The organism is Aerococcus mictus (assembly GCF_003286595.3).
In the GTDB taxonomy this organism is placed as follows: domain Bacteria; phylum Bacillota; class Bacilli; order Lactobacillales; family Aerococcaceae; genus Aerococcus; species Aerococcus mictus.
The window spans coordinates 1,209,365-1,670,737 of the sequence record NZ_CP132985.1 but is presented as its reverse complement, the minus strand read 5'-3'; the positions used below and the strand labels follow the sequence as shown (position 1 = coordinate 1,670,737).

Genomic DNA, 461,373 nt, shown 5'->3' with positions numbered 1-461,373 from the left:
AATATCGGTCTAGTTTTTCAAAATCCTGACAACCAATTCGTTGGGGCCACGGTAGAAGACGATGTGGCTTTTGGCTTAGAGAATGCTGCGGTGCCACACGATGAAATGGTCGAGCGGGTCAATTGGGCCCTAGAAGAGGTCGGCATGTCGGCTTATCGCCAATATGAACCCAGTAACTTATCAGGGGGGCAAAAACAACGGGTAGCCATTGCTGGCATTATTGCTCTCCAGCCGCGGGTGATTATCTTGGATGAAGCCACCTCCATGTTGGATCCAGAAGGGCGCGAAGAAGTGATGGAGGTTATCCGCCGTTTAAAGGAAAAGAGCCAGCTCACCGTCCTATCCATTACCCATGATTTAAGTGAAGCGGCCAGTGCCGATCGGATCTTGGTTTTTCGTCAGGGAGAAATCGTTAATGAAGGCAAACCGGCAGAAATATTTTCTTATGGGGATAGGTTGATCGATATGGGACTGGGCGTGCCCTTTAGTGTGCAATTAAAAAATGCCCTAGCCCAACGTGGTTTTTCATTTGAAAAGGATTATTATACTGAAGAAGGGTTGGTGGACTGCTTATGCAAATTGAATTCCAAGGCGTAAGTTATGCTTATGGGGCAGGCACTCCCTTTGAAACCTTGTCTTTGCATGATGTGAATTTAACCATTCCCGACCAAAGTTTTACCGCCTTTATTGGCCATACCGGTAGTGGGAAGTCAACCGCCATCAAGCACCTTAACGGCCTCTTAAAGCCTACCCAAGGAACCGTTCAAATTGGGCCAGACCAGGTGACCAAGAATTCTAAAGGGGAAGTCTTACGGCGCATCCGCAGCCAAGTAGGGATTGTCTTTCAGTTTCCTGAGTCGCAACTTTTTGAAGAAACTGTCCTTAAAGATGTCATGTTTGGCCCCTTAAACTACGGAGCCAGTGAGGAAGAAGCCCGTCAAAAAGCCATTGACGCCCTTGACCTGGTTGGTTTGCCAAGTGAATTATATGACCAATCGCCCTTCGACTTATCAGGTGGGCAAATGCGCCGGGTAGCCATTGCTGGAATCCTTGCCATGGAACCCCAGGTCTTAGTCTTGGACGAACCTACGGCTGGTTTGGACCCTAAAGGCCACCGGGACATGATGGCCATGTTCTACCGACTCTATAAGGAACGCCAGTTAACGGTGGTTTTAGTGACCCATCAAATGAATGATGCTGCCCAATATGCCAATCATATTGTCGTGATGAATAAAGGGACGGTGGTTCGTCAAGGGCCCACAGAAGAAATCTTTTCTGATGCTGATTGGCTCAGAGACCATAGCCTGTCACTACCTGATAGTTTAGAATTTAAGGCGGTTTTAGCTGACCAAGCCGGGATTCAACTCCAAGACAATCCGCTAACCGTTGATCAACTCGCGGATAGTATTCTTAACTATTTTGAACTAGGGGAGGTTCAAGATGAAGAATAAATTTATTATGGGACGTTATTTGAACGGCGATTCCCTGGTCCACCGAATGGATCCACGGGCCAAATTGATCATTATGTTCATCTTACTGATCTTTATCTTCTTCGCCAATAATGGCCTGACTTATGGGATCTTAGGCCTCTTAGTGGTGGCCTTTGTCTGGCTAACAGGGATTTCTTTGAAAATTTTTCTCAAAGGTTTAAAACCCATGATCCTATTGATCTTAATTACGGTGGCCTTGCAGTTATTCTTTACCCGGACAGGGGAAGTTTACTGGCAATGGGGCTTTTTAGCCATCACTGATGAAGGCTTATGGAACGCCTTATTTATCTTTTTACGTTTCGTTTACATTATTTTCATTTCTACCATTCTTACCTTAACCACCAAACCCTTGGATATTACCGATGGCTTGGAAAGTTTGATGAAGCCTTTAAAGAATATTCTTCCAGTCCACGAAATTGCCCTAATGTTGTCCATTGCATTACGCTTTGTACCAACCTTATTAGAAGAGACGGACAAGATTATGGATGCTCAATGGGCTCGTGGGGTTGACTTTAGCGAGGGGTCTTTAATGAGCCGGATCAAGGCCATTATCCCCATCCTAGTGCCACTCTTTGTCTCGGCCTTTGACCGCGCCTATGACTTATCCATTGCTATGGAAGCGCGTGGTTACCAAGGGGGCGAAGGGCGGACCAAGTATCGTTTACTCCACTGGCACCAACGCGATACCATGGCTATCGGGCTAGTGGCTTGCGTTTGCCTAGCAATATTAATCTTTAGGTCCTAATGGCCAAAGCAAGTAAAGAATGAAAAGAGCGAAAAGCTGGCAGTGATGGCCGGCTTTTCCTATTTATTTGTGATTATATAAGGAGAGAGGCGTTTGATAATTATGCCACAACGCTATAAAGCGACGATTGCTTATGATGGTACTCCCTATGTGGGATTTCAAGTCCAACCCAATGGACCCAGCATCCAAGCTGCCCTAGAAAAGGCCTTGAAATTAATGACTAAGGGACAAGAGATTACTGTCTATGGGTCTGGCCGTACCGATTCTGGCGTCCATGCCCTAGGGCAAGTGGTTCATTTTGACTACCCTTCAGAGATCGAAACAGAAGGCTTATTACGGGCCCTAAATAGCATCTTAGATGACGCTATCTGTGTGAAAGCAGTTGAGCCGGTGGAAAAACACTTCCACGCCCGCTACCATGCCCAAAGAAAGGCTTATTTATATAAAGTGTCTCTAGCCCCCTTTGTTTCACCTTTTGACCGCCACTACGTCCTCCACCATCCCTATCGTACTGAAGTTTCTCGGATCCAAGCCGCTTTGCCGGCCTTAATAGGGGCGCATAACTTTAAGAGCTTCTGTTCCACCAAGACGGATAAAACCGTCTTTGATCGGGAGATCTACCGGGCGGAATGTCAGGCCTCTGAGGACGGTCAGGCCTTGACTTTTTATTTTGAGGGCAATGGCTTTCTTTACAACATGGTACGGATTATTGTGGGGACCTGCTTGCAGATTGGCGATGGCCTCCGTCCGGTGGAGAATCTCAGTGACTTGCTAAGGATTCAAGACCGGAACGCCGCGGGACCCACTGCTAAGGCCCATGGTCTCTATCTGCACCATGTGGACTATCCCAGTCGAGCGGAACGGATTGCTAAGTCAGAGGCGAACGGCTTCTATTAGAGAAAAAACTAGGCCTTTATCGGCATTTTTGCTATGATAATAGTACTTATTATTTGTAAAAATATTGTAAAATAACCTTTGTTATAGGAAGAGGATTGTATGCCGAGATACCGCAAGTTATATGATGAAGACGGTAACGAAATTATTGTTGAAGAAAAGTTAAAAGGGGAAGAACTGGAAGAGTTTGGCGACGCCTTACAGGGCTGTGGGGCCAGTCTGCAAGGTTGTGGCTGTTTATTAACTTTATTCATCACCATACCGATTTTACTCATGCTGGCGGGGATATTTTAGTTAGCCTTGGTAGAGCTGATGTTCAATTGAAAGATACTGTATACTATGATCGGTAAATAATACAAGGAATTGTGGAGGAAAAGATGGTAAAGATAACTTTCTTGCTAATAGGCTTGATCATCCTAGGTGGCTTTGCTTATTTACTGGTGCGGGCCATTCGCTTAGATAAGTTAAAGGCCACCAAACAAGTATTGGCAGTCATTACAATGCTTTTATTTGTACTTAACTTGGGCTTGGCGGTCTTAATTATCCGCCAGCAGGCTGCGGGAGAAAAGCAACAAATCGATCACATGGCTGACCAATATCTAGCCTGGCTGGATAAGGAAAGCGGGGCTAGTCAATCTAAGGCTTTAGAAAGTGCCTTGCAAAACTTAGTCAGCGACTTAACAGAAGGGCAGGTTGGCATAGCGGTTTTTAACCAAGAGGGGAAAAAGATCGTCGCTATCAATGACCAAGCCGACTTTATTACCGCTTCTACCTATAAACCCCTTCTAGCCGCTGCTGCCCTTTACCTCGTTGAAGAAGGGGAAATTACTGCTAGTCAGGAAGAGCGGATTAAACAGCTTATTATCCCTACTATCCAGTGGTCGGACAATGATCGGGCCATTACCCTGGGACGCGATATTGTTAATTATGACCGCTTTAACCAAATTATGCATGACTGGGGCTTTCAAACTTTTCGTGTTGAAACCTCTGGGGACTATTCCTTGCATATTACTCCTGAAGACTTGGCCCGTTTTTACCAGGAACTGGAGCAGGGCAAGCTATTGAATAGCGAACATACGGCCTTCTTGCTCGAGCAATTGCAGCAGTCTCAGGAGCCAATCCCCTTTGACGAGGCCCTGGCTGGTGAGGATAATTATTGGAACAAGTACGGCTTACTCACCGGTATCTACAATGAGAGTGGAATTTATAAAGACGCCAAGGGGAAAAGTTATTACCTGGCCGTGATGACGTCCGATTGGTTAGCCAGTGACAGTGAGAAAACGGACTGGTTTAAGCAATTGGCTGAGGTCTTTAGTCAGTACTTGTATGGGGAGTAAAGGCTTGAAGAGTGTCGCAAGAATTAGACAGATGAGAAGTAGAGGATAAGGAGCGGACCAATGCTGATCTTTTTAGGTTTTCTAGTGGCCCTCGGTTTAATTGGGTCGTCTTACTATTTTTACAAGCGGGAAGGGCGAGGTTTCTACCTTCTTTTCGTTTTGATTGGCTTCCTCCTATTGGCGGCCATGGTGGTCTTGTCGGCTTATTATTTTTTGGGTTAAGTGGCGGCTAAAAAATAAAAAAGACTTGACTTTAGGTGAAATTATAGCTATGATATTAGACGGTATTGTTTGCCCCACGATCGGCCCCGGAAACCAATTGTGATACGCAACAATCGTAAAGTAAACGGAGGAAATAAACATGCGTCAAACTTATATGGCAAAAGCTAGCGAAGTTGAACGTAACTGGGTTGTTCTTGACGCGACTGATATTGCATTAGGTCGTTTAGCAGCTGTAGCAACAAATATGTTACGTGGTAAAAATAAACCAACTTTTACCCCTAATGTTGATACTGGTGATCACGTGATTATCATCAACGCTGACAAGGTAAAATTAACTGGTAATAAAGCCCAAGATAAGAAATACTATCACCACACTGGTTACCCAGGTGGGATTAAAGAAACCACTGCTGGTAAATTACGTGCAGAAAAACCTGAACGTTTAATTGAAACCGCAGTTCGTGGTATGTTACCTAAGAATCGTTTAGGCCGTAAACAATTTACCCACTTACATGTATATAGTGGTAGCGACCATAAACATCAAGCGCAACAACCAGAAACCATCGATATTACAGAATTAATTTAAGGAGGGAACAGCAGTGGCACAAGCAAGTTATCAAGCAACAGGACGCCGTAAGGATTCTACTGCCCGCGTACGCTTAGTACCTGGTACTGGTAATATCTTCTTTAACGGTAAAGCGATGGAAGAATACTTACCATACGCATCCTTATTCGTAATCGTTAAACAACCATTAGCCGTAACACAAACTGAAGGTCAATATGACATCCATATTAACGTTCAAGGTGGCGGTTTTGCTGGCCAATCTGGTGCAGCTCGTCACGGTATTGCCCGTGCATTATTGGAAGTAGATCCTGACTTCCGTAAACCATTAAAAGAAGCTGGTTTATTATCACGTGACCCACGTATGAAGGAACGTCGTAAACCAGGTCTTAAGAAAGCGCGTAAGGCACCTCAATTCTCCAAACGTTAGAATTGGCGTCATTACAGCATTTACAACACCTCTTGGTTCACACCATGGGGTGTTTTTTCTTGTCTTTTTTTCAAAATTCACACCACTTTTCACACCAAATTCACACCATTAGTTTTTCATACTTCGATATGCGATTTCTCCAACAGCCATAGGAACGACATTAGATGTGTTGACGTAGGTCTTAGTTGTAAGTGTATCGCTATGAGTAAGGGCTTCAGAAATAGCTTCAAGTGATACGCCTGCTTGTTTAGCAAGAGTTGCTCCGGTGTGACGGAGTTTATGTGGCGTAGCATGTACTAGTTCTGGGTGGCGCTTTTCCACTGATTTCATCTTATTATTTAGATAATCAGTGTATAAAGGGCTATTTACATTTCCTTTGCTATCAATGTATGTAAAGACATATTGTTCCTCGGTTTGAATTATCTGAAACTTTGCCAAATCTCTTTTTTGTTGCTTTTTCCATGCTGTCAAAAGGTCTGCCAATTCTCTTGGAATTCCAAAAGTAGTTTTCTTATTTCCTTTTGTTGCTTTTTTATGTTTATATTTATCAAGAGCTTGAACGACTTGGATTTTTTGTTGTTCAATGTCTATGTGTTTCCATTGAAGGGCGTAACTTTCAGACTTTCTATCGCCTAGAAAGAATGTAGTATAGAACAATACGTAATCCTTAAATAAAATCTTCTCAGCTTTTAAATCTTCTTCAAAGGCTGAAAACCATGCTTGGAGCTCAGGTTGAGATAAATATAAGTCTTTATCTTTTTTAGCTTCCTGCAACTTAATTTTTTTAGTTGCTTTGATTCGCTTGATGGTTTTAGATAGACGATTACTCTCAATGTATTCTAATTCTTCTGCCCAATCAAATAGGGAATTAACATAACTTCGAATTACTTTGAAATTAGCATATTCTTCAGCTTTTTGAGTAAGAAGATTTAGCACAACTTGTTTGTTTTGATTTAAAAAATCGAGTGAGTAATTTCCTAATAAAGGCAATATATGCTTTCTAAAAATAATTTCAGCATTTTTAACAGTCACTTTAGAAGGTGGTTTATTTGTTGAGGTTGTCTGTCCTGCTTTATAGGACTCCCACCAAATATTTTTGTAAAAATCAGAGAAAAGAATAGAACCGTTCTTGTCTAATGAAGAAACATGTTCTCCATTCATAATTTTTTCAATTTTGTTTAATAAGTCAAGTTCGTACTTTTTTGCTTCTCGCCGTGTCTTAAATCGTTTTTCTTTATTTTTTTTATCAACTCCTAGTGATGCTTGCGCTTCTTTTGGAATATAGACTCGTAAACGATAAGAACTGTTTTTGGTTTTAACAATTGACATAGTATTCTCCTTCTGAATTGAGCTAGAAAATACCGTGATTTCATTATAACAAACCACGGTAAAATGATTATTGGTTTTTAAGCCAGCGATTTATCTCAGACTTATCAAAACGAACAGTTTTACCGATGCGAATAACGGGTAAACCCTTTTGAATCCATCGATCTAGCGTATTGTTTGAAATTCCAAGATAGTTACAGGCTTCTTGTTTATTCAGAAAAGGACTACTAATATTACTGTTGTTTAAGCGGCTCTCAATTTCGTTTTTAATTAGATCAGATATCATAAGTTGAATTTGATGAATTTGCTCATCTGGAAGAATGACTTGCATGCTAATCACCTCTCTTGTTAATTAAATTAAATTTTGAGATAATAGCAGCAACAGGAATGGTCACGTGCTATTTTTGTTGTTTTTTTAAGTTACCGTTGTTAGTTTGGTCGCTTGCTTCGGTAACTTTTTTTGTTTTGTTCCATTGCATGTTCTGAATTACTTTTTTAATAATTTTGTCAGTAGCTTCGTTCATCAATAACTGCTTACCCTTTGAAAACTTGAAGAAATAATGTGAGCCCTTGCTAGAAGAGCTAGTCTGAAACTTAGGAAAACATTTAACTGGAGTAGACAAATAAAATTTTTCTTCAATTTTAATTAGATAGTCAAGTCGTCTCACAAATTGCGCAATATCTTCATTAAAGTTGTCTTTTGATTCTTTGAAAAATACATGGGGTGCTTTAGTATTAGTAATAATAATGACTTTAGCAGACCCCCACTTGTTGTGGTAGCGGGCTGATATCGGGCTAATCATATAGGGATCTAACAACTTTAACCAGTCCGAGACTGTTAAACTTCCTCCTTTTATATCATCAAGAAATAATATTTCTTGACCACTATACTCATCGAAGGCGTTAGTAGATGCTGTTACACAAGCTTCCCATTTATGACCAAATTTAAGAGCAATTTTTTGTAATAGTGCAATCAACTTTTTAGCGTATAAAGTTTTTCCAGCGCCTGTTTTTGCTTGAATATAAAGAATCGTCTTTTTAAACTCTCCCGCTTCAAGCTCAGCAATGGCTCGAAAACTTTTCCGTTCGCCTGCAGTTTCAAGAGCATCATTAATTTTCCGTTTATGTTGACCGTAAATCGTATAGTATTTATCGGTAAGCAATATGTTACTCTTAGTAATTTCGCCAGCCAATATTTGTTCAATTAGCCAGTCTACACTCAGATTAGTCTCCCTAGCTTTCTTTATGGCACGGCCTTTTACCCATGTTTCCATGCTACGATGATAGATACTTTTATATTCTTCACCTAAAACGGTTACAACTTCTTCTGGCTGGTATTGGTGCTTGGTTTCGTCTTTAGCATGAACCAGGTACGCTAAGCAATTATCGTAACCGTATCGTCCAGATTTTAACTTTTCAAGATACTGAGGTTCTACCTTGGTAGCTAGTGCAATTCTAGTTAATGATGCGCCTTTTTCAAATTTTAATAAGGCGTGTATATGCTCAGCTTTTGTTTGAATAATATTTTTCATCTGTTCAGGATCCCAAACAGAAACGGTATCTTTATCATGTTTAATGATGTATGCCTCTTTTACCATGATGTCATCAGCTTCTAAATTTTTGATGACCATTTCGAGTAGGGGACGGCAATTTCCTTCTTTTGCTTGGTGAAGTGGTTCTTTATAATTTGGAGATAACCAATACTCTTCTTCTAGCTGTTGAACCAACATAATCGCTGTAAGAGTAGATTCTTTTCTCGCCATAATTAAACTTTCTCCTTTATATTATTCCATTAACTATTCTCTTGATAAATCAAGGATTTGAACTTCTTGTTCTGCTTCAAAAGCTTGATTTATCAAGCTTAGTTGATCTGCGCGGCAGTTGACAAGCCCACTGCCGCGCAGGCGTTAGAATAGTTAAAAGTAAGAATTGTGTAAGTTACTTTACATTTCGTCAAACCAAGGTGTTTCATAAAAATGTGGGACTTCCCATTTTTTACCAGATCCTAGGATACGGGCAACACCTTGTCCTTTACCATAACTACGCTTAGGCATATCAGCGAAACCGCTCATCAAGTACTTTCGCTCATCAGCAGAATCAGCAGCTCCACCAAGCATAATAGCAGCATCGGAGCAATTGACACGAGCTAAGGAAGGGAGGAATCCCTCTTTAGTCCCAAATTGTGATATAGCAATGATATGAATTCCAGCAGAACCACCAGTAGCTGTTAATCGATTAATAGCTTTAGTCCAACGTGAACTTGCTTTCAAATTCTTGTCAGTTTTATCAAGTGACTCTAAGGAAGCGCTTAAATTACCTAATTCATCAAAGAACAGTGCTATATCGGGCATGTTATTCATTTCAAGATACTTTTCCTTACCTGCTTCATTAATTTCATTAAGTCTTTTATCCATAATCGAACACCAATATTCAGCTCGATCAACAATTTTTAGCGGATCTGATTGACCGTTGAATTCTTTTACATAACGATCTAATTTTGCTGAATTGTACTCTACTATCCAACCTTGTAATAGCATCATCCTGGCCATGTAATTGCCTGCTAGTACACTTTTACCAGACCTAGTTCTTGCAATAATGCTCATCATAGGCGTTTTATCAGAATACCAAACTAAGTCTTTTGATAGCCGTATAGCATGTTTATTCTTGCTTATTAAGCTCTTTAATGACTCTTGATTTTTTATAGTTAAGCGCTGAGAAGTCATTGTATCTTCAAAATAAAAAATTATAAAACTATCACCTGCAGTTAATTCAGACCTAGTAACAGCAAATCGTTGATACTTTCCTGCTAATATTCCTGATACGCGTTGCTCGAACTTTTGGCGGTCTGCTCTTTCCCAATTTGCTATGTTTTCAATGGCGATAAATCCTTCCGATAGATCGTTATTTACCCAGGAATATATTTCAGGCATTTCGTGGCCATACCGCGTCAAATTTGAAAGTTTGAGCACATCTGTGATTTGCTTATCACTGAATAATCCCTTGAGTTTTTTAGCTAATTTTTCTGATTGCCTAGACATAATCGGAATGGAAAGGGTAGATGTCTGTTCGCGTCTAGACCATAGATATATTAGTAGTAGAGTTAGGCTAATATTAAAAATATAAGATATAAATAACGGCTTACTTATATATTGAGCTATTTCAGGCACTTTATAGCTTATTAATAATAACAATAGGGTAAATACTACTGAAATTACTAAGGCTATCAGTGTGATTTGATAGCCTTGTAATTTACTGTTTGCTGTAGAAGTGATCCTTCTGTATTTCATTCTACTTATTTCGTGGGGCTATAATTACTGAATCGGCAGAAAACCAGCCAACCCCACTATTAGTGGTGCCTCCACGTACATTCTTAAATTGAAGAATGGTGCCTAGTTTAACTTCAATTTTTTCTGGAGCCTTTATTGAATATTCTAAATTGTTTGTTACATCTACAACAGAATATTTATACTGGCCTTTTACTTCTTCCCAAGTACCAGTAGATAATACTCTTAATATTGGTACAACATCTGTTACATATGTGTTACCGGTTCTAGGACTGGTCATCTCTTTTGGTTCTGTATCATGCATCAGAACTTCAGCAAGTGTTCTTATCCATTGTGTTTTCATTATTGTTCCAACTTTCTTTTAGTTTATTGTTTTTGAAAAAGCGATTTTTAAACGAATAATAAGACAAAGTTCATTAAATATTTGACGTATTAATTCACTAATTAACATTTTGTCAATATCTGAGTTATGTGAAATAGTTAAGGTTTTAAAGCTCAGTTTGTCATCGTTGTTCCATAAGTTTTTCAAATTAGTAGGCACTTTTTCCAATTCGCATTTATCGGTAAGTAAAATATAGGAAGTATTGGAAAAATTGGACATACGATATTTACGCAAATGCCTTAATTTTTTTTTAATATGTTTTTCATTTGATACATCTCCTCTCTGTTTTATTGTAAGTATTTACTCTTCCTTACAGTTCTATTAAACAACATTATTCCAGATTATACAAATCTATAATTGTTGACACAAAAACAAAACGAGTTACAATAATAGTGGTTACCAGTTGCAATTCTTTGAAAATCAGTAGAGAGGTTATGAGGATGATGATTGTAAGGGAATATATAGAGTTATATCAGTCTATCTATAATTTAGATGAGAATACGTATGATAAAATCAAGGCTAAGGTATATAGAGAATTAAGAAAGCTAAACTCATGGTATGAACTAGATGAAAAACAATCTATTGGAAAAACTACAGCCTATGTCTTAGATGAAGAAACAGAAAATAAATTGAATAAGGTAATGCGACCTTACTTTCAAAAATTAGCTAATATTCAATCAACTGCATTTGAAAAGCAAAAAAAAGCAAATAAAGTTTTTGCAGAAAATTTGAATGATTTATTTGTTTCAGACAATAGAAGTGATGAAGAAAGGTATACATATGAAATACCAAAAGAGGATAAGCTATATGTTATGATAGAAGCTCTTTTTAACGAACAATTTAGTCTGAATGAAGAATTATGGAAAGAAGATTATACAAACTGTCAGCTATTTTTTGATGATGAGGAAGCTATGGAATCAGATAGTTTGATAATCTCAACTTTTAGATTGAAAAATCCCTTTAAATATTATGTGAAAAAGAAAGAATCGAATAATGATTAATTTAAAAGTCAAAACACAGGAAAATAAATTCCTGTGTTTTTTTATATATACATGATTAACTAAAGTATCAATCCTATAAAGCTTATATTTGAATGCATATCTTGTTTGTAGAGTATATATCAGTCTCTAAGTAGTACCGACTTGATAACAACACATGCACCAAAAAACTATATACATATTTTAATTTAACATAAAAATCTTTAGATAAATTATATATAGACTTTTTTTTTTTTTTTATACAATAGCTGTAGTGCTGAAGAAAATTAAGCGCTTTACTAAGATTAAGATAGTTCTTAATCTTTTTATATAGATTTATTTATTAAACTATCGATAATTGCCAAAGGAGATATACATATGACAAATTTTAAGAAGTTATTATTAGCTACAACAGCGACTACTACATCTGCAGGAGTAGTATTTTTTTCTGAAGAAACAGTAGCTAAAGCGGCGGAAGTCTCCTCTATTAATACATATTCAACGTCTGAAATACAAAGGAAAGAAAGTCCTCAAGAAATTAAAGTGACTGAAGCTGACGTTAACGAAGCTAAAGAGCAAGTTAACAAGGCAGAAAAGGGCGTTCACGCTAAAGAAGATGCCGTAAAAGCGGCTGAAGACGCGGACACCAAGGCTAGGGACCAAGTTAAGGACTTAACTGACGCGGTTCAAGTGGCTGATCAAGCAGACGTCATTGTTAAGGAACACAGCCAAGTCATCGAAGAAAAGACGGCTGAAAAAGCCATGGTTGAACCAAAACTTCAAGATGCCCAAAGTGAACAGAATCAAGCCCAAGCTACTGCTCAAGCGGCAGAGAAAGTATTAGCTGATGCTCAAGCGGATCAAGCAGCTAAAGAGAACTCTGTTAAGGAAAAAGAAGGCGCCTTAAACGCTTTAACCACCGGGGGTGACCAAGCCCAAAAAGAGCGTTTGGAAAAAGACGTTCAAGCGGCTGATCAAAGTCTTCAAGACGCCAAAGCTAAAGAAGCGAACTTGACGGATCAAGTGAATCATCAAGCGGAAGCACTCAAAAACTATGAACCGACTGTGAAGAAAACCATTGTTAAAGGCGATCCTAATAAGCAAGCCCCTGAAAAGGCCGCCGATTATGACTACAATAAACGCTTTAACCCCATCAACAATGGGCGAGACTATCGGATGGAAGACGTGGACTTTGACGGGATTCGGAACATTGAAATCGATAACAGCGTTCATGAAGTTGACTTCCATAACTTTAACAACAAGAAGTTATCCGAAGAATTTGTGAAGCTCTTAAATGAATTACGCCACAAGAACGGCATTAAAGATGACGCCTATGTCGACGATAAATTCGTTGAATATGCCACCTTACGGGCCCAAGAAATGGCTGAAAACAAGACATTGTCTCATGCCACCAAATACAGTAAAGACGGGTCCCCATGGAAAGAATATGCCCACGGCGGGGAAAACGCGGGATATGACTGGGTCTTCAACTGGGGCGGTGAAAATGAACAAGTCTCCGGTATGATAGGCGAACAGCGCGATTACCGCACTTATGAGCAAGTGGCTTATCGTTTACTTTTACGCTGGTACAGTGACTTCAATAACCTTCATCGTGGGAACTACAGTCACCGTCGCGCGCTCTTTGAGTTCTACGGCCCAGCCGGTGTTGGGGCTCAGCTTACACCTGAGGGTGCAATTTTCTTCAACTTTAACTACCACACCAACCCTGGTGGGTTCACCATCATGAAAGATCACTATGGCCTTGACGTTGGACATGCTAACAATATGGACGCTCTTGACAAATGGTCCAGAGAATATAACAACAAGATGAGTGAAGAAAATCCGCTTCAACCGACTTGGAAGGGTCAACCGATGAAGTTCTTGCCTGAATTTAACTACATCTATGTGGATAAAGAAGTCGAAGATCACTCTGATCAATTGGCTAAGACACTTGATGTCTTGAAAGCCCAATTAAAAGACGCCAGTCGCGCTGTGCAAAATGCTCAAAGCAAGAAGGAACAATCTGAAAACGCCCTAAATGGTTTCATTCTAGCCTTAAACAACAAGGACGAGGCTCGTCGTCAAGCGAAAGCAGCCCTTGACCAAGCGGAAGACGCTTTGAAGGCTTCTACCGATGCCAAAAACCGTGCGGCTAATGATTTAGATCAGGCCAGTCAAGCTCTAGATCGAGCCAAGACTAAAACAAGTGCTTTAGAAAACCAAGTGGCTGATTTAGAACAAGCGATTGACCATGCCAAGGCGAAGAAAGATCAAGCCTTAAATGCAGCTGGTCAAAAAGACACTTTACAAACTCAACTGACTGAGGCAAAAGAGCAAGCTGTTAAAGCCAGCGAAACCTTGACTCACGTCAAACGACAATTAAAAGAAGCTAAAGACGACTTAGCTCAAGCTCAAAAGACCTACGCTGAAAAGCTATCACTTTATAACCTAGGAAAAGACTTAATCATCACCCAAGATGGTAATCACATCATTGCCATTCCAAAGGACGCACCGGTTCAAGAAGAGCTCCCAGAAGCCAAGGTGCCTACTCTTTCAACCCTAGCAGGAGAAGAGAAACCAAACAAAACGCCTAAGGGTGAAGAACCAACCGTTACTGATAAAAAGCCTCATGATGAGATTAAACCTTCAGTGACTGAGGATGAGAATAAGCCAGTTGAGGGAGATGATCATCGAGAAGGTGACAAACCATCATCTAATACTGCTGATGACAATCTTCAAGAGGATGACCAATCATCTTCCGCTGAAGGAGAAATAAAATCTGGAGTGGCCAAAAGCATTAATGATAACCAAATCAAAACTGATGATAAGAAATCATCATTGAAGAATGATAAAATTAAACATTTGATTCAATCATTAGTTGAAGAAGATCGTGATAACCTACAAGCAGATAAAAATAAGACAAAAGTACCATCTAAAGGGGCAACCATAAATAAAACTTATAGTAAAGAATGCTCTGACAAAGTTTCAAATGAAATCATTAATAAAAACGGCGAACATACTTCGATTTCAGTAAATGTAGTTAATGATCTTAAAAGGGAAAATACTACTGTTTTACCTGAGACAGGAGCATCGATAGGCGTTATGAGTCTTATCGTTGGCGTATCCAGTGTATTTGCTGGTTGTGCTATCTTAAACCGTAAACGTCACTAATCTTCTTATAAAGACTAAAATACTTTACTAATTGTAGGAAGAGAGCGTGAAAAAGTCAAAAAGTCCTGAATCACTTGAATAAACTATGGAAGATAGGCAAAAGTCTATCTTCCATAGTTCGTGAAATGGACATCAGGGATGATTTTGAAGCACATATTGATTAGATAGCCTGCATTTTTGGAAAAGATTTAGACTTTTATATCAGACCTAGTACAAAGTTATTTTTAAATTTTTATTATTAAGAAAGGATATGGTTATATGGAAACAAATGATTTTATGGAAGGTGTGAAAAGATTACCCCTTGTGAGAATTATACGAAAAAGTAATATCGGAATTATTATTTGGCTTATTTTTAATATTATTATACTTGAGTTACTTTTTGGAAATGATCCCACTACCCATCCATTTATAGCGTTTATGAGGCCAATTATTTTATATGGTATTTCTCTTGTGATAGCTTTATCACCTATTGGAGAAGCCATTTTAAGATTACAGGTTGGTGCAAAAAAGATAAGACGAAAAGAGCATGTTGAGCGATTGAAGCCCTTGTGGGAAGAAGTCTATAGTCAAGCTAAGCAAAAGGATCCCTCTTTGTCAGACAATATAAAGCTATTTATGTCGAATAATCAAGCAATGAATGCTTTTGCAACTGGACAACAGACGATCGTTGTTCACAAAGGACTTTTAAAATTAAGTGATGAACATATAAAGGCGACATTAGCTCATGAATTTGGACATATATCTAATAAAGATACAGATATTATTCTTGTTGTTGGGGTTGGTAATTTAATCATCTCAGCAATATTTATTATCTATCAGATCTTTGCTGCAATAGTAGCTATAGTATTCGGTTTAATGGGTGAATATCGGGAACTCATTTCAACGATTTTGATTAATATAATTCTTGCTGGAGCTATGTGGCTGTGGACAAAAATTGGGCTTTTATGTGTTAATAATTCTATGCGTGCCAATGAATTTCTAGCTGATCAATTTGCTTTTAAACTAGGTTACGGTAATGAACTCATTGAAACCTTGGATATTATCGATAGTAATTCTGAAGAAATGGAAGAAAAAGGACTTTTTGCTGCTCTTATGTCAACTCATCCAGATACTGATGACCGTATTGCAAATCTTCAAGAGTTATCAGGGATGATCGTAGAGAAATTTGATTATTAATAATTTAGGTCTTCTAAATCCATAAAGATTTAGAAGATCTATAGTCTTCATATATCTATACTGAGCTATAAGCTACTATATACCAAATGATATCTTATACACGGATGGGAGAAGTAAAGAGATGTTTACGTTTCAATTTCTAAAAAAATCAAAAGCTATAAAAATTGTTTTTGTTACTGTATTGGCATTTAATTTCCTAAGTGGATGTGGGAATTTAAACTCGAAAAATGAAACTGAAGAATTGCCAAAACAGGAGCAAACAGCCCAAGATAAAGTAAAACAAGAGCAAACAATAGAAGGACAGACAACAGAAGAAGGAACAACAGAAGAGCAAACAACTGAAATAAAAAAAGATGCTGTTGATGATAAAGATCCTAATAATCTCGTCGAATTTTCTCCTATTAAATTAGTCTCTAGTGATCAAAAGCCGGAAGGATATTCTGTTAATACTATTCAGTTCTCTGTAAGCAATACGAGTGATCATACTTTAAGTTTTAGTTTTACTCTGGGGGTTCCCAAGAAAGATGACTATGGAGAAGTTATGGAAAATGGAGAACAAAACTTTCTTAGGTTTGGCCAAACTGAAGAAGATGCAAAAAATGGAGACGTACTGGTGGATAATAAGATTGCTTATTTAAAGCCCAAAGAGACGCGTCACTATCAAATGAGTACTACGATAACTCGTGCGCCAAAGGAATTTAAAGCAGAAGATTGTAAATTAGCGATAGATCAAACCAACATTTATTATTCACAAGAATCCGCAGAGAAGAATTATGTTCCTCATGTTGCCTATGCGAAAGATTTTAAACTTGACATAAATCATGAAAAAAAGGTAGCAACGCTTACTAATACTACTGACAAATATTTATCCCAGCTTATTTTCGATTTAGACAGTATAACTCCTGAAGGACAAATTAATGAAAATCCTGTAAATGTACAATATCTAAAACCTGGTGAAAGTAGAGAAATTGATATAGAGTTTGCTTATGGAGCAAGAGGTAATACTGTAAAAGGTCCTGATAAAATTAAATATATGGTTGATCCTGAAAAAAATGATATAAAGTAATGTTTATATAATATAAGTATTGCTCTGACTCCCAAAAGTTGGAGCAGATTTCTGTAAATAATCGCATTTTTTTATTATAAAAAATTACATAGATCTACTAGTAAAATATAAGTTTTGTAGAAAGGAATATATTCTATCACTAATAATTAAATATATTATTATACGACAGGAAGTGTTTTCATGAAAAAAAGAATAAAATTTAGTTTGTTTGCATTGGTTTGCTGTATTTTTTTATTTGCTTGTGGCTTAAATAGACTTAGTGGTGATTATTCTGGGGTAGTTAATTTCGGCTTTGGAGCAAAATCAGAAATTGTTTTTAATTTTCGCGGAGACAAAGTAACCCAGCGAGCTGCGAATGACGCCTCTGAAAAAGAAGCTGAGAATTCATCTTCTGAGAAAGAGACTGAGAGTTCATCGAAAGAAAGTGATGAAGAAGGAACATACGAAATTTCAGACAATCAATTGATCATGACATTCGGAGATATGAAAATTACTGCTGATTTATCAAAAGATAAAAAATCCTTCACAATAAATTCAATTAGTTCTGTTTCTGGTGAAGAAAACTTAGGTCTTTCACTTGCTAACAGTTTCTATAAAAATGTTGAATTCACTAAAGTAAAATAATTATAAAAATATAAAAGGCCTCCTTAGTGGAGGCTTTTTATACTTTATAGTTGTAAGGGTATAGAAAAAAATGATAATAAAATTATAATAAATGGTGTGAAATTTTGATATTTACTAGCTCAATTCGTATAATTTTAGATTAAAATTCACACCATTGAAAAGTAATTAGTTCAAATTACATGAAACTTCTGTTGCTAAAAAGTCGAAAAAACCTTGATATTATGGGCTTTTGAAATTTATTGAAAGTGAAGCCCTTCAAACCAGGTCTTAAGAAAGCGCGTAAGGCACCTCAATTCTCCAAACGTTAGAATTGGCGTCATTACAGCATTTACAACACTTCATGGTTCACGCCATGGGGTGTTTTTTCTTGCCCTTTTTTCAAAATTCACACCACTTTTCACACCAAATTCACGCCATTAGTTTTGAAGGTAAAGAATTACGTCATAACAAAAGCAGCCTCTCAACGATTTTAACTGGTTGAGAAGCTTTTTCAGTTTTTATTTGGTCATGGTACTTAATCGGTTCCAATAATAGAAGCCTAAAAGAAACAAGATTGAGATCAGAAAGCTCACTGAGACAATTAAACTGGTTGGAAATCGATTGAGTAGTAGACTCATGACTAATAATCAGAGCATGGAAAATAGACGTGATACGGTTGACTTTAAGGAAACTAGAGAAGAAATATTATCTTCTGAAACGGCATCATTAAAAATAAATATCATTCTACTAGAGTTTATTTATAAGTTATAGATAGCTAGCGATCGCTTATAAATAATATAATTTCTAATTTGTAGAAAATTCTCAAATCTTTTCATAACATCCGCTTTCTCTCAGCTAGTAAATAGTAGCTGTGGGAGAGCGGATTTTATTGATTTTATCGGAAGAATGACTACTTACTAAAAAATCCCTTATAAATTTGTAAAATAATATTTAAAGAAAAACAATTTTGTATATTTACATATATTTTATTATAATTATTAAAAAGAAAAATTATTATAGAATATATGCTAAAAATCCTTTATAATAATAGCGCTAACATGTTAGAAAATATTATTTATTAAAAAGAGGAATGTTTATGTTAAGTAAAAATAATCAACATGAGCAGATACGTAAGCGTAGTCAACGGAACTATCACTATGCTATCAAGAATCTTAAAATAGGTGTATTTTCAGTAGCTGTATCGGTAGGATTGAGTTTTCTAGGCCAAGGGGCTATTGTCCAAGCCGCAGAACTCCAAGCTGCTGACACGCTACCAAGTTCTGCTACTGTTGTCGATGAGAATGCAAAAGAAAATAAGAATAGTCCAGTACAACCTGAAGCTGTCCACGCTGAAACGCCTGCTTCCAATACACAAGCAAGCAACAAGCCAGCTGAAGTTCAGCCAGAAGCGGTAAAACCAGCCCAAACTGGTCAAGCAGACACGGCTCAAGCAGAAGCGACAAAACCTGCTAAAGCTGAGCCCACAGCTGAAGTTCAACCAGTATCTGACGAAAAAGAGAATAAAGTAAGTAATGCAGAGAAGGCAGCTTCTCCACAGGCTGAAAAACCTGCAAAAGATGTTGCTCAACCCGAAAAGGGAGAAGAAAAATCTGCCCCCAAACAGGATGCAGCTTCCGAAAATTCTGAAGTTCGGGCCGTGAATTATGAGGGGGATTCAGCCGTTACCTATACCTCGTTAGATAAGGTACAATTACCAGAATATGCGGGGATCTTCTCACATGATTACTTCAATGAAGATAAAAATGCGACAACTCCAGCAGCAATCGCTGACTTTGTCAAGGAAGCTCTTAAAGATAAGGGATTAGGTGATGACGTTACTTATACCGTCGACAAGGCTTCCTTTAACCAAGCTCTTGCTAAGACAGGAGGTCCAGCTCGGGTTGAAAATAGTGGTGACGTTATAGTTACTTTGAAACAAGGAAATGTAAGCAAGACGATCAAGGTAAGAGCCCTTTATTTCAGACCATCCTATACGTCATGGGAAAAAGACTTAACTAAAATTGAAACGCCACATTCTAAGCCTGATAAGAAAGACTATTATAAAAAAGATGATCATGTGCGTTCCAGCCACTCTTCCCATAATGCAGGAAAATTGAATGTCGCTGATCCAAACAACTACACTCTAACTGAAGAAGAGAAGAATAAAATTATTAATGACTTTAAGGCAGTTAATACTAACCTAGGCTTAAAGGATCCCAAATATTCTGTAGATGACAAGGGAAATCTAACAATTACTGAAGGTGACTTTTCTACGGTAATTCCCCGGGATTATTTTATTTCTAACTTTGGTTTTGTGAAGGATATCTTAGTCTTCCAAAAAGAGGGTGAGAAGGAAGCTTATCCACTGACCAATCCTATTAAGGTTCCAGTAAGAAATGACAAGGAATATAAAGACCTTTGGGGTGCTAATGGGACTGGGATTAAAAAGAAGGGATATCCTTCTAAATTTAAATATGCCATTCAAAAAGACAAAGATGGCAATAAGTTCCTAGTACTTTCGGGGACTTACAATAATACGAACAACGAACCTCGCAAAAATGGGAAATATGAGATTTGGGGGAAATATGGTATTGGTAGTCACGCCGACAAACCCCAAGATTACTTCCAATCCTTCACCAATGTTTATAGGGTTCGCGTCTTACGGACTAAAAATGGCACAATCATTAAGAATTTAGACACAGAAAAGATTACTCCTGAAGAACTTGAAAACGCAGCAGGAGTTGACTACAAAAAGTTATATGCACTCAACTCTCCAGACGATCCAAAAGGGACCACTGATGCACAAGTACGGGCAGCTGTTAAGGCTAGAATCACCGAAGAATTCGATGCTTCAGGATTAAAACATCAAATTGGGATCCAAAACTTTACCGGTAGAGCCATTGCTGATAAGCATAAGGATAGTGACCGCTTCAATGAAGAGAATATTTCTAATGAATTCGTAGCAACTGCTATCTATTACTCTGAAAAGATCAAGGAAACCCTGGTCAAAGATCCTGCTAACTTAAACCCAAATGAAATCGCGTCCATCAAAGCCAAGATAGAGGAACGCAACAAGGCACTTGGCCTATCTGATGATGACATTACGGTTGACCAATCAGGTAATATTTCCATCCGTATTAAAGATCCAAACTCTAAAGAAAAAGACGGCAAGACGACAGTCAAATTCACGAAATCAGCGCCTTTGGTAACTGCAAGTTATCCAGTAAAAACCGTTCAAGCAGGGGACACAGAGACCTTAGAGATCACACCAAGTAAGAAGGATGACCCTAACTACAAATTCCCTGAAGGTACAAAATTTGAATTGCCAAGTGGAGATGGCGTAAGCAATCCAAATGGTTTAACCGTGGATCCAAAGACCGGTAAAATCACCTACAAGGCGCCAGCAGATGCTGAAGAGAAGGATGTCGAGGGAACGATCAATGTGACCTTACCAGGTGAAGACAAGCCAACACCTATTCCTTATCTCATCCATGTTCAACGTCCAAGTTACGCCAACGTGAGATATGTCACAAGTGATGGCAAGGATATTGATCCTAAGTTTAGAGCAGAAGCTGAAGACAAGTATCCAAGTGAGATTAAAGGTAAACGCGATACTCGAGTCATCGAATACGCAGGGCAAAAAGACTTCTCAGCACCTAAATTTGTTGGTTATGTCTTCGAAAAACCACAAGTAAATGGCCAAAACCAAAACTTCAATCCACAAAAGAATGCAACCCTAGAACTTGTCTATAGAAAAATTGATGAAATCATTCCAGCTGACTCCGGACAAGGCAAGCCTGACGGTTATGTTAAGGTGACCTTTAAGGATGTTGAAGGCGGCAAATTAGACCAAGCGGATGCTGATAAGGTTTACTTCGTCAATCCAAAAGCGGGCGTCAAAATTTCAGAGAATGGCGCGAACTTAGTGGGCAAGGACAAGAATGGTAAAGAGCAAAAAGTTGCCCTGCCAAAAGTTTCTGCCGATGATAAATATAAGGTTAACTATCACAAACCTTCTGCTAATGAAACCACAACTTGGGCTTACGATAAATATGACCAAGTCGGTAAAGAAATTACCGAAGATAAGGAATTTACCGCTCAAGTCCTTAAACAACTCGAACCTAAGTACAAAGACGAGACCGGTATTCCAGGTGAGAAAGTTACCGTAAAGAAACCAAACTTCACCGACAAAGATAACAATCCAACTACGGAACCAGCAGGTACGACGTACGAACGCGGCGAAAACGCTCCAGAAGGCGTGACTGTCAACAAAGACGGTAGCTTAACTGTTAAGGTACCAGAAGGCGCCAAAGACGGCGATGTGATCACTGTCCCAGTGAAGGTCACTTACCCAGACGGGACCACAGACACTGTGGAAGCCAAAGTCACTGTAAAAGACCAAAGCCAAAAGGTAGAACCAGCTTACACACCTGAAACAGCGAAACCAGGCGAAACGAAGAAAGTTGCGAAACCAAGCTTCACAGATAAAGATGGTCAAAAAGTAGATGAACCAAAAGACGCTAAGTACACAGCTCCAGACAAAGATGCAAAAGACTTGCCAAAAGGTGTGACAGTCAAAGAAGACGGCACCCTCACTGTCAAAGTTCCAAATGGTGCCAAAGATGGTTCAGATATTGAGGTTCCAGTTACTGTGAACCCAGATGGTAGTCTAGATGTGAAGATTCCAGAAAATGCCAAAGATGGCGTTGAAGTGAAAGTCCCAGTGAAAGTAACCTATTCAGACGGCACAACGGATCCCGTTAACGCCAAAGTCACTGTTGTCGACCAAAGCCAAAAGGTAGAACCAGCTTACACACCTGAAACAGCGAAACCAGGCGAAACGAAGAAAGTTGCGAAACCAAGCTTCACAGGTAAAGATGGTCAAAAAGTAGATGAACCCAAAGACGCTAAGTACACAGCTCCAGACAAAGATGCAAAAGACTTGCCAAAAGGTGTGACTGTCAAAGAAGACGGCACCCTTACTGTCAAAGTTCCAAATGGTGCCAAAGATGGTTCTGACATTGAGGTGCCAGTTACTGTGAACCCAGACGGTAGTCTAGATGTGAAGATTCCAGAAAATGCCAAAGATGGCATTGAAGTGAAGGTTCCTGTTAAGGTAACTTACCCAGATGACACAAGCGATACGGTTGATGCCAAAGTTACCGTCGTCGACCAAAGCCAAAAGGTAGAACCAGCTTACACACCTGAAACAGCGAAACCAGGCGAAACGAAGAAAGTTTCCAAACCAAGCTTTACAGATAAAGACGGCAATCCAACTAATGAACCTGAAAAAACAAACTATACAACGCCAGACAAGGACAAATTACCAGAAGGTGTGACAGTCAAAGAAGACGGCACCCTCACTGTCAAAGTTCCAAATGGTGCCAAAGATGGTTCAGATATTGAGGTTCCAGTTACTGTGAACCCAGACGGTAGTCTAGATGTGAAGATTCCAGAAAATGCCAAAGATGGCGTTGAAGTGAAAGTCCCAGTGAAAGTCACTTACCCAGACGGCACAACGGATACCGTTAACGCCAAAGTCACTGTTGTCGACCAAAGCCAAAAGGTAGAACCAGCTTACACACCTGAAACAGCGAAACCAGGCGAAACGAAGAAAGTTTCCAAACCAAGCTTTACAGATAAAGACGGCAATCCAACTAATGAACCTGAAAAAACAAGCTATACAGCTCTAGACAAGGACAAATTACCAGAAGGTGTGACAGTCAAAGAAGACGGCACCCTTACTGTCAAAGTTCCAAATGGTGCCAAAGATGGTTCAGATATTGAGGTTCCAGTTACTGTGAACCCAGATGGTAGTCTAGATGTGAAGATTCCAGAAAATGCCAAAGATGGCGTTGAAGTGAAAGTCCCAGTGAAAGTCACTTACCCAGATGGCACAAGCGATACGGTTGATGCCAAAGTTGCCGTCGTTGACCAAAGTCAAAAAGTTCAACCTAAGTACGACGACAAGACAGGCACCCCAGGTCAAGAAGTTCCAGTAGAAAAACCAAACTTCACTGACAAGGACAATAAGCCAACCAAGGTTCCTGAAGGTACGAAGTACGAATTAGGAAAAGACGCTCCACAAGGAGTAACCGTCAACCCAGACGGAAGCTTAAGTGTTAAGGTTCCAGAAGGCGCTAAAGACGGCGACGTGATCACTGTTCCGGTTAAGGTAACCTACCCAGATGGGACTACAGATACTGTCAACGCCAAAGTGACGGTTAAGGATCAAAGTCAAAAGGTAGAGCCTAAGTACGAGGACAAGACCGGCACCCCAGGTCAAGAAGTTCCAGTAGAAAAACCAAACTTTACTGACAAGGACAATAAGCCAACCAAGGTTCCTGAAGGTACGAAGTACGAATTAGGAAAAGACGCACCACAAGGTGTGACTGTCAACCCAGACGGTAGCTTAAATGTTAAGGTTCCAGAAGGGGCCAAAGATGGCGACGTGATTACTGTTCCAGTGAAAGTAACTTACCCAGACGGGACTACAGATACTGTGGAAGCTAAAGTCACTGTTGTTGACCAAAGTCAAAAAGTGGAACCTAAGTATGGTGAAAAGACAGGAACTCCAGGTCAAGAAGTTCCAGTTGAAAAACCAGTCTTCACTGACAAAGATGGCAACCCAACCAAGACTCCAGAAGGGGCTAAGTACGAACTTGGCAAGGATGCCCCACAAGGCGTGACTGTCAACCCAGACGGTAGCTTAAGTGTTAAAGTTCCAGAAGGCGCCAAAGACGGCGACGTGATTGCTGTTCCGGTTAAAGTAACCTACCCAGATGGCACTACAGATACTGTGGAAGCTAAAGTGACCGTCGTTGACCAAAGTCAAAAGGTCCAACCTAAATATGACGACAAGACCGGCACCCCGGGTAAAGAAGCTAAGGTAGATAAGCCAAACTTCACCGACAAAGACGGCAATCCAACTAAGACTCCAGAAGGTACTAAGTACGAACTTGGCAAGGATGCCCCACAAGGCGTGACTGTCAACCCAGACGGTAGCTTAAGTGTTAAAGTTCCAGAAGGCGCCAAAGACGGCGACGTGATTGCTGTTCCGGTTAAAGTAACCTACCCAGATGGCACTACAGATACTGTGGAAGCTAAAGTGACCGTCGTTGACCAAAGTCAAAAGGTCCAACCTAAATATGACGACAAGACCGGCACCCCGGGTAAAGAAGCTAAGGTAGATAAGCCAAACTTCACCGACAAAGACGGCAATCCAACTAAGACTCCAGAAGGTACTAAGTACGAACTTGGCAAGGATGCCCCACAAGGCGTGACTGTCAACCCAGACGGTAGCTTAAGTGTTAAAGTTCCAGAAGGCGCCAAAGACGGCGACGTGATTGCTGTTCCGGTTAAAGTAACCTACCCAGATGGCACTACAGATACTGTGGAAGCTAAAGTGACCGTCGTTGATCAAAGTCAAAAGGTTCAACCTAAATATGACGACAAGACCGGCACCCCGGGTAAAGAGGCTAAGGTAGAAAAACCAAACTTCACCGACAAAGGCGGCAACCCAACTAAGACTCCAGAAGGGGCTAAGTATGAACTTGGCAAGGACGCTCCACAAGGTGTGACAGTGAATCCAGATGGTAGCTTAACCGTGAAGGTTCCAGAAGGCGCTAAAGATGGTGACGTGATTACTGTTCCGGTTAAAGTAACCTACCCAGATGGCACTACTGATACTGTGGAAGCTAAAGTGACTGTCGTTGACCAAAGTCAAAAAGTTGAACCTAAGTACGGCGATAAGACCGGTACCCCAGGCCAAGAAGTGCCAGTGGAAAAACCAAACTTTACCGATAAAGATGGCAAGACCACTCCAGCCCCAGAAGGTACCAAGTACGAACTTGGTAAAGACGCCCCAGAAGGCGTGACTGTCCACCCAGACGGTAGCTTAACTGTGAAGGTTCCAGAAGGCGCCAAAGACGGCGATGTGATCACTGTACCAGTGAAAGTAACTTACCCAGACGGGACCACAGACACTGTGGAAGCTAAAGTCACTGTCAGCGATCAAAGTCAAAAATACACACCTAAACCAGTGATTACCTTGGTGGATGACTTGAATAAGATCACTAAGGAAGAACAAGACCAAGCAGTCAAATCGTTGAAAGACTTTAATAAAGATCTACCTAAGGACACGGTCATCACTATCGATAAGGACGGCAATGCGATCTTCACCTACCCAGATGGCACTAAAGACCTCATCGAAAAAGATAAAGTCTTTGCTGAACGTGAAACCACCTTGCCACCAGTCTTCGATAAAGTGAAGGAAGGCGACAAGCAAATCAGTGGTAAGACAGAAGCCTTCGCTAAGGTTATTGTGACGATTCCAGGTCTAGATAAGCCAGTTGAAGTCACTGCTGATAAAGACGGCAATTTCCTTGTTCCAGTTCCTGATGGAGTTACACTGAAAGCTAAGGACAAGATTACCGCTATTGCTCAAGGCAAGGATAAGAAGGTTTCAAAAGTAGGAGAAGTGATTGTGGATGAAATCCCAACTTCACCACTACCAAGTCCTTCAAGTCCAAAACCAGCTAGCCCAAGTCTTGAACCTAGCCATCCTGCTGCTCCTAAGACAGAGGACAACGATCACCCAAGTCAAGAAACTGATCACAGTCAACAACCAAGTCAAACTACAGTAACTGATCACAGTCAACAAGCAAAGACTGATCATTCTACTGAAACCATTGCTAAGGAAGACAGTCAAAGCGCTGCTACAGCAAGTCCAAAGCTCAGCCGAGTGGAAGAGAAAGAAAGTCAAACTAAAAAAGCCGCTCAAACTGAAAATGCCAACACCAGCCTACCTAAGACCGGTGTGGTTGCAGCACCAGTAGCCTTGGAACTCTTGTTAGTTGCCGCAGGAGCAATCCTAGCCCTTCCAAGCAAACGGAAAAACAAATAAAAGCTTTTAACCATCACTAGATAATTCTTACCAACCAATCACTTGATGTGAAAAAAGCTTAAAAGAAAACCGATTTCTCCTAGCTAGATTTCTGATTAGCTAGGGGAGATCGGTTTTTAATTTTGGTAATAAAAAGGTGTTGAGCGAGCAGAAGGCTTCACCCAACACCATAAGGAATAGTTATCTATAGGCATGAATCGCTAGCATTAGGTAAAATATTTATGGTTAAAGAAAACCAAAAAGAAGACAGCTAAGGCAAATCCAATGGAAATCCAAAGCGTTCCGCTGAGCCCGAGCGAAGCGATGGTTATACTGCCCAGTAAACTAGACAGCATGATGGCTAAGTCATAGGAAGTCGCGCTGACAGAATTGGCTAAGGCCTTGCCATGGTCAACTTGTTTAGTGGTTGCGGTTTGCAGGAGGGTCGTCATCGGCGCAAAGCCTAATCCCCAGAGGGCGAAGGCCAGGTAATTAATCAAGGGACTAGGGACGTTAACCACTAAGATAAAAATGGCGATGGCGGTTAGAGCCGAAATGGCTAGGGTTAACTTGAAGAGATAGCGGTCAATAAAGCGGGCGACAATGCCGATCGATAGAAGGGCGCCAACCCCAAAGGCCGCTTGGGCAGAGGCCACGGCAATGCCTGCTGTTTGGGCAATGAGTTGGATAAAAATGTAAGAAATATATTGGGCCATCACGATTAGAATCGTTGCCAAACTGGCAATCAAAATTCCCTTATTTTTTAAGAGCTTGCCGTAGTTGTTATCAGCATTGTATTCTTCACCATCTACTGGAGGAAAGAGTTTCAAACCAAGGAGAGCGGAGGCAATAAATAAAAGCGTAATTAAAACAAATCCCATCCGCCAACCAAAGGCCTTAGCAAAAAGCGTTGCTAGAGGTAGGCCGACACTCAATCCAAAAGTCACTCCCGCTAGGACAATGGCAGTCCCACGTCCTGCTAAGTGCAAGGGTAAAAAGCCAATAGGGTAAGATCCTAACATAGCCCAGAGTGCTCCCGCAGCTGCTCCGGCGATAATCCGTGCCAAAAAGGCGATGAGAAAGTTGGGAGCAAAAGCAATGCATAAATTGCTGACAGCGAAGAAGCCACAGACCCATAGCAAGTAGGTTTTCCGGTTGACCTGTGAAAAGGCCCGGGTAATGGGAATACCGACTGCGGCCGACATAATGGCATAGGTCCCAATAAAGAGACTCATTCGTCCTAAAGGCACGTTAAAAGCACTGGCCATTTCTTGCAAGAATCCTGAAGGCAGTAATTCTGAAATCATGGCAATACAAGCGATAAAAGCTAGTATCAATAAATTTTTCCAAGGAAGTTGCTTAGTACTCATAAAACAGTCCTTTCTTTTATTAATAAAATTTTATATAACCATTGCTATCATATCACGAAAGTAGGGGGATAAAAGAAAATTTAAGCCAAAAGAATTGAGAATTCCTCCCAATAAAAGGGACTAGGAATAGCGAATTTTTTGCCTAGTTAATCAATGTTCACGATTGAACAGAAGTAAAATTCATCATTTTCTGGAAATTTTAGCGAATTTTGCTAAAATAATGTCCAAAGGAAAAAAACAAAACAGGCCGTTTCTTTTTGGTTCAATAAGAATTATTAAAAAATGGCTTGCTAGCGAAAGGATACTTACTATGACTAAAAAATTAACTGATACCGTTACTTTGCGGCACGGGGCTCAATTAAAGGGCCGGATTGTCCAACCGCCAATGTTAACTAATAGTGGATTGAGCGAAGGTTTTGTCAGTCAAGACACTCTAGACTATTACGCAGCGCGTTCAGAATCAGCTGGATTGGTGATTGTCGAATATTGCTATGTGATTAAGGATGGTGGTCCTTCCCATACCTGGGCAGCCAACAAGGAGCAGTTAGGGATCCAAAGTGATGACCACATCGAAGGCTTAAGTAAAATCGCCAAAAGCCTCAAAGCAAAAGGTAACAAGGCTGTTATTCAATTGAACCACTCCGGCCGGGAATCCAATTTCCCTGCCCGCCACGGGGGTCGCGCCTTAGCGCCGAGTGCCATTGACTTTTCTTTCTTAGACTATCCAGTCCAAGAAATCACTGAAGAAGAAATTGATGCGACCATTAAGGCCTTTGGAGAAGCTACCCGCCGCGCCATTAAAGCCGGTTTTGATGGGGTAGAAATCCATGGGGCTAACCACTACCTCCACCAACAATTCTTCTCCAAATGGTCCAACCAACGGACCGATAAGTGGGGCGGTTCCTATGAAAACCGGACACGCTTTATTCGCGAAGTCAATGATGCGGTCTTTGAAGTGGTTAGAAAAGAAGCCCCTGCTGACTTCATTATTGGTTACCGGATCAGTCCAGAAGAAATTCACGGGGACAATGTGGGTTACACCTATGAAGATTCTACCCGCCTAGTGGAAGATTTAGGTAAGGATTATGATTTTGACTATATCCATGTTTCTAACTTAAACTATAAGGGCAAACCCGCTGGTCAAGATAAGACTTACTCCCAATTTTACCGTCAAGTCTTGCCTGACGAGGTGAAGTTGATTGTCGTTGGGGGGATTACAGATGAAGAAAAGGCCCAAGATGCCCTGAACTATGCTGATCTAGCAGCAGTCGGCCGGGGAACTTTGATTGATCCTCAATTTGGAAAGAAAATTTTAGAAGGTCGCGGCGATGAAATTGTTACTGCCATTTCACCAGAACAAGTGAAAATTTCCAAACTCCCACCCGCTTTGATAACCCTCTTCTCAGACCCACAAATGCCACTGAAAATGCCAGGTCGTGAATCGATTTACTATCTGCATGATCTCTATAAGGGAGACGACTATTACCGCGAGGGCTATTAGTCGTCAGCTTTTATAAGCTGGTCAAAGACCAAGAGAGAAGGACGGCAAGGAGCAAGCCAAGGACTCATTAGACAAAAAGGGGACATGACTGTGATTGAAATTATTTGCCATGAAGAGGCTGGATTAGGCCGGGGAAGGGAAGTACTGGACCAGGTTCAAGCTTATCTTGATGACCACCAGCAGGGCTATCGCGTGCATACTACCGCTTATCCGGGCCATATCTTTGACTTAGTACCAGAGCTCCTGGATAATTTTCAAAAGGAGAGCCGCCTCTTGGTGATTGGTGGCGATGGGACCCTCCATGAACTAGTCGCCGTCCTCCAAGCTAAGCAAGTCGACATTCCCCTGACCTATTTACCAGCGGGTTCAGGCAATGATTTCTCACGCTATTTCCAGCAGGATAAAAGCAGCTTGTCTGACTATCTAGCCCCTTTAGTGGAAGGATCATCCCCTCAAACTCTGCCCATCTACCACTATCAATTGGGCCAAGAGGGACGCAGACGGTCTTTGGTCAATAGTTTAGGGCTGGGTTTTGATGGTGTCGTCATTGAGCAAGCCATCAAGCTCAAAGAAAGTCAGGGAATCTTTCGTAAGCCCTGGGGCAATAAATTACGTTATATCGTGGGGCTCTTTCAAAGCTTACCCCGGTTGTCACTTTTTAATTGCCACTTGAAGATCGATGGCCGGCCCTATCATTTTGACCGCTGTGCCTTGGTGGTCTTTATGAATAACCCTTACTTTGGCGGGGGCATTCATCTCTACCCCTTGGAAAAAATCAAGGACCGCCAAGTATCGGCCATTGTTATTCATGATATTAACCCCCTGGCGATTGTAGACCTCCTCTACCGTATTTTTATCAGTCACCAGCAAGAGTCCTCTCCTTATATGACTCATTTAAGCGGGAAATTGGTTGAAGTGGAGATTGATAGTCCAATGATTAGCCAAGTCGACGGGGAAAGTTTAATGATTGATCAATATCCTGTCCGGGTCTGGCAAGGTCAGCAAGATTTTTATCTTTAAGAGCAGTTTATTGGCCTCGAATGAGACTAGGAAACATAAAAAGTAACTATCAAATTAAAAAAGTACTGACTTCCTTAGTGGGGGTACAAGAAAGCGAGCGGACCATTTGCTGGACCTGCTCGCTTTTTAATTGATTATTATTTTTCGCCTGCTTTAGGAAGTAGATCTTCCTCACTGGGGTCAGGGAGGTGAAATAATTGCTCATAGGCGTAGCATTGCGGTTTTCTAGCGGTACAGATATAGCGGCCAAAGCGCACTAAAGCTTGGTGGGCTTGGCGCCATTGGGATTCATCGAGTAAGTCAGTGACCCGCTTTTCGACCTCTTTCACACTGGCATCTTGGTCAACGATGCGGTGGTGCTTGCAGACTCTTTGAACATGGGTATCCACCGCAAAGGCAGGCACATCATAGGCGATACTCAGGACTACATTAGCCGTTTTACGCCCGACGCCAGAAATGCTTTCAATGGCTTTACGGTCTTTAGGAACCTGGCCGTTGAAATCTTCAATAATTTGTTGGGCAGCCTTTTGGATGTATTTGGCCTTATTTTTATAGAGGCCAATGGGCTGGATATAGGGTTCCAAGTCTTTAGGACTGGCTTGGGCCATCTTCTCGGCAGTGGGGTAGTCCCTAAATAATTTGGCAGTGACTTTATTGACTCCTTGGTCAGTCGATTGGGCGCTGAGAATCACAGCAATCAGCAATTGGAAATTGGTCTCATAGTTTAATTCAGTAGTCACATGGGGATAAAATTTAATCATCTCTTGGAGAAGATAATAGGCATTTTGGTCAGATAACATAAGGGTCACCTTTCTTAGTGGAATTCAGCAAGAAATTCTTCCCCTTTGAAAGAAAATTTTGCTAGCGATAACTATACTTTACCATGACTAGCGGGAATTCGCTGGGTTAACCATTGCAATCGAAAAAGGCTGAGCACTTTTGTACTCAGCCTTAGTATTTGATACAAGTATTCTTAACAAAACGTGTTCCAAGCGCAGAGCAAGCGTCCGCTTCAGAAAAAGGCGCTAAATTCTCTTTGAGAATTTTAATACCTTTTTTTCCCAGCGGTCTTGCTCTTTGACGCACTTGTCACACTCAGCCTTTTTAGTCGTTATGTTTTTAGAGGTTTTTTAGCTAGGCTTCTTGACTGGCGTTCTTACCGGCGATTCGGCCATAGGTAAAGATATCAGCTAAGGCGTTACCACCTAAACGGTTACCGGCATGGACACCACCAGCTACTTCACCAGCAGCGTATAAGCCCTTGATGATTTCGCCATCTTGGTTGATGACATGGGCATCGGTATCGATCTTCAAGCCACCCATGGTGTGGTGGACAGCTGGTTTACGTGGGGTCGCATAGAATGGTGCGACTTCTACCTTTAGATCGAAGGCATTCTTGTGGAAATCAGGGTCTTCCCCTTTTTCAACATAAGAATTATAGGTAGCTACGGTTTCTTCTAGCACACTTGGGTCAACCCCAATTTGTTCCGCTAATTCACCAATGGTATCAGCTCGGTAGAGAGTACCTTCTTCCACTTGTTGGTCGATTTTTTCTTGGCTGGTATTATAGGCCGTCTCCTTAATTTCATCGTCTGCGATTAAGTAGAAGAGACTGCCGTTAGCGATGGCTGCCTTGGAAATTTCATCCCGGGTACCAAATTCATTAACGAAACGTTTACCTTCTTGGTTGACCATGAGGAAGTTTGCTGGCGGAACTTGGAGACCGGTGAAGAGTGCTCCGGTTTCAGGGTCACAGGTTGGGAGCATTTGGATCATACCCATGTCGACTAAGTCAGCGTGGACTTGTTCCCCTAATTGAATCCCGTCACCAGTGATGGCAGGGGAGTTAGAGGTTTTAATGTCATCGTCAATCCGTTCCCAGTAGGTGTTGTATTCTTGGAGCATCTTGGTGTTGGCCCCAAAACCACCAGAACCTAGAACAACGGCTTTGGCATTAACGGTTAAGCTAGCGCCTTGGTGGTCTGCTTTCACCCCAACGACACGGTCGTCTTCGACGAGTAATTCGTTAACGCGGGCATCAGTGATGATTTGGCCGCCATTGTCTAAGATGAATTTTTCGAGATTCTTGACATAGGCATAGCCGTTGTCACTAGTTGGTTGGTGACCACGGCGCCACATTGCCCCAACTGGCATTTCCACACTCTTGTAGTTGAAGTCCACCCCAATGTCTGATAACCAGTGGACTGAGTCCAGCACGTTATCAGTTAAGGTCTTGACGAGGTCGTAGTTCCCATAGACTTGGTTGCCCTTGAGGTCAGTCCGTTTACCACCGAGGTAGGTTTGAATCCGGTGTAAGAGGGTGGAGTCGAAGAGGTATTCGTCCTTACCATCGACTTCCTCTAAGTAAGCCTTAATTTGTTTTCTTAATTCGCGGAAGTCTTCTAAGTATTCTTGGTCGATTTCACTTTCATCAAGATTGTAAATTTCTTCTAAGGTGTGGTCTTCACCGGGGAGAGCCTTGAATTCTTTTTGCCATTCAGGGTCAGCAGCGTTCATTGGGCCACCGGTACGGACGGTATTCCCACCGATCACAGGGAATTTTTCTAACAGGATGACCTTTTTACCGCTTTGTAAACTAGCAGCAGCTGCGGATAAACCAGCTCCACCACCACCAACGACTACGACATCCGTTTCCAAGCTTTCGTCTTGGGCGGTTGCTTTTTCAGGCTTAGGCCGTTGGCGTAAGACTTCTGGATCAGCGCCGGCTTCTTTAACCGCGTCGGCCACCCCATCGATAATACCGTGGCTAGACACGGTAGCACCCGAAACGGTATCTACATTTAGAGTTTGCCCAGCAATAATGTCTTGGGGCACTTCAGTAAAGACTGGGCTAGCAATTCCCTTGGTTTCCCCACTAGAATCGACTTCGATTTTTTCGATCCGGTGTTCAGATAACTCAACTGTCATGGGGAGGGAGCCGTTATGTCCATTAGCACGCACATGATAGGTGCCTGGTTTAAAAGTTAATTCTTTAAATTCACTCATGTTTGCATTCCTTCTTTCTCTTCGGTATTTTCTTGACACCTTAAGAATAGCACAAGCAACCTATTTTTGTCAGCGCTTACACTCGGCTTAATTGCCTTTAGCTATGCCTTTTTAAGAAGTCTTTGATGACTGAACGGTTATATAACCAGGCTTGGAAGCCATGCTTTAAAATTGCTATTTACTGCCCTTTAATTTAAGCTAATGAGAGCTTAATTGTCGCTTAGACCTGAGCGATTTCAGTCAATAACCAAAAGCAAACATAGTAAGAGGATGGACAAATGATTGCAGAATTAGGAAGTATTTTTCAAGAACGAGGCAGTGACTTACTCGCGGCCAGCTGGGAGCACCTGAGCTTGTCCCTAACCGCCTTATTAATCGCTCTTATCATTGGGATACCTTTAGCTATTGGTCTTCGCACCCAGCCCCGAATCGCTGAGGGGGCTCTGCAGGTCACCAGTGTTTTACAAACCATTCCTTCATTAGCGCTGTTAGGGCTTTTAATTCCCTTAGTTGGGATTGGGACGGTGCCAGCCTTAATCGCCTTAGTTGTTTATGCTCTCCTGCCGATTTTTCAAAATACCTATGTGGGCCTCACAGTGATTGATGCTTCTATCGAAGAGGCGGCGGTGGCCTTTGGTATGTCACCCCTGCGACGCTTATTAAAGGTGGAGATACCGATTGCCTTACCCGTCATTGTATCTGGCATCCGCCAAGCCCTGGTTTTAATTATTGGAACGGCTACCCTAGCGGCCCTGATCGGTGGCGGGGGCTTGGGAACTTTTATCCTCTTGGGAATTGACCGTAACCAACCCCTCTTAACCTTAGTGGGGGCTATCGCTTCAGCCCTCTTAGCTTTGACCTTTTCCGCCTTGATTAAGTTCTTGCAGAATAAGAGTCCTCTGGTGGTGGTAACTAGTCTCTTGGGACTGTTTCTTGTGATTGGAGGGGTCAATCTTTACCAAAATGTTCAATCCCCTGATCAAAAAGTGGTGATCGCAGGAAAATTAGGCAGTGAGCCGGATATCTTGATCAACATGTACCAAGAGCTCATTCAAGCTGAAGATGATCAGTTTCAAGTAGAATTGAAGCCCAATTTTGGCAAGACCAGTTTTCTCTTTGAGGCCCTTGACCACCAAGAAGTGGATGTCTATCCTGAATTTTCTGGTACCATCCTTGGCAGCCTCTTGGAAAATCCGCCGGCTAATCATTCAGGGCAGCTTTCTAAGGAAGAAACCTATGACTTGGCTAAACAGGGCTTGGAAGAAGAATACCAACTCACCTTATTAGAGCCTATGGCCTATGAAAATACCTATGCGATTCTGATGCGCCGCGACCAAGCCCAAGCCATGGGGATTAAGAAAATTTCCGATTTAAAGCCCTATGCGGATAAGTTAAGGGCGGGCTTCACCTTAGAATTTATCGACCGTGAAGACGGTTACCAAGGCATCCAAGCCCTCTACCAATTGCACTTTGGCCAAGTCTCCAGTATGGAACCAGCCTTACGTTACCAGGCTATTGCCCAGGGGGAGGTCGACCTGGTGGATGGTTACTCAACTGATAGTGAAATCAAAGCCTACGACCTGGTGGCTTTAGAGGATGACTTGGGTCTCTTTCCCCACTACCAAGGGGCACCCATGCTAAGAGTCGACTATGCCAAGGACCATCCCCAAGTGGTAGCAGCCCTGAACCGCTTAGCCGGTATAATTACGGAGGAAGAAATGATTCAAATGAACTACCAGGTCAGTCAAGAAGGGCAGTCAGCCCAAGAGGTCGCCCATCAGTTCTTGCTTGACAAAGGCTTGATTGGAGGTGGCAAATAATGGAAGATTTTATCCGTTTTGACTCCGTGAGCAAGGTCTACCAAGATAAGTTAGTGGTTGACCACTTAGACCTAGCCATTTCTAGCGGGGAATTCTTTGTCCTAGTAGGTCCATCAGGGAGTGGGAAAACCACCAGCTTAAAGATGATTAACGGTTTAGTCCCCCCAGAATCAGGCAGGGTTTACTTTAAGGGGCGAGATATCCGTTCCTATAACTTAAATAAAATGCGCTGGCAAATGGGTTATGTCCTGCAAGATATTGCTCTCTTTCCCACCATGACTGTTGAAGAGAATATCGAAACTATCCCAGAAATGATCGGTATAACTAAAAAGAAACGGCAGGCCAGGACTAGTGAGCTCCTCGACCAGGTCGGCTTAGATCCCGATAAATATAGCCAACGTTATCCCCACGAACTCTCTGGGGGTGAACAACAGCGGGTGGGGATCTGCCGGGCCATAGCTGCTAAACCGCCTTTAATTCTTATGGATGAGCCTTTTTCCGCCTTAGACCCACTTTCTAGGGAGTCCCTCCAGGAACTTTTACTGGACCTCCACCACAAAATCCAAACCACCATTGTTTTTGTTACTCATGACATGGATGAGGCTTTGCGCTTGGGAGACCGGATCGCCATCATGCAAGCCGGGCGCTTAGTCCAGGTTGATAGCCCTAGAAATATCAAAGCCAAGCCAGCCAATGAATTTGTCCGCCACTTTTTTAAACAGGGGAGTTTAGTGACAGAAGAACCGACTTCAGTCGCCTCACTCTTACAGGCTTTGCCAGCGAAAAAAGGAGAAGCGGTTGGAGTAATGGCTAAAGACCTGCCCCAGGTCGATAGCCAAGCCTCGCTGACTGACCTCTACCAGATTCTGGCTCAAGAGGAAGCGGTGCTTATTAGTCATAAGGGGAAAAGTCTTGGTCGCTTAAGTCGCTCGGAGGTCTTTACTTATCTGGCTGAAGAGAAAAAATAATCGATAAAATTTAAGCCAAAAATTGTCCTAACCCTTAGCCACTGAAATTGGCCAAGGGCTTTTTTATAACTTTTTTCTGAATTATTGTTACTATATAAGTGGATATTGTTATAGAAAGGAAGTTGTTATATGACAGAAACACGATTATTGGACCAAGAAACCATTAAGAACATGTTGACCATGGACAAGGTGAATGAAATTGTCGAAAAAACCTTTCAAGAGGTAGGGGAACGTCGGGTGAAGAACCCAACCAAGGTCACCTTAGACCTAGGGAACAATAGTGATTGGCCTGAATATGAAGGGTATATGAATGCGATGCCCGCTTATATCGGTGGCTTAGATGTTGCCGGTTTAAAATGGGTCGGTGGTTTCGATGGCAAACGGAAAGAAGCCGGCTATCCTTACATTAATGGGCTCATTCTCTTAATCGATCCTCAATTAGGGACCTTTAAAGCAGTGATGGATGGGACCTTAATTACTAACCTCAGAACTGGTGCTCAAACGGCTGTTGCCATTAAGTACCTAGGTTTTGAGAAAGGGTCTGACCTTAACTTAGCCCTCTTCGGTACCGGGATGCAAGCTTCTATGCAACTCCATGCCATTGCTGACTGGTTTAATATTAAACACGTTAACCTCTGGCACTACCATGACAAAGGGGTTAAGGAATTTATCGCTGAACATGAAGACTTAGTGAATGGCGATATTGACTATGTGACTGATGTCAAGGAAGCCTGTGACGCTGACATCGTGATCACAGCAACCAAATCACAAGAAGCCTTACTCGACTACCAAGACGTTTCTGGTGACACGATCATTATTCCAATTGGATCCGGTCATGAAATCGGTAACCACCTGATTAACTATTCTGACCACATTGTTGTCGACCACATTGGCCAAGCCCTACACCGTGGCGCTTTAGCGGATGCAGCAACTAAGTCAATTATTGATGAAGACGATATTGATGCAACCATTGGTCAATTAGCTTCTGGACGTTTAAGCTTACCAGGCCTACGTAAGGGAATTACAATCTGTGTACCAATTGGTATCGGTGCGCTAGATATTGCCATTGCTGGTCAATTAGCCAAAGAAGCAGAAGCTGAAAATATCGGCTCCACCTTCTCCTTCAACCCTTATTAATAATAAGTCAACAAAAAGGCTGCGACAGTTCCCTTTCAGGTCAAAAAATGACTAAAGGGAGGGCTGCGCAGCCTTTCTTTTTTATTAATCTTTAAGGTTGAGAGTCATGTTGCGGAAGTTTTTATTATCGGTTTCCTTTTCCATGAAGAGTTGGGCGTTAGACTCCTGGTAGTGGCGGGCGAAGTCATAGTCATTGAGCCAAGACCGGATATCTTTGGCTTGGACAAAATAGGGCATGCGGTGGTGGACTTCCTGAGCCAGCGGATTAGCTGCTTGGGTCATGAGCACGGCCCGGGGGTGGCTTTGATCTGATCTTGGACTTTGATAACAGCCACCCACATAGAGAATATCATTACTGGAAAAACGGTAGCGTTCTTTGTACTTGGTCCACTCATAGTAACTAGACATGGGGAAGAGGCAGCGACGATAGTGAAAATCAGCTTGAAAAGTTGCCTTATCCGTGATACTTTCCGAACGGGCGTTGATCAATAATTGTCCCTTATTAAAACCTGCATAACCCCACTCCATGCCACGGGCATGAACTGACTGGTCCGGGTTGGCGCTCAGGGTGAGAACAACCTGGCCAGGGTAGAGGGTACCAGTTTGGATGTCGGGATCATTGGCCCGTTGGTAGAAGTGATTGAGTAAGGCTTCTTCCTGATTAAATTCATAACGACCGCACATGTTGATTTCTCCTTAATGATTATTTTAAATCAAGTAGCTCGAATTTATTGCGATTTTCAGATAACTGTAGGTTTTTACTAAGGAATGAATAAACTTCTTCAGTAGACAAGGCCTAAGTCGATTGCAAAACTTTACCATATAGTATATAAGGAGGTTTTTGGATGAACAAGCAAAACTCATTGATTGAACAACAATTGAACCACCGCACCATTCGTGAATTTACAGAAGACCAGATTAGTGACCAAGTGATTTCGCAATTAGAAGAGGTAGCGATCCATACCGCAACTTCAACTGGGATGCAGTATGCTAGCGTTATCCGGGTCAAAGATCCTGAAAAGAAAGCGCAAATTGCTGAAGTATGTAATCAAGACTATGTTGCCCGGGCGCCTGAGCTATGGATTTTTATCGTTGACTTGTATCGCAATACTCAAATTGCCAAGGAACATGACGCAGATACGGTGTCTTCTAAGCAATTAGAACGTTTCTTACAAGGTTATAGTGATGCTGTTTTGATGGCGCAAAACGTAAATAATGCTGTGGAATCCTTAGATATGGGAGCAGTCTTTTTGGGGAGCATTCAAAATAACATGGGGGCCATGATTGATATTCTACAGCTTCCCGAATTAACGGCACCTGTTTTAGGACTGGCCTTTGGTCATCCTAACCAAGAACCACAATTGAAGCCTCGGATCCCTAAGGAAATGCGAATCTTTGAAGATACCTACCATTATCCAGACAATGCTAAGGAAATCATGGATGCCTATGACCAAGAGATGACCACTTACTATGACTTACGTGACTCTAATCGTCGGGTTGACTCCTTCTATGAACAAGTCGTGAAAAAATCCAACCTCCGGCAAAGTCGACGGGAAGAATTAATCGAAGACCTACGCAAACAAGGCTTCAACGTCCAACCCATTGAGTAAAGAGTGCGACAGTCATAATAGAGGATGAAACCATTGGAGAAAACTGTCATAAGCTCAGCTAGTCTGAGCGTTGGCAGTTTTTGAAATGGACGTTCGTCCTGTGACTGGAGCACGTTTAAAGAGAGTGCGACAGTCACAAGAAGAAGAGAGCACCCCATCGCTGGGGTGCTCTTTTTTACGTCATGAAATATCAATCCTCATCAGTAGTGAACTGGTCTTTGAATACATTCCAGGGCTCTTTACTGAGGGGTGGGGTACTGGTAAAAGTCATTGTTTCTTTTTTGGTGGGATGGATGAGGCTTAAGTGCTGGGCCCAGAGCGCGATTTGTTGGCCCTTGTGACTATATTTTTGACCGTATTTTTGGTCGCCCCAGAGTGGGTGCTCGCGGCTTTGAAATTGCACGCGAATTTGGTGGGACCGTCCGGTGTGGAGGCGGACTCTGACCAGAGCGACTTGCTTCCTTTGCTCCAGTAATTGGTAGTCAAGGACAGCCTTTTTACCGCGCTTGTCGGCCTTATTAACCACGCTGACTTTGTTCTTTTGGCGGTTCTTATAAAGATAATCAGTCCAGGTTTCTTGATTTTTTAGAGTCAAATTTTGGTCTTGAACCACAGCTAGGTAGTCGCGCTTGACCTTATGCCTTCTAAAATCATCCGATAAGCGGCTAGCGGCCTTGGAGGTCTTTCCAAAGGCCATCACCCCACCCACTGGACGGTCCAGGCGGTGGAGCAGGGCCAAGTAGACATTACCTGGTTTATGGTCCCTTTCCTTAATAAATGCTTTGAGCGCTGACAGTAGGTCTAGGTCACCACTAGCATCTTCTTGGACCGGCATATTGATTGGTTTCTCCACAATAAGCAGGTGGTTGTCTTCGTAAATAATGGGAATCGGCATGATCTCTTCCTTTCCTTGCTAGTCAATTACCAGTATATACTAGATTGGCTTTTAATTCATAGAATAGAAAAGGCCAAAAAGAAAGAATTTTCTGAAAATTTACCGCTTCAAAGTCAAAAAGTGTGGTATAGTATGTAACAATAAATGAAAGGAGTGATTGGATGTCACGTCATGTAGCAGTTTTTGGAATGGGAAATGTTGGGTCTACTGTTGCCCATCAATTAATCCTTAATGGCCATGTTGATGAATTGACTCTATTTGATACCAATGAAGCAAAGGTGAAGGCAGATGCCTTAGACTTTGAAGATGCTATGAGTAACTTAAACCACAGCGTCAAAATCAATGTCAATGATCAAGCAGCCCTCAAATCAGCAGAAGTTATTGTTTCTGCTTTAGGGAACATTGGCTTAATTGGTGGCGACAACCCTGACCGCTTCGGTGAGTTAAAACATAACCGTGAACAAGTGAAAAAAGTTGGCCAAACGATTAAAGAATCAGGCTTTTCTGGGGTCTTAGTGGTCATTACTAACCCTAATGACGCGATTTGTAACTTGTACCAAGAAGTTACCGGTCTAGCCAAGGAAAAGGTTATCGGAACCGGGACCTTGTTAGATTCTGCACGTTTACAACGGGCTGTGGGTAAATTATTTGATGTTCATCCTAAATCAGTCCAAGGTTACAGTTTAGGGGAACACGGGGACTCCCAATTTGTGGCTTGGTCAACCGTTAAAGTCATGGGCCAAAGCATTTATAAGCTATTAGAAAAAGTCGACTTCAGCTTAGAAGACGTCGACCAAGAAACCCGTGATGGCGGTTATGTGGTCTTCTCAGGTAAGAAATATACCAACTATGGGATTACAGCAGCTGCTGACCGCTTAGTTGATGCGGTTCTTTCTGATAGTCATGAAGAATTACCTGTTTCTAACTACCGTGAAGAATATGGCACCTATCTTTCATACCCAGCCATCGTTGGTAAAGCAGGGATTGTTAAACAAAGTCAATTAGACTTAACTGAAGAAGAGCTTGCCAAATTACAAAATTCCGCTGACACCATCAAAGAAAAATCTAAAGTCGAAGATTAATAATAGAGTGTGACAAGCGCGTTAGAGAGCAAGACCGCTGGAAGAAAATGACGAAAAAATTCTCACAGAGAATTTGTCGTCATTTTCTGAAGCGGACGCTTGCTCTGCGCTTGGAGCAGGTTTTAATAGAGTGTGACAAGCGCATTCATTCTTACAAAGAGGCTAGGACATGTGTTCCTGCCTCTCTTTTTTACCCTCTAAAGAAAGCGCTTCCCTTGATTTTTAACCCCCTTCTTGACATACTGCAAGTAGAAAATTGTAGTGGTTGATAAGAATATGGAGGGATTAAGATGAAGGAGACTTTTAAAGCTGTTGTTGTGCGTAGCGATGGCGATGAAACCTCTTATGCTTTAGAAGATTACCAATTGGGAGACCAGCCGGTGGATGAGGGCGATACGATTGTCAAACTGGCTTATTCATCGATGAATTATAAGGATATGCTAGCTACCCAGCACCAGGGCGGCGTGATTCGTTCCTATCCCCTCATTCCCGGCATCGATGCTAGTGGGAAAATCATTGAGACCAGTCACCCTGAGGCCAAGATAGGAGAAAAAGTGATTAATACGTGTTCAGCAGCGGGAGTGACCCATAACGGTGGTTATAGCCAATACCTCAAAGTGCCCTATGAGTGGTTGGTAAGTCTGCCAGAGGGACTAAGTGAAAAAGAAGCCATGATCTATGGGACAGCTGGACTAACCGCTGCTTATTCGGTCGATAGTCTGCTCAAACACGGTATGGACCTTGACCAGCAGCCTGAAATTCTGGTCACTGGCGCTAGTGGTGGGGTAGGAAGTATCGCCCTAGCCATTCTGAATAAGTTAGGTTTCAAAAACATTAGTGCCTTGATAAGGAAGGATTACCAAGAGGCATTAGTTAAACGATTAGGAGCTGATCAGGTGATCTGGCCAGAAGATTTAGAGGGGGATAAGCCCCTGAATAAGCGCCGCTTTGACTTTGTTTTAGATACTGTCGGTGGTCAGGTTGCTGCTCAGGCCATGACTTTTATTAGCGAGTGGGGATCGATGACCCTGTGTGGGAATGCAGGAGGCAGTAAGTTGGAGACGACCGTCCTTCCTTTAATCCTTAGGGGGGTGAACTTGCTAGGGATTAACAGCACAGAACTTGATATCAATTACCGGCAGGAATTATGGAATAAACTCGCCACTGACTGGAAGGTGGTTGACCGTTTATCTTATGACAGTGTGGGCTTAGACCAAATTGAAGAAACAGTTGAAGCCTTAAAGGCCGGTAAGCATATGGGGCGAACCATTATCGACCTACAAAACTTTTAGGAAATGGCTGAGCCAGCCTTGACCAGCTTTTGATAATAAACTTTCAAAAAACGTGAAAATAGAGTAGGATGGAAGTGTAACGATTAAATTAATGGAGGTTATGCTATGAAGAAAAAATTTACTAATGCAGTAATTTATAAGCAAGCAGATGCCAATGAATTCTTGGTTGAAGATGGTAAATTTACTGCTTTTGGTAAGGATTTAGGTGAAGCAGATGAAGTCATTGACTTAGGGGGTAAATTAGTTATCCCACCTTATGTTGATTCTCACCTGCACTTAGACTACTATTTCACCGGCAAAGCCGATAACTCTGAAAATGCGACCGGGACCTTATACGAAGGGATTGCTCGCTGGTCTCACATTAAATTAGGTCAAAGCAAAAAAGAAGCTAAGGAACGTATGTACCAAGCAGTCCGCGACGTCATGGCATATGGTACCCAATATATTCGGGCGCAAACGGACTGTACCGATCCTGAATTAAAAAATATCGAAGCCATGTTGGAAGTCCGTGATGAATTAAAAGATAAGGTCACGATCCAAGTGGTTGCCTTCCCTCAAGAAGGGGTCTTTGCCTATAAGGACGGCAATGGTCAAGGCCTAGAATTGATGGAAGAAGCCTTAAAAATGGGGGCCGATGTTTTAGGTGGGATTCCTCACTTTGAATGGTCGCGAGAATTAGGTGAAAAATCCATCCACAAAATTGTGGAATTAGCCATGAAATATGACAAGTTGATTGACGTTCACTGTGACGAAACCGATGACCCTGAGTCCCGCTTCGTTCAGTTACTCAATGCCTTAGTCTTAACAGAAGGTTATGGTCCAAGAACCACGGCTAGTCATACCTGTTCACTAGGTTCAGCAGATGACGCTTACTTCTTCCGCCTCATGCAACTCTTCCAACAATCGAAGATGAACTTCACCTCCCAACCAACGGAAAATATGTACCTACAAGGTCGGTCAGACTCCTATCCAAAACGTCGTGGCTTGACCCGGGTAGCGGAATTCTTCCACAATGACATTAATGTTTCCTTTGGTCAAGATTCTATTGTCGACCCTTGGTACCCAGCAGGTAATGGGAATATGATGAATATCTTAGATAATGGGATCCATGCTGCGCAAATCATGTCTGACGAAGACTTTGAACGGGTCTTGGATTTAATTACCTATAATGGGGCTAAAACCCTTCACATCGAAGACCAATATGGCCTAGCAGCTGATAAACCAGCCAACTTCATCGTTCTAGATGCGCCAAGTCCATTCGAAGCGGTCCGTAACCGGGTAGAATGCCTGGCTTCAGTTCGCAACGGCGAATATCTCTTCAAGAAGAAACCGCGTGAATATGAAATTGGCTTAGACATTTAATGATCATCAGACTAAAAAAGCAGGCGCTCTTAAAACTGGGCGTCTGCTTTTTCTTTGGCTTTTATTGATAATCCTTAAAGTAAGAAGTGGTATCTTGTTGGTTTAATTGACGGAGGTCCTGGCGGGTTGCTTGAGGTAAAGAGCCGCCATAGTCCATAAATTCAACTAAGTCCTTAAAGGCTCCTTGGGGGATGGCGAGGTCAGCTAAGTCTTCAGGGTGGAGACTGATATCGATAGCATCTTCCTGCCCTTGGGCCAATTTAGTCACGAAGTCAGGTTCAGTGACAAATACAGAAGATAGCCCCACCATATCCGCATGTTCTAGGGCAGCTAAGGCCTTATCAGGCGAATTAATTCCTCCAGTAGCAATGACAGGTACCCGGCCATTGACATGATCTTTAACCACTTGGTTGACATACTCGCCTTTATGCTTGTCGCTACGAACTTTTTCTAGGTAGATGTCGTGGCCCCAGCTAGCAATGGCATAGTATTGGATGTCGGCAACATCTAGGAGACGGTCAAAATAGTCATTAAATTCATCAACGCTATAGCCAACTTTATTGCCTCGGGTTTCTTCTGGGGTGCCACGAAAGCCCAAGATAAAGTTCTTTGCCCCGGATTCATCAATCGCCTCTTGGATGGCTTGGGTGGCCTCAACCCCAAAGCGGGACCGGTTTTCTAGACTTTGGGGGCCATAATGGTCCTCTCTTTGGTTAGAGAAGGGAGAGAAGAATTGTTGGGGCAATAACCGTTGGGCGTTAGAAATTTCTACCCCATCAAAACCGGCTTCAATGGCCCGTCTGGTGGCTTCTTTATATTGTTGGATGACATGGTCAATTTTACGCTGACTCATGGATAAGACGTCATGTTCGACTGGACTCTTGAGATGCATGTAGCTAGGTCCGTAAACCACATGGTAGTCTTTTAGGGTAGCCTTAGCGAAACGTCCAGCATGGGTTAATTGGAGGATGGCCTTAGCCCCGTCCCTTTTCATGGCCTTGGCCAGTTGACTGAGTCCCTCAATAAAACGGTCATCGCGGACACTGGGGCCAAATTCAAACAATTGGGCATAGTCTTCAATATAGGCTGCCGTGGTGACCTGTAAGGGAGCAGACTGGCTACGTCTTTTGGCGTAATTGATGTCTTCATCGGTTACAAAGCCTTCTCGAGTCGACGAGTTAGTCGTCAAGGGGTTCAAAGAAAAGCGGTTAGCCAATTCAATCCCATTGGGCAAGGTCAGTGGCTGGAATAAGGCTTGGTATTTAGGGTTCATTGCTTGCTTCATAATAACCTCCTAATGATTTTATTAATTATATTCTATGGCTTTTAGCTTAAAATGCCAAGTCAAGCTAAGTGTGAATCTTCTCTAGGGTCCAGTGAATGTTCTTAGCCATGCCGTGTTATACTATAAGTGAATGAAATAAAGGAGGTCTATCGGGTGAAAGTAAGTGTTTTAGATTATGCAGTGATTGATGAAGGCGAAAAAGCCAGCCAGGCCTTAGCCCATACGATTCAGTTAGCTCAAAAGGCGGAAGCCTTGGGTTACCAGCGCTTTTGGATGGCTGAACACCATAATGTTCCTGCCTTTGCCAGTTCTAGTCCTGAAGTCATTATGATGCAGTTGCTTAACCATACCCAACATATTCGGATTGGGTCGGGAGGCATTATGTTGCCCCATTACAGCCCCTACAAGGTGGTGGAAAACTTTAAGGTGATGGAAGCTTATTTCCCAGGGCGGATTGACTTAGGAGTGGGCAATAACATGGGGACACCAATCGTCAGGAAGGCACTGGAACGGGCTAGTGACAAGATACCTTCTTACGAAGCAGACTTAAGACAAGTCTATAACTATCTCACCCAAAGCGAGGATGAGCAAACGAAGATTCTAGCCAATCCTCAAGTGGAAGACTTACCGGCAATGTGGCTCTTATCCACTAGTGTTCGCCGGGCCAAGTGGGCCGCTGAAGCAGGCTGTGCCTATGTCTATGGCATCTTCCCCTATGCCAGAGAAGATGCTCTTGAAGTGGGACGCCAAGCCATTGCCACTTACCGCAAGCACTTTAAAGCCTCACAATTATTACAGGAACCTAAGGCCATGTTTTCAGCCTTTGTAGCGACTGCTGACCAAGAAGAAGAGGCGGAAGACTTGACCCGGTCGCTAGATTTATGGCTTTTAGGTCAAGATCAGTTTTCTTACTACCAACGGATGCCGTCCATCAAAACGGCCAAAGCAACTGAAATCACCAGTCAGATGGCAGAAAAAATTAAGAGCAACCGCACTCGGATGCTCCATGGTAAGGCCAGTCAAGTAGCCAGTCAGCTGAAGGACTGGATCAATTACTTAGATGCTGACGAAGCTCTGATTATGCCCCTGGTTCCAGGAATTGACAAGCGAATGCAAACACTTGAACTTCTGGCTCACTATTTGGAGAACAAGTAGGACTAGGAACAAAAATACTTTCTTATAATCGTAAAACATCTTTATTAAGTACAAAATATTTGTCGCTTTGTCTAAAGTTTAAAGGGAAAGTTCATATTATTTTAAAATATTATTAAAGGTTGATATAATTAAGGTAATAAAAATAGTAATATTTTGTATTAGGAGGAGATTATAATGGATTTCTTACATACTTTATTAGATCCAATTATCGCAGCAGTTCCTAATATCCTAGGGACTATTCTCTTAATCCTTATTGCCTGGATTATTGCGGTAATTGTACGTAAATTGATTGTCAAAGGCCTGCGTACCATTCACGCTGACCGCACTTTCCAAAAATGGGGAGTGGCCAAGAATGAATCAGATGCCAAGGGTGTTATTAAAACAGTAGCCAGTGTCGGTTATTACTTGGTTTTTGTATTCTTCTTACCGGCGATCTTAAATGGGTTAAATATCGGTGGCGTTCTCGAACCAATCACCAATATGTTCGATAAGTTCTTTGCTTTCATTCCAAATATTATTGGTTCTGGCCTTATCTTGGTGTTGGCTTTCTACCTCTGCGGATTTGTTCGCGACTTGGTACAAGGCCTGCTCGAAAAGGTTGACATCGATGGCTGGATGAATAAGCTGGTTAACAAATCGGAAGGTGCTGTTGGTGAAACGGTTAAAGACCAAGTGGATGCTGCACCAAGTGGTAATAAATTAGCCAAAGTTGGCGCAACCATTGTTTATGTTTTACTCTTCATCCCACTATTAACCGCTGCTTTAGAAGTTTTAGGTATTGAATCGATTAGCCGTCCAATTATTAATGTCTTAAATATGATGTTAGCGGCTATTCCAAATATCTTGGTAGCAGCGATCTTAATTGCTGTGGGTGGCCTAGTTTCTAAGTTAGTTGGCGACTTGATCGAAAACTTACTGGAAGCAGCTAATATCAATAAATATACCAAGTATCTCAATGCTAGTGGCGATGTCAATGTGAAATTATCAGCGATTGTTGCCAACATCGTTAAAGCAGTTATTGTAATCTTCTTCTTTGTTGAAGCTCTAAATGTCCTTCAATTAGAAGTCTTAAATACTATTGGTGCTGCAATTATTGCTTACCTACCATTAGTATTATCCGCTGTGATCATTCTGATCTTAGGAGTTGTTGGTGGAAATCTCTTATCCCAATTCCTCAAAGAATCAACCGGATCCAATATATTAGCTAATATTGTTCAATATGGTTTAATTGCTCTGGCTATCTTCATGGCTCTTGACCAATTACAATTTGCTCAAACCATTGTTAATACTGGTTTCATGTTCATTGTTGGTGGAGCAGCAGTTGCCTTTGCCTTAGCCTTTGGTTTAGGTGGACGTGACTTTGCTAAGAAGCAATTAGAACACCTTGATCGTAAATTACATGAGGGTGAAGAAGACAAGAAGGACCAAGATGGTGACCACTCTCAATTCTAAAAATAAGCGATAAATAAAGTGAGACTGTGGCTTTTGTCACAGTCTTTTTTTCTGTCCTTGAAAGGGGAGTTTAACTTTTTCACTTAATAAAAACGATGTTCTCTACAAAGAAAATTAGTATTTATCTAATCACTTAAAAGAGATTTAAATTTTTGGGTCTCCCTCACTTCTGTGCTAGAATAGTTAAGGATAAGTTGGGCAAGTGATTTGCTCTAACGATAAATTTAAATAAAAAGGAGAATGAAGAATGACAAAACGTGGAAATTACTTATTTGTAGAACAAAATGGCGATCTTTATACGGTATCCATGACTCCTGAACTACAAGATGATATCGGTACGGTGGGTTATGCGGAATTTGCCCAAGAAGACCAAGTCGAAAAAGATGCCGCCTTGTTAAATATTGAAGCATCAAAAACCGTGATGGAAATTCAATCCCCTCTCAAGGGAACCGTGGTTGAACGCCATACTGAAGTGGTTGACCAACCTTCCTTATTGAATTCTGCTAAAAGCGAAGAAAACTGGATTGTTCGCTTAAAAGATGTCGACCCAGCTGAATTTGACGCTTTAGAAGAAGCTTAGGGTGATATTGAATGATTCTGTGCTAGAAGCTCGTCCTTTTAGCATAGGATTTTTTTATTGGGGGGAGTATCTTGACAGCAAAAGAATTGCTAAGGCAAATGATTGATTACCTAGAAGCCGAGCGAAGTAATAAATATTATCTCAGAAGGAAGGTTGAAGATAGACCTGACTATGGGGATTATTCCATGCATGACAAGTGGCGGGCTCTGATTAATACCCGCCCCGCCTGGCCCATTCAAGAGGATTATCTGGACTTAGAAGATGAGTATTTAAAGCGTTGGCGTGACCAGGAAGGGACCGTTAGTCTGGACCAATTAGTACCAGCCTTAGACCGGATTTATCTCTGGCAAGGGGATATCTGCCGCTTAGCAGTTGATGGGATTGTCAATGCAGCGAATTCCTTTCTATTAGGGTGTTTTATCCCTAACCATAAGTGCATTGATAATACCATCCAAACCCGCGCCGGTGTCCGTTTGCGGCTAGCATTGAACGATATCATGGAAGACCAGGGCCACAATGAGCCGGTTGGCAAGGTCAAGACAACATCGGCTTACCACTTGCCGGCTAAGTATATCCTCCATACCGTGGGCCCCAGAATTGAATCTGACCGGGTCAGTCCCATCCGTCAAAACCTCCTCAAGCAGTCCTATCTTTCTTGTTTAAAAAAGGCTGATCGACTGGGATTGACGAGCTTAGCCTTCCCATGTATTTCTACGGGTGAGTTCCACTTTCCTAATGATCTCGCTGCTCAAATTGCTTTCAATACAGTGAGAGACTATTTAAAAGAAAGCGGGTCGTCCTTACAAGTTATATTCAATGTTTATTTGGACCAAGACCTTCATTTATATCAGGACTTAATTGACAGACTAGAAGGGGAAGAGTAGATGAGTGATAAAGAAACCATTTGGCAAGCATTAAGCCAAAATTATAGTAATGAATCAGACCTTCTGCGGGGGTTAATGGAAGAAGCCCAGGCCATCCTGGTGGGGATCGGTGCTGGTATGTCAGCTGCTGACGGCTTTACCTATGTGGGTGAGCGTTTTGAACAGGCCTTTCCTGACTTTATTGAAAAGTTTAATTTGTTTGATATGCTGCAAGCATCACTTTACGATTACCCCAGTTTGGAAGAATATTGGGCTTTTGCCAGTCGCTTTGCCATTATGAATGGGATTGAACAAAAACCTGGTAAGGCCTACCAACATTTTAATCAATACCTTCAAGGCAAAAATTACTTTATTATTACCACCAATGCTGATAACGCCTTTCCTAAGGCTGGCTATGATATGGATAAGGTGCACTACTACCAAGGGAAGTATGTTCTCATGCAGTGTAAAAAGCATTGCCAGCCAGTGACCTACCGCGATGACGCCTTGCTCTACCGCATGGCTAAGGAACAAGAAAATATGCGGATTCCTAGTGAACTTGTTCCTTATTGCCCAAATTGTGGCGCCCCTTTGGAGTTAAATAAACGGACAGCAGAAAATGGCATGGTAGAGGATAAGGACTGGCAGCTTCACCAAGCAGCTTATGAAGACTTTGTTAAGAAAAATCAATACGACAAGATACTTTATTTAGAAATTGGTGTGGGAAATACCACTCCACAATTTATTCGCCAACCCTTCCAAGCTTGGACCAAGGAAAATCCCAAAGCCCTTTATGTGATGATGAACCAAAAGCCTTACCATATTCCACCATCCATTAAAGACCAAAGCTTGCGCTTGACTGACGATATTCAACAAACATTATGTGGACTTTAAAAGGATAAGTGATAGAAAATGTATTTAATTGATTTAAAACGTGATGGTCAACGGATTTATGATGGGGCCTTGGCCTTGGCGGCTCAAGTCTATGCCCAAAGTCATATTTTCTTGGATGAGGACATTCTCTTTCCTTATATGTGTGACCCTAAAGTAGAAATTGGTAAGTACCAAAATGCCCGGGCAGAGGTCAACCAAGACTATATCGACCAAGAAAATATTCAAGTGGTCCGCCGCGATACTGGTGGTGGAGCAGTTTACTGTGACCGTGGCGCCATCAATGTCTGCTTCTTAGCTGACCATAAATCCAATGATTTATTTGGTAATTTTGAAAAAATGTACCAACCAGGTATCAAGGCCCTAGAGGACATGGGGGTCGAAGGTTTACACACCAAGGGTCGTAATGACATGTACCTAGGTGATAAGAAGGTGTCTGGCGCTGCCATGACCTTAGTTGGTGACCGGGTCTATGGTGGTTTCTCCCTTCTCTTTGATATTGATGCTGAAGCCATGGTGAAGGCCTTAAACCCTAACCAAAAGAAAATTATTTCTAAGGGGATTAAGTCGGTCAAGAGTCGGGTAGCACCAATTCGCCCAGCCCTGGCCCCAGAATTCCGCGATATGTCTATGGATGAGCTCTTTGAAGCCTTAGTTTGCCGACTCTTTGGTGTAGAAGACTTCGGACAAATTAAGCAATATGAATTAACCGAGGAAGATTGGCAAGGGATTGACCAATTAGTCAAGGAAAAATATAAGAATTGGGATTGGAACTATGGCAAGGCTCCGCAATACACCTACAACCTTGATGACCACTTCGACCAAGTAGGAACGGTAGAAATTTCTATTGAGGTTGAGGACGGCAAGATTAGCCAATGCAAGATCTGGGGCGACTTCTTTGGCCAAGTCGATATTGCTGAATTAGAAAAGCAATTAATTGGTGTGAAGATGCGTCGAGACGACCTATTAAAGGCACTGGAAGAGGTCCAACTCGAGGACTATATCAGTCACATGACGCCTGAACTACTCGTCGACCTTATTCTCTCTTAATAAATTAAAAGCGATTTTCTCAAAGCTTTATCAAATGATTGATAAGCAAAAGTGAGAAAATCGCTTTTTTTAGTGGTTGAGAATGGTCTCGATTTCAGCTAGGGAAGAAACAAAGTGGATTTGGTCTAATTCTTCTTGGGGCATGAAGGCTTCGGAGACCATGGTCTTGAGGAGAGAGTGGAGGACGTCATAGAAGTGGTCCACATTGTAAATGATGATGGGGGTCTGCTTCTTAGCCAGGCGTTTCCAGACCAAACTGTCGAAGAGTTCTTCCATGGTTCCTAAGCCCCCGGGAAAGACAATCATGGCGTCGGCTAATTCCATCAGTTTTTCTTTGCGTTGATTCATGGTATCAACGACCTCTAAGTGATGGATATCGTAATTGGCGACTTCGGCCTCTACTAGGACTAGGGGAATAATTCCAATGACTTGGCTTCCGCTCTGGCTGGCAGCAGTGGCAATGGTCCCCATTAAACCAGTCCGACCACCGCCATAGACCAACTGGTGATTGTTCTGGCCAATCCATTCGCCTAATTGCCAGATCAGGTGTTCATAGCGTTCATTGATTCCTAAATTGGACCCACAGTAAACCGTAATTTTCATGATTAATCTCCTTTTTTATCGATGAGAATAAGTGCTTTAACCAGTATAACTAAAGCCAGGCCTAATGTAAAAAAGTGTGAATTGTCTAATTAATTCACAATTGTATATTTTATTTAAATCATTTAAAAAGAACCGCTAAAAATCGCTTGACAAAGGCTTTTGCCTCTTTTAAAATTATCCATGTGAATAAGTAATCTATGAGAAATAGATTAATAATGTGAAGGTTCACACTTATGAAAGGATGAAAGTGATGACTAAGATTTATATGTATGGTGTCAGCGAACAAGAAGAAGATCTCGCTAAAAAATGGGGCGAAGACAACAATGTTGAATTAACCCTTGACGCAGATATTCTTTCTGAAGCAACTGTTGACCGTTGTGAAGGCTACGATGGGGTATCTACCTACCAATATACTCCTCTAGAAGACAGCGTTTACCCAGTTTTAAAGAGCTTTGGTATTAAGAACATTGCTCAACGTATGGCTGGTTTCGACCCTTACAACCTTGAATTAGCTGCTGAAAATGACGTGATCATTTCTAATGTGCCAGCTTATTCACCAGAATCCATTGCTGAATACACTCTAGCACAAGCCTTAAACGCTATCCGTAAATTATATACCGTTAGAGATCATTCTAACCACCATGATTTCAGAGAATCTCTCTATATCCGTGGCCAACGTTTAGGGACTAAGACCGTTGCTATCTTAGGTACTGGCCGTATTGGTCAAGCAACTGCTCGTCTTTTCAAAGGCTTCGGCTGCAAGATCCTTGGTTACGACCTCTATCCAAATGATAAATTAGGGGACTTATTGGAATACCGTGACACACCAGAAGAATGTGTGAAAGAAGCCGACATTATTTCTCTTCACTTACCTTCAACTGATGATACCTATCATTTATTTAACGCTGACTTACTCAAACAATGTAAGGAAGGCGCTGTGATTATCAATGCTGGTCGTGGGGCTTTAATTGACACTGATGCTTTACTTGACGCTCTTGATGCAGGTCATTTACAAGCTGCTATGTTAGACACCTACGAAAACGAATTCGACTATGTCAAACATGACTGGTCACATAAGGGGATTGTTGACCAAACCTTCTTACGTTTATTACACCACCCAGCAGTATCCTACACCCCACATATTGCCTACTATACTGATGAATCCGTTCAAAACATGGTCTTCCATGCCTTGAATGCTACAAAATCAGTGATTGAAACTGGCGATACTGAATTACGTGTTAACTAATCATTAATAGATAAAATATAGAGAAAATAAAAAGGCTAGCCCTAGCTGTTAAAGCTATGTGGCTAGTCTTTTTTTGCTTTATCAAATAGTGGAGAGGGAAAGCCTTCTGTCTTATTTGACTTTAATCCTTTGACCAGGCATAAGCACAGGCCGAGTCATGCCGTTTAAGGCCGTGAGCTCGTCTACGGTCATGCCGTGGTCCTGGGCGATGCGGTAGAGGCTATCGCCGGCTTGGACTTGATAACTTTGGCCAGCTTGAACCTGGCTCTCTTCTGACTTAGAAGACTGGGAGGGATACTCACTGCCAGGATTTGAGCTATCAGTATCAATGGACTCTTGTGGCAGCTTGGAATCCGTCATTTTTTCTTCCTCTGAGCGCTTGATTCTTGTTGCCCTTCTTGGGTAACGAGCTCGTTTAGACTCATACTGGGCGATTTTTTCGTCGAGAATAGCTGGGTCCTGGTCTTTAGTGGTCAAGGCCTGGTCGGCTGGCTCCTTTTCCTCTGGCCCGTGATAAACAGAGACATCGTCTTGGTCAATCTCCCAGTTATCGGCTTGGTAGTGGTCTTGGCCAGCTAGTTGTGAGGATTGTGCCTTGAGACCTAAAAGGTTATCACTAGCTGCCCCCTGATAACTGGGGCTTGCTAGGAAGAAGACCAGCCCTAAGAGTCCAAGGACCACTCCCCATTGGAGGGGGAGGGCTAGTTTATGCCAAAAGCTTTTAAGTGGATTTAAGCTAGGCTGGAGTTGGCTATTGACCTTTTCTTGGACTTGGCGCTTGAACGGACTGCCTTGATCCTTGTTTTGGCTATTTCCTTGGGGCAGGACTCGGTCAATTCTTCGAAAGAGCGGTAGCAGGATGCGGGTCAAGTGATCAATGAGATAATAAACGAGGCGGGCCAGCATCTTAATGAGGGATTTGAGGGTGGCTAGGATTTCCTGGACCAACTTGTGCCAGGAAAAACTGGGCCCTTGTGAATCTGACATAGGCTTTCCTTTCTTCATTTAAGCAGGTTTTCTCTAGTTTAAACATTTTATGGTGAACATGCAAGCTAGCTAAGAAGCTTTCGGTAAAACTAGCGGGTCTTTCTTATTAAAATTAGCCAACAAAAAAAGAGTCTGTCTAAAGTGACAAACTCTCTCTTCTTGATTCTTAATCTTCGTAACCGTTAGGGCAGGTTTCTTGCCAGTGCCAGGAGTCCCGACACATATCAGCTAAATCTTCTTCTGCTTCCCAACCTAGTAATTCTTTAGCGTAGGAGGGGTCAGCATAACATTCAGCCACATCACCAGCCCGGCGTTCGTCAATAACATAAGGAAGCTCAACTTGGTTGACTTCTTGGAAGGTATTGACTAAGTCCAGAACGGAATAGCCTTGACCGGTGCCTAAGTTGACAATTTCAAGGCCTTGATGTTTATTGGCATAGTCGATAGCTGCAACGTGGCCCTTAGCCAAGTCAACCACGTGGAGGTAATCGCGGACTCCAGTACCATCATGGGTATCGTAATCATTACCAAAAACATGTAATTTTTCTAACTTACCAATGGCTACTTGGGTGATATAAGGCATGATGTTATTAGGGACGCCTTGGGGGTCTTCACCAATCAGGCCGCTTTCGTGGGCTCCGATAGGGTTGAAGTAGCGTAAGATCATAATAGACCAGTCAGGATAAGCCTTGTAGGTATCTTTTAAAATTTGTTCGCCCATGACCTTACTATAGCCGTATGGATTGGTAGCACTGGTTGGTAAGTCTTCGGTTAGGGGGGAGACATTATTCATCCCATAGACCGTGGCACTTGAAGAATAGACAAATTCCTTCACATCAAATTCCTTCATCACTTTTAATACTTGAAGGAGTCCACCCATATTATTGTGATAGTAGTCAATTGGTTTTTCAACGGATTCACCGACCGCTTTAAAGGCTGCATAGTGAATGACAGCATCGATGGATTCTTTTTCAAAGATTTGGCGTAAGGCATCTCCATCTAAGATATTTGCTTCGTAGAAAGTCGGACGCTTACCAGCAATTTTTTCGATCCGGTCAAGAACGGTTGGCTTACTATTAGAGAAGTCATCGACAATAACAACTTCATAGCCAGAGTTGATTAATTCAATAACGGTATGCGAACCAATATAGCCCGCTCCGCCTGTAACTAAAATGGACATAAGTCTCTCCTTTATTCATTTAATTACTTGGTAAAATTCACTGATTAGCCTTATTATACCATTGAAATGGAGGGCTTCTTTCAAAGATTTTTTTAAATATTACTAGAAAAATTAAGAATAAAAAATAGCTGAGAAGAGCCATCCCAGCTATTTAATCGTTCTATTTTGTTTTTAAAGTTTTAATCTCAGGTAGGAGTAGGTTAAGAATAATCCCTACCATAGCAGCCAGGGCGGTTCCAGAAAGGGTAAAGGCACCTAATTTAAGCACTGCGCCTCCTAGACCGAGAACTAACATGGCACTGGCGATAACCAGGTTACGGACTTGGTTGAAGTTTACCCGGGCTTCAATGAGGACTTTGAGGCCGTTACTTGCAATGACCCCATAAAGGAGGATAGACATGCCACCGAGGACAGCTGCTGGAATGGTTGAAATGAGGGCGGTGAATTTACCCAAGCAACTGAGCATGATCGCCAAGAGAGCGGCATTACGGATAACGGAAACCGAAGCCACTCGGGTGAGGCCAATAACCCCAGTATTTTCCCCGTAAGTGGTATTGGCAGGTCCACCTAGGAAGGCAGAAACCGAGGTCGCAATCCCGTCACCCATCAAGGTCCGGTGGAGACCAGGATTCTTGAGAAATTGACGGCCGCAAATTTCACTTAAAACGGTATGGTCACCAATATGTTCAGAAATGGTAACTACCGCCACTGGTAAAATGGCAATGGCTTCTGGACCAAAGTTAAGTTGGTAGCTATTAAAGAATGGCGTCTTAAAAGGTAAATAGAAATCAGGAATTTCAAACCAAGCGGCGTCAGCTACTGGACTAATATCGACTAGTCCTAGGCAGGCAGCAACAATATAACCCCCAACTAAACCAATCAAGAAAGGAATCACTCGAATAAATCCCCGTCCATAAACATTAACAAAGGCACAGATCAGGAAGGTGATTAGGGCGGTCAACATTTGTTGCCAGGTCCCGTCCGGAGTGAATCCTGCGTTGGTGACAGCAGATGAGGATAGACTCAAACCGATGACAATGATCATTGGACCGATAACAATTGGAGGCAGGAGGCGGTCAATCCAGCTACTCCCTAACATTTTAACCAAAAGAGCCACTAAGACATAGATTCCGCCGGCTAGCATGACCCCAGTTTGAGCCGCAGAAATATCGCCACCTAACTGCTCGATAGCGTGGGCCATAGCGCCAATGAAGGCAAAGGATGAGCCCAGATAAACAGGCACCTTATTTTGGGTGGCAAAGTGGTAGATTAAGGTACCAATCCCACTACAGAAGAGAGCAACCGATACCGGTAGACCTAAGATTAAGGGAACCAGAATGGTTGCACCGAACATAGCGAAGACGTGTTGGAAACTTAGGAGCAATCCCTCACCACGTGGGGGCCGATCCTCAATGTCGTAATTCATTTTCATTAAATTTTCTGCTGATGTCATAGTATCTCCTTCCAAAAATCCTCAAGGGAAATTCCCTAAGCTAAAATAAAGCGGCTAATTTAGCCCAAATCTTCGAAATTATACACCAATTCTTCAGCCTTGACAAGGGCTTAGCTAAGAAAATCAAGCGTTAATGAATAAGAATAAGCATTTGTCCTCCTACCAATAATCTTGTATACTAATAAAGAATGAGAATTATTGTCTATTATTGAGGAGTGGCAAGATGAAAATTGGTCAAATAATTAAAGAACAACGTGAGTTAAATAATATTTCCCAAGGACAATTGGCGAGTTATCTAAAAACCACCCAACAAACAGTGTCTAATTGGGAGAATAATAAAAGCTATCCCAACGTGGAAAACTTAATATTACTATCATCGATTTTTGATCAACCGATGGAAGAATTGTTAAATGAGGATATCCAGGATATTTCTGAAGCAACCGGCCGGGTGATTCCAACGCGTTTGGATGATGAAGAAGTGAAGCGCTTTAACTGGAGCCATCTCTTACTCGGTTTTGGAGCAGGCTGCTTAGTGACCTATTTGCTCAGTCACTTAGGCCAAGAAGACTAGTGCTTTTGTAACCCTACAAGTGCTTTGATTAATTAACTTTTTAGTCCATGTCAAGCGCTTATATCTATTGGTTGGCTTTTCGATTTTCCCATGTTTTCTTGATGGGTTCACTTTGCTGAGAATTTATAAATATTTGAGATAGCTCGTCCAAAGTTTATATCTATGCATTATCTTATGATTTATGTATAATATAAATATAGGATATATGTTTATTAAAAATATTATGATGAGTTGTGTGAAATATTTAGGAGGGGATGAATATGGATACGCATAGAGAAGACCTATCCCTTGATGAAAAAAATATTGCAAGACAACAAGCAAGTATTAAGGCTTCTGATGTGTTGCTAAAAATCCGTCAAGAAAAGGGGCTATCCCAGGCTCAATTAGCGGATATTTCTGGGCGTAAGCAAAGTTATATCTCACGGGTTGAATCACGTCAACAAAATATTAGTTTAGGTACCCTACAAGAAATTGTTAATGCTGTAGGTGGCCATCTCGTTGTCGATGTGCACTTCTAAAACTGATATCAAAGACGGAATAGCTAGGTGCGTAAGACCTTGAAACAACAAATAACTAGAATTTAATCTAGGGATTTGTTGTTTTTTAATACTTCAAAATGATATGCTTGCTTGTTAGATATTCAACGACCATTATGTAAAGGCAGAAGGAATGCTCAAAGAGAACTAGACAAACAGGGGCCCCTTTGTAAAAGTAGGGTAAATTTTAGGTAAAAAGGCGGATGTAAGCGTTTAAAAATAAGTTTTGTAAATTCCTGGTAAAAAATGGATTAGCTTTAAGTAAAGATAGTCTTTACTGGAAGAATATATGCTATCTTAAAAATGGTTTCTCAATAACTGAGAACTAATACAATGAAGGAGTACCAGAAATGTTGGAAAACATGTCGCTAACGTCTTGCCATATGTCCCCGTCTCAAGTGGGAGAAGATCCCGCTGCTGTAAATACCAGTGAGGCCCAATCTATAGAGTCACTAGCAAAGTCGACCCTAGCTAATGAGGCCCCAGAAGCCACTCGGTCATCTGACAATTCTTCCCTTATTTCAAATAAGGATAGTGACTATTGCCAGCACTATGCCTTGAATTTACCGCATAAGTACCTTTCTTTAGTGGAGGCTGACGACCTGATTAGAGCCTATCGGATAGCTCAGGAAGTTCCGCGGAGTATCGGGCATTTTCGTGAGGATACCCTCATGGTTTTAGAAGTCAAAGGCCGTTTGCTGAAAAATCACACAGATAAAGCCTATTTAAAGGGGTCTTTGATCTTAACCAGTGAGGGCTTCTTGTACCGGAGTCAGTGTACTTTGGACCAATTATTAAAATCAACCCTAAAAACGCAAATGACTGATCGGTTGGTTCAAGAACCAGTAGACCTGGGAAATACTTGGCTTAGGCCTTTCTTTCTGGGGAAGCACTTATTGATGCCTCTGCGCTATCGCAACCAAAATTTTCACGGCTACTTAAACCTCAACTTGGTGAAATACTTTCACTTCTTCCCGGTAGGGGGTCGACCGGTGACCATTGAAACGGTTGCATCGACTTCCTTAGTTTTACCGGTTAAAAATGTACAAATCAAAGCCCAACTTGAATTTGCCTACCACTTGTGGCAGAGTTATTATCTAGACCTCCTATCGAATCCTTTAATCGAAGATCCGATAGAGAAAATGCAGTCTTATTTATTTTTCAAAGAATATTATCAAGAACAGCAAAGTGAAAAAAGTCTGATCTAGAGCAATTATTGAAATCTAGCTCAGACTAAGCGTATGGAATGGTGAAAACATGCTAGAAGATAATCAACCAGTAAAATTAAGTGAGATCAGTCCAGAGAAAAAGTCCCGCTCAAAAAAAGTCAGAGCCTTAGCCGATGAAAGTGATCAGCTGACCAGGCCAAAAAGAAAGGCTAAAAAAACCGGTTTTCGTTCTAGAAAAGCAGTCACCTCCTCTGACCCAGAAGGCTTAGACCAAGACCAGGAGAGCGTTTTAGCAGGCAAGATTACCATGATCGAAGCCCAAAAACGTCATAAGAAACGTTATAATGTCTATCTTGACGGCGACTTTGTTTTTGGAATTAGTGAAGACACCCTAGTCCGTTATGCTCTGTCTAAGGGGCAGTACTTAAGCCAAGAGGAAAGCAAAAATATCCTGGCCAGTGAACGCGATAACCGGGCTTATCAGATTGCCCTAAACTATTTAAGCCACAGTTTACGGTCTAAAAAGCAAGTTAGCCAACGTTTAGCTAAGGAAGACTATTCCCAAGCGACTATTGATAAGGTCATGGGAAAATTGGAAGATTTATCCCTAGTTAACGACCTCTATTACGGCCAGTCCTATACCCGAACGGCTAAGACTATCAACCGAAAAGGCCCCAAGGTGATTGCTATGGAACTGAAGGAAAAGGGGCTTAGTGAAGACATCATTGACCAAGCCTTGTTGGAGTATAGTGAGGCTGATCAAATGGAAAATGCTCAACACTTGGCTAAAAAGAAGTTACCTAGCTTACTTAGAAAGAATTCCAACCTAAAGGCACGGGAGAAATTACAGCAATTTCTCTATAAGAAGGGCTACAATAATGACTTAATTAGCCAAGTTTTATCCCAACTAAAAGAGTCTGACCAGCTCGACCGTGATGAGGGTGCGGCGTTAAATAAGTATTTTAAGCGCTATTGGAAGAAGTACCGGAATTTGGATGAGAAAGAACGACGTTTCAAAGTAAAAACCATGCTTTTTGGCCGTGGCTTTAAGAGTGAAGCCATCGATGCGGCTATAAGGCAGGCAGAGGAAGAAGGAGAACTGTGAGCGGAAGTAATCAAGATTTTTCCCCTAAGGATTGGATCGGTCAATCAGCCATTGTTGATTTAGGACCGACCATCGAGGGAGTTGAAGTCTGGGGAGAACAAACCAACCAAGCTTTTCGAAAAACCTTGTTTGATTGGTATGATAGGGAGGGCCGCCACTTGCCTTGGCGGGAAAGTAAGGACCCTTACCGGATTTGGATATCAGAGATTATGTTGCAGCAAACCCAGGTCAATACTGTTATTCCTTACTACCAACGCTTTTTACAAGCCTTTCCCACTGTCGTGGACCTGGCAGCGGCAGAAGAAGATGACTTACTGAAACTTTGGGCCGGACTAGGTTATTACTCTAGAGCTAAAAACCTCCACAAAGCGGCCCAGGAGATTGTGAATGACTATGGCGGTCGATTTCCCCAAACCGCTAAGGAATTGAAGAAACTTTCCGGGATTGGACCTTATACGGCTGGCGCCATTGCTTCTATTGCATTTGGTCAGGCCGTACCCGCCATCGATGGAAATGCCATGCGAGTTTTCAGCCGCCTCTTTACCATTAATGCTGACATCAGCCGGCAAAAGAACCACGCTATCTTCCGTGAAGTAGTGGCTTATGTGATGGGCGATGAACGGCCCGGCGACTTCAACCAAGCTCTGATGGACTTGGGCAGTAGTTACGAAACCGCTAAGAAGCCCTTGAGTGATATTAGTCCTATCAAAGACTTTAACCTAGCTACCTTAACCGGGACCGAGTTGGATTATCCGGTGAAATTATCCAAAACCAAATCCAAAACCATTCACTACCAAGCACTCTTGCTGGAGAATAGTCAAGGCCAGTATCTGATTGAAAAGCGTCCCAGCCAGGGTCTCTTGGCTAATTTGTGGACGGTTCCGCTTTTTGAAGTGGCTAACCAAGAAGAAGCTGACCAGCAAGGGGGAGAAGAGCGCCAGCCTTACCAAAACCTGGTTGCTGAAGCAGAGGCAGTTTACGATCTTAGACCAGTCGTAATGAAAAAATCCATCGGCCATGTCCGCCATGTCTTTTCTCACCGACTCTGGGAGATTGATCTCTACTATGCTAAATTATCTCCCGCAGCCGAAAAAGGCTGGCAAGACCAAGAAGATAATGATTGGGTTTTCTTGCATGACCTTAACCACCATGCCTATCCTACCGTCCAAATGAAGATTTGGCAGGCCTTAAAAGATTATCTTGATCTATGAGAGTGTGACGGGTGCGCTAAAGATCGATAGCACTGGAGCTAAAGAGCAAAAATTCTTGAAAAGAATTTCTTGCACTTTAGTGAAGTGGAGATCGATCTGCACCCGGAACAGGTTTGAGAAGGATGTGAGGACGTTGCTAAAGTCTTGAATTGCTGGAGGAAAATACCATAAGCACAGAATAACTGTGCGTTGGAATTTTCTGAAGCAACTTCAAGACTGGCGTCCGAACTCAACTAGAAAGTGCGACAAGCGCGCCAAAAGGCAAGCATTCGCTAAAAAAACTAGTAATGTTCAGCTTAGTTAAGTTGCATAATAAAAAAAACGTCGACCACTCTATGGTGTCGACGTTTTTTTATCAAGACTTTAATCACTTGAAAAGATATAGCGTATGACGCTATCTGCTTAATCATCACAGTCTGATGATCTTATTACGACTGAATCCGCTTTTTCTTCTTATACTTGTAGCTTTTCTTCCGTCGCTTACGACGTTGGGTCAGCTGACAGTAGCGTTCGTACCAGAGATCGACATAAGGTTTAGAAAAGGGACCTCTTTCTTCCTCGATCCAGCGTACTAACTCTTTGAGATGGCTTTTAATGATTATATCTAATTCTTTAGAATAATGCATTTCATGACCATGCTCTAAATACTCGTCAATATCTAACAGGCGTTTTTCCCCATCAGGGAAAATTTTAATATCTAAATCATAGTCGATATACTTCAAGGCTTCTTCATCAATGACATAAGGAGAAGCTAGGTTACTATAATATGAGACACCGTTCTGCCTTAACATGGTGACAATATTGAACCAATATTTTTTATGAAAATAGAGTAAAGCGGGTTCACGTGTCACCCAACGGCGACCATCAGATTCGGTAACGAGGGTGTGGTCGTTACAAGCAATAATACTTTGTTCGCTTGTTTTTAGGACCAAACAATCGCGCCATGTTCGATGGAGTGAGCCGTCATGTTTATAACTTTTGACTGTGATGAATTCTCCTTCTTTTGGATGATACATCACATGACCTACTTTCTTCACTTGGAAAAACCAAAGTCAAAAATAGTATAACATAGCTTAAGGAATAGTGTATAGGTAAAATATTTTTTTCTCGTTTTTGGAGCAGTCTCATGTTACAATCTTTTAAGAAGAAGGAGAGGAGCAAGTTAGATGAACACATCTAGAGATCAACAGCGTAAGATAGCTATTATTGCGACAATAATTACTGTCCTCTTAGTGGCTGCTTTTTACCTGATTGGTAAGCAAAGACAAACAGGGCAAAATAATGTCGCCTATGAGTCAAAAAGCCAAGCAAGTAGCCAGGTGGAAAGTCAAGCGCCTAAAGCCAGTGACCATAGCCAGGCGGCCAAGCGCTTTGAAGACAAGCGCCAAGAAGCGACTCTTAGTGATTATTTAGCCTATATTAACCAAGCAGGAACCCAAGCCAAAGTGGCTACGGTTAAGGTTCAAGGAGAAAGTGACCAATGGCTAAGCGAGCACATTAAGGCCAAAGGCCAAGCAGCAGACTTAGATTTAAATGTTCAAGCTTATGACTATGCAGGCCACAGCAGCCAGTCCTTATTAACGAGTGACCTGGTTGACCAGGTGGCTAAGGAAAAACCACATTTATTAATCCTTCCTTTGACCAGTGAAGTGGACTTTGCCCAAGGGAGAAGCCTTGAAGATACCCTGGTTAATTTGAAACAAGTCTATGGCCATCTACGGATTGCTTCCCCAGAAACTAATATTGTTTTCCTGGCTTTACCATCTTATAGTGAAGCGGCTAATGGCCAGGGCACATACGGAAGTTTCTTAGTCCGCTTAATTCAAGCCTTAGAAGAGTCACATATAAATATCATGGACCTCAATAAGGCTTTCGAGGCGAAGAACTTTGACCCTGAGAAGATCTATAACCAAGAGACAGGTCTATTCAATGACCAAGGCTTTAAAGCATTAGCAGATCTCTTTGGTCAAGCCTTGCAGGAAGAACACTTTGACCTAAGTCACGGCTTCCAAGGCAAAAATGATGACAAGGCTGCCTTAGAAGAATCCATGGCTAAGGAAAGTCAAAGTATTAGAGATAAGAAGAAGGCGGAGGCTCAAGAAGCCCAAGCGGCCCAAGCTGAGGCTGAAGCAGCGGCTGCTCGTCAAAGTCAAGCCGCTGAGTCACAAAGGCAAGAAGAGGCCAAGCAAAGAGAAGCAGCTCAAGCGGAAGCGGACCGTCAAGCTCAAGCAGCCCAAAGACAACAACAGCAACAGCAGTCCCAAGTGGCCCCTAACCAACAACCAGCCAATGGCCAAGGACAGGCCCCAGCTCCTCAAGTGCCAGCTGCTGGGAATAATAATCCAGCCCCGGCCAACCCCTATGGTGGACAGGGACAATAGTTTAATTCTTGTGTCAGTCATTTTGAGCGCGGTTTTAACAGTAGCAGTCAGCTCTAGCTAGCAATTAGTTGAGAGCTGACTGCTTTTTTTATGGCCTGTTTCAATAGCCAAGATAGCTAAATACGCCCATCCTGGTTATAATGAAGGAGAAGATGAGTGAGTAAGAAGCATACGAAGAGGTTATTAAGTGAAAAATCAATTAGAAGAACGTTTAGATAAAATCCTCCAGGGGATCCCTCCCCAAGGCTCTAGCTTAGACCAAGCCATGGATGACCTGGTCAGAGATCCAGAATTCGATGACTGTTTTGCTAGTCAAGCCCGGTTAGGGGCTAACTACCGGCCAGAAGCGACTAGTTTTCGACTTTGGGCGCCCCTGGCCAGTGAAGTCAGCCTGCTCATTTACCAGGACTTATATAGTAATCGACAAGCCCAATATCCTATGCAACGTCAAGCACGAGGTGTTTTTGGTCTAGATCTTCCTGGTGATTGGCACAATACCGCCTATCTTTATAAGGTATCCTTTCCCAATGGGAAGACTAATTTTACGAGAGACCCTTATGCCCTTGGAGCAACTCAGAATAGTCAGCGCAGTGTGGTGGTTGATTTGTCTCGGACTAATCCCACTAATTGGGACCAAGACCGAGCGCCCGCTCTGAAGAGTCTTTCTCAAGCGGTAATTTATGAAGCCAGTGTGAGAGATTTGACTAGTGCGGATAATTCAGGAGTCAAGCCTAAGTGGCGGGGTAAATTTCTGGGTCTCAGTCAAAAAGGGACTAAAACGCCTAAAGGACAGAGTACTGGCCTCGACTACCTAAAGGACTTAGGAATCAGCCACGTCCAGCTCCTGCCCATGGCTGACTTTAAGACGGTAATTGAAGGGATCGAGGATAGCGATAATTATAATTGGGGTTACGATCCTAGCGATTACAATGTTCCTGAAGGTTCTTATGCCACGGATGCTGCTGATCCCATCTGCCGGATTAAAGAAATGAAAACCATGGTCCAATCCCTCCACCAAGCGGGCCTTCGTGTAATTATGGATGTGGTCTACAATCATGTCTATGATTACATAAACCACCCCCTGGAACTGACTGTCCCTAACTATTATTTCCGTCGTGACCCCGATGGCACCATTAGTAATGGGACGGGTGTGGGAAATGATACCGCCTCAGAAAGAAAGATGATGCGAGAGTATATTGTCCGCTCGGTATGCTACTGGGCCACGGAGTACCACGTTGATGGTTTTCGCTTTGACTTAATGGGAATCCATGACGTCAAGACCATGAATCAAGTCCGCCAAGCTTTAGATGCCATTGATCCAAGTATCCTTATCTTAGGAGAAGGTTGGAACTTAGGAACCTACCTGCCCGATGAAGACAAGGCTTGCCTAGTCAATGCTTATAAGACTCCTCGGATTGCCTATTTTGACGACCATTTTCGTGACAGTGTCAAGGGGTCTGACCAAGGGGAGGGTATGGATACCGGTTATGCCAGTGGTAAGTTTTCTGTGGAGCGGACGCTCTTAGCCAGTTTTTTGGGTGGGGAGCGGTTGAATAAGTTGGCTATTAACGTCAAGTCGCCCCTGCAATTGGTTAAATATGTGGCTGCCCATGATAACTGGACTCTATGGGATAAACTAGCCATTACTCATAGCTTTGAAAGTCATGCCAAGCGGCAAAAGCGGCAACTGCTCGCCAATAGCCTTGTCCTCTTAAGTCAAGGGATCCCCTTCTTGCATGCCGGCCAGGAATTCTTCCGGACTAAGCAAGGTGTCCGTAATTCTTACCGCCATGGGGATCGTATCAACAAGATTGACTGGTCCTTGCGCGATAAATACCGGAATGCCGTGGACTATTTGAGTGATCTGATTGCTTTTCGCCAGGCTCACCCAGTCTTTCACTTGTCTGCTTTCAAAAGCATTGACCAGGCAGTGGAGGTTTTGAAGGCAGATTTTCAAATTATTGCTCTTCTTTACCATGAAGAAGGCGCTGATTACCTGCTGGTATTTAATGGACAGACCAATACCATTCGTTTTACCTTACCAGAGGGTGATTGGCAGCTTTTGGCAAAAGACTATCATTTTCTCGCTGCCGATGAAGAGAAGCCTTTGTTAAGTAATGAACATCCCCTTGTCGTTGAGGAACTGTCACTAAGTATTTTGAAACAGCAAGGATCAGAAAAATCTTAGCTAATTTATTGATTAAAAGAAAAACTCGAGCCTATCATTGTCAGGTCATTTACCGACTGATCAGCTCGAGTCTTTTTAACTATCTAATTTATCTTTTAAGGCGTAATGGTCATGGTCTTCTTCGTGATGGGTATGGTAGGAGCGAACCAGGGTATTGAGATGGATGAGAGAACTCTCGACCTTGATCATGGCTCCGGTGATTAAGATTAAGGAGTTGCTCTTTTCAATCCGGTAGTTCAAGGATTCTGTTTCTGAACCTCGGTTGAGGTCGGTTTCTTTGATGATATGATTCATCAACTCCTGGCGGCGCATCTTAGTAGGCTGGAAGAAGTTCACCTCAGCCGGTGAGATGCGGCCGTCAAATTTAAGGAAGATCTGCTCATGGGCGGCACAGAGGGTTTCAATCCGCTCACGTATTTGAATCCGCAGGTCATCATCAATCACAAAGAGAATATTGGTATGGGTGTGGATAGTATGGAGTAAATTAGTCATATCTAATAAAGATTGGATGAAGCTCCGATAAACCACTAACTGCCGTTTTCTTGATACCCTGCGACTGGCAAACCAAATGGGTTCTTCTTTAGAAAGTTGGAAGAGATCGCGAATATAGTTGATCCGCTTATAGGCCCAGTCCAAGTCTGAAGTCAGGGAAGAATACTCACCATTTTTTCTCAAGATGGCTCGTAGTCGAATCAATACTTCTGAAGAGGTGTCCGAAATTTCCTTGTAGAGGACGTTGTCATACTTAGGTGGCATGATAAAGACATTCACCAAGAAGGAGATCACCACACCGAGGATGTTTTCAATCACCCGGGAAGTCGCAATGCCGATTAAGTCATTGACGTTATCGACAGGCTGTAGCATGATGATAACGACGGTAATTGTGGCCAGGGAGATCACGTCTTGGAGTTGAATGGCATTCATAATAGCGATAAAAATAATGACGGTCAGACCAACCACAATGGGACTATTTCCAAAGAAGTAAGACATGACCACGGCGGTTAAGCCACCTAAGAAAGCAGCAGCTCCCCGCCTAAATAGGGTATACCAGGTTTTTTTAACGGATTGTTGCAGTCCTAGAACCGCAACAAATGTTGGTTGCATAATCTCAATATGGGGTAGGAGGCTAGAGATAACCATGGCTAGCATGACGCCAATGCCGGTTTTTATCGTGCGAGCACCTAATTTCATTGGTTTTTAATCGTCCTTTTCTATTTTAATCGATACCATTAAGACCTTGAATTACTATATAGCATAGCATGATTTTCTTCAATAAGCATAAGTGAGAATTTTAACAACTTAAGGGAAAAATATGATATTTTACAGGCTTTCAATTATAATTAGCTAAAGGGCTGATGGAAAGGAAGACAACACATGGATTATGAGCAATTATATGTCGATGCGGTCGCTTATTTGCGTGAACGCCGTATTCGCCTAACCTCCCCACGGAAAAAAATACTAAAACATCTGATTGTGGCTGACCATCATCCTACTGCCGAACAAGTCTATCAAGAGCTCTCCCAAGAAGATCAATCGGTGAGTTTAGCAACGGTATATAATACCTTGAATATCTTTACCGATATTAACCTGGTTAAGGAAGTACGTGCCAATGATGGGGCCACCCATTTCGACTTCTTCTTGAAAAAGCACTATCACATCATTTGTCAAAACTGCGGAAAAATCGTCGATGTCTATTATCCCGATGCGGCTAAAGTCGAGCAAGCCCTGACTGAAGTGGAAGACTATGCGGTAGAGGCTACTCAATTTGAAATTACCGGCCACCACCTAGAGTTTTACGGAATCTGTCCTGACTGCCAAGGCATCAACTAGATGTGCTTTAGAAAGTCTCGATTTATGATGGAAAAATAAAAAAGGCTATCCTGGGATAGCCCTTCTTGCTGCAAGTAGCTAATTTTCTGTTGGAAATTGAGTTCTATGTGCGCGGCTAACTGGCTTACTTGCCCTTGGCTTTTTGGCAAGCAGCAATGACAGCTTCCATGGCAGCGGTTCGTAAGCCTTTTTCCTCTGCCTTACGAACGCATTCAATGGAGGTGCCAGCAGGTGAGCAGACGGCATCCTTTAGTTGACCGGGGTGTTGGCCAGTTTCTACGACCATAGCGGCAGCTCCCAAGACGGTTTGGGCGGCTAAGTTTTGAGCTTGAGACCGGGGAAGACCTTGTTGACATCCGGCGTCTGCCATGGCTTCGATCAGCATGTAGACAATGGTTGGGCTAGAGCCAGACAGTCCCGTGATGGTTGCAAATTGGTCTTCACTGACTTCAGCAACTAAGCCTAGCCCTTGGAATAAGTCTTTAACTGCTTGATAGTCCTTAGCGGAGACCTGGTCATTAGCGGTCATCGCAATCACCCCTTGGCCGATTTTTACGGCAGTGTTTGGCATGATGCGGACAAGCGCTTGTTCTTTACCAAGGATTGCCGCTGCTTGTTCTAGACTATAACCAGCTGCTACGGTGACGATAATGGCATCCGCTTTGAGACTGTTCTTGATTTCGTCCAACACCTGGTCCATTAGATAAGGTTTCACTGCCACAATGACGAGGTCAGCAGCCTGGGCACAGGTCTGGTTATCAGTTGAGCAGGCAATGTCAAAATGCTTTGCAACTTTATCTGCGCTGGCTTGGCTAGCAGTAGCGGCCTTAATTTCTAACTGAGCTTGGTGGCCACTGGATTGTAAGCCGGCAATGAGGGCTTGGCCCATATTTCCAGCTCCAATAACGGCAATCGTTTTCATAGATACGCACTCCTATCACTTACAAGTATTTTCTGAAAATATCATAGCAGAAAGGAACCCCTTCATGTGCTCTTCTTTAAAAAATATTTTAACTTCTGCCTATGTCTATCGACAAAGACGCTCACTCAACACATTTGGAATGGTCATAGTTATTCTTGCCCTAAGTCTAGTTTTAACCTTACCCTTTGCTTGGCGCTTTGAGGGGGTAAATAATGAAGTCTTTGACCAAAGTTACCAAGAATTACTAGCCGACTTCCCCAGTCAAAGTGTTGACCAGAAGCTAAAAGACTATGAACTCCAAGAAGGGCAATTAGTTCCCCGAGATGGGGCTAAAGAGAAGAAGGAAAAAATAGATGCGCCAGCAATAAGTATCGGGATTTTACCTGAACTGGAAGAATTAGACACTCTTTTCCTGAATAACCCCTCGGCCTATATCTTTCTAGAAGATATGATGGTCTATCAACCTCGAGAAGGCGATGACTTTTCCGCAGCTTATAATAGAAGCACTCAGGATAAGCTAAGTAGTCAGGACTTACTGGAGCAGTTCTATCAAAACTATCAGAAAAACTATCGTAAGAGCCAGAAATACTTATTCGTCGGCATGCGTCATCTTCTTTTTTTACTTTTTCTTATCCTATATAGCCTATTAGCTACTGTGGTCCTCAACCGCTTGCGGCTAGCTCAGCGCTTGGATTTTTATAATCTGAAGGAATGCTACGGCGCCATTTTACTTTCCTTAATTCTACCTAGCCTCCTGACAAGTCTATGGGGCTACTTTCACTTAAATAATCGTCTAATGGCACTTCTAGTGATCCTATTAAGTATCGGACAGCTCATTATGGCTTATCATTTTACCGGTTTTAAGGAAGAAAACTCGCCCAAATAGAGATAAGACTAGTCATTATTAGGATATGCACAGCTAAGAATAATTAATTATGAAAAAAGTTAGAAAAAAGTTATTGACAATCAATAGGGAACTTGGTATTCTATAAAAGTTGTTTCTCACGAGAAATGATTTGTTCCTTAAAACACTTAAGAAAATAAATCAAAAAACTTGTTGACAAACAACTTAGCGATAAGCTATAATAATTCTTGCTGATCAGATAAAATTGATTGGTAAAACTTAATTGATTAACCAACTTCAACTGCTTCAAAAAAACTTTTAAAAAAGTTGTTGACAAGCGTTTGAAAGCTATGGTATACTAATTAAGTCGCTGTCACAGAAGACAGCGAGATTAGACCTTTGAAAACTGAACAAAGAAGACGAACCAAATGTGTAGGGCATCAACATTTTGTTGATGAACCAACAATTCAAACAATAAGTCTAGACCAGACTATAACTAGTCAGCAAACAATGAGCTATCAACGCTCATGATTCTTTCATGAGAGTTTGATCCTGGCTCAGGACGAACGCTGGCGGCGTGCCTAATACATGCAAGTCGAGCGAACCGACGAAGTGCTTGCACTTCTGACGTTAGCGGCGGACGGGTGAGTAACACGTAAGGAACCTACCGATAAGCGGGGGACAACATCCGGAAACGGATGCTAATACCGCATAGGAAATGTCACCACATGGTGACATTTGGAAAGACGGCTTTGCTGTCACTTATCGATGGCCTTGCGGTGCATTAGCTCGTTGGTGGGGTAACGGCCTACCAAGGCAATGATGCATAGCCGACCTGAGAGGGTAATCGGCCACATTGGGACTGAGACACGGCCCAAACTCCTACGGGAGGCAGCAGTAGGGAATCTTCCGCAATGGGCGCAAGCCTGACGGAGCAACGCCGCGTGAGTGAAGAAGGTTTTCGGATCGTAAAGCTCTGTTGTAAGAGAAGAACAAATTGGAGAGTAACTGCTCCAGTCTTGACGGTATCTTACCAGAAAGCCACGGCTAACTACGTGCCAGCAGCCGCGGTAATACGTAGGTGGCAAGCGTTGTCCGGATTTATTGGGCGTAAAGGGGGCGCAGGCGGTTTCTTAAGTCTGATGTGAAAGCCCACGGCTTAACCGTGGAAGTGCATTGGAAACTGGGGAACTTGAGTACAGAAGAGGAAAGTGGAACTCCATGTGTAGCGGTGGAATGCGTAGATATATGGAAGAACACCAGTGGCGAAGGCGACTTTCTGGTCTGTCACTGACGCTGAGGCCCGAAAGCGTGGGTAGCAAACAGGATTAGATACCCTGGTAGTCCACGCCGTAAACGATGAGTGCTAGGTGTTGGAGGGTTTCCACCCTTCAGTGCCGGAGTTAACGCATTAAGCACTCCGCCTGGGGAGTACGGCCGCAAGGCTGAAACTCAAAGGAATTGACGGGGACCCGCACAAGCGGTGGAGCATGTGGTTTAATTCGAAGCAACGCGAAGAACCTTACCAAGTCTTGACATCCTTTGACCACTCTAGAGATAGAGCTTTCCCTTCGGGGACAAAGTGACAGGTGGTGCATGGTTGTCGTCAGCTCGTGTCGTGAGATGTTGGGTTAAGTCCCGCAACGAGCGCAACCCTTATTGTTAGTTGCCAGCATTCAGTTGGGCACTCTAGCGAGACTGCCGGTGACAAACCGGAGGAAGGCGGGGATGACGTCAAATCATCATGCCCCTTATGACTTGGGCTACACACGTGCTACAATGGATGGTACAACGAGCAGCGACCTTGTGAAAGCAAGCGAATCTCTTAAAGCCATTCTCAGTTCGGATTGTAGTCTGCAACTCGACTACATGAAGCCGGAATCGCTAGTAATCGCGGATCAGCACGCCGCGGTGAATACGTTCCCGGGTCTTGTACACACCGCCCGTCACACCACGAGAGTTTGTAACACCTGAAGTCGGTGAGGTAACCTTTGGAGCCAGCCGCCGAAGGTGGGACAGATGATTGGGGTGAAGTCGTAACAAGGTAGCCGTAGGTGAACCTGCGGCTGGATCACCTCCTTTCTAAGGATATATTCGGAATACATATTTGAGTCTTCTTTGTTTAGTTTTGAGAGGTCTAACTCTCTATTGTTCTTTGAAAACTGAATACTATCATAACATTCCGCATTTCTATTTTTTGCGAGATAGAAATGTCAATAAACCAATTTTACCAAGCGTAAAAACCGAAAAAGAAAGAGTTTTAAAACTTTTCGCATCATACAACTTAACCGGTGGTTAAGTGAATAAGGGCGTACGGTGAATGCCTTGGCACTAGGAGCCGATGAAGGACGGGACGAACACCGATATGCTTCGGGGAGCTGTAAGTAAGCTTTGATCCGGAGATTTCCGAATGGGGGAACCTCATTGTTTTTATCGACAATGGTCCATTCAGTGAACACATAGCTGAGTGGAAGGTAGACGTGGTGAACTGAAACATCTCAGTAGCCACAGGAAGAGAAAGAAAAATCGATTTCCCGAGTAGCGGCGAGCGAAACGGAAAGAGGCCAAACCAGCGTGCTTGCATGCTGGGGTTGTAGGACTGATGGACGGGAGTGAATGAGCTAGTCGAACGCCATGGAAAGGGCGATCAGAGAGGGTGACAATCCCGTAGGCGAAAGCTCAGCCACCTCATTCAGTATCCTGAGTACGGCGGTACACGTGAAATTCCGTCGGAATCCGCCAGGACCATCTGGCAAGCCTAAATACTCCCTAGTGACCGATAGTGAACCAGTACCGTGAGGGAAAGGTGAAAAGCACCCCGGAAGGGGAGTGAAAGAGTACCTGAAACCGTATGCCTACAAGCAGTCAGAGCCCGTTAAGGGGTGATGGCGTACTTTTTGTAGAACGGACCGGCGAGTGACGATAGCAAGCAAGGTTAAGCTGAAGAAGCGGAGCCACAGCGAAAGCGAGTCTGAAGAGGGCGTTGAGTTTGTTGTCGTCGACCCGAAACCAAGTGATCTACTCATGTCCAGGCTGAAGGTGTGGTAAAACACACTGGAGGGCCGAACCCACGTCTGTTGAAAAAGGCGGGGATGAGGTGTGGGTAGCGGTGAAATTCCAATCGAACTTGGAGATAGCTGGTTCTCTCCGAAATAGCTTTAGGGCTAGCCTCGGATGATGACTATTGGAGGTAGAGCACTGTTTGATCGAGGGGTCCATCCTGGATTACCGACATCTGATAAACTCCGAATGCCAAATAGTTTAGTCCGGGAGTCAGACTGCGAGTGATAAGATCCGTAGTCGAAAGGGAAAGAGCCCAGACCACCAGCTAAGGTCCCAAAGTTTCAGTTAAGTGGAAAAGGATGTGGGGTTGCTTAGACAACTAGGATGTTGGCTTAGAAGCAGCCATCATTGAAAGAGTGCGTAATAGCTCACTAGTCGAGTGACCCTGCGCCGAAAATGTACCGGGGCTAAACTGAACACCGAAGCTGTGGATCCATAGGATGGTAGGAGAGCGTTCTATAGGCAGAGAAGCATGATCGTGAGGACATGTGGAGCGTATAGAAGTGAGAATGCCGGTATGAGTAGCGAAAGACGGGTGAGAATCCCGTCCACCGAATGACTAAGGTTTCCTGGGGAAGGCTCGTCCTCCCAGGGTTAGTCGGGACCTAAGCCGAGACCGAAAGGGATAGGCGATGGACAACAGGTTGAGATTCCTGTACTTGTTTGATTTGTTTGAGCGATGGAAGGACACAGAAGGCTAAGCGGAGCGCGGAGATGGAAAAACGCGTCCAAGCAATAAGTGAGAAGGTGAGTGAAAGGCTTGCCTCAGACTTCATGAGTTGTGACGGGGAGGGAAATTTAGTACCGAAGCCGCCGACGTCACGCTGTCAAGAAAAGTTTCTAGTGAGAATCAAACAACCCGTACCGCAAACCGACACAGGTAGTCGAGTGGAGAACACTAAGGTGAGCGAGCGAACTCTCGTTAAGGAACTCGGCAAAATGACCCCGTAACTTCGGGAGAAGGGGTGCTGACCGCAAGGTCAGCCGCAGTGAATAGGCCCAAGCGACTGTTTATCAAAAACATAGGTCTCTGCCAAATCGAAAGATGATGTATAGAGGCTGACGCCTGCCCGGTGCTGGAAGGTTAAGAGGAAGGGTTAGCGTAAGCGAAGCTCTGAATTGAAGCCCCAGTAAACGGCGGCCGTAACTATAACGGTCCTAAGGTAGCGAAATTCCTTGTCAGGTAAGTTCTGACCCGCACGAAAGGCGTAACGATTTGGGCACTGTCTCAACGAGAGGCTCGGTGAAATTGTAGTACCAGTGAAGATGCTGGTTACCCGCGACAGGACGGAAAGACCCCATGGAGCTTTACTGTAGGTTGATATTGAATGTTTGTGCCACATGTACAGGATAGGTAGGAGCCATCGAAGTCGGGACGCTAGTCTCGATGGAGGCACTGGTGGGATACTACCCTTGTGGGATGACCATTCTAACCCGCGACCATTAGCTGGTCGGGAGACAGTGTCAGTCAGGCAGTTTGACTGGGGCGGTCGCCTCCTAAAGTGTAACGGAGGCGCCCAAAGGTTCCCTCAGAATGGTTGGAAATCATTCGCAGAGTGTAAAGGCAGAAGGGAGCTTGACTGCGAGACCTACAAGTCGAGCAGGGACGAAAGTCGGGCTTAGTGATCCGGTGGTTCCGCATGGAAGGGCCATCGCTCAACGGATAAAAGCTACCCTGGGGATAACAGGCTTATCTCCCCCAAGAGTTCACATCGACGGGGAGGTTTGGCACCTCGATGTCGGCTCATCGCATCCTGGGGCTGAAGTCGGTCCCAAGGGTTGGGCTGTTCGCCCATTAAAGCGGTACGCGAGCTGGGTTCAGAACGTCGTGAGACAGTTCGGTCCCTATCCGTCGCGGGCGTTGGAAATTTGAGAGGAGCTGTCCTTAGTACGAGAGGACCGGGATGGACACACCGCTGGTGTACCAGTTGTTCCACCAGGAGCATGGCTGGGTAGCTATGTGTGGACGGGATAAGCGCTGAAAGCATCTAAGCGTGAAGCCCCCCTCAAGATGAGATTTCCCATACTTTTAAAGTAGTAAGACCCCTGAAAGACGATCAGGTTGATAGGTTTGGAGTGGAAGCTTAGCAATAAGTGGAGCGGACAAATACTAATCGGTCGAGGACTTATCCAAAGGATAAGGTTGTATGAGGTTTAAGGGATGATGATAGATTCAGTTTTGAGCGAACAAGCTCAAAAAATAAATTGTACGGTGACGATGGCAAGAAGGACCCACCTGTATCCATACCGAACACAGCAGTTAAGCTTCTTAGCGCCGAATGTAGTTGGGGGTTGCCCCCTGTGAGACTAGGACGTTGCCGTGCAATCTTATTTTATTCCGCAATAGCTCAGTTGGTAGTAGCGCTTGACTGTTAATCAAGATGTCGTAGGTTCGAGTCCTACTTGCGGAGTTATGGCGAGTGAGTCCTCAGGCTTTAAGCTATTGGAGAGTTGTCCGAGAGGCCGAAGGAGCACGATTGGAAATCGTGTAAACGGGAGACCGTTTCAAGGGTTCGAATCCCTTACTCTCCGTTTTATATTTATTTTGTTGGCCCGTTGGTCAAGCGGTTAAGACACCGCCCTTTCACGGCGGTAACACGGGTTCGATTCCCGTACGGGTCATTACTTCTTTAAGAGTAATCAGGAGAATTAGCTCAGCTGGGAGAGCGTCTGCCTTACAAGCAGAATGTCGGGGGTTCGAGCCCCTCATTCTCCATTATTCATATATTGGTCCGGTGGTGTAGGGGTTAACATGCCTCCCTGTCACGGAGGAGATCGCGGGTTCAAATCCCGTCCGGACCGTTCTTATAATGGGGTCCGATAGCTCAGTTGGTAGAGCACTTGATTGAAGCTCAAGGTGTCGGCAGTTCGATTCTGTCTCGGACCATCCATTAGGAGGGATAGCGAAGCGGCCAAACGCAGCGGACTGTAAATCCGTTCCTTCGGGTTCAGAGGTTCGAATCCTCTTCCCTCCATAAAATGATAACTATTCTCATTTGAGAATAGGGACATAGTTTAACGGTAAAACTACGGTCTCCAAAACCGTCGATCTGGGTTCGATTCCTAGTGTCCCTGTTAAACCTGTTATATATCATATATATGGCGAACGTGGCGAAGTGGTTAACGCATCGGATTGTGGCTCCGACACTCGGGGGTTCGATTCCCCTCGTTCGCCCTTACATTGGGGTATCGCCAAGCGGTAAGGCAACAGACTTTGACTCTGTCATGCGTTGGTTCGAATCCAGCTACCCCAGTTTGATGATTATCATGCTAGTGGTAATTGTTTAGACCTCTTCTTAAAAGAAGAGGTTAGTTTTTAATTAAATATGGCGGTATAGCCAAGGGGTAAGGCACGGGTCTGCAAAACCTTTATCGCCGGTTCAAATCCGGCTACCGCCTTTTATATATAAGCCGGCGTGGCGGAATTGGCAGACGCGCGGGACTCAAAATCCCGTGTCCTCACGGACGTGTGGGTTCGACCCCCACCGCCGGCATTATGACGTAATCAAAGAACGTCAAAGAACTTTTTATGAATCCCTGGAAACGTTGATGTGACGGCGTTTCTAGGGGTTTTTTCATTTTCGAGAATGTCATAGAAAATCAAAGAAGTGAGAATTAGTTTGAACTATTTTTGAACTCTAACTCTTCCATGATATTGTCGATCTTTTCATTTTCCCTTTGTTCAAACTCGTCAATGAGATGAGAGTATTTTTCAAGGGTGATAGTTACATTTTTATGCCCTAACCGCTTACTGATGTAATGGATAGACATCCCTTTAAAAATCAACAGGCTGCAATGGGTGTGCCTTAAATCGTGGATACGGAGTACCGGCAAATTATTTTTCCGACATAGATCTTTAAAATATTCTCGTATGGCCGTGTCAGTAATAAAGGGATCATAATGTTCTTTGCCTACTTTTTCTACAAATAAATATTTGCTATTATGTGGTGTTTTTAACTTAAACTACTTAACAATTAACTGACACTCACGGCTGATTTTGATAGTCCTTTGCGCTGAAAAGGTTTTCCCTTCTGTAAATTTCCGATCGATAAAGCTATATGACCTTTTTACTGATAAGATGCCTTTATCGATATTTTCCCAGGCTAGGCCATAAATTCTCCGAGTCTCAATCCTGTGGACAGGGCGATGTATAAAAAGACGTTTTTGATATTAATCTCTTTTTTAAATAACTTAAACAGCGTTTTAGCTTCTGCTTCAGTATAATATTTTACCCGATGCGACCCTACGTTAGTGTAGTTAATCTTGGCGTCAAAAGCGGGATTACTGACGATTAGACCGTCATATTGAGCCCTTTTAAAGCATGCGTTGAGTCGCCCGTGCGTTTTACGTACGCTGTCTTGAGACCGGCCGTTTCCGCGTTTATTTAAAAATTCTTGGTACTCTTGTAATGTGATCTTAGTTAATTCTTCATCTCCAAAAAATTCTCTTACACGCTTTATCTCCGCGATATATTTGTTGTAAGTGCTTAGGGAGATATTTCCGGACATGCGATAGGTTTCACACCACTTTTCAAAGTAGTTAGCAAATATCTGCTCTTTAGGTTTCTTACCATACCAAGCTTCGTCAATGCTTTGACCTTTAAATAGTCGATCTTCCACTTTGGAGGCGAATAACTCTGCTTCTTTTTTAGTCCTAAATCCTTTCTTTGCTTTTGTTTTATTCTTGCCGTCTACTTGATAAGATACTCGACAATACCACTTTTTTGTCTTTTTATCTTTTTTAATACTAGCCATATATAATATCCTTCCTATTATTTCGATTGCTAATCTGGTATAATAGGATATGCAAAAGGCGCACATCCAATGTGTGTGTTTAGTTTGTTGCTCTACTCCCACAGCTTTGGTCGGTTTGGGGAGTAGGGCTTTTTATTTGTCTTAATCAGGTAAATTATCTACTGCATATTGTGCTTCTTCTGGAGTAAATTGTTCACCGTACTCTGATACAAGTTGATCATAGACTCTATCTTTAGACATAGCCATTTCGGTATAGTAGTTTTCAGCTTGTTTCAATGCATTCTTTTTCCAATCTGCTTCCACATTATCTATAGCATATTGAGCAGCTTCTGGGGAAAAGTTTTCACCGTATTCGGAAACAAGTTGATCATAAAGACGCGCTTTTGACAGGTACATCTTATTAGCATAATTATCTGCTTGTCTAAGGGCGTTCTTGTGTTCTTGAGGGACATTATCATCTTTAGCGGGTTCTTTTTCTTCTTTATCTGTGGATTTCTCAGTCGAATCTTTTGAAGATGTTGCTGTTTGACTTGAGGCGTCGCTTGATGATTGACTAGATTTATCATTACCACCCATAATGCCGCCGATTACAAGGAGTACTACAAGTACTAAAACGGCAATTCCAACCCACTTAAGGCATCCACCACGCTGCTTCACTTCGTTCCCATTCTCATCATACAATCTCTTTGCCATATTCTTCTCCTCCTATGGTATAATATTTTTGTCCGATCTTGCGCTCCTCTATGGGGCGCTTTTTTGTTTTATTAATAAAATAGCGGATAACCGTGGTTACTCGCTTACAGCCCTGAAGGCTCTACAATATATAAGTTAGTCCTTGAGACTCTCCTTATAGTATAGCAAGTAATAATTAAATTTTATTTATGAGACTCTATAATATATTCTCCAAAATTATTTAAAGAATTTGGTGGAAATCCAAATAACTCAATTATACTTTTTTCGTATATGTAAAACTTTTTATCTGAATACACTATAAATAAATCACGCAAGTCAATAAAAAATTGATTTAATGCATTTCTATCATTAAGAAGTATCAGTATTGAGAAAATAATTGAATATAAACCATTTTTAGGATAACCGTCAAAATATTTATCTAATTTTGCAGCTTTTAAATGAGAATATAATAAACTGTATTTTTCATTTAAGTGAATAGAAAACGAACGTTGTCCATGAGCTGAATTATTTCTGTATTGATAAACTTGTTGTAGTAATCTAAAGAAATAATCTTTTAAAACTTCAGGCTTTAAGTTAGGGGGAGAAACTAACATATTTCTTACTAGCATATCTTTATGAGGTTCTCTTAAAATCTGATACCAATTGACGATATTTCCAAAGCTAATAGATTTTGCAGCAATCCACGGGGGAAGATTGCCTTCTTCTTTAAAATAATGAATTGCGGAAATATCTGTATGCTTTTTTTCGTTTATATCTTTAACAATTTGACTTAACTTTCCTTTATGATATGAAGCTTGGCCGTAATTAATTTCCCTAAGGTATCTATTCTCATCAACGCCAAAGTTCTTAGCAATCATATATGAAAGTTGAGATTTTAATCGTTTTTCAACTAGCAGAGTATATTTGAAAATAATATTACTCATAGTAGTATCTATCCAATGGGCATTATATAGATCCGATAGTTTCGTACCGTCTTTAAATTCTTCATTTTCTGAATTGCTATCCTTTAAAAATAATTCCTTGTATCCGTTAATAATCGTATAGTAGGAATAATCTTTTAAAACAAGATCCAATAGATGTTCATCATCTATTATTAAATTTTTACTTTCCAGAATAGCACGCTGTTCTTTATAAGTTTTAAAAGTGTGCTTAAACTTTTGTCCCAAAACGCAAAGAAACCTCCAAACTACTTTCGCAGAATGAAGGTTTCTCTCGCAATTTCTATTTAAAGAAATCATTTCAGTTAACTTCATTCTACACTATAAAATAATATTGTCAACCAATGGGTTCAAAAAAGGACCCCTTATATAAGTAAAACTATTTTGCTAACAATAGTTTTGTTGGATTATATTTACAAAGTATAAAAATCTTTCTTCTTATAATTTACCCTTACATCGGTAAAACTCTATCACGCTTTTTACCACGTCATTGGGTACTCTAAATTCTTCAGCAATATCATAAATCGCCACGGTCTCTTTCCCTTTTAGAAATTCTTTTCAGTCAGAGTAGAGGATAAGTAACTGATAACTCCATTTGCGAGCCTGGCTCTCTTCTTTTAACTCCGAGTTACTCCCATAGTTAGTGATGTTATGACGCGTTCCTGTGTGGTAATGTCCAAATTCTTCAGCGAGTGTTGAATAGCTTTCCCAATCATTTAATTTACTTTTGTGGCTAGCTCAATAGTGTCTTTTTACTGTATATTGACTAATAATTTCCTTTATACCACCATTATAACCGCTTGATATAGGACATTAACGACGCCTGCCATGACAATAACTAAAATGGGATTGACTTTATATCTGATGAGTATGCCTAATGCAAGGCCGAAGATAACTACGGCGGTCCAGTTGATATTGGTTAAGCCAAGTGGAGCTTCTCCCCAAAAGGCAGAGATCAGTATTAATAAGCCGGCTGCAGCAATCATAGCTACCACCGCAGGACGTAGGGCGACTAGAACGTTCTGTAAGAGGTTAAGGTTACGGTATTTGAAGTAGAGACGGGCGATGATACTCACGATAATAATGGAAGGTAAGATTGAACCCAGAGTGGCAACCATAGCGCCCAGGGGTCCAGCTAACTTAGTTCCTACAAAGGTTGCGGAATTGATAGCGATCGGACCAGGGGTCATTTGCGAAATGGTGATCAGGTCGGTAAATTCCTGCATGGATAGCCAAGCATGATTTTCAACGATTTCTTCTTGGATGAGGGGGAGGGCAGCATAACCACCGCCGAAGCTAAAGGCTCCGACTTTTAGAAAGGAGATAAGTAATTGTAAATAAATCATGATTAGCGTCCTTTCCTACTTTGTAACCAGCTGTATATTACTCCTAGTCCAATGCAGCTTAAAATAATATAGATGATATTAACGGCAAAGAAGTAATTGGCAATAAAGGCAGCTAGCATAATAATGACCAAGATGGGTTGCTTGCGCCGCCAAACATCAGCGACCATGTCTAAGACAACGCCGGCGATAACGGCTGCCACGCCAGCCTGCATGCCTTCTAAGAGGGTCTTAACCCAGAAATTTTGGATAAATTGTTGGTAAAAGAGGGCAATCACTGAAATAATCAGCATGGGAGGCAAGATGGTCCCTAAAACAGAAACTAGGATACCGATAAAGCCAGCTAATTTGTAACCGATCACGATCGCGCCATTCACTGCGATTGCTCCGGGAGAAGATTGAGCAATCGCTACCAGGTCTAGCATTTCGTCTTCTTCAATCCAGCCATAATCATCCACAAAGGTCTTTTTCATGAGGGTAATGATGACATAGCCTCCACCAAAGGTAAAGGCAGAGAGGTAGAAAGTTGACCAAAAGAGTTTGACCAGCATCTGGCGCTTACTTTTTGAGTCTTTAAGCATTTTTTCGTACATTAAACAGACTCCTTCTTTAATAGTTATCTCTAGTTTACTTTTATATGGTTGATTAAGCAAAGAAATAAGCAAAGGGTTCTAGATATCATTGGTCTTTAGCTATCGATTATTATACAATGTAATATATACAACAAAGATTTAGAAAGGCTGGGAAAAATGGCAAAATTTAAACCAGGCACCTACCATGAAGAAGCTCAGGGCTTTCTGAATATGGTAGAAGTTGATGTAAAAGTTAGTGAAGATAAGATCGAAGATATTCAAGTTTCTGAAGCCGATTCAGAAAACGTTGGTAGCCTAGCCATCAAGCATTTGGTGAATCAGATTTTAGACCAACAAAGTGCTGATGTGGATGTTCTATCAGGCGCCACGCATTCCTCTGAAGGACTCATTCAGGCGGTCAAAGAAGCCTTAAGAATCGCGGCCGGTGAACCTGAACCTAATGAATTCACTCCAGGAACCTATTATGGTGAAGGAGACGGTTACAAGGGGAAAGTGTCCTTAGCAGTGACTGTTGACGAGAATGAAATTACCGATATTAAGTATCGGGGCATTGAAACGCCAGAACTTGGTGGCCAAGCCTCAGAAAAATTAATCCAACAAATCAAGGAAGATGGCAGCAAGCGTGAATTTGATGTGGTCTCTGGGGCAACCTATACCACGATGGGGATGCAATACGCCCTAGACCGGGCCTTAGCCTATGCTAGAGGGGATGAAGATCCTGACGCTGAACCTTACTCCTTCCAAACCGATACCCGGGTAGATTTTGGAACAGGTTGGTTAACCTTGGATGAAGTCCAAGCTATCCTTGACAACTTAGAAGTGGAAATTTCTTTTGTCGATAAGCAAAACCGCTTCCTCTACTATAACAAACGCCGCCACCAAGAAGACGCGGGGACGCCACGCTCTCCCGTGACTTTAGGGGGCAATGTTTCTGACTGCCACCCACCACAAATCCGTACCAAGGTGGAAGGGATTATGGAAGACCTCCATCATGGTCGTCGTCGCAGTGAGAGTATGTGGTACACCAAGGGTAATGGGAATAAGGTCTACTTACACTACCGTCCGATCTATGACCAAAAAGGCCGTTATCTTGGGGTCTTAGAAACCGTTCAAAATGGGAAACCCTTTATTGATACCGCGGAATCCTCTTGGGACCGGACCTTGCATGATCCACATGTACCAAATCCATTCTTGGGCGAAACCGCTGAAGACGTTAACCAATGGTATCAAGAACGCTACGAAGCGGGTCTTGATGATGAACTCCAACATGCCATTGAGAAACCTTATATTGAAGCTAGCGAGGGCGGCCCAAGACCAGATACGGTATCCAAGGCAACTTCAAAAGCTAAGGATAAGGAAGAGAGCCAAAGCAGTGATGTGGTTTCTGGTGCCTCACAACATGAGCATAAGATGCCTAATCCAATGCCTAAAGAAGAAATTGAAAGAGGCCGAGATAGCGTTTCTGGGCCAACCGCGCCTCATTAAAGAGCGGCCAATTTAAAATAATTCACTAAAAAACCTCAAGCCAGGCTAGCATTTGCCTAAGCTTGAGGTCTTTTGTTTAAAGAATATTTTCATAGAAGAAGTCTTGCAGGTCTAACTTAACTAAACGGTAAGTCCAGCGGGGAACAAAGAATTGAAATTGCCGGATAAGTTCTCCTTGGGGGTTATATTCCCCGAGGATATTAGTCATTCCGCTAGTGGTAATATAGTTGCCTTTATAGACTTGGGCTGAGGAAACGATGGAGGAATAGGGCACTGGAAAGGCCTGGACCAGGTCATAGCTTCCGCTCGCTTCATCCACCTGTAAATTATAAAAGTAAGAGTAAGCGTCAAGCACTTCTGGATCAAATTCTTCGCTCATTTCCTGAGGTAGGTCGATAACCAGGTCATCTCGGGTACCCAGACGCCAGTAGTTATTATCGAAGAGGGTTAAATTGTAAAAGCCATCATTAATCGCATTGGATTGGAAACGAACACTATGTTGGCCGCCAGTCGGCTTAAAGTCGCTGTCAGGGGTGAGCAGGTAATACTCATAACCTGTTCCTGCCCAAACTGCTTCCGGCCCGATAATATAGTCGACCGTCACTTGGTCAAAGACATTGGATAATTTGATCAGTGACGAAGTTTCCCTGGAAGAGAGAATCAGTTCATCGCCATTAATCACATCAATGGCATTAATATGAATCCAATCTAAATTGGTCAGATTACCTTCATCATCAAGAACATTAAATCCGTCAGCGCTGTAGTCAATATCACTAAAATCTTGGTCGGGATGTTCAGCTAAATAATTAGCAATTTCATTTTGAGCCCGGTTTTGATGGGTGGCCATCACGGGTTGGAAATAATTAGGAAAAATCGCCTTTAAGTCGATCAGTTCCTGACTTTCACCAGTCCGTAAATCGAGATAGGTGATGGTGTCTTCAATGGTATCCGTCTGATCGTTAGTGGTTAGTAGGAAGGCCGCATCTTTTTTCTCATTGACGATAAAGTCATGGTGGACAGAATGATTAGGTAGTTCATAGATGCGAACTGGTTGACCTAAGCCATTTAGGACGGCTAATTTGCCGTTGCTTACCCGAACCAGCAGGTGTTGTTTATCCAGAAATTGATAGTTTTCTAAGCGGGCGCCGTCAGAGACCAATTCAGAGCGAACGAGTCCGTTATTATCATATAAATAGGAAAACTTGGCATTATCCTGGTCGCTGCCCATGCTGGCATAGAAACCATCTGTTAGTTCTTCCCTGCCAGAGTCGTAGAGGACGTCCATTTTGGTCTCGTAGTCAGTGGCCTGGATATCGGGAGCACTAATCTGAAATTGATAGTCTGTTAACTTGTTATCATCAGCATCGTAGAGATTAACCGTCAGTTGGTTAGCTTCATTAGGCACCAGACCGATCATGGTAAATTCGTAAGCACTAGGATCCTGACTGTAGTTGACCGGTTCGAAGGTGAGGACATCACTAGATTCAGACTCGATACTATAGGTCACTTTGCCAATGTCTTGATCAGGATCAGGCAAGTAAGTATAGATGGATTGGGTAAATGTCCCAAAGGGGTTCATAATGAAAAGCCCATCATCATAGGACTTGTGCTTGGATTGCAAGTTTTTGATCTGGTCAGAAATGCTTGCTTGGACTTCTTCATCATAATAGGACAGGTCGAGAGCCTGAACTTGGTCAGTCAAGCTTAAAAGCTTCTCGCCTGATTCGATCCTGTCGCTGACCGGTTGATAGATTTCCTTATAATCACTGAGAGACTGGCTAGTGTGATTAGGCAGCTGACAGCCAGCTAATAGGCACAAGGCCAGTATAATAAGATATTTAATGATAAAACTCCCCTTTAAATACAAATTTTAAACATGAAGGTACATTTTATCATAAAAGCTTTATTTATTATAGGGATAAAACCATTATTTAGGTGAGAAAGTTGTTATAATAAGGTAAGCCATTTTGCAAGAATAATAGCTTTAAAGAGCAAAGCTTACTCGTGAAAGGAGGTCAAATAATGAAAAGAAGATGGTTACCTGTTCTCACATTAGGAGCGCTTCTTGGCCTAGGATTGAGGTCCCTCTACAAGCACTTGGACCAAGGCCACGCGCCGCAAAGCAGTGACTTAATTATCGTGGCCGAGGGACCGGCAGTCGAACGGGCTGAAAAGGCGGTGCAGTTATTGCAAGCAGGCTATAGTCGGGCTGATAAAATGATTGTTTCTCCCCGCTATACTGATGTGGGGGAAGATTTATTTGCAGGTTACCAGCAATTGGGAGCCAAGCGGGAGAACTTAATCGAAGAAAAGCAGGCCACTTCTACCTGGACCAACGCGACAACTTCACTAGCTCTCATGGATGATCTGGGTTATCATTCTGCCATTGTCGTGACCAGTGACTATCATATGAGACGGACGCGGCTGGCTTTTGAGCGAGCTAACCGCGACTACGGCTTCCAACTCAATTTTGTGAGCGCCTATTTTCAAGGGGAAAGCTATCCAAATCACCCCTATACCCAGAACATGGCCTTGCAAGAGTTGTATAAGTATATTGGTTATTGCTTGCATTTATATCATTGGATTGATTTGTAAAGATAAGCGAGGTCAAGAATAGGTAAATTGGCCTCAAGTCGCTAAGTGATTACAGGACAGAATAGCAAAAATCCATTAAATAAAAGAGGTTAGGTGAATGATCCTAACCTCTTTTTTACATTATATAGCTTATTTAGCGTGAGCTAATACTTGGGCTTTTTCTTTGGCTTGACGTTTGCTTTCTTCGCGTTGGACTTGTTCTAAGCTCTTATAAGGGCGGCGTTGTTCGAAAAATCTTAACATAATGGTTTTCATCCTTTCTCGTTGTTGATTTTTACCTTTTAGCTTGGCCAATCATTGGCCTTATGTAAATTTTACGTAAACTATTCTAGCGTATTGTAAATTTAATGTAAAGCTAATTCCGGGTCTTTTTACATTTAATTAACATTTCCTAGAGATTTCTTAATCATCCCTTATAAATTTACTTATTAGTTAATATTTGTAAAAAGACCTATTTTTATTTACCGAAAAAATACCTATTATTTACAAACTTTACTCAAAAGCGGCGCTAGAATTTACATTGCTTGGCTAAAATGGACAATGTACTTTAATGGAAAGGAGAAATCACATGAAGTTTTTGCATCTTTCGGATACCCATTACTTGGATAATTACCAAGGCGAGTTTGAAGTGTTTGGGATCGACTATGAACCCCATGAAAAACTTTTTCACGCTTTAGAGACTTTTGATTTTAATAGCGTGGATTTTGTGGTGAATACAGGGGATTTAATTCATGATGGTGGCGTAGAGGATTATCAGGCTCTTGACCGGATATTGCGGTCTTACATGCCTAAAGATATGCCACTTTATTATGTATTGGGCAACCACGACAATAAGGCAGCTTTTTATCAAGCCTTGTACGGCAAGGAAGCTGATGAAGGATTGAACTATGTGGTTGATTTTCAAGGCTATCGCTTAATTATCTTAGATACTGCCGAACAAAGTCGTCACCACGGTATCATTTCAAAAGAATTAGAAGCTTGGTTAGCTGATCAATTAGCCAAGCCTAGTGAAAAGGGAACCTTACTTTTCCACCACCATCCGCTTGTCATCGGCTGGGAACCAGGAATTATCGAAACAGAGATTAGTGACAGCTATTTGGACCTATTAGAAGCGTCCGATGTACGGGGAATTTTCACCGGACATCTCCATGAAAATCGCCATGCCATGGTTAGAAATATTCCACAACACACGGCGGCTTCATTGGCTTTTGGTTTAGAACAAGTTGGAGATGTGGCTTTCTTTACTGATCAATTGGGTTATTCCGTGGTTGAAGTGAATGATGAAACCATTGATGTCTTTACCAAGACAACGAATCCCGTCACGGAACGCTACAAGCAACAAAGATTATAAGTTATTGGTCGCTAGTTATCGCTTAAAGGAGTAGGCAAATGAAACTAAAGAAATGGTTGTTGGGTGGTTTAACCTTACTTACAGGTTTATCACTGGCCGCTTGCGGCAATAGCTCAGGTGGCAATGAAAGTGCTGCTTCAGACGGGCCAATTGAAATTGAATATTGGCATCCTAATGGTGATACCAAAGGAGGGCCAACCGTCACTGAATTAATTAATGAGTTTAACGAGTCTCAAGACGAAGTCCATGTGACAGGTGTCTTTCAATCAGGAACCTTCCAAGGCTTAATGTAAAACTTGCAAACCAATGCTGCAGCGGGGAAGACGCCAGCTCTGGTTCAAGTCGGTTGGTCTTACCGTGAATACTTTGCTAATAACTTTGAATACAGTCAACCTCAAGACATTATTGACAACTTATCAAAAGAGGATAGTAGTTTTATCTCTGATAAGTTTGAAGAAAACATCTATAACTTAGCCACTGCTAATGATGGTTCCCAAGTTGGCCTCCCTTATTCCTTATCGGTAGCTGTTATTTATTTAAATATGGATATTTTGAACGAAGCCGGGGTTAATAAAGACGAGCTGAAGACATGGGAAGATATCCGCCAAGCTGCGCAAACGATAAGCCAAAATACTGATCACATCGGCCTCTATATCCAAGAAGCCCAAGATAATTGGAATATCCAGGCTATGGTAGAGTCGAATGGATCCCAGGTGCTAAAAGATGGCAAAGCTGCTTTTGCTGATGAAAAGGGTAAGGAAACTTACCAGTTTTATCAAGATATGGTTGAAGAAGGAAGCGCCCTCCATGCTACTGGTGAGGAGGGGCAACAAGCCTTTATCTCAGGAAACATCGGTATGTGGCACCAATCGGTTGCTCATCGGACCAATGTGATGAAGAATGCCAATTTTGAAGCGGTAGCGATTCCTTCGCCTGCCTTTGAAGGTGAAGAGAATAACAAACCGGCAGGCGGATCCATGCTAGTGGTTACTGGCCAAGATGAAGAACAACAATTAGCTGCTTGGAAATTTATGAAGTTCTTATATGAACCAGATAACATTGCTGCGTGGACTGCTGGAACAGGTTATGTTCCACCAACAAAAGATGCCTCTGAAAATGACGATTTACAAGCCTTAATTAAGGACGATAAAATCTTCCCAGCTGCTTATGCCAACTTAGAAAACATGGTTCCCTGGGCACCATTCCCTGGAGACTCCGGGATGCAAGCAGAAAAAATGCTTATTGACCTCAAAGACCGTGTCTTAAGTGGCGCTGACGTAGAGACTGAAGTCACGAAGACCCAGAATGAAATTAACCAATTGATTAAATAAGAATGCTTGATATTTGGAAGTTAAGTATGTCTATTCATTTAAGATTCTCAGTTTAATTTAAGTAAAGGAGTAGAGAAATGAAGCTTAAAAAATGGTTATTAAGTGGTTTAACCTTATTAACAGGTTTATCACTAGCCGCATGTGGCAATAGCTCAGGAGAGGGCGATAGCGCTGCTTCTGACGGCCCCGTAGAAATTGAATATTGGTACCCTAACGCCGACACCCAAGGGGGACAAACGGTTACTGAACTGATTAATGAGTTTAACGAGTCCCAAGATGAAGTCCATGTGACCGGTGTTTTCCAATCGGGGATGTACCAAGGCCTAATGCAAAACCTCCAAACCAATGCTGCAGCTGGTCAAGTACCGGCCTTAGTACAAATTGGCTGGTCTTACCGCGAATACTTTGCCAATAACTTTGAATATAGCCAACCCCAAGAAATTATTGACAACTTATCCACCGAAGACAGTAGTTTTATCACCGATAAGTTCGAAGAAAATATCTATAGCCTAGCGACAGCCAATGATGATTCCCAAGTTGGTTTACCTTATTCCTTATCAGTACCGGTAATTTACTTGAATATGGATATCTTAAATGAAGCTGGGGTCAATAAAGATGACCTCAAGACCTGGGAAGATATCCGGGAAGCGGCTCAAACCATCAGTGAAAATACTGACCACACCGGCCTATATATTCAAGAAGCGGAAGATAACTGGAACATCCAATCCATGGTGGAATCTAACGGTTCTCAAATGCTCAAAGACGGTAAAGCCGCTTTTGCTGACGATAAAGGGAAAGAAACCTACCAATTCTACCAAGACATGGTTGAAGAAGGCAGTGCTATTCACGCTTCAGGAGAAGATGGTCAACAAGCCTTCATCTCAGGAAACATCGGTATGTGGCACCAAACCATCGCCCAACGGACCAATGTCATGAATAATGCCAATTTTGAAGCTGTAGCGATTCCTTCTCCTGCCTTTGAAGGCGAAGAAATTAACAAACCAGCTGGGGGTTCTATGCTTGTGGTGACTGCCAAAGATGATGACCAACAATTAGCTGCTTGGAAATTTATGAAGTTCTTATATGAACCAGATAACATTGCTGCCTGGACCAAGGGGACTGGCTATGTGCCACCGACGAAAGATGCTTCTGATAACGAAGAATTACAAACCTTAATTAAAGACGATAAAATCTTCCCTGCAGCCTATGCCAACTTAGAAAATCTGGTTCCTTGGGCACCATTCCCTGGTAACTCTGGTATGCAAGCAGAACAAATGCTCATTGACCTCAAAGACCGTGTCTTAGGTGGGGCTGACGTGGATACCGAAGTACAAAAGACCCAGGATGAAATTAACCAATTGATTAAATAACAGTGCTTGATATTTAGAAGGTGAGGAAATATGAAAGAGCGTTATAAACCGCTATGGTATCTACTACCAGCCATTCTCATTTTTGGTATATTTGTAGCTTGGCCTACACTCTATACTTTATATTTGAGTTTCTTTGAATGGAATATGGTCAGTCCTAAGAAGACATTTGTAGGCTTTGACAATTACATCACTTTGTTTACTGACCCCCTAACTTATAAGATCTTATGGAATACCGTGGTCTATATTCTTATCTTGTTAGTGGTTAACTTTGCTGTCCCTTATGTGATTGCCTTTGTGCTTCATTTCTTAATTCCAAAATTCAAAGACTTCTTTAAATCCGCATTTTTCCTACCTTCATTTATTTCAATGGTGGTTGGATCAATCGTTTACAACTGGATTCTGAACCCAACCTCAGGACCAGTGGCTAAATTATTAGGCTTTGTCGGGATTAACCTCCCTAATTGGTCAACCTCCCAAAGCCTGGTGATTGTGGTTATTTGTTACATTACGGCTTGGAAGGTTTTTGGTTATAACTTTATTACTCTCTATGCAGCTATTTCAGGGATTGATAATGAAGTCATTGAAAGCGCGCGTTTGGATAAAATTCCTTCCTGGCGCGTCTTCAAGGATATTGTTGTTCCCATGTCCTCCTCAACCGGTCTATACGTATTCATTATGACCATTGTTACCGGTCTCCAATACGTTTATACCCCGATTTCGGTCATTACCTCTGGAGGACCTGACAACGCCTCATCCAACTTGATTTATGAGTCCTATAAGAATGCCTTTGTTCTTTTCCAAACCGGCTATTCGGCAGCCATGTCCATAGTGACCTTATTACTCTTTTCTATCTTACTGTTCTTGAACTTCAAGTTCAGCGAAAGGGGTGTCTACTATGCAAACTAGGGGAAAGTGGAGCGCAAGTAATGTTATTTGGACCATTGTCTTCATTCTTATCGTGATCGTTTGGTTAATGCCAATCTTATTTGCATTGGGAACCTCACTGAGACGACTACCGGATGTTTATGACAATGTCCTAGCCTTTATCCCTTTGCAACCGGTCTTTGATAACTACATCAAGTTGATGGACCGCTTGCCCTTACTTCGAATCGTGATGAATACCTTTACCATCGCCACAACTGTAACGGTGGCTAAGTTAGTGATTTCCTTCTTAGCTGCCTATGCCTTTGTCTACTTTGACTTTAGAGCGAAGAAATCATCCTATTTTCTCTTTATTTCTTCCATCTTTATTCCCTTTACGGTAACCATGATTCCTAACTACCTCATGATTAACCGAATGGGACTGGGAGACAATATTTTTGGGGTAGTCTTCCCCTTAGTTGCTGATGCGACCGGGATCTTATTGATGAACCAAGCCATGCGAAATATCCCGTATTCACTGATTGAAGTGGCCAAGTTGGATAATATCTCTGACTGGCGGATTATGAAGGATATCATTGTGCCTTTGATTCGTCCGCAATTGACTTCGACGGGGATTTGGTTCTTTATCAATTCCTGGAACGAATTTGTATGGCCATCCCTCTTCTTAAAAACCGAAGAAAACTTTACCTTACCACTGGCCTTACAACTCTTTATGTCGGCAGAAGGTGGTACTGACTTTACCGTTGCCATGGCAATATCCGTGATTACCATGAGTATCCCGCTATTACTCTACCTGGTATTCCAAAAATACATTATCGGTACCTTCACCTCAGCCGGTATTAAATAGATTAGCGACAAAGTAAGGAGTGTAAAAAAAGTAATGACTAGAATCTTATTAGATAACATCAAAAAAGCTTACGGCGATACCGTCATCATGGAAGACATGAGCTTCTCAGTTGAAGAGGGTGAGCGTTTAGTTTTACTCGGCCCATCTGGTTGTGGGAAGTCCACCATCTTGCGGATGATTGCCGGCTTTGAAGAAATTACGGATGGTAATTTGATGTTTGACGAACAAAAGGTGAATGAAGTGGCTCCTGGAGACCGTAATGTAGCCATGGTTTTCCAAAACTATGCCCTTTATCCCCATATGAATGTTTATGACAACATCACTTATGGCCTTAAGGTTAACAAGGTTCCTAAAGACCGGATCGATAACCGGGTCAATGAAGTAGTGGATGCCTTAGACTTAGAAAAATATTTACAACGTAAACCCGCCGAATTATCTGGTGGGCAACGGCAACGGGTAGCTCTAGCCCGCGCCACAGTGAAAGATAGTGATGTCTTCCTTTTAGACGAACCCCTATCTAACTTAGATGCTAAGTTACGGGTTTCTGCCCGTGAGTCCTTAGTGGATATTCATAGACGTTATCAACAAACCATGATTTACGTGACTCACGACCAAATCGAGGCCATGACCTTCGCAGACCGGATTGCTCTGTTGAACTTTGGGGAATTACAGCAAATCGATTCACCGGAAAATATTTACCATACCCCGGCTAATATCTTTACCGCCCGCTTTATTGGGAACCCACCGATGAATATCTTTGATAACAGTTCCTACAAGGATGGCCGGCTCTTTATCCATGAGCAATCGGCCCCTCTAGCCCCTGAATGGGTAGAATATATTGAAGCAGGTAACTATCGCAACCTCAAGGTGGGTATTCGTCCAGAAGCGATCAAGGTGACTGTAAATCCTACAGAGACCACCTTCACTGGGGTAGTCAGCCATGTTGAAAACCAAGGAGCTAACTACGCTAATTATGTAGATATCGCTGGCGAAACCATGGTGGTCTTAACCCAAATCCGCCTGGCTGATCCAGGGGACCCGATTTATATGGAATTTGAAAAGTATGACTTACATTTCTTTGATGTCGATACCACGAATTCCATTGGCTATCCAGAAAATATTCTAAATGCCAAGCGCTTATCTGCTGGTCAAAAACCACTACCGATCGGAGCAGAAGAGCCCAAAGTTCCAACAGCTAATAAAAAATAATAATATAGAAAGAGGGTTAAAGAAGGATGTCATTAAAAAATAGAATCTTCAAGGGAGCCATGGCTCTCTTGGCTGGACTCTCCCTTGCAGCCTGTGGCAATGGGGGTTCAGAATCCGCAAGTAACAATGGTGGGGGCGACGGCCCGATTGAAATTGAATATTGGCATGGTAATGCTGATACCCAAGGGGGCCAACAAGTTAAAGAATTAGTGGATAAATTCAATGAGTCCCAAGATGAAGTTCACGTGACCCCTGTGTATAATGAAGGTTTATACGTTGGTTTGATGAAGAACCTCCAAACCCAAGCAGCGGCGAAGAAATACCCAGCTGTGGTCCAAATTGGTTGGGCTTACCGGGAATACTTCGATGAGAACTTTGAATCCATGAAACCCGCTGAGTTGATTGACAAGTATGCGGCTGAAGAAGATAAAGACTATATGGATACCAAGTTCCATGATGAATTCACCAACCTCGCTAAGAACTTAGAAGGGGAAGTTCTCGGATTTCCTTACTCTGCTTCCACTGCGGTTATCTTCGTCAATGAAGACCTCCTTGCAGAAGCTGGCGTGAACCCTGATGAAATCAAGACCTATGAAGACTTATTTGAAGCCGCAAAAACGGTTAAAGATAAAACCGGGAAATATGGTTTAAACATTGACCAATCCAACGACAACTGGACTTCCCAACAATTAATTGAATCCAACGGGGGTAAAGTGGTTACTGATGATGGCAAGACAGCCATCGGTTCTGATGAATCCATTGAAGCTATGGGCTTATGGGCAAAAGGCATTGAAGAAGGTTATGTCTTTAATGGACAAACTGCTGACGGCCAACAATCATTCATTACTGGTGACGTGGCTATGACTAACTCTACTATTGCCCAACGTGGTAACATTACCCGTAACGCCAGCTTCAATGCTAAAGCTATTCCACTACCAAGCTTTGGGGACAAGGAACGTGCTATTCCGGCTGGGGGTTCATTCTTAGCCGTAACTGCTCAAGATAAAGCTGAACAAGAAGCGTCTTGGAAATTTATTAAGTTCCTCTTTGAACCAGACAACATCGCTATTTGGGACGAAGGGACTGGTTACCTCCCACCAACGACCGATGCAACTGAAAATGATACCTTGAAGAAATTGATTGAAGAAGATCAAATGTATCAAACCTCTTATGGTCAAATGGAAGACTTAGTACCATTCTCATCCTTCCCAGGGACCAATGGTTTACAAGCTTCGGAGAAATTCAGAGATGCCCGTGACCGGATCTTTACTGGTGTGTCTGCTTCTGAAGAACTGCCTAAAGCAGAAGATGAAATTAATGAATTATTAAACTAGTCTGATTAAGTGAAAGCTGGGGCAAGGGGATGCTCCAGCTTTTTTCGCCAATTTATGCAAGGGGGATAATATGGTTAAAGTCATTAAGAAATTTATCCAGGGCAAGCACCCCGACCAAGGGCTCTGTGAAGATACTTATTTTATCAACGAAGACTATGTGGCTGTGATCGATGGGGTGAGTTCCAAATCGAACTTTCACTACCAGGGAAAAACCACAGGTCAATTAGCCAGCCAACTTATTAAAGAGGCTCTGAAAGAATTGCCAAAAGAAGCCCAATTGGAAGACATTTTAGCGGCTATCAACGCCGCCATTAACAAGTTCTACCAAGATGTTACTTTCAATTTAGACCGGGGAGAATATGGTCTTCAGGCTGTTATGGCCCTATACAGCCGTTATTTGGGTAAAATTTTCCTGGTGGGGGACTGTCAAGCCCGGGTAAATGGTAAGAATTATTACCAGGCCAAGTTATCTGATGAGGTCTTAAGTCAGATGCGCTCATTGGTACTAGCCATTGAAGCAGACCAGGGAGCTGACCAGACCCAGGATCCGGGCCGGGAAGTGATCCTGCCTTGGATTATCCAAGCCACTTGCTTTGCTAATCAAGATGATACGCCATATGGCTATGCAGTGATCAATGGGGAAGCGATCCCTGCTTCCTTAATTCAGGTCATTCCCGTTCATGCGGGGGATCAGGTCACCTTAACGAGTGATGGTTACCCAGAGATTAAGGAAGATTTTACTGCTACTGAGTCCTACCTAGAAGCGATACTGACTAAAGATCCACAAATGTGTCGCGACTTTCTCTCTACTAAGGGGCTCAATCTCCGCTATAACAGTTTTGACGACCGTTGTTATGTCGAATTCATTGTGACTTAGGAAGGAAATACTTATGGAAATTAACAACCCGCAAGATAAATTTACTAAGACTGGTCAAGTCATCTCTAATCCGGGCTATACGGTGATTTCCTTTGCTAATGAGGCGATGGATGACATCGTCGCTTATGGAAAGCAGGTACAAGCAACTTTTTCTACTTTGCCACAGGAAGACCGAGACAAACTGGCCCTCTTACCTCCGTCTAGTTTTCATATTACTGTCCTTGGTCTCTTTAAGGAGCGTGACCAGGGAACAGACAAATGGCCCGCTTTCTTACCGAAAACTTACTCCCGGCAAAAGATCAAACAGGCTCTCTTGCAACGGTTTAACCAGGTAGCTAAACCGCAAAATATAAAAATGCAGGTAACGAGATTGATTCCCCAAGCTATTCTCCTAGAGCCTAGTGATGTGGATAGTTACCACCGCTTAGACAATTACCGCCGGCAACTGGCGGATGCCTTTCAACTGCCCTTGGAAGAGGATTATCAGTTTCATATGAGCTTATCCTATCTTTTAGGAGAGGAGAGTTCGGCTATCACTGATATCTGCCAGCAACTAGAAGGCGAACTCTTAAAACTAGAACCCTTTCTCTTACCCCAGCCAGACCTGGCCTTCTATGAAGATATGTTAGCCTTTCACCCTTTGCTCAATAGTGGTACTTACCCAGGAGGCAAGTATGCGACAAGTGATTATTGATACCGATCCCGGTACGGATGACAGCCTAGCTATCTTACTCGCCCTTACTCAGCCTGATATCGAAGTCCTTGGCCTCACAACGGTTCAGGGAAACCAGCCCTTAGACCAGATTAACGCCAATGCCACTAGCTTGGTAAACTATCTAGGTTTAAACACCCCGGTGTACTCTGGTTCAGTCTATACCAGCAAGAATCCGGTCATTAAAGCGAGCCAGCGCCAGGCCTATCACGGAGGTGGAGGAATGGGAACTTTGGACCTTCCAGCCAATAAAGCCTTACTCGCTGAGGAAAGTGCGGTTGATTTTATTATCCGAGCGGTTAAGGCTAATCCTAAAAAGGTAGATATTTTGACCCTAGGGCCGTTAACGAATTTAGGACGCTGTCTGGAAAAAGAGTCCGACTTAGTTAATAACTTGGGTCAGGTCTATTCTATGGGCGGTGGCATCCACAAAGGTAAGCTGACGCCGGTGACGGAATTTAACTATGGCTATGACGCTCATTCGGCCCAGAAGGTCTATCAACAATTTGGTCCTCAAAATCCAATTACCATGTGTGGTTTGGATGCCAGTTACCAGGCGGTCTTTAGCCCTGAAATTATTGGAAAAATTGAGCAAAACTTTCCTAAATTAGCCCGTCTCTTTCACGCCTTATTTGACGGTCAGATCAAAACCTACCAAGAGCGGGAGAGCTTACCCGGCTGTGTTATCCATGATGTCATGGCTTTTATGGTCTATTATGACCCTGACTTTGTGGAGGAAGCACCCTTGACTTCCATGACCATTGTGACAGACAGTGACTTGGTTCAGGGACTCTGTGTGGCTGACTTGGAGGGACGTTTCGATCAAGTGACTAATGCGCGAGTAGTGATGAAAATTAATCGCGACCGTTATTTTAATCAGCTTATGGAGGCATTTAGCAATTTGGAAGCAAAACTCCCTACATAAATACTATATAAGTAATCCATCGAGCCCTCTAGACTCTCTTTTTTATAAGACAGTCCAGAGGGCTTTTTCTATTCTACATTTTATAAATATTATTTTTGTACCTGTTGATTGTATTTTGATAAGTACAAATATGTATAATAGCGTCTCAATATGTAGGCAATTTATCAGTTTTTTATAATATATGGAACAAATTATTACATTTTTTGTGTATTAAAGGACATCCAATCTAGTTAAAAAATACAAGAAATTGTACATTCGATCTTTACGATTATTAAATAAAAATTAGTTAATTATCGATAAACGCTGTTATTTGGCGATTTATCGATTTTTTTATAAAATAATAATTTGAGTACAAAAATGTTTTTTTATTAAAAATACCTAATTGACCTAGTAAACCTTAAATTTTTTTGCTTAACTGGCAAGGTAAAACTTTTACTGTCACCCGACCCAATAGAAAATGTGACGTTAATTAGCTAGCTATAGAGAAAGTAGTTGAAAAAATGGTAGGAAAAAATAATTTTAAGCTGTTACGGGAGAAAAATAGCAATCGCTATTACCGCTACAGCATCAAACGTTTAAATATAGGAGTGGCCTCAGTCGCTGTTGCTGTGGGTTTACTCTTTATGGGAGACGCTTCGGTAGTTCGCGCTGCCGCTGATGAAGCTCACACAGAAGAAAGCTCACTTCCAGCAGATTCTGCCCACACGCTTACGGCTGACACCAGTGCCATACTGGAAAATGCCGCTAAGAGTGAAAATGTAGAAAAAGTTGAAGCAAATGCTCCAGCAGATTCTGTTAGCGATAAGGCTGAAACAGAACCAGCCCCAGCGGCTGAAGTCGCTCCAGCAACAGAAGTAGCACCTGTTGAGGAAGCTCCAGCTAAGGCAGAGGAAGCAACAGAAGCGCCAGCAGCTGAAGACAAGGCTCAAAGCCCAGCTGAAGCTGATCAGGCTAAAGAAAATAAAGAAGAAAAAGCAGCTGACACTGTGTCTCCAGAAGTGGGTGAATTGTCAGACAAAAAAGAAACTCCTCAAAGCCAAGCAGGTAACTATGCGGCAGCTGAAGGAGCTGAAATTCCAGGCGCTTCTGCAGAAGCTGCCCGTGATGCAGGCCTCGACCGTTTAGCTAAGAGCATCTTAGGGGCAGCTAACCCTCAAGAAGCGCTTAGAACAGAACTCAAGGACATCTATACCGACGAAGAGATCGAAGGGATCGTTAAGAACGTTGATTTATCTAAAGTCAGCAACGGCCGTCAGTTGATGGAAGAAGTCTCCAAGGCCGGCGTTCAATACGCAGGCGACAAACGCCGTACAGGCTTTGCCTTCTATGCCGCACATGAAACACCGACTGAAGTTCGGGTTGGGGGAGCCCCTGTTGCCTTAGGGAATGCGAATACACCGATTACCCATCAAGGGGATGGGATTGTCCATGGATCGGATGGAACAAATAATGCTCATTACACCTTAAAAGCAGTTCCTAATCGAGCAGCCAATAAGGTTGATTTTGAATTGACTTATCGCTTGGATCCAAAAGCGGTAGCCCAATTAGGGGGATCGGTTAACCACCAACCTCGTTTCGGGATTGAACTAGGTAGCGGCTTCAACTATAATCCAGCAGTCGGTATTCCAGCTCAAGCTAGCGTTCCAGGAAATAGATCCCGCCAACCTAGAACTGTTCAAATGAAAAGTGGGGCAGCCACTGGGTATGCTGGTTTATCGATGGGTACGGACTATTCTTTAAGTAACTATGACGTTAAGAACGGTTACCCATTGGTTTATAAATTCTCCGTTCCTGTAAAGGATTGGAATGGTAAGTTAGACTATAAGACTACCATTGGGATGTTTAACTCAGCTATGGGTGCTGCAGGTACAGCAAATGTGGACCCAGCGTCTCGTCACAATTATTTCTACAACACTCGTACTCAACAAGGTGACTTTAACCCAGATATTAACTTCGGTACTCGTGAAAAAGTAGAACGAACACCAATTAATTTCCAAACTAAGTACAAAACTTCAACAGAATTGCCTATTGGTGAAACTAGAGAAGTCAAGGCTGGGGAAAAAGGGATTACCAAGCATATCAAGACCATCCGTACCTATAAGGGCGTTGATCTTGGTGAGATTGGAACACGTACCGAAATTGAAAAACCACCAGTAGACGCTGAGTTCCTACTCGGGGTAGGCCTACCTGAAGGTCAAAAATTACCAATCGAACCTCCAGTAGTTGAACCTCGTCTATCAGGAGATAATACAGTTAGTGGTTTAGCTGAACCGAATAAGGATATTGTCGTTACTATTGGCAATAATACGTATCCTACACGTACAGACAATCGAGGGAACTTTACAATCACCGTTCCAAAACTACATGAAGGGGACATTATTTCAGCTGTAGTTCAAGACGGTAACCGGACTAGTCGCCCAGGTAAGACCATCGTTCCTCGTGACGGTCGGACCCCTCAAATTTCAACCCAACGTGGTGAAAAAGATGGTCGCCCAGGGACTAAGGTAATCGTAACTGATCCTGCAACTGGAAGAACCTTAAATGAAACTTTCGTCTATGATGGCCAACAAGGTCCAAAAGGTGAACAAGGTGTTGCCGGTCCTCAAGGTCCAAAAGGTGAGAAAGGTGAGAAAGGTGATCCAGGCGTAGCCGGACCACAAGGCGCTAAGGGTGAAAAGGGCGAAGACGGTAAGACTTACGTTCCAGTCGTTGACCGCGATGAAACTAAGAAAGAAACTACCATTAAGTTCTATCCAGCAAATCCAGACGGTTCTGCTGACACCACTAAAAACCCTGTCGCAACTGGCATCGTTAAAGACGGTCAAGACGGCGCTAAGGGTGACAAGGGTGAGACTGGCGCTACCGGCGCAACAGGTGCTCAAGGTGCCAAGGGCGAAGATGGTAAATCTTTCGTTCCAGTTGTAAGCCGCGACGAAGCTAAGAAAGAAACTACCATCAAGTTCTACCCAGCAAATCCAGATGGTTCTGCTGATACAAGTAAAGAGCCAGTCGCTAAAGGTACTGTTAAAGACGGTGAAAAAGGCGAACGCGGTGAAGTTGGACCTCAAGGCCCACAAGGTATCGCTGGTCCTAAAGGTGACAAAGGTGAAACCGGAGCAACCGGCGCCCAAGGTCCAAAAGGTGATACCGGCGCACAAGGGCCTAAGGGTGAACAAGGCGAAAAAGGCGACCCAGGTGCTCAAGGTACTCCAGGTAAGGACGGCCGTGACGGCTTAAGCCCACTGGTTGATGTTCGTCGTAATGACGCTAACGATGGGGTTATCATCACCGTAACGCCACGTCACTACAATGCCCAAGGTCAACCTGAAAACGGGACGCCAACCACTAGCGAAGTTAAAGATGGTGCTCCTGGTACTGACGGCAAGACCTATGTTCCCGTTGTTGAAAAAGGGACTGATGGTATTACCCATATCAAGTTCTACCCAGCCAAAAAAGATGGCACGCCTGATAAAGACCAACAACCGATCGCAACCGGTCAAGTTAAAGACGGGGCTAAAGGTGAAAAAGGCGACCCAGGCATCCAAGGCCCTCAAGGTGAAAAGGGTGAAACTGGTGCGACCGGTGCCCAAGGTGAGAAGGGTAAAGATGGTGTCGACGGCAAGTCCTACGTTCCAGTTGTTGAACGCGATGAGGCCGGCAAACAAACGACCATCAAATTCTACCCAGCTAATACCGATGGCACAGCCGACAAGACCCAAAAACCTGTCGCTGAAGGTATCGTAAAAGACGGCGAAAAGGGTGAAACCGGTGCAACCGGCGCCCAAGGTGAGAAGGGTAAAGATGGTGCAGACGGCAAGTCTTACGTTCCAGTTGTCGAGCGCGATGAGCCTAACAAACAAGCCACCATTAAATTCTACCCAGCCAAGGCAGACGGCACAGCAGATAAGGCTCAAAAGCCAATCGCTGAAGGTGTCGTAAAAGATGGCGAAAAGGGTGAAAAAGGTGATACTGGCGCGACCGGCGCAACAGGTGCTCAAGGTGCCCAAGGCGAAAAAGGCCAAGACGGTGCAGACGGCAAGACTTTTGTTCCAGTTGTAGAGAAGGGCGAAAATGGTGTCACAACCATCAAGTTCTACCCAGCTACCCCAACAGGAGAAGCCGATAAGAGCCAAAAACCTGTCGCAACTGGTCAAGTTAACGACGGTAAGGATGGCAAAACCCCACTGATCGAAACAACTCGTGTGGACGACGCTGATCCTAAAGAAAATGGTAACCAACCAGGCACCAAAGTCACCATTAAAGATCCAGTCACCAAAGAAGTCCTAAGCGAAAGCTTTGTTAAAGATGGCGTGAAGGGTGACAAGGGTGAGAAAGGTGACCCAGGTCAAAATGGCCGCGATGGTTTAACCCCATTAGTGGATGTTAAACGTAACCCAACTAACGATGGCGTGATCATTACCCTGACCCCACGTTCTTACAATGAACAGGGTGAAGTGGTTAATGGTGACCCTGTGACCAGCGAAGTTAAAGACGGAGCCAAGGGTGATCCTGGTAAAGACGGCAAGAGCCCAATCGTTGAAACCGCTCGTGTAGCCGACGCTGATCCAAACACAGACGGCGACCAACCAGGGACCAAAGTAACGGTTAAAGATCCTGAAGGTAAGACTGTCTTGAGCGAAAGCTTCGTTAAAGATGGCGAAAAAGGTGAAAAAGGCGACAAGGGTAAGGATGGACTGACTTACGCGCCAGTCGTTGAAAAAGGCAAAGACGGCGTCACCACCATCAAATTCTACCCAGTGGATCCTCAAACGGGCCAACCTGACAAGTCTAAGCAACCATTCGCTGAAGGCCAAGTCAAAGACGGCGCTAAAGGTGACAAGGGTGACCCAGGTCAAGATGGTAAGACCTATGCTCCAGTTATCACTAAGGGAGAAGACGGCACAACTTCAATCAAGTTCTATCCTGTTAACCCAGAAACTAAGAAACCAGACACGACCCAAGAACCTGTCGCAACTGGCGAAGTTAAGGATGGGAAAAACGGTAAGGACGGCTTAACGCCTAAGGTTGAAACCCGCCGCAACGATACCAACGATGGTGTCATCATCAAGGTCACCCCACAAGTTCGCGATGACCAGGGTAATGTCGTCGACGGTACGCCAACTGAAACGGAAGTTAAAGACGGCAAGAATGGCGAAAACGGCAAGACTTACGTTCCAGTTGTTGAGCGCGATGAGCCTAACAAACAAACAACCATTAAGTTCTACCCAGCTAATGCAGAGGGTAAAGCTGATACGACCAAGGACCCAGTAGCCACCGGCCAAGTCAAAGACGGGGCTAAAGGCGACAAGGGTGAAAAAGGTGACCAAGGTGAGAAAGGCCTAGACGGCAAGAACGGTACAGACGGTAAGACCTTTGTTCCAGTTGTTGAGAAGGGCAAAGACGGTGTCACCACCATCAAGTTCTACCCAGCTAATGCAGAGGGTCAAGCCGACAAGACCAAAGATCCAGTCGCTACTGGTGAAGTCAAAGATGGGAAGACTCCAATCGTTGAAACCAGCCGTGTAGAAGATGCCGATCCAAGTATTGAAGGCAAGCAACCAGGTACTAAGATTGTGGTCAAAGATCCAGAAACCAAGGCTGTTATTAGCGAAAGTTTCGTCACAGATGGTATCGATGGCAAGACCTTTGCGCCAGTGGTTGAAAAGGGTAAAGATGGCGTAACGACCATTAAATTCTACCCAGTAGATCCTAAGACTGGTGAGGCTGATAAGACCCAGAACCCTGTTGCGATAGGTGAAGTTAAGGACGGTAAAGACGGCCTAACGCCTAAGGTTGAAACCCGTCGCAACGATACTAACGATGGTGTGATCATCAAGGTGACCCCACAAGTTCGTGATGCCCAAGGTAATGTCGTAGACGGTACCCCAACTGAAACGGAAGTTAAGGACGGCAAGAACGGCGAAAACGGTAAGACCTACGTTCCAGTCGTTGAAAAGGGTGACAATGGCGTAACAACCATTAAGTTCTACCCAGCTAATGCAGAGGGTAAAGCTGATACGACCAAGGACCCAGTAGCCACCGGCCAAGTCAAAGACGGCGCTAAAGGCGACAAGGGTGAAAAAGGTGATCCAGGTGAGAAAGGTCAAGACGGTAAGAACGGCGAAAACGGTAAGACCTTTGCTCCTGTTGTCACTAAAGGTGCAGATGGCACAACCTCCATCAAGTTCTACCCAGTGAATCCAGAAACGGGCAAGGCGGATGAAAGTCAACCAGCTGTTGCTGAAGGTACTGTGAAGGATGGCCAAGACGGCAAGAGCCCAGTTGTTGAAACGACCCGCGTAGAAGACGCCGATCCAACGACTGAAGGCAATCAACCAGGCACCAAGGTCACTGTCAAAGACCCAGAAACCGGCAATGTTATTAGCGAAAGCTTCGTTAAAGACGGCGAAAAAGGTGAAAAAGGTGACAAGGGGACCGATGGTAAGACCCCAGTTGTTGAAACGACCCGCGTAGAAGACGCCGATCCAACAACTGAAGGCAATCAACCAGGCACCAAGGTGACGGTTAAAGACCCAGAAACTAACAAGGTCATCAGCGAAAGCTTTGTCAAAGATGGTAACGACGGTCAGAGCTACGCCCCAGTCGTTAAGAAGGGCGAAGATGGCACAACCACCATCAAGTTCTACCCAGTAGATCCTAAGACCGGTAAGGCTGATGAAAGCAAACCAGCTGTTGCAGAAGGAACCGTCAAAGATGGTGTCAACGGTAAGTCCGCTTACACCACGGTTGTTGAAGGTCCAAACGCAGCCGGTGAACCAGGCCAATGGATCATCAACTACTTCGACAAGAACGGCGACGGCAAGTTCACCGACGACGAAATTGTTTCCACCCAATTTGTCCGCAACGGTAAAGATGGGAAAGACGGTAAGGACGGTAAGACCTATGCTCCTGTTCTTGAAAAAGGCGCAGACGGTACAACCTCGATTAAGTTCTATCCAGTCAACCCTGAAACTGGTAAAGCAGATCAAACGCAACCAGCCGTAGCAGAAGGAACCGTCAAGGATGGCCAAGATGGTAAGACCTTCGCTCCAGTCCTCGAAAAAGGTAAAGACGGCGAAACCACCATCAAGTTCTACCCAGTTAACCCAGAAACTAAACAGCCAGACACGACTCAAGCCCCTGTTGCAGAAGGCAAGGTGAAGGATGGCAAGGACGGTCTCAGTCCTAAGATTGAAACACGTCGTAACGATGCTAACGATGGTGTGATCATCAAGGTGACCCCACAAGTTCGTGATGCTCAAGGTAATGTTGTTGACGGGACGCCAAGTGAAACAGAAGTCAAGGACGGCCAAAACGGCAAGACTTACGCTCCTGTTGTAACGAAGGGCCAAGACGGCACAACTTCTATCAAGTTCTACCCAGTGAATCCTAAGACTGGCAAGGCCGATACTGAACAACCAGCTGTTGCAGAAGGAACAGTTAAAGACGGTGCTGACGGCAAGACCTTCGCCCCAGTTGTTGAGAAGGGTGCAGACGGTACAACCTCGATTAAGTTCTACCCAGTAGATCCTAAGACCGGTCAGCCAGACACCAGCCAACCAGCTGTCGCAGAAGGTGCAGTCAAAGACGGTAAGTCTGCCTACACTACCGTTGTTGAAGGACCAAATGCAGCCAATGAACTAGGCCGCTGGATTATCAACTACTTCGATAAGAACGGCGACGGTAAGTTCACCGACGATGAAGTCGTATCTGCCCAATTCGTTCGCGATGGTAAGGACGGCAAAGATGGTGTTGACGGCAAGACCTTTGCCCCAGTTGTAGAAAAAGGTCAAGATGGCACAACGACCATCAAGTTCTACCCAGTTGATCCTAAGACAGGTAAAGCGGACACGACCCAACCAGCTGTTGCAGAAGGTGCAGTCAAAGACGGGGCAAACGGCAAGTCTGCCTACACTACTGTCGTTGAAGGACCAAATGCAGCCGGCGAGCCTGGCCGCTGGATCATCAACTACTTCGACAAGAACAACGACGGCAAGTTCACCGACGATGAAGTCGTATCTGCCCAATTCGTTCGCGATGGTAAGGATGGTCAAGATGGCAAGTCTCCAATAGTCGAAGTGAAGGACAACGGTGACGGTACCCATACCATCACCACCAAGAACCCAGACGGCAGCGTGAACTCTACCACTACCGTTAAGAACGGTAAGGACGGTAAGTCGCCAGTCGTTGAAAGCACTCGGGTTGAAGATGCCGATCCAAATACCCCAGATAATCAACCAGGTACCAAGATTACGGTCAAAGATCCAGAAACCGGTAAGGTCATCAGCGAAACTTTCGTCAAAGATGGTGTCAACGGTAAGGATGGTAATGACGGTAAGAACGGTATCGATGGCAAGAGCTTTGCGCCAGTCGTTGAGAAGGGCCAAGATGGCACGACCACGATTAAGTTCTACCCAGTAGATCCTAAGACTGGCAAGCCAGACACCACTCAACCAGCCGTTGCAGAAGGTTCTGTGAAGGACGGTAAGGATGGCAAGTCGCCAGTCGTTGAAGCAAGCCGCGTTGACGACCTCGATCCTAACACCCCTGGCAACCAAGCCGGCACTAAGATTATTGTCAAAGATCCAGAAACCGGCACTGTTGTTCATGAAAGCTATGTGAAAGACGGTCAAGACGGCAAGTCTCCAGAAATCACCAGCTAGGACAACGGTGACGGCACCCACACCATCACCATCAAGGATCCAAGTGGTACAGTAACCACAACTACTGTCAAAGACGGTAAGAATGGTAAAGATGGCCGCGACGGTATCGATGGCAAGAGCTTTGCCCCAGTGGTTGAGAAGGGTCAAGATGGCACCACCACGATTAAGTTCTACCCAGTAGATCCTAAGACTGGTAAGCCAGACACCACTCAAGCACCTGTTGCAGAAGGCTCTGTCAAAGATGGTAAGGACGGCAAGTCTCCGGAAGTCACCACTAAGGATAACGGCGACGGGACCCACACTATCACCATCAAGAACCCAGACGGTACGACCACCACGACCACGGTTAAAGACGGTAAGGATGGCAAGACACCAGAAGTTGGCGTGAAAGACAACGGCGACGGTAGCCATACCATCACCATCAAGAATCCAGATGGCACGACCACAACCACGACTGTCAGAGACGGTAAGAATGGTCAAAACGGTAAAGACGGCCGCGACGGTAAAGATGGTATCGACGGTAAGACTTTTGCCCCAGTTGTTGAGAAGGGTCAAGACGGCACCACCATTAAGTTCTACCCAGTAGATCCTAAGACCGGCCAGCCAGACACCAGTCAACCAGCAGTCGCAGAAGGCTCCGTCAAAGATGGTAAAGATGGCAAGTCCCCAGAAGTTTCCTTGAAGGACAATGGCGATGGGACCCATACCATCACCGTTAAGAACCCAGATAGCACCACTTCAACCACTACCGTGAAGAATGGTAAGGACGGCAAGTCCCCAGAAGTGACCACTACGGATAACGGCGACGGGACCCACACCATCACCATTAAAAACCCAGATGGCACGACCACAACAACAACTGTCAAAGACGGTAAGGATGGTCGCGATGGTATCGACGGTAAGACTTTTGCCCCAGTGGTTGAGAAAGGTCAAGACGGTATTACAACGATTAAGTTCTACCCAGTAGATCCTAAGACTGGCAAGCCAGATACCAGTCAACCTGCTGTAGCAGAAGGTTCTGTTAAGGATGGCCGCGATGGTAAAGATGGTAAGGACGGCAAGTCACCTCAAGTTTCTATCCGAAACAATAACGACGGCAGCCACACCATTACCATCAAGAACCCAGACGGCACCACCACCAACACCACTGTCAAAGACGGCAAGGACGGTAAGTCCCCAGAAGTGAGTGTCAAAGACAACGGTGACGGCAGCCACACCATTACCATCAAGAATCCAGATGGCACGACCACAACCACGACGGTCAAAGACGGTAAAGATGGTCGCGATGGTAAGGACGGTAAAGATGGCCGTTCCGAACGCATCCGTACTGAAAAAGGTAAGGATAGCCAAGGTAACGAAGGCGTTTGGGTCATCATTACCGACGACAAGGGCAATGAATTAAGCCGTGAATTTATCCGCGACGGTAAGACCCCATCTGTTAAGGTGGAAGAAGGCAAGAACAGCCGCGGTGAATCTGGCCAATGGATTATTGTCTTCGACGGCGACGGCAATGAAGTTTCCCGTGAATTCGTCCGTGACGGTAAAGATGGCGCTTCATCAAGCCTCGAAACCGTTCCAGGTAAGAATGAAAAAGGTGAATCCGGCCTTTGGGTAATCGTTAAAGACGGTGAAGGCAATGAATCCAGTCGTCACTTCGTCCGCGATGGTAAAGACGGCAAGGATGGTAAGGATGGCCGCAGCGTACAGAAGATCTACAACCGTGAAGGTAAACTGATCATCATCTTCTCAGACCACACCACGGAAGAGATTGAAATCCCATGCTGCAAACCATGCCCAGAGTCTCCAAGAACACCAAACCCAGGGGACCCAACACCAAACGTTCCGAATAAACCAGGCAATCCAAATCCAGGCGAGCCTAAGGAACCTGGCAATCCAAATCCAGAAGTACCAAGTGTCCCAGGTGACCCTGAAAAACCAGACCAACCGGAAGTACCAGTTCCAGGTGAACCTGAAGAACCAGGTCAACCAGATCAACCGGAAGTACCAGTTCCAGGTCAACCTGAAGAACCAGGTCAACCAGATCAACCTAGTGATCCAGCCCCACAAGTTCCAGGGCAAGCTGATCCAGACAATTCATTCAAGACCAAGGATGATGAATCGGTTACAAATAAAGAACAAGATGATCAAAACAAACAAGCGAGCTTACCAGCCACAGGTGCAGAAGTGACATCAGCGATGACAGTGATTATTGCTTCATTACTACTAAGTAGTGGTGCCTTATTAGTCAAAAACAATAACAAAGATTAATCACTAACTAAGCTATCACTCACCTGCCTTAAAGCTCATTAGACAAAAAAGAAGCAGAACAAGACTGAAAATAATCAGTTCTTGTTCTGCTTTTTTGCATACTTATAGATAAAAATTAGAATGAGCTTGGATCAAAATTCTTATGCTTTTTTCATTGCTTCTGACCTTTGACGCGCTTGTCACATTTTTTAATCCAATAAATCGTCAAAGACAACTCGGTAACGGTAGACCTTACTATTTTTTACCTTCCATTGCCCGTCGATTTTTTCGAAATAATCATCATAGTAGCCATAACCGATAAAGGCTGATACTCCTAGGTTAACTACCCGGTCTTCAAAAGGGAAGTAGGCGTGGGCCGTATTGTCTGAAGTGATTTCAATTTCAGGAATATGTCCCATGTGGGCGCTTTGGACATGCTCACCCATCAAGCGTTTAGCGTTTTTAATAATTTCTTCACACGAGCTTGAAGGGATGGTTTTTTGGGGGATGAGTGGATGTTGTCCCTTGATGGGGTCATGGGCTACCAGTGACGTATCAAAAGTGACATCGTCAGCAAATACTGTCCGAAGTAGGTCGAAATCCTTACTATCAATTGCCCGCCAATACCGGGCCTTACATTGTTTAATTTCTTCGATAGCAGCTAATTGGTCGATTGTTTCCATAGTGAACCTCCGTATCCATGATTCTTTAGTTATTTAGAAATAAGTCTACACCTGCTTTTTATCTTTAACAATAGCTTAATTTTATTTCGATAAAAGTATAGTAAGTAAGAGAAGGATTGGCTTTCTAGAGTAATTTCTCCACCACGACTTAAGCTTTTCTTAGGCAATCCCTCAAAAATATGCGATAATGACAATGGATATTATAAAGGAGGCGGTTGCCATTATGGGAAAGCCATTGATTTTTCATAAGGAAATTGCGGCGCAAAAGCCGGAAAACTATCGCAATGAGGGGGCTTATTGTCCCTTCTGTGATCGCGAGGCGCTAACCAATATCTTCCGTGAAGAAGATGATAAGATTTGGCTTATGAATAAATACCGCACTCTGGATGATACGGTGCAAACCCTGGTGATTGAGTCCCAGGAGCATTGGGCCGATACCCCTACCTATAGTAAGGAAGAAAACCGCCAAATTTTTCGTTTCACCTTTGATTGTTGGCTAGACATGTTGAGAGATGACCAATTTGAGAGTGTCCTCTTATTTAAAAATTATGGGCCCCTTTCCGGCGGGTCTTTGCGCCACCCTCACTCACAGATTGTGGGACTGAAGGATAAGGATGGCTATGAAGAAATTAGCCTGGATGCCTTTAAGGGTTTAGAAGTTGGCAAGAAGGGGAATGTCACCGTTACTCTGTCCACCCAACCGATTATGGGGATGACAGAATTTAATGTTTCGATCGCTGATCTCAACCAGCTGGATGACTTTGCGGATGCGGTCCAAAGCATTGTGACCTATATTTTGACGGATGACTTTAGTTCACGGAGTGGGTCTTACAATCTCTTTTTCTATCCCTTAGGCGGACGCTATTATTGTAAGGTTTTCCCGCGCTTCATTGCTAGTCCTTATTTTATCGGCTTTAAGATTGGTCAGGTTTCCTACCAGGGGCACTTAGAAAAGGTAGTTGCCGAACTCCAAGACTACCTTCCTTTTTAGATAAACTAAAAATGAGCTTTCCCGAGACCGAGTTAAAGCTCATTTTTTATTTGCTAGCACGTTTTACCTTGTAGATAGGAAACTGGGAGTTGGTAATTGCGGTTAAGGTCGCTATCCGGTTGCTTAATTTTCTTAATTAATAGATCAGCGATCAGATTGGCGTAATCTTGGATGGGCTGAACAATGGTAGAAAGTTCGGGATGGTAGTTTTGGATAAAACGGCTACCATCATAGCCAATAATTTTTAAATCTTGGGGAACCGCTAGACCTAGGTCTTTGGCTGCATTCAAAGTGACTAGGGCAGTCAGGTCATCGGTACAGAAAATACCGTCCAGCTGGTCCTTTTTCAGGATACTCTGAATGTGTTGGGCGGTTATTTTAGGTGACCGCTGCTCTTGGAGCTGGTAAACATAGGCATTCAGCTTTTGGGCTTCGATGACGGAGAGATAACCTTCCAAACGCTGGTTAGTCGGTGAGGCAGATTTTTGACTACCGGTAAAGATTCCGATCCTTTTGGCTCCGCGGAGGGACAGCATTTCTGTCGCCATTTGTCCCCCTTGGAAGTTATCGCTACCAACAATGGGAATTTCTTCGGAAAGGTAGCGGTCAAAGGAAACGACTTGCTTTTGATAGTGATGATATTCTTCTATTCCCATATTATGAGCCCCAGCGACAATACCGTCCACCTGGTTAGCAGCCAACATGCGCAAATAATGGCGCTCTTTTTCTTTATTATTAGCTGAATTACAGAGGATGGTGTAATACCCCTCTTCAAAAAAACAGCTTTCCAAGGCTTCCACTAATTCTCCATAGAAGGGGTGGGCCACACTAGGAAAGATCAGACCAATTAATTGCGTCCCTTTACCTTGTAATGACCGCGCTAAGGCATTGGGTTGATAATTTAATTCCTCCATGGCTTGGCGGACTTTTTTAATGGTCTTCTCACTGAGATAGCCATAATTATTAATCACCCGGGAAACAGTCGTTGCTGACACCCCGGCTTTTTTAGCCACGTCGGCTAGGGTAATCGCCATGACCAGCACTCCTTTACTTGTTAATATTTTCTAGGGGATAGATCTCGCCCCCTAAACGACCACTTCCCTTTATTATAAGCTGACTTTGTCCTTTTTGGGGGAAAATTCTGCCGCTAAGGACTTTATAGCCGTCTTGGACAAAAATTTCGAAGGAAGAGGCATCGATAAAGATTTGTAGCTGGAGGTCTTCTCCACCTGTAAAGTGACTTTCCCGGACTTGGCCGTATTCGGGGTTAACGCGTTCTCCCTGGTCGGTCCGTGTTACCTTAACTTTGCCGAGAGGGACGTCTACTTCAATGTCAAGGGCGGCAGCTTCTTCATCATCACTCATGACCAGGAAGTTAAGCTTGGAGTCGGCGTCTAGTGAGCAGTTGATTTCGTAGGCATTGTCTTCAAAATCATAGGCCCACTTTTGACCTGCTTCCAGTGAGCCCGTGATTGCTATAGGACTTTGGCGCAGGCTCTCCATTTCTTCGACCGGTCGTTGGTAGAGATGCCCCTGGTCAAAATGGAGTTCCTTGACCAGACTCAAGACCGAGGTCCAGCCCCAGTCCGCGTCGGGGTAAGTCAGGTCTGGTAAACCTAGCCAAGACACGGCTAAAGCCCGACCGTCAGGCGCGTTAAAGGGCTGGGTGGCATAAACATCGAAGCCATCGTCCAGGTTCTTTAAAGGATTAGGGTCATTCAGTGTTAAGTTCTCCCAATCAATGGAGTCAAAGCTTAAATAAGTATTGGGATAAATGTTTTGATACTTGAGTTCATCCTGGCTCAAACCTTGCGGGCAAAAGATCAGCAGGTCTTTCCCATCCACTTTCACATAATTGGGGCATTCCATCATATAGGCACTTTCCCCGCTAGTTAATTTTAAGGGACCGAGAAAGTCCCAGTCCTTAAGATTGTCGCTTTGGTAGACTAGGACCTGGCCTTTAAGCGCTTCGGTTTGGGCGCCTAAAATCATGAGATAGCCGTCTTGGTAGGGGAAGATCTGCGGGTCACGAAAATGATCGGTATAGCCCGCTTCAACTGCTCTAATGAGGGGGGGATCGATTTTAGTGAATTGATAGTTCTTATCCATCCAGGCGCCGACCTGGTAGGGATGACGTTGCCAGTCCCTATCGCGAGCATTCCCGGTGTAGAAGAGAAAGAGCTGGTCATCCACAGGAAGGGCAGATCCTGAGTAGACTCCGTGACTATCATAGGGAGAATCGGGTGCTAGGGCAATGCCATGGGATTCCCAGTGGACCAGGTCTTTGGAGGAGAGGTGGTACCAGGACTTGAGCCCGTGAACCGGTCCCATAGGATAATATTGGTAGAAAAGCTGCCAGCGACCATTGTAATAGGAAAAACCATTGGGATCATTGAGTAAACCACTTTCTGGCTGAATGTGGTAGTGTTGACGCCAAGGGCTGTGGGTAACTTTTTCTTTTAGCTGACCCAGATAGTCATTTGGCCAGTCTTCATAGGCTTGGTAGCGCAATTGCCGGGTCCATTTGGGATCTTGTGTCATGGATAGGCTTCCTTTCTTTAACATTGGTCAAAAATTAAATGCTTAATTTACAGTAAGTATAAGAAAAAGTGATAGGTATGTCAAACGCTTTCATAATGATAAGCACAGTGATTACTATAAATAAAATATTTTTAAAATTAATTCTGTTAAACGATTGACATAAACAAAAATACTGCTAAGATATTAAGTGTAAAAGCGTTTTCAACTGAAAGGAGACCAATCATGAATCACAAACAAGTTGCTCAAGATATTGCTGACGCACTTGGTAAGGATAACCTCCTTGCTGCTGCTCACTGTGCAACCCGCTTACGCTTAGTTTTAAAAGATAGTCAAGCTGTTGACCAAGAAGCGATTGATAATAACGAAGGGGTCAAAGGGACCTTTGAAGTGAACGGTCAGTACCAAATCATCATTGGAACTGGCGATGTAGATAAGGTTTATAAGGAACTCACTGCCATCACTGGCGTCCAAGAAGCCTCAACCGAAGACATTAAAGCTGTGGCTCAATCCCAAGAAAAAAGTAATCCCTTCATGCAGTTGACCAAACTCTTATCGGATATCTTTGTGCCAATCTTGCCGGCCTTAGTCGCAGGGGGCTTGCTTCTCGCCTTAAATAACCTTTTAACTTCACCTTTTGGAGGTGTGGCATTGGTCGAACGATCAGCTGTTATTGCTGATCTTTCTGGTATGCTAGGGGTCATTGCTGGTGCGCCCTTTACTTTCTTACCGGTTCTTCTGGGTTTCTCAGCGACCAAGCGTTTTGGCGGCAATCCTTATCTAGGAGCAGCCATTGGAATGGCCATGGTGATGCCGTCCTTAGTGAGTGGTTATGAGGTTGCCACAGTAACCGCGGCTGGAGAAATGCCTTATTGGGACATTTTTGGCTTTAAAATTGCTCAGGCCGGTTACCAAGGGCAAGTCCTACCTGTCTTAGCAGTCGCTTGGATATTGGCACGATTAGAAAACTTCTTCCATGATCATATCCATCCTGCTTTTGACTTTACCTTTACTCCAATGCTAGCCATCATTATCACCGGTTTTCTAACCTTTGCCATTGTAGGACCAGTGATGCGGAATGTTTCCGATGCCTTAACCTATGGCTTGACCTGGTTGTATGAAGCGACTGGGGCCTTAGGGATGGGAATATTAGGGCTCTTCTATTCACCAATCGTGATTACAGGTCTCCATCAAAGTTTCCCCGCCGTGGAAACCACTTTAATTGCTAACCAAGCCACAACAGGAGGGTCCTTTATCTTCCCTGTGGCATCCATGGCGAATATCGCTCAAGGGGCGGCCTGTTTAGCGGTGATGGTGATTACCCGTAATGAAAAACAAAAAGGGGTCGCTTCTTCAGCTTCAGTGTCTGCCTTACTCGGAATTACTGAACCAGCGATCTTTGGGATTAACCTCAAATTACGTTATCCTTTCTACTGTGCCATGATTGCTTCTGGGATTGCCTCAGCTTGTTTAGGTTTCTTCCATGTACTGGCAGTCTCCTTAGGCTCAGCCGGTTTCCTTGGCATTATTTCTATTGATTCCAATTCTTGGATTCCTTTCTTAGTGGGAGTTGCTATTAGTTTTATCTCTGCGTTCTTATTAACCTTCTTCTATGGAAAACACTCCAATAAAGAAGCCGAAAAATCAGAAGCAGCAGCTCTCCAAGCCGAAGAAGCCGCAGAAAGTAAGCCTAGCCAGGCGAATCGCTCAGGTCTTGAAGCTGACATAGTCTTACCTGCAGTCGCTAGTGGCCAAGTCAAAGCCTTAAAAGAGGTGGATGACCCTGTCTTTTCTCAAGAAATGATGGGCAAGGGGACTGCCATTCTTCCAAGTGATGGCAAGGTCTATTCACCCCTCGATGGAACCCTAACTGTGGCCTATGACACCAAGCATGCTTACGGTTTAACTGGGGATAATGGCGTGGAAGTCCTGATTCATATTGGTATTGATACCGTCAACTTACAGGGCCAATATTTCACTTCCCAAGTCAGTCAAGGTCAAGCAGTCAAACGCGGCGACCTCCTAGGAACTTTTGATATTGAAGGCATTAAGTCAGCTGGCTATGACCCTACAGTGATGGAAATTATTACCAATACTGGAGGTTATCAATCCGTCACCGCTGTGAGAGAAAGTGGAACGACTTTAGCTAATGAAGACCTTCTAGCAATCACTAACCCCTCTTAATTATATTTTGTCTCCCCATGAGGTGGCTTTCAATAGCCACCTCTTTTTTGAAGTGGATGTTCGTCCTGTGACCGGAACACGTTTAAAGAGAGTGTGACGGGTGCATCCGAAGCAGGTCTGAAGTTAGAATCATCTGACAACAGAATGAACAAGGAAATTATTTTGACGAAAGCTTGAGTAATCGTTAAAATATGGCTGTAAAAGAAAAAGATGAAATGAGAGGTAGCCATGAAAGAACAAGGCAAAAAGAAAGTTATCAAAAAAGTCAGTTCCGCTTTAAGAAAAGATATTATTATGGTGCCAGAAGTGATTGAAGAGGCGCCCGGTATTCAGATCTTTGGTCGTACCATTAAATCTCTACTATTTTCTACCGATGTCGCGACTATTACTTACTCTAATGCTGACGCCATCCTAGCGGTCTATCCTTTTACGCCTCATCCCAGCATTATTTCCGCGATCTTACAAGTCGCTTCCCAACCCGTTTTTGCTGGCGTAGGCGGGGGCAAGACTCAGGGCATGCGGAGCGTCGAAATCGCCTTGCTTTCAGAAGCTGAAGGGGCTTTAGGCGTGGTATGTAATGCCCCTATGCCAATCGAAACTATCCAAGCGATAGAGGATCGGATCGATTCCCCAATTATTTCTACCGTGATTTCAGAATATGACTTGCTTTCTAAGTTGAATAGCGGGGTAGATATTCTCAATGTTGCCAATGGCCGACACACCGTGGAATTAGTCAAGCGGGTTCGTGATCAATTCCCTGATATTCCTATTATTGCTACCGGCGGAAAATCCGAAGAAAATATAAAAAGGGTCATTGAAGCCGGGGCCGATGCGATTTCTTGGACCCCACCAACAAATGCTGAACTCTTCCAAGAAGTGATGGATAATTACCGGGATAAATCGGAAGAACGCTTTATGTCCAACCATGACGGCCTCACCCTAGACGCTTATGAGGATAAGTATAATTTATAAGAAAGTATTTGCTGAACGAAGAGAGGAGTCTTTTGATGAAAATCGTTAGTGTCCAACCTTTAAATGTAGCAAAAGAATTAATTGATGAATTGGCCCAGCCCTTAATTGAGGCCGGGCATGACTTTGTATATTATGAGTACAAGACCACTGATCCTAAAGAAATGGCTAAGCGGACAGAAGGGGCGGAAATCCTGATTATTGATTCTACCCCTTTCCCAGAGGAAGTGGCCTCCAAATTAGAGGATACTCAATTAGTGGATGTGGCCTTTACCGGAGTAGACCATGTAGCCATGGACGTTCTTAAAGACAGGGGGATTATGGTTAACAATGCTTCTGGTTACGCTAACCAAGCCGTGGCTGAATTATCGCTTGGGCTAACCTTAGCACTCTATCGCCATCTCCAAGCCAATGACCAAGAAACCCGTAAAGGCAGCCAATTAAGCCAAGTATATCAAGGTAGGGAAATTGCTGGTAAGACGGTTGGGATTATCGGAACTGGATCGATTGGCTTAGCCACTGCTGCTCTCTTTAAGGCCTTTGGGGCGAATTTGATTGCCTACAGTCGCAGCGAAAAAGAAGAAGCCAAGGCTTTGGGCATTGAATACAAAAGTCTAGAAGAAGTGATGGCTGAAAGTGATATTGTTTCCATCCACCTACCGAATAACGCCCAAACCAAAGGCATGATTTCTAAAGCAATGATTGGGAAAATGAAGTCATCAGCAGTTTTAATTAACGTGGCCCGGGGACCGATTGTGGATAATGAAGCTCTAGCCCAAGCCCTTAACGATGAGAAGATTGCTGGGGCAGGGATTGATGTCTTTGATAGTGAACCACCATTGGCAGATGATTACCCACTTCTCTATGCTAAGAATATTCAACTCACTCCGCATGTGGGCTATTTAACAGATGAAGCCATGGTAAAATTAGCTAAAATCGCTTTTAATAATATTTATCATTACCTCAAGGATGATCCGCAAAATATCGTGACTGAATAGCAAGCACGATTACTAGATTTGAAAAAATGAATACAAAAAAAGAGAGACAGGAATTTTTTCTCCTGTCTCTTTTCTTTAATATAAATTCTTTAATAAAAAGTTGTGTTAAGCACATTTTGATGTGATTATCACACTCTCTAGTTGAGTTCGGAAGGGTGAGGGGATGTCCTTTCAGAAAAGTTGAACGATCAAGCAAGTTGAGTTCGAACGCCAGACTTGAAGTTGCTTCAGAAAATACCAACGCACAGGCCTGCTGTGCTTATGATATTTTCCTCCAGCAATTCAAGTCTCTGATGGCGCTCTCACATCCTTATAGCTGCTCTTATCATCTTTTCTTCCAAGGAATCTCCCTCCCTGATCCTTCCTTACATCCTTTCCTTAGTGCCCTTCGGCGAATTCGACTTTACCGTCGGCTAGAGCGGCGATCCGCACTTCTGAATAGAGGTCAACGCCGGCATCGAGGATGCGTTGGCGGCCATCTTGGAAGGATTTTTCAATACAGATACCCACACCTACCACTTCAGCTTGGGCTTGGCTAACAATATCAATGAGTCCCATAGCTGCTTCACCATTAGCTAAGAAATCATCGATAATCAGAACCTTATCGTCTGAGTTTAAGTATTGTTTACTGATAATCACAAAACTATCGGTATCCTTGGTGTAACTATGCACCTTACTCCCGTAAACAGCTTGGTCCTTAAGGGTAGATGGTTGTTGCTTCTTAGCGAAAACCATAGGAACCCCTAATTTTTCGGCGATGATAATCGATGGTGCGATTCCGGAAGCTTCGACGGTAACGATTTTAGTAATTTCGCGACCTTGGTAGTGAGCAATGATTTTATCAGCAATATCACTGATGACACTAGGGTCAATTTGGTGGTTGAGGAATGAATCAACCTTCAAAACGTTGTTTGGAAATACTTTACCATCTTCAAGAATCCGTTGCTTTAAGTTTGCCACTCTTTTTCCTCCTTTGGTATTTTGAGCAATAATTAGAATAAGTTATCCCTATTCTACCCTTTATCGGGATAAAATGCGAACATTTTTTGAACATTAAGCGATTTTTTCCTGTTTCTAAGTCTTAGTTTCGTAATCATCCAGCTAGGGGTATAATAGATAGGATGAGAAAATTTTGAAGAGGAGATTTTAATGACAAACCATATTGTATTATTTGAACCAGAAATTCCAGCCAATACCGGAAACATTGCCCGTACCTGTGCGGCGACTGATACCCATCTGCACTTAATCGAACCCCTGGGCTTTCAAACCGATGATAAGCATTTAAAGCGAGCTGGCCTCGATTATTGGGATGCCCTAGACATTACCTACCATGACGATTTGAAGGCGTTTATGGACTATCTGGATGGACGACCTCTATATTTGATTAGTAAATTTGCTACCAAGAATTATACTGATATTGATTACATGGCCCATAAAAAGCGGGGCGAAGATATCTTCCTCATGTTTGGTAAGGAAACCACAGGTCTACCGGAAGCCTTTATGCATGAACATGAAGACCAATGTCTGCGTCTACCTATGGATGATACCCACGTCCGCTGCCTTAATTTGTCCAATTGTGCAGCGATTTGTATTTATGAAGTCCTCCGTCAACAGGCCTTCAATGACTTAGAACTCACCCATAGCTATGATCATGATAAGTTAGCAAATTTAAAAAAAGATTAAATGATAAATAAGAAAATTTAAATATCGCTTCAAGGATAAATATTAATGAAGAAACTGTAGTAAGATGAATTGAATACTTGAAAGGGGGCAGCGATATGAATGAGGGAGAACAGCAAGAAAGTTCCTGGTTTGACAAGGTCAAAGCCTTTCTGGGGCACTACTGGAAGAAATTTCGTCTGACGAAGTGGCTAATCTTTCTTGTCCTCTTGATCATCTTTATTTTCGAATCTTATTTAGTGGTTGGGGCAAAGATGACTAATGTCGATGACTTACAAGCCCGGCTCCAAATGACTACTGAGATTTATGACCAATCTGACCAAGCCGTTGGGGAAATGGCTGACGGACGCGGAACCTATGTGTCCTTAAATCAGATTTCACCTAATATTCAAAATGCTGTCATATCGACTGAAGATAAGCGCTTTTACCAACATCCTGGCTTTGATATTATCGGGATTGGCCGGGCCATGGTGGGTTATGTGGTTCACCGCGGAAATGTGGTTGGAGGGGGATCCACTCTGACCCAACAATTAGTGAAAAATTCCTTCTTAACTAATGAACAGAGCCTGCTGAGAAAGTTTAAAGAACTCTTTATTGCCCTAGAAGTGGAGAAGAAATACTCTAAGGATCAAATCCTAGAAATGTATCTCAATCATACTTATTTTGGTAATGGGGTTTATGGGGTAGAAGATGCTTCCTTAAAATACTTTGGCACCCATGCTGCTGACCTTAATTTACCTAATGCGGCAGTCCTAGCTGGAGCCTTGAAGGGACCCAGCCTCTATAATCCGATTGATAATTATGAAGAAGCTCAAGGGCGCCGTAATTTGGTGCTTTCTCTGATGAGTAATAATGACTTTATCAGTGAAACTGAGGCCCAAAATGCCCAGGGCACAGTGATGCCCCAGATGAATAATCCGGTGGCTAGTGACCAATCCAAGTACCCTTATTATTTCGACAGCGTCTTAGAAGAAGCGATTAATAAGTTTGGTTTAACCGAAGAAGAGGTTATGAACGGGGGTTATAAGATTTATACCAATCTTAACCCCACCTACCAAAGTCAGTTAGAGGCTGCCTATGAGAATAAGCAACTCTTCCCAACTAACAATAGTGGTCAGGCTTCGCAAAGTGCGACCGTGGCCCTAGACCCCTATAATGGTGGTGTCTTAGCCAGCGTTGGTGGGGTGGGCGACTATCACTTCCGTGGTTTTAACCGGTCTACTCAAATGAAACGACAACCAGGTTCAACACTCAAACCTTTAAATGTTTATGTTCCAGCTCTAGAACATGGTTTCTCTAAGAATGACCAAGTGCCGGATGAAGTCCGCTCTTACGGGAGTGACAACTACCGGCCTGAAAACTGGAACCACCAATCGAATGGCGACTTACCGCTCTGGGAAGCCTTGGCCCTAAGTAAAAACACCTCAGCGGTTTGGTTGATGGACCAAGTGGGGGTCAATACAGCCATGAAGAAACTTGATGCCTTCGGTATTCCCTATACGGATAAGGACCTCTCCTTAGCCAGTGCCTTGGGTGGCTTGACGGAAGGGGTTTCACCTATCCAGCTAGCCAGTGCTTATACAGCCTTTCCTAATAATGGGAAACGTTCTGAGGCCTACTTTATCCGGAAAATTGTCGGTCCTAATGGTGAAGAAGTAGTTAAGGAACAAAGTCCTAAGCAAAACACGGTTATGTCCCAAGGCGTCGCTAAGGAAATGACCAGCATGATGCTAGCGGTTTATGACGGAAACTATACCGGTTCTCAAGCTGAACCAGCGGGTTACCAAGTAGCTGGTAAGACGGGAACCGTTGAATTGACTCTGGATGATCCTCATGCAGCGGGCTATAATGACGAATGGTTTGTCGCCTATACCCCTGATGTAGTAGTGACTTCCTGGTTTGGTTTTGACCAAACCTCTTCGGAAAACTATATTTCCACCTACTCTGGAGTTAATTCCCACTCTAGTTTCAATACCATCCTCCAAGGAATTCTTGCTAATAGTCCTGGAACTGCCTTTTCCGTGGAATCAGCGGCTAAGCAATACGGTAATCGTTTTGAATATAATAACGGAGAAGAGGCTAGTCAATCACCTCACTCCAATTCAGACAATGAAGACGTAATCAACCGAATTATTGATGGTGGGCGAAACCTCTTTGATTATTTCAGAGGTTTACTTTAGGCTTACCATCCAGTCACTGAATTGGCTGGGATAGTAAAATACTTTAAAAACAATTCTATCCATGGTATATTGAAAAAAACATATAAGGGAGAGATCAATTTGGCAAATATTTACGATACCATTAACCAATTAGAACGTGACATTCGCGAATTAGACGCTTATGACGCTTTAAGTGAGGCGATGGATAAGCTTCTTAATGATGACGAAGCACGTGAACTCTACATTAATTTTAGAAACTACCAAACCAGCGTCCAAACTAAGATGCAATTAGGCCAAGAGTTAAGTGAAGAGGATGTTAAAAAAGCTGAAGACATGCAAAAAACCTTGGCTAATAATGCGGTATTAAGTGAGTTAATGCAAAAAGAACAACAACTCAACCAATACGTTGAAGATGTTAACCAAGCGGTTGGTCGTCCGATTCGTGAGATCTATGACCGTGCTAACCAAGCAACTAAACTCAGTTCAGAAGATAAGGATGGCGAATAATTAAGCCTCTAGTCACCTCAAATCCTTGAGGTGGCTATTTTTTTATTTTGAAGATATTTTCTAGTGAGCAACTGTTGAAGTCTTATCGCTTTGAATTCACCGGTAAATCTTGCGACAAAGGCCGTTAAAATATGATAAACTAGGGAAGTATCAATAAGGAAAGGGTGCGATGACTTGTTACGCTTTGTTCATGCGGCTGACCTGCATCTCGGTCAAACAATGAAAAAAATAAAAAAACAAAACCATAAAGTGTACCAAGCCTTAAGGCAAGCGACCATTGACTCCTACAATCGTTTAATCGACATTGCCATCAATGAGGAGGTTGACTGTGTCTTACTAGCAGGAGACCTCTATGACAGTCCTGAGGGGACCTTGGCAGAACAGTTTGCCCTCGTTAAGGGCTTAGAGCGCTTGGACCAGGCAGGCATCGCCTCTTTTATTTTGTTTGGTAACCATGACTATAAGAGCCAAAAAGAAAAACACCTGGCTTTGCCAGCCTCTACCCGGGTCTTTCCTCGGCAGGTAACTACTCTAGACTTTACTACCGCTAGGGGCGACCAGGTGGCTATTAGCGGCTTTTCCTACCCCAAGCGCTGGTTAACGGAAGATTATAGCCAATATTTCCCTAAGCGTTATAATCATGTTGACTACCACATTGGCATGTTTCATGGCCAGGAAAGACAAGGAAACAGCCAACAAGACCACTATGCGCCTTTTCAAAAGAGTCACTTACAACAATTAGCCTATGACTACTGGGCCTTGGGGCATATTCATGCAGCTCAACAATTATCTGGGCAAACACCTATCGTCTATCCCGGCAATATCCAAGGGACCCATTTCAAAGAAACTGGCCCCAAAGGTGGTGTCCTCGTCTCGCTTGAACAAGGAAAGGACCCAATCATTGAAAGCATCGAAACGACTGATTGGCAATTTAAAGTCCACCAAGCGATTGCGCCTCCAATTCACGGGGTCAGTGATTTGCAAGCACTTTTCCAAAAAGCATATCAAGCTGAAGTGGACCAGGCAAGAGCAGAGGGCTTACATTATGTCTTGCGCCTCCACTATCGCCTGGACGACTCAGATAGCGATAGTTTGGCTTTCTGGGAGGACTATGCTAAGGACTTATTCGATCAATTACAGTGGCAGTTCCAAGACCAGGATGACGTTTTTTTGGCTGATTTGCGCTTTGAAGTCAAAGGAAGCAAAAGTTTGGACCAGGCCAGTTTATACGAGCAGGCCTTGATGGAGACCCTCGACCACTATCAGGATCCAGGAGCCTTTGACCAGGCATTAAATGAACTATTAGACCACCCACTTTGGCAGCGCCACTTGCAGCCGGCCATCTCACTAAGCCAGTTCCAAGAAGACGTTCTAGCCGCAACTAGAAATAAAATTTTACTCTCTCTCTATCAAAAATAAGCAAGCACGGAGGAATCATAACAAATGAAATTACAAGCAATCGACATCTTTGGCTACGGGAAATTTGTCCACCGCCAATTTCAATTGACGGATGACTTTAATGTTTTCCTAGGTCCAAACGGGTCGGGAAAATCGACTTTGATGAGCTTCGTTCTAAGTATCATGTTCGGTTTCCCCAACCAACGCCGTAAGGGGAGCCGTGATTTCGATACCAATGACCAAGTTCGCTTCGGGGGGCGTCTATATTTTAAGGATACCCAATGGGGCGATTGTGCCATTGAACGCACTCGGGCCAATGGTAAGCAAGTCTTAAAAATATCTATTGCCGGTCAAGAAGCCAAGGAAGTTGATCATTTTAAACAACTTTTTGGGGATTTGACCCGGGATACCTATTTAGCCTATTTTGGCTTTACTGAACCTGATTTAATGCAATTTATCTGGGAATCGGAAGAAGACTTCGCCCGTAGTTTAGTCAACTTAGGTGTGACCGGTAAGCTCTCTCTTAGCCAGGAAGTAGATCAATTGCAAGCGGATGCCGATAGTCTTTACCGGCCCCAAGGACAAAATCCTAAGCTAAACCAAGAAATGGTTGAATTAGAAAGGCAAAACCAAGACTTGGCGGCTGCCCGTCAAGAGGAAGACGCCTATTTTGACTTGGACCAAGAATTGTCAGATAAAAAGGCGGCCTTGGCAGAAGTTCAAAGTGCTGAACAAAGTGCCCGACAAAGTTTAATGGACTTAGAAAAGGCTGACCAACAGAGCGCCTCTGATGAAGAGCGGGTGGCACTGGGCTTTGAACTCGCCCAATATGATGGACCACGTTTTTCAGACCAGGATGTTGACCAATGGCAAAACATTGTGAACACCAAAGACCGCTTGGTTGAGGAATATCAGGAGCTCAACCCTGAGGGCTTTGTGATTATGGATTCTGTAGAAGCGGAAGCGGATCCAGAAGAAGAATTGAATGCCGGAGGACAATGGATCAGCGATCATCTCGGCATTTCTGAGCAAATGTTGGCTGAAGCCCGAGCTTACCGGGAACAAATCCGGCAAAATGAGAATCTCCATGATCAAATCGTCGAGAAACGTTACCAAGAAAGCCGCTTACTTTCAGCCTTAGGAGCTGAAACCATTGATGAATTGCCGCGTGATTTCACCAACGAAGAGCGCGAAGAATGGCAAAAACGCCAAAAAGCGATCGATAGCCGCCGGGTCTTCTACAAAAATACCAAAGCCGGCCTAGAAAACTTGATGGAAGACCGGGAAAGTCTTGGTCAAGAACGTCAAGAGATTTCCAGCAACTATGATGACTTCAAAGCCACTGTTTATAAATATACCCAGTCCTGGATTCGTCCGATTGGGATGACTTTATTAGCTGTTGGTTTAATATGTTATGCGATTTCACTCTTCCACACTAGTCCTTTCTGGCGGGGAGCAGGGATGCCCGCTTTAATACTCGGTTTAATCTTTGTCTTAATTGCCTGGTTCCAAGAACGCAAAGGGAAACACTATGTTAATGAAGAAGAGAAGGCCTACCAATTAGACTTACGCGATATCGATAGTGAAACGGCTGAAATCCAACGCCAAATCGATAATCAAAACCAACAAATTGCAGAACTAGAGGAAGAATCCAAGCAATTTACCAAGGATTTAGAGGCCTTCTTACAAGCTAAGGGGGGTTCCTCTTACATCATGCCCCTGGTTTGGCTTCAAACCGACTATGTGAAACAAATTGAAGACTTGGAAGGGGAAATTAACCAACTGATCCATCAAAGTGGGGCAGGCGCTTTTGGGCAAGCCCATCAAGCGGAATGGTCAGATTACCGCCAAGCAAGTCATAATCAGGCCTTGTCACTGGATTCCTTATTCCAACAGTTTGAAGATGACTACCACAATTACCGACTTTATGCGGCTAATCTTGATTATGAAGACCAAGAACAAAAAGCCAAGCAAGCCCGTCTCAGCCAGTTAGCTGACCATATTGACCAACTTGAAAAAACAGAGGAGAACTTCTTAAAACAATACAACTTAACTGACCGTGCGGACTTAGAAAAAGCCTTAACTGCCTATGGTCAATTTAAGGACAAAGAAGCTCGCTACCAACTCTTAAATCAATATCTGGATAAAAAGGCTTCGGCTTTAAATGAAGATGAAGCGGAAGTTAGCGAACAAATTAAGGCCACTAAAGACAAAATCAATAGCTACGAAGGCCAAAGACAAGTCTTACTTGCTGATATCGCGCGGATTGAAAATCAATTGAAGCAAATGAAAAACAGCCAAGCCTTACAAGCCATGGAACAAGACAAGCAAGAACAAGTTGATCAATCCTATGACACCGCAGTCGCTTGGGCTAGCGATACCTTGGCAGCTAAGACGATGGAGGAAGCGACTCTGGGACAAGGCCAAGATACTGTCCAACGAGTTCTTGCCCAAGCCAATCGCTATCTATTCGATTTAACCAATACTAAATTTGAAAAGATGCGCTACACTGATGACAGTGTCGAAGTCTATCAACCGATGCGAGACCAATGGACCAGTGTTAACCAGCTATCCCGCGGGGAGAAGGCTCTCTTGTTTGTGGCTATGCGCTTCGCCTTCTTAGACGCCCAACTCGGCCACCAAGACTTGCCAATTCTGATTGACGAAGGTTTTGCTCATTTAGACCAAGAATACCGGCAAAATATTTATCGCTTCTTGAAAGAAAAGAGTCTATCCCGTCAAATTATTGTCTTTACCTTTGACCAAGAAATTACTCAAGGCTTACATTCCGACCAAGTTCATCACTTAGAAGCATAGAAAGGAAGCCAACTTAATTTATGGATAAGCGCTTAATTTATGAAATTCCTCAAAATGAAAAATTCGATCTCTATATTTTGATAAAAAATGCTAATGTGCGTACTGACCGTAACGGGCGCGACTTCATTGCCTTTACCTTCCAAGATAAGTCAGGGACTATTGATGGCATGTATTGGAGTGCTATGGAAGATGAAGTGGAGGCCTTTCAAAGTGGTCGGGTGGTTCGCTTAAAGGGACACCGGGAATTATATAATGGCCAACCCCAAGTGAAGATTTCGGGCTTGCGTCTAGCCCATGATGGTGAACCCAATGACCCGAGCTTGTTTATTGCTGACGGCCCCATGAAGGTAGAAGATATGAAGGCTGAAATTGAAGCGGGGATCAAAAGTATTATGCATCCGGCGCTCAAGAAAATTGTGGGCAGCATCATGACCGAATACGATGATATTTTCTACCAATATCCAGCTGCCAAACGCCACCACCATGCCTTTGTTGGAGGATTAGCCTTCCATACCGTTTCCATGTTACGCCTGGCTCAAGCGATTGCTAAACTTTACCCTAATGTGGATAAAAGCTTGCTTTATGCTGGGGTTATCCTCCATGATGCCGCTAAGGTGATTGAATTTGTGGATCCTTTAAGTGGGGACTACTCGATTGAGGGAAACCTTATTGGTCATATCTCTTTGATGGGACAAAAAATTTCCCTCACCGCAGAACAGTTAGGCTACCGCCAAGATGAAGAAGCAGTAGTTTTACTCAAACATATGATTCTTGCCCACCACGGGAAGAATGAATTCGGTAGTCCGGTAACCCCACGCCTATTGGAAGCTGAAATCCTTCACCGGGTGGATGACCTGGATGCTAAGATTAACATGATGACCAGTCACTTAAAGGATGTTGAGCCTGGCGAATTTACTCCAAAAATTATGGGCTTAGAAGGTCGTTCTTTCTACCATCCAAGTAATGACTATTATCAAAATATTTAATGAGAATTGAAAAAGGAGATCGGGACAATTGTTCTGACCTCCTTTTTAATATATGGACTGTCTAATCAAAAGCTGCTCCAGTCACAGGACGAACGTCCGCTTCAGAAAATACCAAGGCACAGACTTGCTGTGTTTATGGTTTTTCCTCCAGCAATTCAAGTCTCTCATGCCGTACTCACGTCCTTTTAACTGAACTTATGATATTTTCCTCCAGCGATTTCGTCCTTTGTCGTGACTGTCACACTCTTTTGTTGAGAATTTATTAAGCTTTGACTTATTAAGCTTTAATTCATCTGGGCATGGTAAAGTAAGTTTAAGCTATTTTTCAGTCAAGGAGCTATGGAATGAACTTATTATTTGCCGTTGATGACCACTATGTGGAGCCCATGCTAACCACGCTTTACTCCATCTATAAAAACACAGGCAAGCGTGACTACCAAGTCTACATCTTGCAAAATCAGCCCCTGGCAGCCCACGACAAAATTGATCGCTTTTTACAAGCCATGGGGATGACTTACCACCCGGTGCTTATTGATCAAGATATTTTTAAAGAGGCACCGGTTTCTAAACGCTATCCAGAGACTATCTACTACCGCTTGCTAGCCCACTATTTCTTGCCCGATCAGCTAGAGAAGATCCTCTACTTGGATGCTGATATCCTTTGTATCAATGACCTCGTGCCCCTATATGAAACTGACTTAGGGGATGATTTATACGGAGCGGCCAGTCACGCTAAGCTGACTAAGATTACTGACCAGATCAATAAACTACGCCTAGGCAATAGCCAGGCTGACCACTATTATAATTCTGGAGTTTTATTGATGAATCTTAAGGCGATCCGACAAAAGGTGAAAGCCGATGATATTTTTGACTTTATCCAGGAAAACCGACATCAATTAATTCTGCCTGACCAGGATGTTCTCAATGCCTTGTACAGCCAGTATATCTATGATTTGCCTGACCAAGTTTACAACTATGATGTCCGCTATAGTAAACTTTATGAATTGATTAGTGAAGGGAAGTGGACCCCCGAGTGGGTAGTTGAACACGGCGCTCTCTTGCATTTTTGTGGGAAGAAAAAGCCTTGGCAAAGGAAGCACTTGGATAACTTTGGCCTGCTTTATGCCCACTATGACCATAAGCGGAAATTATTTACCAATATCAAATAAAATGAAAAGAGCATGCCTGAGGAAATCCCTTGAAGCATGCTCTTTTAATGATAGACTATTTTTTATCAGATTCTGCCTGACTTTGGCTGTTTTCTTGTCCTTTTTGGTCGTCTTTATTGTCTGCTTTTTTGTCTTGGTCTTTTGAGTTTTCTTTAGAATCTTTATCTGCTTTCTTATTCTCTTCTTTTGGTTTGAATTGGTCGAGAGCAGATTTTAGGTCGGAATCCTTAATGTCAATGTTGTATTTCTTCAAGAGATCACTGGTGACTTGGAGGAGGGTAGAAGGATCTTGCATTTTCTTATTCTTTACTTGTTCAGCCAGCTTATCTTTTTCATCTTCAAAGCTACCTTTTTGACCCTTTTTATCTAATTTAATGATGTGGTAACCGTACTGGGATTTGACCGGTTCCTTGGTGTATTCCCCTTCGTTTAGTTTGAAGGCAGCGTCTTCAAACTCTTTGACCATTTGGCCTTTTTCAACTTGACCCAAAGATCCCCCTTTTTCTTTGCTGCCTGGATCTTTACTGTGTTCTTTAGCTAATGCACTAAAGTCGCCACCTTGATCTAATTTTTTAATAATATCCTTGGCTTCATTTTCATCTTCTACTAAGATATGCGAAATTTCTGCAGCAGGTTCATAGTCTTCGTAGGCTTTCTTTAATTCTTCGTCTGAAACAGGAATATTTTTCTTGAGGGCCTCTTGGGTGAGGGTGTATTGGGTTAGTGATTCTTTATAGGCTTCTTCAGAAGGTACGCCGGAACTTTTGAGGACATTTTGGAATTTATCATTATCACCAACTTGGGCCTTGGTTGCCGCAATTTGTTGGTCAGTTTCTTGTTCAATTTCCTTATAACGGTCCTTACCCACTTCTTGTTTAGAGATTTCAGAAAGGATGAGTTGGCGAAGGGTCTGATCGCCGGCAACCTTCTTCATTTGATCATTCAGTTGACCTTGGGTAATTTTAATATCATCACCGGTCGCCACAGCGCTGTCATTGCTTTGGCTTTGGCAAGCCGCCAGAGTGAAGGCACATAGACTGGAAACTAGGCCCAGGGTGAATTTTTTCTTAAATTTCATAAATCAAACTCCTAATCATTTCATTCAATATACTCTAAAAATATAGCACAGCTCTTATTCTAACTCAATCCTAATGAAAAGAAGTCTAAGAACCTTCATAGATTCTTAAACTTCTTTTCTCTTACTATCCTAGTACTATTCGTCTTCCTTATCGGTCGTTTCATCGCTATCTGCTGAACCATTTAAAAGGGCAGAATTATCCACATCGGCCTGTAATTGGGCGACTTGTTCTTGGATACGATTCATTTGGGGGACAGCTGTGCGTTGGAAGTCACGGATTGCCAGTTGAATGTCGTCCCGGGCTGAGCCAAGGGTTTGCATGCCTTGATTAGCTAAATCGCTAATGGCTACTTGGGTTTCAGCTAAGGACCCCGTAAGATCGGTAGCTGCGCCTGATAAACGTTTACTATAATCTTTTAGAATGCGGCGGTTGGTTTCGCCAGAATGGGGCGTTTTCAAGAGAGCATAAGAACCCGCAAGAAGGGCGCCCAAGCCCAAACCTTTTAAAAATGCTTTTAACATCGACTACACCTCAATATTTTCGTTAATGGTTTTAGCAATTTCGGCTAAGTCTTCATCACTATAATTGTCACCGTTATTGGTAAATTTGACAGCAAACCCTTCCTCTTTTTGGTAGCGAGGAATGATGTGAATATGAGAATGGAAGACCGATTGATAGGCAATTTCACCGTTGTTATTTAAGATGTTAATTCCTTGTACGTCTGGGAAGGCCTTCTTAATGGCTTCGACAATAATAGGAATCCGTCTAAAAATCGCTCCAGCATCCTTGACATCGTAGTCAAAGATATCTTTTAGATGTTTTTTAGGAACGAGTAAGGTGTGCCCCTTGGTAACTTGAGAATTATCTAAGAAAGCAGTGACTACTTCGTCTTCATAGACTAGATTAGTGGGGATTTCCCGGTTTGCAATTTTACAGAAAATGCAATCTTCCATGATATATCGTCCTCTCTAATTGACTTATTCATTTAGCTTAAGTTTATCACAAGCCTAGGTAAGTCACAATTTTTCTACGGGGATTTTTTCGGCCGCCGCTGATCGAAAAAATTCTGGATATTTGCTAAACTAGGTGTAAAATGAGGTCTTAAGATTAGATTATCAATAGCAAAGGAATTGAAAGATGACACTATCTGTAGAACATTTAAGTGGGGGTTATAGTAATTATACAGTCCTCCACGATTTAAATTTTTCTGTTCAAGCTGGTGAAATTGTCGGCTTGATTGGCTTAAATGGGGCTGGCAAATCAACCACTATTAAGCATATTTTAGGTCTGCTTAAGCCGAGTGCGGGAGAGATATTGGTAAATGGCCATTCACTGGCTGAGGATAACCAGGCCTACCGCCAAGCCCTTAGCTATATTCCCGAACAACCGATCCTCTATCCAGAGCTCACCTTGCGCGAGCATATCCAACTGATTGCCTTGGCCTACCATATTGACCCCGACCAAGCCATGGCTAATGCCGAGCCGCTCTTAGAACGCTTCCGTTTGACCGAACGCTTGGACTGGTTACCCATCCATTTTTCTAAGGGCATGAAGCAAAAGGTCATGATTGTTTGTGCCATGCTGGTGGATACCATGCTCTACATTATTGATGAACCCTTTGTCGGCTTAGACCCACTGGGGATCGATGACTTTACCCAATTGTTACTAAAGAAACGCCAAGCCGGGGCAGCAATCTTAATGTCAACCCATATCCTGTCTAGCGCTGAGCACTACTGTGACCGCTTTATCTTTCTCCATGAGGGACAAATTAAAGCTCAGGGGACCTTGCAGGAGATTCGTCAACACTTCAATAAGGCAGATGCCAGCTTGGATGAACTCTATGTTGACTTAGTAAGAGGGCAGAGCCATGACCTTTAAAGAGCTCTATCCCAAACGCCGTCAAAGTCAGCAAAAACGCATTTTTCGCTATTTTAAATACATTTTTAATGACCACTTTATCCTAGCTTTGGCTTTTATTTTAGCGGCCTTGGCCTTTCAATATAGCCAGTGGCTAAAGACTTTAACGACTTTTAACCCGCTTTACCAATGGACCTGGCTAGTCATTGCCACTGCTTTAGTGATGGGAATAGGCAAGATAGCTAGCTTCATTGAAAAGGCGGACACGGTCTTTTTACTGGCTCGGGAAAGGGACTTTAAGGCTTACTTTAGCCAGGCCTTAGCCTATAGCTTACTCCTGCCAACGGGGATCTATGCCTTATTTATGGGGGTATCTTATCCCTTCTTACTAATTCACCAAGGTTTGTCAGGGGGCCAGGTCCTTGCCATCTTTGTGGTAATGGTCGGCTTGAAGGCTCTCCAGTTACGGTCAGTTTTAGAAAATTTTCATTTTTACAGTCCCAGCAAAAGTAGGCTCTTGATGGTTTTGACTGCAGCTTATAGCTTTTGTCAGTTGTATTTTGCTGTGCGGGGAAAGATCTTTTTGGCCCTGGCTTTTGTCTTTGTGATGATCGTCATCTATTATCTGACCAGTGAAAACTGGCAGGGTGAAAAGCAATGGGATTGGTTAAAAATCGTAGGTGAGGAAAGCCAACGTCAAGAAAGGGTTAACCAGGTTTTGAGCTTGTTTGTTGATGTTCCTACGGGTCAAAAGGCGGTTAAGCGGCGGAAATATTTAGATCCACTGCTTATGACCAGCAAGAACAATCCCTATTATTTCCTCTACCAAAGGGCCTTTTGTCGGAGCCAAGATTATTTTAATTTATGGCTCAGGCTCACTGCCTTAGCGACTCTCTTGGTTTATTTCTTACCTAGTCACCCGCTGACCTATTGTTTAGGCCTTTTACTGCTTTATGCCAGTCATTTTCAAATTTTACCGCTCTATCGTCGCTATTATAAGCACCCCTTAATGAAAATCTATCCCCTAGATCAGGGACAAGCTTTGCCTGCTTTTCGCCGCTTTTTATACCTGCCGCTAGGCTTGCAGACGGCTTTTCAGACGATGAGTTTCCTAATGAGTAAATCCTGGCAGGACAGTGTGATTTTCTTGATTTTAGCGGGATTAATGACTATCCTTTTCACCCGGGTCTATTTACCCCGTCGCTTACGAGGAAAAAATCGTCTCTTGGAAAAATTACATAGATAATTATTGACGATCCTCTAATTTCTGACTAAAATAAGAGATACTGTTTAAATATAATCGGGAGAAAGGGAGGAGAAGTTATGGAGTTCCAATTCGATAAAGAATGGACCTTGCACCCAATAGGTGGCGATACTGGCCAAGCTTTTATGGGAACACATAATCAAGAGCGGATATTTCTGAAGCGAAATTCTTCTCCTTTTTTAGCTGCCTTGTCCATGGAGGGGATTACCCCTCGCTTGATCTGGACCAAAAGAACTGCTAGCGGGGACGTCTACTCCGCCCAAGAATGGCTTTATGGACACACCCTGTCAGCCCAAGAAATCCAGCAAGGCATCGTGACTAAGTTAATGTCACGTTACCACCACTCTGACAATCTCTATAATATGTTGGTGAAAATTGGTGGAAAAACCTATAAACCAGAAGATTTCTTACATGAATTTGAAAACAATCTTAGTGAGGACCTGGACTCCCTAACCTATATTAATAGTGTTAAGGATTACCTCTATGACACCTTGTCTTTTGTGCAAAACGCTCGGCGCACTGTTTGCCATAGCGACCTCAACCGTCGTAATTTTATTTTGTCAGAAGACCATCGCTTATACTTGGTAGACTGGGAGAAGGTCTGCATTGCTGATCCCATTTTTGACATTACCCAGCTCTTAGTCCAATACATTCCCTTGGAAGATTGGGACCACTGGTTTGATCTGTATAACTTACATGTTAGTGAAGAAACCTATTTACGAATTGAATGGTATTCATTAATGAATTTGCTCTTTTTAATTAAGGCAGACTATCAGAAAAAACGCATCTATCACATTAATGAAAGTATTTTATTGCTCAGACACATCTATGAAAACCGCTATTTTAAAAGCAGTAACCAAGAAAACCCCATCACTTCCTGGTCTATTGACTAGGAAAGCTATCGGGTAAGGGAAGCCCGCTTTAAATGCAATTATTTATTAAAAAAAGGTTGTGGCAAGGGTCACAGCCTTTTTCTAAGTTAGGAAACACCACTAAGGAGGAAGACTATGCGTGTACGTCACAAACCCTGGGCAAAAGACCTGATCGCCCAACACCCTGAATGGGTGATTACTGACCCTTACGACAAAAAAGGCCACTGGCATGAAATATTTGCCAATGACCATCCTATCCATGTGGAAGTGGGCACCGGAAAGGGTCAATTTCTGATTGAAATGGCTAAGACCTATCCTGAGATTAATTTTATCGGCATTGAAATGATTTCTGATGTCTTAGTTATGGCTCTACAGAAAGCCATGGAAACTGAATTAAGCAACCTGCGTTTCATCCGCGGAGATGGTAACCATGTTAGCGACATGTTCGCTGAAGAAGAGGTAGGGGAAATTTACTTAAACTTTTCCGATCCTTGGCCAAAAAAACGCCATGCCAAACGCCGCTTGACCCATGAGAACTTTCTCAAGCAATACCAGGACATCTTAAAGCCAGACGGCCGCTTGATTTTCAAGACGGATAACCAAGGACTTTTTGAGTATTCCTTAACCTCGCTCTCCCATTACGGAATGGTCTTAGATGATGTGTCTTTGGACCTTCACAATAGTGGGGTAACAGATAATATCATGACCGAGTATGAGGCCAAGTTCTCTCAAAAAGGGCAGCGTATTTACCGCTTAATTGCTCATTTTAAGAGTTGAGGGACAGAGGAACAAATCCTATTGATAAAAAAACCAAGCGGGCAGTCTCTTCACTTTGAGCACTTCCGGCTTGGTTTTTCTTAAGCATGATGAATTAGTCAATGGCAAAAATATCAACAATATTCCCTGTGATTGCGTCGGCATAAAATTCATATTGAACGACCTTATTATTTTCTAGACGGGAGATACCGCCGTAATAGAGCTTTTGTTCTTGGCCAAACCGGTTAACATGGACCGGTTGGAGTTCAATCCAAGAGCCTTCGATGTCGCCGTCTTTTTTAAAGTGGTCCTTAACGGCTTCTAAAACTTCCATGCCGTCTTTAGCCTTATGGGCTTGGACTTGGTCATAAATTAAAGCCGCAGCAACGCCACCAATGACTAAACCGCAGGCAAAGAGGCTACCGGCCAGGGCATAGTTTTGCTTTTGATCGTTGGGAAAAACGCTATCTTTCAACTGATTAATTAGGGCTTTTTTTACCATAGTGAATGTCAATCTCCTTTGTTTATTGGATAAAGCGCAATATTTCTTTTAATTATAACACGCTTAAGCTTTTCTTGCAGGAGGCTAGGGAGAGGGATATATTTTGGAATTAGGCTTGAATTGCCTTTTTAACGGTTTCAGTTTATAATTTACACGATACTTTGTAAAGATTTAATGACTTGCTCGCTGATATAAAACGGGTAAGCAATATAAAGGAGAAGTTAATTATGTGGCTTAGTTTCTACAATCCTCGAGGAGTAGGCGATGTGTTGATGCTGACGTCAGCGGATCTTCCTCGTGAACTAATAGAAACTGAAACGTTGTCCGATGTGACACGTATTTATAACAAGGAAAATAAAGAAACCATTGGTTATAATATCAATAATATTTCGACTTATATGGAAATAAAGGGGACAGGACACGTTCTCTTAGAAGACGCTCAAATTGAGCAAATTAACCAATTATTCTATGAACAAGGTTTTGAAACCATCAAAATCTCAAACGAACCCCGGATTGTGGTAGGAAAGGTAGTGGAGTGTGTCGACCATGAAAATTCTGACCACCTGCATGTTACCCAAACCCAAGTGGGCCCAGCAGACGTCCAACAAATTGTTTGTGGGGCAAGTAATATTGACCAAGGTCAGACCGTAGTCGTAGCCCTGAGTGGGGCAGTCATGCCCAATGGACAAATTATCTGGCCGGGGGAATTGCGCGGGGTGAAAAGTAATGGAATGATTTGTTCCGCCTATGAATTAGGTTTAGACCCTGACCATGAACGTCAAGGCATCTTAGTGCTTGACGATGAATTGACCCCAGGAACTCCTTTTGAGTCAATCAAAGATCAATTGGATTAAAGGAGTCATTGACAGGTTCACTGAAATATTGTATCAAGAAAGGAATGAGAGGATATGGCCTTTGTCCCTTTTTATCGTAAAAAGAATACGCAGCGGATTAAGCCTAAGCACTCTGTCCTTGATTTCCCTAACTATCTAAGCCGTGACTATAGCAATTACCAGGAAAATAATGACCAGCGCTTTGGCAAAGAAGCCCCGGTCAGCTTCCATATTGACGATGATCAGATGGTAATTAATAGCTCACCTTATCAAGCTAACCGAGCCTCTGTTCGCCCTGATCGTTCAGAGGCTATGCGGCGTCGCAAAGGAATTAATGACCAGCGACAAAATAGTCCCTACCACTACAAGCAAAACTCCATTCGTGAAGATAAAAGAGAAAAGCAGGCCCGCTTACGGCGTGAAATTAAAGAATTTCAAATGTACCAGAGTAAAAAGCCCTTTAAACCGACTGAGCTGCCCTCAACCTGGTTGAATAGCCAGTCCAGCAATCCTGCTCAAGACAAAGGGACAAAAGCAGAACGGCCTTCTCAAAGCTCAAGTAAGAAAACGGCATCGCCAAGGACTAGCCAAAAACGCGATTCGGCTTCTACAAATCAGCCTAACTCGAACAAAAGCAAAGCAAGACCCAAGAAGCATTTAAACCGGGGCTTACAGTCAATTATGGCTGAGGAAAGGCCCCTCAAAGGGAATTCTTTTCTAGGACAAGATGATGGCCTAGCTAAGGACCAACCCCCTTTCAAAAACCATCAAGATGGAAACGGAGACAAATAAGACATGGATAAAGAATTGACCTATCATTTTACCGGAATCAAAGGCACAGGCATGAGTGCTCTCGCACGCGTTCTTAAAGGAGCTGGCTACCAGGTCCAGGGTTCTGATGTCACTGATCATTTCTTTACTGAGGAAGGTTTGAAAGAGGCGGGCATTACCGTTTTACCTTTTGATCCTGACAATATCCATGAAGGGATGACAGTGATTTGTGGGAACGCCTTTAAGGATGACCACCCTGAAGTTGTCCGGGCCAAGGAATTAGGCCTGACCGTTACTCGCTACCATTACTTCTTAGGTGAACTCATTAAGAAGTATACTAGTGTTGCCATTACCGGTTCACATGGGAAAACCTCAACTACTGGTCTGATGGCCCATGTCCTGGGCAGTTTAAAGACCACCTCCTATCTGATTGGAGATGGGACCGGTAAGGGAGTAGAAGACGGGGAATACTTTGTTTTAGAAGCTGACGAATATCGGGAACATTTCTTAGCCTATGAACCTGATTATGCCATCTTTACGAATATCGACTTTGACCATCCCGATTTTTACCATAATATTGAAGAAGTCTTTGCTGCTAACCGAAAATTTGCCCACCAAGTTAAGAATAAAGTAATTGCCTATGGAGACGATCCTTACTTACAAAAATTGAAGGATGAGGTTGACGTTTGGTATTACGGCATTGACAATAATGATTTTGATATTGTTGCCAAGGATATCGTTCGTAACACCAAGGGCTCACACTTTGATGTCTGGGTCCAAGGCAAACATTATGGCAACTTTTCTATCCATACCTTTGGTCAACATAGCATCTTGAATAGCTTGGCAGTGATCGGCTTCTGTTATTTAGAAGGTTTTGCTCCAGAGGATGTTCAAGAAGCCTTGACCAGCTTTAAGGGCGTGAAACGTCGTTTTAATGAACGTTTTATTGAAGATATGGTGATTGTTGATGACTATGCCCACCATCCTTCAGAAATCAAAGCGACCATTGATGCCGCCCGCCAACAGTATCCAGATAAGCAAGTGATTAGTGTCTTCCAACCCCATACCTATTCGCGGACCCTGGCTCTACTGGACCAATTTGCCGAGGCTCTAGACAAGTCCGATGCGGCTTATGTCTGTGATATCTTTGCTTCAGCACGGGAGACCGACCACCACCAAGTATCCAGCCAAGATGTTCTGGATCGTTTAACGGTTCCCCATGCGGCGCTTGATCTGGACGATATGACCTCATTACTTGCCTATAAGGATGCGGTTATTCTCTTTATGGGAGCTGGTGATGTTCCTAAATATGCCAAGGCCTATGAAGCCGCCTTGTTAGAGAATGGGCACACAGATAAGGAGTTGTCAGATGATGACCATTAAGAAGGCAGTAATCCCGGCAGCAGGTTTGGGGACGCGTTTCCTCCCTATTACCAAAGCCACTGCCAAAGAAATGCTTCCTTTGATGGATAAGCCAGTCATTCAATTTATTGTTGAAGAAGTGCTGGCCAGTGGAATTGAAGAAATTCTCATTGTTACTGGGCGCAACAAGCGCTCTATCGAAGACCATTTTGACTCTAATTACGAGTTAGAGCAAAACCTTACTGAAAAGGGTAAGGAAGACTTATTGGAAATGGTCCAATCCAGCACCTTACATAACATCCAGTTCAAACGCCAACACTATCCTAAGGGCCTGGGTGATGCCATCTTACAAGCTAAGTCCTTTGTAGGAAACGAACCTTTTCTCTTAACCCTGGGGGACAATATTATGGTTTCTGATAAGCCCGCCTCTAAGCAGGTCATGGAAATTGCTGACCGCTACCAAGCAACAGCAATCTTAACCCAAGCAGTCTCCAACCAGGAAGCTAAGCATTATGGGATTGTTGATGAAGCTAGTTCGCGGTCGGGGGATGTCTATGATATAAGCGGGCTAGTGGAGAAACCTACAGATCCAAATTATGACCCTGCTATGGCCATCTGTGGCCGTTATGTCTTAACCCCTGATATTTTTTCAGCGATTGAAGCGGTAGGCGTTAATCCTCAATCTGGAGAAATTGAACTCACTGACGCTTTAAATTTACTGGCTAAGGACCAAGCAGTCTTATCCACCCACTTCCATGGCCAATGGTATGAAGTGGGAGAACCCTTGGGACTTATCGAGGCTAGCATCCAATATGCCTTACACCACGAAGAAACCAGCCAAGGCCTCAATGATTATTTAAAGCAAGAAATCATCCCCCGCTTAAAAGCGGAAAAATAAAGTCATCTAGTCTCCTTCAACTAGCTGAGGGAGACTTTTTCATTGGAGGAGAGCAGATTTTTGATTATTAAAGAAGCAATCTTACATATCTATGATCAAAACATTAACCAGGGGGTCATGTCTGAACTTCCCTTAGCCGTTGATAGTAATCATTTATTTAAATACATGAATGCCTTAATTGATAAGGTCTGGGTTACCGATAAGAAGAAGCGGGGGATCTTTCCAGCTGATAATGAAAAATACCAGCAATTTCAAGCAGCTGCAGCAGACTTTATTCCCAATAGCCAAGCCTTGGCTAGTCAATGGTTTCAATTTATCCAATTAAATGCAGATATTCCTGCGGCTGACTTACTCTGGCTGCGTTTTTCTGATGACCAAGGTGAGGATTACCTGGCGGCCTTTAAGCTCAACCACAATGAGTCCTATACCCATAACTTGGTCTATAATGATGACAATGTTCAAAATGATCTCATTATCCACAAAAACATCCTGCCATCTGCCAAACAGGCCATTGATGAAGGCATCGTAGTTAATTTAGCCAGTGGCCAATATGACTTGGTGGAAAAGAAACATGAGATTGAAAGTCTAGGGGAAAAGGTCAATTATTTTAGTGAATTGTACCTCAAGGTGCCGACCAAGCCCAGTGCCAAGGAAAGTATCCAAGCCATCAAGAAGGCCGTTGAAAAGACGGCTCACACTTATGATGAACCGGTCTACCAATCCCTCGCCAAGGCTAAAGATATCCTCTACCATGAAATGAGTGGGGAGGAAGGCTTTTCCAATGAGCGGATTGCTGACTATCTCTACGAAGATAACCTGGCTAAGAAACAATCCTATTTGGAAGAAACCCAGACTTTCCCTTTTGACAATGACATGATGCAAGAAGTTGAAAGCATTCCTACAAAACTCCAAAGGCAAAAATTGAAACTGGATAATGGCATTGAAATCACCATCCCCCTCGACTTGTTCTACGATCCCGACGTCATTGAATTAAGCAATAACCCCGACGGAACAATCAGTGTCACCATCAAAAACATCGAATCCATAAAAAATATGTTTTAAGGAATAGAGTGTGACGGGTGCATCAAAAGGCAAGATCACTGGAGCTAAAGGGCAAGCGAATTCTTAAAGAGAATTTGATGTCCTTTAGTGAAGTGGATGCTTGCCTTGCACCCGGAACACGTTTGAAAAGAGTGCGAGCTGACGACAAAAAAGTGAAACGCTGGAAGAAATATGCGGTAATCCTTGAAAAGGATTGCCAAATATTTCTGAAGCGGAGTTCACTTTTGTCAGCGAGCAGGTTTGAGAAGGATGTGAGGAAGGATCAGGGAGGGAGATTCCTTGGAAGAAAAGATGAAAAGATCAGCAAAGCTGATCGCTCAACTTTTCTGAAAGGACATCCCCTACCCCTTCCGAACTCAACTATAGAGTGCGATGGGTGCGCCAAAGATCGATAGAGCTACGCATACTATATCTGTACGTCGCTTTGCTTCCTACAGCTATAGCAACTGGAGCTAAAGAGCAAAAATTCTTGAAAAGAATTTCTTGCACTTTAGTGAAGTGGAGATCGATCTGCACCCAGAGCAGGTTTGAAAAGAGTGCGAGCTGACAAAATAAAGCTAAGGCTATCCCAGCGCGAAAAAACTTAGTATACTATAAGAGAAAGCAGACTTTTGACTGCTCCTATAACTTAGATAGAGCGGGCAGTTTAATCATTGACCTGGATATGTGAAAGGATGACCCAAATTAGATGGATTATGAAGAATTTGAAAAAGATTTACCGGTCTTAGAGCGGGGCAAGTGGACCCTGGGTCTAGACCATATTCGCGACCTCATGGCGGTCTTTGATAATCCCCAAGACAAATTGCCTACTGTCCATATCGCCGGCACCAATGGCAAGGGCTCAACCGCCTCAATGATTGCTAGGACCCTCCAATTAGCTGGCTATAAGGTAGGTTTGTATACCTCACCATCCTTAGTGAGTTTTAATGAGCGTATTCGGATTAACGGGGAGAATATCGCTGATGAAAAGCTGCAAGCCATGAAAGACTACATGAAGGAAAAACTTGCCGGCACTAAGATTCAATGCAGCGAGTTTGAGTTATTTACCGCCATGGCTTGGTTGATCTTTTACCATGAAGGCTGCGATATTATTGTTCTAGAAGTAGGCTTAGGTGGTCGCTTGGATGCCACCAACCTGGTAAAGAGTCCCTTAGTCAGTGTGATTACTAAGATTGCCTTAGACCATGAAAATATTCTGGGCCATACCATTTCAGAAATTGCTAAGGAAAAAGCGGGTATTATTAAGTACTATACCCCGGTCGTGGTTTACCCCTATCCAAAAGAGGCGATTGAAGTTTTAAGTGCGACTGCTGAACGTCAAGGGGCTCCTTTGAAGACGATTGATACAGAAAGTATTGAGGATATTCACCCGGAAAACCGTCAGCAAGTTTTTACTTATAAGGGAGAAAATTATCACCTTAACTTATTGGGTAAACACCAAGTGTTGAATGCCTGCTTGGCGATTGAGGCTTTAGCTGAAATTAAACGAGCTGGTTTTAATGTAGAGCTCAAGCAGATAAAAGAAGGCTTACAGACAGTTTCTTGGCCAGGACGCTTTGAATGGGTTCACCAAGATCCAGAAATTATTATTGATGGCAGCCATAATTTAGATGGGGTCCGGGCCATGCGTCATGCGGTTGAGGATTATTTCCCTAATATTCCCCGCCTAGCCATTACCGGTATGCTAAGAGACAAAGATGTTTACCGGATGTTAGGAGAAGTTGTTCACTTATTTGATGAGATTGTCACCATTACCCCTGATTCAGACCGGGCCATGACAGCTAATGAACTCACTAAGGCGGCCCATATGGTCACGGGTCTCCAAAAGGTAAACACCTACACTGCTAAGAATAATGAAGACGCTATGTCCTATGCCAGACGATGGGCTGACCAGCAGGAAGGGGACTGCCTTATCTGTGTCTTTGGCAGCCTTTACCTTGTTGGTGAATTAAGAGAGCTAGTCTTTGAATCCTTTGAAGCCGACCAATAAAGAAACCGAATGAATCAGTGATCTTTTACACTGATTCATCCGGTTTTTATTTTTATACAAGATCTTTTACTTCTTTAACTCATATTCCACTCGATGAGTTCATAGAAACCATCATGGTAGGAAACATGGGCATAGTGACCATAGTCTAGCACATCGGCTAAGTCAAAATCAGCCAAGACCTCGTGCAGGAAGGCAGAGATCGGGGTATGGTGGGAGATGATGGCGACATTGATTTCGGGTTTCATATGGTCTAGGCGGTATTCTAAAGCTTCATCATGAACCTGCATCATCCCACTTTCTAGGCGATTCCAAAAGGTCATAAAATCTTCAGCTAAGCCTTCAGGATCACGGTGGCTAATGCCATCAATAACATTAGGCACAAATTGTGATTGAGGGATGCCTTCTTCTCGCATGTGGTGGACCATTTCCTGCAAGCTTTCGGGCCAGGCTACTTCGATGGGCTGGCCTTCCATACCGCCGTAATAAATCTCACGAAATTCTTTTAAGGGAGTTGCTATCAGGCTTTGAGGCTGACTCGATAAGAGGATTTGCGCACTTGTTTGACTCCTTGGCATGTCACTGGAGTAGGCTAAATCCAAAGGAATATTTTTAAAGTGGTCAGCTAAATCGGCCATTTGTGCTCGACCTACCCGGGTTAGGGGGGTATCGGTCCAGCCTTGTACTTTTTCTTGACCAGCCAGCTTGTTTTGGTTGGCTTCGGTCTCTCCATGGCGGATAAAGTAATAATGTATGGCTTGCATCAGATCACCTCCTCTTTTTTATCTTTTATTTATTTTAGCATATATTTTTACTAAAGGTGAGCCATTGCCTGAAAGAAATTCCCAAAGATAAATAAAGTTGCCCATCAACATAAAGCGTGATACAATGGCATAAGTATGAAGACGACTCAGAAGTAGTAACTCGGGCGGAATACTTAGCGAGGATGTGCTTGGTGAAAACATCTTATTCCTAACAGTGAACTCGTCTGATGATTCACACGCAACTTGTTTGCCGTCTCACCTGCGTTAAGGGTAAGAAGAGAGCCAACGTAGGTGGTACCACGATCATTCGTCCTATTTATGCAAGATAACTTGTATAAGGGGGCTTTTTTTTTAGGTAAATATTTCATGTTGAAATGGAAGGGGATTACATAATGGCTTATAACCACAAGACAATAGAGAAAAAATGGCAAAAATATTGGAAAGACAATATGAGCTTTAAAACCTTAGAGGACAAGTCCTTGCCTAAGTTTTATGCATTGGATATGTTCCCTTATCCTTCCGGTCAAGGGCTCCATGTGGGGCACCCAGAAGGTTATACAGCAACCGATATTGTTTCGAGAATGAAGCGAGCCCAAGGTTATAATGTTCTCCATCCAATGGGGTGGGACGCTTTTGGTTTACCAGCGGAACAATATGCCCTCGATACCGGTAATGACCCCGCTGAATTTACCCAAGCCAATATCGGTGTCTTCAAGAAACAAATTGAATCCCTCGGTTTTTCCTATGACTGGGACCGTGAAATTGACACTACTGACCCAGAATATTATAAGTGGACCCAATGGATCTTCACCAAACTCTTTGAAAAGGGTCTAGCTTATGAAGACGAAATCATGGTTAATTGGTGTGAAGCCTTGGGGACGGTTCTGGCAAATGAAGAAGTGATTGACGGCTTGTCTGAACGGGGCAACCATCCTGTGGTTCGACGTCCGATGAAGCAATGGGTATTGAAGATTACTGCTTATGCTGACCGTCTCTTGGATGGTTTAGACGACTTGGATTGGCCAGAAAGCATTAAGGAAATGCAACGAAACTGGATTGGTCGTTCTGAAGGGGCCGATGTGACCTTTAAGGTGGCGGATACTGACAAAGAGTTTGAAGTCTTTACCACCCGTCCTGATACCCTTTACGGGGCAACTTACTGTGCTTTAGCCCCAGAACATCCATTAATCAAGCAAATTGTCAGCGAAGGCCAAAAACAAGCGGTGGCTGACTATGTTGAAGCAGCCAGCCATAAGTCTGACTTAGAACGTACCGATCTCGCTAAGGAGAAGACTGGGGTATTTACTGGGGACTACGCGGTTAACCCACTCAACGGGGACAAGCTCCCTATCTGGGTGGCCGACTATGTCTTGGTTTCTTATGGGAGCGGTGCCGTCATGGCTGTTCCTGCCCATGACCAAAGGGACTACGAATTTGCTCAGCAATTTGACCTTCCAATTAAAGCCGTCATCGAAGGTGGCGACATTGAAAAAGAAGCCTACACTGGCGATGGGGTCCACATTCATTCAGAAGAATTGGATGGTTTAGGCAAGGATGAAGCCATTCAAAAAGCCATTGAAATCTTAGAAGACAAGGGCGCTGGCCAAGCTAAGACCTCTTACCGTCTCCGTGACTGGGTCTTCTCACGTCAACGCTACTGGGGGGAACCAATTCCTGTTATCCATTGGGAAGATGGGACCACCACTGCAGTTCCTGAAGCAGACTTACCGGTCTTGTTACCAGAAGGCAAGGATATAAAACCATCAGGTACTGGCGAATCCCCACTCGCAAACTTTGAAGACTGGCTTAACGTTTATGATGAAGAAACTGGCCTCCACGGGAAGCGCGAAACCAACACCATGCCACAATGGGCGGGGTCAAGCTGGTACTTTATTCGCTTCTGTGATCCTAAGAATAAGGAAGCTCTCATTAGTCAAGAAGCAGCCGACTATTGGATGAATGTTGACCTTTATATCGGTGGGGCAGAACATGCTGTTCTTCACCTTCTCTATGCGCGTTTCTGGAACATGTTCCTCTATGACTTAGGAGTAGTGCCTACCGAAGAACCCTTCCAAAAACTCTTTAACCAAGGGATGATCCTCGGGGAAGGTCATGAAAAAATGTCTAAATCAAAAGGCAATGTGGTCAACCCTGATGATATTGTTGAACGTTATGGGGCCGATACCTTACGCTTGTATGAGATGTTTATGGGACCTTTGGATGCCTCAATTGCCTGGAGCGAAGATGGCTTAGCGGGGGCTAGACGCTTCCTGGAAAGAGTCTGGCGTCTATTTATCGATAGTGATGACCAATTACGGGATCGAATTACTACCATTGATACGGGTGAATTAGACAAGGTTTACAATCAAACCGTCAAGAAAGTCACTGAAGACCTGGAAAAATTACACTTCAATACGGCCATTTCGCAAATGATGGTCTTTGTCAATGAAGCTAATAAGGCAGAAAGTATTCCGTACGACTATGCCAAGGGCTTTGTCCAATTACTGGCTCCAATTGCGCCTCACTTGGGAGAAGAATTGTGGCAACGTCTAACCGGTGAAGCTGGAATTTCTTATGTGCCATGGCCAAGTTACGACGAAAGTCAATTAGTCGAAGAAAGTATCGAAATTGTGGTCCAAGTGAACGGTAAAATTAAGGAACGTCTCCAAGTGGCTAGCGGCCTTAGCCAAGAGGAATTAAGTCAAGCAGCCAAAGACTCCGACAAGGTCCAAGCAGCAATTGCTGGTAAGGACGTAGTGAAGGTGATTGCTGTTCCTGATAAATTGGTTAATATTGTGGTCAAATAGGAAGGAAATTGCATGAAGAATATTTTAATCGTCCATGATATTTCCTGCTACGGTAAGTGTTCTTCAACAGTAGCCTTACCTATCTTAGCCATGATGGAATTAGCGGGGACCTTACTTCCCACCTCACTCTTGTCAACCCACACGGGGCCAGGCTTTGAAGGCTATACCTATCTGGATCTCAGTGATGAAATGGCTAAAATTGTTGATCACTGGCAATCTTTTGGATTAACATTTGACGCCGTTTATGTCGGTTATTTAGGCAGTATTGAACAAATTGACTTCTTAATTGAGAAATTACCTCAATTAATTAAGTCCGGTGGAAAAATTTACCTGGATCCAGTCATGGCTGACCAGGGCAAGTTTTATCCCGGCTTTGATGAGGCCTATGCCAAGGCCATGCGCAAGCTATGTGATATTGCTGATGTGATCATGCCCAATCAAACCGAGGCAGCCTTTATCTATGACTTTCCCTATCAAGAAGGCCTGGCCGGTTATCAAAGCGCTAAAGACTTAGCTGCTTTAATCAACCAGGACAGTGACCAGCCAACTTCACTGGTTCTCACTGGGGTAGGTTATGATGGTGATCAACAGACCGGGGCCTATTACTATGACGCTGACAATGAGACTGAGGGTCTGATTCAGGCTGATTTTGTCGGCGGACTTTTCCATGGAACTGGTGATATCTTTGCTTCTATATTCGTTGGCGCCCGTGAAAATGGGGCCTCGCTCAAAGCAAGTACCGCCTTAGCCGTGGAAACCCTGCCCAAAATTCTCCAAGCCTCAATCGACAATCCCAATATTCACCAAGATGGCCTGGACTTTGAAAAAGCTTGCCCCGACCTTAACCGCTTTGTCCATGAATTAAAAAATTGATTTTTAAGTCTTGGCAACTAATTATTAAATAAAATTTTTATTTACTTAATAATCATGAGCAGTAGTGATGCTTTGAAATGGGGCGTTAGCCATGAACAAGCAAGTGAAGCGAATTATGGATCGTAGGCGATAGCCGTACGAGGCATTTGAGTCTCGCTAGGTGAGGGACCTAGGCCCGAACCGGTGCCATGGCTTTTTAACGACCCAATTTCAAATGCAGAACGAATGCTCATTATAATTATTTGCTAAATAAGCCGAATAAATAGTAAAACAATTAAGCGATTAATATCTAGCCATTAGAGGCAAGATTTAATCGCTTTTTTTCAATGCAGATAAAAAAACTTTCAGCTCACTGAGCAATATGCTTTTTATGAGAGAAAAATATGTTAAAATTATTACTAACAAAAAATAAGTAAATGGAGGGAAGACTTTGCTGCGCCTAGAGAACATTCACAAAACTTTCGCTGATAAGGAAGTTTTAAAGGGAATTGACTTAACCGTCAATGACGGGGAAGTGGTTGCTATCATTGGCCCCAGTGGTACCGGAAAAACCACCTTATTAAGAACCATTAATTTCCTTGATCCCGCTGACCGTGGAAATATCCAGCTCAATGACTTGACTGTGGCAGCTGATCAAGCGACCAAGCAAGAAATTACTGAAATCCGCCGGCGGACGGCTATGGTTTTTCAAAATTATAGCCTCTTTAAAAATAAAACCGTTTTAGAGAACGTGACAGAAGGTCTAATTACAGTCCAGGGCAAGAGTGCTGAAAGTGCTGAAAAAATTGCCAAGGTAGAATTAGACCAGGTGGGCATGTTGGATCATTTAGACAAGTATCCCAGCCAGTTATCTGGAGGTCAGGCCCAGCGCGTAGGAATTGCCCGGGCAGTGGCTCTAAAACCTGAAATTTTACTTTTAGATGAACCAACCTCGTCACTGGACCCAGAACGCTCGGCAGAATTGTTGAAGATTCTCCAAGAGATTGCCCGGACCGGGGTTACTATGTTGATTACTACCCATGAAATGGATTTTGCTAAATACGTTTCTTCCCAGGTTGTCTTCATGGAAAATGGTGAAATTGTTGAATCGGGAAGTCCCCAACAGATTTTTTCAGCAGCTAAGGAAGTCCGTACGCGAGACTTTGTCAATAAGATCCAACATCCCTTTTTAGCCGAAAGTGAGGAGAATAACTAATGAAAACATTAAAGACTTTTATCATTGTACTAGCAGGCCTCTTTTTAGCAGCCTGCGGAAATAACCAAGGGGGATCCGAATCCGGAGCCAAAACCGTGACTGTTGCGGTGGAAAATGCGTCAAAGCCCTTATCTTTTACCGATGAAAAGGGGAATTTAACCGGCTATGAAGTTGAGCTGATCCAAGCCTTAGATGAAGCGATGCCGGAATATAATATTAATATTGAAAGTGTTGACTCTGAAGCTGCCCAAGTCGGTTTGGAAACAGGACAATATGATTTTATCGGTGGAGGACTCTACAAGAACCCTGAACGTGAATCCATGTACCTCTTCCCAGAAAAACATACTGGAGCCAGCGTGATCGAAATTTACAAACGCGCTGATGATGATTCCATTCAAAGTTTAGACGATTTAACCGATAAGAAGGTCCACCCGGTAACGCCGAATGGGGGAATCTTTAACTTATTAACCGCTTATAATGAAGCCCACCCTGACAATCAAATTGATATTCAATTGGGTGAATCTGGCTCTTTTGCGGAACGCTTCCAAGCAGTTGACAAGGGTGAATCCGATGCTGTTGTCATGCCATCCAACCTGGGTGCCGATCAAATTATCGAAGAATTAGGCTTAAATGTGAATACAGCTGACCAACCTGTTCAAGTTAAAGCTACTTACTTTATGATTGCCCCTGACCGGGAAGATTTAAAAGAAGCTCTGGACAAGGCGATCCAACAACTAGCGGATGAAGGAAAATTACAAGAACTTTCAGAAAAATGGTATGGAAAGAACATTTTCGACTATGAAATCAGTGAAGAAAATTAATAGTTGTCAGGCGACTAATCAGTTAATAACCATTAGTCGCTTTTCTTTGTAATAAAGGAGTTGCTTTATGGATTTTGGATTTATTATTAACATACTCCCCACCCTCCTAAAGACCTTGCCGCTAACTTTGTTTGTCTTTGTTCTTGCCTTAGTTGGGTCCTTATTGCTGGCTGTTATTGTGGCCAGTTTACAGTTGAAAGAGATTCCCATAGTCGACCCGCTTTTAAGGATATACTCCTCCTTTATGCGGTCAACCCCTGGGATTATCCACCTTTTCGTGGCCTATTATGGGATTCCTTTTATTTTACGTCCCTTTCATATCTCATTGGGGACCAATAGCCAGGTAACGGCAGCCATTATAGCCTTGGTGGCTTATAACGGGGCCTTTATGGCTGAAATTATTCGTCCCGCCTATCTGGCTGTTGGCCAAGACCAAAAGGAAGCGGCCCTGAGTTTGGGGATGACTGCCTGGCAAAGAAATTGGCGGATTATTTTCCCACAAATTATCCCCATTGCCTTGCCTTCTTTAACGACAGCTGTCATCGACTTGTTAAAGGATACCTCCTTACTTTTCCTTATTGGTTTAGTCGACCTGATGGGGCAGGCAGAAATTATTATTGCCAATAACTACGGTCTTTACCAGGTAGAAGTCTACTTTGCTATTGCCCTCATTTATTGGGCCATGTCATCATTATTGATCTTAATCAGTAAGTTGCTGGAAAATCGTTACGCTATGATTTGGAGAAGGGAGGACTAGGCCATGCGCTTTGATCTTAATATTTTATGGGACACCATTTTAGTGGTCTTACAGGCGGTTCCCCGGGTCCTCTTATTAGCCCTGGTTGTCTTAATACTAGGTATCGGCTTAGGGGCTTTAATTGCCTTAGTTCGACGTCGGCGGATTCCGATTCTTGACCAATTATTAGAAATTTTTATTTCCTATATGCGGGGCGTTCCCCTCATTGTGCATCTATTTATTATCCGCTATAGTTTACCAAATGTAGCGGCTAGTTTTATGAACCTGCTTGGTTTTGGTATGGAGCCTAATGACTTTCCTAATATCTTGCTCATTATCGTTGCCTTTACCTTATTAGAAGCGGCCATTGAGTCGGAAAATATTCGTGGGGCCCTCAATGCGGTCAGTAAGGACCAAGTGGAGGCGGCCTTATCTATCGGAATGACTAAAAAGCAAAGCTTACAACGGATTATCTTTCCCCAAGCCCTAACAGTTGCCATTCCACTCTTTTTAAACGCTTATCTGAAGGCCATTAAGATCCAGTCCCTAGCTTTCACTGTGGGTGTGGTTGACATTCTTACTCAAGCCCGCTTTGCCGCCGCCTTGTCCTACCATTATCTAGAGTCTTACCTGGCAGCGGCCCTCGTTTATTGGTTAATTTGTGGCCTCTTGCAGGTCGCCTTTGACCACTTGAGTCAGAAGATTTCATTTGAGAAAGGAGTCTAGTATGACAGACAAGAAAAAACTTTTAAAAGCCTTCATGGCTGAGCAGTTGAAGGGGTATACGCCATTCTCTGCTTGGACCCATTATCCTGAAATAGACCGAGAGCCGCAGGCAATCAGCCAAGCCACTTATGATTTTGCCCGCCAATTTGACTTAGATTTTATCAAAACCATGAGTAATGGTATGTATACGGTGGAAGATTATGGCGTCGACCTCGATTTTTCGGCCATAGCCAAGGGTGGGGTGGCCCAAGTTAAAGCAAGTCCTATCCATTCCTACCAGGATTGGCGAGAGGTTCCTGAGCTAAGTGTCGATCAAGCCCCAGCCTTTCAAAGGGAGTTAGAACATGTGGAGCGCTTAGTGGAATTGACCAAGGGAGAGCTTCCCCTTGTGGTCACTGTCCATAGCCCCTTAACGACGGCTAATAAGTTATGCCAGGGTCAGATTGGCCAATACATAGAAGCAGATGGGGAAGGCTACCTCTTAGAAGCCCTAGAACGCTTGACGCGGCCGACTATTGAATTTGTTCAATTAGCGCTCTCTAAGGGGGCAGACGGAATCTATCTGGCTAGTCAAATGGCTTCCTATGATAAATTGAGCCCTCAGGCCTACCAAAAATATGGGATTCCCTTTGATTTGAAAATTATTGAAGCAGCGGAGTCGGGCTGGTTAAATACTCTTCATATTCACGGAGCGAATATTATGTTTGACCTCCTTAAGGATTACCCGCTTCCGGTTATTAATTGGCATATTGGTGAGTCTAAACCCGAATTAGAAGAAGGCATCCAGGAAACCGATCAATTTATTATGGGGGGCTTACGTCGGGAGGCCATTACCCAAGCGGATTGGTCAACGTTGGAAGGCCAGCTTGCCCAAGCCAAGACTATTAATCAAACTGATAATCGTATCCTCTTAACGCCAGGCTGTGTGATCAGACAGCCCTTTTCCAAAGAGACTTTAGCGCAGCTTAGAGATTTAATCAGAAGCTAGGAAATGAGAGTTTCTCAACTTTTCAAAGTCCTTAAGTTTACTTAATGAATCCAGGCCTCAATTGAATTGGGTAAAATTATTGATTAGAATGGATTAATATGAACAAAAATTTTACGTTAGATTTGGGGTAAAACGATGAATGATAATGAGAGGAGCCGCTCTATTCTTCAGGGCCAGCAATCCAAGGAGAAGCTCAATGAAGGTTCGGCTTGGATGTCCATTGCTAGTGTGGTTTCTAGAATTCTTGGTGTCTTATATATTATTCCCTGGATGCATTGGATTGGAGATCCACAAGTTGGTACCGAAGCCAATGCCCTCTACGGGATTGGCTATAATTATTACTCGATATTCTTAGCCATAGCCATCGCTGGGGTGCCAGCCGCGATCTCTAAGCAAATGACCAATTATATGGCTAAAGGCCAGTACCAAACCAGCCAGCGCCTCTTTAAAAGCGGCACCGTCATGATGCTAGCAACAGGAATTGTAAGTGCCCTGGCGCTTTATTTCCTGGCTCCCTTTCTAGCCCAGGGGAAGCCGGCGCGAAACGTGGAAGATGTCATCCTAGTCATTCGCTCCTTAGTGCCTGCCTTGGCTTTGATTCCCTTGCTATCGATCTTGCGGGGCTATTTCCAGGCCTATTTAGAAATGAAACCCAGTGCGATTTCCCAGGTTACTGAGCAGTTTGCCCGCGTCATTTATATGTTGGCGACGGTTTATCTTATTCGTGTGGTTATGGATGGCAGTGTTGCTAAGGCGGTCAGTCACTCCACCTTTGCTGCCTTTATTGGGGCAGTACTGGCGATTATGACTTTAGCTTTCTATTACTTCAAAAACCGCGACAAATATGCGCTACCTGCTGGTCATGTAGACAGTGACTATGTAGCCACCCGGACGCTCTTATTTGAAATCGTCCGCATAGCGATTCCCTTTGTGATTACCGGTTCGATCATTGAAATGGTCAACCTCATTGATATGAATACCTTTATGCCAATTATGCAAAGGGTGAGTGACCTAGGAGAAGGGCAGTTAATTTATGAATATGGGGTATTTAACGCCAATGCCCGCCGTGTGATTCAAATTATTATTTCTTTTGCTACGGCGATTTCCTCAACTACCGTTCCTGTGGTGACTGATGCCTATACCCGCGAATTGGCCAAGTTCCAGGCCCGCTCGGTTTACGATGACCACTTAAAACCGGTTTTTGACCATACCTGTGACGTGGTCTTGCATAGTATCCACCTCTTCACTTTGGTGATGGTGCCAGCCGCCATTGGCCTAGCTGTTCTCGCTGCCCCAGTCTACCAGTTGCTTTACGGGATAAATGACCCCTTAGGTGGATTTTACTTGCAAATTTCTTGTTTAATGGCTATTCCTATGGGGCTTTTCTATGTCTTAGTGATGACCTTGCAATCCATGGACCAACAGAAAAAAGCCATCTTTGGGATTGTTTTAGGCCTAGGGATTAAATTATTGGTCCAGTTTCCGCTCCTGGCTGTTTGTGGCAGCGAAGGAGCCATGTATGCTTCAATACTGGCCTTTATTTTTATGTGCGCCTTCTACCTGGCATGTATTTATAAGCGGATCCAGTTTAGCTTTTCCGACTTAGCTGGACGGATCTGGCCAGCCTTAAAAGTGATCTTGATTATGGGCTTAATGAGTGAGATAACTTATCAAATTCTCCACTGGATCATTCCGGAACCTAATAAGTTAGGCGCTTTTGTGATGGTTATCCTTGTCGCTTTAGTCGGAATTTGGGTCTATTTAATTGGTCTCATCAAGTCTCGACAGCTAGAAATTATCCTAGGTCAAGACAAATCTCAAAAATTACGTCAGTTTTTACATTTATAAAAATAGACAGCAAAAAGGCTCTGACATTGGTCAGGGCCTTTTAGAATTATATGAAACTTTTACTTGCTGGTAAGCGGTGGTAGAGTTTGGTCAGGCTATAGAGGTCCTTGACTAAGTTGTAAGTTAAGGCGGTAGCTGACATCCGCCATTGCCAATTACCTCCCAGGGTAGAGGGGGTATTCATGCGAGCATGGTCATCAAGATTTAAGAGGTCTTGCATGGTATAGATGACCGTTTGACTGCAAGAGGCGGCTAGGGTTCGGTTTAACATTTCCGCGACACTCTCCGCTTTCTGTCGCCCACAATAGGCATCAATATAGTAGCGGCTGGCAGCATCTTGGCCTAAATACCAGCCCAGGGCAGTTTGGTTGTCATGGGTTCCTACATAGGCAACGGAATTTTTATTGAAATTGTGGGGAAGGTCAGACGAATCTTCACCAGAAAAGCCAAATTGCATGACATGCATGCCGGGAAAACCGGTGACTTCTAGTAAGTCAGCAACTTCTTGGGTCAGAAAGCCCAAGTTTTCTGCGATAATGTTGACAGGGCCAAGGGCTTCTTTGATGGCTTGGAACAAGTCAAGACCTGGCCCCTTGACCCATTTGCCACTGGCTGCTGTCGGGGCGCTAGCTGGTATCTCCCAATAGGCTTCAAAGCCCCGAAAATGGTCAATTCTTACCATGTCATAGAGCTTGAGACTGGCTTGGATCCGTTTGATCCACCATTGGTAATTGTCCTTAGCTATGGTCTCCCAATCATAGATCGGATTTCCCCATAATTGCCCATCAGAAGAAAAGGCGTCTGGAGGACAACCCGCAACCACTCGGGGCTGCCCGCTTTGATTAAGTTTGAAATAGTGGGGTGTTTGCCAGACTTCGACACTATCACTAGCCACATAAATGGGAATATCACCAATTAGGTAAATACCTTTTTGATTGGCGTAGTTCTTGAGGGCAAACCATTGCTTAAAGAAGAAATATTGACTGACATAGTGGTAATTGAGGCTGTTTTTTTCTTGGGCTAGTATAGCTTGCAAGGCTTCTCCATCCCTTAAACGGATAGCTTTGGGCCAGTCGCTAATCGGGCTTAGGTCATAATATTCTTTTACCGCCATAAATTCAGCGAAAGGCTGCAGCCAGTCCTGATTATCCTGGATAAAGGTCTGATAATCAGGATCGTTGTCGGCTTGCTTAAGAAAGCTAGCGACGGCCTTTTCTAGGATGGGGCGTTTATGATAAAAGATTTTGGCATAGTCAACCTTTTCGGGATTATTGCCCCAGTCGACGCCTTGATAGTCGTCGGCTTCAATTAAGCCCCAATCGACTAGGGTTTTTAAGTCAATGAAATTGGTGTTACCAGCAAAGGCAGAAAAGGATTGGTAGGGGGAATTGCCGTAACTGGTTGGCCCTAGCGGCAGGATTTGCCAATAGCTTTGCCCGGCTGCTGCTAAGAAGTCCACAAATTGATAGGCGGACTTCCCTAAGCTGCCAATGCCTTCCGCATTAGCCAAGGAAGATATAGGTAAGAGCACACCACTTGCACGTGTCATAGGCTTTTTCTCCTTTAATTAAGATTAAACTTATTATAGCAAAAGGTGGAAAAGAATGACTGTTTCCTATTCTTTAAGGGCTGATTGCCATCTTGAGGTGACCAGGAAACGCTAGATTAAGAAAAGGTGATCAAGCTTGTTCTTGAATATAATTTAGTTAAAGAGAAAGAAATATTTACTCCCTTAGCCAAGACAAAGGCTCTTGTGCTATAATGTAGCCAATTGGAGGGATGAAGAAGATGACGATTAATTGGCAAGAAGAAGTTGCTAAAGTAAAAGACGACTATCTTAATGATTTATATACTTTACTGAGAATTCCTAGCTACCGTGAAGACGATAAGGCTACGGAAGAAGCACCGCTAGGCCCTGGTCCTAAAGCAGCCCTAGACGCTTTCTTAGCCATGGTAGACCGTGACGGTTTTACCAGTAAGAATGTTGCCAATATGGCGGGGCGCTTTGAATTTGGTCAAGGCGATGAAATTTTGGGGATTATTGGCCACTTAGATGTGGTTCCTGTCGACGATTCTTGGGAAACTGATCCTTTTGAACCAACCCTCATTGATGGTAAACTCTATGCCCGCGGGGTAAGCGATGACAAGGGCCCCATGTTAGCAGCCTACTACGCTTTAAAAATTATCCGTGACTTAGATTTACCCGTATCGAAAAAAGTGCACTTTATTGTCGGAACCGATGAAGAAAGTGAATGGAAGGGCTTGACCCGTTACCTGGAAACCGAACCCCTACCTGATTTTGGTTTCTCACCAGATGCTGAGTTTCCAATTATCAATGGAGAAAAAGGGATGTATTCCACCACCTTGAAATTTCCTGCCTTAGAAGGGGCGATTGAGTCCTTTGAATCTGGCATTCGGGAAAATATGGTACCAGGGGATGCTGATGCGGTTATCAAGGGCTTTGACCTTGAAGAAGTTCAAGCCGCTGCTGAAGAATTCCAAGCTAAACAACCCGTTAGCTTGACGGTTGAGGCCAGTTCAGACAATAAGATCCACCTCCACCTACATGGTCGGGTATCACATGGGGCCTTCCCTGAAGCCGGAGAGAATGCGGCGACTTATTTGGCCCTATTCTTGAAGAACCTATCCAGTGATTTAGAAGGCAATTCCTATATTAGCTTCATTGCTAACCTCTTGCACCAAGACTTCAAGGGGCAAAAGACCGGGATTGACCACCATGATGAAGTGATGGGAGACTTATCCTTAAATCCAGGTGTCTTTGGTGCCAAGGATGGCCAACAATTTGTGACCTTGAATATTCGCTTCCCTCAAGGGCAAAGTTTTGAACAATTGGATAAATCCTTTAGTCAATTAGGTGACCAATTTGGCTTTGCCCAAGAAACCGGGACTTCTAACAAAGTGCCTCACTATGTGCCTGGGGATGACCCGCTGGTGCAAACCCTCTTAGAGGTTTATGAAGAACATACAGGTATGGAAGGCCACGAAGTTGTTATTGGTGGGGGGACTTACGGCCGCTTGATGGAACGAGGCGTTGCTTTTGGGGCTGAATTCCCAGATGAAGTCTCTACCATGCATGAACCTAATGAAGTTCAACGTGTTGACCGCCTCCTCTTAACCATGGCCATTTATGCGGATGCGATTTACCGCTTGATTAAATAATATGCTGACTTCTAAAAATAATCCCAAAATTAAGGCTGCCAAAAAATTATTAAGCCGACGGGGGCGGGAAAAGGCAGGCCAGTACCTTATTGAAGGCCCACATCTCTTAGAGGCTGCCTTAGAGGCGGGGGCTGACTTGGCTGAAGTTTTTCTTACTCCCGAACATGAAGCCGACTTTAGGCTGGATAAGCAAACCCTGATTAGTCCTGAAATAGCTTCAGAACTATCTGACACCCAAAGGGACCAGGGAGTCTTTGCTGTGGTCAACCAAGACAAAAAAGCTTCCTTCAAACCGGCTTCTCCTGCAGTTCTATTACTGGATGGAGTCCAAGATCCGGGAAATCTGGGCACCTTGATCCGGTCGGCAGATGCCTTTCATTACCAAGATATTTACTTGGGTAAGGGCACTGTTGATCCCTACAGTCCCAAGGTGGTCCGTTCCATGCAGGGCAGCCAATTCCATGTCCGCCTCCACCAAGTGGTTTTAGAGGAGGCCATGGCCAATTTGAGAGCAGCAGGCTATTGTTTGGCGGCAACCGAATTAAATGACCAGGCGCAAGCTTTAGAAACTTATAACTTGAAAAAACACCAAAAATGGGGCATTATTTTAGGTAACGAAGGAAATGGTGTCCGACCAGAAATCATTGCAGCGAGTGATATTAGTCTCTATATTACCATGCTGGGTCAGGCGGAATCGTTGAATGTTGCCATTGCTGGCTCAATCGCTATGCACCACTTCCTTCCCAATTGATCAGTAGGGTCAACAAAAGAAAGGACATGAACTTATTGACAGAAACTAATTACCCTTGGGAAAATGACCGTGACTATTTGGCCTTAATCGATGATATTAAAGACCACGAATTTATTACCGATTTAGGTCTGTTTCGCCAACATATTTATGGGAATCGTTTAGTTCATTCTTATTCTGTCAGTTATTATAGTTATAAAATTGCTAAGCGTTTAAACTTAGACTACCGTTCAGTCGCTCGTGCGGGTTTAATGCATGACCTTTTCTACTATGATACGAAAGAAATGACATTCTCAAAAGGCAATCATTTCACCAATCACCCTTATATTGCACTAAAAAATGCAGAAGTCTTAACTGATTTAAACGAAGTTGAACATGATATTATCATTAAGCACATGTGGTTAGCTACTTGGCAACTTCCTGCTTATCCAGAGTCATTTGTGGTGACTTTTGTGGATAAATACTTAGCATCGACAGAATATTTGAAACCTGCCTCTAAGATTTGGCGGGACAATTGCCATACTTTCTGTAGCCAACGCATTCTTAATCCTCTAAACCAAGCCTTTAATGAGCGCTTGCTAATGCCATTTAATCGCTTGAGAAGAAAATATTTTCCGAAATTAGCAGAAAATAATAAGAAAAATTAATTTTATATAAGAAAGGAAGTGACCGCTTGAGTGAACAGCACATTCCTTCTCTGTGTCGCAAGTTTGAGCAAGGTTTCCAATTACTAGGAAAGAAATGGAATGGTTTAATCATTCAAAGCTTACTCAAAGGCCCACTTCGTTTTTCTGAATTACGTGACCATATTGATGGGATTTCCGACCGGGTATTGACCGAACGGTTAAGAGAACTGACCTGCTTAGGAATCCTTGAACGGGTGACCCAATGTAGTGATTGCCACAAATATACTTACTATGCCCTAACTCAAAAAGGCCAAGACCTTGAAACCGTCTTAACCTCACTGCATTCCTGGTCTGACCAATGGATCGAGTTAGATAAGTAAGAGTGTGACGGGTGCGCAAAAAGGCAAGACCACTGGAACTAAAGGACAAATGAATTCTTAAAGAGAATTCTTTGCCCTTTAGTGAAGTGGACGCTTGCCTTGCACCCGGAACACGTTTAAGAGAGTGTGACAAGCGCAAAAAGAGGGGAGAGAGCTACGCATACTATATCTGTAACTCGCTCTGCTTCGAACAGCTATAGCAATTGGAAGAAGTTCGCAGTAAATCCTCAAAGAGGATTTGCAAGGACTTCTGAAATGGAGTGCACTTTTTAATAAGGAGACTGGACATCAAGTCCAGTCTTTTTTGATCCTTGCCAGATTATTTGTTGACGAAAGCCAATTTAACGGCTACAATTATCCTTAATGAATACGTTGATAGAAGACGGTTCCTTATCATAGCCTGTAACAGGAAGAGAAATCACCGATTGAGAGTTTCTTACAGGTAAGCGGGGAATTTTTCACTTCTGGAGTAGGTACCGGGCGACAGCAGTCAAAAGGTACCACGACTGGGCTCGTTATCGCCTGAAATGAAGGGTTTATTCGGTTTTGTTAAGCAAACTGAGTAAAAACTAGGGTGGTACCGCGGTCTCTCGTCCCTATTGGGAATGAGAGACTTTTTTTGTGGAAAAATTCTCACATAATCGTTATAAAAAGGAGTTTAAGCATGGATATAATTAGCAATTTACAAGCAATTGAAGGGCAAATCGCTGAAGAAATTCAAAGCATTTCTAGCCTTGATGATGTGCAAGCTATTCGCGTGAAGTACCTAGGGAAAAAGGGGCCGATCACCGAAGCGCTGCGGCATATGAAGGATATTGACCCTAGTGAACGCCCTAAAGTAGGGGCCTATGCCAATGAATTGAAAAATAAAGTGGCTAAAGAACTCGACCAAAAACAAGCTGTTTTAGAAGAAGAAGCCCTTAACCAAAAATTAATGGCGGAAACTATTGATGTGACCCTGCCTGGCAAGCAACAAAAATTAGGCAGCCAACATGTGATTAGCCAAGTCATGGAAGAAATTGAAGACCTCTTCCTAGACCTTGGTTATATCATTGTCGAAGGACCAGAGATTGAATCTGATTATTACAACTTTAAGCGGATGAACTTACCAGAAGATCACCCAGCCCGTGATATGCAAGATACCTTCTATATTGAAAAAAATCAGGTGCTCCTACGGACCCATACCTCACCAGTCCAAGCCCATGCTATGGACCAACATGATTTTTCTAAGGGGCCTTTGCAAATGATTAGTCCAGGTAAGGTTTATCGTCGGGACTCTGATGACGCTACCCACTCCCACCAATTCCACCAAATTGAGGGGCTAGTGGTTGATAAAAATATCGGTCTCTCAGACTTAAAGGGAACCTTGGAATTGTTTGCTCGCCATCTCTTTGGGGCTGACCGCCAAGTGCGTTTACGTCCCTCTTACTTCCCATTTACCGAACCTTCTGTGGAAATAGACATCTCTTGCTTTAAATGTGGTGGTCAAGGCTGCAATATCTGTAAGAAAACCGGTTGGATTGAAATTCTCGGTGGGGGCATGGTCCATCCTAATGTCCTAGAAATGTCAGGGATTGATAGCGAAGAGTATAGTGGCTTTGCCTTTGGACTGGGACCAGACCGGGTAGCTATGTTGAAATACGGGATTGAAGATATCCGTCATTTCTACCAAAACGATCTCCGCTTTATTCATCAATTTCAAGAAAGAGGGTAATGACTGACATGTTAGCATCACGTAATTGGTTAAATGAATTTGTAGATATTAAAGATATTCAAGATGAAGCTTTAGCAGAAGACTTATCACGGACCGGTCTGGAAGTCGATGGCTTGAACCAAGATTTTTCCGGCTTGAAAAAAATTGTCGTCGGCAAGACTTTGACAGTGGAAAAACACCCCAATGCCGATAGCTTGCACGTTTGCCAAGTGGATGTTGGCCAAGAAGAGCCCTTACAAATTGTTTGTGGCGCGCCTAATGTGGCAGCTGGCCAAAAGGTTATCGTTGCTTTACATGGGGCCCGCGTTGCTGGTAATCAAAAGATTAAGAAGGGAAAATTGCGCGGTCAAGAGTCCAATGGAATGCTCTGTTCTTTACAAGAGCTCGGCTTTAGCGAAAATGTGATTCCCAAAGAATTTGCTAATGGGATTATGATTTTACCGGAAGACGCTCCCCTAGGCCAAGATATTAAAGAATACTTACACTTAGAAGATACAGTCTTAGACCTCGATATCACCCCTAACCGGGCCGATGCCCTATCCATGCGGGGCGTCGCTTATGAATTAAGTGCCATCTATGACCGTCCCATCGATGTCAATACTTACGATGACCAAGCCTTTGAAGCGGGCAGCGATTTAAGTGACGAGGTCACTGTTGAAATTTCTGATAGTGATCTCTTCCCTCACTACACTGCTCATTTGGTTAAGGATGTTAAAATTCAAGCCAGCCCGATTGAGGTACAAATCCGCCTCATGAAAGAAGGTATCCGTCCGATTAATAATGTGGTTGACGCCACCAACTATGTCTTATTAGAATACGGCCAACCCCTTCATGCCTTTGACTATGATAAGTTGCAATCTAAAACCATTGCCCCACGTCTAGCTAAAAATGGGGAAAAACTAGTGACCTTAGACGGTGTGGAAAGAGACTTAACGGATGACGACTTAGTCATTACTGATGGCCAAGAGCCCATTGCCCTAGCTGGAGTGATGGGTGGCTTGTCTACTGAGATTGATGACAATACCACCACTGTCTTGATTGAATCAGCCATGTTTAACTCTTCCCATATCCGTCGCACAGCCAGACGCTTAGCCCTTAGAAGTGAGTCAAGTTTAAGAAATGAACGTGGCTTAAATATTGCCACTATCGATGAAGCTGGCGCCTATGCAGCCCAATTGATGGAAGACTGGGCTGGTGGACAAGCGGTTAAGGGACGCGCTCGGGTATCTCACCTTGACGTTAAAGATAAAGAAGTGACGACCAATTTAGCTTATATTACCAGTCTCCTAGGTATGGAAATCAGTTTTGAAGAGGTCAAAGAATCCTTTAGACGGTTAGGTTTCCCGGTTGAAGGTGACGCTGATGAATTTACCGTGTCCGTTCCTACTAGACGTTGGGATATTTCCATTCCAGCTGACTTAGTGGAAGAAGTCGCCCGTATCTATGGTTACGATAAGATTCCTTCCCGGATTTCACCAGTTCAACCGGTGAATATTGGCTTAAACGACTGGCAAAAATTTGAACGTCAAAGCCATCGGACCATGGAAGCACTAGGCTTTGACCAAGTGATTTCTTATAGTTTAACCAGTGAGAAGAAACTTGATGTCTTACAAGCCCAAGCCCATGAAGCCGTAGCCTTGGATTTCCCAATGAGTGACGAACGCCGTTATATGCGGACTAACTTACTGACCAGTTTATTAGATATTGCTCAATACAACTTGGCTCGTAAGGTGAAGGACGTGCAAATCTATGAAATTGGTCGGGTCTTCTATGATGACGAGATAGAAGATGACCTGCCTCGTGAAGAAAGCCATCTAGCAGCCTTGTGGACGGGTGATGTTGAAGGCGATAGCTGGCAAGGCAAGGCCCAAGCGGTTGACTTTTATGATATGAAGGGGGCAGTGGAATCGCTACTGGCTTCTTACAACCTAGCTGGGCAAATCCGTTACCTACAAAGTACCGATTTACCGGATACCCATCCGGGTCGGACAGCCCTTGTACAAGTGGAGGACCAAGGAGAATGGCTAACCATTGGTTACTTAGCCCAACTCCACCCTCAAATTACTAAGGACTATGACCTCAATAACCAAAGTTTCGTGGCTGAATTTAACTTACAAGCCATCTATGACTTACCAGAGCACCAAGTCATCCAAGAACCCCTGGCAAAATATCCAAGCATTAGCCGCGATATCGCCATGGTTGTGGCTGAAGAAGTGAGCCATGCTGAAATTGTAGCAACCATTCAAAAAGCAGCCAATAGCTACCTGGTTAATGTTAAACTCTTTGATATTTACCGTGGTGAACATATCCAAGACGGGCAAAAATCGGTAGCTTACCAACTCACTTATCTGAACCCAGAAGCGACTTTGGTGGATGAAGAAGTCAATGAAGACTTTGCTAAGGTCAAAGCAGCTCTTGCTAATGAATTACAAGCGAAAATTCGTGATTAGTATTCAATCAGCTAGCTGCTAAGCAAGTGCCAAGGGTGTGGCAGTAAAGCTGACATTGATAATAAAAGCTATCTTTAAAGAACCTTGATAAGTCAAGGTTCTTTTTTTAGCGGGAGATTTAAATTTAAAACGATGTCAAAATTCATTACAAAAAACCATTGCTATTTATCGGCCTTTTCGCTAATCTAGTAAGGTAAAAAACTTTTAATTGATAAAAAGGAGCTGACTTCAGTGACTGAACGACTGATTAATTTTCTGACACCAATCAGCAATGTCCTTTATTACCCGATTTTAATTGTCTTGCTTTTGGGAATTGGTCTTTATTTTACCTTCCGAACTAAGGGGGTCCAAATTAGAGATTTTAAGGAAGCAATTGGGGTAATTATGGAAAAACCCGAAAAAGAAGATTCGGTATCTTCATTCCAGGCTTTAATGGTTTCAACGGCTTCACGGGTAGGAACCGGGAATATTGTCGGTGTCTCAACAGCCATTTGTTTAGGTGGCTATGGGGCGGTCTTTTGGATGTGGCTAGTGGCTATTATTGGCGGTTCTTCGGCCTTTATTGAATCTACCCTAGCTCAAATTTACAAGAAGAAAACGCCAACTGGGGATTCTTATGGGGGCCCCTCCCATTACATTGAAACGGCCCTCCATAACCGGGGATTAGGCATTATCTTTTCCGTGTTTTTAATTTTGACTTATGCAGTTGGCTTCAATATGCTGGCTGCCTATAATTTACAAGACTCCTTTCAAGTCTATGACTTCTATCATGCTCAATGGACGCCTTTAATTGTTGGCGGGGTCTTGGCTTTGGTGACCGGCTATTGTATCCTGGGTGGAGGCAAACGGATTATTTCCTTCACTAGCTTTTTAGTTCCTTTTATGGGGACCATTTATGTTGGGGTCGCTTTGATTATGATCCTCTTTAACTTGAATTACCTGCCCACCATCTTTACTTTAATTTTTAAGGATGCCTTTAACTTCAAGGCCATCTTTTCAGGAATTGCTGGATCTAGTATGATGTATGGAATCAAGCGCGGTCTCTTTTCTAATGAGGCAGGGATCGGTTCAGCTCCTAATGCAGCAGCATCAGCCCATGTGTCCCATCCGGTTAAGCAAGGGCTGGTACAAATGATTTCGGTCTTTATCGATACTTTGTTAATTTGTTCAGCAACCGCCTTCATGTGTTTAAGTTCAGGAATAACCCCTGCAGAAGAATTATCTGGAGCGGCCTACGTCCAAGCTTCCCTGGCAACCGTCTTTGGAAACTTTGGGAATATCTTTATTACGGTATCACTCATGCTCTTCGGTTTTACCACTTTAATTGGGAACTTATATTATGTGGATAATAATATTGCCTATATCTTTAAAGGTACGCCAAGACCAGGAATTATGCGTCTCTTTAGAATCTTTTTCATCTTGGTGGTCTTCTTAGGGGCCTTACAAGAATCGACCTTGGCATGGATGACTGCAGATATTCTAATGGCCTTGATGGCTTTAATTAACTTACCGGCCATTTTACTGTTAAGTAAGCAGGCCATTGCCGCTTTAAATGATTACCATAAGCAAAGAAAAGCTGGTAAAAATCCTGTCTTTAGAGCCAAGGATATTGGCCTAGATCCACAAAAATTGGATTTCTGGCAATAATCTAGGATAAATCATTACATTGATGAAATTGTGAGCGCTCCTCCATATGCCGATTCTATTCGTAATAGGCAAGTTGGAGGGGCGCTCTTTTTCTTTGTACTTTTTGCATATGATTATTAGAAGCGCTAATTTTATGGTAAACTAAAATTAGAATCTAAATAATTTATGGAGGTAGAGAAATGGCTTTATTTGATGAATTAAAAGCAAAAATTAAAGGAAAGCAAACGCGTATCGTTTTTCCAGAAGCTACTGATGAACGGATTCAAGGGGCTGCAGCTCGCTTAAAAGCTGACGACCTATTAGTTCCTATTTTAGTGGGTAACCCTGATGAAATTCATTCTCAAGCTAAAGACCGCGGCATTGACCTATCTGGGATTGAAATCGTAGACCCTGATAACTATGATGCTTATGAAGAAATGGTCCAAGCCTTTGTTGAACGCCGTAAAGGCAAGGCTACTGAAGAACAAGCACGTGAAATGCTTAAAGACGTCAACTACTTTGGTACCATGCTCGTTTACATGGGTAAAAGTGACGGTTTAGTTTCAGGAGCTGCCCATGCGACTGGTGATACCGTACGTCCTGCTTTACAAATCATCAAGACTAAGGCCGGGGTAAAAAACGTTTCTGGCGCTTTCTTATTGACCCGTCCTAAAGAAGACGGCAGTGAAGAAAAATACATGATGGGTGACTGTGCGATCACCATTAGTCCAGACGCTGAAACCTTAGCGGAAATTGGTTTAGTGACAGGGGAAACCGCTAAATTATTTGACGTGGAACCGGATATTGCCTTCTTGTCATTCTCAACCAAGGGCTCAGCTTCATCTCCAGAACAAGAAAAAGCTGCTCAAGCAACTAAGATCGCTCAAGAAAATGCGCCTGAAGACTTCAACGTTGATGGCGAATTACAATTTGACGCGGCTCTGGTACCAGCTGTTGGTGAAAAGAAAGCCCCTGGTTCAAAAGTAGCTGGCCATGCCAAAGTGCTTATTTTCCCAGAAATTCAATCAGGGAATATTGGTTACAAGATTGCTCAACGCCTCGGTGGCTTTGAAGCTATTGGGCCTATCTTACAAGGAATGGCTAAGCCCGTAAATGACCTATCACGTGGCTGTAACGAAGAAGATGCCTACAAGTTAGCTATCGTTACTGCCCTACAAGCAGGCTTAAACGAAAATTAAGACTGAGAAGAGACTACGATAAATATGAGCCCTTGCCCCAAGGTAAGGGCTTTTTATCGCTATAAGTGTAAGCAAGCTTTAAAAAGTGCGATTGGCTGACTTTTTGCTATAATGATTATCAGAAAAGAGGGAATATATGCGACGATTTAAGAAATTTTTAGGGGTCCTAGTGACCATCTTAGGATTACTAGCGGTTGCCTTTATTGGCGGTCATTATCTCGGTAAGCAGGATAGCCAAACCGAAATTACTTCGGAATTAGTGGGTAACCGCCTAGAACAAGCCAAGGAGTTAACCACGACCAAATACTTCTATACCAATACGGCTTCCTTTGAAAACCAAAGAAAATTCTATAACTGGAATTTGCCCTTCACCACAAAGAAATTTATTGTTTCCTATGACGGGGTGATCCATGTCGGAATCGATCTCAGCGCTATTGATGTTAAGGTTCAAGACCAAACTATTGATGTCACATTGCCTGAGGTGAAGATTCTCTCCCATGATATCGATAGCGATTCGGTCAAGGTCTTTGATGAAGAGGCATCGATTTTCAATAAGATGACGGTGGATGACTATGCTAACTTCACCAATGAACAAAAGAAAGCTTCAGAAGAAGAAGCCAAAGATAAGGGCTTATTGGAAGCTGCCAAGCAAAATACTGAAAGGACTATCAAAGAAATATTAAATATGGACCCCACCATTCAGAAAAACTATACGATCAATGTCCACTAAAGACTGATGAAAAATCCAAGCGCTGTTTTTACCAGGCTTGGATTTTTTACTTTATAGGGGCCTTTTGTTTAGATTATTCAATTCAGATAAGGAGATTTGCAGACTCGGTCAGGCTTGTCTATACTAAAGCAAGAGGACACAAATTTAGAAAAGGGGAAAAATAATTTATGGAAATTAGACAGTTAAAAATATCGGATACCCAGGCGAGTTATCAGGTGATTAAGGTCATCTTAGAACACTTAGATGAGCCTTTAATTAATGAATATGGGTGGGAGACTAGTGGCAAAATTATCGCTCAAGCTATGAAGAAACCCTATTACCGTTACGGATACGCTCACGGCTATGGGGTCTTTGAAGCCGACCAATTAGTCGCTGTGGCCTATGCTTATCCAGGCGTCTTGGATCCTATTATTGAGAGCCCTCTGGAGACTACCATGCTGGAAATGGGCTATTCCCTTGACCAAATCCCGAGAAGCTTTGCAGAGACAGAAGCCTTAGTGGATGAATTCTACCTGGATTCCTTAGCAACCAAGCAGGGAGAGGAAGGCAAGGGCTATGCCCGTCAACTGATCGCCCATCTCAGCCAAGTCGGCCGTGAAAAAAATTATCACAAGCTTTCCTTAAATGTGGACTTCCATAACCGACGCGCCCTGACGCTTTACCAACGCTTAGGCTTTGAAACCATTTCGGAATTGATTATTGGGGGACATCCGCATTATCATATGATTAAGGCCATTTAAGTTTTCTAAGTAGCTCAAATTGTACTTTAAGAAGGTAAATAATTGAGCCGGGGGCTGACATTCGTTATAATAAAATTGAATTTCAAGGAGAGTCCTTGGCATTTTTATAATAGGAAGGACTATGTCATGTTTCAAGAGCGAAAAGCGATTATTGATATTGGGTCAAACACCATCCGTCTGGTTATCTACGGGATTGATGACTGGTATAATTTTGAAGAACTTCAAAACGTCAAAGTGCCGTCACAATTGAGCCAATACCTCATTGAAAAAGATGATAAAAAATACATGAGCGATACGGGTATCCAGCGCTTAATCACTGCCTTAGATGACTTTGCAACCATTATCAAAAACTTTAAAGTGAATGAAATTAAAGCCCTGGCTACGGCAGCCGTCCGGCAATCGGCTAACCAAGAAGAAATTATCAACCGTGTCAAAGAAAAAACCGGCATCACTATTGGGGTTATTTCTGAGGAAGAAGAAGCTCGCTTTGGCCAGTATGCCGTCATGCATGCTATTACTATTCCCAATGCGCTCACCATTGATATCGGTGGAGGATCTTGTGAGGTCACCAAGTATCAAGACAAGGCCATGGATACCTTCCATAGTTTTCCATTTGGTGTGGTCTACATTCGTGAACGCTTTTTTAAGAATAAGGACCATAATGATGAAGACGCCATTGAAGCGGCTAGGGATTATATCCGCAGTCAATTTAAGCAAGAATCCTGGCTCAAGAAGGCTAAGTTGCCTTTAATTGGGATTGGGGGCTCAGTCCGTAATGTGGCCGAAATGCATCAGCGCATGCATAATTACCCGATTGCGGGGCTTCACGGTTATCAGATGACTTTAGATGATTTAGAAGAAACCTTGGATATGGTTTTAGATACCAAGCCTAAGGATTTGGATGATATTGAAGGCTTGAGTACTGAACGGACGGATTTGATCGTACCAGCTTTGATTGCCTTTATTGAACTCTTCAAATTGTCGAAGGCAAAAAATTTCACAGTTTCTACCCAAGGTTTGCGGGAAGGGATTATCTTAGAGGATATTAATAAGAATTATAATACCCCGATTGATACCCAGCTCATCCGCCTGCGTTCCACCAGAAAAATTGCTCATGACCTGCCCTTTAACGCAGCAGGAACCCAGCAACACGTTGATCTTTGTTTGAGTCTCTACCAACAAATGTGTGATTTGGATCAATTTACTTTTGACGATGAAGAAAGAGAAATGATCGAATTTGCGGCCTACCTCTATCGCTTTGCTAGTTTTGTCAGTCGGGAGGCCGATTCCCAACACACCTTCTACCTGCTCTCTAACACCAATCTCCTAGGCTTTTCTCATTTGGACCGGGTGCGTTTAGCGCTCTTGAGTTCCTATAAGAACCGGTCGCTCTTCCAACTTTATATGACTAATTTCAAGGATTGGTTTAGTGAGGAAGAAGAAGACCACTTAATGAAAGTGGGCGGAATGATTCGCTTTGCCCAAGCCTTAAATTACTCCAAAACTGATCCAGTCAAAAAATTACGCTTAGAACGTGATGAAGATGACAATTACTTGTTGAAAATCTACCACACAGAGCCTATAATTACCGAAAAATACCGGGCCAACCGCCATAAGAAACATCTCAGCCGGGCCTTGGATGGGAGCTTAAGTTTAGAGTTTATCCCTCTGGATAGTCTTGATGAGTAAGTGTTAAAAGTTAATTTTAATTGAATAGTTTAATCCTGGCTGGTTAACTTTCTTACTGGCGTCCAATCATCGATGTGACACATAATTTCTATCTGTTTTTATCGACATTGTCGTATTACTTGTGCATTAAAATGGAGGAGAGTGCAGTATGTCAACCACTAGCAATAATCAAAAAAATACCCAATCCTTGCAGGCTGAAAACTCAGCTGCTCATTATTATTATAATCGGGAGCTGAGTTGGTTAGATTTTAACTTTCGTTGCGTTGAAGAAGCCAGTGATCCCAACAATCCCTTGTTAGAACAATTAAATTTTTTAGGGATTGTCAGCTCTAACTTAGATGAGTTTATTATGGTTCGCTTTGCAGGGGTTTATAATCAATACCTTGATGGCGTTCAAGTGGCTGAAAACAAAACCCAAATGTCACCTAAGCAGTTAATGCAAGGTATCCATGAGCGTAATACGCGAAATGTGAAAGCCCAATATGCCCGCTACCACGACTTGGTAGAATTGTTGGATAAAAAGGGTTACCACCTTAAATCAGTAGCTGATCTCAATGAAGCACAAAAAGCACAAGTAAAAGAGCAATTTGAAGAACTGATTTTGCCCACCTTAACGGCTATCGGTATTGATGCCTACCGACCATTCCCACACTTGAAAAATCATGCCTTGAATATTTTAGTGGAACTAGAGAAGGATCAGAATTCCTATATTGCTGTTGTTCCTATTCCAACCCTACTCAAGCGTTACCTCACTTTAGATGACGGTGAGGGAAAGGCCTATGTTTTAGTAGAAGATGTCGTCATCCATGGCTTAAATGCACTCTTCAAGGGTTATACCATTAAACGTCGGATTCCATTTCGGATTGCCCGGAACGCTGACTTTGAATTAAATGAAGATGATGTCATGGACCTCTTGGACGTGATGGAAGACCATGTCAAAAACCGCCTACACGGGAAAACCGTCCGGATTGAATGGGATACCCGCTGGGAGAGTTCGAATGACCACAATAATGAGGATTTCTTGGAGACCGTCCAACCTTATTTGAAGGTGCCAGAGGAAGGCCTGTATCCCATTAATGGACCGCTTGATTTGACCTTCTTATTTGACCTGGTGGATGATATCAGTGAAGATCACCCTGAATGGATGTATCCCGATTTTGAACCGGTAGAATATCCCAACTACCATGGCGAAAATCTCTACCAATTAATCAGAAAGGGCGATCTATTCTTCCACCATCCTTACGACTCTTTCAAACCAATCTTGTCCTTTGTCGACCATGCTGCTTCAGATCCAAAAACAGTAGCCATCAAGATGACCCTCTACCGGGTATCCAAGCATTCGCCGATTGTCAAATCCTTGAAAAAGGCCGCGGAAAATGGTAAGGAAGTTACAGTCTTGGTGGAACTGAAGGCCCGCTTTGACGAAGAGAATAATGTCCACTGGGCGAGAGAACTCGAAGACGCTGGTTGTCATGTCCTTTATGGCTTAAGTGAACTCAAAACCCACAGTAAAATTACCCTGGTGGTGAGACGGGAAGCTGGAAAAATCCAACGCTACATCCACCTAGGAACCGGGAACTACAATGACAAAACGGCTAAACAATACACGGATATGGGGATTCTGTCGACTAATGAAGCCCTAACTAGTGATGGGTCCAAGTTCTTTAACTTCCTAAGCGGCTATAGTGAAGTACCTGATTATGAGGCCCTCCATGTTTCACCATTTGCTATTCGGGATTCCCTGACGGATTACATTGATGAAGAAATTGAAAATCAGAAAAAATACGGCAACGGGCGCATTATTGCTAAGATGAACTCCTTGACCGATAAACCCCTCATCAAAAAACTCTATGAAGCAAGTCAGGCCGGGGTACAAATTGATCTGATTATCCGGGGAATTTGTTGTTTACGTCCCCAAGTTGAAGGCCTATCGGAAAATATTCGGGTCCGTTCGATCGTAGGTCGCTTCTTGGAACACAGTCGGATCTACTACTTCTACCGCAATGGTCAAAAACATGTCTTCCTCTCTTCTGCGGATATGATGACTAGAAATATGATTCGCCGGGTAGAAATTGAGTTTCCAATTATTGACCAAGATATTGAAGCTCAAATTATCCATTTCTTAGAAGTAGAACTAGCCGATAATCAAAAAGCCAGAGAATTAGGCAGTGATGGCGTTTATCGTCATGTCAAATCCGGCGATAAGGCTATTAATTCCCAAGAACAAATGATGCAAGAAGCCGAAAGTCGCCGTAATGAGAGTGTTATGCGCATTACCCCGTCTTCACCAAATTTTTTCAAGCGGATGACTCGCTTTTTAACTAACCGGCATAAAGACGATTAAAAGAGATAATTAAAAAACACTTGCCAATACCACATGATGTTTCAGTCAGTCTGGTGCTAGATGTGGAAATCGGGCAAGTGTTTTTATTATGGAAATAATTATTTTAATTGGTCATTGTAGTGGGCGCGTTCGCCTCCAATAAACTTCGGACGGGTGCGGGCAGCGTTGACCCAGGCGGAACCGATCCGGTGGTTTTCTAAGCGCAGAGGAACAGCCACTGGTTTGAGGTGCATACCAATCAAGGTGTTCCCAATATCAATCCCGGCATCGGCTTGAATCTCTTCAATAACGATAGGATCTTGGAAGGCTTGGTAGGCCGCTGTGGAAAATGACCCGCCTGCCTTAGGTTGGGGGACCACATTCACTGTGGGAGCAAAAGGACGGGCTTCTCGTTCAGTGACAATGGCCCGGTTAAGGTGCTCACAGCATTGGGTGGCTAAGTATATTCCGGCTTGGTCTAAGCTTTGGTGGATGGCGTCAAAGACCGCTTTTCCAATTTCGGGTTGGGAGTCCGTCCCAATTCTTTCTCCCATAATTTCACTAGTGGAGCAGCCAACCACTACGGTCATTCCGGACTTTAGCTGAGCCTTATTGATTAGTTCTTCTATCAATTTCCGCGCTTGTGCTTGCACTTCTTCTTTCATGATAATCCCTTCTTTGTACTTAGTTTACGCCTATTATAGCAAAAACTATACGGAATAAGCTTAGAATATGCTGGGGAGCTTACTGCCGTGAATAAGATTGTCCCATAAGTGATGAAAAACTAGGCAGCTTTTGTTTACCATGCTAAAATGGAAGGGAGTCTATGAAAAAAGACAAGAGAGTATTGAGGTGAAAGCATGTCAGAGATCAAATGGCATAATGAAAAGGATACCGAAAAAACCGCCCAAAAATTAGCCGACTTGGTTCAAGCAGGGGATGTCATCTGCTTAGAAGGAGACCTAGGGGCGGGAAAAACTACCTTTACGGGCTATTTTGCCCATGCTTTAGGGATTAATAAGGCGATTAAGAGTCCGACATTTACCATTATGCGCGAATATCAAATGGGCCGGCTGCCCCTCTACCACATGGATGCCTACCGTTTAGAGGAAACTGGGGCAGAAGGATTGGGGATTGAAGAATACCTAGAGGGCGACGGGGTCACTGTGGTTGAATGGCCCCAGTTCATTAAGGAAGACTTAGAAACGCCTTACCTGTGGCTGACTATCCATAAGGAATCGGAAACCGAGCGCCGGATTAGCCTAGCATATAATGGTGGACGCGGTAAGGAATTAGCAGCAGAATTATTAGAAAGTTTGGCAGAATAAGCATGAAACGTGAAGAAATACAAATTACTTTAGTAGACGCAGAACAAAAACATGCCAAGGCCCTATTAGACTTTTATAAGAAGGTGGGCGGCGAATCTGATTTTCTCAGTTTTACTTCCCAAGGCCTCGGTATCAACCAGGAACAAGAACAAAGGTATTTAAAAAGTATCCAAGAAAGCTTGAATAACCGGGTCCTAATTGCCTTATTAGATGATGAAATTATCGGAGTCGCTTCAATCGGGGCCCCAGAAGGTTCCAAGGAAGAGCATGTGGGCGAATTAGGTATTTCTATCCTCAGGCGCTTTTGGAGTTTAGGCTTGAGCCATGTCTTAATGGAAGATATGCTGGGCTGGGCCAAGGAAAGCCCGATTTTGCGCTATATCCGCCTGGAAGTGAATGTCAATAACGTCCGGGCCATTAAGCTGTATGAGAAATTTCATTTTGAAGAGCTGGGACGTATTCCTGGAGGACAATATGCCCAAGGAGAGTTCCAAGACACCCTAATCATGGGTTTAAGTGTCTTAAATGACCAGCAAGAGGCAGACGATGACTTACCTGCAAGTGAAGAAGACTAATGATTAAATAAGAAAAAGAGTTGCCCGGTAAGTGTAGCGCTCCAAAAGTTGAAGTCCTAGTTCAACTTTTGGAGGTCACTATATAAGGGCAGCTCTTTTTAAGTACAAACTATCTAATCAAAAACATGCTCCAAGCGCAGAGCAAGCGTCCGCTTCAGAAAAAGGCGACAAATTCTCTTTGAGAATTTTTACGTCTTTTTCTTCCAGCGGTCTTGCTCTTTGGTGCGCTTGTCGCACTCTCAATTTTTACGACATCCAAAAGACATAGACCATAATGGCTAGCAGGAAGAGGTTAATAGCAACCAGGGTCCACTTGAGGCCGGCCTTCTTCTCGTTAAGGGCAAAGACAGTGGCGACAATCGGGAGTAAGTGGCCTAAGAAGAGGTGGTAGCCAGTCAGATGATCAGCGGGCTTTTGCAGTTGGTAGGTAGCATAGATTAAACTCAAGGCAGTCATAAGTAGGGCTTGACGACGTGATTTGTTCATGGAATTTTCCTTTCTGGTAAATCGTTAATGATGGCTAGGATAAGAAAAGCTTAAAAGTCCTTTTGGGACTAAATTAAAAGACTATTTTATGCTATCATAACATTTGTGATAAGAGTAAGGGTTTAACCTAAAAAATGACTTACTCTGATTAAGAAGAAGCGAGGGATACAGATGGATTTTCAAGCCTTTATCGATGCTTTTAGCCCAGAACATATCAAAATCAATGAGCCGCTGAAGCACTATGCCTATACGAAAACCGGCGGCCCGGCTGATCTCTTGGTCTTTCCCCAAAGTAGCCAGGAACTTCAAGCCATGATCAAAAAGGCCAATGAACTCCAGTTGCCCTTTATGGTGATGGGAAATTCCAGTAATGTTATCGTCCGTGATGGCGGTATTGAAGGAATCGTCTTTATGCTGACCCAAATGGCAGCCATTAAAGTGAAAGATCACCAGGTCTTCGCTGAGGCGGGGGCGCGCATTATTGACGTGACCCGGGCTGCTCGTGATGCGGCTTTAACAGGACTGGAATTTGCTTGCGGGATCCCTGGTAGCGTTGGGGGAGCGATCTATATGAATGCTGGAGCCTATGATGGCGAGATTAAGGACCTGCCCCTAAGCGTTCAAGTGGTCGATAAGTTTGGTGACTTAAAGACTTATACTAATGAAGACTTAGACTTTTCCTACCGCCACAGTATTATCCAAGATAATGGGGACTGTGTCGTCAGTGTGGTCTTTGACCTCAAACCGGGCGACTATGACCAAATTAAGGGCAGGATGGACCACTTAACCCAACTGCGAGAATCCAAGCAACCCCTCGACCTGCCTTCTTGTGGTAGCGTCTTTAAGCGACCTAAGGGGCACTTTACCGGCCAACTCGTTCAAGCCGCTGACCTCCAAGGTTATACGGTTGGTGGGGCTCAAGTATCAAAAAAACATGCTGGTTTTATTGTAAATATTGATCATGCCACTGCGGCTGATTATCTGGCGGTGATCCACCACGTCCAAGAAGTGATCAAAAAAGAATTTGATGTGACTCTGGAAACCGAAGTCCGGATTATTGGTCGCGATCCCAAGTAAGCCTATCTGGCGACCAGAGATGGGATAAATGGAATAATATATTAAGATTAAGCTCTAGTGGATATGCCCTAGGGCTTTTTTCATATAATCGTGAAAAGCGGGGAAATGTTTGTAAGCGGTTGTAATCCTTTTATTGGTGCTTTTTACCTGGCATAGTTAAAATAGTATTATACAAAATAAATTTTAGGGATTTTTCATAAAATATTAGGCTAAGTCCAGCTTTTGTGCTATATTTATTAGAATGATACTAGTTTATAAGAGGAGGAGTCAGCGTGTCTAGCCCGTGGATTCAGATGCGTCACTTTAGCTACCGATATCCTCGTCAATATCGGATGGCATTAAGAGATATCAACATAACCCTAAACCATGGTGAGAAAATTTTAATCTTAGGAGCCAATGAATCAGGTAAGTCAACTTTTCTTAAAGCCTTGAAGGGTGAGCTACCAGAGGATGGCGAGTTTTCTGGTGAAATTATTCACAGTGGTGAGTCTGCCAAGCCAGTTGACGGGACGGCAATTCGTGATGTGATTGATGAGAAGATCGATGATAATCCTAATGAATCGGTCAACCACCACAAAAAGGCTATCGAAAAGCGTTGGTATGAACTGGTCGATTGCGAATTGCAACCGGAAGAATACCAGGCACTTTCTCGTGGGGAAAAAGAAATCCACCGCATGTCCCACATCTTAAAAGAAGATAATGAAATCTATATTTTTGACGAACCCTTAAAGACCCTGGCTCCTAAACAACAAAAGGTCTTTATCGATATTATTGACGACTACCATGTTCATACTGACGCCACTATTATTATTTCCGAACACCAATTGGAAGCGATGATGTCTCGTCCCATTGACCGCGTCTTAGTCTTTTCAGAAGGGCGGATTGTGTTCGATGGCCAGCTTAAGGCCCTCTTGGAAAGTGGTATTTTAAATCCCTTGGGCATTCGTGAACCTTTCTATATTACCGCTATGCGCTACGCGGCTTATCCTCTAAAAGACGTTTATAATATCCAGGATGTCCACCATATCTTTGGGCCACAGCTAAGGCAAAAGATTGAAAACTGGATTATGACCCTGCCACGTTTTCGTTATCAAGAAAACAAAGAAGTTCTCCTCGAACTCGATAATGTATCAGCCCTTGTCAATGAGAGCAATCAGCGGGGACTCCACAATATTAACCTTAAAATTAACCAAGAAGAAATGCTGAGTGTCGTCGGCCCTAATGGCAGCGGCAAGACCCTCCTAGCTCAATTGTGTAGTGGCTCCTTAAGGCCTCAGACGGGAACGATTAAGTGGTTGGGCCAAGAACTTCCCCTGGATCAATTTGACCATCTCCGCCGCAATGTCGGTTTGATTACTAATGATGATGTGACCAATATTAGTCAATCACAAGCAGAAACCGTTGCAGATTACCTGGCCCAAAGTCCTGTTCTAGTAGAAGGCGATTATCAGGATGAAGAGCTCAAAGACAAGTTTAATCAGGTCCTAGCCATGGTTAACTTGGATAATCTCTTAGATTTTCCCTTAGACCATCTTTCGGAGATTTCCAAACTTCGCCTAGCTATGGCCCGCTCACTATTAAAAGAGCCTAAATTATTGGTGGTTGAAGAGATCACTGAAGGCCGCGATTTTGTGCATTTCCGCGCCATTATGAATACCTTGCAAGACTTGAATAATCAATACCAGATTGCCATTATGATGACCACCCATGACATTGAAGTCATGCTGGAGTATAGCCGCCGGACCTTGATTATGTCAGAGGGGCATTTGATTATTGATGCCTTACCGGTGGATGTGGCGACTATGCCAGCCTATCTCAACAAGGCCGGCTTAAGGGAAACCAGTTTAACCACCTTCGCAAGGCAATTGGACTTGGTAGATCCCTATACCTTTATCCGTAAATTTGTCGATTACGACCGTGAAATGCAGCAGAATTTAGATTAAAAGCAATTATTCATCAAGCGATTAGCTTCTAAATAAGAATTGGAAATATTTTACTGGATAGTAAAAGGACTGTGAAAATGATACACAGTCCTTTTTTAGTTAAGCGGATTGATACTATTTTTTAAGAACAGACTTTTTTCTAGCTCTTCAAAATGGAAAATTTGACAATTCGAAAAGGCTGGGAGGGGTTGGTTGAGATAGTCCAACATGAAGCGGTACATAATTGACCCATGGCTAACTAGGAGGATATTTTTTTGAGGATAAGTTTTTAGGGCGGCATCAAGGGCTGTTTGAAAGCGCCCTTTAACTGCAGTGACTGACTCGCCCCCAAATTGGCAAAAATACTTATCACTAGGCGGGTCATTGAGTTTGACGCCCTCAAGGCCGCTGATCGCTTTTCCTTCAAGGCTACCATAGCGCCACTCCGCTAGCCGCTGATCAGTCACTAGGGGGCAGGACCTATCTCCTTGGAGAATTTTTGCTGTGGCATAAGCTCGCTTCAATGGAGATGAGAGGATGAGGTCAATACTGATGCCTTTTTGATCAAAATAGTTTTTCGCTTGCTTGGCTTCTTGGATGCCTCTTGAACTGAGGGGGCTATCGATTTGACCTTGAATTTTCCCCTCTAAGTTATAAAGAGACTGGCCATGCCGAATAATAAAAATTTCTCTTACCATCTTGACTCCTTTGTTTGTATTTCTTCTAAGGGTATTGATCTTTGACGCACTTGTCGCACCCTCCTAAACGTGTTCCAGTTACAGGGCGAACGTCCGCTTCAGAAAATGCCAACGCACTGTAAACTGTGCTTATGGTATTTTCCTCCAGTGATTTCGTCCTTTAGCGTGACTATCACACTCTCTTCTCCATTATATATAAGATTAGAGAGACAATAAATGGCCCATTCAGGGTTTTTAAACTTTTGTCTCACTCTCCTTATGTCCTATCAAAATTTTGATAAAGATAGTCAATTCTTGTACCATCTGCTAAAATTATTACTAATCTGTGGGAGGTGTTAGACCGGATGAAGAATAAAAAAGGACTCACTTGGTTAAAAAAGTTGGGCATTTCATTAGCCCTGCTGACAGTGATTTCCCTGGCTGCCACTTATTTTGTAGGGAATTATTTTGTTGATTATGCCTTGGTGCCTAACCAGGGTGGGCAAGACCGCCAAGTTGATCAGGAGACAAAGCCGGGTCAGACTAAGTCAGCTGTTCATGAAATTAATGCCAATAAGGCCCAGGCCAAAGCGGACGCTAAGGCTTGGTTAGACCAGGTAGGGGATAAAAAGGAAGCGGTAAGCATTCGCTCTCAAGACGGGCTCGCTTTGAGCGGAAATTTGTTCCATAATGACTCTGACCAACATAAATATGCCTTGATTGTCCATGGTTACCAAGGTCAAGAGGCGGATTCCTATGATATTGCGCCCGCTTTTTATCAAAAGGGTTACCAGGTCCTAACCATCTCCTTAAGAGCCCATGCGCCTAGTCAGGGCCAATATATTGGCATGGGCTACCTAGACAGTCAGGACTTACTGCAATGGGTTCAGTGGCTGATTGACCGCGATAGTCAGGCCCAGATTGTCCTCCACGGTACTTCCATGGGGAGTGCTACCGTTCTAATGGCCTCAGACAAGCTGCCTGCAGCCGTCAAAGCAGTTGTTGCTGACTGTGGTTATTCAAGTATTTGGGATATTTTTGCTTCTGAGTTAGATAAACGTTTTAATCTCCCCACTTTTCCAGTCCTCTATATGGCTAATACCATGGCAAGACTGCGGGCGGGCTATGATTTACGCGAAGGAAATACCTTAGAATACGTTGCCCAGTCGTCCCTACCGATTTTATTTATTCACGGCGCAGCGGATGACTTCGTTCCGGTATCCATGGCCCGAGAACTCTATGATGCTAAAGCCAAGGGGCCTAAGGAACTTTACATCGTTCCTGAAGCTGGCCATGCCGAAGCCAAGTACAAAGAGCCCACCACTTATTACCAGAAGATCTTCCAATTTATCCAAGACTATGGGGATGGAAATAAAGAATAAAAAGAGAATTTTAAGGAAAATGAAAATAGGGCTTGTCCTTAGCTCAAATATCTGTTATATTACATATAACATATCAGAGAGGAGTCGCTACAATGTCACTTAAACAAATTACTACATTTTCATGGCAAATCCGCATGGTGTAGTTGTGTTTATACTGTGATCAGCATAGATACAACTTCAGCGTTTTTTTGAAGCTGTATCTGTGCGGTAGCTCGACTTAATAAGAATTCCCGCATGGACCACATGAATAGTCTGTGCGGGATTTTTTTATCCTGCAGCTTCTAGAGTTGGAGGATTTTTTTATTGTAAAGGAGTGCCCTATGAAAAAGATTACAAGTTTTGGAGTTATATTAATTACCGCTTTAGCCGTTTTGTTCTTGGCCATGCCAACTTTAATTCAACACCGGACAGCCAGTGAAAACCAGGCAAAAACCAATGTCAGTCAAGAAGATATCAAAGACACTGACCATAAGATTCGCATCGGACTTTTACAACTAACAGAACACCCAGCCTTAGATGATATTCGTCAAGGGGTCTATGACCAACTGGCTGAGCGGGGTTATGTTAATGGTGAAAACGTTGAAATTGACTTTGCCAATGGTCAAGGTGACCAAAACAATCTGAAAATGTTATCCGATAAAATGGTTTCTGATGGCGCTGAATACTTAGTCGGTATTGCCACACCAGCGGCCCAAGCCCTAAAGAATGTGGCCAATGACCAGGTTCCTGTAGTAATGGCAGCTGTTTCCGACCCAGTTGGGGCTGGCTTGGTTAAAGATTTAGACCAACCAGGCTTCCAAGTGACTGGGGTTCGTGATGTCCCACCGGTCAAGGAACAATTTGATCTGATTAAACGAGTGATGCCAGATATTAAAACGGTGGGGATTATTTACAATTCTTCTGAAACCAATGCCCAAAATAATGTCCGCATGGCTAAAGAACATGCCAAAGAGTTAGGCTTGAATGTCGTTGAAAAAACCATCACTTCGACTAACGACTTGGCCCAAGTGGCTGAACAATTGGCCCAAGAAGTGGAAGCCATCTGGGTACCTAATGACAACTCGATTGCTTCTTCTATGAACACCTTAATTTCGGTCACTGACCATTATAAAATTCCAGTATTCCCAGTGGTTGACACCATGGTTGTTGACGGCGGGATGGCTACAGTTGGACTCAACCAATACCAATTAGGGGTTGATTCAGCCAATGTCCTTGCTGACTTGATTGAGGGGGCTGACCCAAGAAATTATTCCGTTGTTATTCCAGAGAAGAAGGCCTTAACCATTAATTCTAAGAAGGCTAATGAACTAGGCATCGAAATTCCAAGTGATGTCGTCAATGAAGCTACTGACGTGGCAAAGGAGGGTAAATAAAAATGATTGATTTAATTACTAGTGCCTTATCCGAGGGCAGTATCTGGGCTGTCATGGGACTGGGGATTTATATTTCTTTTCGGATTTTAAATGCTCCTGATATGACGACTGAAGGTTCCTTTACCCTAGGGGCGGCTTTAGGCGTCCAAGCCATTCATTTCGGTATCCATCCTCTCATCGCTATCCTAATCTCCTTTTTAGGGGGGATGGCCGGAGGTGCCATTACCGGTTTATTGACTACCAAGCTAAGTATTAATCCCTTACTCGCTGGGATTATTACCATGACCGGACTTTACTCTGTCAATCTGAAGATTATGGGCTCGGCCAATATTTCTCTAACGGGTCAAAAAACCTTAAAAACCTTACTAGAACCTCTTAACCTTGGTAGAAATATCGATACCATCGTCATTGGTCTGGTGGTATCTGCTATTGTGATTTGTTTGATGAGTCTCTTCTTTAAAACAGAAATGGGTCAAGCTCTGATTGCTACTGGGGATAACCTGGTGATGGCCAAGTCCTTAGGGATTGATACCCACGAAATGACCATGCTAGGCTACATGCTAGCCAATGGATTGATTGCTGTTGCCGGTGTCTTAGTAGCCAACAGCAATGGTTATGCAGATATCTCCATGGGGATTGGGACTGTGGTGATTGGCTTAGCTGCCATCATTATTGGTGAAGTTCTCTTCCCTAATGTTAGCCTGTCCATGCGTTTAGCTACCATCGTAGCTGGTTCTATTGTCTACCGTTTACTCCTTGGTCTTGTTCTCATGCTTAATTTTGAAGCCAATGACTTTAAGCTCTTCTCAGCCATCATCGTGGGTCTTTGCTTGGCTATTCCAACGATTAGAAGCAAAATGGGAAGCGGCCGGACCAAGAATATTCGCAGTAAGGAGGCTTAATCATGAGTCAAGTATTAAAGCTTAATAACATCAATAAAACCTTTAATCCCGGAACCCTGGATGCTTTTCATGCTTTGAAAGGCATTGACCTTTCAGTGAATCAAGGCGACTTCATTACCATTGTTGGGGGGAATGGTGCGGGGAAATCCACCTTACTCAATGCCATTGCTGGGACCTTTGCCTTAGATAGTGGCGAAATCTTCTTGGAGGAAAAGGATATTACCACTAAGAGTGAAGAAGAGCGGGCAGGGTCGATTTCCCGGGTCTTCCAAGATCCTAAAATGGGAACCGCTCCGCGGATGACCGTCGCTGAAAACCTGGCTCTGGCTGCTAAACGAGGGCAAAAGCGGGGCTTGAGTATGGCTATTACTAATGACAAAGAGGCCTATTTCAGCCAAACTCTATCGCAAATTGGCCTGGGTCTTGAAAACCGTTTGAATGCTGAAATGGGTAAATTATCCGGTGGACAACGCCAATCCATTGCCTTATTAATGGCTACTATCGTTAAGCCCAAACTCCTATTGTTGGATGAACACACGGCAGCTTTGGACCCTAAGACCTCACGTAGGATTTTAGAGCTCACCAACCAACAAGTGCAAGAAGAAAAACTCACCGCCCTAATGATCACCCACAACTTACAAGATGCCCTAACCTATGGCAATCGGATGATCTTACTCCATCACGGAGAAATAATCCGCGACTTCACCCAAGAAGAAAAAGAAAACCTATCCAGCCAAGAACTCTACACAATCATGGAAGACTTGGTATAAGGATTAGAGTGTGACAAAAGTCAAAAAGAGCCCTGAACCACTGGATCTAAAGGACGAAAGAATTCTTAAGAAGAATTCGTCGTCCTTTAGTGAAGTGGACGTCAGGGCTGACTTTTGGAACACGTTTGGATAGAGTGTGACAAGCGCAAAAAGAGGGGAGACCATTGGAAGAAGTGCGCAGTAAATCCTCAAAGAGGATTTACAAGGGCTTCTGAAATGGAGCTCGCCTCGCGCTTGGAGCACGTTTGGAAAGGATGTGAGGACGCCGTCAGAGACTTGAATTGCTGGAGGAAAATACCATAAGCACAGGAAACTGTGTGTTGGAATTTTCTGAAGCAACTTCAAGGCTGGCGTCCGAACTCAACTAGACAGTCCGACAAGCGCACGTTTAAAGTCAGATAATTAAGCTAAAGAAAAAAGCAGTTATGCTCACAAAACGCATGACTGCTTTTTCTAATAATTAGTCCTCTTTTTGATGAACTTGTTCATAGAGGTCTAAGATTTCATTGACTTTTTGGTTGACTTGACTGTTATTTTTGATTCGATAGGGTTCTAGGGCATGGACTTGTTCTTCTAAGCTGGCTCCAATGGCAAAGTCAAATTGAGCCTTGGGGATAGCAGCTTGATTAGGAAAGAGCCCTTCTTCACTAGCTTGACTGATCGGAATTCGGTATTGGGTATTGTAAGGCCCCGTAAAGCTGCCGGGGAGTGTTCCGGTTTCTTTGACAACTTTTTGGCGGATTAGTTGCTGGGAAGGGGTGAAAGTCTCACTAGAGCCCATCATTTGCGGATCATAGTTATTCAACTGATTGAGCAAGCTCAGCCAGTGTTTAGCGTGGCGTTCTACCGGATTGGCAAAACTGGCATTGCCGTCATCATTTAAGGTATGGCGCTGGTAAGTATTATCGTATCCAATCCATGACATGAGCGTAATCCTTGGGCTTGAGCCTCCAATCCAATGGTCATTGAAATCCTCTGAGGTCCCTGTTTTCATATAGATATCCGAAAAAGCATTCAAACCGCCACTATATGGTTGGAAAGTCCCGGTCCGATGGGTATCTTTCAAGACATCAATCATGATATCACTGCTTTCTTTATCAAAGACAGGTTCTTGGTAGTTTTGATGTTGATAAATAAAGTTCCCATTACTATCAGAAATGCTTTCAATGAGGTAAGGGCTGATGCTTTGGCCGCCGTTAGCAAAAGTCGCAAAAGCGGCCGCTAATTCAACGACAGTCGGGCCTGTTTGGGTTCCTCCAATGGATAGGGCGACATTATCCTTGACTTCATTTTCCGTAACGGCTTGGTCTAGGCCTAAACGATCGACATAAGCTTGGATATCGACACCATGTTTTAAAAGGTGTTGGTAGAGATAAATGGTCGGGTTATTCAAGGAATTGGCTAGGGCATGGCGGAAGGTCACCAACTGATTGGAGATATTATTTCCATAGTTGGACGGTTCATAGTAAGACCCATCGGCTTGCTGGATACGAATAGGGGTATCAGCGATTAGGGTACTTGGAAAGGCTAAACCCTCTTGGATAGCTGGTCCATAAGTCAGCAAGGGCTTGAACATGGAACCTGGTGACCGTCGCATGTCAAAGGCATGGTCCACTTGGTTTTGGTCGAAGTCAATCCCTCCAACAAAGCCTAAGATTCTTCCGCTAGCATTTTCGATAAGGACATTGCCGGTTTGGACAGGGAGGGGGATGGCTTCGCTTTCACCGGTTTCTGGATTATTTTGAGAGGTCATATAAGTTTGTCCCAGGGAACCAGCTTGATTGGCGACCGTTTGGTTGAGAAGCTGATAGATATTAGGATCAACTGTGGTCTTAACGGTTAGGCCGCCATTACGGTAATAAGAATCGGCCCGTTGTTGGTATTCACTACGTAGGTTGTCATCGGCTTGAATATCTTCTTCACTGACTCCATCCATGGCCATAAAACGCTGCATGAGGAGTTTAAGGCTTTGCTTTTCCACTTGTTGGTAGAGATAAGTATTCTTTTGCCCAGTGCTTGAATCAGCCTCATCAACTTGGCTGTCGGCCTGGATAAAGTCACTTTTTATATCGTAGTTTTTAGCTTTTTCGTAGTCTTCCTGACTAATATAATTTTCTAAGCGCATCCGGTCGAGGACTTCCTGCATCCGTTCTACCCCGTAATTAAGGGCTTCTGGGGATTTTAATTGGCCCTCGCTATCATAGGGAGTATAGTTATAGGGATTTTGGGGCATCCCTACTAAAAAGGCGGCCTGAGGTAAGTTAACTTGGTCGGCGCTTTTGCCAAAGATACCTTCAGCAGCTGCCTCAATACCAGCAATATTTTCGCCCTTATTGTTACGACCAAAAGGAGAGGTATTAAGATAGGATTCCAGGATTTGTTCCTTAGAAAAATAATTTTCTAAACGGTTGGCTAAGAGCATTTCTTTAGCCTTCCGTTCAAAGGAGACTTCGTTAGATAAGAAGCGTTGCTTGACCAATTGCTGGGTAATGGTTGACCCGCCTGAAGAAGACCCGCCCAGGACTTGGGAGACGATTGCACGCAGGATCGCACTGGGGACTACACCATGGTGTTTAAAAAAGTGTTCATCTTCAGTAGCCACTAGGCCGTGAACAATCTGTGGCGAAATCTCTTCTAATTGAACATTCTTTCTCACTAGGTCACTGCGGACTTCATCGATCAGGGAACCGTCATTGTAGGTGAGGGTCGAGACTTCTTCCAAGTTTTGAATTTGGCTAGCCATTTCCTCAGGGGAGGGGTTGGGAAGGTCTTCGGTTAATCCTAAGAAAAATCCGCTAGCTACCCCCATAGCTAAGGCTAAACTGAGTAGACCCAGAACCAGGACATAGCCTAGCAGGCGTTTGATCACTGAAAAGAAGACATTGCTGGAAAAGAAGAATCGATCTTTCCAAGCAGGCTTTTCCTCCTGATTATTATTGTGGATAGGTGAATGTTGATTAATAATAATCCCTCCTTATGAACTCCTAATTATTATAGCAAAAGTCTGGGTGACTGACTATGTGGATGACTGGACCAGTCCGTAAAAGCGGAAGCTTGAACTTGCGCCATTTAGCTGTTTTTGGTAGAATTAAGAATTGTAGATTATAGACTAAAAACGAAAGAAGGTATGTTTCGTGTCGGGACATAATAAGTGGAGCAAAATTAAAAATACTAAGGGCGCTGAAGACGCAAAACGCGCTAAGATCTTCCAAAAATTATCGCGTGAAATTTATATGGCGGTAAAACAAGGTGGACCAGATGCGGATGCTAACCCATCACTTCGTATGGTTATGGACAAAGCCAAAGCAGCAAACATGCCTAAGACCAACATTGAAAGGGCCATTGATAAAGGTAGTAATACCGCTGGTGGCGAAGATTACGATGAAGTCACTTATGAAGGTTACGGTCCTAATGGGATTGCTGTTTTTGTGGAAACCTTAACCGACAATACCAACCGTACCTTAACCAATGTACGGACCATCTTTAACCGTAACGGCGGTAGCCTAGGTGAAAGTGGCTCAGTGGCTTATATGTTTGATCGCAAAGGCTACCTCGCTATTGAACGGGAAGACTTAGACGTTGATGAAGAAACCATGTTTATGGATGCCATTGACGCAGGTGCCGAAGACTTACAAACTTCTGACGAAGTCTTTGAAATTTATACCGAAGCCAATGACTTTGGAGCCGTTCGTGACGCCTTAGAAGAAAAAGGCTATAAACTCGCCACTTCTGAATTAACCATGGTACCAAAAACCATGATTGACCTCCCAGAGGACAAGAAAGCCACCTTTGAAACCCTCATTGAAAAATTAGAAGACGACGATGACGTCCAAAACGTCTATTACAACACTGAACTAGACGCGTAATAGTATAGTGCGACAGTCACACCAAAGGACGAAATCGCTGGAGAAAACTGGGATAAGCTCGGTTATAAGGATGAGAGGAAGGATCAGGGAGGGAGATTCCTTGGAGGAAAAGATGATAAGATCAGCTTGCTGATCGTTCAACTTTTCTGAAAGGACATCCCCTCACCCTTCCGAACTCAACTAAGCTGAGCGTTACCAGTTTTTGAAGCGGACGTTCGTCCTGTGACTGGAGCAGGTTTAGATAGAGTGCGAGCTGACGACAAAAAGTGAAACGCTAGAAGAAATATGCGGAAATCCTTGAAAAGGATTGCCAAATATTTCTGAAGCGGAGTTCACTTTTGTCAGCGAGCAGGTTTGGATAGAGTGCGACGGGTGCGTCAAAGATCGATAGAGCTACGCATACTATATCTGTAACTCGCTAACGCTTCGAACAGCTATAGCAACTGGAGCTAAAGTGGAAAGTTTTTGAAAAGAATTTCTTGCACTTTAGTGAAGTGGAGATCGATCTGCACCCGGAGCAGGTTTAGAAAGAGTGCGACAAGCGCGGTAAAGAGCAAGGCCACTTGCTTTGCACTAGGAATACATTTTGATAAGAGCGTTCGTACTTAAAAAATGGGCTGAGACTTTTGTCACAGCCTCTTTATTTTATATAGGTATTTATCCCAAAAAAGGGACTAAGCAGAAACAATAAATTATGTTATAGTGTAAGGGATAAATTTTTCAATCTAACTGATATAGAAAGAAGCGATGATTGCATGATTAATCAAGAATTAATTCAACAATTCCATGAAAAATATCATTCTGACCCTAAAAATAGTGCCAGCGAACACGCCATCCGTGAAGTCGGTATTAACAAGGCCAGCGTCAATTATCAAGTTCGCCAAGAACATGACTTTAAATTTTCCGAAGAAACCAAACGTGGTAAGATCACTAACCAAAAACAAAGTGGTCGTTGCTGGATGTTCGCAGCCCTAAATACTGCCCGGGTTTCCACTATGGAAAAATTAAACCTAGAAACTTTTGAATTCTCCCAATCTTATACTTTATTCTGGGATAAGTTAGAGAAGGCTAATTTCTTCTTAACCAGTATTATTGATACCGTTGATGAAGCTCAAGACTCTCGTTTAGTTTGGCATTTACTCCAAACGCCATGTGAAGATGGGGGCCAATGGGAAATGTTTGCGGATATCTTGAAGAAATATGGCTCTGTGCCAAAAGAAGTTATGCCTGAAACTTTCCATTCTTCTAACACCCATCTCTTGGATGAAGTCTTAGAAACCAAGCTACGTGAATTTGCGGCTCGTTTACGTCAAATGCATGAAGCTGGCAAATCAAAGGCAGACTTAGAAGCAAAACGTGATGAACAACTTTACTTTATTTATAATGTTTTAGTTAAGGCCTTAGGGGAAGTGCCAAGTCAATTTACCTACCAATACCGTGACAAGGATGACCAATTCCACCGGATTGAAGACATTACCCCACAAGAATTCTTCCAAAAATATACCAATCTCGAAGTGAACGACATGGTTAGTCTCTTAAATGCACCAACTGCTGATAAACCATATCATAAGACATACACCGTGGATTATTTAGGATCAATCGTTGAAGGTGAACCTATTAAGTATCTCAACGTCCCAATTGAAGCCCTTAAAGACGCAGCCATCAAAGCCATTAAAGACGGCTATCCAGTATGGTTTGGTTCAGATGTTGGTAAGATGAGTGAACGTGAACTTGGTTTAATGGATACTAAGATGTACCGCTACCAAGATACTTTGGGTGAAAACTATACCTTAAACAAGGCAGAACGCCTTGACTATAGTGTCAGTCTCCTAACCCATGCCATGGTTCTAGTAGGGGTTAACTTGGACAAAGAAGGCAAGCCTACCCATTGGAAAGTTGAAAATTCCTGGGGTAAAAAGGTCGGAGATGAAGGAATCTTCTCCATGTCCGATGAATGGTTCGATGAATACACCTTCCAAATCACCGTACCTAGCCGTTATGTTGATGAAAAATTATTAGAAGAATATCAACAAGAACCTGTTCACCTAAAACCTTGGGATCCAATGGGCTCTTTGGCTAAAGTTTATTAAAGTTAAAATCATAAGTAAAAACTTTATATAATAACTAACAACCGCATGCTGTATTACTGCTTATGCTGGGACAGACTCTAGTCCCAGCAAGCAGCTTAACTGCATAGCGGTTGTTTTTTATTGGATAGAAAATAAAGCGGGCTTTTTTTCTCTTTTAAATATTTCCTTTTTAGCTTTTATAAAAAATAAAGTGAACACAGTTCATTTTGCTTGCTCTTGAAAAATGAGGGGCGTATAATCGTCCCTGTTCAATGAAGGAGGAAGAAAAAATGTTTTTAGCCTATAAAGAAATTATGCATAGTAAGGCTCGTTACTTATTAATTACGGGACTTTTGTTTTTAATTGCTTACTTGGTTTTCTTTTTAACGGGATTGTCATATGGGCTGGCCCAGGATAATCGTCTAGCCGTAGATGCTTGGTCAGCTGATCAAATTGTACTAGCCAGTGATAGTAACCATATTTTAGGCAAATCGAATTTTGAAGCAGATTTAGCCAATGAAATTACTGCCGACCAAAAGGCACTCTTTTCGGAAATGCCGGGAGTGGTTAAATTGAATGAGGAGGGTGAGAAGATTAATGTTGCCTTATTTGGGATCCAAGGGGATGAGTTTCTCAAACCAGATATTGTTGCTGGAAAGATGTTTGATGCTCCCGGCCAAGGGGTAGTTGATATCAGCATGAAGAACCAATATGGTTTGGAAATAGGTGATAGTCTGCAAGTGGCCAATATGGACCACCCTATTATAGTGGTTGGCTTTACTAAAAATCAACGCTTTTCCGTGGCGCCAGTTGTTTTTACCAGCTTAGAAGACCTTAAAGAAATTCGCTACAGTGGTCTAGGACAACTACCGGAGAAAGATTTTATTAATGCCGTCGTGGTCCGTGGCCAAGCCAACCATGTTCCTGAGGAATTGGAGACCATAAGTATTGAAGACTTTATCCAAGATATTCCTGGTTACCGGGCTCAGGTAGTGACCTTTAACTTTATGATTGGTTTTCTGATTGTGATTGCAGCTGTGGTGGTTGGCATATTTATCTATGTTCTAACCATGCAAAAGGCGCCGATCTTTGGCGTTATGAAGGCCCAAGGCATAGCCACCAGCTATATTGCTAAGTCGGTTCTTGGCCAAAGTTTCCTCTTAGCCAGTCTTGGGGTAGTTTTTGCCTTGCTGGCAACTTTGGCTTCTGCTTATTTACTGCCAGCAGCGGTGCCCTTTGCTTTAACTTGGGAGTATTTCCTCCTAGTAGGCATTTTAATCATCATTGCAGCGGTTATGGCGGCTTTATTCTCGGTCAGAGCCATTGCCAAGGTTGACCCCCTCGAAGCCATGGCCTAAAAGAGAAATTGAGTAAAGGAGTGTTCATATGAAAGCAATCGAATTAATAAATGTCTCTAAATCCTTTCAAGACGGCGATCAAATAATAGAGGCTTTAAAGCCGACTAATTTTTCCGTGAGTGACGGAGAATTTGTCGCCATTGTTGGTCCCTCAGGTTCAGGAAAGTCGACCTTCCTCACCCTGAGTGGCGGTTTACAAAGTCCAAGTCAGGGTGAGGTTAGGGTCAATGGCCAGGCCTTTTCCAGTTTAAAGGAAAAAGACAGGGCGAAGCGCCGTTTCCAAGAAATTGGCTTTATCTTACAAGCTTCTAACTTAATTCCCTATTTAACGGTTAAAGATCAATTACGCTTAGTCGATAAAATCCAAGGCCACAGTCAAGCAGCCTATGCCCAAGCCCTCTTCCAAGAATTGGGAGTAGACCACTTATTAAACAAGTACCCAGCAGACTTGTCAGGCGGGGAGCGACAAAGGGTAGCTATCGCGCGGGCCCTCTATCCCGACCCTACTATCATCCTGGCTGATGAACCGACTGCTTCTTTAGATAGTCAAAGGGCTTTTGAAGTGGTTAATATATTGGCTAGAGAGAGTAAGGAGAAGAATAAGGCCATCATTATGGTTACCCATGATACTCGCTTAATCAAACAGTGTGACCGGGTTTTTGAAATGCGTGATGGTGTCCTGGAGGAAAGTCATTAATAAAAAAACAGTTGGCTACTTTAAATTAGCCAACTGTTTTTGTTTAAGCTTTAGTTTTTAGATTGATCTAAATCAACCTTGCCGTGGAGAATATCGTCCCGGTGACGGATGAACTGAACTAGGAGGAGCAAGAAAACGAAGACACCCAAATAACCAATAAAAGGATAAACATAGGAGACCAAGCGGGTAAATCCGAAAGCAGAAAGTCCTAGTCCCACTAGAACCATCGGAATCATTAGCTTGGGGACTCGTTGAGGTTGGTTATAGGAGAAGCGTTTGGCTAAAGGATAAAACATACCGATAGCGGTGTTGAAGATCATCCCAAAGACTACCACACCCATAACAGCGCCCAGCAGGGGATGGATATCATCGAGGACCATAAGCATAGGCATCTCATTAGTATCCAAGCGTTGAATATTACCTACAATGGTAATATAAGCGGCTGCCTGTAAAATGGTTGTCACCAAGCCACCAAGTATGCCACCAAGTCCCGCTTCAAAGGAAGATTCTTGGTTGCCCCCAATCACAATGGCCATGGAAACGCAGGTCATGATTCCTAGGGAAGTATAATTAATGGCAGATACCCACCAATTAGGGAGAGAGGTTTCTGCTTTTTGGGCCAGGTCCAAGGCTTCAGAGAAGGGGATAGGTGAAGCCATCAGGGTATAGATTGAAGCCCCTATAATTAAGATTAAAACAAAGGGTGTAATGGCACCAATTAATTGGGTCACCTTGGTCGTATCTAAAAAGGCGGTTAGAATCAGTAATACCGTCAATAAGATGCTACCTACCCAGGTGGGCAAGGAGAAAATCAGCTTTAAGTTAGTTCCTGCTCCGGCAATCATCACAAAACCAATTAAAAATAAGGATAAATTGATAGCAAGGTCAATCAATTTAGCAATGATAGGGCTAGAGATTTTGTCAAAAACAATGCGGTGGTCCTCAGCTGAATAACGAAAACCATAGACTAAAAGTAAATAGCCGCCCATGGCAAAGAAAAAGCAGGATAAGATTAAAGCAAAAATACCTTCACGACCAAAGGCGACATAATATTGAAAGGCCTCTTGACCACTAGCAAATCCGGCTCCGACAATCACCCCGACATAAGCTAAGGCAATGGTAATTAAACGCATGAAACGTCCTGACTTCATATAAAATCCTCCTTACAAATAAATTAGTATCCTATGGCCAGTATAGCAGAGTGGTTTTTATTTTAAAATAAAGCGCTTTCATTAATTGAAAATAAATTTTCCTTACCTATATTCTTTACTTCTTTATAAATTATCATCAGAAAGAGGTAAAGGTTAAGCTTAAGTTAAATATTTCACTAGAAGCCCCAATACATTTTTGTTTTTTGCTTAGATTAAAGTGGAAAGTGAAAAGTTCCTTGACAGAAAAATGATAATTATTTATGCTTAGATCAAGGAAATGAATGTCTTCCCAGGATTTACTCCTAAACCGCGCATAAGAATGCTTATGAGCTGATGACTTCTGCAAATAAAAGCAGAAGGGCATCAGCTTTTTTGCTTGAAAAGAAAAGGAGTAGAAAGATGTTATTGTTAAGTTTTGCCTATATTTTTATTTTAGGTTTGTTAGTCGAACGACTGTGTCAGTCTTTACGTATTCCTAGCCTAGTGGGTTATCTCTTTTTAGGAATTTTACTAGGGCCCCATGCCTTAAATTTATTAGATCCCACTATCTTAGACTTGTCTGCGGATTTAAGGCAAGTGGCTTTGATTATTATCCTGACTCGAGCAGGCTTGTCCTTAGATATCCGTGGCCTGATTAAGGTGGGCAGGCCAGCACTCTTGATGTGTTTTTTACCGGCAACTTTTGAAATGATCGCTACCAGTCTCTTAGCACCTAGCATTTTAGGGATCAGCCAGGCCGATGCCCTAGTCCTGGGGGCGGTACTCGGAGCGGTTTCCCCAGCGGTTGTGGTACCTAAAATGTTAAAACTGATTGATGAAGGCTATGGGACAGAAAAGCAAATTCCGCAAATTATCCTAGCCGGGTCGTCAGCTGATGATATTTATGTCTTGGTTCTCTTTTCTTCCTTCCTAGCTGTTGCTCAAGGAGGAAGTTTCCAAGTGACTCAACTCCTGACTATCCCGATTTCCATTATTCTAGGCCTCTTAGTCGGTGGGCTTTTAGGTGCTGGCTTAAATCGCCTCTTTGATCGTTTTGCCTTTAGCACTGCCAAGCAGTTAATTTTACTCTTATCCCTATCCTTTGTCTTGGTATCGGTGGAGAAAATATTGCCAGCACTCCCATTCTCAGGAATATTAGCAGTGATGGCAATGGGACTGATGATCAATCGCCTGGACTCAGAAAAGGCGGTCGATCTCGGCCAATACTATAATAAATTATGGATCCCTGGTGAAATTCTGCTCTTTGTCTTAGTGGGCGCCTCTGTCAATATTACCTATGCCTTTCAAGCAGGCTGGCAACCGGTTCTTTTAATTGGTATGGTATTAATATTCCGGTCATTGGGTGTCTTATTATCCCTAGCCAAGACCCACCTAAGTCTTAAAGAACGCTTATTTTCAGTGATTGCCTACCTGCCTAAAGCAACTGTTCAGGCAGCCATTGGCGGGGTCCCCTTGGCGATGGGACTAGGATCTGGAGAAATTATTTTAACCGTTTCGGTCCTCGCTATCTTAATTACTGCCCCCTTAGGAGCCTTTGGAATTGACCTCACTTACCAAAAAATTTTGCAAAAGGAAGTCAAATAAGTAAAAACAAGGTTCAGCGTTACTATAGCCTGAGCCTTGTTCTTTTATATTGTAAATAAAGGGCTTTACTTTCAAGTGAAGAAGTCTATAATATTCACTGAGAGTAGGATTAATGCGTTAAGTGTCAGTGGACGGAATGTTGCTGCTGGACGAAGAGATTACTCGCGATGTTAATCCGCATTCGCTCAAATGCCATCGAGTGTAATGTCCCTTTTTGGGCCTCTCCAATGTATATTAGGAGGGTTTTTTTGTTATGTTTAGAAAATGGTTACCTTTAGATGTCGCCTCATCACGGGTGATTACGGGTATGGGTTTATTGATGGCTTTAAACCTCTTACTCAACCAATTCCGTTTAGTTCTAGGACCAACCCTAGAAATCAGTTTTGCCTTTATACCATTAGCTATTATGGGGGCTTTTTACGGACCTATCTATGCTGGAATTGGCGCCGGTTTATGTGATGTGATTGGTTTTGTTCTGAGTCCAAGTGGCTTCTTCTTTCCTGGCTTTACCTTTAATGCGGTCTTAGCCGGTTTGATTTATGGCTTTGTTCTTTTCCGTCAAGGCTATAACTTGAAACGAATTCTCATTGCTAAAGTATTAACTACGGTGTTGATTTCATTATTCTTAACGCCTTTATGGCTCAATATGATGTACCAGTCCGGTTTATTTGCCTGGGCAAGAATCATTCGTACAGCTGTCCTATTTCCAGTAGACCTATTTCTTCTAATTATTATTTTCAAGATGATCGAAAGAAGTCGGGCCGTCAAGAATATGCGCAGCCAAAGTGCTCATTAATTACTATGTAAAAATTTTTTTTTTCAAGACGGGTCAATAGACTCGTCTTTTTTCATAGTATTAAGCAATTTGATTTATTAAGGTAACATAGTCTGTATAATATAAATGAAAAAGATAATGATTTACGAGAGGCGATTTTTATGGCAACAATGAATGATGTAGCGAAGTTAGCAGGAGTTTCGCGGGGAACTGTTTCAAATTATATAAATGGCGTAAAAGTTAAAGAAGCTTCGCAAATTAAAATACAAGAAGCAATTGAACAATTAAATTATGTCCCTAATAATAATGCCAGAGCGTTAAAATTAAACCGAACGAATATAATAGCTTTTATATTGCCAAATACTTTATCACCTTTTTTTTCAGAATTAACTTATTATGTTCAACAAGAAATAGAGTCTTATGGATATAAAATGCTCTTATGTAATTCAAATAATGAAATTACTAAAGAAATTGACTATATAAAAATGGTTAAAGAGCAAAAGGCAGCTGGAATTATTACTATTTCTTATAGTAAACTTCCTTTAGCACTGATTGAACATATTCCAATGGTATCGATAGAAAAGCAAATTAGCTCAGAAATCCCTTGTGTCACTTCAGATAATTATCAAGGAGGTTATTTAGCTATCGAAGAACTTGTTAGACGTGGAGCAGAAAAAATATTGATAGTCACTCGAACTACCGAGAACTCACGTATTAACTATGGACAGAGAGCCAAAGGAGCGGTTCAAGCATGCATTGATAAGGAAATTGATTACGAGCTATTTAGCTCAAATAAGCATGAAAAAGACTTCCTTAAAGACCTCCTAATTTATACTAAAAATACCTTCAGAAAAAAATATGATTATGACGGTATATTCACCGTATCTGATAATTATGCTGATTATATGAACAATATATTGCAAGAACAATCGATTAAGGTCCCTGATGATATTCAAATTGTCGGCTTTGATGGGTCAAAAATGTATCAGAATCAGAAAAGAATTATTTCATCAATTAGACAACCAGTGATTGATATTGCTAGAGAATCGGTTGATATCATGATGAATGTAGTAGAACAGTCTCAATATGATAAAGATCGTCGACATTTAGTAACACTTCCAGTAAAATTTGTAGAAGGAAAAACAACTCGGAGTCTTGACAAGTAATTGCTAAAGCGCTATCATTTGTAATTGAAATGGAACGTTCCAAAAAAACTAATAGTATTTTTGAGAACGTTCTATAATATCAAATCAAAATTTGGAACGTTCCAAAAAGGAGGAGCACAAATGAGAAAAATAGTCATTGCCTCACATGGTAAATTGGCTGATGGAATGAAAAGCACTTTGGATTTATTTATCCCTAAGGAAACTAATATTACCTATATGTCAGCATATATTGATAATTTTCCCTCTATTGAGGAACAAATAGAGAGTTTTATCGAGAATATTCAAGAGGGTGATGAGGTAATCATTTTTACTGACTTGTATGGTGGGAGTGTTAATCAAAAATTTTTAGAAGTTTCTAAGAATTTTAATAATTTTTATGTGGTAGCAGGATTTAATGTTGCAATTATTATTGAGCTAATTTATTCGCAAGGTCCTATGAGTTATCAAAAAATTAATAATATTATTGAAAAATCGCGCTTGGCGATTCGTTTAGCTAACGCTAAAGATTTTTCCTCCAAGGAAATCATCAAACCAGAAGAGAGCAATGATCACAATGCAGACGTTAATAATTCCAATAAATCTATCGTATTACGGGTTGATGAACGTTTAGTTCATGGTCAAATCGCCATGGTTTGGTCACGCGAGTTGGCGCTCCATGGAATTATTGTTGCTAATGATGAAGCAGCTAACAATGAAACGCAGAAAATGGCATTAAAAATGGCAGTTCCTGATGGAATTAGAGTTCTCATCCGATCTGTTGAAGACGTTATTGATGTATTGAAAGATAAGCGAGCAAACACAAAAAACTTATTAGTGATCGTTCGAACAGTTCAAGACGCTTTAAGACTTGCGCAAGGAGCCAATAATATCGATTACATTAATATAGGTAATGTTGGTAAATCAGTAGAAGGGAAAAAGACAACTTTAAGTCAATTTGTCATGTTAACTGATGACGAGATGAACGCCTTAAAAGGATTAGTTAAAGTGCATCCAAATACCTGTCTGCAAAATTTACCTTCTGATGAAAAAATTAAAGCAGAAACATTTTTTAAATAGGAGAGTGAAATTATGTTATTACAAGCTTTTATAGTTGCTTTTGTGGTATTTATTACTGTTGGTGGACAAGAGTTACTAGGTTTTACCATGCTCGGACGGCCAATTGTTATTGGGCCATTGCTTGGGCTTTTATTAGGCGACTTGCAAACAGGACTATTGATTGGAGCATCTCTAGAAACTATCTTTATGGGAGTGGTTAATATCGGTGGAGCTAGCTCCGCTGAACCAGGATTAGCAACGGCTTTAGCGACTGCTTTTGCCATCAATATGGAGGCGGGTGTAGATATTGTATTACCTATAGCGATTCCTTTAGGAATTATTGGTTTACAAATAAAGACCTTAATTTACGTGGGTATTGTAGGGCCATTTGCAACCAAATTTGATGAATTGGCTGAACAAGGAGAAGCAAAAAAATAGCCTACCTGCATTATGGCCTTTGGCTTTTGCAATGGTTTATATATTCTCTAATTCCTTTCTTTGCTATTCTTTACGGTGCTGAACTCACTCAAAATGCTCTTGAACAAATTCCAGATGTGATTGTGCATGGCTTGAGTATTGCAGGGAATCTTCTACCTGCTGTTGGGATGGCTATGCTATTAAAAATTCTATGGGATAAGCATTTATTTATCTATTTCTTACTAGGCTTTGTATTGATTTCATATTTCAAGATTCCACTAATTGCTGTTGCAGTAATTGCTGCAATTATCGCTGTTATCGTTTCACATAACGATTTGAAATTTAAACGAATGAATGATAAAAATCAAGCGGTTTCTTCAGTGAATACTCATTCAACAGACCAAGAGCTAGATCAATTCTTTAATTAGATAGGAGGAATAGAAATGGAAAACTCTAAACAAGTAACTTCAGTAGATAATAAATTATTAAGGCAATTATACTGGCGTTCTTTCTCATTATATGCGGCAGTTACACCGGCTAAGCAAGGAGCCTCAGGCTTTTCTTATGCAATGCAACCATTCTTAGAAAACTTTTACCAAGATGATGAGGAAAGAAGAAAAGCAATGGTGCGTCACATGGCTTACTTCAATACGAATTTGGCTATGTATCCTTTTATTTTAGGTGTTACGGCGTCGATGGAGAAAGAAAATGCTGAAAAAGCAGATTTTAATGATGAATCGATAAATGCTATAAAAACAAGTTTGATGGGGCCCTTAGCTGGTATAGGTGATTCCTTATTCTGGGGCGTATTAAGAACCATTGCGGCAGGTATTGCAGTCAGTTTAGCAATGGCTGGCAATATTTTTGCTCCTATTGTATTCTTGTTAATTTTTAATATACCTGTCCAATTAGTGAGATGGTATGGCGGAAAACTAGGGTATACATTGGGGTCTTCACTGATCTCAAAACTTTACGAAAATGGGCTAATTAGTATTTTAACCAAAGCTGCAACGACCATGGGTTTAATGATGGTCGGTGCTATGACAAGTCAAATGGTAAAATTAGAAATTACCTGGGATATGACCATGAATGGCGAAACGATTCTAAAAACCCAAGAAATGCTAGATCAAATCTTCGTTGGAATACTTCCTTTATCGATTACTCTGATTTGTTTCTATTTACTAAAAGTTAAAAATAAATCTGTTAATCTAATTATTTTTGGAATCATCCTATTGGGAATTGTACTGTCAGTCTTAGGTATTGCATAGAAAGTGAGGGAAACAAGTGAGCGAAAAAAATAATGAATGGTGGAAAAACGCTGTTTTATATGAAATATATCCCAAAAGCTTTAACGATAGCAATAATGATGGTATTGGTGATTTGAAGGGAATACAAGAAAAAATACCCTACTTATCTGATCTTGGGATTGATGCTATTTGGTTAGGACCAGTGTATTTGTCTCCCCATATCGATAATGGGTATGATGTAAGTGATTATTATCAAATTGATCCCAAATACGGGTCTAATGAGGACATGTATGATTTAATTGAAGCTGCTCATCAGTTCAATATAAAAATTATTATGGATTTTGTAGCTAATCATACTTCAGACCAAGCATACTGGTTTAAGGAAAGCTGTAAATCAGCTGATAACAAGTATAGTGACTTTTATATTTGGCAAGATGCTGGACCTAATCAAAGTTTACCCAATAATTGGGGGTCAAATTTCGGTGGCTCAGCGTGGACTTGGAATGAGAGTCGACAACAATATTATCTTCACTATTATGCTAAAGAAATGCCCGATTTAAATTGGGAAAATGAAGAAGTTAGACAGGCTATATACCAAGCGATGCAGTTCTGGATTGATAAGGGGATTGATGGTTGGCGTTTGGATGTCATTACATCAATATCTAAGGATTGGAATTTTCCTAATAATGCAGTTAATTATTCAACTTCAAATCAACAAAATGGTCCACGTATGCACGAATTCTTACGTGAACTAAATAGAATGATTTTAGCGCCTAATAAGATGATGAGTGTCGGTGAGGCCCCTGCAGCTAAGGCTAGTGATGCTACCCAATTAGTTGATCCAAAACGTCAAGAATTAGACATGGTATTTACTTTTCAACATATGCATATCGATAGAATAAAGGGAAATGTTAACGGACGGTGGGCAATAAAGCAGCCTGACTATGTTGAATTAAAAGAAATAATTTGTGATTGGCAAGATGCTCTCAGAAATAAGGGCTGGAACGCTTTGTATTTCAATAACCATGATCGAGCCAGAATTGTTTCTCGTTGGGGGAATGATAGCAAATATCGCTATGAATCAGCAACGGCCTTTGCCACTATATTACATGGCTTACAAGGTACGCCGTTTATATATCAAGGTGAAGAGATAGGCATGACAAATGCTGATTTTGGCTTAGAAGATTATGTGGATGTAGAGCTAAAAGGAAATTATGATTATTTTGTTAAAGAATTGCAGAGTATTTCAGAGTCAGACTTTTTAAAAGCTGCTCATAAGGTAAGTCGTGATCATGCTAGAACGCCTATGCAATGGAATAATGATACAAATGCTGGCTTTTCTATAGCTGATCCATGGTTTAAAGTCAATCCTGACTACAAACATATAAATGTAGCCGCTGACCGAAAATCTAAGAAGTCAATATTTAAATATTATAAAAAATTAATTCAATTAAGACACGAAGAAAATATATTACGTGACGGCGATTTTAATATGTTTATGATGGATGAACCTTATGTAATTCTTTATGAAAGAAAATTAGGTGACCAACATTGGATAGTGGCTGCTAATTTATCTGAAAATAAAAGAAGCATAGATAGGCAACTATTTGATTTAGATAGCTATGACTATGTCATTCATAATTATGAGAATCGTAAATTAGATTATGAATTATTTCCTTATGAAAGTTTCATTATTTCTTATAACATAGCAGAGGATGAATAAGTATTATATTGACTTCAAGCTTTTTAGACTTTTACTGTTAAATAAAATATTTTTGTTAAATACCTATGAGCAGTAGTGGCGCTTTGAAGTTGATCGTTAGCCATGACCAAGCAAGCGATGTGAAATATGGCTAGTAGGCGTTAGCCGTACTAGCCGTTTGAAGCTCGCTAGGCGAGAGATTTTAGCTCGAGCTGTTGCCATGGCTTTTTAACGACCAAATTCAAAAGCAGAACGTATGCTCAAATTTATTAAAAAAATTCCTTTAAGTGACGAGTCTTCGGACTCGTTTTTTATTGACAAAAATTTGCCCAGCTTCTTGCATTGGAGTACCATAGTGAGAAGAAAAAGAAAACAGGAGTCTATTTATGCGAGTTAAAGATGTGATATTAGAAAATAAGGGAAAAGAGATACTAGCTTTTTCCGCCAAGCTAATTGAAGCGGTCTTGGAGTTAATGGTTCCCTATGTTATGGCTGATTTGATCAATAAGGGGATTAATCCAGGAAATACGACCTATATTTGGCAAAGGGGCTTGCTTTTAGTGCTTTTGCCATTCTTAGGTTATTGTTTTGCCTTGGTCTGTCAGTGGTACGCTTCAGTCACTATGCAAACAGTAGGAACTCGGTTAAGGTCGGCACTCTTTGACCAAGTTAACCAGTTGACCTTAAGTCAGCTCAACCAAGTGGGGGCGGATTCATTAGTTACCCGGGTAACTAATGACACCAATAATATTCAAGAAGCAGTGGCCAGGGCCCTACGCCTAGCCTCGCGATCACCGGTAATTGTCATCGGGGCCATAATTATGGCTTATCTGATTAGCCCCCAACTGTCTCCTATTTTTATTATTGCTGGCCTTATTTTAGGCCTAGCTTTTACAGGGATTACCCTCAATTCAAACCGCCGTTATCAAGGCATCCAGCATGGCTTAGACCGCTTGAGCCAGGTGGTTCGTGAAAATCTTAATGGGATCCGGGTTATCCGGGCTTTTGTTAACCAGAAAAAGGAAATTCAACGCTTCCAGAAAGAAAATGACCATTTAGTTGACCAACAAATTCGAGTGGGCCAGGTCCAAGCTCTGGCGACACCAATTTCTTTATCGGTAGTTAATATCGCTATCGGACTGATCCTTTATTTTGGGGGACGTTTGGTGAACAATGCCTACCTCATGCAGGGGGAGATTATTGCTTTAACTTCCTATATGACCAGTATCTTCTTAGCCTTGAGTGTTTTAGTGCGCTTATTAGTGGTCTTAAGCCGAGGCTTTGCTTCTGCCCGCCGGATTGATGACTTTTTAGCCTTGCCGGTAGCCAGCGAAGAACAGTCTGACCTAGAGCCAAACAGCAAAAACGACCTGGTACAATCCACAGGGCCTTTAGAAATCACTTTTGATCAGGTGAATTTTTCTTACAGTGACCGGCCCCTCTTAAGTGACCTTAGCTTTCAAATTCATGCAGGCGAATTTATCGGTATTATCGGAGGTACTGCAGCGGGCAAAACTAGCTTGGTTAATTTGATCTTAGCCTTCAACCAAAAGCAGAGTGGGGACATCAAGATTAACGGTCAAGCCATTGAAGGTCTCTCCCTCAAAGGCTTACGCCAAGCCGTTGCCCTAGTTCCGCAAAAGGCAGTTCTCTTCAAGGGGAGCTTGCGAGATAACTTGAAGATGGACCAATCAACTATTTCTGATGCTGACTTGTGGCAGGCTTTAGAAGATGCTCAAGCGGCTGACTTCATCAAGCAGGCCCAGGGTCTAGATACTCCAGTTGACCAAGGCGGGATGAATTTTTCTGGGGGGCAGCGGCAAAGGCTAACCATTGCCCGAGCCCTGGCCCAATCCAGCCGGGCGATTATCTTAGATGATGCGGTATCGGCCTTAGACTTTGCGACTGAAGGGCGCTTACGGCAAGTGCTTCTGGAAAAAGAACAGACCCTCATTATGGTTTCCCAACGGATTTCCTCGATCTTACATGCCGATAAAATATTAGTTTTAGACCATGGGGGAATTAGTCGGCTTTGCTAGCCATGAAGAGCTCTTGGCGACTTGCCCAACTTACCAAAAAATATATGCCAGCCAATACCCAGATAGCCAAGGAAAGGGGGAAGCCTAGATGCCAGTTGAAACCAGTAAACGCTTAGTCCAATATATTAAAGCCTTCCCGGGTTATTTTGTGGGGATCTTAGTGGCTTCGACCCTGGCCGTACTTTTCCAAATTCTGATTCCGATTCAAATTGGTCGGGCAGTGAATTTATTAGTTGCGGCCGGGGCGGTTGATTTCTCCGCTTTGGGACGAGCGATCGGGCTGCTCATTCTCTTAGCTCTTTCAGCAGCCTTGGCCTCTTACCTACAGAATGACCTAGCCAGCCGCCTATCCTATCGTATCTCCCACCAATTACGGCAAGAGGTCTTCCTTAAAATTCAATCGCTGCCTTTGTCCTATCTGGACCAACATGCTTATGGGGATATTGTTAGCCGAGCTATTAACGATGTAGATTACCTCAGTAATGGTCTCTTACAAAGCTTCACTTCCCTCTTTTCCGGTCTGGCGACTATTGTAGGAATTATCATTATGATGCTGTCGCTTAATGCCAAGATTGGACTTATTGTTATTGTCCTAACACCAATATCAGTGCTTGTCTCCTCTTTAATTGCCAACCGGACCTACCGTTATTTTCAAGAACAAGTGGCCTTGCGTGGTGAATTAGGGGCCTACATGGATGAAATGGCCAATAACCAATACTTGGTAAAGAGTTTCACTTATGAAGAGCGGAGCCAAGAGCGTTTCGATGCCATCAACCTGCGTTTGCATAAGAGTGGGGTAATTTCTCAATTTTACGGGGCCTTGATTAATCCTACTGCTCGGCTTTTAAATGCCATGGTTTATGCGGCAGTAGGGCTTTACGGCGCCTTTGCGGTGGTCAATGGTCAGCTAAGTGTGGGGCTTTATTCCTCATTTCTTACCTATGCCAACCAATATACCCAACCCTTTAATGAAATTTCAGCCGTCATTAACGAAATGCAAACGGCTCTGGCGGCTGCTCAACGAATTTTTGACTTCCTAAACCAAGCTGATGCTGAGTCTGAAGGAGACCAAGTGACTCTCGACCATTGCCAGGGTCAAGTGACCATTCAAGACCTTTACTTTTCCTATGATCCTAAACGACCTTTGATTGAAGACTTTACTTGTCATGTCAAAGCAGGGGATACCGTAGCCATTGTGGGACCTACCGGAGCCGGGAAAACCACCTTAATTAACTTGTTGATGCGCTTCTATGAACCCGATGCTGGCCAGATCCTAATCGATGGCATTGATACCCAGGACATGTCTAGGGACCAGGTCCGCCAATTGTTTGGTATGGTTCTCCAAGATGCCTGGATATTCCAAGGGACGGTAGCTGAAAATATTGCTTATGGCAAGGCAGAGGCCAGTCAAGAAGAAATTATTCAAGCCGCTCAGGCGGCGAGTTTACACCGCTTAATTGAACAGATGCCTGAGGGCTATGACACTATTCTAGAAGAAGGCGGCGCCAATATTTCCACCGGGCAAAAGCAGCTGATTTGTATTGCCCGAATCCTCCTGACTGATCCTGATATGTTGATTCTCGATGAAGCGACCAGTTCGATCGATACCGTTACGGAACAAGCTGTCCAAGCGGCCTTCGATAAACTGATGCAAGGGCGGACCAGTTTTGTGGTTGCCCACCGGCTTTCAACCATTCAAGAAGCTGATACTATCTTAGTTCTTGACCAAGGCCAGGTGGTGGAACAAGGTCGCCATCAAGAATTACTGGAAAAACACGGCTTTTATTACAACTTATACAATAGCCAATTTGACCGTCAGGCTTAAGCTGGTCTGACTTTGGCTTATGGGCTCGCCGTGTTAAACTGGACCTAGATAGAGGGCTTAAGTGAAGGAGGAAAGACTGTGCAACTTTTTGTGGATGAATCGGGAATGATTACTACCGACCGTAAGAAAAATTCACGTTATTTTGTCATGGCCTTTGCGGAAACTGCAGACCAGAAGCAGGTTCGTAGCGTTTTTCGCCAGGCTAAGAAGGAATACCTAGACCAGCATCCAGAAAGCAATTTAGATATCCACCAAGAAATTAAGGGATCGATGATGCCTAATGGTATGAAGGCGGCGGTATTTGATGCCTTGACTAAAGAAACTGATCTGACCTTTCATTATTTAGTCATTGATAATTTTCAACTGTATGATAATTTGCTGCGGATCCCAGCTTTAACTTTTAACTATTTTATTGGTTTAGCGGTAGGGGCCATTGTTCATTCCCACCAAGACCGCCAAGAAAAACTTTACTTGATGATTGATAACCGCAACCAAGCTATCCAATCCTTGAACTCCTTAGAAGAATACTTGCAGATTAAATTTACCATTGAAAAGAGACGCCTAGCGGATGTTCAGGTGGAATACCAGGATTCCAAAGAGCGGGATATGATCCAAGTGGCGGATATATTTGCCAATACGGTCTTCCGCATTGCTCGTAATGAAGCCAATGGGGAAGTTGACCAAGTGAGTTTAGAGCTCTTGGACCATTGTCGAATTGGGGGACGGCGCTTCTTTCCCCTGGGTAAAAATAACCTCGACTTTATGAGTGAAGATTAAGCTGTTAAGGTTCGAATGCGAAAGGAAGGAAAGTATGAAAACCTTAGATGATTATGCCCAAATGATTGACCACACCAATTTGCACGCTGATGCCTCTAGCCAGGCAATCCAGGAACTCTGCCAGGAGGCCATCGACTATCACTTTCGTATGGTAGCTATTAATCCCCTCCAGGTGGAGACCTGCCGTAAGTATTTAAAAGATAGGGACGTTCATATCGGCGCAGCTATTGCTTTTCCTCTAGGCCAATTAACGAGTGAAGCTAAACGCTTAGAAGCTCAAATGGCCATTGAAGCCGGGGCTGATGAGATTGACTATGTGGTAAATTTGACGGCAGTCAAGGACCAAGACTGGGAACTGGTTAAGTCAGAAATGCATACTATGTCTGATCTCTGCCGTGACCATGAAGTGATTTCCAAGGTTATTTTTGAAAATTGCTATTTAAGTGATGATGAGATTAGGCAGTTGGCTCAAATCGCTAGGGAAGTAAAGATTGATTTTATTAAGACCTCAACCGGATTTGGCCCCTCAGGAGCCAAGCTGGCTGACGTCCGCCTCATGAAGGATCTAGTTGGTGACCAAGTCAAGGTCAAAGCAGCCGGCGGAATCCGCACGGCTGAAGACTTCTTAGCCATGGTTGAGGCAGGAGCTGAGCGTATTGGGACCAGTGCTGGAGTCGAAATTATTCAAGCCTTAAAAGAAAAGATGAATTAGCAAACTAAATAAGCCCTTACTACTAGGAAAATCTTCCTAATAGTAAGGGCTTTGTTTTGCTTTATAGCTAATATCAGTTAGACCGGATTAATCGTCATCCCAATCATCGTCGTCCCAGTAATCATCCCAGTCGTCATCGTCCCAATCATCGTCATCATCACTTGGATAATAGCGAACTGGTGGACTTTGGGGTTGACTTGGCTGGGGTGCAGGGCGGCTGGGCGCTTGATTTGGGGTGGCATTTTCAGGAACGGTTTGAAGTCGGTTCCTTGGTGTTGGTGCACTGTTTTCTTGACTATATTCAGCTGCTGCTTGCATACCTGCATTACCAGCTCCTACAACCAACACGTCACAATCTAACTCTTTAGCGATTTTCAAGTTAGCATCCATGTTAAATCCTCCCAATCTATTCGTATTCTTCATTATATTGTCTACAAAACTTATGATAATATAAAGTAAAATAAGAAAAAGATTCATAATTCTGAAAGTGTCTAATATTGAGACAAAAGCTGAATAATGTCTCATAGGGGCTGTGCACTACTTCAGCCGGCTTTTTGTGCTATTCTAAAGGCAGAGAAATGACCTAGTCGAGAGGAAAGGATGGGTATTTTGCGTTATCCCTTCAATGAAATTTGTAATTTTCGTGATATTGGTGGCTGTTATAAGGAGTCGGGCCAATGGCTTCCCCGAGGTAAGTTTTTCCGGTCTTCCATGCTCTTTGGCATTGATGAAGTTGACCTTAATCGGCTAAAAGACTTAAATGTTCAAGCCATTATTGATCTGCGGGCCCCTAAGGAAGCTGAAAAACAGCCTAATCCCTATCGAAATCTTCTCAAGGATTATCTAAATATTAACTTGAGTGGGAGCCAGGATGTCGGACGGTCAGCTCAATTAGCCAAAGAAAGTGATGATCCCTATTTTATGGCCATTCGCTATTTGGAATATTGTGATAATTACTCAGCCATTAAAGGGGTTTTTGACCAGTTATTGAGCAATAAGGCCAAGAATTGGGGGACGGTCATCCATTGCAGTGCTGGTAAGGACCGCACTGGAGTGATTACTTATTTGATTTATAAGGCGGCTGGACTCCCCTTAGTGGATATCGTTGCCGATTACCAAGTCTCCTATGCCTATATCAAGCATGACCCTAGAATTATTAAGGAAGGTCACGTTCAAAATGTGAACCGCTCCTATCCAGAAATTATGGAAAACTTTGACCGTAATTTTATGGCTAAATATACGTCCATTGAGAATTATTTCCGTCACTTAGGCTACCAAGGCCAGGAAATCGAAGCCATAAAGAATTTGCTGTATTGATTAAGAAAATTTAAGTCAGTCTAACCCTTATTTAGTCCTTGCTATTTGGCAAGGGCTTTTTTGTGACTAATTTTACTTTCAAGTGGTCTGGAAGATTATGTAAACAGTTGAAAGAAGAACCACTTTTTAAATTAAATATTGAAAATGCATTCATAAAAGTCTATGATTATAGGTGAAAGCGATTACAGCTGGAAAGGAGGGCAAAATGAAAAAGTTTACTGATAGCATTATTCCTTTAATTGAAGCATCTTATGAATCCTTATCTCCTGGTGAGAAAATCATTGGCGATTATTTTATCCAGGCTGATCCAGGCGAGGGGGATTTAGCGGTAGACCAACTGGGCAAGAAACTCCATGTTTCGGATTCCACCTTTACTCGCTTTGCAAAGAAATTAGGTTTCAAGGGCTATCGGGAATTTTTGTTTGAGTACCAGCAAATGCCTAGGCATCGGAGGATCGAGACTTCTAACAAACACACCATGCGGGTGCTTTCGGACTACAATGCCATCATCAATAAAAGCTATAACTTACTTGATGAAAATGATATTCATGACCTAGTGAATGCCTTAATTAATCAAGATCAGATCTATATCTATGGTATCGGCAGTTCTGGACTGGCCGCCCGTGAGTTTAGTCAGCGACTGATGCGACTAGGTTTTCCCTGCCAGGCTATTACTGACTACGATTTAATCCGCGTCCATAATGTGGTGGTTAATGCTAAATCTTGTGTGCTTGCTTTCTCAGTTTCAGGTCATACAGAGGTCATTAACCAAGCCCTCCATGCGGCCAAGCAAAATCAGGCCTATACTGTTCTATTTACGGCCCATAGCAATGCCAATAAGAATCAGGATTTAGATAATCTGATTAAAATTGCCAGTGTAAAAAACCTTAATTTTGGTAATCGTATTTCTCCCCAATTGCCCCTGATTGTCATGTGTGACGTAATTTATGACTATTTAATGGAGAAAGACCGCTTCAAACGCCAAGAAAAATTCCAACAAAGTTTAAAATCCTTAAATGTAAATCCTGATCGTAATAATTTATATATTAAATAAAAAAGGAGATTGATAGCAAATGAATAAAGCAGAATTTATCGACCAAGTCTCTGGCGGCTTAATTGTTTCTTGCCAAGCCCTACCAGGTGAACCACTCTATACGGAAGAAGGAGGGATTATGCCCCTAATGGCCAAGGCCGCTCAAGAGGCTGGGGCGGTTGGCTTACGGGCTAATTCAGTCAGAGATATTAAGCAAATCCAGGAAGTTGTTGACCTTCCTATCATTGGAATTATCAAGAAAGATTACCCACCTGAAGAACCCTTCATCACCGCTACCATGGATGAAATTGATCAGCTAGTTGAAACGGGCTGTGAAGTGATCGCCCTGGACCTGACTGACCGCAAACGCCATGATGGGCTCACGGTCAATGAATTTATCCACCAAATTAAGGAGAAATACCCAGACCAATTATTTATGGCCGATATTTCAACCTTTGAAGAGGGTCTCAATGCTCACCAAGAGGGGATTGACTTTGTTGGAACGACTTTAGCGGGTTATACCGACTATAGTGAAAATATTGATGGACCCAATTATGACTTGATTAGCCAACTGGTTGAAGCCGGTTGTGATGTGATTGCTGAAGGTAAGATTCACTATCCCAGTCAAGCTAAGAAGATCCAAGACCTGGGCGCTAAAGGCATTGTTGTTGGTGGAGCGATTACCCGGCCTAAGGAAATTGCCCAACGTTTTATCCAGGCTTTGGATGAATAATAAGGAGGTACAGTCATGTTTGAAAAATTCTCTAAATTAGGTCAGGCCTTTATGCTGCCGATTGCAATCCTGCCGGTAGCGGGGCTCTTACTGGGCCTGGGTAGTGCCTTATCTAATGATGCCGCTCTGGCTCAATTTCCCTTTTTAGCTAATGATTTTATTCAAGCGGTCTTTACCGTGATGACCATGGCGGGGAATGCCGTCTTTGCTAACTTACCGTTGATTTTCTCCATTGGAATCGCGGTGGGGCTGTCGGAAGCTGACCACGGGACAGCTGGCTTATCCGCTGGGGTGGCCTTCCTTGTCTATACAGCCACCATCAGTGCCTGGCTACAACTCTTCTCAGAACCTGATGCAACGATTGATACCGGGGTGCTGGGCGCCTTGTTAATTGGTTTAACCGTGACCTACTTACATAACCGTTATCGTAAGATTGAACTTCCCCAATTCTTAGGTTTCTTTGGGGGCAACCGTTTTATCCCTATTGTTTCGGCGATAGCAGCCATTTTCCTAGGATCGATCATTTATGTGATCTGGCCACCGATTCAAGAAGCCATGGTGGGCTTAGGTGAACAGATCGCAGCCATGGGAAGTATTGGTTCCTTCTTCTATGGTTTCTTCCTCCGTCTAACCGGTGCGGTGGGTCTCCACCATACCATTTACCCACTTTTCTGGTATACCTCACTGGGTGGGGTAGAGACGGTAGCTGGTCAAACTATTGAGGGCGCCCAAAATATTTACTTTGCCCAATTAGCCGACCCTAACTTTACTGGTCTCTATACTTATGGAACGCGCTTTTTTGCGGGACGTTTCGCGACCATGATGTTCGGTTTACCAGCAGCAACCCTCGCTATGTATCATTCTATCCCTAAGGAAAATCGACCAGCCAATGCAGGTTTTTATTTCTCGAGTGGGCTAACTTCTTTCTTAACCGGGATTACTGAACCGATTGAGTTTTCTTTTCTCTTTGCGGCTCCCTGGTTATATGTGATCCACGCCTTCCTTGATGGGGTGTCCTTCTATATTGCTGATATCCTCCAAATTCGGATTGGTAATACTTTCTCAGGAGGACTGATTGACTTTCTGCTCTTTGGTCCCTTCCAAGGCAATAGTCAAACCAACTGGATTCGGGTGATTCCAGTAGGGATTATCTGGGCGATTCTCTACTATATCGTCTTTAGATTCTGTATTAAGAAGTTCCATGTGACGATTCCTGGGATGGAAATGACGGATGACCAAGCGAAGAGTAAACAAACTTCTTCCAGCCATTCATCAGGCTCTCTTCATGACAAGGCCCTGACCATTATTGAGGGCTTAGGTGGGCCGGAAAATATTGACCATGTGACCGCATGTGCTACCCGCTTACGGGTGTCGGTCAAAGAAAATGCCAAAGTCAATAAAGACACCCTCAAAAGCTTAGGAGCTACTGGTGTCCTCGATGTCAAGAACGGTATCCAAGCCATTTACGGGGGTAAGTCGAATATTTATAGTGCTGAAATCAATGAAATTTTAGCTGATTCCAATTTTTCTCAAGCAACTGAAGCCATGAGTCTCTTTACACCAGTGGCAGGCACCCTTTATAATTTAAGTGAAGTGAATGACCCAGTCTTTAGCCAAGGAACGATGGGGCAAGGATTAGCCATTCGCCCTGAAAGCGACCAAGTAATTTCTCCCGTCAATGGGGTTGTAACCAGCCTATTTGAAACGGGCCATGCTATTGGTTTAACCAGTGAGGAGGGCATGGAAGTGCTCATTCATATTGGTTTAGATACCGTGGAATTGAAGGGTCAAGGCTTTACTCCAAAAGTCAAACAAGGCGATAAAGTAAGTATTGGTGACCATCTGATCACTTTTGACCGCCAAGCCATTGAATCTGCTGGCTATGATGCCTCGGTAATTCTTGTGGTAACCAATACGAGTGACTATGACCAAATTGAAACGGTGGCTAGTGGGAAAGTGGGTCCTGGAGACGAGATTATCCGCTTGCATAAGTAGCTCACTTCTTGGGGATTGGTGTGAAGAATTAGGTTTCCATTTCAAAGGAAAAGAATATTGAAAGGGTGTTAGTGATGAAATATATCAAGGCAAAGGCCATCTTATTAGCTGACCACAAGGAAGAGGAGGCCTATTTAATAGTTAATGATGATGGGACTTTTGGTCAGGTGGTTAAGGCGGTTCCCAATCAGGCAGAAGTGATTGATTATAGTGATAATATCCTAGCTCCTGGTTTAGTGGATACCCATATCCATGGCTTCCACGGTTACGATGTTATGGACAAAGACCCAGAAGGCATTGAGGCGATTTCTAAGGGGCTCTTGTCCTGTGGGGTGACCTCTTGGCTACCAACCACCTTAACTGATACCAGTGAGAACTTAACCACAGCCTGCCAAGTCGTCGCTCAAAGTAAAGACCAAGTCTCCGGGGCTAAAATTCGCGGGATATTCTTTGAAGGCCCCTTCTTCACCGAAGAACATAAGGGCGCCCAAAATGAGAACTATATGTCCGACCCTGATATCGAAAAAGTTAAAACCTGGTTAGAGGCTTCTGAGGGACTCCTTAATAAATTAGCCTTGGCGCCAGAAAGGGAAGGCGTTGTAGACTTCATCCCCCAAGCTGAGGCCTTAGGAGTTCATATTTCTCTCGGACACTCCAATGCGACTTACGATCAAGCCCAAGCAGCTGTTGAAGCCGGTGCCCACTTAATTAACCATACCTATAATGGCATGAGTGGGCTCCACCATCGTGAACCCGGTTTAGTAGGAGCAGCACTGACTCTAGATAACTTATATACCGAATTAATCTGTGACGGTTTCCACGTCAAACCTGGGGCTATTAATGTCGTTTTAAAGGCTCGGAAAAAGGGTGAAGTGGTTCTAATTACAGACTGTATGCGGGCAGGCGGTATGCCAGAAGGCCCCTCTATGTTAGGTGAACTTCCGGTTATTGTTAAAGACGGGGCCGCTCGCTTAGTTAACGGTGGTAACTTAGCAGGTTCTATCCTTACCCTAGCTAAGGCCGTGGAAAATTTGGTGGCCTGGAACTTGGTTTCCTTAGAAGAAGCCGTCCAAATGGCTTCCTATAATCCTGCCAAGTCAGTCGGGATTGAAGACCAATGTGGTCAAATCAAAGCAGGGCTAGACGCGGACTTCATCGTTCTCAATGACCAAGGGCAATTACAAGCCACTTATCTCAATGGGAAAAAAGTTTATTAATCATAGTGAATTAAAGAGGCTAGGGCGAAAGCTTTTAGTCTCTTTTTAATCGAATAAAAGTTAGTGACGTGGATGATCCTTACACTCTTTTTTTAGCTAGGCTTATCGTTTTTATAGGTCTAGCTTTTTTTGCAACTAATGTTTAAAAGATAAAGAAGCAATTGCTTGGCCTTTGATCGCTTTTAACTAAGGGCCTATACAAAAATTGTATTGGAAATCGAATTTTTCATGAAAATAATTTACCCCCTTGACAAAATGATCTCACCTGAAAAAGCTTATCAAAATAGGCCTGGCTTCCAGTAAAATTCTCTTCATGTGCCTTTGCATTTTTACATACACAATATAATGTGGATAGCGACTTGTTAACCACTATATCTTGTGCTAATTTATTCTATGCCAGATCGCATGCATGTCGTCCTGGGAAAATTTTAACTGAAAAGTGGGATAGAAATCATGACAAAAAATTATTATGACCGGTCCGTGTCGCCGGTAGAATATGCCTATTTTGACCAAAGCCAAAATATGAGAGCTATCAATTGGAACAAAATAGTCGATGAAAAAGATTTAGAAGTTTGGAACCGGGTCACCCAAAACTTTTGGTTGCCTGAAAATATACCCGTTTCTAATGACCTTCCGTCATGGAATGAGCTCGATGATGATTGGCAACAATTAATTACCCGCACCTTTACAGGCCTAACCCTATTAGATACTGTCCAAGCCTCGATCGGGGATGTAGCTCAGATTAAGAATTCCCTCACTGAACAAGAACAAGTGATTTATGCCAATTTTGCCTTCATGGTGGGTGTTCACGCCCGTTCTTATGGGACCATTTTCTCTACCTTATGTACCAGTGAGCAAATTGAAGAAGCCCACGAATGGGTGGTGGATAATGAAGCGCTCCAAGCCCGTCCCAAGGCTCTGATTCCTTTCTATACCGCTGATGATCCCCTTAAATCTAAAATCGCTGCTGCCTTAATGCCAGGTTTCTTACTTTATGGGGGCTTCTATTTGCCATTCTATCTAGCAGCCCGGGGCAAATTGCCGAACACCTCAGATATCATTCGCCTGATTTTACGGGATAAGGTGATTCATAATTTCTATAGTGGTTATAAGTATCAATTAAAGGTTGCTAAATTGAGCCCAGAAAAACAAGCCGAAATGAAACAATTTGTTTTCGACCTATTAGATAAGATGATTGGCTTAGAAAAAACTTATCTACGTCAACTCTATGACGGCTTTGGTTTAGCTGATGAAGCCATTCGCTTCTCCTTATACAATGCTGGTAAATTCTTACAAAACTTAGGCTATGAGTCACCATTTACCAAGGAAGAAACGCGGATTGCCCCAGAAGTCTTTGCGCAATTATCCGCCCGTGCCGACGAAAATCATGACTTCTTCTCAGGAAGTGGGTCATCTTATATTATTGGAACAAGTGAAGAAACACTAGATGAGGACTGGGATTTCTAATGAAAGAATTAATTGTATATTTCTCAACGCAATCAAATAACACCCACCGTTTCGTCCAAAAATTAGACGCAGAATCCATCCGTATTCCTATGGATGAGGAAGAACGAATTAAGGTAGACCAAGATTATGTTTTAATCGTACCTACTTATTCAGGCGGGAAAGTCACAGATGCCGGTCAGGTTGATGCTCATGGCGCTGTGCCTAAGCAGGTTATTCATTTCTTGAACGATCCAGATAATCGCAAACACTGCCTCGGGGTGATTTCCTCTGGCAATACCAACTTTGGTGATTCCTTTGCCATTGCCGGGCCGGTGATTTCTTATAAATTGAAGGTCCCGCTCCTATATCAATTTGAATTGATTGGGACTAAAGAAGATGTCGAAGAAGTTAACCGCATCATTACTGAAACTTTTAACGCTGACCAATAAGCAAGTGCAAGCCAAGCCCTAGAGGCGAATATTGAAAGGAGTATGTCTTAATGACATTCAAGCAAGAGGAAAACTACCTGTCACTCAATGCTTTAACCCGTTTTAAAGACCAAGCAGGTCACTATAATTTTCAAGCCGATAAAGAAGCCGTAGCTGTCTATATGAGAGACTATATCCAAGCCAAGACCAAGACTTTTGCTAACCTGGATAGTAAGTTGGACTATCTTTTTGAAAATAATTACTATGAAAAGGAAGTCTTTGACCAATATTCTAAAGACTTTATCCATGAACTCTACCAATGGGCAGAAGATCAAGATTTTGCCTTTCCCAATTTAATTGGGGCCATGAAGTTCTATGCCGCTTACGCGCTAAGAACTGATGATAAGGCTTATTATCTAGAAACTTATGAAGACCGGGTGATTGCTAATGCGCTCTTCTTGGCTAATGGTGACCAAGACTTAGCCAAAGATTTGGCAGCTGATATCTTGTCTAATCGCTTTCAACCGGCGACACCAACCTTCCTCAATGCGGCTAAGAAAAGACGGGGCGAATATATTTCTTGCTATCTCTTAAGGGTAGAGGACAATATGGAATCTATCGCCAGAAGTATCGCAACCAGTCTACAATTGTCCAAAAGAGGCGGGGGCGTGGCGCTCTGCTTGACTAACTTAAGAGAGACCACTGCTCCGATTAAAGGCATGGCCAACCAGGCTTCTGGGGTGGTGCCCGTGATGAAGCTCTTAGAAGATTCATTTTCCTATGCTAATCAACTCGGTCAACGGCAAGGAGCAGGGGCGGTCTACCTCCATGCCCACCATCCTGATATCCTCAAATTCTTAGACACTAAACGTGAAAATGCCGATGAAAAAATTCGGATTAAATCCCTGTCCTTAGGTGTCGTGATCCCGGATATTACCTTCCAATTAGCTAAGGAAAATAAGGACATGGCCCTCTTTTCACCTTACGACATTAAAAAAGTCTACGGCAAGGCCATGTCAGATATTTCTATTACTGAAAAATATGACGAGTTATTGGCTAATCCAGCCATTCATAAGGACTTCATTTCGGCGAGAAAACTTTTCCAAGTCATAGCGGAACTGCACTTTGAATCAGGTTATCCTTATTTGATGTTTGAAGATACGGTAAATCGCCGCAATCCCCATAAGAAAAAAGGACGTATCGTGATGTCCAACTTATGTTCGGAAATTACCCAAGTATCTACTCCTTCCAGCTATAATGAAGACCTTTCTTTCCGCACTATCGGGGAAGACATTTGTTGTAACCTGGGTTCGCTCAATATCGCCAAGGCCATGGATCAAGCCCCAGACTTCGGCAACTTAGTCAACCATGCCATTCAAGCCCTAGACCGGATTTCGAGAAAGTCTGACCTAGAGTCTGCGCCATCCATTAAGAAGGGTAACCAAGCCAACCATGCTGTTGGTTTAGGGGCTATGAACTTACATGGTTTCTTAGCCACCAACCATATTTACTATGATTCAGAAGAAGCAGTCGACTTTACCGACATGTTCTTCTACGCACTAGCCTACCATGCTTTCAAAGCCTCACACGACTTAGTGAAACAACATGGACCTTTTGCAGGCTTTGCCGAATCGGAATATGCAGATGGGTCTTACTTTAAGAAATATACCCAAGCAAAGGTTCAACCTAAGACTGAAAGAGTCCGTCAATTACTTCAAGATTACGGCCTGCACTTGCCAAGTCAAGAAGACTGGCAAGCCCTCGCTAAGGCTATTCAAGAAGACGGTATCGCTAATGCGCACCTGCTAGCAGTCGCTCCAACGGGGTCGATTTCCTACCTGTCTTCCTGCACACCGAGCTTGCAACCAGTAGTTTCACCAGTTGAAACCCGCAAAGAAGGCAAATTAGGTCGGGTTTATGTTCCTGCTTATCAAATTGATAATGACAACTATGCTTATTATCAACGAGGAGCCTATGAAGTCGGTCCCCAAGCCATCATCGATATTGTGGCCGCCGCCCAAAAGCATGTGGACCAAGCCATCTCCTTAACCCTCTTCATGTCTTCGGAAGCGACCACGCGTGATTTGAACCGGGCCTATATCTATGCCTATAGCAAGGGCTGTTCCACCATTTACTATGTACGCGTCCGTCAAGATGTTTTAGCCGGCAGTGAACATTTAGAAAGTGATGAACTGCTCTCTGCAGGTCCAACGTCTCCAGACCGTCCATCATGCAATAACGACTCCGAATGTGAATCCTGTATGATCTAGTTCCAAATTTCTATTGAATCAATCTTTGAAAACATGAAAAAAGCAGCTCCTATCCCGATAAAGGTAGGAGCTGCTTTGATTTATTTAAAAATGTGCTCCAAAGGGCAGCCCTGACGTCCACTTCACAAATCATTCACAGCAGCCTTCAGCTGCTGTGAATGATTTGCTCCAGTGGTTCAGGACTTTTTATGCCCTTTGTCACACTCTATTTATGTAAAACTGTTTTGTTAACGACATTGAGGTTTTCGTCGATGTCATAAACGATTGGTTCGCCAGTTGCGATTTCAACGCCCATGATGTCATCGTCAGAAATGTTTTCAATGTGTTTGGTTAGGGAACGTAAACTGTTACCGTGAGCCACAACTAAAACATTTTTGCCGTCTTTTAATTCTGGAGCAATGTGGTCTTCCCAGTAAGGAAGGGTACGGTCAAGAGTATCCTTTAGACATTCACCAGCAAGCATGTGGCGGGTGTCTAAGTGGTCATAACGATGGTCAAAGGCTTGTTCACCGCTAGCTTGTGGAGGACGTACATCGTAGGAACGACGCCAGATATGAACTTGTTCATCACCATATTTTTCAGCGGTTTCAGCTTTATTTAAACCTTGTAAACCACCATAGTGACGTTCATTTAAACGCCAATTTTTTTCTACTGGTAAGTAGAGGCGGTCCATTTCTTCTAAAACAATGTTACAGGTTTGGATAGCACGGGTTAGTACGGAAGTATGTACAGAATCAAATTCAATACCCGTTTCTTTTAAATCTTGACCCGCTTTAGCCGCTTCTTTACGACCATTTTCACTTAATTTTGGATCTAACCAACCGGTAAAGACATTGGCTAAGTTTAATTCACTTTCACCGTGACGAATGAATACTAATTTCATTTTTTTCCTCCTAAATAATTCTTGCAAAACACTGTGGCCTAGACCATAATATCTCACTTTATTCTTATTTTACTTGAGAAAAGCGCAGAGGGCAATAGCTTTTAAAAGAAAGTGATTATATTCACCAAGTGAAGCTTAGATGGTGATTAAGATAAGATCTCCTTACTTTGGAGATGGAGGTCCTGGTCGAAATGGTAGACAATGGGGAGGGCATTGGCAATTTCAATCTGGCTGGCTTGTTGGGGTGCCAGGTCTTCGATCACCATTGTTAAGGCCCTAAGGAGGTTACCGTGGGAGACGATGAGAACATTCTTTCCTTGCTTAAGTTGGGGGATGACCTGGTCTTCTAAGTAGGGCAGTAAGCGGACTTGGGTATCCTTTAAACTTTCACTTTGCGGTAGGCTAGAGCTATCTAGGAAGGGATAGCGGTCGCTCAGTTGACTATCTTTGGTGCGGGGAGGGCGGACGTCATAGGAGCGACGCCAGGCGTGGACTTGGTCTTTACCAAACTTTTCCCGGGCCAAATCTTTATTCATCCCCTCTAAAGCCCCATAATGGCGGCCATTTAACCGCCAAGATTTATGTAAGGGCAGGTAAAGTTGATCCATAGCCTCCAGGACGACATTACTGGTTTGAATGGCCCGGCTTAAAAGCGAGGTGTGGATAGCATCGATAGTGTATCCGGCAGCTTTCAGACGGAGCCCCGCTGCATAGGCCTGGTCCTTTCCTTTTTGGGTCAGTTTGGCATCATACCAACCAGTAAATAAGTTATTTAAATTGGAGCTACTTTGTCCATGACGCAGTAATATAAGCATGAGCTTACTCCTTCCATAGATTTTTTCTTCTCTATTTTAAATAAAAGTCGGTCTAAAGTAAATTCTTGCTTGAATCCTTATAGGTGAGAAATTTTGCCGTTGAATCAAATAAAAATCCCAAGAAGGAGTACCAAAAATTGTATTGATTTTTTGATTGAATTGAGGCCTTTAGCAAGAGAATTCCCGTCATTAACCCTTTACTATGAGACTGCAAAAATTGGCTAAAAAGCTTATAAAAAAGATAGGCATCTTGCTTGCTTTTATAATTTAATGTTAATAAAGTTAATATAGTTTAATTTTAATAAATATTATTTTAAAGGAGAAAGGAAATTATTATGGCAAAAAAAGTTGTAGTTTTAGTGGGAAGTTTACGTGAGGGATCCTATGCACGCAAGATTGCTCAAAATGCGATCGACATGTTTAGTGACGACTATGAGGCTGAAATTGTCGAAATTCGTGACTTACCCCTATATGATGCTGACTACGATGACGCTGAAATGACTAATAAACCCTTACCAGAAAGCTATGTGAGCTTCCGTCAAGCCATTAATGATGCCGCCGGGGTCTTATTTGTTACCCCTGAAAATAACCGGACCATTCCTGCCTGCTTAAAGAATGCAGTTGACGTGGCTTCAAAACCTAAGGGAGCAGTGGCTTGGACCAATACACCGGCTGCAATTATCTCGCATTCGGTCGGTGCCATGGGGGGATACAGTGCAAACAAGAACTTACGTCTAGCTTTGTCTTACTTCGTGATGCCAACTATCCAACAACCTGAAGTCTTCTTGGGTCATTCAGCTGACCTCTTAGACGAAGATGGCAAGTTCAAACAAGAATCAACCATTAACTTTGTTCAATCCTATATTGATCAATTCGAAGACTTGATGGCTAAAAATCCTAAAAAATAACACTTATAAATAAAGGGACTGTGAAAAAATCCACAGTCCCTTTTTATTAGGGGTAATTAATCTGTTTTAAGCGGCTAAAGCGGGGTAACGGTCAACGACTTTTTTCATTGGATAATAGAGCAGGGTAACTAGGACAGCTGTTACTGCTGCTGTGAATAAGCTGGCTGGCATACCGGTTGCGGCGATGGCCATGGCTGCTGCTAGGGAATTGCCTAGTAAGACTTGACGGAAGGTGTACTTGATGAAAATGACAATGACCTTGGTCACCCCAGCGACGATTCCAATAGTGGCTAAGCGTCCGATGGTCAATTCTGAATGGAAGACCTTGCGGAAGAGTAGGCTAACGACGGCAATCACCACCAGGTTTTCTAGAACTGTGAAAATCGCCACCGAAGCATAGCCATTGAGGACATCATAGAGGAATAGACCCGCTACAGCGGCTAAGGTGCCTCGCTTTTCTCCCATTAAGAGGACTCCGAGAACCACTAGGGCGTTGCCTGGGTGAACAAAGCTCTTGGAAATAGCGGAAGGCATAGGAATGTGAATAAAAGTAATGGCTAAAATAATGAGAGCTGCATACATCCCCATGGCCACCCATTCAAAGAGAGAATTATTTTTATGCATAAGTTATCGCTCCTTTTAATTAAATTTGTTTTAAATTATAACCCATATTTTAACTGGTAAAAGAAAAAATTGAGCATATTATTCATATTTTTGCCTTGCTTTTGATAAAGTGATGGTGAAAAGATAATTTGTTTAATTGAAAAGAAAGGAAAGGGACAATAGAATGGCGACTATCGATGCATGGGTGGCAGGACTGCGTGTATTGGAAGATTGGGGAATTAAGAACGTTTACGGCCTGCCAGCCGGTTCGCTCAACTCTTTAATGGATGCTTTTGAAAAGGAGCAAGGAAAGATTAACTTCATCCAGGTCCGTCACGAAGAAACGGGAGCTTTGGCAGCTTCCATGAGCGCTAAATTCACTGGTAAGATTGCGGCTTGTATCGGGTCAGCAGGACCAGGGGCAACCCACCTCTACAATGGTCTCTATGATGCCAAAGAGGATAATGTGCCGGTCTTAGCCATTATCGGCCAACGCCCAGAAGTGCAAGCTAACTATGACATGTTCCAAGAGTTCAACCAAAACCCTTATTTTGCTGATGTGGCTGTTTATAACCGTCGGGTAGCTTATGCTGAGCAACTGCCTAAGGTCTTAGACGAAGCCATCCGTACCGCCATTGCTAGAAAAGGCGTGGCGGCAGTTGAAGTGCCAGTCAGCTTTGGTTGGGAACCTTTGGAAGAAGATTCCTGGTATTCCTCAGCTAAGAGTTACCGCGACTATCCACTCATGACACCCGGTGCTGAGGATATTGATGAAGCGGTTAAAGTCTTAGCAGCTAGTGAACGGCCAATTATCTATGCTGGTATTGGAACCCAAGGTAGTGGCCAAGACGTGGTGGAATTGTCTAAGAAAATCAAAGCCCCAGTAGTTGTGACCGGGATTAACTTTGATAATTTCGATTATGACTTTGATGCCCTCCTAGGCTCTGCCTACCGGGTGGCATGGAAGCCGGCTAATGAAGCCTTAGAAGAAGCAGACACCATTCTTTTTGCTGGGTCTAACTTTCCTTTTGCTGAAGTCGAAGGGACTTTTGACCATGTCAAACACTTTATCCAAATCGATATCGACCAACAAAAACTCGGTAAGCGCCATGACGCTGATGTTAGCATCTTAGGGGATGCGGGAGAAGCTATCCGCCAAATCACAGAAAAAATTGAAGAAAAAACCGATAATGGCTGGTACAAGGCCAATATCGACAATGCGAAAAACTGGAAAGACTATCTCCAAAGTCTCGAGCAAAGAGAGAGCGGAGAATTGCAACTCTTCCAAGTCTACCACGCTATTAACCAAGTGGCTGATGAAGATGCTGTCTATTCGATTGATGTGGGGAATACCACTCAAACCTCTATCCGTCACCTACATATGACGCCGAAGAATACTTGGCGGACCTCAAATATCTTCGCTACCATGGGAAATGGTCTTCCAGGAGCTATTGCCGCAAAACTGGAAATGCCAGACCGTCAAGTATGGAACTTAGCCGGCGATGGGGGCTTCTCCATGGCCATGCAAGATATTGTTACCGCAGTCAAATACAAGCTCCCTATGATTAACGTGGTCTTCACCAATGAACGTTTTGGCTTTATTCGTGACGAACAAGAAGATACCAACGATAACTTCTATGGGATTGATATCGCAGATGTTGACTTCGCGATGATTGGTAAGGCTCAAGGCGCTGTTGCTTATACCGTGACTGAGATTAGCCAATTGAAGGAGGTCTTCAGCCAAGCGGTTGCTGATGAAAAAGACGGTAAAGTGGTTGTCATTGACTGTAAGATCAGTCTTGACCGTCCAATTCCAGTGGAACACTTGGAGCTGGATTCTAAACTCCACTCAAAAGAAGATATCGCTAAGTTTAAGGAACGTTATTACGCTGAAGAGCTCAAACCTTTAACGGATTTTCTGGAGGCTGAGGGTGTCGAAATCCGCCAATACCAATGGAAGGAAACCCTGTAAGCTGTCTATGATGTTTTTACATCTGCAGAATAACCATGTTAGAAAAATAATAAACATAAAACTCCTATAATATTTGTGTGCCGTATACTTAATCAAGCAGCCAGTGATTGAAAGCTCTTGTCTCTGTGACTAGAATTGCTTCAGTCTCTGGCTGCTTTTTTAGTTTTGCTCTATGCCTTCAATAGAAAGTTGTGGCCAGGTTTTTTGCCAATTTTTCTTTGTGACCCTTTCCTGATAAATTCTTAGCCGGTCGCTATCTGCTAGGAAGTGAGGGGTAGGAGACACTTTAAAGTGGATAATATCCTCGTAACCATAAGGGGCATAGCACTCGACCTGACCGTTTTCATCTAAGCGCGCCGCAATGGCCGTACACTTTTCCGGAAATTTGCTGACAGCGTCTTTCGATGAAGTATATCTTTTACTATGGGGACTGTGTTTATGCATATCATATTGATTTCTGACCTCCCAATTGTAGTAGGGATATCTTTCTTTGATGGTCTTTTCAATATTAAAGGTTTCTTGGTAGGAAATATTTTTATCATAGAAGATCACATCGATATCTGAGAAGTAGATACTTTTGTTGAGGTCAGCATGGCTGAAATAGTCCCAAAGATAATTGCGCAAGCATCCCGCACAGAGCCAAGCATCTGGAAGTTTAAATGAACGGATAATTTTAAGTAGCTCCATGAGTTCGGGGCTTGATTCAATGATATTTTTGATATCAATCAATTTAGAGCTTTCCTTTCTTCGTTACTGATCAGAATAATCATTATTCTTTACTTATAGATAATAATGTAATCAGTCCGGCAGTGCTAGTAAATAATAGCCAGGTCATAGACATGTTCCAAGCAGAAATAAGACTGTAAATTCCTGTTCCAAGGGGAATGGATAGGGTAAAAAGTAGGGAAAGAAAGTTACTGGTTCGGGCTAAAACGTGGCTGGGAACTCGGGATAGGAGTAAAGCATTAATTTTGGGGTTTATCTTTCCCGAGAGATAGGCGGCGAAAGTGAGAAAAAATAATCCCACGATAACTGGCAAATGTAAAAAGTTCGCCAGCCCCATCAAAATAAAGATAGTGGCAGTTACTTTTAATAGTTGGCCAATAGACAGTTGAGAAAAATAATCGTAGGGTCTGAGACTTGCTAAGAGAATGCCACTGACTGTTACAGCTTCAACGACTAAGAGGGCTTGGCTATATGACAAGTTAAATAAATTTTCTTTCAGAAGAAAAATATTATAGATTGCTGTGGTAGAACCCCCTAGAGCGTTTAGCAAGAGGACAGCGATTAATAAGTGAATAAAATGTGAATGAGTAGACTGGTCAAATAATCCTTTGATTTGGGTGAAGATAGGTATAATTTCTTTTATTAAGCTTTTCGGTCGATGACTGTCCCTGCTTACTTTGTTATAGTCTAATTTTTTGACTATGGGAAATAACAGTCCAACAGATATTAAAAAGGATAGGGCATTGATGAGTGCGACTTTGCTGAAATCATTATTTGAAAGAGTAAGTAGCCAGATCCCAATTGCTTGTCCAGAGAGACTACAAATAAAAGTAATCAACTGAGTAAAGGAATAAGCCTCTATTAAGTCCTTTTGAGCAATATGCCTTTGAATCATTGGCATTTTTAGTCCATTGCTGTAATCACTTAATATATCACTGATTATATTAATGAGGCTGACGCTAGAAAAAATAAATAAGGTCGCTTGGTTAATAATAAGTGCTACCAGGGTAAATAATATTGCCTGAATAAATCCGCATAAAATTAAATATTTATTTTTATTAATGGTATTATCAGCCTTAATACCGACAAAGACTGTGAAAAGACTTGGGATCACCAAGATAATATTGGCTATTCCAACGATTAAATTCGAATGAAAACAATTAGCCGCATAGACAATAAAAACAATATTATAAAGGGCTGATCCCATGGTGTTAAAGAAACGCGATAGGCTTAAATAGCGGTAAATTCTATTCTTAAACAGTAAATTCATTATTCATACATCCTCTCTATTCAAGTATTGTATGATTTACTTCATTTAAGAAAATGAATTTTGAATATATTCCAATAGCTATCTGCTTAAAAAGGCACCTTTAAAGAGTAGTGGTAAGCTTTTAAAGTGAAATAAGTGTCAAAAATAAATTGACTTGATTGAATATATTCAACCTAGTCGATTCGTTTCTTCTTTAATCATGGCTTTTTGATAGTAATTAGCAACATTATCACAATGAAGTGTCTTCAATATATTAACAGCTGTTTTCATTTGATCGATACCCTCTGAGGCCCCATTTAATTTATAAGCATATAGCCCCTTGGCCCAGAGGTAGATAATCCGGTAGTAAGTTTCGTTTTCTTTAAAGAAATGGTCCTGTATATTTTTGTCAAAGTAATCCGCATTGACATAATCTTCCTTATCAATACAAAGAAGGAAGCCATTCATTAAAAGCGTTTGGATTAAGTGTCTATTACTCTTTAATGAACCAAGAAAATCAGATTTATGTAACATTTCGCGAGTATAGTGAGTAAATAATCGGGAAGAAATAAGGGTTGAGCTGATGGCTAATAGGGTTAATTCATAGTTTCCCCAAATTTCTGTGCTGAAGAGATAGTCATGTAAGAAGGTATTCTCTTCTTCAGTTAATTGGGTACTTTCGTCCAATCCCTTCATATGGGCTTTAATAATGATTGAATTAATTTTATGGTTTGGTTTAGAAGGGTCCTTTCTCCATTTTTCTATTTCTGAGTGGTATAAGTCTTTAAGCGCTTGATAGTCGGTGCTCAATTCAGATTCAAGGATTTTTTCTTGCAGTCTGACTAGTGGGCTTTCAGAGAACCCCCTGGCGAGATAAAGGAATTCATTGACTTCAATATGAGTATTTTCCAAAGCTGTAAATAGCTTCAGTGCTGAGATTTCATTCTTCCCATTTTCGAACTTAGAGAGCATAGAGGGGGAAAAGTTATTACTGCTAGCATCGGCTAAGGAAATATGCCTAGCTTCACGAAGTCTTTTAAAAATTGGTCCGAGTTGTTTCATAGCTATAAACCTCTCAATAGTTTAATTATAGTGACAATATTTTGTTAATGAGTAGTATATCCTATTTTTATATAATAAAGTTTATTATTTCTATCAGTTTGGACCTTTCTAAGGGTTCAAGCTTGATAACATATTAGTAAGGAAAACTTAATAACAAAAAGTAAGCTAAACACTTTTTCCCATTATCTAATCGTGGTAAAGTTAAGGAAATAGTCTAAGTACCTCACGTACTATTAGGGAGAAAACAAGTTATGAATCAATTACAAGCCTATATCAAAAATGAAAACACCGCTGCCTTATTTGAAAATACCTCCATTGGTATTGAAAAAGAAGGTCACCGGGTAACACCAGAAGGGCATATTGCCCAAACGCCTCATCCTCAAAGGGTGGATGGGTCCAGTGAAAACCAGTATATCCAGCGTGATTTTGCTGAATCACAAACAGAATTAGTCTCACCCCCTGTGATTGGCCGTGAAGAGGGCGTGCTTGAGTGGATGCACGCGATTTATGATGTCACCCTCAGACATCTAGACAACGAAGAAGCGATCTGGCCTTACAGTATGCCACCGCAATTACCTAGTGATGACCAGATTAAGGTGGCCCAACTGGATGACCCTGCAGCTGTGGATTACCGGGAATACTTAGTCGGAGCCTATGGGAAGAAATTGCAAATGATTTCTGGTCTCCACTATAACTTTGGTCTCGATCCCGACTTTATTAAGGGGTTTTACCAAGCTGGATATAGCGACTATGAGAACCTATTTGATACCCAAAACGCCCTCTACTTAAAATTGGCCCGCAATTTTCTACGCTACCAATGGGTGATTGTCTACTTCTTGGGTGCTAGTCCCTATGCCCACGATTCTTTCTTTGAACCGGGGGTAGAGCCTGTTGACCATCCGGTGCGGAGTTTGCGGAATTCTGAGCACGGCTATATTAACCATGAGGATGTTCATGTTTCCTACCACGATTTGGAAACTTATATTACAACCCTAGAAAATAATGTCAAAACCGGCCATCTCTACGCTGAGAAGGAATTCTATTCTAATGTGCGTTTGCGGGGCGGAGCTAAGGTCAGAGACCTACTCCATACCGGGATTAAGTACTTGGAAGTTCGTAATACCGATATCCAAGGCGATGCCCCTTATGGCATTCAATTAAAAGAGCTGGTCTTTATTAAATACTTCTTACTCTACTTGCTCTGGATCGATGAAATGGCGGATGACCCTGAAATCGAATTGGGCGTTAAGATCAAAACCCAAGTGGCCAATGAAGATCCTTTCAGCCGAACCGCCTATTATGAAGAAGGTAAGCGGATCGTCGAGGGGATGCGGCAAATGTTGGCTGACTTAGGGATTAGCCAAGAGAAATTGGCATTGATTGAAGAAATTCTTCATCGCCTGGAAGCTCCAGAAGAAACTCCAGCAGCCCAAATTGTCAAAGCCTATCCAACTGTGGAAGACTGGTTAGCGGCTGGCTTAGCGATTGCTGAAAAGAACCGCAAGCAAGCGCTGAAAGCCCCTTATCAACTAGGTGGCTTTACCGATATGGAGCTCTCTACCCAGATCTTTATAGCTGATGCGATTCGTTCAGGGATCCAAGTGGAAATTTTAGACCGGTCGGACAATTTACTACGTCTTTCTCTAGGCGACCATATTGAATATGTTAAAAATGGCAATATTACTAGCAAGGATAGCTATATTTCTCACTATCTTTTAGCCAATAAAGAAGTCACCAAGCAGATTATCCAAGAAGCTGGCTTCCAAGTGCCCAAATCACGGACCTATCACAGTTTAAGCGAAATCGAGGCGGCAGCTGGTCTCTATCTTGACCGCCCCTTAGTGGTTAAACCCAAATCGACTAATATGGGAATTGGCATTTCCATCTTTAAGCAAGGACCCAGTCGTGAAGAGCTCCTAGAAGCCTGTCGGATTGCCTTTGAAGCTGACGATAGTGTGCTCTTGGAAGACTATGTGTCAGGGGTAGAGTACCGCTTCTTTGTTCTCGATGGCAAGACCATTGCTGTCTTGCTCCGGGTGCCCGCTAATGTGGTCGGCGATGGGAAAGCGACAATCGCACAATTAGTCGCTGAGAAAAATAAAGACCCTAAGCGAGGCTTGGACCACCGCACCCCACTGGAAAAAATTCAATTGGGAGATATCGAAGCCCTGAATCTTAAACAACAAGGCTTGACCTTCGACAGTGTCTTAGAAGAAGGGCAAAAGGCTTACTTAAGAGAGAACTCTAATATTTCCACCGGAGGCGACTCCATCGATGTCACAGACCAAGTCCATCCTTCCTATCTTGAGCTTGCCAGTCAAATGGCTCAGGCCTTAGGCGTTAACATTACCGGGATTGATTTAATGATTCAAGACATAAAAAAACCTGCCCAAGTCAGTGAAACTGGGGCCAATTATGGCTTTATTGAGGCCAACTTTAACCCCATGATGATGATGCACGTCTATCCAGCCCAAGGCCAAGGGGTTAGGGTTACTGAAGCCTTACTCCACTACCTCTTCCCCGAAAAAGGCTTTTTGAAATAGAGTGCGACAAGCCCGTCAAAGAGCAAGATCGCTGGAAGAAAAAACGATAAATTCTGAAATAGAATTTGTCGTTTTTTCTGAAGCGGATGCTTGCTCTGGGCTTGGAGCAGGTTTGAATAGAGTGCGACAGTCACAACAAAGGACGAAATCGCTGGAGAAAACTGGGATAAGCTCAGTGAGACTGAGCGTTACCAGTTTTTGAAGCGGACGTTCGTCTTGTGACTGGAGCACGTTTGGGAAGGATGTGAGGACGCCGTCAGAGACTTGAATTGCTGGAGAAAAATACCATAAGCACAGGAAACTGTGCGTTGGCATTTTTTGAAGCAACTTCAAGGCTGGCGTACGAACTCAACTATAGAGTGCGACAAAATTTAAGTAACGAAAAAAGGCTCAGTTTATAAACTGGGCCTTTTTACGTGATCAATTGTATCTACAAGCTAGTCACAAAACAGGAACTTTGTGCTTTGTAGCCATGCTTTCATAAGTAATGGATTATGAAAGCAATGAAAAAATTATTAGGAGTCTAGTTTACTGATTTTTGGTCTGCTTGTCAACGATTTTATCGATCACTGACCCATGTAGATTGCGATATGCCCCCAGTTAATTGCCTGCTAATAAGGACTAAATGAGATTAAGGCAGTCCTTTAGTTAGGGAGTGTATTTAATGAAAATTTAAAAAATATATGTTAGAGTAGTATTGACGTACGTTTGTTCGATTGTAATTGAGAGATTAATCAGTAGCTTGGGCATTGCTAATGCCTTACTGGTTAGTCCCTGTTTCTTTCAGATAGGGGGATATTAATGTCAACAATTGAATTGAAAAATGTGAGTAAACGTTATCCGGGCAATAAAAATTACTCCGTCAAAAACTTTAATTTAGATGTTGGTGACGGTGAATTTATTGTCTTTGTCGGCCCATCTGGCTGTGGTAAGTCAACCACCTTGCGGATGATTGCCGGCTTGGAAGAAATTAGCCAAGGTGACTTATTAATTGATGGTGAAGTGGTGAATAATAAAGATGCCAAAGACCGTAATATTGCCATGGTCTTTCAAAATTATGCACTCTTCCCACACTTATCGGTTGCCGATAATATTGGCTTTGGCTTAAAGATTAGAAAGGTCGACAAGAGTACACGTGAAAAAGCGGTCAAAGAGGCTGCTGAATTGGTGGGCTTAAGCGACTATTTAGATAAAAAACCAGCGGCCTTATCAGGCGGTCAGATGCAACGGGTTGCCCTTGCCAGAGCCATCGTTAAGTCAGCTGGTATTTTATTGATGGATGAACCTTTGAGTAACTTGGACGCTAAACTTCGGGTGCAAATGCGGAGTGAGATTGTTAATTTACAAAAACACCTTCATGCTACCACAGTTTACGTGACCCACGACCAAGCCGAAGCCATGACCATGGCTGACCGGATTGTTGTAATGAGCCAAGGAGAAATCCAACAAATCGGAGTTCCCTGGGAGGTTTATAACAACCCTAAGAATCTTTTTGTGGCAACCTTCCTGGGAACACCACCAATGAATACCATCCAAGCCCATGTCAAAGAGGGCAAGATTTTATCCAAAACCGACCGGGTCTTAGTCGACCACTTACCAGGTGATTTCGCTGAAGGCCAAGATATTGTGGTCGGTTTTAGGCCAGAAAAAGCCAAAGTGACGGATAATGTTGACCAAGCTCACTTTACTGGGACTATCCAGATGGTTGAACTCTTAGGTGCTGACTATGATCTCCATGTGAAATTAGAAGTCTCCCAAGTGATCATTAAAGAGGCGACTGACAAGCGCTTTGAAGCCGGTCAGGAAATTGCCTTTAATCTAGATAGTAAGGATCTCTACTACTTCGACAAGGAAAGTGGGGAAAGACTGGTGACTGAAAATGATTAAAGACATGAATAAAAAGCAGTGGCTCATTTATATCTTAGTCCCACTCCTGCCTTTATTAATTTTCTGGTTCCTGCCAATGTTCATTTCCCTTTTTATTTCTTTTACCAATTGGGACTACATTTCACCAACTTATGACGTTGTCGGGTTAGAAAACTACACCGACCTGATTACTTCTGAAGAATTTGCTTCGTCCTTGTGGAATACGGTGGTATTTTCATTAGGGACAGTGATACCGACCTTAGTTATCGGCTTTTTATTAGCTCTCTTATTAATTCGGCAAAAATTCATGCATAATTTCATCCAGGCCTGCCTCTTTGCACCTTGGGTAACCCCCATGGTTGCGGTCTCCATTGTTTGGTCCTGGATGTACCAACCGGAAGGACTCATCAATAATCTCTTAGCCCATATTGGGGTTGCGGGGCCGGACTGGTTGTCTTCTTCCACCTTTGCCATGGTGGCAGTCATCGTCGTGACCGTTTGGAAGAATGCGGGCTGGGCCATGTTATTTTATTCCACCGCCATGTCCAGTATTTCACCATCCTATGATGAAGTCTGTGATATTGCCGGGGCTAGTTACTGGCAACGGATCCGGACGATTTACTTCCCCATGACCCTACCCACGACTCTCTTTCTATCGGTGATTACCTTAATTTCTTCTATCCAAGCTTATGACCAAATTAACGTCCTAACCCAAGGTGGGCCTGCTGGGGCGACACGAACCTTACTCTATATGTTCTATCAACTCGCCTTTGAAGAGTTTAACATGGGTAAGGCAACGGCCTTGTCAGTGATTATGTTAGTTATTACTGGTCTCTTAGCCTTTGCGATCTTTAGCTTACAAGGGCATTATCGTAAGGAGGGTGTAGCATGAGAAATAAAAAATGGGACAGTAAGGGAATTATTCGTTCAATCTTACTCTTATTCCTCAGCTTTTTAATGGTTTATCCTTTATTATGGATGGCGTCAAATGCCTTTAAAGATGCGGCAACTATCCTATCTAATCCCGCGTCCTTAGCCCCTGATTTTCTTTCCTTTAAGAACTTTGCGGGCGTCTTTGAATTAGGGCCCTTTGATCTTTATATCTTTAACAGTATTTTTACCGCCTTAGTCATTGTTATTGTACAGTTAATTCTCAGTGCTTTAATGGCTTATGGTTTGGTATTCTTCCACTTTAAAGGGAAGAAATTCCTCTATACCTCGATCTTATTAACCTATATGTTACCGGTGGCTACTACCTATGTGCCATCCTTTGTGATTCTAGCGCAGATGGGTCTCTTAGATACCTTAACCGGTCTGATTGTATCCAATATTGCTAGTGTCTTCTCAATTTTTTATTTGGTACAGACCTTCCGTTCCGTGCCGATTGAATTAGTTGAAGCTGGCCAAGTAGAGGGGGCTAATTCTTGGCAAATCTTATGGCGGATTATCGTTCCTTATTCACGCTCGGCGATTTTAACCACCGCCTTGATCAACTTTGTGACCCACTACAATAACTACATGTGGCCATCCCTAATCATTTCTAGTGAGGCCAAGATGCTGGTATCCAATGGTTTGAACCAGCTCTTTACCACTCAGGGGAACTTTATTGATAACCTCCCACGGTTGATGGCAGCCAATACCTTGGTTGTGGTTCCCTTACTGATCCTCTTTGTTCTCCTACAAAAATGGTTTGTACAAGGGATTTCTGGCTCAGGGACGAAAGGATGATCAAGATGAAGAAATTTGTAAAGATTTTACTGACCCTGTTTACCGCCTTGCTGTTTCTGGGAGGGTGTTCTCAGCAAGCTCAGGAAGCCTTAGCTGAATATGACCGCAAGCATAGTGACCAAGCAAGCGGTGACCGGGTGGAAATAGAATTTTGGTATGGTTTGGGTTCCATTGCCGGACAAACCATGGAGGAAATTATTGAGGACTTCAATAATAGTCAAGACCAAGTCCGTGTGATCGGTGTCGCTCAGGCTAATTATGATGAAACCTATCAGAAACTCCAAGCGGCCATTGCAGCTGACATCGCTCCGGCTGTGGTCTTATCGGATGACATTGTCGAACAATCGGACTCGCAAATTCTTAAACCCCTCAACGATTTCATGGATTCTAGCATGGACCCCGATGACTTCCTGCCTGTCTTTATGGACTTAGCCATTTCTGATGGTCAAGTCTACGGTTTTCCCGCCTTTGGGACTACCCAGGTCATGTATTATCGTAAGGATATCTTAGATGAAGCGGGCGTTGATCCAGATGACATGTATGCTTCCTGGGAAAAGGTGATGGCTTATTCTAAGCAACTCCAAGAAGACGGCTATGTTGAAAATGGTCACCAGTTAATGTGGGGGACCGATAATTTGATTGATATCGCCTATAGTTCTGGGGGGCAAATTATTTCTGATGATGGTACTCAGGTTCTTATTGACCAAGCGCCCTGGGTTGATTCCTGGAACTTCATCCGGGAAAATATCCATGACGGTACCAGTCCCATTGAATCTGGGGGACAAGGTTGGGAATATTGGTACCGGACCATTGACAATGTCATGACCGGTAAATCGATAGGCTATACCGGGTCCTCTGGGGATAAGGCGGACCTTGATTTTGATATTATTGGGTCAGCTGAACAACCGGGCTGCAATGGTCATGAGCCCCGTCCCATGTCAGAAGGCTTGTACCTAGCAATTCCTGACCAAGCTTCCGACCAAGAAGCCAGGGCAGCTTTTGAATGGATCAAGTACTTTACTAGCCCCCAAGTTCAGGCTGACTGGACCAAGGCGGTAGGCTATGTACCAGTTCGTATTGATGACACCATGAATAAGGTACCGGGCTTTAGTGAATTCCTAGCCGAAAATCCGGCTTATAAGACACCGATGGACCAATCCACCCATGCTTCTTACAGCTTTACGGATCCTACCGGTGGTAAAATTTATCAAGCCCTTTCTGATGCTCGGGATAAGGTCGAATTGCAAAATATCCCAGCGGAAGAAGCCTTAGCCGAAGCCCAAGAAACTGCTCAAAAAGCCCTCGACCAAGTCAATGCCCGAGAGGATTAATAGAGTGTGACAGTCACTTCAAAGGACGAAATCGCTGGAGAAAACTGGGATAAGCTCAGTGAAGCTGAGCGTTATCAGTTTTTGAAGCGGACGTTCGTCCTGTGACGGAGCACATTTTGATTAGATAGTTCGTATTTTGAAAAGAGACTGGGACTTTTGTTCCAGTCTCTTTTTTAATGACTAAATTTAACAGGGCGCATTAAATTGGCTCTTTCTGAGTCCGCTAGTCTGCTAAGCTGTGAGTGATTTGTTAGAATAGAAAGCGAAACAGGAAAAAGGAGATGGGTAGAGTGACAGTAAGTATTTTTTGTGGGCATCCTGACTTGGAAAATTCTAGTAGCCATCAATTTCTAAGGGCAGCTTGCCCCAAAGAAACTAATTTTATCCCTGTTCCGACAAGCTATGATGAGGATTTTATTCAAGAATCCCAAGAAGTCTTGTTGAAGAATGAGCGGATTTATTTACAGTTTCCCCTTTATTGGTACCAAGCACCTGGACACTTAGTGCAGTGGTTACAGGACCTGTTAAGTGATGACTTTCTGGACCAGAACGATAGGCAACTTGCTGGTAAATCACTGGGCTTGATAGTGACGGTGGGGAGTCCCTTGTCTTATTACCAGGCTGGTGGGAAGAATAATGTCAGCTTATCGACTCTCTTTAGCCCTTATCAAACCCTGTGTCAGACCCTAAAGTGGGAATTTCTTCCTGCCTTTATACTCAGCCAATACCACTATCTCAGTGAAGCTGACCAAAGGGAATACTATGTCGCCTTTCAATACTATCTCTTGAATCCTAAGCGGGGCGGCTTTAGTCAAAGGAGCCGTTGGTTAATCGATCATTTAAGAGATCAGCAGGGAGACTTTTCTTCTGAACTTAGCAGCAAAGTTGACTTATTGATCGATGCTTGGGAGGGGCGACTGGATGAATTAGACATGCTGGAAGCCACCTTGCCAAAAACGACACGACACTAGGAGGTTATTATGATTGAAAATGATCCGTTAGGCCCCTGGGCCAAAGAAGTTCTCGAGAAGGCCGAAAAGGAAAGTCAGGACTACGGTCAACGTGCCTATCTCGCAGCCTGCCAAGCGGCTATTGAGGCCTTGGACTTGCGTTACCAGCAAGCAAGTGGGCAATTAGACGGCCTATCTTGGGATAAGGAAAATTGGTAAAAACTTGTGAGCTTAAAAAATAAGATAAAGAACAAGCTAAAAAGCAGCGATTGGTTCGCTGCTTTTTGTCTTACCGATAGTAATCTTCTCTCAAGAGACCGTAGTAGGCGGCATCACAGAGGCCTTGGTTGTTACGGTCAGCTTGGCGGAGAGTGCCTTCATAAACTAAGCCGCAATGCTCCATGACCTTGCCAGAAGCTGGGTTCTTAGGGTCGTGCATGGATTCAATCCGGTTGACTCCGACTTCATCAAAGAAGAAAGGAATAATACGCTCAAAGGCTTCGGTGGTTATCCCCAAGCCCCACCATTTTCGGCCAATAGCATAGCCAATGTGGACGGCAGAAATTTTTTCTTTGACGTCAACGGCGGAAATACTACCGATGACTTCATTGCTTGCCTTTAAAACAATGGCCCATTGGTAGAAGCCCGGCTGATTATAGTTAGCCACCCATTGGGAAATCACTTCCTTGGTGACAGCAGGAGACTGGTGCCTAGGCCAGGTTAAGTACTTGGTGACTTCTGGGTCACTGGTCCAGTGCTGGTAGGCCTGGTCGACATCAGTCATTACAAAGGGGCGTAAAATGAGACGCTGACTTTCCAGTTCTTGGCTACCTAAATGATTCATAATAATTTACCTCCCCAAAAAGTTAATTAATTATATATCATTCCCCTTTAGAAAACTAGCCATCTTGGCATTGGCTGTTCAGACAGAAGCTAGGGAAATAACTCAGCCTTGACGATGGCTAGTGCCTCCTGGAGTTTACTGAGGTCAACGGCGGCATCATTCAAGAGAAAGAGCTGGCGACTTTCCGCTACTGGCTCCATATCATAGTCGGAGACACTCTTAATTCCGATACCCTGCTTAAGCAAACGGGCTTTTACTTCTGCATCGGACAAAGAAGTCTGTAATTTTAAGACCAGGTGGAGACCAGTTTCGCCCTCGATGATTTGACATTGGTCAGTGGAAAACTGGTCTTTAATCAACTGGGTGACTTTTTCTCTTTTCTTACTATAGTGGCGGCGCATGCGGTTAATGTGCTTTTCGAAATAGCCTTCATGAATAAATTGGGCTAAACTGTACTGCTCAAAGGTTGACACGGTGCAGGAATAAAAGGAGAGGTCTCGATAGAATTGGTTGGCCAGTTGGGCAGGGAGCACCATATAGGAAATGCGAATGGTGGGAGCTAGGGACTTGGAGAAGGTGTTAAGATAGATCACTTTGGCACTGGCATCAATGCTTTGTAGGGTAGGAAGGGGCTTACCGTGGAAGCGAAATTCACTATCATAATCATCCTCAATAAGGTAACGGTCACTGCCTTCATTAGCCCAGGCCAGCAATTGGTAGCGGCGACTAACCGACATAGTGGTCCCAGTAGGAAAGTGGTGGGTCGGATTAAGGTGGGCAATTTGCGCTTTTTGTTTCTCGAGTGCTTCAACCCGCAATCCCTGGTCATCGATCCCAGCTAAACGACAGTCAACGCCTTGCTTGGTGTAAATTTGCCGTAATTTGGGGTAGCCCGGATTTTCAATGCAATAGATCTTATCCCGTCCTAGGAGCTGGATCAGCAAACCGTAAAGGTATTCCGTTCCCGCTCCCACAATAATCTGCTTGGGGTCAACAGCCATCCCGCGAAAAGAAGCTAAATGACTAGCAATCGCCTCTCTTAAGGCAGCCACACCACCACCCAGGGGCGGTTTGAGCAGGTCAGCTTGGTAGTTAGCGATGGTGTCATGCATCATCCGGTTCATAATCGAAAAGGGAAAACTATCTAACTGACTTTGCTTTTCGGAAAAGTTGAAAGTAAAGTGTTCTTCTTCAGGTAGGCGGATATGGTGGTCAACTTTTTCGCGCTCTTTGAGACTGGGAAGGCCTTGCCAATCATTGACATAATAACCGCGCTTTTCCTGGCTATAGACCAGGCCTTCGATAATCAACTGGTCATAAGCATTTTCAACCGTAATGGTACTAACGCCTAAATTTCTGGCTAGACTGCGTTTAGAAGGTAATTTTTCTTCATTAACTAGTTTACCGGCAATGATATCGCTTTTAATGGCTTGGTATAGTTGCTGATAGAGGGGACTTGGGCCTTTTTTTAGATGGTAGGTTAACATCTTCATTTACTCCTTACTGGCTTCTTTTTTATTGTGATTTTGACTATTTGTCTAAGACCACTTTTGAATTATGATATAGCTTAACAAGCGACAAGCAACAAATCAAGGAGGTCATTAGATGACAAAGACACAATATGAACTAAACCAAGCCCTGGCCCAGATGCTAAAGGGTGGGGTAATTATGGATGTTACCACACCAGAACAAGCACGCATTGCCGAAGCTGCCGGAGCTGCAGCAGTCATGGCCTTAGAACGGATCCCCGCTGACATCCGGGCGGCCGGTGGCGTTTCGCGGATGAGTGATCCTAAGATGATCAAGGGTATCCAAGAGGCGGTATCGATTCCGGTTATGGCCAAGGTACGGATTGGTCACTTTGTTGAAGCCCAAATTCTAGAAGCCATTGAGATTGACTATATTGATGAATCGGAAGTTCTCTCGCCGGCTGATGATGTTTACCATATTGATAAGACCGCCTTCAAGGTGCCTTTTGTTTGTGGGGCCCGTGACCTAGGAGAAGCCCTACGTCGGATTGAAGAAGGAGCCTCCATGATTCGAACCAAGGGGGAACCAGGAACAGGCGACGTGGTCCAAGCGGTCCGTCACCTAAGAAAGATCAATGCCCAAATCCGCCAAGTAGCTTCCTTATCGCCAGACGAGCTTTATGAAGCCGCCAAACAACTGAAAGTCCCCTATCACTTAGTTCAATATGTTCACGAACATGGCAAACTGCCTGTAGTTAACTTCTCTGCCGGTGGGGTGGCAACACCAGCCGATGCTGCCTTAATGATGCAATTAGGGGCGGAAGGAGTCTTTGTTGGTTCAGGGATCTTCAAGTCAGGCGACCCAGCTAAGCGGGCTTCTGCTATCGTTCAAGCCGTGACCAACTACCAAGATGCCCAATTAATTGCCCACTTATCTGAAGACTTGGGAGAAGCCATGGTGGGGATCAATCCAAGTGAAATTCAAATCATTATGGAAGAGCGAGGCCAGTAAGATGACCATCGCTGTACTCGCCCTCCAAGGGGCCTTCATTGAGCATGAGAATATCCTCCGCCAGCTGGGAGCCCAAGTAAAAGAAATTCGTCAACTCAAAGACCTGGATGACATTGATGGCCTGGTCTTACCTGGAGGAGAAAGTACGGTCCAGGGGCAATTGCTGGAAAAATTAGGTCTATTAGAACCCGTGCGTCAGTTGATCCAAGATGGCCTACCAACCCTCGCCACCTGTGCTGGCTTAATTCTCTTGGCCGACCACATAGCTAATGATCCCAACCGTTACCTAGGGACCTTATCCGTGACGGTGAAGCGGAATGCCTACGGTCGTCAACTGGGTAGTTTTGCTACTCAAACTCAAGTGGGTCCCCTTAGTGATTACCCAGCAGTCTTTATCCGAGCACCCTATGTTGCTGGCTATGGTCCAGAAGTTGAAGTCCTCTCACAAGTGGATGGTAAGGTAGTGGGTGTTGAATATGAAAATCAAATTGGCCTAGCCTTCCACCCCGAACTGACCCAGGATTACCGGATTCATCAGTACTTTCTTCAAAAAGTGGAAGCCTTTAAGCAGGCAGGCATAAAATAAGTAAAAAAAATCAGTGCTCAAAGTGGCACTGATTTTTTTGTTGATTAGCGATTTAATCGAAGAACTAAGACTTAGCCATTTTCATTTTTTCGGCCTTTTCTTTGGCCGCTTTTTTCTTTAAACGTCGGCGAGCCCGTTCTTGGCGTTGGCGACGGATTTGTTGTTCAGCTAGGTTAACAAACATAAAACCAAAAACGATGGCTCCGGATACCTTGAAAACGTCCATCAGGTAGGAGACACTTAACTGATAATTGCCTTGCACCGCATAACGGATAAAGAGATAGGCCGCATTACCAGGGACCAAGGGCAGGATGGCGGGGGTATTCAAAATAATCACCGGTAAACGCAGCTTGCGTGACAGATAGATGTAGATAATCCCGATAACAAGTGCTGCCATGAAGTTAGCGATAATTAAGTCGCCAAACCAAGACATAAAGAAGTAGTAGGTCATCCACCCACTGGCTCCCGTTAAGCCACAATAAATCAAAGCCCGCTTAGGCACGTTAATAATGGTGGAAAAGGCGACCGTCCCAAAAAAGGATAGGGCAAACTGTTCAATAATGGTAAACATGGCTGAACTCCTTTCTAACCTAACCATTGCAGGGTGAGAGCAATACCGACACCGAGCACGATGGCAATTAAGATGGCGTTAACCGCTTGGACCATACCTGAAATTAACTGCCGGGCAAAAAGATCACGTAGGGCACCGGTAATGGCTAGCCCAGGAAGGAGGGGCATGATACAGCCTGTGATCAAGGAGTCCAAGTTATTGACCAGACCTAGGCGGTTTAGGGATAGGGCTAAAAAGCCGATGACGGTAGTCGCAAAAAAGTCACTGAGGAAAGTAATTTCAAATTCTACCTTGCAGTATTCAGAAATAGCAAAACCAATGATGGCAATAGCAAAGGCAAAACCAATATCCCAGTAGTTGGTCGAATCAATCATTAGCATAAAAGCGGCACTGGCGGCGCCTGCAGCTAATAATTGCACACTAAAGAGGAAGGTTTTTTCTTGCTTATCAACGGCCTGGAGCGCCTGATAGAGTTCTTCCAGGTTGAGTTTTCCTTCGGCGTAAGAGCGGGAAAGTTGGTTGGTGTCATCAATTTTAGCTAAGTCGGTGGAGGTCTTTTTGACTAAGACCATTTGCATGTCTGAGTGCTTATTTAAGCTCATAAAGACGGCCGTGTTGGTGACATAGGAGGCGGTGTCAAAACGGTGGCTGTTTTGGGCGATCCGCTGCATAGTGTCTTCAACTCGGTAGGATTCGGAACCTGATTCCATCATGATCTTACCGGCCAGTAAACAAGTGGATAAAAGTAAGTGGTTTTGTTCTTCGCTGATGGCTGCCATAGTAATCTCCTTCCTGGATAATTTGTGCCAGTCATTTACTCTCATTCTAGCATAGAAAGACTTTTGCCGGTCCTATTTAAACAATCGCACCCATAAAAAAAGTGACCCACTGATTAGTGAGTCACTCTTAATCATTTATTTTAACGCTTTTAATCTTAGTTAAATTGGCCTTCGATAATACCGCGTTCTTGTTCGAGCCGGGCTTGGTAGAAGACTGCAGCGGCTACTTTTGAACGCAGACCATAGTAAACTGAAACGAACACGATGAAGAGGGAGACAGCAAAGAAGAGAACTAACCCTAAGAAATTGAGTCCTGAACCATAGCTTGTGTCGACAGAGACAATAATCCCAAAACTCACAACGAGGGAGATGAAAATGAGCAGGTAGGCAATCCACTTATAGCTAAGCACCAAGCAGAAATATCTCCAGCGGTTGCCTCGCATTAAGCCCCAACTGGTCTTGATGACTTGGAAAGCACCCATCTCAGGCTCTTCTTTCAACAGGATAGGGGTCATGGCTAAGCTAATATTGACCCAATAAGCAATTAAGCCAATCAAAAGTCCCCCACCCACTAGGACAACAATGAGCCAGGCATCGTCAGAGCCAAAGACTAGAGAGGCAAAAACGAGGAGGGCAAAGGCTGTTAGAAGAGACATTAGCCAAATCACAATAATATTGACGATTTGCGCTAAGAGGCTAGTCCAAGCATTATGCCAGAAATTTTTCTTAAAGGGACGGAACACACTCAAAGCTTGGTAGGGCCTACGATTTTTAGCGGCGTCGACCAAGCCCCAGGTCATGCCATAGCTCAGCAGGGCGAAGACCAGGGTAGAAATCAAGGTGTTGATCAAATCAATGGAATTCTCGGAGAATTGAAAACGGGCAAAGGTAAAGTCAGTAATTGATGCAATGGCAGAACTAAGAATCACAATAATAGCAAAGTCAGCCAGTAAAAACTTGAGACTTTTTGGGGTAATTTCTTTTTCTGATTGACGGATCGCCCGATTAGGAAGCGCTAATTTATCCATAATAAACTCCTTTCTTGAGTTTAAGTGACTAATAATTTTCTTAAGTCTAGGATAACACAGCAGACTTTATTTAAAAATGGAAAAAATGAAGTTCCTCAAGTCATTAAATGGAGAATCGCTTGACTATTTTATACAAAGTGAACCATTAAAAAGGGCCGTGACTTCATGAGAGTCACGGCCCGATGTCAGTATTTTATCTTGTTAAAATCTTAGGCTTAAACGAATTTTGCGGCGAATTCAGCGAAGGCTTTACCAGCATTAGCTAAGAATTCTTGGGTATCTTCGGCAGTAATTTCACCGTTTTCCCCGATGAAGTTTGCGGAATTACCAATGTAGAGTTCAGGTTGTTGCATCACTGGCATATCTAAGAAGACTAAGGATTGGCGGAGGGTGTGGTTAGCAATGGCCCCACCAATGCCTGCTGGTGATTGAGAAGCAACAAGTGCTGGTTTACCTTCCCAAACGCTGGAACCGTATGGACGAGAACCTAAGTCAATGGCGTTCTTCAAGCTCGCTGGAACGCTACGGTTGTGTTCTGGGGTGACGAAGATGATAGCATCTTGAGCTTTTACTTCTTCACGGAAACGCGTATATTCTTTAGGTTGTTCTGGCGCTTCGTCATAGTCTTGGCTATAGAGAGGAAGGTCAGCAGTTTCGATGAAGGTGACTTCTGCATCTTCAGGTAAACCTTTTACGATCCCTTTAGCAATCGCTTCTGAAAATGAGTTCTTACGGATTGAACCTAAAACAACACCATATTTAGTCATTATAATATCTCCTACTTTCATTTTTTATTTTTAATTTATAACTACACTACCTAGTTTAACCACTAAGAGAGCCCATGACAAATTTTATGCTCACAAAAAGTAAGTACTTTTAATAAGTGATTAAAAGACAGCTTCAGTAATCCACTTGACAAACAGAACATACGTTCGTAAAATGAAGAAAAGTTGTTCAAGCAATCACTGAATCAGTTAGAGGATAATAGTCATGAAACGTTACAATTATGATTTTGATTATAGTAGAGAACCCAAACACGATGTCCTATGCATCGACATGAAGTCTTTTTTCGCTAGTGTGGAATGCGTGGCTCGGCAACTAGACCCCTTGACAGCAGAATTAGTCGTCATGTCACGGGGAGAAGCCAATGGAGGACTGGTCCTGGCTGCTACGCCAAGAGTCAAAGCCAAGTATGGTTTGAAAACCGGGTCGCGGCTCTTTGAATTTCCCCGCCACCACAATATTCAAATTGTCCCTCCCAATATGAGCCAATATATTGAGATTAATCTCGATATTAATGAGATTTTTTTGAACTATGTTGCCCCAGAAGACCTCCATATCTATAGTATTGACGAGAGTTTCTTGGATGTTTCCTATAGTCACAAGCTATTTGGCAGTAATGAAGCTATCGCCCAAAAAATCCAAGCCGATGTCTATCAGGCCTTTGGAATTACCGCCACGGTAGGGATTGGTGATAACCCGCTCTTGGCTAAACTGTGTCTGGACAACTCGGCCAAGAAGACTCCGCCCTATATTGATTACTGGTCCTATGAATCGATCCCTGAAACGGTTTGGAAGATTGACCCGCTAAGGGATTTCTGGGGGATTGCCAAGGGCTTAGAGCGACGGCTCAACCAATTAGGGATCTATACTGTGGAAGATTTGGCCCATGCGGATGTCTACCTCCTGCAAAAGCGGCTAGGAATTATTGGTGTCGAACTCTTTGAACATGCTAACGGAATTGATCACAGTATTATCCGTGACAAATATGTGCCTTCCTCGCGGTCTTTTGGTAAGAGTCAAATTCTCCAGCGCGATTATACTGACCCAGGTCAAGTATCGATCATCATTCGCGAGATGGGCAATGATATCGCGGCCCGCTTACGCCAACACCATTTACTCGCCGGTCAAGTCTCTCTGTCAGTGGGGTATTCCCATGAGGTAGTGGACCGCGGCTTCCGCCATCAAGTCCCCATTGATCCCACCGACCGTCCTGAAGACCTCAATGCCGCTTGGGTGGAACTCTTCCGTTTATACTATGAGGATAAGCAGCCTATCCGCCAAATCGCCCTCAGTGCTAGTAAGTTTCAAGAAAAGGTGGGCATTCAACTTAGTCTCTTTGAAGACCCGGACCGCACCTTGCAGAAAGAACGTCTCTATGACACCATGCAAAAAATCCATGACCACTATGGTCCTAGCTCGCTCTTCTATGCCAATAGTTTGGTGGAAGGGGCGACTGGCTTAGAGCGCAATAAGTTGATTGGCGGCCACCAGGCTTAAGTTGCGATCGAAAAGTCAGCAGGATAGCTATGAATTTGGTGTAAGTCGCATTTTTGCTATAATGGGGTTAGAAAATGAGAGAGGAAGATTCTGATGAAAGATACAAAGACCCTGTCAAAAATAAGTAACAATTTGTCGACTTACTTCTTAAGTCTTTTCAGTGCCTTAGTAGTATTCTTACTAGGTGATGGGACTAGTGTATTAGCGGGAACCTATTACAGTCAAAGTCTGCCACAAACGGGGGCCCAAGTGACTCGAACAGCCCTAATTGTCGGAGTCGTCTTACTAATTGTGGGCGGATTTTTCTTCTTCCGTAACCGTAAAAACAAGAAGTAGAACCTATTCTAGTTTATCTATCTAAAAAAGCGAACGCTAGTGATGATAAACCGGTATCAGGCGAACACTTGCTAAGGAGCGATTCCTGGTGATAGACTAAGTGCATAGTTAATTATCCATAAAATCATCCGTCGATAAGGAGAGTAAGTGTTAGCCACTTTGAAGAGAGGTTCCGTTTGGTGAGAGGAACTAGGTGAAAGGCGCTGAAGATGGCCTTTGAGGATATCTTGTCAATAAGTAGACAAGGTCGGCTGGGCTCGGTCGATAGCAGGAGCGCTAGTCTAGACAGTTAGGGTCTCGGCTAGGTCGAGGGAGTTGCTACAATGATAGTCATTAACAGTAGGGCTCTGAACAAAAGGTGGTAACACGATACGTCGTCCTTTGCTATTCAAGCGAATAGTAGGGGACTTTTTTTATGGAAAATATTAGGAGGTCTTTATAATGAAGAAATGGCAAAAAGTATTGGTAACCAGTGCATTAAGTATTCTTGCTTTGGCAGGTTGTGGGTCTAATAGTGGTAGTGGCAGTGAAGGCAAGCAGGAAACTACAGTCAAACTGGGTGTAGTTGGAGATGATACTCGCGACTGGGATACCGTCCAAGAACGTCTCAAAGCTGAGGGGATTAACTTGGAATACGTCAAATTCTCTGACTATAACCAACCTAATAAGGCCTTGGAAGAGGGGGAAGTTGACCTCAATGCCTTCCAACATCAAGTCTTCTTAGATAAATTCAATGAACAATTCGGCACGGACTTAGTCTCCATTGGAAATACCGTAGTGGCACCACTAGGGATCTACTCCCATAAGATTAAGAACCTGTCAGAATTACAAGACGGGGCCACCGTGTCGATTCCTAACGACGTGACCAATGGTGGTCGGGCCATTATCCTCTTAGAGTCTGCTGGCCTCATTGAAGTGGATGACGCCGCTGGGATTACCCCAACAGTGGATGACATTACTTCAAATCCTAAAAAGCTAAAGATTGAAGAAATGGATGCTGCCCAAACCCCACGGACCTTAAATGATGTGGATATTGCTCTCATTAACAGTGGTTATGCTGTGGATGCCGGCTTAGCCCCCCAAGACGCTATTTTCAAAGAACCGGTCGATGAACGGTCTAAACCTTATGTGAATATTGTGGTCGCTCGTCAAGAAGATAAGGATAACCCAACCTATAAGAAGATTGTCGATACCTACCAAACCGACGAAACCGAGCAAGTCATTAAGGATAAATCCAACGGGGCCAATGTTGCTGCTTGGAAACTATTTGGCCGCAATTAGACTTTAACTACACCCTAGCAACAAACGAAACCATCACATGGAGAGGAAGTATGTCAAATGACCACTACCGATAAAAAAGCCCTACAAGAAACCATTAAGAACTATGTCAAAGATAATTTAGCCACTTACCAAGACAACGCCCTAAAAATCCACGCCAATCCGGAAACCAGTAACCATGAATACTTTGCCCAAGAGATCTTGACCAATCAACTGGAAAAAGAAGGCTTTACGGTGAAAAGGGATGTCGCTGGCCATCCCACTGGCTTCGATGCCCGTTATAAGAGTGAAAAGGAAGGGCCAACTCTGGTTTACTTGGCTGAATTCGACGCCTTACCCGACATTGGACATGGCTGTGGCCACAACCTCTTTGGTAATTATTCCAGCTTGGCCGCAGCGGCCTTGAAGCAGGTCGTTGACCAAGTCGGCGGTGAAATTCGGGTCTACGGGACGCCTGGTGAAGAAGGTGGGGAAAACGGTTCAGCCAAGGAAAGCTTTGTCCGCGAAGGCTTCTTGGATGATGTCGATGCGGCTCTCTGTGTGCATCCTGGTGGTGACACCAGTCCTAGTGGCCACTTATACGCTAATGATCCTGTCGATATTGAATTCTTTGGTAAGTCAGCGCATGCTACCGCTAACCCAGAAGATGGGATCTCAGCCTTGGAACCATTGATCCTTACCTTTAACGGGATCGATGCCTTACGCCTCCACCTCCACGATGACGTCAGCATCCACGGGGTGATCCTTGACGGCGGAAAGGCGGCTAATGTGATTCCGGATTATTGCCGAGGGCGTTTCTATATTCGTGCTTATAACCGCCATACCCTGGACAAGGTCAGAGAGAGAGTCCAAAAAATTGCTGAAGGGGCTGCCCATGCGACCGGGGCCCAACTGAAATTTGGGCTTTTCCAAAACAAGGTTGATGACATGATCATCACGCCTTCCTTTGATGAGATTTTTTTCAGTCATGCGGACGAAGTGGGCTTAGATTTGGATACGGTTAAGGAGCCAGATAGCCAAGCCCATGGCTCATCCGATGTAGGAAATATTTCTTATGTGGTACCTACTATCCAACCCTTCCTAGCCATTTCTGAAGAACCCGTACCCGGCCACTCAACAGAACTAGTGGCCGCGGCGAAGTCAGCCAAGGGGCTCGATTCCATTCGTATTGCTGCCACTTTACTGGCCTTAACCGGATTGGATTTAATCCTTGATCCCGATAAATTAGCCCAAATTAAAGCCGACCACCAAGCAGCCCTAGCCAAGGGTAACTAGGCAGGTCAGACTTTATAAATAGATTCAGTTAACACTAAATACAACAACCTCCTAAGCTCTTATCTTAGTTAATCGCTAAGTTAAGGGCTTTTTTTCTTGGAAAAAGGTAAAAATTTTTTCTTTAAAGTCGTAGTTAAACTCAGTTCTAAGAACCATTAATGACCATTTCAACCTGACCATAATTGGATAAATATAGAAATAAATACAATATTCTAAAATAATGTTCTTTTTGCTGAAAAACAATATACTAAAGCGTATAAAATCTTAAATTTGCTTTATTTTTAGGAAAAATATGAGATAATCCTAACTAAATAATGTACCTTGAGCCCTTATTGTCTCGGGTATTTTCTTATATTTTTAGTCTGATCTATGTCTTTTAATCGTTATTAAGAAGGAGTTGCATATGAAGAAATTTAGACATGGGGATTATCTAGAAACTGAACGTAAAACACGAGTGAAGATGTATAAAGCCGGGAAGTCCTGGGTGAAATCATGTCTTTCACAATTTGGTTTACTGCGTTTCTTTGGAAAATCACCCGTAATTGAGCATATTGAATCCTCCCAAGTTGAAGAAAATTCTTCAACTGATAAAAAGGAGTACCTATTTAAAGGATTGACTGCCTTAGGTGCCTTAGCCGGTGGTGCAGCCTTAACCACACCACAAGTGAGTGCGGATGAACTACCTAAGGAAAAAGTCCTAGAAAAAGAAACCTTAGTTAATACCGATTCCGCCGCATTGAAAGCAGCCGAATCAACCACTGAAACGGTTCAAGCAAGTGAAGTTGCGGATGAAGCTTCAGCTAATATTGAAGCAAGTGAGTCAGCATCCATCAGCGCTAGTGAATCGGAATCACTTTCAATTAGTGAGTCTGAATCCCTCAGCGAATCCGAGTCTTTGTCAGCTTCAGAATCCGCCTCTGTCTCAAGTTATGAATCCGCTGCTATCAGTGCATCCGAATCAGCTGCCACCAGTGAAAGCGAATCGGAGTCTGAGACTAGCCAAGAATCTGAAAGCCTAGCGGATCGTAAAAGCAATGTCGCCGAAGAGGAATCTGCTTCACCTAGCCAAGAAGCTCCACTAGCAGCTAATGAAGCTGAACCAGCTCTTGAAAATGGTCAAGCGGTTCAAAATGATACTGGTGTGAGAAGTGCTGCTGGTCTTGAAAACAGTTATGAAGTGAATGGGGTAGAAATCCCTGAAGTCCCAGTTAACAATTTTGTGGTTAGAACCGCTAGTGATGCTGCTGAATTAGCTGGTGCAGGTAGCTTAAATCATGGGAAGAGTAAAGCGGAAGCAGACCGTCAAGCGAGTGACTTGCAAGCAGGTTTAGACCGCGCTACTTCTAAGGAAGACAATAAAGATCAAAATAATAGCTTAAGTAATGATGAAAAGTCTATATTATCTAAAGCTGGTTATAGTGAATCTGAAATTGCTGAAATCGCCCATACGGTAGCTAATACAGCCTATACTGAAAATTATCCACGATCACTGCACCTCCAATTCCTATCTGACTTGAAACAAAACCAAGAAGCATTGCGAGCAGTTCGTTCAGGATACGTTATCCAGCCTTATGCAGCCTATACAGGGAAGACGAACTTGGTTGATACAGGACAAGGCTTCTACAAGGACCAAACAGATGGTAAGTTCTACTATAAAGAGCCTAACTGGGAAGAACGCGATATGTCTAACCAGGGACTACAAAAGTGGGAGTTACGACCAGAAAACAGATTGGTTTCAACGAACAATATTTCAGAACCACAGACTATCGCTCAGTTGAACTACCAAGGTCACCATACCGATCATGAGGGAAATCTAATCTTGGACCTGACTTATTCATGGTACCAACGGGGAGACTCTGCTGTATGGAACAATGTGGTCCTTCACGTTACTCCAGAATTTAAAGAATCAATCGATTGGACTAGGTCATATTATCGTAACAGTAGTCAAAAACAACAATTTATTAACGGCAAAAATCTCAATGAAGTGATTATGGAGTTTTCTAAGATGACGCAGTCTGGTCTGGCAGGTAACATGCACCATACGCCAATCAAGCTTTTCTTAGGAAAACAAAACCTTCAAGATTTAGATAATATTGATACGACTATCCAGACCCGAATTATGGATAGCAGTTTAGAAAGAGTCTACGCTAAAAACTTCCAACAAACAGAAAATTCAAACCTAGTGATGGATGGTTATGGTGCCTATACATCAGCAACAACCATTCCTAAGTCTGATGCTGCTAATATGAAAGCAGGTTTAGTGCCAATGTTGGCTGATGATAATGGAGCTTTGGCACCAGTCGTTTATGGTTCACAAACAACAGTCACTTTCAACCATTTAGAAAACAAACTCTATATCGCATCCGGTTGGGATAAGGGAGATACTAATGGCGACTACCATGTAGGTGTTGACTCTATGGGTTACCGTCTAGCCTTTGATAAGGCCCTACTAGATGTCCTCAAACCAGATGCTAATGGTTATATTGGTTATGTGGAACCTTCTCGTACCATGAACGCTCTTGAAGCACGTAACCCAGTTGGCGGCAGTCCACGTACTGGCTTTACCCGGGAACAAGTTAATATTGATGAAGCTAATAATATGGCTTATGTTATCTTTGCTCCACAGTCCTTCCGCGTTAATGAACTGAATGACCAAGTCATCTGGACCAAGCAAGATACGCGTGGTTTCCTTGCAGATGAGTCTACAAAGCTCACTAACCAATCATTTACGGTTACAACTTTAAATATAGACTCAGAAGCGATGAAGTCGCTCTATCCAGCAGTTGAAGGCGGCACGCCACAGATGATGCCATTAGACGTCTACACCACCATGGTGATTGGTAATAGCCAAGGCGTAGAAGTCATTGAGAAGACATTAGAACAAGATGTGGTTATTCCGCCGAATGCCGAGATTAAAGTGCAATTCGATCGTGAGCCAGGTAGTGAGATACCAGGTATCCAAATCAAAAATAAAAAGATTGCTAATCGTTTAGCAATGAAAATTGGGACCTTGCCACTTCTGGGCGATAACGTAAAATATCTCAGCTATGGCTCACCTTATGAAGATACAATGTTTGATCGCCAGAATGCCACTTATACCTTGGATATGAGCAAGGCCATGCCTGGTGAAGGATTTACCCTCAAAAAAGGTGAGAAAATCACTCTTTATGGTGGTCGTGGTGGTAAGCTTGGAGCTGGGCAAATTACAGTGAACGGTCAAACCATTATGACATTCACTGCCCAAGAAGGAGAAATCTCTAAAGCACCACGTGTATGGACAGGGACTGAAACTTACGCTTCAACCCTAATTGAACGTACGCAATACATGCCGGCTTTGGAAGATGTTTTTGATACGGATACCATTATTAAGGGTTACACTAAAGTCCCAGGACAATCCGTTCGGGTAGAAGTGCATAATGAAAATAATGGCAAAAACGCAGCAATTACTGTGGCATCAGCAACTGCGGTTAATCCAGAATCATCTTATACTAATGACATTACTGGTAAAGTGTATAAGGATGTTTATGAATTTGCTGCGCCAGTACCGGGTGACGTAAAATTAGTTAAGGATGCGCCAATTTATGCTCAATCCTTCAATGCTAATAAGAGTGAAATTGAAAAACAAGCAACGGATACTATTGACGCTGCTCTAGGTTCTGAAAAAGTGATTGGTCGAGTGAAAGCTCGCGTAACTTTCGACTTTAACGATGTACCACAAGGTGCTGCTAGATCCTATGCAGCAGATGCCCCAACAACAGGCAATCCAACTTCAGTCGTTGCGCCTGATAATGATAAGTTTGCTACGGATCCAAATTACCAACCTAATGGATTAGGCGAAGAAAATATGCCGGCAGATCCAACGCGTGAAGGTTATGTCTTTGTGGGTTGGTCAACTGTTCCAAATGGATTAAACGAAAATAATGAGTTAATCAAGGAAACAGAATTTACTAGCACAACGCCAATCACAAGCTCTACTCGAGTTTATGCCCAATGGCGTAAAGAGAATATCAATGAAAAAGTTGATTTCCGCTATGATTTCCCTCGTGCTATTAAACCCGGTGAATCAACTACAAATACGCCAACATTCACAGAAGCTAAGACCACCGCTAATCCAAATCCAGCAACGACTTCAATGCCTGATGGTACTAAGTTTAGCTTCGTTGATGGAGGAACAACCTGGTCTGATCCTAGCACAGGGGATACCGCAACAATTGATGAGAATACAGGAGTAGTAACCTTTAATGCTAAAGGTGAAGTTCCTTTACCAGAAAACTTTGATCCATTTGAAGTAGATTTAAATAATTCTATTCAGCGTCATGTCGAAATTCCTGTTAAGGCAACTTATACAGATGGTACAGAAGATACTGCTAATGCAACTTTCGATGTGAGAAAACCTTTCTCAGAAATCTTCGTTCCTAAACCTGAACCAATTTATAAGAAATATGGCGAAGAAACACAAGAACAGGAAGTTTTAGATAAGCTTGACGACGCATATTGGGAGGCTGGTACCCCACTGTTCGATAAAAAGAACACAGTCGCTACAAAGGTTGAAATCGTAGATCCTAGTCAAATTCCTAACGGGAAGGCGCCGGGCGTTCATAATGTTACCGTAAGAGTCACCTTTAACGATGGTTCAAGTCGTGAAGATGATGTTAAGGTCATTGTTGGTAATCCAAATAAGGAAACTTATGAACCAACTTATCCAACTGGTCAGACTGAATCTGGTGAAAATCCAACACCGGTAACTGTGAAGCCAACTTTCTCAGGTGAAATTCCAAATGATCCAAACAATCCAACTGGTCCGAAGACCCATCAAGATAATGTGGCACCACCTACTGGCACTAACTTTACTTTTGATGATGGGACGACGACTTGGGAAGATCCAAATACTGGCGATATAGCAACAATTGATCCTAATACCGGTGAAGTTACCTTTACACCCGGTTCAGGACGTCCTGAAGATGGTACTGTAACTATTCCTGTTGTGGTCAATTATCCAGATGGTACTAAGGATAATACTAACGTAACTGTGAATGTGGCTAAGGATAATAACAGTATTTCGGCGAGTGAATCTGCATCAGAGTCAGCAGTTAAGTCTGAATCTGTAAGTGCTTCTCAAAGTGAATCAGCTATGGTTGAATCGCAATCTGAGAGTGCTTCGCAATCAGAGTCCAGTTCAGTGTCCGCTAGCCAATCTGAATCAGTTGTCCAATCCGAGTCCGCAAGTTTCAGTGCGTCAGCGTCCGAATCGTCAAGCTCAAGCGCGTCCGCTTCTGAATCCGCAAGCTCGAGCGCTTCGGCGTCCGAATCCGCAAGCTCAAGTGTGTCAGCATCCGAGTCTGCAAGTTCCAGCGCTTCAGCGTCTGAATCGGCAAGTTCGAGTGCCTCAGCGTCCGAATCATCAAGTTCAAGCGCGTCCGCTTCTGAATCGGCAAGCTCTAGCGCTTCTGCGTCAGAGTCTGCAAGCTCCAGCGCTTCGGCCTCCGAGTCAGCAAGTTCAAGTGCTTCGGCCTCCGAGTCAGCAAGTTCGAGTGCCTCAGCGTCCGAATCCGCAAGCTCAAGTGTGTCAGCCTCTGAGTCTGCAAGTTCAAGTGCCTCAGCGTCCGAATCCGCAAGTGCAGCAGGTCCAGTAGATACCAGTGAATCTGATTCTGCAAGTTCAGAATCTACTAGCGAAAGTGACCTAACTTCAGAATCAGAAGTCGATTTAGCGCCAGATTCTAATTCAGAGCACGGATCTGCAAGCATAAGCTCTTCAGAATCTTTTGATACTACTAAATCGTCAGCAGTATCAGGTTTGGAAAGCGTTGAAAATGTTGATCAAGATTCTCAAGTTGAAATTAAGCAATCAGGTTTCTTGCCTCAAACCGGAGCGAAAAATCAATCTGTTCTTGGAGCAGGATTAGCTGCAATTCTTGCAGGCCTAAGTGCTTTAGGTTTCAAGAGAAAGAAAGATAATGATGCATAAAATTGCTGATTTATCTTAAACAAAGCAAAAGAGGGTAAGAATTATAATCTTACCCTCTAGCTTTGTTTTTAGAATGTTAGGGAAACTTTCCTTAGCATTCTAAAGATAAAGCTTTGATATAATACAAACTAAGGAAGTGGTTACTCTGACTATCTATAATATTAATAAAGGCATCGGCTGGGCATCGAGTGGTGTGGAGTACGCACAAATTTATCGCTATCGTATTTTTAAAGAATTGTCCTTAGGTTGTAAATTTATTTTTACTGATCTTATTTTGAATGAAAACATGGCCCATTTTACTGAAAACATTGGCTTTTCTAATGAAGATGTTATTTGGATGTATTTATATTTTACTGATATTCCTCTCTGTCAAACCACTGTTAGCCTAAGTCAAATTAAAGAAAAATTATCCGATGATGTCGAGGAAGAAAAGCTTGACAACCGTCGTGTGAAATTGATATATGACCAAGGCAAGCAGTTTGCTATGTGTTATCTTTCAAGAGAAGAAGAAGACTTTGTAGATCGGGTAGAATATACAGCCAATAACAAATTAATCAGAAAAGATTTCTTTAATCGTTATAAATTTTTAACGGAGTATTATGCTCCTAATAATAATAAGGCACAACTTTACATGCGTCGTTATTTTAATCAAGATGGGACAACGGCATATGAAGAATTTATCAACCAAGGTAGTTCAATGTATCGCTTTAAAGATCGGGTTATTTATTCTACGGAAGAATTAGTCGCTTACTTTATTGAGAAATTAGTTTTAACTGATACTGATATTGTTCTCTTAGATCGTGCAGATGGTATTGCTCAAGGACTTCTTGATCATCTAAACGGGGCGAAGTTGGGGTCAGTGGTTCATGCTGAACATTATAACCAATCTTTAAGTAATGATCAGAACATCCTATGGAATAATCACTACGAGTATCCTTTTACTCATTATGAAGATTTTGATTTTTATATCACTTCGACGCCATCCCAGACTCAGAGACTTATGGATCAATTTGACTACTATTATGGGGTTCATCCTAAAATTTATACGATTCCAGTCGGCAGTGTTGACCAGCTCATGGAGCCAGATAACAATATGAATTCCTACGCTATGATGACTGCTTCTCGTTTGGCAGGAGAGAAGAATATCGATTGGTTAATTGAAGCTGTAGTAAAAGTTCACGAACAGATTCCGCAGGTGACATTTGATATTTATGGTGAAGGCGGTAAAAGAAATGCTCTACAAGACCAGATAGGGCGATTTAACGCAGAAGACTATATTCAACTCAAAGGGCATCAAGCGTTAGAAAATATTTATCCTCAATATTCTCTCTATTTAACAGCATCAACCAGTGAAGGCTTTGGGTTAACCTTAGTTGAAGCTTTGAGTGCAGGGCAAGCCATGATTGGCTTAGATGTCCCATATGGCAATCCTACTTTTATAGATGATGGAAAAAATGGCTATCTTCTTCCTTTTAAACGTGGAATGGAACGAAATGTGATTGTCAATTCTTTTGCTGAAGCCATTCTAAGCTATTTCCAATCAGCAGATCGACGAGCAATGCGCGAGCATTCCTATTCAATTGCTAAGCAATATTTACATGACCAAGTAGAAGGAGCTTGGAGACAATTAGTTGAGGAGGTTAAAGCATGATTCAGTTATTTGATACATATAATGAAGCTACTCGCGATTTTCACCAATCTATGTTTCGTGCTGGCTTTAACTTTCCAACCGTCATTTTAAATGAAAATGGTTTCTTACCTAGAGGAACGACTTCTCCCTATCGCTTTTTTATGGGGGAAGAAGAAGGACAACCTTTATATTTTAATGAGGTTTCTGTTCCTTTAAACTGGGAAATCAAAGGGACAAATACATCAGCCAGCGTCTGGGATTATCATCATAAACGCGCTGATATTCATTACTTTACTAGCGGTGGGCAACGGCTAATAAAAGCTGTAGATTGGTTAAATGAGGCAGAGCAAGTCATGTGGACAGACTGTTACAACCAATATGGCCGTCGTTATGCTCAAATTATTCGTCATGGACAAGATGCTCATATGAAGATTTATTTTGACACTGCTGGCCGCGATGTCATTGTAGATAATTATGTTACTGGGAATGTTATCCTCGATTGGCAGGGAAAGAAGCGAGTTTTTCATAATCGAAGAGATTTCTATCTCTTTTATCTATGGAATTCCGAGCTTCCTTTAGAACAAATGATTATAAATTCACTGGCAACTCCTTTTTTAATTTCTCACTCCTTACCTAGAGATGGGAAGGATATCTTAGTTTGGCACGAACCACTTGATCTAGAAATTCCAGGTAATATGCAGCTCATTCTTACAGGACAGACTCCTCGTTGTCAAAAAGTGATTATTCCTGATCAAACTACTTATCAACGAGCATTAGATTTATGCCAAGCCAGTCATTTACCTAGTGAATCTATTGAGCCATTAGGATATATTTATCCCATTCTTCAAGAAAAAGAATTTACTAAAGAAATTTTAATATTAACCAACTCTGATCAGATTGAACAATTAGATCTTTTACTAGACCATTTATCTGATTTTCAGTTTAGAATTGGAGCTATAACAGAAATGTCGGATAAGTTAATGAATTTTAACCATTATTCGAATGTTCAGCTTTATCCTAATATTTCTATGGGTTTGATACAGAAATTATTGAAGCAGGCCTGTTTTTATTTGGATATCAATCATGGTAATGAGATTGTGGATGCAGTCCGCGCTGCCTTTGAGTTTCAATGCTTAAACATAGCTTTTAAAGAAACCTTACATAAGGAAGCCTATATTGCAAATGAGTTTATCTTCTCTAGTGATCAAGCGATATCTATGATAAATACAATTAAAGCTTTGGGACATAGTCAGAAACTTTGGCAACAGGCGATTTCTTCTCAAATTAATCAATCTAACAACGTTGATGAGGAAAAATATCAATTCTTATTTTCAGAATGAGGAAGTTTCAAGAAAGGTAGGTTAATCTATGAGAAAGCATATTACAAATTTGCATGGTCATTCTGCTGTCAGCACAGCATTAATTTCTCAACAGATGACAACATCGATTGCTCAAAAATTGGATTTTAATGAATTAGCTATCTATGCATATGAAACTTCTTATGATTCTGATCAAGAATTAAGTAAGCGATTAGATGGTATTTTAGCCGGAGTAGGGCAAGGCGACTTGGTGGTTGTTCAGTTACCAACATGGAATGATTCTCGCTTTGAAAGAGCATTGATCCATAAAATTAAATATACTTTTAAAGCACATTTAATAGTGTTTATTCATGATATACCACCAATCATGTTCCCTCAAAATTATTATTTGATGAGTTCTCTCATTGAAATTTACAATGAAGCTGAATTGTTAATTGTTCCTTCTCAAGAAATGTATCAACGTCTTTATTTAGAAGGTTTAAGGGTCGATAAGGTTTTAATCCAAGCTATGTGGGATCACCCAACTGAATTCCAACCTGGAAAAGTTTCCTTTCAAAAGAAGATTCATTTTGCAGGAGATATTAATAAGTTTGATTTTATAAAGCATTGGCCAATTTCATGTGCTGTTGATGTTTATTCAAACCATGGTCAGAATTTAGATTTGCCTAAGGAAGTGACAATAAAAGGTTGGTTACCTGATTATGAACTTTTAACCAAATTATCTAAGGGCGGTTTTGGGCTGGTCTGGACTGATCTAGATTATATTCAAGACTATTTCCAAATGTGTATTACCCATAAATTGAGTACATATTTAGCAGCAGGGATTCCTGTATTTGTTCCTGAATCTTTATCTAATAAGAAAATTATTAAGGATAATGGTCTAGGTTTTATCGTGAAATCTTTAGAGCAAGCAAATGCTATCCTAGAAAACTTGTCTGAAACGGACTATCAAGACTTGGTCAATAATGTTGCTAAATTTCGTCATCTCATTACTCAGGGATATTTTACCCAGCGTCTCTTAACTGCAACTATTTTTAAAATCTTTAGTCAGGGCCTATCAAATTTTGAGGGGGATCTTGGTCATCGTCCTCTAATGCGGGAAGATTGTAATATTTTTATTTTGACTGCTCAGGATTATTTATTACATATTGATGAAATTATTCAAGGTTTACCTAATTTTCACTTCCATATTGCGGCTCAAACGCAAATGTCAGATCATTTATTGAACTTAGAAAAATATCCTAATGTGTATCTCTATCCAGCAGCAGGAAAAGATCAGATTAACACCCTTTTATTAAAGTCTAATATTTATCTAGATATCAATTATGGGGTAGAAGTGGAAGATATAGTTACTAAAGCAAACAATCTTGGTTTAGCGGTATACTCATTTGAAGGTTATTGTCATCAAGTTGACATATTGGATCCTAATAATATCTTTGTACAATAAAACTATCAAGATCTAATTAATCAGATAAAGTGCCAAGAGGATAGAGTTAAAAAATAGAATAAATACAAGTTATTCTTACGTCATAATAGAGGCTAAGGCAATTAATTCCTTGCCTCTAATTTACTATTTTAAATGTATGAAAGGTTGTTTAATCAGTGGCAAACCAAAATAAGGCGAACAGATTTCGTCTTCCACTTCTTTATAAAAAGTTATTGTTCACTGCCATGATTCTGATTATTTATATTATTGGACGTTCCATTCCTTTACCCTTAGTTGATTGGCAGACTATCCAACAGAGTTCATCAGGCAATGACTTTCTCTCATTGGCCCTTAGTGCAACTGGTGGTAGCTTTGAACAAGCTACTTTATTAAGTTTAGGGCTAGGACCGTATATGTCGACAATGATTATTTGGCGTTTTATCTCCATGTCTAAATGGTACAAAGCACTGAAAGTTCCTCCAAGACAGGATAATTATTATCGTAACCTGTTAACTTTAATCCTTGCCTTAGTTCAAGCAATTACTTTAGCAGTCAGTTATCCGCTGATTTCCATACAAGAAACCATATTGTCTAATAATTTTATGGTTTATGGAACGATTGTTTTAGCATTAGTTGCTGGCACATTTTTTACTATTTGGCTAGGAGGGCGTAATCAAGAAGCTGGAATCGGTGGACATACGATTATTATTTTAGCGAATATGTTATTAAGATTGCCTAATAATTTTAAAGCACTACGGATATTTTTAGTTTATCGAGCGTCACTTATTGAGCAAGTACTATTAATTAGTGTGTCTGTTTTTGCATTAATGACAGCATTTGCTACGATCGTAATGGACCGTGCTGAGTTACGGATTCCAATTAATAGTGTTATGATAAATAATAATTTTACTGAAAAATCCTATCTGCCGATTAAATTGAATCCTAGTGGGGGCATGGCCATCATGTATGCCATGACATTGGCGCTCTTACCACAATACATTATTGACCTGATACTCATTTTCTTTCCCAATCTTCAATTCTTAAAGACTTTGCAATATCAGTTGAATATGACCCAACCCTTAGGTGCCTTCTTGTATGTTTTATTAATTATTGTTCTAAGTCTTGGCTTTGCCTTTGTTAATGTGGATCCAGAAGATCTTAGTGAAAAATTGCAAAAAACTGGTGACTATATTGATGGAATCAATCCTGGCAAGCCGACTGAAAAATTTTTGAGAGAAAAAATATTAAATATGGCGATTATAGGAGCTGTATATATGACGGCTGTCGTTGGTTTTCCTATGTCTTTAGGGGTATTATTTCCTGAATACTCTCAATGGCTCAATTTGCCAGGGAGTATAGTTATTCTGGTTGCTCTATTTTTAAATACTATTGATGAGATACGGGCTCTAAGAATAAGAAATAAATATAAGCCATTATTTGATTAGCTATTAGAAAGGAAAATTATGTATTATTTTATTCCCTCTTGGTATGCGAATAATCAATGGGATTTTGTTGAGCTTTCCTATATGGACTTGTATTTTGATGATACTGTTAATCAATTGCGTTTATTTCAGCGTTCTGGGGAAAGCAATCAATTATTAATGCTCGATTATGCTCCGATGTTACGGTTGAACTTACATGATCAAAATATCGAAGAAAATAATTATTGGTCGGTTTTTGACTATATTCAAGGCGTTAATTTATATAAAGTAAGACCTATTACTTTAGAGGACTTATCTTTTCCTAAGCAAGCCGAATTTGTTCCTACTCCTTTTCTAATGATGGTATTTGTCCACAATGAACATTATGCTGATATCCAATTTAAGTCTAATGGTTATATCGCCTTTATTGACTACTATCAAGATAAGCAATTAACAAAACAGTACATTTTTGATGATCGGGCCTTTATTTCTAGTATCATCTTTTATAGTAATGGTCAGGCTACCCACCAAGACTATTTAAATTTAGCTGGTCAATGGGTGGTTCGAGAGTTTTGTGCTAATGAAAATGTAGAAATTAACCAAAATCTGTTAGAAAAAGAGCGTTTTGATCATACTACGTATCAATCAAAATCAGAACTTATTGCAGAGATGGCCAGTAAGTATCTAAGTAAACATATGGGACAAAGTGACAAGGTCGTTGTTGCCTATAGTGATAGATATAATCGTTTATTTAATCAGCTAAGTCAGAAAAATAAGATTGATTTAATCTATTCTCTTTATAGTCAGCGCTCCTTTGAGAGCAATACAGAAGATTTTAAAACCTTTCTGAAAAGGGCGAAATTACTGATTACTGATACTGATCAATTGAAGGACCAGCTAATTGACTATACGAAGAAGAATTCACTTGATACACCTATTTATCGACTATCGCCGTTCGATACCAGACTCCAGTTAGGTATGAGTCAACGGATTAAGGAATTAATTATTTATCTTGAAGTGAGTCGATTAGGATTGAAAGAAATAGAATATGTTATGGATGTTATCAAGAATAAAATGAAAAAGGATGAACGTATTCGCTTGGTCTTAGGAACCTTTCAAATTGATCAAGCTAAAATCGACCAGCTAGAAAGTTTATCCGATCGCTTAAATAAGTATTTTGATCCTAACTACGGAGAAGTTGTTGATTTTGCGGATAAGATGCCTGAAAAAGAAAAGGAACCAGTTTGTCAGGTGCAAATTAATACTAGTGAGCGCGACTTTATCCAAAGCTTGAAGTATGTGCGTTTGATGATTGATTGGACTTCGCATCCCTGGGTTTATGGTCAGATTGCGGGAATTAGTGCAGGAATTCCGCAGATCAACCGAGTTGAGTCTGCCTATGTTGAGCATTTGAAAAATGGGTTAATTGCAAAGAACTTGGATCAATTGGCACAAGGGATTGATTATTACTTCAAAGGACTTAAGCATTGGAATGAAGCTTTAGTTTACTCTGTAGAAAAGATTAATAAGTACCATAGTGGAGAATTAGTGAGTCAATGGAAAGCATTGTTAGGAGAGAACAGCAATGACTAGAGTTTTACAAATCGGCTATAGGGATTGGTCACAGGGCGTAAAATTTAAGAATGAAGTTGATTGGACCTTTGTACTAAATACTGAGCTTGCTGATTATTACCAAGGAGCTTTGAAAGAAAATAACCTGCCACAAAGACCTTTTTCTCTAGTTTTACTTACCGCTCCTATTGATGAATTACTAATAGATAAGCTGCTTCCCTTAATGGAAGCTTATGCTGTATTAATTGATCAACAATTCGAATCTTATTATTCCGCTCCTGAGTTCAAACTTCTATTTTTGATGAAAAAAGCTCAATTTATTGAAGTGGAAAATATTGAAGAGACGATTGTTGAGTTAGCTAAAGTTTTCTTCGACGGCAATTATGGAGAGAGACGTGGCATTCAGGATATTTCTGTTCAAGCTAATTTTTCTGGTAACTATCAATATCTAGGAAACAATTATATTTTTTTTCAAATTGAAGATACAGATCAATTGACTCCTTTGTTATATTGGCGACATCTTATTATCTCTAATATAGATCGCTATCTCGATATATGGTTAGAGTTTATAAAAGATGAGACCATTGATCTAAAACTGACTATGACCTTTATTCGCATGGGAAGTTTTAATCAGGTGGTTAAGCGTATCTCTTATGATAATGAAGCAATAAAAAAGAGAATATTATTAGATCCGCCTGAGAATTGTTATGCGAGCTTTTCCCTTTGTGTAAGAGGTTCTGGACAACTAAGGATAGGTCCTTTACATGTTAGACATTCCCGAAGAAAGTGGGGAGACTATTTAGCAGGTGGACAAATTATAGCTGATAATGGTCGTGAAGAGTTTGCTTTTTACTATAATCCCGGCAACTTAAAACCCCCTTTAAATGTTTATTTTTCTGGTTATAGGACAGCAGAAGGTTTTGAAGGCTTTCCTATGATGAAGAACCTAAAGCACCCCTTTATATTGATTAATGATTTACGTTTAGAAGGCGGTGCCTTCTATCGAGGAAGTGCCCAATTCGAGGCAACTATTGTTGCTAAGATAGTGGAAGTATTAGATGAGTTAAATTTTACTAAGGATCAGTTAATCCTTTCAGGTATGTCTATGGGAACCTTTGGTGCTTTGTACTATGGAAGTTTTTTAGATCCTTACGCCATAATTATGGCGCGACCACTTGTTTATTTAGGAAATATTACTAGAAACCAGCGCTTAAGACGCCCTAATGATTCCTTTAAAACATCAATGGATTTAACCTTGAAATTTGGTGACAATGATGATTTAACAACTGATATGGATATTTTAGACAGTATGTTGATGCCTAAATTAAAACAGACTCACTATAGTCAATCTACCTTTGCAATGACTTACATGCTTAATGAAGATTACGATAATGAGGCGTATTATGGATTATTGAAAAATCTGAGTGATAAGCCAATTAAAATTATTAGTAAGTCTGTGATGGGACGACATAATGATAATACCCCTACTGTCGCAAGTTGGTTTATAAACCAGTATAAGAGAATACTATGGGAAGATTTTGAAAGTAAGGAGGGAGTCGAGTGAAAGATTATTACATTGTTCGATGGGGATTAATGAACGACGATATATTCAGTCATGGCTCTCAGATAGAGTGGCTGTCCCCAGATAGGGTATCCTTTAAAAACTCTATGGTTCATTCAGGAATAGTTATTAATAAATGGAGTTCTGAAAAAACCTATGGACTTTATTTTTCTTCACCTAAACTCCCGCTATTAACAAGTGATAAGACCTACTTCCTTAAATTTATTGGTCAGGTCGAACCAAATAATTCCATAATGTTTACGGTGGAATTCTTTGATTATTACGGTGAATCTCTGCAGAAAGATTTTATCCGCAGTTGTGATGACTCATTTACTGTACCTGATAATTACGGAAACTACACCATATCTTTAGTTCACGCAGGCTGCCGCTCTATCAATTTTAAGCGCTTGATAATATCTGAAGTACTTTTAGATAAGGTTATGAGTAAAGATACACTACTAATTGAAAATAATTATGATTTCAATCACTTGCTTTTTGTTGAACCAGGAATAGGAAGTATCCAAGAAGAAGTGAATAAGTTGCAGCAAATAGATTTAATTAAGTCTCATACTAATTTGCTGGCTAGTGAATTATTAAACGCCCAGCTTTATTTATCAGAAGAAGCATTGTCTGGCGTGGAGACCTTTATTGGTTCTAGTTCAGCTAAACATTATTATTTTATTGGTTATGGACCGATTTCTAATTTAGCTGCTAAATATTATGCTCAACTCTATCCTAATTCCCAAGCCTTGATTACTAACGATCATTTAGAACATTTTCAATATCAAAAAATTGCCCAGCAATCGGGTTTAGATGAAGGTATTGTTCAATGGTTGCAAACAATTGCTCGTGTCAGTCGACCTAATATAAAATGCTATTATAAAAATAAGCAGTCTGATGGTCTTTTGGTCGGAAGTAGGTTATTGGATTATCATAAGAATCTTTTGAAGTTAGACTGGCAAGAAATTAGTTGAGGGGGCTCACCATGTTTAAAGTTGATTTAGATAAAGGTCGGTTAAAGAGGCTGAACCGTATACTTCATCAAGTTAATGCATATGCTGGAGACATGGCTCAATTATCAGATGGTGACCTCAAACAGAAAACTAATGAATTTAAAGAACGCTATCAAGCAGGTGAAAGCTTAAATGATCTTCTTCCTGAAGCCTATGCAGTAGTTAGAGAGGCTGCTAAACGGGTGTTAGGGATGTACCCCTATGATGTCCAAGTAATTGGTGCCATTGTATTACATGAGGGAAACATTGCTGAAATGAAAACTGGTGAAGGTAAAACTCTAACAGCCACTATGCCTTTGTATCTCAATGCATTGACAGGAAAAGGGGTAATTCTAGTTACAGTTAACGATTATTTATCTCGCCGTGATGCTGAGGAAATGGGATACCTATATCGTTTTATGGGCTTAACCATTGCAATAGGAGTCTCTGAGGATTCAGAGAATTTGACAGCTGAAGACAAAAGAAAAATTTATGAATCTGACATTGTATACACTACTCATTCAGCACTAGGCTTCGATTACCTGGGAGAGAATTTAGCTGCTGACAAAGACGATCAATTTTTACGTAACTTTTATTATGTCATTATTGATGAAGTGGATGCGGTCTTGCTTGATGGAGCGACTAGTCCGCTAGTTATTTCAGGTTCTCCAAGAGTCCAGTCTAATTTCTACCAACTAGCTAATGATTTCGTTGAAAGCCTTGAAGTAGGACTGGATTATGAAGTTACCGTGGAAAAAGATGCAGTTTGGCTTACCCAAGAAGGAATAGAATATGCAGAAACTTACTTTCGCTTAGATAAATTTTATGCGAGTTCAAATCGAGAGCTCGTTCGTCATGTTAGTTTAGCTCTTAAAGCCCATGAATTATTCACTAATGAAAAAGATTATGTGGTTCGTGATGGGAAGGTAGAATTATTAGATAGTCGTGATGGTCGGGTGTTAAAAGGCACTCGTTTACAGGCAGGACAACATCAAGCTATTGAAGCCAAGGAACATGTGGAATTAACAGATGAAAACCGGTCAATGGCTTCTATAACTTACCAAAATTTATTCTTACTTTTTGATCGTATGGCTGGTATGACTGGTACAGGAAAACCAGCAGAGGACGAATTCATTGAGACTTATAATATGGAAGTTGTTTCAATTCCAACGAATAGGCCCGTCATTCGTAAAGACTATGCTGATGAAATTTACCGTAGCTTTCCTGAAAAACTGGCTGCTTCTATCCAATACATCGAAGAAAAGCATGCGACTGGACAACCCTTATTAATTGCGACAGGATCAGTTCAGCTATCCAGGTTATATTCAACGATTTTGCTGAATGATGGTATTCCTCATAATGTGCTCAATGCCTACAATGAAGCTAAAGAGGCAGAAATGATTAAAGAAGCAGGACAATATGGTGCAGTCACGGTTGCCACCGCGATGGCTGGTCGGGGGACAGACATTAAGTTAGGGCAAGGAGTTGCTGACTTAGGCGGCCTAGCAGTCATTGGAACTGAAAGAATGGTTAGTGAACGTATTGATTTACAGCTTCGTGGTCGAGCAGGAAGGCAAGGAGACCCAGGAATGAGTAAATTCTTTGTCTCCTTAGAAGACGAACTCATCCAAAAGTGGGCACCAGAGCATATCCGCTATCAGTCGGATCCAGATGAAGAGATTAATGATATTAAGCAACTATCTAATTTTCGTTACGAGAAATACTTTAACCAAGCCCAAGAGGCGAGTGATGCTAGTGGAGAAAATGCTAGAAAGCAAATCATTCAAATGGATGAGGATATGAGTATTCAAAGAAAGATTATTTATCAAACCCGTGATGAACTTCTAGAAGGCCAAGGGTTAGAAGAAATCGATCTAGACCAAGTTGCACAGCGCGTGATGGGATTGGCTGTAGATAACCTTGATCCTAATAGAAGTCGCAAAGTACAAATTGATCGTTGGATATTTGATAATCTAACTTATAATTATGAACCTAAAAATATTGAACATTTATCCGATTCGGACTTAGTCGATTATTTACTGGGTATCTTTTTTACTATATTAGAATCTAAAAAAGAGCGTCTAGGATACGGAAACTATTTTGAAGATTTTGAGCGTAAATGTATTTTAAAAGCCATTGATGAAGTTTGGGTAGAACAAGTTGATTACCTCACTCAATTTAAACAGGTTGTAGTGACTAGAGGATCAGCCCAACGAAATCCTATCTATGAATATCAAAAGGAAGCACTTTGGTCTTATAATGAAATGAAAGATCAAATTTATCAAAGAGTTATTTACTATTTATCATTAAGTCAAATATTACCAGATAAAAATGGTCAGCCAATAATTCAGTTTGCATAGAGATTATAGCTATGATGGGGTGAATTTATGAAGAATAATAAGGAAAATTATGTTGATCAAGAAATTAAGAAGATGATTAAAGATCAACGGGAAGAAAAGGAATCAAAAAAAGAGGAAGACGAAAAGACTAGCACAAATAAATTACCTTATGTAATAGCTTTTCTGATGGTTATTTCTATTTTTTTAGCTTTGATTATAAGACTACTTAATATATTTTAATTGAAAGGTAATGAAAGGAGGTAGCAATGAATCCAAAAATTTCAATTATCATTCCAATCTACAAAGTTGAAAAATACTTGATTGAATGCTTAGAATCAGTGAGAAATCAGACCTTTACAGACTTTGAAGTCATCATGGTTAACGACGGCTCCTCGGATGCTTCACCAGTTATTGCAGATAACTACTGTAAGAGAGATGAGCGCTTTAAGTTGTTTCATCAAGAAAATCAAGGCCTGTCTGCAGCCCGCAATTTTGGGACGAGCCAGTCTAAAGGAGAATATATTTTCTTTTTGGATTCAGACGATAAGATTGTTGAAAATACATTAGAAATCTTACACCGTATTGCTCAGGATAAGCAGGCAGATATCGTCATCGGGGCCTGCAAATATTTTAACGATGCTGGCGATTATTGGTTGATGACGCCAGGGCTGCCTACGATAGCGTCCTATGATAGTCATGATGCAATAAGAAAAGATGAAGACGGGACAATTCCCCTGTCATTCACTACGGCATGGTGTAAGTTGGTCAAAGCAGATATTGTGCGCCAGAATTTATTTCCAATAGGGGTCTGGTATGAAGATTCAGCAACAACCTATCGCTGGTATATGGCTGCTTCGGAGATTTATTCCATTGATTTGAACCTGTATGCTTATCGGCAACACGATAGTTCAATTATGTCGACAAGTGGTCGAAACCTAGTTAAACACTTCAATGATAATATCAAAAATTTAAGTCAGAAAGTCTTTAATTTACAGAATTTTGGCTATGATCCTCATGTGACTTTAAACTCTTATATTGACAAGTTATATCGGGGTCAAAGCTATTATGAAGATTTCGATGATGAAGCAAAAATTGCCTGGGATACTGACTATGACAGGTACTTTAGTCGTAAAGACTTTCCACACCAGGCTCTCATCCTAACTCATTCAGCCGAAATCGAACAAGTCGAAGCTTTAGCTCGAGCTCTCCCTGATCTCTGCATTCATATTGTAGCCTATACTGTGGTGGCGCCAAGCCTCATTGACTTAGCAGAAAACCTGGAGAATATCTTTATTCATCCTTTCGCTCACAGTGATTTAATTGAGACTTTACTAAACCAGTCCGATATCTACCTGGACATCAATTACTACGCCGAAGTAGATGATATCGTCAACCATGCGATTCAAAAAGGCCTTCCAGTGGTCGCCTTTGAAGCCACAGCCCATCGCCCAGACTTACTTGACCAAGATATGGTTTTCCCTACAGATGAACTAGATGCCATGGTCGATAGGGTTAAATTCTTACTAAAAGAGGATAGCTTTCAGTCAGAATAGTCTAACTCTTTATAAGCGAATAATCCTTTAACTGCCAGTCTTTCTCTACTTTGAGTAACTGGCTTTTTTAGTCAAGCTTGATCGAAAATAGAAAACTGTTTTTGGAAAAATTGCTAAGTTCTCATTGAATTTACTTATTAGATATTTTATATTCTTAAGGGAGTAAAAATTAATATTAGTTAGTTATATTAAAAATAGTTTTTATTACTATTAAATAACTTAACTAATAAAGATGAGAGGTTATTTATGCATATTAAAAGCGGGATTAGAAAACGAGCCATTATTACCACGATTTTAGCCTGTAGTTCCTGGGGTCTAGGGGGCGTTTTGAGTCAGCACCTGATGCAGACCTATAATATGATGCCTTTGCAGCTGACCATGTACCGGATGTTGATAGCAGGAATCTCGATTTTCCTTTTCCTGGCACATAAGAGGAAATTACCCGTTGCAAAGTTAAAACAAGATAAACGGTCACTCTTACAAATGGCAATATTTGGGATTTGTGGGATAGTTTTTAACCAGTTTTCCTATTTGATGACGATTCATTATAGTAATTCCGGGATGGCGACTATCCTTCAATTTATTGGCCCGATATTTTTGTTGGTTTATTATTGCTTGGTTGGTCGTCGTTGGCCGATTAGAAGGGAAGTTGTGGCCCTTTTATTCACTATTATTGGGGTCTTTCTCTTAGTCACTCATGGTCAGTTAGGCCACTTTATTTTATCCAAAGAGGCCTTTTTCTGGGGATTGATGTCGGCATTTGGCCTAGCGCTCCTCAATGTCCTTCCTTTAAAGGTCATTGACCACTATGGATCTTTACCAGTGACGGGAATTGGCATGCTATTTGGTGGAATTTTCTTGATATTTTTCAACTTTGAGCACCTAGTCCCACCAGAACTTTCTCTTCACTTTTTAGCTTGGTTTACCTTAACCATTATTGTAGGAACCATTGTCCCTTATATTTTCTATCTTTCCAGTGTCACCTTTATTGGCCCCTTAGCTGCTTCCTTGATTGGGTCAGTAGAGCCCTTAACCGCAACGATTTTATCGGTGATACTACTAGGCGAAAGTTTTGCCTTGATCGATTACTTAGGCATGGCCTTTATCTTGCTGACGGTCTTTCTAACCGCCCATGAATAAGTTAATCAATTTAAAAAATGACAAATAAAAAAGCATGGTCAAGCTTGATCTCAGGGTGACTGAGATGCACAGCTAACCATGCTTTTTTTCAATTAATAAGTCAGGTAATCTTTTAATGCGGCTACTTGTTTTTTGGCGACGTCAACCCCGTGGTCGTAGGTGGCTTGTAAACGGTCAGGATCACGTTCCAGACGTTTGACTTCGAGGGGGTGGGAAGGTTGCAGGACAAAGGCTTGCTCATTTTGGGCTAATTTCTCCACCTCAGCGACTTGTTGATTGTACATGGAGGGTCTGCCTTCAATGGTTTTGACTAAATGAGGGTATTCTTTGCCATAGATTTTTTTAGCAAGGAAATTATTTTTGTCTTTCTTACGGTAGCCGTAGGGTTGGGTTAGAACGATGATCAGCCGGTCGACTCCTAAGGACTGCATGAAGCGGTAGGGGATGGAATCGGCTAGGCCACCATCTAAATATTTCTCGCCGTTGATTGGAACCATTTTAGAAACGAAGGGCATAGAGCCACTAGCCCGCAAGACATCAATTTGCTCTTCAGCATTTTCAATTAGTAAATATTCTGCCTGACCGCTTTCAACATTGGTAGCCACCGCATAAAAATCGCTGAGACTGGCTTCATAGGTCTCCTCGTCAAAGGGATCGAGTTCAAAGGGGACTTGGTGGTAGGCAAAATCGGTCGATACCATATTTCCAGTTTTTACCCAGTTACTTAGGCTGATATAGCGCTTATCTTTGATATATTTCTTGTTATAACGTAGGGCCCGACCACTTTGCTGGGAGGGGTAATTGACTCCATAGAGAGCTCCTGCCGATACTCCAACAATCTGGTCAACCTGGATTCCTTCCGATAGAAAAACATCCAATACCCCAGCGGAAAATAAGGCCCGCATACCGCCACCTTCAAGAACAAGTCCAACAGTCAAAATGCCCACATTCCTTTCTACAAATTTTGATAATGATCCCTATTTTAACATAAGTTTTTTCTAAGAGGATATAAGCGCTTCCCCTTAAGCATGCATAAATAAAACAGCTTATCAGCCATGAAACGATGTCTTAGTTAGGGGAGTGATTCATGACAAGATAAGCTGTTTGAATGCTTTAATTAGATGACATAGTCACCAATACGGTTCCAGTTTTTATCATGGAGGATAATCCGAGCCGGCATACCGACTGCCGTCGCATAGGGCGGCACGTCTTCTAGGACAACCGCATTAGCCCCAATTTTACTATGGTGGCCAATGGTAATATTACCTAATAGTTTGGCACCTGCCCCAATTTCAACATGGTCTTGGATAGTAGGGTGGCGTTTGCAGCCTTTTTCCCTACCGACACCGCCTAGGGTGACGCCGTGGAAGAGCTTGACGTTATCACTAATCACAGCGGTTTCACCAATGACCACACCCATGCCATGGTCAATAAAGACCGTATCACTAAGTTGAGCTCCTGGATGAATTTCAATCCCGGTTTCCCGCCGCGATTCTTCAGCCAGTTGCCGGGCCAAGTAGTAGTCCCCATTATTGTAATAATAGTGGGCTTGTTCATGGGCACGGAGCGCCTTAATACTGGGGTAGAGGTCATAGACTTCCTGCCAGGAGTGGGCCGCTGGGTCATTATCATAGATGATCTTGGCTAAGCGGATCCACTTGTCTTCATTATCTTCCATCGATTCTAGGGTATCTCTTGTGAGTGAGGAGAGAGACATGCCAGGAACAGTTCGTGATTGAATTTTGATGGTTTTTTTTCCCATGTCAGAGGGAAGCTGATCTTGACCGCTTGCCTTATTCTCCGTCATTTGAGAATGCTCCGGTAGAGAGGTAACGTTCTCCTGTATCTGGAAGGACAGTCACGACATGTTTGCCAGGGCCAAGTTCTTTAGCGAGACGTTTTGCGGAAACATAGTTACCACCTGAAGAGAAGCCAGCTAGGATACCGTATTCATGAGCTAAATGAACAGCACCTTGGATAGCGTCTTCGTTGGAGATGATGTCCACTTTGTCGAGGACATTTTGGTCTAAGATCTTAGGAATGAAGTTAGCCCCAATCCCTTGAATCTTGTGTGATCCAGCTTTACCTTCGTTTAATAGTGGGGAGCCTTCTGGTTCAACACCCCAAACTACAGTGTTTTTGTCATGGGCCTTTAAGGTTTTACCGACACCTGTTACGGTACCACCAGTACCAATACCAGCCACGAAGCCATCCACTTGGTCTAAGTCGGCTAAGATTTCTTTAGCAGTGGTTTCTTCATGGGCTTGAACGTTTTCGTGGCGGACAAATTGGCCAAAGATTGGAGCGTTCTTTTCTCTAGCAATTTCTGCTGCCTTTTCGCCGGCACCTTTCATGCCTTCAGAGCCTGGGGTTAAGACCAGTTCAGCTCCGTAAGCTTGGATCAAGTTACGACGTTCAACCGACATGGTTTCTGGCATCACGATAATCACATGGAGACCAAAAGCGGCACCTAACATAGAAAGAGCAACCCCGGTATTGCCTGAAGTGGATTCAACAATTGTTCCGCCTTTTTCTAATTCGCCACTGTCGAGTAAGCTCTTAAGAATGTATTTAACGGGGCGGTCTTTGACTGAGCCCCCTGGGTTACGGGATTCTAACTTGACATAAATATCAGCAGAATCTTTGTCCTCATGTGCTAATTTAATAATTGGTGTATTACCAATTGCTTCAGAAATATTATTATAAACCATTTTAAAATTCCTCCTTAAGCTGTGGATAGAAAGCTAATTGTCACTTACTTTTTGTTAGCAAGTAGCTAATACTATTATAACGCATAATGCCTCTTCTGCAAAGCTAACCCCTTCAAAAGCTGGAAATAAATTACCAATCATTACTGATCGCTAGACTGGGCTATTAAACGTCAATAGAACAAAAAAGCCCTAACCATGAGGCTAGGGAGCGATTAGGTAAGAAGTCTATTAGCGGGAACGGTGGCTAAAGTCTTGGTAGGGGATCTGACGGGCTAGGCACCAGTCTCTTACTGGTCCGGAAATAATTAAGTCGGTCTTTTCTAAGTCGCTAAGAGTTTGGCTATTGTTTAAGACCATGAGCATACGAACTTGGTTCTTGAATTCTTCTACCCAATCAATGGTTTCTTGAACGCCGTGATTGAGGACCAGGTGGAGAAATTGCCCACTCATCCCAACGGCCTTAGCCCCTAAGGCTAAGGACAGGGCCACATGGAGTGGCGTTTTAACTCCACCAGAAGCGATGACATCGACTTGTTCTTTTAAACTTTGGGCTTCAAGTAAGGAGATTGCGGTACTTTGCCCCCATTGTGTCAGATAGTCCATATCTTTAAGACTGCGGCGCTCGTTCTCGATAGCGATGAAGTTGGTCCCTCCTTGGCCACTGACATCCACCGTCTTGACACCAAGTGAGAGGAGTTCTTCAATCGTTTCACGACTCATGCCAAAGCCAACCTCCTTGACCATGACAGGGCGGTCAACCCCCTCTACAATGGCTTGGATATTATCCTTAACGGCTTTAAAATGACGGTCGCCTTCTGGCATGGCCAGCTCCTGGGGCGTATTTAAATGAATTGCAAGGGCGTCGGCATCCGTGATTTCTAGAGCTTGTTTGGCTCCAGCTAGGCCATGATTCATGCCAATGTTAGCGATAATGAAGCCCTTGGGATTGCTTTGGCGGACAATTTGGAAACTATCGGCTGTGTCGGGGTCTTTTATGGCTTGGGAGACTGACCCCGTTGCCATCATCAGGCCAGTTTCCCGGGCCACGGTGGCGAATTTTTCATTAATGGCCTTGGTCCATTCACTGCCTCCAGTCATGGCGTTTATAAAGAAAGGAAAGGGGAATTCTTGACCGAAGAGCTGGGTATTGAGTTGGACTTGGTCAGCGTCAATATGGGGCAGGGAATGGTGGACAAAGCGGATGGCATCGAAATCGGTAGCGCTTTGAGCATACTGCCAATCGGCAAGCTTAATGTGGTCATCTTTACGATTCTTCATGGAATTCTCCTTTTAACTTAAGATTAAATAGGTAATGGCACTTGCTTGTGAAAAGTGGTTGATTTATTGGAGGAAGCTAGGGCACAGTCCCAAGTCGAGTGGGTGGATACCGGCTTCATGCCAAGCTTGATCAATCTGTTCTCCAATGGCTGTTTCATCGCTAAAGGCAATGGCACAATCCCCGCCACCTGCTCCGGAAACCTTACTCGTTCCTCCGGCAGCTCGGGCCAAATCAATAGCTGCCCTTAAATCGGTGGTTAAGTAAGGTTTTTGCCGGTGTTTGGTATAGTTATACAATAAATGACTGTTATAAGTTAAGGCCTTAGTAAAAACAAAGTAATCTTGGTCGATAATGGCTTGGCGGATTAGAATCACGCATTGTTGACTGGCGTAGCGGAAATGGCGTTCGCTAAGTGAAAACTCATGCTTGTCTGTTTTTCTTGTTGACTTACCCGATAGCATGGCTTCGGTAGAACTCGGTTTTTCGGTCCAGGCCACATGGAGCTTCCAATCGGGAGATAGAGTCAGGGGTTCGATCATGAGACCATCCCAGTGCATCTGGATGAGGTCTAGGACTTTCATTCCTTCATGCTTGACTCTTTCCTTCAACCAAGTATGGTCAAAATTTTGATAGTAGATGCAGCCCCCAAAAGCTGAAGCAGCCAAGTCGCCAAAAGAGCCCTTGAGGTCGATTTTGATTTGGGCGATAGCCCCTAGTTGGTAGAGGAGATAGGCAAAGGCCTTCTTGGAGTGGTCTTGGTCAACCTGGTAGAATTTAAGAATCGCTTCCAGGATAGCCATGCTGACTGCAGCACTGGAGCCTAGGCCATATTTTTTCCCGTCAGGACTATCTAGGTCACTGGAAATTTTTAGGTCAATACTTTTAAAAGAATCCTCCACGCGACCACTTTCCTGTAAATATTGGTAGGCGGTTTGGATCAAGGTCTTGACTAATAAGAATTGCTTAGGGATCCCACTGATCTCACCGTCATTACTAACTGTCCAGATAAAAGTTTCTTGGGCCTGGTTAGTCGATAAGCGCGACTGAGTTTGGTCGAGGGGGCGCAACTCGACGGTGACATAGGTGTCAACCGCTACTAATAAAGCCCCTTGGAAGGAATGGACAATGGCGTATTCACCAGCCAAATATAACTTTCCTGGGCGTTTACTAATAATGGTTTCCATTTACAATTCCTCCTGTGAATCATTGGGATCATGGGGGAGCGGATTCGATGGTCTAAAAAAATTGTGAGGGGCAGAGTGGTTAAAAATTTCTTCTAACTCTTCTTGCAGGGTGAGCTTTTGCTTGGCTAAACGTTTCATAAATTCTTCTTGGCTGTCCAAGCTGTCTTCACCCAACTCCTCATTGAGCAGTTCTAGCTTGTCGTCTTCAGGGTTTTCTTCTTGGTTCACGCTTTGTGAAGTTTTGTTGCGAGTTTTCTGTTCAGAAAATGCTTCTAAATATTGGATACCTGGGCCTGGGCGGCTGGCAATTAGTCGGTCAGCCCCAAATTCAGGCGCCAAGGCATCGATAATGGCTTGGGACTGAGAATAAGGACAGAGAATCTTTACATTAGGACCGGCGTCCATGGTGAAGTAGGCCTTATAGCCCTGTTGGCGGAGACCTTTGACCGCTTCAATGGCCTTGAGCGATTCTGCTTCTAAATAGGTAAAGGCGGGGTCGGCCGATAGGGTAGTGGCGTGCATTAACATGGCGTGGTTTTCAGCAATTTCTCCCATCCAATCCAGGTCTCGAGCCTTAATAGCGGCTTTCATTTCTAGGAGCTTTTTCTCGCTAACCTGGGGCCATAATTGGTAGAAGGGGGAGGTTGCAACCGTGTGCTTCATTCCTCGTCGGGAACTGATGGCCTTCTTTTTGGTATTTAAGGCCAGGACCACCATGCCCACATCCCAATTGGCATCATCGAAGGGGACAGCTTGGGAATCATGGTCGCCAGTGCCCTTTTGCCATTCGACAAAGCCACCGAAAATACTCCGAGTGGCTGAGCCTGATCCGCGTCGGGCTAAGCGGGAAAGGGCAAGAGGGTCCAGGTCTAAGCGGAGGGCCTGATTGCAAGCACCGGCTAAGGCCGCAAAGGCAGAAGCTGATGAGGCCAAGCCTGCCGCAGTGGGCACATGGTTGTAGGAAATGACTTCACAAGCCAAGTCTACCTGGGCCAATTGACGGAAGAGATCAACAAAACGGCTAATCTTCTCAACTTCACTATTGTCTTGCCACTCCCCATCAAGTTGGAAGCAGTCTTCCACGATATCCTTAGAGAAGCTGATTTGGGTTTCTGAATAAAAACGGTCCAAGGTTAAAGAAAGATTACTATTCATGGGTAGGATGAGTTCATCATCACGTTTTCCCCAATATTTAATTAGGGCAATATTGGTATGGGCTCGACAAATACCACGATATTTTTCCATAGTTTACTCCTTTTCACTTGTATTTGATTCACTTGAAAAAGGCATTAACCAGCTTTGACAGGCACTAGGACTATCCGCTAAGGCCTGGATGAGTTTTTCACCGCTTTGACGGTCAGGAACCAGAGCATAGTAGCAGCCACCGCCTCCGCCACCGGTCAATTTGGCTGCCACGGCTCCATGTTGGCGCATGTAATCAATTCCCCAGCTCAATTCTGGGCTGGAGACTTGGAGGGCAGCCAGGTCATGTTGGGCCGCATTAATTAAAGCAGCCAGTTTCTCTAAGGAAGGTTGTGGTGCTTTTAAGGCCTGGGTCAGGTCGGTAGTTAAAAGTCCCAGATGTTTAATGGTTTTTTGAGTAGCGATTTGCCGGCTAGCAAAGGGGCTTTCATAGGCATCCCGGACATTTTTCACGGTTTGCTTAGTATTTCCTGAAATTCCAGTGTCAGCAATCACTAGCCAATAGGGGGTATGGAAATGGAAGGGTTGGGCTGTTTCCCCTTTTTTGAAGTAGAGGGGTTGGTTATAGGCCGTAACCCGGGCATCAAGGCCACTAGGGGTCCCGTGACTAATGGTTTCGGCAAAGTCCGCATAATCGAGTAAGACTTCATTGGACAAATCCTTACCTAAGTAATTAAAAAAGGCACGGATAAAGGCTACCGATAGGGCAGCTGAGCTCCCTAAGCCACGTTCAACCGGAATATTACTATTCACCTTAATCAGAAAGTGGTCATGACTGCTTAAGAAATCATGGCGGAGGCGGTTAAAGAGCCCCACCAAGGCGTCAAGTTTCTTGGGGGCTTCTTCAACGGGTCCCTCATAGATATCACTGAATAAGTAAGAATAATTACCAGCCGGTTCCAGCTTGACTTGAATGGTTACTGCTCGAAAGGGCAGGGCAATTGATGGCTGTCCATAGACCACACTGTGCTCCCCCATTAAAATTAATTTTCCATGTGATTTGCCGCAAATTTCGCGCATGATTTTCCCTCGTTTCCGCCATTTCTAATAGCCTTATCATACAATAAAAGCCCTAATTATAACAACTTTGAATTATCTCCCACAGTATTTTAATAAATACTTTATAAAAATACAAACCCGATAAAGGACCTCTTTTTGCATCGGTTAAATCGATAGAAAAAGGAATAAATCCGAATTAAAGGAAAGGAATACTAGAATTATGTGCGCGTTTTTGATAAAATGAGAAAGAAATTATAAGGGAAGTGAGTGATAACTTAGGATGAAAGCCTTAAAGGACCTAGAAAAGATCATCGTTCTTGACTACGGCAGCCAGTACAACCAACTGATTACCCGCCGTATTCGTGAACTGGGAGTCTATTCTGAATTACAATCTCACCGGCAAACTGCTCAAGAAATTAAAGACCAGGGCCAGGTGAAGGGAATCATTCTTTCGGGAGGACCTAACTCAGTCTATGAAGAAGGCTCCTTTGATATTGACGAGGAAATTTTTAACTTAGGAATACCAGTTTTAGGAATTTGTTATGGGATGCAATTAATCACTAAGAAATTCGGTGGTGTGGTTGAAGCCTCTGACAAACGCGAATATGGTCAACAAGAAATGACCATTCAAAAGACCGATTCTAAAATCTTTAAAGATTTAGCTGAAAAAGAAACCGTCTTAATGAGTCACGGCGACCGTATTGCTAAGATTCCTGAAGGTTTTGAAATCACAGGTGTGGCTCCTCATAGCCCAGCTGCTGCTTTTGAAAACGAAGACGCCCAAGTTTATGGTTTCCAATACCATCCTGAAGTACGCTCATCCATCCATGGCCAACAAATGTTGAAAAACTTTGTCTATGAAATTTGTGGTTGCCAGGGAGACTGGACCATGGCTGACTTCATTGACATGCAAATTAAGAGTATTCGTGACCGCGTTGGCGATAAGAAAGTTCTCCTCGGTCTTTCCGGTGGGGTAGACTCTTCCGTGGTTGGTGTCCTCTTACAAAAAGCTATCGGTGACCAATTGACCTGTATCTTTGTTGACCACGGTTTACTCCGTAAAGGTGAAGCTGACCAAGTCATGGAAACCCTAGGTGGCAAGTTTGGCTTAAACATTATCAAAGCCGATGCCCAAGAACGCTTCTTAGGTAAATTAGCTGGCGTTTCTGATCCTGAAACTAAACGGAAGATTATTGGCCATGAATTTGTGGCCGTATTCGATGACGAAGCGACCAAGTTAGATGGGATGGATTTCTTAGCCCAAGGGACCTTATATACAGACGTGATTGAATCAGGGACCGAAACCGCTGAAACCATCAAGTCTCACCACAATGTTGGGGGACTGCCTGAAGACATGCAATTTGAACTCATCGAACCCCTCAACACCTTATTTAAGGATGAAGTGCGCGCCGTGGGGACAGAATTAGGCATGCCAGATAATATTGTTTGGCGTCAACCTTTCCCTGGCCCTGGTTTAGCCATTCGTGTGATTGGCGAAGTTACCAAGGAAAAACTTCACATTGTTCGTGAATCAGACGCTATTCTCCGTGAAGAAATCGCCAATGCTGGCCTCGACCGCGACATTTGGCAATACTTCACCGTTCTCCCTGGCTTTAAGTCAGTTGGGGTTATGGGCGACAAACGGACCTATGAATACACCATTGCTATCCGTGCCATTACCTCAGTGGATGGGATGACCGCGGATTGGGCGCGGATTCCATATGATGTCCTCGACCACATCAGCCGTCGTATTGTTAATGAAGTGGATGGCATTAACCGCGTGGTCTTAGATGTTACCTCTAAGCCGCCAGCAACAGTGGAATGGGAATAGTAGAAAAGATAATACTCAAAAACCGCTACTAGAAATGCTAGTAGCGGTTTTGTTGTTATAGAGCGGTTTATAAGAGGGTTGTATATAAATCTAGGATTAGATGATAGAAATTTTGGGCTTAAATTGGGCTTATTAGAAATTTTCAATAGTTAATTCTCAATATTTTAGTATATCTATTTGCTGTTCTAGTGTTTTAAATTCTTTATTAATAAAAAGCACCTTCATTCAATATGAACCGAGGTGCTAGTCGTACTGGATACCAGCGCTTTCTCTATCTATATGGTATCAGATTCAAAGGAATACTAAAGTATAATCTATTTGATTAAGTATTATAGGAATAGATTTCTTCTTAAATTATCTCTTCAAAAACCAAAGTAGCTTGGATTCGATCTCCACCGAGTAATCCAGTACTATTGGCACTACTGGTGGCGATAGTGTGCAAACGATAACCTTTTTTGGCTTGCTGGTTGATCACAGCTTCTAATTTATCTAGATTTTTAGAACCTGTACCGATAAGCTTTTCTTTTAAGGAAACCTGTAAGACAACGTATTTAGGAATCTTCATTTGCTTTACCTCTGTAATTAATTTTTACTGATAGTCAATTTTATTATTCCCCAACCATACCGTCGCCATCGCGATCGATCATGTAAGGGTATAACCAGTGGTCGCTTCGAATAGGCATGGAGAAGCCAGCAGCTCTAGCTTCTTTGATAGTGACAATACCATTGCCATCCGTATCGATACCGGCTAGCGAATTTTGTGGGGCGGAAGGCTGGACAGGAGCCGGTTCCGGTGCTGGAGCAGGAGCAGGCGGTTGCACTGGCTCTGGGGCCGGAGCTGGACTAGGCGCTGACTCTTGAGCAGATGCTTGATCAGCGGGTTGTGCTTCTGCTTCTGGCTGAGCGGTATCCTCAGCAGCAGGAGTCGGCTCTTTAGACTCAGCCTTGTTTTCAGTTTTAGCCTTGTTTTTTGACTGTGGTAGTTTTTCTAATTGGGTATCCTTTGAATATTCTTGTGGGCCAGCTGGGCCTTTACTACTTCCATCGGCATAGTTAATTTCAACATCTTTTTGCCGGTTAGGAATGTAAATATTAAAACAAAGTCCCTTTCCTTCATCTTCGATGGAATAGCCTTCCATATAGATACCGCTGGCTAACAAATTCTTTCCTTCAAAAACCGGAGTCACCCGGTATCTCACATGATTGTTGGTTTTTTCAATGTAATTCGCGACAAAGTTTTCAAAGGGGAGCATGCCCTCATTATTAAACCAATGGGTACCGGTCATTAAATTCTTAGGGTTGGCGTTCTCGCCAGTTAATTGATAGCCGATCAGGTGGCAACGATTATATAGCCAACCACCAGGAATATTCACATAACGGGCTTGCTTCCAGCCACTAGGTTTAACTTCAGAGATACTTTCTCTGACCTTATCAGGCATTAGTTCTGTTCCTAATACGGCATTGGCGGCGGTAACCCGGCCGAGTTTATCTAAGTCACCGTATTTTTCATAGGCTTCATTACTCTTTAAATCATCATCAGTAAAGAAGGGTTTATTACCATTGACCTCAACATAGGCCTTATCCTGAGGGACCTCTCTAGTTTTAGATAATTCCTTTTCAGCATCAGATTGGGACTTTTTACTTTCCGATTCGCTCTTAGCTTTTTCTTTTTTGGATTCTGAAGTCTTTGAAGCACTTTGACTGACAGCAGCCTGGTTAGTAGTGTTTTCTTTGTGGTTAAATAGGCTAGGGGTTACAAATAATGTCCCCAAAAGGCCGACAATTGCACAAAGAATGGCGATATTCCTATTTCTCTGATTGACTTTTCTCTTGGTAAAATAGAAGATAGAAAAGAGCGATAGGGCAAGTATAAATGGTGCCAGATAAGCAAAAAGCATAAAAATAAAGCCTATGAATAAGATGGAAAGTATTATTCCTAGGCAGCCAGGATGTCCCTGTATGGATTTCTTCATAAAATCTCCCCTTTAAGTGATTTAATTAATGGAAAAGGAAGTTAATTGAAAGGGGGCACTAGTAAGATCCAGCCTTAAAATGGATAGAAACATTTCATTTTCAGACTGAGCATTCTTTAAAGCAGCCAGGCCAAGTCTTTTAAGTCTAACCTTTATCGAATGACGAGTGAACCTTTCAAGTCTTTCTCTAATAAACCATATTTACATTTTGGGTTATTATACAAGAAAAGTAATATGTTTAAATATAAAATAAAGTTTCAATTATTAAATAAACTTTACAAGTGAACAGATTTTTACAATAAAAAAAGACCCTGGGGCAAAAGTCTCAGGCTCTTTGTAAAATGTGAACTATTTAATCAAAATGTGTTCCAGTCACAGGACGAGCGTCCGCTTCAAAAACTGATAACGTTCAGTTTCACTGAGCTTATCTCAATTTTCTCCAGCGATTTCGTCCTTTGTGTGACTGTCACACTCTCTAATTTTGTAAAGAAAGGCGGGCTTAAGTTTCCTATAAATAGGATGCCAACTAAGGGGAGTTATCATGTCTACTGGTAATTTTACGATTTTTACAAACTACTTATCGATTATAGATTTTTTTCTAAAACGCGCACATCTCTTCCCATGTCATCAACTCCTTGGCAAAAGAAATGATAGTTCATCTTTTCATAGAGGCCGACATGTTGGGTAATCGTATATATCTTTGTATACCCAATATGTTTCGCAAATAACTCGATTTTATTTACCAATTGGTAAGAAAAACCCTGCTTGCGGTAGGAAGAGTTGACGTAAACCGTGCTTAAAAATGGACCAAAATCGGCTTTGGAAATAATATCTTCTAAAAGTAGAGCGGCAAAGCCAATCAATTGACCAGTGTGGTTCCTACAAAAATAAATCATTTCAGTATTTTTCAAGCGCTTATTTTTTAATTTAGTGGCTAGGTAGTCAGCGGCTTTCCAATCGACATCAGCTAATAAATGGAGCCCTTGCTGAATTTCAAAGGGACTTGATTCATTAGTGATCCTTAGACAGGTATTCATTATAATTTCTTCCTCCCAATTTGCTTATTCATCCTCAAGCAGATAAGACTGAGTCGTTTAGATAAGATTGACTAAAGGTTATTGGTCAATTTTTATTTTCGCGCTTATTCCTTTTTTCAATTCCCCATATAGTAAATGGTAGACAAAAAAAGAAATCCGCCATTAAAAGCTTCTAATGGCGGATCGTTTTGTAATGAAAGGCAGGTTTATAGGAAACTATTTCTTCGCATCGTCATCGATGACCTTACCCGTGTCATCTTGAACATCAAGTTCTTCACGACGGGTGGTTTCAGAAACAGTTTCGGTATCTTGGTGAGTTTGTTTTTCAATTTCAACTTCACCAGTTACCACGGTATTCTTATTCACAGAAACTTCTTCTTCAGAGATTGGAACCACAAATTCTTCTTCTTCAAAGGCATTGTCATCCACTTCGCCTCACTAGGGGTTACTTTCTTAATATGAATTTCTTCCCGTTGAACGGGCACTTCTACCGTCTTGGTGTCTTCAACGACATTCTTAGACACTTGAACTTCACCAAGGTCTTTTTTGTGTTTTTGAACGTCAACTTGTTCTTCGTGGAGACGGATTCTTTCGGTATCGTTATCAGCTGTTTTAGCAGCGCTTGGAGGAGTTTCTTGACGGGAGCTTGCCTCACTGACTGGTCTTTGGGTATCAGTATGAACAGCTTCTTTTTCGTATTCAGGTTCAACCGCACCAGCACTTGCGCCTGCCACACCAGCGGCAGCATAGCCAGTAGCTTCTTCACTTGCTTCAGGGCCAGTGGTGTAAGGGGAACGTTCGAGGTTGCTTACTGCGCCTTCATATTCTTGGTCGATGAGGACTAAGATATCGCCACGGTTCAAGGAAGCTTCATAGCCCTTGTAGTCGATATCGTCATTTCTTGCGTCTTCTTCGTCGTCAGAGAAGAAACCTAAGACATTGTCCCACCAACTTCTTTCTTCACCTTCAATTAATTCATCAGAAGTGACCACGTCAACCTCTGAACCATATTCTTGGTCAATTGGGGCATTGGATACTAAAACGACAGCAGAACGAGGAACACCCTTACTGATCAAGTCACTAATCGCAGCACGGGCTTGATCATTTGTAGAAAATACATCATAGACAAAACGCTTAGTCATTATGATACACCCTTTCTTAAGACATCCAATTACAGTGATATAATTCGCACAATTCATACTTTACTTATGCTTAATTATATTTTAAATAAAAATAAAAGCGTTTTCCAACTTAAAGACTTCTAAATGGCTAATTATTTCATTTTTAAAATATAAATAATGCAACAATAAATATAATTTGTACATACAATTCAACGGTAAGGCAGCCCTAACAGAGGTCTTTTTGATAAGATAAAGGGCATATTCTAAAATCACTACAAAAGGGCCTATGCTATTCAAAACATAGACCCTTTTCAAGAAAATTCGTTATTTGTTTTTAATAGGTCTTCAGGTCAAATTGTTGGATATCTTCGAGCGTTAGGCGGCGGAGGAAAGTTTTAACCAGGTGGATCGTATTTAAGAAATCATCATAGGAACAGAAGCAGGCATTGGTATGGGCGTAGCGACTGGGAATACCGATTGTGGCACAAGGTGTTCCTAGATTCCCCAGGTGAATAGGACCAGCATTGGTACCGCCACCTTCGCGGACAGCATGTTGACTAGGGATATTCTCAGCTTTTGCAGCTTGCTTAAAGAGGTCAATTAATTGGGTATTGGCTACATAGGAATTGTCACGATGACGGATTTGTGGTCCCTGGCCGAGTTGCCCTTGTAAGAGCTCTTTTGCATTGGTAAAGTCATCGGCAGGTGTCCCTTCCAGAATAATCGCGATATGAGGTTGCACCCGTTTAACCGTTAGCGAGGCGCCTCGAGTGCCCACTTCTTCTTGGGCAGCAGGGGCAGCGACGAGGTTAAAGGGAAAATCGCCCACTTCATCCGCTAAGTCACGCATAATGGCAACAGCACAGGCGGTTCCAATCCGGTTATCGAAGGCCTTGGCCAGGATGGTTCGGGTGACTTCATTATAAGAGAACTTAGTAGCTGGGACGATCGGTTGACCGATTTCAATTTCCAAGTCATTGACGACTTGTTCTCTAGAAGTAGCGCCCATGTCGATCTTAATATCGCTAATGGCGATTTTTTTCTCCCGTTCTTCAGGGGTCATAAAGTGAATGGGCTTGGTGGCTGAAATCCCCTTGTAATATTTTCCTTCACGATTACGGATATAGAAGACTTGGGCGGTTAAATTAGAAGGAACCCAACCGCCAATGGTTTGAATGAGGATGAGACCATCCTTGTCAATGGCTTTCACCATGAGACCCACTTCATCCAGGTGGGAGTCTAGCATGACGGTAGGCTTAGTGGGATCGACCTGGTCCAGGTTAAGGTAGCAGTTTTTTAAATTATCCACTTGCAAGGTATAATTTCCCTTGTGTTTATTAATGACCTCAATGACCTCATCTTCGAAGCCGGACATCCCCTTAGCATTGGTTAAATCTTCAATTAATTGTAAATAATCCATCATCAAACGTCCTTTCTAAAGCAGAACTTTATCTATAATTAATCATAGCTTAGCACGTTTTTAGAGAGAAGACATAGGCTTTAGTGATAAAAGACCGCATACATGACAAAAAGTGCATCAGACGATGCTTCAAAGGCTGTCTGATGCACTTTTGCTATTATTTAATCGTGAGCTGATCGTCTAGCTATTAATCGTGACTAACCTTGGCATGGATACGAGCAATGGGCTCTTGGGCATTAAGGGTGTGAAGGTCCATGGTAATTTGGTCAAAAGCCTGACTAGGGTCATACTTGACAAAGAATTGTGAGCGAGCAATTTGGCCTTGGTCTACGGATTTGTCTCCATCTACTCGGTCGATGGCTTCTAATTGATTACCATTTTGGTCCGTGATCGTGAAGTTTTCTGGTCCAATGGCCATGGCATCCTGGGAAGCGATATTCTTATATTCAATTTCAATTGTGGCTAGGGTCTTGTGATCGTAGTTAGGATCTTCAACCATGTCTTGAGGCAGGGCGTTGACAGTATTTGACACTTGCGTTATTTTCAATTCGGCAATTAATTTTTCTGGATCGTCAGGGCAGAAGATTGGAATCGTTTGATTGACTTGGTAGTTGGCATCTTTGTCAATATTTTCTTGCTTGGTACTATCCGCGGGATTTTCCAGATTGTGCTGACTAGCTTCTTTATCGGCATCTTCTTTAATCGTATGGGCTTGAGACTGACTTTCGTTTTGAGCTTGAGCACTGGCTGCCTCATTGGCTTGGTTTTGACAAGAGCTGAGGAGGAGACCAGTAGTTAATAGAGATAGGCTTATCAGTGAGAACTTTTGTAATTTCATCAGAGGACTCCTTTCATAGCGCTTTTACGAATTGCATTAAGTATAGCAAATCTCAAAGACAAATAAAAAACTTTGGCTAATATTTAATCAAATAATAAGTTATCTGTAACCTTGCTGAAAAATAAATTTTTCCCTTAGAACGCGGGGCATTTATCCAATCAAAATCCTAGCTGACGGGCAGGTTGGCCAATAAATCGTGTTATAATTGAGCAAATAACAGAAGAGGAAAGGAGCGACCATGAAACAGAATTTTAAAGGTTTCCTCAAGGCCAGTATTGGGCTCTTGGGATTGAGTAGTTTAGCTATCCTGCTGCAGAGGAAGAAGCATGCCCGTCAAAGTCGAATAAGATCTCCCCGAGGAGTCCAAGAAAATGTCATCATTCAAGCGGGTGGCATCCAACAGGCCTTGCAATTAAGAGGTAATCAAAGGACTAATCCAGTAGTTTTATGGGTCCACGGAGGCCCAGGAGTGGCTAATCCTTTCTTGACCTATGTCTATCAACCTGCCCTTGAAGCTGATTATACCTTTGCTTATTGGAGTCAGCGGGGAGCGGGACGGACTTATTACTTAAACCAAGGGCAAGTCTCAGGGATGACCCTGGCCCAAGTCATCGATGATATGGATGAGGTCGTGGATTATTTAAGGGCGCGTTTTAAGCAAGAGAAAATCTTTATTATCGGCCACTCTTGGGGGAGTCAATTGAGCAGCCTCTATATTAAGACTTATCCCCATAAGGTCAAGGCCTATCTGGGAGTGAGCCAGATTGTTGATATCATTGCTTCACAGAGAAGTCTGCTCGACCAGGCGGAAACCGCTGCTCGATCGGCAGGTGATATGGACGGTTTACTGGAAATTCGCTCTTTAAAACAGGCTAGTGACGACCAACTCAACCACCGTCTGATTCCTGCTCAAGACTATTTAACCATAGAACAAGTAGCGGGAAAATATTTACCGGGTAACCCTTTGACAGACGCCTTAAAAGGGACCTGGCTTGCCTTGACTGCGCCTGATTTTTCTTGGATGGATTTAAAATGGTATGGTCTTTTTCTCTTTCATTTGTCGCATTATATTGCTATCCAAGCCCCCTTGATGATTGTTTCCAATCAATTTAAATTGGCCCAAGGGGATAGTTACCAGGTGCCGGTTTACTTTATTTCTGGGGGAAGAGACTGGACCGCGCCTTTTAGTCAGGTCTTTAACTATTATCAGTCCATAGCCGCTCCGGATAAGGACTTTTACCTGCTGAAAGATTGCGGTCATAGCCCTTATCTTGATGAACCTGACCGCTTTGCTGATCGAGTCAGGGCCTGTTTTGATAAGTATTAAGAGAATTGCTAATAAATAATAGGATAAGAAGGAGGCAGGTCATCCGATGGAAATTCATCCTATAGCCCATATCCATACTCCCTTTAAGGAAAAGTTTGGCATTCCACGCCAAGGAGTTAAGGCCGAACATTCCTATGGGGAAATTATCTTTGAAAAGGAATACCGTCAGTTGGAGGCCTTTAAAGGGATTGAAGACTTTACCTATCTCTGGTTAATTTGGGGATTTTCTCAAGTCAAGGAGAGTGCTAATTTTAAAGCGACTGTCCGCCCGCCACGTTTAGGAGGCAACCAGCGAGTGGGCGTCTTTGCCTCGCGGTCGCCATTTCGTCCTAATCGTTTAGCCTTGTCAGCCGTAAAATTGGAAGCTTTAGAAAGTGATAGTCCCGAGGGCCCCAAGTTAATTGTGTCGGGAATCGACATGGTAGACGGGACCCCAATTTATGATATTAAACCCTATTCTAGTGAATCAGATGCGCTAAATGACGGGCAATCCGGTTTTATTGACCAGGTGGCCTTTAATACCCTACAAGTTCACTGGCCCGAAGACTTGGCGGACCAAGTTTCTCAATCGGAAAGAGCGGGGATTACTGAGGTCTTAGCCGCTGATCCCAGGCCTGCTTACCAAAGGCAAGAAGATCGTGAATATGGGATGCTTTACGGGGGCTATAATATCCGCTTTCAAGTCAGAAACCAGATTTGCTATCTTTTGTCCCTTGATCCCATTAGGAACTAGGATCTAGCTAGGATTCCTGGACCACTTAGGGTAAAATAAGGGCAGAATTAATTACTTTTTAGGCATATAGCCGTTAATAAGGGAGGAAATCTAATGATTATCACACTTGTATTTGTTGTTATTCTTGTTCTAATCGTCCTAATCGTCGTTTGGGGGATCGGGGCTTATAACCGCATGATCCAATCCAAGGAAATGATAGATAATTCCATGGGGCAAATTGCTGCTCAAGTGGAATCACGTTGGGACGCTTTGACGAATTTGATCCAAGCTACCAAGAACTACCAAAGCCATGAGGCGGATACCTTGATTAATGTGGTGAAAAACCGGCAAAAAATCAATCCTGATGCCACGGTTGAAGAAGTGGAACATGACCAAGACCTCTTCCAAAAGGCGATGCGGTCAATTGACGTCGTGGTCGAACAATATCCTGAATTGAAGGCTGCCTCTGTCTACCAAATCACTATGGACAGTGTGAATAACTATGAAAACAATGTCCGTCAAGCTCGGATGATTTTTAATGACACGGTAACCAAATATAACCGCACCATTAAAACCTTCCCTAATTCCTTAGTTGCAGGGATGACCGGCTTCTATCCTGAAGAATACTTCCGTGGTAGTGAGGAAAAACAGGAGATGCCTCAATGGTAGTCAGGCGCCTATTCTCTCCACTGCTAAAACTTGCCCTCTTGCTGACCCTTATCTTTTCCTTTGATCTGATTCGATCAGATCAGGAGCCTGTCTTAGCGGTTGACCAGGATATTCATTCCATCACGGTGGATACTGTCCTCCAGGAAGACGGGTCGGCCAAAATTACTGAGCACTGGGACATTACCACCCATGAAGGAACTGAAATTTATAAGCCCTTGGTCTTGACGGATGCCCAAGAATTAACTGACTACCAGGTCAGCATGGATGGTCAGCCCTTTAGCCCACAAAAGTCTTGGGATGTGGATGCTTCTTTTGCTGCCAAGGCCTATCAATTTGGGCGCAATGAAAATAGTGAGCTCAACTGGGGGATTTCTGACTATGGTCGTCACACTTACCAGGTGTCCTACCGGATCTCTAACTTTGTGATGCAAACAGATACTAATCAAATGATCTATTGGCGCTTTATTTCCGATAATTTGGCCGACAGCCCAGAAGCTATCCGGATGACCATTGCTTCTGAAAAGGAAGATTTTAACCTGGAAAATAACAGGGTGTGGGGTTTTGGTTTTCGTGGCCAAGTCCATATTGAAGATGGAAAAGTCGTGGCTGAATCCAAAGATACCCTACCTAGCTCTGGGAGCGGTATTCTCTTAGTTCGTATTCCTCAAGGGACCTATCCGACCCAGTGGACTTCGGATAAGGCCTTTGATGATTATGTCAAGGAAGCCTTTGAAGGGTCCGACTATAATTGGGAAGACTATGATAGTAATGCTTCAGTTGAAGACATTACCTCCATGCCGGGTGAGCGGATGCCAAAGGCGGTCAAGTGGGGCTTGGTAGGGCTTGGCGGCCTTGGTGTAGTCGGTATCCTAGCCGGAGTGCGTCAGGCCATCAAGAGGAACCGAGCCCTGAAGAAATGGTATCCTTCTCTTGAACGGAGAAGTCAGGAATTAGACGGTCAGTATTACCGGGACCTGCCCGCTGATAATATTTATTCGGATTACTTCATTTTGGACCAACTGGCCATTGATGACCTCGATAGCAACTATTTAACTGGTACCATCCTTTACTTAGTTAAAGAAGGTGGTCTCAAGTTAGGGGGCGAAGCGGGTCTGTTGAAGGATAAGCATTACTTTATGGTAAATTCTGCTTATCAAGCTCCAGATCTAGAGCCGATTAAGGACTGGTGGCGGATCTTTAATGAAGTTGCGGATGACAAGGGTCAATTTTCAGAAAAAGACTTCAAAAAATATTGTCAAAGCCGTACGGATCGACTAAAAGGCGTCTCCATATCTTACCGCTCTTATAGTAAAAACTACTTGCTGGCAGGGGACTTTATTCAAAATAAGACCTATGCCAAGGCTAAGGAAGACCAAGACCAGCGCTACTTAGCGGATAGCCAGGTGACTTATCCCTTTACCGATAAAGGCCACCAATTAAGAGATAATTGGGTCAAATTCTACAACTATCTTAAGGATTTCTCCTTATTAAATGAACGTGGTGCCCAAGAAGTGGCACTTTGGGATCGCTTATTAATTTATGCAGCGGTTTTAGGAATTGCTGAAGAAGTTGCCAAAGAATTTACCAGTCTCTATCCTGATTTTGAAAAACAATCGGTGTATAGCGGGGCTAATGATATTAATTTCTGGCAGTATTACTATATTGCTAATGCCATGAACCGTTCTTATAGCCAATCCCTAGCTCCAGAAATGACTTCAGCCATGTCCAGTGGTGGCGGTGGCTTTTCGAGTTTCGGTGGCGGGGGCGGAGCCTTCGGCGGAGGCGGAGGCGGCGGTGCCCGCTAATATACACATTATTTTAGACTCTAGAAGAGGTGGGACCAAGGTCTTGCCTCTTTTTTGTGGACTGGTTTAGCGATAAGAATATGGGGAACTAATATTGTTTATATTTAACTTAAAAATATTTTAATTTATTTATTAACTAGTGAAGGTTTTGATATAATAAAAGCATTACTATAATTTAAAAAGATTGAGGACTTGTTGATGGATGCATATATCAAAAACTTTGTAGGAAAATTTTCGCGTCAGGAAACCTTGACCCCGCGCCAGCATGCTATCCTCCAAGCAAGTATTGATTTATTTGCCGATTACGGCTACAGCAATACTTCGACGAAAGAAATCGCTGGTCGGGCCGGCGTAGGGGAAGGAACGCTCTTCAAACACTTTGGGAGCAAACAAAACTTACTCTTCGCTTGTATCTTACCCATCATTGCTGAAATGTCTAAGGAAAAATATGCCCAAGAATTTGACTTAGAACGGATTAAAGATGACAAGTGGATTTTCCAAGACTTTGTCCACCATATTCTAGCCAATTGTTTCCAAGAGGATTCTGACCACTATAAGGTGATGAAGATATTTGCCCAAGAGATGCTTTACCGGGAAAATTTCTTAAAGCGTTTGGCTGAATTGATTCCGCTACATTTGAAGATGGGCTTTTTTAACATTCTAGAGTATTTTAAGGACAAGGGAGAACTGAATAACTGGCCCAATGCCCTGATTGTTCGGCTCATGATTTCACCGATTTTATCCTTCCAGTGGGTTCAATTCGAGAGTGGGAGTCAGGAAGATTTTGCTCAAGCCTTGTCTTATATTGAAGCTTTTATTGTCAGGGGCCTGTGTTGCTAAAGCCTATTATTGCCAGCAAGGTCTGATTATTGTCATATTGTTTGCGCTCTGGAGGACTTAGTGTTACTGTACTTGAGTTAAAAGTGAGTCCTCACTCAATGAAGTAACTGACTAAGAGACTGTCTTAGTCAATGCTTTCCTAATAAAAAGCAAGTAAAAGTAAGGAGTAAGCATATGGCAATATTAAGCTTAAATGCCGTGAATAAATACTATTCCCTGGCTAATGGCGACCGATTCCAGGCCTTAAAGGATATTAACTTGGATTTTGAAGCTGGAGAATTAGTCGCCATTGTTGGTGAATCAGGAAGCGGTAAATCTACCCTCATGAACTTAATTGGTGGTTTAGATACTGATTTTACTGGAGAAATTCGAGTTGAAGGGGAGAACATCGCTGACTTCAAGGAGCGCGACTTAGTTAATTATCATAAGGATAAGATTGGCTTTGTTTTTCAAAACTTTAACTTAATTTCCCATCTTTCGGTCTTAGAAAATGTGGCCCTAGCGATGAATTTATCCAATATTTCTAAAGGCAAACGGGAAAAACAAGCCCGGGCTGTCCTTGAGCAACTAGGTCTCGGTCAACAAGTCCATAAGCGGCCCAACCAGTTATCGGGTGGGCAAAAGCAAAGGGTGGCTATTGCCCGAGCCCTAGTCAATAATCCAGAAATTATTATCGCTGATGAGCCGACCGGAGCCTTGGATTCACAGACAGCTGACGCCGTCTTAGATATTTTTAAGGAAATCGCTGCTTCAGGAAAATTAGTCCTTATTGTCACCCATTCCCAAGCAGTGGCTGGGATCGCTAGCCGTTTAGTCAGGATTGGCGACGGCGAAATCGTTGCCGATGAAAGGGTTAATGAAAATCAAAGAGCACTGGCCAACTATCAAGGCATGCGCCAGCTTCCCCAAGTGGAGAAAGCCTCTTCCAATGCCTTTTCTTTCTGGTCAGCTATCCAACTGGCCTTAAAAAATATGCGGGCTAAGTGGTCGCGTAATCTCTTGATTGCCTTTGGCTTTTCAGTAGGAATTATGAGTATTATTTTGATGTTAGCTTTAGGGTCGGGGGTCAATAATTATTTGACGGATACCATGGAAAGCCAGGTCAATCCCCAGGTGACTGAAGTCCGCATGCCTATGAATAATCCAGAAATGCAAGCCACGGAAGAGCGCAACCGGTCAAAAGAGGGACAAAATCTTCCCCAAACCACTATCAGCCCCGATTTTCAAGATCCGGCCTTCGAGCAGGAAAATATTGAAGAACTTGGGGCGATATCGGGGGTAGAAGCCCTTGAAGTTGGCTATACCAATTTCTCTTTAGGGACCGATTACCTCAAAAAAGAGGATCCGACCTACCCCTTCATGAACTTACAGACGATTTCGTCATTAATCACTCCCGCTAACCTGCCTGAAGGCCATTTACCCGAACAGGGAGAAATCTTAGTTAGTCGTGGGATTGCCGATAAGTTGGCTGAAGATACTGGTCAGTCAGCAATCGGTCAAAAGCTGAGCCTCAAGTTGACTTTGAAACAAAAGATCTCAAAGCAGATTTTACTATTTCTGGCATTTACCAGGCTGACGAGACTATGGGATCAGCGGCTATCTTTGACACCGTTTATTTAAACTATGATGACTTAGAAACGTTAGCAGCTGACCAAGACATTGACCTCAAGCCCAATGTGGTGTATTTATTGGCAGAAGATGAGAGTCTGACCCCACAAATCAAGGAGAGCATCGCGGATATGGGCTATCGGGGCTCGGCCACCGAAAGTTTGGTCAAAACCTTTACGGAAATGATTGATATCTTCACCTTTGTCCTTATCGGTGTGGCCGGTATTTCCTTACTGGTTTCTGCGATCATGATTTTAACCGTTCTTTATATTAGTGTCGTGGAACGAACCCAAGAAATTGGGGTCATTAAGGCTATTGGAGGACGGCGTAAGGATATTCGCCGTATCTTTATTTCTGAATCCTTCTTGATCGGTCTTTTCTCCGGACTTTTAGGGGGAGGACTGGCCATTGCCTTTGCTGCTTTAGCTAACCAGGTCTTAAATCAGCTCTTCCAAGTCTCCATGTTAGATATTACTTGGCAATTCCTACTTATCGGCTTGGCTATTGCTGTGGTGATTGCTACTATTTCTGGTCTCCTACCCGCCAACCGGGCTTCCAAACTTGACTCGGTCGAAGCCTTACGGGCAGAGTAAATCTTAGTTGGGCGAATCGGGCCACTCTTTAAAGAAAGTTTAATTTTACCGAAAAACGGCCTATACGGCTGAATTTCGGTTATAATGGTGAAATTAATGATTAATTTGGAGGCATTTTAATGACTGATTCACATAATAATGACATTGAAAATGAAGACAAAGTCTTTTCAAAGGACTGGTGGTTACGCTTGGTCAAGGGAGCTTTTGTCGGTATTGGGGGAATCTTACCAGGCTTATCTGGTGGGGTTCTAGCAGTAATTTTTGGTATTTATGACAAATTACTGAATTTCTTAGGCAATATTACCCATAAATTTTGGCAAAATGTCCGTTACTTTATCCCAGTAGGTATCGGTTTTGTCATTGGGATTATTCTCTTTTCCTTCTTCGTTATGAAGGCCTTTGGTTCTTATGAGGCCCTCTTTACCTGCCTCTTTATCGGTTTTGTGGTAGGAACTTTTCCATCTCTCTTTAAACAAGCCGGGCAAGAAGGGCGAAGCACAGCCGATTACCTGGTCATGGGTCTGACTGCCTTGGCCTTATTTGCCTTAATGGTCTTTGGTGGCCAACATTTTTCTCACTTAACACCTAGTTTTGGGGTTTGGTTATTTTCTGGGGCCTTGATCGGTTTAGGCGTGATTGTCCCAGGCATGAGCCCAAGTAATTTCTTGATTTACTTTGGCTTATACGAAAAGATGTCAGCGGGAATATCTCATTTAAACATGGGCGTCATTATTCCTCTAGGCCTTGGTGCTATTCTCTGTGTCTTGGCCCTAGCCAAAGTAGCTAACTGGCTTTTTGACCACTACTATGCCAAAATGTACCACTTTATTTTAGGAACTGTGATCGGTTCTTCTTTAGCTATCTTTCCGACCGTGGTCTTTCCAGCTTTTACTCCAGAAGGGTTAATGGAAACAGGCTTGAGTTTTATGACAACTTTAATTTTGGCCATAGTAATGTTTGTGGCGGGGGTTATCTTCTCTTATTGGTTTAGTGGCATCGAAGAGAAATATTCACCCGATAATCGTTAAAATTTTTGAAAGGATGGATGAAACTTCCATTCTTTTTTGTTTACACTCTAATCCAAATCTCTTTCAGTGACAGGACGAAGCTCCTTTTTGTGACTGTCACACGCTTTTTATTATTAACTAAAAAGATATTGAGATGCTTACTTTTTTCAATTATTATAAATGCTGCAGGTAATTCAGATTTTTCTTAGATAGGTGGGAAGTCGATTTATGAAACGTTTGATAAGTGCTTTTCCCAGTGAAGTTAAAAACTTTACTAAGGATGAGCTCAAAAAAAGTATTCAAGCCAGTGAAGGCCGGATTATTATGGCTGAAACGGTGGTAACCGCTGCTCCTTTAATTGAGGGGGTAACCAACGCCGAAGTGATGACGGCTTTTGGGGCAGACCTCATCTGTTTGAATGAATTGGATGTCTTTCACCCCAAAATTAAGGGGTTTGAAAGCAAGCAGCCTGTGATTGAAGCCATTAAAGAACTTACCGGGCGTCCCATTGGCATCAACCTGGAACCCGTATCTGCTGACAGTCAGGTCCTCGATGAAAAGGTTGAAATTAGTCCAGGAAGACGGGCGAGCTCCAAAGCTTTCGCCACGGCAGAAGACTTAGGCGTGGATTTTGTCATGGTAACCGCTAATCCCTCGACGGGTGTGACTAATGCCGATATCTTAGCTGCCCTAGCAGCGGGCCGGCAAGCTTATTCTGGTTTAATCTTAGCGGGGAAAATGCATGGTGCCGGTAAACGAGAAACTTTGATTGATGCTAGCTTATTTAGGCAATTTATTGAAGCAGGTGCGGACGGGGTCTTGATGCCTAGTGTCGGCACAGTGCCTGGAGTATTACTAGAAGAAGCTCATCAAGCTTGCCAAGCAGTCCAAGCCCAAGATGGCTTAGTGATGGCAACTATTGGCACCAGCCAAGAAAGTGCTAGTCCAGATACCATTCGCTCCTTTGCCTTAAATAATAAGCAGGTTGGGGCGGATATTCATCATATTGGTGATGGGAGCTATGGACGAATGCCAGACCCCGAAAATATTATGGCCTTAAGCATTGCTATCCGTGGTAAGCGCCACACCTATTTCAAAATGGCTCAGTCCTTGAGACGTTAATTATTGAATACTAGAGAGAAAAGAGATTTCATATGTTAGATTACTTACAAAAAATCGGCCGGTCCCTGATGCTGCCTGTTTCCGTATTGGTAGTGGCCTCTTTATTTATGGGAACTGGCTATGCCATCGATGCTAATGCCTTACAAGGAAGTTCGAACGTTTTAGCGACTTTCCTAGTTCAAGCAGGTTTAGTCGTGATTAATAACTTGCCTCTACTGTTTGCTTTGGGAATTTCCATGGGGATTGCTGAAGATAATAACGGGGCAGCTGCCTTGAGTGGGGCGGTTTCTTTCTTAATGATCACCACCTTATTAAGTCCGGAAATTTTAAGTGGAATCACCGGCCAAGCCATCGACCAAGTTAACCCAGCCTTTAAGGCCATTAATAATGTCTTCATAGGAATTATTTCCGGGGTTCTTGCTGGAGAAATGTATAACCGTTTCCACAATGTTAAGTTACCCCAATGGCTAGGTTTCTTCAGTGGTAAGCGAGCCGTTCCTATTGTAACGGCTGCTTTGTCAGCAGTATTAGCGGTTATCTTACTCTTCCTTTGGCCCACTGTCTATGGTGGTTTAGTAGCCTTTGGGACCGGCATCGCTAACTTAGGAGATATCGGAGCGGGTATCTACGGCATTACTAACAAACTGATGATTCCCTTTGGACTCCACCATGCTGTTAATAATGTCTTTTGGTTTGATACCATTGGGATTAATGACATTGGTAATTTCTGGTCCAGTCAAGGAGAACCTGGGGTGACAGGACGCTACCTAGCCGGTTTCTTCCCGATTATGATGTTTGGTTTACCTGGGGCCGCCTTAGCCATGTATAAGAATGCTCGTCCAGAAAACCGGGCATCGGTTGCTTCCTTACTGATTGCTGGTTCTGTTGCAGCCTTTGTGACTGGGATTACCGAACCACTGGAATTTTCCTTTATGTTTGCCGCTCCAGCCCTCTATGCTGTCCACGCTTGTTTAACCGGCTTGTCCCTTTTTATTTGCTCAGCCTTACATGCAACCCTAGGCTTTTCCTTCTCAGCAGGTTTGATTGATATGGTCTTGTCTTGGCGGATGCCTATGGCTAATAACCAATGGATGATCCTTGTTCTAGGTCTAGCTATGTTTGTCATTTATTTCTTCCTTTTCGACTTCTTAATCCGTCGCTTTGATTTTAAAACGCCAGGACGGGAAGCGGTCAGTGAAGCAGACCAAACAGCAAGCCATGCAGCTAAGGACGCTAAGCAAAGTGGAGATAAATACCAAGTCATGGCCCAAAATATTTACCAAGGTCTTGGAGGAAAAGATAATCTTCAATTAGTAGCCAATTGCGCTACCCGCCTACGTCTTCAATTGAAGGATACAGATGCTATTGATGAAGGCAAAATCAAGGCTACCGGTGTTCCTGGCTTAAGAAAAGTGAATGAACATAATTTACAAATCGTGGTCGGTACCGATGTTCAGTTTGTTGCCGATGAATTAAAAGATATTTTAGAAACAGATAAAAGCCAAGATAAAGACTAATTTTATAAAATTGAATAAGGGGCTGGGATAACTTTCTCAGCTCTTTTTATTATTAAGGCAATGACTAGTCAAGCCCTCGTGTCAATGGTAGAATAAGGAGTAAATGTTCAGGAAAGGAGACTGTTCATGACTGAGTCGCAACAAGAATATACCGCTCATTTTGGAAAACAAACAGTAAAAATTGTTGGCAGTAAATCTGAAGAACATATTGAAGAAGTGGTTCGCCGGGTAAATATCGCCTTAAATGAAATTAAAAGCAAACCTTCAATTCTTTCAAATCAGAAAATGGCCCTCTTAGTCGCTGTTAATGCGACCTCCCACTGGCTAGAGAGTGAAGCTGAAATAGCCAGCCAAAGAGAGCAAATTGAACGCCTAAGCCGGCAAAAAGCCCGCTTAGAGTCTGAACTACAAGCCTTAAAGCAAACTATTCAACAACCTCATTTGACCGCTTTCTCTGAAGGAGGCAAGCTGATCCAAGCTAAAAGTCAACCTTCCTATAGCCAAGCTAGTCAAAACTTACTCCGTGAAAGTCAAAGCCAGGCTAAGGCGAGTGAAAATAAAGGGCAAAGTGGTAAAAAAACTTCAAAGCAGGCTAAAGCTAACCAAGGCAAGAAAAAAGCCGACCCTTCTGTGGTTTACTATGATCCCTTTGCAGCTAAGAAAGCCCAAGGCCTCTCTAAGACGCCCCGCGATTAGAAAGGAGGGCTTGGCTTGTCTAATACCACCATTACCTTAATCTTAGTCCTGATATTTTTTGCCTTAACCATTATGGATTATAGTCGCCGGACTTTTGGTGTGCAGCTCCTGCAGGTCCTATCCTTAGGAGTCAGCTTCTTTGTGGCTAAGGAGTACTTTTTACCTTTAGCGGAGAAGTTAGAATTGATTATCCCTTTTCCTGGCTATTCCATGACCAGTGACTTCTCATACTATCCTGATGCCGTCTTGACTAATATGGATGTGATTTACTACCGAGCCATGGCCTTTGCCCTTATTTTAGTGGGGGTCCAAGTTATTAAGAGTTTTATTCTTTACCTCTTCTCACCGTCTAAGTATCGAAAAGGCCAAGGAAAGGTTTTGAGCCTGGGCGGCTTTATTACTGGTTTTATCACTGCCTGGTTCACCTTGTTTTTTGTCTTTGCCATTTTGTCTTTACTGGGATTGGAAGGTGTCCAAGGCTTCTTAAGTCATAATAGTGTGGCCGAGTTCTTTATCCGCCGTACCCCCTTCCTTACCCATGAAGTCTTTAACTTATGGTTTGCCGGCATAGCACTTGCTATTTAACTAGGGGCTCTGACTTTGGTCATAGCCTCTTTTTTTATTAGATGGTCAGTTTATCGTGAAAAAGGAGCATCTCTGTGAATAAAAAAATAGAAAAAATCTTAGAATTCGATAAAATTACCGGGGCCCTAGCCAAAGAAACTGTGACGGCCCTGGGTAAAAACATAGCCTTACAGCTTAAACCCATGACCGAACCCGAAAAGATTGAGTCCGCTTTGACTGATGTCGATGAAATGCAAAGCATTGATGAAGCCCAACGCAGTCTGCCCCTGGGCCAATTAGTTGATGTGGGGCCTTTGATGAAGCGCTTAGATATCGGCGGCATCTTGAATGGCCAAGAACTGGCCCATGTGGGTCGGGTCTTGAAAAGCGTCAGTGAAGTCAGTCAATTCTTTAAAGAGATTGAGGATTTAGACCTTGACGTAGAGCAAATGCAAGGCTATGTGAGTGACTTTGCTAACCATAAGGACCTGGCTAAAAAGATTAACCAGGCCATTGCTAGTGATGGCTCTGTCTATGATGAAGCCAGCAGTCACTTACATAGTATTCGCCAAAGTATCAAGGCAGAAGAAGCCCATATTCGGATGAGTTTGGATAATATCATTAAATCCAGCCAAGCCGACTATCTGAGTGATCAAATTGTGACCATCCGTAATGACCGCTATGTCTTACCGGTTAAACAAGAATATCGGCGGAAGTTTGGTGGCGTGGTCCACGACCAAAGTGCCTCAGGTCAGACCCTCTATATTGAACCCCAAGTCGTGATGGAATCCAACAATAAGGTCCATAGCTTGCGGATCGAAGAGCAGGCAGAAATTGAGCGGATTTTTGCGGAGTTATCAGCCGACCTGGCTCCCCATAGTCATGAAATTGATCAAAATAACCAAATCTTAGGGCAACTTGATTTCATCCAAGCCAAGTGGCGCTATGCCAAAAAGCAGGGCGCCCACCGGCCTCTCATTGCTACGGATCACCAGTCTTTAAATTTAGAGGAAGCCGTTCACCCCTTATTAAATCCAAAAACTGCTGTAGCAAATACTATAAGCTTTAATGGCGATTATTGCATGTTAATCATTACCGGGCCCAATACCGGTGGGAAGACCATTACCTTAAAGACTACGGGTTTACTGCAGCTAATGGGTCAATCGGGGCTTTATATTACTGCCAAGGCTGATAGCCGCATTGGAGTCTTTGACCATATCTTTGCTGATATTGGGGATGAGCAATCGATTGAAGCCAACCTATCAACTTTTTCTGGTCATATGACTAATATTATCTCGATCTTAGAGGCAATTGATGACCAATCCTTAGTCCTAATCGATGAATTGGGTTCGGGAACTGACCCTAAAGAAGGGGCTGCCCTAGCGATGGCAATTTTAAACCGGCTTGCTCAAGTGGGCTGTACGGTTCTAGCAACCACCCACTATCCTGAGCTAAAGGCCTATGCCTTTGAAGAACCCAATGCCATTAATGCCAGTGTTGAATTCGATGAGAAAACTTTAACGCCGACTTACCGACTATTGATCGGTCAACCGGGCCGTTCTAATGCCTTTGATATCTCCCAACGCTTAGGCTTGGATCAAAGCATCGTGGACGAGGCCCGCTATTATGTCGGAGAAGAAAGTCAGTCCTTAAACGAAATGATCGATGACTTGGATAAGAAGCGCCAAGCCTATGAAAGGGATAACCAAGCCCTAAGCCAAGATTTACAAGAGGCTGACAGGTTACTGGCTGATTTGAAGAAGGCCTACCACGCCCTGGAAAATGATAAGATCACCTATTTGAACCGGGCTAAAAGAGAAGCGAATGACCTGGTAGCTAAGACCCAGGAAAAGGCTGATAAGCTATTGGGTGATATTAGAGAATGGCAGAAGAATAATCCACAGGGCCAAACCGTCAAAGAACATGAAATGATTGACAAACAAAAACAAATCGCTAACTTGACCCAAGAAGAGCAACAGTTGAGAAAGAACAAGGTGCTCAAACGTCAAAAACGCAAGAAAAATAAGGACTTGGAAGTTGGCGACGAAGTCAAGGTTATCCCATATAGTCAGATGGGAACCTTGGTGGAAAAACGCGAAGATAAACACTGGTTGGTTCAAATGGGCATGTTGAAGATGGAAATCCCCGAAAAGGACCTAGAGCTCCAAGAAAAAAGTCAGCCTAAGTCTAAGGGGAAGAAGGGCTCGAGTAGCGTACGGGCTAGTCAAAGTAAGAATATTAAGTCTGAACTCGACCTCCGGGGTATGCGCTATGAGGAGGCCATGACCGCTCTTGACCGCTATATCGACCAGGCTCTCCTGGCCAATTACCCCCAAGTCACCATTATTCATGGCTTCGGTACTGGAGTGATCCGGGACGGGGTACAGAAATACTTAAGAAATAATAAACGGGTTAAATCCTTCTCCTACGCTCCCCATAACCTGGGTGTCCAAGGGGCAACTATTGTTAAATTTGGCGACTAATGGCCTTTACTAAATAAAAGTAAGCAAAATATTTTGCTAAATGGGAGAACATGCTATAATTAAGCCTGAAAGTGAGGGGGAGGTCAGTAGCGACTCCCTGCCACTTTAAAGCATTGCTCATAGAGTGACTAATTGAAATAATTTGAGGAGGAAGTTAAATGGTACAAACATTAACTGATCAAAATTTTGTAGAAGAAACCAGTGAAGGTGTCGTTTTAATCGACTTCTGGGCAACTTGGTGTGGTCCTTGCCGGATGCAATCTCCAATTGTTGACCAACTCGATGAAGAAATGGGCGACCAAGTGAAATTTGCTAAGATGGATGTGGATGAAAATCCTGATACCCCACGTGAATTTGGTATTATGTCCATCCCAACCTTAATCGTTAAAAAAGACGGCCAAGTCGTTGAACAACTGGTTGGTTACACACCAAAAGAAAAATTGGAAAGTATCCTTGAAAATCATTTAGACTAAGTAAGAGTTAAAGGAGTGCTGCATTAAAGTGCGGCACTTTTTATTTTTCTGAGGATTTATTATTTAATTTTTGGGGGTAATCGCTCTAGAGACTAGCGGATTTGTTCTCAAATTTAAACTTTTATCTTATCACTCACTTTGAGACTTATGATTTTACATGAATGGATTTTTATTTATACTAAAAATAGATGGGAAAGAAAACTTTGTAAAGCTCAAAAAAGCATACCAATAAGGAGATGATCCAAATGGTTAAGTTACTTCGTTTCTTAAATGCAATTCCCCTTATCTATATCCTGGTCGTTTTTGCCTTGTCAGGTCTGGCCTGGGTAATGTCTAGTCCGGACATTTTAGAAGCCCTAGGAGGATTATTGATGTCCTTGGTAGTGATTTCCTACCCAGCTATCGGTCTATTTTCAATTCTCCTGCTGACTTTAGGTCTTCTCGTTTACTTTAAGGAGGGGAGTTCTCAAGCCAAACAGGCCTTGAAGAAACACGCTCTCTTTCTTATCCTAATGAATGCGATTTATTACGCAGCCTTTCCCATTGACGACTTTTTGATGGCAAGAACCCAGTTAAATACTGATTTTGTCGTCTATGCTTTATACCTTTCAGTGTTTGTCTTGTCAGTCCTACTATGGTGGAATAACCATAACTGGCGGCAGGTTGATCACTAAAAAAAATAAGTAAAAAGAAAAAGTCAACTCGGATTCTCTCATAATTGAGAAGTCTGAGTTGACCTTATTATTTTGCTTAATCTTCTTTAAGCGGGCGGTTGACGCTACCATGGTTGAGGTTTTCGCGGATATCGCGGTTAACCTGACCATCGGCATAGTCCTCTCGCCAATTGATTAACCCAGCGCCCAAGCCGCGGACTAGGACTTCTGCACTGCCAATATTGGTCGCTAAGGGAACATTGTAGACATCACAGAGACGAATCAGAGCATTCACATCCGGTTCATGGGGCATGGCTGTTAGGGGGTCTCTTAAGAAAATGACGCAATCGATCTGATTTTGTGAGACTTCAGCACCGATTTGCTGGTCACCACCTAAGGGGCCAGATTGGTAGCAATGGACTTTGAGGCCAGTCGCTTGACTAACGCGTTTGCCAGTGGTCCCGGTCGCCACTAAGTCATGCTGACTGAGAATATCCTGGTAGGCCGTGGTCAATTGGATCATTAGTTCTTTCTTACTGTCGTGGGCAATGAGTGCTATCCGCATGGAGGTCTTCCTTTCCTGTGTAATAGAACATTGTTCATTTCTATCATAAACAAATTCCTAGGGAAAAGAAAGTTAAGTGATGACTATCCGCTGGCCTAAGCAATCAGATGGATGAAGCCGTAGATAGCAAAGATATTGATAAAATCAATAAAAAGGGCTCCCACGATAGAAACGGCTAGAAAGGCTAACGGGCTAGCACCATATTCATGGGTGATTTGCCGCATGCAGGCCATGGCGTTGGAGGAGGACCCCATCCCAAAGCCAATAAATCCTGCAGTCATCACGGCCGAGTCGTAATTTTTCCCCATAGTATAAAAGACAATATAACGGGCAAAAGCTAGAGTAACGACTGTTTCTGCCACAATAATTAAAAGCATGGGTAGAGCCATATCAATAATAGTCCATAACTCTAAACCCACCATGGTTAAGGCCAGGAAGAGATTGAGTGAGATATCCGAAGTCACATCCAGAGCGGCATCATCAAGGATAGGTCGTTCCTTGGCATCAGAGATATTCCGAGCGGTGGCTGCCACAATCATCGGCCCAATATAAACGGGGAAGGTGATTCCTCCCACTAATTTACCCACTACAGTGTTAATGATTTCGGTGACAAAAGTCCCCACAAAAATCACTAGTAAGGTGCCATACAACATATAACCAATCCGTTCAGCGGTTAAGCGTTGGTGTTGGGGATGGCGGTGGTAGCGGTTGCTGGTATTCGCCGATGCATTCTCATCTTTAGCGGATAGGGAATATTTTTTTGCAATACCTGAGGCAATTGGACCACCAGAAAGTGAGCCCAACACAATCCCTAGAGTAGCTGCAATAATCCCTACCGAGGTAGCATTGTCGTAACCTAAGTTGACAATGGTAGGAGAGACAGCTGCCGCTGTCCCTGGGCCGCCGACTAAGGCAGGGGAACCGAGCAAGAGGGCCAAGGGGCCAGGAATATCTAAGAATTTCCCCAAAACCAGGGCCAGAATATTTTGGATAAAGATGGCTAAAATGGCAATAAAGAGGAACTTCATCACCACACCCTTAGCCCGTGACAAGGCTTGGATACTAGCGGAAAAACCAATGGTGGTAAAGTATACCACCATAAATAGGGTTGACAAGGAAGTGTCCAAGTTAAATGTGACCAGGTTAGTCAAACGTAAAAACATGTTGACTAGGGCAAAGGCTAAGCCACCTACAATGGCAGGGGGCAGGGAATATTCTTCGAGCACCGGAAAGACATTGGTCATCCACTTACCAAAAAATAAGGCAAGCACTGCAAGGCCGAGTGTCTGAACGATATCAAAATTAATTGTAATCATATAATCGCTCCTCAATATGATTGAACATTGTATGTAAATAAGTACTTATAATTATAATACCATGTAATATAAATTAATGTCATTAATTATGTCATTTAATATATCATATTGATCTGCTTACTAATAAAATTATTGCTAATTAAATGCAGAGGAAAGCCTGTCAAATTGGGGCTTATTGGTAGATGCCCACTTTTAAGGCTTCAATAAATTGTAATAAAAATTAACATTACAAACACCTCCTTTTTGTTAAGCCAATTAGCTCTAACATTTTTAGCTAAGGGATTACTATAATTAGAAAAGTACTTTTGCTATAATAGAAGTATTGATTTGAGTTTTTATTGTTAGGAGTGTCGCCATGAAGCGTCCCATTGGTTTTCTCGATTCAGGAGTGGGTGGCTTAACTGTTGTCAAAGAAGCCATGCGGCAGTTGCCCAATGAGTCGATAATTTATATTGGGGATAATGCCCGCTGTCCTTATGGGCCCCGGCCAGAGGCAGAGATAAACGAATTCACCCAAGAATTAGTTGATTTTCTCTTGGAGCAAAATATTAAAATGCTTGTGATTGCTTGCAATACCGCGACAGCAGTGTCATTGGAGCGGATCCGCCAACGGGTGAATATTCCGGTCATTGGTGTTATCCACCCCGGTGCTCGTGCAGCCAACCGTTATAGTGAAAACGGCCATATCGGGATTTTGGCTACTGAAGCCACTATCAACAGCCATTTCTATCAGAATGTCTTATTGAACCATAACAAGCATTTAACCTTGTATCCTTTGGTCTGTTCCAAATTCGTGCCCTTAGTGGAAAGTGGCCAATATTCCTCGCCAATAGCTAAGAAGATCGTGGCTGAAAGTCTTTATGATTTAAAACAGACAGCTATCGACACCCTCATTCTGGGTTGCACTCACTATCCCTTATTAGCTCCACTGATCCAAAAATTCATGGGACCAGGGGTACGCTTGGTCAATTCCGGAGCTGAAACCGTGAGTGATGTTTCGGCAATTCTCGACCTCTATAATCTAGCGGAATCTTCATGGAACCCAGAAGTCGCCACTTATCAGTTTTATACTACCGGAGGGGTGGCCTTGTTCAAGGATATTGCCAAGGCTTGGCTACAAAAAGATATTCCGGTCAGCCGGATCCCCCTCAGTCAATTAGAAGCAAAAAAGGAGTAGACCATGGCTAATAATGATCTCTTAATCGCCACCAAAAATCCTGGCAAGGCCAGGGAATTCCAACAATTATTTGCCCCCTTAGGTTTCAAAATCAAGACCCTTTTAGATTATCCTGAAATCAATAATATTCCAGAAACCGGATCCAGCTTTTTAGAAAACGCTAGTCAAAAGGCCAGTACAGCAGCTAAACTCTTACAGGTTCCCACTATCGCTGATGACTCTGGCTTGGAAATTGAAGCTCTAAATGGAGAGCCAGGGATCTATTCGGCTCGCTATGCTGGCTTAGACAAGAATGATCAAGCCAACCGCCATAAAGTCTTACTAGCTATGGAAGATATTCCCGATGGCAAGCGTCAAGCCCAATTTACTTGTGCCATGGTCTTAAGTCATTCGGATGGCCAAGTCTATAAACATTATATTGGTCACTTGTCCGGAGAAATCCTAAGGGAAGAGCGGGGCAGTAACGGCTTTGGTTATGATTCAATCTTTTACCTTCCAGACTACCAAAAAACTACAGCAGAAATTGAGCCTGACTTAAAAAATAAGATCAGTCACCGTGGTCAAGTCATGGCCCAACTCAAAGCCGATATTGAAGCAGGAAAGGTGGAATTGCAATGAAAATATTACTAATCTCAGATAGTCATGGAGATAGCCAGATTCTCTCAGACCTCGTCGCACGCTACCAAGACCAAGTTGACCTCATGCTCCATTGCGGTGATTCTGAATTAGATGCTGGCGACAGTATTTGGAATGTGATCGAACCGGTGAAGGGAAATTGCGATTTTGGCCCCTACCAGCCTGAACGCATTATCGATACACCAGAAGGCCGGCTGATCTATACCCATGGCCACCTTTATGGGGTCAAGGCGGGAGTAGAGAAATACGCTGAATATGCCAAGAAACAAGGCTGTCAAATTGCTGTCTATGGTCACACACACATCATGGATGACCAGTTCCTTGATGGAGTGCACTTAATTAACCCTGGGTCCGTGACCTTCCCTCGTGGCAACTATCTCACTCCCACCTATGCCATCCTAGACTGGCAAGCTGGCCAGGAAGAAGTCACCTTCTACCAAAGAAACGGCGAAAAAGTCCCCGAAAAATTCCTGCCTTAAGGAGAGTGTGACAAGTGCACCAAAAGACAAAATTACAGAAATACCATTCAATAAAAACGTAATGCATGAAAAAGGCTGGGAAGATCATCCCAGCCTTTAAGATCTTGTCTAAAAAAATATCTTACTGTAGAAATCCATTAATCTTTATCATGGCTTTTTATTTGTCTTGGTTTTTAGTTTCTGTATGTTTATAATCGACACTAATGTGAGAGACAGCTCTTTGGGAGTCAGGTTGTTCTATGCCTGCTTCTCTTAAGGCATTGGTGAGTTCTTCATAGTACTTGCTTTGAATATCTTCCTGGCTGCCGTTTACACAGAAGAAGCGAATGCGATAAACGAGTTGGTGGTCAACATTTCGAGTCACCCCTAGTAATACCGGTGGCTTAGATAGGTTTTCGTCGGGAGCCAAATCGCCAAGACGTTTCTTAATGACAGCGACGAATTCATTAATATCGGTATCAGCAAAGTAAGATAAATCAACTTCACTACGGATAGGGTTTCGTGAATTATTGACCACCACTTCAATTTGGCGGTTAGGGATAAAATTCATAGTTCCGTCGAAACCACGGATAACAGTGGTTTTAATCCCGATCTTTTCTACGATCCCGCTGACTTGGTCGATTACTACGGAATCACCAACGTCTAGCTGGTGTTCTAGCAGGATGAACATGCCATTGACCATGTCAGTAACCAAGCCCTGGGCGCCAATACCTACTGCAATACTGGCTATCCCAGCACCAGCTAAGAGCGTGGCAACTGGTACGCCAAGAATGGCTAGGGTAGAGTAACCAAGCAGGAAGTAATACACGTACTGGGTAATATTGGTCAACAGGGCTTTCATGGTTTTTGACCGGTAGTTATTGTTGGAAAAACGGGCAGTTTTATCAAAGTAGGTATTAATCAAACGCACTGTAATTCGGCGAATGATGTATAGCAAGACCACCGTAAGAACTAATTGTAAGAGGGTAGTGAGTAAGTGGGATAAAATACTTTCAATATCGATATTGCCAAGATAATTGGTGAACCATTGACTGATGAATTGCATTGAGACTTTCCTTTCTTATTCATAGATATAGTTTATACGTTATTCCCATAAAGGTAAAGCCAAGCCACTGGAAGCGATTATATTTTGTATTATAGGTAAAAAATGGTATCATATAGGTATATTAAAAATAAGAAAGTCACTTAAAGATGTGAGGAGTGATGTATAGCATGACATGGAGTGAGATAGCGGCAATTATTGCTGCAGTATCCTTCGCTGTTTTAGTGGTTTTTCTTGTTTTATTTATCCGTCAATTGACACAAACGGTTAAAGAAGTTGTGAATACAGTTGATGAGGCCAATAAAACAATTGCCGTTCTCCGACGCGATGTCGACGGTATCTCAGTAGAAGCTCAAGGCCTACTTAATAAGACCAACCAACTACTGGAAGACGTTAACGGTAAGGTAGCTAAGGTTGATCCTTTATTCCAAGCAGTGGGAGATGTTGGAGTTTCCATTTCCGATGTGAATGATTCTACCCGCGATTTGGTATTGAATATCACCAATAAAGCGGATGAAAAAGTTGATCAAGCCAAAGCCGGTTACAAGAAAGTACGTCAAGCCAGTGAAAATAGCCAGGTTGATCCCAAGGTTTCTGGCTTTGAAAAGATTGGAAAATCAGCTAAATTACTTAAGAAAAAACGCGACATGCGTAAGGCTCAAGAACAATCAGAAACCAAGGCATTTTAGCCGAATAGTGTGAATGTGTGAAAAAGGAAAGGAAGTATATCTTATGTCAAATAAAACAGGTGCATTTTTACTCGGAGCAATTATTGGTGGATCAGCCGCTGCTGTAACAGCTTTATTATTCGCCCCAAAATCTGGTAAAGAATTACGTCAAGACATCAATGACCAAGCGAACAACTTAAAAGACACAGCGATGGACTATGCTGATCTTGCTATCGAAAAAGGAAACACTATCTACGAAGCTACTTCAGATGCTGCTAACGACATCCGCGTTAACTTACAAGAAAGTGCCGACACCCTTAAAGACTCCTTACAAGAAACTGGCCGTGTAGCTAACGAACAATACCACAAGGCTAAAGACGACGTTAAGGAAGCTTACGACTACACCAAGGAATATGTCGATGAAGCTGCTCAAGACGCCAAAGACGAAGCCAAAAAAGCTGGTAAAGAAGTCGAAGAAAAATCAAAAGATGTCGTAGACACCGCTAAAAAAGAAGCCAAAGACGGTAAAGAAGAAGCTAAAAACCAAGCTAAAAAATAAGGCTTAGGATAAATGAAAAGGAAGCTGGAATCAATCAGCTTCCTTTTTTATACTCGTTTTTAAATAAGACATTACTGAATAAGCTATTATGTATAAAAAAGAAGCCTAGGCAAATCCTAGACTTCTTTTTGGCTATTGTCGCACTCTATGCTTCAGAGCGCATGCGTTCTTTTTGGGCTTCATCCTTGGCAGTAAGGATGCGTTTAACCACTTTAAGGCGGGTGAATTCTTCTCTTTCCTTTTCTTCAAGGGCTGAGGAGATGTCTCTTTGAGCGTCTTGCAATTGCGGAATGGTAATATTCTTCAAGGCATTGACCCGTTTTTGGGTTTTTTGGATATTTGAGGCTAGCCGGTAAGCCGCGTTCTCTACTTGGGCCAGTTGCATCTCTAAGTCCTTAACTGTTTCAAAGGCAATCCGGGCTTCATCCATTTTTGTGGTGGTTTGAGAGAAGGAATAGGCCGGTTGCATGGCCTCAGCTTGGTAGTCGACCTCAGGCACCTCACTGCCCATCACGCTACGAACTTTGAGGCTAAGACTATCGGATTGGGGCACATCTTGGGCCCAGTCCGCAATGGTATGTAAACCAATCTCTCTCTGGGCTTCAAAGAGGCACTCATAGGCCTTTTGATAGGCTTCCTTTAATTGCTCTTGGACTTTCTTAGCCTTTTGCACCAGGGACATAATTTCATTCATTAAAATCATCCGTTTACGGTCCATTAATTCGTGGCCGTTCTTGGATAAGCGCAAGGTTTTTTCAACCTGCATGAGATTCCCCTTGGTGGGGGTGTGGTTGACTTCCATTAGTCCTCACCGTCCTGCTTACTATCCTTATCTAGGGCATCTTTTTTGTAAGAATAAGTGGTATCTTCATAATATTTGTCGAGTAATTGACTATCCATCCGGTTTAACTCGGTCCGTGGGAAGCTACGGAGTAGGTCCCATCCTAAGTTCAAGGTATCGGTAATTGTCCGGTTCTCATCTTGCTTTTGCCCAATAAATTCTTGTTCAAAGGCTTCCCCGAAGGCTAAGTATTTCTTATCTAAGTCAGAAAGTTCTTCTTCCCCGATAACCGATGCTAGCGAACGGGCATCAATGGCTTGGGAGTAAGCGGCGAAGAGTTGATTAGATACCGCGTCATGGTCCTCACGGGTGTAGCCGTCCCCAATCCCGTCCTTCATTAAACGTGACAGGGAAGGGAGAGGATTAATTGGTGGGTAGATATTCTTCCCTTCAATACTCCGGTCCAATACCACCTGGCCTTCAGTAATATAACCAGTAAGGTCAGGAATCGGGTGGGTGATGTCATCGTTAGGCATGGTTAGAATTGGAATTTGAGTTACAGAACCTTGCCGTCCTTTAACAATTCCTGCCCGTTCATAGATGGTAGCTAGCTCGGAATAGAGGTAGCCAGGATAACCTTTACGGGAAGGAATTTCTTGTTTAGCGTTAGAAACTTCACGTAAAGCTTCACAGAAGGAAGTCATATCGGTCAAAATAACCAAGACATGCTTACCTAAATCATAGGCTAAGTATTCGGCGGTAGTGAGGGCCATCCGTGGGGTAATCAAACGTTCCATCACGGGGTCGTCAGCAGTATTGACGAACATGGTCACGTGTTCCATGGCGCCACTTTCTTCAAAGGATCGCTTAAAGAAGTCGGCCACATCGTGTTTAACCCCCATGGCTGCAAAGACGACCGCAAATTCGCCGTCTACGCCGTCACCGAGTTTGGCTTGTTTAGCAATTTGAGCAGCCAGTTGGTTATGGGGCATCCCATCACCGGAGAAGATTGGTAGCTTTTGCCCGCGAATCAGGGTAGTTAAGCCGTCAATAGCGGAAAAACCGGTTTCGATATAGTCACGCGGGTAGATCCGTGAGACCGGGTTGAGGGGCGCTCCATTGACATCACGGCTCACTTCAGCGTGGATAGCGCCTAAGCCATCGATCGGTTGACCGATCCCGTTAAAGGTCCGTCCTAAGATATCAGGACCTAGGCCTAATTCCATCCCCTTACCGGTAAAGTGGGTATGGGTATTATCCAAGGACATTCCAGTAGTCGAGTCAAAAACCTGTATCAGGGCATGTTCGCCTTCAATTGTGATAATTTGACCCACTTTTTGGTCAGAACGGTTAGTTCGGAAGCGGACAATGTCACCATAGGCCGCCCCCCTAACTCCGTCGACCACGACAAGAGGGCCTTCAATCGAACTTAATCCTAAATATTCAATTGCCATTTATTTTCCCCCTTATCCATTTTCTTGCATTGCTTTTTCATAGAAGCGATCGATATCTTCATAATAATGATCAAAAGCTTCTAAGTCATCATTTGGCACATCAAACTTCATAGTAATTAATTGGTTAAAGATATCAGCCTTAGCGATATAAGACATTGGCATCCCCCATTGGACCAATTGTTGGCAGCGGGAATGTAGATAGAGAATCACATCTAACATCTTGGCTTGCTTAGCAATCGGTACCGCTTGGTCAATTTCGTGGAAGGTGTTTTGTTGTAAGAAACCTAAACGAATAATTCGTGCGGTTTGAAGGGTCAATTTTTGCGAATCAGGTAAGATATCTGAACCAATTAATTTTACGATTTCATTTAATTCATCTTCTTCGTGGAGTAGGGCCATCATTTGTGAGCGGTTCTCCACGAATTCTTCGGAAACTTGTTTATTATACCAAGCCGTTAAGTCATCCACGTATTGAGAATAGGAATTCATCCAGTTAATGGCTGGGTAGTGACGGGCATGGGCCAGGTTGGCATCCAGTCCCCAGAAACAACGGACAAAACGCTTGGTGTTTTGGGTCACGGGTTCAGAGAAGTCCCCACCTTGAGGGGAAACCGCCCCGATAATTGACACTGAACCATTGTCGTGGTTGAGGGTTTCCATGTCGCCGGCTCTTTCATAGAAGGTTGCAATCCGACTAGCCAGGTAGGCTGGATAACCTTCTTCAGCTGGCATTTCTTCCAAACGGCCCGATAATTCACGTAAAGCTTCCGCCCAACGGGAAGTGGAGTCGGCCATAATGGCTACATCATAACCCATATCCCGATAATATTCAGCAATGGTTAAGCCGGTATATATGGAAGCTTCCCGTGCTGCCACTGGCATATTGGAAGTGTTAGCGATTAAGACGGTCCGTTCCATTAATGGGGCGTTAGAACGCGGGTCAATCAGTTTGGAGAAATCTTCCAAGACTTCCGTCATTTCATTGCCACGTTCCCCGCAACCAATGTAGACAATGACATCGGCATCGGCAAACTTAGCGATTTGGTGTTGCATGGTGGTTTTCCCAGTGCCGAAACCACCTGGAATGGCCGCTGTCCCGCCCTTAGCAATCGGGAAGACGGTATCAATAATCCGTTGCCCAGTGAGCAGTGGGGTAGTACTTTCTAGCCGCTTCGCCACAGGACGTGGGGTACGGATAGGCCATTTTTGATAGGCCTTGACTTGGTATTCCTCACCATTAAATTGGCGGATAGTAGCTAGGGTCTCTTCAATGGTATAGGATCCAGGAGCCACTACATCAACCACTTCACCGACCACAGAATTAGGCACCATAATTTTATGTTTAATGGCTTGGGTTTCTTGCACTTCAGCAATAACGTCACCGGCTGATACTTGGTCACCGACTTGAACGGTTGGGGTGATTTGCCATGCTTTTTGGCGGTCGAGCGAGTCGACATTGACCCCTCTTTTAATATAGAAACCACTGGATTCAGCGATATCTTCTAGGGGCCGTTCAATCCCATCGTAGATATTATTCAAGAGGCCAGGACCCAGCTCAACCGTCATGGCTGAGCCACTCCCGTAAATGGGTTCACCTGGTTTTAAGCCGGCGGTCTCTTCGTAGACTTGGATGGTGGTTTTGGCTTGGTCGATACGAATCACTTCGCCAACTAAGCGACTCTTACCGACATGGACCAATTCTTGCATGGAAAAATCAGTATTGCCCTTGACGGTAACAATGGGGCCATTAATGGCATAAATTGTATTTTCTCCCATCGATTAATCAGCCTCCTTAATGACAAAGTTTTCTTTGAGGCGGTCAAGAAAGGTTAAGAAAGAGTAGTCTACTAAGATTTGACGCTCTCTTAATACCGCCCGGATGCCGCCCATGAAGGGACGGTCAGAGATAATGATAGGGTGGGAAGCATAACTTTCTAATTGACTTCTTAAATGACTATCATTTTCATCGATGTAGAGGTCGTATTTTTCACGACCTGCGTAGGCTTGAATATTCTTCAGCATTTTTTTCAATTGTTCAATATAAGCTTCACTCTCTTGATAGCTTTCGATTTGCTTGGTGAAGGTTTTGAAGAGAGTTAGTTTCATGTTCTCTTCGGTTAAGAACAATTCTCGTTGTTGGTTGATTTGAATTTGAGAAATGGCCTTATTATTTTCCTTGCGTAAGGCTTCTTTTTCGTTAACTAAACGGTGAGCAAAGGTTTCATCGGTTTGCTCTTGAAATTTTTGGTAATCGTCTTCTAGAGTTTGCCGATATTGGTTAATTTGTTGGTCAATTTCAGATTGGCTTTGTTGGGTCACTTGATCCTTAAAATAAGCCATTTTTTCTTCAAGTTTCATACTAGGCTCCTCTCCTAAATGGATATCCCAATGGCACGCTGGATGGTGTCAGCGATTGAGGATTGTTCGGATGCATATTCATTGGGGCCTAACATCTCTACAATCAGAGGTGTTGAGCGGTTGAATCGCACCTCATCGACTAGGTCTTGGTGGTCAGCAATCAGCTGGGGCGAAATCATCAAAACACCAATATCATTTCTTTCCAAGACTGCTTGAAAAGCCTCTTCAAATGAATCGTGGTCCTTGATCAAGACGCCATCAACGCCCACCAGTTTCATCCCGGTTAAGGAATGCACATTATCGCTAATGAGATATTGTTTCATTAAAGTTGACCTAGGATAGAGAAGGAAACAATTAAACCGAAGAGGGAGATACCTTCAGCCAAACCAACAAAGATCAATGAACGACCAAAGATAGATGAATCTTCACTAATAGCACCAAGAGCTGCAGAAGCAGAGTTAGATACGGCAATACCAGCACCCACACAGGATAGACCAGTAGAAAGGGCAGCACCGATAAAACCTAAACCACGGGCTAAGCCGTCACTAGCAGCGCCAGCTTCTTGACCAGCCGCAAAGGCCACTTCTGGGTGGTAGGCAATAATTAAGGCGATCGCAATTCCTGAAACCAGGGCAAAGACATTCCAAGCCAAGGTTTTCTTATAACGTTCTCGACCAGCATGGCCTAAGAAGTAGTAAGCGCCTGGAAGGACAAAAGCAAGGATAAAGGTTAAGGCAATAGTTAATTTAAGCATAGTAGCAATAGACATTTTCATTCTCCTTTTTTTAAAATTAAATTGAATTAAATCGAAAACTTATGAATTATGACTTGGTTGATGACCAGACGCTCTTGAACTCAATCCCGTCGCCCTTGTAGAAGTGACTGAAGAGTTCATAGAATTCTAGCCGTAAGACTTGGATAAAGACAACCAAACCTTCGAATCCAGTGACAAAGAGGTTACCTAAGATAAAGACCAACCAGTTAGGGTTATTACCTTCTAGATTGGCAAACATTAAAACAATCCCCATCATCACGCCGTGGCTGATGGCAAAGGCACCCACCCGGACAAAGGAAATGGTGTTGGAAATAAAGGATAATAAGGTTTCAAAAGCTTCAAAGAAAACGGTGATTAATTGAATCACGATCCCGTCTTCATTGTCGGCTTTTTTCTTTTCAATAAAGTTAATGATTTGTTCCTTAAAACCAATGCAGAGTAGGGAAATAACCATCACGGCAATGATGATGCCTAGGGCAGGTAAGGAATGACCGGTCATGTAGAGGACCAGGGTCAAAACCATTAATCCGTAGAAAATCAAACCCATGAGGCCATTGCGGTCGAAGATGGCTTCTAATTTTTCGCCTTCTTTAAGCCGTAAGACAAAATTCATCAGCATGGTTAAGAGAATTAAGAACATCCCAAAGCAAACTGACACCACGAAGACCGTGTTCAAAGTCCCAAAGAAGGGCACATTGGTCATGGCCTTACTTGGACTCAACCAGATGGGCTCAATAATCTTGTCTTCAATCCCAAACACGGAACCGTATAAGAAACCGAAAAGCATGGATGAAATACCCACTGGCAAGAACATCTTGGCCATAGCGACTTTAGGCAGATGGTAGGACGCTAAGCCCAGTAAAAAGAGTAAGAGCCCGTGGCCCACGTCCCCAAACATGGCCCCAAACATTAAGGAATAGGTTACTGCCACTAAGGGTGTAGGGTCCATCTCTTCATAATTGGGGGTCCCATACATCTTAGTGATCATGCGAAAAGGTTTGGTAAAAAAATTATTCTTCAACTTCGTGGGTGGTTCGATATTATCTTCATCACTATCGTCTTCAATATAGATGGTTACGTTAGGATCATCTTTGACATCGTTGACTAAGGACTTGGCATCATCTTCATCCATCCAGCCGATTAAGAGATAGCGGGTCTCCTTCTTAGCAAATTCGTTACGGGTAATGGCTGCATAACGGCGGATCCCAAAGGCCTTGGATAACTTATGGAGACGTTGTTTAGCTTCCAATAAATTGTCTCTAACAGGTAGGAGGAAGGCTTTAAGCTTGGTTTCTAAATCAGCTTGCATCTTCTTGAGTTTTTGGATTTCGCCTTGGTAACGGCTGAGAATTTCTTTAAAAGTCCCACTTTCTTCAGGCAGGTAAATTCTTTGCCATGCTAGGGAGAAATACAAAGCGTCTACCCGTTGCCGGGCTTCGGCGGGCACAAAGTAAAGGCCATAAACATAGCCGTCTTCGGTTTTAGAAGGAATGAAGATGGAAGGAATCATATTGTCGATATATTTTTTAAACTTGCGATAATTGGCTTCAGTAAAACGACCAAAGCGAAACTTAATCTTTTCCATGGAAAGAATATCGGCTAAGTTATAATCGATTTCGGAAAAAGGCAGGTAGGTGTGGTAGTCAGCCTCTAACTTTTCCAATGATTCATTGACTTCATTTAATTGCCCTTGGACATCGGAGCAATCTTTTTCGACTTCAGTCACTAGACGCTTGATATAGTCAAAGTCTAAGTCGCGACAATCGCCTTCTAATTCTTCTTCTTCATCACTCGTGATTTGTAATAAGTTATCAATCCGATCAGACCAGGGTTGGTAGGGATCAGGACTAGTATAGGGTTTTAAAGTCTGAATTTCTGATAATTCCTTTAGCGTATTTTCTAAATGAATATCATAATGACTTAAGTATTGGTCAGCCATCCGGTCGATATCATCACGTGGACCAGATATGTTGACCATACTCATCTTTGTAATCATCCAAGGAACTCCTTTCAATTATGGAATGGCATAGTAACAGGGGATTGGTAGGCAATGGCTTCGACCTTTTCTTTGAGGAGGTCAGCTTCCAGTTCTTTGAGGCTGAGATAGTCAAAGAGGGGTAAAACCGACTGCGGTAAACTCTTAGCGAAGCGGTGTTCAATGGTCTTTAACCAAGCCTTTTGTTGCTTCAATCCTACGACCTTATTCTCCCCACTCTTGAATAAATCTTGGTAACCCAAATTGGTCAAGAGATTGAAGAAGCTGTTCTTGTCCTGGCTAGCCAGGAGGGCACTGATATTAGCTTCATTGAGATAGCGACCTGGGCTAAAGAGTTGGGAGCGGATAAAGTTCTCATCCACCTTATAGTAGAATTTCAAACGAAAAATGGTCCGGATATTGGCTAAGTCCATCTCTCTACCAAATAACTTCTTAAAGCGGGTCAGGGCCTTATCATTAAGTACCCGACTGGCCTTCTTCCAAACCAAGACCGCACAGTATTGTTCAAAGACGGTACTGATAATGTAATGGTTGTAGTCGTGGTCATGGAAATAATCATGATAATCCTCAAAGAATTTACCGTAATCGGTATCTCTAAAGGTATCAATCGCATCAAGGACCGATGTCTTGGTAATTAGTTCACCGATATGAAAGTGGCGGTGTTTTTCCAAGTAGTCAGTAAAGGGGTTAACGACAAAGGGTACCGATTCTTGGCGTTCCAAGCCTCTGAGCACCTTGGTGATAAATTCACGTTCAAAACGAATCCCATAGACTGACAAGGCCGCCCGTTGTTCGAAACCAGAAAAGCGGTAGAGCTTGAGAAAGTCATAGCGCAAGCCCCGATCAATCAGTTCAATCAAGTTTTCCGCAGTGAGGTCAAGCTTGTTCTGTTCGCTGGGCATCACTTGGTGGTAGGAGGGCAATTGGTCGAGGACCTGGTAGAGGTCTGACAAAGTATAACCTGCTAAGCGGTCATCGATTTCTTCTGGAGTCAAGACGAGGCTCCCTTTCATGGCCCGGACCTTGGTGTTGATAGCGGTATAGTTAGTCATCGCCTGTCACTCCGAGTGCCTGTAATTGATTGAAGAAATCCTTGAGGTAGCTGTCTTGATCATGATCAACGAGCTGTTTGATTTGCTCCATTTGTCGGTTGTAGCTTGCTTGCAAGTCTTGGGTACGTTTCTCGCGTAAGTCTTGGTTACGGGCTTGGACCCTGGCTAATTCTTCGTCATATTTTGCTTGAGCTTGTTTCTTATAATCAGCTTTTTTTTGGTCATAGTCTTGACGCAAGGCTAATTTTTCTTCTTGAACACTCTCAAGATGACGATTGGCATCAACTTCCATATGGTGCAATTGCTCTATGATTTTATCCATCTATTCCACCATCCTTCTTTTTTATTTTATAAGCACAAAGCCAGTTTGAGCTCTGCAATTCATTATAGGACAGAAGGCAATTAAAGTCATTTTTACCCGGGATTAAATCTTGAAAAAACAGTAAAAAGTCGGCATTCGCTGACGATTTTTGCATGGAGAAAAATGATAGCGCTTTAGCTATTTGACATTTTTGGTCTCAGACGGATGAGAGTTCAGCAAACTGATTTTTAGCTTAAAAAGCTGAGAAAATTAAAAATAAAAAGTGAAGAGTTTTGCGGACCAATAAGTAGGCGGTTAACGCCTAAGTCATTCATAGTATTTAATGAAGGAATAGGAGGGATAATTTGCAGGAAGTCACTCAAGAAATACTCAAGGAAGCCTACCAAGCTCGGGTGGATGATATCCATCTCTTGCCAGAAAGGGGCCTTTACCAAGTCTATTTTCGCCAAGAGGGAATCCTAAAGCCGGTGCGCCAGTTTGACTTAGACTTTGGAAGCCGTTGGATTCGCTATTTGAAGTATATTAGTCATTTAGATGTGGGCGAGCAACGTTTACCTCAAGAAGGGGCCTTGATCTATCAATTAGACCAAGGAGACATTGAACTCAGGCTGTCCACCTTAGCCAACTACCTTATGCAGGAATCCTTGGTGATCCGTCTGCTCTATGACCAAAGTCAGTGGCATTACAGTGAGCGAGAGGCTAAAGACTTAGTTGAGATGAAGAAATACCTTTATCGAAAAAGTGGACTCATGCTTTTCTCTGGCCCGGTGGCCTCGGGAAAGACGTCAACCATCTATCATCTCTTAAGAGAGGTCTACCAGGAACGCGCCTGCCAGGTGATCACCATGGAGGACCCGGTCGAAATTAAGGAAGCCAACTTTCTACAGATCTCAGTCAACCGCAAGGCAGGATTAACTTATGAACGCTTGATCAAGGCCAGTCTCCGCCACCATCCCGATATTCTCTTGATCGGTGAAATTCGTGATGAAGAAACTGCTCAGATGGTGATGCGGGCAGCCTTAACCGGGCACTTGGTGATTGCCACCATCCATGCCAAGAACTGTATCGGCGTCATTGGCCGTCTCAAGGAATTGGGACTGAGCCAAGAACAACTACTGCAAACGCTCTTGTTTGTAGCTTCTCAGCGCCTCATTCCTGTCAAAGGAGAAGGAGTGTCGCGGCAACTTTTTTGTGAATGGATGAATGCCCGCATGTTGGCCCTCTACCTCACTAAGGGAGAAGTGGCCAGTGACTTTAAGTCTTTAAATAGTAAATTGCAGGAGGCTTATACCCATGGAAAAATCCAAGCCGAACTTTTGGCGGCCTATCAATTGGAAGAAAATTGCTAATTATGAAATTACTTCCTCTTGGAATAAAAGCCTCCAAGCGGAAGTGCTTGCCTATATCGCTGACATGTTAATGGAAGGTTTTCAAATGATTGATATCTTTTCCTTCTTGGCTGCCCTCTATCCCAAGGAGGAAGAGACCTTTAAAGCCATGGAGGCCTTATTAATTGAAGGGCATTTTTTCTATGAAACCACTGGAGAAATGAAACTGGCTAAGGATATTCAATTCCAAATCCAAGTCGCTGAACGCTGGGGTGATTTTGCTCCAGGCCTAAAGACCATCAGTTCCTATCTCAAGGAGAGAGCCCAGCAGCAAGCCACTATCAGGCAAAGCTTACGCTATCCGGTCTTTCTAGTGGTCTTACTTTTAGCCATGCTTCTGGGAATGCGGGGATTTGTCTTACCTCAATTTGACCGCCTCCAAGCCAGTCCTGACTCTGGAGTCCTAGGTTTACTCTTTTGGTGCTTGGAAAACCTCCCCTTACTTTTAGGAATTTTTGTCGTGGCGCTAGTGGTTTTCTATTTGCTTTTTCAACTTTGGAAGCGAAAGGTGGGCCCCTTGGTTCAAGCCCAGACCTTGGTTAAAATTCCAATTTTAGGCAGACTTTTGCGGCTTTATTACACCTATTACTTTGCCTATGAATTTAGCCAGCTCTTCCAGGTGGGCTATTCCATTAAACAGATTATTGATACCTTTAGCCAGCAAGAAGAAGTTCCTTTCCTCTATGACTTTGGCCACTATCTAGCTCATTCTTATGAAGAAGGGCAGGCCATTGTGGGCCAGCTAAGGGCGGTTAATATTTTTACCCGGGAATTTCCCGCCATTGTCCACCAGGGGGAGTTACTGAGTCAATTGGCGCTCAAGATGCGTCTTTACAGTCAGCGCTGTCTGAAGAATTACCAAGACCAGGTCAAACTCCTCATGCGTTGGATTCAGAATGGCTTATTTATCGTGATTGCTCTATTTATCGTAACCATTTATCTGATGTTGATGCTACCCATGTTTAATATGATAGGAGAGATACCAGGATGATGAATGTCTTAAATCATAAAGCGAATCGAATGATGAAAAAATTAGGTGTCCATAAGCAAGAGGGTTTTACCCTTTTAGAAATGATCGTTGTCCTCTTTATTTTAGGCTTACTGATCTTACTCTTTTTACCTAATATCATGAACCAAAGAGACAGTGCCCAGGAAACCGGGGACGAAGCCCTCATACAAACTGTTGAAACCCAGCAGATCCTCTACAAAAATGACCATGATGGTCAAGAGGGGACAATTGACCAATTGGTGGCAGAAGAATACTTAAGCCAAGAGCAAGCAGACCGCTTCAATTCCATATCCGCTGAGTAAGCATGAAGTTTAAGCAAGTACAGGCCAAGGCAGGGATGACCCTCCTGTCCATGGTTTTAACCTTATTTATTGTGGGGGTGATCTTTACGGTAACCATGATTCAAAGCCAAAAGGCCAGTCAAAATTTAGCTGTTGAAACCTGCCTCCAGAAAATCTTGCAGAGCTATGAAGCCTGTCAGAAGGAGGCCATTATCAAGGGCGAATACTACTATCTTTATTTTCTCTCTGACCAGGTACGGATTATGCAGGCCAAGGAGGGACAAGATCCTTATATAAAAGATATTATCCTCTTACCCAAAGGTACCCGAATCCAGTCCTACCAAAAGGTCAGCATCCAACCAGGGACCGGTTATATCCAGCCGCGAACGGTTACCCTACGCTATCCTCAAGGACGTTACATGGTGAAATTTCAGTTAGGAGTGGGCAAGTATGTGGTGGAAAAACGTAAGGAATAAGGCTGGCTTTATGCTGGTCGAAGCCCTAGTTTCTTTATTTTTAATTGCTTCCTTTGTGTCATTGTTTGTTACCATGATTCCCTTACAGATCGGGCACTTCAACCGCCAGCAAGTTGCCCTTGACCAACAGGAAACCCTGTACGCTGATATTCTAGATAGCGTCGGCCAAGAAAAAACAGAGCAAGTGAATTTTATCCAGGGAACCGCCTATGTTCCTGGTCAAGAAGAAGTGGAGGCAGTCAGCATTGAATTGGAAAGTGTGGAAGACTTGGAATAAGTCGGCCTTTACCCTAATTGAAGCAGTCCTGGCCTTAGCCTTATTCTTTATGATCCAATCTCTCTTTGTCCTGGTGGTTGAAGTGGAGATTAACCACTACCAAGCGGTCAAGGATATTCAGCAAGATGATTGGGGCGTTTTCCTGATGCAACTGCAAAGGGAAGCCCGCCATAGCCGGCTCAACTGGGCGACCGGCACACGCTTGAACTATCAACTGGCTAGCGGTCAACGGATTCAGATGGAGTATTACAGTAACCAGGAGTCTTCGATGATTCGTCGACTGGTCTCTGGTCGTGGCCACCAACCCTATCTGATGGGGGTGGAGTGGGTAAAGTTCACAATGGTTAATTCCCACCAGGTGAGGGTAAATTGCCTCTTGGCTGATCAAAAGGAATACCAAGCACTGATTTCCTTTAGAGAGGAGGCTAGGAAAACTGAAAGCGATTAAGGATAAGTCTGGCTCCATCCTCTTTTATTCCCTTTCCCTGCTCTTTATCTTAAGTTTGTTGTCGCTAGCCAGTCTCAAGCTCTACCAAGTCAATATCACCAATATGCGGACCGTAGCGGAAGGTTACCTGGCCCATAGCTTGGCAGAAATGGCCTACCAACATGAATACTTGAAAATTGAAGACCAGGTAGAAAGTGAAATGGAGGACAAGTATGAAGACCTCCTCGCTAAAGAAGAGGAAAGAATTGAAAAGGCGATTCAAGACAAGGAGGAAGTGGCCCAGCAAAAAGAGCGCGAAGAACAAGAAGCAAGTCTAAAGCGAGATAAGGAAAAGCAGAATCAAGAGCGAGACGCTTATGAACCAATTCCTTCATTAAATAAGGAGTATTTTGCAGCCATAATCGATCAAGGGCAATTGGATACATCTGATCCCGACCAAGTCTATCTTATCCAAGTCAATACCGATTCAGACTCAGAGGAGATCTTAGTTAATGGACCTGGTTTAGAGGAAATGCTGGAAAATGAGGATGAGGAGACAGAAATCTTACTCGTTAATGTCTATCCAAACTATGATCAGGCTCAAGAAGACCTGTCCGCTAGAAAAGCAGCGGAAGAGACTTCCAGGGAGGAAGCCGATTTAGAGGAGGAAGATTTAGCTGAAGAGCTTTCTCCTGAAGAGGAAAAGGCTCAAGAAGAGGCTAGACAAAAAAGAATGAATGAGGCCAAAGAAAAAGAGCTCAAGCAAGTCAAAGCCAAACTCAAAGACCAGCAGGATATGGAGGTCCGCCAGCAGATTAAAGATCAACGAGCAAAGCTAAAGCTCAATAAACGCTTTTACTTTAACCTCGGCCAAGTCGACTATTACACTCAAAATGACCAGCAACTATGTCGAGTAACCATCTATGCTAGTGACAACGTCTATGATCTAAGTTATTAGAAGAAGGATGTGAGGACGCCGTCAGGGACTTGAATCGCTACGTATATTATAGCTGTAACTCGCTGATGCTTCGAACAGCTATAGCAAATGAAAGAAAATTCGTCCTTAAAGAAGGTTGTGGTTCAAGCCACAGCCTTTTTCTATGGAGATCAACAGACATAAACATTTCTGTCCAAAATATTCAATTAACCTAAGAAAGAGGCATCAAATAAAGTTTATAAAATATTTTTCCCAACTTGTGGTAGAATGGAGTGTACGATTTACATTACTTACTCAGTAAATAAGGAGGAACTATTGTGAAAGACCGTATCAAAAAGCTCCAAGCGAGTTTGCAAGAAGAAAGTTTGGGCGCTTATTTAGTGACCAATTCCTATAATTTACGCTACATGACTGGCTTTACTGGGACAAGTGGACTAGCCTTAATAACAACCAAGAACGCTTACTTTATTACCGATTTTCGTTACACCGAGCAAGCGAAACTCCAGTGCCAAGGTTATGAGGTCATTGAAGCAGGAGGTTCTGCCTCACATTCTTCCCCCTTGCGTCTGATCCAAGAATTACTCCAAGAAAATGGGGTTAGTCAACTCGGTTATGAAGAACAACATGTGACAGTCGCTCAATTTGACGACTTTGAAAATGTTTTAGAAGTGCAATTGGTGCCTGCTTCCGGGATGATTGAAGTCCTCCGTCAAGTCAAAGACGCTGATGAAATTGACAAGATCAAAAAAGCCTGTGAAATTACCGATAAGGCCTTCGAATATATCTTGGGCTACATTAAACCGGGGATCAGTGAAATTGATATTGCCAATACCCTGGACTTTAAGATGCGCGAATTCGGTGCTAGTGGGATTTCCTTCGATACCATCGTGGCTTCCGGTAAACGCTCAGCTATGCCTCATGGGGTGGCTACGGATAAATTAATCGCCAACCATGAGTTAATTACCATTGACTTTGGTTGCTACTATCAAGGCTATTGCTCCGACATGACCCGGACCGTAGCTGTGGGACAAGTGGATTCTACCCTAGAGAAGATCTATCAAATTGTCTACGATGCTAACCGCATGGTCCAAGAAGCCCTCAAACCTGGTATGACCGGTCAAGAATTAGATGCCATTGCTAGAGACTATATCGAGAGCCAAGGCTATGGTAAAAACTTTGGTCACTCGCTAGGCCACAGTATCGGTCTGGAAGTCCACGAAGCGCCTATGGCTGGACCAAACAGTAAAAATGTTCTAAAAGCAGACCAATTTATTACTGATGAACCAGGAATTTACCTGGAAAACCTAGGTGGTGTCCGGATTGAAGATGACTTACTCATCCATGAAGACGGCAACGAATACATCACCAAATCCCCACGTGAATTGATTGTTTTGTAAAATATCAAGCAAGTTAGGGAAAAATTAGCGCGTCTATGCTAAAATAGAAATGATTTCAAGAAAAAAGGAGATAAAGAATGATAACAACAAATGACTTTAAAAATGGCTTAACCATCCAAGACGGCGGCAACTTGTATCGGATTATTGAATTCCAACATGTTAAACCAGGTAAGGGCAGTGCCTTTGTTCGCTCTAAATTAAGAAACCTACGTTCAGGTGCCGTAACCGATAAGACCTGGCGTGCAGGGGAAAAAGTGGAAACTGCCCACATTGATTCCCAAGAAATGCAATACCTATATGCAGCTGGGGACTCCCATGTCTTCATGGATACCACTACCTTCGAACAAATCGAAATTCCAACTGAAAAAATTGAAAATGAATTAAAATACTTATTAGAAAACATGATTGTTTCAGTAGTTTCATTTGAAGGGGAAGTCATTGGCCTAGAAGTTCCTAACACCGTAGAACTTGAAGTAGCCGAAACTGAACCATCAATCAAAGGAAACACCGCATCAGGCGGAAGCAAACCAGCTACTATGGAAACCGGCCTAGTCGTTAACGTGCCATTCTTTGTTAACAAGGGTGATAAATTAGTCATCAACACCAACGACGGCGAATACATTTCCCGGGCTTAGTTTCTAGTTGACTTGCCTAGTGGCCGTCAGTTACTGGTCAAGTAGAAAATCCTTTTGTCTATCTCATAAAGAATCATGTCATGAAGAGAGGCGATAATATGACAACATCAAAAGCACAAGAAGTCCTTTCCCATGAAGTGGATGCTAAGGGAAGTATCAATATAGCTCCAGAAGTGATTGAAACCATAGCCCGCATTGCTTGTGAACATATCGAAGGTGCGCTACCGATCAATGAATACCAAGGCTCATTCCAAGCCTTCTTTTCAAAAGCTAACAGTGTCAGACTCTATAATGATGAGTCTGGCCAAGTGGTGGTTGAAATGGCAGTCGTCAGTGAATATGGCCGCGACATTCCTAAAACCATGTTGGCTTTACAAAAACATGTTAAAGAAACGATCTATGAAATGACAGATATTCTGGTAGACCGGGTCAATGTTGTGGTTTGCGATCTCGCCATTTGGGAACAATAGTTAGGTGGCAATAATGAATTTAGGATTATCACAAATACGTGAACTAGCGGTACTCACCCTCTACCAAGAGGCCATGGTGCCAGAAAGCACGAAAGAAGAGAGCTTTGCTTACTTATTAGCCAATCTTGACGATCTAGAAGATCAATTGAGCTATGAAGAAATTGATGAAGAACAATTGGACCAATTGAAGAGTCAAGGCCTTCCTTTGGAGAAGAGCCAAGGGGAAATGAAGGGCGATAAGCGCTTTAAACAAGCGGCTGTCTCAGAAGATGAGGAGCTCAGCTTACCGCCTTATTACCAAGAACTTTTAGATGGGATTGCGTCCCACCAAGCAAGTATTGACCAAGCTATTGAAGACCACATCCAAGGCAAGTGGTCACTCAAACGCTTGGAGGCGATGAATCTGGCTATTTTAAGGGTAGGCGCCTATGAGATTCTTTATGGGAACCATGACCGGGTACCGGGAGTGGTTGCAGTTGACGAGGCGATTCACTTAGCTCGTCGCTATTCCGACGAAGCTTCCCGGCGCTTTATCAATGGCGTTCTTTCCAGTATCTTAGCCACAGCCGAAGACAAGCAATCAGAAGAAGACCTCTAATTAAGGTCATTGGTGATTTTATCAAGGTCTCTTGTTAAATAAATATGTGCTTTAATAGTCAGCCCTGACCACCACTTGACGAACAGAAGCAGGTAGTTTTCACTATCGATCTTTGTTCGCTTGAGTGGTTCAGGGCTTTTTTGACCTGTTTTCCTGACTTTTGTTTTAGAGAAAATTCTTATATACTTAGTGGTAAGAGAATTTGTAAAGTGAATGGAGCGATAACATGCAAGCATTGCAAGCGAAGACGATTACAGAGCCCCTGAAGGCTGAGTTAAGCCAGCGGGTGGCCGCCTTAAAAGACCAGGGGATTCAGCCACGGATGGTGACCTTTCTAGTGGAGAGTGATGATGCCAGTGCTGCCTATGCTAAGGTCAAAGGCCGTCTAGCGGAAAAATTAGGGGTGACCTATGATTTTATCTCCCTAAAAGAAGCCACTTCGACTGCGGAATTAGTCCAAGCCATTAAAGAAAAAAATGCGGATCCTAATATCCACGGAGTTATGGTAGAAATGCCCCTGCCTAAGCATATCGATGAACAAGCAGTCATTGAAGCCATTGCCCCAGAAAAAGACTTGGATGGCCTCCATCCCCTCAACCTGGGCTATTTATTAAAAGGGACCCCTAAGATGATTCCGAATACTGCGCTTTCTGCTTTGCGTTTAATCGAAGCTTCCGGAATTGAGATTGCGGGTAAGCAAGCCGTAGTTATCGGCCGCAGCAATATTGTTGGCAAGCCCTTATCCCAATTACTCCTCTCTCGCCACGCTACCGTTACCGTCTGCCACTCCCATACAAAAGATTTAACAGCCATTACTCGAGCAGCCGATATCCTCTGTGTTGCGATCGGTAAGCCCCACTTTATCCAAGCCGATATGGTGAAGGAGGGTGCGGTAGTCATTGACATAGGAACCAACTATGATGAAAAGGGAAAAGTCAGCGGGGACGTTGATTTTGAAGCCTTGGAAAGTAAGCAAGGCTGGTTAACCCCAGTTCCAGGTGGGGTAGGCCCCTTAACTACGACCTTGATCTTTGATCAATTAATCCACGCCATAGAAACGAGGGTTATGAATGAATGATGCCCAAGACCAGTATCTCTCGGTCTCGCAATTAACCAAATACATTAAGGCCAAGTTTGACCGTGACCCCTATATGCAAACGGTCCATTTGGTGGGCGAGGTGTCAGGCTTCCGTAACCGGGGCAAGAATAAGCACCAATATTTTGGCCTCAAGGATGACGACGCCTATATTTCAGCCATCATCTTTCGGGGGACCTTTTCCAAACTCAATTTCGACTTAGAAGATGGCATGAAGGTCCAAGTCATCGGCAGACTGAGTCTCTATGAAAAAACGGGCCGCTATTCCATCATTATTGACCATATCCAGCCGGATGGGATCGGCCAGTTTTATGTCCGCTTTGAACAATTGAAGCAAAAATTAGGCGAAGAAGGGCTCTTTACTTTTGAAGCCAAGCCCATCCCTAAGTACCCCAAGCGGATTGCGGTCGTGACCTCACCATCAGGGGCAGTCATTCGCGATATTATTACCACCGCTAGACGCCGCTATCCTATTGTCCAGATTGTCCTCTATCCAACCGTGGTCCAAGGCCAACAAGCCGCTATGAGCATCGTTAAGAACCTGCAAAGAGCTGACCAAAGTGGCGAATACGATACCATTATTATTGGTCGAGGCGGGGGTTCTATTGAAGACTTGTGGTGCTTTAATGAAGAGGAAGTTGTCCGGGCCATTGCTGCTTGTCAAACGCCAGTCATCTCATCCATTGGTCACGAAACTGATACAACCTTGTCGGACTATGTCAGTGACCAGCGGGCGGCCACCCCAACAGCGGCTGCTGAACTGGCAACTCCAGTTCTCAATGACCTAATCTTTACTATTAACGACTATAAGCAGCGCCTGGTTCAAATCCAACTCAACCGTTTGAACTACTTCAAACACCGCTTACAACAGGTCAAGTCATCCTATCTCTTCAAGCAACCGGAGAAAATGTATGACGGTTATCGGCTCAAGTTGGCCGACTTAGATAACCGTTTGAATGACCTGGTGTCTAACAAGCTTTACCAAGAGGAACGACGGCTGAGACAGGTCCAATCGGAATTACAAGGCTTAAGTCCTAAGCTCTTAGTCTTAGAAAACAAGCACAAGTTAGCGAATCTAGGTGAGTCATTACGCCAAGTCCAAGGGCAACTTCTGGAACGTAAGCAATACCAATTACAGCAATTGGCGGGTAAGTTAGACCTCTTGTCTCCCCTCAAGCGTTTATCGGGCGGCTATGTCTACCTCAGTAAGAATCAAGTGCCGGTGGAATCGGTTGACCAAGTGGCTATTGGCGATAATGTCCAGCTCAGACTAGCTGATGGTTACTTAAACAGTCAGGTTATCGGATCCAAGAAAGAAGCTCTACAGCCATTACAGAATAAGGAGAATGATGATGAATAGTAAGATTGAGGAACTCAGCTTTGAAGAAGCTTTAAAGGAATTGGAAGGCATTGTCGCTCAACTACAAAACGGCGACATCCCTCTGAAAGAATCCATGGATGCCTTTCAAAGGGGGGTCAAGCTCTCTAATTACTGTAGCCAAAGCTTAGAAAAGGCCGAAAAAACCATGGCTAAACTCATGAACGACCAGGATGAATTGGAAGAATTTGAAGTTGCTAAGGGAAATGAGGACCAATAATGGATTTGAAGAGCTTCCGCCAAAGCATTAACAGTGATTTAGAGGCGGCATTAATCGACCACTTAGGTCAAGATAGCCAGGACAGTTTGCTAGCTTCCATGCGCTATTCCTTAGAAAATGGAGGCAAACGCCTCCGTCCTAGCCTCTTATTAGCCACGCTAGCGAGTTTTGGCTATGATTATCATTTAGGTTTGGAGCCAGCCTGTGCCCTGGAATATATCCATACCTATTCCTTGATCCATGACGATTTACCGGCCATGGATAATGATGACTACCGTCGCGGGCAACTTACCAACCATAAGAAGTTTGACGAAGCCACGGCTATTTTAGCAGGAGATGCCTTACTGACCCTAGCCTTTGAAGTCTTAAGCCAAGGTCAGGAAGACATTGATCCTAAGCTAAGCCTGCAACTGGTCCAACTTTTAGCGCAAGCGGCGGGCAAGTCAGGCATGGTAGACGGACAGATTATGGATATGGCTAGTGAAGAAAAGCAGTTAAAAATCGAAGAACTTAAAAACTTACATGCTAAGAAGACCGGTGCCCTGATATACTTTGCCATCATGGCTCCCGCTTTAATTATGAATCTTGACACGGCTGCTAAGGATTCGTTAGCTAGATATGCTAAGCACTTTGGCATTGCCTATCAAATTCAAAACGACCTCCAAGAAGTCATGTGGACGGATGAAGAACGGGGCAAGAAGTCGCACGGGGACCTAGACAGTGATAAGAATACTTATCCTAGTCTCATCGGTAAAGAGGGGGCTCTTGATGCTTTGGATAATGAACGCCAAGCCTGCCAAGCCGCCCTGGATGATTTAAGCAATCATTCAGAGGACTTTGATCCTGAATTATTAAGCGACTTCCTCAATTACCTCAGCATGGATTATGGAAAGGGATAGCCATGACAAAAGAACGTGCAGATATTATGGTGGTCCGCCAAGGGCTAGCCGATTCTCGGGAAAAGGCTAAGCGTCTAATCATGGCGGGCAAGATCTATAATGAAAAACAAGAACGAATTGACAAGGCCGGAGAAAAAATTCCCGTCGAATCGGTCCTAGAAAGAAAGGGCCATGAACTGCCCTATGTGTCTCGGGGTGGCTTTAAATTGGAAAAGGCCATCAAGGAATTTGGCTTAGACTTTACCGGTTTAAATGTTTTAGATATCGGTTCTTCTACCGGAGGCTTTACTGATGTGGCTCTCCAAAACGGAGCAGTCCATTCCTATGCCTTGGATGTAGGGACCAACCAACTGGATTGGAAAATCCGTAATGATGACCGGGTGACCGTGATGGAGCAGACCAATTTCCGTTACAGCCAACCGGAAGATTTTACTGAAGGTGTGCCAGATATTGCGGTTATCGATGTTTCCTTTATCTCCTTAAAACTCATCCTGCCGCCACTTAAAGCCATCCTTAAAGACCAAGGCAAGGTGGTGGCTTTGATTAAGCCCCAATTTGAGGCGGGTAAGGATAAGGTAGGGAAGAAAGGATTAGTCCGGGACGGAAAAATCCATGAAGAAGTCATTGAAATGATCTTCCAAGCGGCGACTGAAATGGGCTACGATGTCTTAGACCTGACCTATTCCCCAATTACTGGCGGAACCGGAAATATCGAGTTTCTAACTCTGTTAGAAAACCACCAAGAAGACCATCAGGGAGAAATTTCTGATCATGTCAATAGTCAGGAAGTCGTCCAAGCCGCCCACCAACAATTTCACTAGAAAGGAAAAGGGGTCATGTTACAAAATATCGTCATTGAAAATTTTGCCATTATCGACCAAGTGACCATTGACTTTGATGAAGGCATGACGGTCCTCACCGGGGAAACAGGGGCAGGGAAGTCTATCATTATCGATGCTCTCGGGCTCTTAGCTGGTGGTCGGGGTTCAGTCGACTTTATTCGCTATGGAACCAAGGCATTAAAATTACGGGGGATTTTTTACCTGCCTGATTTTTCCCAAGCAGGTCGGGACTTCCTCAAGGACCAAGAGATCCCCTTTGAGGATGATCAATTACTAATTACCCGGACCTTAGACCAAAAGGGGCGTAACACCATCAAGGTGAATGGCGTGCCCTTAACGGTTTCTCTACTCAAGGAATTGGGCGATTATTTACTGGAAATCCATGGGCAAAATGAACACCAAACCTTACTTGACCCTAAAAACCACCTGGACCTCTTAGACCAATATGCCGGTAAGCGGATTGCCCAAGAGAAGGAAGCCTACGAAAATGACTATCAAAACTATCGCCAGGCTAAAAAAGCCATCAAAGACTTTGCCTTAAATGAGCAAGAAGTGGCCCAACGTCTGGATTTATTGAAGTTTCAGCTTAATGAAATTGAACTGGCCCAATTGGTCGATGGCGAGGACGATGAATTAACCGAAGAACGGCAAAAGCTGCAAAGCTATCAAAATATTGTTGCTTCCCTAGGCCAGGCGCTCAATGCTTTGTCAGAAGGAGAGGGCAATGCAGTGGACTTACTGAGTGAGTCAAGCCAGGCTCTGGGACAAATTGAAGACTTGGATAGTGATTATAAGGCTTATTATGAACAAGCCCAATCCGCCTACTACAGTGTCCAGGAACTGGCTTACAGTATCCGCGATAACTTGGATGCCTTATCCTTTGACCCTAGACGCTTGGACCAGATTGAAGAACGGTTAGCCACGATTGACCAATTGAAGCATAAGTATGGCAAGTCGATTGCTGAAATCTTAGCCTATTATCAAGAGGCTCAAAAGGACTACCAAGACTTACAAGACCGGGAAAACCATCAAGAAGAATTAGAAGCTGACTTTAAGCAGGCCAAGCAAGCCATTGCTAAGTCTGCCAAGGCCCTCCATCACAAACGTTTAGTGATCGCGGAAGAATTGGAAGCAGCTATTGAAGAACAGCTGGCCGACTTGTATATGAAGAATACCCGCTTTGCGGTTGACTTTAAACAAAGGAAAAGCTTTGCTGCTTCCGGAGCGGATGAAGTGACCTTCTATATCCAAACCAACCCTGGCGAACCCTTGCGCCCCTTACATAAAATTGCCAGTGGTGGGGAACTCTCGCGGATTATTTTAGCCATTAAGGCCATCTTACAGGCTAGTCGACCCACTTCTACGGTGGTCTTTGACGAAGTGGATACCGGGGTGAGTGGACGGGTGGCCCAAGCCATTGCTAACAAGATGTTTGAAATTGCCTTATCAGCCCAAGTCCTGTGTATTTCCCACCTGCCCCAAGTGGCTGCTATGGCTGACCAGCAATTACATATCGCTAAAGTTAGTGATGAAGATCAGACCCAAACCCAAGTGAGCCGCTTGAATGAAGAGGAACGAATTGGTGAGATTGGCCACATGACGACTGGTGAAGTCATGACTGAAGCCAGTCGCCGGGCTGCCCAAGACCAGTTGAAACAAGCTCAAGACTATCGTCAACAAAGAAGGCAAGATATTCATGAAGACTAAGCTAATTTGCGTTGGTGGTCCTACCGCCGTAGGTAAAACCGCCCTAAGTATTGAATTGGCCAAGCATTTCCATGGTCAGGTCATTAATGGGGACGCCATGCAAGTTTATCAGGGCTTAGATATCGGTACCGCTAAGGCGACTCTAGATGAAAGACAGGGGATTCCCCATCATTTACTCGATATCAGGTCAGTTGACCAGCCTTATACGGTGGCTGACTTTAAGCGGGACGCTGAATCGGAAGTTGAAGCAATTGAAGCGGACCAAGATTTGCCCATTTTAGTTGGGGGAACAGGACTCTATCTGGAGTCTTTTCTCTTCGACCTTTCTTTAGGGGGGCAGGTTGAGCCTCGGCCAGACTTTAGACGGCAAATGGAAGCCTTTGCAGATAATCACGGTAACCAAGCCCTCCACCAAAAGTTAGTCGACTTAGATCCCCAAGCGGCGGAAAAGATCCATCCCAATAATGTTAAGCGAGTGATCCGCGCTTTAGAGGTGGGAACCTTTTCTGATCAGCTCTTCTCTCAAGCCAAGGAAACTCATGACGACCATCACAGCCCCTATGACTATTACTTCATCGGTCTTCACTGTGACCGCCAGCGTTTGTATGAGCGCATTAATCATAGGGTGGACCTGATGGTAGACCAGGGTTTACTTCAGGAAGCCCAGTGGCTCTTAGATCAAGACCTAGATCCTAAAAGCCAAAGCTTACAATCCATCGGCTACAAGGAAGTCTTTCCCTATTTAAGGGGAGAAGAGGACTTAGAGACTAGCCTCAACCGGCTGAAGCGGAATTCGAGACGCTATGCCAAACGGCAGTTGACCTGGCTGAAGAATCGGATGGACCAGGTTCACTGGTATAATTTAGTTGAAAAAGAGGATAGCTTAGCCACTGTAATTAGTGATGTGGCAGCTTTCTTAGAAGAATAGAGAGTGAAAGGAGGTTTCTATGCCAGAAAATGTATTAATAATCGGTTTACAACTCCCTCAAACCACTGACCTGCGTTTCACCATGCAAATGGATGAATTAGCAGCTTTAGTAGAAACTGCGGGTGGTCAAGTAGTCAGCCGGCAAAGTCAGAAACGCGACCAAGAAGATGCCCGTTACCTGATCGGGAGCGGTAAGGTTCGAGAAATTCATGACCTGAGCCAGGAGTTAGACATTGACTTGGTGATTTTCTACCAACAATTGTCGCCTTCACAAAACCGCAACCTGCAAGAGGCTATTGATTGTCCCGTCATTGACCGGGTCCAATTAATCCTAGATATATTTGCTAGCCGCGCAACGTCTAAAGAAGGGAAATTGCAGGTGGCCTTGGCCCAGAATGAATACCTCTTACCCCGATTAGCTGGGATGGGGACAGTCTTATCCCGTCTCGGTGGGGGGATCGGTACTCGGGGTCCAGGGGAAACTAAGTTGGAACAAGACCGTCGCGTTCTCCGCAACGAAATTCAAAAAATTCGCCATGAATTAAAAGAAGTGGAAAAGCAAAGAGAATTAACTCGGGAACGGCGGCAAAAGTCAGGCCTATTTAAAATCGGTCTCTTAGGCTATACCAATGCCGGCAAGTCGACCTTGATAAATGCCTTAACTGATGCCCAAACCTACCAGGCTGACCAACTTTTCGCTACCTTAACGCCTTTAACGCGGAAATTTAGTTTACCTAATCATTTTGAAATTACCCTGACAGATACGGTTGGTTTTATCCAAGATCTGCCACCCATGATTATCGATGCTTTCCATTCAACCCTGGAAGAGAGTCGTAATGTGGACTTATTGATGATTGTGGTGGATGCCTCTTCGGCTTTTGCCTTAGAACAAGAGGCTGTGGTCAATCAATTACTTGAAGACTTGGATATGCAAGACCTGCCCAAGCTCTATATCTATAATAAGCGTGACCAAGTGGAGTCAGACCAAGAGGTTCTTACACCCTCAAGTCCACATCTTTTAATGTCGGCTCAGGATAGCCAGGATATTGAAGCCTTGCGTCAGGCAATTATTGACCAGGTTAAGGATATCTATCAACCTTTTGCTGTCCAAGTCGCCCCAGAAGCTGCCAATGAATGGCTAGGTTGGCAAAACCGTTTTTATATTGAAAAATTTGAATTCGATAGGGAAAGCGAATCTTATCAGATTATGGGTTATAAGCCCGACTATCTTCCGCTTCCTAAAACAGAGTAAAAGAACAGGGAGCATCAGTTCTGCTTTTGAAGTTTGGGTCTTGAAAAGCCATGGCACCGGCTCGAGCACGAGGTCTCTCGCCTAGCGAGCTTCAAACGGCTAGTACGGCTGATGCCTACTAGCCGATATTTCACATCGCTTGCTTAGTCATGGCTAAGACCCAACTTTCAAAGCGCCACTACTGCTCAAAGTTAATTACCAAAATGAAATTTTTATTATCATAAGTCTCTTAAAATCAATCTATAGAAAAAAGCTGGTAGAAATTAATCTACCAGCTTTTTAACTTGCTTGAGTGTTTATTTTATGCACTCGTTTATCTCGAGAGCGAGATTCGAACTCGCGACCCACGGTTTAGAAGACCGTTGCTCTATCCAGCTGAGCTACCCCGAGAAGTAACAACTCTTATATTCTACTCAATTCAAGCGGATTTTGTCAAGCTTTTATGCTAATATGATCAAACAAGCCAAAGGAAGTTTTAAAAAAATAAACAGGAGGGATGAAATGACCACTATTTTAATTGTAGAAGATGATCCTAGTATCCAAGACATGCTAAGTGAGAAATTAAAGCGCGAAGGCTATGACTATAAACAGGCTTATTCAGGAACGGAAGCCTTACTTAATCTTGATAAAGCAGCCTTTGACCTAATACTTCTGGATTTGATGTTGCCCGGCATGACAGGGGAAGACTTCCTAAGCAATTTGCGAAAAGAAAATAATACTCCCGTTATTGTCCTGTCAGCCAAAGATTCCTCCACAAGTAAGGTATCTTTATTAAGGGCGGGTGCTAACGATTATATGGTCAAACCCTACGACTTAAACGAACTCATGGCTCGAATTGAGATTCAGTTAAAAAATAAGCAGGGGACTTGCTCTTCTAATACGGAAATAATTTCCTGTCAAGGTTTAAGTCTAGATCAAGCTAATCAGTTGATTAGCTATCAGGGAAAGGAATTGTCACTTACTCCACGTGAGCGGGCGATTCTTAGGCTCTTATTGACTTATCCTAAGCGAATCTTTTCTAAGCAAGAGATCTATGAAGGGGCTTGGCAGGAAGCTTACTTTGGCGATGACAAGACCCTTAGTGTGCATATATCTAACTTGCGTAAGAAACTGAAAGCAGTCAGTGGTAAAGACTGGATTGAAACTATCTGGGGGCTAGGATTTCGTTTATAAGAATTGTCAAAGTGAATGACTTTTTTTAGTGTTCGTTCGTCCTTTGTTGTAACGGTCGCACTCTGTAGTTGAGTTCGGAAGGGGTAGGGGATGTCCTTTCAGAAAAGTTGAACGATCAGCAAGCTGATCTTATCATCTTTTCTTCCAAGGAATCTCCCTCCCTGATCCTTCCTCACATCCTTTACAAACCTGCTCCAGTCACAGGACGAACGTCCACTTCAAAAACTGGAAACGCTCAACTTTGTTGAGCTTATTCCAGTTTTCTCCAGTGCTTTCGTCCTTTGGTGTGACTGTCGCACTCTAACATTCTTTGAACTTTCTTTGCACTTCCTTTATTCATTCTGAGTCTTCATTTTTTATAATAGGCTTAAGAAAAAGAAAGGAATAGCAGTATGGCGAATTTAGCAATTGAAACCGATAATTTATCTAAAAGCTATGGTCAGCAGGTGGCCTTAGATCAAGTCTCTATCCAAATAAAAGCAGGGGAGATTTATGGGTTAGTAGGTAGGAATGGAGCGGGGAAGACCACGCTTCTAAAGATATTAAGTCGACAGATTCAAGCGACATCTGGGTACTACACTTTCTTTAATGAAAGGGTGGACAGCAGGGCGCATGATCTGAGACTTGGGATGATGATTGAAGGCCCGGGGCTGTATCCTCACCTATCAGCTCGGGATAATCTCATGCTTAAATGTGAGGCCATGGGCATTCGAAGGCCGGGCTATGTCCAAGAGCTTTTAGAACTGGTCGGATTAGGGCAAGTCAAGCAGAAAAAGGCCAAAAGCTTTTCTTTAGGAATGAAGCAGCGCTTAAGTCTGGCCCTAGCACTGGTAGGGGATCCCGATATTTTGCTCCTCGATGAACCGACTAATGGTTTGGATCCTCAAGGAATTGCTGATTTTAGAAAGCTGATCCAGCGGCTCAATCAGGAAAGAGGGCTGACTATCATGATCTCTAGCCATATTCTCAGTGAGCTGGCTAAGATGATTGATAAGATCGGCATCATCCACCAAGGAATTTTGGTTAAAGAAGTGAGTAAGCAAGAACTGGAAAAAGAAAATCGTAACAAGTATGTCTTAAGAAGTCATGATCTCAGAACCGTCCTCGCTTACTTGGAAGAAAATCTTAACCTTAAGGACTTCTTAGTGGTCGATGACCACACCCTTTATATTTATGAATACTTGGACCAAGCCGAAAAAATTCCCCATAGCCTCATACGCGCAGGGATTCTATTTGAAAGCTTTGCTTACTCGGGAAATTCTCTGGAAGACTACTATATGCAATTAACCGGGGGTGGGAATGATGCTTAATTTTATCCGCTTTGATCTGAAAAAAATGCTTAAAAGTCCCGCTCTCTATGTGATTATTTGCTTGATGTTTCTTATAGGGGGCATTGGCTATCATGTCACTCAACGCTACGGTTACGGGCAAGACTACCAAATCTATAAGCAAAAGCAAGACCGAGATCAGGCAAACTATGAGAAGAAAGCCACCATGCCAGCTGATGAGCAGGCCGGTATTGAATTTGAACCTGCGCCCAGTCCGACCTTGGATGAAGAGGCTTACCAAGTTTTACACCAGGAAGCCTACGCTAATTTTAAAGTGGACCGGGCCGCTTGGTCCTTCATGATGAACATGACTAAGTTTTCCTGGATATTCTTTGTCCTCTTCTTGGGTATAGACTTCTCTTCGGGCTACTTGAAGAACCTTCTTCCCCTAGAAAATGCGCGCAGGTGCTGGCTTTTTGCTAAATTTGGTGTAGCTCTCGCTTATGGAGCACTCTCCTTATTATTGGGATTGGTCTTCGGAACCATCACACATTACCTCTCTGGCCAAGCCTTTACTGACTTAAACTTTTTAACTTTAGGCAAGCACTTTATCCTAGTCGAATGTCTCTTGGTGACGATTATGGCAATTTGCTCCTCAATCACACTCCTGAGTCAGAGTCGGACGGTGAGCGTCTTAATTGGGGCTTTGGTATCTGTGGGGATGCTGTCCTCTTTAATTTCTTTTATTGGTCAATGGCTCCAGCTCCCCTTAGCCAAGTGGCTCTTCTTTATCCGCTATGAAGGGATTGATTTTGCCCAAAGCGGGCAGTTCTTAGAACTCCTTCTCTTAGCACTTAGTCAGATTATCCTGGTCACTTTATTTAACTATCAGCGAATTCACAAAATGGATTTTCACTTTGACCATTAGATAATTGTATACGGGCTCTGGTTTTGCTAAATTTTCCTAGCAAGGCCAGAGCTTTTTGCTTATACTGGGTAAAAAAATAGAAAGGGTGAGCTGGTGCCTTATTTAATCATCGCCTTTGTAATCATTATGATCCTCTTGATATTTCTCTATCTGAGTCAAAAGGAAGTTACTTATCTCAGCTGGCAGTTAGATGAGATTAATAAACGCAAGACGAATCAACTCATCAGGCAGCGACTTTATAGTCCTGCCTTTGACCGCCTGACAAAAAGTATTAACGCCAGCCTGACTAAGGAACGAGATCTGCGCCTGGCTTTAGAGAAGAAAGACCGCCTGCAACAAGAGCTTTTGTTGAATCTCTCACATGATGTCCGCACACCACTGACTTCCATTAAAGGTTATCTCCAACTCTTGGCTGAATCCAATTCGGAATCAGAACGCAAGCATTACCTGGCTAACTTATCTGAACGTTTAGACCGCTTGACCCTGTTACTGGACCAGCTCTTTACCTATATGACAATTGAAGACGATGATTATCCTTTAGCGCTAGAGAAAATTGATTTAAAGGAAAACCTGGTCAACCATTTTCTAGCCTACTACAATAGTTTCCAAGCGCAGGGGATGGATTTAGATTTTTCCTTACCTGACCGAGCCCTCTATATTCAGGGAGACACTCATCTCTTACAGTGGATTTTTGAGAATTTAATCAAGAATGTCCTCGTCCATGGGGATAAAAAAGTTGAGATCAGTTTGGATGATAAAGGCTTCTTAGTGATTAAAAATGATCTAGCCCAGCCGCTTTCTCGCCCACTGGCTGACCTTTTCCAACGTTTTCAGCAAGGCAGCGACTACCGTCAGTCGGGAGGTTCAGGCCTAGGTCTTAATATTGTTCAATCCGCTGCCAAGAAGATGGGGATAAAGATGGCAGGGGATATTCAAAATGAACAATTCATGATAAGTTTAGATTTTCCTGAGATTCTGCTTAAAGAAGAAAGTGAAAGTGACGGGAGCTAGCCTTCGTCACTTTTTTAATATATGTGCTTAAAAGTCTTTTTATAAGAATAATATCTAGCATAATTCTGTTATTTTATTCACAAGAATAGTATACTTAGAATATAAATGTAAGCGTATTCTTACGCTGCCCAATGAATAAGCGACAAAGGAAGGAGATCGAAAATGTTAGTTAATGAACAAACGACCTATGCAGCGGAATATGATGTGGTTGTCCTCGGTTTTGGTGGAGCAGGAGCGACAGCGGCTCGTTTTGCTAGTGATGCCGGAGCTAAGGTGCTTTTAGTCGATTCCGCTCCTAATGGTCATGAAGGGGGTAATACCCGCTATTGTGCCCAATTGATTGGTTCAGCTGATAATAGGGAAGCTATGCACAAATATTATGATGAACTGATGGCGGGTATGGATTTAGATGAAGGAGTCAAGTCAACCTATATTGATGGCTTGGTTAATATGGAAGACTATGTGCGTGACTATTTAGAAGTCGAACCGTACAGTATCAAAGACCATTTTGATAAGTTCCCACTCGAATCAGCGGTTTATGAATATCCTGAATTTGAAGGTGTGGAAACCTATAACTTCCTTACCGTCCATGAGGGTATTTTTGACGCTGCCTTGTGGAAAGTTTTGCGGCAAAAGGTTATCGATCGAGCAGACTCCATCGATGTCTGGTTCGAATCACCCGCTAAACATCTCCTCCAAGATCCTGAAACCAGAGCTATTCTTGGGGTACAAGTCGAACGCCAGGGTCAAACCGTTAATATTGCAGCTAAGAACGGGGTTGTTTTAGCCGTTGGAGGTTTTGAAAATAATCCGCAAATGGTTAAAGACTACCTCAATGAAAGTCGTTTGGCTCCCTTAGGCGGTTTGTATAACCAAGGTCATGGGGTAACTATGGCACTTGAAGTCGGGGCTGACCTCTGGCATATGGCTAACTATGAATCCTTGGGCATGTATCATGGAACTGCCTTTGATGTACCAGCTGGAGAAAGGGCCACCTTACATGCTTTTGGTACCCAACCTTTAACCCACGGCAGTATCCTAGTTATTGGGGACGATGGCACGCGTTATTTCAAGGAAGATGAAGCTAACCGCCATGGGCATATTTATAATCATGGAATTTGGCGGGTTCCACAAGGACAAGCCAAACCTTATATTATCTTTGACCATAAGAAGTATGAAGAACTTACCCAAGCGGATGGTCTTTTTGTCGATTATGCCAAAGCAGCTCTTAAGGCCGATAGCCTAGCTGAATTAGCCCAAGAACTTGATCTTGATAGTGAAGTCCTGGAAGCTACGGTTGAGGACTTCAATCATTTTGCTGAAGTGGGTAAGGACTATGCCTATGGTCGCTCAGCGGATGCTATGACGGCTTTTGATGCGGAAGGTCCTTATTACGCTATTCCGATCGTACAAACTATGTTAAATACCCAAGGGGGACCGCGACGGAACGCTAAAGCGGAAATTTTAGATAGTCATGGACAAGTCATTCCTAACCTTTACGGTGCTGGTGAACTCGGTGGGATTACTCCGGGCATGTACCAAGGGGGAATGAACATCGCTGAATGTCTGATTTTTGGTAAGATTGCAGGTGAAAACGCCGCCCAAGAAAAAGACCAACCAAGATCTGAGTTGAAAGGAGCAGGAGAAACGCAGAGCGCTAACCTCCAAAGTGACTTAGATAAAGAAGCTGCCCCTAAAGACCTCCAATTAAAAGATAATCAATACCTGGGAACTAGCCATTCAGGGATGGGGGATGAGCTAAATGTGCTGGTGACCCTTGATGGGGATAAATTAAGCGAAATTACCGTCTTAAACCACAATGAAAGTGAACAACAAGGGCACGAGGTCTTTTCAGAACTGCCCCAAGCCATGATTGCCGCTAATTCGACTGATGTTGATGCCATTTCTGGAGCTACCTTAAGCTCCAATGCCCTCAAAGAAGCGGTGACCGATGCCATTGATAAGAGTAAAGAATAAACAAGTTAATAATACTGAAATTTAAATATATAGACAAGATAAAGGCCTGGTCTGAGACTGGGCCTTTTTAATTTGAAAAATTTGTTAAATATGATTAATCTTTAAAATATAAGCGAAACAGTATTTATTAATAATAAAAAAAGTTATATAAAGAGCAAATATATTATGATATTATAAATGTTATTAGATAAAATATTTATAAATAGTGTTTATGATTGCATAAAATTAAATCAATAAAAGGAAAGAGTCAAAATGTTAGATAATAATAGCCCTTCTAGCCATGACCAACCTTCTACTCGCGAAGACTATCGGGCCCAAGGTGACAGACCGAAAAGGAAACGATTTTGGCCTTGGGTGCTGGGTATCCTAGTAATACTTCTTTGCATTGGTGGCTGGATAGCTTTTAAAGCTTACAGTGATGTCAGAGAGACCTCGGAACAAATGTACCAAGCGGCTGATTATAAGTCTAAGCGGAATGGCCAAGTCGACTTAAGCCAAGGCAATCAGGCTTTTTCAGTGCTTTTAATGGGGATTGATACGGGTTCCCTGGGCCGAACAGAACAAGGTCGGTCCGATACCATGATGGTGATGACGGTTAATCCCAAGACGGAACAAACTAGCTTGCTTTCCATCCCTCGGGATACTTATACCACTATTCTACCGAATGGCAATAAAGACAAGATCAACCATGCCTATGCTTATGGGGGACCAGCGGGAGCGGTGGAAACCGTGCAAAACTTGCTGGATATTCCTATTGACTACTATGTTTCTGTTAATATGCAGGGCCTGGAAGATATGATCAATGTCCTAGGTGGGGTAACGGTGACACCACCGATCAGCTTTAGTGAAGATGGTCACCAATTTGTCCAAGGACAAGCGACCACTCTAAATGGTGAGGCTGCCTTGGCCTATGTCCGCAACCGCTATGACGATCCGGAAGGGGACTACGGCCGCCAAGCCCGCCAACGCCAAGTGATTCTGGCTTGTCTTAAGGAAGCAGCTTCCCTATCCTCCCTGCCTAATTATCAAGAAATTTTAAACACTATAGGTAGTAACGTACAAACTAATATGGCCTTTTCTGATATGAAGGACCTCTTCACTAATTACCGGGGAGCGGCCAATACTATTAACCAGGCGCAACTGAAGGGCTCAGGGCAAATGATTGATGGGGTCTACTATGAAATGATTCCAGAAGATAATATCAATCAGGCCTCCCAAACCTTAAAACAGGAACTCAATCTCTAACACTCTTATATGAAGTAACTAACAAAATAGCGCTCTAATCAAGCGCTATTTCCATGCATAAAGCAATAAATTAGGAAAGGTCGTGTTGATTAGCGATGGAAGAAGAAATTAGTTTATTAGATCTCTGGCAGATTATCAAAGAACACTTCTATGTCATTTTTATTAGTAGTTTGGTGGGTCTACTCCTGGCAGCGGGCTATGTCTTCGTCTTAGCGACGCCTATCTATCAATCTTCTACCGAGATCTTAGTTAACCAAAGTGATAATAAGAGTCAAAACAATACCCTCAACCAGGACATTAACGCTTCCCTGCAATTAATTAATACTTATTCTGATGTTATTCGAAATGAAGTCGTTTTAAGTCCGGTGATTGACCAACTCAATTTACAAGAAAACCCTGACCAACTTCGGGAAAAGATTTCAGTGGAAAGTAAGAATAATTCCCAGGTCTTCTCTATTATTGTAAAGGATCCTAATCCCGAACAAGCAGCTACCATCGCTAACACCACGGCAGATGTCTTCCAAAAGGCTATCCGTAAGATGATGAATATCGATAATGTCTCGATCATCTCTAAGGCCCAAGCCAGTCAGGCACCGGTTTCGCCACGTAAGGCCTTAGCTCTCTTAATTGGTCTAGTGCTCGGAATGGGCGTGGGTCTCGTGATTGCCTTCATTCATGAACTCACCGATAAGACGGTTAAGGATGTTGACTTCTTGACTAAGGAAATTGGCTGGAACATGTTGGGCCGGGTCAGTGAATTATCTGAAAATGACCTAAAAGTCACCCATCAAGCTAACGAATTACAACAAATTTATCACCCTGACCAAGATCGTGGTCAGCGCCAACGTGAACGTGTTTAAGGAGGTTATCAACCATGTTTGGTAGAAAGAAAAAATCAGAAATCAAAAAGCCAGCCGACCGTCCCGGTTTGGTGGTCGTTGATAATCCCACTTCAGCTATGGCCGAACAATTCCGGACTATTCGAACCAATATCCAGTTCTCCATGCTTGATAAGGAATTAAAGACCTTCAATATCACTTCACCAGGCCCCTCATCAGGGAAGTCCTTCTTAGCCGCCAATATTGCGGCTGCCTTTGCTAGTGATGATAAGCGCGTCCTCTTATTAGATGCTGATATGCGTAAACCTACTGTCCACAAGACTTTTGGCGTTCCTAACGACAGAGGATTAACCAATCTCTTGACTGATAACAGTCTAGAGATCCACCAAGTGATTAAGAAGTCCTATGTACCAAACTTGTTCTACTTAACCTGTGGGGCTATTCCGCCTAACCCGTCCGAACTCCTAGCTTCCAAACGAATGCAAGGCTTAATGGAACAGTTGCGCAATGTCTTTGACATCATTGTCTTGGATTGCCCACCAGTTCTGGCGGCTACTGATGCCCAAGTGGTATCGGCTCGGGTAGACGGAACGGTAGTGGTGGTGCCTTATGGCCAATGTACCAAGGATGAAGTCAAAGAAAGCCAAGCCCTCCTAGACAAGGTCAACACCAATGTCCTAGGCGTAATCATGAACCGTACTGAAAGAACCGAAGATTACTATTACTACTACGAGGAAGAATAAAGCGAGAAGGAGTCAAGCCCTGTGATTGATTTACACTGCCATATCTTAATGGACATGGATGATGGTCCCAAGCGGATTGAAGATTCGCTGGCCTTGGCACGTCAAGCTGAGGACCAGGGGGTAACGCACATCGTCTGCACCCCCCATCATATGAACCGGTCCTGGATGAATCCTCGGCCTCAGGTTATCCAGGCAGTCGAAAATTTTCAAAGTTGTTTAGACCAAGAGAAAATCAAGATCACCCTCTTTCCTGGTCAAGAACTCCGTCTCCATGGAGAAATCCTGGAAAACATAAAAAAAGGTGAAATTTGCTTCTACGATGAATTTGGCAAGTATCTCCTGATTGAATTTCCCACGGGAGGGGTGCCTCAGTATACCGACCAGGTCTTCTATGAACTGGGGATCCAGGGCATCCGCCCGGTTATCGCCCATCCGGAACGCAATAAGGCTATTCAAAAAAATCCCGAGATCCTAAAAGATTTAGTGGAAAAGGGAGCCTTGGGTCAAGTCACGGCAGCTTCTTTGAATGGCAAACTAGGTCGTCAAATTAAGCGGCTATCTTTAGATCTAATTGAAGCCAATTTAATTCATGTGGTGGCTTCAGATGCCCACCATCCCAAACGCCGACCCTTTGACTTGGCTCAAGCATATGGACAGCTAGAGAAACACTTCGGTAAGGCAGTCAGCCAGCGCTTTGACCAGACTGCCCGCGACTTAGTCAATGGCGATTCCATTGATACTGGTGGGGTGAGTTCGGTGCGAAAGAAGAAGTTTTTGGGTTTGTTTTAAGTCGTAATTATTAATAGTGAGGAAAAAGATAATGTATCATACTCTACCAGAAGGCTGGTTGTCAGTAAAAGATTATATTTTGATTGATTTACTCAGTCTAGTTTTCTCAACTTTTTTAGGATATTGTGTCCGCTTCGGAGAACTTGATTTGCTAGATAATCTCCTTTATAGAAAAATATTAGTTATTTTGATTTTGATGGATATATTATTAATCTTAGTTTTTGATGTTTTTCGTAATATTAAAGAACGAGGTTATTATAAAGAATTTGCGAATACAATTAAGCATGTTATGCGTTTGATTGTATTCTTTTCTTTTTATTTGTTTATTACACAACAAGCGGATAATGTTTCTAGAAGGATGATACTTTATAGTTTTTCATTCTACTTAATTATTTCTTATCTTACTCGGATTTTTTGGAAAGATTTTTTAAAATCTTTTTTTCAGTCTAACAAAATCACACGATCTTTATTAATTATCTCTACAGAAAAAGGAATGCAAGATATTTTAGATAGTGTTGTAGTTGATATAGGAAAGGAAACTATGATTAGTCTAGTCTATATGGATACTTCATCATTAAGCGATAATTTGACTAAGTATCCCATAGTTGCTAACAAAGATACTGTACTAGATTACGCAGCTAGACATTGGGTAGATGAGGTAATTATTGATGATAACCTTGATGATCAGCTTGTAGAAAAACTTATCGAACAATTATCGACTATGGGAATAGTTGTCCATATTAAGTTAAAGAAAAACTATGCTATTCCAGAACAACAGCAAATTGTTCAACGCTTCGGTAGTGATAGTTATATTACTGCTTCTATAAATTATATTTCAACTAAACAAGCTCTGATTAAACGTGGAATTGATTTATTTTTTGGGTTTTTCGGCTCATTAGCGGTTGTTATTTTAACTCTTTTTATTGGACCGCTGATTTATATAGCGGATCCTGGTCCTATTTTCTTTAAACAAAAGAGAATTGGAAAAAGTGGTAAGCCATTTTACATCTATAAATTTCGTACTATGGTAACTGATGCAGAAGATCGACTTCAAGAACTAAAAAAATATAATCAATTAGATACGGATCTTATGTTTAAATTAGATGGTGATCCTAGAATCATAGGATGTGAAATTGATAATGATGGAAAAATTTTGAAAAAAGGGTTGGGCAATCTTCTTAGAGATTGGTCGATTGATGAATTTCCTCAATTTTTTAATGTCCTTAAGGGAGACATGTCTATAGTGGGGACTAGACCTCCAACAGTTAAAGAATGGTCTAAATATAAGTATCATCATCGTGCACGGTTATCAATAAAACCCGGGATAACCGGATTATGGCAGGTATCAGGACGAAGTAATATTAAAGACTTTGAGACAGTAGTCGAACTTGATCGAAAATATAACGAAAATTGGAGTATTGGTTTAGATCTCAGAATTCTTTTGAAAACTGTAGTTGTTGTTTTAAATAAGAATGGGTCGATGTAATAATGAAACTTATGGTTACTGGAGGAGCAGGTTTCATTGGTGCAAACTTTATTTATTATATACTGCGTAAATATAAAAGAATAAAAATTATTTGTGTAGATAAATTAACTTATGCAGGAAGAATTGAAAATTTAACGAAGGCCTTTGATTCTGAACGATTTAATTTTGCTAAGTTAGATATAACTAATAGGGCAAAAGTTTATCAACTATTTGAAACTGAAAAACCCGATATTGTAGTTAACTTTGCTGCTGAAAGCCATGTAGACCGATCTATAAAAGATCCAGAAATTTTTGTTGATACTAACGTCTTGGGAACAACTACCCTAATGGATGCGTGTTTAAAATATGGAATCAAGAGATTTCATCGGGTGTCAACTGATGAAGTTTATGGTGATTTACCTTTAGACCGTCCTGACCTACTTTTTACTGAAGAATATCCGTTACATCCGAGTTCGCCATATTCATCTTCGAAAGCTTCAGCAGATCTATTTGTTCTAGCCTACCATCGAACATATGGATTACCAATATCTATTAGTAGGTGTTCCAATAATTATGGACCATACCAATTTATTGAAAAATTTATTCCTTTAATGATCATTAATACTTTTCAAGATAAAGAATTACCTATTTATGGAGATGGACTTAATGTACGTGATTGGCTATATGTTGAAGATCATTGCGCTGCAATCGATTTGATTATTAGACAGGGAAAAGAAGGAAGCTTATATAATATAGGAGGAAATAATGAAAAGTCTAATATCGAAATTGCTCAATTAATATGTGGATTATTAAATAAGCCAAAAGAATTGATTACTTACGTTGAGGATCGTAAAGGACATGATCGTCGGTATGCTATAGATTCAAATCAAATTAAAAGGGATTTAGGTTGGACGCCAAAGATTACTTTTGAAAAAGGAATTAAATTGACAGTTCAATGGTATATAACTCATACTGAGTGGTGGAGTTCGTTGTTTTAAAAATATTATCAAAAATAAAGGCCAATAGTAAGAATTAAGTAGGAGTGTATTATGAACAAATTTGACTATTTAGTAGTAGGAGCTGGACCATTCGGTGCGATTTTCGCACATGAAGCGAAAGCAAAAGGTAAATCAGTTTTAGTCGTTGAAAAACGACCAAATATTGGTGGCAATTTGTATACGGAAAAAATAGAGGGAATCAATGTTCATAAGTATGGTGCTCATATTTTTCATACCAATAATAAGAAAGTATGGGCTTACATTTCTCAGTTTGCTGAATTTAATCGTTTCACTAACAGTCCTGTAGCTAATTATAACGGTGAGTTATACTCTTTACCATTTAATATGTATACTTTCAATAAAATGTGGGGCGTTACTACGCCCAAAGAGGCTGCTCTAAAAATAGAAGAGCAGCGTAAAGAAATTACTGAAGAGCCAAAAAATCTAGAAGAGCAAGCAATATCTCTTGTTGGAAGGGATATCTATAATAAGCTAATAAAAGGGTATACTGAGAAGCAATGGGGTCGACCTTGTAGAGAATTACCTGCTTTTATTATTAAAAGGTTACCAGTCAGATTAACTTTTGATAATAACTATTTTAATGCATTATATCAAGGTATACCAATTGGAGGGTATACTAAAATGATTGATAATATCTTAGATGGAATTGAAGTACGTTTAAATATAGATTATTTAAAGCATAGAGAAGAGTTAGATAAGCTTGCAAATAAAATAGTTTATACTGGCCCCATTGATGCCTTTTTTAACTATAAATTGGGGACTTTAGAATATCGTTCTGTTCGTTTTGAAAATGAGCTGCTTGATATACCTAACTATCAAGGTAACGCTGCAGTTAATTATACAGATAGAGAGACTCCATGGACTCGTATTATTGAACACAAATGGTTTGAATTTGGTAAAGACGAAACTGGAAAAGCTCTCTCTAAAACTGTTATTAGTCGCGAATATAGTAGTGAATGGAAACCGGGAGATGAGCCATATTATCCCGTTAATGATTCCAAAAATAATGCTTTGTATAAAGAATACAAAAAGCTGGCAGATAAAACAGAAAATGTAATTTTCGGTGGCCGTCTTGCTGAATATAAATATTACGATATGGATCAGGTTATTGCAGCTGTTTTGGATAGATGCGAAAAGGAATTGGTGTAAATGGATGAGTATACGGTGAAAATAGTTATAGCAACACATAAAAAGTATCAAATGCCAGAAGACTCAATGTATATTCCATTGCATGTTGGTGCTGAAGGTAAACGAGATAGTAATGGCAACGAAATAGATCTAGGTTATATTAAAGATAACACCGGGGAAAATATATCTATATATAATGATTTCTTTTGTGAATTAACAGGTCTTTATTGGGCATGGAAGAATCTTTCGGCCGATTATATAGGTATTGTTCATTATAGAAGACATTTTTCTATGAATAAGAAAATTCTAGAGTACAAACAATTAAAACCCTTTTTGGGGAAAAAAAAGCTTTTTGTTCCTAAAAAAAGATGGTATGTTATAGAAACTTTAAAGTCTCATTATGCACATACTCATCACTTAGAACATTTAGATGTTACAAGAAATGTTATTTCAAAAAAATATCCAGATTATTTAAAGAATTTTGATAAAATTATGAATCGCCGATGGGGATACATGTTTAATATGATGATAGCTGAATATGATTTCATAAATGCCTATTGTTCTTGGGTATTTGATGTATTATTTGATGTATTTTCAAACATTGACTTTAGTAACTATAGTGTATTTGAAAAACGATTTATTGGAAGAGTAAGTGAGTTACTGTTTAATGTATGGCTTAATAAAGCGATTGAAGATGGATTAATTAAGAAAAGTGAGATAATGGAATTAGATTGTGCAGTTGAAGAAAATATGTTTATCAAAATACCTGAATTTTTAAAAGCTAAGTATTTAGGGAAAAAATATGGGAGTAGTTTTTAAAAAATATTTTAAAAGTTATCACGTTTAATAGCATATTGGATTTATAGGATAAACTATGTGAATTTTATATTTTTACTTTTCTTACGAACATAATAATGAGCATAAAGATTAAGTATAGTTAGAAATCTTTACATTGTGATAACAATAGAAATATATCTATTATTGTATTAAATAAGTTAAGCTAAAGAAATAACTTTATTAATTTAGTGGTATTTTCTAAGAAAGGAAGAGTATAAATATGAAAAAAGCACCATTAATTTCTATTGTGCTTCCAATATATAATATAGAAAACTATCTAAGAGTTTGCATGGATTCTATTCTAAATCAGACATATTCAAATCTAGAAATTATAATGGTGGATGATGGTTCAACTGACAAGTGTTCGATGATTTGTGATGAATATATGAAAATGGATAAGAGAATAATTGTTTATCATAAAAAAAACGGAGGATTGTCAGATGCAAGAAATTATGGAATCAGCCGTGCAAGGGGAGAATATATAGCGTGTATTGATCCAGATGATTATGTAGATCGTGATTATATAGAATATCTTTTTAGTCTAATTGAAAAATATGGGACAAAAATGTCTCTTTGCCAATCAATAGTTCATTATGATAGCGGAAAAACATTAAATAGAGGTCTTGAACAAAATGATGAGTGTATGGGATCAGAAGAGTGCTTAAAAAAAATGTTGTATCATGATGTAATAGACACATCAGCTTGGGGAAAGTTATATTCTAAAAGTCTTTTTAAAAATGTATCTTATCCGAAAGGAAGAATTTTTGAAGATATAGGTACTACATATGCACTAATGTTACAATGTTCTGAAATTGCTGTTGGTTATGAATCTAAGTATCATTATATTTTTCATGATAATTCAATTGTCAATAGTAGTTTTAATTCGAATAAATTTGATTTATTAATAATGACTGATAAGATGGCCAAGGATGTTAAGAAAAAATTTCCACATCTTAATAAAGCAACTTTAAGACGACAAGTTTATGCTAGATTCAGTACTTTAAATCAAATGCTAAATATAACTAATTTTGCGAAAGAAAAGAAAGAAATAATTCATTATATTAAAAAGAACAGTTGGGAAGTTATAAGGGATCCTTTAACTCCAAAAAGAGATAAAATAGCAATCGCTTTATTATTTATTAGTTATAACTTGTATAGGTTTACATGGATTCAATATAAAAAGACTCTTATTAATGAAAGGAGTTAAAATGTGAATATAGCTATATGTGCTGCAACACCGTTCCAAACCCTAAATGCTATTAATTTGTCTATGCATTCATTAGATAAAGCTACTAAAAAAATTCTTTTTTATAGAAATTATTCTGAGACAACTAATAGAATACTGGAAAATATATTACGGTATGATATATTTGATGAAGTTTATGAATACGATTTAGTAAAAAAAGATAATAAATTTTATTATATAATTAACGATTTGATTCAAGCGACATGTCCAAGATTATTTATACGATGGATTACAAAAAAGCATATTGACGTAATTAATTTTGATATTGATCTAATTACTGTTACGTCTGGTACTGAATTTGAAGTTGCATTAACTAGAATATTCCCTGAAGCAAATACTATAGCGTATGATGATGGTTTAGGAAGCTACGTTGGAGATATTGTTCATGATCATAAATTAAAATGGATATGGAGATTTTTGGGAAGAAAAACGGACCATATAAAACCAGATTTATTATATGTTAATAATGTAACTTTTTGTAAAAGTACATTATCGAAAAATAAAAAACAGCTATCACCAATAGCGTTAATGGATAAGAATGAAAAAGAAATGTATATGAATATATTTGGTAATGTGGAAGATGATATATATTCCAAGAAAAAGTTAATCTATTTATCTCAACCAACTAATGAATTAGGGGTTAATTTAGAAAATAGCGAAAAAGAAATAAATAAGTGTTTATTGAAGTTTAAAAATCAAGTAGTTTATAGAAGACATCCTAGAGACATAAGCGAGAAAAAAATAAATTTTTCAGAGGACCAATCTTCTAGTCTATGGGAATTAATATGCGAAGAACAATTATCAAATGACAGCATCTTACTTTCGATATGTTCTTCATCTCAAATTATGCCTAAGTTGCTGTATAATAAGGAACCTTGGATTATTTTTACATACAAATTATATGGGCTAGAAAATAGTGATGTTTATAAAAATAGATTTAAGCCTGTGATTGAAATGATTAAACAAATATACAATGATAAGAAAAAGGTTTTAGAGCCCACCTCTATTGACGATTTAGAAATAATAATTGTAAATATTTTAAAGGGAAATTAAATTAGGGAGATAAAATATGAAAGTAAGGAAGAGTGTATTAACAACAAACTTATTTTTTGGCTTTATATTTATTATTTGCTCGATATTTAGTCGGATCAAATTCTTTTCATACATTGCTTTACTGTTTTTCACTGTATACTTTGTATTTTACCTAGTATTGAAGAATAAAGAGTTTGCCTTAAAATATTTAGCCTTTTTATTTATTTCTGGTACTGCTGTATTAGGCACTTCGATAATCGAGCTTATTGATGGAATATTTCTTGTGGAATTAAGAACATATTCCTCTTTTGTTGGATCTCTTCCCTTACTAATTTTAGGTTATTGGTTTTTCTGGTTTATTATAGAGTTGTTTGACTTTAACCTTAACTCAACTATTAATTATAATAAAATAGATGAATTATCAAAATATAAAATTTTTTTTGCAATAATGAATCTAATTATTTTAGTTATGTTCCTACTCCTTTTTAGCAAAGTGGCAGCGTATCCCGCCTTTCTTCTAGGTGTAGATAGATTTATATACGCTTCAGAATTTCTCCAATTAGGTATACTTGAAAAAGTAGCAACTAATGCACCTTTACTAGCTGTATTTCCAATATTGACAATTATATATAATAATAATTTTCACCGAATTTTAGGAATAGTTTCACTCAGTATCTATGTTTTATATTTTATATGGATTGGAAATAAGTTTGGCCCCTTTTTTACATTAATTTGTGTTTTTCTTTTAGTTTATTATAAAAAAATAATGAATAATGGAGAAATTTTTTTAAAAAGGATTTTTGCTGTTTCAATTACAATTTTTACTTTAGTATTGTTGTATACCATAATGTTTTCAACTTCAATTAGCTCTTATAATGGTATATCTTACATAGAACAAAGAGCTTCACAACAAGGACAATTATGGTGGAAAACATACGATATCGTCGATAGTACTCATCCTGAGGAATTTATAAATGAAGTAAAAGCATTAAATAATGGGAAAGAATCAATTAGTGATAATATAGGATCTGATTATGGTATCTATAAAATTATGTACTTATGTGCACCTAAAAAACTAGTTGATGCTAAACTCGCTTCAGGGTCAAGGTATTCTGAAGCTGGATTCGCAACTATGTATTATTATTTTGGAAAATTTGGGGTTTTAGTATTTTCCTGTTTAATAGGATGCTTAATAGCTATTACTATAAGTGCTTTTCTAAAATATTTGGCTTTAGGAGACTATATTAAGGCTCTAATATTTTTGCGATTTTTCCTACTAGAAAGAACTGCTATTACTATGTTTACTTTTAATGACTTTTTTGGAATTGTTTCAATTTTATCTTATATGTATTTGCTAATAATGATAAATAAAAAAATTAAAATTTATAAAAAAAATGGTTTAACATTTTCAATAGTTAATTATAAGTAATAGGTGAAAATAATGGTATCTAGTAAGAATAATTCAAATAAAATTACAATATTAAATATTTTAAGTACTTTTCTATTACAAGGAATTGCTTTTATTACAACACCTTTATTTACACGTCTTTTAGGTCCTGAGCAGTTCGGAATTTATTCACTTTTTAATTCCTGGGTTTTGATTTTAACCTGTCTAATGGGTATTGGTATTAATTCATCGATAGGTACAGGTCTATATTCATTTAAAGAAGAGTATCTTTCTTTTCGAAACAGTATTTTATTTTCAAGTACTCTGATTTGTTTGTTTCAACTTATACTTATAGTTATCGGGGCTCCATTTCTATCAAATTTAATTAATTTCCCTAAAATATTAGTAATTATTATTGCAGTCACTGCTTTTTCACAATACATTATTAATTTTTCTCAGCTATGTTTTATTTATGAAAAAAAGCCTTTGAGTAATCTTATTCTATCTGTTTCTATTTCTATTATTAGTGTTATACTTTCACTTTTTTTCATAGATGCTATTAGTAACGATCTAAGGTATTTAGCTCGGATTTGTGGTGTAGCCGTCACATACATTATCGTTGCAGTTATCGTATGGTTGACCTTATACTTAAAACACCCTGTTGGAGTCAATAAAACATATCTAAAATACGGAATAATGGTGGGTTTTCCTATTGTATTTCACTCAATATCTCAGCAAATTTTAGGGCAATCTGATAGAGTAATGATGCAGCAATTAGGAATGGATGCAGCGGAGATTGGAATTTATAGTCTGTTTTATACGCTATCGTCCGTATTGACCACTGTTTTAGGAGCATTAAATAATTCTTGGTGCCCTTTTTATTATGATGATTTAAGCGAAGAAAATTGGGGAATATTAAATAAAAAATGTAAAAATTATATTGAATTATTTACAGTATTGACTATAGGATTTCTTCTTTTAGCGCGAGAAGTTTCACATTTAATGGCTGATGATAGTTATTGGTCTGGTATAAATATAATTCCTATCTTTACTTTAGCGGTGTATTTTACTTTTATGTATCAATTTCCAGTAAATTTTGAATTCTTTCATAAAAAGACAAGGGTAATAGCAATTGGAACTATTGGTGCAGGTTTAATTAATATAATTCTTAATGCTTTCATGATTCCCGCATGGGGCATGTATGGTGCAGCTACTGCAACTGCAATATCGTATCTAGCTCTCTTTTTTGTGCATTATTATATTGTTAATAATATAGAAGGGCATCCATACCATTTAAAATTGACAATATTTATTCCTGGAATTTTAGCAATTGTAATAGGTATAATATTTTTCTACACTTTTAGTTCATTATGGTACATAAGATGGGGGATAGGAATAATATTAGGCTTTGTCGAGTTATATAGGATAATTCAGAGAAAAGCAATTTTTTAGACCATATTTTTATGTTAAGTGATTTCAGAATATCTACAATAAGTACGAAATTACAATATTGCCTTAAAAATACCGTTTGGGAGTGCTATGCGTTTATAAAATTCTATTGATAAGATTATTCATAGTAAATGTTATACCATAAGGTGAATTGGAAATATGAAACATTCTTCAAAAAAGGAGAAGTGTTGATGTGATTTGTTCCATCTGAAATTATCGAACAGTGATCAATAAAACCTCATTTTGGTATTATTTCAGCATTTAATTTGGTAGCTAAAAAATAAAAGTTAAGTGTTATTTTTAATATACAAAATAATACGATTACTTAATATACATTAATTTTTTTACTGAATTATGGCTGAAGGCGTTCCTGTGATTATCTATGAACCTGTCGCTAAGGAAGATACTTTCTACAACTGTGAAATTTACCGTGATCTCGACCAATTTAAAGCTGATGCTGATGTCATTATCGCCAATCGCTGGGATAAGGACTTAGAGGATGTAAATGATAAGGCCTATACTCGGGATATTTATCATGAGAATTAGGTGGGGTGCTTGGCAATACATTCGACTTGTCTATACATTCGAATTGTACGCTGGATTTTTACATAACTTCTATTTACTAATTCTCTAAACAAAGAAAACAGTAAGAGCACGATGAACTCTTACTGTTTTTAGTCTGGTTAATTTATTCTTTTTCAAATAGAACTTTTACCCTGGCTAATAAATCAATGAGTATATCCTCTGGAACTTGTTCGATATAATTATAGTCTCTGGCATTAAAATCGATGGTAACTAGTTGATCTAATAGCACTTTTCCAGTCGTTTTTGTATGTTTTAACTCAACATAGAATGGATATTTTCTTTTTGTATTACTAATTGGAGCAAAAATTGCGATATTTGAGTACTTAGTAACAATCCCATGGCTCAAACAAATGTAGGGTCGATTGCCTTTTTGCTCATGTCCCTGTTTCGGATCTAAATTTATCTTTATAATCGATCCTTGCTTTACTTTTACCATTTTTCATTTCCTTTTGGTTCAAAGAATACTGGTTTTTCATTAACAGGGGCTTCATGATAATTTTCAAACAAATCTTTAACCGTTAGTTCAGGAACTTCGGTTATTTTTTTTATAATTAACTGGCCATCTTTTACTTGATAATCTAGCTTGTCGCCTTGAGATAAATTCAATTCTTCAAGTAGTTGTTTTGGAAGTCGAATAGCTGAACTATTCCCCCATTTATTAATTGTTAAAGGCATAAGCATCTCCTTTCTTAGCTACAGAAAATATACCCATAAGCAGGTATAATTATGTATATACATTGTACGGGGGATACTAGAATAATTCAAATAATTTAGTTAGTTATATAATCTGAGAAGTGATGGGAATGTTGATTGACTTAGGTAATGAGTATTGCTGAAAGCCTTAAATATTTTGGGATGTTATCAATGTTAATTTAATGACACAGAACAGTGAATTGATGGTGGATTTATGGTCTGCAGGTAAGGGTGGATTCACATTACTTTAATTTTCCTTTTGGATATAGAAGGTTACTGTTTAGCTAAGATGATGATCAATTGCTGTTCAAGTTTGAGGGCATATCATACAAATATGATCGGGTTTTTTTGACAAACGAACTGAATAGGCATAGAACTTATTGCTAGAAAAGTCTTAATGAAAATTTGGTAGCGGTGGGATTTACCGTCTAGTCATGGATGAAGTTATGAATAATTTTTTCAATTTGTTTCTAAAGGAGTAGTGACCAGATTTATGGCAGAAAGAATTCTTTTGATTAGCTATGAATGATAATTTTAACAGCTATGAAATTTAGTTCGATCTAGATCAATTAGAAGCTAACGTTGATCATATTATTTTATTAATCGCAGAGACAAGGGCTTAGAAGATGTGATGATAAAATCTATAAACAGGATACTTACCTAAAAATAGGTAGATGTAGGTGGTTAAAAGTATAAAAGAAATTCTTTCTGGAAAGTGGAAGATTTTATTCGGAACACACGTTCTTGTTAAATTTAGTGAAATAGTGTACACTAAAAATAGTAAAATTTTTCATTTTATTAATATGAAATTAAATATAAAAATCGTTGTTATATTATTCTAATTTCAATATATTATGTATCGAATCTAGTCTTTTTATAAAAAAGTTTTTAAATTAATCTGAGAGAAATTATTAGTTTTCAGATTTTTTAATATATATAAAATTGAGAAGATATTTAATAAATTCTATGTAAGTATTTCAGTATTAGATAAATTATATACGGTACAATATTAAAAATGAGGTGATAAGAATGTCAATGGAAGAGTTTGCGAGTCATGTATTAAGTAGGGCTTATAAAAAAGAGATTAATATTACTAATTTACAGCTTCAAAAAGTTATGTATTATGCTCTTAAAGAATCAGTTTTGGAAAATCCTGCTTTAGAAAACATTGCTAAAGAGATTTATACAGAACCTTTTCAAGTGTGGAGATATGGTCCGGTTGTACCAGAAATTTATTCTAAATTCAGTGGTTTTGGTGCTTCGTCATTGCCGACAATTTTATATAAAGAATATGATGAATATAAGGATTTTAATCCTAAGATTGATTATTTACTAGAACAGAATCCTTTTGATTTAGTCAATCGTAGTCACCAAGAAGACTTTTGGCAGAAAAATCCTTTGAATACAAACTATTCTTTAGAGGATGTAATAAATGGTTAGTAAAGACAAAGCAGCAAAAGTATATAAATCGTATGTTGAATCTCCTGAAAATAATGATTTTGCTAATACATTTGCAATAATTATAGATCGCACAGAAAAGTCATTTCTTAGCAATAAAAAGGAAGATTACTTACCAATAAATTTGAGTGATAACAGCAATAATAGAGAGTTTGGAATCTATAAAGATTTTCAAAAGCTTTTTGATGATAGTTTAAATTATACCGAAACGGTGTTACCATATTCCCAAATCACTAAATTTATTTTCGATGCTAACCTAACGACAAATCAAATGTCTCAATTAAACGAAACTTTAAGAGGATTATTTAAATTGAAGACAGATAAACTAAAAAAGTTTAGTGAGTCACAAGGGGAAAATAGTGAGAAAATTACTGATGATTTCATTTTGAAAGTAAAGAATACTGCTAAGTTTTTGGAACATAGTAACTTAGCAGCAACTCAAAAAAGTAATTTGTATGAACAACAGAAGTTAGAAATAGCGGATCTGGATCATAACAGCCAGCTCTTAAAGAAAAGAGTTGAAGAATATGAAGAAAAATTGAAATCACTCAATGGACAATTATATAGAGAAATTGTTTCAATACTTGGTATATTCTCTGCATTGATGTTTGGCTTAATAAGCGGATTTAACGCTTTAATAGAATCTATAAATGCGTTATCTTCAACAAATCAAAATATTGGACGTATTGGTATGGGGATAACTATTATAGCCGCTGGTCTAATATTATTTTTATATTCATTGATACATTGGATAAGTAAACTATCTGGAAGAAAAATTACAGATGATGGTAGAGAACGCTATGGAATTAGAAGAATAATTTATCGTCACTCTCTTTTAGTTTTTTCTTTATTAGTTATAATGATTTTGTTTTTCATTTCTACTTTAATACATATAATGAGTATTAGTGGGATTATAAAAGATATATTAGCTAATAACTTTTCTATAAAATGGTTCAGTTCACTATTTTGGTTAATTACTATAATAATTATTATTATTTTGTGCTTAATTGGAATTATTTACTGGTTCTACGAGAAAAAAGCTAGAGATAATATTGAAGGCGATTAAAGGGAGGTAATTATTACCTCTTTTTTATATTATTTTATGATGTATATAGAAATGTTTAATAAAGAGAGGATTTGTCCAGTGTATATTCTTATAAATTTTTCACAAAAAGTAGAATTATATCAAGAAGATAGAGAAACAGAGAGTTTAAACGACAAACTAAATACATTATATCTCGAAATTCCTAAGGAACGTGCAGATGATTTTAAGGATGACATAATTAGAAGATTTAAATTTAGCTTTTTCTCTAATCAGGTAATGGCGCGGAAATTTAATGATTTCCTAATAATTGATTTAATTATAATTGATATAGTTAATCAAGTAGAATTGATTACCGATAATGAAAGTATCGAGCAATTTATTAACTCTATTAAAGAAATTTACTTAGAAAATTTAATATCTAAGAATATTTTTGATAAAAATTTAAAATTAATGGAACAACCTAGGGTTAATGATGATATGATTTTGATTACATTTAATAATCATAATACTTTTCATAGTAAGAACTATGAGGATTTTGTTGAATTCTTAGAAAAATATTCAATTGAGTATAAGGAATTTATGACTACTGAGTTTGAATATAATCATGGAGCGAGTAATGGTGGTACTGAGTTTGTATTAGCTATTGTAGCTGTGGCATTTTCTTTTATAAAAATGGCTTATAAGGATTATGTCTCGAAATATGGATATTATAACCCATTAACTGGTAAGTCAGCTGATGACATAATAGATATAGCTAAAAAGCATATTGAAAAACAATATGGTCATAAATATGAAAAATTAGAATTAGATCTTTTTGATACTGATATTAATTTTAAGCATAAAGTAATTTTAAAATCAGATGAAGAAAAGAACAATAAGTATTATATAATTGTTAATGATTTAGGGAAAATTGAAAAAGTTTGTCGTATAGTTTGACAATTAATAAGTATGTTTATGAAAATCATATTTATTTAATAAAGTACTTGATAAGCTTTATTAGTAAGCAACTAAAGTTTTATTTATGAAATATATTATATATACTTAAATTTATTTAGTTTATTACAATAAAAAGTTCTAAGAAAGTTAGTATGGAAAAGCTAAAAATATAAAACAAGTCTAGTGAAATCATATTATTCTGTGATGCCTGTTAAGTGGTTTATTTAAATATATAAAAAGCAGTGGTTTTAGATTTAGATATCGATATTAAACAAATAGTAATTAAATTGAAGAAAATGAGAGACTTTAAATAGTCGCAGAACTTGCGAAATAAAATAGGATTGTAATAATAGTGCACTTGGAACAGTCAAGTTTAAATGTAAAAAATATTATTTTAACTTATTATTTGTACATAGTTTGGATATAAATATTTTCAATGGAAAGAATGATTTTATGAAAAGCAAAATATGTCTACTTTTAATCGCTAGCCTGGTTTTGTCCGCTTGTGCTGAATTGAACACTAATCAGGAACAGGCATCGTCTGCTTCTGAAACTGAGCAGAGCCAGGAAGCTTCGTCAGTATCTACAGAGCAAACTTCCAGCTCTTCAACAAGTGAGAGTTCAAGCCAAGTGACATCTGCTGAAACTAAGAACCAAGAAAAACCTGAGCAACCTCAGCCTTCACAAGATTCAAGAGCTCAGTACCAAGCAGAAGAGTACCAAGAATCTAAAGAGTATCCGGGTTATACCAACAAGGAAGTTGAAATGGTTCGGGTTTGGTTGAGTGTGATGGAGAATACTGATCTCTTTCCGAACGGGAATGATGGTGATCATATCGCTGCGACCTTCTTACCAGCAGGAAGTTCTGTGAATCTCGATCCTCCTTCAGTTTCTCCCGTCTGGCCTCATGATACTTGGAGTTTATCGATGGGAAAGACCATGGCAGGGACCGCGGGCTTTGAATATAGTAGTAATTACGATGGTACTGTCACCATCTACCGAACTCCTAATCACTGGCAAGGTAGTCAAGAAGAAAATGCTGCCGTGGCCAAGGAAGTGTTAAATCACGCCTTTATTTTGCCAGTTAGACCATACAGTCCAAGCCAAGTTCAACCGCTCTTAGATACATTGGAAGTACGAAACTAGTTAAACTCTATGATTAATTAGATCATTTCAATCTTACATACGAATTTTGTTTATAAGCCAAAACAAAGCCATGCCTAGTAAAGAGGACATGGCTTTTTTATATTTACGTAACACAATTATTACATATAAGTTGATGTAATTGGTCTCTACCACCACAAAAGAATATATGATACGATTATTTCAATTAGGACAAAATAAATGTTTTACAAAATTAAAATTTGAACAAGGAGAAATTATGAAAACGAAATACTTCCCACTAGCAACTGCCAGCTTAGTATTAACCGCTCTACTAGCCAATGAAGTCACTGTATCTGCCCAAGAAACCGCTCCAGCTAACTATACTGTTGAAAGTAATAATGAGGTTTCAAAAGAAGCAAATGCTGCCAATCTCCCTACAGAAGGGAATTCAGTTTCAGTTAGTGATGAAAAGGCTACTTCACCCTCTGCAACTGAAAATGAAATAAATAATCATGATAGCTCTGCAAACGAAGAAGCTTCTCGTCCATTAACTAGATATGAAAAGAATATAAAATATGCAGAAGAATACACGGAAGCTAATAAGGATGCTATTTTAAAAAGCTATAATGAAAATAAAGCTAAGCTCCCTAATACAGTAATAGTCAATTATCCTGAGGATATTCACGAAAATATCAAATATTATGAAAAAGAGAATAAGGTAGTCACTAATGATGTAAGTAAAGATATCGAAATTAAAGAATTAAAAAAGGATTATCTAGATTTAAACCAAAAATTAGACAGTGATCTTTTGTTAGAAAGTGAGTTGCATTTAAGCCAGAAGGATGTCAAAGAAAAAACCATGAATGCGGTCAGGGTCCTTCGGGCTCATATGTGGGATATAGATCATGGTCTAAACGCTCTAGAAAATGTGTATGATCCGAAAACGGGAGAAAAAATAGAGGGTGTTTGGGTAAAGGGGGAAAGACTAACAGAAAGGGCCCATGCTGCTGGTATTAACACCAAAGAGGACTATATTAATAGTATTCAATGGGATCGAGATTTAGAAGATACTGCTATACAGAATTTGGCAGAAATCGTTAACAGGTACGGATTCTATGAAAATGAGAATTTCAATTATTCTAAGCCTGATAGTAATAAATTTAGTATTGTAGATAATTTCTTTAATTTAGAAAATAAATCGGATTTTAATTTTGAAAATCTTCTTTTAAATAATTTTATTTATCCTAAAATAAATGAACATAACAAAAAACGTGGAAATTATAATCCAAATGAATATAAAAGTATTGGCAATATAATTAATTTATTATTGGATCCATACAATAAAAGTTTAGCATTAGCCTCCAATATAAGGTGGAACGGTTATTCGAATATTGTAGCATTAGCAAGTCCTACTCCATCTAAAAATAATTCTTCTTCCGATTACACTGGTTTAAAAATTGCCATTGTTAATGGCGATCATAATAGAGTTGAAAACTATGAAGTAACTCTACCTGATAAGCTTTATGAAAATACAAGCCGTAAATTAAATATTCATGTAGGCTTTTCGAATGCAGAAAAGCAGAAAATTTATGGATATACCTTCAATGGTAAAATTACTTCAATGAATCCTGAAATATTGGAAATAGATGATCAAGGTATTATTCATGCTAAGCAAGCAGGAGTAACTGACATTATTCTGAGTATAAATGGAATCGTACAAAGAAAAAAATTAGAAGTTTTACCGCGACCAAACGCTAAGGACACTATATATTACGATGTAGAAAGCCATTACGAAGATACTGAGTACAGAGCAAATCCTAAAATGCAACTGGGTGAAGAAAAGGTTATTCAAGAGTATAAGCCGGATATTAATTATTACGTGGATCGCTTAATTAAAGATAAAAATGGAATAATTGAGGTTCAAACTGAGAAATTTTTAACTATACCTGGTTCTAAAAAGATAATTGAATATGGAACTAAAGAGTTAGAAGAGAAACATCCAGAAAAAGTAGAACCAGAAGTTCCAGATGAGAAACCTGCTAACGAAGCAAAGCCTGAAGAAAATAATAGCCCTAACAATTCTATAGGCGTTATTTTTGGAAGACCTTATGAAAATAACCCCGGCTATATCGAATTACTTCCTGGATACTATGTTCAACTTGAACCTGAACATGAAGACCAAACTATCCGTATTAACGAGAAAGAATTTGAGACAGAAATTCGAACCAGCAAGGATTTAAGAGCAGGGGAATATCGAATTATTCAGCAAGGACAAAACGCTTATATAGCTTTGACTAACCGTGTATATAAGGATCATTTAGGTAATGTCTTAAAGACCCAGGAATTAGGTCGACAAAGAGTGGAAGGTAAGCCGCTCATTATTGAAGTGGGGGTTGAAAGTAATGGTCAACCAACTGCATCTATAGATGAACCTGAAACCACTATGCCTTCAAATGATAATTCAAATAATAAGAAGAAGTTACCGGAGCATGAATTGGAAGACAACTCATCACCTTCTACTGAACATAAGCCAGTAGAAGAGATTTCTATACATGTTGACTCTACAAGTGACAATAAAGAAGTACATGACCGTGAAGGTGAAAATAATTCTTCATCGTCAACAATTATTAAACCTTTAGAAGAGAATTCTATAAAAGTTTCTCCTACACTTGATAGTCGAGTTGAAGAAACCAGTACTTCTTCAATTTCTAAAGAATTTCCTAGATCGGTAGGATCTGCAAAAATTGAAGGGGATAGTATTGATCTTGTCACTCCAGAAGTAGCTAAAATTGATGAAACAAGAGGAGAAGAGAGAGTATTAGCGCCCTCTGATACAATAAGTAAGCATTTAAGTAAAAAATCACCTAAAGAACATCTTTCCGCTCCTTTATCTAATTCAGAAATTCATTCAAGCACTAAAGGCCAAGATGCAAATAACCCTGTCTTAGCCACATATACAAAGGATATATATGAGGATTCACAAAATTATCGTCACGCTCAACAAGTAGCAAGCAAATTACCAGCGACTGGAACGATGGACAATAAGTTGTCTCTAGCTATTGGTCTAACGACTGTATTAACTGGACTTCTATCTTTTAAAGTTTCAAGAAGAAGGAATTAATTAAATAGTAACTAGCAATTCTAAAATAGATAATATATTCAGCCCTTGTCAGCTCCACCAAAAAAGAGCCCAACAAGGGCTTTTTCTATTACAGCGACTCACAAAATCACTAAAAATATTAACCGAATCCTAAAAATAAATCATAATACCATTAAAACCGATCACTATTGATCTTTTTTACTAAGTTGACAGTAGCGCTTAGACAGGCTAAACTATCAGTAAATAAAACATTATTAAGGAGATTACATCATGACTTTAGTATTCATTTCTTGGCAAGGCTGGCGTAGAGTAAAGTGAGATAACTAAGAACGGTTAGACTCGCTTTATTTTGGTTACCCCAATTGAAGAGGAGTCTATGCCGGATGTAATCGAAGAGAATGAAGCCGCATAGATGGCGGTTATGTTGAACTGTGATTTTTTCACAAGTTCGCATAACCTTTCTATGCGGCTTTTTTCTGTTCTCATCCGGAAGTTTTCAGATCATTAGTAGAGGAGATTAGCACATGACAGACTTTATCCACCCCAATCGAATCGCCTTGCAAGTCGAAGTCAATAGTCCAGAGGAAGCGATTCAGTTTGGCGGTAATTTGTTAAAAGCAGATGGCTTAATTAATCACTCTTATATCCAAGCCATGCTTGACCGTTACCGCGACCAAGGCCCTTACTTTGTGATTGCCCCGGGAATTGCCTTTCCCCACGCGCGACCGGAAGAGGGGGCTTTGAAAACGGGCTTTAGTCTGGTGATTTTTAAGAGGCCGATTGTCTTTTCTCATCCAAGTAATGATCCCGTTCAGTTAATGTTGTGCTTGAGTGCCACGGATAGTCAAAAACATTTGACCGCTTTGATGCAACTGGCTCAGCTTTTGCAGTCAGAAGCGACTAAAGAGAAGTGGCTTCAAGCTCGCGATAAAGAAGACATTTTAGCAGATTTAAGACATTTAGGAGGAACTGACTTATGAAATTTGTAACAGTATGTGGCGCTGGTGTAGGTTCCAGCGTGATGTTAAAAGTATTTGTACAAAATATTTTATCCGATGAAGGCATTGACGGTAGTGTGGAAGCTGCTGACATTTCTTCACTCAACCCCTATGACTATGACGTGATTATCACTTCCTCAGCCTTTGCTGAACGTTTAGAGGGACAGGTAAAACACTTAATTATCATGGATAACATGTTGGACCAAGAGTATTTAAGAAGCCAAATCCTTAACTTAGTTCGTGAAGAGGAGGTTGTTCGATGAATCTTTTACTTTATTTTATTCAAACCATTTTTTCCCAGGCGGTCTTTATTATCGGTTTGGTCTGTTTAATTGGTCTACTAATCCAAAAGAAGTCCTTCGATAAGGTGATTTCTTCTGTGATTAAGGCTATGATCGGTTTCCTACTCATTAATGAGGGTGGGAAATTTCTAGGGATGGCCTTGTTGCCACTTCAACCCATGTTTATTAAGATTTTTAACTTGAATGTCAATGTGCCGAGTCTTGACCAAGCTATGGGCGGTCTCGAGGGTGTTGGTTTTGAGATGGCCTTGATCTTTGCCTTAGGTTTTGTGCTTAATATTTTAATTGCTCGTTTTACGCCTTTAAAATTCGTCCATCTCAGCGCCCATGTTTCATTCTTTTATGCAGGTTTAATTGCAGCGCTGTTGAAATTTAATACCAGTTTATCTACCGCTGCCATTGTTATTATTGGTGCTATTATTCTTGGAATATACTTAACTGTAACCTGTGCCTATGTTTATCCTTTTATGAAGAATATCAAGGGCGGCCAAGGTTTTACCCTAGCTCACTCTTCTTCAGTCGGTCTATTGATTGGCGCTTTGCTAGGTAAATTAGTGGGTAAGGGCAGTCGTGACATTGAAGAGATCCAATTTCCTAAATCTCTCGGTTTCTTACGTGAAATGACTATTGCCTTATCCCTAGTGATGATGGCCTTATTCTTGGGACTTTCCCTCTTAGCTGGGCCAAGCTTTGTGGTTGACCAAGTGTCAAAGGGGCAAGATATTTTCTCCTTTAGCTTAATTAATGGTCTTACTTTTGGGATGTGGATTACGGTGATTATTACTGGGGTCCGGATGCTTTTAGCGGAAATTGTACCGGCCTTCCATGGTATTTCAGCCAAGTTAATTCCAAATGCTATCCCTGGACTGGACGTGCCTCTCCTATTTCCTAACCATCCCACCAGCGTGATTGTTGGTTTCTTAATGAGCTTATTGGCAGGATTCCTGGGCGTCTTTGTTTTAGGACTAATTGGCTACCCCATTCCCGTCTTTCCGGCTTTAATTCCGACTTTCTTTACCGGTGCCATCACGGCCATCTTCGGTAATAGTACTGGTGGACGACGCGGTGCGATTGCGGCTTCCTTCACCAATGGCTTAATCCTAATTTTCGGACAAGCTCTCCTTTTACCTATGGTAGGGGACTACGCCCAAATCATGCGTGTTCTAGCTGAAACTGACTATGCCTTCTACGGTCCCTTGTTAGGTTACCTCCTCAGACTGATAGGAATTTAATATCGACCACCCTTTCTCTTGTTAAGGAGAAGGGTGGTTTTTCCTTTTCAAAGGGGTAAAATTTTCATAGGATAGAGACACAATCATTTAAAAAATGCAAGATAAACACTGAATAAATCGCTAAATTGTAAAATGATTATTAAAAGGAGATTTTAAAAGCATGACTTATAATATTTTTAGCCAAGTTCCTAGTGAGTATGTTGTCTTTGACCTAGAGACTACTGGACTGGGCTTTTCCAGTAAAATTATCCAGCTTGGAGCCGTTCATTTTAAAGAGGGCAGGGAAGTAGATACTTTTAACCAACTCGTGAATCCTGAGCGGACGATTCCCTATAAGATTACTCAGCTAACTGGGATTAGTGATGCTGACATTATAGGGGCGCCTACGATCGACCAGGTGGCTAAGGACTTTATGGCCTTTATTGCTGATCTTCCTCTGGCCGGCTACAACAGTAAGAAATTCGATATTCCCATGCTTCGTGCCAATACAGGTATAGATTTAAGTCTTAGACCACATATGGATGTCTTAGAGATGGCGCGTTTGAGTCCCCTCCGCACGCCTAACTATAAGTTAACCACGGTAAAAGCCTATTACGGGATTCAAAATCGGGCCCACGATGGTCTCAATGACTCAAGAGCGACGGCCTTAATCTTAGAAGAGTTTCGTAAGGGAAATTTTTAAAGAAAATAATAAATTATATTAGCAAAAAATGACTTCTTAATTTTCATAATCTTTCGGAGGGAAAGGGTCATTACCGTATGAATCTTTAGAGCGAATTTTACCGTCTTTTCGATGGATTAGTAACTCAGATTTCTGATGCTTGGCTACCTCTCTACCGTATTTAGCAGCTTGTGCCTGTGTATCAAAAAATTTAGTTGCTCGTTTATTACCTGCTCCAATTAATTGCCATTTTTCTCCTTTTGGAGTTACATGTTGATTTTTTCCCATTTTATTCACTACTTTCTATTTTTAAATTTTTTTGTATTCTTATTTAGTTAATATTCTATCACTTAACTTAAATTTGTCAACATATAGTGCTTATTTGCAAAACTACCACAATATGTAGTGTTTGTAAGAGGGCTTAATCTTTTTATCCGTTAACAAGTAATCCTAGATTAAAGTCTTTTCTATTTCTATAAAAGCGTTTTCATGTTAAATTAAAAGTAATTAAATTTAACGTTTCTAAAAGAAAGGAAAAGATCTGCCATGGAATTTAAAGATTTTAAAGTCACCGACGGCAAATTCAGTCTGGCTGATTTCCAGACGGCTTACCTGAGTGATGCTGAAGACGAAAAACTGAAAGAGGAGATCTATGAAAGTCTAGTCCCACAATTAGTGGATTGGCATGATCGTTTAACAGCGGAGGGGACTCATGGGCTCTTAGTTGCCCTGCAAGCTTTAGACGCGGCGGGGAAGGATGAGTTGATCCGCTATATTTTCTCCACCTTACAGCCCCAGGCACTCAAGGTCACTTCCTACCAGCAGCCGTCAGACAATGAAATTGCCCATGATTATCTCTGGCGCATGCATGAGGGAATGCCGGAAAGAGGGACAATTGCGATCTTAAACCGGTCTTACTATGAAGATATCATCGCACCCCAAGTTCATAATTCCTTGGATTCCGATGACCAACCTAGTGAAATTCGTAATGATCCCCAAGTGGTCGAAAAACGCTACCAGCAAATTCTGCAATTTGAAAAGTACCTGTGTGAAAATGGTTTTCCTGTGGTCAAATTTTTCTTCCATATGTCTAAAGATAAGCAGCGGGAACGCCTTCTAGAGCGGATTGAGGAGCGGGAAAAGAACCATGAATTCTCTTTCTCAGATATTGAGGATCGCAAGAAGTGGGATCTCTACCAAGAAGTCTTTGAGAAGATGCTTCAAAACACGGCTTGTGACTATGCGCCTTGGTATATCTTGCCTGCTGACAACCCTTGGCTTGCCCGCAAAATTGCCACCCAAGCCTTGATTGAAGTTATTGAAAAAATTGATCCTCATTACCCAACTTTCTCTGACGAAGAACAAGAAAAAGCCAGTCAAATCGTGGAACAGTTACGTAATAATGAGATATAACGAGAAGTAGAAAAGAGACTGGAACAAATCACCAGTCTCTTTTCAAAATACAAACTATCTAATCAAAATGTGCTCCAGTCACAGGACGAACGTCCGCTTCAAAAACTGGTAACGCTCAGACTCGCTGAGCTTATCTCAGTTTTCTCCAGCGATTTCGTCCTTCGGTGTGACTGTCGCACTCTTTTCTTAAAGATCATCTTCAAAATAAAACATGTCCTCAAATTGACAATCTAAGGCGATACAAAGGATGAGGGCTAGTTTAGCGGTGGGGTTGAATTGTCCAGTTTCGATTGACGAAATCGAGTTCCGTGAGACGCCGATCATGTCGGCTAAGGCCTGCTGACTCAAACCTTTTTCTTTGCGGATTGCCTTGAGACGGTTGTGCAAGATTAATTCTTTATCCATTAGGCTGCCCCAAAACTACTATTTATAAATCGAATGAAAAAGGCAATATTCAATACCGAAGTAAAGATAAAAAGGATTAAGGCAGATTTTTCTTGACTGATTTTATAGCGTTTATAGAAATTCACGGATATAAAGGTAAATAACAGGACTTCAATATCAGCAATGCTCTGTCCATTTATGGCTTTGATGGCCATTAAAATAATGGCTACTACGCACATAGCGGCGAAACCATAGTCATCGGCTTTCTTAATCAGGTGTTGCTGATATTCATCCTGATTGTCTGAACGATATTTAGCTAGAATGCGTTCTTTTTCTTCTTCCTTCATATTTATTCCACCTTTCTTGATAAGTACACTTGGCATACCTTTATGATAACATGCCAAGTATACTTGTCAAATTGTTAGCTTAATATGGACATTACTTTAATTCCTTGAATATTTTAGCCAAGAAAAAAGCAGAAGCACCTTTAATGCTTCTGCTTTTTCCCTAATTCATGCTGGCTGGCATGTTTAATTATTTTGTTATTTATTATTTGCTGCTTTGATAGTGCTTAAGACAGCATCCTTTTCTTTTTCGATAAAAGTTACCCGGCCTTCGATAACCTTGATGTCCATGCGGATTTCACGGCCTAGTCCAGGGACATCGACTTTTTCTTCGAAGAAGTCTTTGAATTCATCTAGACGTTCTTGGGTATTAAAGATAGCTGCGGTGACCGTGATATAAGTCGCAAATTCCATATCGCCACCGACTTTGGCTTCTAGCCAGTCCCAATTATTCCGTAGCCAGTTCCAAGCTTTTTCTTCCCCAACTGGGTTAGCGAGAACTCCACGGTACCAAGCCCGTAAGTCTTGTGGCTTGATGACACTGGCTTCTTGGAAGTGACCCACGATTTGGTCTAAGAAGTCCTCATCCTTAGAAGCGGTTAGGGCTTGACGGAGGTCAGCCTTGAGACTTGGGTTGGCTGATTTTTGGTAGGCAGTGAGGTAGTCTTGGTAAAGTTCATCACTACCATAGTTAACCACTTCATTCTTCAAGAGCAGGGCACGGCGGTCAGCGGGTAGGTTTTCCTTGTTTTCTCCACCACCAGAGTTTAAGTAAAGTTCATGGAGGCCCTCAATGACCGTCTTGTCTTCAGCATAGAGAGAGGCAGCTAAAATCGTTGGACGACTGAGTTCGGCTTCCAGACTTTCGCCTGCCCAAGCTTCTACACCTAGTTTTTCCACTTGGCCATGGTAGAGTGAGCGGATATATTGCTTAATAGCTGCTTCTTCGTCACTATTTGGACGGGCAAAGTCCTTCAATACCGATAAGATTGCGGCAATCTTTTCATGGACGATAGCTGATTCAGCATTCGCTAATTTGTCCAGTAAAGGAATAAGCTTAGCGTAGGATAAGCGACCACCTTTAGCTAAGAGGTTCAAGTCTTGTAAGACTTGGAGTTGGTCGATAGCGGTTAGTTGGTCCAGTTCATCAATGATGTCGTTTAAGAGTTCTTCATCATAGTTAACGATAAAGTGAGAGTTATTTCCGACATTGAGTCTTAAAGCTTGGTCGCCTTTTTGGAAGTTTGAGATTGTGACTTCAGACTCGGTCATGATTTCTGGCACTTGGTCGTTATTGGCTTGGAGTGGAATTTGCCAGAGACGTCCTTGGTCTTCACCTTGTCCAATAAAGAATTGTTCTTGGCTTAAGACTAGGTCACCATCCACTAACTTAGCTGATACTACTGGATAGCCAGGTTGTTCTAACCAAGAATCCATGATGGCCCCAATATCTAAGCCGGAAGCTTGAGAGAGAGCATCCCAGAGGTCTTGGCCCTTGGCGTTGCCGTATTGGTGTTTTTCAAAGTAAGCTTTCAACCCTTTACGGAGGTCGTCGTCACCTAATAAGGAACGCACCATCACTAAAAGACGTGCGCCTTTAGCATAGACAATGGCGGAGTCGAAGATGGAGTCGATTTCGGCTGGGTCGTTTACCATGACGTGGACCGATTGGACACCATCCGTGGCATCACGTTCCAAAGCGGCAGGTACATCGGAGGTTTGGAAGAGTTCCCAGACCTTCCACTCTGGTTCAAGGGCATCGATAGCCACATATTCCATCATATTGGCAAAGGATTCATTCAACCATAAGTCGTCCCACCAGTTCATGGTGACTAAGTTACCGAACCATTGGTGGGCGAGTTCGTGGGCGATCACGGTAGCCACTAATTGTTTAGTTGGTAGGGAGGCGTTATCCGGATCAATTAAGAGATAAGCTTCCCGGTAAGTCACTAGCCCCCAGTTTTCCATGGCTCCAGCAGAAAAGTCAGGAAGACCCACTTGGTAGGAATGTTCCAGCGGGTAGGGGGTGTCATAGAATTCTTCGAAGAATTCGATCGAGCGTTTACTGATATCTAAGGCAAAGTCAAGTTCCTTATCCGCGTGAGCCTTGGTCGCAAAGACGCCAATTTTAACCCCAGACTTGGTATGGGTGATCTTCTTTTGTAAGTCGCCGAAGACAAAGGCGATCAGGTAGCTGGACATGCGCACGGTTTCTTCGAAGTAGTGAACGCCGTCTTCGCAATTGACCTCAGGTTGGTTAGCGATAATGCTTTCGCCTTCTTGTTCGTCAAATTTAATGGCTAAGGAGAAAGTGGCCTTAGCAGCAGGTTCATCCACACAAGGAAAGGCTTGGCGGGCAAACGTAGTCTCAAACTGCGTGCCGACCAACTGCTTTTCTTCACCGTTCACTTCATAATAAGAAGGGTAAATCCCCATCATGGAGTCGGTTAGGTTAGCATGGTAAGTCACTGCGACTTCCACTTGACCTTCCTTATCATTAGCAATGGTTAAGGTTTCCGCTTGGTCATCTTGTGAGAAAGAAGCTAATTCGCCATCCACAGTGACTTTTTCAGTGGTTAAATATTTTTGGTTTAAAACAATGTCTTGCCCCAGTGCTTGACCCTTAACGGTGGTAGTCCCACTAAAACGTTTATCTTGGCGGCTAATGTCCAAGTAGATGTCATAATGGTCAGGCACAAACTGGTCGAGTAGACGTTGATTTTCTGTCATAGAAAAACCTCCCCTAAATTGATTTCGTTAATTATACGGATTATTCATCCCTTATAGTAGTAATTATATGGGATTTAGGCAAATTTTTCAGCTTTCTTTTCATTATTGATTATATAAAACCACATTCATTAAAATTAAGTCTTTACAAATGAAAAGATCAGGCGTATTCTAGTTACTGTCGTCAGGAAATGACGCAAGACACTGCCCGGTGGTCAAGGGGTTAAGACGCCGCGTTCTCAGCGCGGAATCACGGGTTCGAATCCCGCCCGGGTGATAATGATTTCTATAGAGGTCTCAAGAATGTTGAATTTAAAGCATTCTTGGGGCTTCTTTTTTATGTCCGCTAAAAAGTTAGTAGAAATGTTAATAGAAACGACTAGATTTCTAAAACAGAACGAATGCTCACTAAGTTATCGATACTTAAAAACAATGATAAAAGCGTATAATCACTTAAAATAACTTACAAATGCATAAAAACATGCTAAAATAAAATCAGCAAGTAAAAATATAAAAGAAGGGAGGCCAACAATGTATCAAGAGGAACGTTTAAGACTAATCATGAAGGAATTAAAAGATAAGGGGCGGTTAACGGCTAAGAAAATGACCGCAGCTCTGGGCGTTTCAAGGGATACGGTTCGTCGGGATTTTAATTTATTGGAAGACCAAGGGCTTGCCCACCGTACCCATGGGGGCTTAATCCTGCCTAAGCAAGTGCCAGTCATTGCTCCTTATCAGAGTCGCTCCAAGCAATCAACCCAAGCCAAACGGGCCATTGCTCAAGTGGCCCAGAAATTTCTTCAAAAAGGGGGCTTTTACTTTTTCGATGTCTCGACTGTGGTTAGCCAATTGGCCCAAATAAGTGATGGGCCTATAACGGTATATTCTCATTCTTTAGATAATGCCTTGATTTTTAGTGAGAAAGAAGGGATCGATTTCAACCTCTTAGGAGGCAAGTACTATTCTAAGAACCGTTTCTTTGCTAACTTAGATACCCTTAAGCAACTTGACCGGCTTTATTTTGATGTGACCTTTATTGGTGCTGCAGGTTTAAAGGGTGGGAAAATCTCCTATGACGATCAGGCTGACTGCCAGCTTAAGGAAGTGGTAATCAAAAATTCGCAAACCATCGTTCTCCTAGCCGAAGCGGAGAAATTCCAACAAAGTGGCCACTACCAAGCGGGGAGCCTGGAAGAAATCGATTATCTCATCACTAGCCAAGCCCCTGAAGTGATTAAAAAGATTGATGGATTGGAAGTAATTGAAACCGACAGAAAGGAAGAAGATCATGACCCAAGCTCAGATTAAACTGGTAATCAGTGACATTGATGGAACCATTCTTGATTCTAACCACCAGGTCGATGACCAATTGAAGGACCAGATAAAAGCTCTCAAAAAGCAGGGGATTCCCTTTGTCTTAGCTTCTGCCCGCTCACCCCGAGGCATGTATGGCTTAGCCAGGGAATTAGAACTTGATCAGAATCCGATTGCTACTTATAATGGGGCCTTGATTGTACCAAGTGACCCTGAAAAAATCGACCAAGCCCTGGTGAACCATGTGATTGATCCCAATGAAGCCGGGAAACTGATTGACCTCCTTCAAAACCAATTTCCTACGGTTTCTATCAACCCCTATGCCGGAGCGGAATGGTATGCTAATGCTAAAAGCCCTTGGACGGATGAAGAAGCTGCTATTACCCAGGATAAACCGATTATTAAAGATCCTCAGGAATTACTTGAGGAGGGGATTGGGATTAATAAGTTTCTGCTGATTGACCAGCCTGACCAAATCAGCCGTTTAGAAGACTATCTCAAGTCGCTTAATTTCAAGCATTGTGATTTCTACCTTTCTAAGGACAATTATTTAGAAGTGACGGCTAAGGGTGTCTCCAAGGAAAATGCCTTAAGAGAAATTGCTGAACTCTACCAAGTGCCCCTAAAAAACTGTCTAGCTATTGGTGACAATTTTAACGATATCCCCATGCTTCAGTTAGCCGGGCTAGGAATAGCTATGGCTAACGCGCCCCAGGAAGTTCAAGCGGCCGCCGATGAAATCACTAGCTCAAATGATGACCATGGGGTGAGTCAGGCCCTCAGTCAATGGGTACTATAGATATATATTAACTTCAAAGGAGCCTATTGTGACCTTAAAACAAATTCGAAACCTTGCCTTTATGGCTTTAATTTTTTTACTCGTCTTGACCTTTCCTAGTTCATCTACCTCTTACCAAGACCAGAGTCTGATCCCGCTTTTGAAGTCGGCCCTAGCCAATCACCCAGGGGAAAGCTTATTTAGTGGTCTTTCTTTTACCTATGCCGGAGAGGAAATTTCCATCCACGCCCGGGGCTATTATGCTTTTATTGAGTTTTTTATCCGCAAGGGGGCTCACTTTGTCCTCTTTGGTAGTCTGGCTAGTCTCGCCTACCTCTCCTTATTAATCGATGTCAAAAGCTTGCCAGTCCGCGTTACTTTGGCAACCTTGTTGACTTTTGGCTATGCGGCTTTTGATGAATTACGGCAGATATTTACTCCCAACCGGACCGGACTCCTGGCTGATGTCTATCTGGATACTTGTGGGGCGCTGTGCTTTATTTTGTTAACCGTTTTAGTCTTTGGCTGGTTGAGAAAAAGAGGTTGGATTAAAGAAACTCCACTTCCTAAGTCCTGATAGCTAGCTTGTTAGCGGCTAGAAAAGATGATAAACTTAAGGTGATTATATTGTAAGCGATTGCGCTTCAGTTAAGAAAAGCATGACTTGAGTTTTATCATAAAAGTCGCATGAAGAGTAGAAAGATAGGGAGCAAAAATGAGTAAAGTAATTGTTGTTGGCAGTATTAATATCGATATGACCATGGTGACTGACCGCTTACCTCGGATTGGCGAAACCATTTTAGGGGATACTGTCAATTATTTTATGGGCGGTAAGGGAGCTAATCAAGCGGTTGCTGCTGCCCGTTTAGCTGGCGATGTACGGATGGTTGGTAGCGTTGGCGATGACTCCTTTGGTGACAAAGCCCTCAAACACCTCAAGAAGGAAGGGGTAGTCACTGATCAGATTAAGGTAGAGAAGAATATTTTTACTGGGATGGCAGCCATTTTTTCCATTCAAGCGGACAATTCCATTGTGGTTTTGCCGGGAGCGAATGGCTTAGTTGAAGTTGGTGAGAATTTTGCTGATTTAGTTGAGGAAGGCGACATTGTCCTAGCCCAATTGGAAGTTCCCTTAACGACGGTCAAGCAGGCTTTTTCAATTGCACGGGAAAAAGGGGCAAAGACTATCTTAAATCCAGCACCTTTTGACTCAGGGATTAATGAGTTTATTGATCTGGCTGATATTGTCACGCCTAACGAAACCGAATTTGCCGGAATGTTGGACCGTGACATTGACGACTCGGAAATCGAGGCGGCCATGCTAGAGTGGAGTCAAGCCCACGATGCCTTGTTGATTGTTACCCGGGGCTCCCAAGGGATTTCCTATGTTCGTGAGGGCCAAGTGCTTTCGATTCCAACGATTGAAGCCGATGTCAAAGATACGACTGGGGCAGGGGACACCATGAATGGGGCTTTCGCTGCTTTAATGGCTCAAGGTAGTCCTCTGGAAGAGGCTCTCCGCCTGTCTTCGATTGCTGCAACCCTATCTACCACCAAGGTCGGTGCCCAAACTGCCATGCCTTATCCAAAAGACCTAGAGAACTACCGTAAGGCCTAAGTTTTCTTTTCCTGGGCTAAAAATTAGGAAAACGTAAAGATTATGGGCTGATCATTTTTGGATTAAAAGCTGTGGTAAAATAATAAGTGAAGCAGAGTGGATACGAATACACTCGACTAGAAAATGATTTATTTAAAAATAAATGAGGGATTTATTATGAATAAAAATTTAAAAGGCTTTATCGCGGTTACACTTAGCGCTGTCCTGCTAGCGGCTTGTTCCGAACAGGGCGTGTCTTTTGCTGATAAGCACCAATCATCCGATGCCAAAACCGAGCAAACTTCCAGCAGTCAAGCTAAGGAAAGCAGCCAAAAAGCGGACACTGACAAGAAGCAAGATACTGACCAAGAAAAATCGAGTCAGTCAGATAAGGCAAGTAGCCAAGTCAAGGGTAAAAGTATTAAAGCAAATAATGAAAGCGGTCAAGCGGGACCAGGTCAATCAGCAAACAAGAGCCAAGCAGAAGCTGCTGAGAAACCTGCCAGCTCAGTGACCCCGTCCAATAATTCTAATGATATTATTGCTAAAGTGGTGCCTATGATCCACCAAGTCACTGATAATATTTACCGCAGCGAAGATTATAGTTTCATGCCTTCTAAGGTCGACGATAATCTTGTTCAAGTGGAAATCCGTCGCCAATCACCGAATAACCAAATTCATACCAACCTTGTTGCTATCTACCGTTATAATAACCAAACTGGCGAATTAACCAGCATGGACTTGGTGTCCGGTCAATGGCAAAAGGTCAACTAATTCCCTAAATCCTCATTTATCACGTAATTAACCAGGGCCAGGTGCTCTGGTTTTTCTTATCTTCACTTGCAAATAGAACACCTGTTCGATAAAATGAAATCAGGTGATAATTATGCAAGTGATCTATAAAGAAAGCCATTGTCGCAAAAATATTCGTTCCTGGTTAGAAGGCAAAGGCTATCGTTACCAGCGGGACTTTAACAAAGGGGCGATTATTCAAACCAATAAGGGCTACTACCAATTGTGGGACCTGCATATTAAGGATGTCGACCAGGGGACCTACCGCAATTACTTTTTTGCTGAAGGAATATCGGGAGACTTTGACCTCTATGTTTTTACCGTTAGAGAAACGCTTTTCTCTAGTCAAACCGCTAAGGCTTTCATTAATTCGCTATCTATTTAACAACAGGGGCCTTAAAAAGCCGAGCTCGTCCCAGCTTGTTTGACACACTTAGGCGGATCTATTGTATAATGGGTAAGACATCTATCAAGATAGGAGCGAGACCCGTGAAAAAAATCAAAGAAGTCTTAGTGCCGATCGCCAGTCAGAGCGTCCAGGATGCCAGTATTGGTAGTTCAGCAGCCGAACTGGCTTATTATGCCTTGTTGGCAATTTTCCCTATGCTACTTTTAGTGGCCAATATTATTCCTTTACTCCCTTTTGATTCAGCTCAGGCAGTGGAGTGGATTACTGCCATTCTCCCTAATGAAATTGAGCCTTTGCTGATTCCTACTTTGGAATCGTATTTAGATTCCACCAGTGCCGGGAGTCTTTCCATTAATACCATCCTAGTGATTTGGTCATCCTCGGCTGGTTTCTCCGCCTTACAGCGGGTCTTGAACCGGGTCTATGGCAATCCCGACCACAAAAATGCGGTAATTACTCGGATTGCTTCCTTCTTGATTGCCTTTCTCTTAGTCTTGACTGTGGGAGTATTCTCGCTCTTTTTTGTCTTTGGTGAGACCCTTCTACGCGTTATTAACAATTTCGTTCCCTTGCCTCTAGGTTTCGTGGAGTTATTACTCGGCTTAAAATGGCCTGTCCTCTTGATTTCGGTCTTTATCTTGATGTTATTTATCTATATCGTCGTTCCTAACCAACCGATGACCTTGAAATACGCCTTACCCGGATCGGTGACCGCTGCGGTAATGGTTCTCTTAATTTCCAGCTTGTTTGGTGTCTACGTCCAGTTTGCCGGAGGTTCTTCGGTTCAAAACGGGACCATTGGCGTTTTCATTGCCTTAATGCTTTACCTGTATTTAAATGGGATGGCCCTCATTGTGGGAGCCTTAGTCAATACCATTTATTATCGCTATAAACATGCGGATACCTATCTTGATCAACGCATTAAGTATGAGGTCAGTCTATCTCCAGATTTTCCTCATTTAAATGATAAGGAGATCGCTTATAGTCCCTTAAAACGGGCCTCCAAGGCGATCCAAGCGGAAGCTTTACAGAAGAATGACTAAGCGTATTGTTAGCTGTTAAACTAAGGAGTGTAAGTATGGCACGTTCAAGAAGCCAACGTTTAAAAAAAGTTAGCCAAGCAAAATCCATTAATCCAACCATTATCGCGCTTTTATTAGCTCTGATGGCCATGAGTGTCGCGGTGATTTTCGCCACCACTTATTTACAATTTGGGGGCGGCTCATTAAAGCCCACTCTGATGCAAATCTTTTGGTATGTGGTCAGTTTTATCGCCATTGCCTTTGTCATGCAGATTGACAAGAAGACCTTTTATCGATTTGTTCCTGTCCTGTATGGTTTTGGGATCTTTCTCTTGATCTTGGTCTTGTTTTTCTATGACCGCCAACAATATACCTTGTTTGGGGCTAAATCCTGGTTCACCATCGGGACCTTGTCCTTCCAACCATCAGAGATCATGAAGTTCTTTTATATCTTAATGATGTCCCGTTTGGTCAGTGAATATAATCAAAGAACCGAAGCTTTGAATTATGACGCTTTGCCGGTTTCTAAGCAGTTAAAATGGGACTTTAAATTTATCGGCCGCATGATTTTATGGACTGCGGTGCCGGTGGTTTTGATCCTCTTACAGAATGACTTTGGGACGACCCTGGTGTTTATGATGATCTTTTCGGGTATGATTTTTGCTTCGGGGGTTAACTGGCGAATTATTCTGACCATTGCTTTAATTATTGGTGCTATCTTTGCTGGCTTACTCTTTTTGGTGATTTATAACCGTGACTTACTTTATCACTTAGGTTTTCAAGATTATCAATTTGCCCGGATTGATTCCTGGTTGGCTCCCTTTGAAAATACGCGGCGGGAGTCCTACCAACTGAGTCAAAGTATCAAGGCTATTGGTTCCGGTCAATGGCTGGGTAAGGGTTTTGGTAATTTTGAAGTTTATGTTCCCGTGAGAGAGTCCGACATGATTTTTTCCACGATTGGTGAAAACTTTGGCTTTATTGGCAGCAGCCTTTTGATCCTGCTTTATTTCTTATTGATCTTAACCATGATTGCCATTGCCTATGAATCCTACGATTCCTTCTATATCGCAGGTACTGCCGGGATCGTTTCTATGATTCTCTTCCATATTGTAGAAAATATTGGCATGTCCATTGGTCTCTTGCCTTTGACAGGGATTCCCTTACCCTTTATTTCGCAAGGGGGATCGGCCTTATTAACTAATATGCTCTGTATGGGTTTTGTCTTGTCCATCCAGTATAATCAAAACCGGAGTGAAGCAGAAATACAACAACATTGGCTCAATCGCCTATTGCGCAAATTAAGTGGAGGTGACCGTCTTGATCAATTTATATGGCCTTAAGCAATGTTCTACCTCGCGACGAGTGGAAAAAGCCTTTAACGAGGCCGGGCTTGACTATCAGTTTTACGATATCCGTGAACATGTGCCTAGTAAGGAAGATATAAAACGGGCCCTAGAAAGCACTGACCGACCCAAGCAAGTCTTTAACACCTCGGGCTCGGCTTACCGAGAAATGGACTTAAAGGATAAAATTGATGACTTATCTCAGGAAGAAATTGTTGACTTATTAGCGAGTGATGGGATGTTAATTAAACGTCCCTTAGTGACAGACAAGGAAGTAGCAACTACAGGGGCTAAAGAAGATACTGTGGCTTACTGGATAGAAAAAGAGGGGAAGTAAATAATGGAAAAAGTATACACTGATAATGGTTTATGGTTAACTCAAACAGCAGATAAGCAAGTGATCATTGGCCTTTCTAAGGCTGGCCAAGAAGAATTTGGTGACATTTCCTTTATTAATTATTTAGTCGACCAAGACTTGGTAGCCGGGGAAGCCTTCGTTTCTATTGAAGCGGAAAAGGCAGTAACCGATATCTTAGCGCCTTTGTCTGGTAAAGTCGTCGGAAAAAATGAAAAAGCCGAAGGGACACCTACTGATCTCAATTCAGATAAGGATAATTTAAATTGGTTAGTGGCTGTAGAACCAAGTTCAGCCTTTGATCCAACTGCCTTTAAGTCAGAAGAGACCAAGTAATTTTTTCGATAACTGCTGGGACTAAGGAAAGGGGTTTGTGTCAGACGATGCGCCGTTTATATATTAAACAGAGAATTTTTAAAATTACGGACCACTATAATATCAAAGACGACCAGGGTCAGGTCTGCTACCGGGTGGATGAAGACTTTAAGTTCTTTGGTCATAAAGTCAAAGTGTCTGATCCACAAGGCCAGCCGCTTTTTGAGATTAACCGGAAACTTTTCAAAATCTTTTCAGAGTACCAGATTAAATTTGTTGATGGCAGTCAAGTGACCATTAAAGACCGTCTGAGTTTCTTTAGAAGAAAGGTTAAAATTTCTAGTCCTGACTATAATTTGGACTTGAAGGGGAATTTCCTAGATAACAATTTTGCGCTTACCCTTGATGGTGAGAAGATTGGTTCAATTAACCATAAGATTTTTGCTATTCGGGATACCTTTGTTCTTGATGTCTATGATGAAGATTATGAAGCGGTGATGGTGGGACTGGCCATTGCCCTAGACAATATGATGGATAACGAAGAGGCTGCTGATTAAAAAAGAAAACGAGACTTCACCGAGTGCTAGAGGTAGACGCTTGTCGCCTATTCTTACTCGATTGAGTCTCGTTTTTTCTTTAGAAGTATGAGAACCATTCAAAGATGGGCATCATTTCTTCGTTATTTTGGATCATTATTTCTGGATGCCATTGGACTCCTAAGAGGGGGTGCTTTTCATTGTCATCACCAAATTGGTAGGATTCAATGACTCCATCAGCGGCCCAGGCAGTAGCTTCTAACTTGGGGGCGAGGTCACGGATGGCCTGGTGGTGGTAGGAATTCACTTGAGCCTTGTCTTTGTTACCTAGGAGCCGGTACATCTCACTGCCTTCCTTAATGGTGACTGAGTGGTGAGGGTAAATCATCCGGCTATGTTTTTGAACGTGTTGGATAGCAGGGCGGTCCTTTACCGGGTAGTAGGAAAGGTCTTGGTAAACGGTTCCTCCTAGTAAAATATTAATCAGTTGGAAGCCCCGACAAACGGCAAGGATGGGTACTTGGTACTTGAGTGCTGCTTCAAAGAGGGCTCTTTCCCAGTAATCTCTTTTCGGGTAGATATCATTTAAGCGGGGAGCTGGGTCTTCACCATACATCAAGGGGTGAACATCCTGACCTCCGGTAAATATCAAGCCGTCAATTCGCTGGATATAGTCTTCAGCGCGTCTTAGGTCGCTATGGATAGGAATGATGATGGGGAGGTTTCCTGACCGACTGACCCCGTCGACGTAACCGTGGGGGGTATAATCCCGGGAAAATTCATCCCATTCCCGGTCATTGAGGGTGTCATTTCCCGTGATTCCGATCACTTTATCAATGCGCATGGCTAAACTCCTTCCTTGTCTTTTATGCAGTCAATGCATGTAATCCGTTCTATGATATAATAACACTAAGTTTTTTTCAATTTTGAAAGGAGTTCATTTATGACAGTAGATATGTCCCAAGCAAAAGAAGACCTCTATATGGCCGTGAACGGGGAGTGGATTGACCAAGCCGAGATCCCTGAAGACAAGTCCTCAACAGGTGGTTTCATGGCCTTACGGGATGGGATTGAAGAATTATCCATGGCAGACATTGAGAAAATGGCTGCTGGAGAAATCAAACTAGATAATCCTGAAATGGAAGAAATGATCACCCTCTATCAATTAGCTATGGACTTTGATCGTTTGGACCAAGAGGGAGCAAATCCCATCCAAGCTGACCTGGAAAATGTAGACGAATTGACCGACTTTAGCCAAATTCAAGCCTTTTCTAAGCAATGGTTATTGGCTGGTCATGATTTCGTCTTCAATTTGGGCAACGAGGCCGACATGAAGAACACGGTAAATTATGCCCTCTATCTCAGCCGCCCCAACACCATCTTGCCTGATAAGGGCTACTACGAAGAGGATAACGGAACGGGTAAGCAATTATTAGAAATTTGGCGTCGGTCAACCGTTGATCTCTTAAAGGCTATGGGCTTTAGCGATGAACTGAGTCAACGTCATACCGACCAAGCTATCGCCTTTGATGCGCTATTTGTTCCTTATGTGAAGTCTCAGGAAGAATTGGCGGACTATACCAAGTCCTATAATCCTAAGGGCATTGACGAAGTGGAGAGTTATACATCTCACTTTTCGCTTAAGGCGATTATCAAGGAATTAATTGGACAAGAGCCAGAAACCGTCATTGTAACGGAACCGCGCTATTTTGAAGCCTTAGATGAATTTTTCAGCCCCCACCATTTTGAAGAATTGAAGTCTTGGATGATTGTTAATGTAGCTCGTGATGGGGCTCAAGCCTTGTCCGAAGACTTGCGTCAAATTGCTAGCCAATATAGCCTGGCTTTATCCGGTAACCCTAAGACTATGAGCCGGGAAAAACACGCTTTCTATCTGACCGTAAATACTTTTGACCAAGTTTTTGGTTGTTATTATGGTAAGAAGTACTTTGGCCCAGAAGCCCGGGCCGACGTGACTGCCATGATCGAAGAAATGATTGCAGTTTATAAAGACCGGCTCAAACACAATACCTGGCTTTCCCAACAAACCATTAAGAAGGCCATCGTTAAACTGGATGCCATCACGATTATGGCGGGCTATCCTGATAGCTACCCAGAAATTTATCAGCGCTTCAAGGTGGATAGTAACTTACCGCTCTACCAAAATCTCAAAGCCTTTACCGCTGAACGGGTTAAGGACAATCTCGCTAAGTGGGGGCAAGAAGTTGACCATAGTCGCTGGCATATGTCTGCCGAAACAGTTAACGCCTACTATGATCCTTCAGCCAACAATATTTGTTTCCCAGCAGGTATCTTGCAAGCGCCTTTCTATGACTTGAAGCAAAGCCGCAGTGAAAACTACGGTGGGATTGGTGGGGTAATCGCCCACGAAATTTCCCATGCCTTTGATAACAATGGCGCTCAATTTGATGAGCAGGGGAATTTAAATAACTGGTGGCTGGATGAGGACTATGAAGTCTTTACCCAAAAGGCCCAAGCCATGATTGACCAGTTCGATGGTTTGCCATTAGGAGACGGCGAGGTCAATGGGACCTTAACGGTGTCAGAAAATATTGCTGACGCTGGCGGCTTGCAAGCGGCTTACCAAGCCATGACCCATGAGGAGGACTACGATCCCATTGCCTTCTTCAATAATTGGGCCCGGATTTGGTGTATGAAGGCCCGTCCTCAATACCAAAACCTACTATTATCTATTGACGTCCATGCCCCTAACTACTGGCGGGCTAACCAACAAGTTAAGAACTTGGATGCCTTCCATGTGGCCTACCAAACCTCTTCAGAAAATAAAATGTACCTAGACCCAGAAGACCGCGTCGTTATCTGGTAAAGATCAGAGTGTGACAGTCACAACAAAGGACGAAATCGCTGGAGAAAACTGGGATAAGCTCAGTAAAACTGAGCGTTACCAGTTTTTGAAGCGGACGTTCGTCCTGTGACTGGAACAGGTTTAGAGAGTGTGACAAGCGCAAGAAGAGGGGAGAGAGCTACGCATACTATATCTGTAACTCGCTCCGCTTCGAACAGCTATAGCAATTGGAGGAAGTACGCAGTAAATCTTCAAAGAGGATTTGCAAGGACTTCTGAAATAGAGCATATTTGAAGAAGAGTGTGACAAGCGCACCAAAGAGCAAGACATTACTCATTAAAAAATTTTAAACTAAGCCTAAAGGATTAACTTTTCCTCTAGGCTTTTTTACTGCCTAATTTTTCCTCTAAGTAGGGAATAACAGCCTCTTTTTCAACGATCGAAAATTCAGATCAATCATGCTGGAAAAATACTAACTAAATGTAAGTCGTTTAAGTTTACTTTCCACACTAGATTGGAGTAATATAAGGTCATGATGATTTACTTATTAAAAGTAAGTGTGCTATGGAAAGCTTTTAAAAAGAGTAGTCCATTGCAGATTTACTGATAAGTAAAAATAAATGAGAAAAAGAGGTGGAAGAAATGAAGCGTTGGTATAAGCTAATCAGCTTGCTATTCATTGGAGTGTTGGTGATGGCAGGCTGTACTAGCAGCGGAGGCGGGGCAAATAACCAGGCCGGCCAGGAAATCGCCGTCACTTCAGAAGGTGAACTGGCATCGCTAGATACAATTAAGTCTTCCGATTCACCAAGCTTGAACGTGGCTTCTAACACCATTGAAGGCCTATACCGTCCTGCTCCTCAAGATAGTGATAAACTTAAGGAACTAGGGATGGCTGCTGAAGAACCTGAAATCAGTGAAGACGGCAAGACCTATACCTATAAAATCCGTGAAGAGGCTAAGTGGTCAACTGGTGAACCGGTGACTGCCCACGACTTTGTCTATACCTATCGTAAGGCGGTGACTCCACCGGAACTCTCCCAAAACGTTAACCGTTTCTTCCCGATTAACAAGGCTAAAGAAATTTCAGAAGGAAAAGAAAGCCCAGAGAACTTAGGAGTTAAAGCGCTGGATGACAAGACCCTAGAATTTACCCTAAATTCTCCTACGGCTTACTTTGAAGACTTGTTGGGAACCCCAGCCTTTCTCCCTCAAAGCCAAAAGCTGGCTGAAGAAGTCGGTGATGACTATGGTACGTCTGCAGAAAAGACGGCCTTTAACGGGCCCTTCTTGGTTGAAGGCTGGACCGGGACAGAAAACAGCTTTGACTTAGTCAAGAATCCGGATTACTGGGACGCTGAAAATGTACAATTGAGCCGAATTAACTGGGAAGTGTCTAAAGAATTACAAACCAACTATAATCTCTTCAATTCAGGTGATGTCCAATATACGCAAACCGGTAACCCTTATGTCGAACAATTAGCCGGAGAACCCATCCTACAAACCAGTTTGAACGGGAAGGTCGGTTACTTACAATTTAATTTTGATAAACCTATTCTGAAAAACAAGCACGTTCGTCAAGCCTTGCGGTCTGGTTTTGACAAGGAGGCCTTTACCCAAGCTGTCCTTAAAGATGGGTCTCAAAGCCTTGATGGCTGGGTACCAGCAGACCATCTCTCTGATCCAGCCAGCGGGCAAGACTTCCGGGCCATGAATGGCCACTTAGGAGCCTACGACTTAGACTTTGCCCAATCTGAATGGAAACTCGCCAAGCAGGAACTTGGTCTTGACCAGATTGAATTAGAGTTATTGACCTCAGATACGGATACTTCTAAAGCCACGTCGGAATTCTTACAAGGTGAATGGCAAAATAATCTGCCTGGTTTGACTGTAACGATCCGCAACGTGCCTTTGAAGAGTCGCCAACAAATTACTAACACTGGTGAATATGACATGGTTTATGGGACCTACCATCCAAGTTATGTGGATCCCACTGCTTACCTGGATTACTTCCATAGCCAAAGTGCTTTAAACAATGCTAATTTTGATTCAGAAAACTATGACTCACTCTTAGCGACAGCGCAAAATGAGTTGGGTGACCAACCCGAAGCCCGCTTTCAAAAGCTTCTAGAAGCAGAACGTTATTTGATGGAAGATGAAGCAGCATTGGGAACCATTTACCAAGGGGCCTATGCCTTCTTAGTGGATCCAAAACTCACTGGCGTTATTAACCAAACGAACGGTGTCACCAATTACTTTAGGGCGGCAACCTATCAAACAGAAAACTAATTTAGGAACAATGAGGCTGTGAGTTTAGTCACAGTCTCTTCATAAAATAAAACAGAAAGAAGCGATCTTATGAAGTTAGGTGTTAAAGGCTTAGGCTTATTATTTAGTGTTCTAGTGGCCTTAGCAGGATGTTCAGGAGGGAGTGGGAGTGAGTCTTCCCGGCAGACAGAAATTACGGCGACTGCCGATGGGGAGCTAGCTTCTTTGGATAGTATTGCTTCGTCCGATATTCCCACCCAAAATGTCTTAGCTAATGTCACTGAAGGCCTTTACCGTCCTTCTATTGATGGCGGCAATGAACTAGGAATAGCAGCGGAAGAACCTGAGGTATCTGAGGATGGTTTAACATACACCTTCAAGATTCGAGACAATGCTAATTGGTCAACTGGAGAGCCAGTAACCGCCCAAGACTTTGTCTTTTCCTATCGTAAAGCGGTTGACCCCAATGCGATCTCAGAAAATGTAAACAAGTTCTTTGTGATTAAGAATGCTCGGCCAATTTCAGATGGTGAGCTGCCAACCGATCAATTAGGGGTTAAGGCCATTGACGATAAGACCCTAGAGTTTACCTTAGAAGCGCCTACGCCTTATTTCAAAGGCTTACTAGGGACTCCTGCTTACTTGCCTCAAAGTGAGAAACTGGCCAAGGAGGTTGGCGATAACTATGGCTCCTCCCAAGATAAGACAGCCTTCAATGGTCCCTTTGTGGTTGATGGCTGGACCGGTAACGAACAAAGCTTCCAATTAAAGAAAAACGACCAATATTGGGATAAGGACAATGTCCACCTGGATACCATTAACTGGCAAGTGTCTAAAGAAATGTCGACCAACTTTAATCTCTTTGAAAACGGGAAGGTTCAATATACCAAAGTTGGCAACCCTTATGTGGAACAAGAGCAAAATAATGAAGCCTTAACTGTCGACCCCTCTGGTTTAGTGGGCTATCTACAATTTAACTTTACCCGCGAACCAACAAATAATGTTCACTTACGTAAGGCCTTAGCTTCATCCTTCGATAAAGAAGCCTTTGTCCAAAACGTGCTCAAAGACGGGTCAACCCCAATTGATGGTTGGATACCTAAGGAACATGACCAAGACCCAGAAACCGGTGAAGATTTCCGGGCCCAAAACGGTTCGCTATCCTCCTATGATGTCAACAAGGCCAAAGAGGAATTTGAAAAGGCTAAGGCTGACTTAGGACGAGATAAAATTAGTATTGAGCTCTTAACCTCAGATACTGATGTCTCCAAATCAACCTCCGAATTCCTACAAGGGGAATGGCAAAAGAACCTGCCTGGTATTGAAGTCACTATCCGTAACGTGCCCCTCAAGAGCCGTCAAAGCATTGCCGCAAGCAAGGATTACGATATTATGTTAGGAACCTTTATTCCTTCCTATGTTGATCCAATCGCTTACTTAGAATACTTTGAATCTCATTCGACCTTGAATACGGGTTTCTATAATTCTGAAGTTTTTGATGGGCAACTAAACCAAGCTCGGACAACTTTAGCTAACCAACCTAAAGAACGTTGGGATACTCTGTTAGCTGCTGAACGGACACTGGTTCAAGATGACCAAGCTTTGGCACCAATTTACCAAGGCGCTTTCGCTAATATGATTGATCCTAAGCTCAAAGGGGTTATTAACCAAACCAATGGGGCTCAATCCTATTTCCGTGCAGCAACTTATGGCGAGTAAAAGTTCATACTATATTACCGATAATGGGATCAGAGCAATTCTTTGATCCCATTTTTACTAGAAAGAGGAAAAATGATGAATACACAACAAGAGCAAATTCTAAATCGTTTTATCAAATACGCTAAAGTCAACACTCGCAGTGATGAAAGTTCGCTTACTATTCCTTCGACGCCCAGCCAGGAAGAATTTACCCTTAAATTAAAGGATGAAATCGAGGCCTTGGGCTTTGAAGACTGCTTCTATAATCCCAAGGACGCCTACCTGACGGCCACGATTCCCAGCACTCTTCCAGATGAAGATATTCCTACTGTGGGTTTCATTGCCCATGTGGACACCGCCGATTACAATGCCGAAAATATCCAACCCCAAGTGATTGAGAATTATGACGGTGGTGATATTCTCCTTAATGAGGAAGAGGATATGGTGCTTTCGCCAAAGGACTTTCCCCGCTTAAAACATGTGATTGGCCATACTCTGGTAACGACTGATGGACGGACCTTACTAGGGGCCGATGATAAGGCAGGGATTACTTCCATTGTTACTTTTGGGGAATACCTGATTAACCATCCCGAAATTCCTCATGGCAAGATTCGGGTCGCTTTTGGACCAGACGAAGAAATTGGCACCCGAGGAGCTAAATACTTTGATATCGACCAATTTGGGGCAGACTTTGCCTATACCATTGATGGCGGTCGGTACGGGACTCTGACTTATGAGAACTTCTATGCTAAGCAAGCCAATGTCACTATCTCAGGACGTAGTGTCCATCCCGGGGCGGCTAAGGACTCCATGATTAATGCCCTCTTATGGGGTGCCCGTTTAGCGACCAGTCTCCCCGCTGACCAAGTGCCCGAAAAGACCAGTGGTCGGGAAGGCTTCTATTTCTTGATCCGCCAAGAAGGAACGATTGACCACCTCAACCAGTTTTATTACTTAAGGGACCATGATAAGGAAAAAATGCAAGAAAAATTGGCTTACTTTGAAGAACAAGTCGCCCGTTTAAACCAAGAAATCGGTGAAGAGCGAATTACCTATCGGATTGTTGACCAATATGACAATATGTACGAAGTCCTAAAAGATTACCCCTGGGTAATTGATCTAGCTCGAGACGCTTATTTGAAAAATAATGTGGAAGCTTTTGAAGCACCTATGCGTGGTGGAACGGACGGGGCTATTCTCTCTCATAAGGGGCTGCCAACCCCAAATCTCTTCTCAGGAGCCGAAAATACTCATGGACCTTACGAATTTGTGACAATTGAAACAATTGAACAATCGATCGCAGTCTTGATCGACATTGCCAAGAATGTCCGTCATTATAGCGCTTAAATAGTGATCATATTAACGTTTCTTCCTTTGATTGTATTTTAAGAAAATAAACAAAAAATCTTGCTTTTAAGCTATTCTCAAAAGATTGTGACTATGTTATCATGTGGTCATGGGTAAGCGATAAGTTATTATTAATAGAAATAAGAGCGACTCGCTCAAAGGAGGAAATCAAAAAATGACTGATTTTGATTCAAAAGCGTATTTAGATAAAGTGGATGCCTGGTGGCGTGCCGCTAACTACTTATCTGTTGGGCAAATGTACTTACGGGATAATCCTTTATTAGACCGTGAAGTAACGGCAGATGACGTTAAGATCACCCCAATCGGACACTGGGGAACCATTGCCGGGCAAAACTTTGTTTACGCTCATTTGAACCGTGTCATTAATAAATATGACTTAAACATGTTCTATATCGAAGGACCAGGACATGGTGGACAAGTGATGCAAGCCAATGCTTATTTAGATGGGACCTGGAGTGAACATTATCCAGAATACCCACAAAACAAGGAAGGAATGCAAAAATTCTTCAAGTACTTCTCCTTCCCAGGCGGGACCGGCTCACATGCGACCGCTGAAATTCCTGGGTCTATCCATGAAGGTGGGGAACTTGGTTATTCCTTATCCCACGCTACTGGTGCCATTCTTGATAACCCTGACGTGATCGCAGCAACAGTGATTGGTGACGGGGAATCTGAAACTGGTCCACTAGCAGCCAGCTGGTTATCTAACAGCTTCATTAACCCAGTGACTGATGGTGCAGTCTTACCAATCCTTTACTTAAACGGGGGTAAAATTGCTAACCCAACCATCTTAGAACGTAAATCCAATGAAGACTTGATTAAATACTTCCAAGGCTTAGGTTGGGATCCAATGGTGGTTGAAGGCAACGATCCTGAAAAGGTTCACCCACTCATGGCTAAAACCTTAGACCAAGCCATTGAAAAGATTAAATCCATCCAAGGCGAAGCACGTAAGGGTTCAGCTGAAGAGGCAACCATGGGCAACTGGCCAATGATTCTTTACCGGACACCTAAGGGTTGGACTGGTCCTAAGGCATGGGAAGGTAACGACATTGAAGGTTCCTTCAGAGCTCACCAAGTGCCAATTCCAGTGAACGCTGAGAATATGGAACATGTAGATGCTTTAGTTGATTGGTTGAAATCCTACCGTCCAGAAGAACTCTTTACTGAAGAGGGTCAATTACGTCCAGAAATTGCTGAAATTGCGCCTAAGGGTGACCAACGGATGGCTTCCAACCCAATTACTGACGGAGGCATCGATCCTAAACCTTTAGACTTACCAGACTGGCGTGACTATGCTCTTGACTTCGAGACACCTGGTGAACGCGACGCTCAAGACATGATTGAAATGGGTGGCTATGCAGCTGGCGTTATCGAAAAGAACCCAGACAACTTCCGCATCTTTGGGCCAGACGAAACTAAGTCTAACCGCTTAAACAAGGTCTTCGATGTCACCAAACGTCAATGGTTAGAACCAATTAAGGATAACTACGATGAATGGATGTCACCATCTGGTCGTGTGATTGACTCACAATTGTCAGAACACCAAATGGAAGGTTTCTTAGAAGCTTATACCTTAACCGGTCGTCATGGTTTCTTTGCGAGTTATGAAGCCTTCTTACGGACAGTTGACTCCATGATCACCCAACATTTCAAATGGATGCGTGAAGCTAGCGAGTACAAATGGCATAAACCTTATCAATCATTGAACTTGATTTCTTCTTCTACCGCTTTCCAACAAGACCATAACGGTTATACTCACCAAGACCCAGGTTTATTAACCCACTTGGCAGAGAAGAAGGGTGAATTTGTACGAGCTTACCTTCCTGCAGATACCAACTCCCTATTAGCTGTGATGGACAAGGCATTAAGTTCAGAAAACGTGATTAACTACATCGTGACTTCTAAACACCCACGTCCACAATTCTTCTCAGTCGAAGAAGCTGAAGAATTTGTTGACAAGGGTTACAAGGTCATTGACTGGGCTTCTACCGTTGAAGAAGGGGAAGAACCTGACGTAGTGATCGCTGCATCTGGTACTGAACCAACTGTAGAAACCATTGCAACCATCTCATACCTACACGAAGCCTTCCCAGAGTTGAAGATTCGTTACGTGAATGTGGTTGACCTCTACCGTCTCCGTCATCCAAATATTGACCCACGTGGTTTATCTGACGAAGAATTTGATGCTGTCTTTACTAAAGACAAACCAGTCTTCTTTGGCTTCCACAGCTTCGAAGGCTTACTCAAAGACATCTTCTTCGACCGTCACAACCATAACCTTTACCCACATGGTTACCGTGAAGAAGGGGCCATTACCACACCATTCGACATGCGTGTCTTAAACGAACTCGACCGCTTCCACTTTGCGGCTCATGTTGCTGAAGTAGTATACGGCGATAAAGCCCAAGACTTCATTGACCAAATGAACGCTAAGGTAGAAGAACACCGTGCCTACATTGTAGAATACGGTACTGACATGCCAGAAGTTAAAGAATGGAAATGGCAACCACTTGAAAAATAATTAGGTTTTTAGAAGTAAACGGCAGGCTAAGTCCTGTCGTTTTTTCTTTGGTCACGCTGTCTGCTTTGGCTTTTTTCCCTTTCTGCCTTCAAAATAGACAAATTTATGCTAAAATAGGAAGGACGCACCTTGTTAAGTTAAGGTGGAAGACTCATTAACAAAGGAGTTAAAGCATGAACATTAAACAACATATTGCAAAAATTATTCAAGCAGAAGTTAGTGATTATTTAAGTCTAGACCAAGTAGAAGATGTCTTAGAAGTGCCTAAGCATGAAGGCCAAGGAGACCTGGCTTTTCCGGCTTTTATCCTCGCTAAATCACTACGCCAAGCCCCTCAAAAGATCGCCAGTGAATTAGCCGGTAAACTCAGTGATGATTTAATCGATCATGTTGAAGCAGTGGGGCCTTACATTAACTTCTTCTTAAAGGCCGATAAGATCTCTGCCGCTGTCCTAGCTGATATCTTGGATAAGGAATCTGCTTACGGCCAATTAGCTATTGGGGACGGGGAGAATATTTGTATTGATATGTCGAGCCCAAATATTGCTAAACCTATGTCAATGGGCCACCTCCGTTCCACCGTTATTGGGAACGCCATTGGTAATATCGTTGAAAAGGTTGGTTTCCAACCGGTTCGCATTAACCACTTAGGGGACTGGGGAACCCAATTTGGTAAACTCATCGTTGCCTACCGTAAATGGGGTGACGAAGAAACGGTTCGCCAAAATCCCATCGAGGAATTGAACCGCTTGTATGTTTACTTCCACCAAATGGCTGATGAAGACGATTCTTTGAATGATGAAGCGCGCCAGGCCTTTAAAGAATTAGAAGGTGGCAACCCAGAAGAATTGGAATTATGGCAATGGATGCGGGAGAAATCCTTAGAAGAATTCCAAAGTATCTATGATTTACTAGGTATCGATTTTGATTCCATGAATGGGGAAGCCTTCTATAATGACAAGATGGATGCAGTGATTGACGAGTTAGAAGAAAAAGACCTGCTCAAAGTGGACCAAGGAGCTACCCTAGTTGATTTAGAAGCCTATGATTTGATCCCAGCCTTAGTGAAGAAGTCTGATGGGGCGACCCTTTATATGACTCGTGACTTGGCAGCCGTCTTCTACCGTAAGCGGACTTATGACTTTGACCAATGTCTCTATGTGGTTGGAAATGAACAGTCTGTCCACTTCAAACAATTAAAAGCAGTCATTAAAGAAATGGGCTATGACTGGTATGAAGATATTCACCATATTCCCTTCGGTTTAATTACCCAAGGGGGCAAGAAACTCTCTACCCGGAAAGGGAAAGTGGTTCTCTTAGAATCTGTCCTCAAGGAAGCGATTCGTTTAGCCCAAGAGCAGATCAACAGTAAAAACCCTGACCTCACTGATAAAGACCAAGTGGCAGAAGCCGTTGGTGTGGGCGCAGTGGTCTTCCATGACCTCAAGAATGACCGCTTGAATAACTTTGACTTCCAATTAGAAGAAGTGGTCCAATTTGAAGGAGAAACTGGTCCTTATGTCCAATACGCCAATGCTAGGGCGCAATCCATCTTGCGTAAGGCTAATGTTGGTAAACCAAGTCTAGAGGACTTAAAATTGGCTGATGACGAGTCTTATGCGGTGGTCAAACAATTAAATCGTTTCCCAGAAGTTATTGCTAAGGCCTATGAAAGTTATGAACCTAGTGTGATCGCTAAGTATACGCTTCAATTAGCCCAACGCTTTAATAAATATTATGCCCATACTCGGGTCCTTGAAGAAGATGACCAATTAAACGCACGCTTAGCTTTAGTTTATGCAGTCTCAGTGGTCTTGACTGAAGGCTTGAGACTCTTAGGCGTTCAAGCACCTAAAGAAATGTAAACGATCTGTCACTCATTATTTAAGCCAATCAATTCCTCTTAAAGTACTTTCAAGTTTAGAAAGTGACTTTAAGGGGATTTTTTCTTGGGCATTATTATTTAATGAAGTTTTCGATCCAAAAAACGAGCAGTCTTTGACCTCGGTATATTTACCAATAAAAAACAAAAAATGTATAAAAGTGCGAATTATTTTTAATAAATATAAACCCATTCATCTTGTTTTTAACTATGAAAACAGTCAGAAAGCCTTGATTAGCAAGGTGTGTATATTTTAATAAAATAAATAAAGTTAATGATATAATAAATTTAATATTAACAAAACTTTATAATCGTTGAATTTGCACTTAAATTTGGAGTACCATAGCCATATCAAGTCCTTGTTTTGTAATGAAACGTATTTGTATAAGTATGAGGAGGAAGAATATGGTTGGTAAGAATAACCTTAAGGTGAAAAAGGAAAAGCAAAGCAACAAATTCTACCGCTACTCGATTAGACGCTTAAGTGTTGGCGTGGCATCGGTTGCAGTAGCGGCAGGTTTGCTATTTGCTTCCGATTCAGCTGTTGCCCAAGCGGCCACCAACGAAGTCAAGGCTTCAGCAGTGGAAACGCCTAGTGCATTAGCTCCGGTAGCGGACCCTAAACCGAGTGAAGTAGTCACTGCTCCAGTGGCAAGTCCAGCTGAAGATAAAGCAGCAGCTAAACCTGTTGCAGAAGAAACAAAGGTTGCTGAAGAAAAAGTAACTCCTAATAATGAAAGTCATAGCGCTGTCGCTAAGAGCGGCTTAGCCTTTGGGCCTGGCCTTAACGCACAAGACGCAATTGCTAACGCAGGACAATTACCAGCAGGAACGACTTTCAGCTTTGAAAAACAAGCAAGTAAGGAAGATCCAACAGCTGTTGTTTTAGTGACTTATCCTGATGGCACAAGCCAAAGAGTGAATGTTGTTTATACAATCGCTGAAGAAGCTAAACCAGCTCAACCTGAAGCTAACAAGAAGGCGGAAGAAAAACCAGCAGAGAAACCTGCGGAAGCTGAGAAGGTTGAAGCTAAGAAAGCTGAAGAACAACCTAAAGCTGACAAGTCAGAAGATAAGAAGGCCGATAAGGAAGCTAAGGCTAACGAAAAGGCTGAAGATAATGATCAAGGTGAAAAAGCTAAGGCTGACGAGAAACCACAATCTGAAAAAGCTGAAGGAGATAAAGAAGCTGAAAAGACCAAGGAAAAGAAGGCTGAGAAAGAAGTTAAGGCTGACAAGAAATCAGACAAAATAGAAAATCGTTTAGCTTTCTATGCAGCTCCTGAAAACAGTGCAACAGTAACAACTGACACTGAAGATAAGAAATTTGGCGACGTAAAAGAGTCTACTGTAGCCGCTAATGCTAAGAATGCTCTGCATGGTTTTGTTGGACTTCAACGTAGTGGTGACTTGAACTTGCTATTGGGTGATGCCACTGGGCAACAATTTGTCCCGGTGCAAGGCATTAAAGTTTATTTCCAATGGTATGAAGATGGGGGGTATACATCACCTGTCTACACCACAACTTCCGGTGCAGATGGTCAAATCCACTTAGGCTTGCCAGCTTACCTTGCACCAGATGGAAAATTCATTCAATTTGACGCCGATACAACCGTATCAGCAGGTCATGAAAAATATCGCTTCTGGGTGGATGAAGATACGATTCCGAAAGATTACCAATTACAATATATCACGGGTGAATCTGTTGTCTACCCTGGTGCAGCTTTACCAATTACTCAAGGTGGGGCATCATCTGATACGACAACCAATACCCATAACAATTGGAAAGTTCTTTTGATGGAAAAACCAAAGGAAGTGATGCACAAGGCGGCTAAAACATCAGAAGCTAAGCAAGCAGGAGGATTTCTTGAAGGAAAAGTAGCCTGGGACTATGAATCTGGAGTTGGTGGTGTTCAATGGAACACAGTAGGACAACTTACCTCACCAGCACCAGGTATCACCGTAAGAGCTTCCTACCTATCTGATTACGCTTTAAAACAAATTTATAGTCCAGAAACTGTCGCTCGTATGGGTTTGAAGAATGTTGATGCTATTCGTGGCGGTAATTGGACCAATAAGTTAGAAGAACAACTCCAAAATTGGATTAAAGAACAAGTGGCTAAAGATCCTAATAAATGGATTGCTGAAACCGTTGAAACCAAGACCAATGCTGAAGGTAAGTACATTATTCAATTTAATGGTACTTGGGGTCCAGCAAGAAATGGTAAAGATGTTGCTACTTATACTAGAACGCCAGGATACAATTTTGCTGATGCTGTTACATGGACACCGGATCAAGTAAATCGTCTTCACACTGTTGCAAATAGTCCTGCGGAAGGTAGTTTCTATACTGGTTTAGCTAATTACCCAAATCGAAAACACATTAACTATGATTGGCTCTATGTTTCTACAGTAAATACAGACAATCTTCGTGTCTTTACGCCATATAATAATAACCAGTTTACAGCTATGAATGGGACATGGGGGATTAACCCGGGTTGGTCCGGCACAGGCTTCGGTGTAGGGGTAACAAATGATACTCAAAACCAACTTCGTGCTGACTTCGCCCTCGCACCAGCTGAAGTTAAATTTAACATCACCAACTATGACTCAGGGGCAAGAACTGCTATTCCTGGGGATGTAGCTGAAACCGCGACAACCGGCTTACCTTACAAAGACTATACCAACGATCGCTTTAGAATTGTTTGGGAAGATGAAAAAGGGAACGTCGTTAAGACAGGTGCTGTTCAAGAACCTGATGGAACAGGTTCATTAAAATCAGAACCTCTTGATACAGATACTGTTCCTGGTGCGCCTATTACTAAGACCACTAACTTTGTTGCTAAACTATACCGCGTGGACTCAAATGGTAAGAATGCAGATTTAATTGCCCAAGATAACTTTACCGTTGAAGTCAATAATCACGTTGGATCTAAATACGATGAAGTTAAGTTTGAAAATCCAAAACCTATTGATAAAGCAAAATATGAAGCCAAGGGACTACCAGCAGGTCTTAAAATAGATCCAAATACTGGTAATGTCACTGGTAAACCAACTGAAGTAGGGGCCTTTGATGTTGAAACAAAGGTAACCGTACAAGACCCATCTGGTCCTGTTGAAGGTAAGCGGGTTTATAAATATTTAATTACAGATTCACCACTAGAAGATGGTGCGGTAGGAACTGAATACAATAAGACCATCATACCAACCCCAATTCAAGGCTATGTCTTCAAGAACGTTAAGGGTGAGTTCACTAAACCAGTCGCCGGCCTTACCATTAAAGGTAATAAGATTACCGGTACGCCGACTGCTAAAGTAGCGGCTACTGAAGAAGCGCCTAATACCAAGGTAACTTATGACATCTACAAGCTGAACGATAAGGGCGAAGAAGTTCTTATTAAGAAGGGCCATGTCGATAATGTTCCATTATCGATTACAGCAGCTAAGGAAAATGCTTCCTACGACCCAGTCTACAACCCAGCCCAAGCCAATGTCGGTGAAGAAGTCACCTCAACGCCTACATTCATTGACCAAGCTGACAAAGATACTGTCAAACCAGAAGGCGCTAAGTTCGCTTTAGGCGAAAACGCTCCAGAGGGTGCTAAAGTTGATCCTAACACAGGTGTTGTCACCTACACACCTAAGGCTGCTGACGCAGGAACCATGGTTAGCGTCCCAGTGGTTGTGACCTACAAGGATGGTTCACAAGACACCACCAATGCGCCTTTCATTGTCGCAGAACAAGACAAGATTAAAGATGTTACCGATCCAAATTCTCCTGTACCTGAAGGCTATGTGCGTCTGAAATTCAATGCGGACACCAAGGACGGTTCAGTAACTGGTAAATTTGCGGACAATTCTAAGGTGAAAGCCTTCGACGTTCTTAAAGGAACCAAGTTCAACGCCCCAGAAATTCAAACTAAATTTGATCAAGTTGTGCCTACAAACCCAGTAGCGGATAACCCTGCCAAGAAATGGTCATCATGGGAACCAATCTTTGACAATGAATTAGCCAAAGATACTCCGATTGAACAAGGGCTTAAAGGCGACACCCGCGAATACCATTCAGTTTACGAAGACAAACGCTTTAACGAAGACAATGACGGTATCGCTAAGGTTGAAATCGTTCAAGAACCAACCAAGAAGGAATATACCGAAGACAAGGAAGGCGACAACAAGCTTGACCCAACTGGCACTAAGGTGAAATTAACTGATGCCAATGGTGTAGAAAAAGTTGTTGAACCAAAAGACTTCGATAAGTATGGCATTAAAGTTGGCCTCAAAGACGTGCCTAACTACACCACTGATACACCTCTAACCAAGAAAGACCATGACGGTAAGAAGGTTGAAGTCACTGTTCCAGGTAAGGATGGCGAACTCAAGGCTGAATCTAAGGCCCCAATCAAGGTAAAACAACAAGAAAAGGATGCCTTAGAACCAAGCTATGAACCAACTGAAGCTAATGTTGGTCAAGCTGCTAAATCTAAAGCACCAAGCTTCAAGGACAGCGCTAATAAGCCAGCGGACACACCAGCCGGCGCAACTTTCGCTCTAGGTGAAGGTGCTCCTAAGGGCGCTACAATCGATCCTAAGACAGGGGAAGTTAGCTACACCCCTCAAGCAGCTGACGAAGGTAAGGATGTCAAAATCCCAGTTGTGGTAACTTATGGTGATAAGACCACCGATACAGCTGAAGCTACCTTCAATGTGGGTATACGGCCTGACGTTTATAAACCAACTGATCCAAATGCTCCAGTTCCAGAAGGCTACCATAAGGTAACGCTTAAAGCTGGTGAGGGTACTCAAGTTGAAGAAAAAGTTCTTCACGTAAGAGATGGTAAGGCTATTTCAACTGATTCGTATCCAGAGGCAACTATCGATCCAGCTAAAGCTAAGGACTACAAAGAACCAATCACTTGGTCCGTTGCACCTGATACACCAATTAGTAAAGACGAAGTCATTGTAGCTAATGCAACTAAGAAGACAGATACAGAAAAGAATGAACCACAAGCTAAGGACCAAACCGTTAAAGTCGGTGAAACACCAAAAGCAGAAGATTCAATCGCAAACCTGAAAGACCTTCCACAAGGTACCAAGGTAGCCTACAAGGAACCAGTTGATACTAAGACTCCAGGTGAAAAACCAGCGACAGTTGTGGTAACCTACCCAGATGGTTCAAGCGAAGAAGTTTCAGCTAAAGTCCAAGTTAAAGACTTAACTGATGCAGAAAAGAACGATCCACAAGGTCAAGATATCAACACTAAAGTTGGCGAAACACCAAACGCTAAAGATGGTATCAAGGATGCTGACAAGTTACCTAAGGGCACTACTTTTGACTTCAAGCAACCTGTAGACACCAAGACACCAGGCGACAAGCCAGCAACTGTTGTGGTGACATACCCAGATGGGACCAAGGATGAAGTTCCTGTAACTGTTAAAGTTACTAAGAACCCAACTCAAGCGGAAACAACTGATCCAACTATTCCAGCTAAGACTGAAGTCGAGGATAAGACTAACTTAACTCCTGAAGAAAAAGCTGAAGTTAAGAAGAAAGTTGAAGACGCTAATAAAGATAAATTCCCAGCTCCTAAGGAAGGTCAAAATCCAACCACAGTTGAAGTCGGTTCAGACGGTACCGCTACAATTACTTACCCAGATGGATCCAAAGACACCATCCCAGGCACGGACTTAGTAGTCGAAAGACCTAAGACAAGTGTTGAAGGTACACCTAAGACTGTTAAGCCAACTAAAGATCCTCAAGATACCGGCCTTGTTGTGAAGGACCAAGACGACAAGACCCCAACCAAGGTGACTGCTAAGGACGAAGATGGCCAAGATGTTCCGGTAACTGTTGACCCAGAAACTGGCAAAGTTTCCGTAACTCCAGGTCCCCATGTTGACGGCCCAATCACAGTCACCGTTGAAGACAAAGACTTACCAGACGGTAAACAAACATTCGAAGTCCCAGTTGAAGGCCACGAAGCCGGACGCGACGACAATGGTTCAGACAAGACTCAAGCAGATCTAACTGATCCAACTGTCCCAGCTAAGACCGAAGTTGAAGACAAGACTAACTTAACTCCTGAAGAAAAAGCTGAAGTTAAGAAGAAAGTCGAAGACGCTAATAAGGGTAAATTCCCTGAAGCTAAACCAGGTCAAAACCCAACTACAGTTGAAGTTGGCCCAGACGGTACAGCTACAATTACCTACCCAGATGGATCCAAAGACACCATCCCAGGTACGGACTTAGTCGTTGAAAGGCCTAAGACTACTGTTGAGGGCGAACCTAAGACAGTTAAGCCAACCAATGATCTTCAAGACACTGGACTTGTTGTGAAGAACCAAGACGACAAGACCCCAACCAAGGTGACCGCTAAGGATGAAGATGGCCAAGATGTTCCTGTAACGGTTGATCCAGAAACTGGTAAAGTTTCCGTAACTCCAGGTACCAATGTTGATGGGCCTATCACTGTCACCGTTGAAGATAAAGACTTACTAAATGGTAAACAAAGTTTCGAAGTCCCAGTAGAAGGTCACGAAAAAGGTCGCGACGACAACCATTCAGGTAAGACTCAAGCTGATCTAACAGATCCAACTGTTCCAGCTGAAAAGACTCCAGTCGCTGACAAGAACCACTTAACAGAAGATGAAAAGAATAATGTTAAGAAGGCTATCGAAGACGCTAACAAGGACAAATTCCCAGCTCCTAAGGAAGGTCAAAACCCAACAACCGTAACCGTTGATGACAAGGGTACCGCAACCATCACTTACCCAGATGGGTCTAAAGACACCATTCCTGGTGACCAATTAGTCCGTGAAAAGACTAATGTTGATGACACTGCAGTTAAAGCTGTTAACCCAACCGATGAAAAACAAGGTACCGGCGTTAAAGTCAACAATCCTGATAAAGACACCAAGGCAACCGCTAAGGATGAAGATGGCAAGGACGTTCCTGTAGTTATCAATCCAGAAACCGGTGAAGTGGAAGTCACCCCAGGGAAGAACGTTGATGGTCCGATTACCGTTACTGTCACTGATCCAGATCTACCAGGCGGTAAAAAGGAAGTCACTGTTCCTGTTAACGGTCATAAAGCTGGTCGCGATGACAACGGTTCAGACAAGACCCAAGCCGACTTAACTGACCCAACTGTTCCAACTAAGACAGAAGTCGAAGACAAGAACCACTTAACAGATGACGAAAAAGCAAAAGTTAAGAAGGCTGTCGAAGACGCCAACAAGGATAAATTCCCTGCGGCTAAGGAAGGTCAAAATCCAACTAAGGTTGAAATCGGCAATGACGGTACTGCAACCATTACCTACCCAGATGGATCAAAAGACACCATCCCAGGTAAAGACTTAGTGGTTGAAAGACCTAAGACAACAGTAGAAGGAACTCCTAAGACAGTTAAACCAACCAATGATTCTCAAGACACCGGACTTGTTGTGAAGAACAAAGACGACAAGACCCCAACCAAGGTAACCGCTAAGGATGAAGACGGCCAAGATGTTCCTGTAACGGTTGATCCAGAAACAGGTAAAGTTTCCGTAACTCCTGGTACTAAGGTTGACGGCCCAATCACCGTTACTGTTGAAGACAAAGACTTGCCAGAAGGCAAACAAAGCTTCGAAGTTCCAGTTGAAGGTCACGAAAAAGGTCGCGATGACAACGGCTCAGATAAGACCCAAGCAGACTTAACGGACCCAGTCGTTCCAGCTGAGAAGACTCCAGTTGCTGACAAGACAAACTTAACCCAAGAAGAAAAAGATGCGGTTAAGAAAGCTATTGAAGATGCCAACAAGGATAAATTCCCTGCAGCTAAGGAAGGTCAAAACCCAACTAAGGTTGAAATCGGCAATGATGGTACCGCAACCATCACTTACCCAGATGGCTCTAAGGATACTATCCCAGGTGACCAATTAGTCCGTGAGAAGACTAATGTTGACGACTCTGTGGTTACACCTGTTGACCCAACGGATGAAAAACAAGGCACTGGTATCAAGGTTAATAATCCTGATAAAGACACCAAGGTAACCGCTAAAGATGAAGACGGTAAGGATGTTCCTGTAGTCATCAATCCGGAAACCGGTGACGTGGAAGTGACTCCAGGTGCTGACGTTGACGGCCCAATCACTGTTACCGTTGAAGATCCAGACCTCCCAGGTGGTAAGCAAGAAGTTACCGTTCCAGTTAAGGGACACGAAGCAGGTCGCGATGATAACGGTTCTGATGTGCCTAATACACCAAGTGAAACAGTTGAAAAGACCACAGTAGATGACTCACAAGTCAAAGAAGTCAACCCAACTGATGACCAACAAGGGACTGGCATCAAGGTGAATAACCCTGATAAAGACACCAAGGTAACCGCTAAGGATGAAGACGGCAAGAACATTCCTGTTGTTATCAATCCAACAACTGGTGAAGTGGAAGTGACCCCAGGCACCGACGTTGACGGTCCAATTATTGTTACCATCACTGATCCAGAATTACCAGGTGGTAAGAAGGTAGTTGTGGTTCCAGTTAAAGGCCATGCTGCAGGTCGCGATGACAATGGTTCAGATGCAAGTCCAAAACCTGCCACTCCTAAACCTAATACGGTAAAACCAGGACAATCAGGTCACGGCAATCGAGTTGCTCAACCAGTTCATACAAACACTGTAGTACATGCAGCAACGACAAAAGCAAATCAACCATCAGCTAATAAAGCAAGCTCTGCCAAAGTACAAAGTCAACTCCCTCAAACAGGTGCAGTGGCAGGTCTAGCAAGCTCATTAGCTCTAGCTCTTATCGGAGCCGGTAGTATTCTTGCTCTTGGTAAAAGAAGAAAAGAAGACTAGGCTATTGATTTGACTTCATAGTTCAAAAAGCTCTCATACATAAGTATGGGAGTTTTTTCGTAGGGATTGATTCTATTTTTGATTAAAGTAATCTTATAGCGAATGTAAAGCAGGCTATGGCTATAATAACAAGGATAAATGGCAAAATTTTATAGATAAAGAAGTTTAAAACAGTAGCAATTCGCGAGTAAATTTTAACTAGTGATGGATGGAAGAATAGGGAAGCGAAATATATTAAATATAAGAGGCAAATGTTTATCTATTTAATATAAATCTTAGTTATGCAATTAAATAATTTTTTACAAAATTTTCTATTGAGAAATGAAAAGTGTAAAGTATATTTTAAGATATAATGCACAAACTCTCATACATAATTGTGTGGGAGTTTTTATCTTACTAATATACTGAACGAATTCGGCAGATGTGTAGCTTTTTTAAAATGTAAAATAAGAACTATAAAATAAACAATATTGTTCTTATATAGAACAAAATAATGTTCTTTTGCGTGTAAACTTTTATAAATTTAAATGGACAGGAAGGCTTTCGTGACAGGGCTTAGAAGCTAAATTATAGATTATATTCCCAAATAAAAGACAAAGTAAGATTTGTTTTTTTAAAGTTAATTATTATACTGTAAATTAAAGGGGATAACTCAAATGATATTTTAAATATAATTTAAAAACAAATATGTATTTTATATATAAATAAGGCCTATTTATAGACATCTATAAAGGGAGGTTATGGATATATAAATAGATAAAATAATAAATTATCTCTTTTAAAAATTTATATACATTGTATTTTTTTTTTTTTAGGTACTATATCTTTACAAAGTTCTTATTTATAAAAAACAAATATGTACGAGTATAAGGAGGACACATATGGTTGGAAAAAATAACTACCAAGTGAAAAAGGAGAAGCAGGGCAATAAGTTCTATCGCTACTCCATCAAGCGCCTAAGTGTCGGCGTGGCTTCTGTAGCTGTGGCTGCGGGGCTCCTCTTTGCGGGGGATGTCCAAGTGGCTCGGGCTGCTGGGACCAATGACGCTGTGAATGGTGACTTGAACTTAACTGTTGAAGAACAAGGTAAGGTTGATGAAACAGCCAAAGAGAATGAAAATCAGCCAAATACCCAAAAAACGACCAGTGACCCAGTCACCAAGCAAGTGATTCCTGCAGATGGTGGTGTGGCTGAAACCATCGAAACGGAAAAGGACTTGAAAGTTCAAGACCCTAAACTAGCTGAAAAAATCGAAAGCCAATCGGATAACGGGGCTTCTGACGGTGCAGTTTCAACGAAGCCAGCACCTAAAGCACCTGCATTAGAAGAACAGACAGAAGTTGCTAATGCGCCCACAACAGATGAAGATGGAACTGAGCGCACAGGGCAACCTTTGAACACTAATGATTTGAATGCGGCTCTCGATCAAAATAATCCTGACGGTACCTTAAAACAAAATAATATTCGCGACTATGGTATTGATATTGAGGACTTAACTGAAGAAGAAAATTTAGCTAAAGATACCCTCAAAATCGAAAACCGTGTCTACCTAGAAACAGTGCCACCAACAGATCGTTATGAAGTCCGTTACGAAATTGATGAGCGCTTAGCTAAACATATTAGCGATATTCGTTACATCGCTGATGAGAGTGATAAGACATCCGACCGTGATTTCTCTTTCACCCGGATGCAAGATGCTGAAGATCCAAGTAAGTTATCCAATACCTGGCGGGCTAATGCCTTTGATGTGAATATTGTTTCAACTTCAAGCAATCCTAACGCTTGGAATAACTATGATTCGATTTTCGGGTCTTCACAAATTGGTTTTTCAAGATTAGCGACAGTTCAAATTAAATTCAACAAGTCAATTGCAGACATTCTTGGTGCCTATCCCAACGCACGTCGCCGTAATGAATTATTCTTCAATGCCTATATCTACGATCCTGTAGAGAAGAAAATTGTTGAAGGCACTGTAGATACAGCACTCGTTAAGACTGAAGATACGAATTTGGATAAGTTGCAAGCAGCTGGCCATGCCCAAGAAGTCCAAGGTGAGTATTCTAATTCTAATGGCTTGGCTCAGTATGTGGAAGGTGGCACTTACAACCCGCACACCGGCCAATACGATGAGAATGCTAAGGTACGGGGGATTGCGGTTGACCAATACTTTACCAAGAAATCCTCAGACAGTAGTCCAAATTCTCCAGCAAGCTTCCACTTCCAAGCGGATGAACGTTTACTCCCATACATTAAAGGCGTAGGGATTTACAAACTATCTGATGGCTCAAGAGAATTTGATCCGAAATCACAAGTCTTCTACAATGGCTTGATCTTACATGGAAAGACCGGTATCGACAAGACTCTACCAATCGCCAATGGTGGAGGACTAACTGGTAAATTTGACCAATACTTCATGGATTACAATCCAAGAACTGGTGCCGGACGTTTCCGCTTAGATCCTAACGATAAGGACCAATTCAATGAAGGGATTGGCGCTAATCCTTCATCTGTTCGCGTGGTTTATTACCTCAAAGATGATGTGAACATTAAAGATCTAGCACCAAATAATCTGGACCAACGCTATGTCTTCAATGGTTTCTTCTTAGATGAGAAGGGAAATTATGTCGCTAATACCGAAGCGAATATTTCTTACAACTTCGGTGACTTCTCTGGCGACCCAAGCACAATCACTAATGAAGGTAACCCTGGTGTGGATGATACCTCACGGACTAATCCAAAAGAGGATGAATTGCCAAAACCAGCTAAACCTGAAATTAACTATGAATTAGCGGGCCAAAACCGGACCGTTCTGCTCAATACAGAAGTAACAGCTAAAGATTTAGCCCAAAACTTGACCAAGACAGCAGATGGCCAAGCTGTAGACCTTCCAGAAGGCACCAAGTTTAGCTTCGCTGACGATGAAGCAACTCAAGCTGCCTTAGTGGAATTGTTCGAGAAGGATGCAGACGGCAATGATAAGTTAGACGCTGAAGGCAATAAGATTTCACGCGGATTCTTTGTGGATACCTCTAAAGTCGGCCAAAGAGAAGTTAAAGTGGTTGTGGAATTACCACGTTCATCGACTTCTAACTTGATTTCTGGTTTAGTTGATGTCAACAAGCGCCCAGGTGAATCCGGTCAAAAAGTTTCTGAAGAACGCTTCATTCCACAAAGCAATGAAGATTCTCGTAACGAGAATTCAGAAGGCTTCTTCAACAACCAAGTTCACCAATTAGCAGATGCGATCACGCCAGAAGCTCAAGCCAAAAATGAAATTGACGTGACGATTTCTAGCTTGCTTCATGGTATTCCAAGTTCAAGCTTAGAAACCTTGAAGAAGTGGGACTATGTTATTGAATTCTCAGATAACTTGGCTAAACACATTACCAAGGTTGAGAATGGTGCTGGTGGCGAATTCGAACGGATCGTTAACCGTAATGGCGACAAGACCAATTCTTGGAGAATGCGCGCTTGGGGTGGGGCAGCTGATAAAGAAGCCCTGATGACCAACACAGCGATTGGTGCCCAATACAACTACCCCGCTAAGGTGACCTTAGATACTTCGATCAAGTCCATTATTGATGAGGCTGAAGAAGAATTGGGACGTCCTGTCACTAACGGGGACTTCGGTTCAACTTCCTTCATCTACAACAATGCCAACAAGGCCATGATCGAAGGCTCTTATTCTTCAACCTTCATGAAGGTAAACCCAACCCAATATGATGAAAAAGTAGCTAACGATAATGTTGCTAAGAACCCAACCTTCAATAACTGGTTCCGCCTATCCGGTGGGGAAGTCAGCTACAAGGAAGGCGACGAAGTGAGCCCATACACAGGTCTGACCGGAGACAAGATGCGCGGTTTTGTCTTTGACCAAATCTTCGCTAAGCAAGGTGGGTCATCACTGAACACAGCTGGTGCGACGACTAACCCAATCCACTACCACTACACGGTAGACCAACGTCTCCTGCCATATATTGAGTCTGCTGAACTCTACTATGTACCAAATGGAAAAGACTTCTATAACAACTCAGCAGTAGGCTTGGACAAAAACTATATCCCTCAAGCTAAAGTCTTCTTCAATGGTTTAGATTCACGTAATGATGACTTCCAAAGCGAATTTAACCGTGAAACGGGCGAAGGTATCTTCAAGCTCGATCCACAAAACGATACCGTCAGCCGGATCTTCAACTTTAATAACTCTCACTTGGATCCAGCAGCGGCTCGGATTGTTTATAAACTTCGTGATGGCGTAACGACAGAAGATATCTTGAAGGCATATCCAGATGCTAGCTTTGCCTTTACAGGTTATCTGACCCTTGATTCAGGTCCTGTTGTGCGAAACTCCAATGCCAATGTAGGCTATCGGATTTCAGATATCGATGGCGATGGTCGTCCTGATGAATTCCAAAATGATCGTTTGGCTAATTTAACCGAAGAAGAAAAACAAGTTCTTTCTCCAGTTGAGAAAGCGATCGTCAATGAAGGGCTCACAGGGACTAACGCCAATATCCTGGTTCAATCTGCCCGTGACAAGGACACTAGCATCCATGGTGTGGTTAACACAGGCTTTAGCCAAGAAGATGCACCAAGTGTTCAAGCGGCACTGGTTAACCCAGATGGCAGCGTGACGGAACTTGGAAGCTCAGCTGTTGACACACAAAGCGGTGAATACAAGATCGCACTGCCTGAAGGTCAAAGATTGACTCAAGGTCAAGACATCTTGATTACTTTAACTACAGGGGGCAAGACCCACTCAGCTAACTACACCACAGTCGGTGAAGGCAACCCTGAAGTTACCGCTAAGGTGGATGTGCTTGACCTCAAAGACATCAACAGCGACCAAAGAGTAGCCAAGGGTCAAGAAATGACTGGGGTTAAGGTTGATCAATTTGTCGATGCTGCTGGTCAAACTAACCCAGCTAGCGTTGAGAATGGCCAAGTTCACTTCGCGACTGTCGATACAGATGGTCAAACAGAAACTGAACCACTCGCTAATGAATTGAGTGTTCGGATTGCAACAACGGATGACCAAGGCAATGTAACCTACCAAGACCTTGCGAGCGCAGGCTTAACTTATGATCCTGCCACTGGCCAAGTAACGGGTAGCCCAATCTTGCCTGAAGGTGAAGAAGAACATACCTACACCATTGTGGTTGATGCCAAGAACGCGAAGTCAGGGTATGCCACAAACCGGACCTTTACGGTAACCGTTTATAGCCAAGCCTCTGAATATACGCCAGCCTATGAAGCAGTTGATGTGATCCCAGGCGACAAGGCGGAAACAGCTCGCCCAAGCTTTACCGATTCTAAGAATGAGCCTGCTCAACCAGCCTTAGACTCAGAAGCTGCTTACACCGCACCAGAAACTGTTGATGTTGATGGCACAAGCGTAGCGGTTCATGTGGACCCACAAACGGGTGTAGTAACTGTTGATCCAGCTGAAACAGCCAAGGTTCCTGGCAAGGCCATTACGGTTCCTGTTACGGTGAAATACCAAGACGGATCAACCGACCAAGCCAATGCAACCATCAATGTGACTGATCCAGAATTTATCGATCGAACCAATGATCCAGATGCCCCTGTTCCTGCAGGTTACAAGAAGGTTGAACTTGTTGCAGGTCAAGGCGTGACACCTTTTGAAGGTGGCGACAAGACTTATCACGTTAAGGAAGGCACCAAGATTCCAGCTGATAAGATCCCAACACCTACCGCTGCAGCAGGTTATGAAAATCCTGTCTGGGATAATGATCCTGCTCAAACGGTAACAGCTGATAGCCCATCACGTTTCACTGCGAGCGCAAGTCCAGCTCCTGAAGCCGACACTACCGCTCCAACTATCACCGTTTCCGCTAAGGATATCCAAGCAACGGAAGGGCAGCCAATCGACCCTGTTTCTGTAACGACCGATGATCTGGAAGCGACCGTGACGGTTGACGGCTTACCTGAGGGTTTAACTTACAATCCTGAGACCAAACAAATCGAAGGAACGGTTCCAGCGGGTACGGTGCAATGGACGGATGACCAAGATGAGTCCCGCGACTTCCCAGCAACCGTTAAGGCCGTGGACCCAGCCGGCAATGAAGCGACTGAGCCAATCAATGTAACCGTGCTTCGCGACACAGACGGTGACGGTCAAGCGGACCAAAACGATGAAGACGACGACAACGATGGCATTCCAGATAAAGACGATGATGCATCGAAAGTATGGGACGGCCTCGATGCTAAAACCACTGACACTATCGTAACCAACGGCCAAGAAGTGCCTGCCAATACTAAGGTGGTAACACCTAACAAACCAGGCGCTAAGGTGACTACTCCAGCTCCAGTTGATGGCCTGTCAGTTGACGAGAACGGTAATTTAGTAGGTACACCAAACGTGGACTTCCAACCAGGTGAAACCGAAAAAGTCGTTGAAATTCCTGTTGAAATTACCTCAACTGGCACTGGACAAAAAGATGATCAAGGGAAACCAACTGATGAGGCTATCCAACGGACTGTCAAAGTGACCGTAACCAATCCAAATCCTGCTGAAAGGCCAGCGGAATCCAGCGTGGAAGTGACGCCTAAATCACAAAACGCTCTGGAAGGTAAGGACATTACCCCAGTGACGCCGCAAGCGGACAATGTTCCAGAAGGCGGAAGCGTTAAAGTGACCATCGATGGACAAGACACTTATCCAGGTCTAACCGTGGACCCAGAAACTGGTCAAGTGACCGGCCAACCACAAATTACTGACTGGGCGCCTGAAGAAGAAACTCGGACCATTACGGTTGAAGTTTCTGTCTTAGATAAGGACGGCAAGCCTGTCACTGATGCAGACGGTAACCCAGTGACCGCTGAATCGACCATCACTGTTTACCGCGACACCGATAAGGATGGCCAACCTGACAAGGATACGGGCATGCCAGAGGATCCAAACAATCCAAATGTTCCAGGCATCGACCAAGGCGACAAGGATGACGACAACGATGGCTGGACTGACCAAGAGGAAAAAGACCGCGGTACCGATCCGAAAAATGAAGACAGCTTCCCACGTGTCACCGAACCCGGCGCTGAGAACCAACCTGGTCAAGACACCACTACAGTGACTGGTAAAACTACGCCAAACACTGATGTAGAAGTCAAGGACAAGGATGGTAACACCATCGGCACCGGTACTTCTGACGACCAAGGTAATATTAAGATCGATGTACCAAAACAAAATCCTGGTGACAAGATTAGTATTGTTCCTGGTAAGAAGGATGACCAAGGCAACTTCAAGCCTGTCACAGGCGACAATGGCAATCCTCAAGGTGGCGCTGAAACGGTCGTTAAGGAAACCCCACAAATTACCAACCCAGGGGCTAAGAACGAACCCGGTTCAGATAAAACCACTGTTACCGGTAAGACCACCGTTCCAAATTCAACCGTTGAAGTGAAGGATAAGGATGGCAAGACCATCGGCACCGGCACTTCTGACGATAATGGTGACTTCACCATCGAAGTTCCTCGTCAAGGAAGTGGTGATACGCTCATAATCATCCCATCTAAGGACTATACCAATTCAGATGGTACTGTCGAAACTCGGACCGGCGACCCTGTGAAGACCACTGTGACGACGACCGGCCGTCCAAGTGTCAAACAAGACAAGGATATCTACGAGCCTGAATATAAACCAGGTTCCGGTCAACCAGGCGACAAGGTTGAAATCGGTGAACCTATCTTTAGAGACGAAGACGGCAAAGTGGTCAACCCACCAGCTGGCACCAGCTTCCAACCCGGCGCTGGCGAAACCGGCATCAGCGTTGATCCTGAAACTGGCGCGGTCGTTATCGACGTTCCAGCTGACGCCAAACCAGGCGATAAGATTGAAAAATCTGTCACCGTCACCTATCCTGATGGTTCAAGTGAAACGGTAATTGTTACGGTTACGGTAGAGGAAAACGAGGGCAGTGGTGTGACACCAGTTCCAACACCTAAGCCTCAACCTGAACCACAACCAGAAGAACAGCCTGAAGTTGAAGATGAAGTAAAACCTGATCCAGAGGCAGAATCCAATGACGACCCTGTTAAAGCAGACGATAAGACTGTTTCAGTTAAGACTCAAACTCCTGCAAAGGAAGATAAGAGCAAGACTCAAGCAGCGCCTGCCCAAGTGCATACCCAACTGCCTCAAACCGGCGCAGTTGCAGGGTTAGCAAGCTCATTAGCTCTAGCTCTGATCGGAGCTGGTTCCATCCTTGCTTTAGGTAAAAAGAAAAAAGAAGACTAATCTCCACTGATTAGCTTCTCTTCCAGCACCTCGCTTAGCGGGGTGCTTTTTTTAAGCCAATAAAAAATAGCTCATTCTACAGAATGTAGAGTGAGCTACTTTTATTATCGAAGTGATTTTCTATTCTTCTAAGTGATTTGCTTTTTCCTTGGCGGTTTTGAGGAGGTTAGGACCGACTAATACAATGGCCATCAGTAAGCCAGCGGTTTGGATCCAAAAGATCGTCACATCGGTTAGGCCGTGGATTAATACCACACTGAGCAAACTACAGATTAAGGCGAGTTCGGGACGGATACTTGCATATCGTCGCATCTCATTGAGCATCCTTCCTAGACGGTAAAGGGGATAAACCAGGAGGCTCGACCCGATGATACCATAGGATAAGAGCGTATCTAGGAAAATATTATGGGCATGCTGGGTATACTTAGTAGTGTATTCACTATAAACATGCATATAGGTCAAGGGACCTTGGCCAAACCAAACATTATCCTTAAAGGCCTGCCAGCCGGTTTGCCAGATGTCAAAGCGGTCGGAAAAGGCATAAGCTAAGTCGTCAAAGCGTGGCATAAGACCCATCCCCCAAGCGATCAGTCCTAAGATACTGAGACCTAGTAGGGAGTAGATGGCGGTTTTCTTATAGCCGATCACATAAAAGAAAACATAAGAGGCGCCTATAATCACGATGGCACTGGTTCGGCAGCCGGTATAGACAATGGCTAGTAAATTACAAGCAATTAAAAAGAGACAGGTTAATTTTTTAGCTAAATGCTTAGTAGTCTTCATCCGATACATGGCGATAACGATAAAGAATTCTAGCATCATAGCGAAATAATTCGGGTTAAAAAATGTGGCCTCTACTCGGTCAGGGTGCACCTTATTCATGGCAGGAGAGATAAAGGTATAATCCCATTCTGAGATGATATCAAAGTGCTCTAAGAGGGTAAAAATAAAAATGATAATACTTGCAATTAAAGTAATGTTTACGATTTCGGTTAGATAGTCTGGTCGAACCTGTTTCGTATAGTAAATCGAATAAATAAGGGCAATTAATAAACCAACTGAGATCAGTCCACCCACCCAATTTTCATGCACAATAGAGATTAAAAAGGCATAAAAAGGGAAGGAAAATAAACTTGTGATTAAAGGGTCATCTGGCCAGTGTTTGGCCGAGAGCATTCCGGTGGCCAACAACAAGGTAAAAACGACCCCAAAAACAACAATGGTTATATAAAATGGAAAGAACAGGCTAACCAATAAGATGGTCATCAGTATGGATTGAATTGCTCCTGGTAAGAAGGCTTTGCCATCTTCTAGCAAGTAAGTCACCTACTTTCAGAAAGAGTATCAATCCTTTAAACTTTAGCCTAAATCAGCTTAAATTACAATCATTTTAAGCATCTTTAGCTAATTTTTTTAAAATTATTTATAAGTGATTGAGCGCTTTCGTTTTAGATCGACAATAAACATGCTAGAATAAACTTATATAGAAAGAGGCGAGTAGAATGACAGATTGGAAAGGCTTGGATCCCAAGGCGTTTAACCGCTATCGCTCCTGGAAGAACTCTAGCAATCCAGGAATTTGTGGATCCTACTGCTGTAGTGTCTTGGTACATTATCATACGCTCAAAGACACCGGGGTCGACTTAGATAAGGACACTTTAGTAGCAGGTTTTAAAGAAATTGTTGATGATAAGCGACCTTATCGCGGAAGTTTTATTTGGGATATCGCCTTAGCTTTATCCATGTTCTGTGAAAATATGCCTTATCAAGTCAAGGCGGGCTTACTGACTGAGATTAATTTGCCAGATTTGATCGACCAGGGTTATGGGCCATTTATTGTGGGTCTTCAAAAACCGCTAAAAAGTAGCTATGGCAACCATTGGATTGTGGTATATGCCTACAAATATAACCCAGCTGGCCAACTCATCTACCTAGCCTATGATAACCAAGGGCGTAGTCAGGTTGAAGTGCCTGCGAGTCAAAGCTTGACCTACTGTTATTTAACAGCTAAGGAGGAAGTGCCGGCTGATGTCTATATTAGTGATGCAGAAAAAATAAATCAGCTGCAAAGAAAACAAGGCATTGACTTTATTCCAAGTCGGTCCTATCAAGCCCATGAAGCCGTTAAAGAAGCTCAAGAGAAGCGTCGTTTTCTAGGAAAGGATTTTAACGAATGGAAAGATTTGATTATATAGTTATCGGTGGTGGTAGTGCTGGGATTGCTTCTGCTAACCGGGCAGCCGAATATGGAGCTAAGACCCTCATCATTGAAAAAGATGAAGTCGGCGGTACCTGTGTCAACCGAGGCTGTGTCCCTAAAAAAGGCATGTGGTACGGGGCTCATATTCTGGAATTACTAAGAGACTATGCTCCTGATTACGGCATTGATGCGCCCTTGAAGAACTTTGATTTTCAAACTTTGAAAAAACACCGGGATGAATATATTGACCGGGTACACAATTCTTACTTCAAAGGCTTTGAAAGTCGGGGCACCCACTACAAAAAGGGTTATGCCAAGTTTGTTGAAGACCATATTGTGGAAGTGGATGGCGAACAATTTTACGGCGAACATATTAGTGTTCTCACCGGTGGCCGTCCTGCCTTACCTGAAGGGATTCCTGGCATTGACTTAGTGGATGTGAGTGACGATGTCTTTAACTGGGAGGAATTACCAGACTCCTTACTAATTGTGGGCGCTGGTTATATTGCTGTAGAAATGGCCGGTATGCTACAAGAATTTGGGGTTGATGTAACGCTTGCCGTTCGTCATGAAGCTCCTCTCCGCCAATATGAACCTAGAATCACTGAATCCTTAATGGAAAATATGAAGAAACAGGGCATTACCGTACTCAGCAACCACAACGTGACCAAGATTGAGAAAACGGCAGAAGGTGCCTTTAAAACCACTTTTAAAGAAGATGATGAAGTCCTTAGTGACCGGGTGCTTTATGCCATTGGTCGTCAACCGAACACGGAAAACCTTGGCCTAGAAAATACCTCTATCGAGTTAACCGATAAGGGTTACATCAAGGTCGATGACTACCATAACACGACCGCGGACAAGGTCTATGCCTTTGGTGATGTGATTGGTAAGGTGGAATTAACCCCTGTAGCCATTAAGGTAGGGCGGACCCTATCAGATCATCTATTTAATGGTCAGGATCCCTTCTATTTAGACTATAATATGGTGCCTTCCATTGTTTTTGCCCACCCACCAATTATTACCATGGGCTATACCGAAGAATCGGCTAAGCAAGCCTTTGCAGGACAAAAGATTACCACTTATGACACCAACTTTACCTCAATGATTTCAGGAATGACCTCTAACCGGGAAAGTATTTATATGAAGTTGGTCTGCCTAGGAGATGAGGAAAAAATCATTGGTCTCCATGGGATTGGTTTTGGTGCTGATGAAATGTTACAAGGCTTTGCAGTGGCTATCTCAATGGGGGCGACGAAGAAGCAATTCGATCAAACCATTGCCCTCCATCCAACTGGAGCGGAAGAATTTGTTACTATGCGTTAAGTTTGCTTCATGTTTTGAATCTAGCTGGGAGAAAATCCCAGCTTTTTTTATGTATGTTACGTTTCTAATTATATTGGTACGTGTTCCAGCCACAGGACGAACGTCCATTTCAAAAACTGTTAACGCTCAGACAAGCTGAGCTTATGAAAGTTTTCTCCAATGGCTTCGTCCTTTGATGTGACTATCACACTATTTTTGTTTTTGAGTCAGGTGAATTTAGATGGTAAAATAAAGAAGTTATGAGAAGTGGTTTGGGAAGGAGGCATTCTGTGGTTAATCGCAAAGTCAGTTCAAGTCAAGAAATTTTAAAAGTCGCCTTACAATTGGTCCAAGAAGAGGGGATTCAAGCGGTCAATATGCGCCGTTTAGCCAAGCGCTGTCAAATATCTTTAGGGGTCTTATATAACTACTTTGAAGATAAGAATGACTTATTGTTGCAAACTGTGGCAGCAGTCTGGCGGGATATTTTAATTCCTGATCAATCTGAACATCTCAATCGGTCCAGCCGGCCCTTATCTCAAGCCTTTATGACCCTTTATCAGTTATTGGCTGCGGGTGCCAAGAAGTACCCCCATTTCTTCTCCCAACATACCTTGGTCTTTTCGCAATCACAAAAAGGCCAAGCCAATGCCCAAATGGATCGCTACATCAAGCATTTAAAAGGCTATTTCCTCCAGTGCTTAGAAGACGATCCGGCCATTCGCGACCAGGCCTTTAAAAAACACTCAGCAGACCAAGTCGTTGACTTTCTTTTTGCTATCTTTATTAATCAAGTGATGCAGGGAAAGCTGGATATGGAGCTCTTCACTGACTTTATCGATCGTTATCTTTATGACCATTAAAAAAGCGAACTTTACCGGTTGAAATCGTAAAGTTCGCTTTTAAGCTCATCATATTTTGTTATCAAATACTATAAGGCCCGGATAATGTGGGCAATACCGGAGAATAAGAAGTAAGCCCCAATCAAGAAGACTACTGTAAAGTAGGCAGATAGGGGATTAAAGAAGATCGAAATAGCAACGATAATCCCAACAATGCCTAGGAAAATGGAGAGGCCTCGACCTACGGGACTCACAAAACCAACTAGGGAGCTGGAAGTTAGAAGTCCGATTCCTTCAGAAATAAACCAAATGGCTACTAGGAAAGGAATGGTTAGGAAACCGATTTCCACATTGAAAAATAAAATAACCCCGATAATTAAATTCAAAATGCCCACAATTAACATGACTGTATAGTTTTGGTCACTAACTTGGCGTAATTGATGGCGAGTATAGAGGTTCACGATCCCAGAAACAATCGCTCCGGCTGCATAAAAGTAAATTAAGCTTACTAAACTCACTGTCGGATTTCTAAAACTAATAATGGCAAGGATAATAAAAATAATTCCTACAATGAGTTCGCCCCATTTTACGCCTTGTTGATTTTCATTCATTCTACCGTCTCCTTTGTCAAAATATTTTGTCAATTTATTTTTGAATATATTAACCTTATCAAAAATAAACAATAAGATCAAAGAATTGGCTCATTACATACAATCGGCTAAGGCAAGAGCTAAAAGATCAAGTCAATGGTAAACTATTATTAGAATAAAAATCATTGTTAGGTGAAAGGGTGTTGTTAGATGAAAATCGGTTTTATCGGCTTAGGTGTCATGGGAAAATCCATGGCCAGGCATTTAATCCAGGCAGGGTATGATCTTAATGTTTATAACCGAACCAAGAAAAAAGCCCAGCCCTTAATCGAGCTGGGAGCGCAATGGCTTGATTCCCCAAGTCAGATCGCTGAACAATCGGATTTAGTGTTCACTATTTTAGGCTATCCCCACGATGTCGAGGAAGTTTACCTAGGAAAGGCAGGGCTCTTTTCAGCTTGCCGGCCTGGGCAAATCTTTGTCGAAATGACTACTTCTAGTCCAAGTCTAGCGGTTAAACTTTACCGAGAAGGTCAAGCATTTGGCGTGAGCGTTTTAGATGCGCCGGTAACGGGAGGAGACATTGGTGCCCAAGAAGGACGCTTAACGACTTTAGTTGGCGGGGAGAAAGAAATTTTAGCTCAAATTAAACCCGTTTTAGCAACTTTTTGCCAACAGATAGAGTACTTTGGACCTGCGGGTAAGGGGCAAGACGCTAAGATGGCTAACCAAATCATGATTGCTGGCACCATGACCGGGATGTGTGAGGCACTGGCTTATGCGAAAAATAATGATTTGAACTTGGACCAAGTGATTCAAACCTTGAACAGTGGAGCAGCTGCGAATTTCTCCCTGTCCCAATATGGCCCCCGTATTCTTAAAAATGATTATAGTCCAGGCTTCTTCGTTAAACATTTTATTAAAGACCTAAGAATTGCCCTTGAAGTCGCTGAAAAAGAAAGGCTCAAACTTCCGGGAACCCAACTGGCCTATAACCTCTATCAAAAATTGGCCCATGAATTTAGTGAAGATGATGGAATCCAAGCCTTGATTAAATTGTGGTGGGGCTAGTGAATAAATAATTAAAGGCTATGCCGAGTAAAGTATCTAAAGCCTTAGCGAATTGGTGCTAAGTATTCAGATATTTCTAACTGGCATAGCCTTTTTTATAGTTAAAATCCTAACTTCTCATCTTCGATTCGTTGAATTTCTTGGTAGGTTTTTGCTAGGGTGAGGGTTTCATCGACTAATTGTTCTAAACGTAAGAGCACATCATCGGAAGAAATTTCATTAAGGGTAAAGTCTCTGGCGCTTAGGTAGACATAGCGCGGTGTAACATTAGCCTTCATATAGTTAAGGATAGGTTTTAATTGCAATTCAGGAATCAAGTAGTGGCGGTTAGACCCTGATGAGGCAAAGATACCCACGGTTTTATATTCCAGGGCTTTCTCTGGCAAGAGGTCAAAGACATTTTTCAAAGAAGCTGGAATGGAGGCTTGGAAGATAGGGGTTCCAATAAAGAGGACATCTGCCTCCATGACGGCTTGAGCGACTTCCAAGGTATCTCCCTTATAATCGAGGAAGTTTCTTCCGTCGGCAAAATCCATTTCCTTATCTAAGAGGTTAATAAATTGCACTTGGTGGTCACTGTATTGGTCCTTGGCTAAGATATCCAGGATAGCTTTGGCTGCCACTTCGGTTTTATGGCCCACATTGGAGCCGGATAAGACGAGTATTTTCAAGATCATTTTCCTTTCTCAATGAATTAGTAAAACTTTGCTAAAACTTATTGGTCTGACTTGGTATATTTTTTCACGGCGGGAATGATGGTCTCACCGAGGATATCAATCATGTGGAGAATATCCTTAAAGGGAATCCCTCCAAAGTCAATCTGGGCGGTGTAGCGTTGGTTGTTGTAGAGTTCGTGTTGGTAAAGGATCTTATCAATGATTAATTGGGGATCGCCAACCGTCAGAGCGTCACGGTAGTCTTTCCCTTGGGCGAAGAGACGCTTATTAAAGCCAGTCCCATTGACCCGCCTCATCCCTGTGTCTAAGTGGGGATAGAATTCTTTGAAGGCGGTATCCCGGTCTTCATTGACATAGAGGAAACCCGAAGTAGTGACTGGCATGGAGGCAACATCGTAGCCTTTTTCGCTAAGAATGGATCGGTAGATATCAATGGATTGTTTAAAGTATTCTGCAGAACCGCCTAGGGTAGTGATATACATAGGTACGCCTTTAAGCGCGGCTTTGATAGCGGAGTCTGGTGGTCCGCCGACAGCTCGCCAAATGGGGAGTCCATTTTTAGCCCGGGGAATTACCTCAGCGTCATGCAGGGGAGCGCGAAATTCTCCTTCCCAGTTGACCACTTTATTTTCATTAATTTGCAGGAGGAGGTCAAATTTTTCTTCATAGAGGGCCTCATAGTCCTTCACATCGTAGCCTAAGAGTTCAAAAATACCTAAACGTGAGGCCCGTCCGGCCATGACTTCCATGCGACCGTCGGAAATTAGGTCGATAGTGGCAGCATTTTCATAGACTCTGACTGGGTCAGAAGTGGAGATGATGGTGGCCGAACTACCTATTTTGATCTTTGATGTGGCTTGGGCAATGGCCGATAAGATCACCATATGGGCTTGGGATACAAAGTATTTTTGGTGGGATTCCCCCAAGTGGAAGATATCCACCCCCGCTTGCTCAGCTAGTTGAGCCATCTTGATAAATTGCTGGATCCGCTCTTGGGCTGAAATTTCTTCACCGGTATGGGGATTGGGCATATGGTCACCTAAACTATAAAGGCCAAATTCAATCCCCTGACTAGTATCAATTCTGGGAATAATGTGTGGGTTTTCAATTGTCATAAATAATCTCCTTTTTTCATAAAGTCATACTTTGCATTATGCTTGGGTATATTTCTTCACTGTGGGAATGACCTTTTCTGCGAAGAGGTCGAGAGTCCGTCGAATTTCGTCAAAGGGCTGGCCGCCAAAGTCAATTTCACCATTAAAACGTTGGTGACCAAATAATTCATACTGCATCAGCAGTTTATCAATGATTAATTGGGGATCACCGACCATGGTGGCCGATTTAACATTTTGCCCTTGGGCGAAGGCGCGTTTGGGGAAGGGTTGGCCGTTGACTAAGGGAAAGCCTGCTTCCACATAGGGCCAAAATTCTTGATAGGCTTGCTGGGTATTTTCTCTGACATAGAGGAAACTGCCGGTTTGGACAGGAATGTCATTCGGATCATAGCCAGCTTCTTGGGCAGCCTCCCGGAAGACCTTAATGCGGTGGGCAAAGGTTTGATTAGCTCCCGATAGGTGGGCTTGGTAAATGGGCATTCCTAGTAAGCCGGACCGCCGTGCAGAGTCATTGGAATTACCAATTCCCCGCCAAATGGGCAGTTTACCTGAAGAGCGTTCACTACGGGGCTGGACCTTGACCCCGTCTAGGTCAGAGCGAAATTGTCCTTGCCAGTTGACGGTTTCATTGTCATTGATTTCTTTTAGGAGGGCAATTTTTTCTTCGAAGAGTTCTTCATAATCCTTATAGTCATAGCCAAATAATTCAAAGGCTCCTAATCGGGAAGCACGGCCGGCAACAATTTCCATCCGTCCCTGGGATAGAAGGTCGATGGTTACCGCATCTTCATAGACTCGGACAGGATCTAACACAGACAGGGGAGTCACCGCTGAGCCTAGTTTAATGGTCTTAGTTTCCCGGGCAAGGGCTGAAAGAATGATCAAATTGGACTGGGAGACAAAATAGTCCTGGTGGGATTCCCCCACTTGAAAAGCATCGAAGCCGGCTTCTTCGGCTAGTTTTCCCAGTTGAATAATTTCTTCCATCCGCTCTGAGGCAGGTAGTTGTTTTCCAGTATGGGGGTTAGGAAGGTTATCTCCTAAACTGTACAAACCAAATTCTAGCCCCTTAGCTTTCTTTTCTTCTGGATTTGCTCTGGTCATTTTTTCTTCCTTTCTTATGTGTGTATTTTCCTATCGATTACTTATGCAGATGGTCTTGGCAGACTTTGGTTAAAAGTTGGTCAAGGGTGGCTAATTCTTCATTGTCAAGCGCATTAAAAAAGCTTCGCTGGAAGTTACTCAAGTCATAAGCTATTTTTCCGTAAAGGTCTTCTCCCTTACTGGTGGGAAAGAGCAGGTGGCTTCTGCCTTGAATTTCTTTTTTGATATAGCCATTTTCCTCTAATTTGTGGAGTAATTGGCTAACATTACCCTTAGTTACACAGAGTTGGATAGCAATCTCCTGTTGGTTAGTTGCTGGATGCTCACAGATATAAGACAGTAAATCAAATTGGGGCACATTAATCTGACAAGAGAAATCAGCTAGGGCTTGACTGGTATCTTGCAGGTTCCTCCGGTAAAGCCTTACCAGGGACTGGTAGATATTGAGGGCGTGATTATAATTCTCACAGCCCGATTCACTTGATGTCATCGTTCTCACCTCGTTATCAACATTTGGTTTAGTTATAAACAGTTTACCACTAAACATATACTAACAGGACTTATGCTAGGCGACAAATCATATGCTTGGCTAATAAAAATATATTTTTAGACCGTCTTGATTCGAAGGCGGTCTTTTTCCGATTGTTCGGTAATAGAGACTAATTTAGTGGGAAATTGGCCTTAAAAATAATATCAAAGCAATAAAACGTATTATGAAAACGATTTTATCAAATAATATACGTAATTAAATTGAAATTTTAAAATTATATGGTATATTTTTACATGTAAACAAGTAAATCACGAATATTTAATATTAATTCTACACAAATGTCTGTTATTTAAGGAGGCTGTCAAGTGATAAAAGTAGGGGTAGTGATGGGATCTCAATCGGATTGGCAAACCATGAGTCAAGCCTGTCAGATTTTAGACCAATTTGAAGTGCCATATGAAAAACGTGTGATTTCTGCCCACCGGATGCCAGATGAGATGTTTGCTTATGCTAAAAGCGCCCGTGAGCGAGGCCTAGCGGTAATTATTGCTGGGGCAGGAGGAGCAGCCCACTTGCCAGGCATGTTAGCTGCTAAAACCACCTTACCGGTTATTGGGGTTCCGGTTCAATCACACGCCTTGAGTGGCTTGGATTCACTCCTATCTATCGTTCAGATGCCAGCCGGTGTCCCCGTCGCCACAACAGCTATTGGACAGTCAGGGGCTAAAAATGCTGCCTTACTGGCGGTTGAGATTCTAAGCATTGAGGATGCAAGGCTCAGCCAAGCCCTGGAAGATTATCGAAAAAATATGCGTCAAGCAGCCATAGAAAGTAGTGATCAACTTGACTAAGACGATTTTACCTGGGGCAACCATCGGCATTATCGGTGGAGGTCAACTAGGACAAATGTTAGCCCAATCCGCTAAAGAAATGGGCTATCGGGTAGGAATATTAGATCCCGGACATAATTGTTCAGCCTCTCAGGTCGCTGATTTTCATTATGAGAAGGCCTACGATGACCGCCAAGCCTTAGCAGACTTTGCTTCTCAATGCGATGTATTAACTTTTGAATTTGAAAATATCGATACTGAATCCTTACAAGTTCTCGGTGATCGTGCCTATCTCCCTCAGGGGGTAGACCTGCTTCATTCTAGCCAAGACCGTCTCCATGAAAAACAGTTTTTAGAAGCTGCGGGTGCTCAAGTCGCTCCTTATCGGTCGGTCAAGACCATGGAAGACTTAGAACAAGCAGTCAGAGAATTAGGCTATCCTGCTGTTTTAAAGACGCGGCGTTTTGGTTATGACGGCAAGGGCCAACGGGTTCTTCATAGCCAAAAAGACTTGCCTGATTGTGTTGACTTACTCAATGAACAAGCTTGTGTGCTGGAGCAATGGCTGCCTTTTGCTAAAGAAATTTCAGTCATGGCTATTGGCGAACAAAATGGTCATGTGGTGACTTTCCCAGTATCGGAAAACATCCACGTCCATAACATCCTTCATGAATCTATCGTTCCCGCTAGAATTTCAACTGAAGCCAGTCAAGCCGCCCAAGACCTGGCCCATAAAATTGCTAAAGCAGGAAAATTGGTCGGTGCCTTAGGAATTGAAATGTTCTTAATGGCAGATGGAAATATTTTAATTAATGAACTGGCACCTCGTCCTCATAATAGTGGGCACTACACCATTGAAGCCTGTGATTTCTCACAATTTGATTTACATATTCGCGCTGTCTGTAGCTTGCCACTGGCTGAACCCAAACTATTAAGTCCGGCCCTTATGGTGAACGTTTTAGGACAACATTTAGATAAGGTCTTAGAAGCTGCTCCCAAGCATAGCGATTGGCACTTGCATATTTACGGCAAAGACCAAGCCAAGATAAACCGTAAAATGGGTCACATCACTTTGTTACCAGAAGATATGGAAGATAGTCTGCAAAAAATTGATGATAGTGGAATTTGGATTAAGGAGTAAATAATGACGGAAGAAAAGTTAATTTATAGTGGTAAGGCTAAAGATTTGTATCAAACCGATGATGATAAGTATTTAAGAGTTTTTTATAAGGACCAAGCGACTGCCGGCAATGGGGCTAAAAAGGAAAATTTACCTGGCAAGGGGCGGATTAACCAAGCTATTACCCAATTGATCTTCACTTATTTAGCTGACCATGGTATCGCTACCCATTTGGTCAAAGTGCTTAATGAACGAGAAGAAATCGTTGAGAAGGCGGAAATGTTTCCCTTAGAAGTGGTTTACCGCAATTACGCTGCTGGCTCCTTTGTTAAACGCTTAGGCATTGAACGGGGCTTAGCTATTGAAGGCGGTATCCTGGAATTCTTTTATAAGGATGACGACTTGAATGACCCACTATTGAATGATGACCACGTTCTCTTTCTAAAAGCGGCTAATCCTGCAGAAATTGCAGCGATTAAAGCGTTGACGAAAGAAATTAATGATTTATTAGTGAAGCTTTTTGACCGAGCAGGGCTGATTTTGGTCGATTTCAAATTAGAATTTGGAAAGAATGAAGCGGGAGATATTATTCTGGCTGACGAATTTTCACCAGATAATGCCAGACTCTGGGATAAGGACAGCGGGAAATCCTTTGATAAGGACATCTTCCGCAATGATCAAGGTGATATGATCCCTTACTACCAAGCCGTCTATCACCGTTTACAAGAAGTTATTAAAGATTAAGGACTATCAATTAGAAAAATCAGGGAGGTCACTATGTATACAGTTGAAGTATTTGTCACCTATAAGGAATCCATTCTTGATCCGCAAGGCCAAGCCATCATGCAAGGCGTCCACCAAATGGGCTATGAGGCAGTTAAAAATATTCGTCAAGGAAAGTATTTTCAAATGGAAATTGCCAAAGAGGTTGGCGATGTCGACCAAGCAGTTGCTGATATTTGTGACCGTCTCCTAGCTAATGTCAATATGGAAACTTACCGCTATACCATTAAGGAGGTTTAGCCGTCATGAAATTTGCTGTGATTCAATTTCCTGGATCCAATTGCGATATGGATATGTTGACTGCTATCCGTGATGTCTTGGGCCAAGAAGCTGACTATGTTCCTGCTAGTGCGACTTCCTTAGCGGGCTATGATGCCATCATGTTGCCAGGTGGCTTCTCTTTTGGGGATTATTTACGGACCGGTGCTATTGCCCGTTTTACCCCGATTATGGAAGAAGTGAAGCGTTTGGCTCAAAGTGGCAAGTTGGTTTTAGGAACCTGCAACGGCTTTCAAATTCTCTGTGAAAGTGGCCTTTTACCCGGGGCTTTTCTCCCTAATCGTGATCTAGCCTTCATCTGTAAAAAACAAGACTTAGTAGTTGAAAACAACCAAAGTCCCTTTTCCAGTCTCTATCAAGAAGGAGAGGAAATTACTTTACCCATTGCCCATGGCGAAGGTAATTATTACTGCGACCAAGCAACCCTAGCTGACTTAAAGGCTAACGGTCAAATTATTTTCACCTATGCCGGAGAAAATCCCAATGGTTCAACAGGTAATATCGCTGGGATCACCAATAAGGCAGGGAATGTGATTGGCTTAATGCCTCATCCTGAGCGGGCGGTTGAAGAAATCATTGCCGGTCAAGATGGGCTTAAGGTCTTCCAATCTATGGTCAAGTATTTTGAAACAGAGGGAAAGAGAGCGTGAAGAGTGTGAGCCAAGAACTAAGTCCTCAAGCAATTAAAGAAAGTAAAATTTACCGGGAATGGAGCATGACGGATAAGGAATATGACATGGTTGTCGATATCCTGGGACGCTTACCCAATTACACCGAAACTGGACTATTTGCTGTCATGTGGAGCGAACACTGTTCCTATAAAAATACTAAGCCTGTTCTAAGAAAGTTTCCTTCCCAAGGGCCTCAAGTCTTACAGGGACCAGGAGAAGGAGCCGGTATTATCGATATTGGTGATGGCCAGGCAGTGGTTTTTAAGGCAGAAAGCCATAACCACCCCTCAGCTGTAGAACCTTATGAAGGGGCTGCGACTGGTGTAGGCGGGATTATCCGTGACATCTTCTCCATGGGGGCGCGTCCCATAGCCTTACTGGATTCCTTGCGCTTTGGTCCCCTAAGTCATCAACGGACCAAATATCTCTTCCATGAAATTATCAAGGGGATCGCTGGTTATGGGAACTGTATTGGAATCCCAACGGTTGGTGGGGAAATTGCCTTTGATGATTGCTACCAAGGGAATCCTCTGGTTAACGTCATGTGTGTTGGCCTCATGGACCAAAAAGATATCCAAAAAGGTCAAGCCGCTGGAGTAGGCAATACCATTATCTATGTGGGTGCTAAGACTGGTCGGGATGGCATTCATGGGGCGACCTTTGCCTCAGCAGAGTTTAATGATGAAGAAGAAAGTCAACGTTCTGCTGTCCAAGTGGGTGACCCCTTTATGGAAAAACTCTTACTGGAAGCCTGCTTAGAAGTCATCCAAAACTGTCCCGATGAACTGGTAGGAATCCAAGACATGGGAGCTGCTGGTTTAGTGTCTTCATCCTCGGAAATGGCCTCCAAAGCTGGGACCGGATTAGTGCTAGACCTCGACCAAGTGCCTCAAAGAGAAAGCGGCATGACTCCTTATGAGATGATGCTATCCGAATCCCAAGAACGCATGCTTCTCTGTGTTAAAGCCGGCCAAGAGGAAAAAATTAAGGCAATTTTTGACAAATACCAGCTTGAGGCGGTAGTGATTGGTCGGGTGACTGATGATGGACGTTACCGGCTCTTCCATAAGGGCGAGTTGGTAGCGGATGTCCCCGTTAATGCCTTGGCTGAAGATGCCCCTGAATATGAACATGCCGTGATTAAACCAGCCTATTACCAAGGCCAAGATCAAGACCAATACCATGCCCAAGAAAAGGATGTCAATCGAATTCTACAGGGCTTACTCCAACAAGCGACCATTGCTTCAAAAGCCAAAGTCTACCAAACTTATGATTCCATGGTGAGAACCTCAACCGTTCTGGGACCAGGTTCAGATGCAGCGGTTGTCCGCATTCGTGGGACTAAAAAGGCTTTGGCTATGACTACTGACTGCAATGCCCGTTATCTGCGTTTAAATCCTGAACGTGGTGGTCAATTGGCAGTGGCTGAAGCGGCACGTAATATTGTGGCCAGTGGGGGACAACCCTTAGCTATTACCGATTGCTTAAACTTTGGTAATCCTGATGACCCTGATATTTTCTATGAAATTGCCACCGCGGCTCAAGGTATTTCTGAGGCCTGCCGTCTCTTGAATACTCCAGTTATCTCAGGCAATGTCTCCTTAAATAATGAAAGTAATGGTCAGGCGATTTATCCGACTCCTGTTATTGGCATGGTGGGCCTGATCAAGGATTTAAGTCATGTTACTAGCCAAGACTTCAAGCATGCTGGCGACCTTGTTTATCTTCTAGGAGAGATTCGCCCTGATTTTAATGGGTCTGAATTACAAGTGATGGAAACTGGTCAAGTTTCTGGTACTTTACTGGACTTTGATCTGGACCAAGAAAAGGCTAACCAAGCAGCAGTTCTCAACGCCATTCAAGCAGGTTATCTTGCTTCAGCCCATGATATTAGTGAAGGTGGTTTGGGTGTGGCACTTGCTGAATCCTGCTTCGGAAAAAATCTGGGAATCAAGGCTAAATGGGATAGAGAGGCTGTTGATTTATTTGCTGAAAGTCCTTCCTGCTTTGTCCTATCCGTCAAGCCTGAAAAGCAAGCTGACTTTGAAGCTTCTTGTCAGGCTAAGCTGACCTTATTGGGCCAGGTGACCGATGAAGATCAATTTTATCTTGAAGCCAAAGACCAAAGCATTGACCTAAGCGTGAGTGTATTGAAGGAGTTATGGGAAGGAGCCTTAGCGTGTCAGTTAGAAGAACAAGCCCATTCATAAAAGACCCCGACTATGTGACCACCTATATTGACCAAGAAAGCTATGACCTTCCCCATGAAGAGTGTGGTCTGATTGGTGTCTGGAACCATCCTGATGCTGCTCGGCTTAGCTTTTATGGCCTAATGGCTCTACAACACCGGGGCCAAGAAGGCGCTGGAATTACAAGTCTCAAAGACACAGGCCGGATGCAAGAATACCGTGGTTTAGGTCTAGTCAGTGAGGTCTTTTCTAATCAAGACCAATTCGATAAGCTTGCTGGGCAAGCTGCCTTAGGTCATGTCCGTTATGCGACGGCTGGCGACCACTCATTGAATAATATTCAACCCTTCTTATTCCACTTTTCGGATCGTGACCTGGCGCTAGCTCATAATGGTAACCTGGTCAATGGTCAATCTTTAAAGGAAGAATTAGAAGCACAGGGCGCTATTTTTCGCTCGACTTCAGATAGTGAAGTGCTCATGCACTTAATTCGCCGCAGCAAGGCTGATAATTTTAAGGACCAACTTAAAGAAGCTTTAGGACAGATAAAGGGTGGCTTTACTTATATCTTGTTAACCAATAAGGGACTGGTAGGAGCTTGCGATCCCAATGGTTTTCGACCTTTAGTCGTTGGCCAGTTAGACAATGGGGCCTATGTGATGGCTTCAGAATCATGCGCCTTGGACCAAATCGGAGCCAAAACTTTATTTGACGTCGAAGCGGGACAAGTGGTTTATATCACGGATGAGGGTATTGAACGAGAATTCTATACCGAAGACCGTCACCAAGCGATTTGTTCCATGGAATATATTTACTTTGCTCGTCCCGATTCCAATATCCAACATGTCAATGTCCATACCGCTCGTAAGCGTTGTGGGGAAATTTTAGCCCAGGAAAGTCCTGCTGAGGGAGCCGATATGGTGGTTGGCGTCCCTAACTCTTCTCTGTCGGCAGCCATGGGCTATGCGGAGGCTGCTGGCTTAGCCAATGAAATGGGTCTGGTAAAAAACCAGTATGTTGGTCGAACCTTTATCCAACCTAGTCAGGCTGAAAGAGAGCAGGGCGTCCGGATGAAGTTGTCAGCTGTCCGTAAGGTTGTGTCTGGCAAGAGTGTAGTCATGATTGACGATTCCATTGTCCGGGGAACGACTTCTAAGCGGATTGTGTCCCTTTTACGTGAAGCGGGAGCCCGGGAGGTTCATGTCCGTATTGCCTGTCCTCCGTTGAAGTATCCTTGTTTTTACGGGATTGATATTTCCAATACTAGAGAATTAATTGCTGCACAAAATTCAGTTGAAGAAATTTGTCAATTGATTGGAGCCGATTCTCTGGCCTTTCTCAGTCAAGAAGGCTTGATTAAAGGCATCGATTTACAAGGCCCTGGCAAGTATCAAGGTCTATGTATGGCTTATTTTAATGGCGATTACCCCACTGAATTATATGACTATGAAAAAGAATACCTAGAATCTTTGCAGGAAGAGGAGGTTAACCATGACTAATGCCTACCAAAATGCCGGAGTGGATGTGGAAGCCGGTTACCAAGCGGTGGAACGAATTAAAAAGCAAGTCGCAAAAACTTGGCGCCCAGAAGTGATGGGAGCGATCGGTAGTTTTGCTGGAGCGTTTTCTTTAGCCGACTTTGACTATGAAGAGCCTTGTTTATTAGCTGGCACGGATGGTGTCGGCACTAAATTAATGTTAGCTATCCAATCTCAGCGTTATGACACCATTGGGATCGACTGTGTGGCCATGTGTGTGAATGATATTCTCGCTCAAGGCGCTCAGCCCTTGTTTTTCTTGGACTACATCGCGGTGGGCAAGAACCATCCCGCTGTTATTGAGCGTATCGTCAAAGGAGTAGCTGAAGGCTGTCAACAGGCTGGAGCTGCCTTGATCGGTGGAGAAACGGCTGAAATGCCCGGCATGTATGATAGCAAGGATTTTGACCTAGCTGGTTTTGCGGTCGGTATTGCTGAAAAGAAACGGCTCATTACCCCCAAGAAGGTTAAAGAAGGGGATATTCTCCTGGGCCTAGCCTCATCCGGTTTACACTCTAATGGCTATTCTTTAGTGCGCAAAGTCTTTTTTAAGGATAATGATTTTTCTTTGGATAGCCATTTAGAAGAACTGGGTCCTGACCGTAGTCTGATTGATGAATTACTTATTCCTACCCGGATCTATGTGAAGACATTGCAAAGCTTAATTGAGCGTTCGCTGATCCATGGCATGGCCCATATCACGGGTGGGGGATTTATTGAAAATATTCCCCGCATTCTACCAGAAGGCTATAAAGCGCAAATTCAATTAGGATCTTGGCCAGTCTTGCCAATTTTTAAGGCTTTAGAAAAGTATGGTCAACTCGATTCGATGGAAATGCTGAATATTTTTAATATGGGGATTGGCATGGTCTTAGCCATCGATTCTTCTCATATTGATGAAGTTGAAAGTATCTTACATGACCAAGGGGAGTCAACTTACCGGATTGGTCAGGTTAAGAAGGCTAGTGATGTAAAAGAAAAAATTATATTTGAGGGGACATTATGATGCGATGTGCAATATTTGCTTCAGGACAGGGCAGTAATTTTCAAGCTTTGGTTGAAGCCTTCCAGGGCCTTCATTCTGAGATTGAGATTGCCTTTCTCTTTTGTGATACAGCAGGAGCGTATGTCTTAAAACGCGCTCAAAATTTACAAATTCCCGCCTTTCAATTTAGTCCCACTGACTTTCCTAGTCGCCAAGACTATGAAGAAGCTCTAGTCGATCTTTGTCAGAGGCATCACTTGGATTACATTTTATTGGCAGGTTATATGCGGCTGATTCACCAGCCATTACTCCAGGCTTATCCTAACCGGATTATTAATATTCATCCCTCCCTCTTGCCTAAGTTTCCCGGCCGTCATGGGATTAGGGACGCCTATCAGGCGGGAGTGCCTGAAACTGGGGTAACCGTTCACATTATCGATGAAAATATCGACCAAGGAAAAATTCTCGCCCAAGAAGCTGTAACTATTGATCCAGCATGGCAGTTGGAGGACTTGGAGACAGCTATTCATACAATTGAACATCAATTATATCCTCAAGTAATTTTAGAATTAGTCAGAAAGGAAATGAATCATGGCAAGAGCATTAATTAGTGTATCTAATAAGGAAGGTTTAGTAGAACTCGCCCAAGCCTTTAAGGAGGCTGGGATAGAAATCATTTCAACCGGGGGGAGTAAAAAGCACCTAGAAGCAGCTGGTATTAAAGTCATTCCTGTTGAAGAAGTGACTGGCTTTAAGGAAATGCTAGATGGGCGAGTAAAAACCTTACATCCTAATATCCATGCTGGAATTCTCTTCCAAAGAGACCATGCTGACCATGTGAAAACCATGGCTGATAACCACTTACAAGCCATTGATTATGTGGTGGTGAACTTCTATCCCTTTAAAGAAACCATTAGTCAGAGCCAGGTTTCATTAGCTGAAGCGGTGGAAAATATTGATATTGGTGGTCCTTCCATGGTGCGTGCTGGAGCCAAAAACTACCAGGATGTCACTGTGCTTACTGATCCTAAGGACTATGCCAGTGTCATCGATTCTCTTAAAGAAAAACAGGCAACGACTCTTGAAGAGCGCCAACGTCTAGCAGCTAAAGCTTTCCGTTTGACAGCTGCCTATGATGCATTAATTGCTCAGTATCTCACCGACCGTTTTGAAGAGGAAAAACCTGAACGATTAACCTTAACCTATGAATTAAAAGAAACCTTACGTTACGGGGAAAACAGCCAACAAGAAGCTGAATTCTATCAAGCACCTTTAGCTGATGACTATAGCATTAGCCAGGCTAAACAATTAAATGGTAAAGCTTTATCCTATAACAATATTAAAGACGCCAATGCAGCCCTAGCGTTGATTGCTGAATTTGACCAACCCTGTGCCGTGGCCCTTAAACATATGAATCCTTGCGGGGTAGGAATTGGCCAAACGATTGAAGAGGCCTTTGAACGCTGCTATCAAGCCGATTCCATGTCCATCTATGGGGGCATTGTAGCGGTTAATCAAGAAATTTCTAAAGAATTAGCGGAAAGACTGCATAAGATTTTCCTAGAAATCGTGATTGCGCCAGCCTTTAGTGAAGAGGCCTTAGCAGTGCTCAAGACCAAAAAGAACTTACGCTTATTAGAAGTGAAGGGCTTTGATCATAAGCTCTCTCCTGCCAAGGAATATGTTTCTGTAATGGGTGGTCTCTTAGTCCAAGACCAAGATATCCCTGCTTATGAGAATCACGAACAGTGGCAAAAAATGGGTCAATATGATGTCGATCCCAAAGATCTCCCTGCTTTAGAATTAGCTTGGAAGGTCGTAAAACACGTTAAATCCAATGCTATTGTGGTTGCCAACGGCCATCAAACGCTAGGCATTGGAGCAGGGCAAATGAACCGGGTTGGCTCAGCCCAATTAGCCCTTGACGAAGCCTTGGCTAATCCATTTGAAGTTGACCGCGACCGTTTAGTTTTAGCTAGTGATGCCTACTTACCAATGGCAGATACCGCAGAATTAGCGGCCCAACATGGCATTAAAGCCATTGTTCAACCTGGGGGTTCTATCCATGACGATGATTCCATTGCCGTGGTTGACCAAGCCAAAATTCCTATGTTAAAAACTGGCATGCGGCATTTTAGACATTAATTTCAGGAGGAGAATTATGAAAATATTGGTCATTGGTTCTGGGGGACGGGAACATGCCCTAGCGCTTAAGTTTAAGCAAGATGCAAAGGTTTCTGAAGTCTACTGCGCTCCAGGAAATCCGCTAATGGCTAAGGATGGCATCCACTGCTTAGACATTAGCATGGATGATTTCCCAACTTTAATTGACTTTGCTAAAGAATATGCTATCTCTTGGACCTTTGTAGGGCCTGAAATTCCTTTATTTAATGGGATTGTTGATGCCTTCCAAGCGGCTGGATTACAAATCTTTGGCCCCAGTCAATCGGCCAGTCGCTTAGAGTCTTCTAAGCACTTTGCAAAAGAAGTGATGCAGGCTCAAGATGTCCCAACTGCTGCTTATGTAGCCTATAATAATTTAGAAGAAGCCCGGGAGGAAGTAAAAGCAGCAGACTTTCCCCTGGTGATTAAAGCGGATGGTCCTGCTGCAGGCAAGGGGGTTAAAATTGTCCAAGACTTGACTAGCGCTCTAGAGTTCTTAGAAGAAATCTTTAGTGACCATCGTTATGGCAGTCAAAATGAGGTAGTTATTGAGGAATATCTAGAGGGAGTAGAGTTTTCCTGTTTCTCCTTAGTCGGAAAAGGGCAAGTCCTCCACTTACCTCTTGCTCAAGACCATAAGCGGGCCTATGACCATGACCTAGGGCCTAACACGGGTGGTATGGGGGCTTACAGTCCGGTTCCCTTTGTCAGTCAATCGGTCTTTAATGATGTCGTTAACCGGATTGTTGAACCAGTCTTAAAAGAGATGGCCGCCAGAAATTGCCCTTATTATGGGGTCTTGTATACGGGCCTAATTTTAACCCAAGAGGGACCCAAGGTGATTGAGTTTAATACCCGTTTTGGGGACCCAGAAACCCAAGTGGTCTTGCCACTTTTAGGGGATAATTTTGCTGGGGTCATTGATGACTTGTTACATGGAAGACCGAGTCAACTCACATCGGAAGCCGACCAAGTGAGTTTAGGCGTTGTTCTTGCAGCTGAAGGTTATCCAGGCACTTATCAAAAAGGCATGGTGCTGGATGAATTGATTACTAAGCTTCCTGATGGATTACAAATCTATGGGGCTGGTGTTGACTTGCGAGAAGGGCATTATGAAGCTAAGGGTGGAAGAATTTTAATGTTGGTAGCTAAAGGGTCATCTTATGAAACCTGCCGTGATCAAGTTTATCAATTCTTAGCCAAACACCCGATAGCAGGAACTTTTTACCGAAAAGATATTGGCCATTGGGTATTAGATAAGAGAGAGGAAGTCGGATAATTCATGTTAGAACGTTATACCTTACCGGATATGGGAGCTATTTGGTCCCTTGAAAATCATTACCAAGCTTGGTTAGAAGTTGAAATTTTAGCTGTTGAAGCTTGGAGTGAATTAGGTGTGATACCTCAAGCAGATGCCCAAGCCATTCGTCAAAATGCTCGCTTTGATGTGGACCGCATCAGCGAAATTGAAGCACAAACCCGCCATGATGTAGTTGCTTTTACCCGCTGTTTGTCTGAATCCCTAGGAGCGGAGAAAAAATGGGTGCATTATGGACTAACCTCGACCGATGTCGTCGATACCGCCCAAGGCTATCAATTAAAACAAGCTAATCGTCTCATTAAAAAAGACTTAGACCAGCTTTTAGGAATTCTAAAAGAAAAAGCTTTAACTTATAAGGACACCGTGTGTATGGGCAGAACCCATGGGGTCCATGCCGAACCAACGACATTTGGTCTAAAAATGGCACGTTTCTATGCTGAAATTAAGCGAAATATCGAACGCTTTAACCATGCAGCTAGAGGTGTTGAAGCGGGTAAAATTTCTGGTGCAGTGGGCACCTATGCCAACGTTCCTACTGACATTGAAACTTATGTCTGTGACCATTTAGGGATCCGTCATCAAGATATTTCTACCCAAGTTTTACCGCGTGACCTTCACGCAGAATACATCGCTAGCTTAGCTTTGATTGCAACCAGTGTTGAAAATATGGCCACTGAAATTCGTCACCTCCAAAGATCAGAAGTCCATGAAGTAGAAGAGTCCTTTGCCAAAGGGCAAAAGGGATCGAGTGCTATGCCCCATAAGCGTAATCCCATTTCTAGTGAAAATGTTACTGGTTTAGCTCGAGTTTGTCGTGGCCATGTGGTGACTGCTTATGAAAATGTCTCCCTCTGGCATGAACGTGATATTTCTCATTCTAGTGCAGAACGTATTATACTAGCTGATACCACGATTCTCGTAGACTATATTTTAAATCGCTTCAGCAAGGTCTTGAAAAATCTGAAAGTCTTTCCAGAGAAAATGCTGGCTAATATGCAAGCGACTCATGGCTTAATCTATAGCCAACGCTTATTATTAAAGTTAGTCGATGCTGGTCTGTCACGAGAAGCAGCTTATGATCTTGTCCAACCCCTAACCGCTAGGTCCTGGGACCAAGGTCAAGATTTTAGAAACTTGGTGGAAGCTTGTCCAGAAATTACTGACCGTCTGAGTTCAGAAGCTATTGATGATGCCTTTGATTACCATTACCATTTACGGCGGGTTAATGAGATCTACAGAAGATTAGGTTTAATTTCTGACTAGCTGAGTCAGTTTTTAGACCGATTAAAATAAAAAATATATTGATGAAAAAAGGAGCCCGAAAGCTCCTTTTTTATTTCAATACTTGCTTTGCATAGTTATATAATTTAAGGGCTATACCTAAGCGCATGTTTTCTAATTTACTGTCATACTTGCGATAATTATCCAGCGATTGTGTGGCAATACCAGTGGCCTTAGCTATTTGATAGCTAGTAATATTGCTTTTTAGCAGTTCTTCTATTTTATTAACGTCTATGATCATTATTATCACTTCCTTTTATCAAATGTAATCCAGACAACTAGAAAACAGAATATGACAAAAATAAATTCTTTCAATAGACTGATTCCTTTCTATGATCAGATAAGGGTATAAGAGAGTGGTGTCTCCTCTATATCCTTTAAGCGTAGACGATTGACTTATTCCTGCTTGGAAAGGTAATCGTCTTTTTTAGATCGTTCGAATAACTAAGCAATGTCAACGATCAAAGTTCAAACTCTACCCGCTACAGGTCCTTTTTTTCTTTCACTAACCCAATTTTTAATATGTTCACGCTTCTATATTCATTAAGCAGTAAAAACTGTGTAAAGTCAACAAATGGTCCAAACCAAATAAAAAAGCACCCTAAGAGGTGCTTTAATATTCCTATTATACAAAATTTTCTAAGAATTGTATTTTTTAGATATGGTATTTATAAAAATGATAAACTTAAATTTGCACTCTGCTATTTTCGCTGTTTTAGAGTGCAAAATTATTTCAGATTCTGTTGTTTTCTTAATCTTTCCAAAATTAAAAACGCTGATATATCAGCGTTTTGATCTTTATTAATATTTTCTGATTTTCTCAATATGCCGAAAATAGGAATCGAACCTACGACCTTTGCATTACGAATGCACTGCTCTACCGACTGAGCTATTTCGGCTTGTGACTTAGGAGTCAACTCCATTAGTATAGCATTAGCCTAGTGTAAAAAGCAAGTCTGTTTTAAAAATCAGAGAAAAAGGGAAAAATAATTTATTGTATTTATCATTCGTTAAAGGAAGGGCTTACATGGTATAATGGAATTAGCAATAAGTTATAAGATACTTCAAACGGCAAATAAAAGAAAAAGCAGGTGTATAGTATGAAATGGGAGGATTTACGTCGCAGTCGGAATGTCGAAGATCGCAGGGGACAGTCGACTGGTCCCAGACGGTCGAGTGGCGGCTTAGGTAACTTACTGAGTCTCTTATTCTTAACCCGAGGCGCCCCGCGTTGGCTGATTATCTTGATTTTGGCCTTTACTATTTTTGGCGGTGGCTCTCTCTTAGGGGGCGGATTGGGTAATAGTGGCAGTTCCACCGGTTCAGCCCCCCAAACAGAAGAAGTTAGTCAGGATGGAAGTCAGCAGGCTAGTGATCAAGAAAAAAAATTTTTGTCCGCTGTTTTAGGTAGCACCGAGGATTTTTGGAATCAGAAATTTGCAGATTATGGTAAAGACTATGAGCCAGCGCGTTTGGTACTCTATACTGACCATGTCCAAACTGGGGGTTGTGGCTTTGGTAGCGCTCAGGCTGGACCCTTTTATTGTTCAGGAGATAAAACCGTTTATATCGATTTGTCCTTTTATCGGGAATTAAAGAATCGTTACCATGCTCCAGGCGATTTTGCTATGGCTTACGTCTTGGCCCATGAAGTTGGTCACCACATTCAAACCGAGCTAGGGACCATGGCAAAATATCAATCTGCCATCCGTCGGGCCAGTGAAGATGAGAAGAATGCTTTATCTGTTCGTTTAGAACTTCAAGCAGATTATTACGCTGGTGTTTGGGCCCATTATGCTGAAGACCAAGGCTTACTCGAAGCGGGAGATATCGATGAGGCCATGCAGGCGGCCAATGCGGTGGGGGATGATACCCTACAAAAAGAAGCTTACGGGCGGGTAGTTCCAGATAGTTTCACTCACGGATCAGCTGCTCAGCGGCAAGCTTGGTTCCAAAGAGGTTATCAATACGGAGACTTAGAACATGGAGATACATTTAATACACGGTTAGATATCGAGAAATAATAAAGAGTGACAAGCGCGTCAAAAGGCAAGACCGCTGGAGCGAAAAGTCGAAAGAATTCACGCAGAGAATTCCTCGACATGTCGTGGTGTGGTTGCTTGTCTTGCGCTTGGAACAAATATAAAAAAGGCAGGGCTCAAAACCCTGCCTTTCAATTTATTTAGAACTACTTCAATTACATAAATAACATTTTATCGGATCCGTAGGTACGTCCTAAAGCTTGCATTGCTAAGACGTTGATTGGATGCCATGGGCCATCAAATTCTGGTTGGAAGAAGAAGTCTTGGGCTTCAAGTTCTTCTAAAGTCATCTTATGATCAATGACAACTGACATAATGTTACCTAATTCGCCAACACTGCCTTTTGACATGAATTGGGCACCGAGCACAACATGAGACTCTTTGTCAAAGTTGATTTGCATGTAGACAGTGTTATTGTCGTCATTTAATTCAGTAAAGAAGGTTGGGCGTAAGCGAGCGGTGACATACTTACTATCCACTTCACCATCATACCAGTCGGCATTAGAATCTTTGATTCCTGAAGTAGAGAATTCATAGTCGAATAAGTGAAGACCAGAAGTCCCTGAGACTGGACGAATCGTTGCTTCTTCACCTAAAGCATTTTTAGCTGCGACAATGCCTTGGCGACGAGCGGTAGAAGCTAAAGCATAGGAAACTTTCTTACCTGTTGGGCTAAATGGTACTAGAGTAGCATCCCCAGCAGCGTAAACGTCTTTTACTGAAGTTTCATGTTTTTCATTGACTTCAATAAAGCCTTTTTGGTCCATATCAACTAAACCTTCTAACCATTTGGTATTAGGTTTGATACCGATAGAAACAATCACGGTGTCAGCTTCATATGTATTCTTGTCAGTAACGACTGCACTGACTTTACCATCCTTAGTTTCGAAGGATTGTACCCCTTCACCACCATGGAAGGTTAAACCGTGAGATTCAGCATTCTTGGTTAAGATATCAGTAAATTCTTCATCTAAGTAGGTGGGTAAGATACGGTCTTGGAAGTCAATGACTGTGGTGTCAATTCCTGCTAGGGCATAAGCTTCAGCCGCTTCAATCCCAATATAACCACCACCGACAACGACAACTTTCTTAGCATCTTTCATACGGTCATGAACTTTTTGTGCCCAGTCACGACCACGGAGATAAAAGACATTTTCAGCGTCAACGCCGTCAACAGGTAGAGGGGTTGGGATGGCACCAGGGGAGAGGATTAACTTGTCATAGTCATCTGTCCGTTCACCTTCTGAGGTTTTAACGGTAACCGTCTTAGCGTCGCCATCAAAGGAAACGACTTCGGTATTAACCATGATATTAATGCCTTGTTCTTTGTATGAAGCTTCATTAGCGTAATGTAAGTCATCTAACGATTCGGATTCGCCTTCTAAGTAGGATTGGATCCCACAAGATAGGAAGGAAGCGGTTGAACCTGCTTCATATAAATTAATTTCTGCATCTGGTTGCGCTTCAAGAATAGTTTGAGCGGCTTCATAACCAGCATGCGATGTACCAACAATAGCGTATTTCATTGATATACCTCCATTTTTTATCAGCCTTTAGAAGCTGATTAACTTTTTAAGTAAAACAAACTTACTCTGACGTAAAATTTTACCTACAAGTTTAGTCTATACCTAATTAGTCAATGGGCTAAATGAAATGCTCATGATTCAGTTAAAAACCCAAAACCTGCTATGACAAGGGTTGAAATAATACAAAAAATGTATTTAATTGATAAATGATAGTTAATAATTTTTGCTAATTATTAAGAGTTAAAGAAAAAACGAGGCTTGAGATTGTTTAAAATCATAGCCTCGTTTTTATTAGTCACTTGTAATAGTCAGTTTATTGTTTTTTGTTCTCTTCCCAATTCTCTGCTAGTCCAGTGGAACGTAGAATGAATTTCACAATTTCTACGTAAACAATAATGGAAAGTGAAGCGAGAATGACTACTGTCCACATCATTGGCGCATTAGGGTCACCAACCAAATGCACAGTTCCGAAGGCATCATTTAGGCCTGGAACAAAGACAGTAATAAGGAGGAGGGCAGCCGATGCAATCGTTGCAATGTTTAACCACTTATTAGCAAAGGGATTGCTTTGGAATAGGGATTTGTGAACGGAACGACTGTTGTAGGCATGGGCTAATTGAATGAACGACAAGGTTAAGAATGCCATGGCTTCTGCATCTGGTAATTCAAAGCCCAGACGATATTTAGCTAGCCAGAAGACAAAGAGAGTAATCCCACCTTCGTAAATCCCTTGGTAGATAATGGCTGGTAAAACACCACCGGACAAGAGGTTAGTCTTACGTCCCCTTGGTTTATGTTCCATCACGTCAGCTTCAGGACCTTCAAGACCTAGGGCAATGGCTGGGAAAGTATCGGTCACTAAGTTAATCCATAAGATATGGATAGGTTCTAGAATTTGCCAGCCTAGGATAGTAGCGATGAAGAGGGTCATCACCTCTCCTAAGTTCGCTGATAGGAGGAATTGAACCGCTTTTTGAATGTTGGCAAAGACCTTACGTCCTTCTTCAACCGCGGTAACAATGGTCGCAAAGTTGTCATCGGCCAGGACCATGTCCGAAGCCCCTTTAGACACTTCAGTCCCTGTAATCCCCATACCAATACCGATATCGGCTTGTTTTAAAGAAGGCGCATCGTTAACCCCATCACCGGTCATGGCAACGACTTTATTATGGGTTTTTGATTGCCAGGCTTTAACAATTCGTACCTTATGTTCAGGAGCTACCCGGGCGTAAACAGAGAATTGTTCCACTTTATCGGCTAACTCTTCATCGGAGATGGTATCTAAGTAAGCTCCGGTAGTTACAGCACTCTCATCATTACTGTCGTCAATAATTCCTAAACGTTCAGCAATGGCTGCAGCCGTAATTTGGTGGTCACCAGTAATCATCACAGTCCGGATACCTGCATCCTTAGCAGTAGCGATGGAAGCTTTAGCCTCTGGACGTTCAGGGTCAATTTCTCCGACCATACCAGCATAAATCAAGCCACGCTCATGTTCTTCGCTAGTATATTCATCAGCTTCTTGGTCTAAGAACTTAAAGGCCATCGCTAAAACCCGTAGTGCTTGACGAGCCATACTGTTGTTAGCGTCTAAGAGTTTTTGACGGTAGTCTTCCGTCATTTCTTTAATTTCGCCATTGTCATAGTAATAATCACAGTTAGCAATCAAGACATCAGGAGCCCCTTTTGTCATCACTGTAAATTGACCTCTATCTTGGTGGTCAGGTGCAGTTGGATGGACGGTGGTTGACATTTTCCGTTCTGAATCGAATGGAATTTCACCAACCCGAGGTTGTTCATTTAGTAATGCTTTGACATCAAAGTCCTTATCGAGAGCAAATTGAATCATAGCGGTTTCGGTTGGGTCACCAGAAAGATCGCCATTGTTGGTTAGGGTGGAGTCATTATCCATGACCATTACCTTAAAGACTGGTTCCTTGAAATCAATTTGGTCAGAAGCGTCATGGAGTTCACCATTATAGTATACCTTTTCGATGGTCATCTTGTTTTGGGTTAAGGTACCGGTCTTATCGGAACAGATAACTTCAGTTCCCCCTAAGGTTTCCACTGCTGGAAGTTTTCTCACTAGGGCATTGCGGTCAGCCATTTTTTGGGTGCCTAAGGCTAAAATAATGGTTGAAATTGCTGGCAAGCCTTCAGGTAGGGCAGCAACAGCAATGGAGATTGAGACCAGTAACATTTCAACCCAGTCATAAGTTTCCATGAAGAGGCCAATCACGAAAATTAAGACAGCGATAATAACAATGGCCCAAGTTAAGAACTTGGTCAGGTCATTCATATCTTCTTTAAGTGGGGTTAATTTTTCGTCGGATTCTTCAATCATGGTTGCGATATGGCCCACTTCGGTATCCATAGCAGTCGCCACCACGATCCCTTGACCACGGCCATAGGTGACATTCGTTGATGAGAAGGCCATGTTCAACCGGTCACCTAAAGCGGCGTCTTCCGGAACGGTTTCTAGGGATTTAGTTACTGGAACCGATTCACCGGTTAGGGCAGCTTCTTCAATTTGTAAGGAATTGACTTCAGTTAAGCGCAGGTCTGCAGGAACGACATCCCCAGCTTCTAAGACGACAATATCACCTACAACGATTTCGCGTGAGTCAATCTTGATCGAGTCGCCATCACGAATAACATGGGCTTGGGGGGATGACATATCCTTTAAGGAAGCAATTGCGTCTTCCGCCTTGTTTTCTTGGATAACTCCCAAGATGGCATTAATTAATACCACTGCTAAAATAATAATAGCATCCACCATGCCTTCAACACCTTCAAGTACAACAGATAGGGCTGCTGCAATTAAAAGGATAATAATCATGGCATCTTTGAATTGATCAAAGAATTTTTGTAGGGTGGTCCGGTTTTCCCCTTCTTGAATCTCATTAGGACCATTTTTTTCTAAGCGGGACTTAGCTTCTGATGAGCTTAGCCCACTTTGCCGTGAGGTTTGTAGAGTATTTTCTACTTGGTCAACTTCTTGAACAAAGAAATTACTCTTATCACGAGTCTCTACCATTAATTTCACTCCTCCAATATAAATATTTATCATAGTAGTAAAAAAGACTTATACTACATTTCTGTAGCATAAGTCTCACCATTTAAGATAGCACCAGCAGGGCCTCTGCTTGATTACTGTTGTTGATACTATCGCAGCGAACTGCTGGTTACTCCCTTATGTGCTTTTACACTAAGCTATGCAATTATTATAAGCTAAAGGCGCCTTTATTTCAATTGCCAGCTCTAGAGAAAGTCTTGAATGATTGGGCATAATCGCTCAGTGATCGCTAGAACAGATAAAAGCCATGGACAAGAAGGGCAAGTCAAGTTATAGTAAATAGGTTGAAAAGGGGGAGCTTTATGACTAATCAATTAATCGAAAACTTGCAGCAAGAACTGCCCGATTATAAAAGCTATCAAATTGAAAATGTAATTACTATGCTTAATGAAGGCAATACGGTACCCTTCATTGCCCGCTACCGTAAAGAAAGAACCGGCTCCTTAGATGAGGTAGCCATTCAATCGATTCAGGAGGCCTATGAATACCAAGAACATTTAGAAGAACGTAAAGAGACTATTATTAAAGCCGTTGATGAGCAGGGCAAATTAACTGATGCCTTAAAGAAGGAAATTCTAGAAGCCGACCAATTACAGGCCTTGGAAGACTTATATGCTCCCTATAAGAAGAAACGGCGGACTAAGGCCACCAAGGCTAAAGAGCAGGGCTTAGAGCCTCTAGCGGACTGGTTGAAGACAAACCCAGTCTCCGGGGCGATTGAAGAAGAAGCTGAAAAATATATCAATGACCAGGTAGATTCGGGAGAAGAAGCTTTAGCCGGAGCCCACGAGATCTTGTGTGAATGGATTAGTGAAGTGGCTAAGTATCGTTCCCATAGCCGGCAATATGTCTGGGCAAAAGGCTATTTAGCTAGTAAAAAGCGGGCCCAAGCTGAAGATGAAAAAGAAACCTATGCAATTTATTATGACTTTGTTGCCCCGCTAAGTGAGCTCAAATCTTACCAGGTCCTAGCGATTAACCGGGCCGAAAAAGAAAAAGTGGTCAGCGTTTCTTTAGATATTAAGACCGAGCCTTTGATACAAGCAATCAGTGCAGATTTAATTGTTAAAGATTCAATCGCTGCCCCTCTGCTAGAAAAGGCTATCGAAGATAGTCTGGATCGTTTTCTTTTGCCACAAGCCTTTCGGGCCATTCGAACTCAAGTCACAGAAGCAGCGGAAGACCATGCCATTGATAATTTTAGTGAAAACTTGAAAAATCTATTGATGCAACAGCCTTTAAAGGGGCAAGTCGTCCTGGGATGGGATCCAGCCTATCGTACGGGCTGCAAGCTGGCCGTATTAGATGAAACTGGTCAGGTTTTGGACAAAACCGTGGTTTATCCTACTCCGCCACATAATAAAAAGGAAGCTGCAGCAAAGACGGTCACAGACTTGATTGAAAAATATCACATTGGCATTATTGCGATTGGTAATGGGACAGCCAGCCGGGAATCGGAAGAATTTGTCGCCCAAATGATCCAAGACAATCAGTTAAGTTGTCGCTATACCATAGTTAGCGAGAGTGGTGCCTCAGTTTACTCAGCTAGTGAAATTGCCCGTAAAGAATTTCCTGATTATCAAGTAGAAGAACGCTCAGCAGTAAGTATTGGTCGTCGCTTGCAGGATCCTCTGGCAGAATTGGTCAAAATTGACCCTAAAGCAATCGGTGTGGGTCAGTACCAACATGACGTGAACCAGACCAAATTAAATGACCAATTAGATTTTACCGTTGAATTAGTGGTAAACCGGGTAGGCGTAGAGCTAAATACCGCTTCAGCCTCACTCTTAAGTCACGTGGCTGGTCTAACCAAGACGGTGGCTAAGAATATCGTGACTTATCGAAACGAAAACGGGAAATTTGAATCCCGCAAGGACTTACATGATGTCCCTCGTTTGGGACCAAAAGCCTTTGAACAAGCAGCCGGTTTTTTACGGATTGCGGAAGGAAAGAATATCCTCGATAATACCGGTATCCACCCTGAGTCTTATGCCGTAACTGAAGCCATCCTAGCTGCTGATAACATTGACCCGAATACTATTAGAGATGATGACGTCCATTTAAAAATTAAAAATTGGAACATTAATCGTCTCTGTCAACAATATGATATAGGTCGAGAAACCCTAAAAGACATCCAAAAAGCGCTCTTAGTTCCAGGGCGTGACCCCCGTAGTCAAGTGGCAGGCCCAGTGCTGCGCCAGGATGTCGTCCAACTAGAAGACCTCAAGCCAGGCATGGCCTTACAAGGGACGGTTCGCAATGTGGTCGATTTTGGCGCCTTTGTTGATATAGGGGTTAAGCAAGATGGTTTGGTTCATATTTCAAAAATGAGTCATCATTTTGTCAAAGATCCCCAAGCTGTCGTTTCGGTCGGAGATATCGTTGACGTTTGGGTAGATTCCGTGGACGTTCAAAAAGGGCGCATTGGCCTAACAATGTTAGCACCTCAATAAGGTGTTGAGGGTTTGAGATATTTCTTTCCAGAATGAGAGGCATCAAGAAATTTCTTTTAAGTCGAGGGCCTTAAGAAAGGAAAGTAAAATGAAAGAGCGAGACTTAGAACACTTAGTTAGAGAAATTGCGGCCCAAAATTTTGCTTTTTCCTTTCAGGGACAGGTGACTTGGAATCCGCGCTTGCGCACGACAGGAGGACGGTTCATTCCCCGTCAAGATCGTTTAGAATTCAATCCCAAAGTCTTAGAAATTTTAGGAAAAGATACTTTAATAGGAATCATTAAGCATGAGCTTTGTCATTATTATTTATTTCATAGGGGGCAGCCCTACCAGCATAAAGATAAGGCCTTTAAAGACTTACTTAAATCAGTTGATGGCTTACGCTTTACGCCAGCTTTAGAGGATAATGTCCCCAGATATATTTATCGTTGTAAGCGCTGCGGTCAAAAATATTATCGTCAGCGAAGGATGAATATAAAAAAATACGCTTGTGGGAAATGTCGAGGGCCCATAAGTCTCATCGATCGCTAAAAAAGAGCGTTGGGAAAACCCAGCGCTCTTTTAACTGCTTTGTGAGTCACTACTGATCTTCTAATTTTGCAAAGGAATCTTCGATAATCTTACGCATCGCGTTGGCTGAATTATCCATGAAACCTTGTTCACGTTCGGTTAATTCTAATTCAATCACTTGTTCAATCCCTTGACTACCTATAATCGCAGGCGTACCAATATAGATATCGTCTTGTTGGTAGTTATCTTCAAGCAGGGCTGAAACGGGTAGGGTAGCTCGTTCATTATTCAAAATAGCCCGACAGATACGGTTGATACAACTACCAATCCCATAATAGGTAGCTCCTTTACCGTTAATAATGTCATAGGCCTTATTTCTTACATAGTCGGTGATTTCATCTTGTCGGGCTTGTTGGTCAAGGCGGTTATCGCTGGTAGCAAATTTTTCAATGGGTTGGCCACCAACAAGAACGTGAGACCAAGCACCAAATTCTGTATCCCCATGCTCACCGAGGATATAAGCAGTCACATCACGAGGATCGACATCTAGGGCCTTGGCAATTTCAACTCTAAAGCGGGCGCTATCGAGTGAGGTGCCGGTACCGATGACTTTTTCACTTGGGAAACCAGAGAATTTCCAAGTGGCGTAAGTTAAGATATCAACTGGATTGGAAGCTACTACAAAAATCCCATCAAAACCGAAGTCGACCACTTGACCGACCATGTCTTTGAAGATAGGTAAATTTTTGTCGACTAAGTCGAGACGGGTTTCTCCACCTGGTTTTTGAGGAATACCAGCAGTAAAGACAACAATATCGGCATCCTTACAGTCTTCGTAAGTCGCTTGGAAGATGTGTTTACGCGGAGAGAAAGGTGTAGCGTCTTCCAAATCAAGAACATCACCATAGACCTTGTCCTGATTGATATCGATGATACCTAGTTCACGGCCAACACCAGTAATGACATTGTGGTAAGCAAAAGCTGAGCCGACAGAACCATCACCGATTAGAATAATTTTAGCATCATGAATTTCTGACATACAATTCCTCCTATCATGAATTTATGAATAATATAGCTATATATTATCTAAAAATGGTTAACCTACACTTATAATGTAACCGTTTGCAGAAGTTTTTACAAGTTTATTTAATTTTTTTATTATTATTTTCTCAGAATAATGAAAAATACTTTAGCAAGAGCTTGATCACTTAAGCTATAGAGGCTGCCTGCTTGCTAGAGATTGAGCGATTTCCGTCTAGGCAAAATTTCCTTTATTTTCAGGCGGACTTATTTGCCAATTTCAGGCCTAATCGTTATAGTAAACGTGTAGGAAAGCTATTTTTCCTATAATCTAGGTTAATCTGCTATAAGTGATTAGCTATTGTTCTAGGAGATATTTACTAGGGCAATTCCTGTATTTATAGCAATGTAAGCGCCTATTTTATGATAAAATAAGCTTGTGTAAAATATCTAAAAAAGGAGTTCATATATGTCTAAAGTATTTGCTTTAAATGCTGGATCATCCAGTTTAAAATTCTCAATTTATGAAATACCTAGTGAAGAAGTTGTTGCTTCTGGTGTGATTGACCGTATTGGTCTAGGTGATTCTAACATTACCATTAAATATAATGGTGAAAAACATCAAGACGTTAAAGACGTGATGGATCATGACCAAGCAACTAAAACTTTATTAGATAAGTTAGAAAGCTTGAATATCATTGAAGATTACGATGAAATTGCTGGTACCGGTCACCGTGTTGTAGCCGGTGGTGAAAGATTCAAGGAATCAGCACTGATTGATGAAGAAGGCCTTAAAACGATCGAAGACCTTAGTGAATATGCCCCCTTGCATAATCCTGCTGAAGCCCAAGTCATTCGTGCCTTCCAAGAATTGCTTCCTGGCAAACCTGCTGTTGCTGCCTTTGATACTTCATTCCATACAACTATGCCTGAAAAAGCATATCTTTATGGAACTCCTTATGAATACTATGAAAAATATGGTGCTCGCCGTTACGGGGCTCACGGAACCTCACATAAATACGTTTCCCAACGTGCTGCAGAATTAATGGACAAATCCGTCGAAGAAGTTAACATCATTACCTGCCATATTGGTAATGGGGCTTCAATTACCGCTGTTCAAGGCGGCCAATCCATTGACACGTCCATGGGCTTTACCCCAGTAGCAGGGGTTGTTATGGGAACCCGTTCAGGTGATGTCGATCCTTCTTTACTGGAATTTGTTATGCGTAAAGAAAATCTAAGCATGGAAGAAATGCTTGCCGTTCTTAATAATAAATCTGGTTTATTAGGCATATCAGGGGTATCTTCTGACATGCGCGACGTTGAAGCAGCTGCTGACCAAGGTAATGAACGGGCAAAAATTGCCTTAGAGGTTTATGTCAATGCAGTTAAACGTTACATCGGTTCCTACTTATTCGAATTAAATGGAGCGGATGCCATTGTCTTTACAGCTGGTGTGGGGGAAAATTCTCCAGAATTCCGTCAAGCAGTCCTAGAAAATACTGATAGACTAGGTATTGAATTAGACAAGGAACGTAACGAATCGGTTGAAGAAGGCTTAATTTCAACCGATGATTCTAAAGTAAAAGTCTTTGTCATTCCAACAGATGAAGAATTAATGATCGTTCGTGATACGGTGCGATTAGGAAATATTAAATAAGCAAAATGACTTCAAGCAAGTGGCTAGGGCTGCTTGCTTTTTTTATTGTCTCCTGAGCAAAAAAACATTATTGTTTTTAAAATTTGCCTTTATTGAGCTTTCATAAGAAAAATTCCAGTGATAAAAACAATTTACTGTACAAAATGTAATCGCTTTCACTATAATGACCCTAGTTGGTGTTTTCAGCTAAAAGGAGGCTGTGAAATGGAAGAATACATTTTAGCAATAGACCAGGGAACAACAAGTACACGAGCCGTGATTTATAATCACCAAGGAGAAAGTATCGGTTCCTATCAAAAGGAATTTGACCAAATCTTTCCTAAGCCTGGTTGGGTGGAACACAATGCCAATCAAATTTGGAACTCTGTCCAGTCAGTCATTGCCGGAGCCTTTATTGAGACGGGAATTAAGCCGAGTCAAATCAAAGGGATTGGGATAACCAATCAACGGGAAACGACGGTGATTTGGGACAAGGAAACTGGGCGTCCTATTTACAATGCCATTGTCTGGCAATCGCGTCAAACCAGTAGTATAGCTGACCAACTCATAGCTGATGGCCATAAAGACATGATTCAAGAGAAAACAGGTTTAGTGGTTGACCCCTATTTTTCAGCGACTAAAATTCGTTGGATCTTAGACCAGGTCGATGGCGCTCAAGAGCGAGCAGAAAATGGAGAATTACTCTTTGGGACCATTGATACATGGATCGTCTGGAAATTAACCGACGGCGCTGTCCATGTGACGGATTATTCGAACGCTAGTCGGACCATGTTGTTCAACGTGAAGGATTTAGAATGGGACCAGGAAATCCTAGACTTATTAAATATCCCGCGTGAACTCCTGCCTGAAGTCAAATCCAATTCAGAAGTTTACGGCAAAACGATTCCTTTTCATTTTTATGGTGCGGAGGTTCCAATTTCTGGAATGGCGGGGGACCAACAAGCTGCCTTGTTTGGTCAACTTGCCTTAGAGCCAGGTATGGTGAAAAACACCTACGGCACGGGCGCCTTTATCATCATGAATATGGGGGCTGATTTTCAAGTCTCAGAGAACAATCTGTTGACTACTATTGCCTACGGGTTGAATGGAGAAGTCACTTATGCCCTAGAAGGGTCGATTTTTGTGGCCGGTTCAGCGATCCAATGGCTCAGAGACCAGATGGGTTTGATTGAGGACTCTCCTCAGTCAGAAGATCTGGCTAAACAATCTAAAGATGATGATGAGGTTTATGTGGTTCCTGCCTTTACAGGCCTCGGAGCCCCTCACTGGGATTCCAGGGCACGGGGAGCCGTATTTGGCCTCACCCGGGGAACGAACCGCAATGACTTTGTTAAGGCGACTTTGCAGTCTTTAGCCTATCAGACTCGGGATATTATCGATACCATGGAACTAGATACAGGCATTGATATTAACCTATTAAAGGTCGATGGCGGAGCTGCTATGAACGATTATCTCATGCAATTCCAAGCGGATATTCTAGGTATTGAAATTGCTCGGGCCAAAAACCTAGAAACTACTGCCTTAGGTGCTGCATATTTAGCTGGCTTAGCAGTAGACTTTTGGAAAGATACTGATGAATTGAAGAGTTTACAAAGTACTGGACAAAACTTTACCCCTTCAATGAATAATGCCCATAAAGAACAACTTTATCGTGGTTGGAAACAGGCAGTGAAAGCTACCCGCGTCTTTACAGCAGATGAAGAAGAAAGAGAATAAAGCTTATGATGGAGGTATTATCAGATGACATTTTCTGTTAAAAATAGACAACAAGCTCTGACCAAATTACAAGAACGTACCCTAGACTTATTGGTCATTGGCGGCGGAATTACTGGAGCAGGGGTAGCCTTGCAAGCAGCAGCGAGTGGTTTAGAAACCGGCTTAATCGAAATGCAAGATTTTGCGGAAGGCACCAGTAGTCGGTCCACCAAGCTAGTCCACGGTGGTATCCGCTATTTAAAAAACTTTGATGTGGAAGTGGTTGCCGATACGGTTAGTGAACGGGCAGTCGTTCAACAAATTGCCCCTCACATTCCTAAACCTGACCCGATGGTTATTCCCATCTACGATGAAGAGGGCGCTACTTTTACCATGTTTCGCTTGAAAGTAGCTATGGACCTCTATGATTCCTTAGCTGGGGTGAGCGATTCTAGCTATGCCAATACCGTTCTATCCAAAGAAGAAGTTCTCCAACATGTGCCAGGTTTAAAAGAAGAAGGCTTACAAGGTGGAGGCCAATATCTAGACTTTAACAATAGCGATATCCGTTTAGTGATTGAAAATATCAAAAGAGCCCACCAAGATGGTGCCCTGGTTGCTAGTCGAGTAGAAGCGATCGGCTATCTCTATGATCAAGAGGGCAAGATCAATGGCGTAAAGGCACTAGATCACTTAAGTAATGAAAGCTTTGATATTCACGCCCGCTATGTCATCAATACGACCGGACCATGGAGTGATGAAACCCGCAATCTCGATGAAGAAGACAACCGTATCGAAATGATGCGTCCTACTAAAGGGATTCACCTGGTTATTGATGCCAGCCGTTTAAAAGTCAGTCAGCCGGTTTACTTTGATTCGGGCTATGACGATGGTCGGATGATTTTTGTCATTCCTCGGGAAGACAAGACCTATTTTGGCACGACTGATACCGACTACACGGGTGATTACAAACATCCTGAAGTAGAGGCTGATGATGTTAACTATCTCATTGGAGCTGTCAACAATCGCTTCCCTGAGGCTAAGATAAGTATCGATGATATTGAGTCCTCCTGGGCCGGTTTAAGACCCCTAATCGCCGGGAACAGTGCCTCTGACTATAATGGTGGGGATTCAGGTAAAATTAACGACCAAAGTTTTGAGGATTTAATCGCGGTGGTTAAGGGCTATTTAAATGAAGAAAAGACCCGAGACCAGGTAGAACGGACTGTCGCTAACTTGGAAGGCTCCTTATCGGAAGAAACTCTAGACCCTTCTCAAGTATCACGGGGATCTAGTCTAGAACGTGATGAAAACGGCTTAATTACTCTCGCCGGCGGAAAAATTACTGACTACCGGAAGATGGCTGCCGGGGCTATGGAAAAAATTATTAAGCTCCTCAAAGAGGAACACGATAAATCCTTCCGCCTAATTAATTCAAAAACCTATCCTGTTTCTGGTGGGGAAATTAATCCGGCTAATATCGAAGGAGAGTTCTCCTCTTATGCTCAAATGGGGGTAAAACGAGGTTTATCTAAAGAAGAAGCTTATTATCTAGCAGCCTTTTACGGATCTAATGTCCCTAAGGTATATGCCTTAATTGACCAAGTGCCAGAGATTGAAGGCTTGTCTTTAGCTGAAACCATCATGCTTTATTATGCCCTAGAAGAGGAAATGGTTCTTACCCCTGTTGATTACTTTTTACGTCGGACCAACTACATGCTCTTCATGCGTGACCGCTTAGACCACTTACTTGAACCCGTCGTTCAAGCCATGAGTGATTATTTTGACTGGGATGATCAAAGTCGTCAAGCTTACCAAAAGGAATTAGAAGAAACACTGGCCAACAATGATCTTGTTGACTTAAAGAAGAAGGCTAATAGCTAATAAGATAACGTTTTGATAGAGGAGGAAGTAGGATGGCGACAGAAGTAATCGGTGAGTTTTTAGGGACACTCATTCTGGTCCTTTTAGGGGATGGGGTTTGTGCTAATGTCAATTTAGCACGGACCAAGGGACATAATGCCGGCTGGTTAACTATAACAATTGGCTGGGGCTTGGCGGTTATGGTGGCTGCCTATGCTTCAGGTTATTTAAGCCCAGCCCATCTGAATCCTGCAGTGACCATTGCCTTTGCGATTGAAGGTTCGACACCATGGTCCTCAGTGCCTGCCTATATTATTGGACAAATGCTAGGTGCTTTCTTAGGGGCAGTGATTTTATGGCTTCATTATCGGGATCATTTTAATGTAACAGAAGATCCTGACATGATATTAGGAAGCTTTGCTACCGCTCCTGAGATTTATGCACCAGCTAACAATTTAATCAGTGAGGCGATTGGCACCTTTATTTTAACTTTTGGAATCATGTCCTTTGCTCAAAATGACCTGGCTCCTGGTTTGTCTACTGCCTTGGTAGGGGGATTGATTGTCAGCATCGGGGCTTCCTTAGGAGGACCGACGGGATATGCGATTAATCCAGCCCGCGACTTAGGGCCTCGGATTGCCCATGCGATTTTACCAATCCCCCACAAGGGAGATTCAGACTGGTCATACGCTTGGGTACCCGTTGTCGGACCCATCATTGGTGGTGTGTTAGCTGCCATTGTCTTTCAGTGGATACCCTAATGATTAGTAATAAGTAAAAGTATCATGAGCAGTTAAAAAAGGCCTCACTTCAAGGAGTGAGGCCTTTTAATTACTCTTAGTTTTTATGCTTTCTTCCCTTTTTCATGTTTCACATTGTCTAAGTCGGTTCTTACCACTAAGACATCACAATTAGCGTTACGGATGACGTATTCTGAAACAGAACCAATGAAGAGGCGTTCCACAGCGTTTAGTCCCGTTGCACCAATCATGATTAAATCAGCATGGTATTCTTTGGAAAGTTCTTTAGCAATTTGAACCTTTGGTGAACCATAATCAATGACGGTTTGGATTTCTTTTACGCCTTTTTCCGATGCATACTTCTTGTAGTCATTAAGTAATTCTTTAGCTTGTTTGACTAATTCATCGGATAGGGTGCCTTCGTAACCAGTAGTCGTTTGAATCGAGCGTGTATCAACGATATGGGTAATGATTAATTCAGCGTCATTACGTAAGGCAACTTCTACCGCTTTTTTGAAGGCTAATTCAGCTTCATCGGAACCATCCACAGGTGTCAATATATGTTCGTAATTCTTATACATAAGGATCCCTCACTTTCTTTTTCTCTCTATAGCTATTATAGCATGAAAGCGGATAAAAAAATTAACTTTAAATAATATTCCTATTGAAAAAACCTAGGCTTTCACACCTAGGTTAAAAAATAATTCGATTATTTTTATGTAAGCCTCCAATGATACCGTGGAAATTCTATCTGTCTGAACCCGCGATATAGCAGGTGGGTTCCGGTATCCAACTTCAGTTGTCCACGTAATAGAGGCGTAACATCCATTGGAGCTCGCAGATCCCTAGATAGTAGTTGTTCGGTCAGCACATTTAAAAGATGCACGCATATCTTAGAGAACTTACATTACTATTAATTTAGCATGTCTAGGGCTTTTTGGCAAGCAGGAAAGCTTGAAGTGACAACATCTTATACTGGATTTATCGCTTATAAAAATTATTTTTGTTTTTCTCGCATTTGCCGCATTTGCTCTAAGGCTTGCTCATATTTGCCTGTTTGGCAGGCCTGGTAGTATTGCCTGTCCGACAAGGTTTCTGGTAAGTAATCTTGAGCGACCCAATGGTTGGGGTAATCGTGGGGAAACTTGTAAGCATTTCCTCTTCCCAATTTCTTAGCACCACTGTAGTGGGCATCACGGAGATGTTTGGGGATGACGCCAGCTTTTCCTGAACGAATATCTGCTAAGGCTTGATCAATGGCTTTGATGGCCGAATTGGATTTAGGGGATAGGGACAGGTCAATAATGGCATGAGCCAAAGGAATCCTGGCTTCCGGCAGTCCAATTTTCTGGGCAGCTTGGCAGGCAGTGACCGCCCGCTGACAGGCCTCTGGGTTAGCCAAACCAATATCCTCATAAGCGCATACCATTAAGCGCCGGCAGAGACTGTTCAAATCACCAGCTTCAATTAAACGGGCGGCGTAATGAAGGGCAGCGTTGACATCACTGCCACGAATGCTTTTTTGAAAGGCAGACACCACATCATAGTGCATGTCCCCATCTTCATCATGGTCAAAGGCCTTCTTTTGTAAACATTCCTCTGCTACGCCTAAGTCGATCAGAATTTTGCCTTCGGGATTCTCCTCAGTTGATAAAGCCGCTAGTTCTAATGCATTGAGAGCTGACCGTAAATCGCCATTGGAGTAATTGGCTAAGTAGTCCCTGGCCTCATTACTTAATTGAATAGGGTACTTGCCAAGGCCCCGCTCTTTATTTTCGAGGGCATGGTCAATAGCTACTTTGATTTGATCAGCTTCTAAAGGGTGAAGCTCAAAAATCTGTGTTCGCGACCGGATAGCAGGATTGATATTGATATAAGGGTTTTCGGTGGTTGCCCCGATTAGAATCAGTAGGCCGCTTTCTAAATGAGGCAGGAGAAAGTCTTGTTTTGTTTTATCCAGGCGGTGAATTTCATCTAACATTAAAATAAGACCGCCAGAAAACTTTGCTTCAGCCACGACTTCTTGTAGGGTCTTTTTATTATCTGTCGCCGCATTCAATTGCCGAAAACTTAACTTAGTAGAACCGGCAATCGCGCTAGCGATTGAGGTTTTACCAATACCAGGAGGCCCATATAAAATCATCGACCTTAACTGTTTCGCTTTAACCATCCGCCAGATGATCTTGCCAGGACCAACCAGGTGTTCTTGACCAACAACTTCTTCTAGGGTCTTCGGCCGCATTTTGTAGGCTAGGGGTGCTTGTTTATTCACACTGAAACTCCTTTCTAAGTACTTAATAACGTCAATCAGTATAACACATCCGTTTTTAAAAAGAGCGCTTTTGGCTTTTCCCCTGTTGTCTAGGACCAGATAGTGATACAATAGTGAAAAACAAGGGGGTAAGCGAACGAATGATCTATCTTGATTATGCAGCAACCACACCGATGACCCAACCAGTTATTGAGGCCATGAACCAAGCCATGCGTGAAAATTATGGTAATGCATCAAGTACCTACCGGATTGGTCGTCAATCACATGAACAATTGACTCGAGTAAGAGAGAATATAGCGGAGACGATTAATGCTCAGGCGGACGATATTATTTTTACCAGTGGGGCAACAGAATCTACTAATAGTGCCCTGATACAAACCGCAAAACGTTTAGCAAAGCAAGGCCGTCATATTATTACCACCGAAGCTGAACATCCTTCAAGTTACAAGACGGCAAAATATCTGGAAAAACAGGGATTTGAAGTGACTTTCTTGCCTTTCGATGAATATGGTCATATCTCAATTGAAGCCTTAAAGGATGCCATTAAAGATGATACCATTATGGTTTCAATTATTGCAGGGAATAACGAAGTTGGCTCTGTCCAAGATATCCAAGCCATTGGAGAGATTTGCCATGATCACCACTTATTCTTCTATACGGATGTGGTTCAAGCCTATCTCAACGTCCCTATTGATGTTGAAGCTATGCATATCGATGGCCTATGCGTATCTGCCCATAAATTCCATGGACCCAAGGGAGTCGGCTTTCTCTATTATCGTAATGCAGTGAGTGATTTTACCCCTTACCTAAGAGGGGGAGGCCAAGAACATGGCCATCGGGCCGGTACTGAAAATGTGCCTGGAATTGTGGCCATGGGTAAGGCCATTGAAATCGCCTACCAGGCTAGGGATGACCATCATCAAAAGCTGCTGGATTTAAGGAAATATTTTCTTAAAGAAGCTAAAGAACGGGGCCTAGGTTTCAAAATCAATGGTCCTAAGGAAGCTGAACTAGCCCATATTTTAAATATCTATTGGCCTAATCATCCTAGTGACCAAGTTCTGATTAAATTAGATTTAAAAGACGTTTATGTATCGGCTGGGTCAGCCTGCTCAGCTGGGTCGCTAGAACCGAGTCGGATTTTAGTGTCGATGTTTGGTGAAGAAAGCCCACGGATCAGTCAAAGCATTCGCATATCATTCGGTCAGCTGACCACAATTGAAGAAATCGATAAATTCTTAGACATTTTATTAAGCATTGCTTAGATATAGTGTAAACAAATTAAGGAGGAATGAAATGGCTTTTAAAGAAAAAGAACAATTAAAAGGAAGTCAAAAAACCTATCAAGTCCATCCTAACTGCAAGGCATATACTTTGCGGGACTATGGATTTACTTCCACTAAGGCAGGTAATTATCAAATTGAAATTTCTATTCGTCCAGAATTTCAAGCCAGTCACTATCTCTTATTAAAAGTACAAATTGATAAATCAGTGGATAAATTGCAAATGAACGTCACTAATAAGACGGGGCTGAAGGCGGTTAATGTTTACCAAAATTCCGATATGGCTGATTTAGCAAAACGCTTAGAGGAAATTTTAGCTGACTTAGTTGACAAGCAAGTCTTAGTAATCAGTGAAGACTAAAATTTGACATATAACCATTCTCCAAACTCAAGGACATTTGAAGATTTAATAAAAATTCAATCAAATGACTTGAGTTTTTTAGGTAAATTGTTATGATTACTACCTGGATAAGGCGATTGAGGCCTATCTAAGATTATCAACACAACAAAACGTGCGACCTTCAATCGTAAATTTTGTTAAGAAAGATGGTGATGTTGTGAGTGATAAGAAAAATAAAAAAGTTGTTTTAGGCATGAGTGGGGGAGTCGATTCCAGTGTTTCCGCGCTCTTGCTGAAAGAACAGGGATATGACGTCATTGGTATTTTCATGAAGAATTGGGATGACACTGATGAAAATGGCGTTTGTACAGCAACCGAAGATTACCGGGATGTACAAGCTGTAGCTAGTCAGATAGGTATTCCTTATTATTCAGTCAATTTTGAAAAAGAATACTGGGACCGCGTCTTCGAATACTTCCTCGATGAATATCGTCATGACCGTACCCCTAATCCTGACGTCATGTGTAATAAAGAGATTAAATTCAAGGCCTTCCTCGATTATGCTTTGGACCTAGGAGCAGATTACGTAGCTATGGGCCACTATGCTCGGGTGAGAACAAATGACCAAGGCGAAGTAGACTTGCTTCGTGGGGTGGATAGTAATAAGGACCAAACCTACTTCTTAAACCAATTGTCTCAAGAGCAATTACAACACGCGCTTTTTCCGATTGGCGAATTAGAAAAGTCGGAAGTGCGAAAAATTGCCGAAGACCATAACCTAAAAACGGCCCATAAAAAGGACTCCACCGGGGTCTGTTTTATTGGTGAGCGCGACTTTAATGCCTTCCTTTCCAATTACTTACCAGCTAAACCTGGTCTAATGAAAACCTTAGACGGCCAAGTGATGGCTGAGCATCATGGACTGATGTATTATACCATCGGTCAACGTAAGGGCTTGGGGATCGGAGGGACCAAGGTTGGTAATAATGAACCTTGGTTTGTTATCGGGAAGAACCAGGCTAAAAATGAACTCTATGTCGGCCAAGGATACCATCATCCCTTGCTTTATGCTGACTACTTATTAGCCAGTGAAGTTTCCTTTACCAGTGACCATTTCCCACGTGAAGACTTTACCTGCACCGCTAAGTTCCGTTACCGGCAAAAAGATATCCCAGTGAAAGTCAGCTTTTTGTCTGATGATCAGTTAAGGGTAGACTTTGAAGAGCCAGTTCGGGCTATTACACCAGGACAGTCGGTAGTTTTCTACCAAGGTGAAGTTTGTTTAGGGGGAGCAACCATTGACGCTGCCTATAAAGATGATAAAAAGTTACAATACCAATAATCAAATAGATGAATCATTTCTAAAAGCAGGCTATAAATTAGGATGATTTCAAGTTACAGCTGTAACTAGTTTTTGGCTTATCCAGGAAGACTTTATCTAACTTGGAAGCTAGAAGCTAAGCTACAGCTTTTTTCTTTATTAAGGGCGTGAAAGAGCGAAAATGGTATAGCGAGACTTTTATATAAAAGAAAGGCGAGCAGAAGGCAGACTGGTGGAGCATAAATCCTCTGCTATTCTGTGATATAATAGCCAAAGATTATGACTAGGAGGGATAAGGGTATGACAGTAACGGAAGATTATTTCATCGGCGAAGTTGAAGCTACCTTTTTTTCTAATCCAGATAATTATTATCGGGTGATGCGGATTACGGTTGATGATACCAACACCCTTTACTCCGAAAAAAATATTGTCGTGACAGGAAATTTTGGAACTATCCAGGACGGAACTACATACCAATTCTTCGGAAACTTAGTTGATCATCCTAAGTACGGGGTACAATTCAAAGTCTCCCATTATGAAGTAATAAAAATTACCAGTAGAGATGGCTTAATCAAATATTTATCCAGCGATGAATTTCCTGGAATTGGGAAAATATTGGCTGAGCGGGTGGTCAATACCTTAGGTGAGAAGACCATTGACTTAATTGTTAATCAGCCCGAACGTTTAAAAGATGTTAAGGGCCTGACCAAGAATAAACAACAAATGCTACATGAGAAAGTAAAGGCTAATCGTGGCAATGAGGATACCTTTATTCAATTATCGGAGATGGGTTTTTCTAACCACTTGGCAGGCAAGATTTATGCTAAATACCAAGATGAAGCGGTGGAATTGATTAAAGAAAATCCCTATTTCTTGGTTAAAAATATTCAGGGCTTTGGTTTTCAAAAGGCTGATTTACTGGCCCAACGTTTAGACTTTGCCTATGACTCGCCTTTACGCATCCAAGGGGCGATTACTTTTTCATTAGAAACAATTTGTTATAGCAATGGAGATACTTATGTTAAGAAGGAAGAACTCTTCCAGCAGGTTCTCAATCTATTAAATAAAAGCCAAATGAATCTGCAAATGGTTGATATGCAGCAAGTGGCTGACCGTTTGAGCGACTTGGTAGATACCAATGAAGTGATTGCGACTGAAGAGGGTTATTTTCTTCCGAGTCTCTATTATGCAGAGAAGGGGATTGTTAAACGTTTAAAACGTATCAAGAATGAACGAACTCAGCCTAAATATGAGAATGATAATTTGGCTAATGAAATAGAGGAAACCGAAGCAAAATTAGGTATTCAATATGGACCCGCTCAAAGGAAGGCAATTATTGAAGCCCTAGAAGAGAAATTATTTATTCTAACCGGGGGACCGGGTACGGGAAAAACCACGGTTTTAGAAGGAATCATCGATATTTATTGCCGGTTAAATAATATCCGCTTAGGGGATTATGACCCGAGTGATTTTCCTATTCGTTTGGCAGCTCCAACTGGACGGGCTGCCAAGCGGATGAGTGAAACTACTGGCCTAGTGGCAACCACTATTCATCGTTTAATCGGTCTCACCGGTGAAGAAGATGAAAATAATATCATAACTTCGGATAAAGAGACTATTGAAGGGGACTTACTGATTATTGATGAGATGTCTATGGTAGATACCTGGTTATTCTTTCAATTATTAGAAGCGGTTCCTGATGATATGCAAATTATATTGGTAGGGGATAAAGATCAATTGCCCTCAGTTGGTCCAGGACAAGTGCTGTCAGACCTCTTGAGAAGTCAGACAATCGCCTGGCGCGAGCTCGACGAAATATTTCGTCAAGATGCCAATTCAACCATTACTTTATTGGCTCATGATATAAAAAATGGGGAAATGCCTGTCGATCTTACCCAAAATAAGGCTGACCGGTCATTTTTCCGGGTAGATTATTTCCACTTAGCTGATTTTATTGCAGCGGTGGCTAAACGTGCTCTTGAAAAAGATTATGATGTTAAAGATATTCAAGTTTTGGCCCCCATGTATAAGGGTCAGGCCGGCATCGATCAGATTAACCAGAAATTGCAGGAAGGTTTAAATCCAAATACTGATGGCAATAAGCGCCAACTTAGCCACTTCAACCGTCTTTTTCGCTTAGGGGATAAGGTCTTGCAGTTGCAAAACCAAGCTGAAATGAATGTCTTTAACGGGGATATGGGAGAAATCGTGGCGATATTTTATGCCAAGGAAACGACCAGCCAAAGTGATGAAATAGTGGTTGATTTCGACGGCAATGAGGTCACATACAACCGGCAAGATTTTAACCAGTTAACCTTGGCGTATTGCGTCTCAATTCATAAATCGCAGGGAAGCGAATTTCCTATCGTTATCCTCCCCTTAATCAACCAATACCAACGCATGCTCCAACGCAATTTACTCTATACAGCGATCACCAGAGCTAAGCAATCCTTAATTCTCTGCGGTGAAGTCCAAGCCTTCCAATCTGCCATTCAAACCCAGGCCAGCCAACGCCATACTAACCTTTACCGCTCCCTACTTGAAGAAGACGAATTACTTCCTAAACTGAACTCGCAGCCAAGTGAATCAAGTCCTCGTCAGGATCAAAGTACCAGGTCTCAAGGAGATGAGTCAGGGGGCCAGCAAGAGGATCCTGGAAACTCGGGAATGAATGTGAAAGTCGATTGGTTAACCCCTGCCTTACTTGAAAGTGGTCAGATCGATCCTTTAATTGGTATGGATGGCATCAGCCCCTATGATTTTTAAGCAATGAAATCAGCCGTTTATTTTTTCTCTTTTACTACCCACGTGCAAAAAGTACCCGAAAAAGCCTAGTTAAAGCAGATAGAAGCTAAATTTGCTGATCCTGAGTTTATAAAAACTAATAAATTTATTCAAATATTGCAAAAATCTTGTTTATTTCTTAAAATATCGATAAAATGTGAGTATTGGATTTATTTAGTTAGGCTAGAAATTTAGCTCATTTAGAAAGGACTGACGGCAATGGCTTATATTAATGGCAAGCGCCCTGAGAAAGGAATTCTAGGCCCTTTAACTTTTGATAATGTGGAGAAGAAGACAGAACTTTTTGATAAAAGTTTTTGGAGATACGCGCTAAGGAGTGTATACGCCACTTTATTCTTAACTTTTGGGACAGCAATCGCTATGATGACCGCTCAACAAGCCAACTTAGTAGCGCCAGGGTTAGGTAAATTTACTTTTGCCTTCTTTTTTGCATGGTCATTGGTACTTATTATTTATATGAATGGTGAATTAGCGACTGCTAATATGAACTTTTTGGTAGTTGGAGCACGAAAAAAATACATTAGCTGGCAAAAGGCTTTTACGATTTTAATGGTTTGTGTGTTATTTAATTTTATTGGTGGTCTTGTTTGTGCCTATATTTTCTCAAGAACCACGATTTTCCAAGATTTACCTGCTGATCATTATTTATTTACAGCAGTTTCAGGAAAATTTGTTAAATCAGCGCTTACAATTTTTATTGAGGGGATTTTAGCTAATATTATCGTTAATAGTGCTGTGGTTGCTAGCAATCGGATGGTCAACGCTGATGGCCGGGTTTATGCGATTATCTTTATTATTTTTATTTTTGCCTTCTTAGGTTACGAACACGTGATTGCTAACTTTGTTTCCTTCCCATTAGCTTTCTTCTCCAATGGAGGCCCTGTTGACGGGATGACCTTGGCTAATGTGCTTAAGAACTTTGTCTTTACTTTCTTAGGTAACCTTGTTGGTGGTGGCTTTGTCATTGGCTATGTTTATTCCTGGTTAGGAGATAAAGAAACTTCCTATGTAGACTAGTTTTCTTATTCGCTAGGAATCATTAATAGTTGACAAATGAAAATTAAAAAGCGTATAATAAATTCGCTTAAATGATTGAAAAGGCCATGTTTCTATTTAGTTGATAGAGAGAGTGCATCTGTGGTGAAAGCACTCAGTAATAGAAATGCTCCCTTTTGACAATGCAAATGAAAATTTGCCGCTACTCGCGTTATCCAGTATTTTAATGAAGACATAATATCGCACGTTGATGTTATAAATGAGGTGGTACCGTGCTACGGCGCCCTCATCTAATAACATCAAGGTGCTTTTTTATTTTATAGGAGGTTTTAACACATTATGAAGAAATTAACGGGTGAAGAAATACGTCAAATGTGGATGGATTTTTGGAAGGGCAAGGGGCATGATATCTACCCTAGTGCTTCCTTAGTTCCAGACAACGATCCTACTTTACTTTGGATGAACTCCGGGGTTGCTGCCCTAAAACATTACTTAGATGGGTCAGAAGTTCCGGAAAACCCAAGAATTGCTAATGCGCAAAAATGTATTCGGACTAACGATATTGAAAATGTTGGAGTTACCGCTCGCCACCAAACCTTCTTTGAAATGCTCGGTAACTGGTCAGTAGGGGATTACTTTAAAGAAGAGGTTATTCCTTGGGCTTGGGAATTCTTAACTGATGAAAAATGGCTAGGACTGGATCCAGAACTACTCTATATGACCTACTATCCTGATGACGATGTTTCCCATGGACTATGGCAAAAGGTGACTGGTTTATCAGAAGATCACTTTGTTTCTTTAGAAGATAACTTTTGGGATTTAGGTGCTGGTCCTTGTGGTCCCGATACGGAAATTTTCTTTGACCGGGGGAAAGCTTATCAAGATCTTGACGATGATGATCCAGAGATGTTTCCTGGGGGAGAAAATGAACGTTATCTAGAAATCTGGAACATCGTTTTCTCTGAATTTAACCACATGCCCGACGGTAGCTATGAAAAATTAAAACAACATAACGTGGATACTGGGATGGGACTGGAACGGATCGCCTCTGTCCTACAAGAAACCCCAACAAACTTCGAAACCGACCTCTTATTCCCACTGATTAAAGAAGTTGAAAAATTATCTGATGGTAAAAAATATGGGGAAAGTAAGGAAACAGATACAGCAATGAAGGTTATTGCTGACCATATCCGCGCCGTTAGTTTTGCAGTTGGTGATAATGCCTTACCATCAAATGAAGGCCGGGGCTATATTTTACGTCGTTTAATCCGTCGTAGTGTGATGTACGGTCGTCGTTTAGGCATCCAAGGGAGTTTCTTGGCCAAATTGGTTCCAATTGTGGCAGACAAGATGGAAAAACACTATCCAGAATTAAAAGAAAAAGAGGCCATTATTCAAGAAGTCGTTGATCGTGAGGAAAAACGTTTCCAAGAAACCATCGCTGACGGTGAAAATATTATTAAAAACAAAATCGCTGAATTGGAAGAATCTGGTGAAAATTCACTTGACGGCCAATCCGCCTTTAAATTATACGACACTTATGGTTTCCCATTAGAACTGACTGAAGAATACCTGGCTGAAAAAGGTTTTTCTGTTGATATTGATGGCTTTAATCAGGCCATGGAGGAACAAAAGGAACGGGCACGTGCGGCTAGAAAAGACCAAGGTGGCCTAGCGGTTCAATCAACAGTGCTTGGTGAAATTGATGTGCCTTCTCACTTTACCGGTTATGAAGAAGATGTTACTGAAACTAAGATCAATGCCATTGTTTACCAAGATGAAATCAGCCAGGAAGCACCAGCCAATAGCAAGGCCTATTTCATTGCTGAAAAAACACCATTCTACGGTGAACGTGGTGGGCAAGTTGGTGACTCAGGTAAGCTTTACAATTTGGATGGCGAATTATTAGGTTATATCCGTGATACTAAACACGCTCCTAATGACCAAAATTTACATTATATTGACACTGTTCAACCGATTAGTGTGGGCCAAGAAGTTCGCTTAGAAGTGGACAGCGCTCGTCGTCGCTTAATCCGTAATAATCACACCGCTACTCACTTATTACACCGGGTCTTAAAAGATGTCTTAGGTGAACAAGTTAACCAAGCGGGGTCTTTACTTGATGACCATTATCTCCGCTTTGACTTCACTTATTTTGGACAAGTGAGTCCAGAACAACTTGAAGAAGTTGAAAGACGAGTTAATGAAAAAATTTGGGAACAAATCCCGGTTGAAACCATCTTTACCACAGTTAAGGCGGCTAAGGAACATGGGGCCATCGCGCTCTTCGGTGAAAAATACCTTAAACTCCATGATGAAATTCGTGTGATTAATATTGATGACTGGTCCATGGAACTTTGTGGTGGGACCCACGTTAAGAATACCGGATTCATTGGCCTATTTAAGATTATTTCCGAATCAGGGATTGGTTCTGGAGTACGCCGGATTGAAGCCTTGACTTCAAAAGCTGCTTATGAATACTATGAAGCTAAATTAGGTCTCTTAAACCAAGTTCGCGATGCTTTGAAGGTTAAGAAAGCGGAAGATTTACCACACCGTCTCCAACAATTGGAAGGTGAACGCAAGAGCCTAGAATCTGAAGTAGAATCTCTCCATGCTAAGGCTAACCAAATGGCTGCTAGTCAAATATTTGATGCCGTTAAAGAAAGCAACGGGGTACGCTACATTGCTGAAGAACTTGACCATAAAACTATGGATGACTTGCGAGCAATTAGTGACGAATGGAAACAAAATAACTATTCAGATGTCCTCGTTCTCGCTACAGCTAACGGTGATAAAGCCAACATGTTAGTTGCTGTTTCAGCTGACAAGGTTAAAGAAGGCTTAAAAGCTGGTGACATCATTAAGGGACTTGCTCCATATATTAATGGTGGCGGGGGCGGTCGTCCTGAACTTGCCCAAGCAGGTGGTAAGAACCCAGCTGGTATCCCTGATGCGCTTAAGGCTTTAGAGGAAGTTCTGAATAAATAAAGTGCTTGTTAGTCGCTAGATTTTTCGTTACAATAGATTCAAAATGATGTGGAGGTGTCTAAATGAGTGGAAAAGATGAAACAGTACTCTTTCGCTTCGATGAAAGTAAAGAAAAAGATGTAAAAGAGACACTTGAAATAGTTTACGACGCCCTAGTAAGCAAGGGCTACAATCCAATCAATCAAATTGTAGGATATTTATTATCTGGCGATCCTGCGTATATCCCACGTCACAATCAAGCTAGAAATCTTATTCGTTACCATGAACGCGATGAGTTATTAGAAGAACTTGTTAAAAGCTATATGAAGCAAAGTGGTCGAGAATAAGCATGCGTATTATGGGTTTGGATGTGGGTTCTAAAACGGTTGGCGTAGCCATAAGTGACCCTTTTGGCTGGACTGCCCAAGGAATCGAAACCATTAAAATTGACGAAGAGGCAGGGGAATTCGGTTTTTCACGCCTAAGGCAATTAATTGAAGCTTATCAAGTAGAAAAGCTTGTTATTGGATTGCCTAAAAATATGAATAACACTGAAGGCCCTCGAGCTGAAGCATCGCGTCATTATGGCGATATGGCTATTGAATTATTCGACTTACCAGTTTTTTATCAGGATGAACGGTTAACTACCCAGCAATCGGAACGTTTTCTGATTGAGGCGGCAGATGTGAGCCGGAAAAAGCGTAAAAAGGTGATCGATAAGTTAGCTGCTGTTCTCATTTTACAGAACTATTTAGATAGTCATTCACATTAGTATGAAGGAGCATTGTATGGCTGAAGATTTAGATAATTTAATTACTTTATATGATGAAGAAGGTAATGAGCGTTTATATAAAATTTTATTTAGTTTCGATTCGAAAGATCTGAATAAATCTTACGTCTTAGTTTACCCAGCCGAAGAGGAAGGCGAAGAGTTAAATATCGAAGCCTATGCCTATGAAGAGGGCAAAGACGGAGAAGGTAGCTTATTGCCAATTGAAAGTGAAGAAGAATGGGATATGGTAGAGGAAGTGTTTAATACTTTCGTTCAAGACCCAAACTTAAATCAATAAGCCAAGGAAAGAGAATATGATATGAGGTCATATTCTCTTTTATTATTAGTGGCGGTTGACATACGGGGCTGTGACTTTGGTCACCGCCTCTTTTTATGTGATGATAGGATAAATGTTTCATTCTGGTTAAATTTTTGGCTCTAAGTTTACAAATAGCATCTTTATCAGTAAAATGCATAATAGCTTATTTTGTTCAAAGCAGAGTCTTTTTATTATGAAATGAGGAAGCACGATGTTTAATGATGAAGAAAAGAAAAAAAGAGTAAAGCGAGACCAGGCTAGGGTCAATGCTTTAGAAAAACAAGAAAATGTTCAGGCTAATCGGATTATCCGCTGGATTATTATTACTTTGCTCCTTATCTGTATTGTCTTTGCTCTACTAATGGGAACCTTAGTAGCTACTGGTGGTTTTGGAGAGGAAAAAGAAACCCAAGTGACCATTCCTCAGGGAGCAAGTGCTAGTCAAATTGCTCATATTCTTAACGAAAATGATGTCATTTTTAATGAAAGTCTCTTTAAGATCTACCTCCGTCTATCCAATCATGATCCAATTCAGGCGGGAAGTTATCAATTGAAAACCTCGTCTGGCTTTGGTGAAGTCATGAATCAACTCTCACATGCCCAAGGTCCGGCTACCCAAGCGGTCTTAGTCAAAGAGGGCATGAATGTTGAAGAAATTGCTCAAGTGATGGCAGATTATTTTGGAATTACTCAGGAAGAAGCCTTGAAGCGGATTAATTCGGAGGACTTATTGGCAGAAGAAGCGGCTAAGTACCCAGAATTACTCAAAGATGTGGTGAATAATGACCAATTACGCTATCCCTTGGAAGGTTACCTTTTCCCGGCCACCTATGAATTAACTCAATCCGATACCGTAGAAAGTTTTGTCGACAAAATGCTGGCAGCTAGTGAGACTATTCGACAAAAGTATAGTGACACTTTAAAACAACAGAGACTTTCCTGGCATGAAATCTTAACCCTGGCTTCAATTATTGAGAAAGAAGCTTCTACTGACGAAGATCGTAAAATGGTATCAGGAGTCTTCTATAACCGTTTAGCCGAGAATATGCCCCTACAATCGGATATTACCTTGAATTATGCCCATAATGAGCATTCTACCTATGTGACTATCGAAGATACCATGATTGATTCGCCATATAATCTCTACCAAAATACTGGTTTAGGACCTGGTCCCTTTAATAACCCAAGTGAGAGTGCTATTCAAGCGGCCTTAAACCCAACCCCTAATGATTATATGTATTTTGTAGCTGATTTAAGCACTGGGAATGTCTATTTCTCAAAAACTTACGAAGAACATGATCAATTAGTCCAAGAATACGTTAGTCCAGAGGATGCCAAGCTTCAAGAACAATAAAAAGCCATATTTACATTGCTAAAAAGTTAGTAATATGGTATTATTTTGTATATTTTAATCGTATGTGTTAGGAGAATGTTAGATGTCAGAACAAACTTTCCCAATGACCGTAGAAGGTAAGGAACGTTTAGAAGCGGAATTAGAAGATTTAAAATTAAATAAACGCCCTGAAGTGATTAGCCGAATCAAGGTTGCTCGTTCATTTGGGGACTTATCAGAAAATTCAGAATATGAATCCGCTAAAAATGAACAATCCATTTTGGAAAGTCAAATTGCTAAAATCGAAAATATGATCCGTTATGCTGAAATTGTTGACCCTGATGCCTTAGGTAAGGATACGGTAAGCATTGGTAAACGGGTTAAATTTCAAGAGCTTCCTGATGGCGAAGAGGAAGAATACGAAATTGTCGGTAAAGCTGAAGCAGATCCTCTTGGTGGTAAAATTTCAAATGAGTCACCAATAGCAAATGCTTTAATTGGCAAAAAAGTTGGCGATGAAGTGGAAATTGAAACTCCAGGCGGGGCTTTCAGTGTTAGAATACTCGCAGTAGAAACTGCTTAATAAAGTTAATTGAAGGAGACTGGACGAGAGATCTAGCCTCCTTTTATTTGTGCGCATTTGAAGTAAAGCCTGTCAAAAGGCTGATCTGAAATATCTTTTAAAGAGTTGATCTTTAACGATAGCTGTTCAAATTGTCTATCAGTTAGGGAATCACTTGCCTTGTCATTCAAGTCCTTAGCGGCGCTCTCAAATTCTTTTAGTTGAGTTTGGAAGGGGGAGGGGATGTCCTTTCAGAAAAGTTGAACGATCAGCAAGCTGATCTTTTCATCTTTTTTTCCAAGGAATCGCACTCCCTGATCCTTCCTCACATCCTTGTTTTATTGTATATAAAATAATTAAATAAAAATATTTCGCTACTTAGCAAAAATGGTATAATAATAAAATAAGTTGTTGAAGGCGACTTCTTTATAAGAAGAAGTCGCTTTTCCTATTGGTAAATTGGGGATTTAGCCTAATTAATTTATGTGAAAAACAACTTTAGATGTCAATATTTAATCTGTGAATAATGATTTTATGGGCGCTGAGATGCAGATTTTATGATAGATAATATCTGCTTATAAAAGGCGCAAATCTTTATTATTTCACAATAAATAGCGTATTATAAATTTCACATGAAATAAAAATACTAATAGATATAGGGAACTTTTAAAGCGACCTGGTGCAAATCGATATGTTAAATTTTGCTCTTAAATCAGCCTTTAGTAGGCGAATAATGCTTTTAATCGTTCTTCTTTTGACAACTTTATATGAGTTGACGATCAGCCCTATACTTATACTGAAAGGTTTGGTTTTATGAAAAATAGGCGCTTTATTGTAGATACGATCGTGGTTGGTTTTACCTTGTTTGCTACTTTTTTTGGAGCAGGTAATTTGGTTTTCCCTCCATATATGGGAATTATTGTAGGAGAAAATTGGTCTGCCAGTGTTATTGGTTTGGCTTTAACCGCGATATTAGTGCCGGTCTTATCAATGATAGCTATTGTTAAAGGTGGAGGATCGGTAAAAGCAGTTTCCGAACCAATTGCTCCCTGGTTTTATAAGATCTTTAACTGCATCACCATGTATTTAATTGCCTTATTTATTTTAATCCCACGTACTGGTGCAACGACTTATGAAGTAGGTTTTCGTTCCTTGTTTCCTTGGTTACCTAACTATGTCGTTTTAATTGTTTTCTTTACTGTTGTTTATTTCCTCACTGTTGATCAATTGGGCGTGGTCGATAAGATTGGACGCTATCTTACGCCTGCTTTGATTGCAATGGTCATTGGAATTATTATTTTTGGTATGATTAACCCAGTCAGCCCCAATATGGCGGCTGCCCAAGTCGATAATAGCTTCGGTTGGGCTTTTACCGAAGGTTATCAAATGGGGGATTTAATAACTGGATTACTCTTTTCTAGTGTCATGATTATGACAATTAGACATAAAAAATATAACCATCAAGCAGGGATGCGGATGACTATCTGGGCATCTGTCATAGCTAGTGCCTTATTATTATTCATTTATGGTAGCTTGTTGTGGCTAGGGGCTACAGCGTCAACGATTTATAGCCCTGATATTGAAAGAACTCAGTTATTAATTGCCATTGTTGAGCAAACTATTGGTGGCGCCGGAAAAATTATTCTTTCCATCGCTATTACCTTAGCTTGCTTAACGACTGCTACGGGATTATTAGCTTCAGTAGCAAACTTTACCCAAGAGCTTACTCGTCAGAAATACCCCTATACCTTTATCGTTTTTGTTTTTTGTATTTTTTGTGTGGTACAAGGGACTGTCGGGGTAGAGAAAATTGTAGGATTGAGTGAGCCCTTATTTGCAGTTGCTTATCCATTAGGAATCATTGTTACTTTAATCGGTTTATTTAGAAAATATATTCCTAATGACGGAACGACTAAAGGAGCAGTCCTATTAACCAGTATCTATACGGTGGTTGAAGCGCTTATTCAATTAGACTTTGCTCCTAAAATATTCGAAGATTTTGTTCGAATAGTTCCCTTTGGCCCCCAAGGTTTTGGCTGGGTGACTATGGCTCTTTTGGGAGCGGGTATTGGTACTCTGGTGTGGAAGATTCAGCATGGAAATTACCGTGGAAAGATCATTAAAGGTTATGCAAAGTAAGCGAGAAGGCTAGATTTATTATCTGGCCTTTTTTCTTTGTAGTCATTAATAAATTTATTTGCTTACTAGTTTTTAAACTGTTTATAGATGTTTAGAAATGATAATACAATATTTTTAATTAATTGTATGAATATTAGTTATTTCAAGGGCTTTTGCTTGCTTTGTTTAATACAATATTATATATTATTTTAAAAGGAGTGATTTTATGAGAAATCGTTTTAGAACCTATCTAGGTGCTAACGATGCAGAAGCCGGGTATAACTTATCCTGGGGAGCTGTATTTGCTGGCCTAGTAACTTTTATTGCTTTATTAATTACTTTTTCCTTAATTGGAAATGCCATTGGATTTGGTATGATCCAACCGAGTGCACAAAATCCACTTGATGGTGTTGGTACCGGTGTTATGGTCTGGTCAGTTATTTCATTAGCACTATCATTTTTAGGATCAGGCTTTGTTGCTGGGGTAACTGCACGTCGAGTAGGCGCAGTCCATGGCTTTTTATCATGGGCAATTTTCCTAGTGGTAACAGTTGTATTACTAGGACAAATTGTTGCTTCTGTTCTAGGTTTTGCTGGTAATGTTATTGGTCAAACTGCTAGTGTTGCTGGTGACGCTGTCACAAGTGTTGCTTCAAACGCTGGAGATGCTGTAAGCGAAGGCGTAAATGCTTTAGCAAACAATATTGATGTGAATAATCAAGATATTCAAAATCTTAACCAAGACGTTCAAAAAGTCTTAAGAGATACTGACATTCGCGAATTACAACCAGAATATTTATCCGACCAATTAAATGGCGCGACAAATGATATTGCTAATGCAGCTCGTGAAGTTGTCGTCAATCCACAAAATTCTGAACAAGTATTTAACGACTTGGCAGATACATTAACTAGCCGTGTCGACAATATTTCAGAAAACGTAGACCAAGAGGCTGTTTCTAACGCTATTGCTTCTAACACTGATCTAACTCAACAAGAAGCAGAAGAAACTACTCAAAATATTATTGATGGATATAACCAAGCTGCTGATGAAGCACGTAACCAAATTGAAAATGCTAATAATGCCATTCAAAGTACCCAACAACAACTTGACAATAATATTCAACAATTACGTCAAGATGCTGATGATGTTTCAGATGGCATCTCACAAGGCTCAATCTGGGCATTTGTTGGTGTCCTATTAGGCTGTGTCCTATCATGCCTAGGCGGTTTATTAGGTACTAAATCAGTTACTGGAAATGTTGATGAAACTAATATGTAGTTTGATCTAAAGACATCATGTCTTTAGAATAAAATGATATTAACAGCAAACAGATCACTACTCCTTATTATTAGAGGAATGGTGATCTGTTTTAAATAGTAAGCATTTAAGCTGGTTTTGTAATAAATATGGCTTATGCTTAATGAATTAACTGCTATAAATTGTGCTGCAATCGATAGTATGTTAATATTATTCATATATTTAATTTCATAGCCAGCCAGCTTGTATTAGATGGGAGAGACGAGCGTATGGGTCGTAAACCAAAAATAACGGCGGAAATGCAGTCACTAGTGGAAACTGAACTTCGGCGAGGAACCAGTAATTCACGGATAGCTAATTTATTAGATATGCCTTATGAACAGGCAAATGAAATCATTGATACTATTAAGGAATCTATTCGGCCTAATATAGGTGATGTTGTCAAGTTTCAATTCAGAACCTATACAATTATTGGAGAAATCGAAAAGCTTCTTACTAACTCTGCCATTTTAAAAATTGATTGGAGTCAGTCAAGTCGTCCAGCTAGAGATATCCTTGAAGAGAGGACTGTAGTCAATTTTAAAGATATTGAAGAATATGTGTCGATAGCTTCAAGTGACGATGACAAATAACAGATAAGAAATAACAATAAAAGCAATTTTTTGAGAAATCAAGTTGATTTCTCTTTTTTTATATTTTTATAGAAAATCCTTTCAAAAATAAGGTTTATTACATACAAAAATAAATGATAAACACTAACAAAATAAATAGTATCGCTGATAAAATAGCGAAAAAGGTTTGACAATTAAATTTGTATAGCTTATTATCAATACATGTTGATCTTTGATTAACTTAAATTTAAAAATTAAGAATGATGTGATTGCTATGAAAATAGTTGAAACGGCATCCGCCTTACCGCGAAAAGTTATGTCGAATGAGGACTTGGAACAGTTCGTAGATACTAGTGACGAATGGATAAGCAAAAGAACAGGGATTAAGCAACGTTATCTTGCCCTTGAGGAATCTTGTATTTCTTTGGCCCAAGCAGCTGCGCAAAATTTAGTCAATAAAGCTAATATTTCTCCTAATGAAATTGGCTTAATCATTGTTGCTAGTATGTCACAAGAGCATTCTTCACCAAGTGTAGCTAGTCAAGTTCAAGCTAAATTAGGAGCTACTAAGGCAGTTTGTTTTGACATTTCAGCTGCCTGTAGCGGATTTGTCCAAGCTTTCTCCCTAGCTGATAAATTAGAGGCTTATTACCGAAACGGTTATGCCATAGTTATCGGCGCTGAGAAAATGACCAATCTCATGAATTGGAAAGACCGCTCAACTTGTGTTTTGTTTGGTGATGCTGCTGGAGCTATTCTGGTTCAAGCAAATGGCCATTCAGCTATTATCCAAGAATCACTCGCTTGTGATGGCAGTCAAGGAGCGGCGATAGTTGCTGGAGGTACTAGCCTAGCTCGATCAGTCAGTTCTGATTCTTATTACCAAGACCCTAGTTTAAAGATGAAGGGCAGGCAAGTTTATGATTTTGCTACCCGGCAAGTACCAAAGCAAATAGAAGCGGTTTTAAAATCTGCCAATCTGACTATTAATGATATTGACTATTTTGTCTTACATCAGGCAAATGCAAGAATATTAAAAGTTTGCCAGCGTAAGCTTAAAATACCAGAGGAGCGCCTGGTCCAAAACATTCAAAATTATGGGAATACTTCCGCTGCATCGGTAGCCCTTGTTTTGAATGAGCTGCGGAAATCAGGAGCGCTTAAATTGGATGGCAGTCAGAAGATATTATTATCAGCTTTTGGCGGAGGCCTGACTTGGGGGACTTGTATTGTCAATTGTTGAGCGACAATGTTAGTATTGAGAAAGATACTATAAAAAAATCAATGGAGGAATTTATAATGAGTACATTTGAAAAAATTCAAGAATTAATTTGTGACCAGCTTGATTTAGATAAGGAAGAAGTTACTCCTGAAACTAAATTTCAATCGGATTTAGATGCTGATAGCTTAGATTTATTCCAAATTATCAATGATATTGAGGACGAATTTGATGTCACTATCGATGAAGATGAATTGAATATGGAAACTGTCCAAGACTTAGTTGACTTTGTTGACAACAATAAATAATCCTTACTAATGTATCGGGATAATGAAGGAAGTGAATCGCTTTGAACACTCTATGGAAGCAAATGGGAGTTAAATATCCTATTATTCAAGGAGCCATGGCTTGGGTAGCAGATCCAGATCTGGCATCTGCCGTTTCAAATGCTGGTGGTTTAGGAGTTGTAGGGACGGGGAATGATCCTGTTGAAGTGGTGCGAGAAAAAGTTGAAACCATGAAAGCAAAAACAGATAAGCCTTTTGCAATTAATGTGATGTTACTCAATCCACATGTTGAAGAAGTTGTTGACTACCTATGTCAATCGGGTATTTCAACAGTCACTACTGGAGCAGGATCACCTGGTCGCTTTATGAAGCAATTTCGTGAAGCAAATATCAAGGTTATCCCAGTTGTTGCTTCCGTAGCACTTGCTCGACGCATGGAAAAAGAAGGCGTTGATGCAGTGGTTGTCGAAGGGACGGAATCTGGTGGTCATGTGGGAAAAACAACGACCATGGCTTTACTTCCCCAAGTAGTCGACGCGGTTAATATTCCCGTTATCGCTGCAGGAGGAATTGGTGATGGTCGGGGAATGGCAGCAGCATTGATGCTTGGAGCCTGTGGGATTCAAGTAGGTACACGCTTTGTTTGTGCCAAGGAATCCAATGCTCACCCTAATTTTAAGGAAAAGATTATTAAAGCTAAGGATATTGATACCGTCACAACAGGAGAAGCTACAGGCCATCCAGTTCGGGTTTTGCGCAATCGCTTGACCAAAGAGTACTTGCGAGTTGAGCGAATTGAAGCGGGTAAAGAAAATCCTGATTGGGAGCGCCTAGAAGCTTTGGGAAGAGGAGCTTTACGGCGAGCTGTTGTAGAAGGGGATACCCAAAATAGTTCCCTGATGGCTGGTCAGATTGCTGGCTTAATTAATAAAGAAGAGAGCTGCCAGGAAATACTCCAATCCTATATGGATGTATGCCAGGCAACGATCCGAGAAAAAGCTAGCGAATGGCTATAATTAAATAAGATGCAGTGAAGAAAAATATTTTTTAACTGCTTTTTTTTACCCAAATTACTTTATTTAATGATAAAAATTAAAACTTTATTAAAAGAAAGGGCAAAAAATGAAAAAAATTGCTTATCTTTTTTCTGGCCAAGGGGCACAATACCCTGGTATGGGCAAAGATTTATTCGAACATCATGCTGAAGTCATGGAGCCATATTTTGAAACGGCTGAAAAAGTTCTTGGCTATGATTTAAAGGCCATGTGCTTTGAAGAAAATGGCCTGCTTAATCAAACAGAATATACCCAAGCTGCCATCTATACAGTTTCATCAGCTATTCTAGCCGTCTGGAGAAAATTATTTCCTGAGCCCCCTGCCTATTTAGCTGGATTAAGTTTAGGCGAATACACTGCCTTAGCTTATAGCGGTGTCTTTTCCTTTGTTGACGGGTTAAAACTACTGAGAAAACGTGGCTTATATATGAGCCAAGCAGTTGCTCCCGGTCAAGGGAAAATGCTAGCTGTCATGAAAACTGACCGCAAGTTGATTGAGAGGGTCTGTGAAAATATTATGGACCATCATTCTGGCTATGTCTATCCGACGAATTACAACTCTCCCAAGCAAATTGTCATCGGGGGAAATAGTGATTTAGTCGACCTGGCTAGGGATGAATTGAAGGAAGCGGGGGCTAAGCGTTTAATTCCTCTAAAGGTTTCCGGGCCCTTTCACACCCAGCTGATGCATCCTGCCTCTCTACGATTAGCCCAAGTACTTAAAGATGTGGAGTTTTCCCCTCAAGAAATTCCTGTTGTCGCTAACACAAGTGGACAAGTTCATGAAGATGGAGAGATTAAACAAGATTTACTTCAACAAATTCAATCACCGGTCAAATGGGCGGATTCGATTGAGTATCTCATTCAAGCAGGCGTGGATACTTTTATAGAGATTGGACCAGGAAAAACACTCACTAGTTTTACCCGGCAAATCGATAAGTCGGTGACAGCCTTAAATATTGAAGATGAAGCGACATTAAATAAAGCATTGACTATTTTACAAGGAGATTAAAATGACAGAAAAACCTACAGCACTCATTACTGGCGGAAACCGTGGTATCGGAGCAGCTATCGCTAGAGAATTTGCCAATAAGGGTTACAATTTGGCCTTGGTAAGCCGATCAGGATCCAGCCAAGCTCATCTTGATGACTTAAGTGAAAGGGGTGCTAAAGTACTTGATTTGAAAGCAGAGGTCCAAGATTTTGACCAAGCTCAAGCAATCATAAACCGCTGCAAAGAAGAGTATGCTCACATTGATGTATTAGTTAATAATGCTGGGATTACCCGTGATACCTTACTCATGCGGATGAAGGAAGCTGATTTTGATGCAGTAATTGACGTTAATTTAAAAGGTTATTTTAACCTCATGCGTCATGTGTCAAAAGTGATGTTAAAACAAAAAAGCGGCAATATTATTAACATTGCTTCTTTATCTGGACAAATAGGTAATGCTGGTCAAATTAACTATGCTGCTGCTAAGGCAGGTGTGATAGCTATGACTAAGACGGCTGCGCGCGAATTAGCTAGTCGCGGCATTCGGGTCAATGCCGTTGCCCCTGGTTTTATCGCTAGTGATATGACGGATAAATTATCAGATAAGGTTAAAGAGCAGATGATTGCGCAAATTCCTTTAGGGGACTTTGGGCGGGTAGAAGATATTGCTGGTGCCGTTTACTTCTTAGTCAAGAATCCATACATCACTGGAACCACTTTAAATGTTAATGGTGGTTTATATATGGAATAAATGAAAGACAGAGAAGGATAAAGGAGGAACTTAATGAATACTAGAAGGGTAGTTGTTACGGGCTTAGGAGCGGTAACACCAATTGGAAATAATGTCAGTGATTTTTGGGAAAATTTAAAGGCAGGCAAACATGGCTTTGCTCCAATCACACAATTTGATGCCAGCGATACAGGAGTGACTTTGGCGGCTGAGGTTAAAAACTTTGATCCCAAAGACTACCTTGATCGTAAATCGGTTAAAAGAATGGATCCCTATGCTCATTATGGGGTGGTCGCTTCTATGGAAGCAGTAAAGGATGCTGGTTTAGATACTCATAACATGGATACAAACCGCTTTGGGGTATATTTTGGTACCGGTATTGGTGGGGTTCAAGAAATTGAAAGAGGGGTAAAAAAATCAGTTGAACGTGGTCCTAAACGGGTTAACCCTCTCTTTGTCCCAATGGCTATTTCCAATATGGGGGCCGCAAACATTTCCATGCAACTCGGTCTACACGGGCCAGCCTTGACCATGGTTACTGCTTGTGCATCAGCCAACAATGCTATCGGAGAGGCCTTCCGCTATATAAAACATGGTTATGCTGACTATATGCTTGCTGGTGGGGGTGAATCCGCTATTTGTGAGATCGCCATCGCTGGATTTGCTAATTTAACAGCCTTATCCCTTTCGACAGATCCTGATCGTGCCTCCATTCCTTTTGACAAGGAACGTAATGGTTTTGTTATGGGCGAAGGCGCTGGCATGTTAGTGTTAGAAAGTTTAGAAAGTGCTCAAAAGCGGGGGGCAAAAATTTATGGTGAGATTGTCGGCTACGGTCAAAGTTCTGATGCCTATCATCTTACTGCGCCTACCCCAGAAGGACTAGGAGCTAAAGCTGCTATTGAACAAGCCTTAGCTGAAGCAGCTTTATCTGCGAACGATGTGGACTATATTAATGCCCATGGGACTTCAACCCAAGCTAATGATCGAGCTGAGACTATGGCAATTAAGTTAGCCTTTGGGGAAGAATTGGCCCATAAGATTCCGGTATCCTCAACGAAATCAGCGCTAGGGCACTTATTAGGTGCAGCTGGAGCAGTTGAAGCCATTGCCTGCTTGAAGGGCATGGAAGATTCCTATATTCCTGCAACCTTAAATTATCAAGTCAGTGATCCTGATTGTGATCTGGATTATGTAGCTAATGAAGGACGTTCACAAGCAATCAATGTAGCGATTAGCAACACGCTCGGCTTTGGTGGCCACAACACAGTTTTATGTATGAAAAAGGTGAGTGACTAATGACCCCTGAAGAAATTAAAGAACTGATTCATTTAATTGACCAATCAAGCCTAAGAGAATTTGAATTTGTTGATGACGATTTCAAGCTTCACCTGTCTAAAAATGAGCAAGCACCACAAGTGTTTACTAATGAAACGCAGCCAGCTATTACAAAAGCAGAAAAACCTGCTCCTGCTGATCAAGCTCAAGGATCCTCCGAAGCTTCCAGCCAAGCTAATCAACAAGTCAGCCAAACTGATGAAGTTCAGGGGGAAATCATAGAAAGCCCTCTGGTCGGGGTTGCATATTTAGCACCAGCTCCTGATAAAGACAACTTTGTTAAAATTGGCGACCATGTCGAAAAAGGCCAAAGTCTATGCATCATTGAAGCCATGAAAATAATGAATGAAATTCACGCCACCACTTCAGGAGAAATTACTAATATTTTTGTCAATGATGGTGATGTGGTTGAATACGGCCAAAAGCTTTTTGAAATTAGCTAAAGGCTGTCCTTATTTTAGAACATAGGCGTGATAAAGGATTTAAGGAGAGATTCGTTTCTTCCTAGCTGATGACAACTACTAGTGTAAAAGGAGAAAAAAATGGAAAATCAAGAACCAATTTTAAGCGCCCAAGAGGTTATGGATATTATTCCTAACCGCTACCCCATGTTTTTAGTGGATGCGGTTTACGAACTTGAGGTCGGCAAGCGAATCGTTGCTCGTAAAAATGTGACAATTAATGAACCTTTCTTTGTGGGGCATTTTCCAGGAGAACCGGTAATGCCAGGAGTTCTTCAAGTTGAATTAATGGCCCAGGTCGGTTCAATTGCCTT

380 protein-coding genes, 15 tRNA genes, 3 rRNA genes, 1 other RNA gene, 5 pseudogenes and 2 riboswitches (2 of these 406 only partly in view) are annotated in these 461,373 nt (G+C 42.2%); of the genes and pseudogenes, 303 read left to right on the top strand and 101 right to left on the bottom strand.

Going from position 1 to position 461,373, the window contains the following annotated elements:
* From DBT49_RS07625 to rpsI, 9 genes are all read left to right on the top strand, one after another.
* On the top strand, nucleotides 1–597 hold the 3' portion of the coding sequence (locus tag DBT49_RS07625; RefSeq protein WP_070558388.1) for an energy-coupling factor ABC transporter ATP-binding protein. It extends 243 nt beyond the left edge of the window; the window shows 597 of its 840 coding nt (coding positions 244–840); the start codon falls outside the window, past its left edge; it ends in the stop codon at nucleotides 595–597.
* On the top strand, nucleotides 573–1,451 hold the full coding sequence (locus DBT49_RS07620; RefSeq protein WP_070558390.1) for an energy-coupling factor ABC transporter ATP-binding protein: 879 nt from the start codon (nucleotides 573–575) through the stop codon (nucleotides 1,449–1,451). Before DBT49_RS07625 ends, DBT49_RS07620 begins: the two co-directional genes overlap by 25 nt.
* Nucleotides 1,441–2,235: an energy-coupling factor transporter transmembrane component T family protein gene (locus tag DBT49_RS07615; RefSeq protein WP_013670109.1), complete on the top strand. Its 795-nt coding sequence runs from the start codon at nucleotides 1,441–1,443 to the stop codon at nucleotides 2,233–2,235. Before DBT49_RS07620 ends, DBT49_RS07615 begins: the two co-directional genes overlap by 11 nt.
* A gap of 102 nt (nucleotides 2,236–2,337) precedes the next feature.
* Complete coding sequence (gene truA, locus DBT49_RS07610; protein WP_070558392.1) at nucleotides 2,338–3,132, top strand: tRNA pseudouridine(38-40) synthase TruA; 795 nt, start codon at nucleotides 2,338–2,340, stop codon at nucleotides 3,130–3,132.
* Between the two features lie 99 nt (nucleotides 3,133–3,231).
* A complete protein-coding gene (locus DBT49_RS07605) occupies nucleotides 3,232–3,423 on the top strand; it encodes a hypothetical protein (RefSeq protein WP_070558394.1) in 192 nt (63 codons plus the stop codon).
* 83 nt (nucleotides 3,424–3,506) lie between these two features.
* Nucleotides 3,507–4,466, top strand: a complete 960-nt coding sequence (locus tag DBT49_RS07600) for a serine hydrolase (protein WP_070558395.1) — start codon at nucleotides 3,507–3,509, stop codon at nucleotides 4,464–4,466.
* Nucleotides 4,467–4,526: 60 nt separating this feature from the next.
* Nucleotides 4,527–4,688 carry a hypothetical protein gene (locus DBT49_RS07595; RefSeq protein ID WP_013668826.1) on the top strand — a complete coding sequence of 54 codons (162 nt, stop codon included), beginning with the start codon at nucleotides 4,527–4,529 and terminating at the stop codon, nucleotides 4,686–4,688.
* A gap of 139 nt (nucleotides 4,689–4,827) precedes the next feature.
* Nucleotides 4,828–5,271 carry a 50S ribosomal protein L13 gene (gene rplM, locus DBT49_RS07590; RefSeq protein WP_013669478.1) on the top strand — a complete coding sequence of 148 codons (444 nt, stop codon included), beginning with the start codon at nucleotides 4,828–4,830 and terminating at the stop codon, nucleotides 5,269–5,271.
* A 13-nt stretch (nucleotides 5,272–5,284) separates the two neighbouring features.
* Nucleotides 5,285–5,677, top strand: coding sequence for a 30S ribosomal protein S9 (gene rpsI, locus DBT49_RS07585; protein ID WP_013668580.1), 393 nt, complete (start codon nucleotides 5,285–5,287; stop codon nucleotides 5,675–5,677).
* Nucleotides 5,678–5,785: 108 nt separating this feature from the next.
* Here the strand turns inward: rpsI and DBT49_RS07580 are convergent, their stop codons facing one another.
* The 5 genes from DBT49_RS07580 to DBT49_RS07560 all read right to left on the bottom strand — a co-directional run bounded on the left by DBT49_RS07580 (nucleotide 5,786) and on the right by DBT49_RS07560 (nucleotide 10,630).
* The gene (locus DBT49_RS07580) at nucleotides 5,786–7,006 is read right to left on the bottom strand and encodes a site-specific integrase (RefSeq protein ID WP_070558396.1); all 1,221 of its coding nucleotides are present in this window, start codon (nucleotides 7,004–7,006) and stop codon (nucleotides 5,786–5,788) included.
* Nucleotides 7,007–7,073: 67 nt separating this feature from the next.
* Nucleotides 7,074–7,334 (bottom strand): helix-turn-helix transcriptional regulator, encoded by a 261-nt coding sequence (locus DBT49_RS07575; RefSeq protein ID WP_070558397.1) that lies wholly within the window; start codon nucleotides 7,332–7,334, stop codon nucleotides 7,074–7,076.
* A gap of 67 nt (nucleotides 7,335–7,401) precedes the next feature.
* On the bottom strand, nucleotides 7,402–8,766 hold the full coding sequence (locus tag DBT49_RS07570) for a Rep family protein (RefSeq protein ID WP_070558398.1): 1,365 nt from the start codon (nucleotides 8,764–8,766) through the stop codon (nucleotides 7,402–7,404).
* 180 nt (nucleotides 8,767–8,946) lie between these two features.
* Nucleotides 8,947–10,299, bottom strand: coding sequence for a cell division protein FtsK (locus tag DBT49_RS07565; protein ID WP_101560574.1), 1,353 nt, complete (start codon nucleotides 10,297–10,299; stop codon nucleotides 8,947–8,949).
* Complete coding sequence (locus DBT49_RS07560; protein WP_083300397.1) at nucleotides 10,292–10,630, bottom strand: hypothetical protein; 339 nt, start codon at nucleotides 10,628–10,630, stop codon at nucleotides 10,292–10,294. Before DBT49_RS07560 ends, DBT49_RS07565 begins: the two co-directional genes overlap by 8 nt.
* A 479-nt stretch (nucleotides 10,631–11,109) precedes the next feature.
* On the opposite strand from DBT49_RS07560, the gene DBT49_RS07555 reads away from it, so the two are divergent.
* The 6 genes from DBT49_RS07555 (at nucleotide 11,110) to DBT49_RS07530 (ending at nucleotide 26,567) form a co-directional block, all read left to right on the top strand.
* Nucleotides 11,110–11,670, top strand: coding sequence for a hypothetical protein (locus DBT49_RS07555; protein WP_070558402.1), 561 nt, complete (start codon nucleotides 11,110–11,112; stop codon nucleotides 11,668–11,670).
* Between the two features lie 354 nt (nucleotides 11,671–12,024).
* On the top strand, nucleotides 12,025–14,817 hold the full coding sequence (locus DBT49_RS07550; protein ID WP_111846315.1) for a hypothetical protein: 2,793 nt from the start codon (nucleotides 12,025–12,027) through the stop codon (nucleotides 14,815–14,817).
* A gap of 258 nt (nucleotides 14,818–15,075) precedes the next feature.
* Nucleotides 15,076–15,993, top strand: coding sequence for a M48 family metalloprotease (locus tag DBT49_RS07545; protein WP_070558405.1), 918 nt, complete (start codon nucleotides 15,076–15,078; stop codon nucleotides 15,991–15,993).
* A 121-nt stretch (nucleotides 15,994–16,114) separates the two neighbouring features.
* Nucleotides 16,115–17,059 (top strand): hypothetical protein, encoded by a 945-nt coding sequence (locus tag DBT49_RS07540; RefSeq protein ID WP_070558407.1) that lies wholly within the window; start codon nucleotides 16,115–16,117, stop codon nucleotides 17,057–17,059.
* Nucleotides 17,060–17,239: 180 nt separating this feature from the next.
* On the top strand, nucleotides 17,240–17,683 hold the full coding sequence (locus DBT49_RS07535; RefSeq protein ID WP_070558409.1) for a hypothetical protein: 444 nt from the start codon (nucleotides 17,240–17,242) through the stop codon (nucleotides 17,681–17,683).
* Between the two features lie 1,075 nt (nucleotides 17,684–18,758).
* Nucleotides 18,759–26,567: a YPDG domain-containing protein gene (locus DBT49_RS07530; RefSeq protein ID WP_286048966.1), complete on the top strand. Its 7,809-nt coding sequence runs from the start codon at nucleotides 18,759–18,761 to the stop codon at nucleotides 26,565–26,567.
* A 206-nt stretch (nucleotides 26,568–26,773) separates the two neighbouring features.
* On the opposite strand, the gene DBT49_RS07525 is transcribed toward DBT49_RS07530, so the two are convergent.
* The gene (locus DBT49_RS07525; protein ID WP_070559703.1) at nucleotides 26,774–27,916 is read right to left on the bottom strand and encodes an MFS transporter; all 1,143 of its coding nucleotides are present in this window, start codon (nucleotides 27,914–27,916) and stop codon (nucleotides 26,774–26,776) included.
* Nucleotides 27,917–28,226: 310 nt separating this feature from the next.
* Here DBT49_RS07525 and DBT49_RS07520 point away from each other — a divergent pair, with 310 nt between their 5' ends.
* Nucleotides 28,227–29,417: an oxidoreductase gene (locus tag DBT49_RS07520; protein WP_070559705.1), complete on the top strand. Its 1,191-nt coding sequence runs from the start codon at nucleotides 28,227–28,229 to the stop codon at nucleotides 29,415–29,417.
* A 90-nt stretch (nucleotides 29,418–29,507) separates the two neighbouring features.
* The gene (locus DBT49_RS07515; RefSeq protein ID WP_168163201.1) at nucleotides 29,508–30,437 is read left to right on the top strand and encodes a diacylglycerol/lipid kinase family protein; all 930 of its coding nucleotides are present in this window, start codon (nucleotides 29,508–29,510) and stop codon (nucleotides 30,435–30,437) included.
* A 137-nt stretch (nucleotides 30,438–30,574) separates the two neighbouring features.
* Here the strand turns inward: DBT49_RS07515 and nth are convergent, their stop codons facing one another.
* Nucleotides 30,575–31,237, bottom strand: a complete 663-nt coding sequence (nth, locus tag DBT49_RS07510; RefSeq protein ID WP_070559709.1) for an endonuclease III — start codon at nucleotides 31,235–31,237, stop codon at nucleotides 30,575–30,577.
* Between the two features lie 334 nt (nucleotides 31,238–31,571).
* Nucleotides 31,572–33,443, bottom strand: coding sequence for a flavocytochrome c (locus DBT49_RS07505; protein WP_070559710.1), 1,872 nt, complete (start codon nucleotides 33,441–33,443; stop codon nucleotides 31,572–31,574).
* A 278-nt stretch (nucleotides 33,444–33,721) separates the two neighbouring features.
* Here DBT49_RS07505 and DBT49_RS07500 point away from each other — a divergent pair, with 278 nt between their 5' ends.
* The 3 genes from DBT49_RS07500 to DBT49_RS07490 all read left to right on the top strand — a co-directional run bounded on the left by DBT49_RS07500 (nucleotide 33,722) and on the right by DBT49_RS07490 (nucleotide 37,368).
* Entirely contained in the window at nucleotides 33,722–35,263 is a 1,542-nt protein-coding gene (locus DBT49_RS07500) for an ABC transporter permease/substrate-binding protein (RefSeq protein WP_111872416.1), read from the top strand.
* The gene (locus DBT49_RS07495; protein WP_070559714.1) at nucleotides 35,263–36,231 is read left to right on the top strand and encodes an ABC transporter ATP-binding protein; all 969 of its coding nucleotides are present in this window, start codon (nucleotides 35,263–35,265) and stop codon (nucleotides 36,229–36,231) included. The genes DBT49_RS07500 and DBT49_RS07495 overlap by 1 nt, the downstream gene beginning before the upstream one ends.
* Before the next feature lie 129 nt (nucleotides 36,232–36,360).
* On the top strand, nucleotides 36,361–37,368 hold the full coding sequence (locus DBT49_RS07490; RefSeq protein WP_070559716.1) for an ornithine cyclodeaminase family protein: 1,008 nt from the start codon (nucleotides 36,361–36,363) through the stop codon (nucleotides 37,366–37,368).
* 84 nt (nucleotides 37,369–37,452) lie between these two features.
* Here the strand turns inward: DBT49_RS07490 and DBT49_RS07485 are convergent, their stop codons facing one another.
* Nucleotides 37,453–38,052, bottom strand: coding sequence for an SOS response-associated peptidase (locus DBT49_RS07485; protein WP_101560576.1), 600 nt, complete (start codon nucleotides 38,050–38,052; stop codon nucleotides 37,453–37,455).
* A 161-nt stretch (nucleotides 38,053–38,213) separates the two neighbouring features.
* On the opposite strand from DBT49_RS07485, the gene DBT49_RS07480 reads away from it, so the two are divergent.
* Nucleotides 38,214–38,978: an NADPH-dependent oxidoreductase gene (locus tag DBT49_RS07480; RefSeq protein ID WP_070559719.1), complete on the top strand. Its 765-nt coding sequence runs from the start codon at nucleotides 38,214–38,216 to the stop codon at nucleotides 38,976–38,978.
* Between the two features lie 190 nt (nucleotides 38,979–39,168).
* Here DBT49_RS07480 and DBT49_RS07475 read toward each other — a convergent pair whose 3' ends face one another.
* Nucleotides 39,169–39,873: an RluA family pseudouridine synthase gene (locus tag DBT49_RS07475; protein ID WP_070559721.1), complete on the bottom strand. Its 705-nt coding sequence runs from the start codon at nucleotides 39,871–39,873 to the stop codon at nucleotides 39,169–39,171.
* 161 nt (nucleotides 39,874–40,034) lie between these two features.
* On the opposite strand from DBT49_RS07475, the gene DBT49_RS07470 reads away from it, so the two are divergent.
* From DBT49_RS07470 to DBT49_RS07460, 3 genes are all read left to right on the top strand, one after another.
* Nucleotides 40,035–40,955, top strand: a complete 921-nt coding sequence (locus DBT49_RS07470) for an L-lactate dehydrogenase (RefSeq protein ID WP_013670067.1) — start codon at nucleotides 40,035–40,037, stop codon at nucleotides 40,953–40,955.
* 290 nt (nucleotides 40,956–41,245) lie between these two features.
* On the top strand, nucleotides 41,246–42,247 hold the full coding sequence (locus DBT49_RS07465) for a YhdH/YhfP family quinone oxidoreductase (RefSeq protein WP_070559722.1): 1,002 nt from the start codon (nucleotides 41,246–41,248) through the stop codon (nucleotides 42,245–42,247).
* 105 nt (nucleotides 42,248–42,352) lie between these two features.
* Complete coding sequence (locus tag DBT49_RS07460) at nucleotides 42,353–43,609, top strand: amidohydrolase family protein (RefSeq protein ID WP_070559724.1); 1,257 nt, start codon at nucleotides 42,353–42,355, stop codon at nucleotides 43,607–43,609.
* Nucleotides 43,610–43,670: 61 nt separating this feature from the next.
* Here DBT49_RS07460 and DBT49_RS07455 read toward each other — a convergent pair whose 3' ends face one another.
* Nucleotides 43,671–44,882 (bottom strand): NADH-dependent flavin oxidoreductase, encoded by a 1,212-nt coding sequence (locus DBT49_RS07455; protein ID WP_371653027.1) that lies wholly within the window; start codon nucleotides 44,880–44,882, stop codon nucleotides 43,671–43,673.
* Nucleotides 44,883–45,047: 165 nt separating this feature from the next.
* Between DBT49_RS07455 and DBT49_RS07450 the strand changes: the two genes are divergently transcribed.
* From DBT49_RS07450 to DBT49_RS07425, 6 genes are all read left to right on the top strand, one after another.
* Nucleotides 45,048–46,049, top strand: coding sequence for an LLM class flavin-dependent oxidoreductase (locus DBT49_RS07450; RefSeq protein ID WP_070559728.1), 1,002 nt, complete (start codon nucleotides 45,048–45,050; stop codon nucleotides 46,047–46,049).
* A gap of 174 nt (nucleotides 46,050–46,223) precedes the next feature.
* On the top strand, nucleotides 46,224–47,501 hold the full coding sequence (locus DBT49_RS07445; RefSeq protein WP_111872415.1) for a mechanosensitive ion channel: 1,278 nt from the start codon (nucleotides 46,224–46,226) through the stop codon (nucleotides 47,499–47,501).
* Between the two features lie 247 nt (nucleotides 47,502–47,748).
* Nucleotides 47,749–48,081 carry a glycine cleavage system protein H gene (locus DBT49_RS07440; RefSeq protein ID WP_060778637.1) on the top strand — a complete coding sequence of 111 codons (333 nt, stop codon included), beginning with the start codon at nucleotides 47,749–47,751 and terminating at the stop codon, nucleotides 48,079–48,081.
* A 71-nt stretch (nucleotides 48,082–48,152) separates the two neighbouring features.
* Entirely contained in the window at nucleotides 48,153–48,965 is an 813-nt protein-coding gene (locus DBT49_RS07435) for a protein-ADP-ribose hydrolase (protein ID WP_083300492.1), read from the top strand.
* On the top strand, nucleotides 48,966–49,838 hold the full coding sequence (locus DBT49_RS07430; RefSeq protein ID WP_070559732.1) for an SIR2 family NAD-dependent protein deacylase: 873 nt from the start codon (nucleotides 48,966–48,968) through the stop codon (nucleotides 49,836–49,838). It begins immediately after the preceding gene.
* An 18-nt stretch (nucleotides 49,839–49,856) separates the two neighbouring features.
* Nucleotides 49,857–50,885: a lipoate--protein ligase gene (locus DBT49_RS07425; protein ID WP_111872414.1), complete on the top strand. Its 1,029-nt coding sequence runs from the start codon at nucleotides 49,857–49,859 to the stop codon at nucleotides 50,883–50,885.
* 69 nt (nucleotides 50,886–50,954) lie between these two features.
* Here DBT49_RS07425 and DBT49_RS07420 read toward each other — a convergent pair whose 3' ends face one another.
* Complete coding sequence (locus tag DBT49_RS07420) at nucleotides 50,955–51,488, bottom strand: LOG family protein (RefSeq protein WP_070559735.1); 534 nt, start codon at nucleotides 51,486–51,488, stop codon at nucleotides 50,955–50,957.
* Nucleotides 51,489–51,738: 250 nt separating this feature from the next.
* On the opposite strand from DBT49_RS07420, the gene DBT49_RS07415 reads away from it, so the two are divergent.
* Nucleotides 51,739–52,734 (top strand): D-2-hydroxyacid dehydrogenase, encoded by a 996-nt coding sequence (locus DBT49_RS07415; protein ID WP_013669562.1) that lies wholly within the window; start codon nucleotides 51,739–51,741, stop codon nucleotides 52,732–52,734.
* A gap of 111 nt (nucleotides 52,735–52,845) precedes the next feature.
* Here DBT49_RS07415 and DBT49_RS07410 read toward each other — a convergent pair whose 3' ends face one another.
* From DBT49_RS07410 to DBT49_RS07400, 3 genes are all read right to left on the bottom strand, one after another.
* Nucleotides 52,846–53,721, bottom strand: coding sequence for a LysM peptidoglycan-binding domain-containing protein (locus DBT49_RS07410; RefSeq protein WP_070559737.1), 876 nt, complete (start codon nucleotides 53,719–53,721; stop codon nucleotides 52,846–52,848).
* Between the two features lie 166 nt (nucleotides 53,722–53,887).
* A complete protein-coding gene (galE, locus tag DBT49_RS07405; protein WP_064292572.1) occupies nucleotides 53,888–54,901 on the bottom strand; it encodes a UDP-glucose 4-epimerase GalE in 1,014 nt (337 codons plus the stop codon).
* A gap of 160 nt (nucleotides 54,902–55,061) precedes the next feature.
* Nucleotides 55,062–56,333 carry a uracil-xanthine permease family protein gene (locus DBT49_RS07400; protein WP_371653029.1) on the bottom strand — a complete coding sequence of 424 codons (1,272 nt, stop codon included), beginning with the start codon at nucleotides 56,331–56,333 and terminating at the stop codon, nucleotides 55,062–55,064.
* 244 nt (nucleotides 56,334–56,577) lie between these two features.
* Here DBT49_RS07400 and DBT49_RS07395 point away from each other — a divergent pair, with 244 nt between their 5' ends.
* The 5 genes from DBT49_RS07395 (at nucleotide 56,578) to mutY (ending at nucleotide 60,946) form a co-directional block, all read left to right on the top strand.
* Nucleotides 56,578–56,925: a helix-turn-helix transcriptional regulator gene (locus DBT49_RS07395; protein ID WP_060778629.1), complete on the top strand. Its 348-nt coding sequence runs from the start codon at nucleotides 56,578–56,580 to the stop codon at nucleotides 56,923–56,925.
* Nucleotides 56,926–57,185: 260 nt separating this feature from the next.
* The gene (locus DBT49_RS07390; RefSeq protein WP_013669101.1) at nucleotides 57,186–57,443 is read left to right on the top strand and encodes a helix-turn-helix domain-containing protein; all 258 of its coding nucleotides are present in this window, start codon (nucleotides 57,186–57,188) and stop codon (nucleotides 57,441–57,443) included.
* A gap of 368 nt (nucleotides 57,444–57,811) precedes the next feature.
* Nucleotides 57,812–58,669, top strand: coding sequence for a hypothetical protein (locus DBT49_RS07385; protein WP_070559741.1), 858 nt, complete (start codon nucleotides 57,812–57,814; stop codon nucleotides 58,667–58,669).
* 49 nt (nucleotides 58,670–58,718) lie between these two features.
* Nucleotides 58,719–59,735 carry a RecX family transcriptional regulator gene (locus tag DBT49_RS07380; protein WP_083300494.1) on the top strand — a complete coding sequence of 339 codons (1,017 nt, stop codon included), beginning with the start codon at nucleotides 58,719–58,721 and terminating at the stop codon, nucleotides 59,733–59,735.
* Nucleotides 59,732–60,946 (top strand): A/G-specific adenine glycosylase, encoded by a 1,215-nt coding sequence (mutY, locus tag DBT49_RS07375; RefSeq protein WP_083300495.1) that lies wholly within the window; start codon nucleotides 59,732–59,734, stop codon nucleotides 60,944–60,946. The genes DBT49_RS07380 and mutY overlap by 4 nt, the downstream gene beginning before the upstream one ends.
* Before the next feature lie 428 nt (nucleotides 60,947–61,374).
* Here the strand turns inward: mutY and DBT49_RS07370 are convergent, their stop codons facing one another.
* The gene (locus DBT49_RS07370) at nucleotides 61,375–61,962 is read right to left on the bottom strand and encodes a DUF402 domain-containing protein (protein ID WP_064293535.1); all 588 of its coding nucleotides are present in this window, start codon (nucleotides 61,960–61,962) and stop codon (nucleotides 61,375–61,377) included.
* A gap of 150 nt (nucleotides 61,963–62,112) precedes the next feature.
* Between DBT49_RS07370 and DBT49_RS07365 the strand changes: the two genes are divergently transcribed.
* Nucleotides 62,113–63,327 (top strand): hypothetical protein, encoded by a 1,215-nt coding sequence (locus DBT49_RS07365; RefSeq protein WP_111846276.1) that lies wholly within the window; start codon nucleotides 62,113–62,115, stop codon nucleotides 63,325–63,327.
* A 187-nt stretch (nucleotides 63,328–63,514) separates the two neighbouring features.
* Nucleotides 63,515–65,515 (top strand): type I pullulanase, encoded by a 2,001-nt coding sequence (gene pulA, locus DBT49_RS07360; protein ID WP_070559746.1) that lies wholly within the window; start codon nucleotides 63,515–63,517, stop codon nucleotides 65,513–65,515.
* Nucleotides 65,516–65,590: 75 nt separating this feature from the next.
* Here pulA and DBT49_RS07355 read toward each other — a convergent pair whose 3' ends face one another.
* Complete coding sequence (locus DBT49_RS07355; RefSeq protein ID WP_070559748.1) at nucleotides 65,591–66,706, bottom strand: FUSC family protein; 1,116 nt, start codon at nucleotides 66,704–66,706, stop codon at nucleotides 65,591–65,593.
* Between the two features lie 183 nt (nucleotides 66,707–66,889).
* Here DBT49_RS07355 and DBT49_RS07350 point away from each other — a divergent pair, with 183 nt between their 5' ends.
* Nucleotides 66,890–67,345 (top strand): Fur family transcriptional regulator, encoded by a 456-nt coding sequence (locus DBT49_RS07350; RefSeq protein ID WP_070559750.1) that lies wholly within the window; start codon nucleotides 66,890–66,892, stop codon nucleotides 67,343–67,345.
* Nucleotides 67,346–67,469: 124 nt separating this feature from the next.
* Here the strand turns inward: DBT49_RS07350 and proC are convergent, their stop codons facing one another.
* A complete protein-coding gene (gene proC / locus DBT49_RS07345) occupies nucleotides 67,470–68,267 on the bottom strand; it encodes a pyrroline-5-carboxylate reductase (RefSeq protein WP_070559752.1) in 798 nt (265 codons plus the stop codon).
* Nucleotides 68,268–68,331: 64 nt separating this feature from the next.
* Here proC and DBT49_RS07340 point away from each other — a divergent pair, with 64 nt between their 5' ends.
* The 16 genes from DBT49_RS07340 to DBT49_RS07265 all read left to right on the top strand — a co-directional run bounded on the left by DBT49_RS07340 (nucleotide 68,332) and on the right by DBT49_RS07265 (nucleotide 75,668).
* Nucleotides 68,332–69,153, top strand: coding sequence for a hypothetical protein (locus DBT49_RS07340; RefSeq protein WP_070559754.1), 822 nt, complete (start codon nucleotides 68,332–68,334; stop codon nucleotides 69,151–69,153).
* A gap of 492 nt (nucleotides 69,154–69,645) precedes the next feature.
* Nucleotides 69,646–71,193 (top strand): 16S ribosomal RNA (locus DBT49_RS07335).
* Between the two features lie 211 nt (nucleotides 71,194–71,404).
* Nucleotides 71,405–74,308, top strand: a 23S ribosomal RNA gene (locus DBT49_RS07330).
* Between the two features lie 74 nt (nucleotides 74,309–74,382).
* Nucleotides 74,383–74,498 (top strand): 5S ribosomal RNA (rrf, locus tag DBT49_RS07325).
* The 16S, 23S and 5S rRNA genes sit together here with 12 tRNA genes alongside, the layout of an rRNA operon.
* Before the next feature lie 13 nt (nucleotides 74,499–74,511).
* Nucleotides 74,512–74,585: transfer RNA gene (locus DBT49_RS07320), tRNA-Asn, on the top strand.
* A 34-nt stretch (nucleotides 74,586–74,619) separates the two neighbouring features.
* Nucleotides 74,620–74,706 (top strand) — tRNA-Ser (locus DBT49_RS07315).
* 18 nt (nucleotides 74,707–74,724) lie between these two features.
* Nucleotides 74,725–74,796 (top strand) — tRNA-Glu (locus DBT49_RS07310).
* 21 nt (nucleotides 74,797–74,817) lie between these two features.
* Nucleotides 74,818–74,890, top strand: a tRNA-Val gene (locus DBT49_RS07305).
* 13 nt (nucleotides 74,891–74,903) lie between these two features.
* A tRNA-Asp gene (locus DBT49_RS07300) sits at nucleotides 74,904–74,976 on the top strand.
* A 12-nt stretch (nucleotides 74,977–74,988) separates the two neighbouring features.
* Nucleotides 74,989–75,061: transfer RNA gene (locus DBT49_RS07295), tRNA-Phe, on the top strand.
* Nucleotides 75,062–75,068: 7 nt separating this feature from the next.
* Nucleotides 75,069–75,149: transfer RNA gene (locus DBT49_RS07290), tRNA-Tyr, on the top strand.
* 29 nt (nucleotides 75,150–75,178) lie between these two features.
* Nucleotides 75,179–75,249: transfer RNA gene (locus DBT49_RS07285), tRNA-Trp, on the top strand.
* 27 nt (nucleotides 75,250–75,276) lie between these two features.
* A tRNA-His gene (locus DBT49_RS07280) sits at nucleotides 75,277–75,349 on the top strand.
* A gap of 7 nt (nucleotides 75,350–75,356) precedes the next feature.
* Nucleotides 75,357–75,428: transfer RNA gene (locus DBT49_RS07275), tRNA-Gln, on the top strand.
* Nucleotides 75,429–75,502: 74 nt separating this feature from the next.
* A tRNA-Cys gene (locus DBT49_RS07270) sits at nucleotides 75,503–75,573 on the top strand.
* An 11-nt stretch (nucleotides 75,574–75,584) separates the two neighbouring features.
* A tRNA-Leu gene (locus tag DBT49_RS07265) sits at nucleotides 75,585–75,668 on the top strand.
* Nucleotides 75,669–75,789: 121 nt separating this feature from the next.
* Here the strand turns inward: DBT49_RS07265 and DBT49_RS09765 are convergent.
* From DBT49_RS09765 to DBT49_RS07240, 6 genes and pseudogenes are all read right to left on the bottom strand, one after another.
* Nucleotides 75,790–76,107 (bottom strand): annotated as a pseudogene (locus DBT49_RS09765) (tyrosine-type recombinase/integrase); the annotation flags it as partial.
* A gap of 170 nt (nucleotides 76,108–76,277) precedes the next feature.
* Nucleotides 76,278–76,928 carry an Arm DNA-binding domain-containing protein gene (locus DBT49_RS07260; protein WP_070560372.1) on the bottom strand — a complete coding sequence of 217 codons (651 nt, stop codon included), beginning with the start codon at nucleotides 76,926–76,928 and terminating at the stop codon, nucleotides 76,278–76,280.
* Nucleotides 76,929–77,069: 141 nt separating this feature from the next.
* Nucleotides 77,070–77,621 carry an Ltp family lipoprotein gene (locus tag DBT49_RS07255; RefSeq protein ID WP_101560550.1) on the bottom strand — a complete coding sequence of 184 codons (552 nt, stop codon included), beginning with the start codon at nucleotides 77,619–77,621 and terminating at the stop codon, nucleotides 77,070–77,072.
* A gap of 182 nt (nucleotides 77,622–77,803) precedes the next feature.
* Nucleotides 77,804–78,787 (bottom strand): Abi family protein, encoded by a 984-nt coding sequence (locus tag DBT49_RS07250; protein WP_168163211.1) that lies wholly within the window; start codon nucleotides 78,785–78,787, stop codon nucleotides 77,804–77,806.
* Between the two features lie 551 nt (nucleotides 78,788–79,338).
* The gene (locus DBT49_RS07245; RefSeq protein ID WP_070560376.1) at nucleotides 79,339–79,905 is read right to left on the bottom strand and encodes a chromate transporter; all 567 of its coding nucleotides are present in this window, start codon (nucleotides 79,903–79,905) and stop codon (nucleotides 79,339–79,341) included.
* 2 nt (nucleotides 79,906–79,907) lie between these two features.
* Complete coding sequence (locus tag DBT49_RS07240) at nucleotides 79,908–80,495, bottom strand: chromate transporter (RefSeq protein WP_082888666.1); 588 nt, start codon at nucleotides 80,493–80,495, stop codon at nucleotides 79,908–79,910.
* Between the two features lie 156 nt (nucleotides 80,496–80,651).
* Between DBT49_RS07240 and DBT49_RS07235 the strand changes: the two genes are divergently transcribed.
* A complete protein-coding gene (locus DBT49_RS07235) occupies nucleotides 80,652–81,980 on the top strand; it encodes an FMN-binding protein (protein WP_070560378.1) in 1,329 nt (442 codons plus the stop codon).
* A 76-nt stretch (nucleotides 81,981–82,056) separates the two neighbouring features.
* Here DBT49_RS07235 and DBT49_RS07230 read toward each other — a convergent pair whose 3' ends face one another.
* Nucleotides 82,057–83,682, bottom strand: a complete 1,626-nt coding sequence (locus DBT49_RS07230) for an aryl-sulfate sulfotransferase (RefSeq protein WP_141745225.1) — start codon at nucleotides 83,680–83,682, stop codon at nucleotides 82,057–82,059.
* A gap of 320 nt (nucleotides 83,683–84,002) precedes the next feature.
* On the opposite strand from DBT49_RS07230, the gene DBT49_RS07225 reads away from it, so the two are divergent.
* From DBT49_RS07225 to DBT49_RS07160, 15 genes and pseudogenes are all read left to right on the top strand, one after another.
* Nucleotides 84,003–84,575: a YdcF family protein gene (locus tag DBT49_RS07225; protein ID WP_083300531.1), complete on the top strand. Its 573-nt coding sequence runs from the start codon at nucleotides 84,003–84,005 to the stop codon at nucleotides 84,573–84,575.
* Between the two features lie 568 nt (nucleotides 84,576–85,143).
* A complete protein-coding gene (locus DBT49_RS07220; protein ID WP_070560384.1) occupies nucleotides 85,144–85,926 on the top strand; it encodes a metallophosphoesterase family protein in 783 nt (260 codons plus the stop codon).
* A 38-nt stretch (nucleotides 85,927–85,964) separates the two neighbouring features.
* Complete coding sequence (locus DBT49_RS07215) at nucleotides 85,965–86,219, top strand: hypothetical protein (RefSeq protein WP_224785037.1); 255 nt, start codon at nucleotides 85,965–85,967, stop codon at nucleotides 86,217–86,219.
* Between the two features lie 3 nt (nucleotides 86,220–86,222).
* Complete coding sequence (locus tag DBT49_RS07210) at nucleotides 86,223–87,257, top strand: extracellular solute-binding protein (protein WP_224785038.1); 1,035 nt, start codon at nucleotides 86,223–86,225, stop codon at nucleotides 87,255–87,257.
* 77 nt (nucleotides 87,258–87,334) lie between these two features.
* Nucleotides 87,335–88,627 carry an ABC transporter substrate-binding protein gene (locus DBT49_RS07205; RefSeq protein ID WP_101560376.1) on the top strand — a complete coding sequence of 431 codons (1,293 nt, stop codon included), beginning with the start codon at nucleotides 87,335–87,337 and terminating at the stop codon, nucleotides 88,625–88,627.
* A gap of 30 nt (nucleotides 88,628–88,657) precedes the next feature.
* Nucleotides 88,658–89,533 carry a carbohydrate ABC transporter permease gene (locus DBT49_RS07200; RefSeq protein ID WP_064292961.1) on the top strand — a complete coding sequence of 292 codons (876 nt, stop codon included), beginning with the start codon at nucleotides 88,658–88,660 and terminating at the stop codon, nucleotides 89,531–89,533.
* Nucleotides 89,523–90,356 (top strand): carbohydrate ABC transporter permease, encoded by an 834-nt coding sequence (locus tag DBT49_RS07195; protein ID WP_070560388.1) that lies wholly within the window; start codon nucleotides 89,523–89,525, stop codon nucleotides 90,354–90,356. Before DBT49_RS07200 ends, DBT49_RS07195 begins: the two co-directional genes overlap by 11 nt.
* Before the next feature lie 33 nt (nucleotides 90,357–90,389).
* Nucleotides 90,390–91,565, top strand: coding sequence for an ABC transporter ATP-binding protein (locus DBT49_RS07190; RefSeq protein WP_070560390.1), 1,176 nt, complete (start codon nucleotides 90,390–90,392; stop codon nucleotides 91,563–91,565).
* A gap of 26 nt (nucleotides 91,566–91,591) precedes the next feature.
* Nucleotides 91,592–92,899, top strand: a complete 1,308-nt coding sequence (locus tag DBT49_RS07185; protein WP_070560391.1) for an ABC transporter substrate-binding protein — start codon at nucleotides 91,592–91,594, stop codon at nucleotides 92,897–92,899.
* Nucleotides 92,900–92,969: 70 nt separating this feature from the next.
* A complete protein-coding gene (locus tag DBT49_RS07180; protein WP_070560392.1) occupies nucleotides 92,970–93,776 on the top strand; it encodes a hypothetical protein in 807 nt (268 codons plus the stop codon).
* A gap of 13 nt (nucleotides 93,777–93,789) precedes the next feature.
* Nucleotides 93,790–94,470 (top strand): DUF1868 domain-containing protein, encoded by a 681-nt coding sequence (locus tag DBT49_RS07175; RefSeq protein ID WP_070560394.1) that lies wholly within the window; start codon nucleotides 93,790–93,792, stop codon nucleotides 94,468–94,470.
* On the top strand, nucleotides 94,451–95,413 hold the full coding sequence (locus DBT49_RS07170; protein WP_070560396.1) for a nucleoside hydrolase: 963 nt from the start codon (nucleotides 94,451–94,453) through the stop codon (nucleotides 95,411–95,413). The genes DBT49_RS07175 and DBT49_RS07170 overlap by 20 nt, the downstream gene beginning before the upstream one ends.
* Nucleotides 95,414–95,913: 500 nt before the next feature.
* The gene (locus DBT49_RS07165; RefSeq protein ID WP_111872377.1) at nucleotides 95,914–104,076 is read left to right on the top strand and encodes a collagen-flanked surface repeat-containing protein; all 8,163 of its coding nucleotides are present in this window, start codon (nucleotides 95,914–95,916) and stop codon (nucleotides 104,074–104,076) included.
* Nucleotides 104,077–104,088: 12 nt separating this feature from the next.
* Nucleotides 104,089–104,175 (top strand): annotated as a pseudogene (locus tag DBT49_RS09760) (collagen-flanked surface repeat-containing protein); the annotation flags it as partial.
* Between the two features lie 141 nt (nucleotides 104,176–104,316).
* A pseudogene (locus DBT49_RS07160) lies at nucleotides 104,317–106,326 on the top strand (collagen-flanked surface repeat-containing protein); the annotation flags it as partial.
* 206 nt (nucleotides 106,327–106,532) lie between these two features.
* Here the strand turns inward: DBT49_RS07160 and DBT49_RS07155 are convergent.
* Nucleotides 106,533–107,006 carry a nuclear transport factor 2 family protein gene (locus tag DBT49_RS07155; protein ID WP_070560404.1) on the bottom strand — a complete coding sequence of 158 codons (474 nt, stop codon included), beginning with the start codon at nucleotides 107,004–107,006 and terminating at the stop codon, nucleotides 106,533–106,535.
* A 223-nt stretch (nucleotides 107,007–107,229) separates the two neighbouring features.
* On the opposite strand from DBT49_RS07155, the gene DBT49_RS07150 reads away from it, so the two are divergent.
* Complete coding sequence (locus DBT49_RS07150) at nucleotides 107,230–107,997, top strand: DUF4931 domain-containing protein (protein ID WP_070560406.1); 768 nt, start codon at nucleotides 107,230–107,232, stop codon at nucleotides 107,995–107,997.
* Nucleotides 107,998–108,050: 53 nt separating this feature from the next.
* Here the strand turns inward: DBT49_RS07150 and DBT49_RS07145 are convergent, their stop codons facing one another.
* Together DBT49_RS07145 and DBT49_RS07140 are read right to left on the bottom strand one after the other, a co-directional pair.
* A complete protein-coding gene (locus DBT49_RS07145) occupies nucleotides 108,051–109,031 on the bottom strand; it encodes a LacI family DNA-binding transcriptional regulator (RefSeq protein ID WP_070560408.1) in 981 nt (326 codons plus the stop codon).
* Between the two features lie 13 nt (nucleotides 109,032–109,044).
* The gene (locus DBT49_RS07140; RefSeq protein ID WP_070560410.1) at nucleotides 109,045–110,538 is read right to left on the bottom strand and encodes a sucrose-6-phosphate hydrolase; all 1,494 of its coding nucleotides are present in this window, start codon (nucleotides 110,536–110,538) and stop codon (nucleotides 109,045–109,047) included.
* A gap of 222 nt (nucleotides 110,539–110,760) precedes the next feature.
* Here DBT49_RS07140 and DBT49_RS07135 point away from each other — a divergent pair, with 222 nt between their 5' ends.
* The 3 genes from DBT49_RS07135 to DBT49_RS07125 all read left to right on the top strand — a co-directional run bounded on the left by DBT49_RS07135 (nucleotide 110,761) and on the right by DBT49_RS07125 (nucleotide 114,686).
* Complete coding sequence (locus DBT49_RS07135; protein WP_070560412.1) at nucleotides 110,761–112,719, top strand: sucrose-specific PTS transporter subunit IIBC; 1,959 nt, start codon at nucleotides 110,761–110,763, stop codon at nucleotides 112,717–112,719.
* 228 nt (nucleotides 112,720–112,947) lie between these two features.
* Nucleotides 112,948–113,691 carry a nitronate monooxygenase family protein gene (locus DBT49_RS07130; RefSeq protein WP_060778597.1) on the top strand — a complete coding sequence of 248 codons (744 nt, stop codon included), beginning with the start codon at nucleotides 112,948–112,950 and terminating at the stop codon, nucleotides 113,689–113,691.
* 35 nt (nucleotides 113,692–113,726) lie between these two features.
* A complete protein-coding gene (locus tag DBT49_RS07125) occupies nucleotides 113,727–114,686 on the top strand; it encodes a 2-hydroxyacid dehydrogenase (protein ID WP_070560414.1) in 960 nt (319 codons plus the stop codon).
* Nucleotides 114,687–115,064: 378 nt separating this feature from the next.
* On the opposite strand, the gene DBT49_RS07120 is transcribed toward DBT49_RS07125, so the two are convergent.
* Entirely contained in the window at nucleotides 115,065–115,646 is a 582-nt protein-coding gene (locus tag DBT49_RS07120; protein WP_070560415.1) for a xanthine phosphoribosyltransferase, read from the bottom strand.
* 189 nt (nucleotides 115,647–115,835) lie between these two features.
* Here DBT49_RS07120 and trmL point away from each other — a divergent pair, with 189 nt between their 5' ends.
* From trmL to DBT49_RS07085, 7 genes are all read left to right on the top strand, one after another.
* The gene (trmL, locus tag DBT49_RS07115) at nucleotides 115,836–116,369 is read left to right on the top strand and encodes a tRNA (uridine(34)/cytosine(34)/5-carboxymethylaminomethyluridine(34)-2'-O)-methyltransferase TrmL (RefSeq protein WP_070560417.1); all 534 of its coding nucleotides are present in this window, start codon (nucleotides 115,836–115,838) and stop codon (nucleotides 116,367–116,369) included.
* A gap of 95 nt (nucleotides 116,370–116,464) precedes the next feature.
* The gene (locus DBT49_RS07110; RefSeq protein WP_070560419.1) at nucleotides 116,465–118,546 is read left to right on the top strand and encodes a transglycosylase domain-containing protein; all 2,082 of its coding nucleotides are present in this window, start codon (nucleotides 116,465–116,467) and stop codon (nucleotides 118,544–118,546) included.
* 99 nt (nucleotides 118,547–118,645) lie between these two features.
* Nucleotides 118,646–119,032, top strand: a complete 387-nt coding sequence (locus DBT49_RS07105; RefSeq protein WP_013669338.1) for a YlbF family regulator — start codon at nucleotides 118,646–118,648, stop codon at nucleotides 119,030–119,032.
* A 174-nt stretch (nucleotides 119,033–119,206) separates the two neighbouring features.
* Nucleotides 119,207–120,451 carry a metallophosphoesterase family protein gene (locus DBT49_RS07100; protein WP_070560421.1) on the top strand — a complete coding sequence of 415 codons (1,245 nt, stop codon included), beginning with the start codon at nucleotides 119,207–119,209 and terminating at the stop codon, nucleotides 120,449–120,451.
* A 24-nt stretch (nucleotides 120,452–120,475) separates the two neighbouring features.
* Nucleotides 120,476–123,247 (top strand): ATP-binding protein, encoded by a 2,772-nt coding sequence (locus DBT49_RS07095; protein WP_101560379.1) that lies wholly within the window; start codon nucleotides 120,476–120,478, stop codon nucleotides 123,245–123,247.
* A 20-nt stretch (nucleotides 123,248–123,267) separates the two neighbouring features.
* On the top strand, nucleotides 123,268–124,233 hold the full coding sequence (locus DBT49_RS07090) for a 3'-5' exoribonuclease YhaM family protein (RefSeq protein ID WP_070560425.1): 966 nt from the start codon (nucleotides 123,268–123,270) through the stop codon (nucleotides 124,231–124,233).
* A gap of 344 nt (nucleotides 124,234–124,577) precedes the next feature.
* A complete protein-coding gene (locus tag DBT49_RS07085) occupies nucleotides 124,578–125,402 on the top strand; it encodes a glycosyltransferase family 8 protein (protein ID WP_070560427.1) in 825 nt (274 codons plus the stop codon).
* 55 nt (nucleotides 125,403–125,457) lie between these two features.
* On the opposite strand, the gene DBT49_RS07080 is transcribed toward DBT49_RS07085, so the two are convergent.
* From DBT49_RS07080 to DBT49_RS07070, 3 genes are all read right to left on the bottom strand, one after another.
* Nucleotides 125,458–126,480 carry a peptidylprolyl isomerase gene (locus tag DBT49_RS07080; RefSeq protein WP_070560429.1) on the bottom strand — a complete coding sequence of 341 codons (1,023 nt, stop codon included), beginning with the start codon at nucleotides 126,478–126,480 and terminating at the stop codon, nucleotides 125,458–125,460.
* Nucleotides 126,481–126,615: 135 nt separating this feature from the next.
* Entirely contained in the window at nucleotides 126,616–127,002 is a 387-nt protein-coding gene (locus DBT49_RS07075) for a hypothetical protein (RefSeq protein WP_070560430.1), read from the bottom strand.
* A 3-nt stretch (nucleotides 127,003–127,005) separates the two neighbouring features.
* Nucleotides 127,006–127,434 carry an HIT family protein gene (locus DBT49_RS07070; RefSeq protein WP_070560432.1) on the bottom strand — a complete coding sequence of 143 codons (429 nt, stop codon included), beginning with the start codon at nucleotides 127,432–127,434 and terminating at the stop codon, nucleotides 127,006–127,008.
* A gap of 184 nt (nucleotides 127,435–127,618) precedes the next feature.
* Between DBT49_RS07070 and DBT49_RS07065 the strand changes: the two genes are divergently transcribed.
* The 4 genes from DBT49_RS07065 (at nucleotide 127,619) to trmB (ending at nucleotide 131,251) form a co-directional block, all read left to right on the top strand.
* On the top strand, nucleotides 127,619–128,359 hold the full coding sequence (locus tag DBT49_RS07065; RefSeq protein WP_070560434.1) for an ABC transporter ATP-binding protein: 741 nt from the start codon (nucleotides 127,619–127,621) through the stop codon (nucleotides 128,357–128,359).
* Complete coding sequence (locus DBT49_RS07060) at nucleotides 128,349–129,584, top strand: ABC transporter permease (protein WP_070560436.1); 1,236 nt, start codon at nucleotides 128,349–128,351, stop codon at nucleotides 129,582–129,584. The genes DBT49_RS07065 and DBT49_RS07060 overlap by 11 nt, the downstream gene beginning before the upstream one ends.
* Before the next feature lie 77 nt (nucleotides 129,585–129,661).
* Nucleotides 129,662–130,495: a phosphotransferase family protein gene (locus DBT49_RS07055; protein ID WP_064292934.1), complete on the top strand. Its 834-nt coding sequence runs from the start codon at nucleotides 129,662–129,664 to the stop codon at nucleotides 130,493–130,495.
* A 114-nt stretch (nucleotides 130,496–130,609) separates the two neighbouring features.
* Entirely contained in the window at nucleotides 130,610–131,251 is a 642-nt protein-coding gene (gene trmB / locus DBT49_RS07050) for a tRNA (guanosine(46)-N7)-methyltransferase TrmB (RefSeq protein WP_070560437.1), read from the top strand.
* Between the two features lie 94 nt (nucleotides 131,252–131,345).
* Here trmB and DBT49_RS07045 read toward each other — a convergent pair whose 3' ends face one another.
* Entirely contained in the window at nucleotides 131,346–131,732 is a 387-nt protein-coding gene (locus tag DBT49_RS07045) for a hypothetical protein (RefSeq protein ID WP_101560380.1), read from the bottom strand.
* A gap of 227 nt (nucleotides 131,733–131,959) precedes the next feature.
* On the opposite strand from DBT49_RS07045, the gene ytpR reads away from it, so the two are divergent.
* The 6 genes from ytpR (at nucleotide 131,960) to DBT49_RS07015 (ending at nucleotide 138,648) form a co-directional block, all read left to right on the top strand.
* Nucleotides 131,960–132,586, top strand: coding sequence for a YtpR family tRNA-binding protein (gene ytpR / locus DBT49_RS07040; RefSeq protein WP_070560438.1), 627 nt, complete (start codon nucleotides 131,960–131,962; stop codon nucleotides 132,584–132,586).
* Nucleotides 132,587–132,640: 54 nt separating this feature from the next.
* Entirely contained in the window at nucleotides 132,641–133,357 is a 717-nt protein-coding gene (locus tag DBT49_RS07035; RefSeq protein ID WP_070560440.1) for a hypothetical protein, read from the top strand.
* Between the two features lie 3 nt (nucleotides 133,358–133,360).
* Nucleotides 133,361–134,719, top strand: a complete 1,359-nt coding sequence (gene murC / locus DBT49_RS07030) for a UDP-N-acetylmuramate--L-alanine ligase (protein WP_070560442.1) — start codon at nucleotides 133,361–133,363, stop codon at nucleotides 134,717–134,719.
* Entirely contained in the window at nucleotides 134,709–135,596 is an 888-nt protein-coding gene (locus DBT49_RS07025; protein ID WP_070560585.1) for a UTP--glucose-1-phosphate uridylyltransferase, read from the top strand. The genes murC and DBT49_RS07025 overlap by 11 nt, the downstream gene beginning before the upstream one ends.
* A gap of 60 nt (nucleotides 135,597–135,656) precedes the next feature.
* A complete protein-coding gene (locus DBT49_RS07020) occupies nucleotides 135,657–136,658 on the top strand; it encodes a nucleoid-associated protein (protein WP_083300533.1) in 1,002 nt (333 codons plus the stop codon).
* Between the two features lie 688 nt (nucleotides 136,659–137,346).
* Nucleotides 137,347–138,648, top strand: a complete 1,302-nt coding sequence (locus DBT49_RS07015) for a bifunctional folylpolyglutamate synthase/dihydrofolate synthase (protein WP_101560382.1) — start codon at nucleotides 137,347–137,349, stop codon at nucleotides 138,646–138,648.
* Between the two features lie 74 nt (nucleotides 138,649–138,722).
* Here the strand turns inward: DBT49_RS07015 and DBT49_RS07010 are convergent, their stop codons facing one another.
* On the bottom strand, nucleotides 138,723–139,409 hold the full coding sequence (locus DBT49_RS07010; RefSeq protein WP_070560445.1) for a histidine phosphatase family protein: 687 nt from the start codon (nucleotides 139,407–139,409) through the stop codon (nucleotides 138,723–138,725).
* Between the two features lie 392 nt (nucleotides 139,410–139,801).
* On the opposite strand from DBT49_RS07010, the gene leuS reads away from it, so the two are divergent.
* The 8 genes from leuS to DBT49_RS06970 all read left to right on the top strand — a co-directional run bounded on the left by leuS (nucleotide 139,802) and on the right by DBT49_RS06970 (nucleotide 149,403).
* Nucleotides 139,802–142,216 (top strand): leucine--tRNA ligase, encoded by a 2,415-nt coding sequence (gene leuS, locus DBT49_RS07005; protein ID WP_070560447.1) that lies wholly within the window; start codon nucleotides 139,802–139,804, stop codon nucleotides 142,214–142,216.
* Between the two features lie 12 nt (nucleotides 142,217–142,228).
* Nucleotides 142,229–143,089 (top strand): pyridoxamine kinase, encoded by an 861-nt coding sequence (locus DBT49_RS07000; protein WP_070560449.1) that lies wholly within the window; start codon nucleotides 142,229–142,231, stop codon nucleotides 143,087–143,089.
* Nucleotides 143,090–143,519: 430 nt separating this feature from the next.
* Nucleotides 143,520–144,284: an amino acid ABC transporter ATP-binding protein gene (locus DBT49_RS06995; RefSeq protein ID WP_070560451.1), complete on the top strand. Its 765-nt coding sequence runs from the start codon at nucleotides 143,520–143,522 to the stop codon at nucleotides 144,282–144,284.
* Nucleotides 144,284–145,105: a transporter substrate-binding domain-containing protein gene (locus tag DBT49_RS06990; RefSeq protein WP_070560453.1), complete on the top strand. Its 822-nt coding sequence runs from the start codon at nucleotides 144,284–144,286 to the stop codon at nucleotides 145,103–145,105. The genes DBT49_RS06995 and DBT49_RS06990 overlap by 1 nt, the downstream gene beginning before the upstream one ends.
* Nucleotides 145,106–145,172: 67 nt before the next feature.
* Entirely contained in the window at nucleotides 145,173–145,862 is a 690-nt protein-coding gene (locus DBT49_RS06985) for an amino acid ABC transporter permease (RefSeq protein ID WP_070560455.1), read from the top strand.
* A 3-nt stretch (nucleotides 145,863–145,865) separates the two neighbouring features.
* Nucleotides 145,866–146,567: an amino acid ABC transporter permease gene (locus DBT49_RS06980; protein ID WP_070560457.1), complete on the top strand. Its 702-nt coding sequence runs from the start codon at nucleotides 145,866–145,868 to the stop codon at nucleotides 146,565–146,567.
* A gap of 1 nt (nucleotide 146,568) precedes the next feature.
* Nucleotides 146,569–147,555, top strand: coding sequence for a uroporphyrinogen decarboxylase family protein (locus tag DBT49_RS06975; protein WP_070560459.1), 987 nt, complete (start codon nucleotides 146,569–146,571; stop codon nucleotides 147,553–147,555).
* 135 nt (nucleotides 147,556–147,690) lie between these two features.
* Nucleotides 147,691–149,403 carry a putative polysaccharide biosynthesis protein gene (locus tag DBT49_RS06970; protein WP_070560460.1) on the top strand — a complete coding sequence of 571 codons (1,713 nt, stop codon included), beginning with the start codon at nucleotides 147,691–147,693 and terminating at the stop codon, nucleotides 149,401–149,403.
* A 46-nt stretch (nucleotides 149,404–149,449) separates the two neighbouring features.
* Here DBT49_RS06970 and malQ read toward each other — a convergent pair whose 3' ends face one another.
* A complete protein-coding gene (gene malQ, locus DBT49_RS06965) occupies nucleotides 149,450–150,952 on the bottom strand; it encodes a 4-alpha-glucanotransferase (protein WP_070560462.1) in 1,503 nt (500 codons plus the stop codon).
* 239 nt (nucleotides 150,953–151,191) lie between these two features.
* Between malQ and pepV the strand changes: the two genes are divergently transcribed.
* From pepV to DBT49_RS06905, 12 genes are all read left to right on the top strand, one after another.
* Complete coding sequence (pepV, locus tag DBT49_RS06960; protein ID WP_070560464.1) at nucleotides 151,192–152,583, top strand: dipeptidase PepV; 1,392 nt, start codon at nucleotides 151,192–151,194, stop codon at nucleotides 152,581–152,583.
* A 1-nt stretch (nucleotide 152,584) separates the two neighbouring features.
* Nucleotides 152,585–153,334: a TrmH family RNA methyltransferase gene (locus DBT49_RS06955; RefSeq protein WP_070560466.1), complete on the top strand. Its 750-nt coding sequence runs from the start codon at nucleotides 152,585–152,587 to the stop codon at nucleotides 153,332–153,334.
* A gap of 26 nt (nucleotides 153,335–153,360) precedes the next feature.
* Nucleotides 153,361–153,978, top strand: a complete 618-nt coding sequence (locus tag DBT49_RS06950; protein WP_070560468.1) for an HD domain-containing protein — start codon at nucleotides 153,361–153,363, stop codon at nucleotides 153,976–153,978.
* 26 nt (nucleotides 153,979–154,004) lie between these two features.
* Nucleotides 154,005–154,337, top strand: a complete 333-nt coding sequence (locus DBT49_RS06945; RefSeq protein ID WP_101560384.1) for a winged helix-turn-helix transcriptional regulator — start codon at nucleotides 154,005–154,007, stop codon at nucleotides 154,335–154,337.
* 664 nt (nucleotides 154,338–155,001) lie between these two features.
* Nucleotides 155,002–156,051: a phenylalanine--tRNA ligase subunit alpha gene (pheS, locus tag DBT49_RS06940; protein ID WP_111846169.1), complete on the top strand. Its 1,050-nt coding sequence runs from the start codon at nucleotides 155,002–155,004 to the stop codon at nucleotides 156,049–156,051.
* A gap of 8 nt (nucleotides 156,052–156,059) precedes the next feature.
* On the top strand, nucleotides 156,060–158,501 hold the full coding sequence (pheT, locus tag DBT49_RS06935) for a phenylalanine--tRNA ligase subunit beta (RefSeq protein ID WP_070560588.1): 2,442 nt from the start codon (nucleotides 156,060–156,062) through the stop codon (nucleotides 158,499–158,501).
* 231 nt (nucleotides 158,502–158,732) lie between these two features.
* Nucleotides 158,733–160,148 (top strand): alanine/glycine:cation symporter family protein, encoded by a 1,416-nt coding sequence (locus DBT49_RS06930; RefSeq protein WP_070560474.1) that lies wholly within the window; start codon nucleotides 158,733–158,735, stop codon nucleotides 160,146–160,148.
* A 179-nt stretch (nucleotides 160,149–160,327) separates the two neighbouring features.
* Nucleotides 160,328–161,326: a phosphate acetyltransferase gene (gene pta / locus DBT49_RS06925; RefSeq protein ID WP_060778559.1), complete on the top strand. Its 999-nt coding sequence runs from the start codon at nucleotides 160,328–160,330 to the stop codon at nucleotides 161,324–161,326.
* Nucleotides 161,327–161,462: 136 nt separating this feature from the next.
* Nucleotides 161,463–162,056, top strand: a complete 594-nt coding sequence (locus tag DBT49_RS06920) for a DUF4230 domain-containing protein (RefSeq protein WP_111872375.1) — start codon at nucleotides 161,463–161,465, stop codon at nucleotides 162,054–162,056.
* A gap of 167 nt (nucleotides 162,057–162,223) precedes the next feature.
* Nucleotides 162,224–162,796 carry a GNAT family N-acetyltransferase gene (locus DBT49_RS06915; RefSeq protein ID WP_070560479.1) on the top strand — a complete coding sequence of 191 codons (573 nt, stop codon included), beginning with the start codon at nucleotides 162,224–162,226 and terminating at the stop codon, nucleotides 162,794–162,796.
* Between the two features lie 126 nt (nucleotides 162,797–162,922).
* Nucleotides 162,923–164,485, top strand: coding sequence for a Ppx/GppA family phosphatase (locus DBT49_RS06910; protein ID WP_070560481.1), 1,563 nt, complete (start codon nucleotides 162,923–162,925; stop codon nucleotides 164,483–164,485).
* A 148-nt stretch (nucleotides 164,486–164,633) separates the two neighbouring features.
* On the top strand, nucleotides 164,634–166,829 hold the full coding sequence (locus DBT49_RS06905; protein ID WP_070560483.1) for an RNA degradosome polyphosphate kinase: 2,196 nt from the start codon (nucleotides 164,634–164,636) through the stop codon (nucleotides 166,827–166,829).
* A 98-nt stretch (nucleotides 166,830–166,927) separates the two neighbouring features.
* Here DBT49_RS06905 and DBT49_RS06900 read toward each other — a convergent pair whose 3' ends face one another.
* Entirely contained in the window at nucleotides 166,928–167,473 is a 546-nt protein-coding gene (locus DBT49_RS06900; RefSeq protein WP_070560484.1) for a TIGR01440 family protein, read from the bottom strand.
* A gap of 195 nt (nucleotides 167,474–167,668) precedes the next feature.
* On the opposite strand from DBT49_RS06900, the gene tsaE reads away from it, so the two are divergent.
* Both tsaE and DBT49_RS06890 read left to right on the top strand, forming a co-directional pair.
* Entirely contained in the window at nucleotides 167,669–168,136 is a 468-nt protein-coding gene (tsaE, locus tag DBT49_RS06895) for a tRNA (adenosine(37)-N6)-threonylcarbamoyltransferase complex ATPase subunit type 1 TsaE (protein WP_070560486.1), read from the top strand.
* Nucleotides 168,137–168,138: 2 nt separating this feature from the next.
* On the top strand, nucleotides 168,139–168,711 hold the full coding sequence (locus tag DBT49_RS06890) for a GNAT family N-acetyltransferase (protein ID WP_070560488.1): 573 nt from the start codon (nucleotides 168,139–168,141) through the stop codon (nucleotides 168,709–168,711).
* 246 nt (nucleotides 168,712–168,957) lie between these two features.
* Here DBT49_RS06890 and DBT49_RS06885 read toward each other — a convergent pair whose 3' ends face one another.
* Complete coding sequence (locus tag DBT49_RS06885; protein WP_070560490.1) at nucleotides 168,958–169,197, bottom strand: hypothetical protein; 240 nt, start codon at nucleotides 169,195–169,197, stop codon at nucleotides 168,958–168,960.
* Between the two features lie 171 nt (nucleotides 169,198–169,368).
* Between DBT49_RS06885 and murB the strand changes: the two genes are divergently transcribed.
* Complete coding sequence (murB, locus tag DBT49_RS06880; RefSeq protein ID WP_070560492.1) at nucleotides 169,369–170,274, top strand: UDP-N-acetylmuramate dehydrogenase; 906 nt, start codon at nucleotides 169,369–169,371, stop codon at nucleotides 170,272–170,274.
* Nucleotides 170,275–170,546: 272 nt separating this feature from the next.
* Complete coding sequence (locus DBT49_RS06875; RefSeq protein ID WP_141745227.1) at nucleotides 170,547–172,217, top strand: DUF3744 domain-containing protein; 1,671 nt, start codon at nucleotides 170,547–170,549, stop codon at nucleotides 172,215–172,217.
* Between the two features lie 95 nt (nucleotides 172,218–172,312).
* Here DBT49_RS06875 and DBT49_RS06870 read toward each other — a convergent pair whose 3' ends face one another.
* Nucleotides 172,313–172,894, bottom strand: coding sequence for a histidine phosphatase family protein (locus tag DBT49_RS06870; protein WP_070560495.1), 582 nt, complete (start codon nucleotides 172,892–172,894; stop codon nucleotides 172,313–172,315).
* Nucleotides 172,895–173,238: 344 nt separating this feature from the next.
* Here DBT49_RS06870 and DBT49_RS06865 point away from each other — a divergent pair, with 344 nt between their 5' ends.
* The 4 genes from DBT49_RS06865 (at nucleotide 173,239) to DBT49_RS06850 (ending at nucleotide 177,300) form a co-directional block, all read left to right on the top strand.
* Entirely contained in the window at nucleotides 173,239–174,255 is a 1,017-nt protein-coding gene (locus DBT49_RS06865) for an alpha/beta hydrolase (protein ID WP_070560496.1), read from the top strand.
* Nucleotides 174,256–174,575: 320 nt separating this feature from the next.
* Entirely contained in the window at nucleotides 174,576–175,628 is a 1,053-nt protein-coding gene (gene trpX, locus DBT49_RS06860) for a tryptophan ABC transporter substrate-binding protein (protein WP_070560497.1), read from the top strand.
* Nucleotides 175,629–175,633: 5 nt separating this feature from the next.
* Complete coding sequence (locus DBT49_RS06855) at nucleotides 175,634–176,530, top strand: ABC transporter permease (RefSeq protein WP_060779084.1); 897 nt, start codon at nucleotides 175,634–175,636, stop codon at nucleotides 176,528–176,530.
* 2 nt (nucleotides 176,531–176,532) lie between these two features.
* Nucleotides 176,533–177,300 (top strand): ABC transporter ATP-binding protein, encoded by a 768-nt coding sequence (locus DBT49_RS06850; RefSeq protein ID WP_070560499.1) that lies wholly within the window; start codon nucleotides 176,533–176,535, stop codon nucleotides 177,298–177,300.
* A 460-nt stretch (nucleotides 177,301–177,760) separates the two neighbouring features.
* On the opposite strand, the gene DBT49_RS06845 is transcribed toward DBT49_RS06850, so the two are convergent.
* A complete protein-coding gene (locus DBT49_RS06845; RefSeq protein ID WP_111835140.1) occupies nucleotides 177,761–180,169 on the bottom strand; it encodes a transglycosylase domain-containing protein in 2,409 nt (802 codons plus the stop codon).
* A gap of 265 nt (nucleotides 180,170–180,434) precedes the next feature.
* Between DBT49_RS06845 and DBT49_RS06840 the strand changes: the two genes are divergently transcribed.
* From DBT49_RS06840 to DBT49_RS06825, 4 genes are all read left to right on the top strand, one after another.
* Nucleotides 180,435–181,166, top strand: coding sequence for a YebC/PmpR family DNA-binding transcriptional regulator (locus tag DBT49_RS06840; RefSeq protein WP_060778542.1), 732 nt, complete (start codon nucleotides 180,435–180,437; stop codon nucleotides 181,164–181,166).
* A gap of 755 nt (nucleotides 181,167–181,921) precedes the next feature.
* Nucleotides 181,922–183,256 (top strand): C1 family peptidase, encoded by a 1,335-nt coding sequence (locus DBT49_RS06835; protein WP_070560503.1) that lies wholly within the window; start codon nucleotides 181,922–181,924, stop codon nucleotides 183,254–183,256.
* A gap of 269 nt (nucleotides 183,257–183,525) precedes the next feature.
* Nucleotides 183,526–184,593, top strand: a complete 1,068-nt coding sequence (locus DBT49_RS06830) for an ABC transporter permease (protein WP_070560505.1) — start codon at nucleotides 183,526–183,528, stop codon at nucleotides 184,591–184,593.
* A 28-nt stretch (nucleotides 184,594–184,621) separates the two neighbouring features.
* Nucleotides 184,622–185,290: an ABC transporter ATP-binding protein gene (locus DBT49_RS06825; protein WP_070560506.1), complete on the top strand. Its 669-nt coding sequence runs from the start codon at nucleotides 184,622–184,624 to the stop codon at nucleotides 185,288–185,290.
* A gap of 50 nt (nucleotides 185,291–185,340) precedes the next feature.
* Here the strand turns inward: DBT49_RS06825 and DBT49_RS06820 are convergent, their stop codons facing one another.
* On the bottom strand, nucleotides 185,341–186,441 hold the full coding sequence (locus tag DBT49_RS06820; protein ID WP_070560508.1) for a YkvI family membrane protein: 1,101 nt from the start codon (nucleotides 186,439–186,441) through the stop codon (nucleotides 185,341–185,343).
* Between the two features lie 264 nt (nucleotides 186,442–186,705).
* A riboswitch (Fluoride riboswitch) is annotated at nucleotides 186,706–186,791 on the top strand.
* Between the two features lie 49 nt (nucleotides 186,792–186,840).
* Between DBT49_RS06820 and DBT49_RS06815 the strand changes: the two genes are divergently transcribed.
* From DBT49_RS06815 to deoC, 11 genes and pseudogenes are all read left to right on the top strand, one after another.
* Nucleotides 186,841–188,025: a cation:proton antiporter gene (locus DBT49_RS06815; protein WP_070560510.1), complete on the top strand. Its 1,185-nt coding sequence runs from the start codon at nucleotides 186,841–186,843 to the stop codon at nucleotides 188,023–188,025.
* A 97-nt stretch (nucleotides 188,026–188,122) separates the two neighbouring features.
* Nucleotides 188,123–188,214, top strand: a riboswitch (THF riboswitch).
* Nucleotides 188,215–188,278: 64 nt separating this feature from the next.
* Complete coding sequence (locus tag DBT49_RS06810; protein WP_070560512.1) at nucleotides 188,279–188,821, top strand: folate family ECF transporter S component; 543 nt, start codon at nucleotides 188,279–188,281, stop codon at nucleotides 188,819–188,821.
* A gap of 140 nt (nucleotides 188,822–188,961) precedes the next feature.
* Entirely contained in the window at nucleotides 188,962–189,966 is a 1,005-nt protein-coding gene (locus DBT49_RS06805) for a LacI family DNA-binding transcriptional regulator (protein WP_070560514.1), read from the top strand.
* A gap of 120 nt (nucleotides 189,967–190,086) precedes the next feature.
* Nucleotides 190,087–191,022 (top strand): PTS mannose/fructose/sorbose transporter subunit IIAB, encoded by a 936-nt coding sequence (locus DBT49_RS06800; RefSeq protein ID WP_083300534.1) that lies wholly within the window; start codon nucleotides 190,087–190,089, stop codon nucleotides 191,020–191,022.
* 12 nt (nucleotides 191,023–191,034) lie between these two features.
* Nucleotides 191,035–191,846: pseudogene (locus DBT49_RS06795) on the top strand (PTS sugar transporter subunit IIC).
* A 15-nt stretch (nucleotides 191,847–191,861) separates the two neighbouring features.
* Nucleotides 191,862–192,686 carry a PTS system mannose/fructose/sorbose family transporter subunit IID gene (locus DBT49_RS06790; protein WP_070560518.1) on the top strand — a complete coding sequence of 275 codons (825 nt, stop codon included), beginning with the start codon at nucleotides 191,862–191,864 and terminating at the stop codon, nucleotides 192,684–192,686.
* Nucleotides 192,687–192,702: 16 nt separating this feature from the next.
* Nucleotides 192,703–194,388, top strand: a complete 1,686-nt coding sequence (locus DBT49_RS06785) for a glycoside hydrolase family 13 protein (RefSeq protein WP_070560519.1) — start codon at nucleotides 192,703–192,705, stop codon at nucleotides 194,386–194,388.
* 365 nt (nucleotides 194,389–194,753) lie between these two features.
* Nucleotides 194,754–196,406, top strand: coding sequence for an ABC transporter ATP-binding protein (locus tag DBT49_RS06780; protein WP_224786525.1), 1,653 nt, complete (start codon nucleotides 194,754–194,756; stop codon nucleotides 196,404–196,406).
* Nucleotides 196,407–196,494: 88 nt separating this feature from the next.
* Nucleotides 196,495–198,231 (top strand): ABC transporter ATP-binding protein, encoded by a 1,737-nt coding sequence (locus tag DBT49_RS06775; protein ID WP_070560521.1) that lies wholly within the window; start codon nucleotides 196,495–196,497, stop codon nucleotides 198,229–198,231.
* Between the two features lie 78 nt (nucleotides 198,232–198,309).
* A complete protein-coding gene (locus DBT49_RS06770) occupies nucleotides 198,310–199,008 on the top strand; it encodes a DUF3800 domain-containing protein (protein WP_070560523.1) in 699 nt (232 codons plus the stop codon).
* Between the two features lie 34 nt (nucleotides 199,009–199,042).
* Entirely contained in the window at nucleotides 199,043–199,720 is a 678-nt protein-coding gene (deoC, locus tag DBT49_RS06765; RefSeq protein WP_070560524.1) for a deoxyribose-phosphate aldolase, read from the top strand.
* Nucleotides 199,721–199,807: 87 nt separating this feature from the next.
* Here the strand turns inward: deoC and DBT49_RS06760 are convergent, their stop codons facing one another.
* On the bottom strand, nucleotides 199,808–200,110 hold the full coding sequence (locus DBT49_RS06760) for a hypothetical protein (protein ID WP_070560525.1): 303 nt from the start codon (nucleotides 200,108–200,110) through the stop codon (nucleotides 199,808–199,810).
* Nucleotides 200,111–200,320: 210 nt separating this feature from the next.
* Here DBT49_RS06760 and DBT49_RS06755 point away from each other — a divergent pair, with 210 nt between their 5' ends.
* The 8 genes from DBT49_RS06755 to nrdE all read left to right on the top strand — a co-directional run bounded on the left by DBT49_RS06755 (nucleotide 200,321) and on the right by nrdE (nucleotide 210,159).
* Nucleotides 200,321–201,037 carry a tyrosine-protein phosphatase gene (locus tag DBT49_RS06755; RefSeq protein WP_070560526.1) on the top strand — a complete coding sequence of 239 codons (717 nt, stop codon included), beginning with the start codon at nucleotides 200,321–200,323 and terminating at the stop codon, nucleotides 201,035–201,037.
* Nucleotides 201,038–201,242: 205 nt separating this feature from the next.
* On the top strand, nucleotides 201,243–202,091 hold the full coding sequence (locus DBT49_RS06750; RefSeq protein WP_070560528.1) for a MurR/RpiR family transcriptional regulator: 849 nt from the start codon (nucleotides 201,243–201,245) through the stop codon (nucleotides 202,089–202,091).
* A gap of 19 nt (nucleotides 202,092–202,110) precedes the next feature.
* Entirely contained in the window at nucleotides 202,111–202,803 is a 693-nt protein-coding gene (locus DBT49_RS06745; RefSeq protein ID WP_064292773.1) for an N-acetylmannosamine-6-phosphate 2-epimerase, read from the top strand.
* 15 nt (nucleotides 202,804–202,818) lie between these two features.
* Nucleotides 202,819–204,798: a PTS transporter subunit IIABC gene (locus DBT49_RS06740; protein ID WP_070560531.1), complete on the top strand. Its 1,980-nt coding sequence runs from the start codon at nucleotides 202,819–202,821 to the stop codon at nucleotides 204,796–204,798.
* Between the two features lie 71 nt (nucleotides 204,799–204,869).
* On the top strand, nucleotides 204,870–206,015 hold the full coding sequence (gene nagA, locus DBT49_RS06735) for an N-acetylglucosamine-6-phosphate deacetylase (protein WP_371653021.1): 1,146 nt from the start codon (nucleotides 204,870–204,872) through the stop codon (nucleotides 206,013–206,015).
* A 453-nt stretch (nucleotides 206,016–206,468) separates the two neighbouring features.
* Nucleotides 206,469–207,482, top strand: a complete 1,014-nt coding sequence (gene nrdF, locus DBT49_RS06730; RefSeq protein WP_070560534.1) for a class 1b ribonucleoside-diphosphate reductase subunit beta — start codon at nucleotides 206,469–206,471, stop codon at nucleotides 207,480–207,482.
* On the top strand, nucleotides 207,482–207,910 hold the full coding sequence (nrdI, locus tag DBT49_RS06725; RefSeq protein WP_070560536.1) for a class Ib ribonucleoside-diphosphate reductase assembly flavoprotein NrdI: 429 nt from the start codon (nucleotides 207,482–207,484) through the stop codon (nucleotides 207,908–207,910). Before nrdF ends, nrdI begins: the two co-directional genes overlap by 1 nt.
* Before the next feature lie 50 nt (nucleotides 207,911–207,960).
* Complete coding sequence (gene nrdE, locus DBT49_RS06720; RefSeq protein ID WP_070560538.1) at nucleotides 207,961–210,159, top strand: class 1b ribonucleoside-diphosphate reductase subunit alpha; 2,199 nt, start codon at nucleotides 207,961–207,963, stop codon at nucleotides 210,157–210,159.
* Between the two features lie 205 nt (nucleotides 210,160–210,364).
* On the opposite strand, the gene gpmA is transcribed toward nrdE, so the two are convergent.
* Entirely contained in the window at nucleotides 210,365–211,042 is a 678-nt protein-coding gene (gene gpmA / locus DBT49_RS06715) for a 2,3-diphosphoglycerate-dependent phosphoglycerate mutase (protein ID WP_013669780.1), read from the bottom strand.
* 146 nt (nucleotides 211,043–211,188) lie between these two features.
* Nucleotides 211,189–211,857: a 2,3-bisphosphoglycerate-dependent phosphoglycerate mutase gene (locus DBT49_RS06710; RefSeq protein WP_070560540.1), complete on the bottom strand. Its 669-nt coding sequence runs from the start codon at nucleotides 211,855–211,857 to the stop codon at nucleotides 211,189–211,191.
* A gap of 335 nt (nucleotides 211,858–212,192) precedes the next feature.
* Here DBT49_RS06710 and DBT49_RS06705 point away from each other — a divergent pair, with 335 nt between their 5' ends.
* Nucleotides 212,193–212,765, top strand: coding sequence for an NADPH-dependent FMN reductase (locus DBT49_RS06705; protein ID WP_070560542.1), 573 nt, complete (start codon nucleotides 212,193–212,195; stop codon nucleotides 212,763–212,765).
* A 66-nt stretch (nucleotides 212,766–212,831) separates the two neighbouring features.
* On the opposite strand, the gene DBT49_RS06700 is transcribed toward DBT49_RS06705, so the two are convergent.
* Nucleotides 212,832–213,389, bottom strand: a complete 558-nt coding sequence (locus DBT49_RS06700; RefSeq protein WP_070560544.1) for an ECF transporter S component — start codon at nucleotides 213,387–213,389, stop codon at nucleotides 212,832–212,834.
* A gap of 163 nt (nucleotides 213,390–213,552) precedes the next feature.
* Here DBT49_RS06700 and spxB point away from each other — a divergent pair, with 163 nt between their 5' ends.
* Nucleotides 213,553–215,340: a pyruvate oxidase gene (gene spxB / locus DBT49_RS06695; protein ID WP_070560546.1), complete on the top strand. Its 1,788-nt coding sequence runs from the start codon at nucleotides 213,553–213,555 to the stop codon at nucleotides 215,338–215,340.
* Between the two features lie 159 nt (nucleotides 215,341–215,499).
* On the opposite strand, the gene DBT49_RS06690 is transcribed toward spxB, so the two are convergent.
* The 3 genes from DBT49_RS06690 to DBT49_RS06680 all read right to left on the bottom strand — a co-directional run bounded on the left by DBT49_RS06690 (nucleotide 215,500) and on the right by DBT49_RS06680 (nucleotide 218,377).
* Nucleotides 215,500–216,027: a nucleotidyltransferase family protein gene (locus DBT49_RS06690; protein WP_180754234.1), complete on the bottom strand. Its 528-nt coding sequence runs from the start codon at nucleotides 216,025–216,027 to the stop codon at nucleotides 215,500–215,502.
* 82 nt (nucleotides 216,028–216,109) lie between these two features.
* Nucleotides 216,110–217,336, bottom strand: a complete 1,227-nt coding sequence (locus DBT49_RS06685) for an MFS transporter (RefSeq protein ID WP_070560549.1) — start codon at nucleotides 217,334–217,336, stop codon at nucleotides 216,110–216,112.
* A gap of 168 nt (nucleotides 217,337–217,504) precedes the next feature.
* Nucleotides 217,505–218,377, bottom strand: coding sequence for a helix-turn-helix domain-containing protein (locus DBT49_RS06680; RefSeq protein ID WP_070560552.1), 873 nt, complete (start codon nucleotides 218,375–218,377; stop codon nucleotides 217,505–217,507).
* Between the two features lie 251 nt (nucleotides 218,378–218,628).
* Between DBT49_RS06680 and gshAB the strand changes: the two genes are divergently transcribed.
* From gshAB to DBT49_RS06645, 7 genes are all read left to right on the top strand, one after another.
* On the top strand, nucleotides 218,629–220,920 hold the full coding sequence (gene gshAB, locus DBT49_RS06675; RefSeq protein ID WP_070560554.1) for a bifunctional glutamate--cysteine ligase GshA/glutathione synthetase GshB: 2,292 nt from the start codon (nucleotides 218,629–218,631) through the stop codon (nucleotides 220,918–220,920).
* Between the two features lie 801 nt (nucleotides 220,921–221,721).
* Entirely contained in the window at nucleotides 221,722–222,807 is a 1,086-nt protein-coding gene (locus tag DBT49_RS06670; RefSeq protein WP_070560556.1) for an ABC transporter ATP-binding protein, read from the top strand.
* Nucleotides 222,800–223,678, top strand: a complete 879-nt coding sequence (locus DBT49_RS06665; RefSeq protein ID WP_070560558.1) for a carbohydrate ABC transporter permease — start codon at nucleotides 222,800–222,802, stop codon at nucleotides 223,676–223,678. The genes DBT49_RS06670 and DBT49_RS06665 overlap by 8 nt, the downstream gene beginning before the upstream one ends.
* A complete protein-coding gene (locus tag DBT49_RS06660) occupies nucleotides 223,675–224,514 on the top strand; it encodes a carbohydrate ABC transporter permease (RefSeq protein WP_111846172.1) in 840 nt (279 codons plus the stop codon). Before DBT49_RS06665 ends, DBT49_RS06660 begins: the two co-directional genes overlap by 4 nt.
* Nucleotides 224,515–224,519: 5 nt before the next feature.
* On the top strand, nucleotides 224,520–225,845 hold the full coding sequence (locus tag DBT49_RS06655; protein WP_224783861.1) for an extracellular solute-binding protein: 1,326 nt from the start codon (nucleotides 224,520–224,522) through the stop codon (nucleotides 225,843–225,845).
* 290 nt (nucleotides 225,846–226,135) lie between these two features.
* Complete coding sequence (locus tag DBT49_RS06650; protein ID WP_070560563.1) at nucleotides 226,136–226,816, top strand: NAD(P)H-dependent oxidoreductase; 681 nt, start codon at nucleotides 226,136–226,138, stop codon at nucleotides 226,814–226,816.
* Nucleotides 226,817–226,825: 9 nt separating this feature from the next.
* Nucleotides 226,826–227,014, top strand: coding sequence for a hypothetical protein (locus DBT49_RS06645; protein WP_070560565.1), 189 nt, complete (start codon nucleotides 226,826–226,828; stop codon nucleotides 227,012–227,014).
* 70 nt (nucleotides 227,015–227,084) lie between these two features.
* Here the strand turns inward: DBT49_RS06645 and DBT49_RS06640 are convergent, their stop codons facing one another.
* Nucleotides 227,085–227,639: a GNAT family N-acetyltransferase gene (locus DBT49_RS06640; protein ID WP_070560566.1), complete on the bottom strand. Its 555-nt coding sequence runs from the start codon at nucleotides 227,637–227,639 to the stop codon at nucleotides 227,085–227,087.
* Nucleotides 227,640–227,728: 89 nt separating this feature from the next.
* Nucleotides 227,729–229,126, bottom strand: coding sequence for a MocR-like pyridoxine biosynthesis transcription factor PdxR (pdxR, locus tag DBT49_RS06635; RefSeq protein WP_101560387.1), 1,398 nt, complete (start codon nucleotides 229,124–229,126; stop codon nucleotides 227,729–227,731).
* Between the two features lie 118 nt (nucleotides 229,127–229,244).
* Between pdxR and pdxS the strand changes: the two genes are divergently transcribed.
* Together pdxS and pdxT are read left to right on the top strand one after the other, a co-directional pair.
* Complete coding sequence (gene pdxS / locus DBT49_RS06630) at nucleotides 229,245–230,120, top strand: pyridoxal 5'-phosphate synthase lyase subunit PdxS (protein ID WP_070560570.1); 876 nt, start codon at nucleotides 229,245–229,247, stop codon at nucleotides 230,118–230,120.
* Nucleotide 230,121: 1 nt separating this feature from the next.
* Nucleotides 230,122–230,706: a pyridoxal 5'-phosphate synthase glutaminase subunit PdxT gene (gene pdxT, locus DBT49_RS06625; protein WP_070560571.1), complete on the top strand. Its 585-nt coding sequence runs from the start codon at nucleotides 230,122–230,124 to the stop codon at nucleotides 230,704–230,706.
* Nucleotides 230,707–230,770: 64 nt separating this feature from the next.
* On the opposite strand, the gene DBT49_RS06620 is transcribed toward pdxT, so the two are convergent.
* The 4 genes from DBT49_RS06620 to DBT49_RS06605 all read right to left on the bottom strand — a co-directional run bounded on the left by DBT49_RS06620 (nucleotide 230,771) and on the right by DBT49_RS06605 (nucleotide 233,851).
* The gene (locus tag DBT49_RS06620; RefSeq protein WP_070560573.1) at nucleotides 230,771–231,277 is read right to left on the bottom strand and encodes a threonine/serine exporter family protein; all 507 of its coding nucleotides are present in this window, start codon (nucleotides 231,275–231,277) and stop codon (nucleotides 230,771–230,773) included.
* 14 nt (nucleotides 231,278–231,291) lie between these two features.
* Nucleotides 231,292–232,056, bottom strand: a complete 765-nt coding sequence (locus tag DBT49_RS06615) for a threonine/serine exporter family protein (RefSeq protein ID WP_070560575.1) — start codon at nucleotides 232,054–232,056, stop codon at nucleotides 231,292–231,294.
* A gap of 155 nt (nucleotides 232,057–232,211) precedes the next feature.
* A complete protein-coding gene (locus DBT49_RS06610) occupies nucleotides 232,212–233,084 on the bottom strand; it encodes a DUF975 family protein (protein WP_070560577.1) in 873 nt (290 codons plus the stop codon).
* A gap of 215 nt (nucleotides 233,085–233,299) precedes the next feature.
* Complete coding sequence (locus DBT49_RS06605) at nucleotides 233,300–233,851, bottom strand: NADPH-dependent FMN reductase (protein WP_064292120.1); 552 nt, start codon at nucleotides 233,849–233,851, stop codon at nucleotides 233,300–233,302.
* A 223-nt stretch (nucleotides 233,852–234,074) separates the two neighbouring features.
* Here DBT49_RS06605 and DBT49_RS06600 point away from each other — a divergent pair, with 223 nt between their 5' ends.
* From DBT49_RS06600 to DBT49_RS06525, 16 genes are all read left to right on the top strand, one after another.
* Nucleotides 234,075–235,364, top strand: a complete 1,290-nt coding sequence (locus DBT49_RS06600) for a Y-family DNA polymerase (protein WP_083300538.1) — start codon at nucleotides 234,075–234,077, stop codon at nucleotides 235,362–235,364.
* Nucleotides 235,365–235,457: 93 nt separating this feature from the next.
* On the top strand, nucleotides 235,458–235,700 hold the full coding sequence (locus DBT49_RS06595) for an LPXTG cell wall anchor domain-containing protein (protein ID WP_070560579.1): 243 nt from the start codon (nucleotides 235,458–235,460) through the stop codon (nucleotides 235,698–235,700).
* Nucleotides 235,701–236,141: 441 nt separating this feature from the next.
* Nucleotides 236,142–236,981, top strand: coding sequence for a MetQ/NlpA family ABC transporter substrate-binding protein (locus DBT49_RS06590; RefSeq protein ID WP_070560581.1), 840 nt, complete (start codon nucleotides 236,142–236,144; stop codon nucleotides 236,979–236,981).
* A gap of 57 nt (nucleotides 236,982–237,038) precedes the next feature.
* Complete coding sequence (locus DBT49_RS06585; protein WP_070560582.1) at nucleotides 237,039–238,253, top strand: M20 family metallopeptidase; 1,215 nt, start codon at nucleotides 237,039–237,041, stop codon at nucleotides 238,251–238,253.
* 403 nt (nucleotides 238,254–238,656) lie between these two features.
* Nucleotides 238,657–244,221: an accessory Sec-dependent serine-rich glycoprotein adhesin gene (locus DBT49_RS06580; protein WP_111872374.1), complete on the top strand. Its 5,565-nt coding sequence runs from the start codon at nucleotides 238,657–238,659 to the stop codon at nucleotides 244,219–244,221.
* A 136-nt stretch (nucleotides 244,222–244,357) separates the two neighbouring features.
* A complete protein-coding gene (gene gtfA, locus DBT49_RS06575) occupies nucleotides 244,358–245,872 on the top strand; it encodes an accessory Sec system glycosyltransferase GtfA (RefSeq protein ID WP_224783834.1) in 1,515 nt (504 codons plus the stop codon).
* Nucleotides 245,869–247,191, top strand: coding sequence for an accessory Sec system glycosylation chaperone GtfB (gene gtfB / locus DBT49_RS06570; protein ID WP_070559761.1), 1,323 nt, complete (start codon nucleotides 245,869–245,871; stop codon nucleotides 247,189–247,191). Before gtfA ends, gtfB begins: the two co-directional genes overlap by 4 nt.
* A 28-nt stretch (nucleotides 247,192–247,219) precedes the next feature.
* A complete protein-coding gene (locus tag DBT49_RS06565) occupies nucleotides 247,220–248,617 on the top strand; it encodes a hypothetical protein (RefSeq protein ID WP_111872373.1) in 1,398 nt (465 codons plus the stop codon).
* Nucleotides 248,618–248,772: 155 nt separating this feature from the next.
* Nucleotides 248,773–250,041, top strand: coding sequence for an accessory Sec system protein translocase subunit SecY2 (gene secY2 / locus DBT49_RS06560; RefSeq protein WP_070559764.1), 1,269 nt, complete (start codon nucleotides 248,773–248,775; stop codon nucleotides 250,039–250,041).
* An 18-nt stretch (nucleotides 250,042–250,059) separates the two neighbouring features.
* The gene (gene asp1 / locus DBT49_RS06555; protein WP_070559766.1) at nucleotides 250,060–251,610 is read left to right on the top strand and encodes an accessory Sec system protein Asp1; all 1,551 of its coding nucleotides are present in this window, start codon (nucleotides 250,060–250,062) and stop codon (nucleotides 251,608–251,610) included.
* On the top strand, nucleotides 251,603–253,153 hold the full coding sequence (gene asp2 / locus DBT49_RS06550) for an accessory Sec system protein Asp2 (protein ID WP_070559768.1): 1,551 nt from the start codon (nucleotides 251,603–251,605) through the stop codon (nucleotides 253,151–253,153). Before asp1 ends, asp2 begins: the two co-directional genes overlap by 8 nt.
* Nucleotides 253,150–254,124 carry an accessory Sec system protein Asp3 gene (asp3, locus tag DBT49_RS06545; protein WP_070559770.1) on the top strand — a complete coding sequence of 325 codons (975 nt, stop codon included), beginning with the start codon at nucleotides 253,150–253,152 and terminating at the stop codon, nucleotides 254,122–254,124. Before asp2 ends, asp3 begins: the two co-directional genes overlap by 4 nt.
* Before the next feature lie 11 nt (nucleotides 254,125–254,135).
* A complete protein-coding gene (secA2, locus tag DBT49_RS06540; RefSeq protein ID WP_070559772.1) occupies nucleotides 254,136–256,502 on the top strand; it encodes an accessory Sec system translocase SecA2 in 2,367 nt (788 codons plus the stop codon).
* 27 nt (nucleotides 256,503–256,529) lie between these two features.
* Complete coding sequence (locus DBT49_RS06535) at nucleotides 256,530–256,721, top strand: DUF3899 domain-containing protein (protein WP_070559774.1); 192 nt, start codon at nucleotides 256,530–256,532, stop codon at nucleotides 256,719–256,721.
* 26 nt (nucleotides 256,722–256,747) lie between these two features.
* Entirely contained in the window at nucleotides 256,748–258,034 is a 1,287-nt protein-coding gene (locus tag DBT49_RS06530) for a glycosyltransferase (RefSeq protein ID WP_070559775.1), read from the top strand.
* A gap of 246 nt (nucleotides 258,035–258,280) precedes the next feature.
* Complete coding sequence (locus tag DBT49_RS06525) at nucleotides 258,281–259,174, top strand: DMT family transporter (RefSeq protein ID WP_070559777.1); 894 nt, start codon at nucleotides 258,281–258,283, stop codon at nucleotides 259,172–259,174.
* Between the two features lie 92 nt (nucleotides 259,175–259,266).
* On the opposite strand, the gene DBT49_RS06520 is transcribed toward DBT49_RS06525, so the two are convergent.
* The 7 genes and pseudogenes from DBT49_RS06520 to mvk form a co-directional block, all read right to left on the bottom strand.
* Nucleotides 259,267–260,115 (bottom strand): patatin-like phospholipase family protein, encoded by an 849-nt coding sequence (locus DBT49_RS06520; protein WP_198434545.1) that lies wholly within the window; start codon nucleotides 260,113–260,115, stop codon nucleotides 259,267–259,269.
* A gap of 176 nt (nucleotides 260,116–260,291) precedes the next feature.
* Entirely contained in the window at nucleotides 260,292–260,852 is a 561-nt protein-coding gene (epsC, locus tag DBT49_RS06515) for a serine O-acetyltransferase EpsC (protein WP_064292198.1), read from the bottom strand.
* Between the two features lie 115 nt (nucleotides 260,853–260,967).
* Nucleotides 260,968–261,885, bottom strand: a complete 918-nt coding sequence (gene cysK, locus DBT49_RS06510; protein WP_070559781.1) for a cysteine synthase A — start codon at nucleotides 261,883–261,885, stop codon at nucleotides 260,968–260,970.
* A gap of 228 nt (nucleotides 261,886–262,113) precedes the next feature.
* The gene (gene fni / locus DBT49_RS06505; RefSeq protein WP_070559783.1) at nucleotides 262,114–263,163 is read right to left on the bottom strand and encodes a type 2 isopentenyl-diphosphate Delta-isomerase; all 1,050 of its coding nucleotides are present in this window, start codon (nucleotides 263,161–263,163) and stop codon (nucleotides 262,114–262,116) included.
* Between the two features lie 63 nt (nucleotides 263,164–263,226).
* Nucleotides 263,227–264,348 (bottom strand): phosphomevalonate kinase, encoded by a 1,122-nt coding sequence (locus DBT49_RS06500; RefSeq protein WP_070559785.1) that lies wholly within the window; start codon nucleotides 264,346–264,348, stop codon nucleotides 263,227–263,229.
* 273 nt (nucleotides 264,349–264,621) lie between these two features.
* Nucleotides 264,622–265,593: pseudogene (gene mvaD / locus DBT49_RS06495) on the bottom strand (diphosphomevalonate decarboxylase); the annotation flags it as partial.
* 3 nt (nucleotides 265,594–265,596) lie between these two features.
* A complete protein-coding gene (gene mvk, locus DBT49_RS06490; protein WP_070559789.1) occupies nucleotides 265,597–266,571 on the bottom strand; it encodes a mevalonate kinase in 975 nt (324 codons plus the stop codon).
* Between the two features lie 259 nt (nucleotides 266,572–266,830).
* Between mvk and guaA the strand changes: the two genes are divergently transcribed.
* The gene (gene guaA / locus DBT49_RS06485; protein ID WP_070559790.1) at nucleotides 266,831–268,381 is read left to right on the top strand and encodes a glutamine-hydrolyzing GMP synthase; all 1,551 of its coding nucleotides are present in this window, start codon (nucleotides 266,831–266,833) and stop codon (nucleotides 268,379–268,381) included.
* A 349-nt stretch (nucleotides 268,382–268,730) separates the two neighbouring features.
* On the opposite strand, the gene DBT49_RS06480 is transcribed toward guaA, so the two are convergent.
* From DBT49_RS06480 to DBT49_RS06450, 7 genes are all read right to left on the bottom strand, one after another.
* Nucleotides 268,731–268,946: a DUF4177 domain-containing protein gene (locus tag DBT49_RS06480; protein ID WP_064292141.1), complete on the bottom strand. Its 216-nt coding sequence runs from the start codon at nucleotides 268,944–268,946 to the stop codon at nucleotides 268,731–268,733.
* A 43-nt stretch (nucleotides 268,947–268,989) separates the two neighbouring features.
* Nucleotides 268,990–270,354: a DNA/RNA non-specific endonuclease gene (locus tag DBT49_RS06475; RefSeq protein ID WP_070559794.1), complete on the bottom strand. Its 1,365-nt coding sequence runs from the start codon at nucleotides 270,352–270,354 to the stop codon at nucleotides 268,990–268,992.
* A gap of 584 nt (nucleotides 270,355–270,938) precedes the next feature.
* Nucleotides 270,939–271,391 carry a GNAT family N-acetyltransferase gene (locus DBT49_RS06470; protein WP_070559796.1) on the bottom strand — a complete coding sequence of 151 codons (453 nt, stop codon included), beginning with the start codon at nucleotides 271,389–271,391 and terminating at the stop codon, nucleotides 270,939–270,941.
* A gap of 216 nt (nucleotides 271,392–271,607) precedes the next feature.
* Nucleotides 271,608–271,757 (bottom strand): DUF2382 domain-containing protein, encoded by a 150-nt coding sequence (locus DBT49_RS06465; protein ID WP_258451581.1) that lies wholly within the window; start codon nucleotides 271,755–271,757, stop codon nucleotides 271,608–271,610.
* On the bottom strand, nucleotides 271,754–272,533 hold the full coding sequence (locus DBT49_RS06460) for a YsnF/AvaK domain-containing protein (RefSeq protein WP_258451580.1): 780 nt from the start codon (nucleotides 272,531–272,533) through the stop codon (nucleotides 271,754–271,756). The genes DBT49_RS06465 and DBT49_RS06460 overlap by 4 nt, the downstream gene beginning before the upstream one ends.
* 313 nt (nucleotides 272,534–272,846) lie before the next feature.
* Entirely contained in the window at nucleotides 272,847–273,932 is a 1,086-nt protein-coding gene (locus DBT49_RS06455) for a M42 family metallopeptidase (protein ID WP_070559800.1), read from the bottom strand.
* Between the two features lie 187 nt (nucleotides 273,933–274,119).
* On the bottom strand, nucleotides 274,120–274,770 hold the full coding sequence (locus tag DBT49_RS06450; protein WP_070559802.1) for a hypothetical protein: 651 nt from the start codon (nucleotides 274,768–274,770) through the stop codon (nucleotides 274,120–274,122).
* Nucleotides 274,771–275,008: 238 nt separating this feature from the next.
* Here DBT49_RS06450 and DBT49_RS06445 point away from each other — a divergent pair, with 238 nt between their 5' ends.
* The 15 genes from DBT49_RS06445 to DBT49_RS06375 all read left to right on the top strand — a co-directional run bounded on the left by DBT49_RS06445 (nucleotide 275,009) and on the right by DBT49_RS06375 (nucleotide 290,860).
* Nucleotides 275,009–276,097 (top strand): alpha/beta fold hydrolase, encoded by a 1,089-nt coding sequence (locus DBT49_RS06445; protein ID WP_070559804.1) that lies wholly within the window; start codon nucleotides 275,009–275,011, stop codon nucleotides 276,095–276,097.
* Nucleotides 276,098–276,143: 46 nt separating this feature from the next.
* A complete protein-coding gene (tsaA, locus tag DBT49_RS06440) occupies nucleotides 276,144–276,830 on the top strand; it encodes a tRNA (N6-threonylcarbamoyladenosine(37)-N6)-methyltransferase TrmO (protein WP_070559805.1) in 687 nt (228 codons plus the stop codon).
* 93 nt (nucleotides 276,831–276,923) lie between these two features.
* Nucleotides 276,924–277,478, top strand: a complete 555-nt coding sequence (locus tag DBT49_RS06435; RefSeq protein ID WP_111872370.1) for a LemA family protein — start codon at nucleotides 276,924–276,926, stop codon at nucleotides 277,476–277,478.
* Nucleotides 277,472–279,283, top strand: coding sequence for a DUF2207 family protein (locus tag DBT49_RS06430; protein ID WP_070559809.1), 1,812 nt, complete (start codon nucleotides 277,472–277,474; stop codon nucleotides 279,281–279,283). Before DBT49_RS06435 ends, DBT49_RS06430 begins: the two co-directional genes overlap by 7 nt.
* A 198-nt stretch (nucleotides 279,284–279,481) precedes the next feature.
* Nucleotides 279,482–280,123 (top strand): TetR/AcrR family transcriptional regulator, encoded by a 642-nt coding sequence (locus DBT49_RS06425; RefSeq protein WP_070559811.1) that lies wholly within the window; start codon nucleotides 279,482–279,484, stop codon nucleotides 280,121–280,123.
* Nucleotides 280,124–280,297: 174 nt separating this feature from the next.
* Complete coding sequence (locus DBT49_RS06420; RefSeq protein ID WP_224783831.1) at nucleotides 280,298–281,743, top strand: ABC transporter ATP-binding protein/permease; 1,446 nt, start codon at nucleotides 280,298–280,300, stop codon at nucleotides 281,741–281,743.
* Nucleotides 281,707–282,324, top strand: a complete 618-nt coding sequence (locus DBT49_RS06415; RefSeq protein WP_224783830.1) for an ABC transporter permease — start codon at nucleotides 281,707–281,709, stop codon at nucleotides 282,322–282,324. The genes DBT49_RS06420 and DBT49_RS06415 overlap by 37 nt, the downstream gene beginning before the upstream one ends.
* A gap of 119 nt (nucleotides 282,325–282,443) precedes the next feature.
* Entirely contained in the window at nucleotides 282,444–283,352 is a 909-nt protein-coding gene (locus DBT49_RS06410) for a DUF368 domain-containing protein (RefSeq protein ID WP_070559813.1), read from the top strand.
* 207 nt (nucleotides 283,353–283,559) lie between these two features.
* Nucleotides 283,560–284,453 (top strand): DUF7916 family protein, encoded by an 894-nt coding sequence (locus DBT49_RS06405; protein ID WP_070559814.1) that lies wholly within the window; start codon nucleotides 283,560–283,562, stop codon nucleotides 284,451–284,453.
* 32 nt (nucleotides 284,454–284,485) lie between these two features.
* Nucleotides 284,486–285,970: an N-acetylglucosamine-specific PTS transporter subunit IIBC gene (gene nagE / locus DBT49_RS06400; protein WP_070559816.1), complete on the top strand. Its 1,485-nt coding sequence runs from the start codon at nucleotides 284,486–284,488 to the stop codon at nucleotides 285,968–285,970.
* A 126-nt stretch (nucleotides 285,971–286,096) separates the two neighbouring features.
* Nucleotides 286,097–286,666 (top strand): cell division protein ZapA, encoded by a 570-nt coding sequence (locus tag DBT49_RS06395; RefSeq protein WP_070559818.1) that lies wholly within the window; start codon nucleotides 286,097–286,099, stop codon nucleotides 286,664–286,666.
* A gap of 15 nt (nucleotides 286,667–286,681) precedes the next feature.
* Nucleotides 286,682–287,251 (top strand): CvpA family protein, encoded by a 570-nt coding sequence (locus tag DBT49_RS06390; RefSeq protein WP_070559820.1) that lies wholly within the window; start codon nucleotides 286,682–286,684, stop codon nucleotides 287,249–287,251.
* Nucleotides 287,252–287,325: 74 nt separating this feature from the next.
* Entirely contained in the window at nucleotides 287,326–289,713 is a 2,388-nt protein-coding gene (locus DBT49_RS06385) for an endonuclease MutS2 (protein WP_111872369.1), read from the top strand.
* Nucleotides 289,714–289,871: 158 nt separating this feature from the next.
* Nucleotides 289,872–290,186, top strand: a complete 315-nt coding sequence (gene trxA / locus DBT49_RS06380) for a thioredoxin (protein ID WP_064292157.1) — start codon at nucleotides 289,872–289,874, stop codon at nucleotides 290,184–290,186.
* A 245-nt stretch (nucleotides 290,187–290,431) separates the two neighbouring features.
* The gene (locus tag DBT49_RS06375) at nucleotides 290,432–290,860 is read left to right on the top strand and encodes a hypothetical protein (RefSeq protein ID WP_070559824.1); all 429 of its coding nucleotides are present in this window, start codon (nucleotides 290,432–290,434) and stop codon (nucleotides 290,858–290,860) included.
* A gap of 76 nt (nucleotides 290,861–290,936) precedes the next feature.
* Here DBT49_RS06375 and mgsA read toward each other — a convergent pair whose 3' ends face one another.
* Nucleotides 290,937–291,404, bottom strand: a complete 468-nt coding sequence (gene mgsA, locus DBT49_RS06370) for a methylglyoxal synthase (RefSeq protein ID WP_070559826.1) — start codon at nucleotides 291,402–291,404, stop codon at nucleotides 290,937–290,939.
* Between the two features lie 95 nt (nucleotides 291,405–291,499).
* Nucleotides 291,500–292,720: a sodium/glutamate symporter gene (locus DBT49_RS06365; RefSeq protein ID WP_083300498.1), complete on the bottom strand. Its 1,221-nt coding sequence runs from the start codon at nucleotides 292,718–292,720 to the stop codon at nucleotides 291,500–291,502.
* Between the two features lie 355 nt (nucleotides 292,721–293,075).
* On the opposite strand from DBT49_RS06365, the gene racE reads away from it, so the two are divergent.
* Genes racE through DBT49_RS06350 form a run of 3 tightly spaced genes read left to right on the top strand, consistent with a single transcriptional unit; the run spans nucleotide 293,076 to nucleotide 295,012 of the window.
* Nucleotides 293,076–293,897 carry a glutamate racemase gene (gene racE / locus DBT49_RS06360; RefSeq protein ID WP_070559828.1) on the top strand — a complete coding sequence of 274 codons (822 nt, stop codon included), beginning with the start codon at nucleotides 293,076–293,078 and terminating at the stop codon, nucleotides 293,895–293,897.
* 3 nt (nucleotides 293,898–293,900) lie between these two features.
* Nucleotides 293,901–294,515, top strand: a complete 615-nt coding sequence (locus DBT49_RS06355) for an XTP/dITP diphosphatase (RefSeq protein ID WP_070559829.1) — start codon at nucleotides 293,901–293,903, stop codon at nucleotides 294,513–294,515.
* The gene (locus DBT49_RS06350; RefSeq protein ID WP_070559831.1) at nucleotides 294,512–295,012 is read left to right on the top strand and encodes a metallophosphoesterase; all 501 of its coding nucleotides are present in this window, start codon (nucleotides 294,512–294,514) and stop codon (nucleotides 295,010–295,012) included. Before DBT49_RS06355 ends, DBT49_RS06350 begins: the two co-directional genes overlap by 4 nt.
* Before the next feature lie 157 nt (nucleotides 295,013–295,169).
* On the opposite strand, the gene DBT49_RS06345 is transcribed toward DBT49_RS06350, so the two are convergent.
* Entirely contained in the window at nucleotides 295,170–296,057 is an 888-nt protein-coding gene (locus DBT49_RS06345; RefSeq protein WP_070559832.1) for a mechanosensitive ion channel family protein, read from the bottom strand.
* Between the two features lie 167 nt (nucleotides 296,058–296,224).
* Here DBT49_RS06345 and DBT49_RS06340 point away from each other — a divergent pair, with 167 nt between their 5' ends.
* Both DBT49_RS06340 and DBT49_RS06335 read left to right on the top strand, forming a co-directional pair.
* Nucleotides 296,225–296,743: a DUF948 domain-containing protein gene (locus tag DBT49_RS06340; RefSeq protein WP_013668516.1), complete on the top strand. Its 519-nt coding sequence runs from the start codon at nucleotides 296,225–296,227 to the stop codon at nucleotides 296,741–296,743.
* Nucleotides 296,744–296,786: 43 nt separating this feature from the next.
* The gene (locus tag DBT49_RS06335) at nucleotides 296,787–297,281 is read left to right on the top strand and encodes a YtxH domain-containing protein (protein ID WP_111872368.1); all 495 of its coding nucleotides are present in this window, start codon (nucleotides 296,787–296,789) and stop codon (nucleotides 297,279–297,281) included.
* Nucleotides 297,282–297,426: 145 nt separating this feature from the next.
* Here DBT49_RS06335 and DBT49_RS06330 read toward each other — a convergent pair whose 3' ends face one another.
* Genes DBT49_RS06330 through DBT49_RS06290 form a run of 9 tightly spaced genes read right to left on the bottom strand, consistent with a single transcriptional unit; the run spans nucleotide 297,427 to nucleotide 306,019 of the window.
* Nucleotides 297,427–298,083 carry a V-type ATP synthase subunit D gene (locus DBT49_RS06330; protein ID WP_070559838.1) on the bottom strand — a complete coding sequence of 219 codons (657 nt, stop codon included), beginning with the start codon at nucleotides 298,081–298,083 and terminating at the stop codon, nucleotides 297,427–297,429.
* Complete coding sequence (locus DBT49_RS06325; RefSeq protein ID WP_064292165.1) at nucleotides 298,083–299,516, bottom strand: V-type ATP synthase subunit B; 1,434 nt, start codon at nucleotides 299,514–299,516, stop codon at nucleotides 298,083–298,085. Before DBT49_RS06325 ends, DBT49_RS06330 begins: the two co-directional genes overlap by 1 nt.
* A 12-nt stretch (nucleotides 299,517–299,528) precedes the next feature.
* Nucleotides 299,529–301,292, bottom strand: coding sequence for a V-type ATP synthase subunit A (locus DBT49_RS06320; RefSeq protein ID WP_070559842.1), 1,764 nt, complete (start codon nucleotides 301,290–301,292; stop codon nucleotides 299,529–299,531).
* Nucleotides 301,293–301,295: 3 nt separating this feature from the next.
* Nucleotides 301,296–301,874: a hypothetical protein gene (locus tag DBT49_RS06315; protein WP_070559844.1), complete on the bottom strand. Its 579-nt coding sequence runs from the start codon at nucleotides 301,872–301,874 to the stop codon at nucleotides 301,296–301,298.
* A gap of 14 nt (nucleotides 301,875–301,888) precedes the next feature.
* Nucleotides 301,889–302,197, bottom strand: coding sequence for a V-type ATP synthase subunit F (locus DBT49_RS06310; RefSeq protein ID WP_070559846.1), 309 nt, complete (start codon nucleotides 302,195–302,197; stop codon nucleotides 301,889–301,891).
* Complete coding sequence (locus DBT49_RS06305) at nucleotides 302,197–302,643, bottom strand: ATP synthase subunit C (protein ID WP_083300499.1); 447 nt, start codon at nucleotides 302,641–302,643, stop codon at nucleotides 302,197–302,199. Before DBT49_RS06305 ends, DBT49_RS06310 begins: the two co-directional genes overlap by 1 nt.
* Nucleotides 302,644–302,695: 52 nt before the next feature.
* On the bottom strand, nucleotides 302,696–304,645 hold the full coding sequence (locus DBT49_RS06300; protein WP_111872367.1) for a V-type ATP synthase subunit I: 1,950 nt from the start codon (nucleotides 304,643–304,645) through the stop codon (nucleotides 302,696–302,698).
* Between the two features lie 14 nt (nucleotides 304,646–304,659).
* Complete coding sequence (locus DBT49_RS06295; protein WP_070559849.1) at nucleotides 304,660–305,697, bottom strand: V-type ATPase subunit; 1,038 nt, start codon at nucleotides 305,695–305,697, stop codon at nucleotides 304,660–304,662.
* Nucleotides 305,690–306,019, bottom strand: coding sequence for a hypothetical protein (locus DBT49_RS06290; protein WP_070559851.1), 330 nt, complete (start codon nucleotides 306,017–306,019; stop codon nucleotides 305,690–305,692). Before DBT49_RS06290 ends, DBT49_RS06295 begins: the two co-directional genes overlap by 8 nt.
* Nucleotides 306,020–306,363: 344 nt before the next feature.
* Between DBT49_RS06290 and comGA the strand changes: the two genes are divergently transcribed.
* From comGA to hflX, 19 genes are all read left to right on the top strand, one after another.
* Nucleotides 306,364–307,368, top strand: a complete 1,005-nt coding sequence (comGA, locus tag DBT49_RS06285) for a competence type IV pilus ATPase ComGA (protein ID WP_070559853.1) — start codon at nucleotides 306,364–306,366, stop codon at nucleotides 307,366–307,368.
* Nucleotides 307,313–308,398 carry a competence type IV pilus assembly protein ComGB gene (gene comGB, locus DBT49_RS06280; RefSeq protein WP_070559855.1) on the top strand — a complete coding sequence of 362 codons (1,086 nt, stop codon included), beginning with the start codon at nucleotides 307,313–307,315 and terminating at the stop codon, nucleotides 308,396–308,398. Before comGA ends, comGB begins: the two co-directional genes overlap by 56 nt.
* Entirely contained in the window at nucleotides 308,395–308,718 is a 324-nt protein-coding gene (comGC, locus tag DBT49_RS06275; RefSeq protein WP_224783829.1) for a competence type IV pilus major pilin ComGC, read from the top strand. The genes comGB and comGC overlap by 4 nt, the downstream gene beginning before the upstream one ends.
* Nucleotides 308,719–308,720: 2 nt before the next feature.
* Nucleotides 308,721–309,173, top strand: coding sequence for a type II secretion system protein (locus DBT49_RS06270; protein WP_070559857.1), 453 nt, complete (start codon nucleotides 308,721–308,723; stop codon nucleotides 309,171–309,173).
* Entirely contained in the window at nucleotides 309,148–309,450 is a 303-nt protein-coding gene (locus DBT49_RS06265) for a hypothetical protein (protein ID WP_070559859.1), read from the top strand. Before DBT49_RS06270 ends, DBT49_RS06265 begins: the two co-directional genes overlap by 26 nt.
* Nucleotides 309,419–309,898 carry a competence type IV pilus minor pilin ComGF gene (comGF, locus tag DBT49_RS06260; RefSeq protein WP_070559860.1) on the top strand — a complete coding sequence of 160 codons (480 nt, stop codon included), beginning with the start codon at nucleotides 309,419–309,421 and terminating at the stop codon, nucleotides 309,896–309,898. Before DBT49_RS06265 ends, comGF begins: the two co-directional genes overlap by 32 nt.
* A 58-nt stretch (nucleotides 309,899–309,956) precedes the next feature.
* On the top strand, nucleotides 309,957–310,835 hold the full coding sequence (locus tag DBT49_RS06255) for a hypothetical protein (protein WP_111872366.1): 879 nt from the start codon (nucleotides 309,957–309,959) through the stop codon (nucleotides 310,833–310,835).
* 296 nt (nucleotides 310,836–311,131) lie between these two features.
* Nucleotides 311,132–312,211 (top strand): M24 family metallopeptidase, encoded by a 1,080-nt coding sequence (locus tag DBT49_RS06250; protein WP_070559864.1) that lies wholly within the window; start codon nucleotides 311,132–311,134, stop codon nucleotides 312,209–312,211.
* Between the two features lie 77 nt (nucleotides 312,212–312,288).
* Entirely contained in the window at nucleotides 312,289–312,846 is a 558-nt protein-coding gene (gene efp, locus DBT49_RS06245) for an elongation factor P (protein ID WP_013668769.1), read from the top strand.
* Nucleotides 312,847–312,944: 98 nt separating this feature from the next.
* Nucleotides 312,945–313,316 carry an Asp23/Gls24 family envelope stress response protein gene (locus DBT49_RS06240; RefSeq protein ID WP_168163203.1) on the top strand — a complete coding sequence of 124 codons (372 nt, stop codon included), beginning with the start codon at nucleotides 312,945–312,947 and terminating at the stop codon, nucleotides 313,314–313,316.
* 13 nt (nucleotides 313,317–313,329) lie between these two features.
* Entirely contained in the window at nucleotides 313,330–313,914 is a 585-nt protein-coding gene (gene nusB / locus DBT49_RS06235) for a transcription antitermination factor NusB (protein WP_070559867.1), read from the top strand.
* A 226-nt stretch (nucleotides 313,915–314,140) separates the two neighbouring features.
* The gene (locus DBT49_RS06230; protein ID WP_070559869.1) at nucleotides 314,141–314,992 is read left to right on the top strand and encodes a bifunctional 5,10-methylenetetrahydrofolate dehydrogenase/5,10-methenyltetrahydrofolate cyclohydrolase; all 852 of its coding nucleotides are present in this window, start codon (nucleotides 314,141–314,143) and stop codon (nucleotides 314,990–314,992) included.
* The gene (gene xseA, locus DBT49_RS06225) at nucleotides 314,985–316,370 is read left to right on the top strand and encodes an exodeoxyribonuclease VII large subunit (RefSeq protein ID WP_070559871.1); all 1,386 of its coding nucleotides are present in this window, start codon (nucleotides 314,985–314,987) and stop codon (nucleotides 316,368–316,370) included. Before DBT49_RS06230 ends, xseA begins: the two co-directional genes overlap by 8 nt.
* Nucleotides 316,363–316,608, top strand: a complete 246-nt coding sequence (locus tag DBT49_RS06220; protein ID WP_013669827.1) for an exodeoxyribonuclease VII small subunit — start codon at nucleotides 316,363–316,365, stop codon at nucleotides 316,606–316,608. The genes xseA and DBT49_RS06220 overlap by 8 nt, the downstream gene beginning before the upstream one ends.
* Complete coding sequence (locus DBT49_RS06215) at nucleotides 316,608–317,507, top strand: polyprenyl synthetase family protein (protein WP_070559872.1); 900 nt, start codon at nucleotides 316,608–316,610, stop codon at nucleotides 317,505–317,507. The genes DBT49_RS06220 and DBT49_RS06215 overlap by 1 nt, the downstream gene beginning before the upstream one ends.
* A 2-nt stretch (nucleotides 317,508–317,509) precedes the next feature.
* The gene (locus tag DBT49_RS06210; protein ID WP_070559874.1) at nucleotides 317,510–318,328 is read left to right on the top strand and encodes a TlyA family RNA methyltransferase; all 819 of its coding nucleotides are present in this window, start codon (nucleotides 317,510–317,512) and stop codon (nucleotides 318,326–318,328) included.
* A gap of 15 nt (nucleotides 318,329–318,343) precedes the next feature.
* A complete protein-coding gene (recN, locus tag DBT49_RS06205) occupies nucleotides 318,344–320,056 on the top strand; it encodes a DNA repair protein RecN (RefSeq protein ID WP_070559875.1) in 1,713 nt (570 codons plus the stop codon).
* A complete protein-coding gene (gene miaA, locus DBT49_RS06200) occupies nucleotides 320,046–320,984 on the top strand; it encodes a tRNA (adenosine(37)-N6)-dimethylallyltransferase MiaA (protein WP_070559877.1) in 939 nt (312 codons plus the stop codon). The genes recN and miaA overlap by 11 nt, the downstream gene beginning before the upstream one ends.
* A gap of 19 nt (nucleotides 320,985–321,003) precedes the next feature.
* A complete protein-coding gene (gene hflX, locus DBT49_RS06195) occupies nucleotides 321,004–322,236 on the top strand; it encodes a GTPase HflX (protein WP_101560440.1) in 1,233 nt (410 codons plus the stop codon).
* A gap of 316 nt (nucleotides 322,237–322,552) precedes the next feature.
* Here hflX and DBT49_RS06190 read toward each other — a convergent pair.
* Nucleotides 322,553–322,626 (bottom strand) — tRNA-Arg (locus DBT49_RS06190).
* Between the two features lie 111 nt (nucleotides 322,627–322,737).
* On the opposite strand from DBT49_RS06190, the gene DBT49_RS06185 reads away from it, so the two are divergent.
* The 18 genes from DBT49_RS06185 to DBT49_RS06100 all read left to right on the top strand — a co-directional run bounded on the left by DBT49_RS06185 (nucleotide 322,738) and on the right by DBT49_RS06100 (nucleotide 342,318).
* Nucleotides 322,738–323,409 carry a response regulator transcription factor gene (locus tag DBT49_RS06185; protein ID WP_070559881.1) on the top strand — a complete coding sequence of 224 codons (672 nt, stop codon included), beginning with the start codon at nucleotides 322,738–322,740 and terminating at the stop codon, nucleotides 323,407–323,409.
* Between the two features lie 392 nt (nucleotides 323,410–323,801).
* Entirely contained in the window at nucleotides 323,802–324,719 is a 918-nt protein-coding gene (locus tag DBT49_RS06180) for an ABC transporter ATP-binding protein (RefSeq protein WP_070559882.1), read from the top strand.
* On the top strand, nucleotides 324,709–325,605 hold the full coding sequence (locus tag DBT49_RS06175; protein WP_141745215.1) for a hypothetical protein: 897 nt from the start codon (nucleotides 324,709–324,711) through the stop codon (nucleotides 325,603–325,605). Before DBT49_RS06180 ends, DBT49_RS06175 begins: the two co-directional genes overlap by 11 nt.
* A 93-nt stretch (nucleotides 325,606–325,698) precedes the next feature.
* Nucleotides 325,699–326,616 (top strand): sensor histidine kinase, encoded by a 918-nt coding sequence (locus DBT49_RS06170; protein ID WP_070559886.1) that lies wholly within the window; start codon nucleotides 325,699–325,701, stop codon nucleotides 326,614–326,616.
* A 162-nt stretch (nucleotides 326,617–326,778) separates the two neighbouring features.
* Nucleotides 326,779–328,593 (top strand): FAD-binding protein, encoded by a 1,815-nt coding sequence (locus DBT49_RS06165; protein WP_070559887.1) that lies wholly within the window; start codon nucleotides 326,779–326,781, stop codon nucleotides 328,591–328,593.
* Nucleotides 328,594–328,845: 252 nt separating this feature from the next.
* Nucleotides 328,846–329,838, top strand: coding sequence for an LCP family glycopolymer transferase (locus DBT49_RS06160; RefSeq protein ID WP_224783880.1), 993 nt, complete (start codon nucleotides 328,846–328,848; stop codon nucleotides 329,836–329,838).
* A 95-nt stretch (nucleotides 329,839–329,933) separates the two neighbouring features.
* Entirely contained in the window at nucleotides 329,934–330,698 is a 765-nt protein-coding gene (locus DBT49_RS06155; protein WP_070559889.1) for a YveK family protein, read from the top strand.
* A gap of 14 nt (nucleotides 330,699–330,712) precedes the next feature.
* Complete coding sequence (locus DBT49_RS06150) at nucleotides 330,713–331,420, top strand: CpsD/CapB family tyrosine-protein kinase (protein ID WP_180754225.1); 708 nt, start codon at nucleotides 330,713–330,715, stop codon at nucleotides 331,418–331,420.
* A 21-nt stretch (nucleotides 331,421–331,441) separates the two neighbouring features.
* Nucleotides 331,442–332,209, top strand: a complete 768-nt coding sequence (locus tag DBT49_RS06145; RefSeq protein ID WP_111872365.1) for a tyrosine-protein phosphatase — start codon at nucleotides 331,442–331,444, stop codon at nucleotides 332,207–332,209.
* Nucleotides 332,210–332,267: 58 nt separating this feature from the next.
* A complete protein-coding gene (locus DBT49_RS06140) occupies nucleotides 332,268–333,695 on the top strand; it encodes an exopolysaccharide biosynthesis polyprenyl glycosylphosphotransferase (protein ID WP_181646012.1) in 1,428 nt (475 codons plus the stop codon).
* Nucleotides 333,696–333,697: 2 nt separating this feature from the next.
* Nucleotides 333,698–334,672, top strand: a complete 975-nt coding sequence (rfbB, locus tag DBT49_RS06135; protein ID WP_070559896.1) for a dTDP-glucose 4,6-dehydratase — start codon at nucleotides 333,698–333,700, stop codon at nucleotides 334,670–334,672.
* Between the two features lie 51 nt (nucleotides 334,673–334,723).
* Nucleotides 334,724–335,842, top strand: a complete 1,119-nt coding sequence (gene glf / locus DBT49_RS06130; RefSeq protein WP_070559898.1) for a UDP-galactopyranose mutase — start codon at nucleotides 334,724–334,726, stop codon at nucleotides 335,840–335,842.
* Nucleotides 335,843–336,640: a DUF4422 domain-containing protein gene (locus DBT49_RS06125; protein WP_111872363.1), complete on the top strand. Its 798-nt coding sequence runs from the start codon at nucleotides 335,843–335,845 to the stop codon at nucleotides 336,638–336,640.
* A gap of 238 nt (nucleotides 336,641–336,878) precedes the next feature.
* Nucleotides 336,879–337,865: a glycosyltransferase family 2 protein gene (locus DBT49_RS06120; protein WP_101560441.1), complete on the top strand. Its 987-nt coding sequence runs from the start codon at nucleotides 336,879–336,881 to the stop codon at nucleotides 337,863–337,865.
* Between the two features lie 3 nt (nucleotides 337,866–337,868).
* Entirely contained in the window at nucleotides 337,869–338,957 is a 1,089-nt protein-coding gene (locus DBT49_RS06115) for a hypothetical protein (RefSeq protein ID WP_070559904.1), read from the top strand.
* 16 nt (nucleotides 338,958–338,973) lie between these two features.
* Nucleotides 338,974–340,365, top strand: coding sequence for a DUF6418 domain-containing protein (locus DBT49_RS06110; protein ID WP_070559906.1), 1,392 nt, complete (start codon nucleotides 338,974–338,976; stop codon nucleotides 340,363–340,365).
* 12 nt (nucleotides 340,366–340,377) lie between these two features.
* Nucleotides 340,378–341,775: an oligosaccharide flippase family protein gene (locus tag DBT49_RS06105; protein ID WP_070559907.1), complete on the top strand. Its 1,398-nt coding sequence runs from the start codon at nucleotides 340,378–340,380 to the stop codon at nucleotides 341,773–341,775.
* Between the two features lie 369 nt (nucleotides 341,776–342,144).
* On the top strand, nucleotides 342,145–342,318 hold the full coding sequence (locus tag DBT49_RS06100; protein WP_180754226.1) for a hypothetical protein: 174 nt from the start codon (nucleotides 342,145–342,147) through the stop codon (nucleotides 342,316–342,318).
* Nucleotides 342,319–342,460: 142 nt separating this feature from the next.
* On the opposite strand, the gene DBT49_RS06095 is transcribed toward DBT49_RS06100, so the two are convergent.
* Together DBT49_RS06095 and DBT49_RS06090 are read right to left on the bottom strand one after the other, a co-directional pair.
* Nucleotides 342,461–342,793, bottom strand: coding sequence for a type II toxin-antitoxin system PemK/MazF family toxin (locus tag DBT49_RS06095; protein WP_070559909.1), 333 nt, complete (start codon nucleotides 342,791–342,793; stop codon nucleotides 342,461–342,463).
* Nucleotides 342,787–343,032, bottom strand: a complete 246-nt coding sequence (locus tag DBT49_RS06090; protein WP_070559911.1) for an AbrB/MazE/SpoVT family DNA-binding domain-containing protein — start codon at nucleotides 343,030–343,032, stop codon at nucleotides 342,787–342,789. Before DBT49_RS06090 ends, DBT49_RS06095 begins: the two co-directional genes overlap by 7 nt.
* A gap of 1,047 nt (nucleotides 343,033–344,079) precedes the next feature.
* On the opposite strand from DBT49_RS06090, the gene DBT49_RS06085 reads away from it, so the two are divergent.
* From DBT49_RS06085 to DBT49_RS06045, 9 genes are all read left to right on the top strand, one after another.
* Entirely contained in the window at nucleotides 344,080–344,490 is a 411-nt protein-coding gene (locus DBT49_RS06085; RefSeq protein WP_070559913.1) for a Panacea domain-containing protein, read from the top strand.
* Entirely contained in the window at nucleotides 344,483–345,574 is a 1,092-nt protein-coding gene (locus DBT49_RS06080) for an MFS transporter (RefSeq protein ID WP_070559914.1), read from the top strand. Before DBT49_RS06085 ends, DBT49_RS06080 begins: the two co-directional genes overlap by 8 nt.
* Nucleotides 345,575–345,625: 51 nt before the next feature.
* Nucleotides 345,626–346,489, top strand: coding sequence for a hypothetical protein (locus DBT49_RS06075; RefSeq protein ID WP_141745216.1), 864 nt, complete (start codon nucleotides 345,626–345,628; stop codon nucleotides 346,487–346,489).
* A 453-nt stretch (nucleotides 346,490–346,942) separates the two neighbouring features.
* Nucleotides 346,943–347,635, top strand: a complete 693-nt coding sequence (locus DBT49_RS06070) for a hypothetical protein (protein ID WP_070559918.1) — start codon at nucleotides 346,943–346,945, stop codon at nucleotides 347,633–347,635.
* Nucleotides 347,636–347,801: 166 nt separating this feature from the next.
* Nucleotides 347,802–350,714 (top strand): LPXTG cell wall anchor domain-containing protein, encoded by a 2,913-nt coding sequence (locus DBT49_RS06065; RefSeq protein ID WP_111818485.1) that lies wholly within the window; start codon nucleotides 347,802–347,804, stop codon nucleotides 350,712–350,714.
* A gap of 503 nt (nucleotides 350,715–351,217) precedes the next feature.
* Complete coding sequence (locus DBT49_RS06060) at nucleotides 351,218–351,673, top strand: PTS sugar transporter subunit IIA (protein ID WP_070559922.1); 456 nt, start codon at nucleotides 351,218–351,220, stop codon at nucleotides 351,671–351,673.
* Nucleotides 351,670–351,954, top strand: a complete 285-nt coding sequence (locus DBT49_RS06055; RefSeq protein WP_070559924.1) for a PTS sugar transporter subunit IIB — start codon at nucleotides 351,670–351,672, stop codon at nucleotides 351,952–351,954. The genes DBT49_RS06060 and DBT49_RS06055 overlap by 4 nt, the downstream gene beginning before the upstream one ends.
* A complete protein-coding gene (locus DBT49_RS06050) occupies nucleotides 351,951–353,225 on the top strand; it encodes a PTS ascorbate transporter subunit IIC (protein WP_111846269.1) in 1,275 nt (424 codons plus the stop codon). Before DBT49_RS06055 ends, DBT49_RS06050 begins: the two co-directional genes overlap by 4 nt.
* A 160-nt stretch (nucleotides 353,226–353,385) precedes the next feature.
* Nucleotides 353,386–353,907, top strand: coding sequence for a 3'-5' exonuclease (locus tag DBT49_RS06045; RefSeq protein WP_111872362.1), 522 nt, complete (start codon nucleotides 353,386–353,388; stop codon nucleotides 353,905–353,907).
* Between the two features lie 36 nt (nucleotides 353,908–353,943).
* Here the strand turns inward: DBT49_RS06045 and DBT49_RS06040 are convergent, their stop codons facing one another.
* Complete coding sequence (locus DBT49_RS06040; protein ID WP_070559929.1) at nucleotides 353,944–354,174, bottom strand: DUF2188 domain-containing protein; 231 nt, start codon at nucleotides 354,172–354,174, stop codon at nucleotides 353,944–353,946.
* 258 nt (nucleotides 354,175–354,432) lie between these two features.
* On the opposite strand from DBT49_RS06040, the gene DBT49_RS06035 reads away from it, so the two are divergent.
* Nucleotides 354,433–355,299, top strand: a complete 867-nt coding sequence (locus DBT49_RS06035) for a PPK2 family polyphosphate kinase (RefSeq protein ID WP_070559931.1) — start codon at nucleotides 354,433–354,435, stop codon at nucleotides 355,297–355,299.
* 186 nt (nucleotides 355,300–355,485) lie between these two features.
* Here DBT49_RS06035 and DBT49_RS06030 read toward each other — a convergent pair whose 3' ends face one another.
* The 3 genes from DBT49_RS06030 to DBT49_RS06020 all read right to left on the bottom strand — a co-directional run bounded on the left by DBT49_RS06030 (nucleotide 355,486) and on the right by DBT49_RS06020 (nucleotide 358,757).
* Nucleotides 355,486–355,704, bottom strand: a complete 219-nt coding sequence (locus DBT49_RS06030) for a helix-turn-helix transcriptional regulator (RefSeq protein ID WP_070559933.1) — start codon at nucleotides 355,702–355,704, stop codon at nucleotides 355,486–355,488.
* Nucleotides 355,704–356,030, bottom strand: a complete 327-nt coding sequence (locus DBT49_RS06025; RefSeq protein ID WP_070559935.1) for a DUF6442 family protein — start codon at nucleotides 356,028–356,030, stop codon at nucleotides 355,704–355,706. The genes DBT49_RS06030 and DBT49_RS06025 overlap by 1 nt, the downstream gene beginning before the upstream one ends.
* 195 nt (nucleotides 356,031–356,225) lie before the next feature.
* Complete coding sequence (locus DBT49_RS06020; RefSeq protein ID WP_111872361.1) at nucleotides 356,226–358,757, bottom strand: M1 family metallopeptidase; 2,532 nt, start codon at nucleotides 358,755–358,757, stop codon at nucleotides 356,226–356,228.
* 202 nt (nucleotides 358,758–358,959) lie between these two features.
* Between DBT49_RS06020 and DBT49_RS06015 the strand changes: the two genes are divergently transcribed.
* From DBT49_RS06015 to DBT49_RS05960, 12 genes are all read left to right on the top strand, one after another.
* Nucleotides 358,960–359,031, top strand: a tRNA-Glu gene (locus tag DBT49_RS06015).
* A gap of 254 nt (nucleotides 359,032–359,285) precedes the next feature.
* Entirely contained in the window at nucleotides 359,286–360,062 is a 777-nt protein-coding gene (locus DBT49_RS06010; RefSeq protein WP_070559939.1) for a DeoR/GlpR family DNA-binding transcription regulator, read from the top strand.
* Nucleotides 360,043–360,867: a Cof-type HAD-IIB family hydrolase gene (locus DBT49_RS06005; RefSeq protein WP_070559941.1), complete on the top strand. Its 825-nt coding sequence runs from the start codon at nucleotides 360,043–360,045 to the stop codon at nucleotides 360,865–360,867. Before DBT49_RS06010 ends, DBT49_RS06005 begins: the two co-directional genes overlap by 20 nt.
* Nucleotides 360,868–360,895: 28 nt before the next feature.
* Nucleotides 360,896–361,423, top strand: coding sequence for a VanZ family protein (locus DBT49_RS06000; protein ID WP_083300501.1), 528 nt, complete (start codon nucleotides 360,896–360,898; stop codon nucleotides 361,421–361,423).
* Between the two features lie 138 nt (nucleotides 361,424–361,561).
* Nucleotides 361,562–362,464: a ribokinase gene (locus DBT49_RS05995; protein WP_070559943.1), complete on the top strand. Its 903-nt coding sequence runs from the start codon at nucleotides 361,562–361,564 to the stop codon at nucleotides 362,462–362,464.
* A 156-nt stretch (nucleotides 362,465–362,620) separates the two neighbouring features.
* Nucleotides 362,621–363,217: a hypothetical protein gene (locus DBT49_RS05990; RefSeq protein WP_111846270.1), complete on the top strand. Its 597-nt coding sequence runs from the start codon at nucleotides 362,621–362,623 to the stop codon at nucleotides 363,215–363,217.
* Nucleotides 363,218–363,329: 112 nt separating this feature from the next.
* Nucleotides 363,330–363,620 carry a hypothetical protein gene (locus DBT49_RS05985; RefSeq protein WP_070559947.1) on the top strand — a complete coding sequence of 97 codons (291 nt, stop codon included), beginning with the start codon at nucleotides 363,330–363,332 and terminating at the stop codon, nucleotides 363,618–363,620.
* Nucleotides 363,621–363,724: 104 nt separating this feature from the next.
* Nucleotides 363,725–364,687, top strand: coding sequence for a YihY/virulence factor BrkB family protein (locus DBT49_RS05980; RefSeq protein ID WP_180754227.1), 963 nt, complete (start codon nucleotides 363,725–363,727; stop codon nucleotides 364,685–364,687).
* A gap of 35 nt (nucleotides 364,688–364,722) precedes the next feature.
* Nucleotides 364,723–366,009, top strand: coding sequence for an FtsW/RodA/SpoVE family cell cycle protein (locus DBT49_RS05975; RefSeq protein ID WP_070559951.1), 1,287 nt, complete (start codon nucleotides 364,723–364,725; stop codon nucleotides 366,007–366,009).
* Nucleotides 365,987–366,349, top strand: a complete 363-nt coding sequence (locus DBT49_RS05970) for a Spx/MgsR family RNA polymerase-binding regulatory protein (RefSeq protein WP_070559953.1) — start codon at nucleotides 365,987–365,989, stop codon at nucleotides 366,347–366,349. Before DBT49_RS05975 ends, DBT49_RS05970 begins: the two co-directional genes overlap by 23 nt.
* A gap of 3 nt (nucleotides 366,350–366,352) precedes the next feature.
* A complete protein-coding gene (locus tag DBT49_RS05965) occupies nucleotides 366,353–366,703 on the top strand; it encodes a glycine cleavage system protein H (RefSeq protein ID WP_060778388.1) in 351 nt (116 codons plus the stop codon).
* Nucleotides 366,704–366,750: 47 nt separating this feature from the next.
* The gene (locus DBT49_RS05960) at nucleotides 366,751–367,239 is read left to right on the top strand and encodes an LURP-one-related/scramblase family protein (RefSeq protein WP_064292709.1); all 489 of its coding nucleotides are present in this window, start codon (nucleotides 366,751–366,753) and stop codon (nucleotides 367,237–367,239) included.
* Nucleotides 367,240–367,318: 79 nt separating this feature from the next.
* Here DBT49_RS05960 and DBT49_RS05955 read toward each other — a convergent pair whose 3' ends face one another.
* Nucleotides 367,319–368,062 (bottom strand): gamma-glutamyl-gamma-aminobutyrate hydrolase family protein, encoded by a 744-nt coding sequence (locus tag DBT49_RS05955; RefSeq protein ID WP_013669318.1) that lies wholly within the window; start codon nucleotides 368,060–368,062, stop codon nucleotides 367,319–367,321.
* 99 nt (nucleotides 368,063–368,161) lie between these two features.
* Here DBT49_RS05955 and DBT49_RS05950 point away from each other — a divergent pair, with 99 nt between their 5' ends.
* The 8 genes from DBT49_RS05950 to DBT49_RS05915 all read left to right on the top strand — a co-directional run bounded on the left by DBT49_RS05950 (nucleotide 368,162) and on the right by DBT49_RS05915 (nucleotide 396,875).
* Complete coding sequence (locus DBT49_RS05950; protein WP_070559955.1) at nucleotides 368,162–370,066, top strand: M13 family metallopeptidase; 1,905 nt, start codon at nucleotides 368,162–368,164, stop codon at nucleotides 370,064–370,066.
* A gap of 621 nt (nucleotides 370,067–370,687) precedes the next feature.
* The gene (locus DBT49_RS05945) at nucleotides 370,688–372,334 is read left to right on the top strand and encodes a peptide ABC transporter substrate-binding protein (RefSeq protein WP_070559957.1); all 1,647 of its coding nucleotides are present in this window, start codon (nucleotides 370,688–370,690) and stop codon (nucleotides 372,332–372,334) included.
* Nucleotides 372,335–372,403: 69 nt separating this feature from the next.
* Nucleotides 372,404–374,032, top strand: coding sequence for a peptide ABC transporter substrate-binding protein (locus tag DBT49_RS05940; RefSeq protein ID WP_070559958.1), 1,629 nt, complete (start codon nucleotides 372,404–372,406; stop codon nucleotides 374,030–374,032).
* Between the two features lie 75 nt (nucleotides 374,033–374,107).
* Nucleotides 374,108–375,358, top strand: coding sequence for a peptidase T (gene pepT / locus DBT49_RS05935; RefSeq protein WP_083300502.1), 1,251 nt, complete (start codon nucleotides 374,108–374,110; stop codon nucleotides 375,356–375,358).
* 175 nt (nucleotides 375,359–375,533) lie between these two features.
* Nucleotides 375,534–377,903, top strand: a complete 2,370-nt coding sequence (locus tag DBT49_RS05930) for a phosphoketolase family protein (protein WP_111846271.1) — start codon at nucleotides 375,534–375,536, stop codon at nucleotides 377,901–377,903.
* Between the two features lie 173 nt (nucleotides 377,904–378,076).
* Complete coding sequence (gene argS / locus DBT49_RS05925) at nucleotides 378,077–379,768, top strand: arginine--tRNA ligase (protein ID WP_070559964.1); 1,692 nt, start codon at nucleotides 378,077–378,079, stop codon at nucleotides 379,766–379,768.
* A 422-nt stretch (nucleotides 379,769–380,190) separates the two neighbouring features.
* Entirely contained in the window at nucleotides 380,191–388,620 is an 8,430-nt protein-coding gene (locus DBT49_RS05920) for a Rib/alpha-like domain-containing protein (protein WP_181646011.1), read from the top strand.
* Between the two features lie 881 nt (nucleotides 388,621–389,501).
* Complete coding sequence (locus DBT49_RS05915) at nucleotides 389,502–396,875, top strand: YPDG domain-containing protein (RefSeq protein ID WP_111872360.1); 7,374 nt, start codon at nucleotides 389,502–389,504, stop codon at nucleotides 396,873–396,875.
* A gap of 120 nt (nucleotides 396,876–396,995) precedes the next feature.
* Here DBT49_RS05915 and DBT49_RS05910 read toward each other — a convergent pair whose 3' ends face one another.
* The gene (locus DBT49_RS05910) at nucleotides 396,996–398,201 is read right to left on the bottom strand and encodes an O-antigen ligase family protein (RefSeq protein ID WP_224783872.1); all 1,206 of its coding nucleotides are present in this window, start codon (nucleotides 398,199–398,201) and stop codon (nucleotides 396,996–396,998) included.
* A 176-nt stretch (nucleotides 398,202–398,377) separates the two neighbouring features.
* Between DBT49_RS05910 and DBT49_RS05905 the strand changes: the two genes are divergently transcribed.
* The 3 genes from DBT49_RS05905 (at nucleotide 398,378) to DBT49_RS05895 (ending at nucleotide 401,243) form a co-directional block, all read left to right on the top strand.
* Nucleotides 398,378–399,070 carry a hypothetical protein gene (locus DBT49_RS05905; protein ID WP_070559970.1) on the top strand — a complete coding sequence of 231 codons (693 nt, stop codon included), beginning with the start codon at nucleotides 398,378–398,380 and terminating at the stop codon, nucleotides 399,068–399,070.
* Nucleotides 399,049–400,401 (top strand): glutathione-disulfide reductase, encoded by a 1,353-nt coding sequence (gene gorA / locus DBT49_RS05900; RefSeq protein ID WP_070559971.1) that lies wholly within the window; start codon nucleotides 399,049–399,051, stop codon nucleotides 400,399–400,401. Before DBT49_RS05905 ends, gorA begins: the two co-directional genes overlap by 22 nt.
* A gap of 269 nt (nucleotides 400,402–400,670) precedes the next feature.
* Nucleotides 400,671–401,243 (top strand): TetR/AcrR family transcriptional regulator, encoded by a 573-nt coding sequence (locus DBT49_RS05895; RefSeq protein WP_070559973.1) that lies wholly within the window; start codon nucleotides 400,671–400,673, stop codon nucleotides 401,241–401,243.
* A 68-nt stretch (nucleotides 401,244–401,311) separates the two neighbouring features.
* On the opposite strand, the gene DBT49_RS05890 is transcribed toward DBT49_RS05895, so the two are convergent.
* Nucleotides 401,312–401,833, bottom strand: coding sequence for an HdeD family acid-resistance protein (locus DBT49_RS05890; RefSeq protein ID WP_064292792.1), 522 nt, complete (start codon nucleotides 401,831–401,833; stop codon nucleotides 401,312–401,314).
* A gap of 189 nt (nucleotides 401,834–402,022) precedes the next feature.
* Here DBT49_RS05890 and DBT49_RS05885 point away from each other — a divergent pair, with 189 nt between their 5' ends.
* Nucleotides 402,023–402,883, top strand: coding sequence for an NAD(P)-dependent oxidoreductase (locus DBT49_RS05885; RefSeq protein WP_070559975.1), 861 nt, complete (start codon nucleotides 402,023–402,025; stop codon nucleotides 402,881–402,883).
* A gap of 101 nt (nucleotides 402,884–402,984) precedes the next feature.
* Here the strand turns inward: DBT49_RS05885 and DBT49_RS05880 are convergent, their stop codons facing one another.
* Genes DBT49_RS05880 through DBT49_RS05865 form a run of 4 tightly spaced genes read right to left on the bottom strand, consistent with a single transcriptional unit; the run spans nucleotide 402,985 to nucleotide 406,269 of the window.
* On the bottom strand, nucleotides 402,985–403,560 hold the full coding sequence (locus tag DBT49_RS05880; RefSeq protein WP_224783871.1) for an NADPH-dependent FMN reductase: 576 nt from the start codon (nucleotides 403,558–403,560) through the stop codon (nucleotides 402,985–402,987).
* Nucleotides 403,561–403,598: 38 nt separating this feature from the next.
* A complete protein-coding gene (locus DBT49_RS05875; RefSeq protein ID WP_070559977.1) occupies nucleotides 403,599–404,675 on the bottom strand; it encodes an LLM class flavin-dependent oxidoreductase in 1,077 nt (358 codons plus the stop codon).
* Nucleotides 404,676–404,711: 36 nt separating this feature from the next.
* On the bottom strand, nucleotides 404,712–405,779 hold the full coding sequence (locus DBT49_RS05870; protein ID WP_101560446.1) for an LLM class flavin-dependent oxidoreductase: 1,068 nt from the start codon (nucleotides 405,777–405,779) through the stop codon (nucleotides 404,712–404,714).
* Nucleotides 405,780–405,816: 37 nt separating this feature from the next.
* Nucleotides 405,817–406,269 (bottom strand): MarR family winged helix-turn-helix transcriptional regulator, encoded by a 453-nt coding sequence (locus tag DBT49_RS05865; RefSeq protein ID WP_070559981.1) that lies wholly within the window; start codon nucleotides 406,267–406,269, stop codon nucleotides 405,817–405,819.
* Between the two features lie 386 nt (nucleotides 406,270–406,655).
* Here DBT49_RS05865 and purE point away from each other — a divergent pair, with 386 nt between their 5' ends.
* The 12 genes from purE (at nucleotide 406,656) to purB (ending at nucleotide 419,411) form a co-directional block, all read left to right on the top strand.
* A complete protein-coding gene (gene purE, locus DBT49_RS05860; protein WP_070560346.1) occupies nucleotides 406,656–407,120 on the top strand; it encodes a 5-(carboxyamino)imidazole ribonucleotide mutase in 465 nt (154 codons plus the stop codon).
* Nucleotides 407,104–408,240 (top strand): 5-(carboxyamino)imidazole ribonucleotide synthase, encoded by a 1,137-nt coding sequence (gene purK, locus DBT49_RS05855; protein ID WP_070559983.1) that lies wholly within the window; start codon nucleotides 407,104–407,106, stop codon nucleotides 408,238–408,240. Before purE ends, purK begins: the two co-directional genes overlap by 17 nt.
* Nucleotides 408,241–408,243: 3 nt before the next feature.
* Nucleotides 408,244–408,963 (top strand): phosphoribosylaminoimidazolesuccinocarboxamide synthase, encoded by a 720-nt coding sequence (gene purC, locus DBT49_RS05850; RefSeq protein ID WP_070559985.1) that lies wholly within the window; start codon nucleotides 408,244–408,246, stop codon nucleotides 408,961–408,963.
* Nucleotides 408,964–408,996: 33 nt separating this feature from the next.
* Entirely contained in the window at nucleotides 408,997–409,242 is a 246-nt protein-coding gene (purS, locus tag DBT49_RS05845) for a phosphoribosylformylglycinamidine synthase subunit PurS (RefSeq protein WP_013668813.1), read from the top strand.
* A 5-nt stretch (nucleotides 409,243–409,247) separates the two neighbouring features.
* A complete protein-coding gene (gene purQ / locus DBT49_RS05840; protein ID WP_070559987.1) occupies nucleotides 409,248–409,931 on the top strand; it encodes a phosphoribosylformylglycinamidine synthase subunit PurQ in 684 nt (227 codons plus the stop codon).
* A gap of 65 nt (nucleotides 409,932–409,996) precedes the next feature.
* Nucleotides 409,997–412,162, top strand: a complete 2,166-nt coding sequence (gene purL, locus DBT49_RS05835; RefSeq protein ID WP_372596508.1) for a phosphoribosylformylglycinamidine synthase subunit PurL — start codon at nucleotides 409,997–409,999, stop codon at nucleotides 412,160–412,162.
* A 14-nt stretch (nucleotides 412,163–412,176) separates the two neighbouring features.
* The gene (purF, locus tag DBT49_RS05830; protein WP_083300520.1) at nucleotides 412,177–413,640 is read left to right on the top strand and encodes an amidophosphoribosyltransferase; all 1,464 of its coding nucleotides are present in this window, start codon (nucleotides 412,177–412,179) and stop codon (nucleotides 413,638–413,640) included.
* A complete protein-coding gene (purM, locus tag DBT49_RS05825; protein ID WP_070559990.1) occupies nucleotides 413,633–414,685 on the top strand; it encodes a phosphoribosylformylglycinamidine cyclo-ligase in 1,053 nt (350 codons plus the stop codon). Before purF ends, purM begins: the two co-directional genes overlap by 8 nt.
* Complete coding sequence (gene purN, locus DBT49_RS05820) at nucleotides 414,685–415,275, top strand: phosphoribosylglycinamide formyltransferase (protein ID WP_070559992.1); 591 nt, start codon at nucleotides 414,685–414,687, stop codon at nucleotides 415,273–415,275. The genes purM and purN overlap by 1 nt, the downstream gene beginning before the upstream one ends.
* A complete protein-coding gene (gene purH, locus DBT49_RS05815; protein ID WP_070559994.1) occupies nucleotides 415,256–416,809 on the top strand; it encodes a bifunctional phosphoribosylaminoimidazolecarboxamide formyltransferase/IMP cyclohydrolase in 1,554 nt (517 codons plus the stop codon). Before purN ends, purH begins: the two co-directional genes overlap by 20 nt.
* A gap of 16 nt (nucleotides 416,810–416,825) precedes the next feature.
* Nucleotides 416,826–418,106, top strand: coding sequence for a phosphoribosylamine--glycine ligase (purD, locus tag DBT49_RS05810; protein WP_070559996.1), 1,281 nt, complete (start codon nucleotides 416,826–416,828; stop codon nucleotides 418,104–418,106).
* A gap of 3 nt (nucleotides 418,107–418,109) precedes the next feature.
* Nucleotides 418,110–419,411: an adenylosuccinate lyase gene (purB, locus tag DBT49_RS05805; protein ID WP_070559998.1), complete on the top strand. Its 1,302-nt coding sequence runs from the start codon at nucleotides 418,110–418,112 to the stop codon at nucleotides 419,409–419,411.
* A 70-nt stretch (nucleotides 419,412–419,481) separates the two neighbouring features.
* Here the strand turns inward: purB and DBT49_RS05800 are convergent, their stop codons facing one another.
* Complete coding sequence (locus DBT49_RS05800) at nucleotides 419,482–419,670, bottom strand: hypothetical protein (RefSeq protein ID WP_070560000.1); 189 nt, start codon at nucleotides 419,668–419,670, stop codon at nucleotides 419,482–419,484.
* 585 nt (nucleotides 419,671–420,255) lie between these two features.
* A tRNA-Thr gene (locus tag DBT49_RS05795) sits at nucleotides 420,256–420,328 on the bottom strand.
* A 201-nt stretch (nucleotides 420,329–420,529) separates the two neighbouring features.
* Between DBT49_RS05795 and ypfJ the strand changes: the two genes are divergently transcribed.
* The gene (gene ypfJ / locus DBT49_RS05790) at nucleotides 420,530–421,453 is read left to right on the top strand and encodes a KPN_02809 family neutral zinc metallopeptidase (RefSeq protein WP_070560002.1); all 924 of its coding nucleotides are present in this window, start codon (nucleotides 420,530–420,532) and stop codon (nucleotides 421,451–421,453) included.
* A 173-nt stretch (nucleotides 421,454–421,626) separates the two neighbouring features.
* Here the strand turns inward: ypfJ and DBT49_RS05785 are convergent, their stop codons facing one another.
* Nucleotides 421,627–422,997 (bottom strand): FAD-dependent oxidoreductase, encoded by a 1,371-nt coding sequence (locus DBT49_RS05785; protein ID WP_070560004.1) that lies wholly within the window; start codon nucleotides 422,995–422,997, stop codon nucleotides 421,627–421,629.
* A 313-nt stretch (nucleotides 422,998–423,310) separates the two neighbouring features.
* Entirely contained in the window at nucleotides 423,311–426,034 is a 2,724-nt protein-coding gene (locus tag DBT49_RS05780; protein ID WP_083300507.1) for a cation-translocating P-type ATPase, read from the bottom strand.
* A gap of 341 nt (nucleotides 426,035–426,375) precedes the next feature.
* Between DBT49_RS05780 and DBT49_RS05775 the strand changes: the two genes are divergently transcribed.
* Nucleotides 426,376–428,526 (top strand): Tex family protein, encoded by a 2,151-nt coding sequence (locus DBT49_RS05775; RefSeq protein WP_070560007.1) that lies wholly within the window; start codon nucleotides 426,376–426,378, stop codon nucleotides 428,524–428,526.
* An 88-nt stretch (nucleotides 428,527–428,614) separates the two neighbouring features.
* Complete coding sequence (locus DBT49_RS05770) at nucleotides 428,615–429,058, top strand: SprT family protein (protein ID WP_070560011.1); 444 nt, start codon at nucleotides 428,615–428,617, stop codon at nucleotides 429,056–429,058.
* A 49-nt stretch (nucleotides 429,059–429,107) separates the two neighbouring features.
* On the opposite strand, the gene DBT49_RS05765 is transcribed toward DBT49_RS05770, so the two are convergent.
* On the bottom strand, nucleotides 429,108–430,076 hold the full coding sequence (locus tag DBT49_RS05765; RefSeq protein WP_111872359.1) for an L-lactate dehydrogenase: 969 nt from the start codon (nucleotides 430,074–430,076) through the stop codon (nucleotides 429,108–429,110).
* A 450-nt stretch (nucleotides 430,077–430,526) separates the two neighbouring features.
* Here DBT49_RS05765 and DBT49_RS05760 point away from each other — a divergent pair, with 450 nt between their 5' ends.
* From DBT49_RS05760 to DBT49_RS05745, 4 genes are all read left to right on the top strand, one after another.
* Nucleotides 430,527–431,717: an acetate/propionate family kinase gene (locus tag DBT49_RS05760; protein WP_070560013.1), complete on the top strand. Its 1,191-nt coding sequence runs from the start codon at nucleotides 430,527–430,529 to the stop codon at nucleotides 431,715–431,717.
* Nucleotides 431,718–431,921: 204 nt separating this feature from the next.
* Nucleotides 431,922–433,433: a glycerol kinase GlpK gene (gene glpK / locus DBT49_RS05755; RefSeq protein ID WP_070560016.1), complete on the top strand. Its 1,512-nt coding sequence runs from the start codon at nucleotides 431,922–431,924 to the stop codon at nucleotides 433,431–433,433.
* A 24-nt stretch (nucleotides 433,434–433,457) separates the two neighbouring features.
* A complete protein-coding gene (gene glpO, locus DBT49_RS05750) occupies nucleotides 433,458–435,296 on the top strand; it encodes a type 1 glycerol-3-phosphate oxidase (RefSeq protein WP_070560018.1) in 1,839 nt (612 codons plus the stop codon).
* Nucleotides 435,297–435,328: 32 nt separating this feature from the next.
* A complete protein-coding gene (locus DBT49_RS05745; protein ID WP_070560020.1) occupies nucleotides 435,329–436,036 on the top strand; it encodes an MIP/aquaporin family protein in 708 nt (235 codons plus the stop codon).
* Nucleotides 436,037–436,119: 83 nt separating this feature from the next.
* On the opposite strand, the gene DBT49_RS05740 is transcribed toward DBT49_RS05745, so the two are convergent.
* From DBT49_RS05740 to DBT49_RS05730, 3 genes are all read right to left on the bottom strand, one after another.
* Nucleotides 436,120–436,596, bottom strand: a complete 477-nt coding sequence (locus DBT49_RS05740) for a universal stress protein (RefSeq protein ID WP_013669804.1) — start codon at nucleotides 436,594–436,596, stop codon at nucleotides 436,120–436,122.
* 139 nt (nucleotides 436,597–436,735) lie between these two features.
* Nucleotides 436,736–436,918: non-coding RNA, 6S RNA (ssrS, locus tag DBT49_RS05735), on the bottom strand.
* A gap of 94 nt (nucleotides 436,919–437,012) precedes the next feature.
* Nucleotides 437,013–438,257 (bottom strand): replication-associated recombination protein A, encoded by a 1,245-nt coding sequence (locus DBT49_RS05730; protein ID WP_070560349.1) that lies wholly within the window; start codon nucleotides 438,255–438,257, stop codon nucleotides 437,013–437,015.
* Between the two features lie 170 nt (nucleotides 438,258–438,427).
* Between DBT49_RS05730 and DBT49_RS05725 the strand changes: the two genes are divergently transcribed.
* The 22 genes from DBT49_RS05725 to fabZ all read left to right on the top strand — a co-directional run.
* A complete protein-coding gene (locus tag DBT49_RS05725; protein ID WP_070560023.1) occupies nucleotides 438,428–439,552 on the top strand; it encodes a cysteine desulfurase family protein in 1,125 nt (374 codons plus the stop codon).
* 31 nt (nucleotides 439,553–439,583) lie between these two features.
* Nucleotides 439,584–439,931, top strand: a complete 348-nt coding sequence (locus DBT49_RS05720; protein ID WP_070560025.1) for a DUF1831 domain-containing protein — start codon at nucleotides 439,584–439,586, stop codon at nucleotides 439,929–439,931.
* A gap of 196 nt (nucleotides 439,932–440,127) precedes the next feature.
* Nucleotides 440,128–441,252 (top strand): tRNA 2-thiouridine(34) synthase MnmA, encoded by a 1,125-nt coding sequence (gene mnmA, locus DBT49_RS05715; protein WP_083300509.1) that lies wholly within the window; start codon nucleotides 440,128–440,130, stop codon nucleotides 441,250–441,252.
* Between the two features lie 279 nt (nucleotides 441,253–441,531).
* Entirely contained in the window at nucleotides 441,532–443,997 is a 2,466-nt protein-coding gene (recD2, locus tag DBT49_RS05710; protein ID WP_070560027.1) for an SF1B family DNA helicase RecD2, read from the top strand.
* Nucleotides 443,998–444,234: 237 nt separating this feature from the next.
* Nucleotides 444,235–445,053 (top strand): formate/nitrite transporter family protein, encoded by an 819-nt coding sequence (locus tag DBT49_RS05705; protein WP_060778341.1) that lies wholly within the window; start codon nucleotides 444,235–444,237, stop codon nucleotides 445,051–445,053.
* Nucleotides 445,054–445,371: 318 nt separating this feature from the next.
* Nucleotides 445,372–448,023, top strand: a complete 2,652-nt coding sequence (gene alaS, locus DBT49_RS05700; RefSeq protein ID WP_070560029.1) for an alanine--tRNA ligase — start codon at nucleotides 445,372–445,374, stop codon at nucleotides 448,021–448,023.
* Between the two features lie 62 nt (nucleotides 448,024–448,085).
* A complete protein-coding gene (locus DBT49_RS05695; protein ID WP_013669229.1) occupies nucleotides 448,086–448,349 on the top strand; it encodes an IreB family regulatory phosphoprotein in 264 nt (87 codons plus the stop codon).
* A 2-nt stretch (nucleotides 448,350–448,351) separates the two neighbouring features.
* Nucleotides 448,352–448,774 (top strand): Holliday junction resolvase RuvX, encoded by a 423-nt coding sequence (ruvX, locus tag DBT49_RS05690; protein ID WP_070560030.1) that lies wholly within the window; start codon nucleotides 448,352–448,354, stop codon nucleotides 448,772–448,774.
* 1 nt (nucleotide 448,775) lies between these two features.
* Entirely contained in the window at nucleotides 448,776–449,072 is a 297-nt protein-coding gene (locus DBT49_RS05685) for a DUF1292 domain-containing protein (RefSeq protein WP_256374786.1), read from the top strand.
* A gap of 232 nt (nucleotides 449,073–449,304) precedes the next feature.
* Nucleotides 449,305–450,447, top strand: coding sequence for an endolytic transglycosylase MltG (mltG, locus tag DBT49_RS05680; protein WP_070560034.1), 1,143 nt, complete (start codon nucleotides 449,305–449,307; stop codon nucleotides 450,445–450,447).
* An 82-nt stretch (nucleotides 450,448–450,529) separates the two neighbouring features.
* On the top strand, nucleotides 450,530–451,009 hold the full coding sequence (gene greA / locus DBT49_RS05675) for a transcription elongation factor GreA (protein ID WP_060778338.1): 480 nt from the start codon (nucleotides 450,530–450,532) through the stop codon (nucleotides 451,007–451,009).
* Nucleotides 451,010–451,801: 792 nt separating this feature from the next.
* Nucleotides 451,802–453,127 carry a branched-chain amino acid transport system II carrier protein gene (brnQ, locus tag DBT49_RS05670; protein ID WP_070560036.1) on the top strand — a complete coding sequence of 442 codons (1,326 nt, stop codon included), beginning with the start codon at nucleotides 451,802–451,804 and terminating at the stop codon, nucleotides 453,125–453,127.
* Nucleotides 453,128–453,332: 205 nt separating this feature from the next.
* Nucleotides 453,333–454,385: a type III secretion system translocon subunit SctE gene (gene sctE / locus DBT49_RS05665; protein ID WP_111872358.1), complete on the top strand. Its 1,053-nt coding sequence runs from the start codon at nucleotides 453,333–453,335 to the stop codon at nucleotides 454,383–454,385.
* Nucleotides 454,386–454,633: 248 nt separating this feature from the next.
* Nucleotides 454,634–454,996, top strand: coding sequence for a DUF2187 domain-containing protein (locus DBT49_RS05660; protein ID WP_064292829.1), 363 nt, complete (start codon nucleotides 454,634–454,636; stop codon nucleotides 454,994–454,996).
* A gap of 253 nt (nucleotides 454,997–455,249) precedes the next feature.
* Complete coding sequence (locus tag DBT49_RS05655; protein WP_070560039.1) at nucleotides 455,250–456,218, top strand: beta-ketoacyl-ACP synthase III; 969 nt, start codon at nucleotides 455,250–455,252, stop codon at nucleotides 456,216–456,218.
* 56 nt (nucleotides 456,219–456,274) lie between these two features.
* Nucleotides 456,275–456,502: an acyl carrier protein gene (locus DBT49_RS05650; RefSeq protein ID WP_013668481.1), complete on the top strand. Its 228-nt coding sequence runs from the start codon at nucleotides 456,275–456,277 to the stop codon at nucleotides 456,500–456,502.
* A gap of 41 nt (nucleotides 456,503–456,543) precedes the next feature.
* Entirely contained in the window at nucleotides 456,544–457,497 is a 954-nt protein-coding gene (gene fabK, locus DBT49_RS05645) for an enoyl-[acyl-carrier-protein] reductase FabK (RefSeq protein ID WP_256374787.1), read from the top strand.
* A gap of 106 nt (nucleotides 457,498–457,603) precedes the next feature.
* Entirely contained in the window at nucleotides 457,604–458,548 is a 945-nt protein-coding gene (gene fabD / locus DBT49_RS05640) for an ACP S-malonyltransferase (protein ID WP_070560041.1), read from the top strand.
* 1 nt (nucleotide 458,549) lies between these two features.
* Nucleotides 458,550–459,281: a 3-oxoacyl-[acyl-carrier-protein] reductase gene (gene fabG / locus DBT49_RS05635; protein ID WP_070560043.1), complete on the top strand. Its 732-nt coding sequence runs from the start codon at nucleotides 458,550–458,552 to the stop codon at nucleotides 459,279–459,281.
* A 33-nt stretch (nucleotides 459,282–459,314) separates the two neighbouring features.
* Nucleotides 459,315–460,559 carry a beta-ketoacyl-ACP synthase II gene (gene fabF / locus DBT49_RS05630; RefSeq protein WP_070560045.1) on the top strand — a complete coding sequence of 415 codons (1,245 nt, stop codon included), beginning with the start codon at nucleotides 459,315–459,317 and terminating at the stop codon, nucleotides 460,557–460,559.
* Nucleotides 460,559–461,041, top strand: a complete 483-nt coding sequence (accB, locus tag DBT49_RS05625) for an acetyl-CoA carboxylase biotin carboxyl carrier protein (RefSeq protein ID WP_070560047.1) — start codon at nucleotides 460,559–460,561, stop codon at nucleotides 461,039–461,041. The genes fabF and accB overlap by 1 nt, the downstream gene beginning before the upstream one ends.
* 99 nt (nucleotides 461,042–461,140) lie before the next feature.
* Nucleotides 461,141–461,373, top strand: partial view of a 3-hydroxyacyl-ACP dehydratase FabZ gene (gene fabZ / locus DBT49_RS05620; protein WP_064292834.1) — the 5' portion only. 226 nt of this gene lie beyond the right edge of the window; 233 of the gene's 459 nt are visible here — the first part of the coding sequence; its start codon is at nucleotides 461,141–461,143; its stop codon lies beyond the right edge, outside the window.

Excerpts from the sequence above, each read along its gene's own strand:
- DBT49_RS07245 (WP_070560376.1), bottom strand. The coding sequence starts at position 79,905 with ATGATTTATTTACAATTACTTATCTCCTTTCTAAAAGTCGGAGCCTTT.
- pdxT (WP_070560571.1), top strand. The coding sequence starts at position 230,122 with ATGACCATCGCTGTACTCGCCCTCCAAGGGGCCTTCATTGAGCATGAG.
- DBT49_RS07035 (WP_070560440.1), top strand. The coding sequence starts at position 132,641 with ATGGCCTTTGTCCCTTTTTATCGTAAAAAGAATACGCAGCGGATTAAG.
- DBT49_RS07580 (WP_070558396.1), bottom strand. The coding sequence starts at position 7,006 with ATGTCAATTGTTAAAACCAAAAACAGTTCTTATCGTTTACGAGTCTAT.
- DBT49_RS07220 (WP_070560384.1), top strand. The coding sequence starts at position 85,144 with ATGAAGTTTTTGCATCTTTCGGATACCCATTACTTGGATAATTACCAA.
- greA (WP_060778338.1), top strand. The coding sequence starts at position 450,530 with ATGTCAGAACAAACTTTCCCAATGACCGTAGAAGGTAAGGAACGTTTA.
- DBT49_RS06810 (WP_070560512.1), top strand. The coding sequence starts at position 188,279 with ATGTTTAGAAAATGGTTACCTTTAGATGTCGCCTCATCACGGGTGATT.
- nagE (WP_070559816.1), top strand. The coding sequence starts at position 284,486 with ATGTTAGATTACTTACAAAAAATCGGCCGGTCCCTGATGCTGCCTGTT.
- DBT49_RS06970 (WP_070560460.1), top strand. The coding sequence starts at position 147,691 with ATGAATGATAATGAGAGGAGCCGCTCTATTCTTCAGGGCCAGCAATCC.
- DBT49_RS06150 (WP_180754225.1), top strand. The coding sequence starts at position 330,713 with ATGTTTGGTAGAAAGAAAAAATCAGAAATCAAAAAGCCAGCCGACCGT.
- DBT49_RS07480 (WP_070559719.1), top strand. The coding sequence starts at position 38,214 with ATGAACAAGCAAAACTCATTGATTGAACAACAATTGAACCACCGCACC.
- DBT49_RS06340 (WP_013668516.1), top strand. The coding sequence starts at position 296,225 with ATGACATGGAGTGAGATAGCGGCAATTATTGCTGCAGTATCCTTCGCT.
- racE (WP_070559828.1), top strand. The coding sequence starts at position 293,076 with ATGAAGCGTCCCATTGGTTTTCTCGATTCAGGAGTGGGTGGCTTAACT.
- proC (WP_070559752.1), bottom strand. The coding sequence starts at position 68,267 with ATGAAAACGATTGCCGTTATTGGAGCTGGAAATATGGGCCAAGCCCTC.
- DBT49_RS06305 (WP_083300499.1), bottom strand. The coding sequence starts at position 302,643 with ATGTCTATTGCTACTATGCTTAAATTAACTATTGCCTTAACCTTTATC.
- DBT49_RS06745 (WP_064292773.1), top strand. The coding sequence starts at position 202,111 with ATGAATAAAGCAGAATTTATCGACCAAGTCTCTGGCGGCTTAATTGTT.
- purE (WP_070560346.1), top strand. The coding sequence starts at position 406,656 with ATGGGATCTCAATCGGATTGGCAAACCATGAGTCAAGCCTGTCAGATT.
- DBT49_RS06025 (WP_070559935.1), bottom strand. The coding sequence starts at position 356,030 with ATGAAGGAAGAAGAAAAAGAACGCATTCTAGCTAAATATCGTTCAGAC.
- DBT49_RS06430 (WP_070559809.1), top strand. The coding sequence starts at position 277,472 with ATGGTAGTCAGGCGCCTATTCTCTCCACTGCTAAAACTTGCCCTCTTG.
- DBT49_RS06755 (WP_070560526.1), top strand. The coding sequence starts at position 200,321 with ATGGGTATTTTGCGTTATCCCTTCAATGAAATTTGTAATTTTCGTGAT.
- ruvX (WP_070560030.1), top strand. The coding sequence starts at position 448,352 with ATGCGTATTATGGGTTTGGATGTGGGTTCTAAAACGGTTGGCGTAGCC.
- DBT49_RS07570 (WP_070558398.1), bottom strand. The coding sequence starts at position 8,766 with ATGGCGAGAAAAGAATCTACTCTTACAGCGATTATGTTGGTTCAACAG.
- DBT49_RS07615 (WP_013670109.1), top strand. The coding sequence starts at position 1,441 with ATGAAGAATAAATTTATTATGGGACGTTATTTGAACGGCGATTCCCTG.
- DBT49_RS06595 (WP_070560579.1), top strand. The coding sequence starts at position 235,458 with ATGAAAGATACAAAGACCCTGTCAAAAATAAGTAACAATTTGTCGACT.
- DBT49_RS06640 (WP_070560566.1), bottom strand. The coding sequence starts at position 227,639 with ATGAATCATTTAGGTAGCCAAGAACTGGAAAGTCAGCGTCTCATTTTA.
- DBT49_RS07380 (WP_083300494.1), top strand. The coding sequence starts at position 58,719 with ATGCTAGAAGATAATCAACCAGTAAAATTAAGTGAGATCAGTCCAGAG.
- purM (WP_070559990.1), top strand. The coding sequence starts at position 413,633 with ATGACTAATGCCTACCAAAATGCCGGAGTGGATGTGGAAGCCGGTTAC.
- DBT49_RS06055 (WP_070559924.1), top strand. The coding sequence starts at position 351,670 with ATGAAATTTGTAACAGTATGTGGCGCTGGTGTAGGTTCCAGCGTGATG.
- DBT49_RS06395 (WP_070559818.1), top strand. The coding sequence starts at position 286,097 with ATGACTGAGTCGCAACAAGAATATACCGCTCATTTTGGAAAACAAACA.
- DBT49_RS07215 (WP_224785037.1), top strand. The coding sequence starts at position 85,965 with ATGAAACTAAAGAAATGGTTGTTGGGTGGTTTAACCTTACTTACAGGT.
- hflX (WP_101560440.1), top strand. The coding sequence starts at position 321,004 with ATGCCAGAAAATGTATTAATAATCGGTTTACAACTCCCTCAAACCACT.
- DBT49_RS07130 (WP_060778597.1), top strand. The coding sequence starts at position 112,948 with ATGAAAGAACAAGGCAAAAAGAAAGTTATCAAAAAAGTCAGTTCCGCT.
- DBT49_RS06320 (WP_070559842.1), bottom strand. The coding sequence starts at position 301,292 with ATGGGAGAAAATACAATTTATGCCATTAATGGCCCCATTGTTACCGTC.
- DBT49_RS06830 (WP_070560505.1), top strand. The coding sequence starts at position 183,526 with ATGTTTTTAGCCTATAAAGAAATTATGCATAGTAAGGCTCGTTACTTA.
- nth (WP_070559709.1), bottom strand. The coding sequence starts at position 31,237 with ATGTTATCTGACCAAAATGCCTATTATCTTCTCCAAGAGATGATTAAA.
- DBT49_RS07155 (WP_070560404.1), bottom strand. The coding sequence starts at position 107,006 with ATGGAAACAATCGACCAATTAGCTGCTATCGAAGAAATTAAACAATGT.
- DBT49_RS05975 (WP_070559951.1), top strand. The coding sequence starts at position 364,723 with ATGGCACGTTCAAGAAGCCAACGTTTAAAAAAAGTTAGCCAAGCAAAA.
- alaS (WP_070560029.1), top strand. The coding sequence starts at position 445,372 with ATGAAGAAATTAACGGGTGAAGAAATACGTCAAATGTGGATGGATTTT.
- DBT49_RS06325 (WP_064292165.1), bottom strand. The coding sequence starts at position 299,516 with ATGGCAATTGAATATTTAGGATTAAGTTCGATTGAAGGCCCTCTTGTC.
- DBT49_RS07595 (WP_013668826.1), top strand. The coding sequence starts at position 4,527 with ATGCTGATCTTTTTAGGTTTTCTAGTGGCCCTCGGTTTAATTGGGTCG.
- DBT49_RS05870 (WP_101560446.1), bottom strand. The coding sequence starts at position 405,779 with ATGACCAGAGCAAATCCAGAAGAAAAGAAAGCTAAGGGGCTAGAATTT.
- gshAB (WP_070560554.1), top strand. The coding sequence starts at position 218,629 with ATGAATCAATTACAAGCCTATATCAAAAATGAAAACACCGCTGCCTTA.
- DBT49_RS06070 (WP_070559918.1), top strand. The coding sequence starts at position 346,943 with ATGAAAAGCAAAATATGTCTACTTTTAATCGCTAGCCTGGTTTTGTCC.
- fabD (WP_070560041.1), top strand. The coding sequence starts at position 457,604 with ATGAAAAAAATTGCTTATCTTTTTTCTGGCCAAGGGGCACAATACCCT.
- xseA (WP_070559871.1), top strand. The coding sequence starts at position 314,985 with ATGAATGATGCCCAAGACCAGTATCTCTCGGTCTCGCAATTAACCAAA.
- DBT49_RS05770 (WP_070560011.1), top strand. The coding sequence starts at position 428,615 with ATGAAAGAGCGAGACTTAGAACACTTAGTTAGAGAAATTGCGGCCCAA.
- DBT49_RS05955 (WP_013669318.1), bottom strand. The coding sequence starts at position 368,062 with ATGCGCATTGATAAAGTGATCGGAATCACGGGAAATGACACCCTCAAT.
- purN (WP_070559992.1), top strand. The coding sequence starts at position 414,685 with ATGCGATGTGCAATATTTGCTTCAGGACAGGGCAGTAATTTTCAAGCT.
- tsaA (WP_070559805.1), top strand. The coding sequence starts at position 276,144 with ATGGAAATTCATCCTATAGCCCATATCCATACTCCCTTTAAGGAAAAG.
- DBT49_RS05920 (WP_181646011.1), top strand. The coding sequence starts at position 380,191 with ATGGTTGGTAAGAATAACCTTAAGGTGAAAAAGGAAAAGCAAAGCAAC.
- DBT49_RS06355 (WP_070559829.1), top strand. The coding sequence starts at position 293,901 with ATGGCTAATAATGATCTCTTAATCGCCACCAAAAATCCTGGCAAGGCC.
- glpO (WP_070560018.1), top strand. The coding sequence starts at position 433,458 with ATGACATTTTCTGTTAAAAATAGACAACAAGCTCTGACCAAATTACAA.
- DBT49_RS05650 (WP_013668481.1), top strand. The coding sequence starts at position 456,275 with ATGAGTACATTTGAAAAAATTCAAGAATTAATTTGTGACCAGCTTGAT.
- ytpR (WP_070560438.1), top strand. The coding sequence starts at position 131,960 with ATGTGGCTTAGTTTCTACAATCCTCGAGGAGTAGGCGATGTGTTGATG.
- DBT49_RS06710 (WP_070560540.1), bottom strand. The coding sequence starts at position 211,857 with ATGCTTATATTACTGCGTCATGGACAAAGTAGCTCCAATTTAAATAAC.
- DBT49_RS06180 (WP_070559882.1), top strand. The coding sequence starts at position 323,802 with ATGGCGAATTTAGCAATTGAAACCGATAATTTATCTAAAAGCTATGGT.
- DBT49_RS07500 (WP_111872416.1), top strand. The coding sequence starts at position 33,722 with ATGATTGCAGAATTAGGAAGTATTTTTCAAGAACGAGGCAGTGACTTA.
- DBT49_RS07430 (WP_070559732.1), top strand. The coding sequence starts at position 48,966 with ATGAGTGATAAAGAAACCATTTGGCAAGCATTAAGCCAAAATTATAGT.
- DBT49_RS07060 (WP_070560436.1), top strand. The coding sequence starts at position 128,349 with ATGACCTTTAAAGAGCTCTATCCCAAACGCCGTCAAAGTCAGCAAAAA.
- DBT49_RS07395 (WP_060778629.1), top strand. The coding sequence starts at position 56,578 with ATGAAAATTGGTCAAATAATTAAAGAACAACGTGAGTTAAATAATATT.
- DBT49_RS07490 (WP_070559716.1), top strand. The coding sequence starts at position 36,361 with ATGACAGAAACACGATTATTGGACCAAGAAACCATTAAGAACATGTTG.
- DBT49_RS07025 (WP_070560585.1), top strand. The coding sequence starts at position 134,709 with ATGACCATTAAGAAGGCAGTAATCCCGGCAGCAGGTTTGGGGACGCGT.
- DBT49_RS06985 (WP_070560455.1), top strand. The coding sequence starts at position 145,173 with ATGGATTTTGGATTTATTATTAACATACTCCCCACCCTCCTAAAGACC.
- DBT49_RS07340 (WP_070559754.1), top strand. The coding sequence starts at position 68,332 with ATGTGCTCTTCTTTAAAAAATATTTTAACTTCTGCCTATGTCTATCGA.
- trxA (WP_064292157.1), top strand. The coding sequence starts at position 289,872 with ATGGTACAAACATTAACTGATCAAAATTTTGTAGAAGAAACCAGTGAA.
- DBT49_RS05760 (WP_070560013.1), top strand. The coding sequence starts at position 430,527 with ATGTCTAAAGTATTTGCTTTAAATGCTGGATCATCCAGTTTAAAATTC.
- DBT49_RS07525 (WP_070559703.1), bottom strand. The coding sequence starts at position 27,916 with ATGAGTACTAAGCAACTTCCTTGGAAAAATTTATTGATACTAGCTTTT.
- trmB (WP_070560437.1), top strand. The coding sequence starts at position 130,610 with ATGCGTGTACGTCACAAACCCTGGGCAAAAGACCTGATCGCCCAACAC.
- DBT49_RS05890 (WP_064292792.1), bottom strand. The coding sequence starts at position 401,833 with ATGAATGAAAATCAACAAGGCGTAAAATGGGGCGAACTCATTGTAGGA.
- DBT49_RS05785 (WP_070560004.1), bottom strand. The coding sequence starts at position 422,997 with ATGAAATACGCTATTGTTGGTACATCGCATGCTGGTTATGAAGCCGCT.
- truA (WP_070558392.1), top strand. The coding sequence starts at position 2,338 with ATGCCACAACGCTATAAAGCGACGATTGCTTATGATGGTACTCCCTAT.
- DBT49_RS07390 (WP_013669101.1), top strand. The coding sequence starts at position 57,186 with ATGGATACGCATAGAGAAGACCTATCCCTTGATGAAAAAAATATTGCA.
- purB (WP_070559998.1), top strand. The coding sequence starts at position 418,110 with ATGTTAGAACGTTATACCTTACCGGATATGGGAGCTATTTGGTCCCTT.
- pdxS (WP_070560570.1), top strand. The coding sequence starts at position 229,245 with ATGACAAAGACACAATATGAACTAAACCAAGCCCTGGCCCAGATGCTA.
- DBT49_RS05765 (WP_111872359.1), bottom strand. The coding sequence starts at position 430,076 with ATGTCAGAAATTCATGATGCTAAAATTATTCTAATCGGTGATGGTTCT.
- DBT49_RS06565 (WP_111872373.1), top strand. The coding sequence starts at position 247,220 with ATGAGAAAGCATATTACAAATTTGCATGGTCATTCTGCTGTCAGCACA.
- DBT49_RS06035 (WP_070559931.1), top strand. The coding sequence starts at position 354,433 with ATGGAATTTAAAGATTTTAAAGTCACCGACGGCAAATTCAGTCTGGCT.
- DBT49_RS06850 (WP_070560499.1), top strand. The coding sequence starts at position 176,533 with ATGAGTCAAGTATTAAAGCTTAATAACATCAATAAAACCTTTAATCCC.
- DBT49_RS06230 (WP_070559869.1), top strand. The coding sequence starts at position 314,141 with ATGCAAGCATTGCAAGCGAAGACGATTACAGAGCCCCTGAAGGCTGAG.
- rplM (WP_013669478.1), top strand. The coding sequence starts at position 4,828 with ATGCGTCAAACTTATATGGCAAAAGCTAGCGAAGTTGAACGTAACTGG.
- DBT49_RS06530 (WP_070559775.1), top strand. The coding sequence starts at position 256,748 with ATGAATCCAAAAATTTCAATTATCATTCCAATCTACAAAGTTGAAAAA.
- DBT49_RS06080 (WP_070559914.1), top strand. The coding sequence starts at position 344,483 with ATGGTTAGTAAAGACAAAGCAGCAAAAGTATATAAATCGTATGTTGAA.
- murC (WP_070560442.1), top strand. The coding sequence starts at position 133,361 with ATGGATAAAGAATTGACCTATCATTTTACCGGAATCAAAGGCACAGGC.
- leuS (WP_070560447.1), top strand. The coding sequence starts at position 139,802 with ATGGCTTATAACCACAAGACAATAGAGAAAAAATGGCAAAAATATTGG.
- DBT49_RS06010 (WP_070559939.1), top strand. The coding sequence starts at position 359,286 with ATGTATCAAGAGGAACGTTTAAGACTAATCATGAAGGAATTAAAAGAT.
- DBT49_RS05930 (WP_111846271.1), top strand. The coding sequence starts at position 375,534 with ATGACTGATTTTGATTCAAAAGCGTATTTAGATAAAGTGGATGCCTGG.
- DBT49_RS05965 (WP_060778388.1), top strand. The coding sequence starts at position 366,353 with ATGGAAAAAGTATACACTGATAATGGTTTATGGTTAACTCAAACAGCA.
- DBT49_RS06835 (WP_070560503.1), top strand. The coding sequence starts at position 181,922 with ATGATTAATCAAGAATTAATTCAACAATTCCATGAAAAATATCATTCT.
- DBT49_RS05730 (WP_070560349.1), bottom strand. The coding sequence starts at position 438,257 with ATGCGGCCGAAGACCCTAGAAGAAGTTGTTGGTCAAGAACACCTGGTT.
- DBT49_RS05745 (WP_070560020.1), top strand. The coding sequence starts at position 435,329 with ATGGCGACAGAAGTAATCGGTGAGTTTTTAGGGACACTCATTCTGGTC.
- ypfJ (WP_070560002.1), top strand. The coding sequence starts at position 420,530 with ATGAAATGGGAGGATTTACGTCGCAGTCGGAATGTCGAAGATCGCAGG.
- DBT49_RS05960 (WP_064292709.1), top strand. The coding sequence starts at position 366,751 with ATGCGCCGTTTATATATTAAACAGAGAATTTTTAAAATTACGGACCAC.
- DBT49_RS06990 (WP_070560453.1), top strand. The coding sequence starts at position 144,284 with ATGAAAACATTAAAGACTTTTATCATTGTACTAGCAGGCCTCTTTTTA.
- DBT49_RS05725 (WP_070560023.1), top strand. The coding sequence starts at position 438,428 with ATGATCTATCTTGATTATGCAGCAACCACACCGATGACCCAACCAGTT.
- DBT49_RS06535 (WP_070559774.1), top strand. The coding sequence starts at position 256,530 with ATGAAGAATAATAAGGAAAATTATGTTGATCAAGAAATTAAGAAGATG.
- DBT49_RS05905 (WP_070559970.1), top strand. The coding sequence starts at position 398,378 with ATGACAGATTGGAAAGGCTTGGATCCCAAGGCGTTTAACCGCTATCGC.
- DBT49_RS06480 (WP_064292141.1), bottom strand. The coding sequence starts at position 268,946 with ATGAAGATTCCTAAATACGTTGTCTTACAGGTTTCCTTAAAAGAAAAG.
- DBT49_RS06870 (WP_070560495.1), bottom strand. The coding sequence starts at position 172,894 with ATGGTAAGAGAAATTTTTATTATTCGGCATGGCCAGTCTCTTTATAAC.
- DBT49_RS06610 (WP_070560577.1), bottom strand. The coding sequence starts at position 233,084 with ATGGATAAATTAGCGCTTCCTAATCGGGCGATCCGTCAATCAGAAAAA.
- purQ (WP_070559987.1), top strand. The coding sequence starts at position 409,248 with ATGAAATTTGCTGTGATTCAATTTCCTGGATCCAATTGCGATATGGAT.
- DBT49_RS07045 (WP_101560380.1), bottom strand. The coding sequence starts at position 131,732 with ATGGTAAAAAAAGCCCTAATTAATCAGTTGAAAGATAGCGTTTTTCCC.
- DBT49_RS05990 (WP_111846270.1), top strand. The coding sequence starts at position 362,621 with ATGAATAAAAATTTAAAAGGCTTTATCGCGGTTACACTTAGCGCTGTC.
- DBT49_RS06270 (WP_070559857.1), top strand. The coding sequence starts at position 308,721 with ATGAAGTTTAAGCAAGTACAGGCCAAGGCAGGGATGACCCTCCTGTCC.
- DBT49_RS06815 (WP_070560510.1), top strand. The coding sequence starts at position 186,841 with ATGTTATTGTTAAGTTTTGCCTATATTTTTATTTTAGGTTTGTTAGTC.
- pta (WP_060778559.1), top strand. The coding sequence starts at position 160,328 with ATGGCTTTATTTGATGAATTAAAAGCAAAAATTAAAGGAAAGCAAACG.
- accB (WP_070560047.1), top strand. The coding sequence starts at position 460,559 with ATGACCCCTGAAGAAATTAAAGAACTGATTCATTTAATTGACCAATCA.
- malQ (WP_070560462.1), bottom strand. The coding sequence starts at position 150,952 with ATGACACGTGCAAGTGGTGTGCTCTTACCTATATCTTCCTTGGCTAAT.
- DBT49_RS07140 (WP_070560410.1), bottom strand. The coding sequence starts at position 110,538 with ATGACACAAGATCCCAAATGGACCCGGCAATTGCGCTACCAAGCCTAT.
- DBT49_RS06415 (WP_224783830.1), top strand. The coding sequence starts at position 281,707 with ATGGGATCAGCGGCTATCTTTGACACCGTTTATTTAAACTATGATGAC.
- DBT49_RS06705 (WP_070560542.1), top strand. The coding sequence starts at position 212,193 with ATGGCAAAAAAAGTTGTAGTTTTAGTGGGAAGTTTACGTGAGGGATCC.
- DBT49_RS06455 (WP_070559800.1), bottom strand. The coding sequence starts at position 273,932 with ATGGATTATTTACAATTAATTGAAGATTTAACCAATGCTAAGGGGATG.
- glf (WP_070559898.1), top strand. The coding sequence starts at position 334,724 with ATGAACAAATTTGACTATTTAGTAGTAGGAGCTGGACCATTCGGTGCG.
- DBT49_RS06065 (WP_111818485.1), top strand. The coding sequence starts at position 347,802 with ATGATACGATTATTTCAATTAGGACAAAATAAATGTTTTACAAAATTA.
- pepT (WP_083300502.1), top strand. The coding sequence starts at position 374,108 with ATGAATACACAACAAGAGCAAATTCTAAATCGTTTTATCAAATACGCT.
- recD2 (WP_070560027.1), top strand. The coding sequence starts at position 441,532 with ATGACAGTAACGGAAGATTATTTCATCGGCGAAGTTGAAGCTACCTTT.
- DBT49_RS06665 (WP_070560558.1), top strand. The coding sequence starts at position 222,800 with ATGATTAAAGACATGAATAAAAAGCAGTGGCTCATTTATATCTTAGTC.
- DBT49_RS06620 (WP_070560573.1), bottom strand. The coding sequence starts at position 231,277 with ATGTTTACCATTATTGAACAGTTTGCCCTATCCTTTTTTGGGACGGTC.
- purH (WP_070559994.1), top strand. The coding sequence starts at position 415,256 with ATGGCAAGAGCATTAATTAGTGTATCTAATAAGGAAGGTTTAGTAGAA.
- DBT49_RS06105 (WP_070559907.1), top strand. The coding sequence starts at position 340,378 with ATGGTATCTAGTAAGAATAATTCAAATAAAATTACAATATTAAATATT.
- fabF (WP_070560045.1), top strand. The coding sequence starts at position 459,315 with ATGAATACTAGAAGGGTAGTTGTTACGGGCTTAGGAGCGGTAACACCA.
- DBT49_RS07460 (WP_070559724.1), top strand. The coding sequence starts at position 42,353 with ATGAAGAAAAAATTTACTAATGCAGTAATTTATAAGCAAGCAGATGCC.
- DBT49_RS06450 (WP_070559802.1), bottom strand. The coding sequence starts at position 274,770 with ATGAAATTACAAAAGTTCTCACTGATAAGCCTATCTCTATTAACTACT.
- DBT49_RS07495 (WP_070559714.1), top strand. The coding sequence starts at position 35,263 with ATGGAAGATTTTATCCGTTTTGACTCCGTGAGCAAGGTCTACCAAGAT.
- DBT49_RS06020 (WP_111872361.1), bottom strand. The coding sequence starts at position 358,757 with ATGACAGAAAATCAACGTCTACTCGACCAGTTTGTGCCTGACCATTAT.
- secA2 (WP_070559772.1), top strand. The coding sequence starts at position 254,136 with ATGTTTAAAGTTGATTTAGATAAAGGTCGGTTAAAGAGGCTGAACCGT.
- DBT49_RS07125 (WP_070560414.1), top strand. The coding sequence starts at position 113,727 with ATGAAAATCGTTAGTGTCCAACCTTTAAATGTAGCAAAAGAATTAATT.
- DBT49_RS06175 (WP_141745215.1), top strand. The coding sequence starts at position 324,709 with ATGATGCTTAATTTTATCCGCTTTGATCTGAAAAAAATGCTTAAAAGT.
- mgsA (WP_070559826.1), bottom strand. The coding sequence starts at position 291,404 with ATGCGGATAGCACTCATTGCCCACGACAGTAAGAAAGAACTAATGATC.
- DBT49_RS07370 (WP_064293535.1), bottom strand. The coding sequence starts at position 61,962 with ATGTATCATCCAAAAGAAGGAGAATTCATCACAGTCAAAAGTTATAAA.
- purL (WP_372596508.1), top strand. The coding sequence starts at position 409,997 with ATGACGGATAAGGAATATGACATGGTTGTCGATATCCTGGGACGCTTA.
- DBT49_RS06460 (WP_258451580.1), bottom strand. The coding sequence starts at position 272,533 with ATGACTAAGCGTTTTGTCTATGATGTATTTTCTACAAATGATCAAGCC.
- purC (WP_070559985.1), top strand. The coding sequence starts at position 408,244 with ATGACGGAAGAAAAGTTAATTTATAGTGGTAAGGCTAAAGATTTGTAT.
- DBT49_RS07555 (WP_070558402.1), top strand. The coding sequence starts at position 11,110 with ATGATGATTGTAAGGGAATATATAGAGTTATATCAGTCTATCTATAAT.
- DBT49_RS06600 (WP_083300538.1), top strand. The coding sequence starts at position 234,075 with ATGAAACGTTACAATTATGATTTTGATTATAGTAGAGAACCCAAACAC.
- glpK (WP_070560016.1), top strand. The coding sequence starts at position 431,922 with ATGGAAGAATACATTTTAGCAATAGACCAGGGAACAACAAGTACACGA.
- DBT49_RS06120 (WP_101560441.1), top strand. The coding sequence starts at position 336,879 with ATGAAAAAAGCACCATTAATTTCTATTGTGCTTCCAATATATAATATA.
- DBT49_RS05660 (WP_064292829.1), top strand. The coding sequence starts at position 454,634 with ATGGGTCGTAAACCAAAAATAACGGCGGAAATGCAGTCACTAGTGGAA.
- DBT49_RS06905 (WP_070560483.1), top strand. The coding sequence starts at position 164,634 with ATGTCAACCACTAGCAATAATCAAAAAAATACCCAATCCTTGCAGGCT.
- DBT49_RS05915 (WP_111872360.1), top strand. The coding sequence starts at position 389,502 with ATGGTTGGAAAAAATAACTACCAAGTGAAAAAGGAGAAGCAGGGCAAT.
- DBT49_RS07015 (WP_101560382.1), top strand. The coding sequence starts at position 137,347 with ATGGATTATGAAGAATTTGAAAAAGATTTACCGGTCTTAGAGCGGGGC.
- brnQ (WP_070560036.1), top strand. The coding sequence starts at position 451,802 with ATGAAAAATAGGCGCTTTATTGTAGATACGATCGTGGTTGGTTTTACC.
- trmL (WP_070560417.1), top strand. The coding sequence starts at position 115,836 with ATGACAAACCATATTGTATTATTTGAACCAGAAATTCCAGCCAATACC.
- DBT49_RS06605 (WP_064292120.1), bottom strand. The coding sequence starts at position 233,851 with ATGACTAAATATGGTGTTGTTTTAGGTTCAATCCGTAAGAACTCATTT.
- DBT49_RS07540 (WP_070558407.1), top strand. The coding sequence starts at position 16,115 with ATGTTTACGTTTCAATTTCTAAAAAAATCAAAAGCTATAAAAATTGTT.
- DBT49_RS07010 (WP_070560445.1), bottom strand. The coding sequence starts at position 139,409 with ATGCAAGCCATACATTATTACTTTATCCGCCATGGAGAGACCGAAGCC.
- DBT49_RS06210 (WP_070559874.1), top strand. The coding sequence starts at position 317,510 with ATGACAAAAGAACGTGCAGATATTATGGTGGTCCGCCAAGGGCTAGCC.
- tsaE (WP_070560486.1), top strand. The coding sequence starts at position 167,669 with ATGTCAGAGATCAAATGGCATAATGAAAAGGATACCGAAAAAACCGCC.
- DBT49_RS05800 (WP_070560000.1), bottom strand. The coding sequence starts at position 419,670 with ATGATCATAGACGTTAATAAAATAGAAGAACTGCTAAAAAGCAATATT.
- pdxR (WP_101560387.1), bottom strand. The coding sequence starts at position 229,126 with ATGTTAACCTACCATCTAAAAAAAGGCCCAAGTCCCCTCTATCAGCAA.
- DBT49_RS06220 (WP_013669827.1), top strand. The coding sequence starts at position 316,363 with ATGAATAGTAAGATTGAGGAACTCAGCTTTGAAGAAGCTTTAAAGGAA.
- DBT49_RS06185 (WP_070559881.1), top strand. The coding sequence starts at position 322,738 with ATGACCACTATTTTAATTGTAGAAGATGATCCTAGTATCCAAGACATG.
- DBT49_RS07440 (WP_060778637.1), top strand. The coding sequence starts at position 47,749 with ATGACAAAACGTGGAAATTACTTATTTGTAGAACAAAATGGCGATCTT.
- DBT49_RS05940 (WP_070559958.1), top strand. The coding sequence starts at position 372,404 with ATGAAGTTAGGTGTTAAAGGCTTAGGCTTATTATTTAGTGTTCTAGTG.
- DBT49_RS07240 (WP_082888666.1), bottom strand. The coding sequence starts at position 80,495 with ATGTACGAAAAAATGCTTAAAGACTCAAAAAGTAAGCGCCAGATGCTG.
- DBT49_RS07080 (WP_070560429.1), bottom strand. The coding sequence starts at position 126,480 with ATGAAATTTAAGAAAAAATTCACCCTGGGCCTAGTTTCCAGTCTATGT.
- DBT49_RS07110 (WP_070560419.1), top strand. The coding sequence starts at position 116,465 with ATGAATGAGGGAGAACAGCAAGAAAGTTCCTGGTTTGACAAGGTCAAA.
- DBT49_RS06110 (WP_070559906.1), top strand. The coding sequence starts at position 338,974 with ATGAAAGTAAGGAAGAGTGTATTAACAACAAACTTATTTTTTGGCTTT.
- DBT49_RS07410 (WP_070559737.1), bottom strand. The coding sequence starts at position 53,721 with ATGTCAGATTCACAAGGGCCCAGTTTTTCCTGGCACAAGTTGGTCCAG.
- DBT49_RS07070 (WP_070560432.1), bottom strand. The coding sequence starts at position 127,434 with ATGGAAGATTGCATTTTCTGTAAAATTGCAAACCGGGAAATCCCCACT.
- DBT49_RS07190 (WP_070560390.1), top strand. The coding sequence starts at position 90,390 with ATGACTAGAATCTTATTAGATAACATCAAAAAAGCTTACGGCGATACC.
- DBT49_RS07400 (WP_371653029.1), bottom strand. The coding sequence starts at position 56,333 with ATGAAAATGAATTACGACATTGAGGATCGGCCCCCACGTGGTGAGGGA.
- DBT49_RS06955 (WP_070560466.1), top strand. The coding sequence starts at position 152,585 with ATGCTGACTTCTAAAAATAATCCCAAAATTAAGGCTGCCAAAAAATTA.
- purS (WP_013668813.1), top strand. The coding sequence starts at position 408,997 with ATGTATACAGTTGAAGTATTTGTCACCTATAAGGAATCCATTCTTGAT.
- DBT49_RS07075 (WP_070560430.1), bottom strand. The coding sequence starts at position 127,002 with ATGTTAAAAGCATTTTTAAAAGGTTTGGGCTTGGGCGCCCTTCTTGCG.
- DBT49_RS06405 (WP_070559814.1), top strand. The coding sequence starts at position 283,560 with ATGAAACGTTTGATAAGTGCTTTTCCCAGTGAAGTTAAAAACTTTACT.
- DBT49_RS07420 (WP_070559735.1), bottom strand. The coding sequence starts at position 51,488 with ATGAAAATTACGGTTTACTGTGGGTCCAATTTAGGAATCAATGAACGC.
- DBT49_RS06040 (WP_070559929.1), bottom strand. The coding sequence starts at position 354,174 with ATGGGAAAAAATCAACATGTAACTCCAAAAGGAGAAAAATGGCAATTA.
- DBT49_RS07235 (WP_070560378.1), top strand. The coding sequence starts at position 80,652 with ATGGCAAAATTTAAACCAGGCACCTACCATGAAGAAGCTCAGGGCTTT.
- DBT49_RS07055 (WP_064292934.1), top strand. The coding sequence starts at position 129,662 with ATGGAGTTCCAATTCGATAAAGAATGGACCTTGCACCCAATAGGTGGC.
- mltG (WP_070560034.1), top strand. The coding sequence starts at position 449,305 with ATGTTTAATGATGAAGAAAAGAAAAAAAGAGTAAAGCGAGACCAGGCT.
- DBT49_RS07095 (WP_101560379.1), top strand. The coding sequence starts at position 120,476 with ATGAAATTACAAGCAATCGACATCTTTGGCTACGGGAAATTTGTCCAC.
- DBT49_RS05950 (WP_070559955.1), top strand. The coding sequence starts at position 368,162 with ATGACAGTAGATATGTCCCAAGCAAAAGAAGACCTCTATATGGCCGTG.
- DBT49_RS07605 (WP_070558394.1), top strand. The coding sequence starts at position 3,232 with ATGCCGAGATACCGCAAGTTATATGATGAAGACGGTAACGAAATTATT.
- DBT49_RS07530 (WP_286048966.1), top strand. The coding sequence starts at position 18,759 with ATGTTAAGTAAAAATAATCAACATGAGCAGATACGTAAGCGTAGTCAA.
- purD (WP_070559996.1), top strand. The coding sequence starts at position 416,826 with ATGAAAATATTGGTCATTGGTTCTGGGGGACGGGAACATGCCCTAGCG.
- comGC (WP_224783829.1), top strand. The coding sequence starts at position 308,395 with ATGATGAATGTCTTAAATCATAAAGCGAATCGAATGATGAAAAAATTA.
- cysK (WP_070559781.1), bottom strand. The coding sequence starts at position 261,885 with ATGGTTTATAATAATATTTCTGAAGCAATTGGTAATACACCAATTATT.
- DBT49_RS07455 (WP_371653027.1), bottom strand. The coding sequence starts at position 44,882 with ATGAACCCTAAATACCAAGCCTTATTCCAGCCACTGACCTTGCCCAAT.
- DBT49_RS06030 (WP_070559933.1), bottom strand. The coding sequence starts at position 355,704 with ATGGATAAAGAATTAATCTTGCACAACCGTCTCAAGGCAATCCGCAAA.
- argS (WP_070559964.1), top strand. The coding sequence starts at position 378,077 with ATGAACATTAAACAACATATTGCAAAAATTATTCAAGCAGAAGTTAGT.
- gorA (WP_070559971.1), top strand. The coding sequence starts at position 399,049 with ATGGAAAGATTTGATTATATAGTTATCGGTGGTGGTAGTGCTGGGATT.
- DBT49_RS05985 (WP_070559947.1), top strand. The coding sequence starts at position 363,330 with ATGCAAGTGATCTATAAAGAAAGCCATTGTCGCAAAAATATTCGTTCC.
- DBT49_RS07365 (WP_111846276.1), top strand. The coding sequence starts at position 62,113 with ATGAACACATCTAGAGATCAACAGCGTAAGATAGCTATTATTGCGACA.
- DBT49_RS06240 (WP_168163203.1), top strand. The coding sequence starts at position 312,945 with ATGACAACATCAAAAGCACAAGAAGTCCTTTCCCATGAAGTGGATGCT.
- DBT49_RS06295 (WP_070559849.1), bottom strand. The coding sequence starts at position 305,697 with ATGACTAACTATACCGCTATCAACACCAAGGTCCGGGCCATGAAAGGG.
- DBT49_RS06580 (WP_111872374.1), top strand. The coding sequence starts at position 238,657 with ATGAAGAAATTTAGACATGGGGATTATCTAGAAACTGAACGTAAAACA.
- recN (WP_070559875.1), top strand. The coding sequence starts at position 318,344 with ATGTTACAAAATATCGTCATTGAAAATTTTGCCATTATCGACCAAGTG.
- DBT49_RS06330 (WP_070559838.1), bottom strand. The coding sequence starts at position 298,083 with ATGGAAGTCAACCACACCCCCACCAAGGGGAATCTCATGCAGGTTGAA.
- DBT49_RS07090 (WP_070560425.1), top strand. The coding sequence starts at position 123,268 with ATGGATAAGCGCTTAATTTATGAAATTCCTCAAAATGAAAAATTCGAT.
- DBT49_RS07175 (WP_070560394.1), top strand. The coding sequence starts at position 93,790 with ATGGAAATTAACAACCCGCAAGATAAATTTACTAAGACTGGTCAAGTC.
- guaA (WP_070559790.1), top strand. The coding sequence starts at position 266,831 with ATGAAAGCCTTAAAGGACCTAGAAAAGATCATCGTTCTTGACTACGGC.
- DBT49_RS05780 (WP_083300507.1), bottom strand. The coding sequence starts at position 426,034 with ATGGTAGAGACTCGTGATAAGAGTAATTTCTTTGTTCAAGAAGTTGAC.
- DBT49_RS06215 (WP_070559872.1), top strand. The coding sequence starts at position 316,608 with ATGGATTTGAAGAGCTTCCGCCAAAGCATTAACAGTGATTTAGAGGCG.
- DBT49_RS07135 (WP_070560412.1), top strand. The coding sequence starts at position 110,761 with ATGAATCACAAACAAGTTGCTCAAGATATTGCTGACGCACTTGGTAAG.
- DBT49_RS07165 (WP_111872377.1), top strand. The coding sequence starts at position 95,914 with ATGGTAGGAAAAAATAATTTTAAGCTGTTACGGGAGAAAAATAGCAAT.
- DBT49_RS06345 (WP_070559832.1), bottom strand. The coding sequence starts at position 296,057 with ATGCAATTCATCAGTCAATGGTTCACCAATTATCTTGGCAATATCGAT.
- DBT49_RS07600 (WP_070558395.1), top strand. The coding sequence starts at position 3,507 with ATGGTAAAGATAACTTTCTTGCTAATAGGCTTGATCATCCTAGGTGGC.
- DBT49_RS06075 (WP_141745216.1), top strand. The coding sequence starts at position 345,626 with ATGTTTAATAAAGAGAGGATTTGTCCAGTGTATATTCTTATAAATTTT.
- DBT49_RS07550 (WP_111846315.1), top strand. The coding sequence starts at position 12,025 with ATGACAAATTTTAAGAAGTTATTATTAGCTACAACAGCGACTACTACA.
- deoC (WP_070560524.1), top strand. The coding sequence starts at position 199,043 with ATGAAAACCTTAGATGATTATGCCCAAATGATTGACCACACCAATTTG.
- DBT49_RS07000 (WP_070560449.1), top strand. The coding sequence starts at position 142,229 with ATGAAGAATATTTTAATCGTCCATGATATTTCCTGCTACGGTAAGTGT.
- fabG (WP_070560043.1), top strand. The coding sequence starts at position 458,550 with ATGACAGAAAAACCTACAGCACTCATTACTGGCGGAAACCGTGGTATC.
- DBT49_RS07145 (WP_070560408.1), bottom strand. The coding sequence starts at position 109,031 with ATGGCGATTACCCTAGCCGACGTGGCTAAAAAAGCCGGGGTGTCAGCA.
- rfbB (WP_070559896.1), top strand. The coding sequence starts at position 333,698 with ATGAAACTTATGGTTACTGGAGGAGCAGGTTTCATTGGTGCAAACTTT.
- DBT49_RS06425 (WP_070559811.1), top strand. The coding sequence starts at position 279,482 with ATGGATGCATATATCAAAAACTTTGTAGGAAAATTTTCGCGTCAGGAA.
- DBT49_RS06615 (WP_070560575.1), bottom strand. The coding sequence starts at position 232,056 with ATGGCAGCCATCAGCGAAGAACAAAACCACTTACTTTTATCCACTTGT.
- DBT49_RS07465 (WP_070559722.1), top strand. The coding sequence starts at position 41,246 with ATGAAGGAGACTTTTAAAGCTGTTGTTGTGCGTAGCGATGGCGATGAA.
- DBT49_RS06315 (WP_070559844.1), bottom strand. The coding sequence starts at position 301,874 with ATGAAACTTGAAGAAAAAATGGCTTATTTTAAGGATCAAGTGACCCAA.
- DBT49_RS07545 (WP_070558405.1), top strand. The coding sequence starts at position 15,076 with ATGGAAACAAATGATTTTATGGAAGGTGTGAAAAGATTACCCCTTGTG.
- DBT49_RS06760 (WP_070560525.1), bottom strand. The coding sequence starts at position 200,110 with ATGGATGCTAACTTGAAAATCGCTAAAGAGTTAGATTGTGACGTGTTG.
- sctE (WP_111872358.1), top strand. The coding sequence starts at position 453,333 with ATGAGAAATCGTTTTAGAACCTATCTAGGTGCTAACGATGCAGAAGCC.
- DBT49_RS07355 (WP_070559748.1), bottom strand. The coding sequence starts at position 66,706 with ATGAAATTAGGTGCTCGCACGATAAAAACCGGCATTGGCGTCATGCTA.
- DBT49_RS05885 (WP_070559975.1), top strand. The coding sequence starts at position 402,023 with ATGAAAATCGGTTTTATCGGCTTAGGTGTCATGGGAAAATCCATGGCC.
- galE (WP_064292572.1), bottom strand. The coding sequence starts at position 54,901 with ATGTCCATTTTAGTTACAGGCGGAGCGGGCTATATTGGTTCGCATACC.
- DBT49_RS05775 (WP_070560007.1), top strand. The coding sequence starts at position 426,376 with ATGACTAATCAATTAATCGAAAACTTGCAGCAAGAACTGCCCGATTAT.
- DBT49_RS06890 (WP_070560488.1), top strand. The coding sequence starts at position 168,139 with ATGAAACGTGAAGAAATACAAATTACTTTAGTAGACGCAGAACAAAAA.
- DBT49_RS07505 (WP_070559710.1), bottom strand. The coding sequence starts at position 33,443 with ATGAGTGAATTTAAAGAATTAACTTTTAAACCAGGCACCTATCATGTG.
- miaA (WP_070559877.1), top strand. The coding sequence starts at position 320,046 with ATGAAGACTAAGCTAATTTGCGTTGGTGGTCCTACCGCCGTAGGTAAA.
- DBT49_RS06590 (WP_070560581.1), top strand. The coding sequence starts at position 236,142 with ATGAAGAAATGGCAAAAAGTATTGGTAACCAGTGCATTAAGTATTCTT.
- DBT49_RS06085 (WP_070559913.1), top strand. The coding sequence starts at position 344,080 with ATGTCAATGGAAGAGTTTGCGAGTCATGTATTAAGTAGGGCTTATAAA.
- DBT49_RS07385 (WP_070559741.1), top strand. The coding sequence starts at position 57,812 with ATGTTGGAAAACATGTCGCTAACGTCTTGCCATATGTCCCCGTCTCAA.
- nrdI (WP_070560536.1), top strand. The coding sequence starts at position 207,482 with ATGAAAGAATTAATTGTATATTTCTCAACGCAATCAAATAACACCCAC.
- DBT49_RS07475 (WP_070559721.1), bottom strand. The coding sequence starts at position 39,873 with ATGCCGATTCCCATTATTTACGAAGACAACCACCTGCTTATTGTGGAG.
- DBT49_RS07085 (WP_070560427.1), top strand. The coding sequence starts at position 124,578 with ATGAACTTATTATTTGCCGTTGATGACCACTATGTGGAGCCCATGCTA.
- DBT49_RS05945 (WP_070559957.1), top strand. The coding sequence starts at position 370,688 with ATGAAGCGTTGGTATAAGCTAATCAGCTTGCTATTCATTGGAGTGTTG.
- DBT49_RS06265 (WP_070559859.1), top strand. The coding sequence starts at position 309,148 with ATGTGGTGGAAAAACGTAAGGAATAAGGCTGGCTTTATGCTGGTCGAA.
- DBT49_RS06475 (WP_070559794.1), bottom strand. The coding sequence starts at position 270,354 with ATGAAGAAATCCATACAGGGACATCCTGGCTGCCTAGGAATAATACTT.
- DBT49_RS06350 (WP_070559831.1), top strand. The coding sequence starts at position 294,512 with ATGAAAATATTACTAATCTCAGATAGTCATGGAGATAGCCAGATTCTC.
- murB (WP_070560492.1), top strand. The coding sequence starts at position 169,369 with ATGGATTTTCAAGCCTTTATCGATGCTTTTAGCCCAGAACATATCAAA.
- DBT49_RS07180 (WP_070560392.1), top strand. The coding sequence starts at position 92,970 with ATGGTTAAAGTCATTAAGAAATTTATCCAGGGCAAGCACCCCGACCAA.
- DBT49_RS06365 (WP_083300498.1), bottom strand. The coding sequence starts at position 292,720 with ATGATTACAATTAATTTTGATATCGTTCAGACACTCGGCCTTGCAGTG.
- DBT49_RS06125 (WP_111872363.1), top strand. The coding sequence starts at position 335,843 with ATGGATGAGTATACGGTGAAAATAGTTATAGCAACACATAAAAAGTAT.
- DBT49_RS06920 (WP_111872375.1), top strand. The coding sequence starts at position 161,463 with ATGCGACGATTTAAGAAATTTTTAGGGGTCCTAGTGACCATCTTAGGA.
- nrdF (WP_070560534.1), top strand. The coding sequence starts at position 206,469 with ATGACAAAAAATTATTATGACCGGTCCGTGTCGCCGGTAGAATATGCC.
- DBT49_RS05720 (WP_070560025.1), top strand. The coding sequence starts at position 439,584 with ATGGCTTTTAAAGAAAAAGAACAATTAAAAGGAAGTCAAAAAACCTAT.
- DBT49_RS06680 (WP_070560552.1), bottom strand. The coding sequence starts at position 218,377 with ATGAAACAACTCGGACCAATTTTTAAAAGACTTCGTGAAGCTAGGCAT.
- DBT49_RS05685 (WP_256374786.1), top strand. The coding sequence starts at position 448,776 with ATGAAGGAGCATTGTATGGCTGAAGATTTAGATAATTTAATTACTTTA.
- DBT49_RS06980 (WP_070560457.1), top strand. The coding sequence starts at position 145,866 with ATGCGCTTTGATCTTAATATTTTATGGGACACCATTTTAGTGGTCTTA.
- DBT49_RS05740 (WP_013669804.1), bottom strand. The coding sequence starts at position 436,596 with ATGTATAAGAATTACGAACATATATTGACACCTGTGGATGGTTCCGAT.
- DBT49_RS07150 (WP_070560406.1), top strand. The coding sequence starts at position 107,230 with ATGGGAAAGCCATTGATTTTTCATAAGGAAATTGCGGCGCAAAAGCCG.
- DBT49_RS06775 (WP_070560521.1), top strand. The coding sequence starts at position 196,495 with ATGCCAGTTGAAACCAGTAAACGCTTAGTCCAATATATTAAAGCCTTC.
- DBT49_RS06670 (WP_070560556.1), top strand. The coding sequence starts at position 221,722 with ATGTCAACAATTGAATTGAAAAATGTGAGTAAACGTTATCCGGGCAAT.
- trpX (WP_070560497.1), top strand. The coding sequence starts at position 174,576 with ATGAAAAAGATTACAAGTTTTGGAGTTATATTAATTACCGCTTTAGCC.
- DBT49_RS06950 (WP_070560468.1), top strand. The coding sequence starts at position 153,361 with ATGAACTTATTGACAGAAACTAATTACCCTTGGGAAAATGACCGTGAC.
- DBT49_RS06165 (WP_070559887.1), top strand. The coding sequence starts at position 326,779 with ATGTTAGTTAATGAACAAACGACCTATGCAGCGGAATATGATGTGGTT.
- DBT49_RS06975 (WP_070560459.1), top strand. The coding sequence starts at position 146,569 with ATGACAGACAAGAAAAAACTTTTAAAAGCCTTCATGGCTGAGCAGTTG.
- DBT49_RS06690 (WP_180754234.1), bottom strand. The coding sequence starts at position 216,027 with ATGGAGCTACTTAAAATTATCCGTTCATTTAAACTTCCAGATGCTTGG.
- DBT49_RS05705 (WP_060778341.1), top strand. The coding sequence starts at position 444,235 with ATGGCTTATATTAATGGCAAGCGCCCTGAGAAAGGAATTCTAGGCCCT.
- DBT49_RS06300 (WP_111872367.1), bottom strand. The coding sequence starts at position 304,645 with ATGATTACAAAGATGAGTATGGTCAACATATCTGGTCCACGTGATGAT.
- DBT49_RS05875 (WP_070559977.1), bottom strand. The coding sequence starts at position 404,675 with ATGACAATTGAAAACCCACACATTATTCCCAGAATTGATACTAGTCAG.
- pheS (WP_111846169.1), top strand. The coding sequence starts at position 155,002 with ATGGATATAATTAGCAATTTACAAGCAATTGAAGGGCAAATCGCTGAA.
- DBT49_RS06885 (WP_070560490.1), bottom strand. The coding sequence starts at position 169,197 with ATGAACAAATCACGTCGTCAAGCCCTACTTATGACTGCCTTGAGTTTA.
- DBT49_RS06780 (WP_224786525.1), top strand. The coding sequence starts at position 194,754 with ATGCGAGTTAAAGATGTGATATTAGAAAATAAGGGAAAAGAGATACTA.
- DBT49_RS06825 (WP_070560506.1), top strand. The coding sequence starts at position 184,622 with ATGAAAGCAATCGAATTAATAAATGTCTCTAAATCCTTTCAAGACGGC.
- DBT49_RS06645 (WP_070560565.1), top strand. The coding sequence starts at position 226,826 with ATGATTGAAAATGATCCGTTAGGCCCCTGGGCCAAAGAAGTTCTCGAG.
- DBT49_RS06045 (WP_111872362.1), top strand. The coding sequence starts at position 353,386 with ATGACTTATAATATTTTTAGCCAAGTTCCTAGTGAGTATGTTGTCTTT.
- DBT49_RS07445 (WP_111872415.1), top strand. The coding sequence starts at position 46,224 with ATGGATTTCTTACATACTTTATTAGATCCAATTATCGCAGCAGTTCCT.
- DBT49_RS06470 (WP_070559796.1), bottom strand. The coding sequence starts at position 271,391 with ATGAATACCTGTCTAAGGATCACTAATGAATCAAGTCCCTTTGAAATT.
- DBT49_RS06655 (WP_224783861.1), top strand. The coding sequence starts at position 224,520 with ATGAAGAAATTTGTAAAGATTTTACTGACCCTGTTTACCGCCTTGCTG.
- asp2 (WP_070559768.1), top strand. The coding sequence starts at position 251,603 with ATGACTAGAGTTTTACAAATCGGCTATAGGGATTGGTCACAGGGCGTA.
- fni (WP_070559783.1), bottom strand. The coding sequence starts at position 263,163 with ATGAAGAATCGTAAAGATGACCACATTAAGCTTGCCGATTGGCAGTAT.
- gpmA (WP_013669780.1), bottom strand. The coding sequence starts at position 211,042 with ATGAAATTAGTATTCATTCGTCACGGTGAAAGTGAATTAAACTTAGCC.
- DBT49_RS07260 (WP_070560372.1), bottom strand. The coding sequence starts at position 76,928 with ATGGCTAGTATTAAAAAAGATAAAAAGACAAAAAAGTGGTATTGTCGA.
- DBT49_RS06095 (WP_070559909.1), bottom strand. The coding sequence starts at position 342,793 with ATGGTAAAAGTAAAGCAAGGATCGATTATAAAGATAAATTTAGATCCG.
- DBT49_RS06685 (WP_070560549.1), bottom strand. The coding sequence starts at position 217,336 with ATGAATTTACTGTTTAAGAATAGAATTTACCGCTATTTAAGCCTATCG.
- pepV (WP_070560464.1), top strand. The coding sequence starts at position 151,192 with ATGACGATTAATTGGCAAGAAGAAGTTGCTAAAGTAAAAGACGACTAT.
- DBT49_RS06525 (WP_070559777.1), top strand. The coding sequence starts at position 258,281 with ATGCATATTAAAAGCGGGATTAGAAAACGAGCCATTATTACCACGATT.
- DBT49_RS05695 (WP_013669229.1), top strand. The coding sequence starts at position 448,086 with ATGAGTGGAAAAGATGAAACAGTACTCTTTCGCTTCGATGAAAGTAAA.
- DBT49_RS06700 (WP_070560544.1), bottom strand. The coding sequence starts at position 213,389 with ATGCATAAAAATAATTCTCTCTTTGAATGGGTGGCCATGGGGATGTAT.
- DBT49_RS06155 (WP_070559889.1), top strand. The coding sequence starts at position 329,934 with ATGGAAGAAGAAATTAGTTTATTAGATCTCTGGCAGATTATCAAAGAA.
- DBT49_RS07350 (WP_070559750.1), top strand. The coding sequence starts at position 66,890 with ATGGATTATGAGCAATTATATGTCGATGCGGTCGCTTATTTGCGTGAA.
- gtfB (WP_070559761.1), top strand. The coding sequence starts at position 245,869 with ATGATTCAGTTATTTGATACATATAATGAAGCTACTCGCGATTTTCAC.
- DBT49_RS06310 (WP_070559846.1), bottom strand. The coding sequence starts at position 302,197 with ATGAAACAATATCTCATTAGCGATAATGTGCATTCCTTAACCGGGATG.
- DBT49_RS07170 (WP_070560396.1), top strand. The coding sequence starts at position 94,451 with ATGCGACAAGTGATTATTGATACCGATCCCGGTACGGATGACAGCCTA.
- DBT49_RS07195 (WP_070560388.1), top strand. The coding sequence starts at position 89,523 with ATGCAAACTAGGGGAAAGTGGAGCGCAAGTAATGTTATTTGGACCATT.
- DBT49_RS06290 (WP_070559851.1), bottom strand. The coding sequence starts at position 306,019 with ATGGATAAAATCATAGAGCAATTGCACCATATGGAAGTTGATGCCAAT.
- spxB (WP_070560546.1), top strand. The coding sequence starts at position 213,553 with ATGGCGACTATCGATGCATGGGTGGCAGGACTGCGTGTATTGGAAGAT.
- DBT49_RS06750 (WP_070560528.1), top strand. The coding sequence starts at position 201,243 with ATGAAAAAGTTTACTGATAGCATTATTCCTTTAATTGAAGCATCTTAT.
- DBT49_RS07520 (WP_070559705.1), top strand. The coding sequence starts at position 28,227 with ATGACTAAAAAATTAACTGATACCGTTACTTTGCGGCACGGGGCTCAA.
- DBT49_RS06660 (WP_111846172.1), top strand. The coding sequence starts at position 223,675 with ATGAGAAATAAAAAATGGGACAGTAAGGGAATTATTCGTTCAATCTTA.
- DBT49_RS06335 (WP_111872368.1), top strand. The coding sequence starts at position 296,787 with ATGTCAAATAAAACAGGTGCATTTTTACTCGGAGCAATTATTGGTGGA.
- DBT49_RS06060 (WP_070559922.1), top strand. The coding sequence starts at position 351,218 with ATGACAGACTTTATCCACCCCAATCGAATCGCCTTGCAAGTCGAAGTC.
- DBT49_RS06585 (WP_070560582.1), top strand. The coding sequence starts at position 237,039 with ATGACCACTACCGATAAAAAAGCCCTACAAGAAACCATTAAGAACTAT.
- DBT49_RS07065 (WP_070560434.1), top strand. The coding sequence starts at position 127,619 with ATGACACTATCTGTAGAACATTTAAGTGGGGGTTATAGTAATTATACA.
- DBT49_RS07225 (WP_083300531.1), top strand. The coding sequence starts at position 84,003 with ATGAAAAGAAGATGGTTACCTGTTCTCACATTAGGAGCGCTTCTTGGC.
- DBT49_RS06435 (WP_111872370.1), top strand. The coding sequence starts at position 276,924 with ATGATTATCACACTTGTATTTGTTGTTATTCTTGTTCTAATCGTCCTA.
- DBT49_RS06805 (WP_070560514.1), top strand. The coding sequence starts at position 188,962 with ATGGCAACAATGAATGATGTAGCGAAGTTAGCAGGAGTTTCGCGGGGA.
- DBT49_RS05880 (WP_224783871.1), bottom strand. The coding sequence starts at position 403,560 with ATGATCTTGAAAATACTCGTCTTATCCGGCTCCAATGTGGGCCATAAA.
- DBT49_RS06910 (WP_070560481.1), top strand. The coding sequence starts at position 162,923 with ATGTTTCAAGAGCGAAAAGCGATTATTGATATTGGGTCAAACACCATC.
- DBT49_RS07255 (WP_101560550.1), bottom strand. The coding sequence starts at position 77,621 with ATGGCAAAGAGATTGTATGATGAGAATGGGAACGAAGTGAAGCAGCGT.
- DBT49_RS07415 (WP_013669562.1), top strand. The coding sequence starts at position 51,739 with ATGACTAAGATTTATATGTATGGTGTCAGCGAACAAGAAGAAGATCTC.
- DBT49_RS06375 (WP_070559824.1), top strand. The coding sequence starts at position 290,432 with ATGGTTAAGTTACTTCGTTTCTTAAATGCAATTCCCCTTATCTATATC.
- DBT49_RS07560 (WP_083300397.1), bottom strand. The coding sequence starts at position 10,630 with ATGAAAACACAATGGATAAGAACACTTGCTGAAGTTCTGATGCATGAT.
- efp (WP_013668769.1), top strand. The coding sequence starts at position 312,289 with ATGATAACAACAAATGACTTTAAAAATGGCTTAACCATCCAAGACGGC.
- DBT49_RS06090 (WP_070559911.1), bottom strand. The coding sequence starts at position 343,032 with ATGCCTTTAACAATTAATAAATGGGGGAATAGTTCAGCTATTCGACTT.
- DBT49_RS07470 (WP_013670067.1), top strand. The coding sequence starts at position 40,035 with ATGTCACGTCATGTAGCAGTTTTTGGAATGGGAAATGTTGGGTCTACT.
- DBT49_RS06900 (WP_070560484.1), bottom strand. The coding sequence starts at position 167,473 with ATGAAAGAAGAAGTGCAAGCACAAGCGCGGAAATTGATAGAAGAACTA.
- pheT (WP_070560588.1), top strand. The coding sequence starts at position 156,060 with ATGTTAGCATCACGTAATTGGTTAAATGAATTTGTAGATATTAAAGAT.
- DBT49_RS06410 (WP_070559813.1), top strand. The coding sequence starts at position 282,444 with ATGACTGATTCACATAATAATGACATTGAAAATGAAGACAAAGTCTTT.
- DBT49_RS07205 (WP_101560376.1), top strand. The coding sequence starts at position 87,335 with ATGAAGCTTAAAAAATGGTTATTAAGTGGTTTAACCTTATTAACAGGT.
- DBT49_RS06800 (WP_083300534.1), top strand. The coding sequence starts at position 190,087 with ATGAGAAAAATAGTCATTGCCTCACATGGTAAATTGGCTGATGGAATG.
- asp1 (WP_070559766.1), top strand. The coding sequence starts at position 250,060 with ATGTATTATTTTATTCCCTCTTGGTATGCGAATAATCAATGGGATTTT.
- DBT49_RS06005 (WP_070559941.1), top strand. The coding sequence starts at position 360,043 with ATGACCCAAGCTCAGATTAAACTGGTAATCAGTGACATTGATGGAACC.
- DBT49_RS07185 (WP_070560391.1), top strand. The coding sequence starts at position 91,592 with ATGTCATTAAAAAATAGAATCTTCAAGGGAGCCATGGCTCTCTTGGCT.
- DBT49_RS07425 (WP_111872414.1), top strand. The coding sequence starts at position 49,857 with ATGTATTTAATTGATTTAAAACGTGATGGTCAACGGATTTATGATGGG.
- DBT49_RS07575 (WP_070558397.1), bottom strand. The coding sequence starts at position 7,334 with ATGCAAGTCATTCTTCCAGATGAGCAAATTCATCAAATTCAACTTATG.
- DBT49_RS05655 (WP_070560039.1), top strand. The coding sequence starts at position 455,250 with ATGAAAATAGTTGAAACGGCATCCGCCTTACCGCGAAAAGTTATGTCG.
- DBT49_RS06865 (WP_070560496.1), top strand. The coding sequence starts at position 173,239 with ATGAAGAATAAAAAAGGACTCACTTGGTTAAAAAAGTTGGGCATTTCA.
- DBT49_RS05995 (WP_070559943.1), top strand. The coding sequence starts at position 361,562 with ATGAGTAAAGTAATTGTTGTTGGCAGTATTAATATCGATATGACCATG.
- comGB (WP_070559855.1), top strand. The coding sequence starts at position 307,313 with ATGGAAAAATCCAAGCCGAACTTTTGGCGGCCTATCAATTGGAAGAAA.
- mvk (WP_070559789.1), bottom strand. The coding sequence starts at position 266,571 with ATGCGCGAAATTTGCGGCAAATCACATGGAAAATTAATTTTAATGGGG.
- nusB (WP_070559867.1), top strand. The coding sequence starts at position 313,330 with ATGAATTTAGGATTATCACAAATACGTGAACTAGCGGTACTCACCCTC.
- DBT49_RS06915 (WP_070560479.1), top strand. The coding sequence starts at position 162,224 with ATGGAAATTAGACAGTTAAAAATATCGGATACCCAGGCGAGTTATCAG.
- DBT49_RS06420 (WP_224783831.1), top strand. The coding sequence starts at position 280,298 with ATGGCAATATTAAGCTTAAATGCCGTGAATAAATACTATTCCCTGGCT.
- DBT49_RS06790 (WP_070560518.1), top strand. The coding sequence starts at position 191,862 with ATGGAAAACTCTAAACAAGTAACTTCAGTAGATAATAAATTATTAAGG.
- DBT49_RS06160 (WP_224783880.1), top strand. The coding sequence starts at position 328,846 with ATGTTAGATAATAATAGCCCTTCTAGCCATGACCAACCTTCTACTCGC.
- DBT49_RS06740 (WP_070560531.1), top strand. The coding sequence starts at position 202,819 with ATGTTTGAAAAATTCTCTAAATTAGGTCAGGCCTTTATGCTGCCGATT.
- DBT49_RS06445 (WP_070559804.1), top strand. The coding sequence starts at position 275,009 with ATGAAACAGAATTTTAAAGGTTTCCTCAAGGCCAGTATTGGGCTCTTG.
- DBT49_RS05865 (WP_070559981.1), bottom strand. The coding sequence starts at position 406,269 with ATGACATCAAGTGAATCGGGCTGTGAGAATTATAATCACGCCCTCAAT.
- DBT49_RS07535 (WP_070558409.1), top strand. The coding sequence starts at position 17,240 with ATGAAAAAAAGAATAAAATTTAGTTTGTTTGCATTGGTTTGCTGTATT.
- DBT49_RS06500 (WP_070559785.1), bottom strand. The coding sequence starts at position 264,348 with ATGGAAACCATTATTAGTAAACGCCCAGGAAAGTTATATTTGGCTGGT.
- nrdE (WP_070560538.1), top strand. The coding sequence starts at position 207,961 with ATGACATTCAAGCAAGAGGAAAACTACCTGTCACTCAATGCTTTAACC.
- DBT49_RS07620 (WP_070558390.1), top strand. The coding sequence starts at position 573 with ATGCAAATTGAATTCCAAGGCGTAAGTTATGCTTATGGGGCAGGCACT.
- DBT49_RS06050 (WP_111846269.1), top strand. The coding sequence starts at position 351,951 with ATGAATCTTTTACTTTATTTTATTCAAACCATTTTTTCCCAGGCGGTC.
- DBT49_RS07485 (WP_101560576.1), bottom strand. The coding sequence starts at position 38,052 with ATGTGCGGTCGTTATGAATTTAATCAGGAAGAAGCCTTACTCAATCAC.
- DBT49_RS06820 (WP_070560508.1), bottom strand. The coding sequence starts at position 186,441 with ATGAAGTCAGGACGTTTCATGCGTTTAATTACCATTGCCTTAGCTTAT.
- epsC (WP_064292198.1), bottom strand. The coding sequence starts at position 260,852 with ATGGAAGATAATGAAGACAAGTGGATCCGCTTAGCCAAGATCATCTAT.
- DBT49_RS07200 (WP_064292961.1), top strand. The coding sequence starts at position 88,658 with ATGAAAGAGCGTTATAAACCGCTATGGTATCTACTACCAGCCATTCTC.